Annotated in this window: 307 protein-coding genes, 62 pseudogenes and 2 CRISPR repeat arrays (1 of these 371 only partly in view); of the genes and pseudogenes, 175 read left to right on the top strand and 194 right to left on the bottom strand. The window is 68.3% G+C overall.

Going from position 1 to position 382,930, the window contains the following annotated elements; all coding sequences use genetic code 11:
• The first annotated feature begins 654 nt into the window (after window positions 1-654).
• Window positions 655-990 (top strand): hypothetical protein, encoded by a 336-nt coding sequence (locus OIC96_RS49695; RefSeq protein ID WP_330462107.1) that lies wholly within the window; start codon window positions 655-657, stop codon window positions 988-990.
• A gap of 983 nt (window positions 991-1,973) precedes the next feature.
• On the opposite strand, the gene OIC96_RS49690 is transcribed toward OIC96_RS49695, so the two are convergent.
• The 3 genes from OIC96_RS49690 to OIC96_RS49680 all read right to left on the bottom strand — a co-directional run bounded on the left by OIC96_RS49690 (window position 1,974) and on the right by OIC96_RS49680 (window position 6,624).
• Window positions 1,974-3,944, bottom strand: a complete 1,971-nt coding sequence (locus OIC96_RS49690) for a hypothetical protein (RefSeq protein WP_330462108.1) — start codon at window positions 3,942-3,944, stop codon at window positions 1,974-1,976.
• A 62-nt stretch (window positions 3,945-4,006) separates the two neighbouring features.
• Window positions 4,007-5,956 (bottom strand): hypothetical protein, encoded by a 1,950-nt coding sequence (locus tag OIC96_RS49685; RefSeq protein ID WP_330301518.1) that lies wholly within the window; start codon window positions 5,954-5,956, stop codon window positions 4,007-4,009.
• Complete coding sequence (locus OIC96_RS49680) at window positions 5,953-6,624, bottom strand: hypothetical protein (protein ID WP_330301519.1); 672 nt, start codon at window positions 6,622-6,624, stop codon at window positions 5,953-5,955. The genes OIC96_RS49685 and OIC96_RS49680 overlap by 4 nt, the downstream gene beginning before the upstream one ends.
• 744 nt (window positions 6,625-7,368) lie before the next feature.
• Between OIC96_RS49680 and OIC96_RS49675 the strand changes: the two genes are divergently transcribed.
• The 9 genes from OIC96_RS49675 (at window position 7,369) to OIC96_RS49635 (ending at window position 20,937) form a co-directional block, all read left to right on the top strand.
• Window positions 7,369-7,788, top strand: a complete 420-nt coding sequence (locus tag OIC96_RS49675) for a hypothetical protein (RefSeq protein WP_330301521.1) — start codon at window positions 7,369-7,371, stop codon at window positions 7,786-7,788.
• 178 nt (window positions 7,789-7,966) lie between these two features.
• Window positions 7,967-9,226, top strand: a complete 1,260-nt coding sequence (locus OIC96_RS49670) for a helicase associated domain-containing protein (RefSeq protein WP_330301522.1) — start codon at window positions 7,967-7,969, stop codon at window positions 9,224-9,226.
• Window positions 9,227-10,177: 951 nt separating this feature from the next.
• Window positions 10,178-10,333 (top strand): hypothetical protein, encoded by a 156-nt coding sequence (locus OIC96_RS49665; RefSeq protein WP_330301523.1) that lies wholly within the window; start codon window positions 10,178-10,180, stop codon window positions 10,331-10,333.
• A gap of 714 nt (window positions 10,334-11,047) precedes the next feature.
• A complete protein-coding gene (locus OIC96_RS49660; RefSeq protein WP_330301524.1) occupies window positions 11,048-11,614 on the top strand; it encodes a CRISPR-associated endoribonuclease Cas6 in 567 nt (188 codons plus the stop codon).
• A complete protein-coding gene (locus tag OIC96_RS49655; protein WP_330462109.1) occupies window positions 11,611-13,035 on the top strand; it encodes a hypothetical protein in 1,425 nt (474 codons plus the stop codon). Before OIC96_RS49660 ends, OIC96_RS49655 begins: the two co-directional genes overlap by 4 nt.
• Window positions 13,032-14,063: a type I-B CRISPR-associated protein Cas7/Cst2/DevR gene (gene cas7i / locus OIC96_RS49650; protein ID WP_330301526.1), complete on the top strand. Its 1,032-nt coding sequence runs from the start codon at window positions 13,032-13,034 to the stop codon at window positions 14,061-14,063. Before OIC96_RS49655 ends, cas7i begins: the two co-directional genes overlap by 4 nt.
• Window positions 14,060-14,719: a CRISPR-associated protein Cas5 gene (gene cas5, locus OIC96_RS49645; RefSeq protein ID WP_330301527.1), complete on the top strand. Its 660-nt coding sequence runs from the start codon at window positions 14,060-14,062 to the stop codon at window positions 14,717-14,719. Before cas7i ends, cas5 begins: the two co-directional genes overlap by 4 nt.
• A gap of 7 nt (window positions 14,720-14,726) precedes the next feature.
• Entirely contained in the window at window positions 14,727-17,141 is a 2,415-nt protein-coding gene (gene cas3 / locus OIC96_RS49640) for a CRISPR-associated helicase Cas3' (protein ID WP_330301528.1), read from the top strand.
• Window positions 17,142-18,162: 1,021 nt separating this feature from the next.
• Window positions 18,163-20,937, top strand: coding sequence for a protein kinase domain-containing protein (locus tag OIC96_RS49635; RefSeq protein ID WP_330301529.1), 2,775 nt, complete (start codon window positions 18,163-18,165; stop codon window positions 20,935-20,937).
• Here OIC96_RS49635 and OIC96_RS49630 read toward each other — a convergent pair.
• Entirely contained in the window at window positions 20,915-22,342 is a 1,428-nt protein-coding gene (locus OIC96_RS49630) for an AAA domain-containing protein (protein ID WP_330301530.1), read from the bottom strand. The genes OIC96_RS49635 and OIC96_RS49630 overlap by 23 nt on opposite strands.
• 395 nt (window positions 22,343-22,737) lie before the next feature.
• Complete coding sequence (locus OIC96_RS49625; RefSeq protein ID WP_330301531.1) at window positions 22,738-23,808, bottom strand: hypothetical protein; 1,071 nt, start codon at window positions 23,806-23,808, stop codon at window positions 22,738-22,740.
• A gap of 165 nt (window positions 23,809-23,973) precedes the next feature.
• Here OIC96_RS49625 and OIC96_RS49620 point away from each other — a divergent pair, with 165 nt between their 5' ends.
• From OIC96_RS49620 to OIC96_RS49590, 7 genes are all read left to right on the top strand, one after another.
• A complete protein-coding gene (locus OIC96_RS49620) occupies window positions 23,974-24,237 on the top strand; it encodes a helix-turn-helix transcriptional regulator (protein ID WP_330301532.1) in 264 nt (87 codons plus the stop codon).
• A gap of 160 nt (window positions 24,238-24,397) precedes the next feature.
• Entirely contained in the window at window positions 24,398-25,285 is an 888-nt protein-coding gene (locus OIC96_RS49615; protein WP_330301533.1) for a DUF6083 domain-containing protein, read from the top strand.
• 180 nt (window positions 25,286-25,465) lie between these two features.
• Complete coding sequence (locus OIC96_RS49610; RefSeq protein WP_330301534.1) at window positions 25,466-25,771, top strand: hypothetical protein; 306 nt, start codon at window positions 25,466-25,468, stop codon at window positions 25,769-25,771.
• Between the two features lie 83 nt (window positions 25,772-25,854).
• Entirely contained in the window at window positions 25,855-27,342 is a 1,488-nt protein-coding gene (locus OIC96_RS49605) for a UvrD-helicase domain-containing protein (RefSeq protein WP_330301535.1), read from the top strand.
• Window positions 27,343-27,748: 406 nt separating this feature from the next.
• A complete protein-coding gene (locus tag OIC96_RS49600; protein ID WP_330301536.1) occupies window positions 27,749-28,513 on the top strand; it encodes a class I SAM-dependent DNA methyltransferase in 765 nt (254 codons plus the stop codon).
• The gene (locus OIC96_RS49595) at window positions 28,458-30,623 is read left to right on the top strand and encodes an HsdM family class I SAM-dependent methyltransferase (protein ID WP_330301537.1); all 2,166 of its coding nucleotides are present in this window, start codon (window positions 28,458-28,460) and stop codon (window positions 30,621-30,623) included. Before OIC96_RS49600 ends, OIC96_RS49595 begins: the two co-directional genes overlap by 56 nt.
• A gap of 336 nt (window positions 30,624-30,959) precedes the next feature.
• Window positions 30,960-33,068 carry a KAP family P-loop NTPase fold protein gene (locus OIC96_RS49590; protein ID WP_330301538.1) on the top strand — a complete coding sequence of 703 codons (2,109 nt, stop codon included), beginning with the start codon at window positions 30,960-30,962 and terminating at the stop codon, window positions 33,066-33,068.
• Window positions 33,069-33,881: 813 nt separating this feature from the next.
• Here the strand turns inward: OIC96_RS49590 and OIC96_RS49585 are convergent.
• From OIC96_RS49585 to cas3 (OIC96_RS49550), 8 genes are all read right to left on the bottom strand, one after another.
• On the bottom strand, window positions 33,882-34,754 hold the full coding sequence (locus tag OIC96_RS49585) for an ATP-binding protein (RefSeq protein ID WP_330301539.1): 873 nt from the start codon (window positions 34,752-34,754) through the stop codon (window positions 33,882-33,884).
• Window positions 34,751-36,337, bottom strand: a complete 1,587-nt coding sequence (locus OIC96_RS49580) for a Mu transposase C-terminal domain-containing protein (RefSeq protein ID WP_330301540.1) — start codon at window positions 36,335-36,337, stop codon at window positions 34,751-34,753. The genes OIC96_RS49585 and OIC96_RS49580 overlap by 4 nt, the downstream gene beginning before the upstream one ends.
• 40 nt (window positions 36,338-36,377) lie before the next feature.
• Window positions 36,378-37,088, bottom strand: a complete 711-nt coding sequence (gene cas6e, locus OIC96_RS49575) for a type I-E CRISPR-associated protein Cas6/Cse3/CasE (protein WP_330301541.1) — start codon at window positions 37,086-37,088, stop codon at window positions 36,378-36,380.
• Window positions 37,085-37,876 carry a type I-E CRISPR-associated protein Cas5/CasD gene (gene cas5e / locus OIC96_RS49570; protein WP_330301542.1) on the bottom strand — a complete coding sequence of 264 codons (792 nt, stop codon included), beginning with the start codon at window positions 37,874-37,876 and terminating at the stop codon, window positions 37,085-37,087. The genes cas6e and cas5e overlap by 4 nt, the downstream gene beginning before the upstream one ends.
• Window positions 37,873-39,075 (bottom strand): type I-E CRISPR-associated protein Cas7/Cse4/CasC, encoded by a 1,203-nt coding sequence (cas7e, locus tag OIC96_RS49565; RefSeq protein ID WP_330301543.1) that lies wholly within the window; start codon window positions 39,073-39,075, stop codon window positions 37,873-37,875. The genes cas5e and cas7e overlap by 4 nt, the downstream gene beginning before the upstream one ends.
• A 1-nt stretch (window position 39,076) precedes the next feature.
• The gene (locus tag OIC96_RS49560; protein WP_330301544.1) at window positions 39,077-39,787 is read right to left on the bottom strand and encodes a type I-E CRISPR-associated protein Cse2/CasB; all 711 of its coding nucleotides are present in this window, start codon (window positions 39,785-39,787) and stop codon (window positions 39,077-39,079) included.
• Window positions 39,788-39,843: 56 nt separating this feature from the next.
• Window positions 39,844-41,397 carry a type I-E CRISPR-associated protein Cse1/CasA gene (casA, locus tag OIC96_RS49555; protein ID WP_330301545.1) on the bottom strand — a complete coding sequence of 518 codons (1,554 nt, stop codon included), beginning with the start codon at window positions 41,395-41,397 and terminating at the stop codon, window positions 39,844-39,846.
• Window positions 41,398-41,892: 495 nt separating this feature from the next.
• Window positions 41,893-44,775: a CRISPR-associated helicase Cas3' gene (cas3, locus tag OIC96_RS49550; RefSeq protein WP_330301546.1), complete on the bottom strand. Its 2,883-nt coding sequence runs from the start codon at window positions 44,773-44,775 to the stop codon at window positions 41,893-41,895.
• 1,228 nt (window positions 44,776-46,003) lie between these two features.
• Between cas3 (OIC96_RS49550) and OIC96_RS49545 the strand changes: the two genes are divergently transcribed.
• From OIC96_RS49545 to OIC96_RS49480, 14 genes and pseudogenes are all read left to right on the top strand, one after another.
• Window positions 46,004-49,705 carry a hypothetical protein gene (locus tag OIC96_RS49545; protein ID WP_330301547.1) on the top strand — a complete coding sequence of 1,234 codons (3,702 nt, stop codon included), beginning with the start codon at window positions 46,004-46,006 and terminating at the stop codon, window positions 49,703-49,705.
• 171 nt (window positions 49,706-49,876) lie between these two features.
• A CRISPR array of direct repeats spans window positions 49,877-50,208; the repeat unit is 26 nt; unit sequence CTTCCCCACACGCGTGGGGGTCTGTC.
• A 390-nt stretch (window positions 50,209-50,598) separates the two neighbouring features.
• On the top strand, window positions 50,599-50,901 hold the full coding sequence (locus tag OIC96_RS49540) for a hypothetical protein (RefSeq protein WP_330301548.1): 303 nt from the start codon (window positions 50,599-50,601) through the stop codon (window positions 50,899-50,901).
• Window positions 50,877-53,501, top strand: a complete 2,625-nt coding sequence (locus OIC96_RS49535; RefSeq protein ID WP_330301549.1) for an ATP/GTP-binding protein — start codon at window positions 50,877-50,879, stop codon at window positions 53,499-53,501. The genes OIC96_RS49540 and OIC96_RS49535 overlap by 25 nt, the downstream gene beginning before the upstream one ends.
• Window positions 53,498-54,412 carry a replication-relaxation family protein gene (locus OIC96_RS49530; RefSeq protein ID WP_330301550.1) on the top strand — a complete coding sequence of 305 codons (915 nt, stop codon included), beginning with the start codon at window positions 53,498-53,500 and terminating at the stop codon, window positions 54,410-54,412. The genes OIC96_RS49535 and OIC96_RS49530 overlap by 4 nt, the downstream gene beginning before the upstream one ends.
• A 248-nt stretch (window positions 54,413-54,660) precedes the next feature.
• The gene (locus OIC96_RS49525; protein ID WP_330301551.1) at window positions 54,661-54,939 is read left to right on the top strand and encodes a hypothetical protein; all 279 of its coding nucleotides are present in this window, start codon (window positions 54,661-54,663) and stop codon (window positions 54,937-54,939) included.
• A gap of 154 nt (window positions 54,940-55,093) precedes the next feature.
• The gene (locus tag OIC96_RS49520; RefSeq protein ID WP_330301552.1) at window positions 55,094-55,696 is read left to right on the top strand and encodes a hypothetical protein; all 603 of its coding nucleotides are present in this window, start codon (window positions 55,094-55,096) and stop codon (window positions 55,694-55,696) included.
• Window positions 55,642-56,541 carry an ATP/GTP-binding protein gene (locus OIC96_RS49515; protein ID WP_330301553.1) on the top strand — a complete coding sequence of 300 codons (900 nt, stop codon included), beginning with the start codon at window positions 55,642-55,644 and terminating at the stop codon, window positions 56,539-56,541. Before OIC96_RS49520 ends, OIC96_RS49515 begins: the two co-directional genes overlap by 55 nt.
• 42 nt (window positions 56,542-56,583) lie before the next feature.
• The gene (locus OIC96_RS49510) at window positions 56,584-57,270 is read left to right on the top strand and encodes an SAF domain-containing protein (protein WP_330301554.1); all 687 of its coding nucleotides are present in this window, start codon (window positions 56,584-56,586) and stop codon (window positions 57,268-57,270) included.
• Window positions 57,270-58,096: pseudogene (locus OIC96_RS49505) on the top strand (hypothetical protein). The gene OIC96_RS49510 and the pseudogene OIC96_RS49505 overlap by 1 nt, the downstream one beginning before the upstream one ends.
• 31 nt (window positions 58,097-58,127) lie before the next feature.
• A complete protein-coding gene (locus OIC96_RS49500) occupies window positions 58,128-59,573 on the top strand; it encodes a CpaF family protein (RefSeq protein WP_330301555.1) in 1,446 nt (481 codons plus the stop codon).
• Window positions 59,570-60,493 (top strand): annotated as a pseudogene (locus OIC96_RS49495) (type II secretion system F family protein); the annotation flags it as partial. The gene OIC96_RS49500 and the pseudogene OIC96_RS49495, both read left to right, overlap by 4 nt.
• A 4-nt stretch (window positions 60,494-60,497) precedes the next feature.
• Window positions 60,498-61,376 (top strand): annotated as a pseudogene (locus OIC96_RS49490) (tyrosine-type recombinase/integrase); the annotation flags it as partial.
• Window positions 61,373-61,711 (top strand): helix-turn-helix domain-containing protein, encoded by a 339-nt coding sequence (locus OIC96_RS49485; RefSeq protein ID WP_330301556.1) that lies wholly within the window; start codon window positions 61,373-61,375, stop codon window positions 61,709-61,711. The pseudogene OIC96_RS49490 and the gene OIC96_RS49485, both read left to right, overlap by 4 nt.
• 255 nt (window positions 61,712-61,966) lie before the next feature.
• Window positions 61,967-64,069 carry a hypothetical protein gene (locus tag OIC96_RS49480; protein WP_330301557.1) on the top strand — a complete coding sequence of 701 codons (2,103 nt, stop codon included), beginning with the start codon at window positions 61,967-61,969 and terminating at the stop codon, window positions 64,067-64,069.
• Between the two features lie 534 nt (window positions 64,070-64,603).
• On the opposite strand, the gene OIC96_RS49475 is transcribed toward OIC96_RS49480, so the two are convergent.
• From OIC96_RS49475 to OIC96_RS49460, 4 genes are all read right to left on the bottom strand, one after another.
• Window positions 64,604-68,152, bottom strand: coding sequence for a tetratricopeptide repeat protein (locus OIC96_RS49475; RefSeq protein WP_330301558.1), 3,549 nt, complete (start codon window positions 68,150-68,152; stop codon window positions 64,604-64,606).
• Window positions 68,153-68,968: 816 nt separating this feature from the next.
• Window positions 68,969-69,103: a hypothetical protein gene (locus OIC96_RS49470; protein WP_330301559.1), complete on the bottom strand. Its 135-nt coding sequence runs from the start codon at window positions 69,101-69,103 to the stop codon at window positions 68,969-68,971.
• Between the two features lie 95 nt (window positions 69,104-69,198).
• Window positions 69,199-71,331, bottom strand: coding sequence for an NACHT domain-containing protein (locus tag OIC96_RS49465; protein ID WP_330301560.1), 2,133 nt, complete (start codon window positions 71,329-71,331; stop codon window positions 69,199-69,201).
• 207 nt (window positions 71,332-71,538) lie between these two features.
• Window positions 71,539-71,727, bottom strand: a complete 189-nt coding sequence (locus OIC96_RS49460) for a hypothetical protein (protein ID WP_330301561.1) — start codon at window positions 71,725-71,727, stop codon at window positions 71,539-71,541.
• 635 nt (window positions 71,728-72,362) lie between these two features.
• Between OIC96_RS49460 and OIC96_RS49455 the strand changes: the two genes are divergently transcribed.
• Window positions 72,363-73,577, top strand: coding sequence for an ISAs1 family transposase (locus tag OIC96_RS49455; protein ID WP_330301562.1), 1,215 nt, complete (start codon window positions 72,363-72,365; stop codon window positions 73,575-73,577).
• A gap of 48 nt (window positions 73,578-73,625) precedes the next feature.
• Here the strand turns inward: OIC96_RS49455 and OIC96_RS49450 are convergent, their stop codons facing one another.
• The 3 genes from OIC96_RS49450 to OIC96_RS49440 form a co-directional block, all read right to left on the bottom strand.
• Window positions 73,626-75,101, bottom strand: a complete 1,476-nt coding sequence (locus tag OIC96_RS49450; RefSeq protein WP_330301563.1) for a hypothetical protein — start codon at window positions 75,099-75,101, stop codon at window positions 73,626-73,628.
• A gap of 561 nt (window positions 75,102-75,662) precedes the next feature.
• On the bottom strand, window positions 75,663-77,543 hold the full coding sequence (locus OIC96_RS49445) for a hypothetical protein (protein WP_330301564.1): 1,881 nt from the start codon (window positions 77,541-77,543) through the stop codon (window positions 75,663-75,665).
• A gap of 118 nt (window positions 77,544-77,661) precedes the next feature.
• On the bottom strand, window positions 77,662-78,123 hold the full coding sequence (locus OIC96_RS49440) for a hypothetical protein (protein WP_330301565.1): 462 nt from the start codon (window positions 78,121-78,123) through the stop codon (window positions 77,662-77,664).
• Between the two features lie 720 nt (window positions 78,124-78,843).
• Between OIC96_RS49440 and OIC96_RS49435 the strand changes: the two genes are divergently transcribed.
• From OIC96_RS49435 to OIC96_RS49425, 3 genes are all read left to right on the top strand, one after another.
• Window positions 78,844-79,662, top strand: a complete 819-nt coding sequence (locus OIC96_RS49435) for a hypothetical protein (protein WP_330301566.1) — start codon at window positions 78,844-78,846, stop codon at window positions 79,660-79,662.
• An 867-nt stretch (window positions 79,663-80,529) separates the two neighbouring features.
• Window positions 80,530-82,062 carry a helix-turn-helix domain-containing protein gene (locus tag OIC96_RS49430; protein WP_330301567.1) on the top strand — a complete coding sequence of 511 codons (1,533 nt, stop codon included), beginning with the start codon at window positions 80,530-80,532 and terminating at the stop codon, window positions 82,060-82,062.
• Window positions 81,960-82,814, top strand: coding sequence for a phosphotransferase enzyme family protein (locus OIC96_RS49425; RefSeq protein WP_330462183.1), 855 nt, complete (start codon window positions 81,960-81,962; stop codon window positions 82,812-82,814). Before OIC96_RS49430 ends, OIC96_RS49425 begins: the two co-directional genes overlap by 103 nt.
• Before the next feature lie 303 nt (window positions 82,815-83,117).
• On the opposite strand, the gene OIC96_RS50150 is transcribed toward OIC96_RS49425, so the two are convergent.
• The gene (locus OIC96_RS50150) at window positions 83,118-83,399 is read right to left on the bottom strand and encodes a DUF6233 domain-containing protein (protein WP_443058526.1); all 282 of its coding nucleotides are present in this window, start codon (window positions 83,397-83,399) and stop codon (window positions 83,118-83,120) included.
• Between the two features lie 92 nt (window positions 83,400-83,491).
• Here OIC96_RS50150 and OIC96_RS49420 point away from each other — a divergent pair, with 92 nt between their 5' ends.
• The 8 genes and pseudogenes from OIC96_RS49420 to OIC96_RS49390 all read left to right on the top strand — a co-directional run bounded on the left by OIC96_RS49420 (window position 83,492) and on the right by OIC96_RS49390 (window position 88,351).
• Window positions 83,492-84,349, top strand: coding sequence for a hypothetical protein (locus tag OIC96_RS49420; RefSeq protein WP_330301568.1), 858 nt, complete (start codon window positions 83,492-83,494; stop codon window positions 84,347-84,349).
• 28 nt (window positions 84,350-84,377) lie between these two features.
• Window positions 84,378-84,866 carry a GNAT family N-acetyltransferase gene (locus tag OIC96_RS49415; protein ID WP_330301569.1) on the top strand — a complete coding sequence of 163 codons (489 nt, stop codon included), beginning with the start codon at window positions 84,378-84,380 and terminating at the stop codon, window positions 84,864-84,866.
• A 72-nt stretch (window positions 84,867-84,938) separates the two neighbouring features.
• On the top strand, window positions 84,939-85,418 hold the full coding sequence (locus OIC96_RS49410; RefSeq protein ID WP_330301570.1) for a gamma-glutamylcyclotransferase family protein: 480 nt from the start codon (window positions 84,939-84,941) through the stop codon (window positions 85,416-85,418).
• A 209-nt stretch (window positions 85,419-85,627) separates the two neighbouring features.
• Window positions 85,628-86,302 carry an SMI1/KNR4 family protein gene (locus OIC96_RS49405; RefSeq protein WP_330301571.1) on the top strand — a complete coding sequence of 225 codons (675 nt, stop codon included), beginning with the start codon at window positions 85,628-85,630 and terminating at the stop codon, window positions 86,300-86,302.
• Window positions 86,303-86,554: 252 nt separating this feature from the next.
• A pseudogene (locus OIC96_RS50145) lies at window positions 86,555-86,650 on the top strand (IS5 family transposase); the annotation flags it as partial.
• Between the two features lie 5 nt (window positions 86,651-86,655).
• Window positions 86,656-86,798, top strand: a pseudogene (locus OIC96_RS49400) (IS5/IS1182 family transposase); the annotation flags it as partial.
• Window positions 86,799-87,128: 330 nt separating this feature from the next.
• Entirely contained in the window at window positions 87,129-87,905 is a 777-nt protein-coding gene (locus OIC96_RS49395; RefSeq protein ID WP_330301572.1) for a hypothetical protein, read from the top strand.
• Between the two features lie 98 nt (window positions 87,906-88,003).
• Window positions 88,004-88,351: a hypothetical protein gene (locus tag OIC96_RS49390; protein WP_330301573.1), complete on the top strand. Its 348-nt coding sequence runs from the start codon at window positions 88,004-88,006 to the stop codon at window positions 88,349-88,351.
• On the opposite strand, the pseudogene OIC96_RS49385 reads toward OIC96_RS49390, so the two are convergent.
• The 4 genes and pseudogenes from OIC96_RS49385 to OIC96_RS49370 all read right to left on the bottom strand — a co-directional run.
• Window positions 88,341-88,472: pseudogene (locus tag OIC96_RS49385) on the bottom strand (IS5/IS1182 family transposase); the annotation flags it as partial. The gene OIC96_RS49390 and the pseudogene OIC96_RS49385 overlap by 11 nt on opposite strands.
• Window positions 88,473-88,866, bottom strand: a pseudogene (tpg, locus tag OIC96_RS49380) (telomere-protecting terminal protein Tpg); the annotation flags it as partial. It abuts the pseudogene before it with no gap.
• A 12-nt stretch (window positions 88,867-88,878) separates the two neighbouring features.
• Window positions 88,879-89,115 (bottom strand): annotated as a pseudogene (locus tag OIC96_RS49375) (telomere-associated protein Tap); the annotation flags it as partial.
• Window positions 89,116-89,130: 15 nt separating this feature from the next.
• Entirely contained in the window at window positions 89,131-89,352 is a 222-nt protein-coding gene (locus OIC96_RS49370; protein ID WP_330301574.1) for a hypothetical protein, read from the bottom strand.
• Between the two features lie 226 nt (window positions 89,353-89,578).
• Here OIC96_RS49370 and OIC96_RS49365 point away from each other — a divergent pair, with 226 nt between their 5' ends.
• On the top strand, window positions 89,579-91,378 hold the full coding sequence (locus tag OIC96_RS49365; RefSeq protein WP_330301575.1) for a S8 family peptidase: 1,800 nt from the start codon (window positions 89,579-89,581) through the stop codon (window positions 91,376-91,378).
• A gap of 418 nt (window positions 91,379-91,796) precedes the next feature.
• On the opposite strand, the pseudogene OIC96_RS49360 reads toward OIC96_RS49365, so the two are convergent.
• Window positions 91,797-91,904: pseudogene (locus tag OIC96_RS49360) on the bottom strand (telomere-protecting terminal protein Tpg); the annotation flags it as partial.
• Here OIC96_RS49360 and OIC96_RS49355 point away from each other — a divergent pair.
• Together OIC96_RS49355 and OIC96_RS49350 are read left to right on the top strand one after the other, a co-directional pair.
• A complete protein-coding gene (locus OIC96_RS49355) occupies window positions 91,888-92,544 on the top strand; it encodes a hypothetical protein (RefSeq protein WP_330310427.1) in 657 nt (218 codons plus the stop codon). The pseudogene OIC96_RS49360 and the gene OIC96_RS49355 sit on opposite strands and share 17 nt — an antisense overlap.
• 114 nt (window positions 92,545-92,658) lie before the next feature.
• A complete protein-coding gene (locus OIC96_RS49350; RefSeq protein ID WP_330301576.1) occupies window positions 92,659-93,906 on the top strand; it encodes a DUF6236 family protein in 1,248 nt (415 codons plus the stop codon).
• A gap of 113 nt (window positions 93,907-94,019) precedes the next feature.
• On the opposite strand, the gene OIC96_RS49345 is transcribed toward OIC96_RS49350, so the two are convergent.
• The 4 genes and pseudogenes from OIC96_RS49345 to OIC96_RS49330 form a co-directional block, all read right to left on the bottom strand.
• Window positions 94,020-94,418: a hypothetical protein gene (locus OIC96_RS49345; protein ID WP_330301577.1), complete on the bottom strand. Its 399-nt coding sequence runs from the start codon at window positions 94,416-94,418 to the stop codon at window positions 94,020-94,022.
• 36 nt (window positions 94,419-94,454) lie between these two features.
• Complete coding sequence (locus tag OIC96_RS49340; protein WP_330301578.1) at window positions 94,455-95,660, bottom strand: hypothetical protein; 1,206 nt, start codon at window positions 95,658-95,660, stop codon at window positions 94,455-94,457.
• Window positions 95,661-96,153: 493 nt separating this feature from the next.
• On the bottom strand, window positions 96,154-96,636 hold the full coding sequence (locus OIC96_RS49335) for a hypothetical protein (RefSeq protein ID WP_330301579.1): 483 nt from the start codon (window positions 96,634-96,636) through the stop codon (window positions 96,154-96,156).
• A 202-nt stretch (window positions 96,637-96,838) separates the two neighbouring features.
• A pseudogene (locus tag OIC96_RS49330) lies at window positions 96,839-98,046 on the bottom strand (IS256 family transposase).
• Window positions 98,047-98,171: 125 nt separating this feature from the next.
• Between OIC96_RS49330 and OIC96_RS49325 the strand changes: the two are divergent.
• Together OIC96_RS49325 and OIC96_RS49320 are read left to right on the top strand one after the other, a co-directional pair.
• Window positions 98,172-98,321 (top strand): hypothetical protein, encoded by a 150-nt coding sequence (locus OIC96_RS49325; protein WP_330301580.1) that lies wholly within the window; start codon window positions 98,172-98,174, stop codon window positions 98,319-98,321.
• Window positions 98,318-98,524, top strand: a complete 207-nt coding sequence (locus OIC96_RS49320; RefSeq protein WP_330301581.1) for a hypothetical protein — start codon at window positions 98,318-98,320, stop codon at window positions 98,522-98,524. The genes OIC96_RS49325 and OIC96_RS49320 overlap by 4 nt, the downstream gene beginning before the upstream one ends.
• A 936-nt stretch (window positions 98,525-99,460) precedes the next feature.
• On the opposite strand, the gene OIC96_RS49315 is transcribed toward OIC96_RS49320, so the two are convergent.
• The 3 genes from OIC96_RS49315 to OIC96_RS49305 form a co-directional block, all read right to left on the bottom strand.
• Window positions 99,461-99,883 carry a DUF6924 domain-containing protein gene (locus OIC96_RS49315; RefSeq protein WP_330301582.1) on the bottom strand — a complete coding sequence of 141 codons (423 nt, stop codon included), beginning with the start codon at window positions 99,881-99,883 and terminating at the stop codon, window positions 99,461-99,463.
• A 1,055-nt stretch (window positions 99,884-100,938) separates the two neighbouring features.
• Window positions 100,939-101,520: a class IV adenylate cyclase gene (cyaB, locus tag OIC96_RS49310; protein WP_330301583.1), complete on the bottom strand. Its 582-nt coding sequence runs from the start codon at window positions 101,518-101,520 to the stop codon at window positions 100,939-100,941.
• Between the two features lie 19 nt (window positions 101,521-101,539).
• Window positions 101,540-102,391: a helix-turn-helix domain-containing protein gene (locus OIC96_RS49305; protein WP_330301584.1), complete on the bottom strand. Its 852-nt coding sequence runs from the start codon at window positions 102,389-102,391 to the stop codon at window positions 101,540-101,542.
• 165 nt (window positions 102,392-102,556) lie between these two features.
• Here OIC96_RS49305 and OIC96_RS49300 point away from each other — a divergent pair, with 165 nt between their 5' ends.
• Window positions 102,557-102,940, top strand: a complete 384-nt coding sequence (locus tag OIC96_RS49300) for a DUF6415 family natural product biosynthesis protein (protein WP_330301585.1) — start codon at window positions 102,557-102,559, stop codon at window positions 102,938-102,940.
• A gap of 34 nt (window positions 102,941-102,974) precedes the next feature.
• Here the strand turns inward: OIC96_RS49300 and OIC96_RS49295 are convergent, their stop codons facing one another.
• A complete protein-coding gene (locus tag OIC96_RS49295; protein ID WP_330301586.1) occupies window positions 102,975-103,322 on the bottom strand; it encodes a hypothetical protein in 348 nt (115 codons plus the stop codon).
• Between the two features lie 34 nt (window positions 103,323-103,356).
• Between OIC96_RS49295 and OIC96_RS49290 the strand changes: the two genes are divergently transcribed.
• On the top strand, window positions 103,357-103,725 hold the full coding sequence (locus OIC96_RS49290; protein WP_330301587.1) for a competence protein CoiA family protein: 369 nt from the start codon (window positions 103,357-103,359) through the stop codon (window positions 103,723-103,725).
• A gap of 109 nt (window positions 103,726-103,834) precedes the next feature.
• Window positions 103,835-105,070 (top strand): hypothetical protein, encoded by a 1,236-nt coding sequence (locus tag OIC96_RS49285; protein WP_330301588.1) that lies wholly within the window; start codon window positions 103,835-103,837, stop codon window positions 105,068-105,070.
• Here OIC96_RS49285 and OIC96_RS49280 read toward each other — a convergent pair.
• A complete protein-coding gene (locus OIC96_RS49280) occupies window positions 105,016-105,399 on the bottom strand; it encodes a hypothetical protein (protein ID WP_330301589.1) in 384 nt (127 codons plus the stop codon). The two genes, OIC96_RS49285 and OIC96_RS49280, sit on opposite strands and share 55 nt — an antisense overlap.
• Window positions 105,400-106,258: 859 nt before the next feature.
• Between OIC96_RS49280 and OIC96_RS50140 the strand changes: the two are divergent.
• Window positions 106,259-106,515 (top strand): annotated as a pseudogene (locus OIC96_RS50140) (transposase); the annotation flags it as partial.
• A gap of 96 nt (window positions 106,516-106,611) precedes the next feature.
• Here the strand turns inward: OIC96_RS50140 and OIC96_RS49275 are convergent.
• The 6 genes from OIC96_RS49275 to OIC96_RS49250 all read right to left on the bottom strand — a co-directional run bounded on the left by OIC96_RS49275 (window position 106,612) and on the right by OIC96_RS49250 (window position 112,619).
• The gene (locus OIC96_RS49275) at window positions 106,612-107,322 is read right to left on the bottom strand and encodes a type I-E CRISPR-associated protein Cas6/Cse3/CasE (RefSeq protein WP_330301590.1); all 711 of its coding nucleotides are present in this window, start codon (window positions 107,320-107,322) and stop codon (window positions 106,612-106,614) included.
• Window positions 107,319-108,224 carry a type I-E CRISPR-associated protein Cas5/CasD gene (locus OIC96_RS49270; protein ID WP_330301591.1) on the bottom strand — a complete coding sequence of 302 codons (906 nt, stop codon included), beginning with the start codon at window positions 108,222-108,224 and terminating at the stop codon, window positions 107,319-107,321. Before OIC96_RS49270 ends, OIC96_RS49275 begins: the two co-directional genes overlap by 4 nt.
• Complete coding sequence (locus OIC96_RS49265; protein WP_330301592.1) at window positions 108,221-109,558, bottom strand: type I-E CRISPR-associated protein Cas7/Cse4/CasC; 1,338 nt, start codon at window positions 109,556-109,558, stop codon at window positions 108,221-108,223. Before OIC96_RS49265 ends, OIC96_RS49270 begins: the two co-directional genes overlap by 4 nt.
• Entirely contained in the window at window positions 109,555-110,106 is a 552-nt protein-coding gene (casB, locus tag OIC96_RS49260) for a type I-E CRISPR-associated protein Cse2/CasB (protein WP_330301593.1), read from the bottom strand. The genes OIC96_RS49265 and casB overlap by 4 nt, the downstream gene beginning before the upstream one ends.
• Window positions 110,103-111,629: a type I-E CRISPR-associated protein Cse1/CasA gene (locus tag OIC96_RS49255; protein WP_330301594.1), complete on the bottom strand. Its 1,527-nt coding sequence runs from the start codon at window positions 111,627-111,629 to the stop codon at window positions 110,103-110,105. Before OIC96_RS49255 ends, casB begins: the two co-directional genes overlap by 4 nt.
• 819 nt (window positions 111,630-112,448) lie before the next feature.
• Window positions 112,449-112,619 (bottom strand): hypothetical protein, encoded by a 171-nt coding sequence (locus OIC96_RS49250; protein ID WP_330301595.1) that lies wholly within the window; start codon window positions 112,617-112,619, stop codon window positions 112,449-112,451.
• 172 nt (window positions 112,620-112,791) lie between these two features.
• Here OIC96_RS49250 and OIC96_RS49245 point away from each other — a divergent pair, with 172 nt between their 5' ends.
• A complete protein-coding gene (locus OIC96_RS49245; RefSeq protein ID WP_330301596.1) occupies window positions 112,792-116,178 on the top strand; it encodes a hypothetical protein in 3,387 nt (1,128 codons plus the stop codon).
• Between the two features lie 955 nt (window positions 116,179-117,133).
• Here OIC96_RS49245 and OIC96_RS49240 read toward each other — a convergent pair.
• From OIC96_RS49240 to OIC96_RS49230, 6 genes and pseudogenes are all read right to left on the bottom strand, one after another.
• A pseudogene (locus OIC96_RS49240) lies at window positions 117,134-117,259 on the bottom strand (IS5 family transposase); the annotation flags it as partial.
• A complete protein-coding gene (locus OIC96_RS50135) occupies window positions 117,208-117,624 on the bottom strand; it encodes a hypothetical protein (protein ID WP_443058604.1) in 417 nt (138 codons plus the stop codon). The pseudogene OIC96_RS49240 and the gene OIC96_RS50135, both read right to left, overlap by 52 nt.
• Before the next feature lie 149 nt (window positions 117,625-117,773).
• Entirely contained in the window at window positions 117,774-117,986 is a 213-nt protein-coding gene (locus OIC96_RS50130) for a hypothetical protein (RefSeq protein WP_443058524.1), read from the bottom strand.
• Window positions 117,983-118,930: an HD domain-containing protein gene (locus OIC96_RS50125; protein WP_443058523.1), complete on the bottom strand. Its 948-nt coding sequence runs from the start codon at window positions 118,928-118,930 to the stop codon at window positions 117,983-117,985. Before OIC96_RS50125 ends, OIC96_RS50130 begins: the two co-directional genes overlap by 4 nt.
• Before the next feature lie 80 nt (window positions 118,931-119,010).
• Window positions 119,011-119,304 (bottom strand): annotated as a pseudogene (locus tag OIC96_RS50120) (HD domain-containing protein); the annotation flags it as partial.
• A 320-nt stretch (window positions 119,305-119,624) separates the two neighbouring features.
• A CRISPR array of direct repeats spans window positions 119,625-120,140; the repeat unit is 28 nt; unit sequence CTGCTCCCCGCGCACGCGGGGATGGTCC.
• A gap of 167 nt (window positions 120,141-120,307) precedes the next feature.
• A complete protein-coding gene (locus tag OIC96_RS49230; protein ID WP_330301597.1) occupies window positions 120,308-120,547 on the bottom strand; it encodes a hypothetical protein in 240 nt (79 codons plus the stop codon).
• Between the two features lie 257 nt (window positions 120,548-120,804).
• Here OIC96_RS49230 and OIC96_RS49225 point away from each other — a divergent pair, with 257 nt between their 5' ends.
• The 4 genes from OIC96_RS49225 to OIC96_RS49210 all read left to right on the top strand — a co-directional run bounded on the left by OIC96_RS49225 (window position 120,805) and on the right by OIC96_RS49210 (window position 124,216).
• Entirely contained in the window at window positions 120,805-121,524 is a 720-nt protein-coding gene (locus OIC96_RS49225; RefSeq protein WP_330301598.1) for a DinB family protein, read from the top strand.
• Window positions 121,525-122,150: 626 nt separating this feature from the next.
• Window positions 122,151-122,441, top strand: a complete 291-nt coding sequence (locus tag OIC96_RS49220) for a hypothetical protein (RefSeq protein ID WP_330301599.1) — start codon at window positions 122,151-122,153, stop codon at window positions 122,439-122,441.
• A gap of 147 nt (window positions 122,442-122,588) precedes the next feature.
• A complete protein-coding gene (locus OIC96_RS49215) occupies window positions 122,589-122,870 on the top strand; it encodes a transposase family protein (RefSeq protein WP_330301600.1) in 282 nt (93 codons plus the stop codon).
• Window positions 122,840-124,216, top strand: a complete 1,377-nt coding sequence (locus OIC96_RS49210) for an ISL3 family transposase (protein WP_330301601.1) — start codon at window positions 122,840-122,842, stop codon at window positions 124,214-124,216. The genes OIC96_RS49215 and OIC96_RS49210 overlap by 31 nt, the downstream gene beginning before the upstream one ends.
• 58 nt (window positions 124,217-124,274) lie before the next feature.
• On the opposite strand, the gene OIC96_RS49205 is transcribed toward OIC96_RS49210, so the two are convergent.
• The gene (locus tag OIC96_RS49205) at window positions 124,275-124,832 is read right to left on the bottom strand and encodes a GNAT family N-acetyltransferase (protein ID WP_330301602.1); all 558 of its coding nucleotides are present in this window, start codon (window positions 124,830-124,832) and stop codon (window positions 124,275-124,277) included.
• Window positions 124,833-124,890: 58 nt separating this feature from the next.
• Entirely contained in the window at window positions 124,891-125,349 is a 459-nt protein-coding gene (locus tag OIC96_RS50115) for a hypothetical protein (protein ID WP_443058522.1), read from the bottom strand.
• A 150-nt stretch (window positions 125,350-125,499) separates the two neighbouring features.
• Here OIC96_RS50115 and OIC96_RS49195 point away from each other — a divergent pair, with 150 nt between their 5' ends.
• A complete protein-coding gene (locus tag OIC96_RS49195) occupies window positions 125,500-125,925 on the top strand; it encodes a peptidase inhibitor family I36 protein (protein WP_330301603.1) in 426 nt (141 codons plus the stop codon).
• 231 nt (window positions 125,926-126,156) lie between these two features.
• Here OIC96_RS49195 and OIC96_RS49190 read toward each other — a convergent pair whose 3' ends face one another.
• The 4 genes and pseudogenes from OIC96_RS49190 to OIC96_RS49175 all read right to left on the bottom strand — a co-directional run bounded on the left by OIC96_RS49190 (window position 126,157) and on the right by OIC96_RS49175 (window position 129,034).
• On the bottom strand, window positions 126,157-126,525 hold the full coding sequence (locus OIC96_RS49190) for a PhzF family phenazine biosynthesis protein (protein WP_330462182.1): 369 nt from the start codon (window positions 126,523-126,525) through the stop codon (window positions 126,157-126,159).
• Between the two features lie 107 nt (window positions 126,526-126,632).
• Entirely contained in the window at window positions 126,633-127,109 is a 477-nt protein-coding gene (locus OIC96_RS49185) for a transposase (RefSeq protein ID WP_330462181.1), read from the bottom strand.
• 277 nt (window positions 127,110-127,386) lie between these two features.
• Window positions 127,387-127,800 (bottom strand): annotated as a pseudogene (locus tag OIC96_RS50110) (helix-turn-helix domain-containing protein); the annotation flags it as partial.
• Window positions 127,801-128,122: 322 nt separating this feature from the next.
• Window positions 128,123-129,034, bottom strand: coding sequence for an SDR family oxidoreductase (locus tag OIC96_RS49175; protein ID WP_330301605.1), 912 nt, complete (start codon window positions 129,032-129,034; stop codon window positions 128,123-128,125).
• Window positions 129,035-129,352: 318 nt separating this feature from the next.
• Here OIC96_RS49175 and OIC96_RS49170 point away from each other — a divergent pair, with 318 nt between their 5' ends.
• From OIC96_RS49170 to OIC96_RS49150, 5 genes are all read left to right on the top strand, one after another.
• Window positions 129,353-129,943, top strand: coding sequence for a TetR/AcrR family transcriptional regulator (locus OIC96_RS49170; RefSeq protein ID WP_330301606.1), 591 nt, complete (start codon window positions 129,353-129,355; stop codon window positions 129,941-129,943).
• A 147-nt stretch (window positions 129,944-130,090) separates the two neighbouring features.
• Window positions 130,091-131,497, top strand: a complete 1,407-nt coding sequence (locus OIC96_RS49165; RefSeq protein ID WP_330301607.1) for an NF041680 family putative transposase — start codon at window positions 130,091-130,093, stop codon at window positions 131,495-131,497.
• Window positions 131,498-132,071: 574 nt separating this feature from the next.
• Window positions 132,072-133,130, top strand: a complete 1,059-nt coding sequence (locus OIC96_RS49160; protein WP_330309921.1) for a vWA domain-containing protein — start codon at window positions 132,072-132,074, stop codon at window positions 133,128-133,130.
• Window positions 133,131-133,464: 334 nt separating this feature from the next.
• Window positions 133,465-133,860: a hypothetical protein gene (locus tag OIC96_RS49155; RefSeq protein WP_330301608.1), complete on the top strand. Its 396-nt coding sequence runs from the start codon at window positions 133,465-133,467 to the stop codon at window positions 133,858-133,860.
• A gap of 234 nt (window positions 133,861-134,094) precedes the next feature.
• Window positions 134,095-134,634, top strand: a complete 540-nt coding sequence (locus OIC96_RS49150; RefSeq protein WP_330301609.1) for an ArsR/SmtB family transcription factor — start codon at window positions 134,095-134,097, stop codon at window positions 134,632-134,634.
• 467 nt (window positions 134,635-135,101) lie between these two features.
• On the opposite strand, the gene OIC96_RS49145 is transcribed toward OIC96_RS49150, so the two are convergent.
• Window positions 135,102-136,325, bottom strand: a complete 1,224-nt coding sequence (locus OIC96_RS49145; RefSeq protein WP_330301610.1) for an RNA-guided endonuclease InsQ/TnpB family protein — start codon at window positions 136,323-136,325, stop codon at window positions 135,102-135,104.
• A gap of 34 nt (window positions 136,326-136,359) precedes the next feature.
• On the opposite strand from OIC96_RS49145, the gene tnpA (OIC96_RS49140) reads away from it, so the two are divergent.
• Window positions 136,360-136,767 carry an IS200/IS605 family transposase gene (gene tnpA / locus OIC96_RS49140; protein WP_330301611.1) on the top strand — a complete coding sequence of 136 codons (408 nt, stop codon included), beginning with the start codon at window positions 136,360-136,362 and terminating at the stop codon, window positions 136,765-136,767.
• A 418-nt stretch (window positions 136,768-137,185) separates the two neighbouring features.
• Here the strand turns inward: tnpA (OIC96_RS49140) and OIC96_RS49135 are convergent, their stop codons facing one another.
• Together OIC96_RS49135 and OIC96_RS49130 are read right to left on the bottom strand one after the other, a co-directional pair.
• Window positions 137,186-137,959 (bottom strand): SDR family oxidoreductase, encoded by a 774-nt coding sequence (locus tag OIC96_RS49135; RefSeq protein ID WP_330301612.1) that lies wholly within the window; start codon window positions 137,957-137,959, stop codon window positions 137,186-137,188.
• Window positions 137,960-138,276: 317 nt separating this feature from the next.
• Window positions 138,277-138,870, bottom strand: a complete 594-nt coding sequence (locus OIC96_RS49130) for a helix-turn-helix domain-containing protein (protein ID WP_330301613.1) — start codon at window positions 138,868-138,870, stop codon at window positions 138,277-138,279.
• Between the two features lie 81 nt (window positions 138,871-138,951).
• On the opposite strand from OIC96_RS49130, the gene OIC96_RS49125 reads away from it, so the two are divergent.
• Entirely contained in the window at window positions 138,952-139,431 is a 480-nt protein-coding gene (locus tag OIC96_RS49125; protein WP_330301614.1) for an SRPBCC domain-containing protein, read from the top strand.
• A 375-nt stretch (window positions 139,432-139,806) separates the two neighbouring features.
• On the opposite strand, the gene OIC96_RS49120 is transcribed toward OIC96_RS49125, so the two are convergent.
• A complete protein-coding gene (locus tag OIC96_RS49120; protein ID WP_330301615.1) occupies window positions 139,807-140,583 on the bottom strand; it encodes an SDR family oxidoreductase in 777 nt (258 codons plus the stop codon).
• Between the two features lie 201 nt (window positions 140,584-140,784).
• Here OIC96_RS49120 and OIC96_RS49115 point away from each other — a divergent pair, with 201 nt between their 5' ends.
• Complete coding sequence (locus OIC96_RS49115) at window positions 140,785-141,654, top strand: helix-turn-helix transcriptional regulator (RefSeq protein WP_330301616.1); 870 nt, start codon at window positions 140,785-140,787, stop codon at window positions 141,652-141,654.
• A 12-nt stretch (window positions 141,655-141,666) separates the two neighbouring features.
• Here the strand turns inward: OIC96_RS49115 and OIC96_RS49110 are convergent, their stop codons facing one another.
• Entirely contained in the window at window positions 141,667-141,822 is a 156-nt protein-coding gene (locus OIC96_RS49110) for a hypothetical protein (RefSeq protein ID WP_330301617.1), read from the bottom strand.
• Between the two features lie 322 nt (window positions 141,823-142,144).
• Here OIC96_RS49110 and OIC96_RS49105 point away from each other — a divergent pair, with 322 nt between their 5' ends.
• Window positions 142,145-143,425 carry an outer membrane protein assembly factor BamB family protein gene (locus tag OIC96_RS49105; protein WP_330301618.1) on the top strand — a complete coding sequence of 427 codons (1,281 nt, stop codon included), beginning with the start codon at window positions 142,145-142,147 and terminating at the stop codon, window positions 143,423-143,425.
• 194 nt (window positions 143,426-143,619) lie between these two features.
• Here OIC96_RS49105 and OIC96_RS50105 read toward each other — a convergent pair.
• The 5 genes and pseudogenes from OIC96_RS50105 to OIC96_RS49080 form a co-directional block, all read right to left on the bottom strand.
• Window positions 143,620-143,913: pseudogene (locus OIC96_RS50105) on the bottom strand (enoyl-CoA hydratase); the annotation flags it as partial.
• 120 nt (window positions 143,914-144,033) lie between these two features.
• Window positions 144,034-144,297 carry an enoyl-CoA hydratase-related protein gene (locus OIC96_RS49095; RefSeq protein WP_330301620.1) on the bottom strand — a complete coding sequence of 88 codons (264 nt, stop codon included), beginning with the start codon at window positions 144,295-144,297 and terminating at the stop codon, window positions 144,034-144,036.
• Window positions 144,234-144,566 carry a hypothetical protein gene (locus tag OIC96_RS49090; protein ID WP_330462161.1) on the bottom strand — a complete coding sequence of 111 codons (333 nt, stop codon included), beginning with the start codon at window positions 144,564-144,566 and terminating at the stop codon, window positions 144,234-144,236. The genes OIC96_RS49095 and OIC96_RS49090 overlap by 64 nt, the downstream gene beginning before the upstream one ends.
• Entirely contained in the window at window positions 144,554-145,072 is a 519-nt protein-coding gene (locus OIC96_RS49085; RefSeq protein ID WP_330301622.1) for a hypothetical protein, read from the bottom strand. The genes OIC96_RS49090 and OIC96_RS49085 overlap by 13 nt, the downstream gene beginning before the upstream one ends.
• Before the next feature lie 291 nt (window positions 145,073-145,363).
• Window positions 145,364-145,714 (bottom strand): winged helix-turn-helix transcriptional regulator, encoded by a 351-nt coding sequence (locus tag OIC96_RS49080; RefSeq protein WP_168488741.1) that lies wholly within the window; start codon window positions 145,712-145,714, stop codon window positions 145,364-145,366.
• Window positions 145,715-145,801: 87 nt separating this feature from the next.
• Here OIC96_RS49080 and OIC96_RS49075 point away from each other — a divergent pair, with 87 nt between their 5' ends.
• On the top strand, window positions 145,802-146,269 hold the full coding sequence (locus OIC96_RS49075) for an ester cyclase (protein ID WP_168488739.1): 468 nt from the start codon (window positions 145,802-145,804) through the stop codon (window positions 146,267-146,269).
• Between the two features lie 174 nt (window positions 146,270-146,443).
• Here the strand turns inward: OIC96_RS49075 and OIC96_RS50100 are convergent.
• The 3 genes and pseudogenes from OIC96_RS50100 to OIC96_RS49065 all read right to left on the bottom strand — a co-directional run.
• Window positions 146,444-146,562: pseudogene (locus tag OIC96_RS50100) on the bottom strand (IS21-like element helper ATPase IstB); the annotation flags it as partial.
• A gap of 314 nt (window positions 146,563-146,876) precedes the next feature.
• Window positions 146,877-147,974 carry an NmrA family NAD(P)-binding protein gene (locus tag OIC96_RS49070; RefSeq protein ID WP_330301623.1) on the bottom strand — a complete coding sequence of 366 codons (1,098 nt, stop codon included), beginning with the start codon at window positions 147,972-147,974 and terminating at the stop codon, window positions 146,877-146,879.
• 458 nt (window positions 147,975-148,432) lie between these two features.
• Window positions 148,433-148,975, bottom strand: coding sequence for a TetR/AcrR family transcriptional regulator (locus tag OIC96_RS49065; RefSeq protein ID WP_330309922.1), 543 nt, complete (start codon window positions 148,973-148,975; stop codon window positions 148,433-148,435).
• 187 nt (window positions 148,976-149,162) lie between these two features.
• Between OIC96_RS49065 and OIC96_RS49060 the strand changes: the two genes are divergently transcribed.
• Window positions 149,163-150,662 carry an MFS transporter gene (locus OIC96_RS49060; protein WP_330301624.1) on the top strand — a complete coding sequence of 500 codons (1,500 nt, stop codon included), beginning with the start codon at window positions 149,163-149,165 and terminating at the stop codon, window positions 150,660-150,662.
• Between the two features lie 236 nt (window positions 150,663-150,898).
• On the opposite strand, the pseudogene OIC96_RS49055 reads toward OIC96_RS49060, so the two are convergent.
• Window positions 150,899-152,118: pseudogene (locus OIC96_RS49055) on the bottom strand (RNA-guided endonuclease InsQ/TnpB family protein).
• Between the two features lie 34 nt (window positions 152,119-152,152).
• On the opposite strand from OIC96_RS49055, the gene tnpA (OIC96_RS49050) reads away from it, so the two are divergent.
• The 3 genes from tnpA (OIC96_RS49050) (at window position 152,153) to OIC96_RS49040 (ending at window position 154,987) form a co-directional block, all read left to right on the top strand.
• On the top strand, window positions 152,153-152,560 hold the full coding sequence (gene tnpA / locus OIC96_RS49050; RefSeq protein ID WP_330301625.1) for an IS200/IS605 family transposase: 408 nt from the start codon (window positions 152,153-152,155) through the stop codon (window positions 152,558-152,560).
• Window positions 152,561-153,259: 699 nt separating this feature from the next.
• Window positions 153,260-153,829: a TetR/AcrR family transcriptional regulator gene (locus tag OIC96_RS49045; protein WP_330301626.1), complete on the top strand. Its 570-nt coding sequence runs from the start codon at window positions 153,260-153,262 to the stop codon at window positions 153,827-153,829.
• Between the two features lie 279 nt (window positions 153,830-154,108).
• Window positions 154,109-154,987 carry an ISL3 family transposase gene (locus tag OIC96_RS49040; RefSeq protein WP_330301627.1) on the top strand — a complete coding sequence of 293 codons (879 nt, stop codon included), beginning with the start codon at window positions 154,109-154,111 and terminating at the stop codon, window positions 154,985-154,987.
• A 522-nt stretch (window positions 154,988-155,509) separates the two neighbouring features.
• Here OIC96_RS49040 and OIC96_RS49035 read toward each other — a convergent pair.
• From OIC96_RS49035 to OIC96_RS49010, 6 genes and pseudogenes are all read right to left on the bottom strand, one after another.
• The gene (locus OIC96_RS49035; RefSeq protein ID WP_443058520.1) at window positions 155,510-157,636 is read right to left on the bottom strand and encodes a glycoside hydrolase family 6 protein; all 2,127 of its coding nucleotides are present in this window, start codon (window positions 157,634-157,636) and stop codon (window positions 155,510-155,512) included.
• A gap of 100 nt (window positions 157,637-157,736) precedes the next feature.
• Window positions 157,737-159,272 (bottom strand): GH12 family glycosyl hydrolase domain-containing protein, encoded by a 1,536-nt coding sequence (locus OIC96_RS49030; protein ID WP_330301628.1) that lies wholly within the window; start codon window positions 159,270-159,272, stop codon window positions 157,737-157,739.
• A complete protein-coding gene (locus tag OIC96_RS49025) occupies window positions 159,269-162,091 on the bottom strand; it encodes a glycoside hydrolase family 48 protein (RefSeq protein ID WP_443058519.1) in 2,823 nt (940 codons plus the stop codon). The genes OIC96_RS49030 and OIC96_RS49025 overlap by 4 nt, the downstream gene beginning before the upstream one ends.
• Before the next feature lie 136 nt (window positions 162,092-162,227).
• A complete protein-coding gene (locus OIC96_RS49020) occupies window positions 162,228-164,054 on the bottom strand; it encodes an endo-1,4-beta-xylanase (protein ID WP_330301629.1) in 1,827 nt (608 codons plus the stop codon).
• Between the two features lie 318 nt (window positions 164,055-164,372).
• Window positions 164,373-164,807 (bottom strand): annotated as a pseudogene (locus OIC96_RS49015) (FadR/GntR family transcriptional regulator); the annotation flags it as partial.
• A 195-nt stretch (window positions 164,808-165,002) separates the two neighbouring features.
• On the bottom strand, window positions 165,003-167,159 hold the full coding sequence (locus OIC96_RS49010; protein WP_330301630.1) for a glycoside hydrolase family 9 protein: 2,157 nt from the start codon (window positions 167,157-167,159) through the stop codon (window positions 165,003-165,005).
• Between the two features lie 597 nt (window positions 167,160-167,756).
• Here OIC96_RS49010 and OIC96_RS49005 point away from each other — a divergent pair.
• Window positions 167,757-168,467 carry a polysaccharide deacetylase family protein gene (locus OIC96_RS49005; protein WP_330301631.1) on the top strand — a complete coding sequence of 237 codons (711 nt, stop codon included), beginning with the start codon at window positions 167,757-167,759 and terminating at the stop codon, window positions 168,465-168,467.
• Between the two features lie 72 nt (window positions 168,468-168,539).
• Here the strand turns inward: OIC96_RS49005 and OIC96_RS49000 are convergent, their stop codons facing one another.
• The 3 genes and pseudogenes from OIC96_RS49000 to OIC96_RS48990 form a co-directional block, all read right to left on the bottom strand.
• Window positions 168,540-169,856: a ricin-type beta-trefoil lectin domain protein gene (locus OIC96_RS49000; RefSeq protein WP_330309925.1), complete on the bottom strand. Its 1,317-nt coding sequence runs from the start codon at window positions 169,854-169,856 to the stop codon at window positions 168,540-168,542.
• 64 nt (window positions 169,857-169,920) lie between these two features.
• A pseudogene (locus OIC96_RS48995) lies at window positions 169,921-171,920 on the bottom strand (alpha-L-fucosidase).
• A gap of 67 nt (window positions 171,921-171,987) precedes the next feature.
• Window positions 171,988-172,221 (bottom strand): annotated as a pseudogene (locus OIC96_RS48990) (ricin-type beta-trefoil lectin domain protein); the annotation flags it as partial.
• A gap of 2 nt (window positions 172,222-172,223) precedes the next feature.
• Here OIC96_RS48990 and OIC96_RS48985 point away from each other — a divergent pair.
• A pseudogene (locus tag OIC96_RS48985) lies at window positions 172,224-172,523 on the top strand (endonuclease/exonuclease/phosphatase family protein); the annotation flags it as partial.
• A 127-nt stretch (window positions 172,524-172,650) separates the two neighbouring features.
• Here the strand turns inward: OIC96_RS48985 and OIC96_RS48980 are convergent.
• On the bottom strand, window positions 172,651-174,081 hold the full coding sequence (locus OIC96_RS48980; RefSeq protein WP_330301632.1) for an endo-1,4-beta-xylanase: 1,431 nt from the start codon (window positions 174,079-174,081) through the stop codon (window positions 172,651-172,653).
• 683 nt (window positions 174,082-174,764) lie between these two features.
• On the opposite strand from OIC96_RS48980, the gene OIC96_RS48975 reads away from it, so the two are divergent.
• Both OIC96_RS48975 and OIC96_RS48965 read left to right on the top strand, forming a co-directional pair.
• Window positions 174,765-176,231, top strand: coding sequence for a non-reducing end alpha-L-arabinofuranosidase family hydrolase (locus OIC96_RS48975; protein WP_330301633.1), 1,467 nt, complete (start codon window positions 174,765-174,767; stop codon window positions 176,229-176,231).
• Between the two features lie 403 nt (window positions 176,232-176,634).
• Window positions 176,635-176,940, top strand: a complete 306-nt coding sequence (locus OIC96_RS48965) for an SMI1/KNR4 family protein (RefSeq protein WP_443058518.1) — start codon at window positions 176,635-176,637, stop codon at window positions 176,938-176,940.
• Window positions 176,941-177,360: 420 nt separating this feature from the next.
• On the opposite strand, the gene OIC96_RS48960 is transcribed toward OIC96_RS48965, so the two are convergent.
• Complete coding sequence (locus tag OIC96_RS48960; protein WP_330301634.1) at window positions 177,361-178,389, bottom strand: LacI family DNA-binding transcriptional regulator; 1,029 nt, start codon at window positions 178,387-178,389, stop codon at window positions 177,361-177,363.
• 138 nt (window positions 178,390-178,527) lie between these two features.
• Between OIC96_RS48960 and OIC96_RS48955 the strand changes: the two are divergent.
• Window positions 178,528-179,433: pseudogene (locus tag OIC96_RS48955) on the top strand (ABC transporter substrate-binding protein); the annotation flags it as partial.
• Window positions 179,434-179,598: 165 nt separating this feature from the next.
• Here OIC96_RS48955 and tnpA (OIC96_RS48950) read toward each other — a convergent pair.
• Window positions 179,599-180,007 (bottom strand): annotated as a pseudogene (gene tnpA / locus OIC96_RS48950) (IS200/IS605 family transposase).
• 34 nt (window positions 180,008-180,041) lie between these two features.
• Between tnpA (OIC96_RS48950) and OIC96_RS48945 the strand changes: the two are divergent.
• A complete protein-coding gene (locus tag OIC96_RS48945; protein ID WP_330301635.1) occupies window positions 180,042-181,265 on the top strand; it encodes an RNA-guided endonuclease InsQ/TnpB family protein in 1,224 nt (407 codons plus the stop codon).
• A 39-nt stretch (window positions 181,266-181,304) separates the two neighbouring features.
• On the opposite strand, the gene OIC96_RS48940 is transcribed toward OIC96_RS48945, so the two are convergent.
• The gene (locus OIC96_RS48940; RefSeq protein WP_330301636.1) at window positions 181,305-181,454 is read right to left on the bottom strand and encodes a hypothetical protein; all 150 of its coding nucleotides are present in this window, start codon (window positions 181,452-181,454) and stop codon (window positions 181,305-181,307) included.
• A gap of 45 nt (window positions 181,455-181,499) precedes the next feature.
• On the opposite strand from OIC96_RS48940, the gene OIC96_RS48935 reads away from it, so the two are divergent.
• Genes OIC96_RS48935 through OIC96_RS48925 form a run of 3 tightly spaced genes read left to right on the top strand, consistent with a single transcriptional unit; the run spans window position 181,500 to window position 182,141 of the window.
• Window positions 181,500-181,646, top strand: coding sequence for a hypothetical protein (locus tag OIC96_RS48935; RefSeq protein ID WP_330301637.1), 147 nt, complete (start codon window positions 181,500-181,502; stop codon window positions 181,644-181,646).
• Entirely contained in the window at window positions 181,630-181,839 is a 210-nt protein-coding gene (locus tag OIC96_RS48930) for a hypothetical protein (RefSeq protein ID WP_330301638.1), read from the top strand. Before OIC96_RS48935 ends, OIC96_RS48930 begins: the two co-directional genes overlap by 17 nt.
• Window positions 181,836-182,141, top strand: a complete 306-nt coding sequence (locus OIC96_RS48925; protein ID WP_330301639.1) for an AAA family ATPase — start codon at window positions 181,836-181,838, stop codon at window positions 182,139-182,141. Before OIC96_RS48930 ends, OIC96_RS48925 begins: the two co-directional genes overlap by 4 nt.
• A 60-nt stretch (window positions 182,142-182,201) precedes the next feature.
• On the opposite strand, the gene OIC96_RS48920 is transcribed toward OIC96_RS48925, so the two are convergent.
• Both OIC96_RS48920 and OIC96_RS48915 read right to left on the bottom strand, forming a co-directional pair.
• Window positions 182,202-182,663, bottom strand: a complete 462-nt coding sequence (locus OIC96_RS48920) for a pyridoxamine 5'-phosphate oxidase family protein (RefSeq protein ID WP_330301640.1) — start codon at window positions 182,661-182,663, stop codon at window positions 182,202-182,204.
• Between the two features lie 134 nt (window positions 182,664-182,797).
• Window positions 182,798-183,993 (bottom strand): annotated as a pseudogene (locus tag OIC96_RS48915) (IS701 family transposase).
• 164 nt (window positions 183,994-184,157) lie between these two features.
• Here OIC96_RS48915 and OIC96_RS48910 point away from each other — a divergent pair.
• The 4 genes and pseudogenes from OIC96_RS48910 to OIC96_RS50095 all read left to right on the top strand — a co-directional run.
• Window positions 184,158-184,562, top strand: a complete 405-nt coding sequence (locus tag OIC96_RS48910) for a type II toxin-antitoxin system PemK/MazF family toxin (protein ID WP_301987043.1) — start codon at window positions 184,158-184,160, stop codon at window positions 184,560-184,562.
• 37 nt (window positions 184,563-184,599) lie between these two features.
• Entirely contained in the window at window positions 184,600-185,190 is a 591-nt protein-coding gene (locus OIC96_RS48905; RefSeq protein ID WP_330301641.1) for an ExeA family protein, read from the top strand.
• 78 nt (window positions 185,191-185,268) lie between these two features.
• Window positions 185,269-185,664, top strand: a complete 396-nt coding sequence (locus tag OIC96_RS48900) for a hypothetical protein (RefSeq protein WP_330301642.1) — start codon at window positions 185,269-185,271, stop codon at window positions 185,662-185,664.
• A gap of 323 nt (window positions 185,665-185,987) precedes the next feature.
• Window positions 185,988-186,332 (top strand): annotated as a pseudogene (locus tag OIC96_RS50095) (IS110 family transposase); the annotation flags it as partial.
• Window positions 186,333-186,561: 229 nt separating this feature from the next.
• Here OIC96_RS50095 and OIC96_RS48885 read toward each other — a convergent pair.
• Window positions 186,562-186,993: a MarR family winged helix-turn-helix transcriptional regulator gene (locus tag OIC96_RS48885; RefSeq protein WP_330301645.1), complete on the bottom strand. Its 432-nt coding sequence runs from the start codon at window positions 186,991-186,993 to the stop codon at window positions 186,562-186,564.
• Between the two features lie 65 nt (window positions 186,994-187,058).
• Between OIC96_RS48885 and OIC96_RS48880 the strand changes: the two genes are divergently transcribed.
• Together OIC96_RS48880 and OIC96_RS48875 are read left to right on the top strand one after the other, a co-directional pair.
• Window positions 187,059-187,955, top strand: a complete 897-nt coding sequence (locus tag OIC96_RS48880; RefSeq protein WP_330301646.1) for an SDR family NAD(P)-dependent oxidoreductase — start codon at window positions 187,059-187,061, stop codon at window positions 187,953-187,955.
• Window positions 187,956-187,982: 27 nt separating this feature from the next.
• Entirely contained in the window at window positions 187,983-188,774 is a 792-nt protein-coding gene (locus tag OIC96_RS48875; RefSeq protein WP_330301647.1) for a maleylpyruvate isomerase family mycothiol-dependent enzyme, read from the top strand.
• A gap of 183 nt (window positions 188,775-188,957) precedes the next feature.
• Here OIC96_RS48875 and OIC96_RS48870 read toward each other — a convergent pair whose 3' ends face one another.
• On the bottom strand, window positions 188,958-189,872 hold the full coding sequence (locus OIC96_RS48870) for an MBL fold metallo-hydrolase (RefSeq protein WP_330309928.1): 915 nt from the start codon (window positions 189,870-189,872) through the stop codon (window positions 188,958-188,960).
• A gap of 59 nt (window positions 189,873-189,931) precedes the next feature.
• On the opposite strand from OIC96_RS48870, the gene OIC96_RS48865 reads away from it, so the two are divergent.
• Window positions 189,932-190,444 carry a hypothetical protein gene (locus tag OIC96_RS48865; RefSeq protein ID WP_330301648.1) on the top strand — a complete coding sequence of 171 codons (513 nt, stop codon included), beginning with the start codon at window positions 189,932-189,934 and terminating at the stop codon, window positions 190,442-190,444.
• A 44-nt stretch (window positions 190,445-190,488) separates the two neighbouring features.
• On the top strand, window positions 190,489-190,827 hold the full coding sequence (locus OIC96_RS48860) for a hypothetical protein (RefSeq protein WP_330301649.1): 339 nt from the start codon (window positions 190,489-190,491) through the stop codon (window positions 190,825-190,827).
• Between the two features lie 108 nt (window positions 190,828-190,935).
• Here OIC96_RS48860 and OIC96_RS48855 read toward each other — a convergent pair.
• A pseudogene (locus tag OIC96_RS48855) lies at window positions 190,936-191,388 on the bottom strand (ATP-binding protein); the annotation flags it as partial.
• A 99-nt stretch (window positions 191,389-191,487) separates the two neighbouring features.
• Between OIC96_RS48855 and OIC96_RS48850 the strand changes: the two are divergent.
• Window positions 191,488-192,012 carry an NUDIX domain-containing protein gene (locus tag OIC96_RS48850; protein WP_330301650.1) on the top strand — a complete coding sequence of 175 codons (525 nt, stop codon included), beginning with the start codon at window positions 191,488-191,490 and terminating at the stop codon, window positions 192,010-192,012.
• Here OIC96_RS48850 and OIC96_RS48845 read toward each other — a convergent pair.
• Complete coding sequence (locus tag OIC96_RS48845; RefSeq protein ID WP_330301651.1) at window positions 192,006-192,410, bottom strand: hypothetical protein; 405 nt, start codon at window positions 192,408-192,410, stop codon at window positions 192,006-192,008. The genes OIC96_RS48850 and OIC96_RS48845 overlap by 7 nt on opposite strands.
• 171 nt (window positions 192,411-192,581) lie before the next feature.
• Between OIC96_RS48845 and OIC96_RS48840 the strand changes: the two genes are divergently transcribed.
• Window positions 192,582-192,929, top strand: a complete 348-nt coding sequence (locus OIC96_RS48840) for a hypothetical protein (RefSeq protein ID WP_330301652.1) — start codon at window positions 192,582-192,584, stop codon at window positions 192,927-192,929.
• Window positions 192,930-192,966: 37 nt separating this feature from the next.
• Here OIC96_RS48840 and OIC96_RS48835 read toward each other — a convergent pair whose 3' ends face one another.
• A complete protein-coding gene (locus OIC96_RS48835) occupies window positions 192,967-194,547 on the bottom strand; it encodes a hypothetical protein (RefSeq protein ID WP_330301653.1) in 1,581 nt (526 codons plus the stop codon).
• 251 nt (window positions 194,548-194,798) lie between these two features.
• Here OIC96_RS48835 and OIC96_RS48830 point away from each other — a divergent pair.
• The 4 genes and pseudogenes from OIC96_RS48830 to OIC96_RS48815 all read left to right on the top strand — a co-directional run.
• Window positions 194,799-195,512: pseudogene (locus OIC96_RS48830) on the top strand (fatty acid desaturase family protein); the annotation flags it as partial.
• 343 nt (window positions 195,513-195,855) lie between these two features.
• Window positions 195,856-196,902 (top strand): calcium-binding protein, encoded by a 1,047-nt coding sequence (locus OIC96_RS48825; protein ID WP_330301654.1) that lies wholly within the window; start codon window positions 195,856-195,858, stop codon window positions 196,900-196,902.
• Between the two features lie 242 nt (window positions 196,903-197,144).
• Window positions 197,145-197,369: a transposase gene (locus OIC96_RS48820; RefSeq protein ID WP_330301655.1), complete on the top strand. Its 225-nt coding sequence runs from the start codon at window positions 197,145-197,147 to the stop codon at window positions 197,367-197,369.
• Window positions 197,370-197,642: 273 nt separating this feature from the next.
• Window positions 197,643-197,753 (top strand): annotated as a pseudogene (locus OIC96_RS48815) (IS5/IS1182 family transposase); the annotation flags it as partial.
• 15 nt (window positions 197,754-197,768) lie between these two features.
• Here OIC96_RS48815 and OIC96_RS48810 read toward each other — a convergent pair.
• Window positions 197,769-200,030, bottom strand: coding sequence for a WD40 repeat domain-containing protein (locus OIC96_RS48810; RefSeq protein WP_330301656.1), 2,262 nt, complete (start codon window positions 200,028-200,030; stop codon window positions 197,769-197,771).
• 14 nt (window positions 200,031-200,044) lie between these two features.
• Window positions 200,045-200,728 carry a hypothetical protein gene (locus OIC96_RS48805; protein WP_330301657.1) on the bottom strand — a complete coding sequence of 228 codons (684 nt, stop codon included), beginning with the start codon at window positions 200,726-200,728 and terminating at the stop codon, window positions 200,045-200,047.
• A gap of 220 nt (window positions 200,729-200,948) precedes the next feature.
• On the opposite strand from OIC96_RS48805, the gene OIC96_RS48800 reads away from it, so the two are divergent.
• Window positions 200,949-201,668 carry a GntR family transcriptional regulator gene (locus tag OIC96_RS48800; protein ID WP_330301658.1) on the top strand — a complete coding sequence of 240 codons (720 nt, stop codon included), beginning with the start codon at window positions 200,949-200,951 and terminating at the stop codon, window positions 201,666-201,668.
• Window positions 201,669-201,797: 129 nt separating this feature from the next.
• On the opposite strand, the gene OIC96_RS48795 is transcribed toward OIC96_RS48800, so the two are convergent.
• The 6 genes and pseudogenes from OIC96_RS48795 to OIC96_RS48775 all read right to left on the bottom strand — a co-directional run bounded on the left by OIC96_RS48795 (window position 201,798) and on the right by OIC96_RS48775 (window position 205,715).
• The gene (locus tag OIC96_RS48795; protein WP_330301659.1) at window positions 201,798-202,127 is read right to left on the bottom strand and encodes a glycosyltransferase; all 330 of its coding nucleotides are present in this window, start codon (window positions 202,125-202,127) and stop codon (window positions 201,798-201,800) included.
• A 452-nt stretch (window positions 202,128-202,579) separates the two neighbouring features.
• A pseudogene (locus tag OIC96_RS50090) lies at window positions 202,580-202,849 on the bottom strand (hypothetical protein); the annotation flags it as partial.
• 530 nt (window positions 202,850-203,379) lie between these two features.
• Window positions 203,380-203,652, bottom strand: a pseudogene (tnpA, locus tag OIC96_RS50085) (IS200/IS605 family transposase); the annotation flags it as partial.
• A 120-nt stretch (window positions 203,653-203,772) separates the two neighbouring features.
• On the bottom strand, window positions 203,773-204,405 hold the full coding sequence (locus OIC96_RS48785; RefSeq protein ID WP_330301661.1) for an SMI1/KNR4 family protein: 633 nt from the start codon (window positions 204,403-204,405) through the stop codon (window positions 203,773-203,775).
• A 65-nt stretch (window positions 204,406-204,470) separates the two neighbouring features.
• A pseudogene (istB, locus tag OIC96_RS48780) lies at window positions 204,471-205,264 on the bottom strand (IS21-like element helper ATPase IstB).
• Between the two features lie 10 nt (window positions 205,265-205,274).
• The gene (locus OIC96_RS48775) at window positions 205,275-205,715 is read right to left on the bottom strand and encodes a hypothetical protein (protein ID WP_330301662.1); all 441 of its coding nucleotides are present in this window, start codon (window positions 205,713-205,715) and stop codon (window positions 205,275-205,277) included.
• A 157-nt stretch (window positions 205,716-205,872) separates the two neighbouring features.
• Here OIC96_RS48775 and OIC96_RS48770 point away from each other — a divergent pair, with 157 nt between their 5' ends.
• Entirely contained in the window at window positions 205,873-207,096 is a 1,224-nt protein-coding gene (locus tag OIC96_RS48770) for an RNA-guided endonuclease InsQ/TnpB family protein (protein ID WP_330301663.1), read from the top strand.
• 264 nt (window positions 207,097-207,360) lie between these two features.
• Here OIC96_RS48770 and OIC96_RS48765 read toward each other — a convergent pair whose 3' ends face one another.
• From OIC96_RS48765 to OIC96_RS48750, 4 genes are all read right to left on the bottom strand, one after another.
• Entirely contained in the window at window positions 207,361-207,951 is a 591-nt protein-coding gene (locus tag OIC96_RS48765) for a TetR/AcrR family transcriptional regulator (RefSeq protein ID WP_330301664.1), read from the bottom strand.
• Window positions 207,952-208,089: 138 nt separating this feature from the next.
• The gene (locus OIC96_RS48760; protein ID WP_330301665.1) at window positions 208,090-209,103 is read right to left on the bottom strand and encodes an NADP-dependent oxidoreductase; all 1,014 of its coding nucleotides are present in this window, start codon (window positions 209,101-209,103) and stop codon (window positions 208,090-208,092) included.
• A 73-nt stretch (window positions 209,104-209,176) separates the two neighbouring features.
• Complete coding sequence (locus tag OIC96_RS48755; protein WP_330301666.1) at window positions 209,177-210,088, bottom strand: alpha/beta hydrolase; 912 nt, start codon at window positions 210,086-210,088, stop codon at window positions 209,177-209,179.
• Between the two features lie 74 nt (window positions 210,089-210,162).
• Window positions 210,163-210,978, bottom strand: coding sequence for an oxidoreductase (locus OIC96_RS48750; RefSeq protein WP_330301667.1), 816 nt, complete (start codon window positions 210,976-210,978; stop codon window positions 210,163-210,165).
• A gap of 475 nt (window positions 210,979-211,453) precedes the next feature.
• Between OIC96_RS48750 and OIC96_RS48745 the strand changes: the two genes are divergently transcribed.
• From OIC96_RS48745 to OIC96_RS48720, 5 genes and pseudogenes are all read left to right on the top strand, one after another.
• Window positions 211,454-213,394, top strand: coding sequence for an ABC transporter ATP-binding protein (locus OIC96_RS48745; RefSeq protein WP_330301668.1), 1,941 nt, complete (start codon window positions 211,454-211,456; stop codon window positions 213,392-213,394).
• Between the two features lie 57 nt (window positions 213,395-213,451).
• Complete coding sequence (locus tag OIC96_RS48740) at window positions 213,452-214,591, top strand: NUDIX hydrolase (RefSeq protein ID WP_330301669.1); 1,140 nt, start codon at window positions 213,452-213,454, stop codon at window positions 214,589-214,591.
• Between the two features lie 57 nt (window positions 214,592-214,648).
• Window positions 214,649-216,139: an NUDIX domain-containing protein gene (locus tag OIC96_RS48735; protein WP_330301670.1), complete on the top strand. Its 1,491-nt coding sequence runs from the start codon at window positions 214,649-214,651 to the stop codon at window positions 216,137-216,139.
• Window positions 216,130-217,019: pseudogene (locus OIC96_RS48730) on the top strand (phosphotransferase enzyme family protein). The gene OIC96_RS48735 and the pseudogene OIC96_RS48730 overlap by 10 nt, the downstream one beginning before the upstream one ends.
• Before the next feature lie 170 nt (window positions 217,020-217,189).
• Window positions 217,190-218,017, top strand: coding sequence for an NUDIX domain-containing protein (locus OIC96_RS48720; RefSeq protein WP_330301671.1), 828 nt, complete (start codon window positions 217,190-217,192; stop codon window positions 218,015-218,017).
• A 94-nt stretch (window positions 218,018-218,111) separates the two neighbouring features.
• Here the strand turns inward: OIC96_RS48720 and OIC96_RS48715 are convergent.
• From OIC96_RS48715 to OIC96_RS48700, 4 genes and pseudogenes are all read right to left on the bottom strand, one after another.
• Window positions 218,112-218,233, bottom strand: a pseudogene (locus OIC96_RS48715) (YnfA family protein); the annotation flags it as partial.
• Window positions 218,234-218,338: 105 nt separating this feature from the next.
• Window positions 218,339-219,892, bottom strand: coding sequence for an alpha/beta hydrolase (locus OIC96_RS48710; RefSeq protein WP_330301672.1), 1,554 nt, complete (start codon window positions 219,890-219,892; stop codon window positions 218,339-218,341).
• Window positions 219,893-220,041: 149 nt separating this feature from the next.
• Window positions 220,042-220,476 carry a hypothetical protein gene (locus OIC96_RS48705; RefSeq protein WP_330462158.1) on the bottom strand — a complete coding sequence of 145 codons (435 nt, stop codon included), beginning with the start codon at window positions 220,474-220,476 and terminating at the stop codon, window positions 220,042-220,044.
• 16 nt (window positions 220,477-220,492) lie between these two features.
• Window positions 220,493-221,065 carry a hypothetical protein gene (locus OIC96_RS48700; protein ID WP_330301674.1) on the bottom strand — a complete coding sequence of 191 codons (573 nt, stop codon included), beginning with the start codon at window positions 221,063-221,065 and terminating at the stop codon, window positions 220,493-220,495.
• Window positions 221,066-221,660: 595 nt separating this feature from the next.
• On the opposite strand from OIC96_RS48700, the pseudogene OIC96_RS48695 reads away from it, so the two are divergent.
• Window positions 221,661-222,931 (top strand): annotated as a pseudogene (locus OIC96_RS48695) (IS1380 family transposase).
• Window positions 222,932-223,109: 178 nt separating this feature from the next.
• Here OIC96_RS48695 and OIC96_RS48690 read toward each other — a convergent pair.
• The 4 genes and pseudogenes from OIC96_RS48690 to OIC96_RS48675 form a co-directional block, all read right to left on the bottom strand.
• On the bottom strand, window positions 223,110-223,664 hold the full coding sequence (locus tag OIC96_RS48690) for a transposase (RefSeq protein ID WP_330301675.1): 555 nt from the start codon (window positions 223,662-223,664) through the stop codon (window positions 223,110-223,112).
• The gene (locus tag OIC96_RS48685; RefSeq protein WP_330301676.1) at window positions 223,661-224,236 is read right to left on the bottom strand and encodes a helix-turn-helix domain-containing protein; all 576 of its coding nucleotides are present in this window, start codon (window positions 224,234-224,236) and stop codon (window positions 223,661-223,663) included. Before OIC96_RS48685 ends, OIC96_RS48690 begins: the two co-directional genes overlap by 4 nt.
• Window positions 224,237-224,304: 68 nt before the next feature.
• A pseudogene (locus OIC96_RS48680) lies at window positions 224,305-224,805 on the bottom strand (ISL3 family transposase); the annotation flags it as partial.
• Between the two features lie 47 nt (window positions 224,806-224,852).
• Window positions 224,853-225,221 carry a VOC family protein gene (locus OIC96_RS48675; protein ID WP_330301677.1) on the bottom strand — a complete coding sequence of 123 codons (369 nt, stop codon included), beginning with the start codon at window positions 225,219-225,221 and terminating at the stop codon, window positions 224,853-224,855.
• 63 nt (window positions 225,222-225,284) lie between these two features.
• On the opposite strand from OIC96_RS48675, the gene OIC96_RS48670 reads away from it, so the two are divergent.
• From OIC96_RS48670 to OIC96_RS48660, 3 genes are all read left to right on the top strand, one after another.
• A complete protein-coding gene (locus tag OIC96_RS48670; RefSeq protein WP_330301678.1) occupies window positions 225,285-225,743 on the top strand; it encodes a MarR family winged helix-turn-helix transcriptional regulator in 459 nt (152 codons plus the stop codon).
• A 342-nt stretch (window positions 225,744-226,085) separates the two neighbouring features.
• Entirely contained in the window at window positions 226,086-226,658 is a 573-nt protein-coding gene (locus tag OIC96_RS48665; RefSeq protein ID WP_330301679.1) for a hypothetical protein, read from the top strand.
• A gap of 184 nt (window positions 226,659-226,842) precedes the next feature.
• A complete protein-coding gene (locus OIC96_RS48660) occupies window positions 226,843-227,505 on the top strand; it encodes a hypothetical protein (protein ID WP_330301680.1) in 663 nt (220 codons plus the stop codon).
• A 209-nt stretch (window positions 227,506-227,714) separates the two neighbouring features.
• On the opposite strand, the gene OIC96_RS48655 is transcribed toward OIC96_RS48660, so the two are convergent.
• The 5 genes and pseudogenes from OIC96_RS48655 to OIC96_RS48635 form a co-directional block, all read right to left on the bottom strand.
• Window positions 227,715-227,837 (bottom strand): hypothetical protein, encoded by a 123-nt coding sequence (locus OIC96_RS48655; RefSeq protein ID WP_330310428.1) that lies wholly within the window; start codon window positions 227,835-227,837, stop codon window positions 227,715-227,717.
• Between the two features lie 232 nt (window positions 227,838-228,069).
• A pseudogene (locus OIC96_RS48650) lies at window positions 228,070-228,276 on the bottom strand (hypothetical protein); the annotation flags it as partial.
• Window positions 228,277-228,356: 80 nt separating this feature from the next.
• A complete protein-coding gene (locus tag OIC96_RS48645) occupies window positions 228,357-228,944 on the bottom strand; it encodes a hypothetical protein (RefSeq protein WP_330301681.1) in 588 nt (195 codons plus the stop codon).
• Window positions 228,945-229,158: 214 nt separating this feature from the next.
• Window positions 229,159-229,623 (bottom strand): helix-turn-helix domain-containing protein, encoded by a 465-nt coding sequence (locus OIC96_RS48640; RefSeq protein WP_330301682.1) that lies wholly within the window; start codon window positions 229,621-229,623, stop codon window positions 229,159-229,161.
• A 158-nt stretch (window positions 229,624-229,781) separates the two neighbouring features.
• The gene (locus OIC96_RS48635; RefSeq protein WP_330301683.1) at window positions 229,782-230,225 is read right to left on the bottom strand and encodes a hypothetical protein; all 444 of its coding nucleotides are present in this window, start codon (window positions 230,223-230,225) and stop codon (window positions 229,782-229,784) included.
• Between the two features lie 840 nt (window positions 230,226-231,065).
• Here OIC96_RS48635 and OIC96_RS48630 point away from each other — a divergent pair.
• From OIC96_RS48630 to OIC96_RS48615, 4 genes are all read left to right on the top strand, one after another.
• The gene (locus OIC96_RS48630; RefSeq protein ID WP_330301684.1) at window positions 231,066-233,360 is read left to right on the top strand and encodes a tyrosine-type recombinase/integrase; all 2,295 of its coding nucleotides are present in this window, start codon (window positions 231,066-231,068) and stop codon (window positions 233,358-233,360) included.
• Window positions 233,347-233,739 (top strand): DUF6262 family protein, encoded by a 393-nt coding sequence (locus OIC96_RS48625; RefSeq protein WP_330301685.1) that lies wholly within the window; start codon window positions 233,347-233,349, stop codon window positions 233,737-233,739. Before OIC96_RS48630 ends, OIC96_RS48625 begins: the two co-directional genes overlap by 14 nt.
• Window positions 233,740-233,972: 233 nt before the next feature.
• Window positions 233,973-234,497: an AAA family ATPase gene (locus OIC96_RS48620; protein WP_330301686.1), complete on the top strand. Its 525-nt coding sequence runs from the start codon at window positions 233,973-233,975 to the stop codon at window positions 234,495-234,497.
• Between the two features lie 153 nt (window positions 234,498-234,650).
• On the top strand, window positions 234,651-235,178 hold the full coding sequence (locus OIC96_RS48615) for a hypothetical protein (protein WP_330301687.1): 528 nt from the start codon (window positions 234,651-234,653) through the stop codon (window positions 235,176-235,178).
• A gap of 729 nt (window positions 235,179-235,907) precedes the next feature.
• Here OIC96_RS48615 and OIC96_RS48610 read toward each other — a convergent pair.
• Window positions 235,908-236,738, bottom strand: a complete 831-nt coding sequence (locus OIC96_RS48610) for a helix-turn-helix domain-containing protein (protein WP_330301688.1) — start codon at window positions 236,736-236,738, stop codon at window positions 235,908-235,910.
• Between the two features lie 194 nt (window positions 236,739-236,932).
• Between OIC96_RS48610 and OIC96_RS48605 the strand changes: the two genes are divergently transcribed.
• From OIC96_RS48605 to OIC96_RS48595, 3 genes are all read left to right on the top strand, one after another.
• Complete coding sequence (locus OIC96_RS48605; protein ID WP_330301689.1) at window positions 236,933-237,325, top strand: MmcQ/YjbR family DNA-binding protein; 393 nt, start codon at window positions 236,933-236,935, stop codon at window positions 237,323-237,325.
• Complete coding sequence (locus tag OIC96_RS48600) at window positions 237,322-237,690, top strand: MmcQ/YjbR family DNA-binding protein (RefSeq protein WP_330301690.1); 369 nt, start codon at window positions 237,322-237,324, stop codon at window positions 237,688-237,690. The genes OIC96_RS48605 and OIC96_RS48600 overlap by 4 nt, the downstream gene beginning before the upstream one ends.
• A gap of 103 nt (window positions 237,691-237,793) precedes the next feature.
• Window positions 237,794-239,101 carry a replication-associated recombination protein A gene (locus OIC96_RS48595; protein WP_330301691.1) on the top strand — a complete coding sequence of 436 codons (1,308 nt, stop codon included), beginning with the start codon at window positions 237,794-237,796 and terminating at the stop codon, window positions 239,099-239,101.
• Window positions 239,102-239,415: 314 nt separating this feature from the next.
• On the opposite strand, the gene ltrA is transcribed toward OIC96_RS48595, so the two are convergent.
• From ltrA to OIC96_RS48580, 3 genes are all read right to left on the bottom strand, one after another.
• The gene (gene ltrA, locus OIC96_RS48590) at window positions 239,416-240,846 is read right to left on the bottom strand and encodes a group II intron reverse transcriptase/maturase (protein ID WP_330301692.1); all 1,431 of its coding nucleotides are present in this window, start codon (window positions 240,844-240,846) and stop codon (window positions 239,416-239,418) included.
• 677 nt (window positions 240,847-241,523) lie between these two features.
• On the bottom strand, window positions 241,524-242,504 hold the full coding sequence (locus tag OIC96_RS48585) for an NADPH:quinone reductase (RefSeq protein WP_330301693.1): 981 nt from the start codon (window positions 242,502-242,504) through the stop codon (window positions 241,524-241,526).
• Between the two features lie 20 nt (window positions 242,505-242,524).
• Window positions 242,525-243,103: a PadR family transcriptional regulator gene (locus OIC96_RS48580; protein WP_330301694.1), complete on the bottom strand. Its 579-nt coding sequence runs from the start codon at window positions 243,101-243,103 to the stop codon at window positions 242,525-242,527.
• A 126-nt stretch (window positions 243,104-243,229) separates the two neighbouring features.
• Between OIC96_RS48580 and OIC96_RS48575 the strand changes: the two genes are divergently transcribed.
• Both OIC96_RS48575 and OIC96_RS48570 read left to right on the top strand, forming a co-directional pair.
• Window positions 243,230-243,622, top strand: a complete 393-nt coding sequence (locus tag OIC96_RS48575; RefSeq protein ID WP_330301695.1) for an ester cyclase — start codon at window positions 243,230-243,232, stop codon at window positions 243,620-243,622.
• Between the two features lie 271 nt (window positions 243,623-243,893).
• A pseudogene (locus OIC96_RS48570) lies at window positions 243,894-244,049 on the top strand (LysR family transcriptional regulator); the annotation flags it as partial.
• A 298-nt stretch (window positions 244,050-244,347) separates the two neighbouring features.
• On the opposite strand, the gene OIC96_RS48565 reads toward OIC96_RS48570, so the two are convergent.
• The 5 genes from OIC96_RS48565 to OIC96_RS48545 form a co-directional block, all read right to left on the bottom strand.
• Entirely contained in the window at window positions 244,348-245,475 is a 1,128-nt protein-coding gene (locus OIC96_RS48565; RefSeq protein ID WP_330301696.1) for a pentapeptide repeat-containing protein, read from the bottom strand.
• Window positions 245,476-246,547: 1,072 nt separating this feature from the next.
• A complete protein-coding gene (locus OIC96_RS48560) occupies window positions 246,548-246,919 on the bottom strand; it encodes a fic family toxin-antitoxin system, toxin component (RefSeq protein WP_330301697.1) in 372 nt (123 codons plus the stop codon).
• Window positions 246,916-247,173 (bottom strand): hypothetical protein, encoded by a 258-nt coding sequence (locus OIC96_RS48555; RefSeq protein WP_330301698.1) that lies wholly within the window; start codon window positions 247,171-247,173, stop codon window positions 246,916-246,918. Before OIC96_RS48555 ends, OIC96_RS48560 begins: the two co-directional genes overlap by 4 nt.
• A 255-nt stretch (window positions 247,174-247,428) precedes the next feature.
• Window positions 247,429-248,436 carry an NAD(P)H-dependent glycerol-3-phosphate dehydrogenase gene (locus tag OIC96_RS48550; RefSeq protein WP_330301699.1) on the bottom strand — a complete coding sequence of 336 codons (1,008 nt, stop codon included), beginning with the start codon at window positions 248,434-248,436 and terminating at the stop codon, window positions 247,429-247,431.
• A 15-nt stretch (window positions 248,437-248,451) separates the two neighbouring features.
• Window positions 248,452-249,264 (bottom strand): class I SAM-dependent methyltransferase, encoded by an 813-nt coding sequence (locus tag OIC96_RS48545; protein ID WP_330301700.1) that lies wholly within the window; start codon window positions 249,262-249,264, stop codon window positions 248,452-248,454.
• A gap of 388 nt (window positions 249,265-249,652) precedes the next feature.
• Between OIC96_RS48545 and OIC96_RS48540 the strand changes: the two genes are divergently transcribed.
• From OIC96_RS48540 to OIC96_RS48530, 3 genes are all read left to right on the top strand, one after another.
• Window positions 249,653-249,814: a hypothetical protein gene (locus OIC96_RS48540; protein ID WP_330301701.1), complete on the top strand. Its 162-nt coding sequence runs from the start codon at window positions 249,653-249,655 to the stop codon at window positions 249,812-249,814.
• Window positions 249,815-250,276: 462 nt separating this feature from the next.
• A complete protein-coding gene (locus OIC96_RS48535) occupies window positions 250,277-251,134 on the top strand; it encodes a hypothetical protein (protein ID WP_330301702.1) in 858 nt (285 codons plus the stop codon).
• Complete coding sequence (locus OIC96_RS48530; protein WP_330301703.1) at window positions 251,124-255,287, top strand: caspase family protein; 4,164 nt, start codon at window positions 251,124-251,126, stop codon at window positions 255,285-255,287. Before OIC96_RS48535 ends, OIC96_RS48530 begins: the two co-directional genes overlap by 11 nt.
• 299 nt (window positions 255,288-255,586) lie before the next feature.
• On the opposite strand, the gene OIC96_RS48525 is transcribed toward OIC96_RS48530, so the two are convergent.
• A complete protein-coding gene (locus tag OIC96_RS48525; protein WP_330301704.1) occupies window positions 255,587-256,108 on the bottom strand; it encodes a hypothetical protein in 522 nt (173 codons plus the stop codon).
• 60 nt (window positions 256,109-256,168) lie between these two features.
• Window positions 256,169-256,639: a cation transporter gene (locus tag OIC96_RS48520; RefSeq protein WP_330301705.1), complete on the bottom strand. Its 471-nt coding sequence runs from the start codon at window positions 256,637-256,639 to the stop codon at window positions 256,169-256,171.
• A gap of 520 nt (window positions 256,640-257,159) precedes the next feature.
• On the opposite strand from OIC96_RS48520, the gene OIC96_RS48515 reads away from it, so the two are divergent.
• Window positions 257,160-259,643, top strand: a complete 2,484-nt coding sequence (locus OIC96_RS48515; protein ID WP_330301706.1) for a capsid cement protein — start codon at window positions 257,160-257,162, stop codon at window positions 259,641-259,643.
• A 422-nt stretch (window positions 259,644-260,065) separates the two neighbouring features.
• Window positions 260,066-260,374 (top strand): annotated as a pseudogene (locus OIC96_RS48510) (cation transporter dimerization domain-containing protein); the annotation flags it as partial.
• 605 nt (window positions 260,375-260,979) lie between these two features.
• Here OIC96_RS48510 and OIC96_RS48505 read toward each other — a convergent pair.
• Window positions 260,980-261,207: pseudogene (locus tag OIC96_RS48505) on the bottom strand (aldo/keto reductase); the annotation flags it as partial.
• A 105-nt stretch (window positions 261,208-261,312) separates the two neighbouring features.
• Between OIC96_RS48505 and OIC96_RS48500 the strand changes: the two are divergent.
• Window positions 261,313-262,377 (top strand): LacI family DNA-binding transcriptional regulator, encoded by a 1,065-nt coding sequence (locus OIC96_RS48500; RefSeq protein WP_330309929.1) that lies wholly within the window; start codon window positions 261,313-261,315, stop codon window positions 262,375-262,377.
• Here OIC96_RS48500 and OIC96_RS48495 read toward each other — a convergent pair.
• The 4 genes from OIC96_RS48495 to OIC96_RS48480 are packed head-to-tail and all read right to left on the bottom strand — an operon-like array spanning window position 262,340 to window position 266,945.
• A complete protein-coding gene (locus tag OIC96_RS48495) occupies window positions 262,340-263,722 on the bottom strand; it encodes a glycoside hydrolase family 32 protein (protein WP_330301707.1) in 1,383 nt (460 codons plus the stop codon). The two genes, OIC96_RS48500 and OIC96_RS48495, sit on opposite strands and share 38 nt — an antisense overlap.
• Complete coding sequence (locus OIC96_RS48490; RefSeq protein ID WP_330301708.1) at window positions 263,719-264,573, bottom strand: carbohydrate ABC transporter permease; 855 nt, start codon at window positions 264,571-264,573, stop codon at window positions 263,719-263,721. The genes OIC96_RS48495 and OIC96_RS48490 overlap by 4 nt, the downstream gene beginning before the upstream one ends.
• 15 nt (window positions 264,574-264,588) lie before the next feature.
• Window positions 264,589-265,539: a carbohydrate ABC transporter permease gene (locus OIC96_RS48485; RefSeq protein WP_330301709.1), complete on the bottom strand. Its 951-nt coding sequence runs from the start codon at window positions 265,537-265,539 to the stop codon at window positions 264,589-264,591.
• On the bottom strand, window positions 265,536-266,945 hold the full coding sequence (locus tag OIC96_RS48480) for an extracellular solute-binding protein (RefSeq protein ID WP_330301710.1): 1,410 nt from the start codon (window positions 266,943-266,945) through the stop codon (window positions 265,536-265,538). Before OIC96_RS48480 ends, OIC96_RS48485 begins: the two co-directional genes overlap by 4 nt.
• 177 nt (window positions 266,946-267,122) lie before the next feature.
• On the opposite strand from OIC96_RS48480, the gene OIC96_RS48475 reads away from it, so the two are divergent.
• Window positions 267,123-268,670 carry a glycoside hydrolase family 32 protein gene (locus OIC96_RS48475; RefSeq protein WP_330301711.1) on the top strand — a complete coding sequence of 516 codons (1,548 nt, stop codon included), beginning with the start codon at window positions 267,123-267,125 and terminating at the stop codon, window positions 268,668-268,670.
• Window positions 268,671-268,736: 66 nt separating this feature from the next.
• A complete protein-coding gene (locus OIC96_RS48470; RefSeq protein ID WP_330301712.1) occupies window positions 268,737-269,270 on the top strand; it encodes a HEAT repeat domain-containing protein in 534 nt (177 codons plus the stop codon).
• 188 nt (window positions 269,271-269,458) lie between these two features.
• Here OIC96_RS48470 and OIC96_RS48465 read toward each other — a convergent pair whose 3' ends face one another.
• Both OIC96_RS48465 and OIC96_RS48460 read right to left on the bottom strand, forming a co-directional pair.
• Window positions 269,459-269,836 (bottom strand): transposase, encoded by a 378-nt coding sequence (locus OIC96_RS48465; RefSeq protein ID WP_330301713.1) that lies wholly within the window; start codon window positions 269,834-269,836, stop codon window positions 269,459-269,461.
• A 970-nt stretch (window positions 269,837-270,806) separates the two neighbouring features.
• A complete protein-coding gene (locus OIC96_RS48460; protein WP_330301714.1) occupies window positions 270,807-271,229 on the bottom strand; it encodes a hypothetical protein in 423 nt (140 codons plus the stop codon).
• A gap of 353 nt (window positions 271,230-271,582) precedes the next feature.
• On the opposite strand from OIC96_RS48460, the gene OIC96_RS48455 reads away from it, so the two are divergent.
• On the top strand, window positions 271,583-271,771 hold the full coding sequence (locus OIC96_RS48455) for a hypothetical protein (RefSeq protein ID WP_330301715.1): 189 nt from the start codon (window positions 271,583-271,585) through the stop codon (window positions 271,769-271,771).
• Between the two features lie 304 nt (window positions 271,772-272,075).
• Here OIC96_RS48455 and OIC96_RS48450 read toward each other — a convergent pair whose 3' ends face one another.
• Together OIC96_RS48450 and OIC96_RS48445 are read right to left on the bottom strand one after the other, a co-directional pair.
• Window positions 272,076-272,672 carry an NADPH-dependent F420 reductase gene (locus OIC96_RS48450; protein WP_330301716.1) on the bottom strand — a complete coding sequence of 199 codons (597 nt, stop codon included), beginning with the start codon at window positions 272,670-272,672 and terminating at the stop codon, window positions 272,076-272,078.
• 41 nt (window positions 272,673-272,713) lie between these two features.
• Window positions 272,714-273,532 carry a 3'(2'),5'-bisphosphate nucleotidase CysQ gene (locus tag OIC96_RS48445; protein ID WP_330301717.1) on the bottom strand — a complete coding sequence of 273 codons (819 nt, stop codon included), beginning with the start codon at window positions 273,530-273,532 and terminating at the stop codon, window positions 272,714-272,716.
• 138 nt (window positions 273,533-273,670) lie between these two features.
• Here OIC96_RS48445 and OIC96_RS48440 point away from each other — a divergent pair, with 138 nt between their 5' ends.
• Window positions 273,671-274,576, top strand: coding sequence for a LysR family transcriptional regulator (locus tag OIC96_RS48440; protein ID WP_330301718.1), 906 nt, complete (start codon window positions 273,671-273,673; stop codon window positions 274,574-274,576).
• A 157-nt stretch (window positions 274,577-274,733) separates the two neighbouring features.
• Here the strand turns inward: OIC96_RS48440 and OIC96_RS48435 are convergent, their stop codons facing one another.
• Together OIC96_RS48435 and OIC96_RS48430 are read right to left on the bottom strand one after the other, a co-directional pair.
• Window positions 274,734-275,195, bottom strand: a complete 462-nt coding sequence (locus tag OIC96_RS48435) for a transposase (RefSeq protein ID WP_330301719.1) — start codon at window positions 275,193-275,195, stop codon at window positions 274,734-274,736.
• The gene (locus OIC96_RS48430) at window positions 275,153-276,022 is read right to left on the bottom strand and encodes an RNA-guided endonuclease InsQ/TnpB family protein (protein ID WP_330301720.1); all 870 of its coding nucleotides are present in this window, start codon (window positions 276,020-276,022) and stop codon (window positions 275,153-275,155) included. Before OIC96_RS48430 ends, OIC96_RS48435 begins: the two co-directional genes overlap by 43 nt.
• A gap of 28 nt (window positions 276,023-276,050) precedes the next feature.
• Between OIC96_RS48430 and OIC96_RS48425 the strand changes: the two genes are divergently transcribed.
• Window positions 276,051-276,260, top strand: a complete 210-nt coding sequence (locus OIC96_RS48425; RefSeq protein WP_330301721.1) for an Arc family DNA-binding protein — start codon at window positions 276,051-276,053, stop codon at window positions 276,258-276,260.
• On the opposite strand, the gene OIC96_RS48420 is transcribed toward OIC96_RS48425, so the two are convergent.
• Entirely contained in the window at window positions 276,172-276,588 is a 417-nt protein-coding gene (locus OIC96_RS48420) for a hypothetical protein (protein ID WP_330310429.1), read from the bottom strand. The two genes, OIC96_RS48425 and OIC96_RS48420, sit on opposite strands and share 89 nt — an antisense overlap.
• A 71-nt stretch (window positions 276,589-276,659) precedes the next feature.
• Between OIC96_RS48420 and OIC96_RS48415 the strand changes: the two genes are divergently transcribed.
• Window positions 276,660-277,331, top strand: coding sequence for a hypothetical protein (locus tag OIC96_RS48415; RefSeq protein WP_330301722.1), 672 nt, complete (start codon window positions 276,660-276,662; stop codon window positions 277,329-277,331).
• Window positions 277,332-277,387: 56 nt separating this feature from the next.
• On the opposite strand, the gene OIC96_RS48410 is transcribed toward OIC96_RS48415, so the two are convergent.
• Complete coding sequence (locus tag OIC96_RS48410) at window positions 277,388-278,611, bottom strand: RNA-guided endonuclease InsQ/TnpB family protein (RefSeq protein WP_330301723.1); 1,224 nt, start codon at window positions 278,609-278,611, stop codon at window positions 277,388-277,390.
• Window positions 278,612-279,019: 408 nt separating this feature from the next.
• On the opposite strand from OIC96_RS48410, the gene OIC96_RS48405 reads away from it, so the two are divergent.
• A complete protein-coding gene (locus OIC96_RS48405) occupies window positions 279,020-279,400 on the top strand; it encodes a hypothetical protein (RefSeq protein WP_330301724.1) in 381 nt (126 codons plus the stop codon).
• On the opposite strand, the gene OIC96_RS50080 is transcribed toward OIC96_RS48405, so the two are convergent.
• A protein-coding gene (locus OIC96_RS50080; RefSeq protein ID WP_443058509.1) for an IS630 family transposase occupies window positions 279,397-280,490 on the bottom strand; the annotation gives its coding sequence in 2 pieces (ribosomal slippage) (window positions 279,397-280,008 and window positions 280,011-280,490; 1,092 coding nt in all). The genes OIC96_RS48405 and OIC96_RS50080 overlap by 4 nt on opposite strands.
• 90 nt (window positions 280,491-280,580) lie before the next feature.
• Between OIC96_RS50080 and tnpA (OIC96_RS48390) the strand changes: the two genes are divergently transcribed.
• Window positions 280,581-280,988, top strand: coding sequence for an IS200/IS605 family transposase (gene tnpA, locus OIC96_RS48390; protein ID WP_330301726.1), 408 nt, complete (start codon window positions 280,581-280,583; stop codon window positions 280,986-280,988).
• 204 nt (window positions 280,989-281,192) lie between these two features.
• On the opposite strand, the gene OIC96_RS48385 is transcribed toward tnpA (OIC96_RS48390), so the two are convergent.
• Window positions 281,193-281,873: a hypothetical protein gene (locus OIC96_RS48385; protein WP_330301727.1), complete on the bottom strand. Its 681-nt coding sequence runs from the start codon at window positions 281,871-281,873 to the stop codon at window positions 281,193-281,195.
• Between the two features lie 23 nt (window positions 281,874-281,896).
• On the opposite strand from OIC96_RS48385, the pseudogene OIC96_RS48380 reads away from it, so the two are divergent.
• Both OIC96_RS48380 and OIC96_RS48375 read left to right on the top strand, forming a co-directional pair.
• Window positions 281,897-282,043: pseudogene (locus OIC96_RS48380) on the top strand (transposase); the annotation flags it as partial.
• Window positions 282,044-282,100: 57 nt separating this feature from the next.
• Window positions 282,101-282,280: a hypothetical protein gene (locus OIC96_RS48375; RefSeq protein WP_330310430.1), complete on the top strand. Its 180-nt coding sequence runs from the start codon at window positions 282,101-282,103 to the stop codon at window positions 282,278-282,280.
• Window positions 282,281-282,438: 158 nt separating this feature from the next.
• On the opposite strand, the pseudogene OIC96_RS48370 reads toward OIC96_RS48375, so the two are convergent.
• From OIC96_RS48370 to OIC96_RS48355, 4 genes and pseudogenes are all read right to left on the bottom strand, one after another.
• Window positions 282,439-282,606, bottom strand: a pseudogene (locus tag OIC96_RS48370) (hypothetical protein); the annotation flags it as partial.
• Entirely contained in the window at window positions 282,567-283,286 is a 720-nt protein-coding gene (locus OIC96_RS48365; protein ID WP_330301728.1) for a hypothetical protein, read from the bottom strand. The gene OIC96_RS48365 and the pseudogene OIC96_RS48370, both read right to left, overlap by 40 nt.
• A gap of 683 nt (window positions 283,287-283,969) precedes the next feature.
• Window positions 283,970-284,308, bottom strand: coding sequence for an XRE family transcriptional regulator (locus tag OIC96_RS48360; protein ID WP_330301729.1), 339 nt, complete (start codon window positions 284,306-284,308; stop codon window positions 283,970-283,972).
• Window positions 284,305-284,523, bottom strand: a pseudogene (locus tag OIC96_RS48355) (type II toxin-antitoxin system RelE/ParE family toxin); the annotation flags it as partial. The pseudogene OIC96_RS48355 and the gene OIC96_RS48360, both read right to left, overlap by 4 nt.
• Before the next feature lie 606 nt (window positions 284,524-285,129).
• Here OIC96_RS48355 and OIC96_RS48350 point away from each other — a divergent pair.
• From OIC96_RS48350 to OIC96_RS48340, 3 genes are all read left to right on the top strand, one after another.
• Window positions 285,130-286,035: an NADP-dependent oxidoreductase gene (locus tag OIC96_RS48350; protein ID WP_330301730.1), complete on the top strand. Its 906-nt coding sequence runs from the start codon at window positions 285,130-285,132 to the stop codon at window positions 286,033-286,035.
• 77 nt (window positions 286,036-286,112) lie between these two features.
• Window positions 286,113-287,174 carry an alkene reductase gene (locus OIC96_RS48345; RefSeq protein WP_330301731.1) on the top strand — a complete coding sequence of 354 codons (1,062 nt, stop codon included), beginning with the start codon at window positions 286,113-286,115 and terminating at the stop codon, window positions 287,172-287,174.
• 11 nt (window positions 287,175-287,185) lie between these two features.
• Window positions 287,186-287,665: a MarR family winged helix-turn-helix transcriptional regulator gene (locus OIC96_RS48340; RefSeq protein WP_330301732.1), complete on the top strand. Its 480-nt coding sequence runs from the start codon at window positions 287,186-287,188 to the stop codon at window positions 287,663-287,665.
• A gap of 1,072 nt (window positions 287,666-288,737) precedes the next feature.
• Here OIC96_RS48340 and OIC96_RS48335 read toward each other — a convergent pair.
• Together OIC96_RS48335 and OIC96_RS48330 are read right to left on the bottom strand one after the other, a co-directional pair.
• The gene (locus OIC96_RS48335) at window positions 288,738-288,911 is read right to left on the bottom strand and encodes a CsbD family protein (RefSeq protein ID WP_330301733.1); all 174 of its coding nucleotides are present in this window, start codon (window positions 288,909-288,911) and stop codon (window positions 288,738-288,740) included.
• A gap of 67 nt (window positions 288,912-288,978) precedes the next feature.
• Complete coding sequence (locus OIC96_RS48330; protein ID WP_330301734.1) at window positions 288,979-289,422, bottom strand: hypothetical protein; 444 nt, start codon at window positions 289,420-289,422, stop codon at window positions 288,979-288,981.
• A gap of 237 nt (window positions 289,423-289,659) precedes the next feature.
• Here OIC96_RS48330 and OIC96_RS48325 point away from each other — a divergent pair.
• Window positions 289,660-289,740, top strand: a pseudogene (locus OIC96_RS48325) (DUF6131 family protein); the annotation flags it as partial.
• A gap of 198 nt (window positions 289,741-289,938) precedes the next feature.
• On the opposite strand, the gene OIC96_RS48320 reads toward OIC96_RS48325, so the two are convergent.
• The 4 genes from OIC96_RS48320 to OIC96_RS48305 form a co-directional block, all read right to left on the bottom strand.
• Window positions 289,939-290,103: a hypothetical protein gene (locus OIC96_RS48320; protein WP_330301735.1), complete on the bottom strand. Its 165-nt coding sequence runs from the start codon at window positions 290,101-290,103 to the stop codon at window positions 289,939-289,941.
• Between the two features lie 216 nt (window positions 290,104-290,319).
• A complete protein-coding gene (locus OIC96_RS48315) occupies window positions 290,320-290,664 on the bottom strand; it encodes a PRC-barrel domain-containing protein (protein ID WP_330301736.1) in 345 nt (114 codons plus the stop codon).
• A 247-nt stretch (window positions 290,665-290,911) separates the two neighbouring features.
• Window positions 290,912-291,121, bottom strand: coding sequence for a DUF6381 family protein (locus tag OIC96_RS48310; protein ID WP_330301737.1), 210 nt, complete (start codon window positions 291,119-291,121; stop codon window positions 290,912-290,914).
• A 177-nt stretch (window positions 291,122-291,298) separates the two neighbouring features.
• Complete coding sequence (locus OIC96_RS48305; protein ID WP_330301738.1) at window positions 291,299-292,048, bottom strand: transposase family protein; 750 nt, start codon at window positions 292,046-292,048, stop codon at window positions 291,299-291,301.
• Between the two features lie 675 nt (window positions 292,049-292,723).
• On the opposite strand from OIC96_RS48305, the gene OIC96_RS48300 reads away from it, so the two are divergent.
• Both OIC96_RS48300 and OIC96_RS48295 read left to right on the top strand, forming a co-directional pair.
• On the top strand, window positions 292,724-293,143 hold the full coding sequence (locus tag OIC96_RS48300; protein WP_330301739.1) for an FKBP-type peptidyl-prolyl cis-trans isomerase: 420 nt from the start codon (window positions 292,724-292,726) through the stop codon (window positions 293,141-293,143).
• Between the two features lie 19 nt (window positions 293,144-293,162).
• Window positions 293,163-293,477: pseudogene (locus tag OIC96_RS48295) on the top strand (transposase family protein); the annotation flags it as partial.
• Here the strand turns inward: OIC96_RS48295 and OIC96_RS50075 are convergent.
• Window positions 293,455-293,778 (bottom strand): hypothetical protein, encoded by a 324-nt coding sequence (locus tag OIC96_RS50075; RefSeq protein WP_443058507.1) that lies wholly within the window; start codon window positions 293,776-293,778, stop codon window positions 293,455-293,457. The pseudogene OIC96_RS48295 and the gene OIC96_RS50075 overlap by 23 nt on opposite strands.
• 71 nt (window positions 293,779-293,849) lie before the next feature.
• Between OIC96_RS50075 and OIC96_RS48285 the strand changes: the two genes are divergently transcribed.
• Window positions 293,850-294,290, top strand: coding sequence for a hypothetical protein (locus OIC96_RS48285; protein ID WP_330301740.1), 441 nt, complete (start codon window positions 293,850-293,852; stop codon window positions 294,288-294,290).
• 154 nt (window positions 294,291-294,444) lie between these two features.
• Here the strand turns inward: OIC96_RS48285 and OIC96_RS48280 are convergent, their stop codons facing one another.
• Window positions 294,445-294,867, bottom strand: coding sequence for a DUF6328 family protein (locus tag OIC96_RS48280; protein WP_443058506.1), 423 nt, complete (start codon window positions 294,865-294,867; stop codon window positions 294,445-294,447).
• Between the two features lie 148 nt (window positions 294,868-295,015).
• Window positions 295,016-296,224: pseudogene (locus OIC96_RS48275) on the bottom strand (IS3 family transposase).
• Between the two features lie 40 nt (window positions 296,225-296,264).
• Here OIC96_RS48275 and OIC96_RS48270 point away from each other — a divergent pair.
• Together OIC96_RS48270 and OIC96_RS48265 are read left to right on the top strand one after the other, a co-directional pair.
• A complete protein-coding gene (locus tag OIC96_RS48270; protein WP_330301741.1) occupies window positions 296,265-296,528 on the top strand; it encodes a hypothetical protein in 264 nt (87 codons plus the stop codon).
• Window positions 296,529-296,929: 401 nt separating this feature from the next.
• Entirely contained in the window at window positions 296,930-297,397 is a 468-nt protein-coding gene (locus tag OIC96_RS48265; RefSeq protein ID WP_330301742.1) for a hypothetical protein, read from the top strand.
• Between the two features lies 1 nt (window position 297,398).
• On the opposite strand, the gene OIC96_RS48260 is transcribed toward OIC96_RS48265, so the two are convergent.
• Complete coding sequence (locus tag OIC96_RS48260; RefSeq protein ID WP_330301743.1) at window positions 297,399-297,956, bottom strand: NucA/NucB deoxyribonuclease domain-containing protein; 558 nt, start codon at window positions 297,954-297,956, stop codon at window positions 297,399-297,401.
• Window positions 297,957-298,506: 550 nt separating this feature from the next.
• On the opposite strand from OIC96_RS48260, the gene OIC96_RS48255 reads away from it, so the two are divergent.
• From OIC96_RS48255 to OIC96_RS48240, 4 genes and pseudogenes are all read left to right on the top strand, one after another.
• Window positions 298,507-299,103 carry a hypothetical protein gene (locus tag OIC96_RS48255; protein ID WP_330301744.1) on the top strand — a complete coding sequence of 199 codons (597 nt, stop codon included), beginning with the start codon at window positions 298,507-298,509 and terminating at the stop codon, window positions 299,101-299,103.
• A gap of 596 nt (window positions 299,104-299,699) precedes the next feature.
• A complete protein-coding gene (locus tag OIC96_RS48250) occupies window positions 299,700-303,773 on the top strand; it encodes a beta-galactosidase (RefSeq protein WP_443058602.1) in 4,074 nt (1,357 codons plus the stop codon).
• A gap of 221 nt (window positions 303,774-303,994) precedes the next feature.
• Window positions 303,995-304,250 (top strand): annotated as a pseudogene (locus tag OIC96_RS48245) (transposase family protein); the annotation flags it as partial.
• 287 nt (window positions 304,251-304,537) lie between these two features.
• A complete protein-coding gene (locus OIC96_RS48240) occupies window positions 304,538-304,855 on the top strand; it encodes an ADP-ribosylglycohydrolase family protein (RefSeq protein ID WP_330301746.1) in 318 nt (105 codons plus the stop codon).
• A 122-nt stretch (window positions 304,856-304,977) separates the two neighbouring features.
• Here OIC96_RS48240 and tnpA (OIC96_RS48235) read toward each other — a convergent pair.
• Window positions 304,978-305,383: pseudogene (tnpA, locus tag OIC96_RS48235) on the bottom strand (IS200/IS605 family transposase).
• A 34-nt stretch (window positions 305,384-305,417) separates the two neighbouring features.
• On the opposite strand from tnpA (OIC96_RS48235), the gene OIC96_RS48230 reads away from it, so the two are divergent.
• From OIC96_RS48230 to OIC96_RS50070, 3 genes and pseudogenes are all read left to right on the top strand, one after another.
• Complete coding sequence (locus tag OIC96_RS48230; RefSeq protein WP_330301747.1) at window positions 305,418-306,653, top strand: RNA-guided endonuclease InsQ/TnpB family protein; 1,236 nt, start codon at window positions 305,418-305,420, stop codon at window positions 306,651-306,653.
• Window positions 306,654-306,713: 60 nt separating this feature from the next.
• Window positions 306,714-307,349, top strand: a pseudogene (locus OIC96_RS48225) (ADP-ribosylglycohydrolase family protein); the annotation flags it as partial.
• A gap of 177 nt (window positions 307,350-307,526) precedes the next feature.
• A pseudogene (locus OIC96_RS50070) lies at window positions 307,527-307,595 on the top strand (helix-turn-helix domain-containing protein); the annotation flags it as partial.
• A gap of 59 nt (window positions 307,596-307,654) precedes the next feature.
• Here OIC96_RS50070 and OIC96_RS48220 read toward each other — a convergent pair.
• The 4 genes and pseudogenes from OIC96_RS48220 to OIC96_RS48205 form a co-directional block, all read right to left on the bottom strand.
• Window positions 307,655-307,885, bottom strand: a complete 231-nt coding sequence (locus tag OIC96_RS48220; protein ID WP_330301748.1) for a hypothetical protein — start codon at window positions 307,883-307,885, stop codon at window positions 307,655-307,657.
• Window positions 307,886-308,257: 372 nt separating this feature from the next.
• A complete protein-coding gene (locus OIC96_RS48215) occupies window positions 308,258-309,085 on the bottom strand; it encodes an SCO6745 family protein (RefSeq protein WP_330301749.1) in 828 nt (275 codons plus the stop codon).
• A gap of 151 nt (window positions 309,086-309,236) precedes the next feature.
• A pseudogene (locus OIC96_RS48210) lies at window positions 309,237-309,539 on the bottom strand (zinc ribbon domain-containing protein); the annotation flags it as partial.
• Window positions 309,539-310,480, bottom strand: a pseudogene (locus OIC96_RS48205) (phosphoglucomutase); the annotation flags it as partial. The pseudogenes OIC96_RS48205 and OIC96_RS48210, both read right to left, overlap by 1 nt.
• 68 nt (window positions 310,481-310,548) lie before the next feature.
• Between OIC96_RS48205 and OIC96_RS48200 the strand changes: the two are divergent.
• A complete protein-coding gene (locus tag OIC96_RS48200; protein ID WP_330301750.1) occupies window positions 310,549-311,229 on the top strand; it encodes a class I SAM-dependent methyltransferase in 681 nt (226 codons plus the stop codon).
• A 188-nt stretch (window positions 311,230-311,417) separates the two neighbouring features.
• On the opposite strand, the gene OIC96_RS48195 is transcribed toward OIC96_RS48200, so the two are convergent.
• Both OIC96_RS48195 and OIC96_RS48190 read right to left on the bottom strand, forming a co-directional pair.
• Entirely contained in the window at window positions 311,418-311,813 is a 396-nt protein-coding gene (locus OIC96_RS48195) for a cupin (RefSeq protein WP_330301751.1), read from the bottom strand.
• Window positions 311,810-313,258, bottom strand: coding sequence for an MFS transporter (locus OIC96_RS48190; RefSeq protein ID WP_330301752.1), 1,449 nt, complete (start codon window positions 313,256-313,258; stop codon window positions 311,810-311,812). Before OIC96_RS48190 ends, OIC96_RS48195 begins: the two co-directional genes overlap by 4 nt.
• Before the next feature lie 57 nt (window positions 313,259-313,315).
• Here OIC96_RS48190 and OIC96_RS48185 point away from each other — a divergent pair, with 57 nt between their 5' ends.
• The 3 genes from OIC96_RS48185 (at window position 313,316) to OIC96_RS50065 (ending at window position 315,502) form a co-directional block, all read left to right on the top strand.
• Window positions 313,316-313,984: a TetR/AcrR family transcriptional regulator gene (locus tag OIC96_RS48185; RefSeq protein WP_330301753.1), complete on the top strand. Its 669-nt coding sequence runs from the start codon at window positions 313,316-313,318 to the stop codon at window positions 313,982-313,984.
• Between the two features lie 234 nt (window positions 313,985-314,218).
• Window positions 314,219-314,947 carry a DUF4232 domain-containing protein gene (locus OIC96_RS48180; protein ID WP_330301754.1) on the top strand — a complete coding sequence of 243 codons (729 nt, stop codon included), beginning with the start codon at window positions 314,219-314,221 and terminating at the stop codon, window positions 314,945-314,947.
• Between the two features lie 201 nt (window positions 314,948-315,148).
• Window positions 315,149-315,502, top strand: a complete 354-nt coding sequence (locus tag OIC96_RS50065) for a hypothetical protein (protein WP_443058504.1) — start codon at window positions 315,149-315,151, stop codon at window positions 315,500-315,502.
• A gap of 23 nt (window positions 315,503-315,525) precedes the next feature.
• Here OIC96_RS50065 and OIC96_RS48170 read toward each other — a convergent pair whose 3' ends face one another.
• A complete protein-coding gene (locus tag OIC96_RS48170; protein ID WP_330301755.1) occupies window positions 315,526-315,945 on the bottom strand; it encodes a hypothetical protein in 420 nt (139 codons plus the stop codon).
• Between the two features lie 32 nt (window positions 315,946-315,977).
• On the opposite strand from OIC96_RS48170, the gene OIC96_RS48165 reads away from it, so the two are divergent.
• The 4 genes and pseudogenes from OIC96_RS48165 to OIC96_RS48150 form a co-directional block, all read left to right on the top strand.
• Entirely contained in the window at window positions 315,978-316,769 is a 792-nt protein-coding gene (locus tag OIC96_RS48165) for an RICIN domain-containing protein (RefSeq protein ID WP_330462179.1), read from the top strand.
• 26 nt (window positions 316,770-316,795) lie between these two features.
• Complete coding sequence (locus tag OIC96_RS48160; protein WP_330301756.1) at window positions 316,796-317,086, top strand: hypothetical protein; 291 nt, start codon at window positions 316,796-316,798, stop codon at window positions 317,084-317,086.
• Between the two features lie 120 nt (window positions 317,087-317,206).
• On the top strand, window positions 317,207-317,674 hold the full coding sequence (locus tag OIC96_RS48155; protein ID WP_330301757.1) for a DUF5990 family protein: 468 nt from the start codon (window positions 317,207-317,209) through the stop codon (window positions 317,672-317,674).
• Window positions 317,675-317,713: 39 nt separating this feature from the next.
• Window positions 317,714-318,304 (top strand): annotated as a pseudogene (locus OIC96_RS48150) (poly-gamma-glutamate hydrolase family protein); the annotation flags it as partial.
• Window positions 318,305-318,351: 47 nt separating this feature from the next.
• On the opposite strand, the gene OIC96_RS48145 reads toward OIC96_RS48150, so the two are convergent.
• From OIC96_RS48145 to OIC96_RS48095, 11 genes and pseudogenes are all read right to left on the bottom strand, one after another.
• Window positions 318,352-319,662: a ricin-type beta-trefoil lectin domain protein gene (locus OIC96_RS48145; RefSeq protein WP_330301758.1), complete on the bottom strand. Its 1,311-nt coding sequence runs from the start codon at window positions 319,660-319,662 to the stop codon at window positions 318,352-318,354.
• A 159-nt stretch (window positions 319,663-319,821) separates the two neighbouring features.
• On the bottom strand, window positions 319,822-321,804 hold the full coding sequence (locus tag OIC96_RS48140; RefSeq protein WP_330301759.1) for an alpha-L-fucosidase: 1,983 nt from the start codon (window positions 321,802-321,804) through the stop codon (window positions 319,822-319,824).
• A 67-nt stretch (window positions 321,805-321,871) separates the two neighbouring features.
• On the bottom strand, window positions 321,872-324,280 hold the full coding sequence (locus OIC96_RS48135; RefSeq protein WP_330301760.1) for a ricin-type beta-trefoil lectin domain protein: 2,409 nt from the start codon (window positions 324,278-324,280) through the stop codon (window positions 321,872-321,874).
• A 74-nt stretch (window positions 324,281-324,354) separates the two neighbouring features.
• Window positions 324,355-326,184, bottom strand: coding sequence for an RICIN domain-containing protein (locus OIC96_RS48130; RefSeq protein ID WP_330301761.1), 1,830 nt, complete (start codon window positions 326,182-326,184; stop codon window positions 324,355-324,357).
• 138 nt (window positions 326,185-326,322) lie between these two features.
• Window positions 326,323-327,873, bottom strand: coding sequence for an arabinofuranosidase catalytic domain-containing protein (locus OIC96_RS48125; protein WP_330301762.1), 1,551 nt, complete (start codon window positions 327,871-327,873; stop codon window positions 326,323-326,325).
• 134 nt (window positions 327,874-328,007) lie between these two features.
• On the bottom strand, window positions 328,008-329,651 hold the full coding sequence (locus tag OIC96_RS48120; RefSeq protein WP_443058503.1) for a glycoside hydrolase family 27 protein: 1,644 nt from the start codon (window positions 329,649-329,651) through the stop codon (window positions 328,008-328,010).
• Between the two features lie 130 nt (window positions 329,652-329,781).
• Window positions 329,782-331,206 carry an arabinofuranosidase catalytic domain-containing protein gene (locus OIC96_RS48115; protein ID WP_330309933.1) on the bottom strand — a complete coding sequence of 475 codons (1,425 nt, stop codon included), beginning with the start codon at window positions 331,204-331,206 and terminating at the stop codon, window positions 329,782-329,784.
• 681 nt (window positions 331,207-331,887) lie between these two features.
• Window positions 331,888-333,351, bottom strand: a pseudogene (locus OIC96_RS48110) (endo-1,4-beta-xylanase); the annotation flags it as partial.
• Between the two features lie 72 nt (window positions 333,352-333,423).
• Entirely contained in the window at window positions 333,424-334,563 is a 1,140-nt protein-coding gene (locus OIC96_RS48105) for a ricin-type beta-trefoil lectin domain protein (RefSeq protein WP_330301764.1), read from the bottom strand.
• Between the two features lie 51 nt (window positions 334,564-334,614).
• Window positions 334,615-335,388, bottom strand: a complete 774-nt coding sequence (locus OIC96_RS50060; RefSeq protein ID WP_443058502.1) for an RICIN domain-containing protein — start codon at window positions 335,386-335,388, stop codon at window positions 334,615-334,617.
• A gap of 256 nt (window positions 335,389-335,644) precedes the next feature.
• Complete coding sequence (locus OIC96_RS48095) at window positions 335,645-337,240, bottom strand: arabinofuranosidase catalytic domain-containing protein (protein WP_330301765.1); 1,596 nt, start codon at window positions 337,238-337,240, stop codon at window positions 335,645-335,647.
• Between the two features lie 768 nt (window positions 337,241-338,008).
• On the opposite strand from OIC96_RS48095, the gene OIC96_RS48090 reads away from it, so the two are divergent.
• The 4 genes and pseudogenes from OIC96_RS48090 to OIC96_RS48075 form a co-directional block, all read left to right on the top strand.
• Entirely contained in the window at window positions 338,009-338,302 is a 294-nt protein-coding gene (locus OIC96_RS48090) for a zinc ribbon domain-containing protein (RefSeq protein ID WP_330301766.1), read from the top strand.
• Window positions 338,303-338,460: 158 nt separating this feature from the next.
• Window positions 338,461-338,853 (top strand): annotated as a pseudogene (locus OIC96_RS48085) (RICIN domain-containing protein); the annotation flags it as partial.
• A gap of 260 nt (window positions 338,854-339,113) precedes the next feature.
• Window positions 339,114-340,157: a LacI family DNA-binding transcriptional regulator gene (locus tag OIC96_RS48080; protein WP_330301767.1), complete on the top strand. Its 1,044-nt coding sequence runs from the start codon at window positions 339,114-339,116 to the stop codon at window positions 340,155-340,157.
• 75 nt (window positions 340,158-340,232) lie between these two features.
• Window positions 340,233-340,637 (top strand): annotated as a pseudogene (locus OIC96_RS48075) (cellulose binding domain-containing protein); the annotation flags it as partial.
• A 686-nt stretch (window positions 340,638-341,323) separates the two neighbouring features.
• On the opposite strand, the gene OIC96_RS48070 reads toward OIC96_RS48075, so the two are convergent.
• The 5 genes and pseudogenes from OIC96_RS48070 to OIC96_RS48050 all read right to left on the bottom strand — a co-directional run.
• A complete protein-coding gene (locus OIC96_RS48070; RefSeq protein ID WP_330301768.1) occupies window positions 341,324-342,280 on the bottom strand; it encodes an expansin EXLX1 family cellulose-binding protein in 957 nt (318 codons plus the stop codon).
• Between the two features lie 274 nt (window positions 342,281-342,554).
• Window positions 342,555-344,321 (bottom strand): alpha-L-fucosidase, encoded by a 1,767-nt coding sequence (locus OIC96_RS48065; protein ID WP_330301769.1) that lies wholly within the window; start codon window positions 344,319-344,321, stop codon window positions 342,555-342,557.
• Window positions 344,322-344,651: 330 nt separating this feature from the next.
• The gene (locus OIC96_RS48060) at window positions 344,652-344,939 is read right to left on the bottom strand and encodes a LutC/YkgG family protein (protein ID WP_330301770.1); all 288 of its coding nucleotides are present in this window, start codon (window positions 344,937-344,939) and stop codon (window positions 344,652-344,654) included.
• 54 nt (window positions 344,940-344,993) lie between these two features.
• Window positions 344,994-345,212, bottom strand: coding sequence for a hypothetical protein (locus OIC96_RS48055; protein ID WP_330301771.1), 219 nt, complete (start codon window positions 345,210-345,212; stop codon window positions 344,994-344,996).
• 72 nt (window positions 345,213-345,284) lie between these two features.
• Window positions 345,285-346,148, bottom strand: a pseudogene (locus OIC96_RS48050) (LUD domain-containing protein); the annotation flags it as partial.
• Here OIC96_RS48050 and OIC96_RS48045 point away from each other — a divergent pair.
• A complete protein-coding gene (locus tag OIC96_RS48045; RefSeq protein ID WP_330301772.1) occupies window positions 346,132-348,264 on the top strand; it encodes an alpha-L-fucosidase in 2,133 nt (710 codons plus the stop codon). The pseudogene OIC96_RS48050 and the gene OIC96_RS48045 overlap by 17 nt on opposite strands.
• 430 nt (window positions 348,265-348,694) lie before the next feature.
• On the opposite strand, the gene OIC96_RS48040 is transcribed toward OIC96_RS48045, so the two are convergent.
• The 7 genes and pseudogenes from OIC96_RS48040 to OIC96_RS48015 form a co-directional block, all read right to left on the bottom strand.
• Entirely contained in the window at window positions 348,695-349,417 is a 723-nt protein-coding gene (locus OIC96_RS48040) for a FadR/GntR family transcriptional regulator (RefSeq protein WP_330301773.1), read from the bottom strand.
• Window positions 349,408-349,698 (bottom strand): annotated as a pseudogene (locus tag OIC96_RS48035) (aldo/keto reductase); the annotation flags it as partial. The pseudogene OIC96_RS48035 and the gene OIC96_RS48040, both read right to left, overlap by 10 nt.
• A 6-nt stretch (window positions 349,699-349,704) precedes the next feature.
• Window positions 349,705-350,256, bottom strand: coding sequence for a thiamine pyrophosphate-dependent enzyme (locus OIC96_RS48030; RefSeq protein WP_330301774.1), 552 nt, complete (start codon window positions 350,254-350,256; stop codon window positions 349,705-349,707).
• 194 nt (window positions 350,257-350,450) lie between these two features.
• Window positions 350,451-350,618 (bottom strand): annotated as a pseudogene (locus OIC96_RS50055) (hypothetical protein); the annotation flags it as partial.
• Window positions 350,619-350,636: 18 nt separating this feature from the next.
• A pseudogene (locus OIC96_RS48025) lies at window positions 350,637-350,747 on the bottom strand (transposase); the annotation flags it as partial.
• A gap of 285 nt (window positions 350,748-351,032) precedes the next feature.
• A protein-coding gene (locus tag OIC96_RS48020) for an IS5 family transposase (RefSeq protein ID WP_443058501.1) occupies window positions 351,033-351,907 on the bottom strand; the annotation gives its coding sequence in 2 pieces (ribosomal slippage) (window positions 351,033-351,560 and window positions 351,563-351,907; 873 coding nt in all).
• Window positions 351,908-352,151: 244 nt separating this feature from the next.
• A complete protein-coding gene (locus tag OIC96_RS48015; RefSeq protein WP_330301775.1) occupies window positions 352,152-353,456 on the bottom strand; it encodes a hypothetical protein in 1,305 nt (434 codons plus the stop codon).
• Window positions 353,457-353,555: 99 nt separating this feature from the next.
• Between OIC96_RS48015 and OIC96_RS48010 the strand changes: the two genes are divergently transcribed.
• Window positions 353,556-353,696, top strand: a complete 141-nt coding sequence (locus OIC96_RS48010; RefSeq protein WP_330301776.1) for a hypothetical protein — start codon at window positions 353,556-353,558, stop codon at window positions 353,694-353,696.
• Window positions 353,697-353,784: 88 nt separating this feature from the next.
• On the opposite strand, the gene OIC96_RS48005 is transcribed toward OIC96_RS48010, so the two are convergent.
• The 3 genes and pseudogenes from OIC96_RS48005 to OIC96_RS47995 form a co-directional block, all read right to left on the bottom strand.
• A complete protein-coding gene (locus tag OIC96_RS48005) occupies window positions 353,785-353,850 on the bottom strand; it encodes a chaplin family protein (protein ID WP_330462178.1) in 66 nt (21 codons plus the stop codon).
• Window positions 353,847-354,029 (bottom strand): helix-turn-helix domain-containing protein, encoded by a 183-nt coding sequence (locus tag OIC96_RS48000; RefSeq protein ID WP_330309934.1) that lies wholly within the window; start codon window positions 354,027-354,029, stop codon window positions 353,847-353,849. Before OIC96_RS48000 ends, OIC96_RS48005 begins: the two co-directional genes overlap by 4 nt.
• Before the next feature lie 183 nt (window positions 354,030-354,212).
• Window positions 354,213-355,052, bottom strand: a pseudogene (locus OIC96_RS47995) (transcriptional regulator); the annotation flags it as partial.
• Here OIC96_RS47995 and OIC96_RS47990 point away from each other — a divergent pair.
• Window positions 355,046-355,288: pseudogene (locus tag OIC96_RS47990) on the top strand (transposase); the annotation flags it as partial. The pseudogenes OIC96_RS47995 and OIC96_RS47990 overlap by 7 nt on opposite strands.
• 335 nt (window positions 355,289-355,623) lie before the next feature.
• On the opposite strand, the gene OIC96_RS47985 reads toward OIC96_RS47990, so the two are convergent.
• Window positions 355,624-356,646, bottom strand: coding sequence for an ACP S-malonyltransferase (locus tag OIC96_RS47985; RefSeq protein ID WP_330301777.1), 1,023 nt, complete (start codon window positions 356,644-356,646; stop codon window positions 355,624-355,626).
• Between the two features lie 524 nt (window positions 356,647-357,170).
• Between OIC96_RS47985 and OIC96_RS47980 the strand changes: the two genes are divergently transcribed.
• The 8 genes from OIC96_RS47980 to OIC96_RS47945 all read left to right on the top strand — a co-directional run bounded on the left by OIC96_RS47980 (window position 357,171) and on the right by OIC96_RS47945 (window position 368,910).
• Window positions 357,171-358,670 (top strand): acyltransferase domain-containing protein, encoded by a 1,500-nt coding sequence (locus OIC96_RS47980; RefSeq protein WP_330301778.1) that lies wholly within the window; start codon window positions 357,171-357,173, stop codon window positions 358,668-358,670.
• Window positions 358,667-364,309, top strand: a complete 5,643-nt coding sequence (locus tag OIC96_RS47975; protein ID WP_330301779.1) for an SDR family NAD(P)-dependent oxidoreductase — start codon at window positions 358,667-358,669, stop codon at window positions 364,307-364,309. The genes OIC96_RS47980 and OIC96_RS47975 overlap by 4 nt, the downstream gene beginning before the upstream one ends.
• The gene (locus OIC96_RS47970; RefSeq protein WP_330301780.1) at window positions 364,306-365,004 is read left to right on the top strand and encodes a 4'-phosphopantetheinyl transferase family protein; all 699 of its coding nucleotides are present in this window, start codon (window positions 364,306-364,308) and stop codon (window positions 365,002-365,004) included. The genes OIC96_RS47975 and OIC96_RS47970 overlap by 4 nt, the downstream gene beginning before the upstream one ends.
• Window positions 365,001-365,537, top strand: coding sequence for an acyl-CoA thioesterase (locus OIC96_RS47965; protein ID WP_330301781.1), 537 nt, complete (start codon window positions 365,001-365,003; stop codon window positions 365,535-365,537). Before OIC96_RS47970 ends, OIC96_RS47965 begins: the two co-directional genes overlap by 4 nt.
• Complete coding sequence (locus OIC96_RS47960; RefSeq protein ID WP_330301782.1) at window positions 365,534-365,833, top strand: hypothetical protein; 300 nt, start codon at window positions 365,534-365,536, stop codon at window positions 365,831-365,833. The genes OIC96_RS47965 and OIC96_RS47960 overlap by 4 nt, the downstream gene beginning before the upstream one ends.
• On the top strand, window positions 365,830-367,230 hold the full coding sequence (locus tag OIC96_RS47955) for an NAD(P)/FAD-dependent oxidoreductase (RefSeq protein ID WP_330301783.1): 1,401 nt from the start codon (window positions 365,830-365,832) through the stop codon (window positions 367,228-367,230). Before OIC96_RS47960 ends, OIC96_RS47955 begins: the two co-directional genes overlap by 4 nt.
• 394 nt (window positions 367,231-367,624) lie before the next feature.
• Window positions 367,625-368,602, top strand: a complete 978-nt coding sequence (locus OIC96_RS47950; RefSeq protein WP_330301784.1) for a spirocyclase AveC family protein — start codon at window positions 367,625-367,627, stop codon at window positions 368,600-368,602.
• A 107-nt stretch (window positions 368,603-368,709) separates the two neighbouring features.
• Window positions 368,710-368,910 carry a DUF5988 family protein gene (locus tag OIC96_RS47945; protein ID WP_330301785.1) on the top strand — a complete coding sequence of 67 codons (201 nt, stop codon included), beginning with the start codon at window positions 368,710-368,712 and terminating at the stop codon, window positions 368,908-368,910.
• Window positions 368,911-369,217: 307 nt separating this feature from the next.
• On the opposite strand, the gene OIC96_RS47940 is transcribed toward OIC96_RS47945, so the two are convergent.
• Entirely contained in the window at window positions 369,218-369,658 is a 441-nt protein-coding gene (locus OIC96_RS47940) for a VOC family protein (RefSeq protein ID WP_330301786.1), read from the bottom strand.
• Window positions 369,659-370,162: 504 nt separating this feature from the next.
• On the opposite strand from OIC96_RS47940, the gene OIC96_RS47935 reads away from it, so the two are divergent.
• On the top strand, window positions 370,163-371,089 hold the full coding sequence (locus tag OIC96_RS47935; RefSeq protein WP_330301787.1) for a transposase family protein: 927 nt from the start codon (window positions 370,163-370,165) through the stop codon (window positions 371,087-371,089).
• A 134-nt stretch (window positions 371,090-371,223) separates the two neighbouring features.
• On the opposite strand, the gene OIC96_RS47930 is transcribed toward OIC96_RS47935, so the two are convergent.
• From OIC96_RS47930 to OIC96_RS47915, 4 genes are all read right to left on the bottom strand, one after another.
• Window positions 371,224-371,379 (bottom strand): hypothetical protein, encoded by a 156-nt coding sequence (locus OIC96_RS47930; RefSeq protein ID WP_443058500.1) that lies wholly within the window; start codon window positions 371,377-371,379, stop codon window positions 371,224-371,226.
• Between the two features lie 503 nt (window positions 371,380-371,882).
• Window positions 371,883-373,004: a PP2C family protein-serine/threonine phosphatase gene (locus OIC96_RS47925; protein ID WP_330301788.1), complete on the bottom strand. Its 1,122-nt coding sequence runs from the start codon at window positions 373,002-373,004 to the stop codon at window positions 371,883-371,885.
• A 347-nt stretch (window positions 373,005-373,351) separates the two neighbouring features.
• Window positions 373,352-376,282, bottom strand: coding sequence for a SpoIIE family protein phosphatase (locus OIC96_RS47920; protein ID WP_330301789.1), 2,931 nt, complete (start codon window positions 376,280-376,282; stop codon window positions 373,352-373,354).
• 472 nt (window positions 376,283-376,754) lie between these two features.
• A complete protein-coding gene (locus tag OIC96_RS47915; protein ID WP_330301790.1) occupies window positions 376,755-377,267 on the bottom strand; it encodes a PadR family transcriptional regulator in 513 nt (170 codons plus the stop codon).
• Window positions 377,268-377,358: 91 nt separating this feature from the next.
• Between OIC96_RS47915 and OIC96_RS47910 the strand changes: the two genes are divergently transcribed.
• Window positions 377,359-377,913: a hypothetical protein gene (locus OIC96_RS47910; RefSeq protein WP_330301791.1), complete on the top strand. Its 555-nt coding sequence runs from the start codon at window positions 377,359-377,361 to the stop codon at window positions 377,911-377,913.
• A gap of 75 nt (window positions 377,914-377,988) precedes the next feature.
• Here OIC96_RS47910 and OIC96_RS47905 read toward each other — a convergent pair.
• Window positions 377,989-378,075, bottom strand: a pseudogene (locus OIC96_RS47905) (phosphate signaling complex protein PhoU); the annotation flags it as partial.
• Between the two features lie 150 nt (window positions 378,076-378,225).
• The gene (locus OIC96_RS47900; RefSeq protein ID WP_330301792.1) at window positions 378,226-378,456 is read right to left on the bottom strand and encodes a hypothetical protein; all 231 of its coding nucleotides are present in this window, start codon (window positions 378,454-378,456) and stop codon (window positions 378,226-378,228) included.
• A gap of 961 nt (window positions 378,457-379,417) precedes the next feature.
• Between OIC96_RS47900 and OIC96_RS47895 the strand changes: the two genes are divergently transcribed.
• The 3 genes from OIC96_RS47895 to OIC96_RS47885 form a co-directional block, all read left to right on the top strand.
• Window positions 379,418-379,642, top strand: a complete 225-nt coding sequence (locus OIC96_RS47895) for a hypothetical protein (RefSeq protein ID WP_330301793.1) — start codon at window positions 379,418-379,420, stop codon at window positions 379,640-379,642.
• A gap of 341 nt (window positions 379,643-379,983) precedes the next feature.
• A complete protein-coding gene (locus tag OIC96_RS47890) occupies window positions 379,984-382,617 on the top strand; it encodes a Pls/PosA family non-ribosomal peptide synthetase (protein ID WP_330301794.1) in 2,634 nt (877 codons plus the stop codon).
• Window positions 382,618-382,631: 14 nt separating this feature from the next.
• Window positions 382,632-382,930: the start of a non-ribosomal peptide synthetase gene (locus OIC96_RS47885; protein ID WP_330301795.1), read on the top strand. The gene runs 2,998 nt beyond the window's last position; 299 of the gene's 3,297 nt are visible here — the first part of the coding sequence; its start codon is at window positions 382,632-382,634; its stop codon lies beyond the right edge, outside the window.

The following is a 382,930-nucleotide window of genomic DNA, read 5'->3' as shown; positions in this document are numbered from 1 at the left end:
GCAGACACGACGCGCCGCCGCTACGCGGCGGGCCAACTCCCTTGCTTCGCAAGGGAGTTGATATGTCGTCACTCCGTGACGACGGCTCGAATCGCTCCGCGATTCGGCCCAAGGAATTCGCTCCGCGAATTCCTGAAAGCGCACTAAGGCGTAGTGTCCGACTTTCTCTGACGATCGGTCAATAACCTTACGGGATATACTCATTCCGAACGTCTCCTCTCCTGAATCAGGCTGCTTGAATTCCCTTCCGAGAAACGGAATTTGACCATTCCTCAATTCTGCCCATTTTCAATTTAATTACGCGTGGACGAGATTACGCCCGCCGGGTCTCTCCGGCAACCTGTGGCCACAGGTTGCGACGAGCGTGGACAACCCACCGCCCGGCAGTTCCAGCCCGCACCAGCAGGCCGGGAGCGCACCCACCACCCCCACGCACCGGAGCCGGATACTGGTGAGAGAGCCCGCATCCGGGCGAGAGCCCTGGCGCGCGACCGCACCGAACGGAGCAGACGTCAGCCTGCTCGAGTGATGGCACGGCGAAGGCTCCGGCGTGGGGGCTGTCCAACGGCGCGTCATATTAGGTGTGGGGGAAGTGATCCAGATTAGTGTTTCCATTGCGTGGACTTAGTGGTGCGCGGGAGAGAGGGCGGGAGCATGCCAAATGGCTTCAGTGACTTCGATCGTTTCGTTGAGTGGCCAGCCGTTGCCAGCGGTTACCGCCGTGGGATGTCCTACCTTGATGAGTATGGGCTCGATACACCACCCGATAGGGTCGCGTCGGCCGTCGAGGTGGCGATGGGTGTGATCCGCGAGAGCTTTCCAGAGGGATCGCCGCCCCCAGACCGGGCAGTAGATCTCTTCATTGCCAACGTCGTTATGGCGGCCGCATGTCGGTTCACCTTCGATGATGGGGCTGCTTTGGATCAGAAGGAAGTTGCAGAGAGCCTGACCTTCTTCAAGGGATTCTTCAACAGTGGCTGGCATTACTGATCGGTCGCCCAATGAATCCGCGAAGATCAGCTGGCCGGTTGCCGAAAGTACGTGTGCGTCCCCGTCGCCTACACCCTGCAACACGAAGGCGGACGCCCAGCCAGGCTCAGCCCGAGGTGGCGCGCGAGGACGCCGACCGGCAAGTTTGGCGAATTTTGGCCGACACTGTCGTGCAGGCTGGCCGGCTGTTCTCCGAGACCACGGCCAGAGTGGATGCCTTGCAGGCAGGGGCGAGACACGAGCAAGCTGAAGGACATCGGCCTCCCGCCGTCGAACAACCCGTCAATCGCCCTCCCAACCAGCCCTGTTGGTTAAAGCGCATCTGGCGCCATTGGCGAGTTCCGGGCCCTAAAGGGAAGCGAGAGTGTCAGAGGCTGGTCGAACTCATTATCTTCTTCGGGGGCGCGCTCGCTGGGCTGATTCTCTTCGGAGAACTGGCCCGAGATTCGTTCGCGGAGAGCACCGCGTGGCTTCGGGTGGCCTTTGTCACCGCCGTGATCGCCGCGGCTACCCTCTTGGGCCTCGCCCGACTCTCTGTGCAATGGTTCATTACCCAATGCGAACGTGGTCGGGTCGCAAATCCGGAGAATGGAGCACCACAGAAGCCGTTCCGCCTCTACGAGCTCGCTACTGTGACAATCGGCATCGCTGGGTTCATCCTGCTGTTCGCAACGGTGTGGGCCGCCGTGGCGCCCGCGCATCCCAGAGAGGTCGCCGTCATCGAGGGGACCACCACTGTTCCGCACCGTCAGTCCGACACTCAACGGCCTTCTGAGCCGCGGGGCGGCCATCGGACTGTTGATAGGACCAGCCACTTCATCCGGCCGCCCTCCCCGGCACCCTCGCCAGTGCAGTTGCGTCCATGAGACGCCTTTGCTGCTTACAACGGCTATAGCCGTTGTAAGCCCTTTCACTATTCATTTGCGCCGCGAGGGCAAGGCTGCATGCTCATCCATCCCAGTAGATCTGCGCAGGACCAGTGCTCACAGCAGTGGCATGGCGGGGGTGGCCATGTCGTACGGGGACGTTCTGTTTCCCGGTACACGGACGACGACGGCCCATCGGTCTCGCTGGTCAGGGGCTGGAGCCGGGATGTGCTCGGCCCACATGTTGTCCCGGATATTCGGGATCCAGTCCTTCTTGAGGGTGAGGTCGAGGACGACGAGCATGCCGAGTGCGATTCCGCCGGCCTGGTAGGCGATGGTTTGGCCCAGGTAGCGCCGTAGTCCCTTGCGGGTGGTTCTGCCTTCGGTCCGCTTGCACTCGATGATGATGGTGAAGCCTGGGAAGCGGACTTCGATGTCGGCCCGGCCGCCGCTGCGGTCGGCCAGTTCGATGTCGACGTCTTCCAGGTTGCCGTCCAGATAGTCCTGGAGGTCTTCCTGGATGGTGTTCTCCAGGGGGAGCTTCTTGTCTGGTTCGGGAGCGAAGAGGTAGGCGAAGCGGGGCGTGTGGTGGGCGCGGGCGCGGTTGGTCCGGTTGTGCAGGAAGCGGATGGTCTGGGTGATCAGTCGTACGAAGCCCTGCCGGATCACCGGTTGCCGGAAGTCGGGGCAGTCGTCGAGGACGGCGAGGATGTCGTAGAAGATCTCCTGCTGGGCTGCCGGGAGGCGGGCGGCCAGGGTTGCTTCGTCATCGGTCAGGCCAGCTTGAAGGGCGTCGAGCATCTGCGTGGGCAGGCCGGCGAGTAGATGGTTACCGAGGACGGCCGCCAGTTGGGGGTAGGCCGCCTGTGGGGCTTTTCCCAGGCCCCCTGGCGGCGCCGTCGTGTTCCCGGTCTGCAGGCGTTCGTCGACGGCCTGGAGGAGTTTCTGGGCGGCGTGCGCGTCCCAGTCCGGGGGTGCGTCGGCGAGAAGGCCACGCAGGTGAAGGAGGAGCCCTTCGCGGTGGGCGAAGGCGTCCTCAATGCGTGGGGCGACCAGGACTTTCAGGCCTGGGACGGCGTCGGCGGGCTGTAGGCGGACGCTTCGGTGGGCGGTGTAGGCGGCCAGGATGTGCTGGATGGTCTGGTTCGGCCACGTGGTGAGGGGCTTGTCGAGGTGAGCATCAGCGTGTTCGAGGTCGGCGCTGAGGGTGTACCAGGCGGCCTCAGTGTCGTAACGGCCGGCCCGCCAGTGGGTGCGGGTGCCGGTCAGCCACATGGCGTGCTCAGTTAGCGAGCGGCGTAGCTGCTGGGTGGCGGTGGTGAGAGCGGGGGTGTGGCCGGTGTCGAAGGCGAGGACTGCGTCGATGGCGGCGAGGTAGGCGATGGCGTCGGGCCGGTCCTCGTCGGCGTGGACGGCCTGTTGTAGGAGGCTGCGCGCGGTGGTGAATGCCTGCAGGAGGGTGGGGCGGTCAGGGGCGTTGGCGGCGTCGGCGAGGTGGCACATGGCGAGCTCGTAGGCGGCGTCGCCATGTACGGCGGTGTTGGTGAAGCGTTGTAGCGCGGTGAGGAGATCGTGCTCGCGCCAGTGTTCGTAGGCGGTGCCGAGGGCCCGGACGGTGCGGCGGGCGAAGGCAGGGGGCGCGGTGGCGGCGGTGGGATCGACGAGGCGATCGAAGAGCCCGTAGCGGCTTGTGGTGCCGGGCAGGGCGAGGCGGAGGGCCGCTTCGAGGAAGATGCCGGCCAGTTCGGCGTCGAGGGGTGCGCTGTGGTTGCGGCTGCGCTCCAGCGCGATGTTGTTGAGGGGGCCAGCGGCGTGTTGGAGGTAGCCGGGGTGCTCGACGATCTGGTCGAGGATGTCGTCGGCGGCTGCTGGGCTGGTGGTTGTGGTCAAGGCGCGGGTGATGAAGGTGGCCGCGTGGTCGGGGTGATTGAGGGTGTCCCATTCCGCAAGGAGGGTCTCGGCGGCGCGGAACCACAGTCGGGAGGCGGCAAGGTCGTCCATGTGCTGCCAGAGGGTGTCTTCGCCGCCGAGCTCAGCGACGGTAGGGGGATCTCCGTCTTGGGCGAGGAGGGTCTCGAGTGGGGTCACGGTGGGTGGCCTTTCTCGAGTGCGGGTGGGGTGGCGAGCGGACAGCTAGGTTACTGGCCGGTCTACCAGATGTAGTCGCGTGGACCTGCGGCCTTGAGGTTGTCGGCGGAGATGATCGTGGTGGCGACATCGCGTTTGGCGGTGGCGGTGATGAGCTGCAGGTCCGGTGTTTCTGCACAGATGACCTTGAGCTCACTGAGGACTTCGGCCAGGTCGACGTCGACGGTCTCCTGGGCGCCGGCGGAGTCGAGGAGCAGCAGGCCGGGGTGACGGCCCACGCCGGTTTCCTTCCCCACACGCAGGAGGGCGAGGAGCGTGGCAATCCGCAGCCGCACGTGTTCGCCTGGGGTGACAGCGGTGAAGGTGGTCTTGCTGTCACCTTTGGTGACGCTCAAGGTTCCGTTGCCCTGCAGCTTGACGGCTTGGAGTTCGGTCATGCCCAGGCGGATCGCCAAGCGGCAGATCTCGGTGCTCACTTTGCCCAGAAGCGCCTCCGAGGCGGCAGTCGCACGCTTGTTGGCTTCCTTGTGTGCCGCGTCTAGGACGGCCTCTTCCATCGACTGCGTCTGGGGCTGCTGAGCATGGCGTTCGGCTGCTTGACGTTCGGTGAGGGCGCCTTCGAGACGGGCGACCTCCAGGTGGGCGCGCAGGGCGGACTCGCGGGGCATGGCGGCTTGCGCCGCGGTGAGCGCGGTATGGGCCTGGGTCATGGCGGCTTCGGAGACTGTGACGGCGTTGGCGGCCTGCCGGGCCGCCTTCTTGGCCTGCTGGTGGGCTTGGCCGAGGGTGTCGACGGAGGCGGCGAGGTCGTCGGTCGCGGCCGTGTCCACGGGTGCCTCGGTGGGGGCGGATCCACATATTCGGCAGTGGTGTTCGTCGAGGCCCGAGTGGGGGATCTGGTCGAGTGCGGTCGAGCAACGGGGGCAGCAGGTGGGCTTGAGGGCTCCGAAGAAGCGCTGTGCCACTGCCGTCTCGCGAAGGTCTCTGAGGCGGGCCTGGTCCAGGACGAGCGTCTCGTGGAGTTCGTCCTCGGCCTGCCGCGTCTGCTGCATCTGCTGCACCAGGTCGGTGTGCCGGGCCGTCAGCTCAGCCAGGTGGGCACCGGCTTGTTCGATGGCTGCGGCGGCGGCTTCCAGGCTGGGGGCCGCGTCGGTCTGGGCGGCGGCTTCCCGAGCTCGTGCGAGCTGGTCTTCGAGTTGTTGTAGGGAGGTGCCGCGGGCTTGGAGGTCTTGCTGGGCGCGTCGACGCTGCCCTTTCACCGACTGCTGGAGCAGGTCCAGTGCTGCTTTGGCGTCGCGGCGTGTGGTCGTCCAGGGCAGGCCCACGAACATCTGGAGCAGGCTGATCATGGTTCCGCCTTGGGCGGTCTCTCCCAGTAGCGCGTCGCCCTCGCGGTTGCGGGCCAGGAGAGCGTGGCTGAAGGCGGGCCAGGACGTGACGATCACCTGGCCGTCAGCGTCTTGTTCGTCGCCGGCGGCGGAGGCGGTCCTGTCTTTGCGCCAGCCGCGCAGAAACTCCAGGCCCAGCCGGTCCATCATGAAGGCGCCCATCACGGAGGCGAATTCAGCCTCCCCGGCGAACGGTGTGACGTACTCCTGGGCCCCGATGGTGAGGCTGCCAGCGAGCTGGTCGCCGGTGGTGTCGACGTTCACGGTGAACGGCTCATCGTCGATCTGTGCGTTCAGGTGCACGTGGTGGATCCAGTGCCGTACGTCTGCTTGTAGGTCGTTGGAGCCGCGTAGGCACCACCAGATGATCTCCAGGATGCTGCTCTTGCCGCGCAGGTTGTCCGCCGTCACGCACCACAGGCCGGCATCGAGGTCCCAGGAGAAGTCGACCGGCCCGGTCGACTTGCCGGCTTTCTCTCCGGTGAAGGCGATGCGCTTGACCAGCAACCGGTGGGGGCGCGGCAGGATACTGCTCTCCCGCACACCGTGCCGTGCGAGAACCTCCCCGGCCTGTTCCCCTTCGGCGCCGACCCGGCGGGCCACTGCCTGAACGAAGTCACTCATGCGTCGCTCCCCGTCCTCTGCCCGCTGATGCGCTCCAGCCGCTCACGTACCCGCTCGGTGATGCCGCTGATGCTGGCCTTCCACACCGTGCGCTCGTACTCGGCCTGCTGGTACTGCAGTTCCTTGAGCTGGGTGCCGCTGCGCTGTCCCGCCACTGCCAGGACGATCGCGGCCCGCTCGTCGTACCAGGCGAGGTCCGGTGCGTCGGCGCGCAGCTCGGCGGCCAGATCGCGGCCAGCGGCCAGGAGGTAGTAGTCCCAGCGCTCCACCTTGGCCGGCGGTTCCCCGACGGCCTCTACCGCGGTTAGGCCGTGGGAGAACAGGAGTGCCAGGGCGTCGTCGAGCGCCTCCCAGGCGCCGAAGCGCCAGCGCAGCATCGGGTACCGGGAGATGTCCGGCTCATCGCCCTCCAGCAAAGCCCGCGCCTTCGTGAGCGACCAGTCGGCATCCGGCGCTGTACCGTTCTCGACCTGATTGAGCAACTCGTCCGCGAGATAGTCCGGGTTCCGCAACCAGAAATCCAGCGCCTGCAGGCGTTTTTGACCCTGCACCACCGCCACCGAGCCCTGCGGCACCCGCCCGTTCGTATCCGGCCCGCACTGTGCGCCGCACCTGTCGAGCACAAACAGCAGCCGCACCGCGTCCTGCACGCGCGACGCGCGCCGCATTCCAGACTCCGCCACGCAGCCCCCGCCTCGGTCCCGCCGGTGAATTCGAAGATCCCAGACTTAGCACACTCCAGATGCAGTCCGTAACCGGTTGAACACATCCACGCTGCGCCAATAGGCCGCCCTCCCCGACGAGTTGGTCTGAGAAATGACCGTGCGTCAGATCGCGCCGTGCGAGGCCCGTCACGCCGCGGACAGGACTCAGGCGCGCGAGGCCTTTCTGGACAGCACCAGATATAGGAAGGGATGGCGGGCAATCCAGGAGGCGAAGCGCGTCGAGCGCCACCGCGGCGGCAGGCGATCTGCCCAGTACAGCTCCACCGTCGCTCGTGCGTGTTGCTTCGCATCGCAACCTGCGCCGGTCGGCTTTTCAGGCAGGTAGCGGCCGTAGACGGGGACGCGGGTGACGCCAGCCGCGCGCATCGCACACAGACGGTGCTGGCCGTTGGTCAGGGCCGTGTTCCCCTCGCTCCAGGCGATGTGGTCGTGGAGAAGGTCGCGTGCCCACTGACGGTCTTCCTCTCGGCTGTTGCCTCATTGCCTGTGGCCTGGGCGGCGGCGAACTCAAGCGCGGTCTGCGCGATCGCTTGCCAGTTGGCCTGGTGATACGGGCAGGCGGCAAAGTCACGGTCCCGCAAGCGCGCGAAGAGCTCGGCGTGGGCAACATGGATGGCGCGCTCACCCTTGGGGTAGGCGGCGGCGAGTTGCTTCCAACAGGCTGAGTGGGCCGCACAGGACCAGTGCGTGTGGCCATGGCAGGTCCGCGGCCGCAACGGGACGCACGCCGAGAGTGCCGCGCAGGAACAGGTCGCGCTCCACCGGGTCCTCGAACAGGCTTGGGTACAGGTCGAGTTCGTCGTCGGGAGCGGCAGGCCGCTGGATCTGGTCGGCGGCTTCGAGGGTGTCAAGGTCTGGCTCGTGCGCTCCGGTCAGGATGTGTGCGGGCTGGATGTTCCAAGGGCCTTCCTCGTCGTTGCGCGTGCGTTCGGGATTTGGGGCGACGAGGATCTGCTGGCTGGTGTCGGGCAGGACGAGGGTGCCCGGCAGTCCGAAGACACCGGCCAGGACGGCCCGGCCGTGAGCCCATTGTGGGTGAGCGAGCAGCCCGCCCAGCGATTCTGCGGGCAGATGCGCGATCCACTCAACGCGGTGGAATGGCGTTAACGGTCTGAACTGGCCCCACTTTTCCGACGCGGCTTGGTCATCGCAACATCCCTCAGGACTGGTGTTGCAACGACCTATAGAACCCAAGCCGGAAAAGTGGGGCCAGTTCAGACCGTTAACGCCACAAATGGTCGGCAGGGCGCTGCGTATGAAGCCCGGGGGAGGGAAAATCGCGTCTTTGGTCGTTCCGGTATTCCTCGGACCTGGCGAAGGCACAGGCGAAATTCTGACCTCGAATGCCTACAGCACCCTCGCGAAGATCCTCGGAGGGCTCAGGGCGCACGATGCCGAGACGATCGAGGCGCTTGCCGACCCTCGCGTCCGCAGCGGCCGGTCCCAGCGTCCCGGAGGCGAGGCGGAAACCGTCGGCGGCGAGGAGCAGGAGCAGGCGCGCGCGGACGAGGATGCTGGGGAGGCGTGGGTCAGTCAGTCGGCTGCCGGGCTGCTTCGGTTCTCGGAGCCGCGGGATGCGGCGCTGCTGGCCCAGTTCGTGCAGTTGCGGGTGATCGACCCGGAGAACACCTACAGGCGGCGCGGCATCGCCGCCGCCAGTAGGTGGCTGCGTGAGACGGGCAGCGACCAACTGCGGGTCCCCTACGACTACGTCACCCCTCAAGACCGGGCCGGGGCGTTTCCGCTGGGGGTGTGGCTGGCCGACCAGCGCAAGTACTACAACAGCGCGATGCTGGAGGCTGCGCGCGTGCAGCAGCTCGAGGCACTGGGCATGGTGTGGTCCCACCATGACGTCGCCTTCGAGGAAGGCCTCGCGGCGGCCAGGGCGTGGGCGGCCGCGCACGACGGGATGCTGCTCCCGCCGGCCAACGCGGTCGGCGAGGGCGGGTTCCCTATCGGCATCTGGGCGAAGAATATGCGGGCCGCGGCGCGGCGGACGCTGCAGAACGCGGAACGGCGCGCGGCGGGCGAGCGCGTGTCCAGCACCGGGGAACTTGCGCCCAGCCGCATGGAGGCTCTCGAAGCCATCGACCCCGGATGGTGCCCGCTTGGATGGGACATCGCCTGGCAACGCCGCTTCCGCCTCGCCCGCGTGGCGGCCGGAGGCCCGCTACCGGCGGCCGCGGGCGAGGTCATCGTCCAGGGCGAAGACCTCGGAGCATGGGTGCACGCGCCGCGACTGGACTGGGACGATCTCCTGCCCGCCCAGCAATGGCTCCTGGAGAGCACCCTCGGACTCGAGCCCGCCGCGCCGGAAGAGCGGCCGGTGAAGCGGACCCAGGACGACAAGTGGGCGCTCAACATCGCGGCCGCCCGGCAGTTCCACGCCCGCGAAGGCCACCTCACAGTCCCGAGGAAGCATGTAGAAGACGTCGACGGCACACCGGTTGGGCTGGGCTCGTTCATCAGCAACACCCGCAGGCGTGCCGGGAAACTGAGTACGGAGCGCCGCGCCGACCTCAGCCAACTCGGCATGCGCTGGTAGACGAGTACGGGTGACTACACCCGTTGACTAAATCTCCCTCCTTGTGAACCCTGTTGGGCTGATGACGGCCGCTCTCCGCCGCAGTGTCCGCGGCCCCGTTGATGGTGTTGCGAACCCTTCTGGGCTGGTCGCGGCGGGCTTCTGCCACTGGCTCGACGTGGAGCGCTACACGTTGCGAACCCTTCCGGGCTGATGACGACCACCGACCTGGGTGCCGGGTGGGTTGAGGTGAGCGGGTTGCGAACCCTTCTGGGCTGATGACGACCTCGGTGCAGCACATGTACTGCGCCCCGCCGTACTGGGAGACGTTGCGAACCCCTTCGGGCTGATGACGATGACACTAGCCACGTCCTCATACTCCAGCGAGCGCTGTTGCGAACCTTTCTAGGCTAATGACGACGCCTGCGGTGCCCGGGGAGAGCTGGTTGGAGACGATGTTGCGAACCCTTCTGGGCTGATGAGGACCGACACCGACGCCGATCTCATCCCGCTCACCAAACAGTTGCGAACCCTTCTGGGCTGATGACGACCGGGGAGGTGGGGATCCCCTTCGAGTGAGTCGGCGACCTCGAGTTGCGAACCCTTTCGGGCTGGTGACGACGCGGGCGAGCTGTCCGTGTCCGCGGTCCTCTCGCAGTTGTGAACCCTTCTGGGGCTGATGACGACAGCTGTACGCGCCGGCCGTGGTGTTCTTCGAGGACATGTTGTGACCCCTTCTGAGCTGATGACGACCGGCATCTACGTGCGCGAAGCCGCGATCCAGACCATGTTGCGAACCTTTCTGAGGTGATGACGACGCGGTACAGCTGGTGCTCGTGGGCGTGGTAGATCGTGTTGCTAACCCTTATGGGCTGATGACGACCCCGATGGACTCGGCGCGCGTCCCCTTCCCGATGATGTTGCGAACCCTTCTGGGCTGACGACGACGTTGGCGGAAGTGTTCGAGTCGAAGTGGCTGCTCGCGTTGCGAACCCTTCCTGGCCATACCGAGAGCTGTACGCGACGGCGGTGGTGTTCTTCGAGGACGTGTTCCTGAACCCTTCTGGGCCGATGACGACCGACCTCTACGACCCCACCGCCCTCATTGAGGTGGCCGCCATCGGGTAGTTGAGAACCCTGTTGAGCTCATGACGACGTGGTGGGACAGCCCCGACTGCGGCTCCACCATCACGTTGCGAACCCTTCCGGGACTGATGATGGCCACGGCCGCACGCGCCAAACTCGCCGAGATCGTCTTGTTGTGAACCCTTCTGGGCCGATGACGACGCGCCGCAGAAGGCCGTCGGGATGTACCTGGTCACCGCGTTGCGAACCCTTTTGAGCTGATGACGACTGTCGCCCTCGCAACCCCGGCGGAATTCATCGTGATGTTGCGAACCCTTTGGGCTGATGACAACCAGCCAGGCGGCGTGGCGTGTGCACCTAGGCACGGTGTTGCGAACCCGTCTGGGTTGATGACGACCTGTGGAACCGTAGCACCGGATGTTGGCCGCAATGCGCGGCTATTTCCAGCTCGGCGGTCGTTGTCAGTCCCCCCGTGTACGTTGCTCCTCGGTAGGCCAACACCCCCGTTCTGGGGCGTTTTTGGCGTTTCCTGACGTGGACTCATTTGCCCTGGGTGGGGAGAGGGAGAGGGGGATCGTGCGCCTTCGTTTGGAGATCAGCACACGGGCTCGGGAGATCCCATGGGAGAACATCCTTGCTCCCGGGCGGGGCATCGTATATGACGCGCTGCGCCGGACTGCGCCCGATCTCGCCGAGAAGATCCATGAGAACGGATGGGGTCCGTATGGGATGGCTCCCTTCGGGTACAGCGCGCCCATGTTCCCGAACGCGCGCCGCGTTCGCGGGAAGTATGCGGCGGGCGGGGCCGGCTACCTGGAGATCGGTAGTCCGCTGCCCGAATTCATACAGGCCCTGGCCCTGGATTTCATGGACCCTGCCCGCTCGTTGTTGGACTGGGGCGGGGTCGCCCTGCAGGTCGGCAGCATCACCGTTCTGCAACCGCCCCACTTCACCGCTGGCCGGGCCCGGTTGCGCACAACCAACCCGCTGCACCTTTCCGACTACCGGGCGCCCGAACCCGGCGGCGAGCAAACCCCCGTGCGGGCGCTGCTTCCCGAGGACGCGGCGTATCCGGTGGCCCTCGAACGCAATCTCAACCGTCGGGCCGAGACCTTCGGCCACGCCTCGGATATCACGGTTGAGGGGATCACGTGGGTGGGTGTGCGCCGTTCGTTCCGGGTGACCGGCCAGGGGCGCTCGGGGCAGCGGACGGGTGCGCCGGTTGAGGTGGAGCTCAGCGGCAGTGCCGACGGGCTGTCCGCGCTGTGGTCTGCGGGGCTGGGCCAGCAGACCGGGGCCGGGTTCGGCTGGGTGACGGCATGAGCGAGTTTCCCGTCGAGCAGACCTCGCTGAGACTGACCCCTCACCCCTTGCAGAGGGTCGGGGCCTTCGCTCTCGCGGCGTTCGCCGGAGCGGGGCATCCGGACATGGTTGCGGGCCCTTTGTTTGCAGCGGCCACCGAGAAGGTCACCGAGGCTGCGGTGCAGGCCGCGCTCGTGCGGGACACCAAGGCCGAGGCCGGGTTCCTGCTGAAGTGTTCGTACAGCCTGTGGCCGAACAGCAAGATGAATCACCCGCGGAACAAGAAGCTCTCCGATGCGGAGGTCAGCGCGGCGGTCCGAGCCTGGCGCACCATTCCCGCGCCGGAGTGCTGGCCCGAGGCCGGGTGCGTTCTATGTGGTGCTGCGGCGGTCGGGTTCTACGGGAAGAGCGATGTCGTTCTCGCCGAGTCGATCGCCTATCGCAACAGCACTCCCCGCGGGCACTCGGGTGTTGCCCTGTGCTGGCCCTGCGTCTGTTCCTTCCACGCGATTCCGTTCGGCAGTCAGCTGTCCGGTGGCCCGAGCACGGTTGTGCACACCTGGGATGAGCGTTTGGCGGCACACGCAACTCGCCGGCAGGTGCAGCGCAACGGGTTGCTGATCACGGCCGGAGCGAAGCCGTCCAGTCCGCAACCGGAGGTGGCCGCGCTGGCGGCGCTGCGCGGCTATGAACACCGCGTCGCGGCCGGAGTGGAGTTGCTGGTGTTCACCAACAACAACCAGGACCAAGTCCTCACGTCGCATGCCGTAGATCAGCCGCTCGCCGAGTGGCTGCGCACCACGACGCGGCTGCCCGCCCGGCGTACCGGGTTCGCGTGCCTGCTGCGTGCTTGCCGCACCGACAAGGGCAGCGGCGCGCAGAACCTGGCCTGGCGGGTGTTCCACCGGTCCGACAGCCTGCCTGGTGTCCTCGCATCCCACCTGGTCGCCCGTACCGAGGCCTGTGGCCTGCCGGCACCCGAGTCCCCGGCCGTTGCCGAACTGACCGGCTCCTACCTGCACGAGGTGATGCATATGGAAGAAAAGGACCTGACGGAGATCCGTGGGACCGCCCAGCGGATCGCCGCCCTGTTCAAGAGCGATGACACCGGGGGCAAGCTGACCGGCTTCCACGCCCTGTTCCGCGCCGGCCGCGGCGCGGATCTGCGCAGCTGGCTGCAGCGCCACGGTGTCGAATGGGTCCTGACGCGGCCGGAGGACGGCGCACCGCTGATCACCGAGCGCGGGTTCGAGCTCTTGTTCTCCCCCAGCCAGGACGGCAATGCCTGGTTCTTCCGGCAGTACCTGTTGACGTCCGTGCTGGCTGAGCTGCACCGCCGCGGCTGGCAGCCGAAAGACGCCAAGAGCATCGTCGAGGACTTCGATCCCGACGCCATCGACCCTGCCGACACCGACGCCCTCGAGGAAGGAATCACCCTGTGACGCACCTTGCCGGAAAGCTCGCGCTAGACATCCAGGCCGGCGCGCCCAATAACGGCCGCGGCCAGGACAACGTCGGCGTCGTCAAGAGGATGCAGGTCGGCCGGGACACCTACCCCTACATCTCGCCCCAGGCCGTACGCCGCTGGCTGCGCAACAGCTTCCCCGCCGACGAGCCCGTCTCCCCCGTCCTGCGGGAGGGTAAGGGCAAGAAGCAGCAGGCCTACACCAAGGGCCGCCCCGACCTGTACGCCGACGACGACCTGTTCGGTTATATGGTCGCCGTCAAGGGATCGGACAGCTCCTGCCAGCGGGACACCGTCCTAGCGACCGGCACGTTCGTCAGTGTCACCCCCCAGCGGCCCGCTTCCGACTTCGGCACCATGACCCGCGGATTCGCCGCCGACGACAGTCCCGTCATCCACGAGCACGAGTTCTACACTGCCGTCTGCGCCGGTGACCTCAACCTCGATCTGCCCCGCATCGGCACCTTCGAGACCGACGGACAGGGCATCCGTATCGCCCTGCACCCGCAGGCCGCCGAGGAAGCCGCCGCCGCGGGCGCCGCCACGGCCACCTTCCGCGGAGTATCGGCCCTGGTCCTGGGCATCGCGGAGCGGCGCCGCCGGGCCGCGCTGGTGCTGCGCGCGCTCGCGACGCTGCGCGGCGGGGCCAAGCCCGCCTCGCATTACGGTGACCGCACCCCGGCCTTCATCCTCCTGGCACCGGTCAAGGGCGGCGTCAACCCCTTCACCCGGGTCCTGGCCAACCAGGACGGCAAGCCCGTCTTCTCTGCGGACACCCTGGCCGAGGAGATCGCCGCCTGGCGCGACGAACTCGACGGAGGCGTGCGGATCGGGTGGGCGCCCGGATTCCTCGGCGACCAGCGCGACCGCGCCCGCCGCGACCTCGCCAACCTGATCGAGGACGGCACCGTGGTGATCGACCACCCGCGCACCATCCTCAACGGCCTGGCTAAGGAGATCGAAGACGGCGCCCACGACGCCTGGTTCGAGGACGCCAAGGCATGACCGCGGGAACCGTCACGGCGCTGCAAGCCACCTTCACGGCCCCCGTCGCCAGCTTCCGCAACCCCCTGTACTCCGGGGTGCAGGTCGGACTGCCATGCCCGCCGCCGTCCACGGTCGGCGGCATGCTCGCCGCCGCAGCCGGCGGCTGGCAGCACATCCCCCACACCTTCCAGTTCGGCATGGCCTTCCACGCGCAGGGCCAGGGCGTCGACCTGGAGACCTACCACCCCCTGGACGCCGCGGGACGGCCCACAACACCGGTGCCCAAAGAGCGGGAGTTCTTGGTCTTCCCCACCCTGACGGTCTGGATCACCGACCAACCCGAGCGGTGGCGCAGCATCCTGCGCCGCCCCGTCTGGCCGCTCCGCCTCGGCCGCAGCCAGGACCTCGTCGGCTTGCGCTTGGACACCATCGAACTGGCCCACTACGCCGGCGAGCAGCGCGGCGCTGTTGTCGAGGACGCACCCGGAACGGCCGGCACCGCGCTGCGCCTGCCCACCGCGATCCGGCTGGACCGGACCAGCACCGTCTGGGGCACCTACCGCCACGACCCCACCGGCGCCACGTCCGCCGTCGTGCCCGGCAGCTACCGCACCCCCACCGGGCAAGCGGCCAGCCTGCTGCCCCCCACCCACCCCGCGACCGCGGAGGCGTAGCCCCCTCATGCCGACACAGCCACGTTCGTCGACGGCACCGACCACGGCAAGGGAGGGTGTGCTGCACACGGTCCTGGCCAAGAGCGCCCGGCGGAGCCGACCGGCCGAGCAGCTCACCGCCCATCTCAGCGCGGCCTTGGACGCGGCCGGGCTCGTGGCCCGGCGCACCGGGCGGATCGCCGCGGTGGCCGGCATCCTCCCCCAGTTCTGGGACACGGTGTGCCTGGCCGATCTGCTGCACGACGCGGGTAAGATCCCGCCCGGCTTCCAGCAGATGCTCGCCGGGGGCCCGATGTGGGGCGAGCGGCACGAGGTGCTGTCCTTGGCCTTCATGCCGCTGGTGCCGAATATGGAACTGCGGGCATGGGTGGCGGCCGGGGTGGCAACTCATCACCGGCCGCTGACGAATTCCCCCCGGTCGCTGGCCGCGCTGTACGGCACGGCGGCACTGGACGAGTGGCGGGCACGCTTCAAATCGCTGGAGCAATCCACCGCCGATGAGCTGGCGGTGTGGCTGTACGAGACCGCCGCTGCAGCCAGCCTGCCGGTCACACCGCTCCAGGCCGGCACCGACTGGGTCGCCCAGGCGCACGCCGAACTGGGTGAGCTGCTGGACCGCTTCGAGTACGGCACCGACCCGGACGAGGGTCTGGCAGCGGTGCTGGTGCAGGGCGCCGTCACCATGGCCGACCACCTCTCCTCCGCCCGCACTCGCCCCCACCTGGTGCAGCCCATGGGCCCGGCCTTCGCCACCCGGCTGGAAAACACCATCACCGCCAAGGGCTACACACTGCGGCCACACCAGCAGCGCGCCGCCGCCACCGACGGCCACCTGCTGCTGCGCTCCCGCACCGGCAGCGGCAAAACGGAAGCCTCCTGGCTGTGGGCCTGCCGGCAGACCGCCGCCATGCAGGCCGCCGGACAGGGCATACCCCGCGTCTTCTACTCCCTGCCCTACCTCGCCTCCATCAACGCCAACGCCGACCGCACCACCCGGGAACTCGGCACGGCCGAACAGGTCGGAGTGGCGCACGGGCGGGCAGCCGCCTACCACCTGGCCAACGCAGCCTGCCCCGAAGACGGCGACGAAGAACGGGTCACCGCCGCACGCAAAGCGGTGGCCCGAGCAGCCGCCACCCGGCTCTTCAAAGAAACCGTCCGGGTCACCACGCCCTACCAGCTCCTGCGCGCCGCCCTGGTCGGCCCCGCCCATGCCTCGCTACTGGTGGACGCGACGAACTCCGTGTTCATCATGGACGAGCTCCACGCCTACGACACCAAACGCCTCGGCTACATCCTGGCCATGATGGGCCTGCTCGAACGGCTCGGCGGCCGCTTCGCAATCCTGTCCGCGACCCTGCCCAACGCCCTCGCCGACCTGATCACCGACACCCTCGCCCAGCCCGTCACCCGCACCGACGACGCCGACAGCCACCCACCGGCCAGACATCGCATCCGCACCCGCCCCCACCACATCACCGACCCCGCCACCATCACCGATATCACCCACCATCTACACCGGGGCGATTCCCTCCTAGTCATCGCCAACAACATCCGCCAGGCCCAGCAGCTCTACGACCAGCTCGCCCCCACAGCGCGCGCCCTGCACGGATTGCAGGCGGCGACCATGCTGCACTCCCGATACAAGCGCCGGGACCGTTCCCGAATCGAACAGCACATCACCGCCCGGTACAGCACCGACCGCACTCGGGTCGGCGAGCGGCTGCCCGGCCTGGTCATCTCCACCCAGGTCCTCGAAGTCTCCATGGACGTCGACTTCGACGTCCTGTTCACCGCCGCCGCAGACCTCGAAGCCCTCGCCCAGCGCTTCGGTCGGGCCAATCGGATCGCTGCCAGGCCGCCCGCCGACGTGATCGTGCACGCCGCTCGCTACACCCCTCGCCAAGACGCCCCGGGCCAGTGGTTCGCCGACGGTATCTATCCGCAAGCCCCCACCGCAGCAGCGTGGCGCATCCTCACGGCCCACGACGGACAACCCGTCGACGAAAACGAGATCAACGGCTGGCTGGACACCATTTACGCAACCCCCTGGGGCGCCACATGGCGGGAAGAAGTGCTGCGCCACCGAGACCAATTCAGCACCACGTTCCTCGACTTCACCTACCCGTACGACAACCGCACCGACCTCGCCGAGCGATTCGACGAACTCTTCGACGGAACCGAAGCCATCCTCGCCCAAGACCGTAACCACTACGCCGCCGCACTCCAACAAGCCGACGGCCACGCCAGCCGACTCCTCGCCGACGACTACCTCATCCCCCTCCCCGCTAGCGCCGTCCCACGATCACGCTTCGATACCCGCCTCAAAGTTCACGTCATCGAAGGCGACTACAACAGCGAACACGGCCTCATGGCCGTGAGAGGCCCAGGCTCCAAGTACCAGCCAGAAGAAATAGCCTGACCCCAAATCATCCCCGAAGGGATCGCAAGATGTATCCGTCGTGATTCTTTTCCTTGCCCTCGTACATCCTCATCAGCTTTGAAAGGATCACAACCTCGCCAGGCCTTCCTGAAAGCACAGCGGGCCTCGAGTCGTCATCACCCCACTGGGGGATTGCAACTCCCACACGTCGTACTCGACAGGAGCACCCGGCGTGATCATCATCAGCCCAAGAGGGCTCACAACATCATCGGAAACGGCACCGTCAGCGTTTCCAGCGGCACTGCACCTCATCAGCCCAGGAGGGTTCGCAACGCCAGGTAGCCGGGCACCAGGACGCCCTCCACTCACTGTCGTCATCAGCCCAGTAGGGTTCACAATTTGATGGTGCCGAGCCACCAGAGGCAGTCCGTGGGGGTCGTCATCAACCCAGAAGGGTTTGCAACCCGGATACCTCAACCCACGCAGCACCCAGGTCGGTGGGCGTCATCGGCCCTGGAGGGCTTCGCAACACGGTGGAGGGCCGATAGCGGCGATCACCTCGTCCGCGTTCTTGCACCACCACCGTCCCGGCAGGCGCGTTGCGCACCAGGGCGATCAGGGTTGTTCGCCGCTGCCATTCCGCCACCACAGCCGACCGCTGGCAAGGACGGCAAGGAGACAGTCCCCCAACCAGACCCTGGGCTGCGATAGGGCCATCCACAGCCTGCCTGTCCAGCGCTCCAGAAGAGTGTTCACGCCATGGAGTCGAACGAGGGGCCCAAAGCGCTGCCTATCCGCGTCAAGATTGAAGCAGGCGCTCTCCGCGGGCCGTGCCGCCGACTTCCACCAACAGGCGAAGAAACTGCCCGCGATCGGCATGCGCTGGGCGTGGAAGGGCGCACGTCACATTCCGCGCCTCTGCCCCGGCATCGGGCGGAGCGGCGCGGTCTGCGTCGGCGGCCGGGCGGCCTCTGCGATCGGTACGCGTCGTGTCCTGTTTGTGCGCAACAATCGGTCCTTCGGGCGTTGTGCCCGGTGGGCACGATGCTCGGGTGGGGCGATGGAGGACGTACGGGAACTGCTGGCCGAGTACGGTCAGTGCCACAACAGCGAGCTGCCGGAGCAGGTCCGGCAGCAGCTCCTCGTCAAGGTGGTCACGGCACTGATCCGGCGCACCGACGCGGACGCGACTGTGGACCAGCGAGCGCCGGACGAGCCGGCTGTCTTCTCCGAACTCGCCGGACGCGACTACGTGATCACTGTGACCGCTGCATCAGGACCCGATGTGGTCGCCACGGCCCGGGCTACTGTGCGGGCCTTCGATGAACAGGGTCTTGGGCCAGGGGTGCGTCGTGTGCTGGTGTGCGCGCGAACTCCCGGTCGTGCGGTGGACGATGACCTGCGTGCGGCGCTGGGTGAGGAGGGCGTGCTTCTCGACCAGGACCACTTGGAAGCAGCTGTGTGCGGGCTTGTCCCGCTCGCGACGCTGATCCGTGCTGCCTTCCGCACGCCGCGGCCGCCGTACACGCCGCTGCACGAATTCCTGCTGCAGGAGCCTAAGGAGTCGGCGCCACCGCTGTCTCTGCGCACGCGTCCGGCGGGGTTGGCTACTGTGCCGACTCGGACGGAGCCGGGCATCGCGGCCTCCGTGGTTCTGGCCGGGGAGGACTGGCCGCTGCGGCCGAGCGGACTTGCCTGGGAGACGCCGAACAGGGCGCTGGTCACCACCGAGTCGGGGCTTGCAGAGGTGGATCTGCAACGGGGCGGGCTGCGGTGGCGGCTACCGCTGCCCGGCGTGCACGGCGCCGCCGTCGTGATGCCGGACGCAGCGGTGTATGTGCTGTGCGGGCCGGCGGTGGTCATGTGGCATGACGGCGTGCTGCAGGCGGTGGGCGGAGGATTCGATGCCAATGCCAGCCTGCTGAGCGGCCCCGATGAGAGTGTGTGGGTGCTGTCCGGATCCGGGGCTACGTTCGGCGCCGGCACCGGCTCGACGTTGGCGCTGACCCGGCTCGGCGACCAGGTAGGCGATCAGCAGCGGTTCTCAATCGCCTTCGACGCGGCAGTGCGGTCGGCTGTCTGGCTGGACGGTCGGCGCTTTCTCCTTTCGGCCAGTGGGCACAGCGCCGTCGTCGACCTCGACGTCGGCACGAGCGCCGGCGGACGAGAGGACTGGGTGGTGACCCCGGTGTCCTACCCGGGGCACGTGGCCCGAGGCGGCCGCGGTGTCGTCCTGGTGGCCGGGCGAGCCGGCTCCGGCATCGGCGTGGAACTGCATACCGTCAACGCGGCCACCCGCACGAACTACCCGGTCGCCGAGGTACAGCTCGGCGAGGTGCTGGGCTTGGCGCAGAGGCCGGAGGGCGGGCCCGCGTATCTGCTGGGTGCGCTGCCGACGAACGATATCGGCATGCTCCACCCGGTCCTGATGGAGATCACCGGCCACTTCCCTGCCACCTCGGCCGCGGTAGAGGAGCAGCCGCCGGTGCCCGCCGCCGATCTGTACACCGTGGTGCGCCGGCAGGCCCGCGGCGTGAAGAAGGACTACGCCCTGGAGACGTTCCCGCTGCCGGGCGGCGAGGGCGGCATGGGGATCGTCCACGAGGCCGTGCACAAGGCGACGCAGACCGTAGTGGCCTTCAAGAAGGCCAAGTCGCTGCGCGAGAAGCTCACCGCGCGGATGCTGTGTGAGATCGAAGTCGCCCAGGCACTCGGGGACAACCGGCACGTCATGCCGGTCCTCGACTTCAGTCCCCGTGCCGAGTGGTTCGTCATGCCGATGGCCCAGGCCACCGCCGAACAGCGCCAGCCGGAACTGCAGCGCGACGGCAAGGAACTGCGGGCCCTGGTGGACGCGGTGGCGGCCGCTCTGGCAGACGCCCACCGTCTCGGTTACCTGCACCGGGACATCAAGCCCGCCAACATCCTGCATCTCGACGGCCGGTGGGTCCTCGGCGACTGGGGCATCGCGCGTCGTCCCCGCGGTCAGACAACGACCCCCGGACGCACCGGCAGGATGATCGGCACGCTCGAGTTCGGTGCCCCCGAACTGTCCGTTGATCCTCACAACGCGACGTTCGCGAGCGACATCTACAGCTTGGGAAGAGTGATCGGCTGGCTGCTGACGGGCACCGACCCCGAGCCGAACGTCCCCCTCCTGCCGCCACCCGGTCCCTGGCGTGCGGTGGTGCGGCAGTGCACGTTCCATGAGCCGTCGAACCGTCCGGAGACCATCGCCGAATTCCTTGATCTGGTCGAACACGCGACCTCCGCGGACCTGGACCTGCCCATCGCGCGGGCCCAGCAGCTGGTGCAGGACGTCGAGGACGGGGACACCGAGGCGGCCCGCCGGCTGCTCGCTCTGGTCGCCGATCATGACGGCGACTACGAGCTATACCTGGATGTCCTGCCGCGCCTGGACATGGACCTCGCCGCGCCGCTCCTGCTCGCCAACACCGAGCGGGCCCTCACCCTGGTCGCGGCGATGGTCGGGCACGTGCACGGCGACGGCACCGGCTGGCCGCACTACAGCGAAGCCAAACGAGCCATCGCGTGGCTGCGCCGCGTCGCCCGGCACGCCGCCCAGGAAGAGGAGTGGGACCTACTGGAGGAGGCGGCCCGCGGCATGTGCACCTGGGACGAGGCCTTCAACGAGTTCGACCAGCAGAACGCGACCCGGGACTGGCTGCGCCAGGTGCACGGCCAGGCCGCTCAGATCCTTGCCGGTGTTCTGCGGGAACACCCGGGCAGCGCACGTTTCTATTACGAGCTGATCGGCGAGCGGTCCGTGGACATAGCCATCCGTAGCGCCATCAAGACTGCGACCAGCAACTGACCAGGGGCCGCCGACGCGGCGACAGTCCGCACAGTCCTGCGGGGTGGCGGCCTGGCCGTGGCTGCGCCCGGCTGCGGGACGCCGCGGGGTACCGGCGGCCCAGTGCGGGGCCGCGCAGCCGCAGGCGGGTGTGGTGGGCGGGCGGGCAGCCCATCAGGTGGGTGATCGCCTGGTGCGGGCTCACCTGCCAGGGAGTAAGCGGCTGGTGGAACTCCTGTATGTGCCGGAGGGTTTCCTCGCGGTAGTGGGCCAGGCCGGTGTGCAGGTCGGCCGGGCGTGGCGGGGCTTGTTGGCCAGCCTGTTCCAGGGCGTCGTGGAGTTGCTGGGCGATCTGGCGGCGGCTGAGTTTGTTGCCGTGGAGGTCGAAGACCAGGCCGTCCAGGTCCACGGTGACGAGGTTGTCGGTGACGGCTTCGATCGCGGCGCGTTTCTCGGCGACGAACAGGACGCGTTTGCCCAGGGCCGAGAAGGTGGCGATCAGGTTGGCGATGGTCTGGCTCTTGCCCGTTCCCGGCGGTCCTTCGATCACCAGGTGGGAGCCGGCCAGCGCGGCACTGATGACTTTCTGCTGGGAGGCGTCCGCGTCGAGAACCAGGTACTCCGATTGGGGCGGGATGTCGTCGGCGCCGGCTGGAGCACGATAGCCGGTGTCGTCCTCGGCCAGGGCCCGGTTTGCTTCCGGGTCACCGGTCAGAGCGGCGATGACCGGGTGGCCGGCCAGCAGTTCGGTGGCGCTGCGCAGGTCTTGGACCATAGGGAGCCGGTCGAAGCTGAAGACGCCCGCCACGATGCGCTCTTCCAGCTCGGCCGTCAGGCTGCTGCGTGCGAGGTCGGCCTCGAGGATCCCGTACGCGATGCGGAGGCGACCGGCCGGATCCGCGCACTCCTCCAGGGCGGCGGACACCTTGTCAGCGAGAGCCTCCGTGTCGCCGTCCATGCCGTACTGACGGCTGAGCGCGTACAGCAGCACCGGGTTGATCTCCGCCTCACCGGCCGTCTCGAGGACGAAGTCGTTCTCGGACGCGGTGCGCGGCTGGATGACCAGAGGCTGCAGCAACAACGGGGCGCGCAGCGCCGGCACCGGCGTACTCCCGCGCGTGGGCGGCGGGTCGACACGCAACAGACCAAGAGCCAGGCGACCGGCCTCGATGCCCTGCTCCTCATCCAGCTCCACCATCCTGCGGCGCAGGCTTCGTGCCCGGGTGCAGGCAGCACCGTGGTCGGCAGTATCGGGAAACAGGCCGATCAGGCGGGTCTTACGGCCGTCCAGGAGCGAGGCCAGGGCCGACGGAGGAGCGTCGGTCACATCCAGCGACGCGGTCTTGGTGTCCTTGAAGTGCAACAGCGTGTTGTAGGGCCCGAAATCGACCAGCGCATCAGCCCACTGCTGCGCCTCAGCCGCCACTTTCTCCCGACGAGCATGCCGCACTATGGCATCCACAAGTCACCCCTTGGCTGGTCCGTCCACCGAACCCGGCCCACCGAGCACCGGAGCCCGCCCCCTGCAGGCGAACAGACCAACGTACGAATCCCAAAGCACCTACAGGCAGAGGGAGTTGCAGCGCACGCAGGGCGTGAAAGAAGCACACACGGCGCACCAGGAGCGCCCGGAAGACAGGGCTCCATTCCCGGCCAGCCGTCGTCATCGACCGGTTCCCTGGCAGGCAAGAGGACTCCATCAGGCCGGTCACAGATCCAGAACCACTCGCCTACGTCAGGGCGCTGGCGGAGACGCGTGACGGCTACATGCCCCGGAGCCTGGTCCGTCGTAGCAGCCGTCACATGTCCTGGGGTATCGGTCTACCCCACGCGAGATTCCTCGGCCGTTCCTCGCCGACGATCGCTGGCGCGAATTCCCGCGCCGCGTGCAAGGGTCCACTGCAGATCTCCCGAGTCCGGGCAGGCCTGCCATGACCCCAGCAGTCCTGTTGCCTCCAGATGGTCAAGCGCGCCGGCCAGTTCCGCGGGCCGGGCACCGCAGGCGCGCGCCATCTGGTCGAGCTCGCCCAGGCCGCTGCCGGATTCCGGGTCCGTGTGCGCCGCAAGGTACACGCCTGCCAGTTGGGGCAGCGGTTCGATCGTCCCTACTGCAGCGGAGGAGCTGGCGCGCAGCGCCCAGTCCGCGGCGCGCCGCCGGTCGGGGCGGGCTGAGGCCTGGCCGAGCAGTGTGACGTCGAGCAGTTCAGCGGCGATCTCGTTGGGCGCGTTGCCGGGATCTGGACGCAGCCATCGCGCGTGCTCCAACTCGCGCCATGGACCCGAGGCGGCGTTGAGGCGGAGGCTGCGCAACACACCCTTGGGCAGCCGGACTTGCATTCTGGCGTTCATGCGGAGCGCGCACTGCAGCGCCAGCAGGCGCGCGACGGCCGAGGTGTCCTGCGGGAGCGCGGTGGCGAGGTAGCTGAGCATTTCGTGGACCCGGACCCGTTCACCCGGGCCTTTGGGGCGGCGTCTGCCGCGTCGCCGGCCGGTTGTCGGCTGCAGAGGTGCGCGGGCGAGGGCCGTGTCGGGTACGACGGCGGCCTGGGCTGTCGCTGCGGCGCAGGCGCTGCAGGCGTCGACGAGTCGCCATAGCCGTCCGCCGTGTTCGCATGCGAGGAGGAGGCGGATGGGGCCGGCGCAGCCGCGGTGGCGGGAGTGCCAGCGGCAGCCGCGTTCGTGGCACTGGCAGATCCGCAGGTGCGGGGGGCGCAGGTCGCCGCGCACGTGCCGTGCGAGGTGGGCCAGGGCAGCCGAGCGAGCGGAGGCTGCGGTGATTGGCGTGGTGCCGTGGGGGCAGTGCTGGCATACGAGGACGAGCCCGCTGGGGTGCGAGCGCAGTTCCACGCTCCAGGCGCGTGGTGTCGCCGGACATGCTGTGCGCAGCCTCATGGGCGCGTGTTCCTCCGGTTGCTTCCGCGCTGGTCTCGTCCTTGGTGGTGGGGGCGACCGCCCACCGTAGTGCAGACCTCTGCCCTCCGATGGCCGCTGCCACCTGGGAAAATAGGGCAGAGGTCTGCACTGACAGGGCAGGGGTCTGCACCGTCGGATGGACGGGTGACGATCTTGCCGCCCGATCCGGACCTCGACGCGCTGCGGTTGGAACTCGCGCGTCTGCGGGCCGCGCGCCGGTGGACCTACGACGAGCTCGCCGCCCGCAGCGGCCTGGCCAGACGCACCGTCATCGAGATCGAACAGGGCCGCACCATCGGCACCCTGAAGACCTGGCACGCCCTCGCCCACGCCCTGGACACCCCGCTCGACGAGCTCTTCAGCACCCTGTGCCGCAGACACGACCTACCGGGGTCCGGCGGAGACTGACACCCCGCCCGAGCGGCCGCCACGGATCACCCGAACCGGCGAGACCATCTCAAACACGCGACCGCCCATTCGCGCTCCAGTTCCACTGCGTGCGGCCAGGCGGGGGATCCGGCGGCAGCGCCGCCCCGGATGCGGCGTGTTGGCTGGCAGGTTCACGCGCATGCGCTCCACACCTCCCGCCTCCCGCCACTGGGACGGCAGCCCGGTCCTCGCCCACCGCACGCGCCGTTCCCTGCAGGTCACCCCCGACGGCGTCAGCCGGCTGCTGCGCTGCGGCCAAAGCGACCGGTGCCGCGAGTGCGGCAACCGGATCGAGTGGTACCACTGCGGCAACCGCCGGCCGGTACGCCTCCATCCGCACGAACTGCCGGCCGCCAGGGTGCCCGTCGCCTGCCGCTGGCACGTCAGCTCCGGTGTCGCCCACCCGGCCGGGGACGGCAGCAGCTGGTGCCGTCTGCCGCACGCCGTCGTCTGTCCCGCCCGAGACACTCCCCCGTCCCCCCGCGAGCTGGCCGGGCTGCGCCGGTCTCTGGCCGTGCGTTCCCGCCGCCTGATCGACGCAGGCGCCTTCACCCCTCCCCCGGCCTCGCCGGAGAGCCCGGCGCCCCAGCCGTCCGCCTGCCGCCCGGCCCGGCCCATCGTGCAGCTGCTGTATGTCCGCTACCTCGCTGCCCGGCCGGTGGATGAGATCCAGTGTGTCGCCCAGACCCGGCGCCGCCACCGCTGCACCAGCCCACTGCTCGCCCCCGATACCCCCGGCGGCACCTGGATGCTGATGCCCGCCACCGCGACGAGCAGCCAACTGGCCCTGCCCGCTGAGGTCATGGCGGTCTACGACCTCGGCCGCGTTCCCTACGCCGAGCAGCTGCGCTGGCGCGCCCAGCGCTGCCCGCAGCACGCTGCCTCGCCCACGGCCGCCGACCTGGCGGTGGCCGAGTGGGAGCCCTTCGACCCACTGCGCCACCACGAGCACATCCACAGCCGACTGCCCGCCCCCGCCCGGCGCCCCGGGTCTACGGGCCGCGCTCGGCAGGAGGCCCGGCCGTGACGCCGCACCACGCCGTCGAGATCACCCTGACCAGACCCGCCACCCCCCGGCGAACTCCGGCATGCGCGCTGCGGCGTGCCCCTGGCCGCGAACGCGGACCGCAGCCGGCTGATGGCGGTCCACAGCACACGCCGTCCCGGCGGCGCTCTGCATGCGCTTCGGCGTCAACTGGGTACACGCTTGCCGATCGACTTCCTGACCACGCACTACCCAGACGGGCGCGGTCAGGTCCTGCTCAACGTCACGCTCACCCACGCCGCCGACAGAGCCCTGCACCAGGCCGCGGCGGTCCTGGGACGGAGGCCCCAGGACGTGCTCCGCCGTCGCGTGACCGCGGCGCTCGCTCGGGACGAGCAGGAACGCGCCCGGCGGCTGGAGGGCCGGCTGGAGAGCCTGCTCGCCCACCACACGCCCGACGAAGTACTGGCCTGCGTGTCCGGCCTGCTGTACGGCCGTCAGCACCACTCCACCCGCACAGCGCCGTAACCCCTCCTCCCCCGCAACACCCCCGGCACAGCGGTTGCAGATCCCACTTTCCGTTCCTCGATCCCTTTGCCTCGGAGCCCTTGTTGCACACGCCCACCGACGAACAGGCCCATGCCGTCGATGCCTTCCGGGCCGGTCACCATCTCGTCCTGCAGGCCGGCGCCGGGACGGGGAAGACCAGCACGCTCGGCCTGCTCGCCGACAGCACCCGCCGCCGCGGCCGCTACCTCGCCTTCAACAAAGACATCGCCCGGGATGCCGCCACCCGCTTCCCGCGCACAGTGCGGTGCAAGACCGCCCATGCCACGGCCTACGCCGCCCTCGGCCACCGCTTCACGAACCGGCTCAACAGCCCCCGCCAGCCCGCATGGAAGACCGGCCAGGCACTCGGCATCACCCGGCCGGTCCGCATCGGCGATCACGAGATCAGCCCCCGGGCGCTCTCCCACTCCGTGGTGCGCACCGTGACCCACTACTGCTATTCCGCCGACCGCACCCTGGCCCGCCACCACGTGCCGCGCATGCGCGGCCTCGACACACCTGCCGGGCACGCCCAACTCGCCCACCAGGTCCTGCCGTTCGCCCTCAAAGCCTGGGCCGACCTGCACAACCCCGAGCGGGGCGTGGTCCGCTTCGAACACGACCACTACCTGAAAATGTGGGCCCTCACCGAGCCCACGATCGAAGCCGACTTCCTCTTCCTCGACGAGGCCCAGGACACCAACCCGGTCCTCGAGGAGGTCTTCGCCGCCCAGCGCGGCCACGTCCAGCTCGTCATGGTCGGCGACTCCGCCCAGGCCATCTACGGCTGGCGCGGCGCCCGGGACGTGATGACCGGCTTCGACGCCACTCCCCTCACCCTGACCCGCTCCTTCCGCTTCGGCCCCCCGATCGCAGAAGAGGCCAACCGCTGGCTCACGCTCGCCGACGCGCCCATCCGCCTGACCGGCACCGACACCATCGCGACCGAAGTCGGCAACCTCGACCGGCCGGACGCGGTGCTGTGCCGCACGAACATCGGCGCCATGGCCGAAGTCATGCGCCTGCTCGCCACCGGCCACCGCGTCGCCCTCACCCGAGGCGGACAGCAGCTCGCTGCGCTGGCCCTCGCCGCCCGCGACCTCAAAGACGGCCGCCGCACCACCCACCCCGAACTCGTCCTCTTCCCCTCCTGGGGCGAACTGCAGGACTACGCCGTCTACGATCCCGCCGGTCGTGACCTGCAGCCCTTCGTCGACCTCGTCGACACCCACGGCCCCGACGCCATCCTCACCGCCGTCGACCAACTCTCTGATGAGACCCACGCCGATGTGACCGTCTCCACCGCCCACACCGCCAAAGGCCGCGAATGGCCCACCGTCCAAATCGGCAACGACTTCCCACCGCCCAAGGACACCGACCAGCACGACGACCAGGGACACCCCATCCCGGAACCCGTCAACGACACCGACGCCCGCCTCGCCTACGTCGCCGTCACCCGCGCCCGCCAGCACCTCGACCTCGGCGGCCTCTCATGGATCAACACCCACCCCACCGCACCGAACTCGTCTTTGCCGCCTGGGCACGCTTGACTTCGAAGAGCAGTCCGGCCGGGGCTGTTGGAGGACCGTCCACTGCTCCTCGTACTCGTTCCGTTCCTTGTCCACGCACCCACCGCAAATGAACGTCGCCATCTTTGAATGAATCTCGCGGGGCTGAGATTGCCGAGGTAGTGGGGCAGGCTCGCTGCGTCCCCAGGACGAGAGCAGGTCGCCGGCATGCGGCTGTGGGACCCCCCCCCTCCGGGACGCCTCGTGCATTTCCTACTCACCGCGGCACCAGTCACCAACATCGTGCACACCACCGGCAACAGGCAGCGTGTGCACATTGCCGGGCCGGCAGGACTTGCCGCTCTCGGCTGGCCGCTGAAGGTAGAGCCGTCGTAGAGACGGCAATCACCCGGCGGATAGTCTCCGGTAGGTGATGAACGACGGTCTCATGCGTACCACCACCCGGCTCTTCGACGCCTTCTGGGCAGCGGGAGTCTCCAGTCCGTTGGAGATCGTGGAGCAGATATCCCATCTGTTGTATCTCCGTGAGCTAGACGGCGTGCAGGAACTCTGGGAGCTGGAGGCAGTTCGGCAGGAAGCACCGGAGAGGGCGCCTGTCTTCGCTCAGGACGAGCAGCATCTGCGCTGGTCCCGTCTCATCCGCCTGACGCCTCAACGCATGTATACGTCGATGACCGACGAGGTGTTTCCCTGGCTGCGTAGCCACGCTTTCGCCGAGCTGGCCTATTCGCAGCACGTCAACGATGCTCGCTTCGCGATCCCGACCCCCAGTCTCCTCGCCAAGGTTGTGGGCCTTCTCGAGGAGGTGCTCACGGCCGGGGATGCCAACGCGGGCGGTCTGTACGAGCACCTGCTCGCCCGGGTCGCAACGGCCGGTCCCTTCGGCGCCTTCCGTACGCCTCCTCATCTGGCAGCTCTGATGGCAGCGATGACTGAGCCCGGAGCTGCCGACGAGGTGTGCGATCCGACCTGCGGCATGGGGGGTCTGCTCACTGCTGCGGCTCGGTTTATCCACCGATCCGAGCCGGACATCGCGCAGCGGAGCGCGGCAGAGCGCGGCAGGATCCACGGGTCTGACTTCGACACGACCATGCTGCGGTTGAGCAGCATGCGGCTGGCTCTTCAGGGCTTCGAGGGTGCTGACCTGCGGTACCGGGACAACCTGGCGGAAGGCGCCGGGAGCGGAGAGTGAGCGCTACTCGGTTGTCCTGGCCAATCCCCCGTTCGCAGGCAGCCTCGACTACGAGGCTGTCGCACCGGAGTTGCTCGGGATGGTTCGTACGAAGAAGGCCGAGCTTCTTCATCTCGCCATGATTCTGCGGCTGTTGAGGCCAGGGGGACGCGCGGCCGTGATTGTCCCTGCCGGGCTGCTGTTCAGCTCGAGTTCCGCGCACATCGAACTTCGGCGCCTGCTGGTGGACCAGCACGGGCTGAAGGCTGTGGTGAAGCTGCCCGGCGGCACCTTCAGGCCGTATGCGGGTGTGTCGACGGCGATCCTGTTCTTCACCAAGGACGCCGGGCAGGCAGACAGCGTGTGGTTCTACGATCTCACGGCGGACGGCTGGAGCCTGGACGACCGGCGTGAGCCGTTGCTGGCGCAGGACAAGCTCGGGCTGGCTCCCGACAGTGTTCTGGATACCGTCGATCACACGCGCAACAACCTCCCGGATCTCATGCGGCGTTGGCGGCTGCGGCACAGCAGTGAGCGCCGGCGTGCCCGGTCTGAGCAGAGCTTCTGCGTGACCAGCGCGGAGATCGCCGCGGAGGACTACAACTTGTCGCTGGAGCGATTCCGTCAGATACATGAGATGCAGCGGGCAGCTCAAGAAGGCATTCGTCTGGGGGACTTCGCTGAGATCTTTCCCGGGTCTGTGCGCAGATCCGATCTGGACGAGGAACCGGATGCGACGGACACAGAGGGGCGCCGACGGATTCTGCCCCCCACCCTGCTGACCAGCACGCTGCCGGATGTGGCAGACCTGCCCCTGCGTGCGGACCAGCGCGAACCCCCTCGCCGGTTGCGGCAGGGCGACATCGTCGGACGGGATCTCGCCGGTATCCGCTACTGGACGTGCGTGCCGAGCCAATACGACGGCGTGCAGCCCGGCCAGGGCCTGATCGTCATCCGGCTCACCGAGGAGGTTCTGCCCCACGAGTACGTGATCGCCTACCTGTCCAGTCCCCTGGCCGAGCAGCAGCTGCCGAAGTACGGAACCATCCCGCGTATCAAGGCCCGCGAGATGGCCGACATCTGGATTCCCAAGTGTGACGGCGACCTGTCGGAAATCCGCGCCTCCCTCGCCATGCTCGACGAAGGGGAACAAGAAGCCGCACGCATCCAGGACGACCTCCACCGGATGCGGATGCGGATCTTCGAAAGCGGAACGGGTTCAACCCGCCGCGGGCGGCTCGATGACGCCGCCGCGATCAGCTCCTTGACCGCGCAGAACCTGCGCCGACACAACGAGCCCTACAAGCTGTTCCAGGACTCCTACCCCTACGCTGTAGCCCGTGCGGTCCGCAAGTTCCGGCACTCCCTGTCCCTGGCAGAAAGACACGAGGCGGCCATCCAGTGCGCCGAGTCTTTGATCCTCTCTCTGGGCATCATGGCCCTTGCCTTGGCTGCTGATCGCGGCCGTCAGGATCTGCCGGCCATCGCCCAGTGGAGCCAGTCCGTTGAGCGGGGTGGTGTCTCCCTCGGCCACTGGGTGGGGGTGGTCAGGGCAGTGGCCGAAGACGCACGTCAGCACGGTGACCCCGCCGCTGGCCTCGTCGAGGCAACAGCTCGTAAGAAGGGCAGGAAAGGCCTGGTCGCCGATCTCGACCAACTGGTCGAGCTCCGCAACAAGATCCGGCACGGTGCGGGCCCCCGAACACGAGCCGAGTTGGAGAAGAGCCTTGGGCGCATCGAACCGCTGATGCTCAGCAGCCTGTCGGGATGCGCATTCCTCGCCCACACCCGATGGGTTCACACCGACCGGCTCCAATGGATGCCTGCCGCCGGGAAGTTCCGCGTATCAGGCCTGGCCCTGATGGGTGACCATCCCGACTTCGCAACGGTCTCCTTCGACACGGCACACCCTCTGGCAGACGACCGGCTCTACCTCATCTCCCCCAACGACGAACCCCTCCCGCTCTCGCCGTTCTGCCTCCTGAGCGACTGCCCCGCGTGCCTGGCACCCGAGCTGTACTACCCCGACCGCATGACGAGTTCCACAGCTCTCCTCAAGAGTCTGGACCGAGGCCACGAACTCGACAGTGACTCCGTTTTCAAGGCGCTGCGCGAGTGGGGCACACCGTGAACCTACGGCCAGTTCCTCCACGAGCCAGGAGCAGTCCCGCGTGAAGCGGTGCCGGATCAGCAGAGGCGAAGTGACAGCGAACCACTACGCCGACGCCGGCCCCGGAGGATGAACCTCAGTGGCGACAGAGCAGCCGTCTGACTGGCTCGTTCCCGAATATCGTCTGCGTCCTGTGCTTCGATGACAGTGCCGCGTACTCCTCCCGCGCCACCTGCGCCCACCTGGGCAGACGCAACATCAAGGCAGTGATCCCGGACATCGACGTGTTTGGCCACCGCCTCGCTGTCAGAGGACAACGTTACGCTCGCTTGCTCCAGGACCAAGAACGGGTGGGGCATGACGGACAACGCATCGATCAATGTCGGCAGTCTCCTCAACGGAGATGAACCGATCGATGACGCCAGCCAGGACTTGCTGCAGCGGACAGACCTGGCTGATGCGTTCGCGGCGGAAATCCGTCGAACGTCCGCGAAGCACGGCGCAGTTGTAGCTCTGACGGGGAAGTGGGGTTCGGGCAAGACGTCGCTGGCGAATCTCACCTGCAGCGCTCTGGACACGGTCAACGACGTGCAAGTCGTCAAGTTCAACCCCTGGTTCTTCTCCGGCACCGACCAGCTCATACGGTTCTTCTTCGATGAACTTGCCGCGCAGCTGCGGGACGGACGCCGTCTGAAGGACAAACTCAAGAGCGCGGGCCGCACCGTCGCTGAACGGCTGGGCAAGTACTCGGCCGCCCTGTCGCCGCTGAAATTCGTCCCCGGGGCCAGCGCCGTCCTGGACGGCGCTGGCGCTGTCGCCACGGGGACGTCGAAGCTCCTTGGTGAGGAGCAGGGAACCGTCCATGAACAACGAGCGCAGCTGACTGAACTCCTGGGCGCGCTGCCGGGGCGGATTGTGGTGTTCATCGATGACATTGACCGGCTGTCGCAGCAGGAGATCCGCGACCTCTTCCGTCTGGTGCGTCTGACCGGCTCGTTTCCAAATATCGTCTACGTCTTGTGCTTCGACCGCGAAGTGGTGGAGGCGGCATTGACGGATGAGGCGGTCAGGGGGGCCACGTACCTCGAGAAGATCGTGAAGATGTCGATGGAGGTGCCGCCGCTGCCCTCGCAGGCACTCTCACCGGTCATCGCCAAAGGACTGACCGAGGCGCTCGACGGGATCGAGTCCGGACCGTTCCACGCGGCGCGGTGGCCGGACGTACTCGTACAGGTGATTCTCCCAATGTTCTCCACCATCCGGGATGTGAAGCGGTACCTGGCATCGGTGCCACTGACCGTGCGAAGCCTGGGTCTGGAGGTGAATCTGGTCGACGTTCTGGCGCTTGAGGCCCTTCGCGTGCGCTACCCCGCAGCGCACGCGATGCTGCATACCGCCACGGATTTGCTGACGCCAGCCAAGACGATGTACCGACCCGGAACGGACCGGCCAACGCGTGAGAAAGCGTTCGTGGAAGAGTTCACCGGCCTCTTGAACGGCCACGCCCAGCCGGTCATCCGCCTGTTGTTCCCCGCCGCCGACAGGATTTTCGGCGGCCAGAATTACGGTTCTGACTGGATCCCGACCTGGGAACGGGACCGGCGGGTCGCCTGCAGCACGGTGCTGGACTTCTATCTCCATCGCCAGCTGCCGGCCGGACGGGCACCCGCTGCATTCACCGACCAGGTCGTGGCCTGCATCGGCAACGAAAGCATGCTCGACGAGGCATTGGGGCAGGTACCGGACGCCCTGCTGGACGACACGCTCAAGCGTCTGGTGCCCCATTGTCGCGACGTACCTGAGGAAACGGTGCTGCCGACGGCCGCGGCTCTGGTGCGGCAGCTGCCGCGGATCCGGCTGGGCTCCTCGGGCATGTACTCCCTCGGTGGTGAATGGGCGGTGCTGAGCCCGGTGAGCGTTCTGCTGCGCAACCTCAGCAGCGACGTGGCCGACCACACCGTCCGCAGCCTCTTCCACGGCATCCCGAGCCTGTACGGGAAGGTCCTTCTGCTCGACATCGCTGCGGGCCGTCCAGACAAGCAGGGGTTGATCCCGGAGGAATCCGCCCGGTTGCTGAAGCGGGAACTTCTTTCCCAGCTCCACGCGGCCCGTCCCGAGAACCTTGCCGACGAGCGGATGCTGCTGCGGACGGTCCTTGTGGCAACAGCCGACACAGACGGCTCTCCCGTCCTTGAGCCGGTCTTCGATGCCCGCGTGGTCGCGCGCCTGCTGGAAAGCGGAGTGGCGCCGGTGCACAGCCAGACGATGGGTAGTGTGGCCGTGCGGACCGAGCAGCGGCTCGTGTGGGACTCCCTGGTGAGTGTCTATGGCGGGGAGGTGTATCTGGCCGAAGCCGTCGCGTTGTTGCACCAGTCCCTGCAGGAGGGGACGGTCGAGCTGAACGAGGACCTTGCGGCCGCTCTGGCTCTGTACGAGAAGTACGCGACAGGCTGGCGCCCGGAGTGACGGCGCACCATGTGCGGGTGGTGGCTTGCGAGCCACGTCTTCCTGTCACCGACTGCCTGCTCACCGTGCTCCGTTGAGGTCTTGCACCGGCTTCACAAGGCACCGTCAGCGCGACGGCCTACGGTAGAAGAGCGCATCGCGTTGGTGTCGGAGTAATTGTCAAAACCTGTGGATCAGTTGAGGTGGATCACACTGCGAGGGTCTCGTCTCGTTCAACGAGGAGGCCGTTCTCGAAGTGGGCGCCGGCGGGCGAGGCTCCGTGCGGATCTCCATGCTGTGACGGCCACCCAGCTCCTGTCGCACGACGAGACGGTTGCCCGGCGGGAGGCGCTCCACCAAGGCCACCAGCCCAGCATGCCGTTCCCGCTCAGCTCGCACCGCTTCGCGGAAGCGGACCGCTTCCTTGAGAAGCTCTCACGCGTGCGCTCCGCCGACATGCCGGGCTGCCAGACCGGCAGCTGCGGCGGCAAGTACTGGTGTCACGTCAGTCAGTGTTCCCACACCGTCTCCATCCGCCGGTTACGGCACCCGCCCACTGGCGGTCCTCAACACAGGAAAGGCGAGAGTCGGTCAAAACGCTGCACTAGGAGTGAAGTTGATGCCCGGCACCCGGACATCTGCATCAACCGGCCTGTGTAGCGCGCTGGTTGTGACGGGCTGTCCTAGCCCGGCACCGCGGATGGATGTGCTGGCCACTCCCCCCACGCTGACGGCCACCGGGAGTGGGGGCATGAGCGTGGCAGCCGTCAGCGTCGCGGGATTCCCGTACCGCTGGTGCAGCCAGAATTCCGGGGTCATCAACCCTGGCCCCGTTCAGTCAGTGTGGCGTTGGGTGGGGTCGAGGCGGCTGAGGACGGCGCGCACTAGGTTCCGGCTGTAGGCAGGGGCAGGGAACGGTGCGGCCGCGTCGTGTGGCGTGGGCTGGTGTGGCGGATCTGCGGTGTGCCCCTTCGTGTCGGGGCCGCCGTGCTCTTCCCAGAGCAGGTAGGTGATTTTGGCCCACTGGCGGAAGTTGCCGTGGCAGGCGGCGTCGTCGATCCACAGCAGTTCGTCGGTGGGTACGTCCGCCCAGAGCGGGTGGTACTGGGGAATGACGGTGAGGACTTCTGCGGGGGTGAGGGGCTTGTAGCGCTGCCAGATGAGGATGCGGGAGTCAAGGGCCGGCCGGTTCTTGATTTTCTGGTAGCAGGTTTCGGCTCCGACCAGGACGACGGCGAGGCGGGTGTCCTCGTCGTCCCAGAGTTCGCGGATGAATTCGAAGGTCCGGGTGTCCAGCCACTGTGCTTCGTCGACGACCAGGACGCGTGAGGTGTCGGACAGTGCTTCTTTGAGCATGGCTTCGCAGCGGGTGCTGTTGAGGGGGGCCTCGCCGGGCAGGTCGAGCTTTTTGTACAGGGCGGCGCGCAGGGCCTGGATTTTGGCGGAGCCGACTTTGATGCGGAGCGTGGTGTGGGGGGCGAGGTCGTCGAGGTGGCTGTTGACGGCGAAGGTCTTGCCCAGGCCGACGCCGCCGTGGATGCACATGATGGCGCCCTTGCCTGCGTCGGCGTTGAGGGTGGTGACGAGGTTGGCGTAGGTCTCTGCGCTGGCGTCGGTCAGCATGGCGCGGGCGCCGGGCAGGCCCATGTAGTGGTAGTTGGGGCCGGTGGCCAACTGGCCTTCGGGCGTGGTGGTCGGGTGGGTCACTCGGTGTCCTGGGGCTTGGGGTCGGGCAGGGGTTTGGTCCAGCGGGTGGAGGAGGGTGTGGGCCGGTTGAGGAGGTCGGGCCGGGCCTCGATGTGCAGGTCTGCTTCCGGTGTCTGCAACTGACGTAGCTGTGCGGCTGCTTGGCTGGCGGTGAGCCGGTTGAGGGGCTCGGGTGTGGCGGCGACGCTGGTGGCGGCGTAGCGGGGTTTGGCGTTCTTGCGGGCGCGGCGGGCTTTGGCGGCGTAGCGGTCGGCTTCGCGCTGGCGGGCGTTGCGCAGTGCGCGGGCTTGGCGGGGGCTCATCTCGTCGCTGCGGAAGGCGGGGCCGCGGTAGGTGAGGGTGTCGGCGTCGTAGAGCTCGACGCGGTGGTAGTGGTGGGGTTCGTGGCGCAGGCGGACCATCTCGCCTGCGCTGCCGTGGCCGTGCATCCATTCGCCGACGTAGTAGGCGCTGTTCCAGCGGACGCCCTTGCTGGTGATTTTCAGGGGTGGCCCGGCGTCGTTGAGGGTGTAGGTGTGCAGGTCGCCGGGGTCGAGGGTGTCGATGGGGGTGAGGTCGGCGTGCCAGGCCTGGGCGGGGGTGCGCCGGTGGAGGCGGGCGATGGTGTGGTCGTTGTTCCACCAGTCCACCCAGTCGAGGACGACGGTGACGAAGGTTTCGTAGTCGAGGAGTTCGTTAAGGGCCCACAGGGGCTGTCCGCGGCGGTCGCGGCGGCTTCGGGGGGTGTGGGCGTAGCCGGGCAGGCCCTTGAACAGCATGTGCTTGGCGGCGCCGTTGATGGCTTCGACGGTGCCTTTGAGGTGGGGGCTGTAGGGCGGCAGGACGATCAGTTCGGTGCCGAACTTCTGGAAGGCCTCGGCTACGCACTTGCCCAGGAAGTCACGGCCGCGGTCGACTCTCACCTTGCGGGGGATGCCGCCGAAGGGCCGGTGGTGATCGGTGCAGAGGATGGCGTCGCGGGCGGCGGCCAGGATGGCGTCCTGGCTGGGCTGGTGGGGGGTGATGGCCAGGCCGCAGATGACGGCGGTGGCGTGGTCGATGAACCAGGTGATCCACGGTTTGCTGCGGTGTCCGTCGACGTTGACGAAGACGCTGGCTTCGACGTGGTCGGTCTCCCAGACGTCGTTGCGGTTGCCGTGCGGGCGTAGGGCGTGGACGTCGTGTCGGCGGCGGCCTGCTTCGCCGTTCTTGAGGGCGGCGCGCTGCCCGGCGCTGAGTTCGCGGTTGACGGCGCGGTAGAAGGTGGCCTGGGAGGCCCGGGGCGGGGTGCCGAGGTGGCCGTCGGCGACGAGTGCGAGGTAGGCGCTCGCCACGTTGCCGTGCCATTGGGCCAGGGCTTCGTGCATGGCCGGGGTGAGGGTGAAGTGGCGACGGCCTTGGGGGGTGTAGGTGCCGTTGTGGGCGCCGGCGTTGTCCATCCAGCGTCGCACGGTGCGCCAGTGGACGGTGAAGGCGTCGGCGATGGTGCGTACGTCGTGGTGGGTCAGGCGTTCGGTGTCGCGCAGACGCAGCAGGCGGCGGACCGCGGCGGCGCGGAGGGAGGTGGTGTCGTAGGGGCCGTCGGGTGAGGGCGTGGCGGGCACGGGGTCCGGGATCTTCCTTGGGGTGGTGGGTGGGGGTGGGTCAGGCGGGGGCGAGGGAGAGCAGGCCGGCGCCGTAGGGCTTGCCGCGGCCGATGCCGGTGAGTACGGCGTGGCGCAGTTGGTCGGGGTCGGTGATGGTGGCGAGGCCGTCGAAGCGGGTCAGTGCGTGCCGGAAGACGTCTGGTTGCTTGTCGCCGCCGTGCTGTCTGGTGACGGGGTGGCGGGATCGGCGTACAGGGGTGAGGGCGGTGCTGTGCAGGGCGAGTCCTGCGTGGGTGGCTTTGCGCTTCCACCAGGTGAGGGCGTCGTCGCCGTGCAGGGGTACGTCTGTGTGGCGGGGTTTGGTCTCGGTGTCGAAGAAGGGGTCGCTGTCGGTGCATTGGCGGCGGGCGCTGGCGTTGGCGGTGATGCGGTAGCGCACGCGTCGGCCGGGGGTGAGGGCCGTCAGCATGGGGGTGAGGTCACGGGTTTCGGCGCTGCCGTAGGTGGCGGGCAGGCGGGTGAGGTCGGGCGGCAGCTGGGACTGGACGAGCAGGGTGGGCGGGGTGTGGCGGGTGGCGTGTTCGAGGCGGAAGAGCAGTCCGGCCTGCTGGCGGGGGTGTTCGCCCAGTCCTTCGGGGGCCAGCAGCATGATCGTCTTGTGCAGGCTGCCCGGGTGGGCCAGGTCGCGGCGGACGTCGGGGTTGCGGAGGTTGAGGTGGATGCGGATCAGGGTTGTTGTGCTGGTGTCGGGTTCGGTCTGAAGGCTCATCGGGGGGTGTCCTGCTGGATGTAGGCGGCCAGGGCGTTGATCGTGGGCTGGGCGGCGTACAGGGTGGCGGGCAGCTGTTCGGTGGTGCGCCAGACCCGGCGGGTGTGGTGGAAGCGCCGGGTGGGGGTGAAGTCGACGGGTACGTCGGCGAGTTCGCGGTGCACGTTGGCGGCAGGGGTGTGCACAGGCGGGTGCTCCCAGACGAAGTCGGCCGGCACGGTGTCCTGTTCGGGGCGGGGTGGGGCGGGAAGGCTGAGCGGGGCCCGGGTCAGGAGTTCGTGGACGGGGTCGGGATGCGGGCCGCGCAGGACGAGGGGTTCGTCGGGGGCACAGGCGCGGCGCCCCAGGTAGGGGGCGAAGGCGGGCTGCTCCAGGCGGCTGGTGATCTTTTCCAGGAGCGGGTCGGGTCCTTGGACGGCGACGGTGAAGACGGCGTCGGCCAGGTAGACGCGGTGGCTGATGAAGGTGGATGCCTTCTGGCTGCGGTAGTTGCCGCTGCTGGTAGACAGGCCCTGTTTGTGGGGGCGGCCTCCGCCGGCGGTGTGGTAATCGGTGTGGCGGTGGCCGGGTCGGTCGATGCGGACGGTGAAGCGCAGGTCGGCGTAGGGGACAGTCCCGGTGGCCGGGTCGGGTGTCAGGGCCTGTTCGCGAGGGCGGCCGTCGGCGGCGGCGAACAGGCCGATGAGGGCGGAGCGGGTGGGGAAGGCGACGGTGTCGCGGTAGCGGAAGGCGGCGTGTTCTCCGAAGGCCATGAGCGGGGCGGCCAGGCGCAGCAGGATGCCGTTCATGCGGCCGACCGTGAGGGGGACGGCTGGGCGGCGGCTTTGGTGAGGGCGTCGGTCAGGTCCTGGAAGGAGGTGTGGGCGGTACCGATGTGGTCGACGGGGGTGTCTTGCAGGGTGGCGTAGCCATGGGTGATGCGGCGGCGGTCGCCCAGTAGCCGGTTGAGGGCGTCGGCGTGCTGGGACAGTGCGTGGACGGCGGGCTGGGTGTGGCCGCCGCCGCGAGCGTGTTTGACGGGCTGTTCGAAGGCGGCGGCGTAGGAGACCGGGCGGCGGTCGCGGATGGCGTAGTGGACCAGGTGGGGCAGGGTGTGCGGGGCGGTGGAGGTCTTCTTCGCCTGGGGCAGGGCTTCGATGAACGCCTCGGTGAACAGGGCCAGTAGGCACAGGGCCTGGTCGTCGTCGCCGTCCAGATTGCGGGTGAGTTCGGTGAGGTTGACGGTGGCGTAGCGGTAGAGGATGCCAGTGGTGAAGAAGCCGGTCTGCAGGTGCGCGCTGCCGGTGTCGTGCGGGGCGGCCCAGTCCTCGACGGCGGTGAAGTAGTCGGGCTGCGGGTCGCTTTGATGGACGGTGAAGGCGTGGGCCATCTGCACGGCGCCGTCCACGTGGGCGCCGGGGAGCTCGGCGAGCATGCGGCCGAACAGGTTGATGGTGGCCGTCCGTCGCTTGATGAGGGATGCGACCGTGCGGGTGGGCAGGACGGCGGGCACGGTGCTGTCCTTGGGCTTTTTGCGGCCGCCCTTGGACTCGGCGGCAGCGGCGACCGCTTGGGTGCGGGCCTCTTCCAGCTGCGGTCGGTGTTCCTGGCACAGGTCGACCATGTCGGAGAGGGTGTCGCGCGGCAGGTAGAGGAGGGCGGAGGTGATGCCGCCTTGGTTTTCTTCGGTCTTCAGGCCCTCTCTGCTGGCTGAGCGGGCGATCTGGGCGCCGGCGAAGGCGGCCAGCTCCGCCGGCCAGCCGGTCTCGCTCAGGGCGTCGGCCACGCGCAGGGGAAGCATGCGGGTGCGGGCGGCGTGTTCGTCGAGTTCCTCCTCCAGCATGAGGCGGATGGCCCGCTTCCAGGCCTGCGAGGAGACCATCCCTCTGACGGCGCCGCCCAGCAGCAGTGTCTTGGGCTCGTCGTCCTCCCCTCGGTTGAGCAGCGAGGCGGGTACCGGGTGCAGGGCGTGCAGGTCGATGTAGCGGGCGGGTGCGTAGGGGGTCATGTCAGTCTTCCTGGGACGCGAGGCGGTCGAGGGTCTGGAAGTAGGAATCGCGCCAGCGGGCGGCGGTGTGCAACCGGTCGTCGTCCCACCAGGCCAGGTCTTCCAGCAGGACGGCGAAGTCGAGGCGGGCGGCATGACGGCTGCTCAGGTGGGCGGCCAGGGTCCACAGCCGGGGGTGCAGCAGCGGGGTGGACAGCCGGGTGAGGGTTTTGACGCGGTCGTCCATGCGGGGTTGTTTGAAGCCGTGGCGGCCCACGGCGAGGGCCAGAGTGGTACCGAGATTCGGGCGGGCCCGCCAGTGCGGTCCGGGTGTCTTCTGCCCTGGTGCGGGATCGTCTGCCGCCGTGGCGCCCGGGGCGGGCGCCCGGAGCGGTTCCTGCCGCTGGGAGGCGTTCTCGATGTCCGGCAGAAGCGGATCGTCGGCTGGGCCGTCGGGGGCGGGGTGAGCGGACTCCGGGGTGTAGGGGCCGTCTTCGTGGGCGAGGTGGCGCTGCATGGCGATGAGGCTGGCGACGGTGTAGTGCGCGCGGCGGGCACCGAAGCGGGCGGTCCGGGCGGAGAGGTATTTCTGCATCCGCTCGCATTCTTCGACGGGGCGTCCCCGGCCGGAGGCGAGGTCGGCTCGGACGCCGTTGAGGGAGCACAGCTCGATGACCTCGGCGACGAAGTCGTCGTAGTGGGCGCGGCGTTGCGCGGTGGTGAGCGTGGGCAAAGGGGAGTTCCTCGGTGCGGAGGGCGTCTGGTGAAGGCGGTGGCCGGCAGGGGGTGTCAGGAGGTGCGGCGGGGGGTGGGGTGCGGCGGGCGGCGCAGTTCGGTTACCGCTGCGGCGACCGCGCGGGCGGTGAGGAAGTGCTGGGTGATCGCCGGGCGGGTGACGTCTTGCAGCACGGCGACGGCCTCGGCGGCGAACGCTGCCCGTGCGTTGTGGTCGGGGTGCTCGAGCAGGCGCCAGAAGACGGTCTCGGCGCGGGGCCAGTACGCGGCGCGGGCTTGCTTCGTCCATGCAGGCAGCCGTTTGGGGGGTCTGGAGCTGCGGTGGGTTGCGGTGGAGGGTGTGGTGACGGTGCGCCAGGCCTGGCGGGAGACCTCGTCCAGGCGTGTGCCGATGTCTTCGGCCGCGATCCGGCATTCGGCGATCCTCTCCGCGGTGTCCGGGTCGTGTTCCTGTGTCCAGGGCCAGATCGGCGGGGTCAGGGCCGTGTACCAGGTGCGGTTGTTGGTCCGGCCTTCCTGGTCAAAGCCGTGGACGCGGACACGGAGGCGGGCGCGCAGGTCGGGGGGCAGGTCGTTGAGAGTGGTGAAGGCGTCGGGGCGTTGGACGGTGGAGGTTTCGTCGCCGGCGAGCAGGAGGGCGTCCAGGTCGCGCCACAGGGCGCGGTCGGCGTCCGCGCGGCGGGGCTTGTGGCGTTCATTGACGGGTTTGTTCGTGTCGAGGTGGTGGATGAGGAACGGGTCTGTGGCGAGGAGTTTGGTCTCGGTCGCCCAGGTCACGTAGGCGTCGGTGACCTGTCGGCCGTCTGCGGAGGGGATCAGGAGGAGGGCGTGGCAGGAGCGGCCGGTCAGCAGCCGGCCCGGCCAGGTCACTGCGGGCGGCGGTGCCAGTGGGTCCGGCAGTTCGGGTTCTTCCCACGGGCACCGGTCTGTTGCGTCGGGCCAGTGGTCGGCGGGTTTGGGCAGGCCCGCGAGGAGCGTTTCGTACAGGGTGCGGCCCAGGGGGTGGAAGGAGAGGGTGGAGCGTAAGGGGCCGGCCGTTGCGTTGCCGAGGCGCCGGTCTCCGATGGCGCGCACGGAGCATGTGCCGGAAGCGCCGTAGTAGTGGTGGATGAGCAGGTGCCACAGTGCCTGTGCGCTGGGGACGGGCTGCGGGTCGGTGTCGGTGTGTGGGCTCAGCCAGGCCAGGTTGTTGCCCTCTGGGCGGCCGAAGACCAGTTTGTTGACTCCGGCCCGGTCTTTGCACTGCACGGCCAGCCTGGGGTCTTGCAGGAAGGGCCGTGCGGGATCGAACAGGTCCCAGGTGTGCTTCTCGAAGTAGCCGTGGATCGCGTCGGCGTCGAAGCCGTCGGGTTCCTTCAGCAGCGCGCGGCGGCGGGCGGCCCACTCCCCCACGCCCATCTCCGGATCGTCCAGCCCCGTCGTGCGGGCCACGATCGCGATCAGCAGGCGCAGCACCGCGGAGGCTGCCGGTGGCAGGGGCAGTGCCAGATCCTCGATTTCGTGGGCGCGCAGCAGCAGCTCGCGCCATCCCAGGTATTCCTGGTGCCCGTCGAGGAACAGGGCGGGAATACAGGGCTCTTTGTCCGTTGGGTATAACGGCGCAGGCACAGAGGCGCTCCAAATGCCGGGCAGAAGAAATGGCGGGAACGGTGAGGGAGAGGGTTTCCCTGTCAGTACTGGGGCTGGTCCGTCGTGTGACGGCAACCAGGCAGCAGCAGAAGGCCGCCGGTCCGGTAAGGATGCAGGCGACGGTCAAGTCGCGCCCAGGAGACCGGAGTTGCCGCCGGTAGAGCACCAGGGGGTGCGGTGCTTACCAACGCGGCAGCGCAGGAGGGAATGCGTGACGACGGGTTCAAACGTGCGCCCCGTTGCCACATTTCCATATTAGCCAGCGCCGACAGTTCTCCGAACCACACCGTTCACCTTTTAATTACCGGCGGGTCCACCTCTTTTGAGTCGTCATCACCGGCTCAAGAGCGCAACTTGCCTGGCTCCGTGCGCACTTGACCGCACGTGCTTTCGCAGAACGGGGCGGACGGGGTGGGACGTCCAGGTCAGCTGTCTGGCAGAGACGACACATTCGCACGGCCGGCGACGAGGCATTCATTCCCTGCCGTGAACCAGTCCCAGCACGGGGTCGAGGCGCAGAGTGTGGCGGCCGAAGCGCACGGCCTCGTGGGGGTGGGCGGCGGTGTGCGGCAGCAGCACCAGGTCTGCGAGCAGGGCGTGCTTCTGCCAGGCCGTGGGGGCGTGATGTTCGCGGCGCAGGTCGGCGACCCAGGCGGCGGGAACGGGCAGGGTGTGCCGCAGGATGGTGCGGATCTGCGCGAGGGTCGGCTCCCGGTCCAGGGAGAGCAGCTGGGCGCCGTCCGCATCGAGGGCGAAGCGGCCGGCCGGGGTGCGGTAGAGGGGCAGGAGGCGGCGGGGCATGATGCCCAGGCGGGTGGCGGCGTCGCGGGCGTTAAGGCGCTGTCGGTGCAGGTCGGCCAGCGCGAGCGTGTGTCGTTGGGTGGGGATGAGGTGCAGGGCGCTGCGGTGTTCCTCGACGCGGCGTCGGGTCTGATAGGCGCGGTAGCGGTGTTCGAGGGCGGGTGCGGTGCGGGCGAGGTCTTCGGCGTCGCCATGCACGGTTTCGACCAGGTGGTGGACGTCGTCGGGCAGGTTGAGCGTGAGGGTGCCCTCGGGCTGGCGGGCCAGGTAGGCGGCGGTGGCGTGGGGCAGGAAGGGAGGGTCCAGGGTGCGCCAGGCGGCCGGGAGGAGCGTGTCGCCCTCATGGCCGGTGGGCTGCAGGACGATCAGCCGGGCGTGCGTGCGCCGGCGCAGCCAGGCGGGTCTGCGGCTGGACGCGGGGCCCCACAGGTGCTCGAAGCGCCAGAGGCGGCCCAGGCGTTGCAGGAGGGTGTGCAGGGGGGCGAGGTCGCTGACCATGACGTCGACGTCGACGTCGAGACTCATGTCGAGAAGGCTGGTGGTCACGACGACGAGGCGGGCGGGGCGTTCGCCGGTGCGTCCGAGGCGGCTGCGGATATGGCGGGTAAGGGTCTCTCGCTGGTGGCCGGGCAGGCGGGCGTGCAGCAGCACCAGCTGGTCGTTAGGTCCGCCCTGCCAGTCCAGCATGTCGTGGAGGTGCTGGTAGGTGCGCTGTCCGTCGGCCACGGTCGCGCACACCACGACGGCGCAGCCGCCGTTCTCAACGACGGGCGCGATCTCGGCGGTGATGCGCTCGAGTCGGCTCTCGCGGGCGGGCGCATTGCCGGGGTCGGTCTGCGTGTCGTGGCGTACCGGGTAGAGACGGATCTCAGCAGTGCGGCGAAAGCGCCGGGCATGCTCGTCGGCCGCCTGCGGGTCGATGCGGGTGAGTGAGGCGTCGGCGGCCGCGGCGAACAGCCAGCCCGGGTAGGCGGGCGTCCAGTCCCGGTCTGCGAGCACGGTGCGGGAGTGGCCTGCTCCGGCGAGGTAGCTGCGCACCAGCTCGTTGCTGGTGCGGGCCGGGAGGGTGGCGGACAGCAGGACGACGGGGCAGCCCAGTGCCCCCAGCCAGTTCAGCAGGCGGCCCAGCATCTGCTGCATGAACGGGGTCAGGGCGTGCACCTCGTCCACGATGACGGTCCGCCCGGACAAAGCCAGCTGGCGCAGCATGCTGAAGCGGACTGGGAGCGCGGCCATGAGGGCCTGGTCGACGGTGGCGACGGTGAACTGGGCCAGCAGCGCGCGGTCCCAGCCGCGCAGCCAGCCGTCCGGCACGGTCACCCGCTTCTCGGGCCGCTGCGCCGTCCCCTCCCCGTCGCCTTCTCCACCGCCGAGATCGTCGGGCCAGAACTCGTCGGTGGTGGACGGCTCGTGGGCGGCGAGGCGGTGGTCGGTGTAGGCGGTGTTGAGATAGTCGTAGCTGTGCACCAGGGAGACCGGGGCATGCTCGGGGCGGTGCGCGGCCACATACGCCTCAAGCACGTCGTAGGCGGCGTCCGTGGTGGCGGTCGTCGGCAGCAGCCAGACGATGCCAGCCGTATCGCCCCCGGCGTTGAAGATACGGGCGGCTTCCAGAGCGGTGATGGTCTTGCCGCCACCGGTGGCATCGGTGACCACCACGATGCCCGGCCCCTTCTCCCCCACGACGGCGGTGAGCTGCCGAATCAGGGAGGCCTGCAGGTCGTTCGGTTGCGCGACACCGCGGTGGGCCTGGGCGAACGAGGTGTCGGGCAGGGTGATGCGGGCCAGACCCGACTGGTCGAGCACGGCCGCGGCATCCTTGACGGCCTGGGCGTAGTGCTCGCCGGCACCGAAGGCGGGCGCCTGCGCCTTGGGCAGCCAGTAGTGGCGCTGGCTGGCCAGCCGGTCCGCGACAACTCCGACACCGGTGATCAGTACCGCGGCCGGTACCGAGACCCTGGCGGGCACCGCGGTGGCACCGGTCAGGTGCCGCAGGAGGAAAAAGTAGCGGCGCCGCAGGTCCTGCCAGAGCGGGCCGCCCAACGCGCCATTGACCCGCGCCGCCTGGGCCGCACCGTCGAGGTCGAGCTGAAGGAACCGGCCGTGATGGCCGCCCAGCATCTGCGCCACCCGCACCCCAGGGCTGTCCGAGGTGCCGACCGGGTAACCGGCCTCCGCCAGGAGCTGCAGCACACCGTGCATGGAAGCCCGCTCATGCCGCATGCGCCGCCAGCCAGCAGTGTCCGCGCGCAGCGCCTCGCTCACCCGCGCCCACGGATGCTCCTCTTGCTCCTGGAAAGCAGAGAGCTTGCCCAGATCATGCAGGCCAGCGATGAACATCACCAGGCAGCGGGCCTCCGCCACCGCCACCCCAAGCCCTGCGGAAATCAACTGCCGCTGCCCGCACGTCAAGAACCGGTCCCACACCTCACCAGCGATCGCCGCGGTATCCAGCAGGTGAAACAACAGCGGATACACCGCCAGCAGACCCCGGTCGAACTTGCCCCACGGCGTCAGGTCAATCCCACCGAACCGGGCGTCCTCCCGTACCCCCACAATCACCCTCCGCACTCCAACTACCGCCTAGAACCGTTGCGTTAAGACATCCTGCCCTGTTGTGATCACCACCCCGGCCACCGGCCGCCCGGGCGGGCTCTTCGACCACGGTGCCGGAGTCTCTCCGGGGCGAGACGTCCCCACTCCGTGAGGATCTATTACTGCTGGTCATGACGCCATCGTGCATGTGCCCACCGTTCCCCACGTACGAGCGGTTGCCCCATAGGAGGCCCGCGCGCGGCGGCATGGCATGCGAACTCATAGGCGAACGCCACAAGACTTTCGACCGAAACCTCGTTCTCGCACTGCAACCGCTCGGGGCAAAGCACTTTCACAGGCGCGCTACCCCGGTATCATCGGCCCGGGTAAAGCGAGCAACTCGTCCCGTAGATCTTTGAACCTGCAGGCGGGCGAGGGCGCTCCCCACACGCGTGGGGGTCAGCCGTACAGCAGGGCGGCGAGCTGAGCGATGCGCGGCCTTCCCTACGCCAGTGGGGGTCTGTCCACGAAGGCCCAGGCCAGCAGCACGCTCTTCAGGTTCTCCCCACGCACGTGGGAGACAGTCCAGGGACTTGTCGTCCCGCCAACTCGGCTAAAGTAGGCAAAAATCGGCTGGCTGATCTTCAAACTCGCAGGTGAATGAGGGGGTTCCCCACACGCGTGGGGGTCTTTTCGAGGCCGCCCGGCTCAACGGCCGGCACGATCTGGGTTCCCCACACGCGTGGGGGTCTTTCCCCGGCCATCTACGGCGTGAGGGCGGGTAACTGGGGTTCCCCACACGCGTGGGGGTCTTTCCACCAGACCCCTCCGTCCGTGTGGCCGCAGCGAGGGCTCCCCACACGCGTGGGGGGTCTGTCGACCCTGGCCGTCAACACCTGCCTGCGCGAGTTGCTCTCCCCACAGATGTGGGGGTCTTTCCGTGGCCTCGTCGACGAATCGGGAGTTGTCGTTAGTCTTCCCCACACGCGTGGGGGTTTTTCGTACGCCGGTCCCTACCGGCTGACCCTCACGCCGTCTTCCCCATACGCGTGGGGGTCTATCGGTGAACTGGGCCCACCCAATCCAGCCCACCGCGTGTTCCCCGCACAGTTGGGGGCCTATCCATAGCGCGTGAGCCTGCAGCGACCTGAGGCCGAAAGCCGTCGCAGATCCTGCTGTGTGGACACCCGTTGTCAGACCCCGTGCCTAGTCTTACGGCGACAAGTCGGCTTCAGCGCAGGGGGTTTGCGTGGCGTTCGACGGTGGGCGGGTTGCTGCTCGCGGATTCCAGTACCAGTATCTGCGCACGGTGGAAGCGCTGCTGGCCAGTGTGCGGAACGGCGAAGCAGCTGGGTGCCGTATCGAGGGGCCTGGGAACGCGGTGTCGCTCCAGCATGTGGATTCGGTCGATTTCGATCTGGCCGACGCCGCTGGCCGCTCGTTGATGGCGGTACAGGTGAAGAGCGCCGGAGCGGGGCGGACTGTGAGGGCGCGAGAGGCGGTGACGGTGCTGGTGCATCTGGTCACCGGTTTCGAGGCCGAGCAGTACCGGTTGATCACCTCGGCTGCGCCGGACGAAGGATGTCTGCGGCTGGCTGAGGTGTTGCGCCGTCATGGCGGTGATGTTCCTCTGCTCAAAGCGGACTTGCGGGAGCTTCTGGTTCGGGCGCCGACCGCGTGGGGTATCTGTCAGGCTTTGTCCGAGGAGCACTGGGAACGTCTGGGGCGTGCGGGGATCGAGTTCGATGGCCGCAGCGACGGGCAGTTGCGTGAGGATCTCCACAATGCGCTGCGCACCGAACGGGAGCATGCCGGGCAGGGGTTGTCGCACAGGGCCGGGGGGCTGGTGCTGGGCCACTTGGTGGCCGAGGTCATGCGCCGGGCGGCCGACCCTGACCTGGCGCACTGGGACGTGCGGGAGTTTCGCCGGTCGGTGCTGGTCAGCGACGAGGAACTGACCTCAGCTGTCGGCCGGCACGAGCTCGGGATCGTCTACGGACAGATGCCGCCCCTTCCTGAGGTTGAGCGCGCGGATCTCGTCGATGGAATCGGAGAGATCCTCTCTTCCGGTGGGGACGGCGCCGTGGGCATCCGAACGTGTGTCATCACCGGGCTGTCGGGACTGGGCAAGTCGAGCCTGGCCGCGGCACACATCGCTGATCAGGCCTTCCGCTATGACGCGGTGTTCTGGGTAGACGCCGAGAGCGAGGAGGCCTTGGTCGCGTCGTTTGCCCGCGTGCTGGCACATCTGACCGGCAGTGAGGAACCGGCCGAGGTGCGGGATCCGCGGCTGGTGCGCGAGCGGGTGCATGCCGAGTTGCAGTCCCTGCCGGGGCCGTGGCTAATGGTGTTCGACGACGCCAGTGCGCCCGTTGCCCGTGCCTGGATACCACGTAGCGGGCGGGGCAGGATCATTGTCACCACTCTGGGCGGCCACTGGCACGGTGTGCAAGGGCGCATCGATCTGAGCCCGATGAGCAGCGAGGAAGCACTCCGCTTGGTGCAGCTGCGGCTGGACTTGAGTGAGGGCCAGGTTGAGCAGTACGCGTCGTCGCTGTCCGGGCTGGCCCAGGTCCTGGAGTGCTGGCCGCTGGCGATCGAGGTGGCCTGCGGCTATCTGGTCACCTGCGGTATCGGCCTGGACCGGCTTCCCGCCTACACGAATACGCTGATCCACCGGGCCGCGGACGATGAGCGGTTGGTGCCTGCCGGGTATCCGCGGACGCTGGCGGCGGCCGTCGCGCTGAGCACCGAGCGTCTGATCAGCAGTGCCCGCTCCCGTGGCTTGCTACAGCCAACCCTGGCCACGGTGGCCGCACTGTGCTGGCTCGCCCCGCGCCGGGCACCGGTGCATCTAGCGTTGGCGAGCACGTTCGTCGGCCCCACAGACCTGCCGCCGGCTCCCGGATGGGTGGTGTTCGACGAGGCGCAGGTCCCGGTGCGCGAGGTCATCCGCGAACTGACCGATGTCTCCCTTGTCCGGTACGACGAGCCGCTACCAGCCCGCAAGGAGGCATTTCCCGGCAGTGAGGACACCGTGTCGATGAACGCGGTGCTGCAGGACATCCTGGCCCGACACCTGGGGCTGTCGCAGTCAGACGTAGCTGCGGGTCTGGCGCACGTGGCCTGCCACACCGACCGCTGGCTGCGCGGGGCCTTGCTCTCCGGGCAGGCCGAACGGACCTGGGAACTGGCCCAGCACGCCACCGCGCTGGTCGGGCACATCCGCTCAACACACACGGCCGACGGGTACACGGCCCTGCTCATGGGCAATCTGGCAGCGTTTCACCATGCTCACGGCCAGTACGACGCCGCCCACGCCCTGCTGGAGCTTGAGCTGGAATGGCTGGCACGAGCTGGCGACCCGGACGAGGGGATGGCCGCCCAGACGCACACCCTGCTCGCGCACCTCACCCAGCTGCGCAAGCAGGCCGACGCCGGCCACCGCATTTCTGCCCATTTGCTGCCCGTGCTGTCCTACCTCCGCCGGCTCGACGGGCCGCCGCCCGAGCCCGTCGCCCACCTCGCAGCCGAGGCATCGCGGATCCTGCAGAGGCACCTGCGCGACGAGCCGGACCCTGCGCTCGCGCAGCTGCTGGAGGACTTCCGTGTCCTGGCAGATGCACTGCCCCCCACCGAGTCAACGCAGGCGACGAAAGACCTCCTCGCCATCCAGGACCTGTTGGGACACAGCAAAGGCGAACGCGCCGAACACGCCGCAGCAACAGCCTTGACCAGGAGCACCGATCCATGGTCGCGGGCCACGGCCGACCTCAAACGCCTCCTCATCGAGGCGCTCGTCCTACAGGACAAGTGGGAGCAGGCCGATGCCGCGCTCAGCGACTTCCTGCCCTATGCCGGCCCCCGCACACTGTACGGATTCGCCCTGCACCACCTGGTGCACAACGTCGGCTGCCACTGCGCCTGGACGTGGGTGACCCAAGGAGAACAGCGTGCAGTGGAACTGCTGGGACGGCTGCTGAAGGAAACCAGCATCGCCGAGAATCCGGCGCTCGAGACGGCCACCGATGAGGCCCGGTTCATCCTGCTGCAGGTGGTGCACGACAGTTGGCGGGCCATGAACGGAAGCTCCCAGGACGAAGGGTTCCTGGAGCAGATGAGCCGGCTCAACGACAAGACGTTCACCGAACCCTACGACCCGGACAACGTGTGGGAGCGGATCTACTCCGGACTGATGCCGCGGCTGGCGGCCGTGATGGGTGAGACGGTGCACCGCCACTACCAGGAGGAGGGAGACGCCATCCTGGCCACCGACCTGCCCTCGCTCGAACGGGATCCAACAGTCAAAGACGCCTACGAGGCAGCCCGCTGCCACGCGGTGCTGTCGCTGTCCACAGATCCGGTCTACGGCAGCCTCGCCGGACGCTCCACCATCGACCTCCTCCTGCCGGAAGCCCGAAAGTTCCTGCCCGGCCCGAAGGCTCTGGCCATCCTGCAACCCCACAAGATGGTCGGCGCCACCTCCCCCAACACCGGCAAGTCCATCGAGCTCCAGGTCCACCGAGCCTGCGACAAGGGCCTGCGCCGACTGGCCGGACCGCAGCCCACCCTCATCTCACCCCAGCACCTCACCCTCATGCTGACCGGCCAGCAGCTGACCCTCGAACACGACGACGGCACCGTCATCGCCCGCGCGACCGTGCAGGCCTCCAGCCAATGGCGACAGGCGGCCCGCTCCCGCCATAGCGCGGTGGTCTACTTCGGCTACGGCTTCGCCCTCCACGACTCCCCCACGCACCGGCGACTCATGGCCTCACCCGCCGAACTGGGCCGCCACATCAACAGCGCCAGCGACAACGGCCTCCTCGCCGCAGGACTCGTATCCGTCCACCTCCAGCTCGCACCCTCCGTTCAGCACCGGCCGCCGGCTACAGCCCGCCAGCAACCCCGCCGGTCAACCCGCGCCCAACGGAAGAAACCCCACAGGTGAGCGCAACTACCGCGCTAGTGGCGATCCCAAATCCACCTACCGATCGGGCAGTTCAGGCCGAACCACCAAAGGCAACCGCCGCCAGGCAGCGGCTCTCACCAGCACGGCCAAGTCATGTAAAGTGACCAAAAAATGCCCTACCGGTCTCCAAAACCACAGGTGAGCAAGGGTCTTCCCCACACGCGTGGGGGTCTGTCCGGCGTGGCCGGCCTGCAGCCGGAATAGGAGGAGTCTTCCCCACACGCGTGGGGGTCTGTCCATGGTGACGTCCTGGTCGACGCCGCCCGGCTGGGCTTCCCCACACGCGTGGGGGTCTGTCCCCGGCTCAACACCCCCTGCCCCAGAGGGAAGACGTCTTCCCCACACGCGTGGGGGTCTGTCGACATCGACGTGATGGGGCTGAAGTCGCAGCTCGTCTTCCCCACACGCGTGGGGGTCTCTCCGGGTCGATGGAGAGCTCTGCCTTCGCGGCGTCGTCTTCCCCACACAGGTGGGGGTCTGTCACTACGGACAAACCGTCGGAGCACTGTGCTTGCGTACTCTCACTCGGTCCCGGCCCGTGAGCTCGTCCCGGCCCTCAGCGGGACGGTGATGGCTGATCAGCCGGCGGACGGACACAGCAACCTGTAATGCCCGGTCACAGCGCTCGGGTTCATTCGCCCCCAGCGGCGGTCCTTGGGGATCAGGCTTCTCAGCCATCACGCACGGCTCTCACCTAGCAAGGTCAAAGCACAAAATAGCAGGTCAGATAGCCACTCCTACGGCCTTCTCATTTCAGTGCGCTGGGGATTCTCACACGATGTCACCAAGACTCCTCACTTGATGTCACCACTTCTGCGCTCTGACCAGTAGAGATGCACGACATCCAGATGAGAACCACTGGTGACACCAAAATGAGAAGCCGCACCGGCCGTGACCTGCTGCGCGCGGACGCCACCGGGATCGGCCGCGCCAAGTGGCCGGCGCTCTTCGGCAACCCGGACCAGGCGATCGCGCCAGCCTTCGCCGCCGCCCGCTTCCGTATCCAGGCCGCCATCGCCCGCGAAGACGGCAGCCCGGACAAGGCGGTCGTGCACCTGGTGTGGGCGGGTGCCGACCGCGGCGGCACCTACACCGACCGGCGCATCACCGACTGGTACTTCGCACGCACTTCGACGAAAGGAGCGTTCACGTGGACGCCTCAGCCCCGTACCTGACCGACCGGGCGGATGACACGGCGGCCGGTCATGTCCTCGGTCTGCTGGCCGGCCTGGTCAACGCCGCTGACTGGGTGATCACCCACTGGTACGTGCCCGTGGCGGCCGCGGCCGTCGCCTGGGCCGTTGGCGAGATGGTGGTACGCCGTCTGGCAAGGAAGGCCTCGGCCGAGCGGATGGCGCTGGAACTCGTGCCGTCGCAGCATTTCGACCCCGGCCTGGAGGAGATCTTCCGCCGCGGGGTCCAGCTCGCCCGGGCTTCAACGAGCATGCCGTGGTGGGCGCCGCGGAGGTCGAAGGCGGTGCAGATCCGGCTGCGCGCCGACGGCTCGAGCCCGTTGCGCTACCGGATCGAAGGTCCTGCCGGCGGTGAACGTCTACTGTCCATCACCCCGTTCGGGCCGGACATCACCGTCAACCGGGCCCGCCCCCTCGTCGACAAGCCGCGTGAGCATGTGGTGCGAGCCGAGTTCGTTCTGCGCGGCAAGCCCACGGCCCCGCTGCGGGATGTCCCGCTCAACCCCGACCCACTGCAGCCTCTGATCGATGCCGTCTCCGATCTGCGGGCGGAGCTGGGGGACCTGGCCGAGATACGGCTCGACATCCAGCGGGCCCCGAAGTGGGCGCTGCGGGCCCGGCGTCTGCATCTGATGTCGGACGCCCGCCGCAGGGAGCGGCGCGAGGCCCAGCGCGCCGCCCGGTGGGTGCGCCAGGACGCCACCGGTCTCGAGGACTCACTGGCCTGGCAGCTCCAGCAGTTGGCCGGCGGCAAGCAGGGCGGGGGCGGGCGCCGTCTGGTCATGCCGCCCGTCCCCCGCCGGGTCGAGCCGGCCGAGGCGCTGGGCAAGCTCGCCGATGACGACCACCTGGTGCGCGTGCAGCTGCTGGTGATGTGCGCGTCGAACACGGAAGGCCGGTGCCAGGCCCGGCTCGCCCAGCTTCAGGCCGCCTTCGACGTGTTCGGCGGCGGTTCACGGTGGGCGATGCGCGGATGGCGGGTTGGCCCGTGGCGGTTCGGGGCGGACCGCTGGCCCAGCCGCCGCGGCTTCGAGCGCCGCTGGACGTTGGGTCACTGCCAGCCGCCCCGCCCGAACTGGGTGCGTCTGGAGGAACTGACCGGCTTGCTCAAGCCGCCCACGGTGCACTGCCGGCTGCCGCTGCTCGCCGGAGACCTGCCGACCTTCGAGTTCGAGAACCCCACGTTGCTGCTGCAGGGCGTCTACCGCGGCCCCGACGGGCGCCGACGTCTGGTCGCCAGCTATGCGAAGGAGACGCTGTTCGAGGTCGGCGTGGGCAAGGCGGGCGGCGGCAAGACCGAACGCGCCCTCGCGCAGGCGATCGGCTGGGCTCATGCGGGAGGCGGGCTCATGTTCGTCGACCCGCACCGCGACTCCTGGCCCCGCGCTCTGCCGTTCCTCGCCCACGACGCACTGATGGATCGGATCGCGCTCATCGACCTCAACGCCAGTGGGCCTGCTCCACAGGTAAGTTCGTGGAACCCGCTCGGCATGCACCAGCGCCAGGTGGCGCACGAGGTCGTCGAGGCCACGACGGACGCCTTCGCGTCCGCGCTCGGCTGGGACGACGCCGGCGCACCCCGCGCGCTGACCATCCTCACCGCTTCCCTGGCGGTGCTGGTGGCCGTCAACGAAGCCGCCTGCCTGGCCGGGCGCCCCGAAGACCAGGCCACGGTCTTCCACGTGCGGGCGCTGCTCACCGACCCGGTCTTCCGCGCTGCGGCGCTCGCCGGGGTTCAGGGGCGCCTGGACGAGGAGACCCGCTCCTGGTGGCAGACGGTGTTCCCTACGCTGCCCGTCGACTCCTTCGCCGTGGTCCTCAATCCGATCGCCCGCCTCGCCGCCAACCCCGTCACCCGCGCGTTCCTCGGGCAGCCGGCCGGCCGCTACAACATCCGCGCCGCTATGGACTCGAAGATGATTGTGTGGGTGTGCCCGGGCGGGAACGGGCCCACCGACCGGCTGATCACCGCGCTCCTCGCCCGGGACCTGCTGCGCGCCGTGCGCTCCCGCCGGGATACCCCCGAGGGCCAACGTGTCCCGTTCCGCCCATACTTCGACGAGCTGATCACCCTGACCGGTGCGGCCGCAGAGACGATCGCCAGCATGTTCGAGGACTTCCGCAAGTACCGGGTCCACGTCCACGGCATGACCCAGTTGCTGGCCCGCCTGCCCATCCCGGTGCGGCTGTCCCTGGTCCAGAACGCCTCCACTCTGGCGTCCACCGCCGGCTCGCAGTCCGCCATCGCGCCGATCACTTCGGAATGGGGCGACCGTCCCGGACCTGACGTCGTCGCAGCCCTGGACCGGTTCGAGCACTACATGTCGCTGACGGTCCGGGGCCGTCGCGTCGGTCCCGTCCGGATCACCGGCCCGCACCTCGACGAGGTCTTCGCCGAGTACGCCCGCCCCCGCCAAGCGGCGGCACTCGAGCGCGCCGCCAGGGCCACGGCCGGCGCCGCACCCCTTAACCAGCTCACGGCCCGCGCCACCGACCAGCTGGGCCGGGTCGGCGACTTCCTCGCCCAACTCGCCCCCACCATCCCGCCAGCCGTACGGCTGCAGAAGAAGGGTTACCAGTGACCACCACCTTCGAAGCCGTGTCGTCCGGCCGCACGCCGAGTCCGGTCGAGCCGCTGCCGCATCAGCTCCTGGCCGTGCTGGGGCAGCACCGGATGGCGACCACCGGTCAGCTACACGACCTGCTGCGGCCCGGCACGGCGCGGCAGACCCTCTCCACTCCGTTGAACAAGCTGCGCCGTGAGGGCCTGGTGGACTACACGGTGCTGCCGCAGTCCAACCGCTCCCGCGCCTGGTATCTGACGGGCGAGGGGGCCCGGCTGGTCCGGGACTTCCCCGCGCTCCGGGGCCGGCCGCCGTATCCGATCACCTCGGCCACCGCTGCCTCGTTGAAGACGCCGCACACCCTGACCGTGATCCGAACCCACCTGGCGTTCGTCACCGACGCCCGCAGGCGTGGTGACGAGCACGGTCACCTGGACTGGACGCCCGAGGTCTCCCACCCGCTCAGCGACGGCGAGAAGATCATCACGGACGCGCTGATGCACTACACGCTCATCGGCGAAGAACAGCGGACGAAGCTCAGGGCGTTCGTCGAGGTCGACCGGACGACCATGAGCAGCGAGCGGCTCGCGTCGAAGCTGATCGACTACGCGCGGCTGTGGTCGTACCAGCCGCAGCCTGCCGGCCGGTCCCGAGCGCGCCAGTCGGCTGTTCCCGGGGCCGCCTGGCTGCGCTGGTATCCGGTGTTCCCCCGCGTCCTGTTCGTGCTCACCGGAGCCTCCCCGTACGTCCTGAGCAACCGGATCCACGACCTGCAGGCCATGGTCTCCCAACACCCGCTCGTGGCCACACTGGCCCGGCACGTACCGCTCGGCGCAGCGGTCCTGAACGACCTCGAAATACACGGACCTACCAGCGATGTATGGGTGCCACTGACCGGCGGCGAACCACGCCCATGGACCGAACTGTGACGCCGCATGACGCCTGAGGCCGAATGTCGCAGCCTTGCAACTGTCACCGAAACCACTTGAACTTTGCTCACGCGAACTAGTAATTTACTTCTGCACGGCCTGGCGCCAGCTTGAACCAGCCTTGCGTGCACCGAACTTAGGGGATGCCAGATGACACAAGCTACTGGCGAAATTCGCAGAAACGAAGTGTGCACCGTGGGCAGGTGGCCGTCTCAACCCAAGCCGTCACGCACGTCGGGAGCGCCTGCGTGGTCGAAGGGATCGGCGACTTCGACCTGGCCGATCTGCACCTGGTGCGCCGCCAGTTCCCGGACCGGCTCGTGACCCTCGACGGCGACGTGATCACCGTATGGTCGCCGCCCCCGCCCACCCGGTGGGCCAACTCCCCCTCCGAACAGCCTCCACCCCGGCGCACAGACACCGGGAGCCGCGCCGGATCGCGCACGGGCGGAACGCGCGAATACACAGGACGCAAATCAACTTCGGGTTCTGAAAGTGACCGGACACGTCCCAAGTTGTACGAGTGAACTCAGATATCAAGCTGGGAAGTTGACTACATATGCGTAACCTTGCGATCACGCAAACGCATCACCGCAGCTGGACCAGGCCGCGGTTCTGGGCCGCCGTACGTCGGAGGGCCGGGGCGGCGGTCATCCGCACCGCGTCGTACGGGGAGACAACGTGACAGCTACACAACGACGCTCATCAGCGCAACATATCGCCGCTGTTCGCACCCGGAAGCACGCAACCGCCCTGCTCCTCGCCGGCAGTCTGCTGGCAGTGGCCGGTTGTAGCGACAGCGACAAGGACGCTTCACCGTCAACGTCGAGCCCTACGCAAACGTCTGGCTCGCCGTCCCCCAGTTCCACCACTGACGCCGAGGACGCCGCAGTTATCGCGACGTACACCAGCTCGTGGACAGCACAGACCGAGGCCTACAGCAAGGCCTCCTCGGCGGGCACCGACCTGAAGAAGAACACCACCTTGAGGGCCCTGTTCGATATCGAGCACGACCTCGAGGTCATGCGGAAGGCCGGACAGGTGACCACCGGCAAGCCGGCGATCAATCCAAAGGTCGTGAAGGTGACTGACGCCAAGATCCCCACAGCCACGGTCACGGACTGCGTCGACACGACGCACTGGACGCTGATCGACAAGGCCTCGAAGAAGAAGGTCTCGCTGCCCACGTCGCGGCTCATCAAATACGTCAGCACCGCAACGCTTGAAAAGTGGGGGACGAAGTGGATGGTCACAAAGTTGACCGCTCAAGAGCAAGCCTGCTAACCCGGCGCCTCGCCGCACTCACCGGCGCCCTCGCCCTGGCCTCGGCAGGCATCGCACACGCTGGCGATGATCCTGACGTCGGTGCCGGCAAGTGCCAGGTCATCAAGTTCTGCGTCGATGTCGGCGTCGGTGACGAAACCGGCGGCAACGGCGGGCAGGCGGGCGGCTCACAAGGCGGCGACGACGGCGGCGACAGCAAGGTGGAGTGTAAGTACACCAAGGTCGATCCGAAGCCTCCGGCCGCATGGCCGGGGTGGAAGGGCGCCGACCCCAAGAAGAACGACGTGTACCTCTACGGTTGCACGGACGGCGGCCAGGACAATCCAGACCGTTTTGTCGTCGTGCCGCTGGGGCAGCCTCCGGTGCCGCAGGTCGACCCGCAGGTGCTGGCCCAGCGCGCGGTCGACTCCATGACGCTGCTCGGCCCGGACATCGCCAGCCCGCGCGCGGCCGGGAAGTACACCGTGGGTGTCCCGATGTGGATGTGGGTCAACCAGAGCGCCACGACCTACGGACCGAACACCGCGTCGGCCTCGGCGGGCGGGATCACTGTCACCGCGACCGCGCAGGTGTCGAAGATCGTGTGGACGATGGGCGACGGTGCCTCCGTGACCTGCAACGGCCCGGGCACGCCCTACCAGTCATCCGAGGGCATGGCCCAGTCCCCGACCTGTGGACACCCGTACTCCAAGACCTCAGCCGGTTCCCAGGGCGGCAAGTACCAGGTCACCGCGACCTCGACATGGACGATCGACTGGCAGGGCGGCGGGGCGGCCGGTCAGCTCACCGAGATCCGGCAAACCAACGTGCAGGTGGCGATCGGCGAAGTGCAGGTCGTCAGGTAACGCTGCCGGAAGGACGGAACGTTGAGCAGGACCCAAGAACGTGTGGACGCAGTCACCTCCAACGGTGTCCCCCCTCAGGGGCATTTCGCCAGGCCCGTCACTCCTCCGCGGGTGTCGGCCCGCCGTCGCCGACCGGGTGTCATCGCCCTGTCGCTGGCACTGATCGCCGCCGGAGGGGCGGGTGTTGCCGTCCTGCTGCTGCAGGTCGGCCACCGCACCGAGGTGGTGACCGTCGTCCGCGACGTCCAGGTCGGCCAGGTCGTCACCGAAGGCGATCTGGCGACGGCGTCCATTGCCCTGGACCCGGCCGTCAAGGCGGTGCGCGGCAACGACCTGGACTCGGTGGTGGGCAAGCGGGCCGCTGTCGAGCTCAGGCCCGGTTCCCTGCTCGCTCCGTCCCAGGTGACGAAGGACAGCCTGGTGAAGGCCGGTGAGCAGCTTGTGCCGATCGGGCTGAAGCCGGAGCAGGTGCCGGCCACGGCACTGGTGCCGGGCCAGAAGGTCGAGTTGGTGCACGTCCCGGCCCAGGGCGCGGCGGACACCGGCAAGACGTCCGGCACCCCGCCGGAGACCATCGAAGGCCGGGTCGTGAAGGCCTCCAGCGCCGCTCCCGGCACCGGGATCGTGGTCGTCGACGTCGCCACAACTGCGGAAGAAGGACCGACCGCCGCCGCGTGGGTGGCGGCCGGCACCCTGCGCCTGGTCCTCGCTGCTCCGGACGGTAGCTGATGGCGGTGATCGCGCTCGCAGGCTGCAGTGGCGCGCCCGGCGTGAGCACGAGCGCTCTCGCCCTGCTGCTGTCGTGGCCTCTGGAGCCGGGCCGGCGGATGATCCTGGCCGAGTGCGACCCGGACGGCGGAGCCGTGCTCCATGGCCTGCTGCAGGCACGCTCGGCGACCGGTACGGGCTGCGCAACCTCTCGGTCGCCGCCCGCAAAGGCGAGTTCAGCGACGCCTTCTGGCGGCAGCTGATCGACCTGAGCAGCGAGGACGCCAAGACGGAGTCACCACGCGACCGACTGCTGCTGCCCGGCATCACCGACCCTGCTCAGTCGGCGAGCCTCAGCTCGGTGTGGAAGGTCCTCGCGCAGATGTTCCGTGGCATCGAGACCGAAGCCGGCCACGACGTCCTGATCGACCTCGGCCGCCGCGGGGCGTACGGGCCCTCCGGTGTGCTGGCTGAGCAGGCCGACGCAGTGTTCGTGGTGGTCCGCAACACGCTGCGCTGTCTGCAAGCGGCGGAGGGCCGGGTGCGCGCGCTTGTGGAGCGGGTCGGTGACGTCAGTGTGCTGATGGTCAACGAGGGGCCGTATCCCGCGGGCGAGGTGCAGCGTGTGCTGCAGGTGCCGGTGGTGGCGACCCTGCCGTTCGCGCCGGACGACGCCCGCGTGCTGTCCGACGGCGCCGAACAGCCCCGCCGGTTCACCAGGTCGTCGCTGATGAAGGCTGCCCGCACGGCCGGCACCCTGCTGGTCCAGCGGGCCGCCCTGCGCCGGGCCCGCCTGGATCCACGCGGCATGCGCGCCGCTGACGGGGAGGTGACCCGTGCACGCTAGGCCCTTGCACCCCAACCCCACGGTGGCGCCGATGTCCCAGACGTGGACGCGCCAGGCCAACGGGGCGCCGGCGCCTGCCGGTGCTGCCTCGAGTACCCACGTGCTCGGTGCCGCGGCTCCTCAGGTCACTGTCGACTACAAGGTGGCCCGGGACATTGCGTCCCAGGTTGCCAGGCAGCGCGAGGAGCTGCTCAAGACCAAGCCCGATATGGACCGGGCCGGCGAAGAGCAGCGCTGCCTGAACTGGATCGCCGAGGCGGTCGCCCTGTGGTCGGACGCCCGGGCGATGACGCCACAGCAGGACGAACCGCTGCGGCGCGCCGTGTACGACCTTCTCTTCCGGGCCGGGAGGTTGCAGCCGTACCTGGACGACGACCGGGTCGAGGACATCATCATCCAGGGTCCGAACGAGGTGTGGCTCGACTACGGCGACGGTGAACGCCGCATGGTCGGGCCGATCGCCGAGTCGGAAGAGGAACTGCTGGAGCTGCTGCGGGAGTTGGCCCGGGGATCGGGGCACAACGAGCGCACCATCTCCACCGCGAACCCCACCCTCGCCCTGTCCCTGCAGGACGGCTCCCGCCTCCAGGCCATCACGGGTCTCGGGCCGATGACCTATGCGGTCATCCGCCGGCACCGGGTCTCCCACGCCGATCTCGACGACCTGGTCCGGCTGGGCACGATCGACCCGGTCCTGCGCTCGTTCCTCGGCGCGTGCGTGCGTGCCGAGAAGAACATCATGATCGCGGGGAAACAGAAGGCCGGGAAGACCACTTTGATGCGGGCGATGCTCAAGGAGTTCGACCCGGAGTGCCGGTTCGCCACCATCCAGACCGAGGACGAGCTGTTCGCCCACGACAACGGCTACCACCGCCAGGTCGTCTCCCTGGTGGGCCGTGAGTCCAACGGAGAGAAGGACGTCACCGGCCGCAGCGCCGGCGAGGTCACGCTCCTGGACCTGATGCACCCGGCGTTGCGGATGTCGCTGGAGCGGATCGTGGTCGGCGAGGTCCGCGGGCCTGAAGTCGTCGCGATGATGCAGGCGTTGACGAACGGATCGGGCGGCAATCTGTGCACGATCCACGCCCGAAGGCCCGACATCATCTTCGACCGGATCGCCGAGCTGTACGCGCTCGCCCAGGAGAACCTGTCCGAGCAGCTCGCCTACCGGCAGACCGCCAACGGCCTGGACTTCATCGTGTACGTCGACATGACGGACGAGACGCAGATCGGCGGCCGCCGCCACCGCTACGTCTCCCATGTCCTGGAGCTGACCGGGATCGGCGAGAACGGCCGGCCGGCCACGAACACGGTCTTCTCCCCCGGTACCGAGTTCGGTGAGCTGCGGGCCGTTCCCCGGATGGACCCGGGCTGCGTCGACGACCTGCGCCGCGTCGGCTTCGACTCCTCCCTGCTGCAGCAGCCCCACGGGGCCTGGCAGGCGCCGCTGCCGCTGCTGGTGGAGGCGCGCCGATGACGCTGTTGTGGGGGCTGCTGTGCGGCATGGCCGTCATCGGCGGGCTGATCGGCTTCGTGTCCGGCGTCGTGGGAACGACGGCGCCGCGCCGCGCCCGGCTGCGGGAGCGGTGGAAGGCTCTGCGTTCCAGGAAGGACCAGAGCGAGGATGTCCGGCTGCGCCGGCGGACCCTCGCGGTCCTGGCGGTCGTCGTCTTTGTGACGGTGTGGCTGGTCTCGGGGAACTTCGTGGGCGGCGCCCTGCTCGGCGGGGCCGTCGTCGGCGTGCCCTGGCTGATCACGCCCGCGCAGATGGCGCAGGCGCGCATCGGCCAGCTGGAGGCGCTCAGCGAGTGGACCCAGCGGCTGGCGGGCCTGCTGCGGCTGGGGATGGGCCTGGAACAGGCGATGACCACCAGCCGTCAGGGGGCACCGGACGAACTCGCCCCGCAGATCGTCAACTTGTCCGACCGGCTGCGTCTGGGCTGGCGCCCGGATGGAGCGCTACGCGCGTTCGCCCAGGAGCTCGACGACGTCACCGCGGACAAGGTGGTCGCCGCGCTCATCCTGTCGGTCAACGACCGCGGCCCGGGCCTGGCCCAGGCGCTGGAGGATCTGGCGGGAACGGTCCGCGACGAGGTCGCCAAGAAGCGCGCCATCGAGGCGGACCGGGCGAAGCCGCGGACCACTGTGCGGTGGATGACCGTCATCACCGTGGGCGTCGTGGTGGCCGGGTTCTTCGTGCCGAGCTACACCAGGCCCTACTCCACCCTGCTCGGACAGCTGGTGCTGGCCTTCCTGACGGCCGGGTTCATCGGGGTGCTCGCCCTGATGCGGCAGCTGGGCACCTTCCGCCGCATCCCGCGTTTCCTGATCACCGACCCGTCCAGCACCGTCCGGCTGCCCACGCCGGAGCCGGACGTGCCAGCCGTGGACCGTGAGCCGCAAGTACTTCGCCGGTCCGGGCAAGCGCGCACACAACACGCACCGTCAGAAGCTCAACCACATCGACGCGTTCTTCGCCTTCCTCGAACAGCGCTACGCACACGAGATCATGATGCGGTTCGGGGCGGCGGTGGAGTCACCGGTCGACCCGTTCAACAGGCCTGTCCACCGTGGGGACTTCGGGCTGAGGATCCCGCCCTCGCAGACGGCGATGAAGGAGTTCTTTACGCGCTGGCGGGAGCAGTTGCCGTACGCCCGGAAGTACGCCGTGGCCTGCCGCGACTACGTCATGACCAAGATCGGGTACATCTCCGGTGTGCGGGCTGCTGAGCTCTGCCCAGTGACCATCGGCGATGTCCACTGGGAACACGGCCAGTGGGGCCGGTTCGTCGTCCAGGGCAAGGGCGCCCGCGGCTCGGGGCCGCGGCCCCGCGAGGCGTACCTGTTCCGCGAGGGGCGCGAGTTACTTTGGTGGTACATCGAGGAGGTCCGGGCGGAGTTCGGCGACGATGCCGATCACCCGTCGGCGCCCCTGTGGCCGTCGGAGCGGAAGCCCAAGGCCGTAGCGGCGCTGAACCTGCCGATCGCGCCGGCGATCACACCGTCGACGTTCCGGCGCCAGCTCCACGGGGCTGCCGCGAGCTACCTGACCGGCCCGGTCACCGATCTCTTCCCACACCTTCTTCGGCACGCATGCGCAACTCACAACTATGAGCGAGGCATGACGTTGTGGGAGGTGCAGCGCATTTTGGGCCACCACTGGGCCACCACGACTCTTCGGTACATGGCGACTGCACAGGCCGATCCCGAGCATGCCAATGTGGCTGCCAGCTCGCGGGCGGCTCAGCGCCTGGTGATGGACAAGGGGAACCTTCGGTGAAGTGGAATCTGAGGATGGTGGCCGCTCAGCGGGACCTGTGGCGTCCCACCGAGGTGCTGGAGGCGTTCAAGACGGTCGGGTTCACACCGTCGCTGAGCAAGGTCGCTGCGATGTGGAGCGGCACGCCGGTCACGGTGCGGCTCGATGATCTGGACAAGATCTGCGCGGTGCTGAACTGCACCGTTGGCGATCTGCTCCAGGCCGAGCCCCTGGAGTCCGCTGTGAGGGAGAGCGAGGCACTGCCGAAGGCCGTGGGAGCTGAAGGCTCCGGCGGGGGTCCCGTACGGCCGACGCCTTGTCGACAGGGCAGCCGTCGCTCGCTGCCGCCGAACTGACAGATGCGGGCACGGTCTCATCCCGCTCAGTGCCCGGACTGCAAGGGCTGGGGGGCCCTCGGGCTAACTGTGTGCCAGGGGTGCACGGAATGGCGGAAGAACCATCCTGAGCAGAGCCTATGTCTGCGCTGCCGTCACATCGGATACCTCAACTCGGATCGTTTGTGCCGGGCGTGTCTGCACGCTGTCCGGCTCGATGCCGACGCCGCGTGGGTCACCGACCCTGACGGGGCCGGCGCGCGAAGCCGCCAGCTGATGTTCCTCTACTACGGCCTGGCCCCCACCCACGCCCAGCCCCTGAAGAAGTACGGCAGGCGCACCGGCCGCACGGGCGTCGATCAGCGCGAGCGTCTGAACTGGGTGGAACACCTACGCGCGGCCGCGGCCCCGACCCGAGACGACCCTGCGGTCCTCCCACCAGCCGTCCCGGGACAGCTATCGCTCTTCCCGGTCCGCCGGATGCTGTCCATCGACGTCTGCCGGGGCATTCTGCAAAGGCCGCTCGTCGGCTACCGCGAGGTCGTCGAGCACACCGCGGCGTTCGCGGCGGACACCGGCATCACCAAGCCCATGCAGCGCAAGTTGCACGAGATGCTCCGCCTCGCGCTCGCCGTGCGCGACGCCGACGGCGACGACCTCGTGGACGAACTGGTCCTCGACGACATCCCCAACTACGTCCGGTCCGTCCGGGCGATCCTTCTGCGGGCGGACATGCTCAGGCTCCTGCCGGAGCCGCGCGAACCCGACCGTCCCCGACGGGCACGGATGTCACGGACCACGCGCCGTGTCTGGTCGCCCCGGGCGATGACACCGAGGGCCTGCCAGCAGTGCGGCTCCTGGTTCACAGCGAAGACGAAGGTCACCTGCGAGCCCTGCTCATCCTTCGCCGCCCGGAAGAGAGGGAACAGCCCGGCCTCCGTGGGAGCGTGCGACCGTTGCCTCCGTGTCGACCTTCCGCTCGCCGACGGATACTGCCGTGGATGCCGATGGCACGTAGCCAACTACGGCCCAGGGGACATCACCCGGTTCGGGACGCAGTTGTGGCTCGGTTCTCCGGTCCCCGCACCCACAAGCCTGCGTCACTCGGCCATGGGCCCGCTTACTCCGCGCCGACCTGTGTCCGAGCACTTGGTTGCCCCTGGGCAGGAGAGGCTGTTCGAGCTCGGGCGAGACTGGCGTCCGGTGGTCGAGCTGGCGCGGCATGATCTGCCGACGCTCACGGACTCGGCCGAGCGGTTGCTCGACGACCTCAGCAGCGTGACGAAGCAGGAGATGTGGTCCCAGGTCCCCGCCACCAAGACCCGAAACACGCTGACCATCCTGGTGTCCTGGCTCGGTGCCGATGCGCCGCTGCTGGAGTCAGACATCCGGTCGCTCGTCGACAACCGTCCCCTGAAGTTCAGTGGGCGGCGGGTCACGCAGTTCCTGGAAGCCCGCGGGCTGCTAATCCCGGATGCCGAGTTTCGCCGGGACGCATATCAGAAGCGCCTGGAGGCCGAGCTCACCGCACTGCCCGCGATAATTGCACAGGAACTCTCGGTCTGGATCAAGGCCGTGCGTGGAGAGGGCAAGTGGGAGCACGCTGGCCGCTCCTACCGGAGCATCGCCCGCTACTGGCATGTCCTCGACCCGATTCTCAAGGGGTGGATTGCCGACGGCGTCAAGAGCCTGCGCGAGATCACCCAGGACGACGTCAAGCGGGCCATCGCCACCCGCAAGGGGACACCGGCCCGCTCGATCCACATCGTCCTGCGGAACGTCTTCCGGGCCCTTCGGCAGGAAGGCGTGATCTTCCGCGATCCCACCCGCGGCCTCGTCTTCGCGGGGATCAACAAAACCCCGCCTTCCGTGCCCTCGGACCGACTGGCCGGCGTCCTCAGTCACGCGCGGAACGACTTCCAGCGCTTCGTGATGGTGCTGGTCTGCGTCCACGCACTCAGCGGCACCGACATACGCCACCTGCTGCTCACCGACCTCGACCTGTCCCGTGAGCGGCTCATCGTCCGGCGCCCCGGCAAGCGGCACGTCGTCTACCTGGACGAACTCACCTACCGCTGCGCCTCCGCATGGCTCCGTGAACGTCACCGCCGCTGGCCGGTGACCACCAACCCGCATCTGCTGATCAACCGATGGACTGCGGTAGACACCACTCACGCGCCCATCGGCACCACATTCACCGCCATCTTCCGGCCCACCGGACTCACGATGCCGACGCTGAGGCAGGACCGAATCCGCGACGAGGCATTCGAAGTCGACGACCCGCTTCACCTGATGCGCCTGTTCGGTATCTCTTCGCACACGGCGATGCGGTACATCACCGCGGCCCACCCCGAACGCACCGCGAAGCTTCCCCGATGAGGCGAGCGGCAGTCATCACCCCGTACACAGGGGCCTACGCTCCAATGGTCGCGTACGAGCTCCTGCGGCCAAGCAGGACCGCCCGGCCTCGGACCTCCGCCCACCTCCTGCGGGAGGCCGGCAGCAGGATCCACTCACCAAGCGCGCCCGCGTCTTGTCCGTTGTCGGCCAACTACTCGCACGTCGACTTGCGGTGTCGAAGGATCTGTCATCGGCAGTTGGCACGGAATGTCGGCGAGGCTCGGCACCCCACGCTTGCGCCTTGGCAGAGTCGAGCGAGACGCCGATGAGGCTCTCCTTTCGAGTTGCTGCATTTCGTGTAGCTGGACCGAGGCACCGGCTCGCAAACCGCTGTCCACGGTTGTCCCGGGTCGTGGTGGGACACAGCCGCGGTGAGGTCTCCTGGAAGCACAGGCTGGTCACGTGACCAACCCGTCAAGGGAGTCTCGATGCATTCGATTGTGGACTATCTGGCGCTTGCTACAGGGACGTTGAATCTCCTCGGCGCCGTCGTGAAACTCTTCGGCGGAGTCGTTACTCCGCGTCAAGCAGATCCTGCAAGTCAGGAACCTCGACGCCATCAGGGGCTTCCGCACGCGCTTCGGCTAGCAGGCGCTCGGCTACGGCGAGGTCGCCGATCTCGATCATGACCTTAGCCAGTTGTACGGTAGCTGCCGTGTGCAGTGCGAGACGCTCAATTTCTGAGAGCACCGCCAGGGGCGAGCCCAATAGCGCTCGGCATCGTTCGAGTAGCTTGGAGGCTTCCTCCGCGGTTTCGGCGAGCTGCCCGCCATCTATCAGGCCTAGGCAGAGCGCGCCGGTGCACTTTGTGCGCTCCTCGTCGTCGGTGAGGTTGTCGACGAGCGTGATGATCTCCCGCCACGCGGTTTCGAGCCCCGAGTAGCCGGCGTCGGCGGTGGCCATCACCATCCAGACCTGTACTCCCAGGCTCCGGGCACGTAGCGAAGCGAAGATGTCGCTCTCCGGGCAGCGCTCATGCTGGCAGGCGGCGAGGTCGAGCGCGTCGTGGGCTTCCACGTACCGCGATGCCTGCGCCCAGGTTTCACCTATCATCAGTGCCGCCTCCGCGAGAGTAGCCCGCTCGCCAAGCGCAAGCTGGTCGTCGGCAAGCAGCAGGTGCAGGTCAGGCATCAGCTCGTCAATGAGCCCTTTCGTCTCTTGCTGTTTGCGGCACACCCTGATGAGTTGGGACAACAGCTCGACGAAGAGTTCCCTGGTCGGCCCAGGTGCCATGGGGTAATAGCCCCGCAGCCGCTGGATCATGGTGATCATGGTCCGCCCATACTGTGGCAGCAGGTTCCAGTTGCGCTGCACGCGCGCCACTCCGCGCGACAAGTAGACGAAGTCGAGCGGATGGAAGTCCGTACCCACCGCTTCATACCACGCCCATAGCTCCGTCAGCTTCTGCTCGACAGCGGCGACGATGGCCTCCCGGTCCTCGCCGCTCTGCGCCGCTTCAAATGAGGTGGAGAGCGCAATCAGTTCGCTGCCGTAGCGACGTTCATCGGCCGCCCCGGGCCCGGCGACCTCACCGGCGAAGGTCAGGCCGTACTTGCGAAACCGTGCATTGAGGTCGGCGTCGCTCTCGATGAGATTGCCAAATCGAGTTTGAGTCTGCCAATGAAACCCGCCGCCGCGCAGGATGACGCTCGCCCAAGCAGTGGTGGCGGCAGCCCGGTCGCCGGCCGCGTCGTAAATGAAACCAAGCAGGTTGGTGGCAAGGGTATCGCCGCGTTCGATGGCCTTTCGGGCTAGCGCGACCCCGCCGTCGATTTCGCCGGTGTGTGCCACCATGCGGGCGATGCCGTTGCGCGTCCACGCGTTCTGCCGTGGCAAGGCGCGGAGGATCTCGATTGCCTTCTCGGTGGTGTCGACCGCCTGTAGCCGCTCGCGCAGCTCGGGCTCCACGTACACCTCGCGCACGACCTCCATAAGCATAGGTTTATCCGAGATATGAGCAAAACAAGCCTGTATAGATATACCCATAAGTAGTGGGCAGCCGAAGATGCCGTCGGGGTTCCCGTCCTGCGTACGATAGCGAAAGACAGTGCCAGTGCCGTCGCGGTGGCGTGGTAAGACAGGCAGACCTTCATCGTCGATGATTGGGCCAGTGTGGATCAGTTCGCCGGAACGTACGTCCCGGGCCTCCCACCAGAAGCGTTGGTGCGGGCTGTACTTGGGGGTGACGGGACCGGCGAGGGGGGCCAGCCTAAGACTCGGATTCTGTGCGACCAGTTGGGTGCGCAGGTAGGCGGCTTTGATCGCCTGTCCCCTGCGTTTCAGGTATGCGAAAAGCTCATCCCACTGCTGGTATCGGTTGGCGAGAAAGATGAAGAGATTTCGCGCCGCCTCGTAATCGCCGCGGCGCTCGAGCAACTCGGCCAAGGCACTATTCGCGGTCTCGCCGCCGTCTCGCGCTGCCCGCCGCAGCGTCTCTGTCGCCTCCTCCAGTTTTCCGGCTGCCTCAAGGCGCTGAGCGAGCAGCAGGCACGAACATTCCTCGTCTCGCTCTACTCCGAGCCGCAGTGCGTCTAGGGCTTCAGCGTCCCGCTCGAACTTGAAGAGAAATACGGCTAGATCGTGGCACGCATCCTTATCGAGAGCTGCAACCTTCCACCGTCGCAGCCCGGACAGTTCGAACCATCGCTCCTGTTGTTCCAGGATGCGCCCCAGGCTGGAGCGGGCAATCTGGCTGTCCGGCGCAGCCTTCCTCAGGAGCTGCTCAGCGACCAGGACAAGGCCCCGGTACTCCGCAGTCTCCGCCAACTCAACAAGGTCGACGGCGTCGGTAAGATGTGCGACGTAACAGCACCACACGGGTTCCGGCGGCATCAGGTGGCGACGTGCCCGGTCCGCGGCCTGCAACAGATAGTCGGCCACGACGTACCTGCTGACGTTACCTATGTGCTCCGCGATCGGTTCCAGCGTCGCGGTCGCCCCTTTGAGCTTGGCAGTGGCGTAAGCCAACGCGTCGGCAAGCCACGATGTCCGCGCCCGGCCGCGGGTACGTTCCGAGCAATAGAGCGGCGTTAACGCCCGCAGCATCTCGACAGTGAGGCTGCGAGGCCCCCCGAAGCGCGCCAGATCAATCGCCGCGTCCATTAAGGCACGGTCGACTTCCTCGGCGTGCCGCCACCGGGCCATCAGCTGGGGCGCAGCAGCGAGAACCTGCGTAGCTCCGTAGTCCTCCGAGCGCAACGCTGCCGCGATCCGGTCATCCTGTTGCGCGTACTCCTCGGCACGGTCCCGTTCGTCGTCGCTGAACACGTCTGCCATTGGTAGGACCATCGCGAGGTCCAGCAGCCGTCCCTGGACCCATTTTGCGGGGTCGTTAGCTGCGTCCGCTGTGATCTTGGCGTACCGCTGCGACCAGAGTGTCCCCACGACGATGACCCGCGGCACGCCATCGACCAACAGCCTAAGCAGCGCCGCGGTAGCCCCGTCGTCGGTGTTGAGGAATAGCCCTAGCTCGTCCAGCCAGAGCACGGTATCTGTCTGAATCGCCCCGATCAGCGCGCCCAGAGACTCGCTGTCCAGCGGCGCCTCCAGCCTCCAATCCGGGACGATTTCAAGCACCGCCTCGTATGCCGACCGGGTCTTGCCGGCCGCCGAGTTGCCAGTGATGAGCAGGAATCCGCCACGTTCGGCGAGTTCAGCCATTTTCGCCCGGATCCCGTCCGGCCCGCCATCGGCGTCCCGAGCAACATACTGCGGTAGCGCCCCACCGACCCCTGCCGAGCTTTCGATCGGCGGGTGCACACCAAGCTTGATCGGATCAGCCTCCCGGACGAACAGCGTCGCCCGCTCCGGCTCATCCACCCGCAGGCGGCGCAGTGCATTCATCCACAGGTCCTCGTCGGGCGGCGGGTCCAACCGCGGCAGGCGCAGCAGGGTCCGCAGCGCCGCTTCGCTCGGAAGCCGCTTGCCATTGAGGATCGCGTGCAGCGTGCTGCGGGGCACTACCTGCAACTGATGTGCGAACGACGTCAACTCAGGCTGAGCATTCTGCAAATCAGCGGTCGCCTTCTCCGCAGCACGCAGCACGTAAGCCCCCAGGATCAAATCCTTGAGGCTCGCCGCAAAACTTTCACGTGTGTCGATGAAGCCTCCATTGGATCAAGTGAGTGGCGATCGGCGCTGCTGCATTTTTCCAAAGAGCGAGATGACGAAACCTGCGTGGTCCGGAAAGCTGGGAACCATCGCGACCAACCGATGCATCTGAGCTATGGCGAGGCTCGATTCTACGAGGCAACTGGATCAGTTTTGCAGCGCCCTTGGCAGGTCAGGCGCCATGAGTGGCCTGGTGTCATATCGCGAGCGACTTCCTGACCTCCGTGCAGCAGGACGTCTTCGGGTCACCGTGGGTGCGGCAGATTCTGGACACCGAACGCGTGACAGCGTTGAGCTCTGCTACGCGAAGTGTCGCGGCTCCCTACCGGAGCTGTTCGACGCCACCTGGACTCGGTTGGATGAATCGTCGATCTCGAAGTGGCGACCAGGGTGCCCCGGGCCGTCACCTTCCGCCGCGAACGTGGCCTCGATGGTGAGGGCATCGCGCTGCTCGAATCTGCACCCGTACCGGCAGGCAAAGACCCTGGCCCATAGGATCGCGCGTCCACGCGCCCGGGTGACACTCCCTCAAACCGTACTGGCACAGCTGCCACGGTGAGCGACAGAAAGTGCTGCACCTGGCCGTGGAGAATCTGCCCAGCGGCCAGGGTGAACCCGCACTTGTCCGCCACCTGGACCCTCATCAGCAGCCGGGTTCCCGGCACTTGAGCTACGGGATTCTGCGAACCCACGCGCTTTGCCCTGCTCGGCCGCCAAACTCGCAGTGGACTGACCCACCCCCGCTCGCCGTCTCTACACCGGCTCGTATCACCTCATGTGCCGGCGAGCCGCGGAGAAGATCGCTGATCCCGCCGCGTCCTCGTGCTCTCCGCCCTGCATGGCTTCGTCCGCCTCGACGACGAACTCCTGCTGTACGAGCAGCGGATGGACACCCCCGGCCACATCGCGGAACCGATGAAATGCCGACCATTTGGTGACGAAATGTAGGCCTTGACGTCGGCAGATGCGCCAGTGCGGCGGTGTGTGGCATCGGCTGATCAAGGTTGATGTCCTGCGAGGTGACGCTGGAGGTCGATGTGACGGAACTGGTACACCGCTCCCACCTGTCGCAGTACGCCTCGCCGCTGGTGGGCGTCGGCTAGGAAACTCATCAAATGCCAGGGCACGTGCCCCAGCACTGCCAGGCGGATCTGCGCCACCAGGAACACCATCCCAACGGACCCGGCGAGTCCGAGCATGAGGCCGACCGGGAACCCGACGGCGAGCCCGAACGCGAGGTCGAACGCGAGCTGGGGCTCGCCCTCAAACCAGAGTCCGAGCGCAGCCCTGAGCGCCTCCGCGAGCATGCCCATGAGCGCGCCCGCGAGCGTAAGGGCCGAAAAGGTGCGGCGGTCCCGTGACAGGACCACGCCTGGCCCCACGGCCTTGTCCAGGGCAGGGCGCACTGGCCTAATTCCACCCAAAAATGTGAACGGGAGCCCTATTGCGAGCATGTAAAGGAGCCAGGCCGTCCACCCGACCCTGGCCACACTTGGGGCCGCGAACACAAATCCGAAAATGAGTCCGCTGGGGACCCCGACAGTGAGCCAGGCTTTCCCTCTCCAGCTCCAGCGGATCCCTGAACTTGGGTTTCTCTCTCTTGCGGACGAGGCGATCCGTGTTGCCATCACGGCCCACAGGAGACCGAACATGAGCCCGTACTCGATCCCGGTCGAGAGGAGGCCCGTGAGCCACATCAGGAAGACGAATGGGAACCAGCCCACGAGCCCGGCCGTGAGCCCGACCGCAAGCGCCTGTCCGTGTTGGGGGTGAGCTTTGGGGAGTTGCCACCAGGCAAGGTTGGGGGTGCCCGCGAAGGTGTGTTGGAGGTGGCGGGCGAGGAAGGTGAGGGTGCGCTGGGCCTTTTGGGCGGTCCAGCGAGTGGGGTGGTGAGGGTGGGGTCGGTAGGCGGCGGGAATGAAGGCGGCGAACAGGTGCGTGTCAATGTCCTGGCGGGTGGGGAAGCGTGCCTGATCGAAGAGCTCGTTGGGGTCGGATAGGCCGGAGAGGCTGGCGAGGTCCTCGTCGGGGCGGGGGTTGTAGATGGTGCGGGCCAGGAAGAGTCCAAGCGGGGTACTCAGTGCCTGGGAGGCGGGGGTGTCGGTGCTCAGTGAAGCGGTGACCCGCCTCCAGCGGGCTGCGGCCTCAGTGTTAGGACCTCCGGCGTCGCGTTCCAAATAGGCGGCAGCTTTCGCGGGATCCAGAGGCAGGAGCTGGATGCCTGCGGCTCCGTTCAGGAGCACGGTGGTCCCGGCTTGTGTGGTAAGGGCATGGCGGTACTCGGCGGTGCGGCTGGAGAGCACCAGCGGCTGGCCTGCTGGCAGTGCCTGGTTAATGGCATGTAGGGCCCGGGCGCTCAAGGCCTGGGGGAGTTCGTCCAGGCCGTCGAGGATGGGCAGGATCAGCCGCTGCTGAAGCAGGGCGCGTGCTTGGGTGCCGGTGCTGGCCTGTGGGGGAATGGCGGGGGCGCGCAGGGCGGGGTGGTCTTGGGCGAGCTGGTCGGCCATCCATGTGTGCAGGTCCTGCTGGGCTGGGTCCCAGGCGGCCAAGGGGAACAGGAACGGGACCGGTCCGTCGGGCGGCCGGCGTTCGAGCAGGGCCAGGAGGAGGCGGATTAGCAGCATGGTCTTGCCAGCACCAGGTTCACCGAGGATGACCAGGCGGCGGGTGGGGACGCGTTCGAAAACCTGGGCGATGTCACCCCCACCGCCAGCTAGCCCTCTGGGGCTGACAATCCACGTGGACGTGGCTTCGGGGGGCTGGCCCGGCCAGTCCCCCGCCAGCTCCCTCAAGTGGGGCCACGACTCAACCAGGTCAGCTTCGGCTGCGACCCATTCGACCGAAAGCGGGAAAGGGTCGTTGAGGCGGCGTACCTGCGCCTCGGCCTCCCACTGCTGACGCACCCCTTGGGCGAGTTGGTCGGCCACGTCCTCCAGCCGAGCGGGTTCCGGTCCGCTCTCACGGGGGCGGAGCACGGCGATCACTGCGGCAGGTAGCGCCAGCAGGCCGGTGAACGCGGCCACAACGGCGATCAGATAGTCGACCTGGTGACCGCGCGCGATATACCACGCCAGGAATACGCCGACCAGGACTACATACAACAGCCCAACCCACTTCGGTACACGTCTCACATAGTGATCATGCAGGGCCCCGAACGGCATTCCCATGATTGACCTCGCCGCCGCTGCCGAACCGGAAGGCGACCTGCGCAAGCCCAACGTTCGCGGGCAGGAGCAAGCGGCATATCTCACCTGGAATCCGGCGATCCGATCACGGGATCGCTACAGAAGGGCAACCGGTGAGACCCCAGGCCAGCAGGGTTCCGTCGGTAACCCAGATCAGCGTCGAGCAGCTGCGCCGTCCTCCCAGTCCTCGGCGTCGTCCGCCGTCGCCTCGTCCCCGTTCAGCCCGCGCTGCCGCAGGAAGGTGAAGAACAGCCGGTACAGCGGGGTGTACGTAGTCTGCGTCCCCTGCTCCTGCGCCGAGTACGCCGACCACCGGAAGCACTCGCTGAGCCGGGCATCCACCCGGGCCCTCCGGCGAGACGAGAATCGGCTGCCGCTCGCGCAGCCCCAGCACGCGTTCCCGCTCCGCGAGGTCCGCCCACCCGGCCGCCGGGCCGTCGCCTGCTGATGTGCCCCCATGACCGACCCAGAAGAGCCGCCACTCACCCACCACTTCAACTCTCAGCCGCAACACGACCTGAGGCAACACAGCGTATGTCCACAGAACACCGCTACGCCGCCTACATCGGGCCGCGTACCGGCCGGCTGCTCACCGCCACCTCCTACCCGTACCCGAAGGCCGACCAAAGGGGTGCGGTCGCACGAACGCCGTACACCGTCACGACGGCGAGGGCGTCGAGCTGGTCATCAACTGGGGTTTGGGGGTCGATTCAACCGCGTACATGGTGAAGATGCTGGAGGACCCGGCCGCCCACAGAGTCGACTTGGCCCGCACTGTGGTGCTGCACGAGCTCACCGGGGACGAGTGGCCGGCCCAGGGCTCCGTCGTTCTCGCGGTTGGTCCCGGAGCCGCGGGTATGGACCCGAGCCCAAGTCGGCGGTGGTGGCGGGCTTGTGACGATCGGTGGGTACGCGTGCGGGCACGGCTTCCGGTGATCATGGAGTGTCGAGTTCGCTGATCACCACAACGGAAGACCGTGCCTGCTGCGCCATCATCACCCGTCCCCGTCGGGCTGGGCCAACTCGCGGGCTGCGATCCGGCCTGTCCCGACGAACTGCCCGACCTTCTGGCCCGGCTGTCCCACCTGCCCGACCCGCGCCGCCGCCGGGGCCGCCGTCACCCGCTGCCGTATGTCCTGGCGGTCGCCGCCTGCGCGGTCCTGGCCGGAGCGAAGTCCCTCACCGCGATTGCCGAATGGGCTGCCGATGCCTCTGACCGGCTGCTGTTCTGCTGCGGGGCCGCGCTGCGTGATCCGGACCGGCCCTGCCGGGCGCCCAGCGAGGCGACCGTGCGCCGGGTGCTGCAGCGCATTGACGGCGACGCGTTCGACGCGGCGATCGGCGGCTGGCTCATGGGCCGTGCCGCCGCCTCCCGCGCCGCCGACCAGGACAGAAACCCGCTGGCCCGCCCGGTGCGGGCAGCGGTCGCGGTGGACGGCAAGTCCCTGCGCGGAGCGATTCGCGCCGACGGCCGCTGCGTCCACCTGATCTCCGCTCTGCGGGACGACGGCATCGTGCTGGCCCAGCGTGAGGTCGACGCCAGGAGCAACGAGATCACCGCGTTCCGGCCGCTGCTGGACCCACTGGACCTGACCGGCGCGGTGGTGACCTTCGACGCGATGCTGACTCAGACCGACGCGAAGTTCCTGGTCGAGGAGAAGGAAGCGCACTACATCGCCGTGCTCAAGGGCAACCATCCGAGCCTGCACGCGCTGGTGAAGGAGCTGCCATGGAGGGAGGTTCCGCTGCTGGACCGCACCCGGGCCACCGCGCACGGCCGTGACGAGATCCGTCGGCTCAAAGCCGCCACCGTGCCGCGGCTGCCGTTCCCGCACGCCGACCAGGCACTGCAGATCGTCCGTCGGCGGCGCACCCTACGCACCGGGAAGGTGTCGATCGAGCGCGTCTACGCGATCACGAGTTTGACGGTGCACCAGGCGAACGCTGCTGACCTGGCGGAACGTATTCGCGGGCATTGGGCTATTGAGAATCGTGAGCACCACGTCAGGGATGTGACGTTCGGGGAGGACGCCTCGCGGGTGCGGACCGGCGGCGCGCCGCGGGCGATGGCCTCCCTGCGGAATCTGGCTATCGGCGCGCTCCGCCTGGCCGGGTGGGACAACATCGCCGAGGGCCTGCGCCATCACGGGCGGGACATGACCCGGCCGCCGGCCGCCCTCGGACTCACGTGATCACTCCGCGCCGATCGCAAGAACGACAGAGCCCTGGGCCGCGGAGCGCTACTTCTTCGCGGACCGAAGGAGCTGATCGACTGTGCGTTCAGTCGATTGGGTTTCTGTGGTCATTCCATATGGTTCTTGCTCTGAATCGCTCAGTCTTTCCTTGCCTTCCGAGTCTCGGAAAATTGAGACGTACAGGTAGGGCTTGGTGTCTCCCTTGGCTACGTCGATTCCCCCTTTCGGAAACACCCACCAGCCCGTGGCATAGTCCGTGGAATGCGTCAGGTTCAGCATCTCGCTGCTGTGGTAAATCTTGGAGTGGAAGCGATAGAAATCGTCTCCTTTCGGTGTGAGCCAGTCCGGGGCATCCTGGAGATGCCTCCCGGTTTCCGGGTCCCAGGAGACTTCGTGCGAACTCGCATAGCTGTTTCCCAGTTTGCCTCGGTCGGCTCGGACGAAGGAGGCGGTCGCGTCGATCTCGATGCGACCGAGCCCGGATCGCAGCGGCACATCGATGACGAAGTCGTGCGAGAGGTTCATCCCTGGGTCAAGCCGATCGCCCGGGTTGGCGAACTTCCCGGTGCCCAACATGTGCGAGTACCCATACTTTACGTGCCTGAATGTTCGGTCGTAATTCAATGTCTCCCACTTCCATTGGCTCTCCCCGATACCCTTTTCCGAGTATTGAGTCGGCCACCCTAGGACCGTCCACATGGTGCCGACGACATAGACCCTCACCGAACCGGTGTTGCGGAACTCCACATGTGCCGGAACGTGAAGCGCGGTACCGTCCGCACTTAAGGTGGATTCGCCGAACGAGATGCTGAACGGGATTTTCACGGGAGTGGAGTACGGGACGTACATCTGTGAATAGGTCAGGCTCACCAGCCCGATGACTCCGGACACCACGACGCTCAGTGCGATGCCCCTGGGATGCTGGATCGCCTGCCACACCTTCTGTCGTGTCAGAGTCCACAGGGCCCAGGCCGCCCAAAGCACCAGGCCGATCCACAGCCAGAGGAACGGGGTGTAATCCCGGCCCTGGATCTGTGTGATCAGGAACATCAGATCCGTGACCAGCACGGTGCCGACGCCCGCCAGGACGACCGGGCCCGAGTATCGGATGGCCCTCTTGCCCCAGTAGTCGCACACGGCCAGCGCTGCCACCGCTTCGGCCAGCGCCGCGGCGATGAAGGCGACGCCCACGACGCGACCGCCGTACGCGAGGGCGTTGAACGCGTCCGTAGTGCCCACACGAAAGAGGACCGCGGCCGAGACCAGGAGGCCCAGCGCCATCAAGGCGCCGGCGACGCGTCTTCGCCATGGACTGTCGGGCCAGGAGGACTTGTCCGCCTCCCAGTGGACCCGGCCGGGGTCGTCGATATCAAGGTTGTCCGGAGGCAGGCCGGCCCGCCGGAGAAGGCGTCTCAGCCCGCGCGCCGACCAGACCCGTCCGATGGTCTCTCCTCGGACGCGCACGGCCCGCAGCCCCTGTGCGTCCGGGGCCTCCACGACGATGAGAGGGTGGTTGCTCACGAACTCAGGGTGACTGTGTCGGAACGACCGTCTCGGAAGCGACACACCTGGGTGGGACGACATCGCCGAGGGCCTGCGTCATCACGGGCGGGACATGACCCGGCCGCCGGCCGCCCTCGGACTCACGTGATCATTCCTCACCGATCGCGAGAACGACGGAGCCCTGGTGGCCGGCCACCCGCGCGCATGCGGATATCGGTAAGTCCGGCTATCACAACCTGCGGAATAGCAGAACGAGGGACTAGCAGGGACGCAGACCAGGCTCCGACTGTGAGTTCGGGTGAATCGGAGCTGACCAGACCTGGTCCAACGCCCAACGGCCGGCCCCTTGTCCAACGCCCCCGCAAGCCAGGCCCGCCAGGACGGTCGCATCCTCTACGCCAACCCCGACGGCCTCTTGGACCGCAACGCGCCCATCCCACCCTCCCGCCAGTTGGTGCGCCATGCATAGGCCGATTTTCTCGGCTCGCTTCGCCCCGCCTCCATCGAGATACCGCATGACACCGGGATACACCCACACACGACAACCACATCGCCTCGAAGCAAAATGAGCTTTAGCTACTACTGCGCCGGTTGCCATCTTCGGCGCAAGATCATATATAGAAGCTTCGTATACTCCCAAGCCCGGTCGGGTAAGCCATTTCGTATCAGAATCCGGATATGGCGATGAGCGACAACGGCGGCATCGGGCTCAGCTCTCTCAACCAGACGGAAAGTGTTGAGGATGAGCCGGTTCGATGCCTCCCAAGATTGTTGAGCTAAGCCGCTCCCCGCCTCCGCAAGATTTCGGGTCGTTCGCAAACAAATCTCAAGGAGCTTCGCGGATACAGGTTCCATAAATTCGACTTCTAGTCCGTCAGTGAGGGAGCCCACGACGGCGAAATAGGTCTCAACCCGCTCAGCATCACCTTCGGTGGACATCTGCACTCCGATGAGTTCGCTTAGCGAGGCCGCAAAGCCAAGTAATTCAATGCGTTCTTTGGAGCTCAATACGGGTGGATGCGGCGAGAACTTGGCAGCGGTCGACCCGGACGGATCAACCCACCGCTCGAAAAGACTGTACCCACTCAATGAGATGGACGTGTATTTCCCTGCAAGGTGCAGGTCCTTCATCAGTTCGGGTGGCACCTGACACATCTCGAATCCCAATCGAATCAGATCACGGCGGAATTCGGGGTCGTGTTGATGGTCTCGAAAATCATCCTCAGCCAGACCAGCCACCCCTCGACCGAAGTCGAACGAGCGGCCCTTGGCTGCCACGTTGAGGGCAATTGACCCGACACCGGCTCGCTCAACGTAGGGCACCACAGATCCAATCACATTGGGCTGAGCATTCCTATCAATGGGGTAACCAGTCCAAAATGCTCGCATAAGATGGTGAATCTCGTGCCACAAGTGGCCGACTACTTGTGGTTCAATGTCATGTTCTCGAATCAAATCATCGAAATATGCAGTTTGCATGACCGAGTCTGACGGCGGAAGCGGCGGCGATCCGCGATCGGCGCGAATACTTCTGTCCAATACATCCCGCCAAGGAGGAGGCATGATCAGGCGATGTTCGAACATCTCCCGCAACATCATGCGAGAACGAGTCTTACCGCGTTCTCTTCGCACATTGTCGAGCTCCCGCCAGAGAGCGCTAAACAGGTGAGAGCCGTACACCTCGAAGCTGAGATATCCAGCGAATAGGTTCGCGGCGCATTCATCGATTTCAATCGCCAATGTGGCAATCCGATCGCATGCACTTTTTCCGAATCTCGCGAGCAACTCGCCCAACACGCTTGCCTTGCACGATCGGTGATCGATGAGTAGTTGAGTGACCGGACCGACACGAACCACGTGAAGGACGGACATCAGATCAAGAGCACGCAAGCGCCAGGTCGAGTACGGATCTCCTCCGGACGGTATGTCCTTGAGAAAAGCATCGCGCGCCGCGTGACAGTCGAGAACGTACTCCGCAATTTTGAGTAGCAGTCCGTTCCGGCCAGTCGCCCACAAGTACTGTCCGAAGGCGGACGGTATGCCCCAATGTGGAATGTCGGCCGCACGAAGTGTTTGAACGCTGTCGCGAAAATCGCTCACACTAATGCCCCGCGATTCCAGCTCATTCCCAGCCGACTCAATATAGTCGAAATCTAGATCGCTGCGTAATGCCATGAACGCCAAATGAAACAGGACCGAGAAATCTGAAGCGTACTGTTGTTCGTTCGCGCTCATCTCGTGAGTATCGCCAGACGATAGGCTGTCGTCAATGCCATAGTAGTCTGCTAGGACATCGGGAACCTGTGTCAGATACAGGGCGATCGCGTATGTCGGCGCGCCTGCTGCAATGTCGTCATCTTCACCGAAGGGAAGCATCTTGTTTTCTAGAAGCTCCTCGACGCTAGGCTCAGCCGCGTCGCCTTCTTCTGGAAGTAGATACTCTGAAATATAAGCCTGCAAGAAAATGTACGCCCAAGCATGGGCATTCCCTCGGCGGGCCCTATCTGCGGAACACCTTGGATTCGCCCATAAGTATAGAACCGAGAGATTTACGGGAGCCGGTATCTCTGGTGTGGGCTCAGCCATTGTCGCGCCCAAATTTTCTAATCCGCTCAACGGTTCCATACGCAAGGGTGCGGGCAGTAGATTCCGTGAAACCTCGTTCAGTGAGCCCCGTCGCGAGAAGCCCGACGAGCTGCTCGACCTGCTCGTCGTTAAGCTCTTTTAGGCCCTGGCCTAGAAATGGGATGACCTCGATGACGTCGTCCTCGGCGAGTTCCGATCTCTCAGTACTTTCCTCGGAGATTCGAAGAAACTGAAGTCTTTGAATCTGAGATCGCGTCGTATCTCCCAGTTTCTCCCCTAGCCATGAGAGGAGACCATTTGCGATTCCCCCAAAGACAAAAAGCATGGCCATCTCGGCGGCTTGGGTAAAGTCGCTGCGCCGCGATGCCTCGTAGGAGTCGCCCAGTTGGTCACCGTATCGTGAGAACTCGCCGTAGGTATCCAGGTAAAGATCGTCGGCATCGTATCGAGCCATCAGCTCTCCGTTCTCAACTGAGAGATGAAATTCTTTTCCCTTTTCGATCCAGAGCGCCTTCGCGTCGATCCGCTGACGACAGCCGTAAGATCGATTCGGGTCGATAATTTTTCAGGTTGTGGGAATTAGTCGGCAGGTTGTGTAGCTGACGTTGGCCTTCCCTAGGCCGCGAGCCTATCCTTGCGTACCAGCCTAGCGGCGGACGAAGTCCGTCCGGTCGTACTCCCCGAGGTCTACTGAGATTTTTTCGGTTTGGGCGACGAGAACGCGTGGGTGGGTGTAGTCCGGTGGCATGAGGTACACCGATGTCGTGGCTCAGCATCCTCGATGGCACCATCGCCGAGACCGGCCATACATGAACGTCACATTGACGTCACTTTGGCGCTGAAATCCCAGAAGCACCATGTCTCCAGGCTCCGTCTACTAGGACTGACCGCGTGTCTGTCGGCGGGAGAGTTCGGCAGCGTAGTCAGCGCCTGTAGAGCCTGCCTCCTTGGTCCACTTCTCGGCCCGAGAAATGTGTAGTCCGAGCAGGCGGCTGATTACGACAGCAGGGAGTTCGGCAGAGAGCTCCATGAGCGTGGTGTTGCGGGCGGGCCGAGCCCGGATTCCTAAAGCTGTGAGTTTGCGCATGAGCTGACGGCTACTGATCGGTTGTCCGCCAGCAATCCCAGGGAAGAGCCATGGGTGACCGTCACTGCGTCCGAGGATGGAGTAGCCGTGCCGCTGCTGGACGAGCTCCAACACGAGGGAGTCCAGCGGCGGCGGCAGGTCGGTCGGGTAGGACCCGAGCGTAAGCGCAACCCCGTTCTCTGTGCGGGTGACCTGGTCGAGCCGGATCCGGGAAGTCCGGCTCAGAGGCTGTGCGAACAGCAAGAGAAGAAGGCCCGCGACGCGGGTGGCAGTGTCGACCCCGTCTCCCTTCACGAGTCGGCGGACGTGGGCCCATCGTTGATCTTGCTCAATGATGACCATCGACGCGTCCTTGGGCGGGATCGGGATCAGGACGCGGTGAGCGTGGCGCTTCCGTACTGCCCAAACAAGGAAGGTCCGGGCGAGGTAGCGGACCCAGATGTCGGTGGCCAGCCAGTCGTCGATGTCGTGCTGGGTGCAGGTAGCCAGGCTCGTACTGCGGGCCCGAAGCCATTCGATCAGCCGGATTGCGGCCTTGACCTCACGGCGGACGACCACCGATTGGTGAAGCGTGACGGGCCGATTCTCGGCGTCTCGCCGGAGCCGCCGCAAGTGGTGCCAAATGGCGAAGCCGCGGACGACCTGGCGCTCGCTTGGGTCCGCGATTCGGGCGACGGCCCGGGGCAGCCAGCGCTCAAGTTCGGCGAGGCGCTCGTCGCGAGCCGGAAGAACACCGTCGGCAGCCAGGGCCGCCCGCAGGTGCCGGACCGCTTTGACCGGGTGCTGAAGGCCGTCGAGAAGGTCGTGCGTCACGGGCCCCTTCTCGGCGGCGAGAGCAGCCAGCAGGCGTCGCGGAACGGGTTCACGAAGCCAGTAGAGAAGAGAGAGGGGATCGCCCTGGTGTAAGCATTGGAGCACCGGTTCCAGGTCTGGTCGGATGATGCCGTCCGGCCCGCCGAGCAGGCCGATCAACTGCCGTTCGAGAGCGCACGAGTTGCAGAGCCCGTGGTGATAGAGGCGTTCGAGGACACCACACTGGACGCAGTGGCGTCTGGCGATGGGGTGCTTGTCGTAGCAAACCCGGCAGAGCGCTTCCCCGTTCGGTCCGCGTCCGGTGAGCGGCTTGGACCTGCCGCAGATGTGGCAGGTCACCGGAACCCGAATGCAGCTGTGGCAGAGAGGTCCGCCGTCGGGCAACCGGGCCTTCACCGACCGTTCGTTGCCGCAGCGGGAGCACGTCTGGGGCGGCCGCAGTCGGTTGGAACACGCCTCGCAGCGTGGCGCCTCGCTCTGGGCGAAGTGGCAGGGCCGGGTCCGGCCGCAGTCCGCGCAGACGGCTGTCGGCGGCCGGAAGCACCGTCCGCAAGGTCGCTGGTCACCGTTGCGGCGAACGATGTTGGCGGTACGTCCGCAGCTGGTGCAGGGCTCGTGGTTGGCCGGGTCGGCTCGGGTGCAGGGGTGACACAGTGGCTGGTCGTTGACCGTCCTGGTGGCGACCGGCTTGGTTCGCCCGCAGCGTGAGCAGGGCAGGAGGCGGAACTTCTCGTAGCAGGCGCGGCAGGCCCGCTGGCCGTCCAGGCCGTGGCGGAGCTTGCGGTCGGTGCGGCAGAAAGGGATCCACTTCGTTGTGGCGAAACCTCGTCTACGAGTTCCGACTGCGGTGTGTACTGGAGCGGAACCGGTCAACAACCATTCAGTCAGGCCGGAAGGACGCCGTGCAGAAGCTGATGCCGAGAACTTCAGATATCGGCATCACGGGGACGGGGGCAATGAATGCCGCAGCCAGAAAAGACGCTCAATCCCGGGGCCTCTCCCCAGGCATGGTTCGGCTACATGCTCAGGAAGCATCGCAAACAGAAGAAGCTGACGGCCAAAGACCTAGGCAAGTTAGTGCAGGTCAGCGATGACATGATCTTGAACATCGAGCTGGGGAAGTACCGAAGCTGTCAGCTTCAACTGGCAGAACTGCTCGACGAAGTCCTGGGCACGGATGGCCTGTTCACCGAGTCCTGGCCCATGGCCTTCGGGTCGGCTGATGCCGATAAAAAGAGGGCTGATGCCGACAAGAGGCTCCGCCAGGGGGCGGAGGTGGCCATTCCTGCCCGAACAGACCGCATCCTGGGCAGTGATACCCCATCACCATCTGGGAGCTCTGCGCCTGTGGACCGTCGCGCCTTCCTGGCTGCCAGCAGCCTGGCTGCCTTCGCCCCGATAGACCTTGCCTCCCTCGTCGCTCCGACAGCTCCGCCGCAGCCTCCTGCCCGCATCCGGCCACAGGAGATCGCGCAGATCCTCAAGGCCGCGGACGACATCCACCGCGGGGACAACGCCCACGGCGGCGGTGGCCTTGTCGGTGTCCTCGCGAGCCGGGCCATGGAGTGGGCCGTGGGCCTGCTCTCCATCCCTTGCCCAGAGGCGCTCGTCAGTGAACTCCAGGCAGCAGTAGCCCGGTTGGGCATCGTGGTCGGCGCATCGCACTTCGACGCCTACGCCCACGACGACGCCAGGGTCGCCTTCAAGATTGCCTCTGAGTGCGCGGAGGAGGCCGGCGACTGGCACCTGCGCGCCAAGACGTTCTCCTTCCTGGCACGACAGGCGATCTGGATCGGAGACCCCGACAGCGGCCTGACGTACGCAGAGAAGGGGTTGGTCCGGTCGGATCGGATCACGGCCACCGAGAGGGCCATGCTGCATAGCGCGCGAGCCCGAGCATTCGGCAAGATGCGCGACGTTCAGGGCACCATTGCCGCGGTCGGCGCGGCAGACGACGCCTTCGCCCAGCGGGACCCAGCAGTAGACCCCCCGTGGATGGCGTACTACGACGAGGCGCAGCACCATGGTGACACCGCTCACGCGCTTTTCGATCTGTCGATCAACGCCGGCCAGAACCCTGGCCAAGCCGGTCGCCGGTTCGAAATCGCGGTCGCCGGTCACGGCAACGACTTTGCACGCTCGCGCGCGATCTCGTGCACCAAATGGGCCAGCCTGGAGATGGCAACGGGCGACCCCCACCAGGCCACTGCGCTGGGGCACCGGGCTCTCGACGACGTGGGGCGCCTCACCTCTCGACGTGCCGCCGACGATCTCAAGGAACTCGGACGTTTCGCCGGCCAACACCGTCAGTTGCAAGAAGCGGCCTACCTGCGCGATCGGATCACCGCTACCTTGCAGGCATGGCGATCTCGGTCAACGCGTCCCGCTCGATCCTGGAGGACGCCTGCGCCGAGGCAGGATTCGACGCGGCGGGCGCCGAGCCGCTACGCATCGCCGAGAACGAGATCTGGCGCCTCCCCAACCAGGGTGTGATCGTAAGGATCGCGCGCCCCGGGCAGTGGGAGGCCGCAGTCCGCGAAGTCCGCGTAGCTCGTTGGCTCGCAGAGAACGAGGTGCCTGCTGTTCGTGCGCTGCCGGTCGATCAGCCCGTCAAGCCCCAGGACCGGCCGGTGACGTTCTGGGAGGAGCTACCGCCGTACGAGAACGGCACCGTCCTCGACGTGGTGAACCTTCTCAAGCGGCTCCACCCCCTTCCGGTTCCCAAGTTCACACTGGGCCGTCTGGATCCGTTCGTGCGGATAGCCGAACGGATCGACGCGGCCACCACCCTGTCGGATGACGATCGCGCCTGGCTACACCGTCGACGTGCCGAACTCAGCGAGCGGTGGAACCAGCGACCGGCCGGGCTGCCCGAGTGCGTCGTGCACGGTGACGCGTGGGTGGGCAACGTCGCTGGTACCGACGCGGGGCCCAGGCTCATGGACTTCGAGCGAGTGTCCGTCGGGCCACCAGAGTGGGACCTCGTCTCAACAGCGGTGAAGATGACCACGACCGGCGCGGTGTCCGCAGCCGAGTACGCCGAATTCTGCTCGCTCTACGGTGCCGACGTGACGCAGTGGGAGGGTTACGAACTACTCGCAGGGGCAAGGGAGCTGAGGATGGCTACATACGCGGCCCAGCACGCCGCGACGCGGCCGGAGTGGCGCGCCGAGGCGCAGTACCGCGTGAATTGTCTGCGCGGCCGCGCAACTCCGCGCCCGTGGCGCTGGAAGGGAATCATGTAATGGACCGGTAGCGTTCGCTGGTCCTCATCCTCGACGGCTTGGAGGTCGACCGATACGACCTTCTCGGAGGGGCTGACGGGATGGGCGTACCTCTGGCCCCACGGGGAGGTCCTCCCCTACAACTGGCAGGCCGACTACTTCACAGACCGTCACCTCGCGGCCTACACCACTCGGTTCAAGGCCCGCGCCGCACAACGCGAATCGCCTGCCTGCTGATCAGTTGCGTGGTTCGGCCTCCCCGAAGGGGAGGCCGAACACATCAGCGGGCAGGGTGCCGCAGTGGCTGGCCAGCCCCCGTCCAGCTCAGTCCAGATCGATGCCGAGCTCCGTGTCCGGTCGGCAGAAGCCGCATGCCTGCACCATCGGGTCGAGCAGCGCCGCGCGGGCGTCCTGCGCGGTGATCGGATGCGTCGAGCCAGCGTTCAGGGAGTCGTCAGTGTGGATGCGGGCTGGCTCGGGCCCAATCGCCCTCGGCTGCCGCTCCACACTGAAGCCGGTCGCCTTCGGCCCCCGCTGACCGCCTGCGAGGGCAGGGAGGCGGGGTGTTACGCATGGCCGGCCCAGCCGCCAGCCAGAGCCTTCCATGGCTCATGTCCCCAGGCACCGGCTCAGCCAGCGCATCAGAGTGGCGGATCGGCGAAGCCGAAGTCGAACTCCTACGCACGGCCGCTGACGACATGGACGCCATCGACCAGCAGTTCGGCGGAAATCGCCTGTGGCGACCCACCCGCGCTCACCTGATGTGGGTCCATCAGATGATCGACCGTGGCATCTACGACGACAAGCTCGGCCGACAACTCCACACTGTTGCCGGAAAGTTCACGACCAGCTTGGGCTGGTTCTGTTACGACGCCGGACTCCAAGCGGAGGCCCGTGCCTACTTCTCCGAAGCCTTGAACACTGCCAACTTCACGGGCGACGACGCGCTTGCCAGCCGCACCCTCAGCAACATGGCGCGCCAGGCCGTGGACCTGAGCAAGGGCAGGGAGGCCGTACGCTTCGCGCGGCTCGCACGGGCTCACGCCCAGGAATGGTCCGCGCCGCCGCGCGTAGCGGCGCTCCTCGCTATCCGAGAGGCCCAGGGCCACGCGACGGTGGGTGATGACATCTCCTGCGAGGCGAGCATCCGGCGCGCCTGGAAGGAATGGGAACGCGGGCTGGACGACCGCGACCCGGACTGGACGACCTTCCTCAACGAGGCCGAACTGGTATGCCTCGAAGGAATGTGCCGACTCGACCTCGGACAGAACCTCCGGGCACAGAAGCTCCTCGCACGATCCGAGGCGTTGCAGGACATTGCGCATTCCCGGAACCGGGGGATGTGCCTCGGCCGGCTGTCCGCCGCCGCTCTGTCGACCGGAGATCTCAACCACAGCGTCGACGCGGCAGCGGAGTCGCTCCGGCTGATCCAGGGCGGCATGCGCTCGGCGCGCACAGTCCAGCAGCTGACGATCGTCCGGGATGGACTGGCCCCGCACCACCGCAGCAGCGAGGTACGGGACCCGTTGGAACAGATCCGCGAATGCGTCGCGTGATCATCGCATTGAAGGGAAGTCGCACAGAGTGGACGCGCAGTTTCAGCGGCATGACGGGACTACGGCCAAGGCCGTCTTGGAAGAGCTGGTCGACGTCTACGCGGAGGTGTACAACGTGCCTCCGTACATCGGAGACCCGTTCTTCTCCGTCCAGTCGTACCGTGACAGTCTGCTCGCTGCTTTCGACATGCCCGGCTTCGAGACCGTCACCGCGAGCCAGGACGGGCAGATCATCGGCTACGTCCATGGCGTGACCTTGGCGTCGGACAGGGCCTGGTGGGTGTCACTCGGCGACGACCGCCCTGAAGAACTCCGTCGTGCGGCCGAGGACGGACAGATCTTCTGGCTCCGAGAGCTGATGGTGCGTCCCAATCGCACGAATCAGGGCCTCGGCAGGCAGCTGCACGACACGATCATCGCCGGACGCGCGGAGACGATCACGACTCTCACCTGCATCATCGACAACCAGCCTGCCCACGATGCATACCTTCGCTGGGGCTACAGCATGATGGGATAGATCAAGCACGCGCCGGAGAGCCCCGTCTACGACGCAATGTTCCTGCCCTCTAGCTGATCAAGGAAGACCTGTATGCGCCACCCTCACTCTGAGGCCCCGGTCGCGCTGACCGCGGGCTCCCGGGATCGTCTGGCCTCCGAGCCAGGCGCTCTCTTCGTATATGGAACGCTGCAATTCCCGACGGTCCTGGAAGCACTGATCGGTCGAATACCATCTGGCAGGCCAACGGCCGCGCCCGGATGGCGCGCCGCCGCGCTCGAACGCCGGGTCTACCCCGGCCTGGTCGCGGCTCCAGGGGCCACCGCGACCGGCCTCCTCATGGAGGACTTGACGCCGACCGAGTGGAAGATCCTCGACGACTTCGAGGACGACCGATACGACCTTCGCGAGATCACTCTCGCGGAGGGCCTGACGGGATGGGCCTGCGTCTGGCCCGACGGGGAGGTTCTCCCCTACAACTGGCAGGCCGACTACTTCGCAGATCGTCACCTCACGGCCTACACCGCTCGCTTCAAGGCCCGCGTCGCACAACGCGAATCGCCTGCTTGTTGAGTGGTCGTTGCTCTATCGATCTCGATGGGCGTGAGTTCGAGGTCGCCGAATCGGTCGGGTGATCTTCTGGCTGGCTGAACATGGAGGCGCGGCCTCCTCTGTAGTTCGTGGGTGTCGAATCCAATCGGTCTCGCCCACCCAGGACTGGCTGCCGGCGCACGCCAGGCCTGAGCATGGGCGGTGGGCGGCAGCCGATAGGGTCGGGCGCTATGACCGACTGGACCGGGGTACGCGAGCGGGTTCTGGCTCTGGCCGCAGTCCCGGGCAGCGACAAGGTGTTCGGGGCGATGGGGCACGGCTTTGCACTCGATGTACCTCTGACGGCGGCCGAGGTAGCCGATCTCGAGGCGTGGTTGGGTGTTGAGCTGCCCGAGGACTATCGCTCGTTCCTGCTGCACGTCGGAGCTGGCGGGGCTGGCCCGGCTTACGGCGTTTTTCCGGTGCGGCGCGAGGGTTCCGGCGGTTGGCGCTGGAACGGAGATGCCCCTGAGGAGGTCGAGCCGGGCGTGGTTGCCGAGGTGTTTCCGGGAGGGGCGGATCCGGAGACAGCGGCAGGGATCCTGGCCGAGCGGCCGTTTAGGGAGGAGTTCGACGACCTCGCCGATCTCGAAGCAGCCTTTGAGGCGTGGGAGGAGCGTCTGGCAGATGTGCAGTACGACCCGCGCTTCACTGCCGGGGCGCTTTGCCTGTGTGATGAGGGCTGCGGGCTGACGGCCTGGCTGGTTGTCACGGGATCGGAGCGCGGCCGAATGTGGCGTGACCCGCGCTCCGACGGCAAGGATCTGCATCCGATACGTGACGCTGGCGGGTCTCTGTCGGACTTCGCTGGTTGGTACCTCGGGTGGCTCACGGCCGCCGAGGCTGCCTGCGGCCTGGACCGATAGCAAGGCATCTGCTACCGATCCAGGCGAGCGCGACTTCTACGCCTGTCGCCCGGTTGGGTGGTCTCCTAGCCGTGCGCGCATGGAGACAGGGCCTCCTGCACAGCTTGTGGGTGTTCAAATCCGACCGAGCAACAGGGGGCCCTGTTGTCGCAGTCTTCCGCCGTGTGTCCCGCATCGTCCAACTCGGTTGCCCGTGAGTGTGATTGCCTCGCTCATCGGTTCGGGAACGCGGGGGATCGGCCGCACAGGCGGCTGAGGTATCCCTCCGACATGACGGACGCGGAGTGGGCAGTTGTGCGTGACGCGATGCCGGTTCCGCCGTGGTTGGAGGGCCGGGGTGGGCAGCCGGACGACTGGGCCGCCACCGCTGGACCGTAGAGCACCCACCATGGCCTGACTCGCCGGCTGCCGCCGCCTCCACCGACGCTACGAACGCAAAGCCGACCACTTCCTCGCCTTCACCAGCATCGACTGCACCCTCATCTGCTGCCGCAGGCCCTGCGGGGCACGTTCAAGTGCCCCCGCGGGCGTGGAACGCCTTCGCCGCCCCGCAGGTTGGCCGCCCACTTGTCGTCCTGCGTGCGCTTCACCGGCCGCTCCTCCTCAGTGGCAGGGGCCAGGGAGAACGGGGTACAGCCGGACGGGGGACGCAGGTGCCACGGTACGAGGGCGTGCGGGAGGTGGCTAATCATCGGCCCGGCCGTTGGGATGTGCCCGTCAGACCCTTGACCGGGTGCCGCTTCGACGGAGGATGGGCGAAGAGAGCGGGTCTGCGTGGTGAAGTGTGGGCCTCTGATGACTCCGACAGCAGGGAGCGTTCCTTCCGATGACCGCACAGCCCGTACGCCCTGAGCGCAGCGGTCCCGAGACCGCCTCGGTCATGGATGTCTCGCCGTTCAAGCCTTCTCTCGTCAAAGCGGTGTTCAGGGACGTGACCCCGATGCACGTCTCTCGGTCGGCCGCGTGGGCCGCCGCGTCGGTGACGCGGACAGTGCTGACGGAGATCATCGACGGCGCGAGGAGAGCGGCGGCGGAGGCCCGGAAGAAGCTGATTCCCGGGGACCTTCTCTCGGCGATCGACCGGAACGTCGAGCTCGAGGTGGGGGACAAGTGGTACGACCACAGCCCGACGTTTCAAGGCCTGACCGGTGTCCTGTACGACGCCGAGGGTGTCATCATGCCTTCTCGTAAGCGCAGCAGGTCGCGCAAACCGAGTGCTGTGGTCGGCGCCCACAGGTTCGAGGCCGGGGTCAAGAAGCTGCTGTGGAGCCAGGGGGCGACGGCCGTCCCGGCGATGGTCCGCGAACTGGACGGAATCGCGAGCGTGTTCCTGACGGACCTCGCCCGGGACACGGCCATGGTCGTCCGCGAGGGCGGGGTCAATCGTTTCGGTACGGTCACCCTAGTGATGTCGGGCGAACCGGCCCCACCCCCGTTCCTCAAGGATTCCCTCCGGGCCTTGTCCGCCCGCAGGGGGGACGGGCGGACCATCGGCAGGGACGACATCCTGGCCGCCACCACGATTCAGTTGTTCGGCGGCAACCTCAGGCAGCGAGCCCTCACCGAGGCACGCGAGGCGACACAGAACACTTCGGCCGGCTGAGCGGGTGCGACCAACATCTCCGCCTGCACCCTCATCTGCTACCGCAGACTCGCCAAATGAGATGGCCTCTAAGTGGGCGTTCTGTGAGCCTCCGGGGCATGAGTTACGACTTGGCCGTGTGGGAAGGAGAGCAGCCGGCGGATGACAGGACCGCCGGCCGAGCCTTCACCGACCTCTACCTGGACACAGAGGTGGGCCATCCTCCAACCGAGCGCATTGCGGCTTACGTTGCCGCGCTTGTGGAGCGATGGGGTGACGTGACTGAAGATGTGGAGGACGCCTCGCCCTGGGCCGCAGGACCGTTGATCGGCGGGGCCGGTGGTCCGCTCGTCTACTTCCCGATGAGTTGGAGCGTGGCTGAGGAGGTCTCTGCCCATGCAGCGGCCCTCGCGGACTCGATGGGACTGGTCTGCTTCGATCCTCAGCAGAATCGGCTCAGGCCCTGACCGTCTTGGTCAGGCGGCGGTATCCGATCAGGAGTGCCGCCAGGCCGACGAAGGCGAGGAAGTGTTCCGGCTTCCGTTCGTAGCGTCGGTGCAGGCGTCGGCAGCCGGCCAGCCAGGACAGGGCGGCGTAGCGAGGCGGCAGGGCGACGGTCAGGTGCCGGGTGCGGTCCTGGTCCGTCGACCCGATCGGCGCGGTGTAGCCCATGCGGGCACGGGTGTCGATGAATGCCGCCCGTGGACGCTGCCTTCGCCTTGGTCTTCGCCCGGATCTGCGGCTGCCACCGCTTCTTCACCTCGCGCTCTAGGCGCGCGGCGAGATCCGGGCGCGGCTTCTTGATCTGATCCTTCACGTACCGCTCGACGGTGCGCTGGGAGATCCGCAGCATCTGGGCGACCGCCTTCGTGCCCTTGAGCTGCTTGACCAGGTAGCGCATCTGCGCACCCGCGCTCTTGGGTGCCGGACGGGTGAACGCCTTCTGCACCGCGGCCTCCAGGCCGTCCCCGAACAGGCTCATCGTGGCCTACTCCTACTCTCCACTGTCGACGTCGGTGACGGTGCCGTCCTTGATGTACCGGGCGAGGTTGAGCTCCGGCGCGTTGAACCGCTCTCGGACCTCCTCACCCCACAGGACGGTCTGGGTGCCCTCGTGCTTGACCAGGCCGCGGTTGATGCCGAGCTTGAAGCCGCCGGGCAGCGGCTTGCCCTCCCGGTAGGGCAGGAAGTCCAGCGGGCTCTCGCCGTTGGCCGCGTAGACGACGCAGTCGGGCCCGAGCCCGATCTACGGCCGGGCTGCGCTGCGGAGCCCAAGTGGGACGGGTTCCGGACGCTGGTCTCCGTCGCGCAGGGTGACCGCACAGGCCGGACGCCGCCCGCCCTCGATGGTGTGCCGGCGGCTGGGCAGCAGCACGGCCTGCCCGCCAGCGGGCTCGTCACCGAACTGCGGGCGCACCTCGGTCAGCCACCACGCCAGCAGCCGGTCCACCCCGTCGATGGCCGGCACCAGGTCGGCGGCGTACGCCAGGGCGCGGTCGACGTCGCCGAGCTCCCGGTGGATCCCGACCCCCCGATGCCCGGAGTACGTCTCTTTTCAGCCATTCCCCTATAACGCCCCTGCACAGAAAGGTACTTCCGTACGGGAGCACGCGCCTGACATCTTGCATCCACCACTCGTTTCGTACGGCCCCGCCGGTGCCCTCAGCACGGCCGGGCCGTCTCCGGAGGACGCTTTGATACCCCACATATCCAGCCGGACTAGACGCACGCTGGTCCTGGCGGCCACGCTCGGCGCCGCCCTCGCGTTCGGCGCCCCGGGCGCCCTCGCGGGCACGCTCCCCATCGACCCCTCCCCCGCGCCAGCCGCCAAGGCCCACGCTCCGGCCGCCGTGCCGGCTTCCCAGAGTGCGACCTGGGTGGCCGGCACGCGTGCCTACCTCGTGATCACCGCCCCCGGTGACAGTTCGGCGGTCCGCTCCGCGATCGCGGCCAACGGCGGCACCGTCTTCTCGAACTTCGACGCCATCGGCGTGATCGTCGCCCACTCGGCGTCCAGCGAATTCGCCGCCACCATGCGCGGCGTCGCCGGCGTGCAGCAGGTCGGCGCCACGCGCACCTCGGACGTCCCGGCCGACGCCTACAACCCGGCGCTCCCGGCCAATCCGGCCCAGGCCTCGACCCCGGCCGGAGAACCGCTCCGGGCCGACATGAGCCAGATCAAGGCCGACCAGGCCTGGGCCGTGAACCCGGGCTCCGCCTCCGTCACAGTCGGCATCCTGGACACCGGTGTGGACGACCAGCACCAGGACCTGGCGCCCAACTTCAACGCGGCCGACTCAGTCTCCTGCGCCTACGGCAAGCCCGACACCCGTGTCGGCGCCTGGCGGGACGTCGACACGCACGGCACCCACGTAGCGGGCACCATCGCCGCGGCCAAGAACGGCAAGGGCGTCGTCGGCGTGGCCCCCGGGGTAAAGATCTCCGCGGTCCGGGTCGCTGAGCCGGGCAACTCCTTCTTCTTCGCCGAGAACACCATCTGCGGCTTCGTCTGGGCCGGTGACCACGGCTTCAAGGTCACCAATAACAGCTACTACACGGACCCGTGGCAGTTCAACTGCCCGGACAACATCGACCAGGCCGCCATCATCGAGGGCGTCAAGCGCGCCCAGGAGTACGCCGAGGGCAAGGGCTCCCTCCAGATCGCCGCCGCGGGCAACGAGAACTACGACCTCGCCCACAAGACGACCGACTCCGCAAGCCCGAACGACTCGACGCCGGTCACCCGCACGATCACCAACGCCTGCCTCGACATCCCGACCGAGCTGCCGGGCGTGGTCACGGTCGCGGCCAACGCCACGGGTGTCACCAAGGCCTCGTTCTCCAACTACGGGCAGGACGTCATCGACGTCGCGGCGCCGGGCAGCAACGTGTACTCCACCGTCCCCGGCGGCGGCTACGGCAGCAAGAGCGGCACCTCGATGGCCACCCCGCACGTGGTCGGCGTGGCGGCACTCATCGCCAGCGCCAACCCGGGCATCACCCCGGCGCAGATCCGCGCCAAGCTGGCCGCCCAGGCCAACGACATCGCCTGCCCCTCGGACAGCCGCTGCACGGGCACGACGGCCAACAATTCGTTCTTCGGCGAAGGACAAGTCGACGCCCTCAAGGCCGTCGGGACCACCCCGCCGCCCGGTAAGTACTTCGAGAACCTCGCGGACTTCGCCATCAACGACAACGCGACCGTGGAGAGCCCAATCGCCATAACCGGCGTGACCGGCAACGCCCCGGCCACCCTCAAGGTGGGTGTGGACATCAAGCACACCTACATCGGTGACCTGAAGGTCGACCTGGTGGCGCCGGACGGCAGCGTCTACACGCTGCACAACCACGCCGGCGGCAGCGCCGACAACATCGCCCAGACCTACACCGTAAACGCCTCCTCGGAGGTCGCGAACGGCACCTGGAAGCTGCGCGTCAACGACAACGCCGCCTCCGACACAGGCAAGATCGACGCCTGGAATCTGACCTTCTAGCGCAGGGCCCGGCAACGCCCGCGTACAACACGCACTGCGCCGGCGACAGCTCCTTGCCCGCGGCCACGGACAAGGCGGGCTGCGGTCTGTTCGGCCAGGGCTGCGAACTGCTGGGTGGCAGAGGGCATATGGGCCTCGGCAGCGGTGAACGCCGCGGTCGGGGCCCATATGCCGGAGACGTCCAGGAAGGCCGCGAACGGCCTGGGGCCGGCGTCCAGCTCACCGTGCGCCTCCCTGAGGAGCTGTCGGCCCAGTCATCCAATCAGGCCGGATCACCGGACTCACCATCCACGCCCACCACCCTGACCCGCCACAGGCCTGAGACGTCATCCGCTCCCCGAGCCAGCGATGTAACGCAGGCACGAACTCCGGGTAGCCGGATCACGTCCAAGGGCGCGGGCTATTCCAGACATAGCTGCTACAGGTCGAACTCCAGGTGTTCCACGTCTGTGAACCGCACCTCCTCCAGGCTCCCGGCGCGGCGGCCGCCGTCCTGGAAGTAGACCTCCTTGAGCGCTTCGGCTGCCCGCAGTAAGGCGCGTGAGTTGTCCCGCAGGGCGGCTGAGGCCGAGTCAGCCGCGCTGGCCGAACTCACCTCGGCGCAGGCCGCTTACGAGCGAAGGCTGCGTCAGCTGGAGCAGCAGATTGCAAGGCTGCGCAATCCCGGCACCGGCGAAAGACTGGACAGTCTCGGCAAGCTCGTCTTGTTCCAGCACGTCCTCGTGGTGACGTCCGGACCGGGAACGCGCTCGATCGAGCTGGCCGGTCTCGACGCCCGCTTCGACACGGGCCAGACAAACCATTCGATCTATCTCACCGATGTCGCCGGACGAGTGCACCGCGCGAAATACCCTCACCATCAACCTGCGATGCCTGATCAGCAGCGATTCGACGAGGAAGCGGTGCGCGACTTCACCGTGGCCGTCCAGAACGCCGTCGCGAACGAGAACAGCTTGCACACCCGAATCCCGCGCCAGCTCACGCAGGCTGAACAAGAGCTGGAGGAGGCCCGGGCAGACACCCGTGCACAGGAGGTGGCACGCAAGGAGGTCACTCTTGTAAGGCAGCGCAACCGCCAGGACCCGCATCGCAAGGTCGCAGACTCTGAATTGGAAGATGCTCTCCAGAACTGGAAAGCCCTCACAGGGCGCATACCGCCCAAGTAATCGACGCACCAGAGTAGTTACGGCGTCACTCCGGCCGGCATTCCGCGTGTGCCTCGGTCCACTACGGTTCCCTGGCGGGACCGCCGAGGGGGCGGTCGTCGGTCAGGAGTCGTCATGCTGCCACATATCGGTCTGTACTACCCGTTCATCCACTTCCGCGACGAGCGATGGTTGAAGACGGCCGCGCTCTACTGGCGAGAACTGGCGCGAGTCGTACCGGACGGCTATCGGTTGTCGGACTCGCGGACCGCCCGTGTACTGCGCGAGGAACTCGGCTTCATCAAGCCGGTGGATCCAGCGGAGCCCGCTCGACAGGTGGCACCGATGTTCCTCGAAGTCCTCACCCGTCACGCGGAGGCCTTACACACAGCGGGATACGGTGTGTCGCCTGCGTGGGACGACTGGGACGGCCGTACGCGCAATCCCTTTGATCCAGTGGCTCCGCGCTCGTTCGGGCACGGGTCGAGGCACACCCACGGCACGAGACCGGAACGCCCAGGCGTCGCAGCCGCCTACTGGGAGGAGTTCACCCCCGAACTGCGAGCGGCACTCATGGACTCCGGGTTGGCAACCGACGTGCGGCGAGGTCCTGGGTTTCGGGGGCGACGTTCCCTGACGAACGGTCGCTGGATGGCGATGGATGCCGGGCTCGCCTGGGTCTACACGTGTGCGTTCGTCGAAGTGCTCGCCCGCCAGGGCCGGTACACGCCCACGACGGACCAGCCCGACGCGCACCTGGCGTCGGCCGGCTGGGATGCCGACCGGGTCGCCGAGACCCTGCTCGGCACCACAGGCACGGCGATGAGTGCCCAGCCGGACAACTTCGCCGACGCGGTCGGACTGCTGGCCGTCCGTCTGGCCGTGCCGGCCGGACTGGACAACGTACCAGTCGAGAAGATCGTCAAGTTGCGGGAGAATCACCGTGACGAGTTCGCCGCGTTCAACGCTGCCGTGTCCCAGACCGTAGACGAGCTGCGACAGGAGCTGGCCGGGGTAACGCTGGCGGTGGCGCGCGAGAGCTACGTGCAGATGGCGGTCGAGCAGCGCTTCGATGCTCCTTTGAGTGCCTTGCGCGACGCGATGAAAGCGCAAGGCATCGGCACGGTGTACGGCCTGGCCAACGTGAAGTTCGAAATGCCCTCCGTGGTGAGCGCCTTCGGCCCTGCGGTCGTCGGCGGCTTCGTCGGTCAGCCCATGGCGGGTACGGCAGTTGGTGCGGCGCTCGCCGTCGTAGGCGCCCGCCACACGCACAAACAGCAGGTCAAAGTCCTGAAAGCCGGGAATCCTGCTGCCTACCTACTCTCGGTGCAACGCGGCCTTCAACCGCGTTCCCTCCTGCGGAAGATCGCTTCACTCGCCTGACCCACCAGGCACACCGGACCACCTCCTCGATTCCAGCTACCTTGCACGCACCGCCGGACGTCGTAAGGGGATGCAGTCGTTGCGGCGGGTGGCAATCCTGCTGGCCTCTTCAGTCATGCAGCGAGGAAGACCCAGCGCGGACCGTGCTCCTGGGCGATGTCAGCTTCATGCCGTGAGCATCCTTTGAATGCGATCCATGCCGAAACAAGGGGTTCGCAATGCTGGTCAAGGGGCTGGGCAGCACGTACCGTAATCCCACGGCCCACGATCGGCGGCTCAGCCGACCGGTCACTGACGAGGAACGGGTCGTGTGTGTAGGCGGGGACGCCGGCGCGGCGCGGGACCGTGTCCGTGTCTGGCTCCCACGGGTCAGGATGACCGGCATGAACGATCAGTGGCTTGTTCCTCTCACCGCCACTCTCGGTCTGGCCAGCACCTTCGGTGCCGGTGCCCTCGGATTCCTGAACAACCGTGGCCAGGTCGCTGATCAGGTAGCCGTCGAGCACAGCCAAGTGCTCGACGCTGGCGTTCGGGGCGGCCCCGATTCCTCACCGGTCATCCTCCGGCTTGGAGCTCAGCAGCTTCGCAACTGCGCTGGCGCTCCATTTTCCCCGGCCACTCGATGTCGGGATCGCTTCTTCATCGAGCACGGCAGCGATCTCCCGGAATGAGTAGCCCTGGCTGTGCAGTTCGGCCGCTGTCTTCCAGGCGTGGGCGCGGGAGCGGGATTCCTCGACGACGGTGGCGTTGTCGCGGATCCGGAGGACCGCGAACAGTTCCGTTCCCTCGCGCAGAAGCCGGTGGTGTTTCCCGGGATCGATCCGGGTGCCGTCCTCCACTACCTGCACACCGCGGAAGAGGGCCAAGTCGTACACCACGTTGCGCTGCATCCGCGAGGAGAAGACTGCGTTGGGGCTGGTCACATAGAGCGTGCGGAAACTGCCATGGTCCATGATGGTCTGCATGATCTTGGGCAGGGCCTGCTCCGGGTGCCCGGGGTCGACCGGACAAACGAGAGAGTGTGGCTCGGCGAGGCCGTCGGCGAACCTCTTCGCTTCCGCCTCCGCGCCTTCATCGCCCAGTACCGCCATTACTTTGAGGGGGCCTCCAAGCAGATGCAGGTGTCCTTCTCGGCGTGACGTGGCGCCGGACTCTGTATTGAAGCGGGATTCCCCACCTTCGTATTCTTCACGGAGAATTCGATTGATTCCCTGCTTTGTCCACATCGTGGGCCGTTCGTATCCGTCAATTCTTTCGAAGATGCGGGCGACCTCCGACTGAGGATACCCCATTTCATAAACGAGCTTATGCGCTAGGCGGGCGCACTCTTTTCCGTTTGGCCAGCCGGGAGAAAAGTACGTTCCTCTCCCTGCAGAGCCTGTGGTCGGGGGGAGGAGCCGGTGCCGTTCACGGGCTGCTTCACAGGCCGCTTCCCAGTCTCGAGTCTGCACACCGGCCGACCCGCGATCAGCCGTGACCACCTCTCCCCCGATGGTCACCGACGCCCCGGAAGCCAGAGCTTCCGCGCAGGCGACAGCGCGGGTCCTGGGGTCTTTCAAATGTTCCTCATGCGGGACGCGCAAGTGGCTGCCCACTCCCAATCGGACCAAGGAGATGGCTTCCTGCAGCGCGACCCGCTTCGTCGCCCCAGCGTCGATCAGCGAGCGGGCTTCCTGTCGCCGCAACGCCTGGCCGGGCAGGTTCTCTGCACCATCCCCGGTCTTCTGTGACCCGACGGTGTAATGAATGTCCACGATTCCTCCTTGATGTCGGACCCACCTCGCGGGCAGCGCCAAGAAGCAGCATCTGGGCTACGAAAGCAGTCCGGGGCGGTGTGGAAATACTGGCACCTGGGGCTCGTTCCGGCAAATATGCCGTACTGCCCGTCCGGCTCCACTATTCGGAAGGATAATTTGGGCCCACAATTGCCGGACACGTTTAGCTTCCGATTATGTTTCCCGGCTTTAGGGAGGGCCCATTAGCTGAGCGGACGCGCAGAACACCGCGGGGTGCCCTTGCAGAGAGAGCTGACACGTGCGGGACGTCGAAGGGCGGTTCGCTCCTGGATACGCCTGTCGACGACGAGGTCGTGGGCAGGGAAGCGGCAGAGGACCGACCTCGTCGGGTTCCCACGGCCGGGCGCCCCGACCACACAGTGGTGGTCCGCCGCGTGCGCCCGGCGCTCCAGCGGGCTTGCATACTTCACCAAGCCCAGCGCTCAGGGCTCTACTCGGCACAGCCTCGCAGTCAGGACCTGTCGAGACGTTCAAGGTCCGCGCGCATTGCTGTTCGTAGATCGCGTCGACGCAGCTCCCATGCCTTCTCGGCGTCTCGATGTTCGGGGGTTCCGTAGAGCAAGCCCTCTGCCACGCGGTCCCGTACGTCACGCATCGCGTGGAAGGCATCGTTGGCTGCACCTTGAACTGGAGCCGGAGCACCGATCATGATCCGTTCCAATGACGCATACAGGCCTGCTGCACGAAAGACTTCCCGGGCTCGGGCAGCCAGTTCCCGCCCGGCCGTCAGCGTCCTGTCGTCGCCTTGCGCGAGCGCCCACAGGGCTTCCCCCGCCTGATGCAGATTACTCAGGTACTCGCCGTAGAGCTGTCTGAGGTCCAACACCCTTTGCCGGGAGGCTTCCCGCTGCCACCTCAGATGATCTGCGGCAAGAGTCGCAGTCACGCCCAGTGCTACGCCGATCAGTGTCAGTACCGAACTGAGCCACTCCATGGCTCAGCGTGACAAGGGAAGGCTGTGAGCGGTAGAGCACCTGCGGACAGCCTCACCAACCGGCTGCTCACACGCCTGAGCGTGAACGGGCGCCTTGAGTCGCGCTGCCGTACGGATGTTCGCGCCGGTCGAACGTCCGATGGTGTCCCGCCGAGTGGTGTAGTCACTGGTCGAGCTGATTCGGTTTCTGCTGTGGTGGAAGCTACTGATCGTCCGTGGCCGGTTGCGTCGTGAGGAGTTCGGCCATGGAGGCTTCGGAGAGGTAGCGGCGGTCGAAGACCTGCCATTCGTCGTGGAGTTCCGCCAGGACGGCGGCGGCGAGCCGGTCGAGGGCTGCGGGGTTGGGGAAGACCTGGACCACGTCGGCCCGCCGTTTGATCTCCCGGTTCAGCCGCTCCAGCGGGTTGGTGGACCAGATCTTCTTCCAGTGGGCCGACGGGAAGTCCGGGAACGCGGTGATATCGACTGCGGCGTCCAGCAGCATCGTCTTGACCTGGGGAACTGCCGTCCGAGCATGTCGGCCACGACATTCAGCTGGGTGCGGACGGCCTCGCCAGTCGTTTGCGCGAAGATGGTGCGGATGGTCGCCGCCACCATCTCTCCCGAGCCCTTCTCGATCACGCTGAAGACGTCTCGGACGAAGTGAACTCGGCACCTTTGCCAGGCCGAGCCGAGGAAGACGGTGCGGATCGCGGCCACCAGCCCGCTGTGGCTGTCGGAGATGACCAGCTGGACGTTGTCCAGGCCGCGGGCCCGTAAAGACCGCAGGAACTTCGTCCAGAACGGCTTCGACTCACTGTCGCCAACCATCAGCCCGAGGATCTCGCGGTGGCCGGTCACGGAGATACCGGTCGCGATGACCACGGCCTGCGAGGCGATCCGGTGGTTGACGCGGGCCTTGCAGTAGGTGGCATCCAGGAAGACGTAGGGGAAGACCGTGTGGTCCAGCGGCCGTTCCTTGAAGGCCTCCAACTCGGCGTCGAGTTCGCCGCAGATCCGCGACACCTCGGACTTGGAGATCCCGCTGTCCGCACCCAGGGCTTTGACCAGGTCATCCACCGAGCGGGTCGAGACGCCGTGCACGTATGCCTCCATCACCACGGCGAACAGCGCCCGGTCGATGCGCCGGCGCCGCTCAAGCAGCGAGGGGAAGAACGACCCGGTCCGCACCTTGGGGATCTTCAGGTCCAGGTCGCCGGCCTGGGTGGTCAGCAGACGGTCGCGGTGCCCGTTGCGCCAGGCCGTGCGCTGGTCGGAGTGTTCGCCCGGGGCAGCACCGATGGCCTCGGTCGCCTCGGCCTCGATGAGCTCCTGCAGGATGCGCTCGCACAACACCCTGATCGTCTCAACTCCGTCGGCCGTACGTAGTGACTCCAGCAGCCGCATCAGGTCAGACTGGGACAAGGCCATCGTGCACTCCTCCGGTTGAACTGCCCGTTCACCAGGGAGACTTGCGCGATGGCCTGCCCTTGTTCAGGGAGCAAGCAGCGGCAGCGGATGCACGCCCCGGGCAGAGACCCGCGCGTTCACAAACCTTGACCAGCTACACCACTCGGCGGGACACCATCGTCTGCGAGGCGCTGGCCCGGCAGCGGACCGACCACACGGCCGCAGGGAACCCGTCCAAGGCGACGGACTGCAGCGTCGAGATCCGCAACCACCCCCACAAGGGCGGCAGGTCATGAGCGTCAGGCGAGAGTGGCGCGACTCGGGAAGCGCGCCCGGCCACATGCAGACGGTCGCCGACAGCGGCACGTACAACCGCATCCAGACCGCGTATCGCGCCTACATCGCCCACGCCACCACGTGCGATGGCTGCGGGCACGGAGAGCGGCGGTGCGCGGAGGCGGACCAGCTGTGGAGGGCGTACCGCGCCGCGCGCACCTAGCACCCAGCACCTGCCCGTCCCCGTACCCCATGAGCTCCGGGGACGGGCAGGACCAGGCCCCGGCCTCCGGAACCCGGCTCGCCGGGACGCGACGACGCACAAGGGACCATCCCCGCGCGGGCGGGGAGCAGCACAGAGAGGCGCCGTCGAGCTGCGGTGCGCGGGGACCATCCCCGCGCGTGCGGGGAGCAGTGATGAGTACCTGAACCGTGCGCGAGGTCACCGGGACCATCCCCGCGCATGCGAGGAGCGGTCGAAGTGCTTGTCATACGCGGTCTGGACCGCGGGACCGTCCCCGCGCGTGCGAGGAGCAGCTCCGCTACAACGGCCCGATCAACACGATCATGGGACCATCCCCTCACGTGCGGGGAGCAGCGATCGTCCTGGAGCGCTACCAGGACCTGGCGGGGACCATCCCCGCGTGTGCGGGGAGCAGGGGTGAATTCGGGCATGGGTGGGGTCACCTCGGGGACCATCCCCGCGCGTGCGGGGAGCAGTTCATTGCGGTCATCGCCGACAAGGCGCCGTGGGGACCATCCCCGCGCGTGCGGGAAGCAGGCCGTCGTAGCCGCACCCGGTGCAGGCGTACGGGGACCATCCTCGCGCGTGCGGGAAGCAGGTCAGTCCGTTGGTCGTGCCGGGGTTGATGGTGGGACCATCCCGCGCGTGCGGGGAACAGCCTCTCAGGGCAGCACCCTACGTGGTTGTTGAAGGACCATCCCCGCGCGTGCAGGGAGCAGGGGCTGCCGCGGTGCAGCCGGTTGGGCAGCATGGGACCATCCCCGCGCGTGCGGGGAGCAGGCCACGCGCTCGCTCGACTGGATGTCCTTGTTGGGACCATCCCCGCGCGTGCGGGGAGCAGTGGAAGCTGTACCCGTCGGGGCAGGTCTGCCCGGGACCATCCCCGCGCGTGCGAGGAGCAGACGGTGCGCCGGGTCAGCCGCCCTCGAAGTCGCGGAACGTGCCGGATGCGTCCGCGGCGTCGGCGAACTCGGCGAAGTCCATGTTGGCGATCGTGAGATTGGCGGAGACGTCGACGTACCAGCGGGGCAGCACCCGGAACGTCCGACCGGGTTCGTCATGGAGATCGACGGCCAGGAGGGGATGCTCATCGTCCGTCATGGTGATCGTGTCCGCGATGAACAGGTAGCAGAGCTTGTCATCATCGTCAGCGGCTGCATCCGCGTCGACCAGCGCTTGAACACCCACGCCGTTGAACAAGTGATCGCTGACGTACGTCGCATGACGGCGCTCGCCGGAGCCATCGATCGCGGCCCGCGCTGCCTCCCATGCCGCAGCACTGCTGAAGTCGGTACGCAAGACGAGCGAGGTCAGATCCTCAGGTGCGGGCAGGTCCATGCACGCGATCTTCCCACGGAGCCGGCCCTGCCTGACAGGCCGAGGTCTGGCCCTACGTCCTGCTGGCGTTCCGCCGTGGCACTGAGACATCCCTATCGCTACCACACGCGGCCGCGAACTCGGCGGACTTCTCCAGCTCATTGCCCGTGGGACCATCCCCGCGCAGCGAGGAGCAGTCGCCCTTGGCGCCGTAGCCGTAGACCAGGCCGGGACCATCCCCGCGAGTGCGGGGAGCAGAGCGTGTCCTTGCCGTCGAGCTGGACTTGCAGGGGATCATCCCCGCTCATGCGGGGAGCAGGCCTCGTCGACCTGATGGGCGGCGAGCCGCTGCAGAGGATGATCCCCGCACGGGCGAGGAGCAGGCCGCCGGTACCTACAAGTCGGTCTCGGTGGAGGGACCATCCCCGCGCGTGCGGGGAGCAGATCTACAGCGGGCGGGCCTGGATCTACGACCCGGGACCATCCCCGCGCGTGCAGGGAGCAGGCGATCGTCAGGCCGGTCGCTGGGATCGCCCCGGGACCATCCCCGCGCAAGCGGGGAACAGAGCGGGAGGTAGGAACAGTTGAACCCGGCGATCGGATCATCCCCGCGTGCGGGGAGCAAGTCTCGGCGGCCTTCAGCGCTTCGCCGGCCTTGGGATCGTCCCCGCCCGTGCGGGGAACAGCCACCGGCCCCAGGGCGAGCCGCTTTCGCGTAGGGACCATCCCCACGCATGCAGGGAGCAGGTGACCACTCCCCCGGGCCTGGGCGCCGTGCTGGGACCATCCCCAGTGTGCGGGGAGCAGAGTTCGTCGCGGTCCTTGATGAGCGTGGCGATGGGACCATCCCGCGCGAGCGGGAAGCAGCGCTACAACACGCTGGAGCCGAAGATCTTCAAGGGACCATCCCCGCGCGTGCGGGGAGCAGGACAGGGTCTTCAGCAGGCCGGTGGCGATCGTGGGACCATCCCCGCGCTTGCGGAGAGCAGCCACCCGGGCGTCTTAGCGGGACCGGCTGAACACGGCGAAGACCCCTGGAATCCGCCCTCGGGCAGGGACTTTCTTTATGTCTCGGGTCAGCGACGCTGCGCGGCGACCGCGTCCGTGTACAGCTCGCGCGTCAGATCCTCGGGCCCGATGCCGAGTTCGGCGAGCACGGCGCGGATGTCGTCCAGTGCGGCCGCGACGTCGTCCTCGTCAACGAAGGTCTCGACTTCGAGGAACGTCCCGTCGATCTCAGGGACACGGACAAGGGTGGCGAGCATCTGCCGGCCGCGGGCCTCGAAGTCGTAGTTGCGGCACCGCTTCTCGAAGGCGATCGCCGGGACGTAGCCGAGGCCTCGCAGGATGGCATGCGCCGCCTGGGAGTCCTCGACGCGGGTCTCGTGCTCGGGCTTCGATCCGGAGCCCTCGTCGACCGCGGCGTCCTTGAAGGTGAGCACGGTCCGAAGACCAGTCGGGCCGTTGGCCGTTCGCGGACCAGCCGTGCCGTGAACGGTCCGCAGCCGCAGTTCCTGATCGGCCTTCTCCAGCGAGCCGTCCGGCCGGTCGTAGTAGGTGTCCTGGTACACCTCGACACGCGCCTCGGCGCGCTCGTCGAGCTGTCTCGTGACCGCCTCGGGCGAGTGGACCCGGGCCTTCAACTCCGCCTCGATCACGTGCGGTTCCCCTCTCGCTTCAGACCGTGCGCTCCGCGCCGTCGACGACCGCTTCGAACATCCTGCGGAACCCCCGGTACAGGGGCCCGTGCGGTGTCTCCATCACCTTGTACGTGGCGCTCTCGTGGCCTTCCCACCCCGCATCGAAGGCGCTGACGAACATGGTGGAGTCCGTCCGGATGAGCCGCCAAGTAGGCAGCATGCGATACCGGTACACCTGGATGTCGGACGAGTCAGCAAGCTCCCGCAGCCGCGCCTCGGCCAGCCGCACGCCGCCGGCGAGGGACTCGGCAGACTCCCCGACCTCGGCCGCCCGCTGGATCAGGGCGTCGCTGTCGGGGTCGAGGAGCAGCACGCGGACGCGAAGGCCCTTGCCGCCCTGTTCGCGCGGCAGACAGGCGCGCAGGAGCGAATCGTTCAGTCCGATCAGGCCGAGGCCGCGCACGGCCAGAACATCCAACTCCTGCGCCTCTCGGGCCTGCTGCTGGATCTCGTCGGCCGCGGAGTTCTGCGCGGCATACACGCGGACCACTTCGGGGAACGCGGCAAGGTCGAACGCCGCACCGCCTGAACGCTTCTCACGGCTGGCGGCGAGACCGAGCAGGTGGCGTGCGTCGTCGGGCATGCGCAGCCCGTCGGCGATCCGCTCGTACACGTCGAGGCGGGACACTTCCCGGCGCCCGTTGATGATCTCGTTGACGCGGGCCTGCGTCATTCCCGCCGCCGCGGCAATGCGGGATTGGCTGGCGCCGGCGTACTGCTGCACGCACCGGAACACGGCGCCCATGTCCCGTGCGCGCAGCGCCTGCCGCACCTCGGCGCGCTCCCATGCCCAGTCGGGCAGCTCGATCGGCCCGAGCGTCGTCGTCATGGCGCAGCCCCCGGTATCGCGAACAGGATGGGAAACCATCCCACCGTGAGATTACCGGTGGGGTATCGAGCCGACACCATGCGTCACAACATGCTGGCCAGATCATAAAAGACCCCGGCAGCCGCGCTAACGGCCCCGGGTGTGGCCGACTGGTTAGGAGTCGACATGGCGCACCGTACAGCCCCACCGCCCGACCCGGCAGGGCTCACGGAATCTCCGCCAGACATCGCCACCATGCGTGAGTGCGCACGCCACCTGCTCGCCGGGGGCACCAAGGAGCCGGCCGCCGACGAGCTGGAAACGCTCACGCTGCAGCTGCGCGGGCACATCGAGTTGCTTATCCCCGAGGTACAGACCAAAGCCGACCGCATGCCCGAGGACGACATCCCCAGGTACTGCGCACTCGCCTGCATCGGAGAGGCCCGCGGCAAGCTGAAAGTCCACCCGCGCCCCGGCCGCGCACCCGGGCTCGCCCACGCCCGCCGCCTGGCCCGCGTCGTCAACGCCCTGTGCGACCACCACGAGAACCTCATCGGCGGGCACGGGTGACCCAGACTCCCGCCCGTCCCCGTACCCCTCTCAATCAGCCCGCCGCAGGACCACCTACGGTCTCCTCAAGAAGGCAGGCTCGCGCCTGCTTCACGAATTCGGACACGGCATTCCGCAGCTCGCTGAGAGGCGGGTTGACCTGGTGGAGGGGGTCCACCTGATCAGGGTTCGTGATGGCGTAGCGAACCGAAGCGATCACGCGGCGGCTGGCCGAGACCCCGGTCTTTCTGCGGGTGAGTTGGCCGATCTCTTGCGCGAGCCCACTTTCCAGGAGCAGTTCGACCAGGTGGGCCGGCAGCTGCTGCTCACCCTCGGCCTCGAGCTGACCCGCCGCCGGTGCCGCGGGCGAGCGCTTTCGTGATCGCCGCGCCGAGCGGGACACTGGAGATCACGAACCAACCGGTGCGGGAGGTGGCGTGACCCGAGATCAGCGCCTGGTGCAGACCGCGGTGATGGGCAGCGCGGAGTCGGAGATACCCGTCCTGCTGCCGATGCAGGCCGAGCAGGCTCGCCAATACCGGCAGGCTCACGACGGGGAGACGTTCTGGTGCGGGCAGTGGCTGGGCGGCTGCCGGGGACGTCTGACGATCAAGACGCCCGCTGGTCGTGTCCCACATTTCGCGCATGTCCCCGGACCTGGGCGCGTGACGTGCCGCAGGGCGTCGGTGGGCGTCTCCGGCGCCGACCACCTCTACATCAAGCAGCAGATTCTCGCGTGGATGAACAGCCAGGGCATCGCTGCCGCCGCGTGCCTGCCCCGAGGATGCCGAACGGCTCGGCGGTGAGGTCGTATTCGAGCCAGGCGGGTTCGGCTGCCTGCGGGTCCTGCTGGACCAGGACGCCGCGCTGCCGGCGCCTGCGCAGGGCACGCAGCTGCTGCTCGGCCCGCACGTCGTGCACGATCCGCACCAAATCACCCTCAACGGCTACGTGCTGCGCATCCGCTGCGACACCGACGGCCATGCGCGCCGCGTCATGATCGGAACGCAGCGGCACGGCCGCACCGAGTGGCACAGCCTTGACGCGTGCAGCCTGCAGTCGTGGGGACTGTCCACGCCCGCGGTCGAGGAGGTCCGCCGCCTGCGCAACAACCGCACCTTGACCGCCTTCCCGCACCGCACCGTGCCGGTCCAACCCGCGGTCGCGGTGCGGCCGGTGGCCGCTCCCCAGGCGGCGGACGACCGCCGCACCGCGCTCGACGCCCTCCGGAAGGCCGTCGAGGGCGAGCAGTCCACCAGCACAGTGCGCCACTGCCTCACCCATGCAGAGGCAGCCACCCGCGGCGGCGCAAGCGCCGAGGAGAACGAACTGCTGCGCCGCGCCATCGACCTGCTTCTGGCCAGAGAACGCGGTGTCGGCGTCAGCACCCCAGCCACTCCCCCACGACGTGGCCGTGCCTCCCGGGCCCGGCGCACCGGCTCGAGCCCCGCCGGGAAGGCCGCGGAGGCGGTCGCCGACCTCCTGGACACCCTCGACCGGCGCCACGGGCACCTTCTTCCCGGCGAGCAGCAGCGCCTGGTGACCCAGCTGCAGGACAAGGCCCAAGAGGCAGGCCCCTGGCTGACCCGCCAACAGCGCAAACGGATCACCGCCTGGGAGAAGCGCACCCAGCCGGCTCCGGCATCTCCCGCGCCGCCGACAAAGCCGGTGGCCCAGGTCTTCGCTCCGCCGGCGGTGCCCGCCCCGCGGACTCCCGCTCGCCCCGCGCCCGCGGCGCGACCCAAGCGCAGCGGCTCGCACCGGTCGACCACCGCCCCAGCCGCCATACCGACCAACCTCGACGCCGTGGCGGACACGGCCCGCGATGTCCTCGAGCACGTCGCCCGGCTCGGCGCGACCATCTCCTGGGACCGGCTGTGCGCCGAGGTCAAAGGACTGCGTGAGCTGAGCCACGAGCAGCAGCGCCAGGCCCTGAAGTCCGCCTCCGACCGCTCCCGCTCTGCCCAGCCACTGGCCGCTTTGATCACCACCGGCAGCGCGACACCGCACCCGCATGCCCGGCACGTGGTCCGGGCTGGCGAGGGACCACACGGCCGGGCGGTCTGGCAGCAGGCCGTGGCCGGCGTCCACACCGCCTACCGCCCCGGCACCCCGCCGCCCGGCGCCCGCCCGAGCGGCAGAAGCGCCTGACCGTAGGCGAGCCGGCTGCTGAGCGATCGGCCCCAGTCGGCGGTGGCGGCATACCAGTTGAGGACGTCGGTGATCCGGGCGGCGGCGTCCTGGCGCAGGCCGTCGGCGGTCACGGTGACGCGGCGGCACGGCGGGCGGCCTTCCGGTTGGTAGCCGGTGTGTTCACCGTCGTGATGGCGGTCGAGGTCGGGCGTAACGTCGATGAGGCCGAAGGCCCGCAGCGCGTGGTGGGTCTCGTAGGCCGCGCGGGCCAGGCCGTAGACGCCCGTACACACGGCGCCGGTGACGGAGAACCCCCGTGCTCGGGGTGCTGGTTGACGTCGAGCCACACCGGGATCGCAAAGGGCGGACGGGGAAGGCTTCCAGGCCTCGGGCCGACGTCCGGTCGTCACCTGGCTCACCCACCTCTCGCCGGGCGCACGGGCTGCTGCGCGATGATGGTGATGCGTTCGCGGGCGTGTGAGGCCCGGCGTAGTCGATGGGGAGGACACCGGGCCATCCCCGCGCGTGCGGGGAGCAGTGGACGATCTCCGGCACCACGCCGTCGTTCCTGCGACCATCCCCCGCGTGCGGGGAGCAGACCCGCTTGACCATGCGATCCAGGTCGGGCGTGGGGCCATCCCCACGCGTGCGGGGAGCAGTACCGTGGCGGCCCGTGCAACGTGCCTGTGCAGGGACCATCCCCGCGCATGCGGGGAGCAGCTGGTGCCGATCATCACCACGGTGATCGGCTGGGGACCATTCCCGCGCGTGCGGGGAGCAGTTCGGGTGGGTGCCGTCGATGTAGCCGTCGCCGACAGAGCAGTGCTCTTCCCCCAGGACCGGCACGGAATGCTCGGGACCATCCCCGCGCGTGCGGGGAGCAGAGCGTCGGCTTCTTCCAGGAGCAGCTGCCGTTGGGACCATCCCCGCGCGTGCGGGGAGCAGAAGTGGCCGCCCTTGGTCTGCCAGGTGGTCCGGGGACCATCCCCGCGCGTGCGGGGAGCAGGCGAGACCGGTGTACTGCTGGACGCCCGGCGTGGGATCATCCCCGCGCGTGCGGGGAGTAGACCAGTTCGTAGCCGAGCTCCGCCATCACCTTGGGACCATCCCCGCAGGCGCGGGGAGCAGAGCCCGGCGTATCCGCCGCCGCCTGTGCCGCCGGGGACATCCCCGCGGGTGCGGGGACCATTTCAGGCGCAGGTCCTGGAGCACTTCGTGATGTTCCTACGGTTCCCGCCCGAGAGCTGCAAGATCGTCTCCACCACCAACATGATCGAGTCCCTCAACTCCGACTTTCGCCCAGGCCACCCGGTCCCCCGACGAGCATTACGCCCTGAAGGTGCTCTACCTCGTCATCCGCGACCGCCCGCCCAACCGGCCCCCACATCTCCAGCCAGACCCGCAACTGGAAGGAAGCGATCAACACCCTCGCCGACCGCGGCGACCGCATCGCCGACTACTGACCCAACTCGTCACACCGGGCTTACACAGAAAAGGACACCCTCCAGGTGATGGTCCGGTTGGCCGTTCGGATGGGCGGCAGACGGGCATGCTCGGGGTCATCGTGTCAGGATGAGTCCGCAACCGTACGCTCGGGCGTGGCCAATGCCGTCGGAGAGCGCGGTGACAAATGCCTTGGGGTCGGTGACGGTCAGGGAGCCGCGCAGTTCGGCACGGGCTACTTTGAGGCCCTTGTGGGTGGCGGGACTAGAGACGGCGGGCAGCATGCGCACCGAGATGGCGTCGGGTTCTGCAGCGGCGCCGATACGGCCTGGGATGTCCCCGGTTCCGAACAGGCGAGAGCACCATTTCCTGACGCCGTCTGGCTTGGTGTGCGCCACCCGTTGGCCCCGAATCATCTGTCCGTCGGGCCCGGTTCGCGGCTTGCTGTAAGTGGGATTGACGACAGAGCGGAAGACGACGGTGTCGCCTGCACGGAAGGTGTGGTCGACGGTGATGAGCTGGGGGACGTCCCGCAGGGCGGCGTTGGGAACGTTTCCCCAGTCCGCCGCTACCTTGGATTGCACGACGAGTACGAGGACGGCCTCTTTGAGGTCCAGGGTCCACGTCGACAGAACACCCAGCTGAGCACGGGCGTCGCGGCTGCCGTCGTCGACCCATCCCTGGAAACCGCTCATCACCGTACGGTGCATGTCCTGGGCGTCGATCAGTGACTTCGCCACGTAGGGGTGCCGCGCGTCCAAGGTCAGCACGGAGTGGGTCGCGACGAAGCGAGCTGTTGCGGTGCCGGTCTGCAGGGGGTTGTTCACGGGATGATGTCTTCCCAGTCGGTGGCGTTCGGGTTGATCGTGACTCTGCGTCGGATCTCCCAGCGGGTGGTGTGCTCGGGCTGCAGTGAGTCGAAGCTCACCGGCTGGTCCTGCACGGGCGTGGCACCGTGCTCCGAAGGCGGGGCCTGGAGCCATGCCCAGGGCTTACGCGCCGGGGTGGCGGTGCCGTCGGGTCCGGGCAGGAGCCGGTGGTTGCGGAACGCTGTGTCGAGGTCGCCGGGGACAGTTTTGAGAGCCAGGGTTCCGGACGGGGGACAGGACTTACGGCCCAGCCACAACAGGCGCTGCGGGTGCTCCAGTGCTCGGGCCACGGACTTCAGGAAGGCTTCATCCTCGTGCTGGAGCCCTACGAGGAATGTGGCATCGGCCAGGTACCACCGCTCGGTGACGAGGGCGGAGCGGGCCAGTTCGCCGGAGACGAACACGCCGGAGAGGGGGTCCGCCGCGATCTTCTTGGGTGCGCCGTACCAGCCGGTGAGCGTGTGGTGGCCGAATTGGTCGCCGGTTGCGGAGTCGAGACTGGCTGAGACGGCGGCGGCCCGCCGGTGGTCTGTGATGAGGTCACGGGGGCGCAGTGGATAGGTCCCGGCGCCGACGGTGTGGTAATCCCGGACAGGGACGCCGGGGTGGTCGGCACGCACCCCGAAAACGATCCGGGCCAACTCCCCGAGGGCAGTCAGCTGGGTCCGTTCCTTGTCGTCTGTGAGTTGCTCCGGTTGCTTCAGCCCCATGTTTCTCGGTAGTCCGAGGGCTGCCGCACACATTCCGACCACTGCCGATTTGGTGGGCCGGCTGTGCGAGTCGCGGCGTGCGGCGAAACGACTGGCCGTTCCCCACGATTGCAGCGGCCCGGCCAGCCGGACGAGCAGCACGTGTGTCATGGCGTCAGTTCCTCGATGGTGTTCACCCGAGTCGCTCCAGGGATGTCCAGGCCGTCGAGGAGTGCGTCGATCTGGGGGTCGTACGTGAGCAGACGGGCCGTACAGATGTCGGGGCGGCGCTGGTCGACGAACACGTGGTGGTGGAGCAGTCGCCTCACGCCGGCCGGTCCGGCCGGTCCTTCGCCGCCCTTGTCCTCCGGGTTCTCGTCGACGGGCCTTTGGAAGGCGGCCGCGTAGTTGTAGGGGCGTTCGCCTTCGAAGGCCAGTACCAGGGCCGGCAGTGAGCCGGTGGAGGCGGTGGAGTTCTTCTTCGCTTCGGGGAACGCCTCGACGAATGCGGTGACGAACTCCTCTTCTGCAGCGGTCGCGGCCTCTGCCGCCTCCACCTGGGTCATGCCCGCGGCTTGGAGGTTGGTCTTCAGCTGGCGGCGGTCGAGTACAGCGTGCCGGTAGAACGTGCCGGAGATGAGTGACTGATAACCGGTCATTCCCGCGCCCGCGTCATCCGCGGCGTCCAGGAAGTCCAGCGCATTCTTCTTCCGCTCGAGCTTGGCGTCGTCGGCCGCGGCGTAGAAGTCGTCGACCTGTTCGGCTTCCTGGATCGTGAAGGCGTGCGCGCTCTGCACGGCGCCGTCCACGTTGGGCGAATCGGCGATCTCTGCAAGGAACCTGCCGTACAGCGCGATGTCGATGGCGTCGCGCGGGGCCAGTGCGGTGAGCACCGCGGCGCGCGACTCCTTGGGCAGCGTGGGCAGGCTCTTGGCGTCCGCCACCTCGCCCTCTGCATTCTCGGCGTCTTCGGACGCCTTGCGCGCGCCTCGCTTGGGCTTCGCGAGGTCGCTCTGCGCGGCGAGGTACTCATCCCGCCATGCGCGCAGCGGCTCGACCTGAGCCGCGATGTGCGCGGCGATCCGCTCGCCGGTGTCGGCGGGGGCGAACAGGAGCACCTTGGTGAGGTTAGCGACGGTCTTCTTCGCCGGATCGCCGAACTTCAGTCCTGTCGCTTCCAGTACGGCCCGTGCCGTGAGGAGGGCCTCGTTCCTCTCCCAGCCGTGAGCGGTCTCCAACTCACGCGCGGTGAGCAACGCCCACTCCCGGGTTCGCAGCCCGGTTGTGCGCCCGGCCAGTGGGCCGACCCCGGCGTTGGCCCGGTTGCGGGCATGCATCCGCTCTGCTCGGCGCCGGGCCTGGCTCGTGATCATGTGGCGTTCGGCGCCGCCGTACACGATGGTTTTCGGAGAGCCGTTCTCGTCGCGTACAGGCAGGACCGCGACAAGAGTCTCCAGCAGGTGGAGGGAGAGGAACTGGCCGCCTGGAGCGGGGCTTTCGGTCACGTGGTCCTGCCCTTCTGGGAGGTCTTCCGGCCTTCGCCGGACGGCGCGTGGAAGTCGACCGCCCAGCCATAGGCGATGCGGGCCTTCCGGTCGTTCCACTGGTCGAGATCGACGACGAGGTCTGTCCAGGACGGAGGTTGCTGTTCGCAGGCACGCAGCCGGGTGATCGCGTGCTGGAGGTGTCGCCAGGGGACGCGTCGGCTGGCCACGATCCTGTCGACCAACCGCACCGCTCCGGGGTCCTCGGGCCCCCTGTCGCCGGGTCTGCCGATCCTCCGGGCCGCTGCGCCGAAACTGCCGAAGCCTCGCGTGGGCTGTCCCACACCCCGGTGGTATAGGGCGAACAGGAGGGCGACCTTTTCGTAGATCTCCCTGTTGTCCTGGTTGGGGGCGTACCAGCCGGCCCGGATTCTTGCGCTGGTGTCGGCCGTGACGCGTCGGAGCTGGGCAAGGTCGCCGTACTGACGGTTGTGCACCAACGAGGTGAGCCAGGCCGTGAGTTGGGCTGCGGTTTCCTCCGTGGTCTCCTGCCCGGATGCGCTGGTCATGATTCTCCGTCCTTGGAGGCGGTGAGGTCGGCCGGCGCCCGGGGGCTGGCGAGTTCGCTCGTGAAGCGCCTCAGTGCCGCGGCGCGGGCGCGGAGGCCCTGCCCGTTCTTCGGGAGCGAGTCCAGGCGTTTTCCCAGGAAGTCCCGCGCCGTCTCCACGAGCCACTCCACATAGCCAGGCATGCAGTCGGTGACCATCGCCCCATCGGCCACATCCAAAAGCAAGGTGTGGAAGGGCTCTTCGGTTGCTTTCCACTGCTCGCCCCGGGCGTCGAAGCGGGCGATCTGCGCTTTCTTGTCGCTGGGTTTGGGATTGGGATACATGACCTCCCAGGCCGCGTAGGCCGCCCGGTCCAGGCTCCGCGCCACGTGCTCCGCCACCTGGGAACCGCGCAGCGAGGCCTGGTACAGAACCGGGGCCTGGCCCGGGGCGAAGGGGAAGACACTGGTGACCCAGCCGATGGGGGTGGTCTTGTTCGACAGGAGCCCGACCGCCAGCAGGTCGAAGGGGTGCCGATCGGCTCCCTTCTCCTTGGGCAGCTTCGCCAGACGGGCATACAGTCCGCCGGACTCCGTCTCCACCGCGGCGTAGAGGGAATGCGCCTCGCGCCACAGGTCTCGGGTGGCAGACGGCCACAGCGGCTTTTTCTCCCCTGAGCGCGTGACGGACACGACGGCGTCCTGAAGATGCAACTCGGCATCCAGGTCCAATAGTTCACCGGCTCCGATCAGCACGCGGTCGACCACCGCTTGATCGCCGTCCAGCCCTGCCTTCGGCCTCATCAGCACCGAACGGCCCAGGTAGCTGTGCAGGTCCGCGTAGCCCTGCACGGCACGAGCCGGCGGCTTGGCCTTGAAGCCTCTGCGTTCGATCGGCCCCTGCGTCCAGGTCAGGTTGAGCACGCGAGGATCGTCTGTGGTCGGCGCCAGGTTGAGGCGCAGGGTGTCGCCCAGCGTCCGCCCTACGGCGAGAACCCTGATCCGGCCACCGAGCCGTCCCGTGGCCAGGTTGGTGATCGCGGCCCCCAGCGTCGCCTTGCCTGATATTCGGGCACGGCCGGACAGGCCAAAGACATGCTGGGTCAGCATGGCTCGGAAGGCTTTGGCCGCAGGCAGCGGGTCAGGGTGTTCAAGATGGTGGTGATCGGCGAACTGGTTGTAGTCACCCGCACGTTCGATGACGAGTTGAGCCGGCCCCGTTCCGTGCTCTTCCAGGAACCTTGCGAGGAGGGCGTTCTGCCCCAAGGGCCGCGCCGGGTGGAACAGGTCCCAGTCCCCCTCCGATTGTCGCTCCACCCACGACGCAACCTCCGCCAACGGGTGAGCCTCCTCGACCCATTGCCGCCACTCCTCCGTCGACGTGGGGTAGGTACCCGAGGCGTAGCACACGGCGAGTAGGAACTCGACGAATGCGACCTTCTCGCCGGGGATGTCCCCGTCCACGTCCGCCGTCTTCTCAGCCTGAGCGAACAGCTCCATCAGGTTCTGTTCGAACACCTCGCCGTCCAGCGACAGTGTCCGCACGCACTTGTGCTCGCGGGGGTCCCAACGAGGGCGCCTGCCCGTGCCGTTGAGCGGGGGTAAATCAGCCAGGTGCATGGCGTTTGACCTCGGTGTCTCGCGGATGTCCACCCGAAGGGAGCAAGAAATTAGCAGGCGCTCGGGTCAGGGCCGAAGGGTTGGGTGAAGCAGCGTGTCCTGATCGAAAGGCCTCCGGGCACACCGATGATCCGAATCGAACCTCTACGGCCGGCTGCGGTCGCCCGGACTTTCATCCCCGCAAACGCAGGGAAAAGAGTGAGACGTGTGTGTCAACGAACGCCACCGACGGTCCATCCCTGCTCGCGCAGGAAGTGTGCCAGGTCGTAGAGGACAGCTTCCGGTATCGTCCGGGGTAACACCCAGTGCTGCCGCGGCTGAGACGCCTTGCCTCTCGGCAGCAAGATGCCAGCCGTGGCCAGAGGCAGTCTCTCCCGGCATCTCGAGTGCCGGGAGAGACCTCTTTTACCTGAGTGCTATGAGACGTGCGACCAAGGTCGCGACGGCAGCCTCAACCACCAACCAGGCCAAGTCGCCCCTGCGTCTCCGTAACCACCTCCTCGCGTCGACCTGGCAGGTCCCCAGCCAGCGCCGTAAATGATCGCTCACCGTGCGCCTTCCTCCTGCGTTCCGCTCTCTGGCCCGTGCCAGGGAGCGGAACAGCGGGAGGTGTATGGGCACCGTCAGAGCCCCAGGCTGCCACGCCGCACCGAGACATGTCCTCGGTTCGGCGGAAATGAGTACAACAACCGCCACCGAGTTCCGTCCACGTACGCTGCCGAGTTAGCGGGGTCGCCGAGGGTGTCATTCCCGAGGCGCTCGTCGCACCAGGATCGCCAGGGTCGCACGTGCGTCGCGGCGGCGCGCCGGGGTGCGCGAGACGACCGAGACGAGGGCGGCGCCGAGTAGGGCCGCCGAGTAGCTGAGGCCAGATGCGGCGGCCAGAACCGTGGCCTCAGTCAGCAGTGCGGGCATGGAGGGGGTCCTCTCCCAGACGGGCTGTCCGGCGGGTCTGCCAGCAGCGGGTGCAGTAGTTGTCCCGCATCCGGTGAGTTTCCGGCGACTTCGGTGATCCCGGTCAAGCGGCATCCGTGCTGCTCGTACGCTGCTTAAAAAGTGTCCGGGGACTTTCCGACGAGGAGACGGATTGAACGCCGAGAACGCCGGGGATCCCAAGAGCGCCGTCGCACGACTTGGCGCCTCCCTGAAGTCGCTGTACGACGAGGCCAAGAGGGCACGGGGCGAGAGCCTCACACGCGAGCAGATACGCAGAAGGCTGGCTATCCCCACATCGACTCTCGACGATTGGCTGAAGGGGAAGTCAGCGCCGTCAGATCAGAACCTTCCCAAGTACCGCGAACTGATCGCTTACTTGGAAGAACGTGTAGGACGACCTCGTCTCCGCCACGCGGGGTGGGAGCGGCTCATCTCGTTGGCCCGGGCAGAGAGCGACAGTAATCCGGGTGGGCGCCCTTCCCGCGCGCCCCGTCTCAGCCGCGTAGCCCCGTCTCGTTACTGCCACGACGCCGAGTGGTACCGGCCTCAGGTACTGACGGGGAGGGAAGCCGAACTCAATCAATTGCAGGAACTGATCCGTACGGGGTTGGGATACCTGGTCCTCGTCGCGCCGCCCTGGGCTGGGAAGACCGCGTTCCTCGCCACCTTCGCGACGAGCTGCACCGCGGACGACATTGACCTTGTCGCGTACTTCGTCCGATGCAGGCATGGGACGGACAACGCTGATGCCTTCCTCAAGGCCATGGTGTCCCAGCTGAGCCAGCATGTCGGTAGGCCGCCGGGCCGAGCCGACAGAGCCGCCCTGCTTGCCCTGTACGAGGAGGCTGCTCGGACGAGCACCGCGGGTGGCCGGAACTTGCTCCTGATCGTCGATGGACTGGACGAAGACGCCAGGGCACATATCGGAGGAGGACCGAGCATTGCCTCCCTGCTGCCGCCACAGCCCTATCCGGGTCTGCGAGTTCTGATCAGTCGTCGATGGCACCCGCCCCTGCCCGGCGACGTGCCCAGGGACCACCCTGTACGCGGAGCCGAGCAGATTCCAGGCTTCCGGCCCTCTCCTCAAGCTGGCGTCCTGCGAAGCACCGCTCTGAACGACCTGGCAACGTTGCTAGGTGATTCCCGGGAGTGGGCGCGCGAGATCATCGGTTTTCTGGCCCTGGCCAACGGTGGGCTCAGCGAGCGGGACCTGATCAAGTTGGTGGAACTCGGCGGACACGGGCCTGTGCCAATTCCTTTCCAACTGCAGGAACTGTTCTGCAGTGTGGTCGGGCGGGTGCTCGGGCCCGAGGACCTGGAGCCGGACACGTTCGTCTTGGCGCACGAGGAGCTGTACGGAGCGGTCACGGACGGACTGGGCCCCGAGAAGCTCACCGAACTGACCCAGCGCCTGCACGCCTGGGCCGACAGATACCGGGCCGACGGCTGGCCCGAATCCACTCCGACGTACCTGCTCCACCACTACCAAGAGCTCCTAAGGAGCACTAGCGACCACGACCGCTTCACCGCCTTCGCGCTCGACCACCGCCGTCTGCTGCGCCTCACCGACCGGGGACGTCCCGACGTCGCCCTGGCCTCGCTCGATGACGTCATGCAAGCGACACCCACACCCGCTGTCCTGGCATCAGCAGCGGCTTCCCGGTCGCTCCTCACGGCACAGAACCCGCTGGTACCGCGTGAGGTCCTGCGGATTCTGAGCGTGGCCGGCGACGTCCCGCGCGCGCGTTCGCTCGCGCTGGCGCCCACGGACCCTGCCTCCAAGGCGGTACGAGTCCTTGAACTAGTACAAGCCCTTCTGACCGTGAAGACCCAGAAGGCTGCAGATCAGGCAGCGGGACTCGCGCGTGAGGCGGCCGCTTGGGCCGAGCGAGCGCGACAGCAGAACCCAGTGACCATCCCCGCAGAGGAGCTGGACACCGAGGCGATCGTTTCCCGAGCCGCCGTCGCACTTGCTGCAACAGGGCAGCCGGAGCCAGCCATCCAGATGCTGACAACGGTCGACATCTGCCGACCGGACCACGTCACGGCAGTAGCCGAGGCCGCGGCTCTGCTACTCGAGCCCGATCCGGCCTTCGCGGGCTGGTTGCTCGACGAGTTGGCATCCGAAGCGGAACACCAGGCGGAATCCGCCGAAGGCAGCCCGGCCTTCGCGATACGCATCTGGGCGGCCATCGCCAAAGCCGACCCGGGACGAGCCGGGCCAGCCCGCCGCAGGATGAAGGAATTCTCCCAAGGGCTGGACGAGGAATCCGCAGGACAGGCAGCAGCCGACGGTTCCGCTCTTACGGATCCCGCGCTCGCCGAAGCCCTACCGGAGGAAGTCCGCAAACTGACCAACCCCTCCGGACGCGGGGTCAGGAACGCTCCGCAGAGCGAACTTTGTGAGACGCCAACCAGGGTGGGACAGGAGCTACTCGCCGTGGGAGAGGCCCCGGACAAGGTGCGCACCCTACTCGCCGAAGTGAAGGAAGACGAGCAACTACTCAACGAAATGAAGCGTCTGTCAGCCCTCGGCGACAGCGCCCAACTGCGCAGGTGCCTCGACCAATTCATGAGGACAACCGCCAAGCAGAGCCCCGCCGCCGTCTGGCTGCCCTTCCTGTCGCAAGCCCTCTCCAGCGCCTCCGAGAACGTTGACAATGGCCTCCTCTCCCGCTTGGAAGGCGATTTTTCTGACACACCCCTACACATACGGGTTCTGACCTCGGCCGCCCTGGCGCACGCTGACGCGGGGCGTCGTGACAAAGCACTGCGATGCGTGGAAAAGGCGGCGGGGATCGCCGAGCGTATGACGGCCCCCCAGCCGCTCGAGTCGCTGATCATCGCCCAAGCGTTCGCGCACGTGGGTGACTTCGAGCAAACCACCCGGTGGGCTCCCCCTCCTCGCGGAGGCAAGCCGACCGGTAAGTCAGGCATCCTCTATCGGCGATCCACCCTGGCCGTTGAAATGGGCTTGAACCCGAAGTTCGCCGTCACCCGCACCCTCGCTGACAACCCGTCGCGGATCGGACTCAGTGCTTCCGGAACCGACCTGCTGGGGGTGCTGAGCCGCCGAGCTGCCGGAGAACGGACGGACGCTCAGATGACCTCCCTGGAGACCACAGCACGCGCTCGTCTCGACACGGATCCCCTGATCGCCACCGGGCTCTCCCTGCTCCACGCCATGCTCGGTGACACCGAGCGCGCATGCGACATGGCGGCAGAGCTGCAGGACCCAGAGGCCCGGGGGGTGGCACAAGCGACCTTGGCCGCATATCTGGCGGGCATCCCGGCACACTTGGACTTGACCGTCGACGAGGACCTCTGGACACTTTCCGTGCTTCGGGTCCTCGCCCACCACGTCTATCCGGCCAGACCTGGCCACGATGCCGCTGTGCAGAACCTCGTCATCGAGGTCCTCAGTACCGGCAGTTGGTTCTGGGCCCTGCCGGTGCTGGGCCGAGAGATCCCCGGAACCGTACACAGGGTCGTCAACGTTCTCGACCAGCATCAGCGGGTAAGGCAGGCGAGATGGTGAACGCCACCCGTCTCATTACCTCACCGTTCAATGGGCTGCTCCCCGCGTACGCGGGGATGATCCCGCGCAGCGCATCATCATCTTCGGCACGACCGGCTGCTCCCCGCGCACGCGGGGATGGTCCCGGGGCGATGTCCCGGGGTTGGTTGACGAAGATCTGCTTCCCGCGCACGCGGGGATGGCCCCTACCTGACGTGGGACGACGACCTCATCGCCATCTGCTCCCCGCGCGCGGGGCTGGTCCCTACCGGCTCGGCTCCGTCCTGCGGACCCACCGCTGCTCCCCGCGCACGTGGGGATGGTCCCGCGATCCTCGTCTGGATTGTGGCCGCCGCTTTCTGCTCCCCGCGCACGTGGGGATGGTCCCCAGTCGACGATCCGGGGCAGGTTGTTGCCGGCCTGCTCCCCGCTCACGCGGGGATGGTCCCAGGTCGTCCTGCTCCACGAGAGTGTCGAAGCCCTGCTCCCCGCACACGCGAGGATGGCCCCGGCATGCTCGACCGCGTCTTCCGTGACGCGCTCTGCTCCCCGCGCACGCAGGGATGGTCCCGACGGAGAGCCTTCGTGACCACAGAAACCCCGCTGCTCCCCGCGTACGCGGGGATACAAGGCTGCACTGAGGCGGAGGCGAGTCCGAGTCCTCTTGAAGGGCGTTTTATCCCGGCCGGGCTGTTTGATAAAGCGGCGGTTCAAGCAGATCGTGGTCGCCCTTGAGTGCGAGCACGGGATTCAATGCGGGTACGGAAAATGCTCTGTGGGACCGGCTCTCGGTCGAGGTGCGGTCGGAGGTGGACAGCCTCGTTTTGGCCGGGCGGAACGTGCAGGCGATCGCTGTGTGCGTGAGCATGTCGGCCTGCCGGCGCCGGGTCTGCACCAGTGTGTTGATCTAGTGGATCAGCGACTCAGAGTATTGCGACAGGGGTCGACGAACTCGTGATCACGACGCGCGAAGTGGTCATGAGTCGCACCAATTCGAGGTCGATTCGCGGGTGAGCCGACGGCTTATGAGGTCAACCATCGTCACCTTGATCATGGCCTCGGAGCGGTGGGGGTGGGTCTCAGATCCGTGTTCCAGTCGACGCCGGTCACCAGACAGCGCGCCGTACGAAGCCGCTCGGGACGCTCGCCCTGAGCCTCACCGCGCTGATGCCGGTGAAGACGGCCCACACGCTGGAGCAGGAGGTCGACGGGGCACAGATCCGTGACGAGCAGATCAAAGTCGACGTCCAGGGACTGCTCCGCGACCTGACTGGCAACAACGATGTGCGTCCCCGGTCGCCCGGCAGCCTTCCCCGGCGGCCCGAAACGCTTGAGGAGATCGGCGTCCTTTGCGGCCCGGTCGATGTCGATGAAGCAGGAGTGGGCGACCGTCACGTGTTCGTCGCCGAACCGCTCACGTAAGACGCGAGCCGCGTCCAAGACCCGTTTGACCGTATTGCGGACCACAAGCGCACAGCCGCCGCCGTCGAGTTCAGTGGCGAGTCGATCGGCCAGGACGTCCAGGTCGTCGTCGAACCGCTCAACTCGGATGTCTCCACCGCGTGCGGAGGCTCCGGGCTGCTCGACGACCGGCTCACACCCAGGCGCCACTGCCGTCAGCAGCGGATATGCGCTCGCCTGCCCCAATACTCAAAGGCCGCAGTCCCTTCGCCAACCCCCGCATAGGCCTCCGCGAGTTGCCGACGCCTGGCCGCGGGCAGCGTCGCCGAGAGCACCACGACCGGCACCCGGTACTCACCCAGCCACGACAGCACCCGGTACAGATACGCGCTCATATAGGTGTCGTAGGCGTGCGCCTCGTCGATCACGATGACTTGCCGGCGATCGCGAGGTGACGCAGCACCAGGTGCCGGGACTTGAGCCCCGCGAACAACAACTGGTCCACAGTTCCCGCGACGAACGAGGACAACATGGCCTTCTTACGGCCCCGCAGCCATTCATGCGCTACAAGTTCCGCCGCAGCAGCCCGGATCGCAGTCGAGGGCCGCCACTGCTCAATCACAGCATCCGAGTCAACGGCCGTGATGGGCTGGCGGCTCTCACGCATAAGGTCGGCGTACTCGTCGTTCAGGGCAGCCTTGGAGTGCGCCACCAGCACAGAGACGCGGCTGCCGCCCTCGGCCGGCAGCCTCTCAAGCCAATCCAGGAGACGAGGAAACATCGCGTTTCCGGTCGCCATGGTCGGCAACGCAAAGAACACTCCCCCAGCACCCGCACGCGCCGCGAAGATCTCGGCAACAGCAAGAGCCGCCTCTGTCTTCCCCTCGCCCATCGGCGCCTCGACCATCAACAGCCCCGGCTCAGGCATCTCCCGCGCGAGCCGGACCGCCGCCTCCTGCACCGCCCGGGCCTTCGCCCCCGGAGGCAAATCGAACCGGGAGGAAAAAAGCTCCTGCACATCCCCGCGCGGAACGTCAGACCGCCACGGCGGCGGAAGACGCAGCCCCCGCCATGCCGCAGCCACCCGCTCCTCCCCGCTGCGCGGCGACTCCTCCGGAAAGTACGGAAACAACTCCGGGTTGCTGGCAATCCAGTCGGCGATGATCACCAAGGCGGTGAGCAGCACCTGCACCGGCTGCGACAATCTCGCCGTTCGCCACTCCCCCAACCGCCCGCGCACGCCGTACTCATCAGCACAAGCATTGAGTAACTCATCCTGCACCCGCCGCCACAGTGGGCGGCTGGGCCCTGGGGTGCGCAGCAGGTACGGCCGATCGTCCAGCGCCTTGATCTGACCGTGGTCCGGCGGCACCCCATGATGACCCCCCCCCCCCCCACCACAATCGTGAGCTGCCCGGCCTGCCGACCCGTCCAGCCGCGCGATTCGAGCCACTCACTGAAAAGCAACTGCCCGGCCAGGCCGTGAGGAGCCATCCTCCGGTCGGGGCCGAACCCGCGAGCCGTCCGCATCTCCAGACCCTCCGCACGCATCCGGTCAGCAAGTTCATCGACCTGACAGGCAAAGGCCGGCGTCGCCTTCCCGATGTCGTGGACCGCAGCGAGCCAGACCACGAGACACCGGGCATCCGTCTCACCCCCTGGCAAGGACTCGGCGATCAAGCCGCGCAGACTGGTCGGCACCCAGTTGTCCCACAACAGCCCCGCCACAGCAGCACTGTCTTCCATGTGCCGCCACAACGGCAGCCAGCCACACCGTCCGCACCGGACCTGCAAGTCGGCCACCCACCCCTGATCGGCGCCGCCCGTCACCTGTCATGGCCCGATGAATACATGCAAAGCCCAGGCTGCGTAGGCTTCTGCAGGAAATTGCCCGCTATCTGCGCGACTTCAAGCCTGGACCGCTCGGCACGTAGTAGGCAGACCGTAGAATCCGCTGCCGACCAACATCAACAGCTCGGAAGTGACCCGGTATGTCAGGTTTGACGGTTTCAGTGAAACTCTGCGAAAACCAAGCACCTTAGCCATGACGTCGCAGGTCACGCAGTCTGCTCCCCGCGCACGCGGGGATGGTCCCCAGCCCATGGAGGCAGCCTGATGGACGTCGACCTGCTCCCCGCGCACGCGGGGATGGTCCTCCGGGGAACAGCATGTCGAGCTCGGAGGAGTTCTGCTCCCCGCGCACGCGGGGATGGTCCCCGGTCGACCATCTTGGCGATCTCTTTGATCCGCTGCTCCCCGCGCACGCGGGGATGGTCCCGTCCACCAGTGGGTAGCCGTCGCGGTGTTCAGCTGCTCCCCGCGCACGCGGGGATGGTCCCACCCAACGAATCCTGCTCAATCCCTTGCGAATCTGCTCCCCGCGCACGCGGGGATGGTCCCACGGGCAAAATCGGTGGCGACCTTGCCCAATTCTGCTCCCCGCGCACGCGGGGATGGTCCCGTCTTGGTGTCGCCCAGTCCGCCCATGCAGGGCTGCTCCCCGCGCACGCGGGGATGGTCCCGTCTCCAACCCGAACCGGTTGTCGGCGGACTCCTTCTCCCCGCGCTTGCGGGGATTGTTCCGTTTTCGCCATGGCGATGCACTCGTCGCAATACTGCTCCCGCGCGCACGCGGGGATATTCCCAACGCACACCGCGACTGATGCCCGGCGCTGCTCTGCTCCCCACATCTGTGGGATGCCCGCGAGAACAAGGCCATCTGTCGGTATAAAACTGACGCGCGGCGTACCTACACACGGAGCTGGTCATCCAGCTGGCAGCCGGCCCGGTCGAATGCCTCACGCAACTCCTCCAGGACGCTCGGCTCCAGGCCGTCTCCCCCGAACTTGCGGCTGTCGCGGTCCAGTCGGCGCAGCAAGCTTTCAAAAACACGAATGGCACGGCGGGCATGCTCTTCGTCGCCCCAGTCCACCGAAGCCTCGTAGGCATCGAACGTCTGCTGACGAACGCTGCCCTGACGAGGCGTCACGACGTCGCTCCGCGAAGCCCTCGTTCTCCCAGCACTCCTCAATCGAAGGAATCCCTCACTCACGGGGCTGATTCCCTTTCCAACCCTCAGCTTGAGCAGGTCACGTGGAGGGTGAGGACGGTCTGACCGAGTGCGGCGATGCGGGTGGTGCCGCACCGCTTCGTGGGCGGGGAAATCGGTCGCGCCCCGTGCGGTGAGCCGTTACCTTCCGCCTGAGCGCAGTGAGGTGTGAGAGACGACCACGTTGGGGGTAAGGCATGGAGACCGAGGGCGCGCGGGCCGACCGTTTGGGCTTGTTGCTCGGCCAGTTCGACCAGGCCAGGGAGATGGCCCAGGTGCGGCTGACGGAGCTCGGCGACGAGGAGTACCTGTGGGAGCCGGTGCCCGGTTGCTGGTCCATCCGGCGCCGGGGCGAGGCGGTGACGCCCAGGGCGTTCGGGCCGGGTGAGTGGGTGCTCGACCTGGGCGCTGCGGACATCCCGGCACATGAGTACGCCGAGGTGGCCCGGCAGGCCGCCGGTGGCATGACCGTTGCCAAGATCGCCGATGACTGGAGTGTGAGTGTCGAGCGGGTCGAGCAGATCCTCGCCCGCACCGGCGCCCCGGAGCCCGACGCGACGCCGATCACGACCATCGCGTGGCGGCTGGGACACCTGCACTTCCAGTTCGCGGGTGCATGGGAGTGGACCTTCGGTGAGCGGCGGCAGGATCCGAAGCTGATGGTCGACTTCGCCCCCTCCGCCGCGTTGACGCTCGATCGGTTCTGGGCGGTGATCGACCGCTGGCGCGAGAGCGTCGCCACCGTCACCGAGGAGCAGCTCGACACGGTCGGCTTCTCGCAGTACCCGTACAGCAACGACTGCGACTATCCGTACAGCGGTGTGCTGTCGTCGACCAGCCTAGAATTCATCCATCACATGGCCGAGATCGCGTTGCTCCGCGACCTGTGGAGGGCCCGCTTCGCCGCTGGTGGGTAGGCCCGGGCGCGCCGCGAGGGTGTTCCACGGCGGGCGATTTCGGTCCACACGCCGGTGAACGGTCTGTTACCTGCCGTGTGGGCCTACCGGTCAGGCTGACGGCTCGTGTACTGGTCTGCCCCTCCGGCACCGGCGTGTCCCGCTCCGCCCTGCGTTTACTGCCCGCCGGCCTGCGGGTCCGTCACCACGGCCGCGGCACCCGACGGCGCCAGCTGCCGCTGGCCGCCAGGCCCCGCTCGGCGCCGGTAGGCCTGGATGCCTGCGGCTGGCTGACGTCTGCTCATCCGCGTTCGGTGGCTGAGGTGTTGGATGCCCGGGGCGCGATGGCCTGGCGGTGGCTGCCGCCGGCCGTGGGGTCCACTTCGGTCGGAGCGCCTTCCGACCGGGTTCACGGTCAGGGCTGTCGGGACGGGGTGCCTCAATCGTTCTTCGTCACGCGTGTAGTCAGGTCTGGCCCAAGCTTCGATCTTCTTCGCGGGGCATGAGACTGTCTGGTCGTGCCAGAGATGATGGGTGGGTTGGAGGCGGCCTTGGCTGAGGCGTCGTCTCCTTCGTGGACGCAACGTGCTCGCGCTGGGCGTGACCTTGCTTCCTTCGCTGATGTTCCTGAAGCTGAGGAAGTGCTGGTGGGGCTGCTGCTGGATGTCGAGGACACTGCGGTGACGCGACAGACGGCAGAGGCCCTGGCCCGAGAGGGGACGGCGGCCGCCGTGAGGCTCATCGCTCTCGCGGTTGTCGAAGCTGACGGCAACCAGGCTGACTGGCTGCAGACCGGGGTGCATGACGCGCTCGTGGGACCGGACGGTGTGCCGGATGTCGCAGCGGCCTGCGGGAAGCTCGCCCGGGACCAGGAAGAAACTGTCCGGCGGGGTGCCGCGCAGATCTCGGCGTGGACAGACGACACGGTGTTGACCTGAACCGACCTGCCCGTGGGCTGGTTCATGCAACCGCCGCTTGGGGGAGGCGGGGTTGGGTGTAGCTCTCGGCTCATACAAGATTTTCGTAGCCGGTGATCGCTCGGTCCGGGAGCGTGACCTGGTGCCCTTACGGCGAGATGCTGGGGCATGTCGAATGAAGTCTTGTACCTCCTGCTACCGCAACTCGCCTCCGTGGCCGTCGAGTCGGTCATGGTTGTCGACGGCGTCGTGGTCGTCTGCGCGCATACTCGGGACGGCCCGGCGCCGTGTACGGGGTGCGGGCAGAAGTCCGCGTGGCCGCACAGCAGTTACCAGCGGCATGTCACTGACGAGGCGGTCGGCGGCTGGCCCGTACGCATCGATCTGACGGTGCGGCGTCTTTACTGCGAGAACCTGTCGTGCCCAAGACGACGTTCGCCGAGCAGGTGAACGGCTTGACGGTGCGTTACCAGCGGCGGACCCCGGCCCTGCAAGCCGTGGCGACCGCGGTCGGCGTGGCTCTGGCGGGCAAGGCCGGTTCCCGTCTGCTGCACCACCTTCATCAGGCGCTGAGCTGGGCCACGCTGCTCAACTGCGTGATGAGGGTGCCCGATCCGCCGCTGCCCAGGCTGAGCGTGCTTGCGGTCGACGACTTCGCGCTGCGGCGCTCCCGCCGCTACGGGACGCTCGTGGTCGATGCGGAGAGCCGGCTGCCGGTCGACGTGTGGGACACACGCAGCGCCGAGCTGCTGGCCACCTGGTTACGCGCGCACCCGGGGATCGAGGTGGTCTGCCGGGACGGTTCGCAGACCTACCGCGCCGCGTTCAGCGCGGGTGCGCCCGAGGCGATCCAGGTCAGCGACCGTTTCCACCTGTGGCAGGGGCTCGGGCGCAAGGTCTACGAGGTCGTCGCGGCCCACCGAGGCTGTCTCCCCGAGCCCGGGCCGGATGCGACCACGGCCGCGGTGCCGGGTGGTCTGACCGCCGCCCGCACGCGCCGTCTGCACGCCGCCGTGCACAGCCTGCTGGACGAGGGGATGGCGCTGCGGGCCATCGCCCGTCACCTGGCCCTCGACCGCAACGCCGTCCGGCGCTACGCGCGCGCCGCAACCTGGCAGCAAGTCGCCCCGACCTGGCCCAAGAGGGCCGGCATCCTCGCCCCCTACCAGGGCTATCTGCACCGGCGGTGGGCCGAGGGCGAGCACAACATCGCCGCCCTGTTCCGAGACGTCGCCGCCCGTGGCTTTCCCGGCAGCGAGGCCACCGTCCGCCTCTACGTGTCCTTGCACCGCGATGCTCTGGACGCCGGCCTGCCCCCACCTGCACCGGCCCGCAGTGCCTTCGAAGTCTCCCGGCTGCTGATGTCCCGCCCGGACCGCCTGGACGAGGACCAGCGCACCTTCCTGAAGCAACTGCTGGAACGCTGCCCGGAACTGACCACCCTCTCCAACCGCATCCGTTCCTTCGCGAACGTCTTCGCCAAGAAGCGCAGCGATCTGCTCGACCTCTGGATCACCCAGACCAAGATGGACGGGATCGCCCAGCTGACCCGCTATGCCGCCGGTCTGCTCGACGACCTCGACGCAGTCCGGGCCGGCGTGACCCTCCCGCACAGTTCAGGGGTGGCGGAGGGCCGGGTCACGGACCTGAAACTGGTCAAACGCCAGATGGCGGGCAGGGCCGGCATCCGGCTACTCCGCAAGCGCGTCATCCTCGTCGCCCACTCCCGCCGCAGCCTCCAACGACCCGCCAACGACGACCTCTGGACGATCACCGGCTACGAAAATCTTGTATGAGCCTAGCTCTCCTGCAGGGACCTGAGCGGACGGGCTGTGATGTCGTCCGCGCTCCTGCTTAAAGGCCGTCTATCGAGTGCAGTTGGGCGAACTCGTCGGCGAGTATGCCCATCATGAGGAGGTCGCGGTGGTGGCCAGCGAGGAAGACGTGGTCGCGCAGGCGGCCTTCCTCGACGAACCCGAGCCGTCGATGAAGCTCCAGCGATGCCTCGTTGTGGGCGAAGATCCGTGCTTCGCACTTGTGATAGCGCCGCTCGGCGAACATGAAGCGCAACAGCAGCACGACAGCTTCTGCAGCATAGCCTTTGCGGCGGTGCTCAGCGCCGATCGTGACGCCGTACTCGAACCAGCCCATCCGTGGGTCGGCATGGTGCGAGCCGACAGCACCGACCACTTCCCCTGTTTCGACGGATTCGATGGCCAACCCGAAGCAGTCGCCGTCGGACTTGGAGGTGGCCTGTTCCTTCGCCCAGCCACGGAAGCTCTCTGCGGACCGGGGCGGATTCAGCAGGTCACCCATCCGCTCCTCGTCCTCGGCGAACTGCATGAACGCCGTCCAGTCGTCAGGCTCAATACCGCGCAGACGTATCCGTTTGCCGTTCCAGAATGAGGTCATCCCCTATTGGATCAAGACGCGGCGTCTCGTGTCCATGCTCGGCGAAGTGCGGTACGAATCAGGCGGTGAGGGCGTATCTTCCCTGGTCGCAGGACGGGTAGAGGCCTCCGTGTTCCTGCGTGAGGTGGTACTGCCGGTAGGTTGAAAGGTCGCCGTTGGCGGTGACGGCGCGGAGTTTCAGGACGGCCTCGGCGCCGTCGAGTCCCCAGCGGGCCCCGCTGATATCGAGGCGGTCGGCGATCAGATGCCGGGCGGCGCCCTCGATGATGCCCGTGGCGATGGGCCAGCCGTTCGCGAGCGCCTGATCGTAGTGCAGGTACTCGTTCTTGGTGCGCAGGTAGCGGACACGCAGGTCGGCGCGATGACGTTGTCCGGTGCTCAACTCGGCCTCGTTGACTTGGACCTGGATGGCGTCGGCGACCTGTTCGGCGTCGCCGTTCAGAATCGCGAGGGCCTGGGCGGCGACCCGCTCACCGCACAGGCTGCCCACATCACTGTCAGCGGCCCCGGCGGGCATGACTGTCAGCGGTGCCGGCGGGCCGGTGTGGCCGGGAAACGCCGGAGCACCCCCGGCGCCCTTCGATCCTCCTCGAAGTGTTGGTCCGGGCCGTATACGCGGGGCGACGATCGTGCGGACCGAACAGAGAGCGAACGAAAGGGCATCACCATGGGATTCCGCAAGAGCGCGGCACTCGTCATGGCATCCGTGGCGCTGGCCACCGGCGCTCTCGCCGATCCTGCCTGGTCCGCGCCGGCGGGCGGGAGCGACAATGCGCAAGCGACCGTCGAGGGAGTGGACGGCGTGCCGGCACGGGGCGACGGCGGCGACTGCGCCTACGGACGGCTCTGCCTCTACACTCAGCCGAACTTCAAGGGAACCCGCTTCGACCTCTACGTCTGCGGCGACTACCGGCTGGCCCAGTGGAACGGCTACGGATCAGCCTGGAACAACCAGACGGTGGGAACGGTCGCCGCGTTCAAGAACAGCACCTTCACCGTCATCGGCAGCATTCCGGGCCGCGAGGTGAACGGGACGATCCACGGATACTCCAGCTACAACTTCTCGCCGGTCTGGTACGCGTACAACTGCTGACCGAAGTCGGGGTTTCGGGGTCGGGGTCGGGGTCGGGGTCGGGGTCGGGGTCGGGGTCGGGGTCGGGGTCGGGGTCGGGGTCGGGGTCGGGGTCGGGGTCGGGGTCGGGGTCGGGGTCGGGGTCGGGGTCGGGGTCGGGGTCGGGAGTAACGCCCGGGATCCGTGGTGCGACACCCCAGCACTCCAGTGGAACGGTGCCCGTACTCCGACCGTGGCTCGTGATACTGCCGGTCAGGGCCTGTGTGCACAGGGCTGCGGCCACCGTCTGCGCACATGATCTGCCCGTCGGCGGTGGGTGTGCAGGGTGCCATCCGGCACGGTGACGGCATGGCCGGTGAGGTGGACGCGGTCTCCGCGTACTGCGGTGCGGAGTAGGCCGGTGCGCGCGGATGTAGGGAGGCCGGTGGGCATGTCGCGCCGGCCATGTCGCGCCGGCCAGTACGGGGCGAGGAGCGTGTGGGCGCTGCCCGTGGCCGGGTCTTCCAGGATGCCTCTGGCGGGCGCGGAGTAACGGGAGACGACGTCGCGGTCTGGGCCGGGCCCGTCCGCTGCAGTGGTGATGATGCCGCGCAGGCCCTGGCGGTTCGTCAGGGCTGCCACTGCGTCCGGGCCGGGAGTCACGGCCCGGACGGCGGCCTCGCCGGGCAGGATCGTCAGCAGATCACCGAGCCTTAAGTGGTCGGCTCCGGAAGTCCTGCGGGGGTTGATCAGGCTGACTGGGCGGCGGAGGATTCTTCCTGGTGTTCGGTGGTGCGCCGGTCGAGTCTGGCCAGCAGATCGTCCAGTTCGGAGGTGGTAAACCTCCACTGGAACGGCTGTGCCGTGGCGTTGTAGCGGTCTTCGAAGTCTCGGAGCCGCTCCCTGACCTGGGTCAGCTTGGTGAAGTCGTTGGGCGAGACGACCTTGCGCTGCACCACGGAGAAGTAGATCTCCACCTGGTTCAGCCATGAGGCGTGGACAGGGGTGTGCACCAGGACTGCGTTCGGGAACGCCGCGACCAGCCGGTCGGCGGCTTTCGTGCCGCGGTGGGAGGAGCCGTTGTCGACGATCCAGAACACCCGTTTAGCACTGGCGTAGGGCTCCTGGCTCATGACCTGGGCGACCAGGGCCATGAACGGCTCGATGCCGGTGCGCGCCTCGGTGCGGCCGAAGACCTTCGCACGGTGGACGTCGTAGGCAGCCAGGTAGGCCAGCGCGCCGCCCCCGCCCGTAGGTGTGGTTCACCCGCATGGCGCGGGCCGCTCCGGGGGCCAGGGTGGGGTGACAGCGGCACCTGGCCTGGATGGAGGTCTTTTCGTCAGAGCTGACGACGTACTCCTCCGCGCCCAGCGGAACACCCTCGAACGTGCGGGCGTACAACTCCAGGACCCGCTTGGCCTTGGCACGGAAGGCCGGGTCGCGGATGAAGATCCATGACTGGTACTGCCAGGGCTTGATCGCGTCCTGGCGTAGCCAGCGGCGCACGGTGGACGCCGAGACGGGGCCGGTGATGCCGCGCGCCGTCAGTTCGGCGGCCAGTTCGGGGCACGACCAGCGCGACAGCGGGATGCCGGTCTCGGCCGGTAACTGGCATGCCAGGGCCTTGGTCTGGGCGACCTGCACCGGGGTGAACCGGGCGGGGCGCCCGGAGCGTCTGGCGTCGGCCAGGGCCGGCAGGCCGCCCTGGGCGAACCGGTTTCGCCACCGACGCACCGTGTCCAGGTGCAGGCCCGTCTCCCGGGCGATCCGGGCGTTGGAGTGTCCCCACGCCGCGTGCAGCACCACCTGCGCCCGGATCCGGGCCTGGTGAGGGGTCTTGTGACCGGAGGCCGCCTTCTTCAGGTGCTGCCTTTGCGAGGCGGTCAGGGATATCGGGCAGGCGGCGGCAACGGGCAAGGCAGGCAAGCCGATCAGCAGAAGTGGATCTTCCCTGCGGGAGTTTGCAGCGCCCCCGCCACGACGACCGGGCGGGATGGACGCATGCCCACCGTGCCGGAGTCGACCAAGTCCCTCCCTCGCCCAGAAGCTGACCGCCCGCGCCCGCGCCTCCTGGCCCCAGCTTGCGGGTCTGGACGTCCGTCACCTCGGCAGTTCGCCTATGTCGACGGCGAACTGGCTGACGGACAGAGCGGCGGTCTCCGCCAGGGACTGCAGCCTGTGCACGACCCGGACGCTCCCGAGGACACCGACGACGGGAGTTCGGATGGGTGTGAGGGGGTCACGAGGCCGGCGTGGCCAAGTAGTCGCCGTGCTCCAGGTCATGGAGAAGTGTCGGATGGGTGGGAGACCAGCCGAGCAGATCCTGTGTGTGAGCACTGGAGACGGGCGCGTCGAAGCCGTAGACCCTGGCCATGAACGGGCTGACGTAGTGCCTGGCAGCCTCGTCGGGGGTCAGCGAGACCGCGGGCAGGTCCAGGCCCCGGGCGATGGTCTGCGCGATGCTCTTCATGGTGACGCCGCTTTCGGCTACTCCGTGCAGCACACTGCCCGCAGGAGCCTTCTCCAGGGCCAGGCGGAACAGGACCGCGGCGTCGATCCGGTGCACTGCGGGCCACCGGTTGGTGCCGTCGCCGACGTAGGCCGAGACGCCGGTCTTTCGCGCGGTGGCGATGAGCATGGGGATGAAGCCGTGGTCTTCAGGGCCGTGGACGGTAGGAGCGAGGCGGACCACGCTCGCGCGTACTCCGCGGGCGGCGAAGCCCAGACAGGCTCGCTCGCCCGCGATACGGAAGGCGGCGATCCCGGCCGCGTCGGGTTCGTCCTTCTCGGTGGTCTCCCGGCCGGCGGGCATGACCAGCGTGCCCGAAGTGATGACGAGCGGCTTGCCCGAGTGTTCCAACGGCTGGCCGAGAGCCTCGATCGCGGTCCGGTCGCGCCTCATCATGTCGTCGAGGTCGGAGAAGTCGCCGCCGTAGGCCATGTGCAGGACACCGTCGGCGGCCTCGGCGCCGCGGCGCAGGCTGTCGTGGTCGTCCAGGGAGCCGCGGTGTGGTGTGGCGCCCAGCGACTCCAGCCGGGTGGCTGCGGCATCCGAGCGCGCCAGACCAGTGACGTTGTGGCCGGCCGCGACGAGCTCGGCGACGACGGCGGGGCCGGTCTGGCCAGAACCACCAGTGACAAAGATATGCACGAAACGCTTCCTCTGTGGGTGTGTCCACCGGGCCGCTGAACGGTTCCGGTGTGGGTGAGGCGGGAGTGGCCTGCCTTCGAGGACGGGAGCGCAGCCACGTGTCGCATGCGCCCTGTCAGCGCCTGCGAGGCGGAACGGAGACCTTGATCGCCTCGACGGCGTTCGGACCGAAAGGTCGGGGTCGCTGCCACCAGCGACGAAAACCTCCCACTTAATGTCGGCCACTGGCGCTAAGTAGTGCCAGTGACTGACATTACGTAGCGCCAGTCACTGACGTCAAGTAGTGCCAGCCGCTGGCGTATGCGGTATCTTCGAGGGGTGCCACGAAGCGGAGCAGAAGCGCGCCGCCGCCTTCAACAGGCGGCTCTGGAGCTGTACCGGGAGCGCGGGTTCGATCAGACCACTACGGCTGAGATCGCCGCCCGGGCAGGCGTCAACGAGCGCACGTTCTTCCGGCACTTCCCGGACAAGCGCGAGGTGCTCTTCGGCGGCGAGGCCGACCTGCGCGCCGCGCTGACGCAGGAGGTCGCTGACGCCCCCGATGACCTGCAGCCACTCGGCATTCTGCTGTGCGCCTTCCGGAAAGCCGGACGAATCCTTGAGGACAACCGCCCGTTTGCCGAGCCACGGCTGGCGGTCATCGCCAAGACGCCAGCCCTGCGAGAACGTGACTTGGCCAAGGCCGCAGCCCTCACCGAAGCCCTAGCGGAGGCGCTACGCCAGCGCGATGTCCCCGACCGGCTGGCCAGCCTGGCCGCACACACCGGCTGGGCCACCTTCCACCACGCCGCCCAAGCCTGGATCGACGACCCCTCACAGGGCTTGGACACACATCTCCTTGAAGCCTTCGACGATCTGCACGCCCTCTCCGCGACCGTCCCACCGGAGCAGACGCGGCCTGAAAGCTGATACCGCTCCGCCCGCGACCACCTATCGCCGCGAAGCCTTCGCTTTTATCCCTGCGCTCTGCCCGTGGACGGTTGGTTGGGCGAGGGCCGGGACATGGAACGGCCATCGCGGGACTCTCCAGGTAGGTGAAGACCAGGGGAGGGCGCGATGGCCGTCGCTGTCAGTGTGCTCGGGGCGGGGGCAGGCCGCCAGGGCAAGGCCAACCTGATGCGCTTCCGCACGGGTTGGTACGACTGTCTGTCCCGACGGGCGGATGCGTTGTTCGAGCTGACGGACGCCCTGCTGGCAGCCGGTCCGGTCATTTCCCTGCCCTACCTGTCGCTGGACGGGCTGCACCGTCGTGGTCACGGGAGCACCTATGCGGCTCTGGCCAACGGCCGTGCGGGGGCCGAAGCGGCACGTGCGCTGTTGGCCGACTCGCTGCCTCGCGCGTCGTGTCCGGTATTCGCGGTGGACGTGAGTGTGTGGGTCCGCAGCGACGCGGAGTGCTCACCCGGACGCGGCTACTACTACCACCCCTCGAGGCACTCGGCGGGACAGCCGATCGCGGCCGGCTGGGCCTACTCCTGGCTCGCCGGCCTGGAGTTGACGACGAACTCGTGGACCGCTCCGGTCGATGCCCGGCGCCTGGTCCCGGGCGAGAACCCGAGCACGGTCGCCGCCCGCCAGATCCGCGGCCTGCTGCAACAGAGTCCTGAACTGGGCCTGCAGACACCGCTGTTCGTGTTCGACCGTGGCTACGACTCCGTGCGCCTGGCCCTCGAGCTCACCGCCGCCCCGGCCCAGATCCTTGTCCGGGTCCGGTCCGACCGGTCCTTCTACGCCGACCCGCCGCCCCGGCTCAGGACGGCTGCCGGGAGGCCGCGCCGCCACGGCGCGAAATTCGCCTGCCCCGACCCCACCACCTGGCCGGCCCCGGACGCCGTCCACACATGCACGGACGAGCAATACGGCGCGGTGACCGTGCAGATATGGCACCGCTTGCACGCCAAGACCCAGCAGCACGACGGCCACGGCAGCCGCGGCCCCCGCCCCATCGTCCCCGGCACCCTGGTCCGGCTCACCGTCGACCGGCTGCCCGGCCGGAGCCGGGCACCGAAGACCTTGTGGCTGTGGTGGACAGGACCACCCGGCCACACCCCCAATCCGGACCTGCTCTGGCGGGCCTACACCCGCCGCTTCGACATCGAACACACCTTCCGCTTCGCCCGCCAGACTCTGAACTGGACCCTGCCCCGGCCCCGCACTCCCGAGCAGGCCGACCGGTGGACCTGGCTGATCATCGCCGCCTACACCCAACTTCGCCTCGCCCGAACCCTGGTGGCCGACCACCGACTGCCCTGGGAGAAACCGCTGCCGCCTGCCCGGCTCACACCTGGCCGTGTCCGCCGACGATTTCGTCACGTTCAGGCAGCAGTGGGAACACCAGCCAAGCCGCCACAACCCTTCGGACGCTCCGCAGGCCGTCCACAAGGCACCCGGCGAGGACCCGCACCCCGCCACCCCGCGGTCAAAACAGCTGCAAGACCCGCGACCCACCACCCTCAGGGATAAAAGCGAAGCTAAGGAACGGAAGGCGGCCCCGGGCGCGATTCCCGGCGCCCCGGACAGCCCCTGCGGCACGGGCACTTTCGTGCAGGGCGCGGCCGGGAAGTCCACGGTGACGGCGCGTTCCTCGCCTGCGTGCGTGACGAGGATGCCGTGCCACCGGCTCGTGAACCGCGCCGTGCCTTCGCCATGGAATCCCCGCTCGGCGCTTCCGGCAGCGAGACCTGTTCGGCGATGGAGAGCGCGGCGTGGTGGGGAAGTATCACCCCGCCCGAGCCGAACCGGAGTTGTGGTGCTCGGCGACCCAGTAGCGCATGTAGGCGAGGTGGTCTGCTTCCTGTGCCAACTGAGCAGTGTCGTCCGGGATGCGGTGGCGGTCTTGCGTACGCTCTGGCCGGACGGTGAGGAAGCCGCGCGAGGGTCCGCTTGTGGTGAGTCGCCGTGGACGATCGCGGGACGTCTCCTCGATACCGGACACAGCGCTGGATGAAGGCAGGTGATTGGGCGTCAAACGCCGTTGTCAGTGCCTCCCCATAGAGTGAACACATCACTCGGGGATCCTCGGAGGGGGAGCAGAAACATGTCCGCAAAAAAGATCCAGCACAAGGTGAATCACGTCGCGCTGGTAGTGGACTGTTCGGGTTCCATGCGTCCGCACGAGAGTCAACTCATTCGCGTTGTGGACGAGTTCGTGGCGGGATTGAAGGCCGAATCGGACAGTCTCGGACACGAGACGCGGATCAGTCTTTATTCCTTCGACCACAAGGTGGAGAACCTGGTCTGGGACATGGACGTGAAGCATCTGCCGTCCATGCGGGGGCTGTACCGGGTCAACAATGGCGCTACGGCGCTCATTGAGGCTTCTTTGAAGTCCCTGGACGACCTGGACCATATCTGGGAGGAATACGGCGAGCACAGCTTCCTCCAGATCGTGGTGACGGACGGCGAGGAGAACGCGTCCGGCGGCGACCGGCGGCACGACGGCGACATGGCCATCCTCGGCCCTTGGCTCGACAGGATCACGGCGAGGATGAGCGGGCTTTTGGGCCACTGGACTTCCGCGATCCTCGTTCCGAACTCCCTGGCCAAGCGGACCGCCCAGAACTACGGTTTCCCGGCCGGGAACATCGCCATCTGGGATGCGGATTCCCAGAAGGGCGTCGAGGAGGCGATCGGCACCGTGCGCGCTGCCGCCACCAGCTTCCTCCGCGGGCGGGAGCAGGGGGTGCGCGGCACGAAGAACCTGTTCGCCGTCGGCCAGGACATATCGGTTGACGAGGTGCGGGCGAACCTCGAACCGATTCCGGCCGACAAGTACCGGATCCTGAAAGTCGACAAGGAGGTCGAGATCCGACCCTTCGTCAACTCACATCCGGGCGTGACGTACGAACGTGGTTCGTGCTACTACCAGCTGGGCGCCCGGGCTCAGGTTCAGCAGAACAAGGAAGTCATCGTGGTCGAGAAAGACACCGACCGCGCCTACACGGGCGACGCGGCGCGCAGTCTTCTGTTCGGTACCGGAATTCAGGGGACCGTCTCCGTGAAGGCGGGGAACAACCCCAAGTTGGAGGTGTACGTACAGAGTCGTTCGGTGAACAGGAAGCTCAAGCCGAACACCCGTCTGCTCATCATGCTCTGAAATCAGAGAGCGAAGAGCGGAGTGGCCCGGAAGCAGCCCGCTCCCATTGCCCGGCTCCGCGATGAGCAGCAGATGTCGCCCCGTGCGGTCACCGGCGGCACAAGGCGGCGCGAAGGCCGGGGGTTTGTTCACAGACTCTGACGGCGACGCCTGTACCGCATCCTGACGAAGCGGGTGGCCTCGGCGACCGCACCAGCTCAAAGCGGCAGGCATGTTGGGCACGTTCGGCGGCTCTGTCGCTGATCTTGTGACGGATCCGATGAACGTGCCCAGCCTGGTGGGCTGAACTGGTCCAGGCTGGTGGGCCGAACGGGTCCGGTGCGACCCTGCTCGCATGAGCCTCGACGACAACGACTACTGGCAGCGCTGGATAGCGAGGTTGCTGGCCGTCCTTGCTGCTGATCCTTCTGATCAGCTGGCCTGGGCCGGCGAGCACCACGTGAGGACTGCCGCCGTCGCCGACGACGCCGCTTTCATCCTGCATCTGGCCGAAGGAATGGCCGAGCGGGGCACTCTCGAACCCCAAGCCCTCCAGGGCCTCAAGACCATCGACCGGTTCTTCGGCGAGATGGCCGTCCGCGGCCCGGCCGGCCGGTGGGCCGATGCACTGACTGCCGATACGGCCTGGAGTGAGGTACGAACTGTGGCCCGCCGGATCCTCGTCGCCCGGCTGGGCGAATGGCGTCTGCCACTGCCACGCCGCGTGCCGCCTCAGCACATCTATGACTGAGCACGTTCGTCGGCTCTGTCGCTCATCACGTGAGGGAACCGGTCGGGCCCTGGTCAGGATGCGTCTGCGGAGGAGACCGAAGCCGGCGCGGCCGTAGCCCGTCCGTTTGATCAGCTTCGCTCCGGTGCTGTGTTGCTCGACCTGGCCCGAGCTCCATGTCGAGGGCAGGCCGGCGACGACGGCCCGCGCGAAATCCCCTTGCCCAATGGTCAAGGATCGTTGACCATTGCTCGTATGCCTACCGATGATCTTCCCGAGACGTTCCACGTCACCACTGACGCGCAGCTGCGCGCCGTCTCCAACCTCACGCGCCACCGGATCATGGCCGTGCTCCGCTTCGAGCCGGCGACGATTACGCAGATCGCCGCCCAGGTGGGCCTCGCGAAGGGCAGTTCCAGCTATCACGTGCGGCTCCTCGAGCAGGCCGGCCTGGTGAAGGTGGTACGAACGCGGAAAGTGCGGGGGGTCACCGAGCGGTACTACGCCATGGCCGCACGGGCGATCGTGCTGCCGGATCCCGGAGCGGGGCAGCCGGATGTGCTGATGCGGCATGCGGTGGCAGACCTGGAGGCGGCGCCGGTGGATAGCGAACGGCACGTACGGATGGCGCATCTGCGGCTCACCGAGGAGCAGTTCGCGCAGCTGGGGGCGCGGCTGCAAGCACTGGCCGACGAGTACCGGGAGCTGTCCGATCCGTCGCTGCCGGACGCGTCACTGCTCTTCGCACTGTTCCACCCGACACCGCGCGAGCAGGCCGAAGAGGACGCCAAGTGACCTCAGACGTCCGGAAGTTGCCGACCGGGTTCGGGAGGCTGTGGACTGCGCAGACGATCTCCTCGCTCGGGGACGGAGTGTCGCGCTCGCGGTGGCACACGGCGGGGACTGCCCAAATACTTAGACGAGCCTCAACTCCACTCACCCCCCGGCTCAGTGCCGACTACTGCGATCACTACCTGCCCCAACCAACTGCTGTCGTTGGCTCGCAGAGTCTCCCCCGTTCCCGGAGCAATTGAAGCCACACCGCCCGATGCCGACGTCAAACCCGTCGAGGAACCATCCCGAGCATCGCTGGCTCTCTCGCCGACTGGCCTCCACGGTGGATACCCGCAGGGGCGGGGATGGTCCTTGGATTCCGTCGAGCGCGATCCATCCCGGTTCATGCTCCCCTCACCCGCGGGAAGTTGACTTGCTCCTCGGGCTGAAGCCCGAGGATTCTGGCCTTCTCGTCCGTTGCTGTGCCGCTACGCGGCACGGGGTTCGGTGGAGAATCCGTGGCTTCCTGTTTCTTCGCGCTGTGCCGGGACGAGTCCTGGTCTTACCGGTGCTCCGCAGGCTGCAACCGCCAGTCCGGCGGCCGTTTTCACGTTCTTCGCGGCATTGTGGTCCCGGTCATGGACCGCACCGCACGCGGCGCACGTCCAGGTCCGTACGTGCAGGGGCTTGGGGCCGTCTTTGGCCCCGCACTCCGAGCAGGTCTGGCTGGTCGGTGTGAACCGGCCGATCTTCACCACAGTCCGCCCGTACCTGACCGCCTTGTACTCCAGCATGGCCACGAACTGTGCCCAGCCCGCATCGTGCACACTCTTGGCCAGCCTGGTGCGCGCGAGTCCTTTGACCGCCAGGTCTTCCACACCGATCGCTTGGTTGTCGCGGATCAGCTTCGTGGAGAGCTGGTGGTGGAATTCTTTGCGCGCGTCGGTCACCTTCGCGTGGGCGCGGGCGACCTTCAGGCGGGCCTTCTCGCGGTTCCTGCTGCCTTTCTGCTTGCGGGACAACTCCCGCTGCGCTCTTTTGAGCTTCTTCTCCGCGCGGCGCAGAAACCTGGGGGAGTCGATCTTCGTGCCGTCGGACAGGACCGCGAAATGGGTCAGGCCGAGGTCGATGCCGACCATCTGGTCGGACTCGGGCATCCGGGTGGCGTCGGTGTGCGGGTTGGAGTCGATGACGAAGGAGGCGAAGTGCCGCCCGGCCGCGTCCTTGATCACGGTGACCGAAGAGGGCTGGGAGGGCAGAGTCCGTGACCACTTCACCTTCACCGCCCCGATCTTCGGCAGGTTCAGCCGCCCGTTGTCGGTGATCGACCAGCGGGCGTTGGCCGTGAAGCGGATCGACTGCCGCCTGTCCTTGCGGGACTTGAACCGGGGCGCACCCACCTTCGCGCCCTGCCGCTGCCCCTTGAGGGAGGCGAAGAAGTTCCGGTAAGCGGCCTCCACATCGCGCAGCGCCTGCTGGAGCACCACCGAGGAGACCTCACCCAGCCAGGCCCGGGAAGCGGTCTGCTTCGCAGCGGTGATCAACTTCTTGGACAACTCGCCGGCCGCTGGGAAGGCCTCGCCCGCTCGGCGGGCGTGTTCCCGGGCGCGCACGGCGTCGTTGAACACGACGCGGGCGCACCCGAACGCCCGTGCCAGCGCGGCGCGTTGGCCGGAGTCCGGGTACAGGCGGAAGCTGTACCGAAGCTGCATGACCCCCACGCTAGACACTTGAGTTACCAGCAGCATGCAGAAGATCAGAACTGTCCGACACTGTATTTTCATGACGCATGTGCACTTGGTCTTCGTGACAAAGTTCCGGCACAACGTATTCACGGACGATCACCTGACGCGGATGGAGGAGATCATGCGGTCGGTGTGCGCGGACTTCGAAGGCGAGCTGGTGGAGTTCAACGGTGGGGACAGCCACGTCCACCTCCTGGTGAACTTCCCGCCCAAGGTCGCCGTCACCAAACTCGTCAACTCCCTCAAAGGCGTCTCCTCCCGCCGACTGCGCCAGGAATTCCCCGACCTGGCACGCCACTACTGGCGGGCCAACAAGCTCTGGGCCGGGTCCTCCTTCGCCGGCACCGTCGGCGGCGCCCCGCTCTCGGTGGTCAAGCAGTACATCGAACAGCAGAACCGGCCGGTGTGAGCATCGCCCGGCTCCGCCGTGACCAGCCCTCGCGGCGCTCCGCGCCATGGTGGTGAATACGCGGCATCCGGCTCCGCCGGACCGGAATCCGCGACGCTCCGCGTCGCCACCATCAGATTCGCTTCACCCCCGGCCTGAAGGCCGGAGCACTGCGAATGAATCCCGGTAGCGAGACCTACGCATTACGAGAACACGAGCGATCATGTCGCCTCGTGACGACTCATGACACCGCATGCGCTCGAGCCTGATCAGACCACATGCCCCACGTTGAGCACGCGTAACTCATGCCGAACAGTCCAAAGGCGTCCGGCCACCCCATGGCCACCCCGGGCCACCTGCGCCACACCTCGGTAGTTACACATGGCAGTTGTCGGACATCAACACCCCAGTCGCAGGGAGCAACTTCCTGGGCTGCGCTTCAGGGGGTGGGTTGGTCGAGCCAGTCCGCGTAAGTCGGTCCGGCTAGGGTGGCGTGTGGGCTGGGGAGCAGGCCGCCGTTCTCGAACAGGTCCCGGTCGGGGTTGGTCGGGTCACTCACTTCCTCGATGCGGGACGGGCTGCCCTGCCGAGTGGCCAGCTGGCGTGCTGCGTCGGCCAGGTTCTCGGCTCGGGGGCCGGCGATCTCCGGGTACGGTGCGCCTGCGGGCGCCGGTTCCGCATCGGTGGCGACCTCGACCAGTTTCTCGGCGACGGTGCGGGCGGCGACGAGTTGGGTGCGCATGTTGGGTACGTAGGCGACCTCGCCCTGGGTACCCCAGCCGACCAGTTGTTCAACGAACTCGTGGAACTGTGCGGCCCGCACGATCCGGGTGGGGAGCGGGCCGGCCAGCGCTGCTTTCTCGTGGGCCAGTTTGGCCGCGTTGTAGCCGGTGGTGGAGCCGTCGATGCCGATGATCGACACCACCACCATCCGGCGGACGCCGGTCTTGTGTCCGGCCTGGTGCAGGTTACGAGCGGTGGTGGTGAAGAACTCGGTGGCCGCCGCCTGCTCGGGCGATGGTGTGCTGGACACGTCAATGATCACTTCGACGCCGTTCAGGGCTTCGGCCAGGCCTTCCCCGGTGACCACGTCCACGCCCGAGGAGCGTGAGATGGGCACGACTTGGTGGTCGCGTTCCTCAAGCACCCGCGCAACGTGCCTGCCGACACGGCCCGTCGCTCCGACGACTGCGATCCTGGTGGGCTTCTGCATGATGGCTACCTTCTTTGGACAGTTGGTGGGCTTTCAACTCGATGACGGAGCGCGGCTCGAGAATGTGACCAGCTCCGTCGGAGATGCTCGGCGACTTCCTCCCTTCCGACGCCGGGGCACCGGACTACTGGGTCGACAGCTTCATCCCGCCCCACACGCGCCAAGGCCGCGCGATCGAACGCGGCCCCACCGTGCAGGGCACGGAGGAAATCTGTGCTCTGATCAGCACCGATGAGATCGTCAACCTGTCCCCCGACCGCACGCTCCGGTACTGGGCCCGGCCCGACATCGCCTACCTGCCCCGAACTGACTTGCGGTCATTGGGCTGGAGGGGGCGCGTAGCGGGGGTCGCCGGAGTAGGTGACGGCCATGGTCAGCCGGGCGGGACCGGGGCCGGCGTTGCGGTAGACGTGGTCGCGATCGCCGCGCATGCGCAGGGCGTCGCCTGCTTCGAGGGTGAAGTCGGCACCGCCGGCCTCGACCTCGAGCCGCCCCTCGTAGAGGTGGAGCAGTTCCCGTGTTCCTGGCGGATGCGCGGGGGAGCCCATCTCGTCGTGCTCGGCGATGAGAAAGTCCCAGAACTCGATGAACGGGGCCTGGCCGTCGTTGGCGAGCAGCCGCCCCACACTGTGCTGTCCAGCGCGGTGAACCTCGGCGTCGGCCGCGCGCACCACCTGGCCGAGTTCCCCGGGCGGTTCGACGAGACGGCCCATCGAGGTGCCCGGAGTGGCGCTGATCCGGGCGAGCGTGGCGACGCTGGGGTTGGTGCGGCAGGTCTCGATCTGCTGCAACATCCCCCGGCTGACCCCCGACCGTGAAGCCGGGTCATCCAGCCGCCAGCCCCGCAACCGTCGCATCGCCCGCAGGTTCGCGGCCAGTGTCCGGCCCACGATCTCCGCTGGATCCTTCATTGACATCACCTCTTCCCCACGCTCAATATATCGGATCAGAAGCAAGTATATTGGCTCTGATTCTCGCAAGGAAGGCCCACGATGAAGACGATCTCCCACTCGATCGAGATCAACGCTCCGGCCGCGGAAGTCTGGGAGGTGCTCACTGACCTGACCGCCTACTCGGACTGGAATCCCTTCATCCGCGAGGCGTCCGGCCAGGTCACAGTCGGTCAGCGGCTCACGCTGAGGATGTTCCCCGCCGGCGGGAAGCCGATGACGTTCCGCCCGCGCGTCCTGGCTGCCGACCCCGGCGTGGAGCTGCGCTGGATCGGCCACTTCGTCCTGCCCGGCATCTTCGACGGCGAGCACCGTTTCACGCTCACCACCACCGCGACCGGCGGCACCGAGCTCCTGCAAGCCGAGAAGTTCTCCGGCCTGCTCGTCCCCTTCACCGCCAAGACCATCTCCGCCACCCGGCAGAACTTCGCCGCCCTCAACCAGGCCCTCAAGACCCGCGCCGAAAGCCGCTCGCAGCCAAACCCCGCACCCGCGCCCACCGCGACCGACCAACCTCGGTAGTGTGAAGTTTTCCCATGACGACACCCGACGCCTGCGCCGCGAGGGCGTGTCCTTGTTCGTGTCGCTGTCGCATCTCCAACGAGGTGAGATAGCCCCGGCCGGGTTGCTTTCCGTAGACGCCCGCGGTCGCGGAAGGTCTCGATGCAGGCGAAGAACTCGGTGAGCGTCACCGACCCGACCGTGCCGGCGGCGCTCACCGATCCGGACGAGACGCTGAACGGAGCCAGTTGATGGCGTCGGACCTCGACCCTCAACAGGTCCAGATCATCGGACAGCATTGGTTCATCGGCGAGGCCGTACGCGGGTGCCGTTACCGCGCGACCAGGCGCCGAGACCCAGGACCACCCCGGGCCGGGGCGGACCGACAGGAAACGGTCAACTGGCCTGGGCGGTCGGCATGATGGTGACTTGCTGGAGGTTGGCCCGCGGCGGGAGGGACGCGACAAACCCGACGGTCTGCGCGATGTCCTCGGGCGCGAGCCACTCCATGGCTTCCTTCGATCCCTCCAGCCACGCACGAGCGCCTTCGTCGGTGACGTGGCTCTGTAGCTCGGTACCGACGATGCCGGGCTCGATCGCCGAGACACGCACCTTCTTCGCACCCAGCTCGACCCGCAGGTGCCGGGAGAGGTGGGTGACGTATGCCTTCGTCGCGGAGTAGACAGCGAAGTTCGGGAAGATGTTCTGCGCCGCGATCGACGACGTGTTGATCAGGTCCGCGACACCGCGCTCCTCAGCGGCCTTCACCAGCTGCGGCGTGAACGCGCCGATGACGTTCATCATGCCGGTGATGTTGAGATCGATCTGGTGCTGCCACTGCTCGGTGGCCAGCTCCTCGATCGGGGCGGGAAGCATGACGCCAGCGTTGTTGAGCAGCAGGTCGGCACCGCCGAACTCTGCCGCGACCCGGTCCGCCGCCGCCCGTACCGCCGCCGCGTCCGTCACGTCGGCAGCCAGGGCCAGGGCCTGACCGCCGTTCTTCCCGATCCGGACCACCAACTGCTCCAGCCGGTCCGCACGTCGGGCCAGGACGACGACACGAGCACCGAGTCCGGCCAGGTGCTCGGCCGACGCCTCGCCGATACCACTGGAGGCACCGGTGACGACCGCGACGCGGCCATTGAGGGGACGGGCGGAAGTCTGCGTGGTCATGAGACACACCTTTCAAGGTGAATGAGATGAGGGGCTTGGGGCCGCGGCCTGTCGCTATCGGCTCCTCCACAAGGACACCACCCACGGACGCCTCACGGGGCGCCGGGAAGGGCCCTGACCAGGCAGGTATCCACAAGGAAGGTACTGGCAGTACCACCCGGCCCGGGACATGTCCCGCTCTCGCCCGCCACACTTGGGGACATGGATGACCGTAGTAACGAGCTCGCCGACTTCCTGCGCACCCGCCGTGCCCGGGTCACCCCCGACCAAGCAGGGCTGCCCGAGGACGGCCGGGCCCGCCGCGTGCCCGGCTTGCGCCGCGACGAGGTCGCCAGACTGGCCGGAGTCAGTACCGAGTACTACACCCGCATCGAGCAGGGCCGGGCACAGAACCCCTCCCCCGAAGTCCTCGAAGCCCTTGCCGGCACCCTGAGGCTGGACCCCTCCGAGCGCGAGCACCTCACCGACCTCCTGGCACGTCCTGCACCGGCTCGCCGAGCTCCGACCAGCCCCCAGCGCGTGCGCCCCGGACTGCACCTGATGCTGCAGACCCTCGACCACGTGCCCGCGTTCATCCTCGGCCGGCGCACCGACATCCTGGCCTCCAACCGCCTGGCCCGCGAGGTCCTCACCGACTTCGACGCCCTGCCCGCACCCCGCCGAAACCTGGCCCGCTACTACCTCCTGGACCCCGACGCCCGTGAACGGGTCGGCGACTGGGAACAGATCGCCGCCGAAACCGTCGCCATCCTCCGGCTGGAAGCGGGCCGAAGCCCCCAGGACCGCCAGCTCGCCGACCTCGTCGGCGAACTCACGCTGAAGTCACCGGAGTTCTCCACATGGTGGAACGATCACAGGGTGCTGCGCCGGACCCACGGCGCCAAGTACTACCACCACCCCCTGGTCGGCGAACTGCACTTCTCCTACGAGTCCTTCCAAGTGCCTGGTGACACGGACCAGACGCTGTGCGTCTACAACGTCGAACCCGCCTCCGACACCACCCGAGCCCTGCAGCTCCTCACCAGCTGGACAGCCCCACAGCCGACGGGGACGCCGGAACGAGGTGCGTAGAGGGCCGGGCCGCTACAGCTCGCCGTTCCGGTCGAGCTCAGCTCCTCGCCTCCCTGCTGACAGGACGGCAGTGACGCCACTCCCGACGGCCACCGTCAGCGCGTCCACGACGAGCGAGGCGCGATGGTGGTCGGCCATCGAACAGCCGACGATCTCGAGGGACTTCAACGCGCGCCAGCGTTCTTTCAGCTCGGCGGCGGTGTGCTCGCCGAGTGCGCGTCCGCCGCCGTCCCGAAGGAGCCAGCAACGTCACGGGGGTGGCGTGGGCGGGCAGTTGGGGTGCATGGGGGAAATCGAGCGAAGCGGGAGCCCCCGGATCACGCAACCGGGCCCCTGTCCGGCCACACAGACCTGCCGTCTGGATACTGGTTGGCTTCTCACGTCACGGGCCGTGCCGGAGTGGGGGCAGCAAGGTGATCACCGTTTGGAATGAACCGAACGGGGAACACCCATGCGAAACTCCCAAATACCTCTGTCCTCAAGGAGTTTGATGCTCGCGGCCGTGGCGCTCGTCGGCAGCGTGCTGACGGCCTGCGGTTCGGGCGAGGACTCCCAGGCGGCCGGCGACGCCCCGTCGGCCGCCGCACCCACGTCGCGGCCCGTCCACGATCCGCCGGCGACGTTCGCGACGACGGGCGCCCAAATGCCCGACGGGCTGCTCGTGGACATCCTGGACGTCGACAACAGACTCGTCGGACCGCTCCCGGTCACTCTGTACGGAAGCACGGTGTACGTAGGCGCGTCCGATCACGTGCAGGCCATCGACACCACCCACGGACACGTCACGGCAACCATCGAGCCCGCAGGCGAAGCGCTGCCCGAGGGCGACGGCACCGAGCACAAGGCCGGGGCGCCCGCGATCGTCACCATCAGTGGCACACCGGCCCTGCTGACACCGTTCCCGGTCGAACAGTCCGGTACGGGAACCCAGGCCTCCCACAAGGCAGTTGAGATCACCGTCAGCGACCCCGACACCGCCAAGGTGCGGTGGCAGGTGACCCTGCGGCTGCCGGAGTGGGCCGACGAACCGAGCACCGAGCTGACCGCGACAGCAGTCGGCGCCAACGGGAACACCGGCGTGGTGACGGTGTCCCACAGCAACTCCCACGCCGTCACCTACGGAATCGACCTGACAACCCACCGCCAGATCTGGGTCCAGGACGGATTCGCGGCCACAGGAATCGCCGAGGGCACCGCAGTCGGCTGGAACACGAAGAATGACGAAGCGCACGCCGCCGGACACGACGCAGCCACCGGCGCGCCCCGCTGGCAGGGCCAATCCATGGTCAGCCAGACCGTGTCCGCGCTGGGCCCGCATTTCGTCCTCCTGCAGGGCGGCCACTGGGGCAGCGAGAAGCCCTACGTCCAGCTCCTCGACCCCGCCACCGGCAAGACCAAACAGCAACTGCCCATTCAACTCTCCAAGGGCACCTGCGTGTACGACGAGAAGAGCACCCTCGTCTGCCACGGCACTGGCGCCGGCACGGACGACAACGCCGCCTTCGGCCTGGACGCCACCACCGGCAAGACGCTGTGGCAACTGCCCGACAAACAGGCCGCCCGCATCGCCCCCGAGATCACCACCGCCTGGCACGGCCGGGCCTACGGCAAGACCAAGAACGGTCCGGTCACCCTGGACGCACGCACGGGCCAAGACCTGCCCACCAGCCCCCACATCGCCCCGGTCCTGGTGAACGGCTCGGCGGGCCTCGCCCTGGCGAAGGTGGACGGCTGGAAGACCAAGCTGTTCGTATACCCCGCCACCGGCTGAACGGGCCGCCACCGCTGTCCCGTCTCAAATGATCTGGCCAGTGCACGAGCTTGTGACGTGCGGCGACCAGGTCTCTGAGACGGCCAGTTGCCGAAGACCTCAGCCGATCTGGTCCCCGGGCTACGGATGGCAGCCGCTGTCTCAGTGAACGCATGGGCGCCTCCCGCTGCGGCGGCGGTAGCGAACACGGGGGTACTGAGGGGGTCCTGGACGGTGGAGGCGGTGTGGTCGTCGAAGCCGCGGGTGTCCTGGACAATCTGCTTCGTCACGAAGACGGCGTCGCGGGAGGGGGCCTGGACACCATCGGCCAGGGCCAGGGCCGCCTGAAGGGCTTCGCCTTCGCAGGTGAGCTGGTTGACGAATCCGTACCGGGCCGCGCCCGGGGCGGGCAGCGGAGCCGCGGTCAGGAGCATCTCCACGGCCACGTGGCAAGGGAGACGGATGGCTCCGCCTTCCGCAGCGACGAGTCCGCGGGCGACTTCGGGCAGGGCGAAGAACGCGGTGTCAGCGGCGGGTGATGAGGCCGCAGGCGAGGACGAGTCCGAAGCCGCCGACGACGGCCGCGCCCTCGATGGCCGCGATAAGCGGCTTGCGGAGGCGAGCTCGGGTCAGCCCGGCGAGCCGCGGCCGGCGACAACGGGAACGCCGTCGGTCGGGAAGGCTTTGAGGTCCATGCCCGAGCAGAAGCGGCCGCCCGCGCCAGCAAGGATGCCGACGGCCACGCGCGGGTCGGTCTCCAGTCGAGTCAGGGCCGCGTCCGTCGCCCGGGCCAGGGACCGGTCGATGACGTTGCGGACGTCCGGCCTGTTCAGGGCCCCAGCGCGTGGGCGAGCAGCGCGGCTTGCCGTTGCTGCGCGTAGGCAGCCAGACATTCGGCTGCCGAGTCCGCGATGCCCATCTCGGTTTCGGTGCGGTCGTGGCTCGCGGTCGCATTGGCGCGCATCAAGAGGCGGCCAGCCTCCAGGGTGTTGCCCGCGGCGACGGCTTCCTCCAGGCGGGAGAACAACTCCCGCCGCGCCTCTGCCTGCCCCACCAGCCACCGCTCCGCGTCCGACACAGCAGCCGTCAACTGGTCCTGGAGCTCCCCTTCCACGCCGGTCACGGCGACGATGTCGCGGCACACCCGGGTCACGACGACCACCGACCCCACCCGGCGGGCGTCGGCCAGCTTCCGCAGCAGCACCTGCGCCCGGCGTGCGCGTCCGGGACCTCCCTGCTCCTGCCCACGGTCCACGGGGAGACCGGGCGGGTGCTGCGGGAACGAACGATCTGCTCCACCGCCGGTGTCGACAGCCCCCGCTCCGTCATCTCCCACTCGTCCAGCGCGAACCACCCGGTGGGCCGCGCGAACGCCTCGGGTCCGATACGGACCCGGCGGGCAGTGCCCTCACTGTCCAGCCGGACGCGGTGGACATACCAGCGGCGGATCAGCGTGTCCCGGTCCACCGGCACCGACACCCCGAGCACCGGCTCCTGGCCGTCCTCGTCCCACACCGGCTCCACCGCCTGGTCCAAGTGCACACGCAGCCCACGCGCGTTGAACCGGATGTCCACCACCGAGCCGATCGCCGCCCCGTCCGGCCGGGCGAAGTCGAAGTCGGCCCGTTCATCCCGGCCCCGGAGCCAGGCCGGGGCCGCGGACTTCACGTTCCCTGTCAAGTCCTTGTGTTCAGTTGGGCGGACTGACTAGGAGTTGGCTGGACACTGCTGTGCGGGTGTCTGGCTGTGTCACTTTCCGTGGATGTCGTGTCGACCTGAGTTCGGGAGTCACCTGGCGCGCGTTTTTATGATCAATGTCCATGGGAATCGATGTCACTGTGCCGCTGCGTCAGTGCTTGTCTGCGGGCCCGGATTCTCCAAGCCGCGCCAGCCAGCCGCCCTTTAGGCCTGCGATGCCCTGTCAGGCACTGTTTCGGTCGCCCAGTCGGCGGGTCCTGGTTACCGATCTTCGATGAGGAACGCGCCTGTGCGGGGAAGGTCTTGTTCGGCCCAGGCGCCCATGGTGGCCAGCACGACCTCGAGTCGTGCGCCTGCCGGGGTGAGTTCGTACTCCACGCGGGGCGGGATCTCCGGATAGGCCGTGCGGGTGACCAGCCCTAGGAGTACGAATCGTCGCAGCCGTGAGGACAGGGTCTTGGGACTGATCCCCGGAAGTCCGGCGCGCAGCTCGGTGAAGCGTTTCGGGCCGGTCAGCAGCTCCCTCACGATCAGCGTCGCCCAGGGCCCGTCCAGCACGGTCAGGAATCGGGCGATCGGACATTCCGGCAAAGGGTGATCCAGCTCACTCATACTCTCCCCATTAGTTCATTTGAGGGAACTGATTCCCTCAGGGAACTATAGCCGGAGCAGCCCGCACCCCACACCATGGAGGACCTCATGACCGCGATCAGTACGGCCAACACCGCGAGCGAGATGGTGCGCTCGGCCACGACCACCGCGTTGCGGGTCGCCGCGCGCAACCTTGAGCTCTACGACACCGGCAACGTCGCCGGGGCGGACGAGGTGTTCGCCCCCGACGTGATCGACCACAACCCCGCTGACGGCGCCGCCTCGGGCCTCGACGGCATGCGAGTGCTGATCGCCGCGGTCCGCGACGGATTCACCGACACGCAGCACCGGATCCTGTTCCAGCAGGAGCTCCCCGGCGGCTGGGTTGTCCTCCACTGGCGGATGACCGGGACCCACACCGGAGACGCCTTCGGGTTCGCCGCCAGCGGCAACCCGGTCGACATCACCGGCACCGACATCCTCCGCGTTGTCGACGGCAAGATCACCGAGATCTACCACGTCGAAGAACTGCTCAAGCTCACCCAACAGATCAGCACCGGCACGCAGCCGGCCTGAAGATCGAGACCTTCTCGGACCACGCCTGCCCCTGAACCCTGATCGGCAACCGCCGCCTCGACGCGGCGCACTCGTTCCAGGGGCCAGTCCGGGAAAGGCATGCCGGCGGCCATGAGTGGGTGGGGCGGCGGGCCATCGGCACCGCCGGAGCCGCCGTCCTCACCGGGGATGAACTCAGCCGGCCGCGGCGCGTTCGGCCTGCGCCTTGGTGTGAGCGAGGCGGTAGGACTCCGTCCCGGTCTGGATGATCGCACCGTGAAGGTCAGCCGGTCGACGATGGCCGTGCTGCGTCGCCTCGCCGCACCTCGTGGACCGCAGTGCCGGACGCTCGTCGGCTCGGTCCCGCCGCCACGGCTGTCACGCTGCCCAGCTCCGGCAGGCCGCTTCACGGATGCCATCCGCGACGCCGGGATCGGCGAGTACGGGGCCATCCCGGACCTGCCCCCAGCCCCGTCACCACGTACGCGCACGACTTGCGCTGACGCGGCCGTCGCCGTCGGACGAACCGCCGCGGAGCCGTACGCTCCCTGGCAGCAACTCCCGGCGAAGATCGCGAACATTCAACTCATCGCTCAGCATCTACCGAGCCGCCATACCGCTCACCCGTTTACAACTTGCCCGTCCTCATATCAGCACTGCTCTTGAGGATCGCAGAGTCGAGGCTCCAGTTCTCCGGTTGGACCCTCTCCCAGAGACTACCTTTACCGAGTTCCCTTCCCACCTGATCCTCCCGGCGGAACCACTCCTCAGCACTCCTGATCCTGTGGGGGTGGATTTCGTCGAGCAGAGCGTAATCCCTGGTGATGATTCCATGCTTCCACGTATTCCAGAAGCCCGTGAAGTTGTCCCGGAAGCTCATGGTGCTTTTGTCGTTGGGATCGGCGTTATAACCGGCAGGCTGATCAGCAATGCCCTTCACGTCCGGCGCGTTCCAATAAGTGTCCAGATCAGTGTCGATGTACTGCGCCGGATGCCCGGTGACCTTCTCGAACGCCGCAGCCATGTCGGCATAGGTCATGTGCTCGATGGCGACTTCAAGATCCATGCCATTCGCGCGCTCCGGATGGTCGAAGAGCCAGCGAACGTAGAAGCCGCAGTCTTCGAGGGCCACGTGAGGAACGGCTCCCTCGCCGAGAGGGACTCGCCACGTGACGACACCGTTTTCAACGCTGGGTGTCATGGGCGTGAGCGGTGAGATCACCATCTCAATGTAGGGACCTGACGTGAAGACCGCTGCTCCCATCCGGTCCCTGTTCTTTTCATTTTGAAACAGCACCCATTCAGCCATGCGGCCTTTACCGTCATAATGCCCGGTGCGGAACCTCGAGTCGTAGCCGGACTTCTTGAGGGTGTAGTCGAGGTTTCCGTAGACGAAGAACTTGATTCCCTCTTCAATCGCTATCTCGTAACTGCGGATCGCCCAGTAGGTCTCCGTTTTCTCACCGGTGTTGAACCCGTCGATGTTGATGAATGCGCCGTCACAGCTTCGAAACCCTTCCCGCAGCACGTCCTCGTCGGCGAACGACCCTTCGAGGAGGGAGACGTTGCCGAGCGCGAGGAGCGCTTGGGCTCGGGGGGAGCTGGAATCGCGAGTGAGAACCCGGACGGAGTATTTCTTGTCGGCGACAAGAGAGCGGACGATGGGCATTCCTTGAGCCCCTGTACCGCCGATCACGAAGATGTTGGAGGTGGTGTGAGAAGACATGGCGTTCGACTCCGGAGGTTGAGTACGCACGTGATCAGTACGCGATGGGCGCGGTGCGTTCGAGACTGATCTACATCAGCCCGGCGATCGAGAAAACCTTTGGGAAAACGATCGGTTTCAAACACGTTACACCGATCGGTTTCCGTGCGGCAAGGTCTCAGGCGGTGGCGCCTCGACGACCTCACGATCCTGGGCACGGAAGACGCCCATCACGGTCGGCCAGGACAGATGCAGGTGCCAGGCAGCCTGGATGACCGGAGACCCGGCAACCCCTGCACCGGCGCCCGGCCGTCGTCCGCAACCCGGCAGACACGCTTCGGCCAGCACCGGACTCTTCGCCACGGGTTGAACCCGTGCGGCCGGAGCCCTGCGCCTTCCTCCCGTTTGGCTGGGAGGGACGTTTGTCGACGCTCCATCGCAGCGCACATCCGTCTGCCCAGGCCGCCCTGCTCGATGCGTCAGCGCATGCCTGCCGCATCGAGCAGGGCGGCCGCCATGGGCGCGACGAGCCCCGTCAGCTTGTCGGCGCCGATCCCCGCACGGGCACTGGCGCCATCGAAGACCACCATCAGCTGCCGGGCCAGCCGTCCCGGATCGCTCACCCCGCCCTGTTCGGCCTCGGCACGGAAAAAGGCCATCAGGTTCCCCTTGACCCGGTGGGCCACCCGGCTGGCGGGGTGGCTCTGATCCTTCAGGTCGATCTGCACAGCCAGGTACGCACAGCCCTTGAATTCCGGCGCCCCCGCCTGCGACTCCAACTGCTCGAAGACATGCAGGATCCGCCCCCGGGCGGAAAGCCCGTCTCCTGCCTCAGGCAGGAGACGGGCAGCGCAGGAAGCGGCTCGCCGCTCCAGGCTCGCCGCCAGCAGGTCGTCCTTGCTCTCGAACAGCTGGTACATCGAGCGCTTGGACACCCCCGCCGCCTTACACAACGCCTCGACGCCGATAGTGACGCCCTCGCTCGCCATCGTCGACCGCGCGGCCTTCTTGCAGCGGCGCAGCTGGAAGGCATTGGCCTTCGGGCAGAGAAGGGCGGCCGGCGCGGGCGCGGGCGTGCGCGTTTTCGGATCGCTCACAGGTCAGCGGCTCCCCGCTCACTTGCGCCATGGAAACCGATCTGTTTACCTGAGTGGAAACAGATCGGTTTCCGGTCGGTGTTCAGCCTATGACCAGCAACAAAGGGAAGACATGACTACCACCTTCGACCGTGAGGCACCCGCCTCCGGGAAAGCAGACTCGGGCCGCCGCGGCTCACACGCCGTGCGCTGGTGGGTGCTCGTCGTGCTGGGCGTGGCGCAGCTCATGGTCACGCTCGATGCGACAGTCGTGAACATCGCGCTGCCCGCAGCGCAACACGACCTCGGTTTCAGCGACGGCAGCCGGCAGTGGGTCATCACGGGGTATGCCCTGGCGTTCGGCAGCCTGCTGCTGCTCGGGGGCCGACTCGGCGACCTGTTCGGCCGACGTACGACCTTCGTGACCGGCCTGATCGGTTTCGCGGGCGCATCCGTCGTCGGCGGCGCGGCCAGCAGCTTCGAGATGCTCGTCGCGGCGCGTGTGGCCCAGGGCCTCTTCGCCGCGCTGCTCGCGCCCGCGGCGCTCTCACTGCTCAGCGTGACCTTCACCCAGCCGGCCGAAAGGCCGAAAGCCTTCGGCATCTTCAGTGCGTTGTCCGGTGCGGGCGCAGCGGTCGGACTCCTGCTCGGCGGCATGCTGACCGAATGGGCGTCGTGGCGCTGGGTGATGTACGTGAACGTCATCTTCGCGGCCGTCGCGCTGGCCGGTGCGCTGCTGTTGCTGGCCAAGCCCGTGGTCACCGAGCGACCCAAAATCGATATTCCGGGCACCGTCACAGTGAGCGCCGCACTGTTCGGCATCGTCTACGGGTTCGCGCACGTCGAATCCACCAGTTGGACCGACCCGGTCGCCCTCGGCTCCGTGATCAGCGGCGTGGTGCTGCTCGCGGTCTTCGCCTGGCTGGAGCTCAGGGTCGCGCATCCGCTGCTGCCGCTACGCGTCGTGCTGGACCGGACCCGAGGCGGTTCGTTCCTGGCCGTGTTCGTCCTGGGCATGGGAATGTTCTCGATCTTCCTGTTCCTGACCTACTACCTGGAGGCCAGCATCGGCTACTCGCCGATCGAGGCCGGTCTGTCCTTCCTGCCAATGGTCGGCGGCATCGTCGCCTCGTCGACCACGGTGCCTACACTGCTGCTGCCCAAGGTCGGCCCGAAGGCCGTGGTCAGCGTCAGCTTCCTGGTCTCCGCATCCGGCATGGCCCTGCTGACCCAGCTCACGCTGGACAGTAGCTACCTCGCCAACATCATGCCGGGCATGATCCTGTTGGGTCTCGGTATCGGTGGGGTGATGACCACCGCATTCCAGGGTGCGACCGCAGGCGTGCACCACGAGGACGCGGGCGTCGCCTCGGCGCTGATCAACACCAGCCAGCAGGTGGGCGGCTCGATCAGCACGGCACTGCTGACCACCGTTGCCTCATCGGCCGCGACCGACTACCTCTCCTCGCACAAGCCCGGCGCGCTGACCGCGGCCCAGGCCGGGGTCGAGAGCTACACGGCCACCCTGGCATGGGGCGCCGGGATCTTCGTCGTCGGTGCCGTGCTCGCGGCGTTCCTGATGCCGAATTCAGCCCTGGCGCCGTCGGAGGGCGAGCCCGTGATCGCCCACTGAGCCTGAATCCACCGGGGATACGCGCCTGCCACAACGAGTGGACTGCGGGAAATGCCCTGCTACCTGCGCTGATTGGTGTCCTCAAGGCACAGATCAGCGTAGGAAGGCAGGGCAGTCTCCGAGATGGTGCCCACTGCTATGCGCGCGATCCGTCTTCAGGGAACTGATCCTCGCAGTTGACTTGCTCCTCGGGCTGAAGCGCGAGGATTCTGGCCTTCTCGTCCGTTGCTGTGCCGCTACGCGGCATGGGGTTCGGGCGGGGATCCGTGGCTTCCTGTTTCTTCGCGCTGTGCCGGGACGAGTCCTGGTCTTACCTGCGCTCCGCAGGCTGCAACCGCCAGTCCGGCGGCCGTTTTGAGGTTGATCGCGGCGTTGTGGTCCCGGTCATGGAGGGTCCCGCAGGCGGTGCAGGTCCATTCCCGGACGTTCAGGGGCTTGGGCCCGTCCTTGGCCCCGCAGGCCGAGCAGACCTGGGAGGTCGGTGTGAACCGGCCGATCTTGACCAGGGTCCGGCCGTACCTGACCGCTTTGTACTCCAGCATGGTCACGAACGCCGCCCATCCGGCGTCGTGGACGCTCTTGGCCAGCCTGGTGCGCGCGAGTCCTTTGACCGCCAGGTCTTCCACACCGATCGCTTGGTTGTCGCGGATCAGCTTCGTGGAGAGCTGGTGGTGGAACTCCCGGCGGGCATCGGTCACTTGTGCGTGGGCGCGGGCGACCTTGAGGCGGGCCTTCTCGCGGTTCTTGCTGCCTTTCTGCTTGCGGGACAACTCCCGCTGGGCTCTTTTGAGTTTCTTCTCCGCGCGGCGCAGGAACCGCGGGGAGTCGATCTTCGTGCCGTCGGACAGGACCGCGAAATGGGTCAGGCCGAGGTCGATGCCGACCATCTGGTCGGTGTCGGGCATCCGGGTGGCGTCGGCGTGCGGGTCGGTGTCGATGACGAAGGAGGCGAAGTACCGCCCGGCCGCGTCCTTGATCACGGTGACCGAAGGGGGTTGGGAGGGCAGAGTTCGTGACCACTTCACCCGCACCGCCCCGATCTTCGGCAGGTTCAGCCGCCCGGAATCGGTGATCGACCAGCGGGCGTTGGCCGTGAAGCGGATCGACTGCCGGTTGTCCTTGCGGGACTTGAACCGGGGCCCATCTTCGCGCCCTGCCGCTGGCCCTTGAGGGAGGCGAAGAAGTTCCTGTAGGCGGCCTCCACGTCGCGCAGCGCCTGCTGGAGCACGACGGCGGAGACCTCACCCAGCCAGGACCGGGCCTCGGTCTGCTTCGCAGCGGTGATCAACTTCCTGGACAGCTCGCCGGCCGTCGGGAAGGCCTCGCCCGCTCTGCGGGCGTCCTCGCGGGCGCGCACGGCGTCGTTGAACACGACGCGGGCGCACCCGAACGCCCTCACCAGGGCTGCGCGTTGGCCGGAGTCCGGGTACAGGCGGAAGCCGTACCGAAGCTGCATGACCGCCACGCTAGACACTTGAGTTACCGGCGGCATGCAGAAGATTAGAACTGGTCGGCACTGTGTTTTCGTGATGCATGTGCACTTGGTCTTCGTGACAAAGTTCCGGCACAACGTATTCACGGACGATCACCTGACGCGTATGGAGGAGATCATGCGGTCGGTGTGCGCGGGCTTCGAGTGCGAGCTGGTGGAGTTCGACGGCGAGGACAGCCACGTCCACCTTCTGGTGAACTTCCCGCCCAAGGTCGCCGTCACCAAACTCGTCAACTCTCTCAAGGGCGTCTCCTCCCGCCGACTGCGCCAGGAGTTCCCCGACCTGGCACGCCACTACTGGCGGGCCAACAAGCTCTGGTCCGGGTCCTCCTTCGCCGGCACCGTCGGCGGCGCCCCGCTCTCGGTGGTCAAGCAGTACATCGAACAGCAGCACCGGCCGGTGTGAGCATCGCCCGGCTCCGCCGGACCGGCCATCGTGGCGCTCCGCGCCATGGTGGTGAATACGCGGCATCCGGCTCCGCCGGACCGGAATCCGCGACGCTCCGCGTCGCCACCGTCAGATTCGCTTCACCCCCGGCCTGAAGGCCGGAGCACTACGAATGAATCCCGGTAGCGGGCATCTTCCGTCAACACCGCGTCAGATCCACGATGGGCTGCATTTCCGGGGCCGATGGTCACACCGGTCTGGCGGGCGCGGCCGGCCTCATGGGGATGTGCCCCTCCTGTCTGCCGCTGCTGTGGCTGTACCCGGTGTGCGCCATCGCGATCTCCGGGATCGGTGGGCTCAGGGTGCTGCCCGTCTGCTACCGCTTCCTCGCAGAGTTCGAGCCACTGCCGCAGGACACCGGCGGTATCCGCTCGATCCTCTACAACGGCGCCCAGTGGGCGCGAGCCCGGCCAGGGGCTGGGTGTGGATGGCCGTCGGCCTCATCGCGGCCGCACTCGCCGGCTTCGGGGGTGACGGGCGGCCGCCAGGGGCCGCACCGCGTCCTCGCCCGGACGAAGCCCCGAGAAGACCGCCGCCCCGGCGTAGCGGAACCGTACTCACATGCCCGCCCGGCCCGTGGGCGGCGCGAAGATCGCCCGGCAAAGCGCCGTAAACCGATCGGTTTTCATTTTGTCCACATCGAGTTAACCTCGCGGTATGACCACCGAAGTGAAGCCAAGTACCAGAGAGCGGCTGCTGGAGGCAGCGGCCACGCTCACCTACCGAGACGGTGTCGGCATCGGCGTCGACACACTGTGCAGGGCGGCCGGGGTGTCGAAGCGCTCCCTGTACCAGCTGTTCGAGAGCAAGGACGAACTGCTCGCGGCGAGTCTGGAGGAGCGCTCCTCCGCCTTCGTGGCGACCCTCCTGCCCGCGGCGGACGACGGTCGGTCACCTCGCGAGCGGATCCTGCACGTCTTCGACCAGTTGGAGGAGCAGGCGGGTGCGCCCGACTTCCAAGGCTGCCGATACCTGGCTGCTCAGATCGAGCTCAAAGACCAGAGCCACCCCGCGAGCCGGGTGGCCCACCGGGTCAAGGCGAACCTGACGGCCTTCTTCCGCGCCGAGGCCGAACAGGGCGGGGCGAGCGATCCCGACCTGCTGGCCCGGCAGCTCATCTTGGTCTTCGACGGCGCCAGCGCCCGCGCCGGGATCGGCGCCGACAAACTGACCGGGCTCGTCGCGCCCACGGTGGCCACCCTGCTCGGCGCGGCAGGCATGCGCTGACGCATCCCTTTTCGAGCAGGTGCCCTGACCGTGCGCTCCCCGGGTTGATGGCTTCATGTCCCTGACTCCCGGAGATCAGAGGTGCCGTAGCTTGAGTGCGAACTCGGCGACCGCTGCGCGGATGACACTTTCGCGCCCTGGCTTCGTTCACTTCAAGCGGTTCTGGCTCAACTTCTGTGACATGGCCACTCTGAGTGGCATCCGGACACCTTCGAGCCGCGCGCGAAGTCGCCCGAAAACGGTCCGTGGACAAGACAGTTGGGCCGACAGTTCGGGGCCGTGGAAGAGGTCGCACACTGGCTGAAGGAGTTGTTGTTCCCGTCGATCGCGGACGTCGCGGTGCTGTCGGTGGACGTGAACATCGAGATAGTGCGCGTTGACGCGCAATGCATCGCGAGCGGTACCCTGTGCCCGGTCTGCGGAGTCTGGTCGAACCGGGTTCATGGTTCCTACCTGCGGTTTCCCGCTGATGTGCCGAGCGGTGGCCGAAGCGTTGTTCTCCAGTTGAGGGTCCGTCGGTTCACCTGCGGGAACTCGGGCTGCGCACGCCGTACCTTCGTCGAGCAGATACCCGGCTTGACACGTCGGCACGGTCAGCGGACCGAGCGGTTGCGCTCCACCCTGGCCGCGGTCGGCCTGGCCCTCGCGGGCCGGGCCGGAGCCCGCATCGCCCGCGTTCTCGGGGTGTCCGTCAGCCGCAGCACGGTGCTCCGGCTGGTCGATGCGCTGCCCGAGCCCGATGTCCCCGCGCCGCGGGTGGTCGGCGTCGACGAGTACGCCACCCGCAAGGGCCGCCACTACGGCACCGTCCTCGTCGACATCGAGACCCGCCGCCCCGTCGATCTGCTGCCGGACCGGGAGGCGTCCAGCCTGGCGGCCTGGCTCGCCGAACGGCCGGGCGTTGAGGTCGTCAGCCGCGACCGTGCGCCGTTCTTCGCCGAAGGCGCCTCCACCGGCGCCCCGCAGGCCGTCCAGGTCGCGGACCGGTGGCACCTCTGGCACAACCTGAGCGAGGCCGCAGAACGGACCGTCGCCCAGCACCGCCGCTGCCTGCGAGCCCTTGCCAGGTGCAGCGGCGGGGTTCGTCACCGTCACAGCTTCCGGGAAGACGGTCACGCTCCCCGTGGACCCGTTCGATGGCGAGACGCACGAGATTAAAGGTAACGGCCCGTTCACCGTCACTATCGCCGGCAGCGGGGCTAGCGTCGACGGAGCCGCCAGCTACACGCAGTCGACAAACCGAAGCAACACACGCGTCCGTTTCAACAGCACGAGCCGCGAGTGGGAAATCAGATGAACACCTGTTCAGCGTCGAGCGCCCGGAACGCACGAAGGAATCCGACGCTGCTGCTCTCCGGGCTGAAGGACCGGAGGATGCTGGTGTCCAGAACCCGCTGACCTACTGCGGTGTCAACGGGTTGCAACGCCGACGCCCCTCCCCAGGTTCGGGAACGGCTCGGCGTACGCGCCGACCCCGTGTTCCCCGGCCGTTGCCTTCCGGCTGAGACAACGGTCCGCCGGTTCCTGGCTGGCATCGACGGTGATGCCCTGGACCGGGCAGTAGGCCGCTGGCTCGCCGACCGCTGTACTGGAGCGGGCGAGCTGTGCGACAGGCCCACCGCCCCCGGAGCGGAAAACCCCGGGGGCGCGTCGCGCCGTACGTGAGTCAGGCCTTGCGGGTTACGGGGCGGTGCCCCACAGGAGCTGGCCGCCGGAGTAGACGCCGATCTTGGGTGCGTCCGTGTACGAACTCGCGGTCCCGTGGCTGTAGTCGTCGGCCTCGTTGAAGTTCGACCAGTCGGCCCGGTGCAGCCGCAACTGGATGTCACCCGTCGAGGCACCCGCGGCGAGCGTGCCGCCGGTGACATTGACCTTCAGGTAGCGACTGGCCCCGGTCGTCGTGCCGTTCGTCGACACCGAGTGGGTGAGGTTCGAGCAGCCGATCTGCGCCCAGTCACACCACGTCGTGTACGAGGAAGCCGAGTCGTCGAACCAGTAGCGGATCTCGACATCCTTCAGACTCTGCGCACTGCTCCCGGTATTGACCAACTGCAGGTTCATCCCGATGGCGTTGTCCGTCAGACTCGTATCGCTCGTCTTGTACTGCACCTTCAGGTTGCCGGTACCAGTCCCACCGCCCGAAGTCGTCGTGCCGGCGACCTGGGCGGACTGGGCCGAGGCGTTCCCGGCGGCGTCCCGCGCCCGCACCTTGTACTGGTAGGTGGTGGAGGAGGTCAGACCGCTGTCGGTGTACGTCGTGCCGCCGGTGGAGCCGACGAGGGTCCCGTTGCGGTAGACGTCGTACGACGCGACGCCCACGTTGTCCGTCGAGGCGGTCCAGGACAGCGACACCGACGACGAGGTGACGCCCGTCGTCTTCAGCCCCGCCGGGACGCTCGGCGCCTCGGTGTCGGTACCCGGGTCCCCGCCGCCGTTCAGCGGCGGGTAGGCGTTGGTCAGCAGCATCTGGAACTGTGCGGAGAACCAGCGGCCGGCCAGCGGGGCGTTGGCCATGGCGCCGGTCGGGTTGTTGCCGTTGCGCGCGTTGCCCCCGTAGGTCGGGTCGCACATCCGGTCGAAGCCCTTGCCCTCGTCGTTGTCGATGGGCTCGCTGTTGCCGTCCGACTCGCCCGGGGGCTTGGCCCACACGTACGCGTCGATGCCCGGCTCGGGCGCGGTCTGCGGGCGCTCGCCGACTCCGGCGCCCTGCTGGTTGCACCAGTTGCCGGTGTGGAGGCGGCGGTCGATGCGGCCGCCGTCAACGTAGGCGTCGACGGAGGTCTGCGGGCCGGGTCCGGTGGGTCGTGCGGTGCCGCCCCAGCCGTTGCGGGCGGTGTCGATGAGCATGCCGAGGCCGGAGTTGAAGCCGCCGCGGCTGACCAGGCGGTCGCGCAGCGCCTGGGCGTAGGACAGCTCGTCGACGTAGTAGTTCCAGTCGACCCACTTGGACTGGCGCACGGTGGTGCCGTTCACCGAGTCGGTGACCTTGAAGTTCGGCTCGTGCAGCGCCCCGTAGTTGGCGGTGTTGACGATGAAGCCGGCGACGTCGTCGACCGTCGCGCCCTCGGTGGTGGCGGCGATCTTGAACTCGTCGACGGCCGGGTCGAAGTTGGTGTCCCAGCCGAGCCAGCCGTGGTGGCCTGCGTCGATGTAGTTGTAGACGTTGGGGATGTCGCCGAGCTTGTTCAGCGCGTAGCCCACGCCGTGCTCGTACGCCCCCAGCTCTTTCACGTGCCGGCAGGCGTCCGTGGCGCCGGCCGCGCTGCCCGCGTTGGTGACCATGTTGGGCAGCGAGTCCGGCTCGATCAGCGCGGAGATCCGCAGTGCGGCGTACTTCGGGTCGGCGAGGATCGCCGCGATCGGGTCGATATACTCCGACTTGTACCGGCTGAGCTCCTCCGCCTTCAGCTCGCCGTTGGAGGAGAGCGCCGAGCAGTCGCGGCCCGGCAGGTCGTAGATGACGACCTGAAAGAGCGTGGCGCCCTGCGTCAGCGCGGTGTCGAGGTGGGCGCGCAGGCCGCGGCCGTTGGAGGTGCCGGTGATCGCGGCGATCCGGTCCATCCAGACGAAGCTGGGCTCATCGGCGATGGCGGAGCCGCCCGGCTCGGCCTTCGCCTTGGCGGACCAGTCGGGGTTGACGTACGGCTTGGCGCCAACGTACGGGTTGTCGACGCGGGCCGCCGCGGCCGCCGAGGCGGGCGCGGCCGGCAGTGCGACGCTGAGCGCGGCGCCCATGGCGAGCGCCGGCAGCAGCGCCGCGAGCCTCCTGAAGCGGCTCCTGCGTCTGAGGTGCGTGGTGGTGTTCATCGCGGCTCTGGTGCTCCTCTCGAATAAGGGTGTGCGGAGGTACGGCCCGGTGGCGGGAGGCAGCGGGAAGGATTCCCGCCACTGGGTGTCTGGGGGTGGATCAGGGCGCGGTGCCCCACAGGAGCTGGCCGCCGGAGTAGACGCCGATCTTGGGTGCGTCCGTGTACGAACTCGCGGTCCCGTGGCTGTAGTCGTCGGCCTCGTTGAAGTTCGACCAGTCGGCCCGGTGCAGCCGCAACTGGATGTCACCCGTCGAGGCACCCGCGGCGAGCGTGCCGCCGGTGACATTGACCTTCAGGTAGCGACTGGCCCCGGTCGTCGTGCCGTTCGTCGACACCGAGTGGGTGAGGTTCGAGCAGCCGATCTGCGCCCAGTCACACCACGTCGTGTACGAGGAAGCCGAGTCGTCGAACCAGTAGCGGATCTCGACATCCTTCAGACTCTGCGCACTGCTCCCGGTATTGACCAACTGCAGGTTCATCCCGATGGCGTTGTCCGTCAGACTCGTATCGCTCGTCTTGTACTGCACCTTCAGGTTGCCGGTACCAGCCCCACCCGCCGACGCGGTGGTGACGCTCACCGGACCGGCGGGCGGCGAGACGTTCCCGGCCGCGTCCAGGGCGCGCACGGTGTAGCTGTACGCGGTGGACGCCGTCAGCCCCGTGTCGGTGTACGCCGTGCCGCCGGTGGAGCCGACGCGCGTGCTGCCGCGGTAGATGTCGTACGCCGTGACGCCGACGTCGTCCGTGGCGGGATCCCAGGCCAGCGAGGCGGACGACGAACTCGATCCGGTGGACCGCAGGTTGCGGGGCGCGGTCGGCGGCGTGGTGTCCCCGCCGCCTGCCTGGTCCTTACTGGCGTCGAACGAGAAGGAGTTCACGCCCAGCCCCTGGCCGCCCTGCCAGATCTCGAAGCCGGCCTCGGCGTCGATCAAGTAGTGCGCGGGGTTGATCTGGCCGCGTGCGGTGGCGTCGTCGACGAGGCGCTTCACGTCGAGGTCGGTCACCGCGGTGGCGCCGCCCTGCAGCACGTACGAGACGACCTTCCACCCGGAGGCGCCGGGCCCGGTCCACACGTCCCAGGTCCGGCCGTCCAGGGTGACCGTGGCCGTGCGGGAGCCGATGGGCTGGACGCCGCCGCGGTGGTTGATCCAGATCATCAACTCGGTGCCGTCCGGCTGGTCGTCGGTGGTGGGCGTGGAGTTGAACCACAGGTCGTACGCGGCGTCCCAGACGCCGGAGGCGACCTGCGTGGTGTCGAACGTCGACCGGGCGCTGCCCAGCTCGCTCACCCGGATCGGCAGGCCGCTGTTCGCGGTGCACGCGCCCCAGTGGCAGCCCTTGTAGCTGGACGGGTACGTGGCCGGCGGCCCCGCCGTGGTGAGCGAGAAGTTCGCCTCAGTCACCTTCCAGGCGCCGGTCGCGGTGTCCACGCTGACGCACTGGCGTGCCGAGGAGTTCCACTCGTTCTGCTGGTATGTGTACGCGCCGCCCTGCATCTCGGTGGTGCCCCACTGGGTGCAGTCGGTGACCGGCGCGGCCGCCGCCGGGCCCGCGCCGGTGAACAGCGCGAGCCCGGCGAGCAGGATGCCCGCGGCGGTGGCGGCGAGGGCGCCGCGCAGGTGTCGTCCTGTCACGGCGCCGTCCCCCAGACGAGCTCGCCGCCGACATACGCGGTGATCTTGGAGGCGTCCGCGAAGGACGAGTTGGTGCCGTGGCTGTAGTCGTCGGTCTCATTGAAGTTCGACCAGTCGCTCTTGTGCACGCGCAGCTGTATCTCGCCGGAGTCGCCGCCCGCGGCGACACTGCCCGCGCCGGCGCTGAAGCCGACCTCCAGGTAGTGGTCCGCGCCGGTCTTCGGGCTGCCCATGGCGACCACCCGGTGGGTGATGTTGGCGGCGCCGAGCATCGCCCAGTCGCACCAGGTGGTGTACGTGGACGGGCCACCGTCGCCGGTGAAGTAGTAGCGGACGGTCACCGTGGACAGGCTGAGCGCGCCGCCGCCGGTGTTGCCGACCTTCAGGGACATGCCCAGGGCGTTGTCGGTGGCGTTGGAGTCGGTGCTCTTGTACTGGACCTTGGCCCCGCCCGTACCGCCGCCGGTCTTGGTGGTGCCGGTGACCTCGGCGGACAGTGCGGAGGCGTTGCCCGCCGCGTCGCGGGCGGCGACCCGGTAGTGGTAGGCGGTGGCGGCGGAGAGCCCGGTGTCGGTGTAGGTGGTCGCGGTCGGGGTGCCGACCGGGGTGCCGTCGCGGTAGACGTCGTACGCCGCCACACCGGTGTCGTCGGTGGACGCCGTCCAGCTCAGCGACATGCTGGTGCCGGTCGTCGCCGTCACCGTCAGGCCGGTCGGGACGGTCGGCGCGGTGGTGTCGCTGCCGCCGCCGGGGCCGCCCTCGTCGCCGAGGAGCTCGGCGTACGAGGCGAAGGAGAGCGCCAGCGCCGCCTGCGCCCAGAAGCGGTGGTACGTGAAGACCGGCGGGGCGCCGCCGTCGAGGTACGTCTGCACCTTCGACCAGCCCGGCTCCTGCTTGAGCCACGGCCGCATCCCGATGAAGGTCGTACCGGAGCCCAGCTTCACGCCCTGCGGGGAGGTGCCGGACCAGCCCGCAGGGAAATACACCGGGTCGTCGAAGCGGTCGTAGTCGCGGCGGGTCTCGGGGACGGCGATGCCCTTGGTGTCCGCGTGCCCGGCCATGGCGTCGAGCAGGGACTTGGCGAGTCCGGCGGCGTCGGCGTCCCCGGACTTCGCGGAGTAGTAGATCAGCGTCATGGCCAGCGCCGCGCCCACGCCGACGTCGTCGCTGTAGTCGACGACCGACACGTGCAGGCCGGTGTTGGCGCCGGGGCTCGCGGCGTTCCAGGTGTCGGGGGCGCCGGTCCAGCCAAGGGTGGAGGGGAAGCGGTAGCTGCCGTCGGAGCCGACGGTGGTCTGCTGGGTGGCCCAGGCGACCCACTTGTCGAGGACCGCCTTGGCGGTCGCGTTGTTGGTGACGTAGTAGTACTGGGCGACGCGCTCCATGCACCAGACCTGGAAGCCGAACCAGTTGTTGCTCGGCGGGTCGTGGTAGACGGGCTGCCAGTCGTACGCCATGCCGTAGAAGGTCGGTGTGCCGGCCGGCGGGGTGCCGTACTGGCCGTCCCAGCTGTTGGAGCAGCCGCCGGCGAGCGCGCCCTCGGCGGACTGCAGCCAGCGCAGGAACTCCAGCTGCCGGGTGAGCGACCTCTGCCAGTCGCCCTTCGCGGTCGGCGACTTGGGGGTGAGGGCGGGGATGGTGGACAGCGCCCAGGCGGCGAGGGGGTTCTGGTAGCCCTGGTGGGCGATGCCGTCGCCGATGCGCCAGGCCCAGCCGCCGCCGGTGCCGGCGGAGCCGCCCCAGGCGTAGTACCAGGACAGCAGGTAGTGCTGGGCATCGCGGCCGGAGGCGGGCTGGCAGCCGGTCGGGCTGGTGCAGTTGCCGATTTTCTTGAAGTACTTGTCGAACATCGCGTAGCGCAGGTAGTCGCCCATCTTCGCGGCCCTGGCCACGGAGGCGGAGACCTGGCTCGCCTTGCCCTGCGCCGTCGCCCACGTCAGCGCCCAGTACGCGGCCTGCACGGCGCGCGCGTCGGCGTCGGGGGCGTTGGTGTACTTCCACTGCTTCGCGTACGAGGCGTCCTTGACGAAGAGGTCGAGGTAGCCGTTGGGACCGCCGTACTTGAAGAGGTCGGTGCTGGGCTGCGGGACGGTCTCCCAGACGGACTCCTGCGCGCCGCGCTGGTAGCTGTTGACGAACGACGCCATCTTGCCCGGGCCGAGCTCGTCGCCGGTGCCGGGCTTGTTGCCGAAGCCGTAGACGTTGTCGAGGTCCATCAGCCAGTGCATGCCGTAGACGTCCATCGTCCCGTACGCGGAGGCGAGTTCGGTGGCGATGGGGTCGGAGCCGACGGAGACGGACGAGTCCATCTGGGACGGGTAGCTGGTGACCTGCGGGTGCTCGGGCGCGTAGGTGGCGGGCTTGGAGGGGGTGTACGAGTCGTTGGTGGGCTGGTCAATGTGCGGCGGGATGATCGAGGCCTCGGCGACCTCCCAGGACTTGTTGAACGGGGCCCAGTCGCCGGTGACCCGGCCGTACGCCGCCTCCAGCCAGATCCAGAAGCTGAACGCCTCGGAGGTGGTCTGGTGTCCGTGGTCGGGGGCCTCGACGATCAGGGTCTCGGCGCAGTGGTAGGGGATGCCGTCCGGGCTGAAGTAGCCGCTGGCCGGGTTCTTGATCTTGTTGTACTGGGTGAGGAAGGCCTCCGTGTAGGGGCCGTTGGCGGCGGCCGCCTGTGCGGCGGAACCGGCCGGGGCCTCGACGGCCCGGGCAAGCGCCTGCCCGGCACCGAGGGCGACGAGCGCGCCGCCGGCCACGCCGACGAAGGACCGCCGGGAGAGTGACGCGGACCTTTCGGGCCATTCGGGGTGTGCGGACACAGGTCCTCCAAGAGAGGGTCCGGGTGCGAGTGGTGGAGGTGGTGGAGGTGCCGCCGTGCCGGGGCTGCTCCCCATCCCGGCACGGCGGCACGCTGGAACGGTCCGGGCGGGCGGGGCCTGCCGCCCGGACCGTGCTTCAGGGGGCGGTGCCGTAAACCGTCTGGCCGTCGAGGTGGACGGTGATCTTCGGTGCGTCCGCGAAGGACGTGTTCGTGCCGCGGCTGTAGTCGTCGGCCTCGCTGAAGTTCGACCAGTCGCTCTTGTTGAACCGCAGTTGCGCCTCGCCGCTCGAGGCCCCGGGGGCGAGGCTGCCCGCCGTGGCGGAGAAGCCCACCTCCAGGTAGTGGTCGGCGCCGGCCGTCGGGCTGCTCATCGCGACGACCCGGTGCGTGAGCGTCCCGCAGCCGAGCACCGCCCAGTCGCACCAGGTGCTGTACGTCGTGACGCCGGACTCGCCGCTGAAGTAGTAGCGGACGCTCACCTTGGAGAGATCGACGGCCGAGTCGCCGGTGTTGACCAACTGCAGCCCGGGTTTGATCGAGTTGTCGCCGGCGGACTGGTCGTTGTTCTTGTACTGGACCTTCAGGGCGCCGCCGCCCGTGCCCGCCGGCTGCGTCGTGGCGCTCACCGGAGCGGACTGCGCCGAGACGTTCCCGGCGGCGTCGCGGGCATGCACCGTGTAGGCGTACGCGGTGGAGGCGGCGAGCCCGCTGTCGGTGAAGGACGTACCGGAGGCCGTCCCCACCTTCGTACCGCCGCGGTAGACGTCGTACCCGGTGACGCCGGTGTCGTCGGTGGCGGCGTTCCACGCCAGGGAGACGGAGGCCGAGGTGGTGCCGGTCACCCGCAGCCCCGACGGCACGCTCGGGGCCTGGGTGTCGACCGCGCCGGTCTCGCCGAGGGCCTTGCGGATCGCGTCCATGACGACGGGCTTGGGCTGCAGGTTCCCGTCCCACGGGAGGGCCGAGCCCTCGCCGTTGAAGACGCCGGGGATCCAGGAGTACTTGTCGGTGTAGTCCCAGACCGTGATCCCGACGCACCGGGTGACGGCCAGGCAGGCCTCGGTGACCCGGCGGTAGTAGTCGGCCTGGGTGGCCTCCTTCGCCGTGTCCTTCGGCAGTTGCATCCGCACGTCGAGCTCGGTGACGGCCACGTCGAGGCCGAGGTCGGCGAAGCGCTGGATGTTCTGCTGCATCTGGTTCGGGAATCCGTACTGGATCGCCAGATGCGCCTGCAGCCCGACGCCGTCGAGCGGCACGCCGGCGGCCTTCAGATCGCGGGCGAGTGCGTAGAGGGCGTCGCTCTTCGCGCCGAGCCCCTCGACGTTGTAGTCATTGATGTACAGCTTGGCGTCGGGGTCGGCGGCCCGGGCGGCGCGCAGGGCGTGGGCGACGAAGTCCTTGCCCATGGCGTTGTAGAACGGCGAGTTGCGAAAGCTGCCGTCCTCGTTGAAGGGCTCGTTGACGACGTCCCAGGCGAACACCTTGCCGCGGTAGTGGCCGGCGACATTGGCGATGTGGTTCTCCATGGCGGGGCGCACCTGCGCGGCGGGCAGCTGCCCCACCCAGCCGGGCAACTGGCTGTGCCACACCAGCGTGTGGCCGCGAACGCTCTGGCCGTGCGCCTCGGCGAAGTTCACGATCTGGTCGCCGCCCGTGAAGCTGAACTGCCCCTGGGTGCGCTCGGTGCTGTCCCACTTCATGGAGTTGCCGGGGGTGATCGGCCCGAACTGGGAACCCAAGGTCTGGGTGTACGGGGCATCGGACAGCTCCCCGTTGTCGGTCGCCGAGCCGAAGTACCTGCCCTTGGCGTCGGCGAGCTGATGCAGCGTCGGCGGCTCGGCCGCGGCCGCCGGCGACGGCGTGAGCCCGATCGCGGCCGCCGCGAGGGCGAGGGTGGCGATCAGGGCGGCGATGCTCCGAGACGCCCATCTTCGGGCGGGGGGTATGGGCTCCAGCGTCATGCTGGTTCCTCTCTCCGAATGCGGGAGGGGGACGCTCAAGCGTCACCGGAGCCCTGCGACCGGGGTCCCACCGGTCGCGGCGCACCGTCTCCTCCCCCGCGGCTCTGATGGGAGATGTTGCAAGCCTTGAAGTCGTGGGAGCGCTCCCAAATTGCTGTAGTGGGGTGCACCTGTCAAGAGGCGAGTCGAAACTTGCGGGCGGTCTGGCGAAATTGTCGACGGCCCGGGCCTTGCGGATATCAGCACTCCGCCAACATGTGAAGCCCCGGGCTATGCCTTCCCGTCATGTACTGAAACCGACATGAGGGAACTCGCGGACTACGACTCGCTGCTGTCGACGTGTTCCTTCAGCCAGCGCTCGGTCGTGCTGATGTGCAGCAGTGCGGCGGCTTGGCTGAGGGACGCGTCGCGCGTGGCCAACGCCGCGTAGATGGCCTCGTGTTCGGCGAGGGTGCGCTCCGAGGCCTGCGCGTCGACGAGGCCGCGCCAGACGCGTGCGCGCAGGGTGCGATCCGAGACGCCTTCCAGGAGTGTGAGCAGTGCGTCGTTCCCGGCAGCCGAGATCACGGCGCGATGGAAGGCCGCGTCGTGGGAGTTGAGCTCCTCCGCGTCGTCGCGTGTCTCGCGCATGGCGTCCACGTGCCGCCGTACATCGGCCAGTTGTGCGTCGGAGATCCGGGTGGCGGCGAGTGCGGTGGCCGCCGGTTCGAGGAGACGGCGGACCTCCATCAGGTCGAGCAGCGCCGCCGGGTCGCTCTCGCGGATCTGCTCGATGGCCTTGTCGGTCAGCGACACCCTGCGCTCCTCCAGCCCCCGGAGGCCGTCGGGGACACTTGGGCGTGCCCGGGGTGACGTTGATGATATTGGGGTGGCTGCGGGGAGAGGAGATCGCTGCGGCCTGGCCCGGGGCGGAATTGCGCGCCGCGGGCCAAGCCGACCGTGGATTGATCAGGTGCAGGTCTTCCCGTTGAGAGTGAAGGCCGTGGGCGTGGGATTGGTCCCGCTGTAGGTCCCCTGGACTCCGAAGCTCGCTGTCGCGCCGGGTGCGATCGTCCGGTTCCAGTCGGTGCCGCGGGCGACGACTGCGGTGCCGTTCTGGGTGACGGTCGCGTTCCAGGCGCTCGTGACGCGCTGCCCGGCCGCGTAGGCCCAGCTCAGCTGCCACCCGTCCATGGCGGTCGGGCCCGTGTTCTTGGCGGTGACCGTCGCGGTGAAGCCCGTGCTCCACACACTGTCGGTCTTGTACGTCACCGCGCAAGCACCGGTGGGCTGTTCGCCGGTGGAGGTCCGCTCGGCGGCGTAGGCGGCGAGCCAGGCCAGCGGGGCGTTCCAGTTGACCGCCACCTCGTTGGTGGAGTATGAGCCGATGTCGTCGATGTAGCAGGCGGCGGGCGCGCAGCCGGCCAACTTCTCCTCTGCCACCGGGTCCTGGAGGCCGCTGTTGGGCCCGCCCGCCAGCGATCCCGCCGGAGGATGGGGCAGCGAGGCGTCCAACTGGTGGGCCCAGAAGCGATGATGCTGGTTCTGCGAGGACGTCTCGCCATAGCCGGTCACGTAGGACTGGCCGAGGGCGTTGCGGCCGAGGAGGTAGTCCATCGTCTCCAGCGCGCCGGTGCGGTAACGCTCGTTGCCGGTCAGTTCTCCGGCGACGGCCAGGACGATCGCGTCGCCCGCGACCTCTCCGTTGGAGCCCCAGAAGTAGCCGTCCGCCGGTACGGGCACCGCGTAGCCCTGGGCGGCCATCCGGGACAGGTAGCCGTCGGCGGCTGCCGTGACCGAGGTCCGGACCCGGTCCCGGTCGGCTGCGGGCAGGCCGTTGGGGACGGTGGCCAGGGTGAGCCGGCCGAGTGCGGCCGTGTCCGCCCAGCCGAATCCGTAGGCGGAGAAGGCAGTTGAGGAGGTGTGCCAGGAGGAGTCGGTGACCGCGTCCCGGTAGCCGCTCTCGCCGGTCGTGGCGTACAGCTCGGCCGCCGCCCAGTAGAACTCGTCGCTGACCGTGGTGTCGCCGTAGGCACCGCCGCCGGTGCTGTCCGAATCCGGCGCGTACAGCGCCGGGTTAGCGCGGGCCGCCGTCCAGGCCCGGCGCGCGGCCGACAGGCAGCGGTCGGCGAAGGCGGTGTCGTAGGCCCTGTAGACCCGGGCGCACTGCGCTGCGGCCGCCGCGAGGTTGAGGGTCGCCGCCGTCGACGGACGGTGCAGCTCGCGGGGCTGGGGGTCCTGGTCGGGGCGCAGCGGCATGCCGGTCCAGGCCGCGTCATGGATCTTGTGGAACGCCATGCCCGCGTACGGCTTGCCCTCGGGCACCTGCATCCGCATCAGGAAGTCGAGTTCCCAGCGCGCCTCGTCCAGCACGTCGGGTACGCCGTTGCCGCGCTCGGGGACTTGGAGCGAGGAGTCGCCCAGCGCCGCGTCCTTGCCCGCCCGCTTGGCCCGCTCGAAGGAGTTGACCATCAGCCAGGTCGAAATGCCGCCGTTCACCACGTACTTGCCGTGGTCACCCGCGTCGTACCAGCCGCCCCTGACGTCTTGGGTGTAGTCGCACACGGTGGCCTGGCACGGGACGGAGGTGTCGCCCTTGTTGGGCGCGACACCGAGGTGTCCGGCCGGGCGCGCGTAGGCGGAGCCCACAAGAGAGGCGTCGATGGGTATGCCGCTGCGCTGGTGGTAGAAGAACGCCATCGCGTCGGAGCGCAGAGAGTCGTACAGGTTCGCGCGGAGGTCGAAGGGCACGCTGCTGCTGCCGTCCACCGTCAGGACGTATCCCGACCCGGACCCCTGGAACGAGGAGAAGTCGGCCACTTGGACGGACTGCCCGGAGGGGGCGTCCGCCCCGCGCGGGACGGTCGCACCGGAGGCGACCGCCGTCCCTGACGCGTCGCGCAACTGCCAGGTGAGCGGCTGCGTCGCCGTGGTGACCACGGTGGCGCGCTTGGGGCCGTCCGGCAGATAGCCGACCTGGTTGACGCGTACGGCCGTGGTCGCCGCCGCATCGGAGACGACGGCTGCCGCGGCGGGCGTGGTGAGGAGGCCGCCGACGAGGAGGGAACTCGTCAGCAGGGTGGCGGCGAGGCGTCTGGGGCGGGGTACCGAAGGAACGGAGGGCATGAGCGGCTCCTATGTCGAGGCTGGTCATCAGGAGGAGTTGGGCTGGGTGAGCAGGCCCGTTCGCCAGGGCAGGCGGAGGTGGTCGACTCCCCGGCGCCGGACGTGTGGGAGCTGTAGCGCTGGACGGTCAGAGGTCCGCGCCGGTGTCGGGGGTGCTCAGGGGATGGCGGTCGTGGCCGGGCTCGGCGCAGAGTCTGGGAGCGCTCCCAATGGCCGATATCCCGAACATTGATCAATGGATCGAAGAACCGAGGTTGGACAGTAACGACGCGCACAACAGTCGTCAACTGATGTGCATGGCACGGGAGTTGCCGGTGCGACTCGATGGAAATCCGCGTTCGAAAGAGTTTCAGACGACCCTTCCAGTTGACGTATCGCCATGCCGTCCCAATCTGACCACTCCCCCGCACTGCCCTTGATGCGTACGCCAAACAGGCCTGCATCCAGGGACGTTGATGCACGACGGAGAGATGTCGTGGATCAAAAGTTTCGCCCATCACGTCGAAACAGTTGACAGTCCACGAGCCCGGCACCAACCTGTCGACGTCGACAAGCCCCGTCCCGTCCCTGTCCCCGCCTCAGGCCGCAGGAGCACGCATGAGAAGCCGACCAGGAACCACGCGACCTCGCCGGTCGTCACCCTCCCTCATAGCGAAACTGGCCGTCGCCGCGGCACTTGGCGCATGCACCGTCGCCGTCGACACCGGCGCCTCGGCGCAGGCCGCCACCTGCACCGGCTACGTCGGGCTGACCTTCGACGACGGCCCGTCCAGCAGCACACCGGCGCTGCTCGACACGCTCCGGCAGAACGGGCTGCGAGCCACGATGTTCAACGAGGGGCAGTACGCCGCCGCCAATCCGTCCCTGGTACGTGCACAGGTCGCCGCCGGCATGTGGGTCGGCAACCACAGCTACACCCACCCCCACCTGACCCAGCTCGGCCAGGCGCAGATCGACTCCGAGCTCTCCCGGACCCAGCAGGCCATCGCCAACGCGGGCGGTGGCACGCCCCGGCTGTTCCGCCCTCCGTACGGCGAGACCAACGCGACGGTGAGGAACGTCGAGGCCAAGTACGGCCTGACCGAGATCATTTGGGATGTCGACTCGCAGGACTGGAACGGCGCCAGTACCGATGCGATCGTGCAAGCGGCGGCACGGCTCACGAGTGGCCAGATCATCCTCATGCACGACTGGGCCGCCAACACGCGCGCCGCGATCCCGCGTATCGCGCAGGGCCTGGCGGCCAAGGGGCTGTGCGCGGGCATGATCTCCCCGCAGTCCGGACGTGCGGTGGCGCCGACCGGTTGACACCACGGCTCTCCCACTCGGTGTGTTGAGCACCGGGTGGGAGGGCCGTGGCGCCTGGCTCCGCAGCTCCTGTCAGCCCTGCAGACTCCACTGCTGGTTCGCTCCGCCCGAGCAGCTCCACAGTTGGATCTTGGTTCCGTTAGCGGTGTTCGCGCCGACGGCATCAAGACACAGCCCCGACTGCACTCCTGTGATCGTGCCGTTGGCGTTGATGTTCCACTGCTGGTTCGTCTGCCCGTTGCAGTCCCAGATCACCGCCGCGGTGCCGTTGCCGGTCCCCCTCCCGGAGGCGTCCAGACATTTGTTGCCGTAGACCATGAGTTGCCTGCTGTCGGTGTAGGTCCACCGCTGGTTGGTGCCGCCGTTGCAGTCCCACAGTTGTGCCTGGGTGCCGTTGGTCGTGGTGGAGTTGTCGATGTCGACGCAGCGGCCGGACTGCCCGCCCACGATCTGCCGGCCGGTGGGCGGGGGCTGGGTCGACGAGTCGAACTGGGTGAAGAACTTCCACACCTCTCCCGACGTCCAGGTCCGCCAGCCGCTGCCGCCCCCGTCGAGGGGGCCGGGGTCGTGCCCACCGTCGAACGCGGCCCACACGACGGGGTGCCCGGACGTGCACCCCGAGTAGGCGGTGACGATGTGTGTCCGGCTGCCGGACGACGGCTCGGGTGGGTTCTGCGCGGTGCAGCCGTTGTTCCGTACGAACGTGTCGCGCGGCGCCCGTCCCGAAGAGATGGGCAGGACGTTGTCACTGATGCCGTGGAGCCCCATGTACGCGATGGGTTGAGTGCCGCCGCCGCAGCCGCTGAGGTTCGCGCCGGAGTAGACCGCGACCGCACGGAAGACCGTCGCACGGGAGCAGGCCAGGGCGTACGTCATCGCCCCGCCGTAGCTGAAGCCCCCGGCGTACAGCTGCGCCGTGTCGACGCACAGGCCCGCCTCGATCTGCCGGACCAGGTCGTCGACGAAGGTCACGTCCTGACCGCCGGAATTGGCCCAACCGTTGTTGATGCCCTGGGGCGCCACGAAGATCGTGCCGTTGTTCGCGCTGTCCGCCAGCCGCCTCAGGCCGTAGTAGGACCAGTTGTACCCGTCCGTTCCGCCCGAGTCGACGTCGTTGGCCGTACCGCCCACCCAGTGGAATCCGAAGACCAGCCGGTAGGGGCGGTTGTTGTCGTAGTTCGCCGGGATCCTGAGAATGTAGCTGCGGTTCTGGCCGCTGCTCGAGATCGTATGCGTACCGCTGGTCAGCGTCGGGGCCTTGCCGCATCCGGGAGTCGCCGCGGCGGCACCGGCACTTGTGGACGGCGACGGCGTGCTTGCGTCGGCGCTGTTGCTCAGCGCCGTGCCGGCAGCGGACATGACGAGAAGCACCGCAGCCACCAGGGGCATGAAGAGGGATCTACATCGCATCTACTTCTCCTTGTTCATCGAGTCCTTGTTCATCGGTCCTTGTTCATCGGTCCTTGTTCACGGAGGTGCCGGTGATGGTCCATGCGTTGTTGGTGCTGGAGTTCGGCGTCCACATCACCGTGGTCGAGCCGGCCGTGGTGCTGCCGCTGCCGTCGAGGGCGGTGCCGGTACCGCGATTGACGATCTGGTAGTGGTTGTTGCCAAGGCTGTTGAGCGACCACTGCTGGTTGTTGCCGCCGTTCCACGCCGCCTGCCGGGCGGGAGCGCCGTTGGCGGCATCGCCCCAGCTGTCGGCGGCCATGCCGTTGGTGCGGTTCGTGATGCGGTAGTAGCCATTGCCGATGTCTGTCAGCTGCCACTGCAGGTTGGTGCTCCCGTCGGAGTTCCACTGCTTGAGGTTCGAGCCGGAGGCGACGTTGCCCCCGCTGTCGAGCAGCAGACCGCTGGTCACGTTGGCGATCTGCACCCAGGTGGTGGGGACGCTCGGGCTGTTCAGGGTGGGGATCTGGCCGGAGAAGGTGAGCTTGACCGTGTGCGCCGGCGCGCTGAACGGCGCGTTGGACGAGGGCATGGTGAGGTGCAGGCCGGATCTGTCCTGGGTCGGTGCGGGCAGGTCGATGTAGGTGCCTGCGGCGTTGTTCAGCAGTTGGGCGCTCGTCAGGCTGCTCAGGTTGATCCGGTCCGAGCTCAGCGTCGTGATGGTCATGGTTCCGCCCTGCCAGCCCAGCGCGGTGGCGTACAGGACCTTGTTGTCCCGGCTGCGAGTGAACCGGATGCCCTTCGCCGTGCCGGCCGCCGGGCCGCTGAACGAGCCTCCGCCCATCTTGGTGGGGCCCTCGCCGTAGCCGGTCCAGGAGCGGGTGGCGTAGACCGCCTCTCCGAAGCGGCCGAGCCAGTCCCCCATGGCGAGCAGGATCGACTGCTGGCCTGGGGGGATGGTGCCGTCGGCCATCGGCGCAATGTTCAGCAGCATGTTGCCGCCTTTGCTGACCCGGTCGATCAGCGAGTGGAGCAGTGCCTGCGTCGAGTAGTAGCCGATGCCCACCGTGTAGCACCAACTGGAGGAGGAGATGCTGTCGTCGGTCAGCCAGTAGGGGGTGAGCAGCCCTGCCGGTCCGCCGCGCTCGAAGTCGTAGACCTCGCCCTTGTTGTCGAGGCCGTCCTTGTAGGTCGCGACCACGTCCTTGTTCCAGGCGACCGCCTGGTTGTAGTAGTGCGCGAGGAACTGGAGCCGGTAGGACTCCTGCACCAGGCCCAGGTCGAAGTCCTGCCAGACCAGGTCCGGTTGGTAGCCGTCGATGACCTCGGCCAGCTTGTCGTACCAGAGCTTGTTCTCCGCGGCCGAGCCCTGCTGGCCGAAGAGGACGCGCAGCGCCGGGTCCGACTGGTTCGGCACGTGGTCGTAGAAGCCGTTGAAGTGGTAGGCGTGGTGCAGGGAGGTCATGAACTTCAGCCCCTGTCCGCGGATGGCCTGCGCGTGCAGCCCCAGGAGGTCGAGTCGGGGGCCGTGCTGGACCGAGTTCCACGGGCTGGAGCGGCTGTTCCACATGGAGAAGCCGTCGTGGTGCTCGGCGACCGGGCCGGCGAACTTCGCGCCCGCGGCCCTGAACATCTGCGCCCAGGCGTTCGGGACCCAACTGCCGCCCTGGGAGGCCAGTTTGGGGGCGAACTGCACGTAGTTGCCGGCCTTGTCGCGGGCTCCGTCAATGAAGTTGTTGTACGCCAGACTGAGGGGTCGCCGTAGGTGGCGATGTGGTGCTGGTTCTCGTTCGAGCCGCCGATGTACATGTTGCGCGGATACCACTCGTTCCCGAACGCGGGAACGCTGAAGACACCCCAGTGGTAGTAGATGCCGAACTTGGCGTCCTGGAACCAGGCCGGGGCCGGGGGGTGCTGGTCCACGGAGGACCAGCTCGCGGTGTAGCTTCCGGGGCCGTCGGTCGCGGCGGCCTCGGGGGCGAACCGCAGCAGGCCGAAGGCCGTCGCCGCGCCGGCCGCCGACAGCAGTCGGCGCCGGCTGAGCGGCAGGGAAGAGGAGGACATGTGGGGGCCTCTCGGGGGAATCGACGGAGGTGATGCGGGAGTCGGCGTTCGTCGGCCGGTCACCGGTTCAGTCGCGCGTCCACTTCTGATTGCTGCCGCCTGTGCAGGTCCACAGTTCCAGCAAGGTGCCGTTGGCCGTTCCCGCGCCGGTGGCGTCCAGGCACAGGCCGGACTGGACGCCGGTGATCGTGCCGTCGGCCTCGATCGTCCACTTCTGGTTGCTGTCGCCGTTGCAGGTCCAGATGTCCACCTTGGTTCCGGGGGTGGTGCCCTGGCCCGAGGCGTCCAGGCAGTCGCCGCCGGGACACGTCCCTGCCGCTGCTGATGACCGGTGACGTCAACGTCGCCGCGCACGGCAATCCGGTCTACGACCAGCTCCTCGCCCTGGGCCTCAAGGACACCTGGGACGCGGCCGCGCAGCGCAGCAAGCTCTACGCGACTTTCCACGGCTACCGTCCGCTCGTTCCGGACGGCGACCGCATCGACTGGATCCTCGCCACGGCCGGCGTGACCGTGCACTCCGCCACCATCAACACGTACGAGCCGCGCGGCCAGTACCCCAGCGATCACCTGCCGGTGCAAGTGAGCCTGACACTCGGGTGAAACGCGTGGCGGCCGGCGTTGACCGCGGTGAGCAGGCCGATCCCGAGGGTCGCCACCACCATGGCGGCGACCCGGGACCATCAGCGATGTCTTCGTGGAGGGGCGGGAGCCGCACCGTAGGTCTTCATCAGGTGCGGGTCCAGCGCTGGTTGCTGCCGTTCGAGCAGGTGTAGAGCTGGATCAGGGTGCCGTTGGCAGTACCGGCCGAGACGGCGTCGAGGCAGAGTCCGGACTGGACGCCGACGATGGATCCGTCGGAGTTGAGGCGCCATTTCTGGTTGTCGGCGCCCCAGCAGCTGTAGATCTGGACTTTGGTGCCGTTGCCGGTGCCGCCGGCGTCCAGGCACTTGTTGCCGTAGACCCTGAGCTCACCGGCGGCGGAGTACGTCCACTGCTGGTTGGTGCCGTTGTTGCAGTCCCACAGTTGGAGCTGGGTGCCGTCGGTGGTGCTGCTGCTGGGCACATCCAGGCAGCGGCCCGACCCGACGCCCTTGATCTGTCCGGAATCCGAAGGGGGCGTGGTGGAGCCGCCGTTGAGTGCGTTGAGGACGGCGGTGTACGCGGGCTTCTTGCTGCCGTCGCCGTTGAACAGCAGCGGCGTGTCCTGCGAGCGCCAGGAGTCGGTGTCGCGTACACCCCAGACGGTGATGCCGAGGCAGCGCGAGACGGCCAGGCAGTCGTTGGTCACGTTGGCGTAGGTCGTGGACGAGGCGCCCTGGATGTCGAGTTCGGTGATGGCCACGTCGACGCCGAGGGCGGCGAAGTTCTGCAGGGTGGTGCGGAAGTTGCTGTTGTAGGGGCTGCCGCTGTTGAAGTGCGACTGGAAGCCGACGCAGTCGATCGGCACGCCACGCTGCTTGAAGTCCTTGACCATGGCGTACACGGCCTGGGTCTTGGCCCAGGTCCAGTCCTCGACGTTGTAGTCGTTGTAGCAGAGCTTGGCGGCCGGGTCGGCGGCGCGCGCGGTGCGGAAGGCGACCTCGATCCAGTCGTTGCCGGTGCGCTGCAGATTGGAGTCGCGCCGGGCGCCCGAACTGCCGTCGGCGAAGGCCTCGTTCACGACGTCCCACTGGGCGATCTTGCCCTTGTAGTGGCCCATCACGCCATTGATGTGGTCGATCATCGCCTGGCGCAGCGTGCTGCCGCTGAGGCTCTGCATCCAGCCGGGCTGCTGGGAGTGCCAGGCCAGGGTGTGACCGCGCACCTGCTTGCCGTTCTGCACCGCCCAGTTGTAGACGCGGTCACCGGCGGTGAAGTTGAACTGGCCCCGCTGCGGTTCGGTGGCGTCGATCTTCATCTCGTTCTCGGGCGTCACCATGTTGAACTCACGGCCCGCGATCGTCGTGTACGCCGAGTCGCCCAGCCTGCCCGAGGCGATGGCGGTGCCGAAGTAGCGGCCGCTCTGCGCCGCCGCGGCACCGAGCGTGTTCTCGGCGGCGTGTGCTCTCGGCGGGGCGACCAGGGCGCCGACCGCAACCAAGACGCCGACGACCAGCGCCAACAGCAGCCCGCGGGTCTTCCGGCGGATATCGGGTCTGGGAAGGGCGTACGAGCCCATGACTGTGCCTCCAAGGTAGAAATCACGGAAGGACTGAAGCGCAGGGGTCGACCGGCACGAAAGGACTCCATCGCGGCTCAGCCGGGGAACCACCACGCGGCGTCGCGTACCTCTCCAACTACGCGAAGAGCCAGGATGCGTGGGTGCGAACCTCACCGGAACGAAACGGGGTGGCGCAGGTGCTGTGGTGCGCGGATCTGCCGCGCGGCTGTGCGTGGACGTGGATCTGCCGTGCAGAACAGAGCGTCCAGGGTCAACATGGTTCGAAATCCCGGACTATGGCCGGTGTCTCAGACAGGGATGATTGAGGTATTGACGATGACTCGTCAATACTCCCCGCAGAAGAAGTTTCCGTTCCTCGCCCGAAACTTTCCGACATCCCATCGAGTCAGCGGCGAACTCCTGACGCCACGACCGGTGGACGCCGTAAGGCCGGTTCGGGGTGTTGTGCACGGTATTTCCAGTCGGCACGACAGCCTGTCGAGCCCAACGGGGAGGCGCCGTTTGTAGACAGATCGGCGACAGGCCTTGACCGGAGGGCCTCTCATTCCTAGCTTGTGGCGTCAATGAATCCGGGAACCTTCCGAAAAGTTTTCGGGATCGCCGCTGTCCCCCTACCCCGGCGTGGCCGCTCCGCGGTTCATCGGGGCCACCTCACCCCCGCCCCCAAAGGAGACCCTCTGATGCGGTTACGCCATCCGTCCCCGGTCCGCCTGAGACGTTTACTCGCCGTCCTTGCGCCCTTGCTGCTCGTGGCCACCTTCCTCGGTGCCCATCCCGCTGGCGCGGCGACCGTAGACCCCAACACCTCGTATGTGCTGGTCAACCGCAACAGTGGCAAGGCCCTGGATGTCTACAACATGGCGACCGACGACGGCGCCCGCATCACCCAGTGGACCAGGAACGATCAGAACCAGCAGCAGTGGCAGTTCGTCGATTCCGGGGACGGCTACTACCGCATCAAGTCCCGGCACTCGGGCAAGGTGCTGGACGTCCACAACTGGTCCACCGCGAACGGCGGCGCGATCGTCCAGTGGACCGACCTGAACGCCACGAATCAGCAGTGGCGGCTGGCCGACAGCTCGGACGGCTACGTGAGGCTCATCTCGCGCCACAGCAACAAGGCCCTCGAGGTACAAGGCGCCTCCACCGCCGACAGCGCGAACATCGTCCAGTACGACGACTGGGGCGGCACCAACCAGCAGTGGAAGCTCGTCAAGGTCGGCGGGGACACTCCCGGCGCCTGCGATCTTCCGTCGACGTACCGCTGGACATCAACAGGCGCGCTTGCGCAGCCCAAGCCGGGATGGGCCTCGCTCAAGGACTTCACCGTCGTCCCGTACAACGGCAAGCAGCTCGTCTACGCGACGACGCACGACACGGGGACGAGTTGGGGTTCGATGAACTTCGGCCTGTTCACCAACTGGTCGGACATGGCCTCGGCCAGCCAGAACACGATGTCTTCCGCCACCGTCGCGCCCACGCTCTTCTACTTCGCGCCGAAGAACATCTGGGTGCTCACCTACCAGTGGGGCGGGACCGCCTTCTCCTACCGGACGTCGAGCGACCCCACCAACCCGAACGGCTGGTCATCACCGCAGGTGCTCTTCTCCGGAAGCATCACCGGCTCCGGAACAGGACCCATCGACCAGACACTCATCGGTGACGGGACGAACATGTACCTGTTCTTCGCCGGTGACAACGGCAAGATCTACCGGGCCAGCATGCCGATCGGGAACTTCCCGGGCAGCTTCGGCACGAACTCGACAGTGGTCATGAGCGATACGACGAACAACCTGTTCGAAGCCCCGCAGGTCTACAAGCTACAGGGCCAGAACCGCTACCTCATGATGGTCGAGGCGATCGGCTCCCAGGGCCGCTACTTCCGCTCGTTCACCGCCACCAGCCTCAACGGCTCATGGACACCCCAGGCCGCCACCGAGAGCAACCCCTTCGCCGGCAAGGCCAACAGCGGCGCCACCTGGACCAACGACATCAGCCACGGCGAACTGATCCGCACCAGCGCCGATCAGACCATGACCGTCGATCCCTGCAATCTGCAGTTGCTCTACCAGGGGCGCAGCCCCAACTCCGGTGGCGACTACGGCCTCCTGCCCTACCGTCCGGGTCTGCTGACACTGCAGCGCTGACGGCGTGACACGGGTCCGGCTCCGGCACGGAGCCGGCGTGGCGGGCTCGGCGAAAGGCCGAGCCCACCCCGGTCGCGCGACAACGCCGGGCACATGTGCACTGCTACTGCGCCCGCGACGCGGCGGAGTGCCTGCTACGCGTCCGGGTCGCGCGCGATCCAGCCCGGTGAATCGAGCCGGATCGCACCGTCCCCCACCAGGGCGCGCCCGCCTCGACGGTCCGGCTGACCGTGCACAGCCGGTCGTGCGAGGTCTTCACCGCCCGCGGCAGGATGGCGCGGGCCCGATCGCCCGAAGGACCGTCCGGGAGCGTGACGGAGAAGGTGACCCCGAGGTCCGACATCCGATTGCCGTTCCGCCGTCGTACGCGGTCCTCAAGCCCGGCGCCTCCGACGACGAGATCGTGGCTCTGGAAGAAGCCTTCGGCGTGAGCCTTCCGGAGGAGTTGAAGGCGCTGTGGCGGCTGTCCGCCGGTGAGAGCGGCGTAGACGGCTCGGATCTCATGCTGGGCGGCTGGGCCCTGATGCCGCTCGACGCCGTGATCGGGGTCTACCAGATGCAGATGCGGTTCCAGGAGGAGAACGGCGCGGACGACACCGAGTGGCTCCGCTTCACCGGATCGCTTACCGGGATCCACGCGGACGACCTCGTGGACGCGGCGTTCACCGCCGACTTCACGGGACTCCGGCTGGACTGCACCCCCGCGTGATCCGGGGCTGACGGACGGCACGACAGTCGCTGCCGTGGACGCTCGCGTCACCACGCCGCTTGGGCCCGGATGCCCACGTCCCCGCGATGAAGTCGCGCCGCGCCACCAGGAAGGCGGGATCGGGACGACGTACATGGACCGCCTCCTCCAGCTCGCGGGGCAGCCCGGCGAAGAACTGGCGGAACGAAAGGCCAGAACGCGCGACAGCATCGGGATCACACCCCCGACTCGGGCGGCTTGAAGGAGCTCGCGCGGCGCGTCCTGGAGACCGGCCAACGAGATCAGGACAAGCACCGGGCGCTTCGGGACCACCCTCGCTCCACCGTGGCGTGGACGGCACCGCTGCCGTGCGTCAGGCGCGGCGAGCCCAAAACGATGTCGCCAAGGTCAACCGTGAGCGGTGCCGCACGGCGGCGCCCCTCAAGAAGCAGGTGCCGCCGTGCTCTTGCGGACGACGAGGCTCGTCGCCAGTTCGAGACGCGTGGTCACCGGTTCCTGGTCACGCAACCGCATGATCATCTGCACCGCTTCCTCGGCCATCTCCCGCAATGGCTGGTGCACCGTCGTCAGGGCCGGGCTCGACCAGCGAGCCACCGGCACGTCGTCGTAGCCGACCACCGACAGGTCCTGCGGCACCCGGAGACCGCGGACTCGGGCCGCCTCCAGGACGCCGAGTGCCTGCAGGTCGCTGCCCGCGAAGATCGCGGTGGGCGGCTCGGGCAGATCGAGGAGTTCGAGGGCGCGCTCGAAGCCGCCCTCGACATGGAAGTCGCCGTAGCGGACGAGGGCGGGGTCGGCTTCGATGCCCGCCATGCCGAGCGCGGAGCGGTAGCCGTCGAGGCGGGCGTGGGAGCAGAGCATGTCGTCTGGCCCCGTGATGATCCCGATGCGGCGATGGCCGAGTTCCACCAGGTGCCGGGTGGCGACCCGCCCCCCGTTCCAGTTCGCCGAGCCGACCGAGGGTACGTCCGGGTCGGGGTCGCCGGCCGGGTCGACGATGACGAACGGGATGGAGCGCGACTGCAGCCGCTGCTTGACCTCGGCGGGCAGCGCAGAGAAGACGAGCACCACGCCGCGCGGCCTGCGCTGCATGACGCCTTCGATCCAGTCGGGGGCGGGTGCGTGGCGGGTGCCGCTCTCGGTCAGCACGAGGCTTGCCTGGTGCGCCTTGGCGACGTTCCCCACGCCACGGATCAGCTCCATCGCCCAGATGCTGTCCAGCTCGTGGAAGACCAACTCGATGAGGGGCGCCTCGCGGGCGGCCCGCGTCGTGCGCCGGTAGGAGTGCGTCTCCAGAAGGCGCTCCACCTTGACCCGGGTCGGGGCGGCCACATCCTGCCGCCCGTTGAGCACCTTCGAAACTGTCGAAATGGAGACGCCTGCCTTTTGGGCCACCTCGGCGAGGGTGATGCGGCCCAAGTCATCGTCATCACGCATGCCTTGGAGCATAAGGCACGGTCAGACCTCTCGGCATCGTAACGCTTTGATAACTCGACGAATCGGGCTTGACCGCCCACCGGGCGCGACCTAGCGTCCCGACTCGTGAACTTTCGGTGATTGTACCGAAACAGTTTCGAGAGCGAGGCGATGACTCTACGCGCACGGTTGCCGAGATCGGTCGCAGCGGGCGGTGCTGCCCTGGCCCTGCTGCTGTCCCTGTCCGGGTGCGGCGGCGGCTCATCCGCGGCAGGTGGCGACGACGGGAAGATCCACGTCCTGGTCTACGGGGACGCGGCGAACAAGGTCGAGAAGCAGCTGATCGCCACCTTCAACAAGCAGTCGAAGGTGAAGGCGGTCCTGGACACCATCCCCGGCGCGGACTACCAGGCGAAGCTGCAGACGATCATCAACAGCAAGCAGGCGCCCGACGTGTTCTTCAACTGGGGCGGTGGCAGCATCAAGCCGTTCGTCGACGCGGACCTGCTGATGCCGCTGGACGACTTCATCGCCGACGATCCCGCCCTGAAGTCGAAGTTCCTTCCCTCCGTGTTCAACAGCGCGGTGATCGACGACAAGGCGTACGGCGTTCCGATGCGCGGCACTCAGCCGGTGCTGTTCTTTCACAACGAGAAGGTCCTCGCCGACGCTGGTGTGCAGCCGCCGAAGACCTGGGATGAACTCCTCGACGCGGTCAAGGCGTTGAAGGCGACGGGCGTCACGCCCATCGCGCTCGGCGGCGGCGACCGGTGGCCGACCCTGATGTGGTTCGAGTACCTCTTCGACCGTGTCGCCGGGCCGGGCCTGTTCCAGAAGGCCCTCGACGGGGACAAGTCCGCCTGGGAGAGCACCGACAGCAAGAAGGCGCTCGGCATGATCAGGGACCTGGTGGACGCGGGCGCGTTCGGTTCGAACTTCGACTCCGTGAAGTTCACCGACCACGGCTCCCCCACGCTGCTCGCCACCGGCAAGGCCGGCTTCGAGCTGATGGGTTCGTGGGAGTACGCGACGCAGCAGGACGCCCACCCCGATTTCGCGAAGGAGGACTTCGGCTACCGGGATTCATTCGCAGTGCTCCGGCCTTCAGGCCGGGGGTGAAGCGAATCTGATGGTGGCGACGCGGAGCGTCGCGGATTCCGGTCCGGCGGAGCCGGATGCCGCGTATTCACCACCATGGCGCGGAGCGCCGCGAGGGCTGGTCACGGCGGAGCCGGGCGATGCTCACACCGGCCGGTTCTGCTGTTCGATGTACTCCCTTGACCACCGAGAGCGGGGCGCCGCCGACGGTGCCGGCGAAGGAGGACCCGGCCCAGAGCTTGTTGGCCCGCCAGTAGTGGCGTGCCAGGTCGGGGAATTCCTGGCGCAGTCGGCGGGAGGAGACGCCTTTGAGGGAGTTGACGAGTTTGGTGACGGCGACCTTGGGCGGGAAGTTCACCAGGAGGTGGACGTGGCTGTCCCCACCGTTGAACTCCACCAGCTCGCCTTCGAAGTCCGCGCACACCGACCGCATGATCTCCTCCATCCGCGTCAGGTGATCGTCCGTGAATACGTTGTGCCGGAACTTTGTCACGAAGATCAAGTGCGCATGCGTCATGAAAATACAGTGTCGGCCAGTTCTGATCTTCTGCATGCCGCTGGTAACTCAAGTGTCTAGCGTGGCGGTCATGCAGCTTCGGTACAGCTTCCGCCTGTACCCGGACTCCGGCCAACGCGCAGCCCTGGTGAGGGCGTTCGGGTGCGCCCGCGTCGTGTTCAACGACGCCGTGCGCGCCCGCGAGGACGCCCGGACAGCGGGCGAGGCCTTCCCAGCGGCCGGCGAGCTGTCCAAGAAGTTGATCACCGCTGCGAAGCAGACCGCTTCACGGGCCTGGCTGGGTGAGGTCTCCTCGGTGGTGCTCCAGCAGGCGCTGCGCGATGTGGAGGCCGCCTACAAGAACTTCTTCGCCTCCCTCAAGGGCGAGCGCCGGGGCGCGAAGACGGGTGCGCCCCGCTTCAAGTCCCGCAAGGACAGGCGGCAGTCGATCCGCTTCACGGCCAACGCCCGCTGGTCGATCACCGACAACGGGCGGCTGAACCTGCCGAAGATCGGGGCCGTGCCGGTGAAGTGGTCACGGACTCTGCCCTCCCAGCCCAGCTCGGTCACCGTGATCAAGGACGCGGCCGGGCGGTACTTCGCCTCCTTCGTCATCGACACCGACCCGCACACCGACGCCACCCGGATGCCCGACACCCACCAGATGGTCGGCATCGACCTCGGCCTCACCCACTTCGCGGTCCTGTCCGACGGCACGAAGATCGACTCCCCCAGGTTCCTGCGCCGCGCGGAGAAGAAACTCAAGAAGGCCCAGCGGGAGTTGTCCCGCAAGCAGAAAGGCAGCAAGAACCGCGAGAAGGCCCGCCTCAAGGTCGCCCGCGCCCACGCGAAGGTGACCGACGCGCGCAAAGAATTCCACCACCAGCTCTCCACCCAGCTGATCCGCGACAACCAAGCGATCGGCGTGGAAGACCTAGCGGTCAAAGGACTCGCGCGCACCAGACTGGCCAAGAGTGTCCACGACGCCGGATGGTCGGCGTTCGTGACCATGCTGGAGTACAAGGCGGCCCGGTACGGCCGGACTGTGGTGAAGATCGGCCGGTTCGAGCCGACCTCCCAGACCTGCTCGGCCTGCGGGGCCAAGGACGGACCCAAGCCCCTGAATGTCCGGGAATGGACCTGTGCCGCGTGCGGTGCGGTCCATGACCGGGACCACAACGCCGCGAAGAACGTGAAAACGGCCGCCGGACTGGCGGTTGCAGCCTGTGGAGCGCAGGTCAGACCAGGACTCGTCCTGGCACAGCGCGACGAAACAGGAAGCCAAGGATTCTCTCCCGAACCCCGTGCCGCGTAGCGGCACAGCAACGGACGAGAAGGCCAGAATCCTCGGGCTTCAGCCCGAGGAGCAAGTCAACAGGTCGACCCGCAACTGGTCGGCCGCAAGGTCGAGCTGGTCTTCGACCCGTTCGACCTGACCTTCCTGCGGGTCCGCGTCGACGGCCAGGACGCGGGCACCGCCGAGCCGTTCCAGATCAACCGGCATTCCCACCCCAAGGCCCGGCCCGAGGTCCCGGCCGAGGAGCCCAGGGTGACCACCGGGATCGACTACCTCGGACTGGTCGACAACGCCCACTCCAACCACCTCGGCGGCAAGATCGACTATGCGGCCCTGGGCTGGGACGGGCCCACCAGTCCCCAGTCGACCGACGCGGCCAGTGATGCCGAAGCCCCTTGATCCAGCCGGGCTTTCGGTGTTCCTGGCCGAGCTGCACGGCTTCTTCGAAGCCTGCGACGAAAGCGTCGACCAGGCGCTGGCGGACCAGTTCGGCTTCGACACCGCCGTCGACTGGATCACCGTCTCGCTGGAACTGGCCACCGAACAGCCGGCGCCTGTCCCCACCCGCGAACTTCCCGGAGAATCCACATGATTGAGAAACTGCAGGCCCACTACGGGTTCGAGCGCATGCCCTTTGGCCGCAACCTGGCGCCCGGCATGCTGCACCGGCACGACTCCCACAACCAGGCCGTCGCCCGCATCTCCTGGTGCATCGCCGAACGCTCCATCGGCGTCGTCACCGGCGAGGTCGGCGCCGGCAAGACCGTCTCCGTCCGCACCTGCCTGGACACCCTCGACCCGTCGAAGTACTCCGTCATCTACATTCCCAACCCGATGATCGGGGTCCGCGGCATCCACGAGGAGATCGTCAACTCCTTCGGTCAGACCCCCTAACACCTGGTACTCCAGCTGTAGATCGTGATCCGAAAGAGGCGCGTCGGCGAGGGACGGCCGTTATTCCAGCCACATTCCGTCGCGCATGATGACTCTCCTGCGTAGTTCCGGCTCGCCGCGCCAAGCACGCACAGTCCTCGGGGCCACGCGTACATACAGAAAGGAACCCTCTTCCACGCGTGGATCCCACCCGAACTTGTCGGCGAAGGCCTCCGCTGCGCTTCCGGGCACCTCCTGGTCCGGGAAGCACTCCGCCTCCCCCTGGAGGAGCACCACGTCGAAGGTGTCCGGTAGCGCCAGGCGCACGCGCGGCTCTTTGCGGACGTTCCGCGCAGTCACGGAAGTGGCGCTGGTGCACATCCACACTGCTCGTCCATCCCACAAGAACCACAGCGGCACCTGGTGCGGCCCGTGATCAGGGTGAGCCGTCGACACCCATACATCCCGCTCGCTAACGAGCCGCTCCAGAGCGTCGCGCATACGCTCCGCCGTCTGGCGGCGAACGATTCCCGTGGTCTCCATGCGGACCGACCCTAGCCAGCAGGGGCGAAGCGCGCCTGAGGCGCAGGACCTACTCCCAGCGACCGATGAACCCCTCAGCTTTTGGCTAGGGGCGACCGACTACGGTGCTCAGGGTGGCCAGCTGAAGTGCTCAGTCACGCTTGTCTCCGGTAGTGGCTGGCTCGTGATCGCGCCTGGTGGCTGCGTCGCCAGGCGGACCAGCTGAGCCGGTGGGCCGGGTCGTGAGCGGGCCGGACAACAACACTGATGAACAGGTCAGCGGGATCAGGTTGGCCGGCGTGGGGCGGTGTGCGTGTTCGTCGGCGCGGACGGCATGGGCCAGCATCGCGAGGGTGACCCAGCGGGCCCAGGACGCGTAGCGGCGGACCTGGCGCTCATCCAGTCCGGCCAGCCCCTTCTCACTTTGGAAGGTTTCCTCCACCCGCCATCTGGAACCTGCGACCTTGACCAGGGTGGCCAGGGATGCCGACGTGGTGGAGTGACAGCGGTAATAGGCGAGTTCACCGGTGGTGCGGTTGCGACGGATCAGCAACTGGTGGTGGCCCGGTGCCGCCTCGGCGAGGTCGATGACGGCCCAGTCGTAGAACCGCTGTCCCTTCGCGCCGCGTCCGGCCGAGAGCTTCTGCCAGGCCCGCTTCGGCACCTTCTTCACCAGCGCATCGGCGCGGAACGTGTCGGCTCCGGTGGTCATTTGGGCTGAGCAGGCCACTGCGAGGACGTAGCCGATGCCGCGTTTTTCCAGCGCGGATCGCAGTTTCGGGTTGCCGCCATAGACCTCGTCACCCGTGACCCAGCCGACGCGGTGTCCAGTGTCCAGGAACCGTTCGATCATCACCCGGGCCAGTTCCGGCTTGGTCGCGAAGACGGTGTCCTCGCTGAGCCCCGCGGCCCGGCAGCGGTCCGGATCGCAGGTCCAGGAGCGCGGGATGTACAGCTCTCGGTCCACCGCCGCGTGCCCGCGCTCGCCGGCGTAGACGAGGTAGACGGCGACCTGGGAGTTCTCGATCCGCCCGGCGGTGCCGGTGTATTGGCGCTGGACCCCGACGGTGCGTGTGCCCTTCTTCACGTCGCCGGTCTCGTCGACGACCAGCACTGCGGCCTCGTCGTGGAGGTGCTCGACGACGTATTCGCGTACGTCGTCACGGACGGCCTCGGCATCCCAGGCGGCCCTGCACAGCAGATGCTGCATGCCGTGCGGGGTGGCCTCCCCGGCCCACTCTGCGATCGTCCAGCAGTTCTTGCGCGGCAGATCCGACAGCAGGCCCAGCACCAAGCGCTTGGCCCGGAGGCGGGGTTCGACCCGCGCGAACCGCCCGGCTATCCGGCTCATCAGGCCATCGAACGCCTCCTGCCAGCGGGCAGGGTCTACGCTGTGATTGCGGCCACCGCGTGATCGTTTGTCTTCACACACCGATGATCAACGTGGCCGCACCCGTCTCCAGAGCGCGTCAGGGTCGTGCAGCGTCCGCATGCGGTCCTGTGTCAGGAGGACATGTGCAACGTGGCGAAGTCTGGTGGGTCGAGTTCGACGAGCGGCGGCCGGTCGTACTGCTGTCGGAAGGCGACGCGTCCGGGATCCGGGTGATGCAGGTCGTGGCTCCGGCGGGCGTCGACATCAGCGGTCTGGGCGTCGAAGTGGCAGTAGGCGCGATGGAAGGACTGCCCTTTGAAGGCGTGCTGCGGTTCGCGTTCCCATGTCCGGGCTTTACCCCTTGCACGTGGCTGACCACCGTGTCCCGGGATGACCTGATCGAGCGGGCGGGCGCCCTGCCCTACGCGAAACTCAACGAGATTGAGGATGCCCTCCGACTCGCTGGACAGGCGAAGGAGCGGACCCCGGCGACGACCGAGAAGCTCAGCGCATTAAGGGACGCCCTCCGTCTCGGTGGACTTGAGTAGTCGGGTAGGCGGAGAAGGAACGGACACCCTCGGTGGCGTGGTCGATCTCGTCCAGATGATCGACACTGACCACCTGTCTCCTCGGCGCCCCTCACCATCGAGATCACGATCTACGGCTGGAGTACTGGGCTCGCGTCTGGCCGTCCAGACCGCCAAGGCCCTGCTCTCCGAGCGAGAAGAGCGCGGACGCACCCCCGTCCTGGTCCTGGACGAGGCCCATCTGCTGTCCTACGAACAGCTGGAAACCGTGCGGATGCTGACCAACCAGGGCATGGACCAGGACTCGCCGCTGGCCTGCCTGCTCGTCGGACAGCCCACCTTGAGGCGGACGATGAATCTGGCCGTCCTGGCGGCCCTCGAGCAGCGGACCGCCCTGCGTTACACGATGCCGGGCATGACCTCGAACGAGACGACCAGCTACGGCGGCCACCATCTGAAGATCGCAGGCCGTCTGGACCAGCTGTTCACCGAGGACGCCCTCTCGCTGATCCACACCACCTCGCGCGGCTATCCGCGGGCGGTCAACAACCTCGCCCTGCAGTCCCTCGTCGCCGCGTTCGCCACCGGCAAGAACCTCGTCGACGAGGCCGCCGCCCGCGCCTCCGTGAGCGAGGTGGTCGGCGATTAGGGTGGCCGGATGGGGTGTGAGCTGCGGGAACGATGGAGCGGACAGCCATTGTGGGCGAGATGGGTTCTCGCGGGGTATTTGATCGGATTCCTCGAAGGATCCTACGTCCACATTCTTGATCTGGTCCGTGACGGCATCCATGCCTATGCGTGGTTTCCTCAGGTTCCCCTGCAGGTGTTCTTCGTGAGCTTGGCGATCCTAGATCCGCTGGTTGCCGTGCTGGTGGGACTCGTGCGGCGGGAAGGAGTCTGGCTGGCAAGCGTCGTGATGGTGACGGACGTCTTCGCGAACTGGTGGGGCAACCGGCACTGGCTGCAGGATGACCCCGCGCGACTCGGCTGGCTGTCGCCCATCACCCTCTTCGGCTTGTTCGTCGTTGCGTTCTTGCTCCCCTTGCATCGCACAGTTGCCAGGACGGCGGGCAGGTCCCAGACAGCCCTGCCGCCTGACGATTCACGCATCGCGCAGCCTTGAACCACCGGCACCTTGCCGACGAAAACGACATCTTGCCGACGATCGCCCCGCCGGAACACCCACCGGCGGGGCGTCGCCATCACCGCTCGTCGGCACCGTGAACGCAGCATCCGTCCGCATTTTCAACGCCGGGCAACAACCTGACCGAGGCTGGCACCGGTGGTTGCGGCGATGAAAGCGCGTGCCAGGGTGTGGCCGCCGTCGCATCCCGTGCTGGGTATCGGGGCTCCGGAGGCGATGAGGGGCAGCAGGGTCTCCTCAATTCGGGCGCGTCCCGCGGGGGTGGCGGTGCTGGCGGAAGCGATGCTGAGCAGCCGGCGCGGTCCGCCGGCAAGAGCACTTCAGGACGGGCACGCGACGGTGACCCGTGACTCAAGGGCGTCCTCGGGCAGGCCGCCATCTCCGCTACCCGCGCCGAGGACACGTACCTCGCCGCCCGCTTCCGACGCCTCGCGGCCCGCCGCGGCAAGAAGCGAGCCCTGGTCGCCCTCCAGCACTCCATCCTCATCGCCGCCTGGCACATGTTCACCCACGACGTCCCCTACGCCGACCTCGGCGGCAACTACTTCCTGGAACGCACCGGCAAGATCCGCGCCACCCGTCGCCTGGTCAGCCAGCTCAACCACCTCGGCTTCCAGGTCACCCTCCAGTCCCTGGAGGCCACGTGACACACCCTCACCTGCGAGAACGATTCATTTTCGTATGAGCGGTTTCGACCGTCACGGACTCCGGGCGGCCAAGTCTTTTCAGCCATCGAGCGGCGACAAGCTCACTGCCATACCCGGAGTCCTCGGGCTCACCGATCCTACGAATGACCGGCGTGGGCCCGCGCTAGAAACGTAGGACAAGCTCAGTCGGATCCACCCCTGCCCGCGTCCTCCGCGCCGCCGGGCGGTGTCAGTTCGGCGACTCGGAACCTGCCACGAGTTGGAGCAGGTCGCGCAGCGCCTCGCGCTGTCGGTCGTCCAGGGCGTGGAGCGGCCGGGAGGCGAACGGCATCCGGGTCCGCAGATCGGCAGCCACGCGCAGGCCGGTCTCGGTGGCGGCGACCAGCTTGACCCGGCGGTCGTCGGGCGCGGGGTGCCGCTCGACCAGTCCGCGACCCTCCAGGCGGTCAATGATCGTGGTGACGTTGGACGGCTCGGCGTGCAGATACTCGGCGATCCGGCGCATGGGTACCGGCTCCTCTGCCGCGAGCAGCGCCTTGGCCTGCAGCGGGGTGAGCTCGTGCTCGGCCGCCGCCTGTTCCGACTCCCGGGCGTACCGGCGGTTGATCGCGGCGAACAGGGCGACGATCTGGCGGGTGACGTCATCCGGTCGGTAGGACATCGCTCCACTCTAGCCATTGGCTTGACAGTGACAGATATGGGTCACCATAGTTATGGAACATATTAGTGGTCAACCATAACTATTGTGGGAGTGAGACCGAGATGACCACCGGAACCCCGGCTCCAGAGAAAACCGTCCTGATCACCGGCACCTCCTCGGGCATCGGCCTGGCCGCTGCCGTCGCCGCGGCCCAGGCCGGCTGGAACACCGTCGCGACCATGCGCGACACCTCCCGGGCCGATGCCCTGCTCGCCGCCGCCGACGCGGCCGGAGTGGCCGGACGGATCCAGGTACGGCAGCTGGACGTCACCGACCCGGACTCCGTGGAGGCCGCCGTCGCAGGCGTGATCGCCGACCACGGGCGCCTCGACGCCGTGGTCAACAACGCGGGGGCCGGGCACGTGGGCACCCTCGAACAAGAGACGATCACCGACGTCCGCCAGGTACTGGAGGTCAACTTCTTCGGTGTGCTGCACGTCACCAAGGCCGCACTGCCGCACCTGCGCGCGACCGGTGGGCGGGTGGTGACCGTCACCAGCGTCGGCGGCGTCGTCGGCCAGCCGTTCAATGAGGCGTACTGCGCCGCCAAGTTCGCGGTCGAGGGTTTCATGGAGTCGCTCGCGCCGGTCGCCGCGACCACCGGAGTGAGCGTCACCGTGGTCGAACCGGGCGCGGTGGCGAGCGAGTTCGTCAGCAACGTAGGCTTCGATCCGGCCGTGATCGATGCCGCAGGTCCGTACGCGCCCGCTCTGCGCGCCTACCTCGAGCGGACCCGGAACACTTTCGCCAACGCCGCACAGCCCCCGGCGGACGCCGCCGCACCGATCATCGAGGCGCTCAGCGGTGACCGGCCCGCCTTCCGGATCCAGACCTCGGAGGCGGCCCGCACCTTCGCCGGCACCAAGCTCGGCGACCTCGACGGCTCATCCGTCCTGGCCCTGACCGGCAGCTGGGTCGCCTGACCCCGCAACCCAGGAGGACGACCAATCATGAGTACACACCGACCGGCACATCCCACGACGGCGGTCGACCACCGGGCGTCCGTCGCGGCCGAGACCGCCGCGTTCGTGGCCGCGGTCCAGGGCGCCGATCCGACGACCCCTGTCCCGTCCTGTCCCGGATGGAACCTGGCCGATCTGGTAAAGCACACCGGCAGTGTGCAGCGCTGGTTCGCCGTGCTGTTGCGAAAGGAGATCCAGCAGCCGCCGACGAGCAGGGACGTGGACCTACAGCTCCCGCCGCGGCCGGAGGACTATCCCGACTGGCTGGCCGCGAGCGCGGTCGAGGCCGCCGGGGCGTTCGCGGCCACCGCCCCGGACACCCCGATGTGGGCCTGGGGGGCCGACCAGCACGCCCGGTTCTGGGCCCGCCGGATGTTGTACGAGACGCTGGTGCACCGGGTGGACGCCGAGCTCGCCCTCGGACGGCGGCCGATGGTCGACCGCGCGCTGGCGGTGGACGGTGTGGACGAGTTCCTGGTCAACCTGCCTTTTGCGGCCTTCTTCGCGCCGAACACGGCGCACCTGCGCGGGACCGGCCAGACCATCCGCTTCCGCTGCATCGACGGCGAAGGCGACTGGCTGGTCCGTCTTCAGCCGGACCGCTTCGGCATCGCAACGGATGGCCCTGGCCGGGAGACCGCCGTCGACGCCACCCTCCGCGGCGCCGCGGCCGACCTCCTGCTCTTGCTCTACGGCCGACTGGACCCGATGGACGACCGCTTCGAACGCCAGGGGAACCCCGCCCTGCTGGACCGCTGGTTCGCCAACTCAGCGTTCTGAGCCGACCCTGCTCGAGCGGCCAGAAGGACGTGGTGCCGCCCCGCAGCGATCGGCGGCAGATGAACCGGCGGCTCACCGTGCAGAAGCCCCGTCCCGCTCGGCGCGCCGGGCCCGCCCGGCCACGCCCGACGAGGACGACGAGGAGCGGTGAGTTCGACTGACGAGGAGGCTGAGGCGCCGCGTTCATCCGAGGCCGATGAGTGGTTCGCTTGGTTGCCAGGTGACGGGCAGGACGACGTCGATGCCGTCCCGGCGGGCCAAGGGAAGCAGCCGGCTCATGGTGATGTCGAGGCGATCGAGCAAGTAGGGCATGGGGCGCAGGGGCTGGTCGAGGCCGGTGAAGAAGTCGTCCCAGTGCACCAGGATGACCCGTTGGGCTCCGGTCGCGAGCACGACCTCGTCCCAGTAGGTGTGCAGGAACCGTGGGGTCTGGTTGCCCAGGCTGCCGATGCCCAGGTAGATGACGTCGGCGTGGCGGCCGCGCAGGGCGCCGGGGCGGCAGTTGGCACTGGCGTGCAGCAGCAGACGCCCGCGGGGGTGGTTGATGAGCACGGAGTAGGCGGTGCCGGTCTTCCACGCACGGGCACGGGCCGGAGGGACCAGCGGCTCATCGACGGTGCCGGGGTAGCGATCGCCGGGGCTGTGCACGGAGTCCAGAAACGTCAGCTCGAAGCTGCCGTAGGTGAGGGTGTCGCCGTCGCCGACCACCCGCAGCTGTGGCTCGGGCACGCCCAGGCCGCGCCCGATGTTGGCGGTGGACGGCGAGCCGACCAGCTCCGCGCCGGTCTCCAACGCCCACACCGGTGCGTCCAGGGCGTGGTCGTAGTGGGAGTGCGCGCACACCACCGCGGCCAGGTCATCCACGTGCAGCCGGTCGATGGCGGACCGGACCAGCGCGCGGTCGGGAGCGATCTTGCCCACGCCGACTCGCAGCATCTCCGGCCGGGTGACGAACCCGTCGCTGAGCACGCGGGTCTGCCCGTCCGACAGCAGCACCGAGCTGGTGCCCAGGAAGTGTGCGGTCAGCCCGTCACTGCCAGTGGCGGGGCGCTGCTTGTACGGCAGGTAGGGCCGCAGACTCGGCCGCCCGATCGGCATCTTCACGCGAGCATCTTCGCTGGCGGGCGGCAGGAATACTACCCGGGACCCTGAGCCACATGGTCTGCGCCGTCGCCGCCCGGCTGGACCGCAACTACATCCGCGCGCAGGCCCTGGAGACGAGGTCGCCACCGCGAACTAGGGGTGCCTACCTCGCCCGCCGCCGTGACCAGCGGCCCTCCACCGAATACCGGTCCCCGACGGACGAGGAATGGGAAGAATTCCTCGGCCACTTCGAACGCCGCAAGGTCGCGCTCGGCGACTGTGGGCGAGCCTACGGCACCAGCTGCATTCACGAGCACGGCTGCATTCGATGCCCGCTACTACGGGCAGACCCGGCCCAGCGGCCACGGCTGATCAACATCTGCGACAGCCTGATCGCCCGCATCGCCGAGGCTGAACGCGAAGACTGGGGCGGCGAGGCCGAGGGGCTCAAGGTCAGCCTGGCTGCTGCAAACGCCAAACTCGCCCAGCTCGACAACCGCCGGCGCACCGCCGTCGACCTCGGCCTGACTACCTTCGCTGACGTCGCCGTCCGCATCACTACGTCGACGGACCCGCACCTGCCCTGAATATCCGTGGTCACCGCGAACCTGCACCGCCTACGCTCCACCCCGTGCGCAGCGTGTTTGTCTTCCCTGCAGGTGAGCGAGCTGAGACCGTCGCCTCGCTCAATCAGCACCTGCCACAGCAGCGTGATCCGTGGAGCCTGGACGGCAACCTCTACATCGACATCGACGATGCGGAATCCGGGCACCTCTTCTCCGACTGGGATCCCGACGAGGTTGCAGTCCTTGAAGCGGCTGTCGGACACCACCCCGGCTGGGCAGTGCAGATCGACATCTCCGGGCGCATCGACGGCACCACAGAGATTCACCAACTGGTCGCGCTGCTACTTGAGCACGGTGGTGTTGCGCTTGACGACTACTCCGCCCACCCCTTGTCGGCGTACTAGCTCATCTGCAGAGCGAAGTACGGGCTCATGTGCAGAGGTGTGTACGAAGTTTTGGCCGGGTCGAGGGCGTCAGCCCTCGACCCGGCCGAGTGGGGTGAACCCGCAGGTTCAGGCGGTCGCTGCGTCGCCGCCGTCGATCGCGAAGAGCTTGTTGCGGAGCCGGTAGCTGTTGCCATTGATCGAGACGACTACGCAGTGGTGCAGAAGGCGGTCAAGGATCGCGGTGGCCAGGACCTCGTCGCCGAAGACCTGGCCCCACTCGCCGAAGGTCTTGTTCGAGGTCAGGATGATCGAGCCCTTTTCGTAGCGTCTCGAGATCAGTTGGAAGACGAGGTTGGCCTCGGCGCGGTCAAGCGGGAGGTAGCCGACCTCGTCGACCACGAGGACGTCGGGCCGCTGGTAGAGCCGCATCTTGGCAGGCAACCGGCCGATGGAGTCGGCCTCTTTGAGCTGGCGGACCATGTCGTCGAGGCTGGTGAAGTAGATGGTGAAGCCAGCCCGGCAGGCCGCGACAGCCAGGCCGACGGCGATGTGGGTCTTGCCGACGCCGGGCGTTATCAACGGTTTGCCGCGAGCTTCGGCATGTCACCGCAGCGTGTGACGTTCATGAGATTGAAGTGACAGAGCTGCGATGTCAGTGCGTCCCCATATGTTGTCCCGATGAGTCGGAACATGGTCGACGAGCGGGTCTTCGAGGCGGCAGTAGTTGATTCCCAGCGGGCGGTGGCGGAGTTCGACGGGGCTCGCCAGTGGCTGGCTTCTGCCAGGCAGGGGCCGATGGAGCCGCTTGCTGCCGAGGTCTGGGTATTCGACGAGGATCTTGCCCGGGTGGTGTTGGTGAAGCACCGTTGGCGGGGCTGGGTTCCGCCGGGTGGAAAGGTCGAGGCCGGAGAGACACCGCGTGAGGGTGCGAGCCGGGAACTTTTCGAAGAGGCGGGGCTTCAGCCGGAGTTGCTGTCTGAGCCGGCGGCGGTCGCAGTTCGTTCGTTTCACCCGGACTGGCCGGTCACGTTGGGGTTGTCGTATGCCGCGGTCCTTGATGTGGCGACGCCGTTCGTCGCGGAGGCCGGGCAGCCGGTGGCCTGGATGCGCTTGGACGAGGGCTGGGAGAGCTACTTTCCCGATGACGTGGCCCGAATCCGTAAGCACGCGGCTTGGATGGCTGGTCAAATGGGCCGTCACTGAGGGGGTGGCGTGGGCCCGCCGCGGCGTGCGAGTTCGCGTCGGAGGTCGAGGTTCTCGCCGTGGGCCTGCTCCAATGCGTCCCGCAGGGCCTGTACTTCTTCTCGGTGCTGCTTCTTCAGGCGTGTGATCTGGCTGGTCAAGGCGAGAACAAGGGTGCTTTGCGAAACGACGTCGACCACGTCGCCGGCGAAGTCCAGGGCCAGCAGCACCCGGCTCTCCTCCAGGCTCTCCGCGCCGTGGTGACGGCCGGTGCTGGTCAGGAACTGCAGGCCAGGACGATGCCGTTGGTCCCGACGCCAGGTGAAGTGCCGCATCGGGTCGCTCGTGAGCACCGCCTCCTGTACGAGGTCGTGCACCGAGCACGACGCATCGTCCCCGCCCGCCACGAGACCGCCCACCGCCTCGTCCAGCCGCCACCCAAATCCAGACCGGACCTGCCCGCAAACGGGCTGCGAGCCGGTCGCCCGGGCCCAGCTGCTGCACCTGCTGTGGTCCCGGCAGCTGGGAGTCGACCTGGCCGGCCCGCTTCAGGACCGCTCGGTCGTGATGCCCGCCAGGGGGACGGGCCGGTGACCGCGGCGGCGGTGCTGGACCTTTCCCCGGGCGCCGGGCTGGTGCTGGACGGGACGGAGTGGACGGTCGAGCGGCGCGAACCGCACCTGGGCCGGGTGCAGTTGGTGAAGGCCGACGGCATCCGGGAGCGGGTGACCTTCCGGTTCCTGGCCAACCATCCACAGTGCCGGGAACTGAGTGAGGCCGGCTCCGGGCGATGTGAAGCCGAGCGCGCTCCAGCCCTCGGGGACCACAGCCCCGATCCCGGTGCCGGACTGCATTGGGTCGGCGTAGAGCATGCCGTCGCGTGCGCAGTCGCGGGCGCGGCTGCTGCTGCGACCGTCACCGACGGCTTCCGTCCCTGACCCGTCCGGGGGCCCCTCCGGACCCCCGGACGACGTGTCAGTTCCCGCCGCGGGACCGTCGGGAGAGCGCTACGGCCACACCACCGGCCAGCAACAGCGCGCCGGCCGCCCAGACGATCCAGCCGCCGCCGAATCCGGTGTCGGCCAGCGGTCCGGACCCTGCGGAAGGGCCGCCCGAAACGGAGCCGGACGCTCCGGCCGCGCCGCCGGAGCCGGACCCGCCGGGCGTGCCGCCGCCCGCGGACCCGCCGGCCGTGCCGCCGCCCGCGGAGCCGCCCTGCGCCAGCCGCAGGGTCAGCGCCGCGCTGTCGTTGGAGGCGTCGGGGTCGAGCCCCTTCATGACCTCCAGCGTGCGGACCTGGCCCGTGGAGACGGCCGGGGTACGGGGGCCGATAGCGACGGTGAACGACAGGACGTGTCTGTCCCCCGGGGCGGGGTCGCCGAAGTAACACTGGTAGGAGGACCGGCCCATCCGGGGGCCGGGGTCCGACCCGTCGTCCGTGGGCGGCGGCTGGCAGTTGTCCGGAATCTTCGTGGCCTTCGTGCCCGGCGGCAGCTTGACGAGGACCGGGAGGAAGGCGTCGTCGTCGAGGAGGTCCTCCACCACCGCCGGCCCCCGGTCGATCACCGTGGCGTGCAGCGTGGCGTGACCGCCGCGCCGCCCGGTGACGGTGTCCCCGGTGACGGCGAAGTCGGCGTGGTTGACGCTGTTGACGTAGGTGGTGAAGTACGGGTCGATGTTCCCGTCGGACGGCATCGCGCCCCTCGGGACCAGGGTCAGCGGGGTCCCGGGGCCGTTCGCCGGGGCGGCGCTGGTCAGCGGGGTGAATTCGTAGAAGATCTTGTCGCGCAGGGCCTCGTCGCCGACCTTGACGCGCAGCGGCGACGACAACGCGTACTGCCGGCCGGGCTCCACCGGGGTGGGGAAGTCGCACAGGGTCTCGCGCACGATGTGCCCCCCGCGGTCGCTCGCGGGCACGTCGCGGCAGTTGGCCCAGGAGCCCTGGAGGTGCAGCCCGGCGGTGGTGTCGATCCGCAGCTCCACCCCCTTGGCCGCCGGGAGTTGGCCGTTGTTCCACACGTCGAGCGGGAAGGTCAGCGTGTCGCCCGGCACCTGGTGCAGCTGCTCGGCGGACGCGCTCACCTTCAGCTGCGTCGCGCCGTTGGTCAGGGTGAGGTGGTCGCCGGTGACGGTGGCGTCCGACGCCGTGCCGGAGACGGTCACGGTGCCGCTGCTGCCGACGGCCGCACCGGGCTTCGGCACCAGCGTGATGGCGTGGAAGTCCGAGGTGGCGGACGCCAGGTCCAGCGTGCAGAGGTTGCCCTTGCACTGCTCCGACGGTGCCGGCTCGGCGAAGTCGGCCACTCCGGACAGGTCGACGGTCAGGTGGACGTGGTGTGCCGTGCCCCCGCCGGCCACCTTCCACCGGTAGGACAGGTCCACGCTCGCCGGCTCCGTCCCGATGAAGAGCTCGTGCTCGGCGAACTGGACCGTCATCCCTCGTGCGGCGTCCGCCGTGTCGGCGCGGGCCGGACCCGTGCCGAACACCCCCGCCACCAGCGCCACCGCGCCCGCCGCCGCCGTCGCGACCGCGCGTACCCGTGATCGTCGTGCCATCCGACCGAACCCTTCCCCGCGCGCCGGGAGGGTCCCGGCCCGCCGTGCTTCACAGGTGTGACCCGCGAGGTGCGGAAATGGTTGCGGCCAGCCGGGCTCAGGTGTCCGCGCTGCCGGGCACGATGTGACGTGGTCTAGGAGGCCGGACACGGATGATCACAGTCGTCGACCTGTCGCGCTCAGGCTCAACCGCCCACAACGCCGTCGGTGACAACCAGCGTGCCTATGTGACAACCATCGTGCTTCGGCTCAAGGACAACGACCTCGGCTACGGCATCATGCGCGTCGACGAGGACCAGAGGTGGCACCCGTTCCACCTCGGCCAGCCGCTGTGGAACTTCATCAACGCCTGTTTCTTCGAGTACGGCATCGCAGCGTACGACCTGGAGCTCGGCAAGAACCTGCACAAGCGCCGCCGCAGGAACCCGGAGTTCCGCGCGCGGGCCAAGGCCGTGGGCCGCAAGATCCGCAAGCAGGTGCTCAAGGACTACGTGATCCACCCGCTGCTGTCGGGCCCGTCGTTTTTCACCACGCTCGCCGCCACGTTCACCGCGAACCTGGTCCGCAACGTCTGGACCCACTCGGTGATCATGTGCGGGCACTTCCCCGAGGGCGTACAGGTCTTCGAGCGCCACTCGATCAAGGGCGAGACGCGCGGCCAGTGGTACCTGCGCCAGATGATGGGCTCGGCGAACATCAGCGGCAGCAAGGCCATGCACTTCATGACCGGCAACCTCTCCCACCAGATCGAGCACCACCTGTTCCCGGACCTGCCGAGCAACCGGTACGCCGAGGTCGCGGTGAAGGTGCGCGCGCTGTTCGAGAAGTACGAGCTGGAGTACGTCACCGGCCCGCTGCCCAAGCAGGTTTTCTCCGCGTGGCACAAGGTCTTCCGGCTCTCACTGCCGAACAAGAAGCCCAAGGTCAAAACGCCGGACCGCGAGCAGGAGCTCGTCGCCGCCTGATTCCCGGTATCGGTTCAGACCTCTCGGCCGTACCGGCGGCACCACCGGGTTCGGTGAGATCCGTTGCGGACGGCGGGCGGCCGCGACATCAGACCGTACGACACTGGATCCGGAGCAGCCTGAGCTGCCCCGAGTTTCGTAGAGTCCGCGGCCTGCCCCGAGTTGTGTGGAGTCGAATTGCAACTGGAGGGTTCGCATCGGATCCCCGATCAGCAGCCGCCGCAGTTCGGCGTGCGAGAGCAGCCCGTCCAGCCGGCGGCCCAGCGCCCGGACCGTCTGCCGCAGCAACAACCCCGGCAAGTACACGGCATAGGTGTGCCGCAGAGTATGCGGGTGCACCTCGATGCCGATCCCGAACGAAGCGCACCGCGCGTTCGCCCGCCGGAACACCGCCTGCCACGCGGCCGGGGGCAACGATCGGGCCGGTTCGGCAGTCGTAGGGAGTGACACACATCCGTTTCCCCCGCTCGCCGCCAACTGCCCTCGCTCGCGAGCTGGTTGGCATAAGGGCCTGTCATCCCTGGGAGGATTCATGACCAGCTTCGTCGCACCACCTGGCGACAGACAAAGCGGCGGGCGCGACATCGCCCCACCCATCGCCGCCGCACATGCCCCACGGCGCAAGCCCGTCGGTCGCGCGACAAGCCGCAGTGTCGTGGTGGGGGCCGTCGCCGTTCTGCTGGCGGGGGCCGGCGCCTCGGCCGATGCCGCCCCCGGCGACCCGGTGGTCAGCGGTGCCACCGTCAACTCCGGACATGACGTCATCGTGGGTATCACGCACAACGTGGTGTTCCCGGTCACGGTCACCGGATCGGACGACTCCGGCCTGTCTTTCGCCGATGTGGATCTGAAGGGGCCGCACGGCGGTTTCTACACCACCGACGCGTTCTGCGAGAGCGCGACGGCATGCACGACGGTATTCACCGCCAACGCCCACCCGGCACCGGGTAGCGACGATCCGGTGGACCTGGCCAACGCCAACGCGGGAACATGGTCGGTTGACGCCTTGGTCGACGCCAACGACGGCGATTCGGTCTTTGCCCCCGGCGCCGGGTCGTTCAGCCTCAAGCGTGCCGCGCGGCTCACGGTCAACGCCTCACCGGAACCGGTGGCCAAGGGCTCTCGTATCACCGTCACCGGCAAGCTCGTGCGGGCCAACTGGGACACCTACCGGTATGCGGGATACGCGGGCCAAGCCGTCAAACTGCAGTTCCGCCCGAAGGCCAGCAGCACCTACACCACGGTGGCCACGGTGAACACCAGCAACACCGGCACCCTGCGCACCACGGTCAAGGCAGTCAGGGACGGCTACTGGCGTTGGAACTTCACCGGCACCACCACCACCGGCCCAGCCAAGGCCGCCGGCGACTACGTCGATGTACGCCCCTGATCCGGCAAGTACCACCATGAGCAACCGAGGCGGATCGGCCGCGGCGGGATCCGGCACATCCTGAGAACTCCGTTGCTGTGCGCTTCGGTGATCAGATGATGTGTTCAGCCTGTTCGGGCACTCATCGACAGCACGAACAGGATCCCGCACAGGGCCTTGCGGGCGTCCAGAGGGCGTCTGAAAAGCCTGTCAGCGGGCAAGTCGCCTGGTAGCGGAGTCGTTGCGCACTTTCGGGGGCTAGGGTGTGCGGGCTGCGTACCCGTTACTCGACGGATCTGTCCGATCCGGAGTGGGAGATCCTCCGTCCGCTGGTTCCAGCGGTCAGGCCCGGTGGACGGCCGGCGAAACACACGCGGCGGGAGATTCTCAACGCGTGGTCGTACTGGCTGCGGGCCGGCTGTGCCTGGAGACTGCTGCCGCATGACCTGCCGCCATGGCAGACGGTCTACCACTACTGGCGGTTGTAGGCCTTGACTCTAGTTCAATTACATTTATGCAGGTCAGGGCCATGATGTAGATCCAGCTGGGGCGTTGGGGTCGATTCGGGGTCGAATTTGATTGCGGATTACTTTAGTAATCGAATGTTTCGCTGGGCAGGCCTCTCACTTCTCATGCCGGACCGCACTACTGAACTTGAATTCGTGATGTCGGCCACCGCCTGTGATCGAGTCGGTGCTGCCGAGGCGGCCGCGAATCACTTATCCGTGCAGCGATGGCATGCATGGTGATCCAGTTCGACCCTGCAGCTCCTGGCGCGTCACCTGCGTCGGCGCCGTCGTGAGATCGGCAGTCGATGGCGACGCCTGTCCCCAGGCCACCAGGCCCTGCTCACGCTCCGGCACCTGCGATGCGACGGTGCATCGCGTTCAGGTCGTCGTCCCGCCGCATGGCTGCGTCACCGGGGTCAGGACCGCGACCTCCCAACCGAAGCCCACCAGCAGTCGGCTGTCCTGGGTGAGGCTCACCGCATGGACGGGCGCGGGGAAAGCCAAGGGAGGTCCGGTGGGACGGCCTGTGGTCAGGTCCCATACCCACACGGTCCCGTTCCGGCTGCCGCTGGCAACGATCGGACGGCCGTCGGCCACTCCCGTCGCCACCGCTCGTATCTCGTCGGTGTGGCTGGTGAGGAGGGTACAGACGGCGCGGCCGGTGGTCAGGTCCCACACGCGCACTGTCCCGTCCCGGCTCCCGGTGACGGCGACCGGGTCACCGTCCACCACGGCGGTCGCCACCGCCATTGGCGTCGCCCTGACCAAGCCGATGCGGCCGGTGAGCGGATCGCCGACCGGGCGTCCGGTGGTCAGGTCCCAGACCCGAACCGTCGTGTCCCAGCTCCCGGTGACCGCGACCGGGCGACCTCCCACCACTGCGGTCGCCACCGACCCCACCGCGCCGTAGTGGCCGGCGAGGGGCTGGCTGACGGGGCGTCCGGTGGTCAGGTCCCACACCCAAACCGTTCCGTCCCAGCCACCGGCGAGGGCCACCGGGGTTCCGGCCAGCACCGTCGTCGCCAGTGACCACACCGGCTCGGTGTGGCCGACGAGAGGTTGTCCAAAGGGTGCACCGGTGCCCAGGTCCCACATCCGCACCGTTCCGTCCCAGCGACTGGTGAGGACGACCGTGCAGCCGTCCACCACGGCGGTGGCCAGCGCCTCCACGACCTGGGGGTGGACGACGGGCTTGCCGACGGGCCGACCGGTGGCCAGGTCCCAGACCCGCACGGTCGCGTCCCGGCTGCTGGTGACCGCGACCGGGCGGCGGTTCACCACCGCGTCGGCCACGGCTCGTCCGTCGTCGGTGTGGCCAATGCGGGGGGCGCCGGCGGGGCGGCCGGGCGTCAGGTCCCAGACGCGCACTTCTCCGTCCTCGTTGCCGCCGGTGAGAGCGACCTGACGACCGTTCACCTCCGCGGTGGCCGCCGCCCACACCCCGTTGACATGGCCGACCATCGGTCTGCCGACGGGGCGGCCGGTGGCCAGGTCCCACACCCGCACCATCCCGTCCTGACCACCGCCGACCGCGACAGGACGGCCCTGCACCGACCCGGTGGCCAGCGCCTGCACCCCGTAGGGGTCGCCGGTGAGGGGTTTGCCGAACGGGCGCCCGGTGGTCAGGTCCCACACCCGCACGGTCCTGTCCCGGCTGCCGCTGACAGCCACCGCACGACCGTCCACCACCCCGGTGGCCAGGGCCCACACCCCGTCGCTGTGACCGGTGAGCGGTTCGCCGACCGGGTGGCCGGTGGCCGGGTCCCACACCCGCACCGTCCCGTCCCAGGTGCCGGCGACGGCGACGGGGCGGCCGTCCACGACCGCCGCCGCCAGCGCCTCCACCGGGCCGTGGCCGCCGGTGAGGGGCTTGCCGACCGGCTGGCCGGTGGTCAGGTCCCAGACCCTTACGGTCCCGTCCCGGCTGCCGCTGATGCCGAGCGGGCGCCCGTTCGACACCACCGTGGCCACCTCTGTGACGACTTCGGTGTGGCCCGTGAGGGGTGTACTGACGGGGCGTCCGGTGGTCAGGTCCCAGATCCGTACGGTTCCGTCCCGGCTGCCGCCGAAGACGACCGGGCAGCCCCGCACCACTGCCGTCGCCACCGCGCAGACCTCGTCGTCCTGGCCGGTGAGGAGTTCGCCGACCGGGTGCCCGGTGGCCAGGTCCCACACCCGCACCGTGCGGTCGTCGCTGCTGCAGGTGACGGCGATCGGGCGGCCCCCGACCATCCCCGTCGCCACCTGGCGCACGCGCTCGGTGTGGCCGATCAGAGCCTGACGGAACCGGTGGTCGACCGTGCTGCCGGTGGCCCAGGCCACCTCCCATCGGCTGTCCGCACCGTCGTCGACCGGCACGGCGGTGATCCGCGCCGACAGGCCCAGAGCCCCGTAGCGCGCGGCGTCCAGCGCCAGCATCTGCCGACGCACCCCCGGACTCGCCTGCCGGTGCAGGTGCGCCGATGCCCGGTACACCGCTGCCGCCAACCGCCCGGCGGGCCCAGGGGCTGCTTCCAACAGCTCGAGCACCGCCTCGGGGTCGGCGTGCACCATAAACGCCGGATCGGGGAACTCCGCGTTCGCAGCGGCGGATTCGGCGTCGGCACCCTCGGCGCCCAGGCCGTCGGACCAACCCTGCAAGCCATCGCGCCCCATCAGCGCATCAGCCCCTCAAGGCCCGGCTCGGCCGAGCGGCTGCGGCGCAGGCGAAGATGCACCGGTCGCCACAGGCTCCAGGCCAGACCGAGCGCGAGCGGGACCTGGAGGACCTGCTGGACCACCGCAGGGCCGGGGACGCCTCCCCGCTCGGCCGGGGCCTGCCCCCGCGTGTCGACGGTCACCACGTAGGTGCCACCTACCGCCCAGTGCCAGTCGACGAGGGTGCCCCCCTGGATCGGGCCCAACGGTGGGCCGTCGAGCACGGAAACGGTGTAGGCCTCGGTGCTCCCGCCGCTCATGCCGTCCTCGGTCACCCGGATCCCCAGGACCGTGACGTGTTCGGTGCGCCCGTGCTGATGCAACGCCTGCTGGTTCAGCTCGGACCTCTGGAGGACCAAAGTCGCCAGCAGACACAGCACACCCAGGAGCCACCGCAGGCCGAGGAAGCGGCAGACGCCCGTAAGGAAGCAGGCACCCAGGAGCACCAGCACGCCCAGGACGTCCATCCACAGGGCATGCCTGAAGAAGGAAGTACGTGCGACCAGGCGCACGATCGCCCACAACCCGCACGCGCCCCCGACGCTTGCCGCAGCAGCACCCAGCCGTCGACTCAACGCTCCTGCCGTGGGGAGCCGCGGGCCCGAGGGGCTCCGTACGGCGTCCTCTTCGTCCGTGCCCATGCTCGTCTCCGTCCTCCACGCATCCCGGATGCTCCACGGCAGCCATCGCACAAGGCTTCCCGCCACACAGTATGGATTGTTCAACGATCCCTCAAGAGGTCATCCCTGTAAGCCTGGGCATCTCTCTCGCCCGGATTCCGCTACTGGGCAGATAGGGGTAGCTTTTGTTCAACGAAAGATCGAGGCGGTCAGCAGATCCGTCGATGGCCGAGGAGGACGGATGGGCACAAGCGCACCCAGCTCGTGGATTGCCGGACTGGAGAAGGACAAGGACCGGCTCGGTCGCGGCAGCACCGCTGAGCGGGTGGCCGGTGTGCTACGCCAGCGAGTGACGGAGGGTGACATCCCGCCCGGAACACGGTTGTCCGAGGAAGCCGTGGGGGCGGCTCTGGGCGTGTCCCGCAACACCTTGCGCGAGGCCTTCCGACTGCTGGCCCATGAGCGGCTGCTGGTACACGAGTTGAACCGCGGCGTATTCGTACGCACCTTGGACGGCGACGACGTGGCAGAGCTGTACCGGCTTCGCCGACTCGTGGAGAGCGCGGCCGTGCGCGAGGTGGCCGGCGCCCCCGACCGGGTCATCGAGGAGATCCGCGCATCCGTGGAGGAGGGCGAGCGGGCGGCAGCCGAGCAGCTCTGGCCCGATGTCGCCACCGCCGATCTGCGTTTCCACCACGGCATCGTCCGGCTGTCCGCATCACCGCGACTGGCGGACTTCATGCTCCGCATCCACGCCGAACTACGCCTGGCCTTCCACGCCATGGGCGACCCGCGGCGCTTCCACGCGCCCTACCTCACCCGCAACCGTGAACTCCTGGCAGCCCTGGAGGCCCGGGACGCCCAGCAGGCAGAACTCCTGCTGTCGGTCTACCTCGCCGACGCCGAACGGCAACTGCTGCGCGCCTTCGCCGACCGTGGACCCTTTTCATCCTCACGCTGACGTGGCGAGGTGAAGGGCACGGCTCCCCCGCCCGCTGAAGGATCATGTCCACGATTCGGGGGGCAGGTGGGGAACGGCCTTGCCCTGAACGGGTTTGCCGACAATGGTTGGGCGGGTCCGGATCGATGGTCAGGGGTACAGGCCGAGGTCGGCGGTGAGTGAGACGAGCGTTTCGTGGACCGTGGGTGCGGTCCGCATCTCGTTGGCGATCCGGTTGGCCGCCCTCCGGTACGACGGGTCGGCGAGAACGGTCTCGATGGCGGCTCGCAGGGGCGGGACGTCGGCGGGACCAGGTAGGCCCATGGCGTCTGCGGGGCCGCCTGTGGGAAGGACGGCCGTTCCGGCGTCGGCGGCTTCGACGAGCCGCGCGTTGGCGGGCTGGTCGGGGAAGAGCGGCATGACGACCAGCGGGGTGCCGGCCGCCAGTGCGCCGTAGGTGGTGCCGGACCCCCGTGGCAAACCGCCACGGATGCGGCGGCCAGCACGTCCGGGGCCGATACCCACTCCTCGACCTGGACGTTGTCCGGCAGCGGTCCGATGGCGGCCAGGTCGGTGGCTCGGCCCCCGGAGAGCAGCACCCGCACCGGCAGCCCGGACACCGCGTCCAGAGCCGTCCGGCACGCTGCGGCGCCAGCCGGCATGCCGCCCGACACGGTGCCGAAGGTCACGTAGACGAGAGGGCCCGCGCAGTCGCCCCACCAGTCGGGCAGCGGCTTCGGCGTGGAGACCGGATGGGTCGTCTCCCGGAAACGGCGGGTCACGGTGTACGCGGACGGTTCCAGCGAGGCCGGAAAGCGGGTCAGGTACGGCGTCGCCCGCAGCCGCTTCACCAGATCGCGGCCGTAGGGCTCCAACGCGGGTGCCGCGAGGTCGAGCGAGTATGCCTCGATCTTCGCCGGTGAGGTCGCGACCTGGGCGTGCGGGATGGCAAGCCGCTCGGAGACCACCGCCGAGGCGTATTCGCACGGGTCGTGCAGCACCAAATCGGGCCGCCACTGGCGGCACGCCTCCTCGACGGCCGGGATCATCGCCGCGGTGCACAGTCGCCCGAACAGCTCCCGGTTGACCAGCACCGCCGCCTCTTCGCGGGATGCGCTCAGCAGGCGGTCGCGGATCGCCGCCCTCTCGGCCGGATCCGGCTCTGCCCCGGTCCGGAACGGTATCCCGCGCTCCGTGAGCATGTGTTCCAGCGGCGGCGGCACTACCGCGAGGACCTCGTCCCCGCGGTTTACACAGGCGTCGACGAAGGGCACCAAGGATGCCGACCGGCGCCGCGGCCAGGCCAGGGACGAGGAACGGGCCCGCCGGCTCGGGGAAAGCCCACGATCCCCTCGACCGGTGGGTGAACTACCCACGGCGCGGCCTGCACCTCGTCAACAACGGGGCACCCGGGACCCGTTGGAGCCCACCGCGACCCGCAACTGCCCACACTGCGACCAGCCGATCACGATCGTCGCCCTGCTGGCCACCCCGGAAGCCGCCCGCCCCTCGATCACCAGCCGAGTCCCCGACGTCACCCCGCTGCGGAGGACACCGTGAACCCGTCCCCGCACCCTGATGACCTCGCGGGCCCTTCCGCCTGACCCTCACCAATCGCCAGGACCCGGCGGCCTTCGGCCGCCGGGTCCTCACACCTGCTCTTCGCTCCCCGTCTCCCCACATGCTTCAAGATCCAACAATATGAAGGGAAGAGCGACCCTGGCCGATTCCAAAGATCCTCATCAGAGACGCCCTTGAGGGAGTTGACGAGTTTGGTGACGGCGACCTTGGGCGGGAAGTTCACCAGGAGGTGGACGTGGTTGTCCTCGCCGTTGAACTCCACCAGCTCGCACTCGAAGTCCGCGCACACCGACCGCATGATCTCCTCCATCCTCACCAGGTGATCGTCCGTGAATACGTTGTGCCGGAACTTTGTCACGAAGACCAAGTGCACATGCATCACGAAAACAGAGTGCCAGCCAGTGGCTGCGTAGGTCACGAGCAAGAACGTTTGTCGATGCGTTGTGAGAGCGACCGTGGGTCAGAGACCTCGGAAATGTTGGTGAGAAGTAAGAGCGGTCGGGTGGTTCGCGTCGACTCGGCGGCGGTCTGCGTTGGCTGGTGGTTAGGGCAGACCGATCGGTGCGGACCTCAGCGGGTCACCGTTCAGCTCGCCGCAGCCCTCTTCGTCCCACCACATCCCACCTTGCGTGGTGAGGTAGGGGTGTAGTCCGCGGACATCTCCACCTTCATGAAGTGCTTGCGCGACCGCGTGGAGAAGGCTCGCCAGATCAGGCCAGGAATCGGTGAAGTCGCCGCCACCGCTGTGGCCCGCCCAGCCGAGACGCCCCGTGTCAGGACCAGGACGTTGGTCGATGACCTGCGCCGCGCCATCGGCGCTCTCAGCCCAGGGAACCCAGAGGCGGTGCCACCAAGGCTCCTCTTCCCAGGGGCGAGGGGTCAGGCCTTCGTTCTCCGCCGCGACGTCCATGCAGGTCTGCCAATGGTCCACGATGCCGCTCACTGCGAGCGGGGACTGCTCCGGCAGGATGGCTGTCCAGGCGCTCACGCCGTTGTGGCATTGCAGAGACTCAGCGAGATCATTGGGCAGTCGGGCGCCGAGGATCCGTTCCGCGTTTCGGATCTCGTCCGGTGTCGCTGGCGGATTGAGGAGTGCGAAATCGGAGGCCACGTGAGTAGCCAGCCAGGCGTCGATCAGGCGCCAGGACTCCGACGGGGGCAAGATCTGCTGTGGCATGGCGTCATCCTGCCCCACACGTCTGACAAGGCGAATCGAGGGCCCTGCCGACCGATGAAGCGAGGTCAGCCAGCGGCCTGCTGTTCGGCTCGGGCGCGGGTGGTGGCGAGGCGGTAGGAGTCGGTTCCGGTCTCGATGATGTTGCCGCCGAAGGTGAGGCGGTCGACGATGGCCGCGCAGAGGCGGGGGTCGGTGAACGTCTTTGTCCACCCAGAGAAGGATTCGTTCGAGGCGATGGCCACGCTGTTCTTTTCCTCCCGCTCGGTCAGAACCTGGAAGAGGAGTTCGGCGCCGCGGCGGTCGAGTTCCATGTATCCGAGCTCGTCGATGCAGAGGAGATCGACGCGGCCGTAACGGGCGATGGTCTTGGTCAGCTGCTTCTCGTCGGCAGCCTCGACGAGCTCGTTGACCAGCTTCGTCGCCAGGACGTACTTGACCCGGTAGCCGGCCATCGCGGCCTCCGTGCCGAGCGCGATCAGCAGGTGAGACTTGCCGGTGCCGGAGTCGCCGATCAGGCAGAGCGGCAAGCCCTTCTTGATCCATTCGCACTTCGCGAGGGTGTGGATCATGGCCGCATCGATGTTGGGGTTGGCGTCGAAGTCGAACTTGCGCAGGGCCTTGTCGCGGGGGAACCCCGCGGCCTTGATGCGGCGTTCGGAGCGTCGCCGGGCCCGGTCGTCGCACTCGGCAAGGAGGAGTTCGGCGAGGAACCCGAGGTAGGACATCTGCTCGCGCTCGGCCTTCTCGGCGAGCTCGGGGAACTGGGACCGGATTTGGGCAGCCGCAGCATCCTGCATGCCTGGTCGACGGCGGTGTTGGCGGCCTGCTCGGTGAGTCCTCGCTGGCGGGGAAGGGACACGGCGTTCTCCTCAAGGGGTGGGGTGGTCAGATCGGCGGAGCCGCAGGAGCTGGTCGTAGTGGGCGACGGAAGGCAGCGGGCGTGTGTCGGGCGGCAGGCGGGCCCGAACGGCAGCGGGCAGCGGAGCGATACCGGGCTGACTTCCAGGGACGACGGGTTGCGCAGGGGCCTCGGGCTCGGCGTCGGCCGCCTTGCGGGCTTCCAGGGCGACTGCGTCCGCGGTCAACGCGCCGGATTTCAGCGCTGCGGCGAGGCCGGTGATCAGGTGTTCGTGGGGCAGGTGGCGGCTGAGGAGGAGGACTTCGATCAGGGCCCGGGTGCCCTCGCGTTCGCCGTGGGCCTTCACCGCGGCCTGCCACCAGGCGTCGTGGATGGGGGTGAAGCGGCCGGCGGCGCGGGCCTGGTCGAGGGCGGTGGCGCCGGGCAGAGCACAACCAGGGTCCCGAATCAAGCACCGGGGCGTTCTCGAAACTCAGCAACATCACTCTTCAGTGGAAGAGGGTGTTCCCGTGGTTGAGCTACAGGCGTTCCTGTAATTCGCGAACAAAGCCAAGCCAGTTCTGATCTTCTGCATCTCACCCATAACCCACATATGTATCGTGGCGGTCATGCAGCTTCGGTACAGCTTCCGCCTGTACCCGGACTCCGGCCAACGCGCCGCGCTGGCGCGGGCGTTCGGGTGCGCCCGCGTCGTGTTCAACGACGCCGTGCGCGCCCGGGAGGACGCCCGCCGGGCGGGCGCAGCGTTCCCGGCGGCCGGTGAGCTGTCGAAGAGGCTGATCACCGAGGCGAAACGGACCGAGGCCCGCTCCTGGCTGGGCGAGGTCTCCGCCGTCGTGCTCCAGCAGGCGCTGCGCGACGTGGAGGCCGCCTACAGGAACTTCTTCGCCTCCCTCAAGGGGCAGCGCCGGGGCGCGAAGATGGGTGCGCCCCGCTTCAAGTCCCGCAAGGACAACCGGCAGTCGATCCGCTTCACGGCCAACGCCCGCTGGTCGATCACCGATTCCGGGCGGCTGAACCTGCCGAAGATCGGGGCGGTGAAGGTGAAGTGGTCACGGACCCTGCCCACCCGGCCCTCCTCGGTCACCGTGATCAAGGGCGCGGCCGGACGGTACTTCGCCTCCTTCGTCATCGACACCGACCCGGCCGCCGACGCCGCCCGGATGCCCGAGTCCGACCAGGCCATCGGCATCGACCTGGGGCTCACCCACTTCGCGGTCCTGTCCGACGGCACGAAGATCGACTCCCCCAGGTTCCTGCGCCGCGCGGAGAAGAAGCTCAAAAGAACGCAGCGGGAGTTGTCCCGCAAGCAGAAAGGCAGCAGGAACCGCGAGAAGGCCCGCCTCAAGGTCGCCCGCGCCCACGCGAAGGTGACCGACGCGCGCAAAGAATTCCACCACCAGCTCTCCACGAAGCTGATCCGCGACAACCAAGCGATCGGTGTGGAAGACCTGGCGGTCAAAGGACTCGCGCGCACCAGACTGGCCAAGAGTGTGCACGATGCGGGCTGGGCACAGTTCGTACACATGCTGGAATACAAGGCGGCCCGGTACGGACGGGCTGTGGTCAAGACCGGCCGGTTCGAGCCGACCTCCCAGACCTGCTCGGCCTGCGGCATCAAAGACGGACCCAAGCCCCTGCACATCCGGGAATGGACCTGCACCGCCTGCGGGACCCTCCATGACCGGGACCACAACGCCGCGATCAACATCAAAATGGCCGCCGGACTGGCGGTTGCAGCCTGCGGAGCGCAGGTAAGACCAGGACTCGTCCCGGCACAGCGCGACGAAACAGGAAGCCACGGATTCTCCACCGAACCCCGTGCCGCGTAGCGGCACAGCAACGGACGAGAAGGCCAGAATCCTCGGGCTTCAGCCCGAGGAGCAAGTCAAACAAGGCCGTGACCTGGGCATCTCCGGCCTACGCCTGGGATGTTGAGGGCAGAGCGGGTGTCGGTGGAGACACTCACCGGGCCGAGGGTGACGCAGTTCCTTGCGGTGGCGGCGAAGGGCAAGAAGGCCCCGCCGAAGCGGCAGGCGCTCCGCTGGGGTGGTGTGGAGCGACTCGCCGAGGCTGCCGCGTGGTCCTGCGCCGCGTCAGCGGGACGCCTGTACACCGAGCAGGGTGAGTGCGTTGCGGATGCCCTCGTCGAGGAGTTCGTCGGAGAGTCGCCGGTCGGCCAGGGCGCGGGAGAGCTGCAGCGTTCCGACCATCATGGCGTAGACGCTGAGGGTCTTCGTGCGCACCGAGGGCGGATCGGCGGGCGCCAGGCGAGCGGCGATACCGTCGATGACGGCGAGCACGCCGTCGGTGTACGCCTGCTTGGTCTCGTCCGGGCAGCGCCCGATCTCATCGAGGAGTGCCGCGGAGGGGCAGCCGTCGTCGGGACTGTCGCGGTGCTGGGGCGACAGATACCACCGTACGATCTGCTCGAGTCCGGCGATGCCGGGGGCCGCCTGCTCGATGATGTTCGCGTACTGCGCGCGCAATTGGTCCGTGACCGCGGTGGCCACGAGGTCGTCCTTGGATGCGAAGTGGGCGTAGAAGGCGCCGTTGGTCAGTCCGGCGTCCGCCATCAGCGTTGCGATGCCCGAGCCGTCGATACCGTCCCGCTTGAACCGGCGGCCGGCGGTCTCGATGATCCGCTGCCTCGTCGCCTGCTTGTGCTCTTTTCCGTAACGCGGCACGCGCTCGCTCCTTTGTGCGCCGGAAGGGTCACCTGCCCTCCGCCGGCTTCCCTATCGTATTGGATTGCGAACGTACTCCAATGGTGTGCCGACGGGTGTCTTGGAGCACCGCCACGCCTTCTCTGCGGCTGGCCCGATTCACTCGTCGTCGGGTGCCATCGAGATCACGACCTTTCCGGCCGCGGTGCGGCCCTGCTCGACGTGCGCCATCGCCTCGAGCATCTGGTCGAAGGGGAACGTTCGGTCGATGACCGGGCGGAGCTGTCCGTTGTCGTAGAGGGCGGCGAGCTCGCGCAGCTGGGTGCCGTTCGCCTGCATGAAGAAGAACTGGTAGCGCACGCCCAGGGCCTTGGCCTGCTTGCGGATCTTGCGGCTGAGCACGTTCATGACCAGGCCCAGAAAGGATGGGGCGCCGAGCTGCTTGGCGAACGCGGCGTCCGGGGGGCCGACGACACTGATGGCCAGGCCACCGGGCTTCAGCACGGTCAGCGACTTCTCGAGGTTCGCCCCGCCCAGGGAGTCCAGCACCAGGTCGTAGCCGGACAGCACCTGCGAGAAGTCCTCCTTGGTGTAGTCGACGACGATGTCGGCGCCGAGGCTCCTGACCAGCTTCTCGGAAGCAGTGTTCGCGGTCGTCGCCACTGTGGCGCCGAGGTGCTTGGCGAGCTGGATGGCCGTCGATCCGAGGCCGCCGGCACCGGCATGGATGAGCACCTTCTGGCCCGGCTTCACGTGGGCGCGGTCGACGAGGATCTGCCAGGCGGCCAGGGCCACCAGCGGCACCGCGGCCGCCTCGCGGAGGGTGAGTGACTCCGGCTTGGGCGAGACGTCGTCCTGGTCGATCGCAATGAACTCGGCGAAGCCTCCGATCCGCAGGTCGCGGGGACGTGCGTAGACCTCGTCGCCGACGGCCAGGTCGCGCACGGCGGACCCGACCTGCGTCACGATGCCGGCGACGTCGTGGCCGAGCACGAAGGGCAGCTTGTACTTCAGGAGTCGTTTGAACTCCCCGTTGCGGACCATTTTGTCCAGCGGGTTGATGCTGGTGGCGCTCACTCGGACCAGGACGTCGCCGTCGCCGACGGTGGGCTCGGGAACGTCTGCGGCGCGTAGGCCGTCCTTGCCGTACTTCTCGACGATGAATGCCTTCATGTCAGCCATCCCTTTGCGTGATCTTCTCGATTGCTTTTCGGCGGGCGATGCGCATGTCAGGCCAGCTTCCACATCAGCTGCCGAGGTGCCGTCGAAGCCACTGACCCATCTGCTCGATTGCCCGGTCCACCTCGGGCACGCGCCCCGCGCCCAGGATGAACGAGTGCTGCCCCTCGGGCAGCGGACGGACCTCGGAGAGGATCTTGAAGTCGGCGAGTCGGCGGCCGAAGTCGGCGCCCTCGCCGGCAAGCGCCTCGTACTCTCCGTAGTGGAGGGCCGTGGGCGGCAGACCGGTCAGGTCGGCGTTCAGGATGCTGATGTCGGGGTCGGTGAAGTCCACGTTGGGGTCCTGCAGCCAAGCCGCTCGGAACTGCTCGAGGATGTCCCGGCTGAGCATCTTGTCGAGTTCCTCGTTCTCGTCCACCTTCGGGTTACTGATGGTGAGGTCGGTCCACGGCGAGATGCTGATGATCGCCCCGGGGGCTGCCTCGCCCTTGGCCAGCAGGCGCAGCGGCAGCGCGACCGCGAGGGTGCCTCCGATGGAGTGGCCGGTGCTGCCGATGTTCCGCGGCTCGTAGCCCTGTGCGAGCAGCCACCGGTAGGCCGTCTCGGCGTCGTCGATCTGCGCCGGGTGGGGGTGCTCGGGCGCCAGACGGAAGCCCACGACGAGTGAGCGGGCTCCGGCCGCCTTGGCGATGTGGCCGGCGGCCTTGCGGTCCGATGTGATCGAGGCGGCGACCGATCCGCCGAAATGGAAGTGGAGCAGCGCCTTGTCGGGGTCGGCGCCCTCAGGGATGGCCCACAGGGCGGGGACGCCGTCCGCGTCCACGTCGGCGTAGGTGACGCCTTCCGGCTCGGTCGATGCCGAAGCATGTGTATCGACTATGGCGCGGACGACGGCCAGGTCGAGGCCCGGTGTCGACGCCTTCGCGCGCACGCTCTCGAGGAACTGCGCGAACTGCTGTGATTCCGTGCTGATTCCCATGGTGATGCTCCTTGTCAGGTCAGAACTGAACGCGCCTCTCGCGCGCACTGCAGGTCGATGGGCCGGGTGCGACGTCAGCCGGGCATCCGGTTGAATCTGCGGATCTGCTTGTCGAAGATCCCGGCAGGGACGAGGCGTCGCGCGGTGGTGATGCGTGAGGCGAGCGGTCCGGCGGTGTAGCGCAGCTTCGGCTTCGGGGCGGTGGCTGCCGTGACGATCTCCTTGGCGACGACGGCAGGGTCGTCGCCGGTCTTCATTGCCGCGGCGACCACTTCGTCGAAGACACGCCGCCGCTCCGCGTACAGGGACAGGGGGGTGTCGGGCTGCGCGGCATTGGTGTCGAAGGCGGTCCGGGTGTAGCCGGGCTCGACGAGCAGGACGCGGACGCCGTGCTCGCGGACCTCGTGGTCCAGGGACTCGGAGTAGCCCTCGATGGCGTGCTTCGCGGCGACGTAGAGGGCCATGTAGGGCTGCGGGATGACGCCGAGGACGGACGAGAGGTTGATGATGCGGCCACGGCCCTGGGCGCGCATGTGCGGCAGGACGGCCTTGGTCATGCGGACGAGACCGAAGAAGTTGAGGTTGAAGAGGCTCTGGGCCTGGGCGACGGAGTTCTCCTCGGCGGCGCCGGCCGAGCCGAGTCCGGCGTTGTTGACGAGGACGTCGATCCGTCCGAACCGTTTGATCACTTCCTGGACGGCGGTGGCGACGGATTCGTCACTGGTCACGTCGAGGTCGAGGAAGGTCACACCGGCGGGCGGGGTGAGTCCCGAGGTGTTCCGTCCGGTTCCGATCACCTCGAACCCGGCTGTGACGAAGGCACGAGCGGTTGTGTTGCCGATCCCCGATGACGCCCCCGTTACGAGTGCTAGTGGCCGATCTGTCGTCATCACAGACTCCCTGCATCATTGAATTACGATCGTTTGACTTACGGTCGTAATGCTATGGCGGCACGGGACGGATGGCAAGAGGAGGCTCCGGTGATCGCCGGGACCCTGCGGCTTAGGCGCGGTGCTCGCGGCGGCGGGACTGGGAGCCGGCGTCCTGCCCGCCCACCACCGCGAGGCCTTGATGGGCGCGGCCGCCCACGCCGCGACAGAGCTGGGAAAGCTGCCGCCGGCCTCAGCCAGGCGGGGAGCCGACCGAGGTGGATCTGCCGTACTGCCCTCACAGCGGGGCGGTGTCGGCGTTTCGGCCATGTCCGGACCGGAGCCGCCTCAAGCCAGACCAGGGATCTGGGTGCACAGGGTCTCCTCGCACAGGAAACTGCGGGCTCCCAAGCACGACCGAATGACGTGTGTTCGAAATCGCAGCCGGGTCGTTGATTCTCACGACTCCGCCGCAGCGACCGTCCTAGGGGGAACGATGACCTCGGCCATTGAGCAGGATCAGCCGCCACAACCACCGAAGGGCACCTCGCAGGAAGGCGAACCGCAGGGGGCCAGTGTTCGAGAGGAGGAATACCTCTACCGCGACGAGTCGCGGCTCCAGGCGGGGTCGCTGCTGACCTCCCGCACGATGGCACGGCGACTGCCCTCGCTCGTACGGCGGTCGGTGCAGATGGCCTGGCGGGTGGACCGCGGCGCGACCATCGGACTGCTGGTGTGTCAGATCGGGACGGGTGTCCTCGCGGCCCTTGGCCTCCTGGCCGTCACGGGCACGATCACCGCGCTGATCTCCTCGGGCGACATCACCGAGCGGCTGTGGGATGCCGCCCCGCAGTTGGCAGTCATCGCCGCGGCCACCGGCCTGCGTTCGCTGCTGGGCATCACGGTGGTCTGGCTGACTGGCCGTCTGCGCCCGGTGCTCGGCCGGGCGGCCGAGGTGACGATGGTCGAGGCCGCGCTCGGCGCGGAACTGGCCGCGAACAACAAGCCGGGCTACAACGATGCATACGACATCGCGGACCGCGGCGCCCAGGTCACCCCTGACCTGGTAGAGGAAGCACAGGACGTGCTCGCTGCGACCGCGACGCTCACGGCCGGCGCGGCCGTCCTGACCGTCCTGCACCCGCTGCTCCTTCCCCTCCTCTTCCTCGCCTGCTTGCCGCAGGCCGCCGCCTACGTCCGCTCCGCACGCGTGATCTACCTCGCCAGCCTGGAGACCTCCGGGAGGCGCCGGATGCTGGGCAAGCTGCGCTGGCACATGGCCTACATGGAGTCCAGCGAGGAGATGCGCGCCTGCCTGGCCGGCCCCTTCTTGATCGGCCGATACCGAAAGCTGGCCGCCTCGGTCAACGCGGCTGAACGCAAGGCCGCGAACACAGGTGCCTGGATGGGGCTTGCCGGAGCTGTCGCCGGCGGAATCGCCTCGACCGCGGTGTGGGCGGCGCTGCTGTGGCTCCTGGCCTCCGGCCGGATGAGCCTGGCGGCCGGAGGCGGCGCCGTCTTCGCCCTTCAGACGGCCACCGGCTCGGTGCGCGGCATCATCAACGGCGGGGCCCGCCTGGTGCGTACCGGCTGGTACGTGCAGGACTGGCAGAACTTCCTCGACAACGCCCACGGCCAGGCCATGACCGACTCCCGCGGGACCGCCGCCCTGCCCGCGGTCCCGGAGCGCTTCGAGGTCCGCGACGTGACCTACCGCTACGACGGCGCCCCGAAGGACAGCCTGAGCGGTGTCTCCCTCCACGTGCGGCGCGGCGAGATCGTGGCCCTGGTCGGGGAGAACGGCTCCGGCAAAACAACCCTCTCCCGCCTGCTGTGCGGACTGCTCCTGCCCACCGAAGGCGACGTGGCCTGGGACCACGCCTCCACGGCGGACCTGGATCCCTGGGGGGCATGGGAGCACGTCGCTCTGGTCCCGCAGAAGTTCACGTATCTGCCGCTGACGATGCGCGACAACATCACCTTCGGACAGGGCGACACCAGCGACGCGGCCCTGCTCGCCGCGTGCGAGGCGTCCGGCGCCGCGGAGATGCTGCCCAACCTCCGTTCCGGCCTGAACACCCTCCTGACCAGCGAGTGGTTCGGCGGGCAGCAGCTCTCCGGCGGGCAGTGGCAGCGCCTCGTCCTCACCCGCGCCTTCCACCGGCAGGCGGCGCTCCTGGTGATGGATGAACCCACGGCCGCGCTCGACGCACGGGCCGAGCACCGGATCTTCTCCGGCCTGCGCGAACTGGCCAAGGACCGCGCCGTCCTGCTGATCACGCACCGGCTCACCAATGTGGCCGTCGCCGACCGGATCGTGGTCCTGGACGAGGGACGGATCGTGCAGGAGGGCACCTACGCCCAGCTCACCCAGGAGCCGGGGCTCTTCCAGTCCCTGTGGGAGCTGCAGCGCCGGATGAGCGGCGGCACCGCCTGATCACCGCTCCCCGGTCCGCGCCGTACACCCGCCCAGCGTTCTGAAAGGCAGAGCTTCGTGACCTCTCCCGTCTCCCCTTCGGATCACGTTGCACCGCGTGCCGCCCTGTCCGCAGCGCAGTACGCCGCGTCCCGGCACGCGGTGTGGCTCGGCGCCGCCGCGATCGTCACCGATCAGGTCGGCCGCGTCCTGCTGGTGCACCCCACCTACCGCGAGGGCGACTGGTGGCTGCTGCCCGGAGGAGTCGTCGAACCCGGCGAACACCCGCACGTCGCCTGTCGGCGCGAGATCACCGAGGAACTGGGCCTGCCGGATCTGCCCCTGTCGGGCGTGCTCGCCGTCCACTCCCTCTCGCGGCGCCACCCCGACATCGGGCCCGGCACGCCCTGCCCCGGAGAGATCCGGTACGTCTTCGACGGTGGAACCCTGACCCTCGACCAGGTGGAGGCGATCCGTCTGCCTCGCGAGGAGCTGTCCGAGTTCGCCTTCCTGGAGACTCGGGACGCGGTGCAGCGGCTGCGCCCCGTGGACGGGCAGATCATGCTCGCCGCGTACCGTGCCCGGCTCGGCAACACCGCCACCGCCCACCTCGCCGACGGTCGGCACATCTTCGACATCCCTGCGCTGGACCGGCATGACGTCCACGTCCGCTACCGGCCTTTGTGGGACAGCCCCCTCAACCGCGGTCCCGTTCCCGAGCGGCTCCCCGTGCAGCAAGCCTGGGCGTGGTGCTTCGTTCCCGACGGCCGGGTCGTCCTCGTTGCCGACCCCGGCCCTCGGGGCGCCCTGCCGATGCTGCCCGGCGGCACCGTGGAGAAGACCGACCCGACGCCCGAGGACACCCTCCGCCGCGAAGCCGCAGAGGAAGCCCAGCTCACCCTCACCGATCCGGTGCGACTGGGCTGGGTGCTGGACGAGACCGGCGAGGTCTACGGCGGAGTGGGGCCCAACGCCCGCCTCCGGCTGGCCGTCCGGGTCACCGCCATCGGGCCGGCTGCCGTCGACCCCGCCACCGGCCACCCCTTCGCGCGCCTGCTCGCCACCCCCGCCCAGGCAGCCGCCCTACTGGGATGGGGTCCGCCAGGAGCGCGACAAGCCCAACTCGCCGCCGAAACAGCCCAGGAGCACTGGGGCCTGGCCCTCGCTCGCCCCACCGCAATCGAGGAAGTCCCTGCGGAGGGGATGCGGCTGAGCTGACACGAACAACCACCCCGCCTCAACTCGACCCGCTCCGCGCCCCTCTGAGGTACACCCATGCCGCTGTCGCACAACCACATCCGCACCACCGTCGAGACCTACCTCGCTCGCCACCCTCACGAGCGACCGCAACTCGGCGGCCTCCTGGACGCCCTCGACCGGCCCACCGACATCGCCAGCCGCTCCACCTTCTCCGGACACGTCACCTGCGGCGCCATTGTCGTCGACCAGCTCGGCCGCGTCCTGCACGTGCTGCACCTCGCGAGCGGGAAAGTCCTCGCCCCCGGTGGACACACCGAGCCCGAAGACGAGTCCCTGGCAGAGGCGGCCCTGCGGGAGCTGCACGAGGAGACTGGGATCCCACCCCAGAGCGTGGCGCCGTGGCCCGGCTACGAGACCGTGCCGTTCGACATCGACATCCACGACATCGACGCCCACCCGGGCAAAGGCGAACCCGGCCACCAGCACTTCGACCTCCGCTTCCTCTTCCGCCTGCACACCACGACGGACGTGCCGGTAGTGCTGCAGGAAGAAGAAGTCGCCGGCATCGAGTGGCGGCCCATGGACAGGGTGACCTCCCCCTGCCTGCGCGAGAAGCTGCTCAAGCTCACGCCCGAAGCCGAACCGGAGACCGCCAACGCCTCCGCCCTCATCTACAACGACCGCGGCGAGTACCTGCTCCACCTGCGCGACTACTTCCCCGGCCAAATCTGGGAGCCGGGCATGTGGTCACTGCTGGGCGGCGGCCGAGAGCCCCAGGACGCCACCCTGGAACACACCGTGCGACGCGAACTGGACGAAGAAGCCGGCCTCCACATCGCCGACCTGACCCCGTTCGGCACCGAGGAAGCAACCGACGGCGCCAGCGCGACCGTGCCCATCGCCATCTACGCCGGCCGCTGGAACGGCGACCCCCGCGAACTCCACCTGACGGAAGGGGTGATGCTGGCCTGGTTCGCCCCCGCCGACCTCCACCGCCTGCGCATCGCGCCCTCCACCAGCGACCTCGTACGGCGTCACGCCGCCAGCCGCCCGGCCGGCGCCCCCAGCACAGCGTCGCCGAGCGGGGCCGCATCGAACAAGGAGCGCCGCCCGGCCTCCCCGCACGGCACGGTTCTCAACGTCATCGGCGTCCACCTCTACCTGGAGCGGCCCGACGGAACAGTGCTGCTCGGGCTACGCCACCCCGACTCCGCGTTCGCGCCCTCCACCTGGCACGTCCTGGCCGGCCACTGCGAGCAGGAGAGCGCCATTACCTGCCTGATCAGGGAAGCCCGGGAGGAGGCCGGCCTGCAGATCCAGGCCCAGGACGTCGAACTCGTCCACGTCGTCCACCACATCGACCGCGCCGGGGACCAGCCCCGCATGGGCCTGTTCTTCCGCGCCCGGACATGGACCGGCGAGCCGCAACTGCGCGAGCCGGACAAGTGCACCCAGTGGAAGTTCTGGGACCCGGCCGCGCTCCCTGACGACCTCGTCTCCTATACCCGAGTTGCTATCGAAGGCATCCGCGCCGGCCGCCCCTATTCCGAAACGGGATGGGCATGAGCACGCCCGTGCCCTCGCACCCGGACCTCCCGCCCGAGGAAGTGCGGCAGCTCGCAGAGCAGGCGGTGGGACGCATCGCCACCTGGACGGATGCCTCCTGGACTCGCGAGAGCAGCCGGGTATGGCGAGCCGACGGGGTAGAGGGCGGGACCTGGTACGTCAAGATCCACCAGAACAAGCGGTTCCATCACCGCGAGGTGGACGCGTACGGCAGCCGGGTACCGCGCCTCGAAGCAGCCGTCCCCACCCTCGTGACCGCCGACAGCGCGTTGCTCGCCGTCGTCATCACCACGGTGCCCGGCCGTCCTCTGCACGGCCTCGTGCATCCGCCCGAGCAGCGACGACACCTCTTCCACCAGATCGGCGCCCTAGCCGCGGCCATTCACCGCAGCGCGGCAATGCCGTTCCCCGCGGTCGAAGGAGTGCCCGCGCTCGCGAAGGTCGAGCGGCACCTGGAAGGGGCACACCCCTACCTGGACCCGGGGGACGAGGAGTTCATCCGCAGCATCGTGGCGCGCGCCGAAGCCGTCCGCCCCTGGACCGCGTGCCGACACACGGAGACTTCCAGCTGCGTAATCTGCTGCTGGACGAGAACGGCGGCCTCGCGGTGATCGACTTCGAGCGCAGCGAGCCCGGCCCGGCCATCCGCGACCTGGTCCGCCTCTCGGATGCCTGGGCCACGCAACCGCGCCTCCACGACGCCTTCATGTCCGGCTACGGCCGCGACCTCACCCCCGCAGAAGAAGAACGCTTCGTCATCGACTCCACGCTCAACGCCCTCTCCGGAATCCAGTACGGCGCCACCCACGCCGACACGGAAACGCAGGAGCGCGGCCACCGCACCCTGACGCGCTTGCGATCCCAGGGCCGCAACCAGTGAACGGCCACCCGGAGATTCCGTCACGGAGCAACTCCGGTTCACCTTCCACGGGCCACAGACCGCAACGGACCACACCGCATCCATCGGAGGCACGCGTGCCTGACGACACCCAACAGGCGATCCCAGCCGTCCCGAGCCCGGCGACAGGAGATGTACCGCGGGAGCACCATATGCACCTGCCCCCGCGGTACTACCGCCAAGTGGAAGCAGGCCGCAAGACGATCGAAGTGAGGGTGGCCACCCCGCAGAAGCGCGACGTCGCAGCCGGGGACACGGTCGTCTTCCACGACCGCGACACCGGGCGGGAACTCGACGTCATCGTGCACCGGATCACCCCGTACCCCTCCTTCGAGGATCTGCTCAGCTCGGAGACCCCCGCGCGCATCGACCCGGACGAGCCGCCCGGAAAATTGCTCGCCAACCTCCGCGGCATCTACCCGCCGGCCAAGGAAGCCCTCGGCGCCCTCGCCCTCGAATTCGACCACCGCCCAGCACGTCCGGGCCGCCCCATGCCGATGACGCCCACGCAGTACGCGCAGACGGTCCCCCACCACACGGTGTACGGCTGCCTGTACATCCGCGACGAACACGACCGGCCGATCCAACTGCGCTCGGTCTACGGCTCGCGTCTCTGGCAGTTCCCGGGCGGCAACCTGGACGCCCAAGGAGAGGACCCGCTACAGACCGCCCGGCGCGAAACGGTCGAAGAGACCGGCCTCGAACTCGGCCTGGACACTCCGAGGCTGCTCCTGACGCACTTCCTGCACGCCGGGCCGCGCCTGCCGCTGAACAAGGTGGGGCTCATCTTCGACGGAGGGCGGCTGACCGCGGACCAGCTCGGCCGGATCCGACTCGACCCCGCCGAGCACGACATGTGGGCCGTCCACGACCTCGCCACCTGGCAGGAGCTGATGGCGCCGCGCGCCTTCGCCCGCCTCGACGCCATCGAACGAGCCCGTCGCGGCGAGGGCCCCGCCTATCTCATCACGCACACCTGACCCCAGCACGCCCGCCCGGGAGGCAATCGTGCCCGCTGAGGATGCTGGTAAGTCCGGCTATCAGAACCTGCGGAATGGCCTGCGGTTGAGGTCGTCAGTTACCACGCGGGGCGTACATGATCACGGCCATTCCTGTGAGGCAGACGAGGGCTCCGATGACGTCGAAGCGATCGGGCGGTATCCGTCGGCGATCATGCCCCAGGCGATCGACCCGGCACCCACTCGAAGGCGGTCTCGGACCGGGCGGTGTGGTGGCGCACGCCCGGGGCCCCTGCGAGCGAACCGGTGTGCTGACGGCCGCCCGGCGGATCCGTACGAGCCTCAGGACATGCTGCCCCGGCACACCGTCCCCGGGGCCGGGGTGCGGCCCGTGCGGAGGTATTGGTCGACCGTCTCCGTGACGCAGCGGTTCTGCGGGTATGTGCCGTGGCCCTCCTCCTCGGCCGTCAGGAGCACGCCGACACCGTCGCCCAGGGCGCGGGCCATGTGGCGGGCGCCGGGGTATGGGGTGATCGGGTCGCCGGTGCCGCCGACCACCAGGACGGGGGCCGCGCCGGCGGCGTTCACCTGGAGCGTGGTGCGCTCGCCGTCGAACGGCCAGTCGTAACAGAGGTAGACGCCGGTGGACCAGGCAGCGCCGAAGACGGGTGAGGCGGCTTTGACGCGGGCCTTGTCCCGGTCGAGACGTTCGAAGTCCGGGCGCAGGCTGGAGTCCGCGCAGGTGATCGCGGTCTGGGCGGCGTGGTTGTCGTCGCGCGGGGTCGCCGCGCGGTCGGCGGAGCCGATGTCGTCCGCGCTCTTGCTCAGCAGACGGCCGTCGTTGTGGTCGATCAGCGCGGTCAGAGCCTTGGCGAGCGGCGCCCAGCCGTCCGTGCCGAGGCGGAGATGCTCGCTGACGGCGTGCGCAAGCTTGTCGGCGTCGAGGGTCCTTCCGCCGCCGGCCGGGGCGGGCTTCTTCTTCAGACGGTCGGCCAGGTGCGCCATGCGTCGAGCGGCCTCCTCGGGCCCGTCGCCGGTCGGGCAGTGGCGGATACGGGCCGCGCAGTGCGCGGCGAACCGGTCGAACGCCGCCTGGACCGCCTTGACCTGCGACACCTGCTCCTCGTCGAGGTCCTCGGTCGGATCGACGGACGCTTCGAGGACGAGCCGTCCGACATGCGACGGGTACAGGTGGGCATAGACCGCGCCGAGCGCCGTTCCGTACGAGACGCCGAAGTAGTGCAGCCGCTCGTCTCCGAGGAGGTAGCGCATCAGGTCGAGGTCGCGCGCGGTGTGCGAGGTGCCGATGTACGGGAGGAGCGCCCTGGAGTGCTCGGCGCAGGCGTCGGTCCCGTCGTAGCCGGTGTCGTCCACGGTCTTCCCGCATCGCACGGGGATGGTCGCGCCGACGCCGCGCGGGTCGAAGGAGACCAGGTCGTAGCGGTCGAGCAGCGGCTCGTACTGGTTGAGGCGTTCGGGCAGTCCGATCACGCCGGACACGCCGGGGCCGCCGAAGTTGAGGACGAGCGAGCCGATGCGCCGGGCGTTCGGGCCGGTGGCCTTGCGGCGGATCAGGGCGACGTCGATCGTCCTGCCGTCCGGTTTCCGGTAGTCGAGGGGGGCCTTCATGGTGGCGCAGTCATAGCCCGTGCGCGCGGTGCGCGGCGAGGTGCAGTTGGACCAGTGCAGGTGCTGGCCGGTGGTGAGCGCGGTGGGCAGTCCGGAGGGCGGGTTGCTCGCGGTGAACTCCGTACGCGGCTCTGCATCTCGGCCGCGCGCGTCGTGCTGGAGCCAGGCGCTGGCGGCCCCGATCGCGACGAGGACGACCACCGCGATGATGCGCGCACCGACCGAGAGGCCCGGTCTGCGGCTTCGTATCGGAGGTGCGTCACTCATCGAAATCCCCGCGCTCCCGCCCCTGGACGCCCGCCCCGTGCCCGCATGCCCGTACCCATGATCGTCCGATCATCGAATGCGTGCAGGATACAAGCCGCCTTCGACAGCACGGCTCGCGAGAGTGCCCAGAAATTTAGACCGCCCCGTGCTCACGCGACTCCTCCTGCGGTCCGGCCCGGCGTGTGCTGGACGCCGGGCTGCTCGGTGTGCGGCGGCGAGGCCGTCACCGGGGCGGGCTGTGGCCGGGGACCGCGGGCGACGGCGCGCTCCCGCATGCCGTCCTGGAGCCTGGCGGCTGCTTCGAAGGTCCGGCGGGACTGCTCCACCGTGTCGACGTCGACGCCGGACTCCTGCTCCAGAAGGCGGCCGGCCCTCCGGCCGGTGTGGAACGGCCGCGAGTGCGACCTCGATGCGGCAGGCACGGCGACGGCGTACGGCCGGGAGCCCAGGCGCTCCGCACGTCGCGCTGCGTTGACCCGGGCGGCCAAGGCGCCGGCAGCGAGGCGGACCCGCTCGTACGGGGGCGCGGACCGCTTACGGGGCAGCGGGCGCAGCACGGCCTGTGTCTTCCACGGCACCGTCACCCTCGCCGCGATGCGGCTATGACTCCGATGAGGACCTGCCGGACAGCTCCCGGCTGTCCTGACGGCCGTAGCGCTCCCTATCCCGCGCCACCCCTTCGGCACTCACCGATGACTGGATGGTGTACACATCTCCGATACGGTCGTCGCCGCGCCGACGCTGTCGCCATTCTTCGTGAGCCCGGAACACCATGACGGACACCTGTGAAGCAGGCTGCCAATGCCGTGTGAAGGTCGGAGCATTCACATCCGGGGCGTCTTCCAGGGGTACACCCTGCTTCCCCAGCAGCCGCTCCAGTTTGTCGAACCGGAGGTGGCGGTCGAAGCGCCCGTACCGGTCGCGAATTGCCCTGTTGACGATGCTGCCGCCCCAGTACGACAGCCGATGCACCTGCAAGGTGAAGTGGCGACCCTCCCAAGGATGGTCCGGTGTTTCCCGAATCCAGAAGAACTCAGCCATTCCGTAGTCGCGCCACATGCTGTGGTCGTCAAGGGAGTTCTCGGCGAAATCGGAACCCAGCATCGCGGTCACCCGGTCGGGACTGTCCGTCGGATTGGCACCGAGCACCGTTCCGGAGGCGACCACGTCCATGTAGAACCCAAGGGAATGCGGAGTCAACTGGTCTTCCTTGACGGGGCGCCGAGTATCAGAAGCGACGGCCATATGCGACCGGGGACGCCACGAAGATCCGCCGGACAGGCCCTAGCCTCGCGCTTTCACCGAGTGGACGAGGGACGAGCGGCCAGGTAGGGAGGCAGGGTCGCTGAGCTGGGGTGATGGGTCAATAATGTCTCGGTGCGACGCCCTGTCGCTGGTCACCCTGAAGGTGCCCCCGGCCAGCGCCCATTCGCGTGCGAGTCAGGCAGTTCCGGGTTTCTATCGTTGCTTGGCCAGCATCCGCGTCGCTTGCGAGAAGCAGATCAACGCAAAGCCGAAGCCGACAGCCAAGGCGGCAACGCCCCTGCCCGCGTGCTCTCCCAGTAGAAACCAGGCTCCTCCTGCAATGAGCAGGAGGGCTCCCGTTGCCAGCAAGCCGATGGTGATTCTGCGGTCGTTCATCACGGGCCTCGCGCCTCGTCCATCATCGTGCCCAGTAGGCGGCCAGAAAGGCGAAGAGTACTCCTGACCTGCAACGATGGAACTTGTCTAGGGTCCTGTCCACTGCAAGGAAAGAAGCACTCTCCAGGTGAACAAGCGTATCGGGTCGTACCCGCATGTCCGCGTCCAGGGCGGCGGGGGTTCGGTGGTCTCGCAGGCCGGTGGGGTGCTGCAGGTGGAGACCGTTCGCAAGACCGGTCTGGACACGGCGATATCGGCGGCGCTGATGCCGTGGCGCAAGTCGCGGGCGGTGCACGATCCGGGCAAGGTGCTGCTGGACCTCGCGCTGGCGGTGGCGCTGGGCGGAGACTGCCTGTCGGATGTGGCGGTACTGCGGGCCGAGCCGCAGGTGTTCGGGCCGGTGGCCTCCGATCCCACCGTCTCACGACTCGTCGAGGCTCTGGCCGCGGCCGGTCCCCGTGCCCTGACGGGCGATCCGCCGGGCAAGGGCCGAAGTCCGTGAGCGCGTTTGGAAGCTGGCCGGCATCGACGCCCCCGACGCCGGTGGCCAGGTCATTGTGGACATCGACGGGGTACTGGTGCTGGCGCACTCCGAGAAGCAGGACGCCACCGCGACGTGGAAGCGGACCTTCGGGCACCATCCACTGGTCGCGTTCGTCGACCACGGTCAGGCCGGGTCCGGGGAGCCGGTGGCCGGACTGCTGCGGCCGGGCAACGCGGGCAGCAACACCGCCGCCGACCACATCACCACCACCCGGCTGGCCCTGGCCCAGCTTCCGAAGACCTACCGGCGCGGACGCCGCACGCTGATCCGAACCGACTCCGCCGGCGGCACCCACGAGTTCCTGAACTGGCTCACGGTGCGCGGCCGGTGGCTGTCCTACTCGGTCGGCATGACGATCACCGACGCGGTCCACCACGCTGTGCTGCAGGTTCCGGCCTCGGCCTGGACCCCGGCAGTAGAACCGACCGGCCAGGTCCGCGACGGTGCCTGGGTGGCCGAACTGGCCGGCGGCATCCTCAAGGGTTGGCCTGCCGGGGTCCAGGCCGAGGCTGGAACTGCGCCACCGCCAACGGGCCCGCGCCGAGGACCGGATCCGCGCCGCCCGCGATACCGGCCTGCGCAACCTTCCCCTGCACCATGCCGCGCAGAACCAGGTCTGGCTGGAGATCGTCCAGATCGCCCTGGACCTGCTGGCCTGGATGCCGATGCTTGCCCTGACCGGCACCGCCCGCCGCTGGGAACCCAAACGCCTACGACTGCGACTGTTCTCCGCCGCCGCCCGCCTGGTCACCACCGGCCGTCGACGCATCCTGCGGCTGGCTCACCACTGGCCCTGGACCGACACGATCAACAGCGCCTTCACCCGGCTGAAAGCCCTGCCGAACCCCGACTGACCAGCGACAACGACCCACCCCGACGAGCAGCCGAACACCTCCGGAACCGTGGAACCCGGCGCCCACCCGACGCGACAGCCGGGCCCTCGGCCTGCCCACCACCACCCCGACAAGCCGAAACGGCCCATCGGGCAATCCGACAGACTGTCACGAAAAATCGAGGCTAGTGCTGGGTTCCTCAAACGGTGTACACATATCGGCGCCGTAGCAGGCGAGTTGGTGGTGCGGGTCTGCCCCAGATCCAGGGGTTGGCATGGGTGTTGAGCTGGTTGGTCGCCAGGGTGGTGGCGTATTCGATGTCGTCGCGGTTGGCGAATGACCGGCCGGCGAGGGCGGCCTTGCGGAAGATGCGCCACCAGCCTTCCTGCAGGTTGAGCCAGCACGCGCCCACGGGGATGAAGGCATGGTGGATGCGGGGATGGTCTTCGAGCCAGGTCCGGGTGGACACGCTGTTGTGACTGGACAGGTTGTCGGTGACGATCCAGATCTCCCCGTCCGGGTTGGCGTCCTCGAGCAGTTGCAGGAACTGCTGGTAGAACACGCTGTTGCGGGAGGACGCGGTCATCGTGACGGCCTGGCCGTCGGCTGGTCGCAGACCGCCGTAGACCCAGGTCTTCTCCGGTCCGCGGCTGTAGTCGAGTTCCGCTTTGATCCGGTGCCCGTCCGGTGACCAGGCCGGGGCGGGCGGGAAGGTCCGCGGGATCACTGGCCCCAGCTCGTCGGCGCAGATCACCGTCGCGTTGTCGGGCGGGCGGGTGTAGAGGCCGATGATCCTTGTCCTTTTGGGACGAAGTCCGGGTCCTTCGAGCGTGTCCAGGACCGGGTGCGGCGCCAGCGCACACCCTCACCGAGCAGGATGCGGCGCACCTGCGAGCGGCCCACGTCGATCCCTTCGGCCCGCGCCGCCGCGGCCAGGAAATCCAGAGTCCACTCGGCTGGCCCGGACTCGTCGAAGGCCCACGGTTCCCCGACGGGCTCCCACCGCAGCCGCCCCGGCGGCACGGTCTTGACCAGGGAGATGATCCGAGATCGTTCCTCCTCGGTGATCCGCCGCTTGCGTCCCTGACCGCCAAGGTCATCCAGCCCTTGCAGGCCCGAGCGGTTGAAGCGGTGCAGCCAGCACCGGACCGTTTTCTGGCTGCAGCCCAGTTCCACGGCGATCGCCGGCACCCGCAGCCCCGACCAGCTCAGCTCGATCATCCGCGCCCGCATCACCGCATCCCGCGGAGCCTTCCTCGCCCGCGAAAGGCGGCGAACGACGGACCGCTCGTCCTCGTCACGCCCCGGCCGTGCCCGTAAAACCATCGCCCAGCACCCGCCCCCGAGCACTATCAACTACCCCGCCACCAGGACATATACCCAGCGAAAGAGGAATCCAGCACTAAGACTTGGACACCGTCGAAGCGGGTCGGGTCGGCGATCAGCAACTGGTGGCCGGTCGCCAGGACGGCGTCATTGACGGTGTGCCAGGACACCCCGAGCCCGGCGGCGATCCGGGCGATCGACATCCGGTCGATGACGACACTCTTCAACGCCCACATCACCGCCTGCGTCGAGAGTTGCGCCCTCGGCGCGGCGGCCGCGGTCGTGTCTTGGCGCCAGGCCTGCCCGCAGCCCGAACAGCGGTAGCGGCGGATGCGGACGTGCAGGATCGTTGCCCGCCGGCCGAGCGGGACGTGCGCCAGTCGGCGCAGCACGCTGTCGCGCGGCACCCCCAGACAGCCGCAGGCATGGCACCAGTCATCAGGGTCGACCACTCGACAGAGCAACACGGCGTGGTCGGGATGCAACGGTTGGCCGACCACTTCCAAGCCGAGGTCATCCAGCCGGCAGAACGTCGTCAGGTCAGCAGGGCAGAAGGTAGCGTCACGCACGAGCTTAGGGCGCAACCGCTGATGATCGTCCGGTGGCGTTTGGTCGATCAAGCGCGGTCGTGGAGCGTGACCTGGTAGCCGTCGGGGTCGGCGAAGGTGAAGGTCCGGCCGAAGGGACCGTCGATCGGTGCGGAGACGATGGTGTGACCGTCGGCGACGAGCGCGTCGTGGATGGACTGGACGTCTGTGGCGTGGAGCCAGATCGCGGCACCGATGCCGGGCTGAGCGACGGATGCGAGGTCGGTGCCGGGAATGACGTCGCGGAGTGCGAACGCGATCGGCTTCGTCTCGAAGACGACGGCGTGCGGAGGTCCGGCCGGCGAGCGGACGAGGCCCAGGTACTGCTCGTAGAACGCCTGCGAAGCGTCGAGGTCGCGCACTTGGAGCGAGATGAAGTCGGGGCCGGTGGCGGGCATGATGACGCTCCTTCTTTTCGTGTCAGCTTCCTGACATACATCAACCTATGTCAGAATGCTGACATGAGTCAAGAAGGTATCGGCGTCGACCTGGAGACGTCACTGGGCTACCTGCTCAAAGAAGCGTCGAGCGCCCTCCGCGCGGCCATGGAGGAGGTGCTGCGGCCGCTCGGGATGAGCGTGACGCACTACTCCTGCCTCGAGCTGCTGGCGCAACGACCGGGCTTGTCGAACTCCGAGCTCGCGCGGGGCGCGTTCGTGACACGGCAGACGATGAACGTGCTGCTCCAGGCCCTGGAACGAGACGGCTACGTGACCAGGCCTGCGGAGGCACCCGTCGGGAAGGTGCTTCCCACGCGGCTCACGCCTCGCGGCCGACGAAGCCTCGAGAAGGCGAGCGCAGCCGTCCGGTCCGTCGAGGCCAGAATGCTGGCCGGCCTGACCGAGACCGAGCAGTCAGACGCGTTCCGGATCCTGCAGAGGATGATCCATTCCCTGCGCGATGGCAACGCCGGCGCATAGCTCGTTCCGCGGCGCACGTCTCGTCGCGCCCTGACAGGAGTGCAGCTGAGCCTGAAATCCGTGTCGACGACCTCGAAAACCGACAAACCCCGACTACACCCTCTACTGCGATGAGCCACTTGTCTGGCCCTGACAGGATTTTCGTAGCCGGAGATCACCACGGGGACGTACGGCGCGCGCTGCCCGGCGCCGGGCATCCTCTCGTTGTGTGTTCTCGAACTGCCCTCTCTGCTCCCGCACTTGACCGGCGTGAGGGTCGTCCCAGTCGCCGCGGCGGGTCCTGCCGTGATCGTCAGAGCCAGTACGCGTGAGGACGGCCCTGCCCGGTGTACGGGCTGTGGCATGGCCGGCGACTGGGTGCACAGCCGCTGTGTACGCCGTCTCTCCGGCATGGCGACCAATAGCCGGGCGGTGCGCATCGAGTTGAGTGTGCGCCGCTTGTACTGCGGGAACCCGGCCTGCCCGAAGGTCACTTCCGCCGGGCAGGCCGACGGACTCACGGTGCGCTGCCCGCGCCGCATCCCGCTGCTGCAGGCCCTGGTCGAGATGGCCGGCATCCTGCCCGCCGGGCGGGGCGGCGCGCGGCTCCCGGGGCTGCCGAACGCACCGCTCTCACGTACCGGCGTGCTGTTGAAGCTGATGAAAGTGCCCTTGCCGGCCATCGCGGCGCCGCGGGTGCCGGACGTCGACTTCGCGCTGTACGCAGAGGTGTACGGCACGCTGCCCGTCGGCGGTAGCACCCGGCTGTTGGGCGACGCTGAAAATGCCGACGGGTCCGGCACTGGAGGTGCCGATCACCGAGAACAAGATCGTCCCACTGGGGTGGTCCCAGTGGGGCGTTTGCCGGCGAGGTGTCGCGGTCGTCGGCAAGGTGCCGAGGCTGGCATGTCCCCTCCAGTGGTGTGCATCGTCTGATGCAAGGTATCCGGCGCTGATGACGCTCTTTGAAAGTCCCCACCCCTTGCTGGGGAGTGGGGACAGACCTGCTCGCTGAGATTCCCCACCCACCCGTCGCCGTCACGCGCACCCCCTCATGCGGTCCTGACCGGTACGGCACAATCGCGGTCAACTGGGCGGGCACAACGGTGAGGGTGGGAACATGGGGCGTTTTGACTCGCGAGGCCGACGTAAGGGCATACCGAGCGAGCCGGCGCTACTGGCTGCGGCTGCTGAGAATCCCGGTGGCAGCGTCGCCGAGATCGACCCGACGTATATCGACGACCCGAACGGCTACGTACCTCCCGAGGCAATCTGCGGCGCGTGGTTGGTGGACAGCAGCGGGAAACTGACAGGTGAGTACCAGGAGAATCCCCGTCACGGGGTGCCACAGGACGACTTCAGCAAGCTCACTGATCCTGATCACTGGCTTGGCTGGCTCGGCGATGACCCCGCGACCGCCGTCCGGAAAGGCATCGAAGAGTCCTTGCGTGCCCAGGTGGCAGACGCAGTGGTCGAGTGGGTCAAGATCCTTGAAACGCCCCGGTTCCTCACGGGCGGGCGTCGACATTCTGAGCACGATCAGGTCATGTTGGTCACCCGCGCGGCACTCGCCGCGCCGTTTGCGTTGTCCGTGCGCACAACGCAGCACGGGCGTTCCATCCTCCTGGGGGTGTTCTCCTGGGCGGCGGTGAACCTCGCACCGCCCGAAGTCCGCAAGGATCGGCACTGGTTTGACCTGGGCGTCGGGCTGGACTGGGCCGGTGAACGGCTTCAAGGGCGGATCTACGAGATTGACGGTGCGGACGGCACCGCCGGGCGGTAGAGCGGCAATGCCACTCCGTGCCGGCGGTCAGAGCGGATACATGACGCCGTAGGCGCCCTTGACGGGGAGGAGCCGTCCGAACCCTCAACTCGCGAGCGGATCCGACCCCTCCGTTCACTGCGCAACCAAGTGGGGAACGCGAGCAGCCCTGGGGAATTTCAGGAGTCCTCATCAGCGCCACCGACATCGAGTTTCGAGGGCGTGGAATGTCAGTCGAGGGCCTCGGTGACGGCGGACCGGGCGGCTTTCTCGTCGACGAGAGACTTGCCGGCGGCGAAGGTGGCCACGAGGGATTGCAGGCAGAGGTTGTCGACCGCACGGGGGGAAGCCACGCGATGTGGTGTGGATGAGGGTGACCGCGTCGTCGGTGAACAGCTGGTCGCTACAACCAGCGAGGCCGAGGTGGTGCTTGATGTAACCGGCTGTCCCGGTGGACGTCATGCCGGGCATCGTGCAACGTAGGGCGGTCCGCTGTTCGAGCGCGGCCAGGACGGCGAGTTTCATGGTCCGCCGCAGGGTCGGCCGGCCAACCAGCAGGCAGGACAGCGGCGAGTCCTGGTCCACGGCCGTGTTGGGCAGCATCCTGATCGCTTCGAGCTGTTCGTAGTTGAGCAGGTGGGCTTCGTCGAGGACCAGGACGGGGGTGCGGCCGCGCTGGCATCGCGCTCTTACGCCAACGCGTCGTCCTGATCGCGTAGGTGAGACGACACGGCTCCCACCGGACCGCCCCTCCGTGGTGATCTCCGGCTGCGGAAATCGTGCCAGGGCCACGTTCGCGTGTACGCCGACACCTCACAGACTGGAAAACCGCCCGGGTCGCCGGCGTGACGGCGGCACGGGCCGGCCCGGCCTCAGCCGGCTCCCCCGTTGCCGCCGCGCCCGCCCTGGCCGCTGCTCTGGCAGCCCGCGCCGATGCAGATCCCGCCGTTGCCGCCCCTGCCGCCCCTGCCGCCGTCACCGGAGCCCACCGCATCCCCGCCATTGCCGCCGTTACCCCCGTTGGCGCTGCCGCCGCAGATCCCGGCGCAGATCCCGCCGCCCCCGCCGTCCGCCCCTGCCTGGCCCGGACCGCCGGCCGTGCCGTTGCCGCCGTTGGCGCTGCCGTTGCAGATCCCGGCACAGATCCCGCCGCCCGCGCCACTAGTCCCGTTGACCGTCCCGTTGCAGTTGCCCGCGCACACCCGGTCACCGATACGGACACTGCCGCCTCCCACCTTGATGTTGTTGGACCCCCCGGTGCCACCGAACACAGTGCCGCCCGGCTGCGCGCCCCCGCCGTCCGCGGCCGGCAGAACCCGGGCGGCCTGCGCCGCGGCCGCATGCCCCTGCGGCATCGGCGCCGCCATCGCGGCCGGCGCCAGCGCACCGGCCGCCAGACCAGCGGCCAGGACAGCCGAGACCGTGAGACCGAGACGGATTTTCCAAGAGCGCATACGCATGAAATTCTCCCTTCCCGAAGAATTCGTTTCCGTGACGCGGATTCCCTTTCCGCCTCTTCCGGCCCGTGACGCGGCTTCCTTTTTCCGCCGCTTCCGGTCCGTGACGCGGTTTCCCTTATTTCCGCCTCTCCCCGGTCCGCCCGCGAGGACAGTACGGAAGAGGCCACCGGGCGGGCCCTGCAATCGAGCAGGCCGGCCCGGCGCCAAGGCCCCTTCAGGAGCCGAAGAGGAAGTCCACTCCCGTCAGCGCGGCCCAGTCACCGTCGCGGAACTGCTTGACCCAGGTGCCGATCTCCTTCTCCGAGACCTTGTACTTCTTGGCGACCTCGGCCTTCTTCGCCTGGCCGGACTCCACCGCCATCACGATCCGTATCTTGTCGATCATCGTGAGCTTCGATGCGGGTTTGTCGGGCAGATCGCCGAACCGCAAGCAGGACGTGCCGGGCTTGCCGGGCTCACCCGGCCGACCGGGCTCACCACCCCTGCCGCCTTCCCCGCCCTTCCCGCCCTCCCCGCCTTCTCCGCCCCTGCCGCAGTGGGAGGACCGGTCAGCCACGGCCACATGGCCGGTGACCGCCGCGGCACTCGGCGACGCCTGCGCGGCGCACGCAGTGCCGGTGGCCAGGGCCACCGAGGCCACCGCCAGGATGAGGGGACGCTGCCAAAGCCTTCTGGACATGAGAGTTCTCCGTTTCCGTCACGAGATGTCACACGAGGTGAAAATTTGAAGGAGATGGGGGGTGGGGGGTGGAGGCCGCTTCGACCTCCACCCCGCCGGGGCGGGCCACCAGGGCCCGGACACCGCAGCCCCATTGCGGGGCTGCCGGCGCGGGAGCGTCAGAAGATGCTGCTGCCCCCGGCGCCACCACCGCCGCCCAGGCCGCCGAAGAGACCACCCAGGCCGCCCTTGCCGCCCTTGCCTCCGTTGCCGCCCTGGAAGACACCGTCGCCGCCGGTGCCGCCCTTGCCGCCGTTGCCGCCCTTCAGGACGCCGTCACCGCCACCACCGCCACCGCCGGCGTTGCCGCCGAACAAGCCGGTGCCACCGTTGCCTCCCTTGCCGCCGTTGCCGCCGACAACACCGTCGCCGCCACCACCGCCGCCACCGCCGCCGCCGCCGGACAGGACGCCGTTGCCGCCGTTGCCGCCCTTGCCGCCGTCACCACCGACACCCAGCACACTGCCGCCACCAGAGCCGCCGGAGCCGCCGCCACCGCCGATGAGGCCGCCCCCGCCATCCCCTCCGTCACCACCGACACCGCCGCCGTGAACAAAGCTCACAACATGCGAAGCCGGCATCGGGGCAGCCATCGCGGAGGACGCCGGAAGGAGAATGCCCCCCGAAATCATTGCGGCCGAAGCGAAAAGCGTCGCAAAACGCAGACCACGCCGCCGGGAACGGACATCACTGTGGGTGTGAACATTACGAGTCATGGTTTTTCTCCTAGCAATACAGAGGGGCCCAATCACGCGCCCCAGGAATTCTGGACAATGGCCAGCGGACCGGAGAAAGGGACAACCTCGGTGAGGAATTTCCACCCCCACCGCACTGCCTCATTTCCTTTCCGTTGAGGCCCGCACCTCAAGTAGGCCCCGCACACCCGCCACCGTCACGCTCCGACAAGTCGTGGCTTGACCAAACCCCACACATCAGGTAAAAGCCCACAAAAACGCCGCCGGCGAACACCCACCCACCCGCCTTTGGGCGGCGTTCAGCAGGCTCCGGCCCCCGGGCAGCGACGACCCCGCCCACGTGACGTCCGACGGGGTCCAGGCATCCCGCCCCCGCCCCCGTCCCGTCGTCCACGACCACGGGCTGCGCTGATGGAATCTTTGAATTCGGCCACCCCACGATCAGCTACGCCTCAGGGCTGCTCCGCCCGATCACCCAGCCGAGCGGTCCAGCACGCCGGGCCGAGGCGGAATCGAGGTCCGCCGAGTCATGCACCGGCGCCGCGTCACCTGCCCAGTCCATCCGCGAAGGCGCAGCTACCGGGACCATCCACCAGGTCGAACACCGCTACCGCAGCGAACCCCCGGCGGCGTCCGCGCCCCTGCGGTGGCGGATCATCGGGAAGTCCTTGTCTCTGCAGGGCTGCTGAGCAACGGGAGCGTGGAGGCGTGAGCACACTGGAGCGCTTTCAGCCGACGGCCGGACTGCTGGAGCGGCTGATGGAGGTCGTGCGTCCGGAATTCCGGGGCGAGGAGTTCTATCCGCCGCGTGACAGCCGGGTGTTCTTCCAGGGCGAGTGCCGCATCCCGTCGTGCGAGCGGATGCTGAGCTACTCGGTCAAGCAGCTGTGCACCGCGCACTACCAGCGGTGGGTGCAGGCCAGCCGCCCCGAGTTCGAGGCGTGGGTGCCCGGCGGGGACGCCTACCACCGGCACCACCGCGTGATCCGGGGCTGCGCGGTGACGGACTGCCGCCGCTCGATGAACGGGTGCTCCCCGCGGATCTGCACCCGGCACACAGAGCTGTGGCAGGCGGCCGGTTCGCCGGACCTGGACGCATGGCTGGCCACCGCGCGCTACGAGCCGCCGCCGCACGGGGAGCAGGACTGTGTGCTGCCCGACTGCCCGTGGTGGACGACAGGGCCCGGTTCGGTGTTGTGCCGGCGGCACTACATCCGCTGGCGCAACAACGGCCATCCCGAGCTACCGGACGAGCAGTTGATCGAGTGGTTCGCGCGTCTGGAGCTGCGGCGCGACCCCTATATCCGGTTTCACGACCTGGGGCGCCAGGTCCGCCTGGAGATGCAATTCGGGCTGCAGCGCCGGGCCGACATCGGGGACCGACACACGGCTCCGCGCACGGTGACCCGCGCGCTGAGCTGGATCCGCGAATCGGGCGTGCACAGCCTGATGGACTGGGACGAGACGCAGTGGCTGGAGTTTTGCCACGTAGCGCGCAAGGGCTACCAGTCACTGTCCTACGCGTTCATCCGCGGCACCCGCTTCGAGCTGCAGCGGCTGCTGATCGCCGACGATCCGTGGGCCGACCAGTTCCCGCGTGACAGCTGGGATCTGCGGCTGCTCGACCTGGCCAACGAGGACTGCTGCCGTCTGCACTTCGGCGGCATTCCCCAGACCTGGCTGCAGGATCTGACCAAGCGCTGGGCCCGCTGGCGGCTGACCCGCGGCAGCAACCCGGCCGGCCTGACCACCAGCGTCCAGGCCATCACCCGCCTGGCCTGCCACTTGGCCGACGTCGACGGCGTCAATGGTGGACCGGCGGCGCTCAATCGGGCCCGCATCGAGACATGGTTCGCTGCCCTGCAGGCCGAAGGGCACAGCGAGCACTTCCGCTCGCGCGCCATCAGCTGCGTCGGTGTCTTCCTGCGCGACGTCCACCGCTATGAGTGGCAGCCGGACCTGGCCCGCAACGCGCTGATCTACGATGATGCGCCGAAGCCGCGCGGGCTGAAGCCGCGCTTCATCCCCGAGCACCTCATGCGGCAGCTGGAGGCTCCCGAGGCAGTCGCGCAGTTCCCGTCCGACGACGGACGGGTGCTGCTGAAGATCCTCATGGCCTGCGGTCTGCGCACGAAGGACGCCCGCTGGCTGCCCTTCGACTGCATCGTCCGAGACGCCGAGAACAACCCCTACCTGGCCTGGCTCAACCGCAAGATCCACGATCGCCCGGCGTTCTTCCCGCTGAGCGAGGAACTCGCGGCCGAGATCGGCCGCCAGCAACAGGCCGTCCTCGAACGCTTCCCGCAGGGCTGCAAGTGGCTCTTCCCCGCCTCACTGAAGAACGTCGACGGCAGCAAGCAGGTCAGCGACCGCCGCATGCGCGATCACCTGGCAATCTGGCTGGAGCGGCTCAGCCTCACCGACGAACACGGCCGCCCAGTAAAGGTGACCTTCCACCAGTTCCGGCACACCCTGGCCACCCGCATGATCAACGCCGACGTTCCCCAGCCCGTGATTCAGACCCTGCTCGATCACATGTCGCCGGCCATGACCGCCGTCTACGCCAAGCTCCACGACAAGACGCTCCGGCGGCACTGGGAGAATGCTCTCAAGGTCAACCACGAGGGACAGAAGGCCGAGATCGCTGCCGATCACCCGCTCGCCGGGGCGGCCTGGGCGAAGATGAGCCTGGTCCGCGCGAAGGTGACGCTGCCCAACGGCTACTGCGGAGCCCCGGTGCAGACCGACTGTGAGTACGCCAACCCCTGTCTGGACTGCCGGTTCTTCATCACCACCGGTGACTTCCTCCAGCAGCACCGCCAGCAGCGGCAGGAGACCAGCGAACTCATCGCCCAGGCCGAGCAGGCCGGGCTCGCCCGGGTCGCGGAGAAGAACCGCCGCACCCTCGGCAAGCTCGAGGCGATTATCGACGCTCTCGAAGGGGCCGCCGAGAACCAGATCGTCGTCGGCGGCCAGGTGGAGGACGTCGATGCCGCCAGCTGACAACACCGCCGCCTTGGCCGAGGCCACCCGGCGCCGCAGCGAACGCGCCCGCCACGACGCCGAGAAGGCCGTCTCGGCAGCCCGCCGCAGCGGCGGCCGGATCAGCTTCGCGGCGATCGCGAAAGCGGCTGGGGTGTCGAGGTCGTGGCTATACACCCAGCCCGACCTCGTCACAGCCATCCGGCAGCTGCAGAATCGCCAGCCCGCCACCGAGCGGACAGGCTCACAGCCCGCGTCGGTCGCATCCATCCAGCGCCGGCTGGAGGCCGCGCTCGCACGGATCAAGCAGCTACGAGCCGAGAACAGCGACCTCGCCCGACGACTGGAGACCGCATACGGTGAGATCCGTAGGCTCCGCAGCGAACGGCCGTTGCCCTGATGATGCGGCTCGGCGGCCACTGCCTCGGAGATCATTATCTGGGGTTCCTAGGTTATTGAGCAGGTCAGCGGGCATCTGGAGTCGTCAGGGATGTAAGGCATGTAGTCGAGTCCTGTGCCGCCTGCGTTTTACATGCACAGTCACCGTGGCCTTCACCCGCCTGTGGCTCGCCGATGATCGGCGGGCGGATAAAGCGGTGGTCGTCTGATTGGCTTCCCTGCCACGATCTGGTTGTGACCACGTTGTTCCTGATGGTCGGCCTGCCAGGGGCCGGAAAGACCACGCGGGCTCGGCAGCTTGCCGCGGAGCACGGCGCGCTGCGCCTAACGCCCGACGACTGGATGATTCCCCTGTTCGGCGAGGCGGAGGCCGACGGGAAGCGCGACGTGCTGGAGGGACGCATGCTCTGGCTCGCCTTGGAGGCGGTCAGACTGGGCACCGACGTCGTCGTGGACTACGGCTGCTGGTCACGGGACGAACGGTCTGCGATCCGCTGGCTGGTGGAGGCCGAGGAGGCGTGTTTCCGCATGGTCTACCTGCCGGTGGACGATGAGACCCAGCGCGCCCGTATCGCCCACCGCTGGGCGACCGCCCCAGAGGAGACGTTGCCGATGTCCGAGGCCGACATCCTGCACGGGCGGGCGCATTTTCAGGAGCCCGACGCGGCGGAGCTGGAGGGCCGCAGGGTCGCCGGCCCGCCGCCCGGCTGGGGCGACTGGCGGGAGTGGGCCGCCGACCGGTGGCCGTCGTTCGCGTGACTGCTGCGGCCCACGACAACACAGCCGTAGCGGTCCCGCTCCGCACAAGCCCGAAATGATCCTCGCTGGGGAAGAATTGACGTTCATGCCGTCGGCTTCGTTCAGCGCGGGGCTGCCGGTGGGCTCCCCGTCATCCATCGTGAGGAGACTCGCTTGACTGTCTCATGGGATCTGCTGATATCCACCGCAGGTGCTGTCACCGCAACGGTCGTGGGCGTCATCGCCGGCGGTGTCGTCGGGCGCCGCGGCCAGCACCAGCAATGGCTGCAGGGGACGCAGACCGCCGCCTACGAGAAGTTCCTGCAGGCGTTCGGGGCCGTGGAGGCAGAGCTGCGCGAGGCTTTCCTCGACGAGCGCAGGCCCGCCGTCAACTGGGTGCCGTTCGTGGCCGCCCAGCACTCGGTCAGCCTCGTTGCCGACCCGGCGACCAGCGCCGCAGCCGAGCGGGTCTGCGAGATCCTGGAGGACTTCACCATCCTCTTCCATGCTCGTCAGCCGACCAACCTTGAAGAACTGCGGCCGATTCATACTGCGCTGGGCGAGGCTCACCTGAGTTTCGTCAATGCGGCCCGCTGTTCCCTCGACCCGTCCCAACGGCGCCTGGACCGATCACTGGGCGGCCCCTCGCCCTGGCGGGGCGTCGAGTCCTTCTACACCCGACCTGACAGAAGCCTCGACTGAGACTCGGCAGGGCGTCCGACTGGGAGGACGTTCTGGGCCGCTCTGCCCGATTGTCCGCGGACTGGCGGAATCGTTGAGGGTGGTGACGATCAGGCCGAGCCGCGCGAAGCGGCAGCCGTCGAGCGCAGGCGGCTCGCTCGTCGCGTCGTTGGCGAGGATGACGTAGAGGTCGTCGTGGTGGGAGCGACGGGTGGCGATGCAGATCGGCCCGACGACGGCTGGGTCGGCCGTCGCCTCGGTGACGACGCTGTGAAATTCAGCGTCACACCAGCTCCTTGCGCAACAGCGTGCACGTCGCCGTCTCGGCCGGCATCACAAAGCCGGCCGGCAACTCCCGCTCCGGCAACGGCTCATCCACTTCCGGGCCAGGGCGCCGCGCAGCCCGCAGGGGCGGCGGAATCGGTCACGGACATGTCCACCACACAAAACACCAGATCAGACCCCATGAATCACTGCCGAGCTGCCCATAAACCACGGGTTCCGCGACGAGATCCTGATCTACGCCGGCCGCTTGTCCGAGGCGGGCGTGAGCGTCGATTTCCACATGTGGGGCGGAGGCTTCCACGGGTTCGACATGTCGGTGGGTCATGCGGCTGTGTCGCGCGCTTCCAACGCGACCCGCGAGGAGTTCATCCGGCGGGCTCTCGACAGGTGAACGGTGCGACAACGCGCAGACTGCGAAGACAGCCATTGCCTCCTGACGGGCAAGGGGCGTTAGCCGCGTTTCCGTCAAGCGTCGGACCTCGCTTCGCGGGCCGCGAAGACGGCCGGGGTGAGGCCGGTGCGGTCGCGGAAGAAGCGGCCGAAGTTCGCGGGGTCGGTGAAGCCGAGGTGGACGGCCACCGTCCGGGCATCCCACCGGGCAGCTCCCAGCAGGCGCCGGGCTTCCAGGAGGCGCCGCTCGTCGATGAGTTCGCGTACCCCCTTGCCGGTGGCGTCCCGGGCAGCACGGCTGAGGGTGCGGACCGAGCAGCCGAGCAACTCGGCGTAGTCCGCGGCTTGGTGCAGCTCGCGAAAGTGCAGTTCCAGGGCGTCCAGGAAGCGTCCGTACCTGTCGGCGCGGCCCGTGCCGGCCGCGGCCGTGCCATCGAGGGCGATGTCCGGGGAGTTGGCCAGGCGCAGCAGCAGCGATTCGAGCAGGCTGCGCCGCAGGGCGCGGTGGACGTCGAGGGGGCGGCGCCCCAGTGCGCGGTGTTCGTCCAGGAGCTGGAGTGCCGTCTGCTGGAGCCAGGCCGTGTCGTCGGGGTGCGGGCTGAGCACGGCGGGGGCCTCGTGCGCGGTGAGCGGGGCCAGGAGACGGGCGAGGTCGGGCCGCAGCACGTCCGGTTCGAACAGGATGAACGTACCGCGGGCCGCGCCGGGCGGATGCCAGCACTGCGCGTGCCCGGGACGCACCCACAGCCACTGGCCGGGGGCGACGGTCCGCGTGACGTAGTCGACGTCGTGCCGCAACTCACCCTCGGTGACCGCGATGAGGTAGTGGAAGGTGGCACGGCCCGGACGGGGCGGGTTCCACGGCCAGTCGTCGTGCTGGGCGAAGAAATCCTCGACGGTACTCACCTCAAGGCCGTAGGGAGTACCGACCGGGGGCTGGAAACCGTACAGCGGAACCGCAGCTGGTCCGGCCTGCCTGCTCGGCCCGGAGTGTCGCTTGTCGACCATCACGTGTCCGCAGCCTACCGCCCTCCTTGTCGGGTTCGAGGGAAGTATGGGACGTGCCGCCGCGACCACCCTTTTGAGGAAGGCACCGCCCCATGAACGGAACGGACCTGCACAAGACCGCCGTCGACTGCGCCGAAGGACTTCCCGGAGCAGCGCTGGAGCATCCCTTCGGCCCCGACTTGGAGGTCTTCAAGGTGCGCGGCAAGGTGTTCATGCTGATGACCGAGGTCCCGGGGCGTCCCGTCGTGATCCTCAAGGCGGACCCCGGCGAGGCCCACGCCCTGCGGGAGCAGTACAGCCACATCACCCCGGGCTACCACATGAACAAGAAGCACTGGATCACGCTGGAGGGCGGGGCAGGCGTCGACAAGGAGCTCGTCGGGGAGCTCGTCACCGAGTCATACCGGCTCGTCGTCGCTCACCTGCCCAAGGCGGAGCAGCCCGTCGACCCGCACACCTACGGCAGCGGAAGGCCGGCCCGGTGAGCGCGGCCGGTGACCGGCTCCAAGACACCGCCCGCCGGGCGGCCCGCACCCTGCCCGACGTCAGCCACGGATACCCCTTCACTCCCGGACTCGACGTGTACAAGGTCGCGGGCAAAGTGTTCCTGATCGTCACCGACGACCCGGACGACCAGATCATCACGGTCAAGTGCGAACCCGAACACGCCCGCGCTCACGTACGCGGCTACGCCTCGATCACACCGGGCCACTACCTCGACAAACGGCACTGGATCTCCCTCGGTCCTGGTCCCGGCATCACCGAGCGGCTGGTCACCGACGCGGTCGAGAACTCCTACGACCTGGTCACCAAGCGGCTGCCGCAACGCGACCGCCCCGGTGCCCGATGAGCGCCGCGAGCTTCCCCGCGAACGACTGAGCCCCCGCCTGTCAGCGTCACGTGCAAGGCTCGTCACATCCGCAGACGCCCGCCTCCCACCACCCGAGAGACCGATGGAACCGACCGAAGCGACTCTGCCGCTCTTCGGCGAGGAGCCCGCCCGGCCCCTCGCCGACCGCCTGCGCCCCACCCGGCTGGAAGAGGTCGTCGGGCAGGACCACCTCCTTGCCCCGGACGCTCCACTGGGCCGCATGGTCGCCCAGCAGCGCCTCAGCTCCGCCATCCTGTGGGGCCCGCCCGGCGTTGGGAAGACCACCATCGCCCGGCTCCTCGCCGACGGCAGCAACCTGGCTTTCGAACCAGTGTCGGCCACCTTCTCCGGCGTGGCCGAGCTCCGGAAAGTGTTCGCCGCCGCACGCAGCCGGCGGGGCATCGGCCAGGGGACCCTGCTGTTCGTCGACGAGATCCACCGCTTCAACCGCGCCCAGCAGGACAGCTTCCTTCCCTACGTCGAGGACGGCACGATCACCCTGATCGGCGCCACCACGGAGAACCCGAGCTTCGAACTCAACGGCGCCCTCCTCTCCCGCACCCAGGTCCTCGTCCTCAAGCGCCTCGACGAAGCCGCACTGTCCACGCTCCTCGACCGCGCCGAGCAGCTCACCGGCCACCGGCTGCCGCTGGAGGACGACACCCGCCGCGCCCTGATCGCCATGGCGGACGGCGACGGCCGCTACCTCCTCAACATGGCCGAACAGCTCCAGGCCCTCCCGGACACCGAGACCCCCCTGGACACCGCCGGGCTCGCCCACTACATCCAGCAGCGGGCCCCGCTGTACGACAAGGCGCAGGAGGGCCACTACAACCTGATCTCCGCGCTGCACAAGTCCATGCGCGGCTCCGACCCCGACGCGGCCCTGTACTGGCTCGCCCGCATGCTCGACGGCGGCGAGGACCCCCTGTTCGTAGCCCGCCGCCTGGCCCGCTTCGCGAACGAGGACATCGGCATGGCCGACCCGCACGCCATCCAGCAGGCCCTCGCCGCCTGGGACGTGTACGAGCGACTCGGCTCCCCCGAGGGCGAGTTGGCGATCGCCCAGGCCGTCGTCTACCTCGCCACCGCACCCAAGTCCATCGCCGTCTACCGCGGCTTCAACGCCGCACACCGCGCTGCCCGCCGCACCGGCTCACTCATGCCGCCCGCCCACATCCTCAACGCGCCGACCCGGCTGATGAAGGACCTCGGCTACGGCAAGGACTACCAGTACGACCCGGACACCACCGACGGCGGTGACGACTACTTCCCCGACGGCATGGACCACGAGACGTACTACCAGCCCACCCGCAACGGCTACGAAGCCCAGATCAGCGAACGGCTACAGCACTGGAACGCCTTGCGCGCCCGCCGACGCAGCGGCTGACGCGGACACGTGGGCAGCGTCCAGAGCCAACCCACGGCAGATGTCATGCACCGTCCGCATCCAGCATCTCCTCCGACCCAATGATCCACGCTATCGACCGCCGTGTTGACATCCAACCCATTCGACGCAGGTCAGCGCGCTGCGCACGACTAACTTCACTGTCGAAGGACACGAACTGCTGGTGAAGTCGGCCCGGGGCGCGGTTCCGGTCTTTCGACCGGCCCGTTTCCCCGGAGCCGCTTCCCGAACCGGGCATGCGACTTGGCACCGCACCCGGCTCTCCACCAGCCCCGAGGGCTTCGTGGTGGTTGTCCTCATCCCGTGGTGTCCCAGGGAGTGGGAATCGCCATGCCCCGGTAGCGGTAGCGAGTAGTGCCTACCGTGATCGGGTCGAACAGCTCCCTGTTCTCACTGGCCCACCAAGACCTACGGCCGCAGTACTGCCGGTAGATCTTCCTCAGGCCCGTCTTGGGGTGCTTGCGCTGCACCCATCGCCACACCGTGTGCCACAGATAGTGGCGCAGGTAAGAGAAGGTCGCGTAAGACACTCCGGGCCGGAAGTAGGCGCACCAGCCCCGTACTGCCGGGTTGAGCCGGAGTAGCAGGGCGTCGAGCGGCTGGTTCGTGCCGACCTGTCGGCAGAGCGTCTTGACCTTGGCCATGATGGCCCGCAGGGCCTTCTTGGCGGGGTAGGTGTAGACGTAGTACCGGTTGGTGCCTGGTTTCCGGTGGAGCTGGATGCGCCAGCCGAGGAAGTCCAGGCCCTGCTCGATGTGGGTGATCAGAGTCTTCTCCGGCGACAGGCGCAGGCCCATCGTGGTGAGGACTTCCGCGATCTCTTCGCGTAGCGTTTCGGCGTCTGCCTTGGTGCCGTGCACCATCAGGCACCAGTCGTCCGCGTACCGGACCAGCCGGTAGTTGGGCAGACTGCGGCGTCGACGCCTCCGGCGCTCGTTGGCATCAGGCCCGGGGCCTCCCGGCGCCTGGGCGATGTGCTCGTCCAGGACCGAGAGCGCGACGTTGCTGAGCAACGGCGAAAGGATCGAACCCTGCGGGGTGCCAGTGTCGTTGTCCCGCAGCAGGCCATCCTCACCGAGGATGCCCGCCTTGAGGAATGCCTTCACCAAGGCCAGGACACGTTTATCCCCGACGCGTACCCGCACGCGCTCCATGAGAGCGGGGTGCGAGATCTCGTCGAAGCAGGCTTTGATGTCGCCTTCCACGATCCACTCGTACTTCATAGACGTGAGCAGACGCACCTCGGCCACCGCGTCATGAGCCCGGCGGTTCGGGCGGAACCCGTAGGAACACGGGAGGAAATCCGCCTCAAAGATCGGCTCCAGCACCAGCTTCAAGGACGCCTGCACCACCCGGTCGGTGATCGTCGAAATCCCCAGACGGCGGAGCTTGCCGCCAGACTTGGGGATCATCCGTTCCCGCACCGGCATGGGCTGGAAACTGCGGTCCTTGATCTGCGACCGCAGAGCGTCGAGGAACTCCTCGACCCCGACCCACAGTGCGATGGACGACGCCGTGCGCCCGTCCACCCCGGCCGTGCGTGCACCCTTGTTACCCCGCACCCGATCCCAGGCCACCAGCAGGAAGCCGGGATCGGCAACGAGATTGAACAGGTCGTCGAACCTGCGATGAGGATCATCACGAGCCCAACGGTGCAGCTTGGTCTGGATCTTCAGTACCCGGCGCTCCGCCTCATACAAGGCGCGCTCCAGCTCGTCGGTATTCACCGGCGACCCTCCCGACATTCCAGTACGTCAGCCACTGACTTGCTGGCCCCCTTGGCCCTGCGACCGGCTTTCCCGGTCTCCACGACGGGTCGTCACTCCCGCGACTACTACGGGGCCTCCGCCCCACCCACGGCCATCAGTCAGCAACGGACCTGCCCACCGCCGGACCGGCTGTCCGGCAGCTCGGGCGACCGCGGATGGTTCCCACGTTCACCACACAATCGATCGGTCAGGGAGACGCCCAGCTCTACTCCGGCAACATCGCCACGCCTACGCCGCAGGCTTTCAACGTGGCCTCCCCACCGGAAAAGGAACCCGGCTTCGGAGTTGACCCGCCCATCCGAGGACGGCCGAGTCACGCGCTGCATACCGGCCCGTATCCACCAGGTTTGAGCCGGCTGAATGCTTACGGAGCTTCAACCACTGGTTCGCTCTCGCTACACCTTCTGACCTCGCTAGACGGACCCGTGCCGTCCGGTAGTCCCAGCACGTCCCGCCGTTGTCGGGGCCGCTTGCCACCCTCCCCGGCGTTCCCCGGATCAGGCTGCCCCCAGCTTCACCAGACCGCTGCGACGGCCCGGCGGTGTCGGCCTTTCACCTCCACTCGATTACGTGGTACTTCGTGGCGCACTCCCTCGCCATCCAATCGAGTCGTTTGACAGCGAACCCGGTCGTTTCTACGGGATGGTGAGCAGGATGCGTCCGTGGCCACTGCCGGCGTCGACGTGGTCGTGGGCCTTGGCGATGTCGTGCAGCGAATAGTGGTCGCGAACGTCGACGGTGAGGGCGCCGACGGCGGCTGCGGAGGTGAGGTCGCGGGCAGCCTGGCGCTTGGCCTCGGCGGGGAAGTCGTCGCTGCCGAGCAGCCGCAGGGTGACGTTGTTGAACAGCAGCGGCCAGAAGGGGATCTCGGTGCGGTCCGTGCGGGTGGCGTAGGCGGCGATGACGGCGTTGTTGGCGGCGACGGCGTTGTCGAGGTCGGAATTGTCGGACAGCGCGACCTCGATGATCCGGTCGACGCCCCGCGGCGCGTACGAGCGGATGGCCGCGGCGGGCTCGCTGGTATCCAGGGCGACGGCGTGGGAGACGACGGCCGGGTCGACGCGGTCGAGGTCCGCGGTGCGGCGGACGGTCGCGATCACAGTCGCGCCGGCCCAGTGGGCGAGCTGGGCGGCCAGGGAGCCGACGCCGCCGAGAACGCCGTGGACCAGGACCAGTTGGCCGTCGACCGGGCCGTCGGCGAAGACGGTGCGGTGGGCGGTGATGCCGGGGATGCCGAGGCTCGCCCCCAGCTCATCACTCAGATGATCTGGCAGAGGCACGGCCTGGGGGTCGGGTACGACGGTGTACTGAGCAGCTGTGCCGAAGGGGCGGTAGGACTGGGCGCCGTATACCCAGACCCGCTGTCCGACGCGGCGGGCGTCGACTTGGGCGCCCACGGCGTCGATGACTCCGGCGGCGTCGCTGTGCGGGATCACCCGCGGGAAGGGCATGGACGAGCCGAGCCAGCCGCGCCGTTTCTTGGTGTCGCCGGGGTTGACGCCCGAGACGGTGACACGGACGCGGACCTCGCCGGGGCCGGGAACGGGATCAGGGAGTTCACCGACGTGCAGGACATCGGCGGCGGGGCCCTGGTCGTCGTACCAGGAAGCAAGCATGGGGGTACCTCCGTGGGCAGTCAGCTCGCGGGAGCGGCGGGCGCATGCGGATCGCTGTCGGTGCAGGCGGTGTCGAATGCGGGCGGTTCCTCGCCGAGGGTCTCGCGCAGCCAGGTCCGCTCAGCGCGGCTGGTCGCGCGGGCGGTGAGCAGCATGCCCCGCCGGTAGGGGTCGGCGACCTCCTCGGCACGCAGGGGCCGCTCGTTCTCATAGAAGAAACTCGCCGGCTCTTCCAGGAACTCCAGCCGCCTGCGCAGCACCGCGTGCTGCTCGGCCACGTCGGGCAGGTGGGACAGGAAGGCCAGGACGACGTAGAACCGGGTGAAGTCGGTGATCTCGTGGTCGGCGGGCTTGCGCAGGCGCTGAAGCATTTCGGCCCGCCCGGCCGCGGTCAGGCTGAGCACGTACCGGGCCGCCCCCGCAGCCGGGGCTGCGCGCCGCTCGATCAAGCCCGCCCTGGTCAGACGATTGATCGCCGGATACAGGCTGCCGTCACTGACCGGCCGCGTATAGCCGGTCAGCTGTGAGACGCGGCGGCGCAGCTCGTGTCCGGGCAGGGGTCCCTCGGCGAGGAAGCCGAGTATCGCGAGTTCCAGCATGAGTCCATCTTCCCACGCGAACATCGAATCGATGCGAACATCGATTCGATGTTACGCTCTCAGGTATCCGCCCAAACGTCTCTGGAGAGGCACAGCAAGATGCCATCGCAGTCCACCGAGTCAGTGATGAACCGTTTCGTCGAATTCATCAACACGGGCAACGAGGATCTCGCCCGCGAGGTCATTTCTCCGGACGCGGTGTTCCACGCACCAAGCCACCCGGAACCACTGCGGGGGCCCGATGGGTACATGGAAGTCATCGGGATGATGCGCAGCGCCTTCCCCGACGTCCAGTGGACGCTGGAAGAGACAGTCACCGAAGGCGACACTGTGGCCGCGCGGTTCACCATGCGGGGAACCCACGACGGTGAATTCTTCGGGATCCCGGCGAGCGGCAACAAGATCTCGGTGCAGGCCATGAACTTCTACTACCTGGCCGACGGCTGGATCGTCGGCGAACGGGGCCAGCCCGATCTCCTCGGGGTGATGCAGCAGATCGGTGCCGTACCGGCGCCGTGAGCCCAGTCGTGCTGGGTACCTTTTTTCGCGCGGAGCTACCGCTCCCAAGGGGCCCGTACGTCGCCGTGACGGAGGGCGCAGGCACACACCCGGGCGCGGGCGGCCGGCGGGGCTCACCGCAAAGAGGTCGGTCTTCGAGCGGCTAGCGGCGGTGCCCACGGACACAGCGTTGGCGGTGACGATCACGATGATGACCAGCCACGATGCCGCGCCAAGGTGCTGGTCCAGGACGAGCATGCCGATCAGAGCGGCGAACACCGGGTTGACGCGCACCGTCACCCAGTACCGCCGCGACGGCATCACCTATCGCCCCCTGCGCGACGCCGCCCCCGTCCCCGCCCACCTCATCTGGCGCCGCCAGGACCCCCACCCAGCCACCTACGCCGCCGTCGCCCTGCTCACCGACCTCTACCGCGAAGACGCCTGAGCCCGAGCCCCTGGACCGCGTCGCCGGATTCGGCGTCAGCCAGCTCAAAGAGGCCCGGGCTGACACGAACCCAGCCCATGACGTTCCTTGCCATCCAACCCAGTTGCCGCAAGCCAGAGGGTTCGGGCCGAAGGCAGCGTCATGCGACCGCGTTGACAGCGAAGTTAGTCTGCGCAGGTCAGCGGCTTCGGCCGGACTAACTTCGCTGTCAAAGGACAGCAAGCACTCGCAGGCATGCAGGGCCCTGCGCCTCGACCTCACCCTCGGCGGGCCACGCGTCGGGTCCCGCCGAGGCCTGCTAAGGGCGGAGCGATGGCGGCAAGCCTCGTACGCCGTTGAGCTTGGCCCGAGTCAGCTTCACGCCGGCGAGCTTGGCACCTCGCAGGTCTGCGTCGACAAGGACTGCTTCGGTGAGGTCCACGCCACGAAGGTCCGCGTTCGTCAGGTCTGCCCCTGTGAGGTCTGCCTTCGCCAGGTTGCCGTTTTTCTCGATATACCAGCCGAACTCGACTGCCAGCGCCTCCTGGTCCACGTTGCTCAGTCGCGCACCGTGCAGCTTCGCCTTGGCGAGGTACGCGTCCCTCAGATTCGCTCCAATGAGAGCGGCGTTGCGCAGGTTTGCGCCTTCCAGGTTTGCACCGGTGAGATCCGCCGTCAGGAGGGTCGCCTTGGTGAGATTGACGGCCCAGTTCAGCTGGGCTTCATGAAGTTTCGCGTAGTTGAGATCCGCCCTCGTCAGATTGGCGTGCCAGATCGTTGTGCGCGTCAGGTCCGCCCCCTCCATCGAGGCGCTGGACAGGTCCACGTCGTCCAACCTTGCTGCTGCCAGGTTTGAACGGAAGAAGCCGACATTGCGCAGGTCTACGCCGTCGAACGTCGAGTGCCGGAGATCCGCTTCGTTGAAGCTAGCAGCACGGAACGGTGCACCGCTCTTGGGTGTTTCGACCCGTGCAATCACCTCGGCTCCGCGGAGATCCGTGCGCCTGAGGTCCAGCCTGGCCCGCTCGTCATGGTCGGCCGATCGATCGGCCAGCACACTCAGAACGGCCTCTACATCAGTGGCCGGCCTGACCGGGGATTCCAGACTCTCCGCAATGTCTTCTTGCTCCTTGACGAAGCCACTGGCCGGCACCCGGGCATGCCGGCGTGCGTACGCCGACAGCACCGAGACGATCGTGGGCTGGTCGCGTGGGGAGTCCTGCATGATGCGCTGCAGGGCGTGAATCCCACCCAGGCGCACATCCTCGGAGCCCGAGCCGAGATTGTTGATCGCGGCATTGAAGCGGTTGGTGATCTGGCCCTGCTCAGCGATCCGCAGCTCAGACCGCGTCTGCCCGACCGACATCCATGTGAACAGCAGCGCGACCAGTGCAGTCAAGCCCGGCAAAGCTGCCGCCAACAAGCTCAGCCGCTGCACCTGGCCCATGCCGCCGTCGCCGCGCCGACCAGAGCCGCGGCTACTGCGCTGCCCTTGCCTGTCGATCCGTCGATGTGCAATCCGCCTCAGTCGTCCGTTGCCGGAGTTGCTCCTCACCCCGCCATGACACCCGACAGGGCCCGGTACTGTCCGACGCCACGCTGCCGAGACGTTCTGAACGTCCCTACACGCCCCAGCCCACGGCCCTTTGACCGCCAGGTACGTTGACCTCGGGTCTGCGACATTCGCAACCTGGCGCCCGCCGAGGCACGCCCGACCCAGCTGGTTCTCATCGGTTCGCGGCGCCCTCCGCCAGCACCGACGTCAAAGTGGCGCCAGCGTATCCACCCTCGTCGGCGCGACTATTCCACCGTAGTGCACCCCTGCCTGATGTTCACGACGGATCAGGCCGCTTTGGACGCGGCTTCTTCGACTGTGCCGACACGCGAGAAGGCTGCGCTCCGCGCCGACGCCCAATCTGGGATCCGCCTCGATCCATCCGAAATCAGCGACCGGACCCCAGCGTGCTCCAGGAATCTCCCCACGACATCACCGGACCTTCACTCATGAAGTGCCGCAAAGCCGCAGGTCAATCCGTAGCGTCGGTAGCCCAGAAGGACCTCTCACACTGGCCCGACTGGCCGACATTCCCGGTCGACGCCGCGCATGCGGCGGGGTGCGAACTCGTCATGCTCGGCTACGTGATCTGGCCTGACACCGTCGCTCCCGACTCGCTGTTCGGCGACGGGCCGGTCCCGCAGACGCCTCCATGGAGCACCTCCGAGGCGGCCGCCGACTGGCCGATGCAGTACGAGGGCGACGACGACTCTTCCGCGGTTGAGCGCGGTTGTCCGGCCTCAGCCGCCAGGTCGCGGGCCTGCCGTGTCAGTGCGCCGACGAGGGTGTGCTGCCGGCGGTTCAGGCGTCTGAGCTGGGTGCGGTCAACGTTGCGGTGGGCCTGGCGCAGGCCTTCGCCCAGACGAAGCAGTCTGGTGACCTGAGCAGGCTTGGGAAGGGGGACGGTGTTACGCACGGGACCCGAGGGATTCGACGATGTGCCGGCTACTGCGCGGCGAGCGCGTCAGGGCTTCCAGGTACGCAGGAATTCGGCGATCCGGACCGCTGTGCAGCGCGGGCTGTTCAGCTCATGCGCGAGCGCAGTCAGCTGCTCGCGAGTGGGGTTGACAGGGACGTTGCTGGCTTCGAGGTACAGGACGGCGACGGCGCACGCGACGGTGAGGTTGGAGCGCTCCAGCCAGCGACAGCGGCCCAGGGTGTGCACCAGGGCAGCGGCCCGGGCATAGGGGCCGTCGTAGACGGGGTGATCGAGGAGCTCGCCGCGGTGGCGGGCGACGGCTGCGACTGGCACCCCGTAGTCGTCGACGCCGGGGTCGCTTTGACCGGCCCGCTCGGCGACTTCCAGGACCCAGGACTCGTCGATGTGCACGATCACGCGGCGGCGCCTGACTGCGGATGGCCGTACGGCTGGTCGAGCTGCTGCTCCAGGTCGTCGAGGAAGGCTCCGTGCTGGTCGATGAAGCGTTGCGCGGCGGCCATGCCAGCGGCGCGGGCGCCGGTGGTGTCCTCGACGATGAGGCGCTCGACGTACCGGTTGAAGTCGAGGCCTCGGGCGGCCGCGGCATCCTTGCCGGCGGCGAGCACGTCGGGCTCCAGTCGGACCTGCGTCTGCTTCTTCGTGGAGGCCATAGAGTGAAGGTAGCAGGGTGGTAGCAGTTTCGGGGAGTTCCGGATCCATACCCTTGCTTGGGGACAACAGCGGAGAGGGACCGGCGCCGGGCGGCGACCGGTCCTGCCTCACGGCCGGCCGTCAGTCCAACCTCGTGCCGACCTGGGCTTTCAAGTACGTCCGGGAGACCCACCCCGTCGCGCCCGCCCTCAAGCCAGCTCCACTGACTCGATCAGGGTACGGGTACGCACTCGTACCCCCTCCGAGGCTTCGTATCAGATGCCGTAGAGCTCAGGCTTCGGCGTGCGTGCCATGAGCAGGCTCGCCGCTTCGTGGACGGTGGACCTGCCGTCGATGACGGCCGCGACGACTTCGGTGATGGGCATCTCGACGCCGTTGCGATGGGCCAGCGCGAGGATGGCCCGGCAGGACTTCACGCCTTCGGCGGTCTGGCGGGTCGCGGCGGTGGCCTCGGCGACGGTCATGCCCTGGCCCAGACGCTCGCCGAAGGTCCTGTTCCTCGACAGCGGCGAAGCGCACGTCGCGTAGAGGTCGCCGGCACCGGCGAGACCGGAGAACGTGAGCGGGTCGGCGCCCAGGACGCTGCCCAGGCGGGCGGTCTCGGCGAGACCGCGGGTGATGAGCAGAGCTTTCGCGTTGTCGCCGAGGCCCATTCCAGAGGCGAGACCGACGGCGAGCGCGATGACGTTCTTCACGGCGCCCCCGAGCTCACAGCCGACGACGTCGGTGGCGCTGTAGGGCCGGAAGTACGGGGCGAGGCAGGCGGTTTGGAGCGCCTTGGCGGCGGCCTCGTCGGTGCAGGCGATGACGGAGGCGGCGGGCTGCCGGGCGGCGATTTCGCGGGCGAGGTTGGGGCCGGAGATGACCGCCACGCGTGCCTCGGGGATTCCGGTCACCTCGGTGATGACCTGGCTCATCCGCAGGCCCGTGTCGGTCTCGATGCCCTTCATGAGGCTGACCACCACGGCGTTCGCGGGGATGAGGGGCGCCCAGGCGGACAGATTGGCGCGCAGTGTCTGGGCGGGGATGGACACGATGACGTGGGCAGCGCCGTCCAGCGCCTCGCCCGGGTCGGTCGTCGCGCGGAGCGAGGTGGGAAGGGCGACGTTCGGCAGGTAGGCCGGGTTGTGGTGGCGGGTGTTGATGGCGTCGGTGATCTCGGGCCGCCGGGCGTGCACCGTGACGGCGTTGCCGGCGTCGGCCATCACCATCGCCATGGTGGTACCCCAGGAGCCGGCGGAAAGCACCGCGATCCGGTTCATCCTGCTCTTTCTCCTTCAATTGTGTCCGGCGAGCCTAACCGGCGGCCGAGGGAGCGGTCGGTGCGGGACGGCGCAGCGTGACGACGACGGCGCGGCGGGCATCGAGGCGGGGCAGCATGCGGTGGGCCTCGGCCAGCATGTTGTCGGTTTGGTCGTGACCGACCTCGCTGCGCAGGTCGGCTTCGTGGCTGATCCAGAGCCGGTATGCCCGGCGCCACAGCTCCGGTTCGTCCCGCCGCCTCTCGATGAACTCGACTTGAACCCCGCCGATCGTGCCTGTGATCCGATGGCGTGGCGGACACCGACGGGCAGGACGCGGGTCATGACGGCGCGACCGCCAGCAGCGAGGACGCGGTGGAACTCCGTGAGGGCCGCGACGCGATCACTGGCGTTGAAGAGGGCGTCGACGCACACCAGGCCGTGAACGTGCCCGTCGGGCAGTCCGGTGGCCTCCAGGCTGCCGACATTGAATCGGGCGCGGTCGACCGGGACGAAGTTGCCCTGACGCTCGGTGGCGAGCCGGACGGCGGTGGTCGAGATGTCGATGCCGACGAGCTGCACGTTCAGGGCGCGGGCCAGCCACAGGCCGACGCCGCCGGTGCCGCAGCCGATATCGGCCAGGACCTGGCCGGGACGCAGCTGCAGGCGGGCGACCATGGCGCCCAGGAGCGTCCAGTCGCAGGAGCTGTTGGGGGCGACCTCGGCCGGGTAGGCGTCGCCCATCGCCTGGGCGTACAGCCGGGAGACGAGGGGGCTGGCGGCGCGGGCGGCATGGAATTCGTCGTAGTGCGCGGCCTGTTCGCGTTCGCGGTCGGTGAAGGCCGTCATCGCGGGATCGCACACCTACCGGCTCTCCGCGGACGGCCTCGGCGGACCGGTCATCCTGTGTATCGCCCCCGCTCCAAAACGGCAGTTCGCCTCCGAGCGGGAGCTGATGCGTAACGAGTACGCCACCGTCCCCCTACCTCTCCCCCATCGCCGACCTCGTTCCGCGGGTCCTGTTCGCGGACTGGTCGCAGGAGATCACCGGCCGGGACTGGATGGTGCAGAGCCACCTCGACGGCACGTCCGCCCCCGACCGTCTCGGCGACTACCCCCGCACTCTCTGGCCGGGCTTCTTCGCCCGGCTCGGCACGATGCGAAGGACATCCACGCCGTATACGACCCGCGCTTCTGGCACGTCGCCGGACCCGGCTACGCCGCGTGGAGCGAGGCCGTGCTGGCCTCCCTGTCCGCCATTGCGGACGATGTCAGCCGCGTCGGGCTGGACGCCGCGGACGTACGCAAGGTCGCTGAACTCGCCGACGAACACCACAAGGTCCTGGACGAGATCACCGAACCCCAGCTGCTCACCGGCGATCTGTGGACCGTTCACTAGGCAAGTCGGTTGTCGTAACCGGCGTTGACGGGTAGCCCTGCGGCATGAAGCACGATGGCCCCGCGAAAGCGGTCGGGGCCCACCGCGCATTCATTACCCGCCTCCGAGCCCGGATCGCCGAAGCCGAGCGCGAAGGCATCTTCGGCGAGATCAAGGGATTAGAGATCAGTCTCGCGGGGCCGAGGCCGAGATCCAGCCGACGGCGGGGACGCCGCCAGCGCGCCCCGGACGATCCGAAGTTCGGAGTGATCCGGAACGGGATCCGGTGATAACTGGGTTTGTCCCTGGCTTCCCGTGCCTGATTGAAGGCCCTGACGATGCTGGCGCGTTGGGCCGTCGGAGTCGTGGGAGCCTGCGCCGCGCGGCCAGTTGGCGGGAGGCCGCCAGCGTGCGGCTCTTCAGCTCGACGAGTGGCGGGCAGGGCTGTGTGACAATTGCGTCCGCAAGGGCTGAGGGGGCGGTGTGGCTCGCGTCGTTTGCGTGCACGGAGTGGGCAAGCAGCTGCTGGGGGAACGCATGCTGCTGCGGGACTGGTGGCCTGCGTTGCTGGACGGCCTGACCAGGGCGGGTGGCGACGAGGCGGCCGCCGGCGACGGCGCCATGGCGTTCTACGGCGACCTGTTCCGCCCGCCCGGTGAATCCCTGGCCGTCGGCGACCCCCTCCTCGGACCCCAGGACGTCGAGCCGGGGTGGGAGCAGGAGCAGCTCCTCGCGTGGTGGCGCGCGGCTGCCGAGGCCGATCCGGCGGTGGCGCCACCCGGCGCCGACACGCTGGCGCGCGTGCCTGGATCCGTGCAGGCGGCGCTGCGCCAGCTGTCGCGCTCGGGGTTCTTCGCCGGGATCGCGACACGCGCGCTGGTCTTCGACCTCAAGCAGGTGCACCGCTACCTGACCGATCCCGAGCTGCGGGCGGCGGCCCGGTCCCGGCTGGCGGCGCTGATCGGGCCGGACACCCGGGTGGTGGTCGCACACTCGCTGGGCACGCTCGTGGCGTACGAGGCGTTGTGCGCGCGGCCGCACAGCGTGAGGGCGCTGGTGACGCTCGGGTCGCCGCTCGGGATCCGGAACCTGATCTTCGACCGGCTCGAACCCGCGCCCGTCGACAGGCTGGGGGCCTGGCCGGGCCCGGACGACCTGGTGTGGACGAACATCGTGGACCGCGGCGACGTGGTCGCACTGGAGAAGGACCTCCGCTGCCGGTTCGGCGACCGGGTGCGCAACGTCGTCGTGCACAACGGCTCCCACGCGCACGACGCCGCCGCGTACCTGACCGACCGGTTCACCGGCGCCGCCATCGCCGGAGGGCTCGGTGGACCATGACGACCCGGTCCGGCGGTTCCTGATCGCGACCGCGGTGGCGCACTACGCGAAGGCGCCGCGGTGGGACCGGCCCGGCCTCGTGCACGCGCGGGAGCGGATCGTCGAGCTGTTCACCGGCACCCTCGGCTACACCCACGTCGACGACCTCGGCCTCGACCCGACCCGCGAGCAGCTCACCAGCCGGCTCCGCGCCTTCTGCCGCGCCCCCGACCGGCGGCCGGACGACGTGCTCGCGGTGTACGTCGCGGCGCACGGCGAGGTGCTCGAGGGCAGCGAGGACCACGTCCTGCTCACCGCGGACACCGACCCGGACGACGTCGCCGACGCCCTGCCCACGGTGGAACTGGCCCGGCGAATGCTGCTCGACACCCCCGTGCGGCGGCTGCTGCTGATGCTCGACACCTGCTACTCCGGCCAGGGCGGCAACGAGCTGACGGCCGCAGCGCTTACCAGGATGACCCGGCACTGGGCGGGCGAGGCCGGCACAGGGCTCGTGGTCATCACCTCCGCCCAGCCCGTGGAACAGGCCAGCGTCGGCACGTTCCCGCAACTGCTGGGTGACGCTGTCGTGGACGTCTCGACCGCGGGCCACGCGCCACCCACCCTGCCGCTGGACACAGTGGTCAAGGCGATGAACGCCAACCCCGCCCGGCCGCGCTTCCAGATGATCGGCTCGGCGATGGCCGGGCTCACCGGCGAAGTGCCGCCGTTCCTGCCCAACCCACGCCGCGACACCCGCCCGTCGGGCGTGGACCTCGCGATCCAGCAGGCCGTCGAGTGGGACGCCGAGGCGCGGCGGCGGGACGGCGAGTTCCGCGCCACCCTGCTGGTCCGGGCCAAGGGCGGGGACGGGTGGTGGTTCTCCGGGCGGGTGGCCGCCCTGCGCGACATCGCACGCTGGCTCGCCGAGCCCGACCCGGCGCGACCGCTCCTCACGGTGACCGCCGCGCCCGGGTCCGGCAAGACCGCGGTCCTCGGCCTCGTCTCGACGCTGACCCACCCGGACCGGCGGCCCATGGTGCCCGTCGACACGATCGGCCTGCCGCCGGACGCCGTCCCCGCCGTCGGAGCGGTCGACGTCGCCGTGTACGCGCAGAACCTGACCACCGACCAGGTGCTGCGGGGGATCGCCGCCGGCGCCCGCGTGCACGCCGAGACGCCGGGTGCGCTGCTCGACGCGCTGACCACGCCGGTCACCGTCCTCATCGACGCGCTCGACGAGGCGGCCTACCCGCACGACCTCGTCCTGCGGCTGCTGCGGCCGCTGGCCGACCACGCGGCGGGCCGGCTGCGCCTGCTCGTCGGCACGCGGCCGCACCTGCTGGCGGACCTCGGGCTGCGGCGGGACGACAGCGTCGACCTCGACGCGTCCCGCTACGCCGACCTCGACGCCCTGACCGCGTACTCGGCGCGCTGCCTGCGGGAGTCGGCGGCCGAGAGCCCCTACCGGGACCGACCCCACGCGACCGCCGCCGTGGCCGCGGCGGTCGCGGCGGCCGCCACCCCGTCGTTCCTGGTCGCCCGCATCACCAGCGGTACCCTCGCGGCGGACACAGCGATCCCCGACTGGCGCGACCCGGCGTGGCGCGCGGCGCTGCCGCGACTGCCCGGGCCGGCGATGCGCCACGACCTCGTGACCAGGCTCGGCGGCGACGCCGAACGCGTGTGCGACCTGTTGCGGCCGCTGGCGTTCGCCGAGGGGCAGGGCCTGCCGTGGGAGGACATCTGGGCACCACTCGCCGCCCGGCTGGCCGGGACGGGGTACGGCGACGACGACCTGCTGTGGCTGCGCCGCCACGCCGGCTCGTACGTCGTCGAGGCGGTCGAGGCGCACCGCTCCGCCTACCGCCTGTACCACCAGGCGCTGGCCGAGCACCTGCGCGAGGGCGTCGACGCCGTCGCGGCGCACGGCGCGTTCACCGAGGTGCTGATGTCGCGGGTCCCGCTCGACCACACCGGCGAGCGGCTCTGGTCGCGAGCGCACCCGTACCTGCTGCGGCACCTCGCGACCCACGCCGCGCGGTGCGGGCGGCTGGACGAGCTCGTCGCCGACCCCGGCTACCTGGCCCACGCGGAACCCGACGAGCTGCTCCCCGCGCTCGACCACGTCACCACGCCCGGCGCCCGCCTGGTGCGCTCGGTCTACCGCGCCTCCTCGGGCGTGCACCGGCGCCTGCCGCCGCAGCGGCGCCGCCTGGTGCTCGCCACGGACGCGGCGAGGTTCGGCGCGACCGAACTGCACCGGGCGCTCGTGCCGCCCCTGCGGTGGTTCCCGCGCTGGGCGACCGGGCAGCAGATCAGCCCCGCCCTCCGCGCGACGCTCGTCGGCGGCGACAAGCCGGTGACGGCGAGCGCGTGCACCGTCCTCGACGGTCGCCCCGTCGCGGTCACCACGGGCCACGACTGCGTGGTCCGGCTGTGGGACCTCGACACCGGGGCCGTCCGTGCCACGCTCACCGGTCACACGGACACGGTGGACGCGGTCGCGTGCACGTTCGTGGACGGGCGTCCGCTCGTGGTGACCGCGGGCCGCGACGCTGAGCTGCGGGTGTGGAACCCGGCCACGGGCGCGGTGCGGAGCATGCCCACCGGCCACGGCCGCCACCTGAACGCGGTCGCGTGCGCCGAACTCGACGGCCGTCCCGTCGCGGTGGTGGGCGGACCGGCGCTTGAGGTGTGGGACGTCCGCAGCAGCACTCGCGTCGCCGCCTATGACTGTTTCGTCGACGCGCTGGCGTGCACGGTCCTCGATGGCCGGCCGGTGGCCGTCGTCGCGAGCCACTCGGCCGTCCTCGTGGTGGACCTGGCCACCGGCGCGCAACGCAGGATCACCGACGACTTCCTCGGCGGTCACAGGTTCCGCGCGGTGGCCTGCGCCGTCCTCCATGGGCGTCCGGTCGCGGTGGCCGGCAGCACCGACGGCAGTGCCCGGGTGTGGGACCTTCACACCGCCGAGGAGGTGCTTGCCCTCGTCGGTCACGAGAACACGGTGACCTCGGTGGACTGCACGGTGATCGACGGCGAGACCGTCGCGGTCACCGGCGGGATCGACGGCACAGTCCGGGTGTGGGGCCTGGTCACGGGCGAGTCGCACGCGGTCATGGCCGGCCACGAGCACTTCGTGTCGTCGGTGACCTGCACCGTCCACAGCGGACAGCCGGTGGCGGTGAGTACCGGGCTCGACGGCACGGTGCGGGTGTGGGACCTCACCGCGTCCGTGCGCGCCCGCCTGCCCGCCGCCGGCCACACCTCGGACATCGGCGCGGTCGCGACCGCGGTCGTGGACGGCGTTGCCGTGGCAGTCACCGCCGGGCACGACGACGTCGTGCGTGTGTGGGAACTCGGCACCGGGCGCCTCCGCGTCACCCTCACCGGGCACACGAGCGCCGTCTATGCTGCCGCGTGCGCCGTCGTGGCCGGACGGCCCGTAGCGATCACCGGCGGGGACGACGAGACCGTGAGGGTCTGGGACCTGGACAGCGGGACGCCGACGTCCACCTTCACCGGTCACCGGGGACCGGTGAGGGGGATCGCGTGCACGACTCTGGCGGGACGGCCCGTGGCAGTCAGCGCCGGGGCGTACCACGACTCGCTGTTCGTCTGGTGGCTCGACACCGGCGAGGTGTGCCGCGAGATCCACACCGGACACGAGATCGCGGTGAACGGCGTCGCGTGCTCGGTCGTCGGCGGGCGGCCGCTCGCGGTCTCGGTCGGCTACGACGGAGCCGCGTGGGTGTGGGACCTGACCACGGGCACCCGGCGCGCGGCGCTGACGGGACACGACGGCACCGTGGAAGCAGTGGCATGCGGATCGGTCGACGGCCGTCCCGTGGCGGTCACCGGCGGCCAGGACACGTACGTCCGAGTGTGGGACCTGACGACCGGTGCCGCCCTGCACGCCCTCGCCGGGCACGAGCACCCGATTGCCGCGATCGACTGCCGCGCACTCGACGGCGTACCCACCGCGCTCACCGTCGACAGCGGAGGGTCGGTGCGGTTCTGGGACCTGCGGACCGGCACGCAGCGTGACGCGCTCGATGTCGCCGGCATGATCCGCGGTGCGCTGTGCCTCGGCCCGCGCGGGGAGATCGTGGTCGGCACAGGTTGGGACCTCGTGGTGTTCGACCGCGCCGAACCACCGAGCACGGTGTAGCACCCGCCAATTCGCTGTGCCACAACGGTTGTCGGCGGCGCCGACGGGGAATCACCCGCCGGCGCCGCACCGTCGGTTCCGAGTCAGAACACCGACACGTTATACCTGGCCAGAGCCTCGGTAACCGGCTGGAAGAACGTGGTGCCGCCGGACCGGCAGTCACCGCTGTCCTGTTGAGCACCTCCCGGCAGTATGGCCACGCAGGGGTGTTGTGCGCGACGGCTTCGCTGAGCGAAATCCGTCTCTGCCACGGAAGTTGAGCTTGTCCTACCTTCCAAGCGTGGGTCTGAGGCGGTCATTCATAAGATCGTCGGACCCGGGGGTTTTGGGTATGGCTGTGAGCTTGTCGCCGCCCTCGCCCGCTGCGACGGGCCAGCTGACCGCCACGGTGTCCTACCCGCCGCCCCGGCACGCTGTCTCCCCTGAAGTCGCCTCTGCGCCGGGGCGATTGCCTGCTGGGCGGCGGCGAGGGTGACCTGGCCCTTGCAGACCGCGGTGTGCAGCTTCGTCTCCACCGGGTCCTTCTTGGCGTTGACCCCGGAACCCTTGCGGTGGCCGGGGTCGGCCGGCTCCACCCACAGGTTGCGGGAGTCGTTGGGGTCGCCGCCGAGTTGAAGGCTGATGAGGTGGTCGTACTCGGCATCCCGCATGCTGCCCGTGAAGCCGTAGGAGGCGGCGTTCAGCTCCTTCTCCTTGCCCGTGGTGGACGTGGACGACCGGATGCCGAAGGTGTAGCCGCCCTTGCGGCAGATCGTCGACGTCAGATTCGCCTGCGTGACCGCCGGGGAGATCGCGCCTGGCGTGCACGCCAGGTCCTCCAACGGCTCCCCCAGCTCATACCGGTAGTGGCAACTGCCCGCCGGAGGCTGCGCGCTCGACGGTCAGCCAGCCGGTACGGCGCCGCGCCCGGCGAAGATCTCCCGGACCTCGCGGATCGCGTAGTAGACCAGCACCAGAGAGGCCAGCGGATCTGCCCACCACCAGCCCAGGGCGCTGTTGAGGACCAGGCCCACGAGGACCGCGGCGGCCAGCAGGCCGTCGATGAGGGTGACCCGGCCTTCGGTCTTGAGCACCGGGTTGTCCAGCGCGGCCCCGGCGCGGGCCTTGCCCGCCGCCAGAGCGAACATCACGGCCGCGGTCACGGCGGTCCAGGCGATACCGAGGGAAGAGTGGTGGGGGCGGAAGCCGGTGCCCAGGACCAGGACGGACTGCGCGAGCAGGTAGAGAGCGAGTAGCGCGAAGCTGGCGCCGATCAGCCGTGGCGCGCGCTTCTGGCGGGCCTCGCCGGTGCCGGACAGCTCGTACGCCACTCGGCAGGACACCGGGCGGCTACGGCTGGCCAGCGGCTCCACCCACGGCCAGCCCTTTCCAACATGGCTTCGAAAATCACGTCTCGAAGCAAGCGGCCTGGATCTCAATTCCCACGCCGGGATGGCGACCTGGCGCAACCTGGCCATCCGTGCCCGCCGCCTGACCGGCAAGACCAGCACCGCTTCCGCCCGTCGGCACAATGCCCGCGACGCCCGCCGACCGCTCACCCTGCGAACTGGCCGGCCGCGTCGAGCCGGGACGTGGAAGAGGGGCCTGAGTTCATGGAAACTAGGGCGTCGCGTACGGGCGCGTTGGCGTCGTCCTTTGCGGTGCCCCGGACCAGGGCACCGGCGGTGGTGCGCGATCTCCAAGAGGCGCTTGAAATCGCTGAAACGGCTTGGCGCGCCTATCCTTAGAGGACGCGTCCATAAAGGATTCAGCAATACCTCCGGCGCCGATTAACGCGGACCACCGCCCGGCCACCGCTGAGGCCGCTCCCGGAACTACTGTGTTCCCTGGACCTGCGTTTGCCAACGAAGTCTCAACGGAAGAGAAGTTCCGATGGACATCGTCACCGTCACCATGCGAGCCGCACAGGCCATTACAGCCGGCGGCCAGGTGGTCCGCACCACCGGATCACCGACCACCGTCACCCCTGCTGTCGAGAAGGAAAAGTTGCATACCAGTCCGTTCTTTGGGGTTGCTCTGGAAAGGGCGGATGTTGGACATAACGTTACAGTTCAAATAGGCGGCGTTTTCAATGTCCCCCTTGACTCCGGTCGGGCTGGCGCGGTTGGCGTCGACAGCTCGGGACGAATAGTGCGCGCTTCGGATTCAAAGTGCATGAGCGCTCCGAACTGGATAGGTGACTGCGATAATTCGGGAATGGTGACAATCCGACCCCGCCGCGACACGCGGCTGAACGTGCTCGACTTTGGAGCGGTAGGGGACGGAAAGGCCAACGACACGGGCCCACTCCAAGCAGCCCTGGACTGCGCAACGCGATTCAAAGCGCTGGAATGCAAAACGGGATTCGATACGGAGCAGGTGTCCGACGGAAAAGTCGTCTATCTTCCTCCAGGAGACTATCGGATTACCAGCCCTCTTGTCGTCAGGCAGCATTGCATTCTGGAGGGAGCTGGGGGGCGTGTCCTTAGTGGCACTCAAAATACTCGCATACTCGCAGATGTCGTAGGTAAAACCGACGATCCGAAGCCGGCAGATTTCAACCTCTCCAGGGCGACCGGTATCGGTCCAGTGGGAGGGGAGACTGTCTATTGCGCAATTGCCTTGACGGGTGCTTGGACCACCACCTCCGGATCGGCTGTAGTGCCCTCTCGTGCTCGTGCGGACTATGCCGAGCTTCGTCAGTTTACCCTCGAGTCGTGCCCCGACCAAGGGATATCTGCTAAAACCTTTTATCAGGCCCCGCAGATGGACGCCGTACGGGTTCTGGCGCCCGGCTCATTGATCGCGTCGATTGGGGTTTCTGGCTTCAGGCGTAACGGAATAACGATATACGCAAGCGATGTGCCTTTCTTTACGCCGCAAGTTGATGCCAGCCTCACGCAGATACGTGATTGCGTTCTCGATAATAATGGCCAACATGGGCTCGACATCGGCAGCGAGGGCAACATGGAGACCAATGCTATGCTGGTCATGAGTGTTGATGCCTCCGGTAATGGGCGTGATGGAATTCATGATAATTCATTTTTGGGCTGCACCTTTATTGCGTGTCGCACCGCAGCAAACAAACACCGAAACATCAGCTCCGAACACAGTTCAATCGCGCGCTCTGTGTACGTCGGCTGCTACGCCGAAGGGGATGCGCCAGCGGTATTCAAGGGAGGGAATATCGCTGTAGTCGGAGGGGACATGGATATCACCCCGGACTCAACGTACTGGGGCTATGGCGCCGTCAGAGGAGGATCTGGACCCTCTGCCCTGAAAGTGCTAAATAACTTTTCCAAAGTGCAATTGTATCGGATCGTCTCCGGTGGGATCGACATCGACAAGGACGAGCTGAAGACGGGCGGGGAAGGATCTAAAGCGCAAGGATATCTATATCAAGCGCAAAATGCCGGGCGTACTCGCGGGGTTGTTCGTCCTGACCACCCGAGTGGTGAGCCTGATTGGAAGAAAACGGCCGGGAGCCTGACAGAAGATGGCGATGTGAATTGGCTATGCTTGGGTGAACTGAAGCCGGGCACCGGCGCCGTCCCAATGGTCATAACGTCCAACACCCTCGGAAACAATTCGGATTCCACGATCATTCAGGATTTTGATTCTGTCCCGCTGGACAGTCATTTGAATACCGTCGATGGGTCTTCCCTCTTCCGTACCCAAGTCCAGACAGCTCCCCCGGATATCAAGGGCAGGATTGAAACGTCCCTGCTGAGTAATGGGTCTTTCCATACGTACTATCAAACCGCGTACGAAAACGGTCCGTTTCCCGGCGCGCTGATGCTTCCGGAAGCTTGGATTGGAAACTGGGTCTACAGTGAGCGGCGAATCTGTGTTGTGACTGGCGGAACCCCCTACGATAATCCTGTGGGTAGCTGCAACTTCTATCGCCCGGGTGATCTCCTTGTCAATGCCGTCAGAGATCCAACGGCCCCAGACGAGATCGGGTGGACGGTGAAGGCTGCGTGTGGAAGGAGGTCAGCGAAGTCTTGTAAAGACTGGGCTCCCAACACGCACTACCACATAGGGCAAACCGTCAAGCCGACGCCCGCCAATCGTTTCATATATCGGCTGAAGGAGTACAAGTCCGGTGGCCCGTTTGACCCGCACCTCAACGTCTCCGGTCCTCAAAGTCAGCAGCCGCCCTGGAGTCAGAGTGTTGGTGGTGAGACTGAGGACAATTGCCTAGTGTGGGAGACGCTCTATGACTTGGATGTTCCCGCAAACAGAAAGTACATTGAACCGATTCCACGGCGCGTGCCAGATCAGCTGGACTCGAACGCGACGGACTTTGCCAAACTGAAGGAGGATTTCAACGCACTTCTTGCCAAGCTGAGAGCGGCGCACCTGTTGGGAGATTAAGCGGAGGCGGACGGAGCTGATACCGGGGATGCCGCATCTCATCGACTCCGCCATTGAGTGAGCTGAGCGTGGTGAACGTTGATGGCACAGCGGGCCGGTGGCACTTCGAAGGCGGCGCGTGTTCCAGCATGACTCTTGTCGCCAACTATGCGAGCACACGCGCGTCGTGACGGTGGGACACTGCGGGGAACGCATAACTTTTCCACGGCTGAGCAGGCCGGCAGCGTCAGTGACGCCTCTCGCGGCGTCGCTACGCGTATGGCGGGCGGTTGTGGGCAGGCCGCACCAATACACGAGAAGGCTCTCCATGTCAGGGGGCGGACGGCGGGGCGGTCGAGCGTTTGGTCGGCCGAGGCGTTTGGGGGGGGGAAGGTGGCTGCAACGCACGAGGCCCCCCGCGCCGTTCGAGGAGCCCGTGAGGCTACCGGCGACTGATGGATTCCGTCGACCCCAATCTGGTCGTCACGGCCGAGCACGCCCTGCGCGATGTCGACGGCGGCCGAGACGTCGGACAGGTCCGCATGCGCGTGGATCGGCCACACACTGCGTGCCGAAGCCGACTTGGTCGTCGCCCCGCAGCTCACCGTGGTCCAGGCCCACGAACTCGCGGTCGCCGCCGAACATGCCTCATCCACGCCGTCCCCCGGCTGACTGCCGCCACCGTCCACACCGATTTGACCGACGGCCACGGCAAACCAGACGCCGCGCTCGCCCACCACACCGAAGCCTGAACCCCGGCAACCCTCCAGGTTCAGAATCGGGCACTCACCCAACGCTTCGATCACGGGCCGGTGAGCATGGTTGGAGGAACGGAACTCCAGCACGTCCAGCAGCTTGATCAGCCCGCGCCGGTAGTGGTTGGTGTACGACCCCTTCAACGTGGTCTGCACCGTACGCCGGTAGACCGGCCCCCGGGTCTTGAACTCGTGCACCAGCTCCCGCAGCGTCGCCTCGCCCCCGGACACCGCCGGGAACACGACCTGGCGGACCGTCCCCTCCGGGGTGCCCAGCGACGCCTCGGCGAGCTTGAAGAGGATGTTCTCCTTGCCCGACACCTTCTTGAACGCGTTGATGAACTGCTCGGTGACCTTCTTCTCCGCCCGCGCCCCGATCCGGTGCACCGTGGAGATCAGCAGCTCCACCAGCGTGTCGGTGATTTCCCGCTCCCGCTCGTACAGCAGCGCTGCCAGCAAGGTCACCCGCAGCGGCACCGGGTGCGTCCGCAGGTGGGAAGGCGACTCCACTGCGGCCCGCGCCCGCCAGCCGGCCACCACCTTCGGCGCGACGTCGATGAACAGATCCGGCGGCAGCCCGATCGCCCGCACCGTCAGCAGCTTGTCGTCACCACGACCTCCTCGCGGGGGGCGCCGCTGCGGGCGACGCCGAGCCCAACACCGGCCTCGTTGTGGTAGCTCGTCGCCGTGTCGACCAGGCGGTCGCCCAGGCGCAGGCCCTCCGCCACCGCCCCTTCCGCCTCCGCGTCGCTCATGGGCCAGGTGCCCAGGCCGATCGCCGGGAACCTGGTGCCGTCGTTGAGCGTGTGTACCGGGATGCTGATGACTATCGGACCTTCCCTTCGGCTGTGTCGTCCGCCCAGCGTCACGGATAGGGTGAGCAGTGATCAAGTGGACGGGCGGGGAACTGGCGGGGGATGAAGGCAGCGGACGGCATGGGCAGCACCGAGGAGAAGCAGCCGGCAGGCCATGGACGCCCCACGTCCCGGGACGTTGCGCGGCTCGCCGGTGTGTCGCACACCGCGGTCTCCTTCGTGTTCAACGGCCGGGCCGAGGGCAACCTCTCGCCTGCCACCCAGGAACGCATCCGCCAGGCCGCCGCCCAGCTCGGCTACCGCCCCGACCCCGTCGCCCGCGGCCTGCGCCGCCGTCGTACGGCCGTGATCGGCCTGGTCACCGACGAGATCGCCTCCTCGCCCTTCGCCGGCCGGCTGCTGCGCGGCGCGATGGACACCGCCTGGGACAACGAGCACCTCGTCCTGACCGTCGACTCCGGCGGCGACCCCGCCAAGGAGGACGCCGCGGTCGCCGAGCTCCTGGACCGACGCGTGGACGGCATCATCTACGCCGCCTTCTCCCTGCGCCGCGTCCGCGTTCCAGAGGGCCTGCACCGCACCCACTCCGTCCTCGCCAACTGCGTCCCCGAGGACGACTCGCTGCCTGCCGTCATCCCCGCCGAACGCGCCGGAGGCCGTACGGCCGCCCGCCTGCTCCTCGACGAGGGGCACCGCAGGATCGCCCACGTCGGCGGCCTCGATGACGTCGCCTCGGTCGAGCGGCTGCGCGGCTTTCGTGACGCGCTGCGCGCCGAGGGGATCACCGTCCCCAAGGAGTGGGTCGTGCGGACCGGCGGCGAGATCTCCGGCGGCTACGAGGGAGCGCTGCGGCTGCTCGACGGCGTGCCCGCCGACCGCCGCCCCACCGGGATCTTCTGCTACAACGACCGCGTCGCCGCGGGCGCACTGCACGCCGCTACCCGGCTCGGGATCACCGTCCCCGAAGAGCTGTCCGTGGTCGGCTACGACGACCAGGAGCACATGGCCGCCTTCCTGTCCCCGCCCCTCACCACCGTCGCCCTCCCGCACCGGGCGATGGGCGAGGCGGCCACCCGGCTCCTCCTCGACGCCATCGAGACCGGCAAGACGCCGCCCGCGACGGTACGGCGTCTCGCCTGCCCGGTGATCAGCCGCTCGTCGGTGGGACCTGCTCCCATCCGATGACGGTGGCCCCGGCTCCGGTCACGACGAGCTCGGGCACGTCGCCCGGACGTCGGTAGATCCGCTCGGTGACGGTGGCGCGATCGTCGGCGAACAGCTCGAACAGGGAGCCGTCGACGAGGATGCGCACCTCCCGTGCGGGCGCCCGCACGACGAGGGGCGCCGACTGCTCGCTCCGGGTCCGCGGCCAGTCGCTGCGATCCAGGGTCACGGTGCCTTCGTCCGGGTCCAGCCGGATCGTCAGCTCCGCGCCGGAGGCAGAGCGCAGCAGACTGACGGTGGTCGGTGTGCGGGCGGTGACCGTCAGGTCGTACGACTGCGGCAGCGGGGTGCGTTCGGGTGCGGTGGCGAACGGCTCGGCCGCGCGCAGCAGTTGCAGCTCCGGAGCCGGTACGACGCTCAGCGCGCCGTCCGGACGGACGTCCACGACCCTCGGCGCGGTGAGGACACCGGCCCAGCCCGCAGCGTCCACCTCGCCCTGCTCACGGGCCTCCCAGGACCAGCCCCACATCAGGGCCCGGTCCGCCTCCTGGAGGACGGCGGGTGCGTAGAAGTCCCGCCCGTGGTCGAGCCGGCCGCCGGTGCGTGCCCCAAACCGCAACCCACCTTCGCTGTCCGGCTCCAGACGGCCCGTCAGAAAGCCCGTGGCCATCGGGTCGCCGTCCCACAGCGACACCACGAGCACCCACTGCCCGCCCGCCGTCGCGAACAGCTGCGGGCACTCCCAGCCGACCGCCTTGTCGCCGAACACGTCCGTCGCCACAGGGTCGTTGCCGTCGAGCAGCACACCGGCGAACCGCCAGTCGGCCAGGTCGTCGCAGTCGTACAGCAGGACCGACGGCGCGCCGTCGGCGTGGCCCGCCCCGACCAGTGCCCAGCGCCGCCCACCGCTGCGGAAGACGAACGGGTCGCGGAACATCACGACGTCCAGGCCGGCCGGCGGGCCGGTCACGACCGGTGTGGGCAGGGGCTTCCAGTCGGTGAGGGTCTCGTCGTCCGGGACGACCGCCCGGGCCAGGCAGATGGTGCCGAGGCCGCTGTGGTGGCGGTCGATGCCGGTGTAGACGGCGGTCGGTACGCCGTCGTCGTCGACCACGCACCCGGACCAGCAGCCCGCCTCGTCGGGGCCGCCGGGTGTCGGGGTGAGCGCGACGGGGTGGTGTTCCCAGTGGGCGAGGTCGGGGCTGGAGACATGGCCCCAGTGGATGTTCTCGTGGCGCGGGGCGTCGGGGTTGTGCTGGTAGAAGAGGTGGTAGCGGTCGCGCCAGCGGAAGGGCCCGTTCGGGTCGTTGATCCAGTGGGCGGGCGGACGGACCCTGAAACGCGGGGCGTCGGGGTCGTGCTTCAACGGTTGACTCCTGCGGACGTGATGCCCTCGCGCAGAGGGCGCTGGCCGACGACGAACACGGCGACGGCGGGGATCATGGAAAGGACGACACCGGCGAGGACGACCGAGATGGAGCCGGTGCCGAGATTGCCCTGGAGGGAGACGAGGCCCAGCGGCAGGGTGTAGTTCTGGCCGGAGGTCTCCAGGATCAGCGGCCGGAAGAACTCGTTCCAGTGGTAGTTGAAGGCCAGCACGCCGACGATCGCGAGGCCGGGCGCGGCCAGCGGGGCGTAGACCGAGCGGAAGATGCGCCAGGGCCCGCAGCCGTCCAGCATCGCCGCCTCGCCCAGGTCCTTCGGCATGCCGAGGAAGTACTGGCGCATCAGGAAGGTGCCGAACGCGGTCGGAAACGCCGGAATGATCAGACCGAGCAGCGTGTCGGTCAGATTCATCGACTTGAGCACCAGGAACACCGGAACGATCGTGACCTGCAAGGGGACCATCATGGTCGCGAGGACCAGTGCGAACAGCGGCTTCTTGAAACGGAATTCGAGACGAGCGAACGCGTAACCGGCGAGACCTGCGGTGATCATCTGGCCGACCGCGATCAAAGCGGTCACGAGTGTGGAGTTCAGAGCGAGCAGCCACACATCGATCTGGTCGAAGACCCCGCGGTACGACTCCAGGGTCGGGCTGGTCGGAATGATCCTCGGCGGCAGGTCGAAGGACTCGGCCGGCGTGCGCAGCGAGGTGGAGACGGTCCAGATGACCGGACCGAGCGTCAGCAGGGCGCACACCGCCAGTCCGGTGATCCGCGCCCACGGAGCGAGCGAGTGACGGGCCCGGCTCACGGTCGAAGTCGCTTGGGTCATAGGGGATTCACCGGCTCACTGGTAGTGGACGAAACGCCGGCTGAGCCGGAACTGGAGGGCGGTGACCGCCATGATCAGCACGAACAGCAGCACGCCCACCGCGGACGCCTCGCCGAAGCGGAGCTGCTCGAACGCGCTCTCGTAGATGACCATCACGACGGTGCGGGTGGAGTCGCCGGGCCCGCCGTTGGTGAGGACGTACGGCTGTTCGAAGACCTGCAGGGCGTTGATGATGCCGACCACCGACGCGACCAGCAGGGTGGGTGACAGCAGCGGCAGCGTGACGTTGAGGTGCTTGCGCAGACCGGTCGCGCCGTCGAGGGAGGCGGCCTCGTGGATCTCCTTGGGGATGTTGTTCAGGCCCCCGACGAACAGCAGGAAGGAGAAGCCGAACTGCTGCCAGACGTAGACGAGGATGACCGCCGCCATCGCCGAGTTCTCGGAGGTGAGCCACGGCACCGGAGCGATGCCGATCAGCCCGAGCAGCCAGTTGACGACACCGAAGTCCTGGTTGAACAGGTACTTCATCACCACCGAGATCGACGCGGCGGACAGCACCAGCGGGAAGAAGAACGCCGAACGGAACACCGAGCGCAGCCACACCGGCATCCGCCCGTTCACCGCGAGCGCCAGCACCAGCGCGATCAGCAGTTGGAGGGCGACCGCGAGCACCATGAACACGAGCGTGTTGCGGAAGGACACCAGAACGGTCGAATCGCTCAGCATCTCGCGGTAGTTGGCGGCCCCCGCGAAGCTCGGGTCGTCGATCACGTTCCAGTGGAAGAGGCTGAGCACCACCGAGCCGACGATCGGGACGACCGTGAAGACAACGATGCCGACGATCGTCGGGGCCAGGAACAAAGTGGCCAGCAGGCGGGTGCCGCGGTCGCGGGCGGACGGCCGCGCGGGGGCCACGGGCGAAGGAGCCACCGTCCTTGTCCGGGCGGGAGTCGAAGTGTTCGTCATACGTCACGCTCCATGGCCTTCTCCAGATCGCCCTGCATCCGGCGCAGCGCGGGACCCACCGAGCGCCGTGCGGCGAGCGCGGTTCCGGTGTGCTTGAGCAGCACTTGCTCGACCTCGGCGACCTGCGGCGGCGCGGGGATCGGCCCGGTGTCGGGGAACTTGTCGAGGGTGTCGTAGAAGGTCTGCCAGTGGTTCGGGCCGGTCTCCCGGTAGCGGTCGGCGGTCAGCATCGAACGGCGGGCCGGGGTGGTCTGGTTGGTCGTGAACAGCCGCATCAGGGTGTCCCTTCGGGCGGCGTACTTGATGAACTCCCAGGCCTCCTCCTGCCGCTTCGACGTGCGCAGCAGGGCGTAGCCGGCAGCGCCGAACTGCATGCGCTGGGTGCGCCAGCGCGGGAAGTACTGCACGTCGTAGTCGGCCGCCTGCATGCCCGCGAGATGCAGACCGCCCGCCCAGAAGCCGCCGGCCGGCGTCACGCCGACCCGGCCGGTGGAGAACACGCCGACGAGGTTCTGGCCGTTGCCGCCCTCGGGGCGGGTGCACAGGTCCTCCTGGATGAGGGAGGCGAGATAGTCGTACGCCTCCTCCACGCGGTCGTGTGTGGCCTGCGGGGTCGTCCACCGGAAGCCGCCCCCGCGGCCCTGCCGTTCGGCGGCCGGGTAGAAGGAGTCCCACAGCCAGGCGCCGCCGGGCGCCTTGGACTCGGTGAGCAGGTTCGTGCCGTTGGCGAAGAGCCAGGGCACCACGCCGCCCCACAGGCGGTTGGTCCAGAAGTACGGGGTGAACTGGCTGCCGCTGGACTTCTTCATGTCCCGCAGCAGCGCGGTGAAGTCGTCGCGGGTCCAGTCGGCCGCGGGGAAGCTCGCGCCCGCCCGCTTCAGGACCTGGTTGTTCAGGTACATGTCGGCCGCGTTGAACTCGACCGGCAGCTGGTAGAGGCTGCCCTCGTACATCATCGACTCCACCAGCGAGGGATGGACGTCGGCGAAGTACTCGCGCAGTTCGGCCGCGTCCCGCTTCACCCACTGGTCCAGCGCGACACCGAGGCGCTGGGCGAAGAGCTGGACGCCCTCGGTGGCGACGTAGACGAGGTCGGGGGCGGTACCCGCCGCGATCTGGGTGAGGATCTTCGCGAAGAAGTCCGACCAGTCGACGGCCTGCACCGCGTTGATCCGGAGCTTGATGTCGGGGTGCACCTCGCGGAAGCCCTCGGTGAGGGTGCGAATGGCCTCCGGCCCGTAGGCGGGGCCGAGGGTGGCGACGACGAGGGACCCGTCGTCGCGGCCGGGTATGTCGGCTCCGGTGAGCCGGTCCCAGCTCGCTGCGGTACCGGTCAGGGCGGCGGCACCCGCGCCGTAGGCGCCGTACCGCAGCAGCGTGCGGCGGGAGACGTGCGAGTCGGTCATCCAACGGGCCTAACTCGTGTTAGTTCAGGGTTGATGCCCCAGATGATGGGAAGTGCGCGACGGCGCTGTCAAGAGTCGTGCACCCCTTGACCTTTAACGAGTTAGGCCGCACAGTCCTGACCCCATGAGCCGCCGTTCCGAGCTCGACGAGCTCAATGACGAGAGGAACGATGTGTGATGCGTGGGATGTCCAGGAGAGCGCTCTTCGCCGGATCGGCCGGGGGCGCGGCAGCCGTGCTGCTGCAGGCCGCGCCCCCGGCCGCCGCGAAACCCAAGTCCGCGACCGGTTGCGCCAGTTACCGCGCCGCGTACCACTTCACGGTCCCCGACCAGTGGAAGAACGATCCGCAGCGACCGCTGTGGATCGACGGCGAGTACCACTACTACTACCTCTACAACGCCGACTACCTGACGGGCGGCACGACCGCGGGCACCGCCTGGCGGCTGGCCACCAGCACCGACCTGGTCGCGTTCACCGACCGCGGGATCGCCGTGCCGAAGGACACCACCGCGGGCGGCGACGTCTGGTCGGGGTCGGCGGTGGTCGACACCGACAACACGGCCGGCTTCGGCGCGGGCGCGGTGATCGTCATCGCCACCATGGCGCCCGACGAGGTCACTCAGGCGCAGTACCTGTACTACTCCACCGACGGCGGCCGCACCTTCCGCAACCACGGCACCGACCCGGTGCTGGCCAACCCCGGCGTGCCCGACTTCCGCGATCCCAAGGTCGTCCGTGACGAGGAACACGGTCGCTGGGTGATGGCCCTCGCCGAGAACAACAAGATCGGCTTCTACCACTCGGCGGACCTGAAGTCCTGGACGTACGCCGGCGGATTCATCAAGGACGGCCTCGGCGTCCTGGAGTGCCCCGACCTGTTCCGCAGCACCGCGGACGACGGCACGACGAAGTGGGTGCTGGGCGCGAGCGCCAACGGCAAAGCGGCCGGGCTGCCCAACACGTACGCGTACTGGACCGGTTCCTTCGACGGCACCGCGTTCACCGCCGACGCGAGCGATCCGCAGTGGCTCGACCACGGGTGGGACTGGTACGGGGCCGTCACGTTCGAGAAGCGCCGGGACGACGGTTCGGTTGATCCCTCCGTCCGGCACGCGATCGGCTGGCTCAACAACTGGGACTACGCCAACACCACCCCCACCATCGACTGCGACGGTTTCAACGGCACCGACTCGATCGTCCGAGAGATCACCCTGAAGCGGGCCTCGAACGGGACGTACTACCTTGCCTCGCGCCCGGTCTCCGCCCTGGACGACCACGTCTCGCGCACCGTGGACCTGGGCGACCTGGAGGTCGACGGCACCCGCGTCCTCGACTACACCGGCACGTCCTACGAGGTGACGACCGAGATCACCTGGGACAGAGTGACCGGCGCCGGCCTCCAGCTGCGCCGTTCTCCCGACGGGGGGCGTCACATCGACGCCGGGATCTACGACGACTTCGCGTTCGTCAACCGCCGCACCACCGTCAACCCCGACAACTCCGGTAAGTGGCAGGAGAGTCACAGCCCCTTCGACCCGTCGGCCCGCACGGTGAGGCTGCGGATCCTGGTCGACCGCACGTCCGTCGAGATGTTCATCGACGACGGCCGGTACGTGCACTCCGCGGAGGCGTTCCCGTATCTGATCGACACGGGGCTCGCGCTGTTCTCGATCGGGGGCACGGCGGTGTTCCGGAACACAGTGATACGGGAGTTCACCGTGTGAGGTCCTGAACTCGCCGCATTCAAAAAGGAGTTGGGGTCGAAGGCCGCGAGCGCGCACGCTTGGTCCGTGACGGTCGAAGACGGCGTACTCATCGACGCGCTGGGCAGCGAGCCACGCCGCCCGGACGCCTTCCGGGCACTCCTGCGGCGCGGCCCCGCGGCTCTTTCGGCCATCCGGCGCGGACTGACCCACCCCGAACCACGGGTACGGGAGCAGTGCTGCAACCTGCTGGACGAACTGCTCGCCCCGGAGGCCATGGACGAGCTGATCGCGAGGCTCGACGACCCCGACGCCCGGGTGCGGGTGGCAGCCCTGCACGCCCTTTCCTGTCTGCGGTGCAAGCCGGACGCGGATGCCTGCCGTCCCGACCGCGTCCGGCTTCTGCCGCGCGCCGTCCGTCTCCTCCAGGAGGACGTGGACCCGCAGGTCAGGATGAGAGCGGCCGAACTCCTAGGACTGTGGGTGCACGAAGACGCGGACGCCGTCGCCGCGCTGCTCCGCTCCCGCGACGAGGATCCGTCCCCGGCCGTGCGCAAGAAGGCGGGCTGGTACACGCCCGGCGGTCCCATTCACCGCCGCACTGCTCCCAAGGGCGTCTAATGCTGGGTTCCTCAAACGGTGTACACGTATCGGCGCCGTAGTGAGCGGGTTGGCGGTGCGGGCCTGCCCCAGATCCAGGGGTTGGCATGGGCGTTGAGCTGGTCGGTCGCCAGGGCGGTGGCCTGGTCGATGTCGTCGCGGTTGCCGAATGACTGGCCGGCGAGGGCGGCCTTGCGGAAGATGCGCCATCAGCCTTCCTGCAGGTTGAGCCAGCACGCGCCCACAGGGATGAAGGTGTGGTGGATGCGGGGATGGTCCTCGAGCCAGGTCCGTGTGGACACGCTGTTGTGACTGGACAGGTTGTCGGTGACGATCCAGATCTCCCCGTCCGGATTGGCGTCCTCGAGCAGTTGCAGGAACTGCTGGTAGAAGACGCTGTTGCGGGAGGAAGCGGTCATCGTGACTGCCTGACCGTCCGCTGGTCGCAGACCGCCGTAGACCCAGGTTTCCTCGGGACCGCGGCTGTAGTCGAGTTCCGCTTTGACCCGGTGCCCGTCGGGTGACCAGGCGGGTGCGGGCAGGAAGGTCCGCCGGATCACTGGCCCCAGCTCGTCAGCGCAGATCACCGTCGCGTCGTCGGGCGGGTGTAGAGGCCGATGATCCGTGTCCTTTTGGGACGAAGTCCGGGTCCTTCGAGCGCGTCCAGGACCGGGGGCGGCGCCAGCACACGCCTTCGGCGAGCAAGATACGCCTGACCTGCGAGCGCCTCACCTCGATCCCTGCGGCCCGCGCCGCCGCGGCCAGAGAATCCAGAGTCCACTCGGGTGGCCCGGACTCGTCGAAGGCCCACAGCTCCCCGACCGGCTCCCACCGCAGCCGCCCCGGCGGCACAGTCTTGACCAGGGAAACGATCCTCGACCGTTCCTCCTCGGTGATCCGTCGCTTGCGGCCCTGACCGCCCAGATCATCCAGCCCTTGTGGGGTGGAATAAGAGGTGTCGACTCGCGCTTCGCCAGTCCTCATTCGCGGTCCGAGCGTCCTGCGACACCGCGATCGTCCTCCACGCCTCGCGGAAGATCTTCCTCGGATCCCCACGCGAACTGGAGGCAGCGGGCGGCTGCACCGCAGCCCTCGCCAACAGCACCCGCTGACACACCCGAACCGTCAGCACAGGTCAAGCCACTACCGGGACACCGGGGGCCGTCGGCATCACTGCACGACCACCGGACAGCGCCCGCACGCGAGGACGCGGATGCAAGCAAAGCGATCTGCCTGTCCTACGGACCGCCCCACAAGGGTCGTTCGTCGTCGGGGCGCTGGTCTCCTCCAGCATGGGGCCGAGGATGCCGTGCAGGTCCAACGTCGCGGCAGCCTCGAACACCGTCTCGCGGAGACGACGGGCACAGCCGGCCCGCCGAGCGATCGAGCGTGACGACGGCCGCGACCACCGTCCCGCCTTCGACCTCCAGCCCCCGAACCCTTCGCACCGGCGCTGCGAGCCGCCAAGAACCGTCTCACCCCGCACCACATCCTCAATCCGGGTGTCCTGCCCGGCTGACAGGCCGGCACGCGGAAAGGGAGCGCCGCAACGCCTGGTCAGGCGGAGGCGAAAGCCTCCTCGGGGGCGTCGTCGAGGACGAATCCGTTGTCGAGCCGGACACGGACCGTGACGCGGAGCATCCGTCGCTGGTAGGCGACCCACTGCTCCTCCAAGGCCCCCACCTGCTCCTCCAGTTGCTCTCTGCTCGCCGACGGCATCTGGTGGCCGAAGTCGTCGAGGAGCGACTTGAGGCGCAGGTACTCACGGACCTCGTGGCTCTGCTGCCGGTGATGCTCGTCCACACGCTCGACGGTGCCCTCGATGCCTGCTGCCAGGGCCACAGAGACGGCGAAGGCACCCGTCTCCTCCGGGGGCTCCCCGGCCGGGGTCACCGATCCGGCCAACCGCAGATCCGCCGCCAGCCGCACCCGTTGACCCACGTTCAGCGTCATCGATCCTTCGTCTTCCTCGTCGGTCACCGGTGATCCGGTAAACGTGGCGTCGCCAGGCGTACCGGAGAGGACAGGATCATCCCACCCTCACCTCCGGTCCCGACACGATCGAAGCCCTCGCCTGCGCAGGCACATCCACGGGGGCTACCTCACGCCCCACGAAACACGCCTCCGCTACCGGCAAGACCAAGCCCTCGCGGCGTAACAACAACGTGCCCAAGATCACGGGGAAACTTCAAGGCGAGCCTGGCCCCGCCGGTGGGTCACCGTGTGGCGGTCTTTCCCACCTGTCGATGCATCGTCTCGGGGGGGTACGGCGGAGGAAGGGCGGTCGAAGGGGTGGGCGACATCCCGCGGGGCACTGCTGTGGGGGTCCGGGCGTGCCGGGAGGCGGGTCGGACCTGGCCCACATCTCGCCGTACGTGACCGAGCACATCCGCCGCTTCGGCGAGTACTCCACCCACGAACTCGACCTTGAGCCCGAGGCGTACGACCCGCACCAGGACGTCGACTTCAGCCCGCTGCGCGGCGACGGCCCCGGCGCGGACGGCTACGGCCAGGCAGCGTGACCATCGATGCCAGGTCACTACTTCAGCGGCAGCGTGATGCCGTCCGGCGCCGGCACCATGCACACGCACTTGGATCGGCGAGTGTGAGGCCGGTGCCGGCGGCCGTCGCGGGTATCGGCGGGCAGATTCGCGACCAGCTCCGCAAGCGCGTCCGCCGTGAGATGGGCCGATTCCTCGGTGCGAGGCCGACGGCCCCGGGAAGGGTGGCCACGGGTCGCCGTCCGGCGCTGAATCGACGGCCCTGGCTGCGCTGTCGTATCCGTTCTGGATGTGGGCCCGCCGAGGGCGGTGCACTGTGTGCGGATCAGCGGGCGATCGAGATCGCGAAGGGCGCGAATCCGCTGGACCGAATCACGTGCGGTACGAACAGTATTGCGGCCTCCGTGGCGCGGGCGGTCTGGATCCCGCCGAGATCAGTGATCCACTCCTTGCGCCAGCCGAGGTTGATGAGCAGTTCACGGACGGTCTGCTTGGCCTGCGGGTCCTCGCCGGAGAGGAAGGCGTCGGGCGCCTGGGTGAGCGTGGCCGGCGCGGTCATCACCGGGAAGAGCATGGTGTTGAGTGTCTTGACGACGCGCGTTTCGGGGAGCGCTTCCTGGAGTTGCTCGGCGAGGCTCGAGCCGGGGTAGATCAGGTCGGCGGGCAGTCCGTCCGGTCCGTCGACGGTGGCGTTGGAGACGTCGACGAGAATCTTGTCGCGCAGTTCCTCGCGCAGGGCAACGAGCCGCTCCAGCGAGCCGGCGCCCGGGGTGGCGTTGATGACGATCCGGGCCGTCCGGGCAGCGCCGGCGGCGGCGCCCGGCGCGCGGTCCGCCACGGTCACCTCATGCCCCGCCCGGATGAGGGCTGTGGCCAGGTTGCCGCCGACGCGGCCGTTTCCGAGTACTGCGATCGTGGTCATGATGATCTGGTCCTTCCGTGCGTGCAGGTTGTGGTGCGCGGTCAGCGTGAGAGCGTGGCGACGGCCTCGGCGTGGACGCCGGGCGCGGCGGCCAGGAAGCTCTCGCTCTGCGGGGTCCAGGGGCGGCCCTCGGCGTCGGAGATCTGTCCGCCGGCCTCGGTGACGAGCAGCGCCCCGGGCAGCAGGTCCGCGCGGGCGCCGGCGAACTGCCAGAAGGCGTCGATCCGGCCGGCGGCCACGTTCGTCAGGTGCAGGGTCGCGGGCACGGCGGTGCGGACGACGAGCGCGTCGAAGAGCATCGCGGTGATCGAGGAGCCGACGCGCCGCACGACCTTCTCGTCCTCGTCCGGCCGGGCCTGGCTGGTGGCCACGATGCTCAGGCCGAGGTCCGCGGTCTGGGAGACGTGCAGCGGCCGGCCGTCGAGGTGGGCGCCCGCGCCGGTGAGCGCGGTGTAGGTCTCGCCGGTCAACGGCAGGTGGACCGCGGTGAGTACCGGCTGGTTCTCACGCACGAGGGTGGCGGTCACCGCCCACTCCGGCAGGGCGTGCAGGTGGTTGACGTTGCCTTCGGCCGGATCCACGACCCACCATTCGCCGGGCGGCAGCGCCCCGCCGTCCAGTTCGTCCTCCACCCAGCCGGCGTCCGGGCGCAGGCGCGTGAGGCGGGGGCGCAGGATGTCGAGGGCCGTGTCGTCGTTGGCGGCGAGCGCGCGCATCAGCTCCTCGCGGGTCTGGTAGCGGACCACCTCGCCGAAGCGCTCGCGCAGCGCCGAACCAGCCGCGCGCACGGCGATCGCGGTCTGGCCGAGCAGGTCGGCGTCGGAGGCGGCGAGGTCAGTGGTCTGAAGCGTTTCGGACATGGCGGTACTCCCGTGTGAGGAAGGGGTGTTGAGGCCGGTCGGATCGAGCTGTGCGTTCCGTCTTGCGCTCTGCTCTCGAAGGTATAGAGCCCCGTCATTAACTTCAAATGCATGTCAAGCACGGCTAGGATTACTCACATGCAATTGGATTTGAACCTGCTCACCGCGCTCGACGCACTCCTTGAGGAGGGGAGTGTGGCCGGGGCCGCCGCGCGCCTGCACGTCACCGCCCCCGCGATGAGCCGGAGTCTGGGCCGAATCCGGCGCACCACCGGAGATCAGATCCTGGTGCGCACCGGCCGCACGATGACCCCGACGCCGTATGCGATCGCCGTCCGGGAACAGGTGCACGAGCTGCTGCACCAGGTCCACGGGGTGCTGGCACCGAGCCGTGAACTCGATCTGGCAACGCTGGAGCGCACGTTCACACTCCGCTGGCACGATTCCCTGGTCGCCTTGAGCGGCCCCGCACTGCTCGCGGCTGTCCGCGAACAGGCCCCGGGCGTGCGCTTGCGCTTCGTCGCCGAATCGAGCATCGACACCCCCGAGTTGCGGCGCGGCGAGGTCGACCTGGAGGCGAACGCCAACCGCCCGAGCGCACCGGACATCCGTGCCGAGAACGTGGGCGAGACCCGCCTCGTCATCGTCGTGAGGCAGGGGCACCCCCTCACCCGCGTCAGGACCGTCACCGCAAAGCGGTACGCCGCCGCTGAGCACGTCACCGTCTCGCGACGTGGAAACCTCAGCAATGCCCTCGACGACGCCCTCGCGCGGCTCGGCCTCACCCGCCGCGTGGTGGCGACCGCGCCCACGGAAGCGGCCGCGTTGGAGTTCGCGCGCGGCTCCGATCTCCTGATCAGCGTCCCCGAAGCCACCACGCGGTCCGCGGTCGCCGACCTCGGCCTGGTCGTGCTCCCCCTCCCGCTCGAACTGCCGTCGGCACCGATATACCTGTCGTGGCATCAGCGCTACGACACCGACCACGCCCACGCCTGGCTGCGCGGGCTGGCGCGAACCGCGCTGGCCCTGTGCGGAGCGTCGTAGTCGGCGCCGTCCGGCCGCTTCACCCCTACATCCACGCGACCACCACGGCGATCTGCTTGAACGTCAGCAGCGGCTTGTCCGTGCGGGTGCTGGCCGTGGAGGCGGCCAGACCGACGCCTGCGGCTCACAATCGCGGATCTTTGACATCCTCCCCCTCTTAAAAGAGGGGGATTCCAACCCAGGCGGGTTGAGGTTCACGGACGCTCGAACGGCTGGTGGCCGCTGTCATCCCTCCGGCACCGGCTGAGCGCCGGGGGCGGGGAATCCCGCCCTGTCCTGCCGCGACGTTGACTGCTGCGTTGGTGTCCGCGTTGCAGGTGAACCCGCAGGACACGCAGACGAACTCGGCTTGGCTCTTGCGCGAGTTCTTCTCGATCCATCCGCAGGCGCTGCACCGCAGACTCGTATAGGGGGCGGGTACGTCCTCGACCCGGCCAGGGGCTTTGTGCTCCGTGCGTTGCCGGAGCAGGCCCCAGCCCTGGGCGAGGATCGCCCGGTTCAGCCCGGCCTTCTGCCTGACGTTCTTGCCGGGCTTCTCGACCGTCCCCTTCGCGGAGGCGGTCATGTTCTTGATGTTCAGCTTCTCGAAGCGCACCAGGTCATAGGTGCGGGCGAGCATGGTGCTGGTCTTCTCGCACCAGTCCTTGCGCCGGTCAGCTTCGCGTGCCTTGAGCTTGGCAACCTTGACGTACTCGGCCGTTTCCGCTCGCTGCCCTTCGGCGCGCGAGCTGCCCGCCGCTCGTGCTTGCGGATCCGGGCCCGCTCCTTGACCGTGAGCTGCGGGCAGTTCAGCTTCCGCCCGTCCGACAGAGCGGCAGTGATCTTCACGCCCCGGTCGATACCGATGATCTCGCCTGCGCCCGGGGCATCGATCGGCTCGGGGATGACGGCGAACGCAATGTGCCACTGACCGCCTCGGAAGGTGACGCGGAACGTCTTCGCCTTCGGCAGCCCGGCGCGGGTGAGCCTGAAGCGCACCCACCCACAGCCGGGCACCCTGACCTGAGCCCACCGCCGGTTCAGCTTCTGCACGACTACCGAGCGGCCCATGACCTGCTTGCCCGTCTTCGGGTTCAGCTTCGGCGACCCGTCCACCTCGAACTCCCCAACCCGGTCGGTGCCGATGACCCGGAATCCCTCGTGCACGTACTTCCTGCGCCACGTCGGCTCACCGAAGCCGGAGGTGAAGCGGGCGTTCTTGGCCTGGGCGAAGTCCTTCAGGGCCTGCTGCTGCACATCAGCATTACCCGCACGCAGCCATTCGTTGTCACGCCGGGCCTCGGTGAGCTGGCGGCACTGCTCCGCGAAGCCGGGCGCGGCCCTGCGGCCCCGGTACCAGTGCGAATGCTGCTCCACGGCGAGGTTCCACACGTACCGGGCGTGCGCGCGGTGATCGAGCATGATGCCCGCCTGCTCGCCCGTCGGGTACATCCGGAAACGTGACATGCCGTCATAATGGCGGCAGAATGACGGCATGGTCAAGTTCACGCTCCGTCTCCCCGAAGAACTCCACCAACGGCTGACCGACCAGGCAGACACCGACCGGCGGTCCCTCAACTCCGAGATGCTGCACCTGCTCGAGGCCGGCCTCAGCGTCATCTCTCCCGGAACGCCGGATCGCCCCGGCGGCGATCCGGCTTCCCCTGCCCCGCTACGCGGGAGCGGGCATTCACCCCGGCCCTGAAGGACCGGGCACCCTGCCCGAAAGCAAGGTGGAACTTGCCCGGGCGGCAGTCGACGTAGGCGAGCGCGAGGCCTGGGCCTTCGTAGGTGTCCAGCCACTGGTCTTCGTCGGTTGTCTCGAAGGTGACGCCGGGGTCGGCGGCGAGACGTTTGGTGGCGATGGCCTGGACGGCTTCGTCGGCCTCGATGCTGATGAGGCGGGCGTCCGGGTGCATGCCGTGCAGGAGCCAAGCCGCGCCTGCGCCGACTCCTGTTCCGAGTTCCACGAGGTGCCCGCCGGGTTTGGAGGCGGCCAGGGTGGCGCGCAGGGAGCCAGTGCTTATCTGCACTTCACCTGAACGAGTGTGATCCAAGGCTGTGATCCGTCGTCACGGGCTTCGCCGCTGGGTACCGTGTGTACATGTCCACTCGTGCCGAGTTGCGTCGCATGCGCCAGATCGACCGTTGGATGGAGATCATTCTGCCGAGAGTGGTCCGGCGCGTGATCAACGGCACGGTGTCGCAGCCCGGTTGGTTGCCTCGCCGGTGGCTGACCCTGGTGTCGGGGGACATCGACCTGGATGCAGGCGTCGGCGCAGTCTGGCTCGTCTGGCGTCCCGGATCCGCGGGAGAAGAGACGCATACCGCATTGATCGAGCGCTGCGGGGAGAAGTGGCAGTGCCCAGGTCGTGGGAGTGCGTTGGGTGGTGATCTGCCAGCCGAGAGGCTGGCGGTGGGCCAGCCGGGGCAGGTCGGCATGATCGAGCTCGGCGGAGGCGCAGGTTGCCTGAGTCATGCTGATCGCCTGCGGCATCGTCATCCGGACTCCAGCGGGATGGGCTCATGGGTCGGGTCCAGCGAACTCCGGGTGGCGGCCGAGGTGGATCATCTCCTCCTCGGCGACCGACGGATCGAGGTGCCCAGGCAAGGCAGGCTCGTCGTGGTCTGGAAGTCCCCATCCACGGGCCGCGGGGGGATACGACCGCTCATCGTCGCTGTGGGGTGCGATGGCTCGGAACTCTCCAGGATCGGCCCTCACGACAGTATGGACAGCTATACCTGGGCGGAGTTGAGCGGCCAGGTGGAGTGTTGACTTGCTCCTCGGGCTGAAGCCCGAGGATTCTGGCCTTCTCGTCCGTTGCTGTGCCGCTACGCGGCACGGGGTTCGGGAGAGAATCCGTGGCTTCCTGTTTCTTCGCGCTGTGCCAGGACGAGTCCTGGTCTTACCTGCGCTCCACAGGCTGCAACCGCCAGTCCGGCGGCCGTTTTCACGTTCTTCGCGGCGTTGTGGTCCCGGTCATGGACCGCACCGCACGCGGCACAGGTCCATGACCCGATGTGCAGGGGCTTGGGGCCGTCCTTGACCCCGCACTCCGAGCAGACCTGGCTGGTGGGCTCGAACCGGCCGATCTTGACCAGGGTCCGGCCGTACCTGACCGCTTTGTAATCCAGCATGGCCACGAACTGCGCCCAGCCCGCATCGTGCACACTCTTGGCCAGTCTGGTGCGCGCGAGTCCTTTGACCGCCAGGTCTTCCACACCGATCGCTTGGTTGTCGCGGATCAGCTGGGTGGAGAGCTGGTGGTGGAATTCTTTGCGCGCGTCGGTCACCTTCGCGTGGGCGCGGGCGACCTTGAGGCGGGCCTTCTCGCGGTTCTTGCTGCCTTTCTGCTTGCGGGACAACTCCCGCTGCGCTCTTTTGAGCTTCTTCTCCGCGCGGCGCAGGAACCGCGGGGAGTCGATCTTCGTGCCGTCGGACAGGACCGCGAAGTGGGTGAGCCCCAGGTCGATGCCGATGGCCTGGTCGGACTCGGGCATCCGGGCGGCGTCGGCGGCCGGGTCGGTGTCGATGACGAACGGGGCGAAGTACCGTCCGGCCGCGTCCTTGATCACGGTGACCGAGGAGGGCTGGGTGGGCAGAGTCCGTGACCACTTCACCTTCACCGCCCCGACCTTGGGCAGGTTCAGCTGCCCGGAATCGGTGATCGACCAGCGGGCGTTGGCCGTGAAGCGGATCGACTGCCGGTTGTCCTTGCGGGACTTGAAGCGGGGCGCACCCATCTTCGCGCCCTGCCGCTGGCCCTTGAGGGAGGCGAAGAAGTTCTTGTAGGCGGCCTCCGCGTCGCGCAGCGCCTGCTGGAGCACGACGGCGGAGACCTCGCCCAGCCAGGAGCGGGCCTCGGTCCGTTTCGCCTCGGTGACCAGCCTCTTCGACAGCACACCGGCCGCCGGGAAGGCCTCGCCCGCTGTGCGGGCGTGTTCGCGGGCGCGCACGGCGTCGTTGAACACGACGCGGGCGCACCCGAACGCCCTTGCCAGCGCGGCGCGTTGGCCGGAATCCGAGTACAGGCGAAAGCCGTACCGAAGCTGCATGACAGCCACGCTAGAGATTTTTAACGGCTGGGATTACGAAGGAGCACATCCCCTTGGAAGGGCTGTGGATGCCGCGCGGAGCCATCGCTCTGGGGAAGTCGACCGCCAAGATCGGCGGCATGCTGCTGATCGCTGCGACCGTCGCCTTGCACGTCTACGATGTGGTGTCCGCACCGAGCGGATCCAGGCGGCCTCCACGACGGTGTCAGCACGGCGGGCGGCCTCGCGGGCGCGGGTTGCGGTTCCGGGTTCGGGGCAGACCTCCGGACTGTCGGACCCGCGGTCGGCGGGATCTTGGGAGGTGTCGTCGGTGGCGTGGTCGGCATCGGCATCGTGGACGGGATCGAGGATCTGTCGTAGATGAGGACTTGGCTGGACAGGCTGTTCAGGAAGGAGCGGCCCCGCAGCGTGAATGAGGACGCGGCGGCGGTCTCGTCGCCGGGCCCGGTATGGAGCGATCCGGAGATCCCGGACGAAGAGCGCGCGGTTCTGCTCGTACGCCTCATCGAAGACCCCACGGCGCGCGAGGACGAGCAAGACGACGCGGCGTCGGCTCTGGAGTTCCTCTCCGGTCCGTTCGTCGAGGCGGCCCTGATCCGGGCCATCCGGGCGGGGGACTTCCGCAGCGACTTGGCCCAGAGCTGCGCCGAGTCCCTCGCCGGAATCTGGGCCAGGGAGGGCCACGTGGACCCCGCCTTCCTGGCGGAACTGCGCAGCCTGGCGAAGGATGAGGTCTTCGGCATCCTCGGCATCCGCGCCCCACGCCTGCTGCCGCCTGGCGCCCTCTAGAAGATCTTTAACGGCTGAGGCTGCGGTGGTTGGAGGTCGAGTCCGGTTTTGGCGATGAGCCCTTCGATGAGGTGGGGTCGGTACTGCATCCGTTTCAGCCGCGTCTTCACCAACGTGGTGAGTTGATCGAGGCTGTGTTTGGTGAGGTTGGCCAGTGATCTCTTCAGGTGCGACCACACGCCCTCGACCGGGTTGAACTCGGGAGCGTACGGGGGCAGCTGGTAGACGGTCAGCCATAATCGGGCGGCGATCAGACCGTGCATGGTGCGGCTGACGTGTGTGTTCAAATTGTCCCAGACCAAGACAATGGGACCGCCGAGCTGCTGGTGTGCGGCATCGAGCAGGCGGGCGTAGTCGGTCTCGGTGAAGCCCTTGCGCCGGCCTTTGGCGGGGCCGCGGTCCAGGTGGATGCGGTAGATGAGCCGTGGCCTGCGGCCGGCCTTCGTGCAGATCAGCGCCGCCATGGAGACCCGTTTGGTGCCCGCGGCGGTGACCTTCACGACCGGGGTGCAGGCCCGGCGGCCCCAGGTGCGGCCCTTGGGCGGCCTCAGGCCCTGACCTGCCTCGTCCTCAAAGCAGAGCCAGGCGCCCAGGTCCGCCGCCCTCTTTTTATGACGGGCCACTGCTCGTCCTTCCAGGCGGCGATCTGCGCCTCGTTGCGCTCGCTGGCCTTCCGGGCCGGGACCTGCACGCTCCAGCCGATGCGGTGCAGCAGCAGATCCAGCCCGGCCAGGGTGTACTCGACGCCGAACCGGCGGCGCACGACCTCGCCGATGCGGGCCGGCGTCCAGCACTGGTCACTCCATCCGCACGCGGCCGGCCCGGCCTCCAACATCGCCTCCAGGGCACGTAGTTGGCCGGCATCGAGCTTGCAGCGGGCGCCACCGGGACCCTTGGAGACCAGCGCCTGGCGGCCGCCCGAAGCCAGAGCCCGGCGCCAGCGGTTCGCCGACATCCGGGTCACCCTGAACCGCCGGGCCACCTCCCGGTCACTGGCCCCCGCATCGATCAAGTCAGCTGCCGCGAGCCGGACTTGCTCACGCCGATCGCGCTCCTCGGCCGTCAGCCCACCCCCATCGGGATACCTCATCCCTCCGGCATAGCGCGGCCCCCACCAACCGTCACGACCCCACGTAACCCACACCGTTAAAGATCTCTAGACACTTGGGTTACCGGCAGGATGCGGAAGACCAGAACTGGCCGGCACTGTGTTTTCGTGACGCATGTCCACTTGATCTTCGTGACCAAGCTCCGGCACAAGGTGTTCACCCATACTCACCTGACCCGCATGGAGGAGATCATGCGGTCGGTGTGCGCGGACTTCGGGTGCGAGCTGGTGGAGTTCAACGGCGAAGACAACCACGTCCACCTCCTGGTGAACTTCCCGCCCAAGGTCGCCGTCACCAAACTCGTCAACTCCTTCAAGGGCGTCTCCTCCCGCCGTCTGCGCCAGGAATTCCCCGACCTGGTACGCCACTACTGGCGCGCCAGCAAGCTCTGGTCCGGTTCCTGCTTCGCGGGCACAGTCGGCGGTGCCCCACTCTTCGTGGTCAAGCAGTCCATCGAACATCAGAACCGGCGCGTGTGAGCATCGCCCGGCTCCGCTGCGACCAGTCATCGCGGCGCTCCGCGCCACGGTGGTGTACACGCGGCGTCCGGCTCCGCCGGACCAGAGTCCGCGACGCTCCGCGTCGCCACCATCAGATTCGCTTCACCCCCGGCCTGAAGGCCGGAGCACTACGAATGAATCCCGGTAGCGGTTCGCCGTGCGGTGGTCTGCCGCGGCGGGTTGTCAGGCGAGAACGTTGACGGCTCGGGCGATGACGAGTCCGAGGACGAGCAGGGAGACGAGGGACTGGACGGCCATGACGATCTTGGCCCAAGGGGCCAGTGGCATGACGTCGGTGGGGCTGAAGGCGGTGGAGTTGGTGAGTCCGAGGTAGAGGTAGTCGATGTAGCGGGGGCGCCAGTGCGCGGCGTTCAGTTCGGGGCTCATGTGCTGGGGAAAGGCGAGGGCGGGGGTGGGGGGCATGTGGTGGGCCCGGGCGGCTGCTCCGCCACTGTCGAGTTCGAAGTACAGCAGGGAAAACGCGAGGACGGTGGAGGCCCAGACGCTGCCGCCTGCCTGCAACAGGGCGGAAGCGGAGTTGGTCTCGGTCCCGCCGCTGATGAGGTCGTCGATCAACCGGACGGTCGACCAGACGGCGCCGCAGATCAGCACGCTGACCAGGGCGATCGATACTGCGCGCAGGGCATCCGAGCGGCGGCTGATCCGAACGGGGTCGCCCGCGACCAGCGCCACCAGGAGCAGTCCTTCGACGAGAGGGAGCGCCCAGCGGGGTCCCAGGCGCAGGTCGTCAGGCAGCACCAGAGTCAACACCACGGCGGCGATGACGGCTCCGGCCATCGGCCAGCGGGCCTCGGAGTGCGGATTGCTCGCATCGTTCGTATGGGAGGGGTGGTGTCCGATCATGGTCGGCTGCCGCTCGGGATCGGATCGCGGCCTGGGTCGGCGTCCGCCCCGGCAACCACGCGTCCGCGGGCAGGCAGCCCACCGGCAAGACCCGTCACGGCGATCCACGGCTGAAGGCGGCGCTCGGCCAGGCCGCCGTCAGCGCCTCGCGCACCAAGGACACCTGCCTCGCTGCCCGGTACCGACGCATCGGCTACCGCCGGGGCAAGAAACGCGCCCTGGTCGTCGTGGAACACTCCATCCTCATCGCGGTCTGGCGCACGTTCGCCCACGACATCGAGTACGCCGACCTCAGCGGCGGCTACTTCCTCGAACGCACCGGCCGAACCCGCCGGACCCGACGACTGGTGAGCCAGCTCAACCAACTCGGCGACCAAGTGACCCTCCAAACAGAACAGGCCGCATGACCTGCGGAAACGGACAACAAGCCGGGTATATTCGTATGCGCTCGGGGCGGCCCTCGCCCCTGTGATGTTCGCCGCGCCCGGGTGCGCATCCGGATCAGCGCGGCGCACGTCAGGAGCCAGGCGCCCACCGCGATCCACAGCAGGACGCGTCCCAGAGGCTCCAGCCAGTCCACGTCGGCCGACGTGGACAGGGACAGGCACGCCACCGCGGTCATGCCGAGCGGGAAGACCGTGGACCAGCGCAGGATGCCGTACATGTGGCGCGGCCGTCGGATCTCCGCACACATCAGCACGGCGTACCAGCCGAGGGAAACGGCAAGGAGCACCAGCGCGGCGGCCCGCAGCACGGTGTGCGCGCCCCCCGGTCCACAGCGTGGAACCGGTCAGGTACGACCCGGCGAGGGCCGAGATGGCCAGCGCACTGCCCGGCCACCCACTGGTCGCCCGTCCCCTCATAGACCTGCCGGAAGTCGAAATGGGCCAGCGCGACCCCGTACAGCGGCAGGCCGAGGCAGAAGAAGACCAGGGCCGCCCAGCCGAGCCAGGTACCGCCCTCCGCGGCGGACAGCCTCCCGCAGAGCACCGCAAGTCCCTGAGTGGCGACGCAGATGAGGAAGACGGCACCCGGCATCCGGCGCCCCTCGTGCCATAGGACGTCCACCAGCAGCAATGGCCACACCAGCGCCGCCATCGCCAGCAGGGCCGCCGCGACCTCCTGCCACCCGAGGAGTGACAGCCGAGTGCCCAGCACGGTGGTGGCCGCCACCGCGGTGAGCGCGGGCGGGGTGGCGGCCTGCGCGGTCCAGCGGTCCCGGTGCCGGAGCAGCTCGTTGGTGAAAGCCGTGGCGAGCAGGAGCCACAGGGCCATGTCGACGGCGAGGGCAATCAATGAGAGCGTCCGGTGGCCGGCCAGTTGGAGCCCGACGGACACGATGCCGGTGGCCATGGCCGCGGCACCGGCCGCTGCGGGCAATTCGGGATCCCAGCGAACCGTCCGACGACTCATCGTCCCATCCCACCGTGGCGTCCACGTGACCGCCACCCGGCCCGCCCATTCGCCGTACGGGGGCCGGGGCCCCGCCGCTCAGAGGAATCGGCCGCCGGGGGCGAGCGATGCATGCGCCTTGCGCCCCGGTACGGGACGCTCAGACGGCTCCCGCAGCCCAGAAGCCCCTCTGCTTCCTGACGAGCTCAGGCGGAGACTCGCTCCAAAGTGTTGAGCAGCGGATTCTCTCCGTTGAGCCCAACTTCGCGTTCCAGCACCCCAAGAGAGGCGTTTCCGCAGGTCAGGGCAGTACCGAGGTGGGGCGGTGGGACTCGAACCCACGGCCGACGGATGATGAGTCCTTTGGGGATCTTGGCGGTCCTTGTCGATCAACGCCGATCTGTGACGTTTCCGCAGGTCAATCGGGTTGATCGATGTCAGCCCTGTACGGTCCTTGTCGATCCCTTCCTGTCCTTGTGGCCCCTCAATGGCCCCTGAGGGTCTTTGAGTCAGGCGCCCACCACAGCAGCAGGCGCGTCCGCGCCCAGTTCCGCTGAGGGAACGGAACCTTCGCACAGCGGATTCTCTTACCGACGCGACGATGCTCCACCCCTGGTCCCGGGGCGGAGCCTCGTCCCTGACGTCAAGAGGCGAACTTGCCCACGGGACTGCGCATGAACCTGGGTCACAGCTTGCCGATCGGGTCAGCCGAGGACGTAGGTCTCATCACCGAAGTCAGCGACGATCTTCAGCTTGCCGCCGAGCGCCTTGACGTAGGCAGCGAGGGTGTCGACCTCACTGCGCTCCAGTTGGCCCTTCTCGATGCGTGAGACGCGGGCCTGGGTGACGCCCATGGCTTCGGCGACCTGGACCTGCGTGGTGTGCTGCCGCTTCCGCAACCCGGCGAGGCGGTGCACACGGGAGGCCAGGACCATCACCTGCGCCCCCTTCTGGATCTGGTCCTTTTCGGCATCAGTGAAGGCGAAATCCTCGGCCAGGCCTCCCCAGGAGACGGCCTGCGGGTCCTTGAGGTGATCAGTCATCGTGCCCCGTCCTCTCCATCGATTCGCTTCAGATGCTCGGCGTATGCCTGCTCCGCCTGAGGTACCGCGACGCGATACCAGCCGGACCAGTTGCCCGCCTTGTCACCGCCGACCAGGATCACGGCCTGGCGGTCCGGGTCGAACACGAACAGCAACCGCACTTCAGTCGGCCCTGCCGAGCCGGGGCGGAGCTCCTTGAGGTTCGACAGCACCGAGCTGCCGAACCAACGACGCGCCGCTGCCCCTCCTGACCGAGGAGCCGTTCAGGCGCGCTCGGCCACACGCTCCGCGAGAAGGGCGGCCTGGATTCTGTCAGCTGCCGAAGGGCGAAGCCTGCTGGACTGTGAGGTCGTCGCGCAAGCACAGGAAGCGGACGGGGTGACGGTACTGGCCCTGGACGACCGCTCGGCGGCAGGGAACTCCGCAACCAGGTCGGGCCGTACGGGGGGGCGCCAGGTCTCCCGCCTGGAACAGGCGAACACCGAGCTGTTGGCGCGGCTGGAGAGAGGGACGCGGAGCTGGAGGTTGCCCGGGCGGCCAACCGCGAGTCAACGCCGGCCCGAACCAGAAGGAAGCCGCGCACCGCTAGGGTCCGGCCGGCCCGGTCGTCCAGCTTCCAGCCGAGGTAGCCCTTGACCACGGAACGCGCGCTCCTGCGGGGCGCCCCCTCCCCCTCTCTCCCCCCCCCGAGGTGACCGACGCGACCGCGACCGATCTTGCGCAGCCCGAGCAACAGCAAATACTTGGCTAGCCACATGTTTGCTGTTACGTTGATTATGTGTCCAGCCACCTAAATGGGTGGTGACACGAGAGGAGTCGTCATGAAAGCCATCCTGTTCGACCGTTTCGGAGGCACGGAAGTGCTGCACGAGGCGGACGTCGAGGTCCCGCAGCCCGGCCCCGGACAGGTCCGCGTCCGCGTCAAGGCGGCCGGGCTGAACGCGTTGGACGGCAAGATCCGCTCCGGGGCCCTGGAGGCCAGGTTCCCGACGCCGCTGCCCGCCATCCCCGGTGGCGAGCTCGCCGGCGTGGTGGACGCCCTGGGTGAGGGCGTGCAGGACGTGAAGGTGGGCGATGAGGTGCTGGGCTGGTCGGACACCGGCTCGTACGCCCAGTACGCGCTGGCCACCACCGTGGCCCCCAAGCCCGCCGGTCTCGACTGGCAGCACGCGGTCGCGCTGCCAGTGGCGGGTGCGACGGCCGAGCGGGTCCTGAACCTGCTGGGTGTCGTCGCCGGGGAGACCGTACTGATGCACGGCGCGGCCGGAGCGGTCGGCACCCTGGCGGTCCAGCTCGCCACAGCCCGCGGAGCGCGTGTCATCGGCACCGCCGGCCCCGCCAATCAGGACTACCTCACCTCGCTCGGCGCCACCGCGACCCTCTACGGCGAGGGCCTGGTCGAGCGGGTCCGGGCACTCGCCCCCGACGGCGTGGACGCGGTGTTCGACCTGGCCGGAAAGGGCGCCCTGGAGGACTCCATCACCCTGCGCGGCGGCACCGAGCGCATCGTCACCATCGCCGACCTCAGCGCGTACCAGCTCGGCATCACCTTCTCCAGCGGTTCCCCGGAACGCTCGGCCGCCGGCCTGGCCGCCCTGGCCCAGGACGCCGCGACCGGCAAGGTCGTCACCACCGTCACCGCCTACCCGCTCGCCCAGGCCGCCGCGGCCCAGCAGGTCAGCGACGCCGGGCATGTCCGGGGCAAGCTCGTCCTAACCGTCGACTGATCACGCCCGCCTCTCCTTCCGCCACGCCCCCGCTTTCCCGATCACCATCTGTTCATCACCGCACCGAAGGACCATTCATGCTCAACGCCCTGTGGACGCCGACCACCGTCGGTGGCATCTCCCTCCCGCACCGTCTGGTCATGGCCCCCATGACCCGTGACCGCTCCACACCTGAAGGCGTACCGACCGAGCTGAACGCCGAGTACTACGCCCAGAGGGCCTCGCACGCGCTCATCATCACCGAGGGAACCCAGCCCTCCACCGACGGCCAGGGCTACCTCCTCACCCCCGGCATCCACAATGACGAGCAGATCGCCGGGTGGCGCAAGGTCACCGACGCCGTGCACGCGGCCGACGGTCGGATCGTCATCCAGCTGATGCACACCGGACGCATCTCCCACCCAAACAACACCCCCCACGGACGCCGACCGATCGCCCCTTCGGAGATCCGGCCGCAGGGCGTGATGTTCACGGCGTCCGGGCCCCAGGAGATGCCGACCCCCCGTGCGCTGTCGACGCAGGAGGTCGCGGCGACCGTCGACGACTTCCGCCGCGCCGCAGCGTCCGCCGTCGCGGCAGGCGCCGACGGCGTGGAGATCCACGGCGCCAACGGCTACCTGGTGCACCAGTTCCTGTCCGACAACACCAACCAGCGCACCGACCGCTACGGCGGTTCCCTCGACAACCGCATCCGCTTCGCCGTCGAGGTGGCCGCTGCCGTGGCCGACGAGATCGGCGCCGACCGCACCGGCCTGCGCATCTCCCCCGGCAACCCCTACAACGACATCGCCGAGTCCGACACCGCCGAGCTGTATCCGGCGCTCCTGCGCGCCCTCAGCCCGCTCGGCCTCGCCTACCTCCACGTGATGCACGCGGGCGACGAGGAGCTGCTGGGCACCCTGCGCTCGCTGTGGCCGACCACGCTGATCCTCAACCGGGGCGGCACCGACCTGCCCACCCGCGCCAAGGACGTCGACAACGGCACGGCCGACCTTGTCTCCGTCGGCGCCCTCGCGCTCGCCAACCCGGACCTGGTCGAGCGGCTACGCTCTGACGCGCCGCTGAACACCCCCGATCCGGCGACCTTCTACGGTGGCGGAGTGGCCGGCTACACCGACTACCCCACCCACACCGTCTGAGGAACCGAACCATGGCCGCCCCCACACCCCGCATCCCCACGACGGCCAGCGAGGGGCCGATGAGCTACGCGATCTTCCAGCTCGCCCGCGCTCACCGCGCCCGCGCCGCCGCCATGCTCCGCGAGATGGACCTGCATCCCGGTCAGGAACTGCTGCTGATGCAACTCCTCGACCGGGACGGCCAGACCCAGTCCGAGCTGCTCGAAAGCGTCGACGTGGACCACTCCACCATCTCCAAATCCCTACGCCGCATGCAGGACGCCGGCCTGCTCAACCGCGAGCCGGCCGAACACGACCGACGCGTCATGGTCGTCCACCTCACCGACAAGGGCCGTGCCATGCGCGAGCCTCTGGCAGCCATGTGGCGGGCCCTGGAGGAGACCTCCGCGCTGAACCTGTCGGCGCAGCAGGCAGAGTCCTTCGTCCGTATCGCCTACGCCATCACCGACGCGATCAACAGCCGTGACGTTGCGGCGGAGGAGTCCGAGTAACTCCCCTCGGCCTGCACCCCGGTCCAACCTGGAGTGCGAATCGTTTCCGGCGTTCCCGCGAAGTGGACAGTGCCGCAGCGCACTCGGCTCACGAAGGCCCGTGCTGAACGGAGCCAGGCTCCCCGACTGTCGGAAGAAGCCCCGGCGAGCCGAGCCGGCGGATGCGGCGGAACCCGCCCGTTCACCCTCGTACGTCGGGGAGAACCGGGGTGAACGGGGCCTCAGTGTGAGGGGCAAACGCGAGCTGTCCCGGTGGAGGCAGGACGGAACTCATTCGGGGGCAGGGCGACACCCGCGGGGCCGGCGAGCCCTTCCCCGTCGCCGGCCGGCCCGCATGGAGGTTGGCCGCATCACCCGCGTCCGGGTCGCCTTCGACCGCCGCAAGCTCCTGCAGGCCGACGGTGACCCGCGCCGCGGATCCGCCCACCACAGGCCAGCCCCCTGAGCAACCCGGGCCGACGGCGCCCACGTCCGCGGCCACCACTGCCCCGCCCACCTAATCCCCCACCACTGACGCGTAAATAGAGCCTGGTCAGGTTGGGTGTGGGCAGGGCAGGGTGCCCGGTGGTCGCAGAGGACCGTCGAGTGCCGGGCTGTCGGTCAGGCCGCGTCCTGCCTGGGGTTGAGGGTGACGGTGTAGCCAAGCTGGTTGAGTTGGTTGATGGCCCGTCGGGTGGCGCGTTCGGGGTTTAACTGCGACTGCTGTAAGCAGTGTTGGGTGCTGTCCTGGCTGCCGTCGACCCGCCTGACCGATGCTGGACTCTCGCGAGGATCCGCCGAGGTCGTACGCCGCCGGTACGGCGTCGAGTACGCCCTGGGCGGGTGGACTTTGCTGCACCGGAGCGGGTCCTGAACGCGGCCATCGACCTGGTCGTCGGGCAGGACATCAGGACGGGGAATGGGCCACGGATCCGCTCGGGGCGGACCAAGGCTTCTGAGAGGCTCGTGCGCCCGCCGCCCGCTCACGCAGGCCGCGGGCGAGGACGACGTCGATGCCCGGAACCCCGATGGCCTTGGCCCGGGCCCGCGCGCACTGACACGCGCGTGGCCCTAGTCGGGTTGACGGAGGGGGTCAGTGTTTGAAGGCGTCCCTGATCTTTGCCCCGGCCTGCTTGATGTTGCCCTTGACTTGGTCTCCGCGGCCTTCGGCTTGCAGGCGCCAGCTGCCGGTGGCGCGGCCGGTCGTCTTCTTGGCACCGCCCTTCATCGCTTCGGCTTTGTGCGCGATCTTCTTCGCGATACTCATGAGAGGCCGCCCTGGGTGAGTTGTCTGCTGGGTTTCGATGGGAGGGGCATCCGCGGCGCTGAGCCGGTCACCGTTCTGCACGGTGCCCGAACAAGTGCAGTCTGCTCCGATGACCGCCGTCCGGGGCGGGAGTGCGATCACCCGGGGGTGAGCCGTTCCCCCGCGCACTCGCGTTGTCCGCGCGGGCGGGCTCGCGTTGGTCGACCAGGTCGTCGCGGCCTCTCCCGGCAGAGGCCGTATCGCAGCGCGACTGCTTCAGTCCGCGGCGCGAGCTGCTGCCACGGCGAGAAGGACGGCCGCGTACACCGGTCAAGAGCAGGACCAGCCCGAGCAGGGCCGCCGCTCCGACGACGATGCCGTACAGGAACAGCGTGCCGGTGGAGCCGGTCACGTCGTGGCTGAATATCGAGAACGCGCCGGTGAGTTCATGCCCGCTGCCGCTGTTGGTGAGAACACCAGCCACGCCGACGACCACCGCGGCGATCAAGATGATGAGTCCGAGGATGAACATTATGACGCGCTCCAGGGATCTACCTGTTCCCACAGTAGAACCGCACCGTCCACAAAGCCACGGCGGCAGGGACGGCAGGCTCGCCGGGACTGGTGGCCCACTCGCTGGAGTCCATCGACCGGGCGAGATGCCGCTCGGCCGTGACCCGTGCCAACGTCCACGCATCCAGGTGTGGGTTTGTGCTGAAGGCCGCCGGGGACCTGCGGACAGGGGGATCACTCCGCGAGATCGGAGGACATCCTGGTCATCATCGGGGTCATCCTGTGGATCTTGGGATCGCTGGGTCACGCGGTCCGTGGACGTCGGCACTACTGGTAGACGCTCTGAACCTGGGGATCGTCATGATCCGTTCCTCGCACGACCCGATGTGTGGAGCGTTCCTCGTTCCCCTGCCGGGTCGCCTTGGCTGGGCGATCGCAGGCCGCTTGCGTGTGCCGGAGCCGCAGGGTGGCCTTGATCGCCGTGCGGTTTTCGGGCGCCAGCCGCAGGGCCGCCGGACGGTGTGAGGGTGGCAGGTCAGCGGGTGCGGTGTCGGCGCGCTGCCGAGCGCACGGCGAGATACCCCACGTCGGCGATGAGGAGCAGTACGCCGATGGAAAGGAGGCACAACATGCCCTCGACGGCCACGCCGATGATGCCCAGCACGATCGCGACGACAAGCAGGACCAGGACCGGGACCATGGCGCTTCGCCTCCTCGGGTGGAGGGGCCACTCTCGACGGCGGGCTCGTTACGGTTCGCCTGTGTTGCCTTCACCAGCCACTTGTTGCAGACGACTTGACGGTGCGACCGGCAGAACGCACCGTCCTGCTAACGAAAACCAGGCAGCGCCCGTGAGCGGTCTGATCTGGCCGGTGACCAGCTACCGGCGGGAGCCGTACCAAAAGCGAACGAGGGGTCACATGTGCCCGTAGTACTTGCCGAGTTGCTCAAGGTAGCGGGGGTCGCCCGTGTGCTTGTCCCTGTCGAACTCGGGTGCGTTCTTGATCTCGTCCTTGGTGCGGTCGACGTAGACCTTCTTCTCGGCAGTGTCGACGCGCGTGATGATCCCGGCCGGGAGAAGCACGTGCTTGCCGAAGATCCAAGCACCGGTGTCGACGACAAGGTGGGCGGCGCCGACATCGTCAGAGTGCTTGTCGATCTTGCCGATGCCGCCATCGGTCGCCTCGACCTTGAAACCGATCAGATCGGTTCCCATCTGATGTCCCGACGCTGGGTGGTAGCCCCAAATGCTTTCACTCACAACAGAATCCCTTCCTTCGCGTGACACGAAGATGAAGACTGCACCGATCGGTGAATCCATTTCTGAAACCGGGTGCGGGGAGGCTGAGAGAGCAGCGACTTCTGGTCACGACAAGGACGGACATGCGAGAAGTACTGCCCTGGCCCTACTCCTTGCCCGTGCGACACAAACCGGTCGCAGATGGTCTCCAGCCCCGGCCGGGGCTGGAGACCATCTGCGATTGAGTGGCCGTGCCTCATTCAGGGGGCTACTGGTTCCGCCCGCCGCCAGGAGTGCCCTTCGACCTGCTCTCACCAGGCTGGCCCTGCTGCTTGATCTGCTCCTGCAGGCCACGGGCCTGCTCCTGAAGCTTCTGACGCTCCTGCAGGTCGGTCGTACGCTCCGCGGCTTCGGTCAGCTTCTGGGCCTTCTCGCGCATCTGCTGTGCTCGGTTGCCGGATTCGCCTGCGGCGCTCATAGTCACTCCTTGGACTGTCGGGAAGAGCGGGCCCCATCAGCCAATCAGTGCCCGATCACCCTCGCATCCTGAACCGTCACCGTGCGCTATCACCGCAGGCCCGTCGCTCCGCGACACGGTCTTGAGCAGCCGTTGTCGCCCGAGGCCCGCGCGCAATACAGGGCTCAGTGAGCGTTTTCAGCGTTGCCTCTCCAGGGTGAGGACGGCTTTGGCGATGACGGTCATGCGGTTGGGGCTGATGTGGGATCTGCGGAAGATCTGCCAGGACTTCAGCCGTGCCATGGCGCGCTCGACCGGAGCCCTGGCTTGGGCAAGGGCCCGGTTGACGGTGTGCTGGGTCGGGGTCAGCTCTCCGCATGGTGGCCGTTTGAGGCCGGTGGTGACCCAGGTGCCGGCGCCCGTGTAGGCGCGGTCGGCGAGGACGGGGACACCCTGGCGTTCGCAGATCCGGATGATCTGGTGGGTGCGGGCTGCGGTGAGATCGTGGGTGCCGCCCGGCAGGGCGGGCGAGAACCACAGCAGCTCGCCTGTCGGATCGGTGAGGACCTGGACGTTCACTCCGTGCCGGCGGTGCTTGGCCGAGTAGTCCGCGCGGCTGTCGCCGACGCGGTCGCACTCGGCGAGGGTTCCGTCGAGGAGGACGAAGTCCGGGTCGTTCTCGCGCAGGGTCTTCAGCAGACCCGGGGCCCGGTCGGGGAGCAGGTTCGTCACGGTGGTGACGTAGGCGTGCGCGGTGCCGACGGATATGCAGAAACCAGCCGCGATCCTTACGAGGCTGTCGTGGCGGCGCAGGTACACCAGAGCGACGAGTGCGCGCTGGTGCGGCGGGAGCTTGCACCGCCGGTCACCTTCGCGGGTGACGATGAGCATGGTGACCCACTCGACCAGGGCGTGCGGGAGGTCGAGTGCGGCAGGATAGGGAACCAACAGGGCTCCTGTGCCGGTGGGTTGAGACGTCGAACACCTCCCTCAACGGCACAGGAGCACTGTCTGTTGCGAAACCATCTCACGCCGCTTCCGTCATCCGACCGGTGACCACGCTGAAAACGCTCCGTGTTCGGCCATGAGCGCATGGAACTGCTGCTGCTCGTAAGGGACCCCGGGCGGTAGGGCCGCAACATGCCAGTGGACATGAGTGTTTCCTTGCTGCGACCCCAGCGACAGCAGATACACCCGCTCCGGCGCCAGCACTTCTTCAACCGCGAGCGCCACATGGCGCACGGCTGCATCATCAGCACGTAGCCGTCCTCGGAGAACCCGCTGACGACGTCTTTCACGTGCGCCGTGGGTGCGACGAGAACCTTTTCCGGCACCGTGGGCCACTGATCCATAAACGCGCGTGGTCAGCGTGGCGTAGACCAACTCGTGTCTGTAGTCAGGGTCTCCCTTGAGGAACGCGCAGACGAAACACGGCCCGAGACGCGCCCTGGTTTGGCCGGCTCTCCCTCCGGTACATCCCCCGGACGCGAGAGCCGTGTTCCGTGGCACGGGGTGCACCTCGGAGCATGGGCATTGCCGGTAGCGTGATCGCCTGCCGCATGGAATGTCCATGTGTCCGGCCGGCCCGTGCGAGGGATTCCGGTGGCGAGCGATGGGACCGCGATGAGCGAACTGACGAAGCCCAGAATCGAGGTTCCGGAGGGTGACGCGCCCACCGAGCTGACGATCCGGGACCTCGTGGTTGGGGACGGCCCCGAGGCGCAGCCGGGCAGGGTCGTCCAGGTTCACTATGTAGGGGTCACGTTCGCGTCCGGAAGAGAGTTCGACTCCTCCTGGGAGCGGGACCGGCCGTTCAAGTTCGCCGTGGGCGGTGGCAGGGTCATCAAGGGCTGGGACCGGGGAGTAAGGGGAATGAAGGTCGGCGGCCGGCGCGAGATCATCGTTCCCCCGCGTCTCGGTTACGGCAAGCAGTCACCCTCTCCGTTGATCCCGGCGGGCTCGACGCTGATCTTCGTCGTGGACCTACTCACGGTCGTGGGCGGGCCCGCCGGAGCGAGGCCCGGCTCGACCGGCTCGGCCTGAACCTGGCGCTCCTGAGGGGCCGGGGACACCCTGTCGCTGCCACGTATGGACAGCTGCACTCCTCGACAGACACCTCCTCAACCCGTGGCGCGCGAGATGGCGGCCCGTCACGGGCGCCGGCACCTGGGTCACCACCGGCCTCAAACGGCCACCATGCGGAGAGCTGACCCCGACCCAGCACACCGTCAACCGGGCCCTTGCCCAAGCCAGGGCTCCGGTCGAGCGCGCCATGGCACGGCTGAAGTCCTGGCAGATCTTCCGCAGATCCCACATCAGCCCCAACCGCATGACCGTCATCGCCAAAGCCGTCCTCACCCTGGAGAGGCAACGCTGAAAACGCTCAGTGGGCCGACATTCAGGAACAGTTCGTCGACTCGCCACAGAAGGCCGTCACCGAGGCGGACGCGCTGCTGGCGCGCCTGGCAGGGGACCGCAGCTTCCCCGACGGCGAGCAGTTCGAGGAGCAGATCGCCGCCCTCTCCGTCCACCACGCCGCCCATGTCCACGGCTACCGCAGCGTGCACGCAGCGGCCCGCGACCAGAGCGGTACCGAGGAAATGCGGGAGGCCATGGTCGAAGCCCGAAGCCTCTTCGAGACGTTGGTCACCGAACAAGCCGGCGACTTCGACCGGCACCGTCCGCCGTCCCCCGACGACAACGGCCACGCGTGGGCACTGACCCGACGCCACGCGAAGGGAAGCAGCACATGATGTCGCACAATGCCGAACACGCACCGCACCCCCAGCCCGGAACCCCGGATCCCGCGATGCAGCGCGCCCCACAGGCACCCCGCACCGAACCCGCTCACGCACCGCGTGAGCCCGGCACCAGCACCGACAGCCCCGACCGCAAACCCGGCCCGGACCTGATCCCGCGGGGCGACCGGGACAAGCTCACCCTGCGCCTCCAGCAGGCTCTCAGCACCTTCGTCGACAGCCCGCGCCAGGCCGTGGAAGAAGCCGACACCGTCTTCGACAAGGCCGCCACCCAGTTCACCAACAGCCTCACAGAACGGCGCCGCGTCCTGCGCGCAAGCTGGCAGGACCAGGACACCGATGCGCAGACCGAGGAACTACGGCTTGCGTTCCGGCAGTACCGGGAGATCACCGAACGGCTGCTGCACATGGCAGCACCCGCCAGCCAGTAACACCGCCCTCCCTGCAGGAAGCACAGCCGCCACAGGAAACCGGTGCCTGGACCACACCGGTCTGACTGCGGCGGCTGTGTTCTGGAATCAGGGGGATCCGAACGGTCGCCCGCATCGCAGTCACGGTCGGCAACGAGGTTCGGCATGACGGGCATCACTCGTGGTGCCTGGCGCCCACCTGGTTCGCTCCGGTCGGCGGTCCCAGGGCCACTCGGGCCTCGGACCGTGCGGCGTGCCGCCTGACGAGCTGTGGAAACAGCCCCCACAGGCCGCCGCACACCAGCAGCGTCGCGCTCCCCGCTATCACGCCCTCGACCCGGCCGAGCACCACGTCGACGACGAGCAGCACGGAGCCGGTGAGAGCCAGCATCAAGACGCTCATGCCCGCCCCCGCGAGCCGTGACGAGGTCCGCACGATCTCGGGCTTGGCCCCGCGCTGAAACAGCGTGCGATGCAAGGCGGCCGACGCAGTGAACAGGGCCGCAGCGAGCACCGCGAGCAGCAGCGTGGTGATGCACATGGTGCGCTGCGCCGTATCGAGCGTGGGGAAGCGGGCGGTGAAGGCCAGCGTCAGCAAAACGCGAACAGGATCTGGACCCCCCGGGCTGGATGATCCTCAACTCCTGGAGCAGCTCGCCGTAATTGCGGTCGGCCCCCTCCCGCGTCGTCTCCTTGCGCGGGGTACGGGAATTCTGAGGTTGCTCCCGGGGAGTGGACACCGGGTTTCATGCGACGAGTGACAGCGTACGTGTCGTGATCAGTTGTTGTTCGAACTCAGCTGGTGTGAGGTAGCCGAGGGCGGAGTGGCGGCGGCGCCGGTTGTAGTACGAAAGCCGGCGGAACAGCTCGAGCCGCGTCTGCGCCTTCGAGGTCCAGCGGCGTCTGTGGAGCAACTCGGGTTTGAGGCCCTGGAAGAACGACTCGGCCAGGGCGTTGTCGTAGCTTGAGCCGACCCGGCCCATGCTGCGGCGGATGCGGTGCCGGCGGCACACCTCGGCGAAGGCGGCCGCGCTGTACGGGCGCCCCTGTCCGTGTGGAAGACGACGCCGTGAACCCCGCCGCCGCGGGCGGCCACGGCCATCTCGATCGCGTCGGTGACCAGCGAGGTGCGCATATGGTCCGCGATCGACCAGCCCACGACCTTCCTAGAGCAGATGTCGATCACCGTGGCGAGATAGAGCCAGGTCGGGCCGACGGCTATATAGGTAATGTCGCCGCACCACCTGGTGTTCAGGGCGTCCGCGGTGAAGTCGCGCATCACCAGGTCCGCCGCGGGCGGCGCGGTCCTGTCCGCGATCGTCGTCCGCTTCTTCTTCCGCAGGTGCCGGCCGACGATGCGGTTGATCCGCATCAGCCGGCTCACGCGCTTGCGGTTGATCTTGCGGCCCCTCGCCTGCAGCTCGGCATGGACACGCGGGGCGCCGTAGGCACCATGGTGCTCGGTGTGAATGGCGCGGATCTCGCTCACGGTCCGCTCCTCCTCGGCCTGGCGCTCGGCGCGGGCCTGCTCGGTGGCCAGGTGCCGGTAGTAGCCGGCGCGGGACACCCGAGCACCCGGCAGATCCGCTTGACGCCGAAGTCGGCGCGGTTGTCGGAGATGAAGGCCCAGCGGTGGGGGCTCACTTCACCTCCCGAGCAAAATAAGCGGCTGTCTGGCGCAGGATCTCGCGCTCCAGCCGCCACTCATGCTCGGCTTTGAGCAGCCTGGCGTTCTCAGCCCGCAGCCGGGCCAGCTCCTCCGCCGTACTGACGCTGCCGTCGCGGCCCTCGGGCGCGGCCTGGGCCTCGTCCTTACGGACCCACGTCCGCAGCGACTCCGCGGTGATACCGAGATCCGCAGCCACCGCCGCATACGTCCGCTTCCCGGCGGCGGCGCGGTAGAGCGCGACAGCGTCCTTCCTGAACTCCTCCGGATGCGGAGACTTGCGTCCCACCTGAACATCCCTCCCTGGACCATCAAGATCCATTGTCAGGGTGTCCGCTCCAAAGGATCAGCCTCACACCATCTATGACGGCTTCGCTCTGGGCAAATGGCTCAACCAGCAACGCCACCGCCAGCGCATCGCCGCCCAACCCACCCGCCTCGGCCGGCAACTCACTGCCCTGGACACCTGGTGGAACCCGCCCTGGCCACTGGACTGGCTGCGGCACTACTGGGCCGCCCGCCATCACCTCCACGGCCTGCCCTCGGACATCGCCTGGTGGCCCGATACACCAGACGAAGACCAGACCCGGTAGTGGCTGCACGTACAACAGGGTGAGTGGCCGCTCCTACACGACAAGCAAAGGGAGTTGGTACGCAGCCTGGCAGCGGACACATGAAGTACAGGCCGCCGAGGCCTCTGCTGATCGCCTTCGCCTTCGCCTTCGATCCTCCGTACGGCGACATCCGCTCCGTAGGCCCAAAACGTCGGCAAAGACATGGGAGTAGCCAGTTGCGGATACCACCCTGCCCTCGCCACCCACCGGCAGGCCGCCCCGCCCTGCCTGGCGGACCCAGACATGGGGGCGGTTACAGCGTGGTCGGGCCCGTGGTCTGGCCTGCGCCCGGTGACCCGGCCATGCGCCTGTGCCCGTCGGGTCAGCACGGGCCTACGATCTCGGGGATGGCCAGTCGTGTGTGATATCGAAGGGCGCTCATGGCAAAGCTTGTGCGGCAGCAGGATGTGAATGCGTACGTGGGCTTTCACGCCTTCGGGTTGCAGGAGTCCGATGACGCGGACCTGCCGGTTCCCTTCCCGGACGACTTCAACCGGCACGTGTTCCTCAGCACTCACCCAGGGCGCCTGGATATCACCAGCGGCGGCCATACCCACACCGCCGCGGTCAGCGCCGAAGTGTGGGATGGGCCACCGCCTCAGCAGAACCGGGCCGACTGGGACGAGATGGCCGAAGCCAAATTTGAGTCGACCAGTGGTCAGGTAGCCGTGTGGTCCATGCACACGGGCCGGATGGACGACCTGATCACGCTGGCGGATTCCGGCGGTTCGTGGCACGTCCGTGTCCACTGTGCAGGCCGGGCCGAGGCCGCGGCCCTGTCGGAGGGCGAAGGCACTGGCCACGGTGTGGAGCGCTACCTCGTGCAGTTCTGGCCCGCCGCAGCATAGGTCATGTGACGATCTTCACGATGAAGCCGTCATCCATTCCGTCAATGACGCGGTTCTTGGCGTAGGAGCTCTTCAGGATGTTGCCGCCCGCCTGGTTGTCGTCGCCCGGGATCGGCTTCGCGGAGAAGTTGAACTCTCGTGCTTCCGCGTCGTAGTCATGCTCCGCAGCCCCTTCATACGTGCTCGCAAAGGGGTACTCGTCGCACTCCTTCCCTCCGTTGGTGTAGTTGCGTCCCCAGTACCGCTTGCACTGCTTGACCGCCGCCTTCCGGTTGTCGTCGATGCGGCGTGCGCTCACCGTCCGGTGGAGCGGATCCGCCGGCGTCTGCCCGGGCACCTTCTTCGCCGACATGTACGGCTTGGTGTCCCTGTCAGTGTGCTCGGGGCGGGGGCAGGCCGCCAGGGCAAGGCCAACCTGATGCGCTTCCGCACGGGTTGGTACGACTGTCTGTCCCGACGGGCGGATGCGTTGTTCGAGCTGACGGACGCCCTGCTGGCAGCCGGTCCGGTCATTTCCCTGCCCTACCTGTCGCTGGACGGGCTGCACCGTCGTGGTCACGGGAGCACCTATGCGGCTCTGGCCAACGGCCGTGCGGGGGCCGAAGCGGCACGTGCGCTGTTGGCCGACTCGCTGCCTCGCGCGTCGTGTCCGGTATTCGCGGTGGACGTGAGTGTGTGGGTCCGCAGCGACGCGGAGTGCTCACCCGGACGCGGCTACTACTACCACCCCTCGAGGCACTCGGCGGGACAGCCGATCGTGGCCGGCTGGGCCTACTCCTGGCTCGCCGGCCTGGAGTTGACGACGAACTCGTGGACCGCTCCGGTCGATGCCCGGCGCCTGGTCCCGGGCGAGAACCCGAGCACGGTCGCCGCCCGCCAGATCCGCGGCCTGCTGCAACAGAGTCCTGAACTGGGCCTGCAGACACCGCTGTTCGTGTTCGACCGTGGCTACGACTCCGTGCGCCTGGCCCTCGAGCTCACCGCCGCCCCGGCTCAGGACGGCTGCCGGGAGGCCGCGCCGCCACGGCGCGAAATTCGCCTGCCCCGACCCCACCACCTGGCCGGCCCCGGACGCCGTCCACACATGCACGGACGAGCAATACGGCGCGGTGACCGTGCAGATATGGCACCGCTTGCACGCCAAGACCCAGCAGCACGACGGCCACGGCAGCCGCGGCCCCCGCCCCATCGTCCCCGGCACCCTGGTCCGGCTCACCGTCGACCGGCTGCCCGGCCGGAGCCGGGCACCGAAGACCTTGTGGCTGTGGTGGACAGGACCACCCGGCCACACCCCCAATCCGGACCTGCTCTGGCGGGCCTACACCCGCCGCTTCGACATCGAACACACCTTCCGCTTCGCCCGCCAGACTCTGAACTGGACCCTGCCCCGGCCCCGCACTCCCGAGCAGGCCGACCGGTGGACCTGGCTCATCATCGCCGCCTACACCCAACTTCGCCTCGCCCGAACCCTGGTGGCCGACCACCGACTGCCCTGGGAGAAACCGCTGCCGCCTGCCCGGCTCACACCTGGCCGTGTCCGCCGACGATTTCGTCACGTTCAGGCAGCAGTGGGAACACCAGCCAAGCCGCCACAACCCTTCGGACGCTCCGCAGGCCGTCCACAAGGCACCCGGCGAGGACCCGCACCCCGCCACCCCGCAGTCAAAACAGCCGCAAGACCCGCGACCCACCACCCTCAGGGATAAAAGCGAAGCTAAGAGCCAGATCTAGATAACGATTCCCGTACAGCTCTACGCGGCCACCGATCAGACTGAGTTGGGATGGGGCGAGTGAAGCCACGGTCGACCGCCCAGCTCCCCGCACGAGCAGAGACACGTCCAGGCAGCCCTGAACGCCGATGCCGGCGAAGCGAGTTGCCCTATACCCACCTACGCGCCGGCCGGGTGGCGCTCGCGACCGTTGTTCGGGCGCAGGTGCCACGTCCTTTCCGTGGTGAGCTTGTGGACCGTATGCCACGTCGTCACGATGCGCGGCGTGCCCTTCCCGTCCATCTCGTGGCGGTTGATGGCCGTATCCCGTGACGAGGGGTCAGTGACCGGCCGTGCGTGGGGATTTCGCACCACCACTGCCACCTCGACCGTGTTCTCCCGCCCCATTGTGTTGAGCCTTGCGCACCTTTACTGTTCGGCTTTGCCTGAGTCTGTTTGATACTGATCGCTCAGGCGGTATGGAGGCCGCAGTGCGGAGTAAACGGATCGGTTCAGAAGCTGCGAGACCCGGCCGCCGTCGGTGGTGGAGGGTGATCCTCGCCACGGCCGCGACCATCGCCCTGGCCGCGGGCATGACCGCGCCCGCCGCGGCGCAGGACGTCGGCGGGAAGCAACCCGCCGCTGCGGCTGCCGCCAGTGCGGGGGCACACACGGTGAGTCTCGACGGCTACTCGTTCCTCGTCGACGGCAGGCGCACCTACCTGTGGTCCGGCGAGTTCCACTACTTCCGGCTCCCGAGCCCGGACCTGTGGCGCGACATCTTCCAGAAGATGAAGGCCGCAGGCTTCAACTCCACGTCGCTGTACTTCGACTGGGGATACCACTCGCCGAAGCCGGGCGTGTACGACTTCAGCGGGGTGCGTGACGTCGACAAGCTGCTCGACATGGCCGAGGAGGCCGGGCTCTACGTCATCGCCCGCCCGGCGCCGTACATCAACGCGGAGGTCGACAGCGGCGGCCTGCCCGGCTGGCTGACCACCAAGGCGGGGAACAACCGCAGTGACGATCCGCGGTTCCTGAAGTACGCGGACGAATGGCTGACCCAGATCGACCGGATCATCGCCCGTCACCAACTGACCAACGGGACCGGCTCCGTCATTGCCTACCAGGTCGAGAACGAGTACTACAACGGCTCGGCCGCCGGCCACTCCTACATGAAGCACCTGGAGGACAAGGCCCGCGCCGACGGCATCACCGTGCCGCTGACCGGCAACAACAACGGCACCTTCAACTCGGGTACCGGCGCCCTGGACGTCGACGGCCCCGACTCCTACCCGCAGGGCTTCGACTGCTCGAACCCCTCGAAGTGGAACGGCGTTCCGGACATCAGCTACGACCACCCCGCCGGCAAGCCGCTGTACTCGCCGGAGTTCCAGGGCGGTGCCTTCGACCCCTGGGGCGGGCCGGGCTACGACAAGTGCGCCGAGCTGATCAACGACCAGTTCGCCAACGTGTTCTACAAGCAGAACATAGCCGTCGGCGCCACCGCACAGAGCTTCTACATGACGTACGGCGGCACCAACTGGGGCTGGCTGGGCATGCCGGAGAACTACACGTCGTACGACTACGGCGCCGCGATCCGCGAGAACCGCCAGCTGGATCCGAAGTACTACGAGGACAAGCTGATCGGGTACTTCACGCAGTCCCTCGCCCCGCTGACCAAGACTGAGTCGATCAGGGCCACGCCGCCGGACGACTCCGCGGTCGTCGACACCGCCCGGATGAACCCCGACAGCAAGACGCAGTTCCACGTCCTGCGGCACGGGAACTCCACGTCCACCGCGGTCGACAAGACCCACATCGCGCTGGACTTCAACGCCCAACCGGCCGTGGACACCACCTACACCTGGGACGACCCCGACTCCGCGCTGCAGTACACCGGTTCGTGGTCGCACGTGGCCGACCAGAGCTACACCGGCGGCGACTACAAGCACACCGAGTCCTTCTCCAACAAGGCCGGTGACTCGGTGACCGTCCCCTTCGACGGCACCGCGATCCGCTGGATCGGGTCGAAGACCAACAACCACGGCAATGCCGACGTCTACCTCGACGGCACCAAGGTCGCGACGGTCGACGACTCCGGCGCCGAGAACCAGGCGGTGATCTTCCAGAAGACCGGCCTGCCGGACGGAGCGCACACCCTGAAGATCGTCGTGGACGGCAGCCACAGCTCGGGCTCCACCGACGACTACGTGGCCATCGACGCCATCGACGTGCCGACGGGTACCGCCGCCGCAGAGCCGACCTACCCGGTCGTGCCCCAGCAGCCGGGCACCGCGATCACGCTCGACGGACGCGACTCACACGTGATCGTGGCCAACTACCGGCTCGGCGACTCGCAGTTGCAGTACTCGACCTCGGAGATCATGACCAGCGCGACCATCGGTGACCGGGACGTCGCCGTGCTCTACGGCGATGCGGGCAGCGACGGCGAGACCGTGCTGCGCTACGCCTCCAAGCCCACCGTGACCACCAGCGGCGGCCCGGTCACGACAACCTGGGACGCGGCCACCGGCGACCTGCGCCTGAACTACACGCACAAGGACCTGATCCGCGTCAGCATCACCGGCGGCCGACAGCGCCCGCTCGAACTGCTCGTCGGCGACAAGGCCACGGCCAAGACCTTCTGGCGTCAGGACACAGCGGCCGGCCCTGTCCTCGTGCGCGGCAGCCACCTGCTGCGGACGGCGACCAGCCTGAACGGCGACCGCACCTTGGCACTCACCGGCGACAACGCCGACGACAAGAACATCGAGGTGTTCACCTCCGCCGACCACATCACCTGGAACGGCCGGACCGTCGACACCCGGGCCGGCGGCACGGGGAGCCTCACCGGGAAGATCCCGACGGCGGCCCCGATACACCTGCCGGCACTCACCAACTGGAAGCACAGCGAGGAGTCGCCCGAAGCGGCCCCCGGTTTCGACGACACCAGCTGGCAGGTGGCCGACAAGACGACCACCAACAGTGTCTCCGGCGTCAACGCGCTGCCGGTGCTCTACGCGGACGACTACGGCTTCCACACCGGCAACACGTGGTACCGCGGCCGCTTCCACGCCACCGGCAAGGAGACAGGCATCCGCCTGGTCTCGGACTCCGGCGGAGGGGCACAGGCGTTCTCCGCCTGGCTCAACGGCACCTTCCTGGGCAGCTCCACCACAGGCAGGGCCGACTTCACCTTCCCGGCCGATGCGCTCAAGTCCAAGGGTGACAACGTCATTTCCGTGCTCACCGTGAACATGGGGCACGAGGAGGACTACAACTCGACCAACGGCAACAAGACCGCGCGCGGCCTGATCAGCGCCTCCCTCGCCGGGGCACCGCTGACCGCCGTCACCTGGCGGCTGCAGGGCGTACGCGGCGGCGAGGACCTGCAGGACACGGTGCGCGGACCGCTCTCGACGGGCGGCCTGTATGGCGAGCGGGCCGGCTGGTCCCTGCCCGGTTTCCCGGACGGCAAGTGGAAGAAGACGTCCCTTCCGACGACCGACACCCGTCCCGGGGTCTCCTGGTACCGCTCCGACGTCGCCCTGGATCTGCCGCACGGCCAGGACACGTCGCTCGGACTGACGTTCACCGACGACCCGTCACGCAAGTACCGGGCCACGATCTTCGTGAACGGCTGGCAGGTCGGCAACTACGTCAACTACCTCGGGCCGCAGCACACGTTCCCGGTGCCGAACGGGATCCTGAACCCGAACGGCCGCAACAGCATCGCCATTGCCGTATGGAACCTGGACGGCAGCACCGGCGGCCTCGGCAAGGTGTCGCTCACCAACTACGGCAGCTACGCCTCGTCCCTGCACGTCGCGCAGAACGACAGCCCCCGCTACGACGCCCACACGTACGCGATGCCCAAGCGGCCGGGAGCGGACGTCACCCTGGACGTGCCGGACACCGCACAGCCAGGACAGGCCTTCACAGCCGAGGCGACGGTGCGGGTGCCGAAGGACCGACCGTCCGCCTCCCGACTGACGGCCTCACTCTCCGCGCCCGACGGCTGGGACGTGAGCGCCGCGAGCCCCGCGTCGGTCGAGCGCCTGCAACCCGGCCAGTCGGCCACCTTCACCTGGAAGGTCCAGCCGCCGACGGGGAAGCTGCCGTCCGCCTCGGCACTCACCGCGACAGTCCACTACCTGCAGAACGGACGGCAGGCCACCGGCGGTGACGAGCGCATCGTCGGCGGGATCCCGCCGGCTCCGCCGACCGGGAAGAGCGCCGTGAGCGACCTACCCTTCTTGTCGTCCACCAACGGGTGGGGCCCGGTGGAGCGCGACAGCAGCGTCGGTGAGCAGGCGGCCGGGGACGGCCGTCCGATCAGTATCGCCGGTGTCGGTTACGCCAAGGGCCTGGGCACCAACTCGGTCAGCGACGTCGAGCTCTACCTCGCCGGAAACTGCTCACGGTTGACGGCGGACGGCGGTGTCGACGACGAGACGGGTGGTGCGGGAACGGTGACGTTCTCCGTGATCGCCGACGGCAAGACCTTGGTGACCACGCCGACGATCCGCGGCAAACAGGCCGCGGTACCCATCGACGTCGACGTCAGCGGCGCCCAAGTGGTCGACCTCAAGGTCGGTGACGCCGGAGACGGCAACGGCAACGACCACGGTGACTGGGCGATGCCGACCCTGACCTGCGGCTAGGGCCCGTCTTCAAACGGATCTTGCCCAGAGCGGCAACGAGGTCAGACAGACCGCTGCCTCATACGAGGCGGCGGTCTTGTCGTATCTGCTCGGGCCCCGGAGGGCTTCACACCTCAGTCAAACGAGCAACTGGCTTCCGCCTAACAGCGGCAGGACCGGGACGCCGACGCACGGACCGTCCTGGTCGTAGACCTGCGCTCACATCACGCGACTCCGGGCCGCTCAGCATCGCCTACGGCGGCTGCCAACGAACCGGCCTGCTCATCCCGCACCGCAAACGACGCGGTCAGACGCACCTCAGCCCGCAGCAGGAGGCGGAGAACGCCGTTCACCGACGGGCGCGTGCCCGGGTGGAACACGCCCTGTCCCGGCTGAAGAAGTGGAGGATCCTGCGGGACTGCCGGCTCAAGGGCCACGGCGTTCACCAGGCGATGCTCGGCATCGCCCAGGCTCCACAACCTGGCTCTCACTGGATAACTCATGCCCCATACGGGACTTCCCAATGCTGATGTCAAGCCGATGCCGCGGCGGGAAGTGAGGCGTGTCAGCACTCTCTGTCACGGATCATCGCCCACAAAACATTGACACGACGGCGGGCGAGGGGCGGCCTGCTGCTGGGCGTGATGGTCACCGCCGCGGACATCGGCGACCGCACCGCCGCCCACGTGCTGCTGCGGTGGCCCTGGAGGCCCCCAAGGCGGCCCAGGCCGACGGCCGGTCCCCGACCGTCACCCCCACCATTGCCAGGCTGCGAAACTGCCACGATGATCACCATGCCTGCCGCCGTGCTGGACTCGTTGCACGGACTCGCCTTCGGGGACGCATTCGGCGACCGATGGTTCGGCATCCTGCGCCGGGACGGCCCGGCGGCCCTTGAGACGCGGACTCTGCCCGCGGAACCGATGTGGCGGTGGAGTGACGACACCGCCCAGGCGCTCGTCCTTGTCCAGGAACTTGCCGTGGGCGGCGGCGCCGTCGACCAGGACCGCCTCGCCGGGCGCTTCGCGGCCGCCTACGCCGGCGACACGCATCGCGGCTACCGGGATTCATTCGCAGTGCTCCGGCCTTCAGGCCGGGGGTGAAGCGAATCTGACGGTGGCGACGCGGAGCGTCGCGGATTCCGGTCCGGCGGAGCCGGATGCCGCGTATTCACCACCATGGCGCGGAGCGCCACGATGGCCGGTCCGGCGGAGCCGGGCGATGCTCACACCGGCCGGTTCTGCTGCTCGATTACTGCTTGACCACCGAGAGCGGGGCGCCGCCGACAGTGCCGGCGAAACAGGACCCGGACCAGAGCTTGTTGGCCCGCCAGTAGTGGCCTGCCAGGTCGGGGAACTCCTGGCGCAGTCGGCGGGAGGAGACGCCCTTGAGAGAGTTGACGAGTTCGGTGACGGCGACCTTGGGCGGGAAGTTCACCAGGAGGTGGACGTAGTGGTCCTCGCCGTCGACTCCGCCAGCTCGCCTTCGAAGTCCGCGCACACCGACCGCATGATCTCCTCCATCCGCGTCAGGTGATCGTCCGTGAATACGTTGTGCCGGAACTTTGTCACGAAGACCAAGTGCACATACATCACGAAAACACAGTGCCGACCAGTTCTGATCTTCTGCATGCCGCCGGTAACCCAAGTGTCTAGCGTGACGGTCATGCAGCTTCGGTACAGCTTCCGCCTGTACCCGGACTCCGGCCAACGCGCCGCGCTGGCAAGGGCGTTCGGGTGCGCCCGCGTCGTGTTCAACGACGCCGTGCGCGCCCGCGAACACGCCCGCACAGCGGGCGAGGCCTTCCCGGCGGCCGGTGAGCTGTCGAAGAGGCTGATCACCGAGGCGAAACGGACCGAGGCCCGCTCCTGGCTGGGCGAGGTCTCCGCCGTCGTGCTCCAGCAGGCGCTGCGCGACGCGGAGGCCGCCTACAAGAACTTCTTCGCCTCCCTCAAGGGCCAGCGGCAGGGCGCGAAGATGGGTGCGCCCCGCTTCAAGTCCCGCAAGGACACCCGGCAGTCGATCCGCTTCACGGCCAACGCCCGCTGGTCGATCACCGACTCCGGGCGGCTGAACCTGCCGAAGATCGGGGCGGTGAAGGTGAAGTGGTCACGCGCCCTGCCCTCCCAGCCCTCCTCGGTCACCGTGATCAAGGACGCGGCCGGGCGGTACTTCGCCTCCTTCGTCATCGACACCGACCCGCACGCCGACCCGCACACCGACGCCACCCGGATGCCCGACACCGACCAGATCGTCGGCATCGACCTCGGCCTCACCCACTTCGCGGTCCTGTCCGACGGCACGAAGATCGACTCCCCCAGGTTCCTGCGCCGCGCGGAGAAGAAACTCAAGAAGGCCCAGCGGGAGTTGTCCCGCAAGCAGAAAGGCAGCAAGAACCGCGAGAAGGCCCGCCTCAAGGTCGCCCGCGCCCACGCGAAGGTGACCGACGCGCGCAAAGAATTCCACCACCAGCTCTCCACCCAGCTGATCCGCGACAACCAAGCGATCGGCGTGGAAGACCTAGCGGTCAAAGGACTCGCGCGCACCAGACTGGCCAAGAGTGTCCACGACGCCGGATGGTCGGCGTTCGTGACCATGCTGGAGTACAAGGCGGCCCGGTACGGCCGGACTGTGGTGAAGATCGGCCGGTTCGAGCCGACCTCCCAGACCTGCTCGGCCTGCGGGGCCAAGGACGGACCCAAGCCCCTGAATGTCCGGGAATGGACCTGTGCCGCGTGCGGTGCGGTCCATGACCGGGACCACAACGCCGCGAAGAACGTGAAAACGGCCGCCGGACTGGCGGTTGCAGCCTGTGGAGCGCAGGTCAGACCAGGACTCGTCCTGGCACAGCGCGACGAAACAGGAAGCCAAGGATTCTCTCCCGAACCCCGTGCCGCGTAGCGGCACAGCAACGGACGAGAAGGCCAGAATCCTCGGGCTTCAGCCCGAGGAGCAAGTCAAGGAGCCTCGATGCACGACGTACTCCGCCGGATCGGCGCGGGCGAGCCCTGGCGGGAGGTGGTCGCTGGGCAGTTCGGCGGCCAGGGCTCCTGGGGTAACGGTGCAGCGATGCGCACCGCGCCGCTCGGCGCCTGGCACGCCGCCGACCTCGACGCGGCCGCCGAGCAGGCCGCCCGCCAGGGCGTGGTCTCGCACCACCACCCGGAGGCGGTGGCCGCGGCGGTGGCCGTCGCCCTTGCCGCCGCCCTGGCAACCCGTGGCCGGGGCGAGCCCGCTCCGGCCCGCCCGGACTTCCTCCACGCCGTCGCCGAACGCCTCCCCGACAGCGACGTCCGGTCGGGAGTGCGGGTCGCGGCCCGGATGTCGGAGCGCACCTCGGTCCGGCACGCCGCGGAGATCCTGGGCTCCGGCTACCGGATGTCCGGGCCCGACACCGTCCCGTACGCCCTGTGGTGCGCGGCGAGTCACCTCGACGACCTGCACGAGGGCCTGTGGTTCACGGTCGCCGGACGCGGCGACATCGACACCACCTGCGCCATCGCGGGCGGGGTGATCGCCGCCCGAACGGGCGTCACCGCCCTTCCCCCTGCCTGGCACGCCGCCCGCGAACCGCTGCCCCCGGTCGTGTCGGAGTGAGCCTTCCCCGGGCGCCTGCCGTGGCGCAGGCTCGGCGTTGCCGCGGAGCTCCTCGCTCTGACAAATCTGCTAACGATCACCAGATAGGCGATGTGCTGACCTGGGGATCTAATAGGACTCCGTTACTGATCTCTTCGGGTTGTTGTCGGGTACTGATCCCTGCGGTAGGCCGGTGGTATGCGGTACGCGCAGGGCGGCGGATTGACCGCTGAGCGGCGACAGTTTCGTGAGCGGATCCGGTACGAGATTCGACGTCGCGACCTCCGGATAAGACCCGACCGGACCCCGAACTCCGCCACACCACATCACTCGATGTATCCGGTGTCGGGGTCCACCTGCGAGAGGAAGTCCCGTATGGACTCCTCCAGAACGGCCCTGCCGACTTGCACCGGAGGGTGGTTGCTGAACCCGAACCCGTACTGGGGGTCGGGTCCGGTCAGCCAGGTGAAGTTGTAGGAACCCGGCTTGCCGTCCGGCTGGCTGACCTCGAACTCCTCACCGTCGACCGACATCCGCCACGGCTCGTTCGCCGCCATCACACCCTGCTTTCCTCGGCCCCGGAGATGAGAGCGCACGTGGCCCCAACTACATACGTGCCACGATCACACGCGCGTGTGGATCACACAACGTCACGCGTTCGGGGAACGGTCACGGCAACCGTTCCCTATCTGTGCTGTTCGGGCACGTTGGTGGCCGCCTCGTTGCGGGTGCTCAACGAGCGCTCGGGTCCGCTCCGTGTGGCGGCACGCAGATGCAGGCGGGCCAGGCGGTGCCCAGGCCGACCAACTCGTCGGCATCGGGATGCGGCCAGGAAGTCGACGGTCGGGTCGAGCACCTCGGGCGCGAACGCCGGGCCGAGAACTCGCCGTACCGCACGGCGGACTCCTCGTCCCGTCAGTCGCCGCTCGTCACTGCGACCCCGCAGCCACCAGCGTCGCGGTGATGGGTTCGAGCTCGGCGACCAGCTCGTCGAGCTCGGCGGGAGACAGGGCGTCGTACGGCGGGGCGGCGAGCTCGTCGGTCAGGGCTTCGATGCGTTGCTTGGTCTCTCGGCCGGCGTCGGTGAACCAGCCGTCGGCGTCGACGAGCCCGCGCTCGCGCAGACCGTCCATGACCGCGACCAGCCGCTCCTTCGGCAGGTGATGGATGCGCCCGAATGACTCCGGCGGGTGGATGCCCATTTCCAGCGCGCTGAGCACGTGGGCCTCCGTGCCGCCGATGCGTGCGCCGACGAGAGCGGCGACGTGCCCGTCACAGCGGTGCTCGCGCAGCATGGTTGCGGAATGCCACAGCCGGGCGACCGGGTCGCTCGGCACCGGAAGGGTGCGCATCCCGGCGTACATCACCCGACCTTCTGTGGGCGCGTTCGTCGCGGCTTTGGTCGCCAGGTCAGCGGCGCGCACCAGGCCCGGGGAGTCGGCCAGCTCGTCGCCGAGGATCCGCCGTACGGAGGCCGCGCTGCCCCGCTCCCGCGCGGCGACGGACGCCTCGGGCGGGATGGTCTCCCACGCGCTCGGGATGTGCCGCGCGGCCTCGCCGTCGGCGAAGCTGTAGAAGGCCGCGTGCACGACCTGCGCCGGCACCCGCCCCAGCGGCGCGGCGCGGCTGGCGAAGTAGCCGTCCCAGTAGGTGCGGTGGCCGAGCGCGGCCAGCTCCTCGTTGCACTCGTCGGCGAAGTAGGTGACCAAGCAGATCGGCTCCAGGAGCTCGAACATGCGGCGAGCTGTGTGAGTCATGGCCTACATCATGCCTGCGGTCACGCCCCGTGGAGCAGTACGGGCCGTTAGATCAGCTTCTGGGCACGGCAGTTGAACGTCTGACTCTTCGTTGACTTGCTCCTCGGGCTGAAGCCCGAGGATTCTGGCCTTCTCGTCCGTTGCTGTGCCGCTACGCGGCACGGGGTTCGGTGGAGAGTCCGTGGCTTCCTGTTTCGTCGCGCTGTGCCGGGACGAGTCCTGGTCTTACCTGCGCTCCGCAGGCTGTAACCGCCAGTCCGGCGGCCGTTTTCACGTTGATCGCGGCGTTGTGGTCCCGGTCATGGAGGGTCCCGCAGGCGGTGCAGGTCCATTCCCGGACGTTCAGGGGCTTGGGTCCGTCTTTGATACCGCAGGCCGAGCAGGTCTGGGAGGTCGGTGTGAACCGGCCGATCTTGACCAGGGTCCGGCCGTACCTGACCGCCTTGTACTCCAGATGTCGAACCGGTCGCGCTGCTCGATGAGCGAGGCCATGGCGTACGGCGAGGAGCAGTCCATGCGGATCTCGCCGTCCCAGTCCAGCGTCATGAAGCGCCAGGTGGGATCGGTGAGCGGGTTGACGACCGTCAGGTCGAGCCGGTGCTGTTCGGCGATCCTGCCCCAGTAGGCGACGGAGGCGCCGCCCAGCGGATCGGCGCCGATGCGCACGCCGACGGCCCGGATCGCCTCCAGGTCCAGCACGTTCGGCAGGTCGGCCACGTAGGTGCCGAGGAAGTCGTAGCGGCCGGTGCCGGGTGCGGCCAGGGCGCGGGTGTACGGGATGCGCCGTACGTCCTTCAGGCCGCCGGTGATGATCTCGTTGGCGCGGTCCTGGATCCAGGAGGTCGCCTCGGAACCGGCGGGGCCGCCGGTCGGCGGGTTGTACGTGAAGCCGCCGTCGGCGGGCGGGTTGTGCGAGGGGGTGACCACCACCCCGTCGGCGAGGCCGGACGTGCGGTTCCGGTTGTGGGTGAGGATGGCGTGCGAGACCGCCGGGGTGGGCGTGTAGCCGTCGGCCTGGTCGATGAGGACGCTCACGTCGTTGGCGGCGAACACCTCCAGCGCCGCGATCCGCGCGGGCTCGGACAGGGCGTGGGTGTCGGCGCCCAGGAAGAGGGGGCCGTCGGTGCCCTGGGCGGTGCGGTACTCGCAGATGGCCTGGCTGGTGGCCGCGATGTGGTCCTCGTTGAACGCCGCCGCGAGGGAGGAGCCGCGGTGTCCCGAGGTGCCGAACGCCATCCGTTGCCCGGGCTCGGCCGGGTCGGGGTGCAGCGCGTAGTACGCCGTGACCAGGCGGGCCACATCGATGAGGTCCTCGGGCCCGGCGACCTGCCCCGCTCGCGCGTCCTGCCTCTTCCCGCTCCTCCGCAAGAGGCGACCGCTTCGTACGGCCCTCATTCCCCCTGCCCGGCCCACCGGGACGCGCACCGGGCGGCGGTTGTGGCACGCCTCCGACGGGTGCGACGATGCAGACCGGTCGGCGAAAGGACACCACCGACGTGACGCACGAGGACCAACGGCCGCCCGCCGCCGTGCTGTTCGACGCACTGGGCCCCGACTACGAGAAGGCCTTCGCCCACGCTCCCGCCCACCTGTCGGCGCTGGAGTGGCTGATCGAACGGCTACCGCCCGCCGCACGGACACTGGACGTGGGCAGCGGCACCGGGCGGCCGACCGCGGCCGCGCTCACCGCGGCAGGGCACTCGGTGCTGGGCGTCGACGTCTCCCCCGTCATGGTCGAACTCGCCGCCCGTCAGGTCCCCGAGGCCGAGTTCCGCTGCGCCGACGTCCGGGATCTCCCGCTCGAAGCGGACTCGCTCGACGGCGTGTGTGTGTTCTTCTCGCTGTTGCAGATGACCCGCGCAGAGCAGTCGGCTCTGACCCGGCGCCTGACCCTGGCTCTGAAGCCCGGCGGGCATCTGGTGCTGGCCACCGTGCCCGCGGACGTGGAGGACGTCGAGGTGGTCTTCATGGGCCGGCCGGTCCGCGCGACGAGCTTCGCCGAGGAGGACTTCATCGGCATGGCGGAGGCGGCGGGGCTGACGGTGCTGGCCCGGCACAGCACCATCTTCGCCCCGGAGCACCCCAGCGCCGGACCCGAGCCCCACCTCTTCCTGCACTGCCGCCGCGACGAGACCGGGCGCTGACCCTCGGGCGCTCTCCACGGAACCACCGGAAGGCCACCTCCCTGGTGGGCATCTCGGCCGCCAACTCCACCACAGCCAGGCGCTCATCCCGCTGATGCGTGCGACAGGTGCCCAGCTTGGCGCAACTCCGTCAGGACTGGGTGAGGCCTAGGGTGGCCCGTCAGCGCGTCTGGCGGGCCACCTTCCTCTCAGTGGGTGTCGGTGCGCCGTTCGAGGCGGGTGCCGTGGCGAAGGGTGATCGACATCAGGTCGCTGGGGGCGTTCAGCTCCAGGCGGTGCCAGCGGCCGCGGGGGACGATCACTGCGGTGCCTGCCTGCAACTGCACCATGTCCTCCGCGCCGCCGGGGATGGTGGAACGGAAGTACAGGCGGACGCCGCCGGTCAGGCAGCACACCGCCTCTTCGGCCTGCGGGTGCATCTCCCAGTGGTCGGCGTGGACGTCGGCGTCGGTCTCCACGTGGAACGTCGCGATCTGCCAGGCGTCGGAGTCGGTGCTCGTCATCTGCCGTTCGGCGGCTCGGACCTCGCCGTCGGGGCGGAACTGCAGCGCGGAGGCGAACAGGTCGATGGGAGGCGTCGTCATGAGGGCGTTCCTTCCAGTGCGTTCTTTGCGGGAGCTGCGGGTTGCGGGTCAGGTAGGGCGGCCCGGCTTCGGGGCAACACTCCGATCGCCACGGCTGCCGCGACGACGAAGAGGCCGGCGGTGAGGGCAAGGCTCAGGGCGTAGCCGTCGTTGAGCGCGGCGGGATCGGTGGCCGGGCCGGTGCGGAGTGCGGCGACGGTGGCCAGGACGGCCAGGCCGACGCAGCCACCGAGTTGGCGGGAGCTGTTGAAAAGGCCGGAGGCCATGCCGGCCTCGCGGGAGGCGACGCCGGTGGTCGCGGCGGCGGCGACCGGGGCAAGGACCAGTCCGACGCCGACGCCGGTGATGACGCAGGGGCCGAGCACGTCGGTGAGGAAGCCGCCGCCGGGGCTGATGAAGGCGAACCAGGCCAGGCCCGCGGCAGCCAGCAGCGCGCCGGGCACGAGGGCGGCTCGGGGGGTGCGGGCCGCGGTGACGCGGGTCGCGATGATGATGCCCGCGAGAAGGCACACGGAGAACGGCAGGAACGCGGCGCCGGTCGCTGCGGCGCCCATGCCCAGGACCTGCTGCATGTACAGGGACACGAAGTAGAACGCCGCGAACTGCCCTGCCGCCGCTAGGAACACCAGTACGTTGGCGCCGGCCACCCAGCGGCTGCGCAGCAGGCCGAGGCGCAGCAGCGGCGCGGTGGCCTTGGATTCGACGAACGCAAAGGCGGCCAGGAGCGCGGCTGCGGCGGCGAGCGTCGCCACGGTGGCCGGGGATCCCCATCCCCGGACGTCGGTGCTGACGACGCCGAACACCAGCAGCCCGACTCCGCCGGTCGCCAGGACGGCGCCGAGCACGTCCGGCCTCTCGCGCCGGTCGGGCTGTGCTCCCGCGGGCACGCCCGCCGGAACCAGCGCGAGAGCCGCCGCCACGATGGGCAGGTTGACCAGCATGACCCAGCGCCACCCCGCGTACTCGGTCAGCAGACCACCTGCCAGGACCCCCAGCGCTCCCCCTGCGGCGTTCACCGCGCTCCACACCCCGAGCGCCCGGACGCGCCGAGGACCCTCGGGGAAGGTGGTGGTGAGCATCCCCAGTGCGGCGGGAGCGGCCGCGGCAGCACCCAGCCCCTGGCCGGCACGGGCGGCGATCAACTGCCAGGGCTCCTGCGCCAGTCCGCCCCCCAGCGAGCACAGCCCGAAGACGGCCAGGCCCAGCACGAACAGCCGACGGTGGCCGTACAGGTCGCAGGCGCGGCCCCCCAGTAACAGGAGTCCGCCGAAGGTGAGCGCGTAACCGTGCACGATCCACGACAGGTTGAGCGGCGCGAATCCCAACGCGGTGCGGATTGCGGGCAGTGCGACGTTGACCACCGACATGTCCAGGGCGAAGACGAACTGGGCGACGGCCGCCGCCGCCAGCACCGCTCCGGGTCGCCCCCGTGAGTTTTTATACATGTATAGAAACTAGCGTCGAGGGATCACCGTTGTCGAGACCTGAGGAATGATGGGGACATGCCGCAGCCGTCCGCACCGCGCAAATCCCCTGGCCGACCTCCCCGCATCTCCCGCGAGGAGGTCATCGGGACGGCCCGCCGGATCGTGACCGAGGAAGGCGTGAGCCGGCTGACCATGAGGCGGCTGGCCACGGAGATCGGCAGTACGCCGATGGCGCTCTACCACCACGTCCGCAACAAGGAAGAACTGCTCGTCCTGCTGCTGGACGACTACGCCGCGCGGGCACTGCGCCGCCCCGAACCGCCCGTCCACCCCCGCGAGCGAGTCGTCGTTGCGACTGCTGCGATCCACGAGGCACTCGCCGCCTGTCCCTGGATCGTGGAGGTGCTCACCGCCGATGACCTGATGTCCACGTCAGCGCTGTGGTTCGTCGAGCAGATCGTCGACGGCCTGGTCGAATGCGGGCTGTCCCCCGAGCAGGCCGTGCACGGTTACCGCGCGATCTGGTACTACACCGCCGGCGAGATCGTGGTCCGGGCGACAGCGGCCCGGCGGCGCGAAGACGATGACCGTGCGACGTACCGGGAGCAGGTCTTCGGCAATCTCGACCCGGGCGAACTGCCCCGATTGGCACAGGTCGCGGACCGTTGGGCATCGCTGACCGGCGAGGACACGTATCTGGACGGGCTCCGAGCCCTGGTGGACGGCCTCCTCGCCATCCGCTGACGGCCAGATCGGCGGCAGCTGTCTTCCGCGAGATCGCTCGCAGCGGCGGTGAGGCGCCGACCACTTGAGCCCACCACAGCTTCGGTCATGATCACGTCACGACGACAGGATCGTGCGAGGACGGTAACAAACCCAGATCTTGGATGAACTGACTGATCGACAACGATCAGAATGGCCGCATCGCTTGCGCATCGACCGGTCCTGGTACCGGTCTCGGGGGAGTAGGAACTCGGTATGAACGAGAAGCCAGACAGAGCCGGTTCGGGACGTAAGGGCCTGCACGGCACCCTCTTGGGAGCGGCCGTGGTCGCGGTCCTGCTGGGGGTCACCGCCTGCCAGCCTTCCGAGGGTGACGGCAAGGCCGCCGCCCCCTCGAACTCGGCGTCGACCGGGGGGAACAAGTCCACTGCGTCCTCGGGCGACACCGGCACCGGGACCGCGAGCAGCAGCGCGGCTGACGAGCAGACCGGGGACAGTGGCGAAACCGGCGGCGGCAACGGCACCACATTCCAGGACTGCAAGGTCACCGACCTTCGCACCGGGGTCGAGCTTCAGGATTCGTCCGGGGAAACCCCTCGCCACTTCCTGCTGACGGTCACCAACGGCAACAAGACACCGTGCGTCCTCAACAAGGCACCCCAGGTACGGCTCGGGGCCGGTAACAACGCCCCGATCGTCAAGTCGCTCGAAGAGCCGGACACCGAGCCCCTCGTCGTCGAAGGAGGCGGCAAGGCGTACGCCGGCCTGTACATCTTCGGCAACGACGAGGGCGGCGAGGCGGAATACGACCAGGCCGACCGGTTCACCGCCACCCTGGTCGCCGGTGAGGGGACCGAACTCAGCGGCACTCTCCTTTTCGACCTGCCTGACGGTCTCGACTCCGTCTCCTACGACGACGCTGCGCGCGTGAACGGATGGGCGGGCACCGAGGGCCTGGCGATGCGCCCGATCAACCAGCTCTGACCGCTCCATGCGACGGCGTGGCGCGCGTCGGCCTGCTGCTGGAGGACCTCTGAGAGGGCGTCAAGTTCCTTCTCTCTCGGTTCGGATCGCTCGTTCGACGATCGGCGACCCCGGGACCTGCGATCTCCGGGAGGTCGTGAACGCGACTCCTGCGCTGCCAGGTGAGGGAGAAGGCCCGCCGATGAGAGGACCCGTCCCGACGTGGTCATCGACACCCAGTCCGTGCGCGCGCCCGCGGGGGTTCCGAAGACCACGACGGGACGGGACGCGAACAAAAGGACGCCGGGCCGCAAGCGCGGACTCGCCGTCGACGTCCTGGGGTTGATCGCCGGCGGCGTCGCCATGGGCGCATCAGCCCATGACGACGCCGCCGGGACGGCCCTGCGCGACCAGATCGAGCACTTGACCGCCACTCTGGCCGAGACCGAGGCACATCTGACGGAACTCGCCACGACCCGGAAGATCATCGCGAAACTCGCACAGACCGGGGTCGACCCGAGCCCTCACCCAACTCGGACGAGGCCGCCACCAGAAACGGACTTACCGCCCTCTTAGGTCTCTGTCGTGAGACGGCTGGATCAGGCCACCGGACGGATCCGGCCGTCGGCCTTGTTGTGAAGTGCGGCTTCCAGCCGGTCGCGGGCCTCGGTCTGGGCGACCGGGCGCGTCGATGACGGCGACGTGGAAGCCGTCCGCATGGGAGGCCGACGACCAGAGGACGCCGGGGATGATGCGGTGCTGGACCGCACCTCTCCGTCCGCGGTCATGCTGCTGGGCTGCTGTCCGGGGTGGCCGAAGGCGGTGTTCAGGTAGCCGTCCGGTTCGCCCGCCTCGGTGGCGCCGTAGTCGACGGCGCCCATGCTCTGCTGCCGCAGGTTCGCGACGGCCAGGGGCAGCGGCGCCTTCGCGCTGTCGGAGATGAGGATCAGCGGTGCGATGAAGTCGTTCCAGGCCGCGAGGAACGCGAAGAGACCGACGGTGATCAGTCCGGGTCGCACCGCCGGGAGGAGGATCCGCCGCAGCGCGCCCGATCGGTTCGGTCCTGGGCACCGTCGCGACGGCGCCTCCCGCTCACGCCGCGACGGCGTTCGCCTCCACCGCGGTCAACCAGAACGGCGGCAACTGCCTTGGTTTGCCGGGCAGTTCCACCGCCGACGGCATCCAGCTCATCCAATGGGCCTGCCATGGCGGCGGCAACCAGACCATCATCTTCACCCCGGTCGGCGGAACCACCGACCAATACGGCATCGGCACGTCGACCAGCGGAAAATGCGTGGACGTCAACGGAGCATCCAGCGCCGACAACGCCACGATCGTTCAGCGGACCTGCGGCACCGGGGCCGACCAGAAGTTCCGTCTGGTATCGGTGACGATCAACGGAACGAATAACGTCTTCAACCTTCACGCGGTCCACTCCGGCAAATGCGTCGCCCCGTCAGGGGACTCCTCGGCCGGCAACACCGGTCTCGTTCAACTGCCCTGCAGCAACGCGACATCACGGGCGTGGCGGCTGCCCGGCTTCACCGGCAGCGACGGCGGCTCGACCACTCCCCCGACGAAGACCGTCCGGGTGTTCTGGCTGAAGCCCTCCGACGTTCCGTTCGACCAGCGATACCCCGACGGCATCGCCGACGTGATGCGGGAGGCGCAGCGCTACTACAAGCAGGAGCTCGGCAAGACCTTCACGCTGAACAACCCCGTGGTCGAGGTCGTGGGCGGTGACCAGCCGCGCAGCTGGTACGAGAACACGCCCAACGGCGGTGACCGTTACTGGTGGGCCGTCACGAACATGCAGAACGAACTCGCCAGAAAGTTCGCCTGAACAACCCCGACAGCCGGTGGCTCAACGTGGGCGAGATCAGTGCCGAGGGAGAAGGCGCGGGCGGGGGCGCCAGCCCCGGATGGGTCGTGCTGAGCGGGCACGACGCCGACGGCGCCGCGGGCACCAGCGGACAGTCGATGAACCGCTGGTACGGCGGGATGGTGCACGAACTCGGCCACGCCTTCGGCCTGCCGGACTCGGCCTCGACCGACGGCACATCGATGTCCGCATCCTTCTACGACTACCCGAACACCCACTTCCACCAGAGCCAGAAGAACCAGATCCTCAACGGCCCCTCCGGGAGCTTCTTGTCCTGACGCTGACCGCCGGCAGCGAGGCATCAGTGCGATGCTCCGCTGCCGGTCACCGCGGCCCGGGCCCACCCCCCTTTGAGGTCGGTTGCCCTCGGCGCGGACGTTGGCGGGATGATGGCAGGCATGCGCATCCGCATCGACGCCGTCGACCTGCCCGGCCTCACCTGCCCGGCCCCTGTCGACGGCAATGTCCCTGAGTACGGCAACATCCACGTCGCGGTGCAACGCCGCGACCGTCCGGCCGAACTCCTCGCGCCCCAGCACGGTGACGCACCGTCCGCGACCTGGACCCTGGAGTGCACCACGCGCGTCTCGCCGACCGGAACCGAGGTCAAAGGCCCCTACGTGCAGGACCGTCTGGGTCGGCGGTTCATCTACCTTTCGTGGGGCACGGTCGACGAGTCGGGCACCTTCACGATGTTCCGCCGCGCCAAGCTGATGCTCGACGTCATCCCCGAAGACGTACTCGCCTCCGCCGCACGCGACGGACTGCTCGTCGGACGCCTCGGCCTGACCGACGCGCAGGGCGGGCCTCTTTGCGCACGAGTCCAGCCCCCGCACATCACCTGGACCGCCGAACGTGCCGGCTAGGAGAGATTGCAGCACAGCGGACTACAGCGTGAAGGGGGTGTGAGCGTGGCGGACCTGTACGCCTCGTACTCCGACCTCGCCGCGCACGAGACCGAGGGCGTGTCCTACGTACGCCGCTCGGTGCCGGTGGCCGACGCGACGTGGTCCAGCATCGCCATCCACGGGGGCGGCATCGAACCGGGTTCCGGGGAGGTCGCCCGCGCGGTCGGCGCGGGTCTGATGGCGCACTACGAATTCGCCGGCATCAAGTCCACGGGCAACACGTCCTTGCACGTGACGTCGACCAACTTCGACGAACCGACCTGCCAAGCCATCGTCACCTCGTCGCTGCGCTGCCTGTCCTTCCACGGCTACACCGGCACGGCGGGCGTACCCGAAACCTCCCTCGGCGGCCTCGACACCGCGACCGCCGACCGTCTCCGCTCCGCCCTGACACGGGCCGGGTTCCTGGTCATCGACGCGGCGCAGGAGATCAGCGGCAATGACCCCGTCAACGTCGCCAACCGCACGAGCATCGCCGCCGGCGTCCAACTGGAGATGTCCCACGCCCTGCGTGCGTCGTTCTTCCCGAACGGGGACCTGACGCGCGCGATGCGGGACAGCGGGAAGCGCACGGCGACGTTCGGCCGGTACGTCGCCGCCATGCGCTCCGTGTTCGAGGGCCGCGCCCCGGTGTGTCAGTTCGCCAGGCGCCAGTGCTGGTTCGCACCGCCTGTGCAACTCCACAGCTGGACTTTCGTCCCGTTGGCGGTTCCCTGGCCGTTGGCGTCCAGGCAGAGGCCCGACTGCACTGCTGTGATCGTGCCGTCGGAGTTGATGTTCCATTGCTGGTCTGCCTGCCCGCTGCAGTCCCAGATCGCCGCCGGGGTGCCGCTGCCCTGGCCGGAGGCACCCAGGCACTTGCTGCCGTAGACAACCAGCTGCTTTCCGGCGGTGTGGGTCCACCGTTGGTTGGAGCCGCCGTTGCAGTCCCACAGTTGTGCCTGCGTGCCGTTGGCCGTGGTGGAGTTGTTGATGTCGAGGCAGCGCCCCGACTGCTGGCCGATGATCTCCTGATTGCCGGTGGACGGTGGCGGGTTCGAGCCGAACTGTGTGAAGAACTGCCACACCGCTGCCGACGTCCAGGTGCGCCAGCCGTCACCGGTTGAGCCGTCTATGGGGCCGGGGTCGTGGCCCGCTCCGTCGAACGCGGCCCAGACGACGGGGTATCCGGACCTGCATCCGGAGTAGGTGGTGATGATGTGCGTCAGGCTTCCGTAGGCCGGCTCGGGCGCGTTCTGCGGAGTGCAGCCGTTCGCCCGGACGAAGGTGTCGCGCAGTTCTCGTCCCGACGAGATGGGCAGCACGTTGTCCCTGATGCCGTGCAGACCCATGTAGGCGATGGGCTGAGTGCCGCCGTTACACCCGCTGAGGTTCGCGCCGGAGTAGACCGCGACCGCGCGGAAGACCGTCGCCCGGGAGCAGGCGAGGGCGTACGACATGGCGCCGCCGTAGCTGAAGCCGGCGGAGAACAACTGCGTCGTGTCGACGCACAGACCTGCTTCGATCTGGCTGACCATGGCGTCGACGAAGGCCACATCCTGGCCGCCGGAGTTGGCCCAGCCGTTGCCGATGCCCTGGGGGGCGACGAAGATCGTGCTGTTGTTCGCGTTGTCGGCCAGGCGCCGCAGGCCGTAGTAGGACCAGTTGTACCCGTCCGTTCCGCCCGAGTCGACGTCGTTGGCCGTACCGCCCCGCCAGTGGAAACCGAAGATCAGCCGGTAGGGGTGGTTGCTGTCATAGCCGGCAGGAACCCGCAGTATGTAACTGCGTGTCTGGCCGCCGCTCTGAATCGTGTGTGTGCCGCTCGTCAGCGTGGGGGCCTTGCCGCAGCCGGCGGCGGCCTGGACGGCGTCGGCGGTCGTGGCCGACGCGGGCGCGCCACGGCCGCTGCTGAACGAGGTGCCCGCAGCTGCCAGGACGAGAAGTACCGCGGTCATGATGGACATTAAGAGCGGTGTGCGTTTCATACGCGCCTTCTTCCGTAGTCGGGGGATGGGCAGAGAGCGTCGTCGGTCGCCCGGGTACGGGTGCTGTGTGCGGCGGTGACACGACAGTGGTCGAACCGATTCGGTGATGCCGTTCCAAGCGCCGTTCGCTGTGGCGGTTCAGACCCCGGTGATGGTCCATTCGTTGTTGGTGCTGGAATTCGGCGTCCACATCACCGTGGTCGAGCCGACCGTGGTGCTGCCGCTGCCGTCAAGGGCGGTGCCGGTGCCCCGATTGACGATCTGGTAGCGGTTGTTGCCAAGGCTGTTGAGCGACCACTGCTGGTTGTTGCCGCCGTTCCACGCCGCCTGCCGGGCGGGAGCGCCGTTGGCGGCATCGCCCCAGCTGTCGGCGGCCATACCGTTGGTGCGGTTCATGATGCGGCAGTAGCCGTTGCCGAGGTCGATCAGCTGCCACTGCAGGTTGGCGCTGCCGTCGTAGTTCCACTGCTTGAGGTTGGAGCCGGAGGCCACGTTGCCCCCGCTGTCGAGCACCAGCCCGCTGGTCACGTTGGCGATCTGCACCCAGGTCGTGGAGCCGCCCGGCGCGCCCAGAACGGGTATCTCACCGGAGAAGGTGAGCTTGACCGTGTACGCCAGGGCGCTGAACGGCGGGTTGGACGACGGCATGGCGAGGTGCAGGCCGGAGGCATCCTGGGCCGGTGCGGGCAGGTTGATGTAGGTGCCGGCCGTGTTGTTCAGCAGTTGCGCGCCGGTCAGGCTGCTGAGGTTGATCTGGTTCGCGTTCAGCGTCGTGATGGTCATGGTTCCGCCCTGCCAGCCCAGCGCGGTGGCGTACAGGACCTTGTTGTCCCGACTGCGAGTGAACCGGATGTCCTTCGGTGTGCCGGCCACCGGGCCGCTGAACGAGCCTCCGCCCATCTGGGTGGGGCCCTCGCCGTAACTGGCCCAGGAGCGGGTGGCGTAGACCGCCTCTCCGAAGCGGCCGAGCCAGTCGCCCATGGCGAGCAGGATCGACTGCTGGCCGGAGGGGATGGTGCCGTCGGCCATCGGAGCGATGTTCAGCAGCATGCTGCCGCCCTTGCTGACCCGGTCGAGCAGCGAGTGCAGCAGTGCCTGCGTCGAGTAGTAGCCGATGCCCACCGTGTAGCACCAACTGGAGGAGGAGATGCTGTCGTCGGTCAGCCAGTAGGGGGTGAGCAGCCCTGCCGGTCCGCCGCGCTCGAAGTCGTAGACCTCGCCCTTGTTGTCGAGGCCGTCCTTGTAGGTCGCGACCACGTCCTTGTTCCACGCGACCGCCTGGTTGTAGTAGTGCGCGAGGAACTGGAGCCGGTAGGACTCCTGCACCAGGCCCAGGTCGAAGTCCTGCCAGACCAGGTCGGGCTGGTAGCCGTCGATGACCTCGGCCAGCTTGTCGTACCAGAGCTTGTTCTCCGCGGCCGAGCCCTGCTGGCCGAAGAGGACGCGCAGCGCCGGGTCCGACTGGTTCGGCACGTGGTCGTAGAAGCCGTTGAAGTGGTAGGCGTGGTGCAGGGAGGCCATGAACTTCAGCCCCTGCCCACGGATGGCCTGCGCGTGCAGCCCCAGGAGGTCGAGTCGGGGGCCGTGCTGGACCGAGTTCCACGGGCTGGAGCGGCTGTTCCACATGGAGAAGCCGTCGTGGTGCTCGGCGACCGGGCCGGCGAACTTCGCGCCCGCGGCCCTGAACATCTGCGCCCAGGCGTTCGGGACCCAACTGCCGCCCTGGGAGGCCAGTTTGGGGGCGAACTGCACGTAGTTGCCGGCCTTGTCGCGGGCACCGTCGATGAAGTTGCTGTACGGCCATACCGAGGGGTCGCCGTAGGTGGCGATGTGGTGCTGGTTCTCGTTCGAGCCGCCGATGTACATGTTGCGCGGATACCACTCGTTCCCGAACGCGGGAACGCTGAAGACACCCCAGTGGTAGTAGATGCCGAACTTGGCGTCCTGGAACCAAGCCGGGGCCGGGGGGTGCTGGTCCACGGAGGACCAGCTCGCGGTGTAACTTCCGGGGCCGTCGGTCGCGGCGGCCTCGGGGGCGAACCGCAGCAGGCCGAAGGCCGTCGCCGCGCCGGCCGCCGACAGCAGTCGGCGCCGGCTGAGCGGCAGGGAAGAGGAGGACATGTGGGGGCCTCTCGGGGGAATCGACGGAGGTGATGCGGGAGTCGGCGTTCGTCGGCCGGTCACCGGTTCAGTCGCGCGTCCACTTCTGATTGCTGCCGCCTGTGCAGGTCCACAGCTCCAGCAAGGTGCCGTTGGCCGTTGCCGAGTCGGTGGCGTCCAGGCACAGGCCGGACTGGACACCGGTGATCGTGCCGTCGGCGTTGATCTTCCACTTCTGGTTGCCGCCGCCGTTGCAGGTCCAGATGTCCACCTTGGTACCGGGGCTGGTGCCCTGGCCCGCGGCATCCAGGCAGTCGCCGCCGTAGACCCGCAGCTCACCGGCCGAGGTGTTCGTCCACTGCTGGTTGGCGCCGCCGTTGCAGTCCCACAGCTGCACCTGGGTGCCGGCCGTCTGCGACTGGTTCGGCACGTCCACGCACCGGCCGGAACCGGCCCCGACAATCGCCGCGGTCGTGCCGCCGCCGGGTCCGCCGCTGCCGGGGGTGATGGACAGGTTGTCGAACTGCGCCGTCTCGGTCTGGCCGGTCGCGTAGCCGACCTGGCCGCCGGCCCAGCTGTAGTCGTTCACGGAACCGACCGTGGAACCGTCGATGACGGCGGTGATGGAATTGCCGGAGAAGGTGAGGGCCAGGGTGTGCCACCGGTTCGTGCCCAGCGCTGTGGTCGTGCCGCGGGCCAGGGTGGAGACGTTGCCGTTGGTGTTGGAGTTCAGGATCGACCAGGCTCCGGTGTCACTGACCCGCAGGCGGTAGGCGTTCAGCCCTCCGGTGCTGCCGTAGTCCTGTGCGTTGGCACGTCCGATCAGCTCGGCGTATCCCGGCTGTTCGAGCATCACGTCGGAGGAGACGGTGTAGTTGCTCCAGCTCACCTCGCCGAGCAGGGCGTGCGGATCGGACAGCGCGTCCCAGGTGATCGGCTTCTGCGGGCTCATCTGGCGTACGCACTTGCCGCTGCGGCCGCCGCCGCAGCCGACCGCCTCGAAGGCGCCCTGCCAGTCCATGAGGTATTTGGCCTCGGTGCCGTTGGCGTAGCTGTCGAAGGAGTCGCTGTACGGCAGGCTCATCGCGCCCTGGCCGGGACCGACGGCGGTGCCCTTGCCCTGTCCGGTCGTGGTGGTCAGGGTGTACACGCGGCCGGGCTGTACGGTCACGCTGAAACCGCTGCCGGACGGGGTGATGTCCGTGGCGTGCACGAAGTAGTCGGCCGGGTTGTTGGAGTTGACGTCGGTCGACCAGACGTGGACGGTCTTCGTGGACAGTCCCCCAGTGACGTTGAAGTCCAGCGTCTGAGCACTGCCGGCATCCATCGTCTCGATGACCGTGGAGTAGTCGGAGTTGTTCGTGGACTTCAGTGACACGTAGCTGCCGTTGTTCCGGTTGCCGCCGATGTAGCCGCTGGAGGCGTCGAGGTAGCGCCATCCCGGGGCGGTGAACTGGCTGGTCTGTGCCATCACCCAGGCGTTCTTGCCGATGGCGTAGTAGCCGGACCACGGCTGCGGGGCCAGGGCGAGACCCATGGTGGGGTAGGGCAGGTTAGGCGTGAGCGAGGCGACCACCGGCCAGTTGAGATAGGCGGTCATCCGGCCGTCGATGTATCCGCGGTTGATGCCGCGGGCCACTGCCGGCGCTCCCGCGTTGTAGTCGTCCGAGCCGTTCTCGCTCGCCCACAGCGGCTTGCCGGACGAGGTGGCGGCCGACGGCACCGCGCAGTTGGACTGGGAGGACCGGTAGCCGCAGGGGTAGTGCGTGCCGATGACGTCCACCGAGGCGGCGAACGCCGCGTTGGAGTTGACGTCATTGGCCACGGACCAGTCCGAGTCGGCTGCGACGATCTTGACCTTGCCGTAGCCGTTGGTGTTGAGCGCGCTGCGCAGTTGCTCGTACCAGGAGATGTTGTAGCCTCGCTCGTTCCACCCGCCGAGATAGTCGATGCTCAACCCGTGCTGCTTGGCGCAGCCCAGCCACGAGACCAGATAGTTGACCATGTCGGTGGACCAGAAGTTGCCGCCGCCGATCCAGCCCGGCGCGCCCCAGGCGAGCCCGTACAGCTTGATGTCCGGGTTGCGCGCCTTGGCCTGCTCCATCAGCCACCATTCGTAGCCCCGGTTGCAGTTCAGGTCGGACCGGGTGTGCTGGTGGCTCGGCTCGGCCCCCGAGGTGGAGTTGGTGTCGCCGCCGATCTCGGCTTTGAGGATCTGCAGGGAGGCGCCGTAGCCGGGCCGGAACAGGTAGTCCAGGACCTGGCCGCGTTGAGGTTCGGGATAGTCGATCAGGAGTCTGCTGTTGCCGCCCCCGCCGCTGATCGCGCCGACGCCGTCGAAGGTCCGGCCGCCGGACGTGCCGTTGATCGTGATCGAGGTGGCGGCATGGGCCGGCTCGGCGGTCGTGCCCACGATCCCGCCGGCGGCCAGGACGAGACCCGTGAGCACGGCCGTCGAGGCGCGTAAGCGCCGGAACAACCGGCTGAATGCTGACACGATGCGTTCCTTTCGCAGGGGGAGGCGTCCCGTGGCCGGTGTGGTGGCTCCCGTTACGGGACCTGACGGCGTGGTCAGCGGAGGATGAAGTCCTGGTTGGTACCGGGCGCGTTCTTGCACGGCCACTGGTCCAGTTGCTGGCCCAGGTTGCTGTCGGCGCCGTAGACGTCAAGGCACAGGCCGCTGTTCTGGTTCTGGAACTCGTAGGAGCCGTCGGACTGCCGCAGCGGCAGCCAGAGGCTGTTGGCCGCCGCGCCCGGGGTCTGCTGGACGATGTCCGGGGTGCCCGCCGTCGTGGAGCTGCCCGCCACGGCCACGTCCTGGCCGGAGTTCTGGGCCCGCAGTTCGCCGTAACCGCCCGAGGCCGGCACGAACTGGAACTGCTGGTTGCTCTGCCCGTTACAGGTCCACTGGCCGATCGAGGCGCCCGCGCTGCCGGAGTTGCCGTAGACGTCCATGCACAAGTTGTTGTTGGCGACCACGAGTTGGTGGTAGCCGTTCGGGAAGCCGCCGCTGGACGAGGCAGGTGTCAGGTAGACGGCGAATGCGTCGTGCGAGGCCTGGAACGTGATCGGCACGGTGATCGAGCCGCCCGAGGCGCTCACGTTCTGGTTGTACACGATCTGCGGGGCGGCGAGCGGCGCCTGGTCCGGGATGCGGTGCACGGTGACGTTCACGCTGCCGGCGTTCGCCAGCCAGGGCACGGACGCCAGCCCGTTGAAGGTCACGGACGCGGAGCCGGTGTTCCCGTTCGAGTCGCCGATGATCGCCACCGCACGCTTGGCGGTGGAGTCCTCGGAGGCGGAGATCGCCGTCGAGCCGACCTGGCCGGAGGTGGCCACGAGGGTGCCGGTCATGTCGGCATAGTCCCGAAGCGCCCACCAGTTGCCGGTCGGCTGCCAACTGCCCCCGCTCTGGGTCAGGACTCCGGTCAGGTTCGGGGTGACGCAGCACACCCAGTTGCCGCGCATCGCGTTGGTGTACCCGGACTGTGCGAACCGCGCCAGGTACCACGCCGTCACGCCGGCGGTCTGCCGGTCGGCCGGCTGGTACTCGTTCGCGGACAGCGGCAACGGACCGATGCCCGCCGCAGTCAGGGCGCTGTTGAGGGACTGCCCGACGGTGACCGGGTCGTCGACGTCGCCCTCGTCGTGGTTGGTGATCATGTCCGGCACCGTCCCCGCCGCCTTCACGTGCGCGAGCCAGGTCTGCCATTCACCGGGGTTGCCCTGCGGGGTGAACGCCAGGGACGGTCCCACGATCTGCGCCCCGGGGGCGATGCGTCGGATCTCCCGGTAGGCGGTGTCCCACATCTGGAAGTACTGGGCGCTGTTCACGCCCCGAGTCCAGAAGACGGAGATATCGGGCTCGTTCCAGATGTCGTAGGAGAACTTCAGTCCCGAAGCCTGCAGCGCTCCCACCGTGGAGTCGATGAAGCTGATCCAGTTGGAGCAATTGCCGTTGTCGCACGGGTACATCGTGTTCGACGGCTGGCCGCCGTTCGCACCGTAGATGTCGCTGACCAGCACCTGGTACTGCGCGTGATACGGCGGTTGGGTGAGCCGTTTCGCCTGCGAGATGATCGAGCCGACGTCGGCCCGAGTGGCCGAACCGTACTGGTAATTGTCCTTGATCCAGCCGCCGGAGAACCATCCGCCGCCGCGGAACGCGTTGATGCCCAGCGGCTGGATGAACTGGTCCACGGGCTGGCTGCCGTCTTCGCTGAATCCGTAGAGGAACCCCTCCCCCACGCCGGTGGACGGCCCGCGCGGCGACGCCAGGTTCACGCTCAGCGACTCGCCCGAGGCGGCCTGACTCGCGGCCGTCGACAGCAGTTGCAGCATGAGCGCCAGGACGACGCCGGCTGCCAGCATCAGACGGCCGGGTCTCACTCTCGTCCTCATCCGATCCTCCCGCGGTTCAGCGCCGCCGCGCTGCGGCGCGCATGATGCACAGGGCCGGCTCCCCTGTGAGGGCAGTCCGGTGCGGTGGCACGCCGGGACGGCGGCCGGGCGCCGCCCCGGTGGAGGTTCCTTACGAGGTCAGCTCAGCGACCATTGCTGGTTGGATCCGCCGTTGCAGGTCCACAGCTCCACGGGGGTGCCGTTGGCGGTGGCGGCGCCGGTGACGTCCAGGCACAGGCCGGACCAGGCACTGGTGATGGTGCCGTTGGCGTTGAGGTTCCACTGCTGGTTGCTCTGGCCGTTGCAGATCCAGGTGATGACCTTGGTGCCGGGGCTGGTGCCCTGGTTGGAGGCGTCCAGGCACAGCCGGCTGCTGCCGGAGTACACGGTGAGTTCGTGGGAGGAGGTCTGGGACCAGGTCTGGTTCGCCGCGCCGTTGCAGTCCCGGATCTGCGTCTGCGTACCCGCCGTCGTCGACGCCCCCGGCACATCCAGACACCGGCCCGCACCCACCGCATGCAACGCCCCCGTCGTGCCGCCACCGCTTCCCGCCCCGTAGCCGGCAGCGGTGATGGCGGCCTGGACGGCGTTCTCATTGGCGTCGGATGGGTAGCCCGCCGTCATCGCGCCTTCGAAGAACTCGCCCACCCCGGTAGGACTGTTGTCGCCTCCGGTGCCGAGCAGGACCGAGCTGTCGAGCTTCATCGGTGAGTAGCCGTTCGGCAAGGGGCCGGAGAAGGTGGTGGTCAGGCCCCCACTGGCGCCGTTGCCGTATTTGAGAGTGAAGTTGCTCGTGCCGTTGTTCTTCAGCCACGCGCTGACGAAGGGGTAGTGCACGCCGGAGTTGTTCGGGTCTTTGTTGGAGCCGGTGTTGGTGTGGTACATGCCGTTCTCCAGGTCGGCCTCGACCCATGGGCCGCTGCCGGTGCAACCGCCGAACCAGCAGGCATTGCCCCAGTAGATGGCGTTCATGGTGGCGTTGCCGGTGTCGGTGTGCGAGTTCTCACCGCTGCCGTAGTCGAAGCAGCACCACTGGTTCGTGTAGTTCGACGACGTCACCATGTAGATGCCTTCGGGCTGGGAGCCGGTGGCCACGCCGCTCGCGTGGTCGATCCGGTAGCCGACGCCGGGGGTGACCTTGACGCCGAAGACCTGGTGGCCGGCCGCGGTCACCGGCAGGGCCATGGCGTCCGCCCCGACGTCGGATCCGTTCGGGCCGGGGCCCTTCCAGTAGCCGCCCCAGGAGATGGGCAGGTCGTTGTGCCTGGCGGTCTGGTCGTAGATCTTCGTGATCGTGCACGAGGTGCCCGAGCAGAACGAGACCTGGGACGCGGCGTCGGCGTACCCGCCCGTGCTGAGCACTCCGATGTCGCGGTAGCTGTGATCGGAGGCCCGCTGGATCTGGTACAGCGGGCCGTTGTACGACGTGAAGAGCGCCCGAGTGGTGGCATGCGCCGTCACACACGGCGTACCGCCCGCGGCATAGATGTCGCACGGAAGCGACGTGGCGGCCGCGGCCTGCTCGCGGGCGTTCGCGGAGTGGGCCACGGGTTGGCGGGTGGCGGTGGTGCCGGTCTGCGGGGACCGGGCGAACGCGGGTGCGCCGAATGCGGCCACGACCATCACCAGGGCGACCAGGAACACGGTGGGGAAACGCCTTCGTCGGCGATCGGTGGCCGGCTTGAGCATGGAGACCTTCTCCGTCCCGGTGCCGTCCCACGGCACCGACACTGTCGGCGGTCGATGGGAGGACGCCCGACTGTCCGCGGGAGGCAGGCTGCGGGCCGACCCCGCCGGTGCCCGGCCGAGTCGCGCCGGGCGGCTCATCCCAGCGTCCACTGCTGGTTGCTGCTGCCGTTGCAGGTCCACAGTTCGGCGAGGGTGCCGTTGGCGGTGGCGGCGCCGGTGACGTCCAGGCACAGGCCGGACTGAACGCCGGTGATCGTGCCGTTGGAATTCAGTGTCCACTGCTGGTTGCTCTGGCCGTTGCACGACCAGATCTCCACCTTCGTCCCGGGGGCGGTCCGGTTGTCATAGGCGTCCAGGCACATCTGACCGCTGCCCGAGTAGACGGTGAGCTGATTGGACGTGGAGTGTGTCCAGGTCTGGTTGGCCCCGCCGTTGCAGCTCCAGATCTGCACCTGGGTGCCGACGGTCGTGGTCGAGTTCGGTACGTCCAGGCACTTGTTCGCGCCCACCGCGTGCAGCTCACCGGTCACGCTGGTGCCGCCGCCGCTGGTGCCGCCGGAGACCCGGTACATCACCGTGCCGTGCGCGGGCACCGAGGCGCTGATCGTGCCCGAGGTGGTCGAGGCCGCCCCCGACCACAGGTCGGTCAGGGCATAACTGGACGCCCCGGTCTTCCCGATCGCGGCCGCGGTGGTGGTGATGGTCGCCGTCGAGCCCGTCTCGTTGAACAGGGCCACCGACACGTCCCCGTTGGCCAGCGGCTTGGCCAGCACGTCCAGGCCGCCCGAGGACGACACCATGGTGCCCTGTTTGCCCAGGGAGTCCTGGTCGACCGCGATCACCCGGGAGTTGGTCAGCGTGGACAACGTGTCCGCACTGGCCGAGGGGATGTTGGTGCCCGCGATCAGCGGAGCGGCCATCTCTGCCCACAGACTGAACTCGCTGCGGCTCTCGGTGGCCGTCATCGAGCCGTTGCCGACTTCCAGCATGTCCGGGTCGTTCCAGTGGCCGGGGCCGGCGTAGGAGGCCAGTCCCACGTTGCTGTGGAAGATCGACAGCATGCTGGAGAAGCTCGCGTTGATGTCCCCGGTGGTGCGCCAGCTGTTGCCCACGCCCGCGCCCCAGGTCCACACGTTCTCCTGACCCCAGTTGCACAGGCTGTACAGGATCGGCCGGCCGGTGGCCGCGAGGGCGTCCCGCATCGTGGTGTACCGGCCCTGCGCCGGTGCCCCGTTGCTGTTGCAGTTGTCGTACTTCAGATAGTCCACGCCCCACGACGCGAACGACTGCGCGTCCGTGGTCTCGTGGCCCAGGCTGCCCGGATATCCCGCACAGGTCGCGGTGCCCGCGTCCTCGTAGATCCCCAGCTTCAGTCCCAGCGAGTGCACGTAGTCCGCGGTCCCCTTGATGCCGTCCGGGAACTTGGCCGGGTCCGGCACCAGGTGGCCGCCGGAATCGCGGCTGTGCGTCATCCAGCAGTCGTCGATGTTGACGTACGAGTAGCCCGCCGCCTGCATGCCGTTGGTGTGCATCGCCTGCGCGGTGGACTTGATCAGGGACTCGGTGACATTGCAGCCGTACGCGTTCCAGTCGTTGAAGCCCATCTGAGGAGTCAACGCGAGCCCGTTGCCCAGCGCGGCGGCCGGCTGCGCCGTACCTAGGGATACGAGGGGGACGGCGACGCAGAACAGCGCGGCCGAGAAGACGAGCGCCAGCATCCCGCGCAAGAACAGTCGCGGGGACAATGGCGACAGACGTCTGACTCTCGCGGTGGTCATGGGCATGATTTATCGACTCCTGGGCCGAGTTGGGGGAGAACACGCCTGCGTGCAGGGAAGCGGGGCAGGTCCGGTGGCGGTCCTTCGGACGGGCCGGAGGACCGCCACCTGCCGAACGTGCGAACGGACGTCAGCGGTAGCCGGCGGCGGTGATGTTGGCCTGCACCGCGTTGTCGGTCGCATCGGAGGGGTAGCCGGCGACCATGGCGCCCTCGTAGAAGGTGCCGGCGCTCAGGTTGGCGCCGCCGCCGGGCTTGCAGCAGTCACCGCCGCTTCCCAGGACGATGGCTCCTTGCTTCTTCATGGGGCTGTATCCGCTCGGAAGCCCGCCGTCCCACAAGGTGGCCAGGCTGCCGGATTGCGCGTTGCCGCCCTTCAGGGCGAATCTCGACGTCCCGTTGTTCTTCAGCATCGCGGTGACGAACTTATTGGGGAAGGCCCGCTGGTTGGGGTTCCAGGACTGGCTGCCCCCGGAGAACAGGCCCCATTCGAGATCGGCCTGCACCCAGGGACCGCTGCCCGAACAGCCGCCGAACCAGCACTCGGTGCCGAAGTTGATCGCGTCCATCGCCCCGGCGGCGTCGGCCTTCCTTGTCGTCTCGCTGTTGCCGTAGTCGAAGCAGCAGCCGCCGTTGACGTGGGTGCCACTGGTCACCATGTACGCCCCTTCGGGCGCCGCACCGGTCGGCACGCCCGTCAGGTGGCCGTCCCGCCAGTAGCTGTTCCCAGGGTTGATGTACAGCGAGTACGCCTTGGTGCCCCCTGCGGTCAGCGACTCGGAGGTCGCCTTCGCCGGGCTGCTCTGACTCGATCCCGGGACCTGGGCCGACCCCTGGTACCACAGGTCGTTGCCGTGTCCGGACTGGTCGTAGACGACCGTGATCACGCACGAGGTACCCGCGCAGAACGAGTCCTGCGCCGCCGCGTTGGCGAAACCGCCGGGCGCCAGCACGCCGATGTCCCTGCTTGCGTTGTCCGACGAGCGCCTGACCTGGTACAGGTTGCCGCTGTACGCACGGGAGAGCGCCCGCACCGTGCTGTGCGCCGCCACGCACGGCGTACCGCCCGCGGAGTAGAGGTCGCACGGGCCCGACCCGTCGGGCGGCGGAGAGGTCGACGTGCTCCACTTCTGGTTGCTCTGGCCGTTGCAGGTCCACAGGATGACCGCGGTGCCATTGGCCGTGCCCGCCCCGTTGACGTCCAGGCACAGGCCGGACTGAACGCCGGTGACGGACCCGTCGGAGTTCTGTCGCCAGAGCTGGTTCGACTGCCCGTTGCACGACCAGATGATCACCGGGGTTCCCGGAGCGGTCTGGTTGTTGTACGCGTCCACGCACCGGGTGCCGCTCATCGTCCTCAGCTCACCCGCCGACGTGAACTCGAACGCCTGACCCGCCTGGTCGTTGCAGTCCCAGATGTCCAGCGCCGTGCCCAGCGTGTCGACGTCGCCCTTGACGTCCAGGCACCGCCCCGACGCCGAGCTCACCAGGCGGGCCGTCGCCGCCGACGCCGGCCATGTCGACGCGGTTGCCAGCGTCATGGCCAGCAGCGCCATCACGCACAGGGCGGCGGCCACCGGTAGGCGCGGAGCCGCGGGGCTCCGGGACGGAACGGATGAAGGCTGCATTCTGTTCCTCGAATAGGTGGGGGAAGGCGACAGAGCGTGCCGTGCCTGTCCGAAGGGAGACGCTCAAGGGCCGCCGCTGCCACCGGCCCGGCCTGCGGTTCCGGGCGTTTCGTGACACGGGGACTTCCGTGGCGTGTGCGGCCGGCGGGTCGGACCGTCCGGCCGCACACGCGAGTTCCGTTCGGCTTCGAGTCGTCCGAGCCGTCCGAGGCGTTCGGAACGTCACGGCAGCCGGCCTGACCGGCAGTTCAGGCGGACCGTCGACCGTTCCCGGCGGGTGCGGCCGACGGTGGAGGGCGCGGCCGGGGGTGTGATCCGGATGAGGTCATGGCGTGACTCACCTCTGCAGACGTGGGGGAAGGGGAGCCCGGGAGCACCCACAAAGGGCACTCAGACATCCCATGTTCCATAGTGATTCCACAGGTTCTTCCCCGCTGTCAATAGATGTGACGCCTCATCAGACTCACGATCCATCCCATGTTTTGCCTGGTCAGCCCGGCGTGACGGCATGACGACACGCGCGTCCGGCGACGGTTGCCGGGCGCGAGTGTTCGTTGCCTCCCCCGAAGCGGTCGGGGCCGGAGCGCGCGCTTGGCGCAGATCACCTCACCTGAAGCTCCAGTGCTGGTTGGCACCGCCATTGGAGTCCCAGATCTGGACCGGGGTCCCGTTGGCGCTCTGCCCGCCGGGGACCTCCAGCGCCCGGCCGGAAGCGACGTTGGTCAAGGTGTACGAACCGTCGCCGTTCTGACTCGCCCGCCAGTGCTGGTTGCCACCGCCGTTGGAGTCCCAGATCTCCATCCGCGTGCCGTTGCCCGTCTGACCGCCCGGCTCGTCCAGAACCCGCCCGCTGCCGACGTTCGTCAGCGTGTACGAGCCATCGCTGTTCTGACTCGCCCGCCACTGCTGATTCGCCGCGCCACTGGCATCCCAGATCTGCAAAGGCGTGCCGTTACCCGGCTGTCCGCCCGGTACGTCCAACACCCGGCCCGCAGCGACATCGCTCAGCGAGTACACCGCGCCGGAGACGATGCCCCCCGGGTTGCCGGAACCGCCGCCCAGCGCGGACAGGGACGCGTCGTAGGCCGGCTTCTTGTTGCCGTTGTTGTCGAACAGCAGCGGGTTCTCCCCCGTCCGCCACGAGTCGCTGTCCCTGATCCCCCACACGGTGATGCCGGTGCAGCGAGCCACGTTCATGCACGCCCGGACCGTGTTGGCGTAGGCGGTCGACGGCGCCTGCGCGATGTCGAGTTCGGTGATCTGGACGTCGACACCGAGGGCCGCGAAGTTGGACAGCGTGGTCTGGAAACTGGCCGGTGGGCCGCCGGTGCCGAAGTGGCTCTGGAAGCCGACGCAGTCGATGGGCACGCCACGCGACTTGAAGTCCTTGACCATCGCGTAGACACCCTGGGTCTTGGCGTCGGTCCAGTTCTCGATGTTGTAGTCGTTGTAGCAGAGCTTGGCCGAGGCGTCGGTGGCCCGGGCGGTGCGAAACGCCTCTTCGATGAAGCCGTTGCCGAGCACGTTCTGGAACACCGAGCTGCGGTGCTGGGTGGAGCCGTCGGCGAAGGCTTCGTTGACCACGTCCCAGGCGTAGATCTTGCCTTTGTAGTGGTTCATCTCGGTGGTGATGTGGTTGTTCATCACGCTGCGCAGGGTGTTGGCGTCGCCGATGGAGCTGACCCAGTTGGGCAGTTGGCTGTGCCACACCAGGGTGTGGCCACGCATCCGCTGCCCGTGCGCGGTGGCGTGGCTGACGATCTGGTCGGCCGGGCCGAAGTTGAAGTTGCCGCGGGACGGTTCGATGGTGTCCCACTTCATCTCGTTCTCCGGGGTGATCATGTTGAATTCCCGGTCGAGAATCGTGGAGTACGTCGAGTTGCCGAGCTTTCCGGCAGCCACGGCGGTGCCGAAATAGCGGCCGCTGTCGGCCGCGGCCGCGCCGAGCGTGCCGGAAGCAGCGTGTGCGGCGGGGCTCGCTGCCCCGGTCAGGGCCAGTACCGTGCCCGCCATCAAGCCGGTGGCCGAGGCCAGGACCTTGCGGAGGCGGGGCTCTTCGGTGAGCCAGGACATGAGGAATCATTCTCCTTGGATGGGGAGGACACCGGTCACGAGCCGGTGCCGCGGTGGAGTCGGGTCACGGGTTCAGGAGACCGGCAGAGCGGTCCATTGCTGGTTGGCGCCGCTGTTGCAGTCCCACAGGACCAGTTGCGTACCGTCGGTGGTGGACGCGCCGGGGTCGTCGAGGCAGCGGCCGGAAGCCGGGTTGCGGTAGCCGCCGTTGTACGCCTGCCATTGCTGGTTGGCGCCTCCGTTGCAGTCCCAGATCTCGATCTTGGTGCCGTTGGCGGTGCCGTGGCCGGTGACGTCGAGGCACTTCCCGAGCGCCTGCAGGGTGCCGTCGGAACGCGCGGACCACACCTGCGCGTCGGAGGTGTTGCAGGACCAGATCTGCGCGGCGGTCCCGTTGGCGCTGTTGCCGCCGTTGACGTCCAGGCACTTCCCCGCGATTCCGGAGCGCACCTGCCCGCCCACGGAAACCGGCGGCTTGATCCAGCCTGCCGCGTCCGCGGCCTGGATCCCCGCGTTGAAGGCGTCCGCCATCTTGCTGAAGCCGCTGTCGTTGGGGTGCAGGGAGTCCGACAGGTCCGCGGCGGTCAGGGCGCCCATGTCCACCAGGCGTACGTGCTTGCCGGCCGCCTGCTCGGCCTGGACGATTCCGGGGAGCTTGGCGTTGAACGCGGGCCGGTTGGCCTCCTCGGTACCGCTGGTGGAGATGATCACGGTGCCGACGAGGACGGTCGCGTCGGGTGCGTCGCTGGTGATCTGGTCGATGAGCGCGCGGAGCCGGTCGGCGGCGGTCGGGATCTGATAGTTGCCGTTCAGATCGTTGGTACCGATCTCCAGGGTGACCACGTTCGGTCGGTAGCGGGCCAGCACGGAGTCCGCGATGCCGGCCAGCTGGTCGATCCGCCAGCCGGAGTGGCCTTCGTTGTCCGGGTCGGACATGGTGCCGTTGCGGCCCGAGCCGACGAAGTCCAGGGCGTGACCCTCCGCCGCCAGTCGGTTCCCCAAAAGACCGCGGTAGCTGTTCCCTGACGGGCTGCCGACGCCCCAGGTGATCGAGTCGCCCATCGGCATCACCCGCAGGGACGCGGGCGCGGCGGCGGCCCGTGCGGCGGAGGGCGGCGCCTCGGTGCCGGTGGCGGCCGCGGCGGGCCATGCGGCGCCCATGCCGAGGGTGGCCGTCAGCGCCGCGGCCAAGGGTGCCCAGTACTTCTTCATCAGCGTTCCTCACTGGGTGCGGGACAGTGGGTGGGGTGAACGAACCGCTGGTCAGCGGGGGGTGAAGTCCTGATTGGTGCCGGGCGCGTTCTTGCACTGCCACTGGTCCAGTTGCTGGTCCAGTTGCTGGCCCAGGTTGCTGCCGGCGCCGTAGACGTCGAGGCACAGGCCGCTGTTCTGGTTCTGGAAGGAATACGAGCCGTCGGACTGCTGAACCGGCAGCCACAGGCTGCTGGATGCTCCGTTGGGAGCCTGCTGCACGATGTCGGGCGTACCGGCGGTCGTGGAGCCGCCCGAAACCGCCACGACCTGACCGGAGTTCCGCGCCTGCAACTGGCCGTAACCGCCCGACGTCGGCACGAACTGGAACTGCTGGTTGCTCTGCCCGTTGCAGGTCCACTGGACGATCGCGGCGCCCGCACTGCCGGAGTTGCCGGTCACCTGCTGGGCGCCCGTCACGACCGGCTGCTGCCCGGACATGGCCTGGTAGGTGATGGTGTGGCCGTTCTGGCCGCCGTCGCCGGAGCCGAAGGCCAGCGGCTTGGACTGCCGGTAGGTGCCACCGGCCAGGTAGACCACGACGTCCGCATCGGCCGCGAGCTGGTGCGCTGGCTGCTGCGCCTGGGCGATGGTGGCGAACGGCTGCTGGGCGGTGCCGTTTCCGCCGGGAGCCGCACCCGGCGCCACGTACAGGGCGGCGGCCGCCGCCTTGCGCTCGGCCGGTACCGCGCTCACGGCCCCCGCCGTGGCCACGCTTCCAGCCAGTAGGGCGAGCAGGGCTACGGGGTCGGCCCAGCAGCCGCGAAGCACTCTGGGCCTGGACATCCTCATCCTCCAGTGGTTGCGCCGGTGATCCGGTGGTTTCGGGGCGGTCTGGCGTTCTTCGCCGTCGCAACCGCTGGCATGACGCGCCCGCCTGCCATCGGTCGAGGGTGGACCGGTCGTTCTGGCCGTGCGGCCGGAAGGTCCCGCGGAGCGTGCCCGGCCGCTGGCCGGCGCCGGGCACGCGGATGCCTGCGTCCGACGGCGAGTGCGGCCCGTGGCCGGCGGGTGAGCCGGCCACGGGCTGGAGCGGCTCAGCTCAGCTGAGGCTCCATTTCTGGTTGGATCCGCCGTTGCACGGCCAGAGTTCGGCCAGGGCGCCGTTGGCCGTGGAGGCGCCGGTGACGTCGAGGCAGAGTCCGGACTGGGTGCCGGTGACGGTGCCGTCGGAGTTCACCTGCCATTGCTGGTTGGCGCCGCCGTTGCAGGGCCAGGTCACCACCTTGGTGCCGGCGGAGGTCTGGTTGTTGTACGCGTCCAGGCACATCTGACTGCTGCCGCTGTAGACGGTCAGCTGGTTGGAGGACGTGCGGGTCCAGGTCTGGTTGGCGCCGCCGCTGCAGTCCCAGATCTGCAGCTGTGTGCCGGCCGTGGTGGACGAGTTCGGCACGTCCAGGCACTTGCCCGCGCCCACCGCGTGCAGCGCACCGGTGCTCGTGCCGCCGGAGGAATTGCTGTATCCGGCCGCGGTGATGTTGGCCTGAACCGCGTTCTCGGTGGCGTCCGACGGGTAGCCGGAGGTCATCACGCCTTCATAGAAAGTGCCTTGGGCGCCCTTGCTGTTGTCACCGCCGATGCCGAGGATGATGGCACCCTGCTTCCGCATCGGGTTGTAGCCCGAGACGTTGGGACGCGCCCCGTCGTAGAAGGTGGACAGGCCGCCCGACTGCGCGTTGCCCCCGCGAATCGCCCAGTGGTTCGGGCCGCCCTTGACGATGGCTGTCGTATACCGGTGGTTGATGGTCGGGTCGTTGGCGTTGTTGCCGGCGTTGACTCCGGAGAACAGGCCGTTCTCCAGGTCGGCCATGATCCAGGGACCATTGCCCGAACCGGAGCCCCAGACCCTGATGTTGCCGAAGTAGATGGCCTCCATGGTGCCGTTGCCGTCGTCGTTGCTGTCCGTCTCGGCATTGCCGTAGTCGAAGCAGCAGCCGCCGTTGTAGTGCGTGCCGTCGAAGATCGCGTACATGCCCTCGGGGTTGTCCCCGGTCGCGATGCCGTTGGTGTGGTTGTTGCGGTAACCCGTGCCGGGTGCCACGAAGACGCCGTAGGCCTTGTGACCGCCCACCATGGTGGGCGCGGCGGTCGCGTTCGCGAGGTTGTCGGGGCCGCCCGCGGCACCGCCCGCGGGCGCCTGGGTGAGGTTGTTGCCGCGGCCGGACTGGTCGTAGATGATCGTGATCAGGCAGGTCGTCCCCGAGCAGAAGGAGTCCTGCGCGGCAGCGTCGGCGTACCCGCCCGCACTCAGGACGCCGATGTCCCGGGTGCCGTTGTCGGAGGCCCGCCGGACCTGGTAGAGCGCCCCGTTGTACGAGGCGTACAACGCGCGCGTCGTGCTGTGCGCCGCCACGCAGGGCGTACCGCCTGCCGCGTAGATGTCGCACGGCCCCGACGTGGCGGCCCGGGCTGTGCCGGCAGTGGCCGTGGCTCCGGCCAGCGCACCGGCGACGAGGGCGGCCGCGGCCCCCGCCCGGGCGAACGTCCGCAGCCGAGAGCGGGGCGAGCGCGCCGACGGACCGATATGTGGCTGATCCGGGACATTTTCCGGCCTGACACGGCGTCGTAACGCCGCGAGCAGCCGTTGGACGCCACCGCGCCCGGACAGCGGGGGGCGTCTTGTGCCTGTGGTTCCCATCTGATCTCCCTAGCGTGCGACGCAGCCCCAGTCGGGGTGTGTTGGTATCGCGGGCAATCGGAAGCGCTGGAAGGTGCCGTTTTGCAGTGGGATTGCAGAGAGGTTTCGGAGGGTGACGGTGCTCCCGATTCCGCTGGGCTGTCAAGGGTGTGGAGTCGCCTGCCGCGAACCTTGTCGCGAATCGATTCGATAGGCCGATTCCTGCGACTCGGGACCGATCGGCGCGCTCGAGCACGCCCGACCTGTCGGCGGGCAAGTGGCGGCATGCCCTTCCGTCGCGGGGCGCGGTGAGTCGCGCGGGCGACTCCGACAGCCGGGCCGGACAACCCGGATGACCCGCTGTCACACCGGTGAACAGGGATGCACCACCAAACCCGAGCGAGGGGGAGCCAGTTGGAAGTTCACTGGCCGAAGCGGGGAGCCCCGGCCCGGCGCGTCGGCACCCCCTTCGCCTCGCGGCACGCCATTGACCCCATCCCCGGCCGGTCGTAACATCCGTCGAAGCGCTTGCGTGGAATCGATTCGCTCCACGCTTTCCGGTAATGCGTAAGACGCGGAGCGTGTGACGGTGCCCGGCAGCCCGACGCAGTTCCCCGCGGATTCATGGCACTCCGGCACCTTTCGTCCGCCCGGGCCCATCACAATGCGCAGGCCACCCGCCTGGCATCACCGGGCACCAGGGCGTTCGTCCAGCGCCACCCCTGACGAGTCGCTCGGGAGACGGCCGCGACGCCGTACGCGCGGCTCACCGCCGCGGACCCCTTGCCCATGCACCGCACAGCCGCAGCGAAGTGGCGCCGAATCCGAGCAGGACACGACGACCCGCGCCCCAACCCCGGAGATCGGCAAGGAGACGGACCCAAGCCCCTGAACGTCCGGGAATGGACCTGCACCGCCTGCGGGACCCTCCATGACCGGGACCACAACGCCGCGATCAACGTGAAAACGGCCGCCGGACTGGCGGTTGCAGCCTGTGGAGCGCAGGTAAGACCAAGACGCGTTCTGGCACAGCGCGACGAAGCAGGAAGCCACGGATTCTCTCCCGAACCCCGTGCCGCGTAGCGGCACAGCAACGGACGAGAAGCCGGAATCCTCGGGCTTCAGCCCGAGGAGCAAGTCAAACCCAGTTTCTCTGCCCGACCCTGGCCGACCCCACCGGCATCTCGATCTATCACGGCAAGTGCCCGTATGTAGCGCCGACCACGACACCGCCCAGCGGTACGGGGGCGTTGCATGCGGTGGGTGCGGGCCGGTGTCTGGATGTGCCGGGCGCGTCCACGACGCCGGGCAAGCAGACGCAGATCCGGGACTGCACCGGTGCGGCGAACCAGACGTGGTCGCTGACCTCCTCCCACGAACTCACCGTGTACTCCGGCAGCAGCCGGCTGTGCCTGGACGCCTCCAACCAGGGCACCAGCCCCGGCACCAAGGTCATCACCTGGATCTGCAACGGCCAGAGCAACCAGCAGTGGAACCTCAACGCCAACGGCACCATCACCAGTGCCCGGTCCGGCCTGTGCCTGGACGTCACCGGCGCCGCCACCGCCAACGGCACCCCCGTGGAGCTGTGGACCTGCAACGGCGGATCCAACCAGCAGTGGGCCTTCGGATGACCACCGCGCCGGCACTTCCGCGGTGCGGTGCGGCGGTCACCGCGCACGGCGGTGACACATCACCGGCTGAGTCGAACCGACCACGGGAATCGGTGTGTTGGCGAGACCCAGGGCCACCGCCATCACCGGCCTATACCGTCCTACCCGTTCCAGCTCCGTCCACCTGACACCGAAGGCATCACTCACCCCCACTGCGCTCCTTGCCCGACGGCGAACCGATTCCCGCGAGGTATTCTTGCGCCCCGCGGGTAAGGAGCTGCATGAACATCGGGGAGATCGCCCGGCGCGCCGGCGTGTCACGCAGCACGGTGTCATACGCGCTCAGCGGCAAACGCCCCGTCGCGACCAACACCCGCAGACGTATCCAGGACGTGATCGACGAATTGGGATATCGGCCCAACGCCGCCGCGAGGGCCCTCAAGGAGGGCCGGACCCGGACGATCGGTCTCGTGATCCCGCCGGCCGGCAGCCGACTCACGCACATGCAGCTGGACTTCGTCGCCAGCGTGGTCGACGCCGCCGTCCGTGTGGACCTGCAAGTGCTGCTGTCCCCTTCCGGCGAGGATCATGACCGTTCGTTCGAGCGGTTGGTCTCGGAGCGCCGCGTGGACGGAGTGATCCTCATGGAGATCCGCCTGGAGGACTCTCGTGTGGGGCGCCTGCAGGATGCCGGGCTGCCCTTCGTCGGCATCGGGCACACCGCCGACGACCAGCAGATGTCCTGGATCGACGTCGACTACGCCGGCTTGATCCAGCACTGCGTGCGGCACCTGGCCGACCTGGGGCACCGCCGGGTGGCGCTGGTCACCCGTTCCCCGGAACTCATCGCCGCCGGATACGGCCCCGCGCGCAGGGCCAGGGAGGGTTTCGAGACCGCCCTCGCGGAACGCGCCATTGACGGCATCGAAGTGCCTTGCGGGGACGACGCCCGCTCCGGCCAGGAATGCGTCGAAGCGCTCCTGCGCAGCCATCCGGACCTGACCGCTGTCACCACCATCAACGAGGCCGCCCTGCCGGGCATCCAGCGGGCACTGGTGGACACGGGCCTGGAAGTGCCATACGACTTCTCCATCACCGGAGTAGTGGCCAACGCTTGGGCCGAGGACTTCTGCCCGCCGCTCACGGCGGCGGACGTACCGGCCCTGGAGATGGGCGCGAAAGCCGTTTCTCTGCTGGTGGAGCGCATCGCCGCGCCGGACACCCCGCCTCGGCACATCCTGTTGGCGCCCCCCATCACGCTGCGCTCCAGCACAGCCGCGGCACTCACCGGCCGGCCGCCGCGAGTCAACGGCAGGGCGCTCTGAGGCGTGCTCCGGCCGAGCGGACCGCAAGCTCACCCGGCATCGCGGCCGCCCTCGAAGCCGCGGCGGGGAACCCCGAAGAACGGCACGGGCCTCGCCGTGAACTCATTCTCCTCCACCGTCAACACGGGCGCCTCCGGTGACCCAGGCGGCCCCGGAGGCTACACGGCCTGCAAGGTGGCCTACACGACGAACGTCTGGCAGGGCGGCTTCACCGCCGACGTCACCATCACCAACACCGGCTCCTCCCCCGTGAGCGGCTGGAAGCTCGCGTTCACCCTGCCCTCCGGGCAGCGGATCACCAGTTCCTGGAACGCGAACTTGTCCCCGGCTTCAGGAGCGGTGACAGCGAGCAACATGGCCTACAACGGAGAGGTTGCGGCCGGCGGCCAGGTGGCCTTCGGGTTCCAGGGCGCCTCCAGCGGCACCTTCGCCAAGCCCTCCGGCTTCAGCCTGAACGGCGGTGCCTGCACCACCGTGTGACACACGTTCACCCTCCGGGGTCCGCCTGATTTCCTCCACGCAGCCCGGCGGGCCCCGGAGGCCGCACAGCGCCCCCTCCCCCCTGGTGCCACTCCCGGAAAGGCGCAGCGCACCGCACCGCACTGATACTCCGCTCGGCACCCCGACGATCATCGGCGTCGACGCCATGCACAGCCACAACGTCGTGCCCGACGTGCTGGACGAGAGCGGGCTCATGCGTGGCTCCGAAACCGGTTGTACGGGAAGAGGGTGGCCCACGCACGCGCGGTGGCCCAAAAGGTGTCAAGCACCGACATCGACTGCGTCGTCGCCCTCTGCGGGGCGACACCGAGCCGTCCGAGGCGGCCATGGTCATGGGAAGGACAACAGCGGCAAGGGCGTCTCCTGGCAGTCGTACAACTTCCTGAACCGCGATCTGAACCGCTACGAGGGAGAGGTCTGGATCACCTCCGGCGGAGGCTCGTTCGCCTCCGACGCAGCTGCCTCGGGATGCCGACGCGACCTGGCTCGTCCCCCGCGCCGCCGGCCTCGTGACCTTGTCGTGGGCACACCGAAGGCCGACGGGATGGGGGGCAGAAAGGAGTCACCGCCGTGTTCTGCCGCATGCCCCACGCCGAGCCATGAGCCAGCCAACACCGCCCCCTCCGAGCGTTCCGTTCGGAGGGGCGCCATGGTGGGCGGCGGGGTCAGTGCCGTGCGAACTGCACCCGTGTCGGCTGCACGGCTTCCGGGCGTAGAGCGATCCCGTTGATGGTCAGTCGTTCTCCGTAGATGTCGGTGAGCCTGATCGCGCCGCCGCACCCGCTGCCGTTGGGGGAGAGGAAGTAGTTGTAGTCGGTGCGGGCGAGTTGGCGCCAACCGCTGCTGGTGCGGACCTCCAGCCGAGCGAGCGGGTTGCGGTGACCGATTGCCTGGATGCCGCACCAGTAGGGGCTGGATCCGGTTTTGTAGCGGATCGAGATGGTGCCCGACGTACTGGGGCTCAACAGGCTCCAGGTGATTGCGATCCGGCCGGTCGAGGTGGGGGCCAGTTTGGCGAAGGCCTGTTCGCTCAGGTCGAGTTGTCCGGGTGCGCAAGGCAAGGGGCATTCGTTGGTGATCCGGACCGTGACGGAGGCACCGTTCGCCGCGTGGACGCGCACGTATGCCCCGCATGCCCGTGACGCCTCGTAGTCGGTGGTGTTCATCGCCGCGATCATCATGTCGCTGCTCGGGCCGTAGGAGCAGGCGCCGTCCCCGACCCCGGCCTTGTAGACCGTGGCGACGCCCGGGTAGGTGACCTTGGGCCGGATCCGCCCGGCCAGGGAGGTCGTGGCAGGAGCCTTGCGCGGGGAGACCGAGGACGGCGCCTTGGCCCTGGACGGGGAAGCCTTCGGCGTGGCCGCGCCAGCCTTGGGGGGCGCAGAGGCGGCGGAGGGGGACGGCGAGGACGGCTTGTGCCCCGGCGAGGCCGGCGGATGAGTCTCCCGGGAGTTGGCGACGGCCGTGGCTGTCCCCGACCCGGCATCCTCCTTGCGGTCGGGGTGCATCGTCATGACCAGGCAGACGAGAAGTCCTGTGACGGCCAGCCCCGTGGTGGTGCCCACCATCAGCCGGCGTCTGCGCCTGCGCTGCCGCGCGGCCTGACGTGTTGTCTCTTGCATGTCCATCCGTTCGGAAGAGCGAGTCGGTGTTGCACTGCTCAGTGGCCGCCGGAGGCGAAAAGGTTGCCGCCGATTTTCCATCGGGTCGGGGCCTGGGACATGAGCAGCCGGACGGACGTGCTGGACACGGTCTTTGTGGTGGTCCCGTGCTCCCACCCTTGGGTCCTCAGGTGAGAGCACGGCCTGCTTCGGGCGAGGGTCACGGCTTGAGCGGGGTGGCTGTGCCGTGTGAACCGGGGTGGCGGGCGGGCCCAGGGCGCCACCCCGGGGGTGTTCAGCCGATCTTGGTCATGCTCCACTGCTGTTGGGCACCGCCGTTGGGGGTCCACTGGATGATCTGGGTGTTGTCCGCGCCGTTGTTGGAGTTGTCCAGCGCCTTTCCGCTGTGCTGGTTGATGAGCCGGTACGCGCCGCCGCCCAGCGCGGTGATGGCCCACTGCTGCTGGGCGCCGCCGTTGGGGGTCCACTGCACCATCACTCCGCCGTCGGAGGTGTTGCTGTTGTCGTCGAGGGCCTTGCCGCTGCGGACGCAGACCAGCTGGTAGTAGCCGTGGCCCAGGTCGGTGACCGTCCACTGCTGCGGCGTGCCACCGTTGACGGTCCACTGGATGACCGGGGTGCCGTCGCTGCCGGTGTTGCCGTTGTCGAGAGCCTTGCCGCTCTGGGCGCAGACCAACCGGTAGACACCGCCTGCCAGGACGGCCGGCATGCCGTTGACCTCCACACAGACCACGGAGTCGTTCGCGTTGGGCGCTGTGCTCGGCACGCTGACGTTGATCTGCCCGCCGCTGACCGAGTAGTTGAGGTTGGTGCCGGGGTTGTTCATCAGGTAGACGCGGTTGATCGTGTTGTACACGGCCGGGATCTGCAGGGTGCCGCCCGTGGGCCAGTTGAAGACGTGGGCGAAGAGCTTGCCGTTCTTCTTGGTGATCCTGCCCCAGGACGGCTCGGTGGCGAAGGGGCTGCCGCTGGTGCCGTGGACGCTGTCGCTGTGGGTGGCCATCCATGAGGCCAGGCCGTTCAGAATGGTCACGGATCCGGGGGTCGCGGAACCCTCGCCCTTGGGCCCGATGTTGAGCAGGTAGTTGCCGTCCCGGGAGACGACGGTGACCATCTCCTGGATGATGTCCTTGACGGGCCGGTAGAGGTTTTCCGCCCAGTCGGTGTAGCCCCAGTTGCCGTTCATGGTGGCGCAGGTCTCCCACGGCCGGTCCAGCGGCGCGTCGGGAACCGACTGCTCCGGGCAGGCGAAGTCACCAAGACCCTGGTCCCGCTTGACACGTTCGTTGACGACGAGGCCGGGCTTGCGCTGCATCAGCCAGTTGTACAGGTCCTCGCCGTCCGACTTGGCCCACCAGTCGCACCAGTCGCCGTCGAACCACAGGACGGCCGGGTCGTAGCGGTCCAGCAGTTCCTGCAGCTGGCCCTTCATGTCGTTGATGTAGCCGGTGCGGGCCGTCGGGTCGATGGAGGAGTCGTAGTTGCCGGGACGACAGGTCTGCGAGGGGTGGTTCCAGTCCATGATCGAGTAGTAGAGCCCGAACTTGATGCCCCGGTTCGTGCACTCGGTCTTCAACTGGGCCAGCAGGTCGGGCTGGAAGCCGTTGTAGTCGTGCAGGTTGTACTGCTTGGTGCCGGTGGTGTCGGTGAAGCCCGCGACGTTCGAGTCCCACATCGCGTAGCCCTCGTGGTGCTTGGAGGTGATCACGAGGTACTTCATGCCGGCATTCTTGGCCAGCTCGGCGATCTGGGCGGCGTTGAAGCTGGACGGGTTGAACGGCTTGGTCACATTGTTCTGCCAGTCGGCCTTGGACCAGTGGCCCTGGCTGAACTCCCACTCGCCCTTGCCGAGGTAGGAGTAGGACCCGAAGTGGATGAACATCCCGAACCGGGCCTGGTACCACCAGTCCAGCTTCGAGGAGACGGAGTAGGCCTCGGCCGTGGCGGGCCACAGGGCGGCTGGCAGACCTAATGCCACGGTGGTGCCGGCGAGGGCTGCGGCCTTGATGATGGAGCGCCTGCTGAAGGGGGCGGAGGACATCGTGCGGCTCCTGGAGGGGGTGAAGAACACAGGGCGTCGAAAACTGCTTGTCCGCGGCACAGCACAGACCCGTGGAGAACAGCGGCTCGGGTCCGGCGGGCTCTCCGGCCCTCACGGACATGGGATGTATTAACAGATGAGGACGTGGTCACTGTCTAGAGCAATGACAGAGAATTCAGATAAAACCTGTTCACCGGCCTGTTGAATATTTCGACTCCACGAAACATCGGATGTATAGCGGGTAGGCCTCAGGGAGTGAAGAGGGCATGACTACGCAGCGCGGCCGGGTGGTCGCGCTGCCCGCCTGCCGTCAGATCCCGGTGCCGTCGGCTACGCGTCCACCACCACGACGATGTCCAGAGTCCTCGGCCCGTGCACGCCCTCGACCCGGTCCACTTCGATGTGGCTGGTGGCCGAGGAGCCGGAGATCAGAGTCAGCGGCCGGTACGGATCGAGCAGACGCAGCGCCTCGGGCACGTCGGGCGCGATCTGGTCCGCCCGCACCACGCAGATGTGCTGGTCCGGCAGCAGGGTCAGAACCCGTCGCCCCCGCCCGGGACCGTGATCGAGGGTCACCGTGCCGGTGACGGCGATGGCGGTGGCGACGGTGGTGACCACGGCGTCCGCCGCCTCGAGTTGTCCGACCGTCAGCGGCGGGACGTCGGCCAGCCGCTACCACGGCCCCTCCGGGACCAGGTCCTCGGGAAACCCGGGCGGCACCACCAGGGACCGTGCTCCGGTGCGGGCCAGCGCGCGGGCGGCGGCCGCCGCGGCACCGGCCGCCGGAACACGGACCACCGTGGCGCTGTACTCGGCGGCACGCTCGGAGAACAGCCCGACGACGTCCGGTCCCGCATGGTCGGCGCGGCGCTCGGGCGGCAGGGGGCACATCCTGGGGGAGTTCGGACTCCGCAACACCGGACAGTGCTTCCCGAACCGCGCTCAGGACGGTCTCGCGGCCGTTCACCGTCGCCCCTTCCCATCCGCCGTCGTACGGCTGTCCTCGCTCGTGGGTGTTCTCGTACGGCGCCACCAGGCGCGCAGGGACTCCCGGGCCGGCGCCGGGGTGTCCCGGGTTCCGGACCAGCGGGCGAACGGACCGGGCAGGGTACCGATCCGGCCGTCACGGGCCACCAACCGGGCGCCCGTGGCGGTCAGCCGCCGCGGTGAGGACAGCACGGCGCCCGCGGCCTTCATGACGAGCGCCTCGGAGGTGGGAAGCAGCCGGTCCCGGCGTTTGGCCTCCACGGCCTTGGCACGCAGATGGACCAGCACCTCGGGAATGTTGATCTTCACGGGGCAGGCGCCGTAGCGGGCGCCGCACAGGGTCGAGTCGAAGGGCAGCGAGGCCGCGTTCTCGATGCCGACGAGCTGCGGGGTCAGCACGGCGCCGATCGGCCCGGGGTAAACCGATACATAGGCGTGGCCGCCCGTGCGCTCGTACACCGGGCAGACGTTCAGACACGCCGAGCAGCGGATGCAGGCGAGGGCCTGGCGGCCCACCTCGTCGGCGAGAGTGGCGGTGCGGCCGTTGTCGAACAGCACCAGATGGAAGTCCTGGGGACCGTCGCCCTCGGTGTCGCCCGTCCACAGCGAGGTGTACGGGTTCATCCGCTCGCCGGGCGACGAGCGGGGCAGGAGCTGGAGGAACACGTCCAGATCGGCGAAGGACGGCAGGACCTTCTCGATGCCCATGACGGTGATCAGGGTCTCCGGCAGGGTCAGGCACATCCGCCCGTTGCCCTCCGACTCCACCACCGCCACCGTTCCGGTGTCGGCTGCCGCGAAGTTGGCACCGGAGACGGCGACCTTGGCCCGCATCCACTGGGGTGTCTACTCCGGCCCGGCCAGGGGCGAGTGGTACATGCAGGAGTCCGCCGTCACGCCGGAGAACTACAAGAAGTACTTCACCGACGCGACCGGCGAGCAGTTCACGGCGAGCGCCTACAAGCCGGCCGACTGGGCCCAGCTGGCCAAGGACATGGGCGCGAAGTACACCGTCCTGACGGCTCGTCACCACGAGGGCTTCGCGCTGTGGCCGTCCACCCATCCGAATGCCTGGCATGCCGGACAGGCCCCGATGCAGAAGGACCTCGTCGGCGAGTACGTCACCGCCGTCCGGGACGCCGGACTCAAGGTCGGCCTGTACTTCTCCCCACTGAGCTGGCGCTACCCCGGATACTACGACGTCAGCGGCACCAACTGCCTGCCCAATGCCTGGGGCTACACCACCGATCCCGCGCACAAGGAGAACGCGCGGATCATGAAGAACGAGGTGTACCAGCAGGTCAAGGAGCTGGTGAGCCAGTACGGCAAGATCGACGACATCTGGTGGGACGGCGGCTGGCTCGGCCAGCAGGGCTCGGATGCGGATGCCGCGTTCTTCTGGGAGCCCGGCGAGTTCCGCGACACCGCCAACCAGTGGCCGGTGGACGCCGCCTACGGCGAGACCGACCCCGCCACCGGCCGCCCCCTCGGCCTGATGGGCATGGTGCGCAAGCACCAGCCCGACGTCTTGGTCAACCTGCGCTCCGGCTGGATGGGCGACTACGAGAGCGAGGAAGGCCCCTCCGTCCCGAGCGGCGCCATGCGCACCGACCACCTGGCCGAGAAGTGCTTCACCATCGGTGGCGCCTGGGGCTACAAGGCCGGCAGCCCCGTGATGAGTTACAGCAACATCATGAACATCCTGGTCAATGCCTGGGTGCGCAACATGACCGTGCTCCTCAACATCGGCCCGGACCGTACCGGCGCGATTCCGGCCGACCAGGCGGCCGCGGTGCGCAAGGTGGGTTCCTTCCTCAGCTCCTGCGGCGAAGCCGTCTACGGCACGCGCGGCGGCCCGTGGCAGCCGGTCGACGGTAGGTACGGCTACACGTCCAAGGACAGCACCTTCTACGTCCACCTGCTGCCGGGCTACAGCGGCACCGGCTTCACCACCCCGTCCACCGGAGACGCGCAGGTCACCCGCGTCTTCGACGTCGCGTCGGGCGCCGACCTGCCGTACACCGTCGACTCGGACAGCTCGGTGACGATCACCGGCATCAACCGCAACCGCTTCCCCGAGAACAGCATCGTCGGCGTCACCCTGGACCGCTCCGTGCTGCCCGCCGACATCGCCCGGGGAAGGACGGCGACGGCCAGCAGCGAGGAGACCTCGAAGGGCAACACCGCGGCCAAGGCCGTCGACGGCTCCACCGCCACCCGCTGGAGCGCGAACAACGGCAACACGGGACAGTGGCTGAAGGTGGACCTGGGGTCGGAGAGGTCATTGACCGGCACCCGTATCGCCTGGGAGTCCGCGGCCACGAACTACCGCTACCGGATCGAGGGTTCCACCGACAACACCACCTGGACCAACCTGGCCGACCTGACCGCCACCACCGGCACCGGTCAGGCGCAGGTCTCGGTCTTCCATGCGCGGGCACGGTATGTACGGGTGCCGGTCACCGGCCTTCCCGCCGGCGCCTGGGCCTCGATCCGCAGCCTCGAAGTCTACGACCGGCCCTTCAGCGCGGACGTCGGCGCCGTCCGGCTGGTGAACCGCAAGAGCGGCAAGGTGCTGGACGTCAGCGACGGCTCGACCGCCGACGGTGCCGCCGTAATCCAGTGGCCGTGGAACGGCGGCACCAACCAGCAGTGGAAACTGCTGCCGAACACCGACGGCTCCTACCGGCTGTCCAACGTCCGCAGCGGCAAGATCCTGGAGAGTCCGGGCGGCTCCGGCCAGGGCGCAGGCGTGGACCAGTGGACCGACGACGGCGGCGACAACCAGTGGTGGAAGCTGGTCCCCTCCCAGACCAGCGGCTACCACCAGCTCGTCAACGTCCGCAACGGCTGGTGCGCCGAGGTCAAGGACGCCTCCACCGCGGACGGCGCCCGGGTCATCCAGTGGCCCTCGACCGGCGGGTCCAACCAGGACTGGCAGATCCTCGCACTGTAACGGCGTCCGGCGAGGGTCGTGCCGCGTGACGGCGCGGCCCCCGCGGCTTCGCCTCTCTCCGTCTTGCCGAGGTGTTCGGTGTCGACGCGCACCCAGTGCCGCTGGTCGGCGTCCCAGTACTCGGTGATCCAGTGGTCGACGCCGCAGCCATCCCGGAAGGAGGTCCCGAAGCCGCACCGGGCCCGCGAGGGGATGCCCCTCGCCAGCATGACGATGCGGCACGCATCGGCGACCCGCGCGCAACCTGGGGCATCATCCACGGCAACCCGGTCCACGACGACGTACGCGCGATCGCGGAGGCCACCGCGTCACCTTCGCGCTGGACGTGCTGCGCAACCGGGACAAGTCACCCCCTGGTGGTATGCGAGAAGTGGCGGCGACCCGGGTGAACGCCAGGAGAATGAGGAGCTGGGCGGGCAACGCCCGCCCGTCACTTCCGCGCTGTCGTCCTGAAGGGGAGGGCGTCGCCCGAGCGCAGGTGCTCCCTCAGCCACCGCTCGGTGTTGCTGACGTGCAGCAGTGCGGCGGCCTGGCTGAGGGCGGCGTCGCGGGTGGACAGGGAGTTGAAGATCGCCTCGTGTTCGGCGAGGGTGCGGGCCGCGGCCTGAGTGTCGACCAGACCGCGCCAGATGCGGGCGCGCAGGGTGCGACCGGAGATGCCCTCCAGGAGGGTGAGGAGGGTCTCGTTGCCCGTGGCCGAGATGACGGCGCGGTGGAAGGCGGCGTCGTGGAAGTTGAGCTGTTCGACGTCGTCGCGGGCCTCGCGCATGGCGTCCAGGTGCCGCTTCACGTCGGCCAATTGGTCGTCGGAGATCCGGGTGGCGGCCAGCGCGGTGGCGACCGGTTCGAGGAGCCGGCGTACCTCCATGAGGTCCTGCAGGGCTACCGAGTCGCCCTGCAGCAGTTCCACCGCACCGCCAAGTCCCTCCAGCAGCAGGCTCGGCTGAAGGCTGGTCACATACGTGCCGTCGCCCCGCCGGACCTCCAGGACCCGTGCGACGGCCAGCGCCTTGACCGCTTCGCGGGCGAGGTTGCGGGACAGGCCCAGTTGTGCGGCCAGCTCCGGCTCCGGAGGGAGCTTCGAGCCCGGTGGCAGGGCACCGGTCCGGATCAGCTCACGGATCTGCTCGATGGCCTTGTCCGTCAGAGACACCGCGACTCCCTCCCCCGACCGTGCTCAGCGGGTACGTCCGACCTGATCAGCCCCTGAGCCCGGAGATCGTCCCAGAGACCGTCAGGGATGTGCTGATCGTGGAGTTCCACGTTTCGTACGACCTGTTCCGGATTCCGCATGCCGAGGGTGACATTGATGATACTGGGATGGGTGTGCGGGAAGGCGATCGCGGCGGCGGGCAGAGTGGTCCCGTGCACCGCGCAGACCTCGGCGATCGCCCGGGCGCGGGCGACCAGCGCGGGTGGGGCGTCCTGGTAGTCGGCAGTTCAGTCGGTGAAGGACCCGCGGTAGATGTCCTTGATGTTCCAGTGGCCCTGCGTCGGCACGGGTTCGTTGACCATCGGTACGTCGATGACGGCGGGCCGGCGCCGCGCGATCGCATCGGCGAGCGCCTTGCCGAGATCGGCGGGGGCGGCGACGGTGTATCCGTCGGCTCCGCAGGACCGGCCGAGCGCCGCGAAGTCCGGGCTGTACGGCTGCCCTTCGGCGTCCGTGAACTCGCAGCCGTAGGAGCGTCCGAACGACGCGGACTGAAGGTCAGCGATGGTGCCGTGGGCCCGGTTGTTCATCACCACGAAGACGACGGGCATCCCCTGTTCGACGGCCATCGGCAGCGCGGGCAGCTGTGCGCTCATGCCGCCGTCGCCGATCAGTGCGACCACCACGCGGTCCGGCTGGGCGATCTGCACGCCGACCGCGGCGGCCGGTCCGAAGCCCATGGTCGAGGCGCCGTCCGGGGTGATGAACCGTCCGCCTTCGGGGAGTTCGTAGCACTGGGCGACGCCGTTCTTGTTCCAGCCGACGTCGGTGACGAGCACCGCGTCGTCGGGCAGGCGTCGCGCAGGTCGGCGAGGATGCGTTGCGGGCGCACGGGGAAGTCGTCGCTGCGTCCGTCCTCGCGGGCGGTGTCGAAGACGGTTCGGCGGGCGGTGGCGATGGTCGCGCGCAGACCCTCTCTCACCTGGGGCTCGGGCCTGGCGGCCTGTACGGCGGCCCCGATGGCCCGTACTGCATCACCCACATCGGCGACGGCACCGATCTCGACGGGATAGTTCCGGCCGATCTCGGCGGGGTCGATGTCGATCTGGAGGAGCCGGCTGGGCGGGAAGTTCCATGTGTACGCCGGATCCCAGGAGCTGGCGTCGGTCTCGGCGAACCGGGTCGCCAGAGCGAGGACCACATCGGCGCCCTTGGTGCAGACCCCGTTGATCAGCCTCCGCCGACACACCGCCGGCCTGCCCACCACCGCCACCGGCAACAACGGCTCCAGCACCGCCCACTGCCCGTCAGAAAGATCCCCTCGCCCCACACCGAGATCATGACGGTCTGAGGCGAGGAACAGAGCGCACTTCTAAAACACGGCCTAGGGCCTGTTGTGAGAGTGCGGGTCACCCGAACAGCAGCACAGCCACCAGTATGTACACCGGAATAGCGAAGACCACGGCCAACCCGGCAAGGCAGCCCCATATAGTCAGTCGCATACTGGTTCTCGCGTAGTCATCGCTCTTCGGCACGCCCATAGTCAACAGTGAGATACACCGACTCTCCACCTTCAGAGGAAACCTAGCCCAGGGCTCCTGTGTGAAAGTGCAGGTCACAGCCACTCATTGAGGACTGCGACCAGCACGGTCGCCTCGTAGCGGACAGCGAGCTTGTCGTACCTCGTGGCCACGGCCCGGTGGCGCTTGAGGCAATTGATCCCGCACTCGACCGCGTGGCGTTCGCGGTAGTCGGTTTTGTCGAACTTCGGCGGCCGACCGCCCCGGGACCCGAGCTTCTGACGGTTGCGGACACGGTCAGCAGGGACCGGAATGGTCGCCTTGATTCCGCGTCTGCGCAGGTAGGCCCGGTTGCGGCGGGAGTCGTACGCCTTGTCGGCCCGCACCCGATCCGGTCGCCTGCGAGGCCGGCCAGGACCGATCCGCGGCACCCGAATCGCCTCCAGGACCGGCTCGAACTGCGGCGAGTCACCCCGCTGCCCGGCCGTGATCAGCACCGACAGAGGCTTCTGTCCCTGCTCGACAGCGAGGTGGATCTTCGCGGTCAGCCCGCCCCGGGAACGTCCGAGACGGTGGTCGACCGGCTCGACGGCAAGGCCGCCGGGCGGCTCCTTTTGCAGGTCCCCCTTTTCGACGCCCCGGCGGCGTGCTGGTGAGCCCGGCACACGGTGGAGTCGACATTCACGTCCCAGGTGATCAGGCCCTTCGCGTCAGCCTGGGCCTGAAGCTGAGTGACGATCCCGGCCCAGGTCCCATCACGCTGCCAGCGCCGGAAGAGGTCGTAGACCCGGTCCCAGGGGCCGTAGCGTTCCGGCACATCACGCCAGGGAGCACCGGTTCGCGTCCGCCACCGTACGCCGTCTATCAGCTGCCGTCGCGTCCACATCGGCGGACTGCCCGGCTTGATGCCCTTCGGCAACAACGTCTCCAGCCGGGCCCACTGCTCGTTCGTCAGATCACCACGCCCCACGGAACGTGATCATCTACGACCAAGATCCACTTTCGCAACAGGCCCTAGGCGGCCGCAGATCAGCCGCCGACGATCAGTTGTGGCTGCGCAGCCCCCTCCTGTGCGCTGCGTTGCTGCGTAGGCTCTGGCCCGCGCCTGCACGTTGCTGTGGCCGGACGGGACCGTGGATGAGGAGTCGGACCGCTCGCTGTGAACCCACGAGGTACGCAGACAGAGCCTGGCGGTGGGCCGTTTCACGCTGCGGTTACGGGATCCTTCTGAGGATTTCGCACTCGGTCGCGCGGTCGGTCCCTGTTTCACCGTTGCAGTCGTCGGGAGCGTCGGGACCACCGTCGAGGAAGTCGTTGCCGGGACCCGCCCGGAGCGTGTCCACGCCATCGCCGCCGTCCAGGTCGTCTTCGCCGCCCACAGTCCCGATGCTCCTGGAGGGGTAGACGTATCTCGGGCGCGGAAGCTTGGCGTTGTCACCGAACACCAGGTCGTCCCCTCCGCGGCCTGAGATCACATCATCACCGGCCGTGCGGGGCATGCCGGGTACGACGGAGTCGCCCACGAGAGCGTCATCGATGCCGGGCCTGCCCGGGAAGCCGTCGCTGCCGAAGATCCGGTCGTTGCCGGAGCCGAACGCAGTCCCGCCCCTGGGGTTGTCGACGACATGATCCCCGGTCGCGAACTCCCCGCCACCGGTTCCCACGTCCAGCAGATCGTCTCCGCCGCTTCCGCGCGCGTTCGTGAAGCTGTAGCAGTCACCGACCAGGCCGTCGCCCTCGCCGGGGCCTCCCAAGAGCACGTCGTCCCCGGCGCCCGCTGCTTCCCCCGATCCGAACGCGGTGGAGTCACCGACCAACATGTCGAAGCCGTCGCCGCCTTCCAGGTGGTCGTTCCCGCCGCCGGATGCGTTGCCACCGTTCGGGGCAAAGCTGTCCCCGATCAGATCGTCATGGTCGTCACCGCCGAAGAGTTCGTCGGTTCCACCGCCAGAAGCGTTGCCGTTCGCGGCACGACTGTCGCCGACCAGGAAGTTTCTGAAACCGCTGCCGCCGTAGAGGTGGTCGTTTCCACCCCCGGTGGCGTTGCCGGTCTGTGCGAAGACGTCGCCTGTGATGGTGTCAGTCCCGTCGCCGCCGTCGATGTGGTCGTCACCGAGGCCACCGACGAGAAAGTCGTTCCCGTCGAGCCCGCAGATCCGGTCATTTCCCCCCACACCATCAATGCTGTCCAGCCCGGCGGTACCGACGATCACGTCGTCGCCCGCGGTCCCGGTGGTGGGCACTCCGGGCTGTGCCTCGATCGTGGCCGGAAGGCCGAAGCACGTCGGCTGCGCGGCAGCCTCTGCGGCGCCACCGAACACGAGCATCCCTGCCGCAAGAAGGCCGGCACACCCTGCCGCGGAGTAGCGCCGCCCGAGCCGTCTTGCCACGAGTGGCGATTGAGAGACACGACGCAGGACCACCGAGAACCTCCGGCTGTTAAATGCCCCATCCGGGACGATGAGCAGGCCGAGTACAGCCGAATGCTGCGACGGCTCCATGTGATCGATTCCGACCATATGTGGTGCTCGTGTCGGGCCCGAGCAACGGCTGTCGAGCATCAGAGTGAATGCGCGCCAACGCTCCGCCGCCGATCGGCAACAGAGCCCGCCCTGCTGGTGGGGCTGCTGATCACCGGTGCAGCCGTCTACCTCGCCCGCGTGCACCCGGCACTCGCGCAGCCCCTGGGGGTAGGAGCCGCTGTCATGAGCGCGCTGGCCGCCATCGCCGGCGTCGTAGCCCGCGTCATCCGGCGGTGATGGAGAGCCCTCGCCTCGACTATCGCTTCAGCCACGACTCGTCGCATCGGTCAGGCGGCTCCCACCGTCGTCGGGTCTCCGTGTCCTCTCAGGAGCTGCCGAAGGCGGGGTTCAGCAGGCCGATCGCGGAAACCGTGTTGCCGCACGCGTTCAACGGCCGTCGGTCACCCGCACGCAGCCGAGGTACTCGCGTACGGCCTGCGCCGATACCCGGAACGAGCGGCCGACGCGGATCGACGGCAGATGACCGCTGTGCACCAGGCGGTAGACCGTCATCTTCGACACCCTCATGATCCCGGCCACTTCGGGCACGGTCAGGAAGGCCTCCCCCACAGGCCACTCGCTGGCCTGGACGTCCGACGGTGCGACTGTCGAACTGGTTCGCGTCGGCGTCTTCTCGGTAAGCCGCGGCTCGCGCTGCGGGGCGATCGGCTCGGCTCCCTCCGCCTCACAGGTCTCAGAGGTGGAGTCGACACGCTCCGCCACCCAGACCAGGAACGCCTCGCGGCGGCGTGCGAGCTCGTCGGTGCCCATGGCGCGGACGACCATCAGGCCTTGGTCGTAGGCGCGGTGGGCCTTCCACCACAGGTTGGCGAAGACCTGGGAGCGGATGAGGTGCATCCAGTCGGTGCGGTACAGCTCCCGGTTGTAGTTCGACTCCCCCAGCGTGGAGACGAACTTGGAGTACATCTGCTTGGCGTACTCCAGCGTCACGTCGTCGTCCTCGGCGATCACCCGGTCCCGAGCGTCCTTCAGGGCGACCCGGAACTTCTCCAGTAGGCCCTCCGTGGCACCGGAGGTCCACCACTCGTGGACCTCCGGCGGGTCGCACAGGCCGTACTTGGGTCCCGAAATCCGAAGCAGCAGGCGCAGGGTCGGTTCGGTCACCCACAGCGGGCCCGGCTCGTCCCGGCTGCCGATCGGGTTCGGAAGGTAGTCGTCGTGGTCCCAGTCGGGCGGGGTGATCAGGTGGACGCCGGCTCGGCGGCGGCCGTGGTGGTTGCCGGTGGAGTGCTCCAGCTGGCCAAGCGGCAGATGGGTCTTGAGCGCGCTCAAATAGGCGCCGTTGATGTCGAGCGCGGTGACCTCGTGCTCGCCGGGCGGCAGTTCGGGCCTGGCCCACTTGGGGCGGGCCTCGCAGATCTGGTCCGTGCCGTGGGAGGACTGCTTGCGCAGGACGTCGGGCAGCCAGGGGTGGGCGACCACGTCGTCGCGGTTGCCCTTGCGGCTGTGGTCCAGCAGCGCCATCGCGTCCGGGATCGCCCGCTTCACCCGTGCCTTGGTCGCGGCTTCCACATCGCCGGAGTGCTCGGCGAGCGTGGCGGCGACCGCGGAGCCGATCAGGTCCGGGGTGTCGCCTGGGCATCGACGTCGAAGCCGTCCACCGGGATCCCACCGCGAAGGGCTTCAAGGTGATCCCGCGACGCTGGGTGGTGGAGAGGACCTTCGGCCGGCTCATGCACCACCGCCGCCTCGCCAACGACTACGAGACACACCCGCACCGCTCCGAAGCCATGATCCGCCTCGCCATGATCGACGTCATAAGCAGACGCCTCACCCGCGAATCCACCCTGAACTGGCGCGACACCTGACTTCGAACCAAACACCATCGCCAGGACAAAACGCCCTTTTACTGGGTGGCGCCACTTCTTCCTCATTTCCCGTCCAGGACAACCCTGTTGGGTCCCTGTCCGGAACTCCGTGGCCCTTCGTTGCGCAGCGCCTCCACGTTCTTGGTCAGCCGGGCGAGGGCGGCGTCCGGCCCAGAGAACGTCAAACTCCTGCGAATCACCCCAACGAGGCACCCTGACAAGATCTGCACCCTGCTCCGTTGAGGCCCCAGCCGAGAGACACTCCCTGGCGTTCAGGGGCTGTGCGGGCCAGAGGGCGCTGGGCATGCCGGTGGGGAGCGGGCCGGGGTTGTTGGTCATGATGAGGTTCGCGGTCGCGTAGGCGAGGAACCAGGAGTTTCCCACTGGACCAGGCCAATACCCGGCGCTTGGTGCGCGACAGTCAGTGCGTCCAGGACCTGCCTGGCGTCCTGCGCCCCGTAGGGCGGGCCCACCACCTTGACGCCACGGGGGAGGCAGTCAGCGGTGAGCCCGGCGAGCATCGGGCGCACTCCGACCTCGATGAATGTTCCGGCCTCCTCGTCATCATGGAGGATCCGTACCGCCTCGACGTGATGCACGGGGTCGGTCAGGCTCTGCACGATGGTCGTCCGCGCGTCGCGCTCGTCCCGTACGAAGCGCAGGGCGACAGGGGAGAACAGGCGGGTGTTCGGGGCGTGGACCGTGAAGTCCTCCATGACGGCGGCCAGTCGGCGGCCGGCCCGGGCCAGCATCGGGTTGTGATGCGGGTGCGGCACCAGGAGCCGTGTCACCCGCAGGCGCATGGCCCGCGCAAGGGATTCCAGCGCTTCCAAGTCCCGGGTATGGCCCGAAACAACGGTCTGCCCGGGAGAGTTGAAGACGGAGAGCCGCAGCGTGCGACCGCCCGCCGCCCGGCACAGATCGGCGGCGCGCCAAGCGTCCGCCATCAGCACGGTCAGGCCGCCGCCGACTCCTTCTCCCAGTTCCTCGATGGCCTCCTCGCGTTCGCACAGCAGGCGCACCGTGTCGTAGACGGACAAGCAGCCCGCCGCCGCCAGGGCCGTGTACTCCCCCTCGCTGTGGCCGAGAAGGATGTCACCGGTTACCCCCCTGGCGCGCAGGGCAGCGAACAGCGCCGTGGAGACGGCGAACGTGGCGACGTGCATGAGCACGGTCGAGCGAGCAAGGTCCTCGAAGGCCGGCCCCTGTGAGTCGGTGAGCACACCGGACAGCGGTCCGTGCCCGTACGTCCGCAGGGCGGCGTCGGTCTCGTCCAGGACCGCCCGCACCTCCGGCACTCGACCGGGCAGGCCCCGGAGCGCGCCGGGCACATAGCCACCGTATCCCGGGAATTCCATTACCGAGATGTTGCGCACGACCACCTCACTTTCCGACGCACATCAGTTACGGAACTTCTCGCCGGATTTCCTTGATCGGATTTTGACGCCGATTTGACGCCGTCCTGCACAGAAGCAACGACGTTCCGGCCGCCTCCATGATTCCGCAACATGCAATCCTATGGACCGGACAGGCCGAACAATCAAGAACAAGGCAGGAAACCCAATGGATTCCGCACGGACCCCTCCCCAGTGATTGATCGACACATGACATCAAGGTGATCGACTAGAGAGCGCCATCCACCCGAAGCGGGAGGTACAGTCAGTGCAAATTGTCGCAAACTCCCCGACGCGCAGGGAAAAAGAACCTCCGAAACTATCACGTCGGTACATTCCGTGTGCCGAGATCGCACGAAAGTGCACCATTGCCTCTCAATGCTATTGACTCGATCACGCCGCGCGCTATTGCCTGGTTCGGCCGGGAGTGCAGAAACGTTTCGACATTTCCCTGTCTTCTGTAGCCCCTCATTTATGGAGGCGCCCCCATGGCACACACGGCGATACAGTTGCCGGGGCTCGGCGGCTACGCGGCCGGGACCTTGCAGCATCTGGCCGCAACCGAGCACCCGGTGTCCGAGTTGCTGCGCGAGGTGGACCGGGCGGCTCGTGCCTACGGGCTTCCGCCGGTGTCCGTCCCGCTCACCGACCCCGACGGGCCGGAGATCGAGGAACTTGCCCAGACTCCCGTCCGGCTGCACCTGGCCTCGCTGGCCACAGGGCTCGCCCTGTACGGGGAACTGGCAGCGCACGGCCGTCCTGGTGACGTTCTGATCGGCCACAGCACCGGGGAACTCACCGCACTGGCCGCAGCCGGCTGTCTGTCCGCGTACGACGCCGCCCGTGTGCTCTGCGAGCGTGAAATCGCCCTGGCAGAGGGTGACTTCGCTGGCGGGCTCACGGCTCTGCGGGTCGGCGCGCAGCGGGCCGGGCATCTATGCGGGGCCGTCGGCGGCTGGTCGCTGCAGCCCTCGCTGTTCAACGCGCCCCAGCAGACCGTGGTGTCCGGCAACGCCGAAGAGCTCGCCCGCCTGGAGAAGGCGGCGCGTGCGCTGGGCATCCAGGCCACCCGGCTGCTCGTGGTGTACCCGCATCACAATCCCCTGCTGGCCGGGGCGGCCCGGCAGGTGGCCGAGGCCACGGCCTCCTACCGGGTTGAGGAACCGCGCATCCGTGTCTTCTCCCCGCTGCTGGGACGCCCGGTACGCACGGTCAAGGACGTACGGCGCGTCATCAACCGGCATCTGAGCGACCCGGTCAACTATCTGCGGGCGATACGGGAGTTGCACGCCCATCACCAGGTGGGCGTCTTCCTGGAGGCGGGGCCCCGGCCGCTGCTGACCCAGTGCGCCGTCGAATGCCTGCCGCCGGACGCCGAGTTGATCGGCCCGCCGCCGGGGAGCACGGACGGACTGAAGATCCTGGACGCGCTGCTGCACTCCGGCCGCCACTTGGCGCCGGACGCGCCGCCGGCCGCCGCCGCGGCTCCCGCTCGGCGGACTGCGGTCACCTCCCCGCGCCCGGTGGCCGCCGAGGACCCTGCACCGGTCGCCGCCCGCTCCGTGCCGGCACCCGCTCCCGCACCGGGGGCCGTGTCCCTCCGGGAAGCCGCCCCTGCTCAGGCGGCGGGTGCCACTCAGCAGTCCCTTTCCCTCGGGGAACCGGCCCCGGCAGATTCCGCCCCCGCCTCCTCTGGCGCTCTGCCTGAATACGGTGCGCTTGTCGCCGAGTTGCGCTCGACGTTCGCCGAGGCCCTGGGCTATCCGGAGGACGTCTTCACCGACAACGCCCATCTGGAAGCCGACCTCGGCATCGCCTCGGTCAAGAAGACCGAGCTGCTGGTCGCGTTGCTCGACCGGTACAACCTGCCGACCCCGCCCGCGGACTTCCGTATACGCGACTACAACACGCTGCCCAAGCTCGCCGATCTCATGATCCTGCTCGCCGCCGACGGCCAGGACTCCGAAGCACGTGGCGGCACCACATGAGCGGGACCCTCGCCGGCCGGACCGTCATGGTCGTGGGTGAGGGGTACGGCATCGTGCGAGCCGTCGCCCTCGGATGCGCGCGACGCGGTGCCCATGTCGTCGTGGCGTACGGCGGCGGTGGTCGGGAGGACGGCGAGCAGATCCTCGCCAAGGTGCACGCCGAGGGCGGATCGGGCCAGTGTGCAGGAGGCATGGGCCGGACCAGGAGCGGCGTGCGCGCGGCCTTCGGCGCCGTCGCCGAGTCGGGCCGCCGCCTGGATGGGCTGGTCACCTGCGTCGGCGGCGGTGCGTCTGACGGGGCATCGCGAGACGGTGCCAATTCCCCTGCCGACTGGGTGCGCTGGTGCCACGAGGCCGCTGCACCGCTCATGGCCGAGGTCGCCGGAACCCTGGTCGACATAACCGTCGCCGGTGCCGGGAGTGCGATACCGCTGCGGGTGCGCACGGAGACGGTCATGGCGGCCTGCGCCGGTGCGGGTGACCGCGGGTTCGCCACCCTCCTGGCCGACGCCATCGCGCTCCTCACTCCCGCGCCGGAACCCGCCCCGCCCCCGGCAGAGGCAGGCCCCTCCGAGGCGTCCCAGGCGGTCGCGGTGGTGGGCATGGGGATCGTTGTCCCCGGCGCCGGCAGTCCAGGGCAGTTCTGGGACGTCCTCAACCAGGACCAGAACACGTTCGGCGAACCCAGCCACTTCTCCTTGGAGCACTGGTACTCCCCCGACGACAAGGCCGAGGACAAGTCGTACATCCGGGCTGCGGGATATCCGCACGCCGTACCCGTACACCCGGACGACGAAGGCACCGCCGTCCGACCGGACGGCACCGGTCTGATGCTGCGCCGCTGCCTGCGCCAGGCGCTGGACGGAGTCGCCCGCGAAGATTCGTACCGGATGGGCGCCTACATCGCTGTGCCGCCCGGAAGCCTCGCCCTCGAAGAGGCCACCCTGCGGGCGACGGCCGACGCCGTCGCGGACACCGAGGACGAGGCGCGGCCCCTGCGCGAACTGCTCACCACCCGCTACCCGCACTCTCCGGAACACCCCCGTGCGGCCTTCGCCGACCAGATGATCCGGGACGCGGGCGCCGGGTTGCTGCCCGAGGGCAGCGAGTTCCAGGCGGTCGATGCCGCCTGCTCCTCCTCCCTGTACGCCGTCGATCTGGCGGTCAAGAGCCTGTTGGCCGGGGAACGGGACCTGGTGCTGTGCGGCGGTGCGAACACCGGGCCCCGCCGCGACCTCGTGCTGTTCTCCAAGGCGCAGGGGTTCTCCCGCAGCGGCCAGGTACGGGCGTTCGACGCGGACGCCGACGGAGTCCTCTTCTCCGACGCAGCCGCCGTCGTCGCGCTCAAGCGTCTCGACCGGGCTCTGGCGGACGGCGACGAGATCCTCGGCCTGCTCGGCGGCTTCGGGGCCTCCGTCGACGGAAGTGGAAGCGTGGTGGCGCCCGACCCGGAGGGGCAGAAGCTGTCGGTGCTGCGTGCCCGCAGTGTGGGCGGCTCGAAACCCGCCGACATCGACTGGATCGTGGGGCACGGCACCGGCACCCGGGTCGGCGACACCGCCGAACTCGAAGGGCTCGCCGAACTCGCCGGAGACGCCCACCATCTGATCACCTCGAACAAGCCGCTGGTGGGGCACGGCGCCTGGGCTGCGGGCGCGGTCTCCCTCGTCCACGTCCTGCTCGCGCTGCGGCACGGAAGCATCCCCGCGGAGCGCTACTTCTCCCGCCTGCCGGACGGCTTGCGCGCCGGAAACCTCACGGTTCCGATCGCCGACACCCCCTGGCTGTCGCGTGCCGGCCGCATCCGTACGGCCGGCATCTGCGCCTACGGCCTCGGTGGCGGAAACGCCCACCTCGTCGTGCACGGCCCCGAGGCGGCGTACGGTCCCGTACCGCACGCCAGCGCGGGATACGGGGAGAGCCAGGAAGACCGCCACCAAACCACCGCCGATCCGGCGGTCCTCGTGGGCTGGAGTGCTCACCTGCCCGGTGAGCCGTCCGACCAGCACATCGTGGACTGGCTGCGTGGCCGGGGGCCCGCGCCCGCCGCCGTCTTCGGCGAGGAGTATCCGCTGCCGCCTTTCCGGCAGTTGCGGATGCCCCCGGTCAGCGCGCGCAGCATCGACCGTACGCATCTGATGGCGATCTCGGCCGCGGCAAGGTTCGCCGACGGGCACGGTGAGTTGTGGGAGCCGTACCGGGACACCACCGGGGTGTTCACCGGCCACACCGGGCCGACCCGTGCTATGACCGAGTACACCGTCCGCGTCGCCGCCGACGACCTGCTGGCAGCGGCCGACGCCGCGTGCGGAACCGGGAGCGGCGATCGGCTGCGCGGGTACCTGGACCGGTTGCGCGCGCGGCTGCCCGCGGCGAACGACGCGAGCATGCCGGGGCAGCTCGCCAACATGATCTCCTGTCAGATCGCCAACCGGCACCAGCTGCACGGCATGGCACTCGCCCTCGATACCGGGCGCTCCTCCACCCAGGCCGCCCTGCACACGGCCTGCCGCTACCTCGCCTCCGGGGAGCTGGACATAGCCCTGGTGCTGGGCACCGCCGGCCACACCGGCCCGCTGGCCGAGGCGCTGACCGGCAGCCGGGCAGGGCAGCTGGCGGAGGGCGCCGTCCTGCTGGTGCTCACCCGCAAGTCGCGGACCGAGCAGCACGGTTGGCCCGTACTCGCCGAACTGCGGACCGAGGCCCCAGGCACCGCCGGCACAGCCCGTGACGAGGTCCCGGAGATCGGTCTCTCCGAGGACACGCCCGACTACCAGGGCGCGGAGGGCGCCCTCGCCGTCCTGCGCGCGGTGTACTCAGGCCTGCCAACCGCCGCCGTACGCAACCGGGACCCGGGGCCGTGCGTCGTGGTGACCCCCATGCCGGTGCCCACGTCCGCTCGGGATCCGGCCGTACCGGATGAGGCTTTCGCGTTCGCGGCCGCGCCGATGGAACGGCCCATTCCTGTACAGGAAACGCCGAATCCTGCCGTCCGCGACGACGTACCGCCGGCAGCACGGAACGAAATGCCGCCGATCGCGGGAGAAGAGAAACCCGGTACCGCGCGCGAAGAGGCAACCCCGGGCGCGAAACACGCGGAAGTGGCCCAGGCCCCAGAGGGCATGACACCCGCCGGGCCCGGCCCCGGGCCGACTTCCCTGTCTCGCTCCGTCATCGCCTACCGACGCCGCGACGCCGTCCCGATCGAGCCGTCGTCACCCGGTGCGGCGGCGGACTCCGCGATCCGTCCCGGCACGCTGATCCTGGTCGACTCGGCCCCCCTGGCCCTGTCACTGACGCTTCTGGCCCGCCGGCACGGCGCCCGGATCGTCAGTACCGATCCCGGCACCGCACACGACGAGGTCGTGACGGTCACCGGGACCGGGCCACAGGAAGCAGCCATCGCCGAAGCCATACGCAACGCTCGCCGGGCGGCGGGACGCTGCGGCGATCTCCTCGTCGTCGCCTCGGCCCGGCGCCCCGAACGCCTCTGGCCCGCGCCGCCGCCCCCGTCGCTGCTGAGGCTGCAGGAGTGCGTCCTGCTTGCGGTCCGCGAGGTGCGCCCCGACGCCGCCGGATCAGTCGCGGCACTGCTGCTCGACCCGTTGCGCGGCCACACCACCCACCCCCATCTCACACTGCTCACCGGCTTTCTGCGCAGCCTCGCCCTGGAACTGAAGTGCCCGGTCTGCGCAGTGGTCAGCGACGCCGGTCTGGAGTCCGGGCTCGCGCAGGTCGCGGCCGAGCGGACCGCGCGCCGCGACCGGACCGTCGTCCAGTACCGCCAGGGGCTGCGGTACGCCGAAGCGGTGTGTGACGCCCCGCTGCCCGCCGATCGCCGCACCGCGACACCGCCGCTGGACCGGAACTCCGTGGTGGTCGCGACCGGCGGCGCGCGCGGCGCCACCGCGGCGTGCCTCCTCGCGCTGGCGGGCCTGGCGAGGCCCCGGATCTGGCTCCTGGGCACCACCCCGGAGGGGGATGTTCCGGGCGAGCTGCTCGACACCCCCGATGACCGGCTCACCGAGGCCCGCCGCGCCTGGCTGGCGCGCGAGCTGCGCACCGGCGCCGGTCTCCCGGTCGGCTCGCTCAACCGGCGCTTCAACGCGCTTTTGCGGTCCCGCGAGATCCAGCTGACCCTGCGCACCCTGCGCACCCTGTGCGGCGTCGACCGCGTCCACTACCTGGTGTGCGACCTGCGCGACCGCGACCAGGTCGTACGGGCGGCCCGGCGCGTCCACGAACAGGACGGCCGCGTAGATCTGCTGATCCACGGAGCGGGGCAGATCCGGTCGGCCGCCGCCGCGGACAAGACGCTGGACGACTTCCGCGCGGTGCGCGACACCAAGGTCGCCGGATACCACCACTTGAAGGAGGCGTTCGCCGACCCGGCACCACGCCTGTGGTGCAGCTTCGGATCCGCGAGCGGCCTGACCGGCTACGCGGGCGACACGGACTACGCGGCGGCCAACGAATACCTGCTCGCCGCCGCGCGCGCCGAACAGCAGGGGCCGGGAGGTGAGGACACGACGCAGGAGGTGACGATCGGCTGGGGTCTGTGGCGGGACACCGGCATGGTCAAGGACCTCGCCGGCGGCATCGCCCGGCGCCTGGGCACCGACGGCATGAGCAACGCCGAGGGGGCCGCCGCCTTCCTCGCCGAACTCGCCTTCCCCCGCCCCCTCGACCCCGCACCCCTGCTCGGGCAGGCCTGGAGCACCGGTGGCGCAACGGGGTTCGCCCCGGATCCGTCGCTCGAGGGCGGGCTGCTCGGGCCGCCGGACCAGGTCACCGCCACCGACGCCCGGTGGATCTGGCGCCCCGATCCGCGCCGCGACACCTATCTCGCCGAACACCTCGTCGACGGGCGCCCGTTGCTGCCCGCGGTGATGATGCTCGCTTTGGCCGCCGAAGCTGCCCGGCAGCTGCTGCCCGGCACCGACGTGACCGGCTTCCGGGACGTGATCATCGAAGAACCCTTCTACACCGCCCCGAAGAGCGCCGAGGCCGTCTGCCACATCACAGCCGACGTGACAGGGACGGGGCGGGTCCGGGTCGAACTCCGTTCCGACCTGGTCGCGCGCACCGGCCGGATACTGCGGCAGGGGCGCCCGCACTGCCGCGTCGGCGTCGTTCTCGGCGAGCGGCCCTCACCGCCTCCGCTGCCCGCCCCGCCTCCGCAGCCCCCGATGGAGGAGTGCCCGACCGCCCGCCCCGACTGCTCGGTCCAGCTCTCCGGCGTCTGGCGGACCAACCTGCGCCCCTGCGCGGGCCCCGAGGGGAGCGAGGCGCTCTGGCTGCCCCGGCTCGAATCCGACGGAATCTTCTCGCGCATCGCCGTACCGGCCCTGCTCATCGACTCCACCGCCCGCCTGTTCCGCTACCCGCCGCAGCCAGAAGGCGACCACGTCATGGGCGTACCCGTCGCCATCGCCCGCATTGACCTGTTCACCGGTTCCACCGACACCGAACTCGTCCGCGACCATCCCGAGGGCCTGCACCTGTGGTTCCGGACCGAGGACGACCGTGCGGTGGCGGCAACGCGCAACGGAGAGGTCCAACTGGCCGTCACCGGCGTCGAGATGCACGTCACGGACCAGCTCCCGGCGGCGGTCCACTACCCGGAGTGGCGGCCATGACGCGCCCCGCCCCCGCCCCCATCGCCGACGTGTTCTGGCTCAGCCTCGACCGGCCGACCGACCGCTGGTGGCCGCTGCTCGACGCGGCCGAGCAGCAGCGGGCCCGCGCCCTGCCCACCGCACTGCTGCGGCGGCGCTTCGTGGTCCGCCGAGCCCTGATCAAGCAGACGCCCGCACACCGCACCGGACTGCCGGTGCGGGAGGTCACCATCACCACGGACCGGTACGGCCGACCGGAACTGGCCGGACATCCGCACACCCGGTTCAGCATCTCCCACAGCGGGCCGCTCGCGGCCCTCGCGGTGACCGGAGACGGGTCACCGGTGGGCGTGGACGCCGAATGCCTCCGCGCGGACCGGGCCACCGGACGCATGCTGCGCTACGCCCTCACGCCGCGTGAGCGGGCCGCCGTGACCGAATTCGCGCCGCGCGAACGGCCCCTCGCCTTCCACGCCGTAGGGACGGCGAAGGAGGCCGTCGCCAAGGCCACCGGGCGAGCCCTGGCCCGCTGCTTCACCGAGGTCGACATCGCCCTGGCCACGTCGGCCGACGGTCCGTGCCGGATGTATGGCCCATGCCTGGCGTACGACCTGACGGCCCCGCCGGCCGCCTGGCCGGTCACCCGTCCCGTCCCGCACCGCACGGGGTACGCGACCGCCCTCGTCACCCTGCCCGCCCCGGGAGAAACCCCATGACGCACCTCAACGACGTGACCCGCCGCAGCGGAACAACGACCGGCACCGGCAGCCGGACGGGCACACCCGAGCGCTGGTTCACGCTCGAACACACCGTCACCGCCGGCGACACCAGCGCCGTCGGCCCCGTCTACTACGCCCGCCTCATCGACTGGCAGGGCCGCTGCCGCGAGCAGGCAGGAATCCTCACCGCGCCCATGTTCAGCAGCGACATCTCCGGCGACTACGCCATGCTCACCCAGTCCTGCTCCTGCGAATACCTCAAGGAACTCTGGTACGGCGACCGGGTCGCGATCCGGATCACCGTCCCCTGGGCACGCATGCACCTGATGAAGGCAGAGTTCGAGTACCACCGCATCACCGAGCCGGGCCAAGAAGACGGCGAACTCGTCGCCCGAGGAGAGCAGATGTGGGCCAGCGCCCACCGACGTGGTGACCACTACGAGCCCGGACCCTGGCCGGCGGAGATCATCCAAAGCGCCGTAACGCTCGGCGCCGACATCAGCCGCGCCCAGATCGAGGACCAGCCGTGAGCGGGCATGCGCTGGTCCTCAGCCGCGGCATCGCCGGATTGACCGCCGCCGTGGCACTCGCCCCGCACCTGGACACAGTCACGATCGCCGAGCGCGACACCCTGCCCGATGGGCCCGTCCTGCGCAGAGGCGTACTCACCGCTGCCTGCCTGCCCCGTGACGCGACGATGGTGGGCCCGCCCTGCCGGGCGACGGACGCCGACCAGGTGGCCGCAGCCCTGGCGGCGGGCGGGAGCCCTCGGACAGCACCCGCGGCAGCGCCCCGCGGGCTGAATCGAGGAGTGCAGCAGCCATGACCGCCCAGGTGATTGTGCTGGGGTGCGGTATCGCCGGACTGACTGCCGCGGCCGCACTGGCCTCCCACGGCGCACAGGTTACGGTCCTCGACCGGGACCGGCCGCCCGCCGGTCCGGCCCCGCGTGCCGGTGTACCTCAGGGACGCCATCTGCACGGACTGCTGTCCAGCGGCGCCGAGGCCATGGATGCCCTGCTGCCGGGGACCATGGATGCCCTGTACTCCCTCGGCGCACACCGCATCGGGCTGCCGCACCAGACGCAGATTTACGGCCCGCACGGCTGGATGCACCCCTTCCCCAGCCGGCACTACATCGTGGGAGCCACCCGGCCCCTGGTCGAGCACACCTTGCGCACCCGCCTCACCCCACAGGTCCGCTTCCTGCCGGCCACCGAGGCAGTCGGTCTGCTCGGCTCCGCCGGACGGGTCACCGGAGTGCTCACCCGCAGCCGCCCCGATGGGGCGGAGAGCACACTGGCCGCGACCCTCGTGGTCGATGCCACCGGCCGCTCCACCCGAACCCCACGGTGGCTCACCGGACTCGGCCTGCCCCCTGTACACACCACCGTGGTCGACTCCCAGCTCGCCTACGCCAGCCGGCTGCTCCGGCCCACCGCAGCGCAGCCCCTGCCCGACTGCGTCACCGTCCAGCCCGACCCGCGGTGCGGCGAGCCTGGGCGGGGAGGCTTCTTCCTGCGGGTGGAGAACGGCTGTTGGATGGTCACCCTCTCCGGCACCCGCGGCGCGCACCCGCCGACCGACGATGCGGGTTTCCGCCGCTTCGCCGCTTCCCTGCGCCACCCCCTGATCGCCGAACTCCTCGACAGGACCGAACCGGCCGGCCGGACCGTCGTTCACCGCAACACCGCCAACCGCCGCCACCACTACGACCGGGCCCCGGCCTGGCCCGCCGGACTCCTCGTGATCGGCGACGCCGCCACCACGTTCAACCCGCTGTACGGACAAGGAATGAGCGTCGCCGCGCACAGTGCGCTCGCCCTGCGCCAGGCGCTGCGGACCACCGGACTGAGCGCACTCACGTCGTCGACCGACTGCCACCGCATCCAGCGGACCGTGTGTCGCACCGCGGACCTGCCATGGCTGCTGTGCAGCACCGAGGACATCCGCTACCCCGGCGCCACTGGTCCCCGCCCCGGGCCGGCCGTTCGCCTCGCCCAGTACGCCGCCGACCGGTTGCGCACCGCCGCCACAACCCGGCCCGCCGCCTCCGCTGCGTTCTTCGCGGCGGTCGCGCTGTCCGCACCTGCGCACCGACTGGCCACTCCCGCCGCTCTGTGGGACGTCCTGCTCGGCCCCGGTGCACCACCCCGCCATCACCCGGTCCCGGAACCGCATCCCGATCACGCGCCCCGTTCCGCCGCGAGGGAGCAACCGTGATCCGCGCTGCACGCCTGCCCCGCCGACCGGCCGGCGGCGCACCAAAGTCCGCCCCGTCCTGCTGTGGGATGCGGTCGGGATCCTCGCCGTCGTGGCGCAATCCACCGTCCTCGCCCCGGGACCTCCAGCAGAAAGCCGCGCGTCACCGGCAACGGGAACAGCAACTCGCGGGTCATGGCGTTCTGGGCATGGGCAGCGGTCTGCGGAGTCCGCATCGTGCAGGTCGCCAACCTGGTGATCCGGGCCTGCCGTCACGCGCGCCCGCGCCGCCTTCGACGCGGCTCTGTTCGCCGGATTCGTAGTCGCCGGCCTGCAGGTCCCGGTCGCAGCCGGGACTGCGGGCGCCAAGCCGCCCTTGGGCGAAGCCCCGACAGGAGTTGGGAAGGGAAGAGGAATGACGGTGCGTCATAACTACCAGGACACCGTTGCGGAGCACGTGATCAGAAAGCGGTCGCTCGCCCCTGGACAGGTGTTCGCGGTGCTCGGCTTGCTGTTCCTCGGCATGCAGGCATGGACGCTGGCCCACTGGGCCGCACGGGGCGGGTGGAAGATCACGTACACCCGCCCTCCCTCGCTGCCGGACCTGACCGCGGTGACGGTCCGGATCACCGAGGTGGTGATCGTCCTCGCGGTCATCGGGTGCGCGGTCATCGCCGCGCGGGAGTGGCGGCGCCTGGGCCGTCCCGGCTTCGATACGACGATCTTTCTCGGCTGGCTCCTCACCATGTGGCTGGACGTCTTCTGCGGACGTGCCGTGCAGTGGAACCCGTACGTGTTCCACTGGGACACCTGGCTCACGGATGTCCCGTTCCTCGGCAACTCCATGTACTACGGCGACGAGTTCGCCACGGTGATCTCGCCGGCCGGGCTGGACTACGCCGCGATGATGCTGCCCGTCCTCATCGTCGACCGCGTGACCCGGCGGCTCTTCCGCAGCCGGCCCGACTGGGGAGCGGCGCGGCGTCTCGGGGTGCTTTTCCTGGCCAGTTTCCTGATCCAGGGAATGGTCGAGGGAGCGCTCATCATGGCGGGCACCTACTCGATGGACATGTACGCGGAGTGGGTGCAGGCACTTTCGCTCTGGGGCGGGCACTGGTACCAGATCGCGCTGCCGGACACCCTCATCCTCGGCGGTCTGTGCACCGCCCCGCTAGCCCTCATGCGACAGACGTGGCAGGCGGGCGGCACACCGCTCATCTACCGGGGACTGACAGAGATTCCCGGAGCGAAGGGCTCGGCGGTACGGGTCATGGCCGGTGTCGGCTGGGTCAGCACGACCATCGCCGTCTGGATGGCGGCGGAATACCTGATGGCGATCAACGGAGTTCCCGTGAGCGATCTCCCCGCGTACCTCGCTCTCGTCTCCCCCTGACAGGGACTACACGACCAGCATCGATATTCCGTGACCGTCCGCCGGTTCGTTTCGGTTGTCCGGAGTGAACCCGACTCGCCTCAGCACGCACGACAGGAGCGATGACCATGTGCGACATTCTGCTCAAGGGTGGACCGGCAGCCTTGGAAGGGGTGCGGTCGGCCGAGACGGCGGGCCCGCCGGAGCGAGTGATTCTGGCCTACTACGGCCGCCACGAGCACTACGAACTCACCGACGAGACCGCCGAGATCGACGGCTGCCGGCTGCCTGTCCTCCGGTGGATGTACAGCACGGCGATCGCCGAATAGGGTACGACGACGCCCGGACGCACCGCGCCGACACGAGAGCCGCCGGGACGCTGACTCGCCATCACCTTCATGGGCCATGATCACTCGCCCCATAACAGCTCCCGCCCAAAGCCGCGGAGCCAACCGCGATCACAGCTGAGTGTCATAGCCGATTTTGGGCCAATACTCTCGCGATCAATACGCCCCAATATAGCCAGAATTGCGAAGTTATCGCCACGCTAGTAAACGACTTCAGAGGTGGCGAGCCACCTCTTTCCGAGGTCCATCTCATGGCTTCCGTTCGGCTGCATGGTTCGGTTCCTCCTTCTCAGCGCAGTTGCTCGGCCAGTCCGACGATGATGCCCTCCGGGCCGCGGAGGTAGCAGAGCAGATAGCTGTCCTCGAACCGGGCGATCTCGCCGACGAGTTCGGCGCCGTGAGGGCGCAGGCGGGCAACGGTGTCCTCGACGTCGTCGACGGCGAACATGACGCGGTGCGTGCCCAGAACGTTGTGCGGCCGGTTGCGCGGCCCGGCGCTGATCACCGCGGGGCTGCGGTACTTCGCCAGCTCGAGCCGACTGTGACCGTCCGGGGTCCGGACCATCGCGATGTCACAGCGGACGCCGTCGAGTCCGGTGCACTGGTCGGCGACGAGGCCCTCGACCTCCGCCCTGCCCTCCAGCTCCATACCGAGTTCCACGAAGAACGCGACGGCGGCATCCATGTCCTCGACGACGATGCCGACGTTGTCCATCCGCTGAATCGCCATGCTGGATTCTCCTTCTTCCTCGTGCGGCCGGTGGTGGCCGCTGATGCCCCTGGGACGGAGCCGGTGGCACGTTCTCGACATCCGCAGACCGCCGAACTCCGAAAGATTCTGGATCGCGCCCCAGGTGAGATTCATCCGGACGTGCCAACCCACCGCCAGCACGATGAGCATGGCTCCCACGAAGGCCCACACCGTGGTTGCTGCGCTGTGCGAGGTATGGATCAGAGCAAACATGCTCAGCCAGATACCCGGCAGGAGCAGCCGTAGCCAGTGAACGTTGGCGCCCCCTGTCGAATACGTGTCGAAGGAGCCGATCCATCGCGCTCGGCGTCCGTGGAGCACCAGGTCAGGAGGGATGCGCCGACGATCACACCAGGCGCCTTCTAACGAGCTCACCCACGATTGATCGGTGTAGGGCCGTGACATGACGATGGCCGCGCGGGTTCTTCGAGTGTGATCAAGAAGTGGGCCCGCGCGGCCTTGTCTCATCCTGCCTTCTGCGGCGTGACGCGCCAACACTTCGGCGAGTTGCTCGATGAGATCGAACCCCGGTGGGAATCGCGGTGCGAGAGCGAGCGTCACGACCGGCGCGGGCGCGACCGTCGCCGTCAGGCCGGAGCGGGGCCGAAGTACGAACTCGCCTTCTGCGACCGGCTGGTGATCACGCTGGCCTACCTGCGTACCGGTCTGCCTCAGGACGCGCTGGCCGTGGTCTACGACATCGGCTCCTCGACCATCGGCAGGGCGATCCGCGAGCTCCGGCCCCTGCTCGCGGCGCGTGGTTTCGCCGTCCCCGACCGGCCCGGCCTGCGCCTGCGCACGCTGGAGGACGTGTTCGCCTATGCCGAGGCCGAGAACATCGAGCTGCGGCTCGACGGCGCGGAGACCCAGGTCCGCCGGCCGCAGACGGGTCGCCCCGGCCGCCGGGCGTTCGTCTCGGGCAAGCGCAAGCAGAACACCATCAAGACCACCACGTTCAGCGACGGACAGGGCCGCCTTCTCTACTCCGGAGTGGAACGGCCCGGCCGGATGCACGACCAGACCGCCGTCCGCACCGAAGGCATCGCCGAACAGTTCCGGGCCCGTCCCGACGTGAAGGCGAAGGTCGATTCCGGCTACCAGGACCTGGCCAAGGAGTTCCCCGGCCAGGTCACCTCCCCGCCGAAGAAGCCCAAGGAGGACGCCTGTGACGGCGACAAGAGGGCCTGGCGCGAGGCCCGGCGCCGACAGTCCTCGGCCCGGATCTGCGTCGAACACACCAACGCCGAGCTGCGGCAATGGGCCCCGCTGCGGCGATTCACCGGCCGCCGTGAGACTTTCCCCGAGACCCAGCGGGCCATCGCCGCCCTGATCTCCGACCGGGCCGCCAAGCGACCCACCCACCGCGAGCACAGCACCGAACTCGTCCTCGCCCGCGACACCGCCTGCTGATCACCCACCAGCCGAATCGCCAGGCCGGCACGCCCCGAACTCAATCGTGGGTGAGGCCGTAAGCGCCCGACCTGTTCCTCAAAGGAGGGCTCCAGGCGTAGCGGTGGTCTTCTCTCGGTGTTTCATCCGTGAATTTACGATGGCTCCGGTGTTGCCGGGTCACGCCAGGGGACGGTGACTTCGCCGGTGAGGCGGCGGGCCATCAGGTCCGTCACGGCCAGGTGGATCACGGATTCGGAGCGGGCCACGAGGGTCTCGTGGTCGCGGGCCAGGCGGCGGATGTCAGCCATCCGTCGGCGCTTTCACCGCCCAGCGTTTCGGGATCGGGATGAATCCCCTCGGGAGCCCCGGTTGAGCTGGCCCTCAGCTGGGGCTTCGGCGTCTCACCGGATTACTGCCCGGCGTCGACCAGTTCCTTGTCCTTGACTGCAGCGTCGAACAGCGCCACGGGTGCCGCGCGGGCGGTCGTCGCCGCGGACGGGTCCCGGTCCATCCGCGCCGAGACCCCGGCGCCGTCGTACAGCAGATGCAGCTGCCGTGCCAGGTCTTCCGGGGCGGCGACGTCGAACCGCGAGCGGGACTGACCGCGGAGTCGGCGCCGGCCCCGTCCGTTCTCGCCTACGAAATCACCGGCCGCCTCGCACTGGCCTGCTCCCCCTGTTCGAGGCCGCCCTCAGGTCTGGGCAGGACGCATGCCATCACTGCCGGGGACGACGGATCTCAGCCGGATCCGTGGCCAGGCCGAGGATGGACGGAGTCTGTTGACCACGCCGTCGGCCCAGGTGGCCGGGGATCAGTCCGCCAGGCGGCGGATCGCGACGACGGCCGCGTCGTCGTTGAGGTGTCCGTGGACGTGGGCCAGCAGGTCGTCCTGGAGGTGGCGCAGCAGTTCGTCGGGGTCGTCCTTGGTCCACTGTGGCGCCCGTTCGGTGAAGGGGTAGAAGAGTCCGTCGGAATTGCGTGCTTCGATGACGCCGTCTGTGTAGAGGAGCAGGAGGTCGCCGACCTCGAACGGGAAGGTCTGGACGCTGTAGGCGTCGATGCCGAAGACCCCGCCGAATCCGATCGGGAGGTGGCTGGCCTCGGCCATGAGTGGGGTGAGGTGATCCCCCCGCAGGACGAGCGGGGGTGGGTGGCCGCAGGTGATGAGGTGAACGACCGGATGCTTGTCGGGGATGTCGAGCAGCGTGGCGGTGGCGAAGTCCTCGTTGGTGTCCTGCTCTGCCTGTGGTCGCCACTGGCTGGTGTCCCAGCGGAACGCGGCGTCTAGGTGGACGGCGAGGCGGGGAAGGGTGGCCTGCCGATGGGCGGCTGCGCGGAAGGCGCCGAGCAGCAGGGCGGCGTTGTTGATCGCGGCCAGGCCGTTGCCGCGTACATCGCCGATGAGGAGCCGGGTGCTGTGGTGGGCGGTCCGTGCGGCCGCGTAGAGGTCTCCGCCCAGGTCGGCCTCTTCCTCGGCGGGGAGGTACATGCCGGCGATCCGCAGCGGGCCGGCGTGTGCGGGCAGCGGCTGCAAGAGCACACTCTGTGCTGCCTCGGCCACCGACCGCACCCGGTGCAACTGCTGCTCGCGCCGGTCCCGCACCACGCAGGCGGTGACACAGACGATGGAGACGACGATCAGGGCGGCGATCTGGGCCTGAATGTTGGCGGTGGGCAGGACCCCTCTGAGCGCGCCGATCAGCACCTGGGCCGCCACCGCGAGAGCTCCCATCAGCGCCGTCACGCGGGCACCGGCGAACGCCACCGTGATCGCGGGTGCCGCCACCAGCAGCGGACCGAGGTGGATGTGCGGCGGAGCCAGCACATCGACGACACAGACCGTGACGATCAGCCCCACTGGGATCACGACCAGCGCGGGTGCGTGACCCGGCCGCCAGGAGCGCCGCAAGTCCAGCCGTGATCGAAGGGCCATGCCCCAAGCCTTCCACTTACCTCTCCATATGGGGGGCCGTGGCGGTGCGAGCCGGAAGTCGTTCATCGGACGCCCAGGTCACGCAGGTCGCCGACAGCGATCCCGCCGGTCCAGCTCGATCTCCGCGGCCTCCAACACCCCGGCCAGCCGTGCGGCTTCCTCCCACAGACCCTCCACCCGCACACGGGCAGCCGCCTCCCGCTCCTCGAGCATTCCCAGCACCGACGCCACCGAGCACCCCTCGACCACGAAGCGGACACAAGACGCCGCATCCCTCCCTCACCCCGAGCGAAACCATGCCTGACCAGCAAGAATCAAACGATCATGTTCGGTTGAGATACGGCTTCTTAAATTTCAAACCGCGGCGGTGGGAGGGGCTGTTCGGTCCAGATGGACTTGCCGGTGCGGGTGTGGCGGGTGCCCCAGCGCTGGCAGAGTGCGGAGATGAGCTGGAGGCCGCGGCCGCCCTCGTCGGTGGCGGAGGCGTGGCGGATGTGCGGCGTGGTCAGGCTGGCGTCGGAGACCTCGCAGATCAGTGCGCGGCTGCGGAGCATGCGCAGCCGGATGGGGCCGCAGGCGTGCCGGACGACGTTCCCGACCAGCTCGCTGACCACGAGTTCGGTGGTCATGATCAGGTCCTCATCGGCCAGGCCCCAGTCGGTGAGCTGGGCGCGGACCAGCTCCCGGGCCTGGCCCGCCGCCACCGGGTCCTCCGGCAACGGCCACTCGGCGACGTTCTCCGCGTCCAGCGGGTGGGTGCGGGCCAGCAGCAGGGCGGCGTCGTCTATCAGCGCGCCGTGGGCGGGGAGGAGAGCGGAGGTGAGGGTGGCGCAGAGGGCGTCCAGGTCGGACGCGTCCGCCGGGGAGGTCGGCGTCGCGTTCACGGACTGAAAGAGGAGCTCAGCGAGGCGGCTCATGCCGGTGGCGACATCCCTGTCCTTGCTCACGACCAGGCCGTCGCTGTAGAGGGCGAGCAGGCTGTCGGCGGGCAGTAGGGTCTCGAGGGTTTCGAAGGGCGGAGCGGCCACCCCCAGTGGCGGGTCCGGGGTCATGGACAGGAAGGTGACGGTGCCGTCGGGGTGGGCCACCGCCGGGGGCGGCTGACCGGCGCTGGCGTACGACAGATGCCGGGTCACCGGGTCGTAGATGCCGTACAGGCAGGTTACGAAGGCATCGGTGCCCAGCTCGCCGACGATGTCGTTGAGGTGGCCGAGGATTTCGTCGGGCGGCAGCTCCAGCTCCGAGAGGGTGCGGACGGCCGTGCGGAGCCTGCCCATGGTGGCGGCCTCGGCCATGCCGTGGCCCATGACGTCGCCGATCACCAGCGCCACCCGGGCCGCGGAGAGCGGGATCACGTCGTACCAGTCGCCGCCGACGTCGGCTCCCTGCTTGGCCGACTGGTAGCGCGCCGCCACCGTCACCTCGGGCAGCTTGGGCAGCGCCTGCGGCAGCAGGCCGCGCTGGAGCGTACGGGCCCGGGTCGTCGCCTCGTCGTAGAGCCCGGCCCGCTCCAGGGCCTGCGCGATCAGTCCGCTGAGCGCGGTCAGCAGCGTTCGTTCGTCATCGTCCAGCACCCGCGGTCGGCCGAAGCCGATCACCGCCGCGCCGATCCCACGCCCCGATACGGCCAGCGGCAGAAAGACCCACGCCTCCTTGCCGCCCTCCCGGATCAGGGTCTCGGTCCCCGGGTAACGCTTCAGGAACTCCTCCGGGGAGGAGATGCAGAGGGGGGTACGGGTGCGCAGGGCGTCCCCCACCGGGCTCGTGGTGTCCCGCACTGTCCACTGCCCGTCCAGCAGTCGGGTGCAGCGCTCCGAATATCCTCGGGAGCCGACCACGGTCAGCCGGTCGCCGACCACGCCGAGCATGATGAGTCCGGTGGCCCCGAGGGGTGTCATCACCCCGTCGGCCACCGCTGCGATCACATCCTGGGCCGATACAGCCTCGGCCAGCTCCCGCGTGATCCGCTGCACCAGGGCGGCCCGCTCCGCGGCCGCCCGCTCCGCGGCGGCCCGCTCGGCCTCCAGCAGATGCCGCTCGGTGGTGTCGGTGATGTAGAGCGTGAGGCCTTCCGGCACCGGCACCAGCCGCAGGTGGTACCAGGACGTCCCGTCCGGCCCCGGTACGTCGAATCCGGCCGGCTGGCCCTCGGCAGCCGTGGCCCGGCACCGTTGCTCCAGCCCCGGTACGGCACGTACCGCGGGAATGTCCCAGAGCAGGGCTCCGGCCACATCTGCCGCGGCGCCGAAGAGCCGCTCGGCGGCCTGATTGAGAAATCCGATGCGCCAGTCCGTGTCCAGGGAGACGAAGCCGTCGCTCATGTGTCGCAGCGCCCGCCCCACCGACTCGGCGGCGGTATGCGTTTCGCTGCTGTCCCGGAGGGTGCCGATCACCTTCACCGGCGTCCCCTCTTCGTCCGTGATCGTCCGGGCACGGGCCTCGATCCAGAGGTACGTGCCGTCCTGGCGCCGGATCCGGTACTCGTTCTGGAAGCCGCCGCGCAGCTGGATGCCCGTGTCGAAGCCGGCTACCGCCGCTGGCAGGTCGTCCGGGTGGATCAGCGCCGCCCACGCCTCGATGCCGCCGCTCATCACCTCCGGATCGATGCCGGTCAGCACCTCCACGACGGGCCGGTCGGAGGTCAGCTCGCCGGTGAGCAGGTCCCAGGTGTACGTGACGGAGGGCGTCCCTTCCGCGTCGCACAGGGGGGCGGCCTCCCGCGGTTCCGGCCCGTTCTCCAAGGCGCGCAGCAGGGTGGGGGACGGATTGAGGATCCCGGACGACTTGAGCCTCCTGGACATCCAGGCCGCCACCTCGTTCAGAAACGCGCGCTCCGACGCGTCGGGCTCGGCGCCCGGGGCGAAGAGAACGGAGAGCGCGCCGCGTCGCCGGCCAAGGCTCGGAATGGGGACGGCCAGGTGACCGATGCCGGCGGGGAGTCGGGAAGGCCACAGGGCGGCCGGGTCCCGGCCTGGCACCGGGTCGGGCGGGGCCAGGTCGCGCTGCCAGGTGGTGGTGTCGTTGCGGGCGGCCCCGCTGGGCGGCGCAGTTCCCCGTGCCGGGATGATCAGCCAGGGCCGGGTCATCGACTCCGGCAGGCCACTGTCGGCGACCAGGTAGAGGATGCCGCTCATGCCGCCACCCGGGAGATGCACCATGCCGCCCAGGCCGTGCACCTCGGCTACCACCTGCTGGAGCGCGGTCAGCAGCACTTCAACATCGCGCCGATCCTCGTCCACGGCGTCGAGCAGCCGCATCCGCACGCGGTGTCGCTTCAAGGGCCGTACGGTCTGTATGGTCCGCAGGCCCTGCGGTTGGTGCAGCGGATGGGGGACGTGGGGTATGGACGGGCCGGTGTTGTCCGCTTCGCCGCCTCTGGTATTCACCACTGCCGACTGTCGCCTCCGCTCACCGCATGGGTACCCGCTGGACCGCATGTGATCGGATGTGGACCTGCAGCGATCCACACACGTCCATCTCATACTAATCGGAATAATCTAGGCCATTTCATCCGCCATGAGGAGCCTTTCGCACCCGATCAACCGTATGTGGTGTCAGCTAACCCTTCGTTACCACTGGGGCGTTATCCGTCGGATTGGCGTGGCGGCGTCACCAGCAGTTCGGCAAACCCGGTGGTCGACGTCCAGCAGGACCCCGACTGCGCATGCCGTGAACTCCGCGAAGGAGCGGGAGTGATCGCTGAACGATGGCGATCACTCGGCCCGTACGCGATCCCCGGTCCGCCGGCCGTCAGGTGATCTGGCCGGCCGCCCACTCGGCCCACTCGCGGCGCATGGCGTTGAACCGCAGGCCGTACTCCAGGGCGATCCGGCCGTAGACCGAAAGACTGTCGTCATCCCAGTCGACGGACTCCTCCAGCCGGCGCAGACCCTGGTACCCCTGATCGGACAGCTCGATGAGCTCGGTGAGGTAGCCGCGTGCCTGCTCGGGCGTCAGTACCCCGAGAAAGAACACCCGCAGGAGAATGTCGCTGCGGGTGTTCCGCTGCGGCTTGGTCTCGGTCAGCCAGTGCCGCAGTTCGGCCAGCCCCTCGTCGGTGAGGGCGTACTCCTTGCGGCCTCGCGGACCCTCGGCCGCCACGTTGATCAGCCCTGTGCCCGCCAGCTTGGTCAGCTCGGTGTAGATCTGACTCTGGGTCGCCGGCCAGGCGGTGGCCAGCGACGTCTCGAAGAGTTTCAGCAGGTCGTAGCCGCTGGCGGGACGCTCGGAGAGCAGCCCGAGCAGCGCGTGTCGAAGACTCATGCCCCTCAGTCTACATTCCACTATTGACATGTCAGCATTGGACCTTCTAGTTTTCACATGTCGAAATGGAAACGCTGAAGCGGAGACCCACATGTCCTACCTGCGCACCTTCCTCCCCTGGATCGTCTTCGCCGCGCTGCCCTCGGGGGACTGGCAGTGGGCGGCGCTGGCCGCCCTGGTGGTCGCAGTGGCAGTGATCGTCCAGCAGATACGGGCAGGTGCCGGATTCGACGCGCTGATCATCGAGACCGGCTCCGCGGTCTTCTTCGCCGTGCTGGCCGTCATCGCCTTCACCAACCCGGACTCGGGTGTGCACGACTACTCGGCGGCGCTGTCGGCGGGCACACTGGCGGTCATCGCCGGGGTCTCACTGGCCATCGGCAAGCCGTTCACGCTGGGCATCGCCAAGCGCACCACCCCGCGCGAGGTCTGGGGGCTCAAGCCGTTCATCCAGACCAACGTCATCATCACCGCCGTGTGGACCGCGGCCTTCGCCCTGACCGCTGTCGTGCTCGCCGTCCTGGCGCACGCCGGAAACGCCCACTCGACCCCCGCCACGCTCATCCAGGTCGCCGGCTTCGCCCTCCCGATGATTTTCACCGTCCGCTACGTCGCCCACGTCCAGGCCAAGGCCGGTGCCCGATGACCTCCGCACAACAGGCCCGGCCCCACCAGGCGGGCAACTACGCCCCGGTCGGCGAAGAACTCACCGCGTACGACCGGCATCCAGGAGGGCGGTGGTGGCCAGGCCGATTGCCGAGCCGGCCAAGTACGCCATCTCCACCAGGCCGTCACTGATCGAATCCAGCTCCTCGGCGACTCCGCAACCAGGAACATCGGAGCCGCCACACCGCGCTGCCGCTGGCTCAGCCTGATGGAAGGCCGCAGCGGTGCACGCTGGGGTTCGTGCCGGCCGCGACGTCCCCTCAGGGATGTGCGGCTGCTGCGCCGCGGGTGGTCAGGTCTCCATGTTGAGATCGGCCCATCGGGTGGTCCTCTCGGGGCGGCGGGATATTCCGTGGCGTGTGGAGAGGGTCGCGACGATGCCACTCCCGCGACCGTTCTCCTTGTGTTCGGCGGGGTGGGGGCCGTCCGGCGACGTGCGCCGTTGGGGCACCGGCCCCGCGTCGGTGACCTCGATGCGGAGGGCGCGGCGGCTGCCGGTCTCTGGCATGGACAGCCGCAGCACTGCTGGAGGCAGTGCGTGGACGATCGCGTTGGTGGTCAGCTCGGAGAGCCGACCTGAAGGACATCCAGGAGACGCTCGGCCACTCCTCGATCACCATCACGGCCGACACGTACACGAGCCTGTTCCCCGAGGCTGATCTCGCCATCGCTGAGGCCGCAGCCCGGCTCGCACCGCGCGCCCGCGCTACCGCGAGAACACCGCTCTCGAAGCGGAGCAAGAGCCCCATGACACGGAGAAGCCCGGTGTGGAGTCCGTGCCGGATGATGCTGCTCCGTTGGGAGACACTTCGGAGATCAACTCTCCGTCCGCTCACGCACGGCTCACGCAAACGGCCGGACGAGGAGTCCGAGGCCGAATGGAACGCCTCCCCGGGGGAGAAACCCCAGGTCAGCGGCGTAACGCGTTGTGCCCCCGGCAGGATTCGAACCTGCAACACCCGCTTTAGGAGAGGCCTCATAGTCCGCCCTGTCCATGATGGCCTTTCCCTGAATTCACCGTTCCTGCTGGTCAGCGATGTGAGGTCTTCCGGCCTTGTCTGATCGTTCCCCGCCTTTACATGGCCTTCCGTTCCCATGACGTTCCCATGAGGGGCCCTCGGAGGCCCCCTGGGGCTGGGGTGGGGGGGCGGCTGAGACCAGCCGCGGTCGCTGAAACGGTGGGCACCGCAGACCCCCTGGGGCGCCAAAGGCCCCGTAGTGAGCAGCAGGGTGTCGGGGTCCTCGGTCAGCTGCGCGGTCACGCTGCCTGGGCCGCCGGGCACAGGAGTGGCCTGAGCTCATCTGCCAGCCCAATAGGTCAGGCCGATCTCGGACGGCCGACGCAGTCGCGCTCGTGCGACAGCGACGCTACCCGCCCCGGCCGCGCGGCGTCCGTGACGTCACTGTGCCCAGCCAACAAAGCCCGGATCCGAGTGCCTCGGCCACTCGGATCCGGGCCGGATGTCAGTCGAAGAGAGGCGCGCATGGCTGCAGCACAGCGCAGGAGCCGGAAGATCATGATGACGCCGGACGAGCTGGACGAGGGCATCGAATTCCCTGCATTGCCCTTCGCCGAGAAAAGCCAATCGAACGGCATGTACAAGGGCCACAAAAAACGCATAGAGGTGTACGCAAAAGTCCCGCACACCGAACCCACTGCTCTCACCCGCGCGCCACCGCTCCGCACCACCTGCAGGAATCACCACTGAGTGATCCGTTGAACTCCCAGCTGAGTACCGGCTCAGCTCCCCCGCGGACCAGGTCCACGCCACCTGTATGCAGTAACACGTACCTGGCCTGCATGACAGGCGCTGGGCCCATGGAACCTGGCCCCCGGGCACCGATGAGTCCCGATGTCGTGCCGCCGCGATCGGGGCGAGTGGCGCCCGGCCGGTGGGCAACGGAAACTATGGGCGTGATCGTTTCGTGAAGTCACCAATTCACGAGATCGCGGCGCCTGAATCGTTTTGTCCGCTCAGCACTCGGCGCGAGGAAACCGGTCGTCGGCCGCACGTGCCGACGGTGATCAGATTTTTCTCAAGGAGCTTGCATGCTGGAGAGGTCTGCCGATTACCTGACGTCCGCCCCGGATGAATCCTCAGTCGCCGAACACAGAACGAAAGGTCCGACGGACAACACCTCGCAGTCAGACAACATCCAGCCGACGGAGACCGAGAGGAAATTCGCCGAGGTACTCGCCGGGGTCGTGTGCGTCGAGCAGGTGTCGGTCGACAGCAACTTCTTCAATGACCTCGGCGCAAATTCATTGGTGATGGCTCAATTCTGTGCACGCGTCAGGAAGCGAACGGACTTGCCATCGGTTTCGATGAAAGACATCTACCGTTACCCGACGATCCGCAGCCTGGCGACGGCGCTCGTCGACACCGATCCCGGAGTCGGTGCCGGTACCGGTGCCACACCCGCCCCGGTCAGCTCGCAGGTTCCGGCGTCGTCGGAGGAAATGACTCGGGTCGGCACACTGCAGTACACGCTCTGCGGAACGCTGCAGTTCCTGCTCTTCCTGGGATATTCCTTCCTCGCCGCAATGCTCACCGCACGCGGCTATGCATGGATATCCGCCGGCTCGAACCTGGTCGACGTCTACATCCGCTCGGCCGTCTTCGGCGGCGCCGCCTTCGTCGGCGCGTGCACTTTCCCGATCGCGGCCAAATGGATCCTTGTCGGCCGGTGGAAACCACGCGCATTCCCGGTCTGGGGCCTGACCTATCTGCGCTTCTGGACCGTCAAGGTGCTGCTCCATGCCAACCCGATGGTCTTCTTCATCGGCAACCCCCTCTACGTGCTGTACCTGCGGGCACTCGGTGCACGCATCGGCAGGGGTGTCACGATCCTCTCCCGCAACGTTCCGGTCTGCTCCGACCTGCTCACGATCGGCGCCGGTACGGTGATCCGCAAGGACTCGTTCTTCCTCTGCTACCGGGCGCACGCCAGCCGTATCCAGACGGGCCCGGTAACCCTCGGCAGAGATGTGTTCATCGGTGAGAAGACCGTGCTCGACATCGACACGTCGATGGGTGACGGGGCGCAGCTCGGTCATACGTCCTCGCTGTACAGCGGCCAAGCGGTCCCGGACGGCCAGCGGTGGCACGGATCTCCGGCGCAGCGCACGGAGGTCGACTACGTGAGGATCCCGCCCGCCAGGTGCGGCCCCCTGCGCCGGGCCGGCTTCGGCCTCGCCGCCTTGGGGCAGATGTTCTTCCTCTCCGTGCCGCTGGTAGTCGGGGGAATGTACATGCTGCTGACGGAGGTCCCGGCGCTGAGCAAGCGGCTGGGGCCGGGCACGGCAGGGGTCACGTCGCCGGAGCTCTACGTCGACGCACTGGTCGTCTCCTGCGTTCTGTTCTTCGGCCTCGTCGTCGTGGGCGTCGCCGTTCTGTTCACTGTTCCGCGCCTGCTGAACCGGGTCGTGAAGCCGGACAGGGTCTATCCGCTGTACGGCTTTCACTACTCGACGCACCGGGCGATCGCACGCATCACCAACGTGAAGTTCTTCACCTGGCTGTTCGGCGACAGCTCCTACATCGTCCACTATCTGCGTGGCCTTGGATACGACCTGTCCCGGGTGGAGCAGACGGGGTCGAACTTCGGCACCGAAGTGCAACACGAGACCCCGTACCTCTGCTCCGTGGGCAGCGGCACGATGGTTGCCGACGGCCTGTCGATCGTGAACGCCGACTTCTCGAGCACGTCATTCCGGGTGTCCCGGGCGACGATCGGGCAGCACAACTTTCTCGGGAACAACATCGCGTATCCGTCCGGTGCGAAGACAGGCGACAACTGCCTTCTTGCGACGAAGGTGATGATTCCGCTCGACGGTGAGATGCGCGAGGGGGTGGGTCTGCTCGGCTCACCGTGCTTCGAGATTCCCCGGTCGGTGGAGCGCGACCTCCGATTCGACGACATGCGGACCGGAAGCGAGTTGCGCCGCAATCTCGCCGCCAAGAACCGCTACAACATCCGGTCGATGATCCTCTTTCTGCTCGTGCGGTGGTTGTACTTCTTCGTGCTGACCCTGCTCGCCCTCGCGAATATCGATCTGTACGACTCCTACGGACATGTACCGATCGTGGTGTTCCTGGTGCTCACGCTGGTGTTCACCCCGCTCTACTTCGTGCTGGTGGAGCGCGCCATCGTTGCCTTCCGCGGACTGCGACCGCAGTTGTGCTCCATCTACGACCCGTACTTCTGGTGGCACGAGCGTCTGTGGAAGGTGCCTGACCATTACCTCAACGTCTTCAATGGCACCCCCTTCAAGAACGTGATCTGGCGGCTCCTGGGTGTTCGGCTCGGCAGCAGGGTCTTCGATGACGGCTGCTATCTGACGGAGCGGATGCTCACCACCATCGGTGACGACTGCACCCTCAATGCGGGGAGCAAAATCCAGTGTCACTCGCAGGAAGACGGCACCTTCAAGTCCGACCGCAGCACGATCGGCGACGGATGCACCCTCGGTGTCGGCTCCCACGTCCACTACGGCGTGACGATGGGTGACGGCTCAGTGCTTGCGCCCGACTCCTTCCTCATGAAGGGCGAGGAAGTCCCGCAGCACGCGCGGTGGGGTGGAAACCCGGCCACGGAGACGAGAGATGCCCCCGCGCCCGGTAACGACGACAGTGGAGCCGCCCTGGTCGGCGGTGACAGACATGCCGGCCACGGCGAGTGAAGAGGGACTGATCGATGGCAACGCAAGTGGAGACGGACCAGGAGTTCTGGCGTGGTGTACTCGTCGCCGGTGGATCCACCACGATCCCGCGGTGGACGCTCCATCCGATGACGGGCGTGGACGAGCACGAGGCCACCATCCCTGACGACGTCTTGGACGATGTGCGCCGTCTGGCGACGGACCTCGCGATGCCGCTCGGCTCCGTGATGCTGGCCGCGCACGCCAAGGTGCTCGCCGCGCTGGCCGGCGAGCAGGACGTCACGACCGGCTACGTCGCCGAGGAGGGCGGCCGGCCGTTGCCCTGCCGCCTCGC

It is taken from the genome of Streptomyces sp. NBC_00775 (assembly GCF_036347135.1).
GTDB lineage: Bacteria > Actinomycetota > Actinomycetes > Streptomycetales > Streptomycetaceae > Streptomyces > Streptomyces lutosisoli.
Note: the sequence above shows the minus strand (reverse complement) of the source record. Positions and strands in the feature narration are given on the sequence as shown.

Bases quoted from the DNA above. Each gene is read 5' to 3' on its own strand.
- OIC96_RS48425 (WP_330301721.1), top strand. From the start codon at position 276,051: ATGGTCAAGTTCACGCTCCGTCTCCCCGAAGAACTCCACCAACGGCTG.
- OIC96_RS49685 (WP_330301518.1), bottom strand. From the start codon at position 5,956: ATGAGTGACTTCGTTCAGGCAGTGGCCCGCCGGGTCGGCGCCGAAGGG.
- OIC96_RS49635 (WP_330301529.1), top strand. From the start codon at position 18,163: ATGGAGGACGTACGGGAACTGCTGGCCGAGTACGGTCAGTGCCACAAC.
- OIC96_RS49500 (WP_330301555.1), top strand. From the start codon at position 58,128: ATGTCCCAGACGTGGACGCGCCAGGCCAACGGGGCGCCGGCGCCTGCC.
- OIC96_RS47940 (WP_330301786.1), bottom strand. From the start codon at position 369,658: ATGGCGATTCAGCGGATGGACAACGTCGGCATCGTCGTCGAGGACATG.
- OIC96_RS48200 (WP_330301750.1), top strand. From the start codon at position 310,549: ATGCAGACCGGTCGGCGAAAGGACACCACCGACGTGACGCACGAGGAC.
- OIC96_RS48755 (WP_330301666.1), bottom strand. From the start codon at position 210,088: ATGGGAATCAGCACGGAATCACAGCAGTTCGCGCAGTTCCTCGAGAGC.
- OIC96_RS48700 (WP_330301674.1), bottom strand. From the start codon at position 221,065: ATGGACGTGGTCGCCTCCGGAACGGTGCTCGGTGCCAATCCGACGGAC.
- OIC96_RS49145 (WP_330301610.1), bottom strand. From the start codon at position 136,325: ATGCAGCTTCGGTACAGCTTCCGCCTGTACCCGGACTCCGGCCAACGC.
- OIC96_RS49480 (WP_330301557.1), top strand. From the start codon at position 61,967: ATGTTCCTCTACTACGGCCTGGCCCCCACCCACGCCCAGCCCCTGAAG.
- OIC96_RS48660 (WP_330301680.1), top strand. From the start codon at position 226,843: ATGGGGCGTTTTGACTCGCGAGGCCGACGTAAGGGCATACCGAGCGAG.
- OIC96_RS48340 (WP_330301732.1), top strand. From the start codon at position 287,186: ATGGCCGCCCCCACACCCCGCATCCCCACGACGGCCAGCGAGGGGCCG.
- OIC96_RS49075 (WP_168488739.1), top strand. From the start codon at position 145,802: ATGACCGCGATCAGTACGGCCAACACCGCGAGCGAGATGGTGCGCTCG.
- OIC96_RS48080 (WP_330301767.1), top strand. From the start codon at position 339,114: ATGAACATCGGGGAGATCGCCCGGCGCGCCGGCGTGTCACGCAGCACG.
- OIC96_RS48960 (WP_330301634.1), bottom strand. From the start codon at position 178,389: ATGCTCCAAGGCATGCGTGATGACGATGACTTGGGCCGCATCACCCTC.
- OIC96_RS48345 (WP_330301731.1), top strand. From the start codon at position 286,113: ATGCTCAACGCCCTGTGGACGCCGACCACCGTCGGTGGCATCTCCCTC.
- OIC96_RS49155 (WP_330301608.1), top strand. From the start codon at position 133,465: ATGAGCCTCGACGACAACGACTACTGGCAGCGCTGGATAGCGAGGTTG.
- OIC96_RS48490 (WP_330301708.1), bottom strand. From the start codon at position 264,573: ATGACCCAAGCGACTTCGACCGTGAGCCGGGCCCGTCACTCGCTCGCT.
- OIC96_RS49060 (WP_330301624.1), top strand. From the start codon at position 149,163: ATGACTACCACCTTCGACCGTGAGGCACCCGCCTCCGGGAAAGCAGAC.
- OIC96_RS48230 (WP_330301747.1), top strand. From the start codon at position 305,418: ATGCAGCTTCGGTACAGCTTCCGCCTGTACCCGGACTCCGGCCAACGC.
- OIC96_RS49335 (WP_330301579.1), bottom strand. From the start codon at position 96,636: ATGGAGTGGCTCAGTTCGGTACTGACACTGATCGGCGTAGCACTGGGC.
- OIC96_RS48605 (WP_330301689.1), top strand. From the start codon at position 236,933: ATGAACGGAACGGACCTGCACAAGACCGCCGTCGACTGCGCCGAAGGA.
- OIC96_RS48480 (WP_330301710.1), bottom strand. From the start codon at position 266,945: ATGACCGACTCGCACGTCTCCCGCCGCACGCTGCTGCGGTACGGCGCC.
- OIC96_RS48930 (WP_330301638.1), top strand. From the start codon at position 181,630: ATGCCGAAGCCCCTTGATCCAGCCGGGCTTTCGGTGTTCCTGGCCGAG.
- OIC96_RS47915 (WP_330301790.1), bottom strand. From the start codon at position 377,267: ATGAGTCTTCGACACGCGCTGCTCGGGCTGCTCTCCGAGCGTCCCGCC.
- OIC96_RS49250 (WP_330301595.1), bottom strand. From the start codon at position 112,619: ATGCCCGCACTGCTGACTGAGGCCACGGTTCTGGCCGCCGCATCTGGC.
- OIC96_RS49160 (WP_330309921.1), top strand. From the start codon at position 132,072: ATGTCCGCAAAAAAGATCCAGCACAAGGTGAATCACGTCGCGCTGGTA.
- OIC96_RS48155 (WP_330301757.1), top strand. From the start codon at position 317,207: ATGCGCATCCGCATCGACGCCGTCGACCTGCCCGGCCTCACCTGCCCG.
- OIC96_RS48185 (WP_330301753.1), top strand. From the start codon at position 313,316: ATGCCGCAGCCGTCCGCACCGCGCAAATCCCCTGGCCGACCTCCCCGC.
- OIC96_RS48415 (WP_330301722.1), top strand. From the start codon at position 276,660: ATGTCCACTCGTGCCGAGTTGCGTCGCATGCGCCAGATCGACCGTTGG.
- OIC96_RS50150 (WP_443058526.1), bottom strand. From the start codon at position 83,399: ATGGAAGGCTCTGGCTGGCGGCTGGGCCGGCCATGCGTAACACCCCGC.
- tnpA (WP_330301625.1), top strand. From the start codon at position 152,153: ATGCAGAAGATTAGAACTGGTCGGCACTGTGTTTTCGTGATGCATGTG.
- OIC96_RS48335 (WP_330301733.1), bottom strand. From the start codon at position 288,911: ATGAGTATCGCGAAGAAGATCGCGCACAAAGCCGAAGCGATGAAGGGC.
- OIC96_RS48640 (WP_330301682.1), bottom strand. From the start codon at position 229,623: ATGTCCAGAAGGCTTTGGCAGCGTCCCCTCATCCTGGCGGTGGCCTCG.
- OIC96_RS48385 (WP_330301727.1), bottom strand. From the start codon at position 281,873: ATGATCGGACACCACCCCTCCCATACGAACGATGCGAGCAATCCGCAC.
- OIC96_RS48065 (WP_330301769.1), bottom strand. From the start codon at position 344,321: ATGTCCTCCGCCCCCTTCAGCAGGCGCTCCATCATCAAGGCCGCAGCC.
- OIC96_RS48585 (WP_330301693.1), bottom strand. From the start codon at position 242,504: ATGCTTGCTTCCTGGTACGACGACCAGGGCCCCGCCGCCGATGTCCTG.
- OIC96_RS49165 (WP_330301607.1), top strand. From the start codon at position 130,091: ATGGCCGTCGCTGTCAGTGTGCTCGGGGCGGGGGCAGGCCGCCAGGGC.
- OIC96_RS47890 (WP_330301794.1), top strand. From the start codon at position 379,984: ATGCTGGAGAGGTCTGCCGATTACCTGACGTCCGCCCCGGATGAATCC.
- OIC96_RS49005 (WP_330301631.1), top strand. From the start codon at position 167,757: ATGAGAAGCCGACCAGGAACCACGCGACCTCGCCGGTCGTCACCCTCC.
- OIC96_RS49305 (WP_330301584.1), bottom strand. From the start codon at position 102,391: ATGACGACGACGCTCGGGCCGATCGAGCTGCCCGACTGGGCATGGGAG.
- OIC96_RS49080 (WP_168488741.1), bottom strand. From the start codon at position 145,714: ATGAGTGAGCTGGATCACCCTTTGCCGGAATGTCCGATCGCCCGATTC.
- OIC96_RS48130 (WP_330301761.1), bottom strand. From the start codon at position 326,184: ATGAGGACGAGAGTGAGACCCGGCCGTCTGATGCTGGCAGCCGGCGTC.
- OIC96_RS48550 (WP_330301699.1), bottom strand. From the start codon at position 248,436: ATGAACCGGATCGCGGTGCTTTCCGCCGGCTCCTGGGGTACCACCATG.
- OIC96_RS49010 (WP_330301630.1), bottom strand. From the start codon at position 167,159: ATGCCCTCCGTTCCTTCGGTACCCCGCCCCAGACGCCTCGCCGCCACC.
- OIC96_RS49215 (WP_330301600.1), top strand. From the start codon at position 122,589: ATGTCGAATGAAGTCTTGTACCTCCTGCTACCGCAACTCGCCTCCGTG.
- OIC96_RS49395 (WP_330301572.1), top strand. From the start codon at position 87,129: ATGACCGCACAGCCCGTACGCCCTGAGCGCAGCGGTCCCGAGACCGCC.
- OIC96_RS49410 (WP_330301570.1), top strand. From the start codon at position 84,939: ATGCGCCACCCTCACTCTGAGGCCCCGGTCGCGCTGACCGCGGGCTCC.
- OIC96_RS48095 (WP_330301765.1), bottom strand. From the start codon at position 337,240: ATGGGAACCACAGGCACAAGACGCCCCCCGCTGTCCGGGCGCGGTGGC.
- OIC96_RS47970 (WP_330301780.1), top strand. From the start codon at position 364,306: ATGACGCGCCCCGCCCCCGCCCCCATCGCCGACGTGTTCTGGCTCAGC.
- OIC96_RS48360 (WP_330301729.1), bottom strand. From the start codon at position 284,308: ATGACTGATCACCTCAAGGACCCGCAGGCCGTCTCCTGGGGAGGCCTG.
- OIC96_RS48710 (WP_330301672.1), bottom strand. From the start codon at position 219,892: ATGAGTGACGCACCTCCGATACGAAGCCGCAGACCGGGCCTCTCGGTC.
- OIC96_RS49440 (WP_330301565.1), bottom strand. From the start codon at position 78,123: ATGGCTCGATACGATGCCGACGATCTTTACCTGGATACCTACGGCGAG.
- OIC96_RS48500 (WP_330309929.1), top strand. From the start codon at position 261,313: ATGGGCAGCACCGAGGAGAAGCAGCCGGCAGGCCATGGACGCCCCACG.
- cas3 (WP_330301528.1), top strand. From the start codon at position 14,727: ATGCCGACACAGCCACGTTCGTCGACGGCACCGACCACGGCAAGGGAG.
- OIC96_RS49320 (WP_330301581.1), top strand. From the start codon at position 98,318: ATGAGCGTCAGGCGAGAGTGGCGCGACTCGGGAAGCGCGCCCGGCCAC.
- OIC96_RS48750 (WP_330301667.1), bottom strand. From the start codon at position 210,978: ATGACGACAGATCGGCCACTAGCACTCGTAACGGGGGCGTCATCGGGG.
- OIC96_RS48285 (WP_330301740.1), top strand. From the start codon at position 293,850: ATGATGTCGCACAATGCCGAACACGCACCGCACCCCCAGCCCGGAACC.
- OIC96_RS48920 (WP_330301640.1), bottom strand. From the start codon at position 182,663: ATGGAGACCACGGGAATCGTTCGCCGCCAGACGGCGGAGCGTATGCGC.
- OIC96_RS49270 (WP_330301591.1), bottom strand. From the start codon at position 108,224: ATGACACACGTGCTGCTCGTCCGGCTGGCCGGGCCGCTGCAATCGTGG.
- OIC96_RS48555 (WP_330301698.1), bottom strand. From the start codon at position 247,173: ATGGCCTCCACGAAGAAGCAGACGCAGGTCCGACTGGAGCCCGACGTG.
- OIC96_RS49150 (WP_330301609.1), top strand. From the start codon at position 134,095: ATGCCTACCGATGATCTTCCCGAGACGTTCCACGTCACCACTGACGCG.
- OIC96_RS48140 (WP_330301759.1), bottom strand. From the start codon at position 321,804: ATGTCCTCCTCTTCCCTGCCGCTCAGCCGGCGCCGACTGCTGTCGGCG.
- OIC96_RS48115 (WP_330309933.1), bottom strand. From the start codon at position 331,206: ATGGCGCTGCTGGCCATGACGCTGGCAACCGCGTCGACATGGCCGGCG.
- OIC96_RS49390 (WP_330301573.1), top strand. From the start codon at position 88,004: ATGAGTTACGACTTGGCCGTGTGGGAAGGAGAGCAGCCGGCGGATGAC.
- OIC96_RS47895 (WP_330301793.1), top strand. From the start codon at position 379,418: ATGGCTGCAGCACAGCGCAGGAGCCGGAAGATCATGATGACGCCGGAC.
- OIC96_RS48195 (WP_330301751.1), bottom strand. From the start codon at position 311,813: ATGACGACGCCTCCCATCGACCTGTTCGCCTCCGCGCTGCAGTTCCGC.
- OIC96_RS49590 (WP_330301538.1), top strand. From the start codon at position 30,960: ATGACGGACAACGCATCGATCAATGTCGGCAGTCTCCTCAACGGAGAT.
- OIC96_RS48410 (WP_330301723.1), bottom strand. From the start codon at position 278,611: ATGCAGCTTCGGTACGGCTTTCGCCTGTACTCGGATTCCGGCCAACGC.
- OIC96_RS48330 (WP_330301734.1), bottom strand. From the start codon at position 289,422: ATGTTCATCCTCGGACTCATCATCTTGATCGCCGCGGTGGTCGTCGGC.
- OIC96_RS48770 (WP_330301663.1), top strand. From the start codon at position 205,873: ATGCAGCTTCGGTACAGCTTCCGCCTGTACCCGGACTCCGGCCAACGC.
- OIC96_RS48945 (WP_330301635.1), top strand. From the start codon at position 180,042: ATGCAGCTTCGGTACAGCTTCCGCCTGTACCCGGACTCCGGCCAACGC.
- OIC96_RS50115 (WP_443058522.1), bottom strand. From the start codon at position 125,349: ATGCCCGCCGGGGCCGCTGACAGTGATGTGGGCAGCCTGTGCGGTGAG.
- OIC96_RS48430 (WP_330301720.1), bottom strand. From the start codon at position 276,022: ATGTCACGTTTCCGGATGTACCCGACGGGCGAGCAGGCGGGCATCATG.
- OIC96_RS48785 (WP_330301661.1), bottom strand. From the start codon at position 204,405: ATGCCACAGCAGATCTTGCCCCCGTCGGAGTCCTGGCGCCTGATCGAC.
- OIC96_RS47975 (WP_330301779.1), top strand. From the start codon at position 358,667: ATGAGCGGGACCCTCGCCGGCCGGACCGTCATGGTCGTGGGTGAGGGG.
- OIC96_RS49125 (WP_330301614.1), top strand. From the start codon at position 138,952: ATGAAGACGATCTCCCACTCGATCGAGATCAACGCTCCGGCCGCGGAA.
- OIC96_RS48625 (WP_330301685.1), top strand. From the start codon at position 233,347: ATGCCGCCAGCTGACAACACCGCCGCCTTGGCCGAGGCCACCCGGCGC.
- OIC96_RS49660 (WP_330301524.1), top strand. From the start codon at position 11,048: ATGTTCCCGAACGCGCGCCGCGTTCGCGGGAAGTATGCGGCGGGCGGG.
- OIC96_RS48015 (WP_330301775.1), bottom strand. From the start codon at position 353,456: ATGGTCGGAATCGATCACATGGAGCCGTCGCAGCATTCGGCTGTACTC.
- OIC96_RS48105 (WP_330301764.1), bottom strand. From the start codon at position 334,563: ATGAAGAAGTACTGGGCACCCTTGGCCGCGGCGCTGACGGCCACCCTC.
- OIC96_RS48925 (WP_330301639.1), top strand. From the start codon at position 181,836: ATGATTGAGAAACTGCAGGCCCACTACGGGTTCGAGCGCATGCCCTTT.
- OIC96_RS48180 (WP_330301754.1), top strand. From the start codon at position 314,219: ATGAACGAGAAGCCAGACAGAGCCGGTTCGGGACGTAAGGGCCTGCAC.
- OIC96_RS47965 (WP_330301781.1), top strand. From the start codon at position 365,001: ATGACGCACCTCAACGACGTGACCCGCCGCAGCGGAACAACGACCGGC.
- OIC96_RS47985 (WP_330301777.1), bottom strand. From the start codon at position 356,646: ATGGAATTCCCGGGATACGGTGGCTATGTGCCCGGCGCGCTCCGGGGC.
- OIC96_RS48850 (WP_330301650.1), top strand. From the start codon at position 191,488: ATGAGTCGGAACATGGTCGACGAGCGGGTCTTCGAGGCGGCAGTAGTT.
- cas5 (WP_330301527.1), top strand. From the start codon at position 14,060: ATGACCGCGGGAACCGTCACGGCGCTGCAAGCCACCTTCACGGCCCCC.
- OIC96_RS47945 (WP_330301785.1), top strand. From the start codon at position 368,710: ATGTGCGACATTCTGCTCAAGGGTGGACCGGCAGCCTTGGAAGGGGTG.
- OIC96_RS48240 (WP_330301746.1), top strand. From the start codon at position 304,538: ATGATCACCATGCCTGCCGCCGTGCTGGACTCGTTGCACGGACTCGCC.
- OIC96_RS48875 (WP_330301647.1), top strand. From the start codon at position 187,983: ATGAGTACACACCGACCGGCACATCCCACGACGGCGGTCGACCACCGG.
- OIC96_RS47955 (WP_330301783.1), top strand. From the start codon at position 365,830: ATGACCGCCCAGGTGATTGTGCTGGGGTGCGGTATCGCCGGACTGACT.
- OIC96_RS49680 (WP_330301519.1), bottom strand. From the start codon at position 6,624: ATGCGGCGCGCGTCGCGCGTGCAGGACGCGGTGCGGCTGCTGTTTGTG.
- OIC96_RS47910 (WP_330301791.1), top strand. From the start codon at position 377,359: ATGTCCTACCTGCGCACCTTCCTCCCCTGGATCGTCTTCGCCGCGCTG.
- cas7e (WP_330301543.1), bottom strand. From the start codon at position 39,075: ATGACCCCCTACGCACCCGCCCGCTACATCGACCTGCACGCCCTGCAC.
- OIC96_RS48670 (WP_330301678.1), top strand. From the start codon at position 225,285: ATGAGTCAAGAAGGTATCGGCGTCGACCTGGAGACGTCACTGGGCTAC.
- OIC96_RS49225 (WP_330301598.1), top strand. From the start codon at position 120,805: ATGGAGACCGAGGGCGCGCGGGCCGACCGTTTGGGCTTGTTGCTCGGC.
- OIC96_RS49095 (WP_330301620.1), bottom strand. From the start codon at position 144,297: ATGTCTGGCTGCCTACGCGCAGCAACGGCAAGCCGCGCTGCTCGCCCA.
- OIC96_RS49300 (WP_330301585.1), top strand. From the start codon at position 102,557: ATGGCGCACCGTACAGCCCCACCGCCCGACCCGGCAGGGCTCACGGAA.
- OIC96_RS47930 (WP_443058500.1), bottom strand. From the start codon at position 371,379: ATGGCTGACATCCGCCGCCTGGCCCGCGACCACGAGACCCTCGTGGCC.
- OIC96_RS48485 (WP_330301709.1), bottom strand. From the start codon at position 265,539: ATGACGAACACTTCGACTCCCGCCCGGACAAGGACGGTGGCTCCTTCG.
- OIC96_RS48515 (WP_330301706.1), top strand. From the start codon at position 257,160: ATGGACATCGTCACCGTCACCATGCGAGCCGCACAGGCCATTACAGCC.
- OIC96_RS48595 (WP_330301691.1), top strand. From the start codon at position 237,794: ATGGAACCGACCGAAGCGACTCTGCCGCTCTTCGGCGAGGAGCCCGCC.
- OIC96_RS49045 (WP_330301626.1), top strand. From the start codon at position 153,260: ATGACCACCGAAGTGAAGCCAAGTACCAGAGAGCGGCTGCTGGAGGCA.
- OIC96_RS47980 (WP_330301778.1), top strand. From the start codon at position 357,171: ATGGCACACACGGCGATACAGTTGCCGGGGCTCGGCGGCTACGCGGCC.
- OIC96_RS48870 (WP_330309928.1), bottom strand. From the start codon at position 189,872: ATGCCGATCGGGCGGCCGAGTCTGCGGCCCTACCTGCCGTACAAGCAG.
- OIC96_RS48070 (WP_330301768.1), bottom strand. From the start codon at position 342,280: ATGCAAGAGACAACACGTCAGGCCGCGCGGCAGCGCAGGCGCAGACGC.
- OIC96_RS48435 (WP_330301719.1), bottom strand. From the start codon at position 275,195: ATGCTCGCCCGCACCTATGACCTGGTGCGCTTCGAGAAGCTGAACATC.
- OIC96_RS48215 (WP_330301749.1), bottom strand. From the start codon at position 309,085: ATGACTCACACAGCTCGCCGCATGTTCGAGCTCCTGGAGCCGATCTGC.
- OIC96_RS48440 (WP_330301718.1), top strand. From the start codon at position 273,671: ATGCAATTGGATTTGAACCTGCTCACCGCGCTCGACGCACTCCTTGAG.
- OIC96_RS49350 (WP_330301576.1), top strand. From the start codon at position 92,659: ATGCTGCCACATATCGGTCTGTACTACCCGTTCATCCACTTCCGCGAC.
- cas5e (WP_330301542.1), bottom strand. From the start codon at position 37,876: ATGAACGGCATCCTGCTGCGCCTGGCCGCCCCGCTCATGGCCTTCGGA.
- OIC96_RS48090 (WP_330301766.1), top strand. From the start codon at position 338,009: ATGCACCGCACAGCCGCAGCGAAGTGGCGCCGAATCCGAGCAGGACAC.
- OIC96_RS48320 (WP_330301735.1), bottom strand. From the start codon at position 290,103: ATGGTCCCGGTCCTGGTCCTGCTTGTCGTCGCGATCGTGCTGGGCATC.
- tnpA (WP_330301726.1), top strand. From the start codon at position 280,581: ATGCGGAAGACCAGAACTGGCCGGCACTGTGTTTTCGTGACGCATGTC.
- OIC96_RS49695 (WP_330462107.1), top strand. From the start codon at position 655: ATGCCAAATGGCTTCAGTGACTTCGATCGTTTCGTTGAGTGGCCAGCC.
- OIC96_RS48665 (WP_330301679.1), top strand. From the start codon at position 226,086: ATGGCCGGCGACTGGGTGCACAGCCGCTGTGTACGCCGTCTCTCCGGC.
- OIC96_RS48445 (WP_330301717.1), bottom strand. From the start codon at position 273,532: ATGTCCGAAACGCTTCAGACCACTGACCTCGCCGCCTCCGACGCCGAC.
- OIC96_RS48685 (WP_330301676.1), bottom strand. From the start codon at position 224,236: ATGGTTTTACGGGCACGGCCGGGGCGTGACGAGGACGAGCGGTCCGTC.
- OIC96_RS49625 (WP_330301531.1), bottom strand. From the start codon at position 23,808: ATGAGGCTGCGCACAGCATGTCCGGCGACACCACGCGCCTGGAGCGTG.
- cas6e (WP_330301541.1), bottom strand. From the start codon at position 37,088: ATGAGCCTTCAGACCGAACCCGACACCAGCACAACAACCCTGATCCGC.
- OIC96_RS48350 (WP_330301730.1), top strand. From the start codon at position 285,130: ATGAAAGCCATCCTGTTCGACCGTTTCGGAGGCACGGAAGTGCTGCAC.
- OIC96_RS47950 (WP_330301784.1), top strand. From the start codon at position 367,625: ATGACGGTGCGTCATAACTACCAGGACACCGTTGCGGAGCACGTGATC.
- OIC96_RS48885 (WP_330301645.1), bottom strand. From the start codon at position 186,993: ATGTCCTACCGACCGGATGACGTCACCCGCCAGATCGTCGCCCTGTTC.
- OIC96_RS47925 (WP_330301788.1), bottom strand. From the start codon at position 373,004: ATGGCCCTTCGATCACGGCTGGACTTGCGGCGCTCCTGGCGGCCGGGT.
- OIC96_RS49420 (WP_330301568.1), top strand. From the start codon at position 83,492: ATGGACGCCATCGACCAGCAGTTCGGCGGAAATCGCCTGTGGCGACCC.
- OIC96_RS48760 (WP_330301665.1), bottom strand. From the start codon at position 209,103: ATGAAGGCATTCATCGTCGAGAAGTACGGCAAGGACGGCCTACGCGCC.
- OIC96_RS49115 (WP_330301616.1), top strand. From the start codon at position 140,785: ATGGATGACCGTAGTAACGAGCTCGCCGACTTCCTGCGCACCCGCCGT.
- OIC96_RS48220 (WP_330301748.1), bottom strand. From the start codon at position 307,885: ATGGCGGCGAACGAGCCGTGGCGGATGTCGGTCGACGGTGAGGAGTTC.
- OIC96_RS48675 (WP_330301677.1), bottom strand. From the start codon at position 225,221: ATGCCCGCCACCGGCCCCGACTTCATCTCGCTCCAAGTGCGCGACCTC.
- OIC96_RS48300 (WP_330301739.1), top strand. From the start codon at position 292,724: ATGAGCGAACTGACGAAGCCCAGAATCGAGGTTCCGGAGGGTGACGCG.
- OIC96_RS49135 (WP_330301612.1), bottom strand. From the start codon at position 137,959: ATGCAGAAGCCCACCAGGATCGCAGTCGTCGGAGCGACGGGCCGTGTC.
- OIC96_RS48145 (WP_330301758.1), bottom strand. From the start codon at position 319,662: ATGTCCATCATGACCGCGGTACTTCTCGTCCTGGCAGCTGCGGGCACC.
- OIC96_RS49315 (WP_330301582.1), bottom strand. From the start codon at position 99,883: ATGGACCTGCCCGCACCTGAGGATCTGACCTCGCTCGTCTTGCGTACC.
- OIC96_RS48835 (WP_330301653.1), bottom strand. From the start codon at position 194,547: ATGGCACGACGATCACGGGTACGCGCGGTCGCGACGGCGGCGGCGGGC.
- OIC96_RS48565 (WP_330301696.1), bottom strand. From the start codon at position 245,475: ATGGGCCAGGTGCAGCGGCTGAGCTTGTTGGCGGCAGCTTTGCCGGGC.
- OIC96_RS49540 (WP_330301548.1), top strand. From the start codon at position 50,599: ATGAGAAGCCGCACCGGCCGTGACCTGCTGCGCGCGGACGCCACCGGG.
- OIC96_RS49000 (WP_330309925.1), bottom strand. From the start codon at position 169,856: ATGCCCCTGGTGGCTGCGGTGCTTCTCGTCATGTCCGCTGCCGGCACG.
- OIC96_RS48865 (WP_330301648.1), top strand. From the start codon at position 189,932: ATGGTCTGCGCCGTCGCCGCCCGGCTGGACCGCAACTACATCCGCGCG.
- OIC96_RS49070 (WP_330301623.1), bottom strand. From the start codon at position 147,974: ATGTCTTCTCACACCACCTCCAACATCTTCGTGATCGGCGGTACAGGG.
- OIC96_RS49035 (WP_443058520.1), bottom strand. From the start codon at position 157,636: ATGAACACCACCACGCACCTCAGACGCAGGAGCCGCTTCAGGAGGCTC.
- OIC96_RS49615 (WP_330301533.1), top strand. From the start codon at position 24,398: ATGCGCTCCACACCTCCCGCCTCCCGCCACTGGGACGGCAGCCCGGTC.
- tnpA (WP_330301611.1), top strand. From the start codon at position 136,360: ATGCAGAAGATCAGAACTGTCCGACACTGTATTTTCATGACGCATGTG.
- OIC96_RS49020 (WP_330301629.1), bottom strand. From the start codon at position 164,054: ATGACGCTGGAGCCCATACCCCCCGCCCGAAGATGGGCGTCTCGGAGC.
- OIC96_RS48825 (WP_330301654.1), top strand. From the start codon at position 195,856: ATGCCGATCCCGAACGAAGCGCACCGCGCGTTCGCCCGCCGGAACACC.
- OIC96_RS49195 (WP_330301603.1), top strand. From the start codon at position 125,500: ATGGGATTCCGCAAGAGCGCGGCACTCGTCATGGCATCCGTGGCGCTG.
- OIC96_RS49405 (WP_330301571.1), top strand. From the start codon at position 85,628: ATGACCGACTGGACCGGGGTACGCGAGCGGGTTCTGGCTCTGGCCGCA.
- OIC96_RS48265 (WP_330301742.1), top strand. From the start codon at position 296,930: ATGGCAAAGCTTGTGCGGCAGCAGGATGTGAATGCGTACGTGGGCTTT.
- OIC96_RS48580 (WP_330301694.1), bottom strand. From the start codon at position 243,103: ATGCTGGAACTCGCGATACTCGGCTTCCTCGCCGAGGGACCCCTGCCC.
- OIC96_RS48745 (WP_330301668.1), top strand. From the start codon at position 211,454: ATGACCTCGGCCATTGAGCAGGATCAGCCGCCACAACCACCGAAGGGC.
- OIC96_RS48975 (WP_330301633.1), top strand. From the start codon at position 174,765: ATGCGGTTACGCCATCCGTCCCCGGTCCGCCTGAGACGTTTACTCGCC.
- OIC96_RS48310 (WP_330301737.1), bottom strand. From the start codon at position 291,121: ATGAGCGCCGCAGGCGAATCCGGCAACCGAGCACAGCAGATGCGCGAG.
- OIC96_RS48125 (WP_330301762.1), bottom strand. From the start codon at position 327,873: ATGCTCAAGCCGGCCACCGATCGCCGACGAAGGCGTTTCCCCACCGTG.
- OIC96_RS48250 (WP_443058602.1), top strand. From the start codon at position 299,700: ATGACCGCGCCCGCCGCGGCGCAGGACGTCGGCGGGAAGCAACCCGCC.
- OIC96_RS49205 (WP_330301602.1), bottom strand. From the start codon at position 124,832: ATGACCTCATTCTGGAACGGCAAACGGATACGTCTGCGCGGTATTGAG.
- OIC96_RS50060 (WP_443058502.1), bottom strand. From the start codon at position 335,388: ATGTCCAGGCCCAGAGTGCTTCGCGGCTGCTGGGCCGACCCCGTAGCC.
- casB (WP_330301593.1), bottom strand. From the start codon at position 110,106: ATGACCAGCGCATCCGGGCAGGAGACCACGGAGGAAACCGCAGCCCAA.
- OIC96_RS48645 (WP_330301681.1), bottom strand. From the start codon at position 228,944: ATGCGTATGCGCTCTTGGAAAATCCGTCTCGGTCTCACGGTCTCGGCT.
- OIC96_RS48475 (WP_330301711.1), top strand. From the start codon at position 267,123: ATGCGTGGGATGTCCAGGAGAGCGCTCTTCGCCGGATCGGCCGGGGGC.
- OIC96_RS48805 (WP_330301657.1), bottom strand. From the start codon at position 200,728: ATGGGCACGGACGAAGAGGACGCCGTACGGAGCCCCTCGGGCCCGCGG.
- OIC96_RS49105 (WP_330301618.1), top strand. From the start codon at position 142,145: ATGCTCGCGGCCGTGGCGCTCGTCGGCAGCGTGCTGACGGCCTGCGGT.
- OIC96_RS49655 (WP_330462109.1), top strand. From the start codon at position 11,611: ATGAGCGAGTTTCCCGTCGAGCAGACCTCGCTGAGACTGACCCCTCAC.
- OIC96_RS49430 (WP_330301567.1), top strand. From the start codon at position 80,530: ATGCCGCAGCCAGAAAAGACGCTCAATCCCGGGGCCTCTCCCCAGGCA.
- OIC96_RS48735 (WP_330301670.1), top strand. From the start codon at position 214,649: ATGCCGCTGTCGCACAACCACATCCGCACCACCGTCGAGACCTACCTC.
- OIC96_RS48120 (WP_443058503.1), bottom strand. From the start codon at position 329,651: ATGACCACCGCGAGAGTCAGACGTCTGTCGCCATTGTCCCCGCGACTG.
- OIC96_RS48940 (WP_330301636.1), bottom strand. From the start codon at position 181,454: ATGCCGGTTGATCTGGAACGGCTCGGCGGTGCCCGCGTCCTGGCCGTC.
- OIC96_RS48365 (WP_330301728.1), bottom strand. From the start codon at position 283,286: ATGAGTCGTCGGACGGTTCGCTGGGATCCCGAATTGCCCGCAGCGGCC.
- OIC96_RS49120 (WP_330301615.1), bottom strand. From the start codon at position 140,583: ATGACCACGCAGACTTCCGCCCGTCCCCTCAATGGCCGCGTCGCGGTC.
- OIC96_RS48720 (WP_330301671.1), top strand. From the start codon at position 217,190: ATGCACCTGCCCCCGCGGTACTACCGCCAAGTGGAAGCAGGCCGCAAG.
- OIC96_RS48450 (WP_330301716.1), bottom strand. From the start codon at position 272,672: ATGACCACGATCGCAGTACTCGGAAACGGCCGCGTCGGCGGCAACCTG.
- OIC96_RS48055 (WP_330301771.1), bottom strand. From the start codon at position 345,212: ATGTGCCCCCTGCCGCCCGAGCGCCGCGCCGACCATGCGGGACCGGAC.
- OIC96_RS49130 (WP_330301613.1), bottom strand. From the start codon at position 138,870: ATGAAGGATCCAGCGGAGATCGTGGGCCGGACACTGGCCGCGAACCTG.
- OIC96_RS48980 (WP_330301632.1), bottom strand. From the start codon at position 174,081: ATGGGCTCGTACGCCCTTCCCAGACCCGATATCCGCCGGAAGACCCGC.
- OIC96_RS49600 (WP_330301536.1), top strand. From the start codon at position 27,749: ATGCGTACCACCACCCGGCTCTTCGACGCCTTCTGGGCAGCGGGAGTC.
- OIC96_RS48800 (WP_330301658.1), top strand. From the start codon at position 200,949: ATGGGCACAAGCGCACCCAGCTCGTGGATTGCCGGACTGGAGAAGGAC.
- OIC96_RS48190 (WP_330301752.1), bottom strand. From the start codon at position 313,258: ATGTATAAAAACTCACGGGGGCGACCCGGAGCGGTGCTGGCGGCGGCG.
- OIC96_RS48545 (WP_330301700.1), bottom strand. From the start codon at position 249,264: ATGACGGCCTTCACCGACCGCGAACGCGAACAGGCCGCGCACTACGAC.
- OIC96_RS48575 (WP_330301695.1), top strand. From the start codon at position 243,230: ATGAACCGTTTCGTCGAATTCATCAACACGGGCAACGAGGATCTCGCC.